Origin of the sequence: Pelagibius sp. (genome assembly GCF_965249265.1) — a bacterium.
In the GTDB taxonomy this organism is placed as follows: domain Bacteria; phylum Pseudomonadota; class Alphaproteobacteria; order Kiloniellales; family Kiloniellaceae; genus Pelagibius.
Genome location: NZ_OZ252224.1, coordinates 3,387,442 through 3,848,814 on the forward strand (window position 1 = coordinate 3,387,442; position 461,373 = coordinate 3,848,814).

General features: G+C 63.3%; 414 protein-coding genes, 4 tRNA genes and 3 pseudogenes (2 of these 421 cut by a window edge). 208 read left to right on the forward strand and 213 right to left on the reverse strand.

What is annotated here, in order from left to right:
• A protein-coding gene (gcvA, locus tag ACP146_RS16155; protein ID WP_422367778.1) for a transcriptional regulator GcvA crosses the window boundary here: on the reverse strand, positions 1–610 show its 5' portion. It extends 302 nt beyond the left edge of the window; only the first 610 of its 912 coding nucleotides appear in the window; its start codon is at positions 608–610; its stop codon lies off the left edge, out of view.
• Between the two features lie 113 nt (positions 611–723).
• Here gcvA (ACP146_RS16155) and ACP146_RS16160 point away from each other — a divergent pair, with 113 nt between their 5' ends.
• Genes ACP146_RS16160 through ACP146_RS16175 form a run of 4 tightly spaced genes read left to right on the forward strand, consistent with a single transcriptional unit; the run spans position 724 to position 3,253 of the window.
• Positions 724–1,269 (forward strand): carboxymuconolactone decarboxylase family protein, encoded by a 546-nt coding sequence (locus ACP146_RS16160; RefSeq protein WP_422367779.1) that lies wholly within the window; start codon positions 724–726, stop codon positions 1,267–1,269.
• Between the two features lie 35 nt (positions 1,270–1,304).
• On the forward strand, positions 1,305–1,721 hold the full coding sequence (locus ACP146_RS16165; protein WP_422367780.1) for a hypothetical protein: 417 nt from the start codon (positions 1,305–1,307) through the stop codon (positions 1,719–1,721).
• Between the two features lie 5 nt (positions 1,722–1,726).
• The gene (locus ACP146_RS16170; protein WP_422367781.1) at positions 1,727–2,476 is read left to right on the forward strand and encodes an SDR family NAD(P)-dependent oxidoreductase; all 750 of its coding nucleotides are present in this window, start codon (positions 1,727–1,729) and stop codon (positions 2,474–2,476) included.
• A 39-nt stretch (positions 2,477–2,515) separates the two neighbouring features.
• The gene (locus ACP146_RS16175; protein WP_422367782.1) at positions 2,516–3,253 is read left to right on the forward strand and encodes a hypothetical protein; all 738 of its coding nucleotides are present in this window, start codon (positions 2,516–2,518) and stop codon (positions 3,251–3,253) included.
• Here ACP146_RS16175 and parA read toward each other — a convergent pair.
• Positions 3,243–3,878: a ParA family partition ATPase gene (gene parA, locus ACP146_RS16180; protein WP_422367783.1), complete on the reverse strand. Its 636-nt coding sequence runs from the start codon at positions 3,876–3,878 to the stop codon at positions 3,243–3,245. The two genes, ACP146_RS16175 and parA, sit on opposite strands and share 11 nt — an antisense overlap.
• A gap of 385 nt (positions 3,879–4,263) precedes the next feature.
• Here parA and ACP146_RS16185 point away from each other — a divergent pair, with 385 nt between their 5' ends.
• Both ACP146_RS16185 and ACP146_RS16190 read left to right on the forward strand, forming a co-directional pair.
• Positions 4,264–5,238: an L-threonylcarbamoyladenylate synthase gene (locus ACP146_RS16185; RefSeq protein ID WP_422367784.1), complete on the forward strand. Its 975-nt coding sequence runs from the start codon at positions 4,264–4,266 to the stop codon at positions 5,236–5,238.
• A 51-nt stretch (positions 5,239–5,289) separates the two neighbouring features.
• Positions 5,290–6,732 carry an FAD-binding oxidoreductase gene (locus tag ACP146_RS16190; protein WP_422369663.1) on the forward strand — a complete coding sequence of 481 codons (1,443 nt, stop codon included), beginning with the start codon at positions 5,290–5,292 and terminating at the stop codon, positions 6,730–6,732.
• On the opposite strand, the gene ACP146_RS16195 is transcribed toward ACP146_RS16190, so the two are convergent.
• The 5 genes from ACP146_RS16195 to ACP146_RS16215 all read right to left on the reverse strand — a co-directional run bounded on the left by ACP146_RS16195 (position 6,729) and on the right by ACP146_RS16215 (position 10,628).
• Positions 6,729–7,498, reverse strand: a protein-coding gene (locus tag ACP146_RS16195) for an IS5 family transposase (RefSeq protein ID WP_422365355.1) whose coding sequence is annotated in 2 segments (ribosomal slippage) — positions 6,729–7,177 and positions 7,177–7,498 — 771 coding nt in all. Because the reading frame shifts where the segments join, the coding sequence is not laid out codon by codon here. The genes ACP146_RS16190 and ACP146_RS16195 overlap by 4 nt on opposite strands.
• 79 nt (positions 7,499–7,577) lie before the next feature.
• A complete protein-coding gene (locus ACP146_RS16200; protein ID WP_422367785.1) occupies positions 7,578–8,504 on the reverse strand; it encodes a DMT family transporter in 927 nt (308 codons plus the stop codon).
• Between the two features lie 210 nt (positions 8,505–8,714).
• The gene (locus tag ACP146_RS16205; RefSeq protein ID WP_422367786.1) at positions 8,715–9,662 is read right to left on the reverse strand and encodes a transporter; all 948 of its coding nucleotides are present in this window, start codon (positions 9,660–9,662) and stop codon (positions 8,715–8,717) included.
• A 288-nt stretch (positions 9,663–9,950) separates the two neighbouring features.
• The gene (locus tag ACP146_RS16210; protein ID WP_422367787.1) at positions 9,951–10,124 is read right to left on the reverse strand and encodes a DUF4169 family protein; all 174 of its coding nucleotides are present in this window, start codon (positions 10,122–10,124) and stop codon (positions 9,951–9,953) included.
• Positions 10,125–10,184: 60 nt separating this feature from the next.
• Positions 10,185–10,628 (reverse strand): hypothetical protein, encoded by a 444-nt coding sequence (locus ACP146_RS16215; RefSeq protein WP_422367788.1) that lies wholly within the window; start codon positions 10,626–10,628, stop codon positions 10,185–10,187.
• Between the two features lie 196 nt (positions 10,629–10,824).
• Here ACP146_RS16215 and ACP146_RS16220 point away from each other — a divergent pair, with 196 nt between their 5' ends.
• Complete coding sequence (locus tag ACP146_RS16220; protein ID WP_422367789.1) at positions 10,825–12,603, forward strand: acyl-CoA dehydrogenase; 1,779 nt, start codon at positions 10,825–10,827, stop codon at positions 12,601–12,603.
• Here the strand turns inward: ACP146_RS16220 and ACP146_RS16225 are convergent.
• Positions 12,507–13,481 carry a DMT family transporter gene (locus ACP146_RS16225; RefSeq protein ID WP_422367790.1) on the reverse strand — a complete coding sequence of 325 codons (975 nt, stop codon included), beginning with the start codon at positions 13,479–13,481 and terminating at the stop codon, positions 12,507–12,509. The two genes, ACP146_RS16220 and ACP146_RS16225, sit on opposite strands and share 97 nt — an antisense overlap.
• A 128-nt stretch (positions 13,482–13,609) precedes the next feature.
• Here ACP146_RS16225 and gcvA (ACP146_RS16230) point away from each other — a divergent pair, with 128 nt between their 5' ends.
• The 4 genes from gcvA (ACP146_RS16230) (at position 13,610) to ACP146_RS16245 (ending at position 17,144) form a co-directional block, all read left to right on the forward strand.
• Entirely contained in the window at positions 13,610–14,539 is a 930-nt protein-coding gene (gene gcvA, locus ACP146_RS16230) for a transcriptional regulator GcvA (protein WP_422367791.1), read from the forward strand.
• Between the two features lie 8 nt (positions 14,540–14,547).
• A complete protein-coding gene (locus tag ACP146_RS16235; RefSeq protein ID WP_422367792.1) occupies positions 14,548–14,850 on the forward strand; it encodes an HNH endonuclease in 303 nt (100 codons plus the stop codon).
• 395 nt (positions 14,851–15,245) lie between these two features.
• A complete protein-coding gene (gene glpK / locus ACP146_RS16240; protein ID WP_422367793.1) occupies positions 15,246–16,739 on the forward strand; it encodes a glycerol kinase GlpK in 1,494 nt (497 codons plus the stop codon).
• A 144-nt stretch (positions 16,740–16,883) separates the two neighbouring features.
• Entirely contained in the window at positions 16,884–17,144 is a 261-nt protein-coding gene (locus tag ACP146_RS16245; protein WP_422367794.1) for a ParB N-terminal domain-containing protein, read from the forward strand.
• A gap of 133 nt (positions 17,145–17,277) precedes the next feature.
• On the opposite strand, the gene ACP146_RS16250 is transcribed toward ACP146_RS16245, so the two are convergent.
• Positions 17,278–18,246, reverse strand: coding sequence for an IS481 family transposase (locus ACP146_RS16250; protein WP_422367795.1), 969 nt, complete (start codon positions 18,244–18,246; stop codon positions 17,278–17,280).
• 312 nt (positions 18,247–18,558) lie between these two features.
• Between ACP146_RS16250 and ACP146_RS16255 the strand changes: the two genes are divergently transcribed.
• Entirely contained in the window at positions 18,559–19,827 is a 1,269-nt protein-coding gene (locus ACP146_RS16255) for a polyhydroxyalkanoate depolymerase (RefSeq protein ID WP_422367796.1), read from the forward strand.
• Between the two features lie 80 nt (positions 19,828–19,907).
• On the opposite strand, the gene ACP146_RS16260 is transcribed toward ACP146_RS16255, so the two are convergent.
• The 5 genes from ACP146_RS16260 to ACP146_RS16280 form a co-directional block, all read right to left on the reverse strand.
• Positions 19,908–20,624: a hypothetical protein gene (locus ACP146_RS16260; protein ID WP_422367797.1), complete on the reverse strand. Its 717-nt coding sequence runs from the start codon at positions 20,622–20,624 to the stop codon at positions 19,908–19,910.
• Between the two features lie 155 nt (positions 20,625–20,779).
• Positions 20,780–21,277 (reverse strand): hypothetical protein, encoded by a 498-nt coding sequence (locus tag ACP146_RS16265; RefSeq protein ID WP_422367798.1) that lies wholly within the window; start codon positions 21,275–21,277, stop codon positions 20,780–20,782.
• Positions 21,274–21,840, reverse strand: a complete 567-nt coding sequence (locus ACP146_RS16270; protein WP_422367799.1) for a permease — start codon at positions 21,838–21,840, stop codon at positions 21,274–21,276. The genes ACP146_RS16265 and ACP146_RS16270 overlap by 4 nt, the downstream gene beginning before the upstream one ends.
• Positions 21,841–21,952: 112 nt before the next feature.
• Positions 21,953–23,032: an enolase C-terminal domain-like protein gene (locus ACP146_RS16275; RefSeq protein ID WP_422367800.1), complete on the reverse strand. Its 1,080-nt coding sequence runs from the start codon at positions 23,030–23,032 to the stop codon at positions 21,953–21,955.
• 120 nt (positions 23,033–23,152) lie between these two features.
• On the reverse strand, positions 23,153–23,734 hold the full coding sequence (locus ACP146_RS16280) for a thioesterase family protein (RefSeq protein ID WP_422367801.1): 582 nt from the start codon (positions 23,732–23,734) through the stop codon (positions 23,153–23,155).
• 159 nt (positions 23,735–23,893) lie between these two features.
• On the opposite strand from ACP146_RS16280, the gene ACP146_RS16285 reads away from it, so the two are divergent.
• Positions 23,894–24,520 carry a GNAT family N-acetyltransferase gene (locus ACP146_RS16285; RefSeq protein ID WP_422367802.1) on the forward strand — a complete coding sequence of 209 codons (627 nt, stop codon included), beginning with the start codon at positions 23,894–23,896 and terminating at the stop codon, positions 24,518–24,520.
• Here the strand turns inward: ACP146_RS16285 and ACP146_RS16290 are convergent.
• From ACP146_RS16290 to bluB, 3 genes are all read right to left on the reverse strand, one after another.
• Positions 24,481–24,870, reverse strand: a complete 390-nt coding sequence (locus tag ACP146_RS16290; RefSeq protein ID WP_422367803.1) for a DUF4168 domain-containing protein — start codon at positions 24,868–24,870, stop codon at positions 24,481–24,483. The genes ACP146_RS16285 and ACP146_RS16290 overlap by 40 nt on opposite strands.
• Before the next feature lie 195 nt (positions 24,871–25,065).
• On the reverse strand, positions 25,066–25,755 hold the full coding sequence (locus ACP146_RS16295; protein ID WP_422367804.1) for an SDR family NAD(P)-dependent oxidoreductase: 690 nt from the start codon (positions 25,753–25,755) through the stop codon (positions 25,066–25,068).
• 98 nt (positions 25,756–25,853) lie between these two features.
• Positions 25,854–26,516 (reverse strand): 5,6-dimethylbenzimidazole synthase, encoded by a 663-nt coding sequence (bluB, locus tag ACP146_RS16300; RefSeq protein ID WP_422367805.1) that lies wholly within the window; start codon positions 26,514–26,516, stop codon positions 25,854–25,856.
• A gap of 236 nt (positions 26,517–26,752) precedes the next feature.
• Here bluB and ACP146_RS16305 point away from each other — a divergent pair, with 236 nt between their 5' ends.
• Together ACP146_RS16305 and ACP146_RS16310 are read left to right on the forward strand one after the other, a co-directional pair.
• Entirely contained in the window at positions 26,753–27,616 is an 864-nt protein-coding gene (locus ACP146_RS16305) for a DUF2189 domain-containing protein (RefSeq protein WP_422367806.1), read from the forward strand.
• A gap of 344 nt (positions 27,617–27,960) precedes the next feature.
• On the forward strand, positions 27,961–29,418 hold the full coding sequence (locus tag ACP146_RS16310) for a DEAD/DEAH box helicase (RefSeq protein ID WP_422367807.1): 1,458 nt from the start codon (positions 27,961–27,963) through the stop codon (positions 29,416–29,418).
• Between the two features lie 81 nt (positions 29,419–29,499).
• On the opposite strand, the gene ACP146_RS16315 is transcribed toward ACP146_RS16310, so the two are convergent.
• Positions 29,500–30,597, reverse strand: coding sequence for a class I SAM-dependent methyltransferase (locus ACP146_RS16315; protein WP_422367808.1), 1,098 nt, complete (start codon positions 30,595–30,597; stop codon positions 29,500–29,502).
• 106 nt (positions 30,598–30,703) lie between these two features.
• Here ACP146_RS16315 and ACP146_RS16320 point away from each other — a divergent pair, with 106 nt between their 5' ends.
• A complete protein-coding gene (locus ACP146_RS16320; RefSeq protein ID WP_422367809.1) occupies positions 30,704–31,747 on the forward strand; it encodes a GlxA family transcriptional regulator in 1,044 nt (347 codons plus the stop codon).
• A gap of 4 nt (positions 31,748–31,751) precedes the next feature.
• Here the strand turns inward: ACP146_RS16320 and ACP146_RS16325 are convergent, their stop codons facing one another.
• Entirely contained in the window at positions 31,752–32,597 is an 846-nt protein-coding gene (locus ACP146_RS16325) for an alpha/beta hydrolase (RefSeq protein ID WP_425032862.1), read from the reverse strand.
• Between the two features lie 132 nt (positions 32,598–32,729).
• On the reverse strand, positions 32,730–33,575 hold the full coding sequence (locus tag ACP146_RS16330; RefSeq protein WP_422367811.1) for a phytanoyl-CoA dioxygenase family protein: 846 nt from the start codon (positions 33,573–33,575) through the stop codon (positions 32,730–32,732).
• 161 nt (positions 33,576–33,736) lie between these two features.
• On the opposite strand from ACP146_RS16330, the gene ACP146_RS16335 reads away from it, so the two are divergent.
• Complete coding sequence (locus ACP146_RS16335; protein WP_422367812.1) at positions 33,737–34,207, forward strand: DUF1499 domain-containing protein; 471 nt, start codon at positions 33,737–33,739, stop codon at positions 34,205–34,207.
• A gap of 6 nt (positions 34,208–34,213) precedes the next feature.
• Here ACP146_RS16335 and ACP146_RS16340 read toward each other — a convergent pair whose 3' ends face one another.
• Both ACP146_RS16340 and ACP146_RS16345 read right to left on the reverse strand, forming a co-directional pair.
• A complete protein-coding gene (locus tag ACP146_RS16340; RefSeq protein WP_422367813.1) occupies positions 34,214–34,444 on the reverse strand; it encodes a DUF2164 domain-containing protein in 231 nt (76 codons plus the stop codon).
• 52 nt (positions 34,445–34,496) lie between these two features.
• Positions 34,497–34,844, reverse strand: coding sequence for a Dabb family protein (locus ACP146_RS16345; RefSeq protein ID WP_422369664.1), 348 nt, complete (start codon positions 34,842–34,844; stop codon positions 34,497–34,499).
• A gap of 48 nt (positions 34,845–34,892) precedes the next feature.
• On the opposite strand from ACP146_RS16345, the gene ACP146_RS16350 reads away from it, so the two are divergent.
• Together ACP146_RS16350 and ACP146_RS16355 are read left to right on the forward strand one after the other, a co-directional pair.
• Complete coding sequence (locus tag ACP146_RS16350; RefSeq protein ID WP_422367814.1) at positions 34,893–35,666, forward strand: glutathione S-transferase family protein; 774 nt, start codon at positions 34,893–34,895, stop codon at positions 35,664–35,666.
• A 31-nt stretch (positions 35,667–35,697) separates the two neighbouring features.
• Complete coding sequence (locus tag ACP146_RS16355; RefSeq protein WP_422367815.1) at positions 35,698–36,603, forward strand: phytanoyl-CoA dioxygenase family protein; 906 nt, start codon at positions 35,698–35,700, stop codon at positions 36,601–36,603.
• On the opposite strand, the gene ACP146_RS16360 is transcribed toward ACP146_RS16355, so the two are convergent.
• The 6 genes from ACP146_RS16360 to ACP146_RS16385 all read right to left on the reverse strand — a co-directional run bounded on the left by ACP146_RS16360 (position 36,600) and on the right by ACP146_RS16385 (position 42,834).
• On the reverse strand, positions 36,600–37,832 hold the full coding sequence (locus ACP146_RS16360) for a CaiB/BaiF CoA transferase family protein (RefSeq protein ID WP_422367816.1): 1,233 nt from the start codon (positions 37,830–37,832) through the stop codon (positions 36,600–36,602). The two genes, ACP146_RS16355 and ACP146_RS16360, sit on opposite strands and share 4 nt — an antisense overlap.
• Position 37,833: 1 nt before the next feature.
• Positions 37,834–38,610, reverse strand: coding sequence for an enoyl-CoA hydratase (locus tag ACP146_RS16365; protein ID WP_422367817.1), 777 nt, complete (start codon positions 38,608–38,610; stop codon positions 37,834–37,836).
• Positions 38,611–38,620: 10 nt separating this feature from the next.
• Positions 38,621–39,901 (reverse strand): TRAP transporter large permease, encoded by a 1,281-nt coding sequence (locus tag ACP146_RS16370; RefSeq protein ID WP_422367818.1) that lies wholly within the window; start codon positions 39,899–39,901, stop codon positions 38,621–38,623.
• Positions 39,902–39,904: 3 nt separating this feature from the next.
• Positions 39,905–40,468: a TRAP transporter small permease gene (locus tag ACP146_RS16375; RefSeq protein ID WP_422367819.1), complete on the reverse strand. Its 564-nt coding sequence runs from the start codon at positions 40,466–40,468 to the stop codon at positions 39,905–39,907.
• 115 nt (positions 40,469–40,583) lie between these two features.
• Complete coding sequence (locus ACP146_RS16380) at positions 40,584–41,579, reverse strand: TRAP transporter substrate-binding protein (RefSeq protein WP_422367820.1); 996 nt, start codon at positions 41,577–41,579, stop codon at positions 40,584–40,586.
• 49 nt (positions 41,580–41,628) lie between these two features.
• Positions 41,629–42,834: a pyridoxal-phosphate-dependent aminotransferase family protein gene (locus ACP146_RS16385; RefSeq protein WP_422367821.1), complete on the reverse strand. Its 1,206-nt coding sequence runs from the start codon at positions 42,832–42,834 to the stop codon at positions 41,629–41,631.
• A gap of 127 nt (positions 42,835–42,961) precedes the next feature.
• Between ACP146_RS16385 and ACP146_RS16390 the strand changes: the two genes are divergently transcribed.
• The 5 genes from ACP146_RS16390 (at position 42,962) to ACP146_RS16410 (ending at position 51,221) form a co-directional block, all read left to right on the forward strand.
• The gene (locus ACP146_RS16390; protein ID WP_422367822.1) at positions 42,962–45,967 is read left to right on the forward strand and encodes an FAD-binding and (Fe-S)-binding domain-containing protein; all 3,006 of its coding nucleotides are present in this window, start codon (positions 42,962–42,964) and stop codon (positions 45,965–45,967) included.
• Complete coding sequence (locus tag ACP146_RS16395; protein WP_422367823.1) at positions 45,964–46,632, forward strand: GntR family transcriptional regulator; 669 nt, start codon at positions 45,964–45,966, stop codon at positions 46,630–46,632. The genes ACP146_RS16390 and ACP146_RS16395 overlap by 4 nt, the downstream gene beginning before the upstream one ends.
• A 240-nt stretch (positions 46,633–46,872) precedes the next feature.
• Positions 46,873–47,904: an ABC transporter substrate-binding protein gene (locus ACP146_RS16400; protein ID WP_422367824.1), complete on the forward strand. Its 1,032-nt coding sequence runs from the start codon at positions 46,873–46,875 to the stop codon at positions 47,902–47,904.
• A gap of 4 nt (positions 47,905–47,908) precedes the next feature.
• Entirely contained in the window at positions 47,909–50,137 is a 2,229-nt protein-coding gene (locus tag ACP146_RS16405; protein WP_422367825.1) for an ABC transporter permease, read from the forward strand.
• Between the two features lie 19 nt (positions 50,138–50,156).
• Entirely contained in the window at positions 50,157–51,221 is a 1,065-nt protein-coding gene (locus ACP146_RS16410; protein WP_422367826.1) for an ABC transporter ATP-binding protein, read from the forward strand.
• Positions 51,222–51,316: 95 nt separating this feature from the next.
• Here the strand turns inward: ACP146_RS16410 and ACP146_RS16415 are convergent, their stop codons facing one another.
• From ACP146_RS16415 to ACP146_RS16445, 7 genes are all read right to left on the reverse strand, one after another.
• Positions 51,317–51,841, reverse strand: coding sequence for a hypothetical protein (locus ACP146_RS16415; RefSeq protein WP_422367827.1), 525 nt, complete (start codon positions 51,839–51,841; stop codon positions 51,317–51,319).
• Positions 51,842–52,010: 169 nt separating this feature from the next.
• Positions 52,011–53,084: a saccharopine dehydrogenase C-terminal domain-containing protein gene (locus tag ACP146_RS16420; protein ID WP_422367828.1), complete on the reverse strand. Its 1,074-nt coding sequence runs from the start codon at positions 53,082–53,084 to the stop codon at positions 52,011–52,013.
• A gap of 136 nt (positions 53,085–53,220) precedes the next feature.
• The gene (locus tag ACP146_RS16425) at positions 53,221–54,708 is read right to left on the reverse strand and encodes a sulfatase-like hydrolase/transferase (protein ID WP_422367829.1); all 1,488 of its coding nucleotides are present in this window, start codon (positions 54,706–54,708) and stop codon (positions 53,221–53,223) included.
• The gene (locus tag ACP146_RS16430) at positions 54,709–55,806 is read right to left on the reverse strand and encodes a LacI family DNA-binding transcriptional regulator (protein WP_422367830.1); all 1,098 of its coding nucleotides are present in this window, start codon (positions 55,804–55,806) and stop codon (positions 54,709–54,711) included.
• Positions 55,803–57,293, reverse strand: coding sequence for a tripartite tricarboxylate transporter permease (locus ACP146_RS16435; RefSeq protein WP_422367831.1), 1,491 nt, complete (start codon positions 57,291–57,293; stop codon positions 55,803–55,805). Before ACP146_RS16435 ends, ACP146_RS16430 begins: the two co-directional genes overlap by 4 nt.
• Before the next feature lie 13 nt (positions 57,294–57,306).
• Positions 57,307–57,768 (reverse strand): tripartite tricarboxylate transporter TctB family protein, encoded by a 462-nt coding sequence (locus ACP146_RS16440; protein WP_422367832.1) that lies wholly within the window; start codon positions 57,766–57,768, stop codon positions 57,307–57,309.
• A gap of 68 nt (positions 57,769–57,836) precedes the next feature.
• A complete protein-coding gene (locus ACP146_RS16445) occupies positions 57,837–58,775 on the reverse strand; it encodes a Bug family tripartite tricarboxylate transporter substrate binding protein (protein ID WP_422367833.1) in 939 nt (312 codons plus the stop codon).
• Positions 58,776–58,986: 211 nt separating this feature from the next.
• On the opposite strand from ACP146_RS16445, the gene ACP146_RS16450 reads away from it, so the two are divergent.
• From ACP146_RS16450 to ACP146_RS16460, 3 genes are read left to right on the forward strand one after another with little or no spacing between them, the layout of a single operon-like run.
• Positions 58,987–60,090 (forward strand): cobalamin-independent methionine synthase II family protein, encoded by a 1,104-nt coding sequence (locus ACP146_RS16450; protein WP_422367834.1) that lies wholly within the window; start codon positions 58,987–58,989, stop codon positions 60,088–60,090.
• 5 nt (positions 60,091–60,095) lie between these two features.
• A complete protein-coding gene (locus ACP146_RS16455) occupies positions 60,096–60,845 on the forward strand; it encodes an alpha/beta fold hydrolase (RefSeq protein WP_422367835.1) in 750 nt (249 codons plus the stop codon).
• Positions 60,829–61,374 carry a cupin domain-containing protein gene (locus ACP146_RS16460; RefSeq protein WP_422367836.1) on the forward strand — a complete coding sequence of 182 codons (546 nt, stop codon included), beginning with the start codon at positions 60,829–60,831 and terminating at the stop codon, positions 61,372–61,374. The genes ACP146_RS16455 and ACP146_RS16460 overlap by 17 nt, the downstream gene beginning before the upstream one ends.
• A gap of 36 nt (positions 61,375–61,410) precedes the next feature.
• Here the strand turns inward: ACP146_RS16460 and ACP146_RS16465 are convergent.
• The 13 genes from ACP146_RS16465 to dcd form a co-directional block, all read right to left on the reverse strand.
• A tRNA-Phe gene (locus tag ACP146_RS16465) sits at positions 61,411–61,486 on the reverse strand.
• A 160-nt stretch (positions 61,487–61,646) separates the two neighbouring features.
• Positions 61,647–62,627, reverse strand: coding sequence for a S1C family serine protease (locus tag ACP146_RS16470; RefSeq protein WP_422367837.1), 981 nt, complete (start codon positions 62,625–62,627; stop codon positions 61,647–61,649).
• Positions 62,628–62,630: 3 nt separating this feature from the next.
• Positions 62,631–62,867, reverse strand: a complete 237-nt coding sequence (locus ACP146_RS16475) for a DNA gyrase inhibitor YacG (RefSeq protein ID WP_422367838.1) — start codon at positions 62,865–62,867, stop codon at positions 62,631–62,633.
• 30 nt (positions 62,868–62,897) lie between these two features.
• Entirely contained in the window at positions 62,898–64,070 is a 1,173-nt protein-coding gene (locus tag ACP146_RS16480; RefSeq protein ID WP_422367839.1) for a ribonuclease E/G, read from the reverse strand.
• Between the two features lie 6 nt (positions 64,071–64,076).
• Positions 64,077–64,706: a Maf family protein gene (locus tag ACP146_RS16485; RefSeq protein WP_422367840.1), complete on the reverse strand. Its 630-nt coding sequence runs from the start codon at positions 64,704–64,706 to the stop codon at positions 64,077–64,079.
• A 16-nt stretch (positions 64,707–64,722) separates the two neighbouring features.
• Positions 64,723–64,941, reverse strand: coding sequence for a translation initiation factor IF-1 (gene infA / locus ACP146_RS16490; RefSeq protein WP_193370093.1), 219 nt, complete (start codon positions 64,939–64,941; stop codon positions 64,723–64,725).
• 178 nt (positions 64,942–65,119) lie between these two features.
• Positions 65,120–65,563 (reverse strand): arsenate reductase ArsC, encoded by a 444-nt coding sequence (locus ACP146_RS16495; protein ID WP_422367841.1) that lies wholly within the window; start codon positions 65,561–65,563, stop codon positions 65,120–65,122.
• A gap of 6 nt (positions 65,564–65,569) precedes the next feature.
• Positions 65,570–66,082, reverse strand: a complete 513-nt coding sequence (locus tag ACP146_RS16500) for a UPF0262 family protein (RefSeq protein WP_422367842.1) — start codon at positions 66,080–66,082, stop codon at positions 65,570–65,572.
• A gap of 30 nt (positions 66,083–66,112) precedes the next feature.
• Positions 66,113–67,420 (reverse strand): histidinol dehydrogenase, encoded by a 1,308-nt coding sequence (gene hisD, locus ACP146_RS16505; RefSeq protein ID WP_422367843.1) that lies wholly within the window; start codon positions 67,418–67,420, stop codon positions 66,113–66,115.
• The gene (hisG, locus tag ACP146_RS16510; RefSeq protein WP_422367844.1) at positions 67,410–68,072 is read right to left on the reverse strand and encodes an ATP phosphoribosyltransferase; all 663 of its coding nucleotides are present in this window, start codon (positions 68,070–68,072) and stop codon (positions 67,410–67,412) included. The genes hisD and hisG overlap by 11 nt, the downstream gene beginning before the upstream one ends.
• Positions 68,073–68,252: 180 nt before the next feature.
• Entirely contained in the window at positions 68,253–68,822 is a 570-nt protein-coding gene (locus ACP146_RS16515; RefSeq protein ID WP_422367845.1) for a DUF2948 family protein, read from the reverse strand.
• Between the two features lie 25 nt (positions 68,823–68,847).
• Entirely contained in the window at positions 68,848–70,137 is a 1,290-nt protein-coding gene (gene murA, locus ACP146_RS16520; RefSeq protein WP_422367846.1) for a UDP-N-acetylglucosamine 1-carboxyvinyltransferase, read from the reverse strand.
• Positions 70,138–70,193: 56 nt separating this feature from the next.
• Positions 70,194–70,748 (reverse strand): dCTP deaminase, encoded by a 555-nt coding sequence (dcd, locus tag ACP146_RS16525; protein WP_422367847.1) that lies wholly within the window; start codon positions 70,746–70,748, stop codon positions 70,194–70,196.
• A 601-nt stretch (positions 70,749–71,349) separates the two neighbouring features.
• Between dcd and ACP146_RS16530 the strand changes: the two genes are divergently transcribed.
• Positions 71,350–71,424: transfer RNA gene (locus ACP146_RS16530), tRNA-Thr, on the forward strand.
• Positions 71,425–71,464: 40 nt separating this feature from the next.
• Here ACP146_RS16530 and ACP146_RS16535 read toward each other — a convergent pair.
• Positions 71,465–72,289 carry an OmpA family protein gene (locus ACP146_RS16535; RefSeq protein WP_422367848.1) on the reverse strand — a complete coding sequence of 275 codons (825 nt, stop codon included), beginning with the start codon at positions 72,287–72,289 and terminating at the stop codon, positions 71,465–71,467.
• A 690-nt stretch (positions 72,290–72,979) separates the two neighbouring features.
• Between ACP146_RS16535 and ACP146_RS16540 the strand changes: the two genes are divergently transcribed.
• The 8 genes from ACP146_RS16540 (at position 72,980) to ACP146_RS16575 (ending at position 81,951) form a co-directional block, all read left to right on the forward strand.
• Positions 72,980–74,230 (forward strand): MFS transporter, encoded by a 1,251-nt coding sequence (locus ACP146_RS16540; RefSeq protein WP_422367849.1) that lies wholly within the window; start codon positions 72,980–72,982, stop codon positions 74,228–74,230.
• A gap of 144 nt (positions 74,231–74,374) precedes the next feature.
• On the forward strand, positions 74,375–75,256 hold the full coding sequence (locus ACP146_RS16545) for a DMT family transporter (protein WP_422367850.1): 882 nt from the start codon (positions 74,375–74,377) through the stop codon (positions 75,254–75,256).
• 106 nt (positions 75,257–75,362) lie between these two features.
• On the forward strand, positions 75,363–76,154 hold the full coding sequence (locus ACP146_RS16550; protein ID WP_422367851.1) for an enoyl-CoA hydratase/isomerase family protein: 792 nt from the start codon (positions 75,363–75,365) through the stop codon (positions 76,152–76,154).
• 177 nt (positions 76,155–76,331) lie between these two features.
• Positions 76,332–77,426, forward strand: a complete 1,095-nt coding sequence (locus ACP146_RS16555; protein ID WP_422367852.1) for a hypothetical protein — start codon at positions 76,332–76,334, stop codon at positions 77,424–77,426.
• A gap of 98 nt (positions 77,427–77,524) precedes the next feature.
• Positions 77,525–78,046, forward strand: coding sequence for a peroxiredoxin (locus tag ACP146_RS16560; protein ID WP_422367853.1), 522 nt, complete (start codon positions 77,525–77,527; stop codon positions 78,044–78,046).
• 148 nt (positions 78,047–78,194) lie between these two features.
• Entirely contained in the window at positions 78,195–79,760 is a 1,566-nt protein-coding gene (locus tag ACP146_RS16565) for an AAA family ATPase (protein ID WP_422367854.1), read from the forward strand.
• A 266-nt stretch (positions 79,761–80,026) separates the two neighbouring features.
• On the forward strand, positions 80,027–80,200 hold the full coding sequence (locus ACP146_RS16570) for a hypothetical protein (protein WP_422367855.1): 174 nt from the start codon (positions 80,027–80,029) through the stop codon (positions 80,198–80,200).
• 224 nt (positions 80,201–80,424) lie between these two features.
• Positions 80,425–81,951, forward strand: coding sequence for a calcium-binding protein (locus tag ACP146_RS16575; RefSeq protein ID WP_425032876.1), 1,527 nt, complete (start codon positions 80,425–80,427; stop codon positions 81,949–81,951).
• 232 nt (positions 81,952–82,183) lie between these two features.
• Here the strand turns inward: ACP146_RS16575 and ACP146_RS16580 are convergent, their stop codons facing one another.
• Both ACP146_RS16580 and ACP146_RS16585 read right to left on the reverse strand, forming a co-directional pair.
• Entirely contained in the window at positions 82,184–83,209 is a 1,026-nt protein-coding gene (locus ACP146_RS16580) for a proline racemase family protein (RefSeq protein ID WP_422367858.1), read from the reverse strand.
• On the reverse strand, positions 83,185–83,433 hold the full coding sequence (locus tag ACP146_RS16585; RefSeq protein WP_422367859.1) for a hypothetical protein: 249 nt from the start codon (positions 83,431–83,433) through the stop codon (positions 83,185–83,187). Before ACP146_RS16585 ends, ACP146_RS16580 begins: the two co-directional genes overlap by 25 nt.
• A gap of 96 nt (positions 83,434–83,529) precedes the next feature.
• Between ACP146_RS16585 and ACP146_RS16590 the strand changes: the two genes are divergently transcribed.
• Together ACP146_RS16590 and ACP146_RS16595 are read left to right on the forward strand one after the other, a co-directional pair.
• On the forward strand, positions 83,530–83,916 hold the full coding sequence (locus ACP146_RS16590; RefSeq protein WP_422367860.1) for a VOC family protein: 387 nt from the start codon (positions 83,530–83,532) through the stop codon (positions 83,914–83,916).
• A gap of 11 nt (positions 83,917–83,927) precedes the next feature.
• Complete coding sequence (locus tag ACP146_RS16595) at positions 83,928–84,323, forward strand: VOC family protein (RefSeq protein ID WP_422367861.1); 396 nt, start codon at positions 83,928–83,930, stop codon at positions 84,321–84,323.
• Here the strand turns inward: ACP146_RS16595 and ACP146_RS16600 are convergent.
• From ACP146_RS16600 to ACP146_RS16615, 4 genes are all read right to left on the reverse strand, one after another.
• Positions 84,320–85,066 carry an MBL fold metallo-hydrolase gene (locus ACP146_RS16600; RefSeq protein WP_422367862.1) on the reverse strand — a complete coding sequence of 249 codons (747 nt, stop codon included), beginning with the start codon at positions 85,064–85,066 and terminating at the stop codon, positions 84,320–84,322. The two genes, ACP146_RS16595 and ACP146_RS16600, sit on opposite strands and share 4 nt — an antisense overlap.
• A 101-nt stretch (positions 85,067–85,167) precedes the next feature.
• Positions 85,168–86,058, reverse strand: a complete 891-nt coding sequence (locus ACP146_RS16605; RefSeq protein ID WP_422367863.1) for a sulfurtransferase — start codon at positions 86,056–86,058, stop codon at positions 85,168–85,170.
• Between the two features lie 138 nt (positions 86,059–86,196).
• Complete coding sequence (locus ACP146_RS16610) at positions 86,197–87,024, reverse strand: class I SAM-dependent methyltransferase (RefSeq protein ID WP_422367864.1); 828 nt, start codon at positions 87,022–87,024, stop codon at positions 86,197–86,199.
• A 64-nt stretch (positions 87,025–87,088) separates the two neighbouring features.
• Positions 87,089–87,748: a peroxiredoxin gene (locus tag ACP146_RS16615; RefSeq protein WP_422367865.1), complete on the reverse strand. Its 660-nt coding sequence runs from the start codon at positions 87,746–87,748 to the stop codon at positions 87,089–87,091.
• 364 nt (positions 87,749–88,112) lie between these two features.
• Between ACP146_RS16615 and ACP146_RS16620 the strand changes: the two genes are divergently transcribed.
• Positions 88,113–91,616, forward strand: a complete 3,504-nt coding sequence (locus tag ACP146_RS16620; RefSeq protein ID WP_422367866.1) for an AAA family ATPase — start codon at positions 88,113–88,115, stop codon at positions 91,614–91,616.
• Between the two features lie 46 nt (positions 91,617–91,662).
• Here ACP146_RS16620 and ACP146_RS16625 read toward each other — a convergent pair whose 3' ends face one another.
• The 8 genes from ACP146_RS16625 to ACP146_RS16660 form a co-directional block, all read right to left on the reverse strand.
• Positions 91,663–92,031: a hypothetical protein gene (locus ACP146_RS16625; RefSeq protein WP_422367867.1), complete on the reverse strand. Its 369-nt coding sequence runs from the start codon at positions 92,029–92,031 to the stop codon at positions 91,663–91,665.
• A gap of 191 nt (positions 92,032–92,222) precedes the next feature.
• Entirely contained in the window at positions 92,223–92,402 is a 180-nt protein-coding gene (locus tag ACP146_RS16630; RefSeq protein ID WP_422367868.1) for a PLDc N-terminal domain-containing protein, read from the reverse strand.
• Between the two features lie 75 nt (positions 92,403–92,477).
• A complete protein-coding gene (locus ACP146_RS16635) occupies positions 92,478–93,164 on the reverse strand; it encodes a methyltransferase type 12 (protein WP_422367869.1) in 687 nt (228 codons plus the stop codon).
• 7 nt (positions 93,165–93,171) lie between these two features.
• Complete coding sequence (locus ACP146_RS16640; RefSeq protein WP_422367870.1) at positions 93,172–94,158, reverse strand: MDR family oxidoreductase; 987 nt, start codon at positions 94,156–94,158, stop codon at positions 93,172–93,174.
• 50 nt (positions 94,159–94,208) lie between these two features.
• Positions 94,209–94,595, reverse strand: a complete 387-nt coding sequence (locus ACP146_RS16645; RefSeq protein ID WP_422367871.1) for a PPC domain-containing DNA-binding protein — start codon at positions 94,593–94,595, stop codon at positions 94,209–94,211.
• Positions 94,592–95,110 carry a PCC domain-containing protein gene (locus ACP146_RS16650; protein ID WP_422367872.1) on the reverse strand — a complete coding sequence of 173 codons (519 nt, stop codon included), beginning with the start codon at positions 95,108–95,110 and terminating at the stop codon, positions 94,592–94,594. Before ACP146_RS16650 ends, ACP146_RS16645 begins: the two co-directional genes overlap by 4 nt.
• Positions 95,107–96,687, reverse strand: coding sequence for an acyl-CoA synthetase (locus tag ACP146_RS16655; protein WP_422367873.1), 1,581 nt, complete (start codon positions 96,685–96,687; stop codon positions 95,107–95,109). Before ACP146_RS16655 ends, ACP146_RS16650 begins: the two co-directional genes overlap by 4 nt.
• 26 nt (positions 96,688–96,713) lie before the next feature.
• Entirely contained in the window at positions 96,714–97,880 is a 1,167-nt protein-coding gene (locus ACP146_RS16660) for an acetyl-CoA acetyltransferase (RefSeq protein WP_422367874.1), read from the reverse strand.
• 206 nt (positions 97,881–98,086) lie between these two features.
• Here ACP146_RS16660 and ACP146_RS16665 point away from each other — a divergent pair, with 206 nt between their 5' ends.
• Positions 98,087–99,172, forward strand: coding sequence for a lipid A deacylase LpxR family protein (locus ACP146_RS16665; protein WP_422367875.1), 1,086 nt, complete (start codon positions 98,087–98,089; stop codon positions 99,170–99,172).
• A gap of 68 nt (positions 99,173–99,240) precedes the next feature.
• Here the strand turns inward: ACP146_RS16665 and ACP146_RS16670 are convergent, their stop codons facing one another.
• From ACP146_RS16670 to ACP146_RS16685, 4 genes are all read right to left on the reverse strand, one after another.
• Positions 99,241–100,731 carry a tripartite tricarboxylate transporter permease gene (locus ACP146_RS16670; protein WP_422367876.1) on the reverse strand — a complete coding sequence of 497 codons (1,491 nt, stop codon included), beginning with the start codon at positions 100,729–100,731 and terminating at the stop codon, positions 99,241–99,243.
• A complete protein-coding gene (locus ACP146_RS16675) occupies positions 100,728–101,240 on the reverse strand; it encodes a tripartite tricarboxylate transporter TctB family protein (protein ID WP_422367877.1) in 513 nt (170 codons plus the stop codon). The genes ACP146_RS16670 and ACP146_RS16675 overlap by 4 nt, the downstream gene beginning before the upstream one ends.
• A 45-nt stretch (positions 101,241–101,285) precedes the next feature.
• Positions 101,286–102,251, reverse strand: a complete 966-nt coding sequence (locus tag ACP146_RS16680; protein ID WP_422367878.1) for a Bug family tripartite tricarboxylate transporter substrate binding protein — start codon at positions 102,249–102,251, stop codon at positions 101,286–101,288.
• A 75-nt stretch (positions 102,252–102,326) separates the two neighbouring features.
• Positions 102,327–103,469 (reverse strand): enolase C-terminal domain-like protein, encoded by a 1,143-nt coding sequence (locus ACP146_RS16685; protein WP_422367879.1) that lies wholly within the window; start codon positions 103,467–103,469, stop codon positions 102,327–102,329.
• Between the two features lie 198 nt (positions 103,470–103,667).
• Here ACP146_RS16685 and ACP146_RS16690 point away from each other — a divergent pair, with 198 nt between their 5' ends.
• A complete protein-coding gene (locus tag ACP146_RS16690; RefSeq protein WP_422367880.1) occupies positions 103,668–104,666 on the forward strand; it encodes a LacI family DNA-binding transcriptional regulator in 999 nt (332 codons plus the stop codon).
• Positions 104,667–104,825: 159 nt separating this feature from the next.
• Complete coding sequence (locus tag ACP146_RS16695) at positions 104,826–106,676, forward strand: hypothetical protein (RefSeq protein ID WP_422367881.1); 1,851 nt, start codon at positions 104,826–104,828, stop codon at positions 106,674–106,676.
• A gap of 42 nt (positions 106,677–106,718) precedes the next feature.
• On the opposite strand, the gene ACP146_RS16700 is transcribed toward ACP146_RS16695, so the two are convergent.
• The 5 genes from ACP146_RS16700 to ACP146_RS16720 form a co-directional block, all read right to left on the reverse strand.
• Complete coding sequence (locus ACP146_RS16700) at positions 106,719–107,906, reverse strand: adenylate/guanylate cyclase domain-containing protein (protein WP_422367882.1); 1,188 nt, start codon at positions 107,904–107,906, stop codon at positions 106,719–106,721.
• Positions 107,903–109,246 carry a dihydroorotase gene (locus ACP146_RS16705; protein WP_422367883.1) on the reverse strand — a complete coding sequence of 448 codons (1,344 nt, stop codon included), beginning with the start codon at positions 109,244–109,246 and terminating at the stop codon, positions 107,903–107,905. Before ACP146_RS16705 ends, ACP146_RS16700 begins: the two co-directional genes overlap by 4 nt.
• Positions 109,247–109,305: 59 nt before the next feature.
• Positions 109,306–110,361, reverse strand: a complete 1,056-nt coding sequence (locus tag ACP146_RS16710; RefSeq protein WP_422367884.1) for a glycosyltransferase — start codon at positions 110,359–110,361, stop codon at positions 109,306–109,308.
• A 43-nt stretch (positions 110,362–110,404) separates the two neighbouring features.
• Positions 110,405–111,118: a hypothetical protein gene (locus ACP146_RS16715; protein WP_422367885.1), complete on the reverse strand. Its 714-nt coding sequence runs from the start codon at positions 111,116–111,118 to the stop codon at positions 110,405–110,407.
• A gap of 261 nt (positions 111,119–111,379) precedes the next feature.
• Positions 111,380–112,153, reverse strand: coding sequence for a hypothetical protein (locus ACP146_RS16720; RefSeq protein ID WP_425032885.1), 774 nt, complete (start codon positions 112,151–112,153; stop codon positions 111,380–111,382).
• A 164-nt stretch (positions 112,154–112,317) separates the two neighbouring features.
• Here ACP146_RS16720 and ACP146_RS16725 point away from each other — a divergent pair, with 164 nt between their 5' ends.
• Positions 112,318–113,253, forward strand: coding sequence for a glycosyltransferase family 9 protein (locus ACP146_RS16725; protein ID WP_422367887.1), 936 nt, complete (start codon positions 112,318–112,320; stop codon positions 113,251–113,253).
• Here the strand turns inward: ACP146_RS16725 and ACP146_RS16730 are convergent.
• Entirely contained in the window at positions 113,250–114,200 is a 951-nt protein-coding gene (locus tag ACP146_RS16730; protein WP_422367888.1) for a glycosyltransferase family 9 protein, read from the reverse strand. The two genes, ACP146_RS16725 and ACP146_RS16730, sit on opposite strands and share 4 nt — an antisense overlap.
• A 144-nt stretch (positions 114,201–114,344) precedes the next feature.
• Between ACP146_RS16730 and ACP146_RS16735 the strand changes: the two genes are divergently transcribed.
• Positions 114,345–115,253, forward strand: coding sequence for a YgfZ/GcvT domain-containing protein (locus ACP146_RS16735; protein WP_422367889.1), 909 nt, complete (start codon positions 114,345–114,347; stop codon positions 115,251–115,253).
• A 165-nt stretch (positions 115,254–115,418) separates the two neighbouring features.
• On the opposite strand, the gene meaB is transcribed toward ACP146_RS16735, so the two are convergent.
• On the reverse strand, positions 115,419–116,339 hold the full coding sequence (meaB, locus tag ACP146_RS16740; protein WP_422367890.1) for a methylmalonyl Co-A mutase-associated GTPase MeaB: 921 nt from the start codon (positions 116,337–116,339) through the stop codon (positions 115,419–115,421).
• Positions 116,340–116,581: 242 nt separating this feature from the next.
• Here meaB and ACP146_RS16745 point away from each other — a divergent pair, with 242 nt between their 5' ends.
• Positions 116,582–117,079 carry an Hsp20/alpha crystallin family protein gene (locus ACP146_RS16745; protein WP_422367891.1) on the forward strand — a complete coding sequence of 166 codons (498 nt, stop codon included), beginning with the start codon at positions 116,582–116,584 and terminating at the stop codon, positions 117,077–117,079.
• Between the two features lie 80 nt (positions 117,080–117,159).
• On the opposite strand, the gene ACP146_RS16750 is transcribed toward ACP146_RS16745, so the two are convergent.
• A complete protein-coding gene (locus ACP146_RS16750; protein WP_422367892.1) occupies positions 117,160–117,699 on the reverse strand; it encodes a hypothetical protein in 540 nt (179 codons plus the stop codon).
• Between the two features lie 67 nt (positions 117,700–117,766).
• On the opposite strand from ACP146_RS16750, the gene ACP146_RS16755 reads away from it, so the two are divergent.
• Positions 117,767–118,524 (forward strand): IS5 family transposase gene (locus tag ACP146_RS16755; RefSeq protein ID WP_422364888.1). Its coding sequence is split into 2 segments (ribosomal slippage): positions 117,767–118,090 and positions 118,093–118,524, totalling 756 coding nucleotides; the frame shifts between segments, so codons are not numbered across the junction.
• Here ACP146_RS16755 and ACP146_RS16760 read toward each other — a convergent pair.
• Positions 118,452–119,090 (reverse strand): helix-turn-helix domain-containing protein, encoded by a 639-nt coding sequence (locus ACP146_RS16760; protein ID WP_422367893.1) that lies wholly within the window; start codon positions 119,088–119,090, stop codon positions 118,452–118,454. The two genes, ACP146_RS16755 and ACP146_RS16760, sit on opposite strands and share 73 nt — an antisense overlap.
• A gap of 162 nt (positions 119,091–119,252) precedes the next feature.
• Between ACP146_RS16760 and ACP146_RS16765 the strand changes: the two genes are divergently transcribed.
• The gene (locus ACP146_RS16765) at positions 119,253–119,477 is read left to right on the forward strand and encodes a hypothetical protein (protein ID WP_422367894.1); all 225 of its coding nucleotides are present in this window, start codon (positions 119,253–119,255) and stop codon (positions 119,475–119,477) included.
• A gap of 80 nt (positions 119,478–119,557) precedes the next feature.
• Positions 119,558–120,388 (forward strand): class I SAM-dependent methyltransferase, encoded by an 831-nt coding sequence (locus tag ACP146_RS16770; RefSeq protein ID WP_425032889.1) that lies wholly within the window; start codon positions 119,558–119,560, stop codon positions 120,386–120,388.
• A gap of 16 nt (positions 120,389–120,404) precedes the next feature.
• Here ACP146_RS16770 and gcvA (ACP146_RS16775) read toward each other — a convergent pair whose 3' ends face one another.
• Positions 120,405–121,352, reverse strand: a complete 948-nt coding sequence (gcvA, locus tag ACP146_RS16775) for a transcriptional regulator GcvA (RefSeq protein ID WP_422367896.1) — start codon at positions 121,350–121,352, stop codon at positions 120,405–120,407.
• Between the two features lie 140 nt (positions 121,353–121,492).
• Between gcvA (ACP146_RS16775) and speB the strand changes: the two genes are divergently transcribed.
• From speB to ACP146_RS16825, 10 genes are all read left to right on the forward strand, one after another.
• Positions 121,493–122,542: an agmatinase gene (gene speB / locus ACP146_RS16780; protein WP_422367897.1), complete on the forward strand. Its 1,050-nt coding sequence runs from the start codon at positions 121,493–121,495 to the stop codon at positions 122,540–122,542.
• A 98-nt stretch (positions 122,543–122,640) separates the two neighbouring features.
• Positions 122,641–123,747, forward strand: a complete 1,107-nt coding sequence (locus ACP146_RS16785) for an ABC transporter substrate-binding protein (RefSeq protein ID WP_422367898.1) — start codon at positions 122,641–122,643, stop codon at positions 123,745–123,747.
• Positions 123,748–123,964: 217 nt separating this feature from the next.
• On the forward strand, positions 123,965–125,002 hold the full coding sequence (locus ACP146_RS16790; protein WP_422367899.1) for an ABC transporter ATP-binding protein: 1,038 nt from the start codon (positions 123,965–123,967) through the stop codon (positions 125,000–125,002).
• Positions 124,999–125,856, forward strand: a complete 858-nt coding sequence (locus ACP146_RS16795) for an ABC transporter permease (protein WP_422367900.1) — start codon at positions 124,999–125,001, stop codon at positions 125,854–125,856. Before ACP146_RS16790 ends, ACP146_RS16795 begins: the two co-directional genes overlap by 4 nt.
• On the forward strand, positions 125,853–126,656 hold the full coding sequence (locus tag ACP146_RS16800; protein WP_422367901.1) for an ABC transporter permease: 804 nt from the start codon (positions 125,853–125,855) through the stop codon (positions 126,654–126,656). The genes ACP146_RS16795 and ACP146_RS16800 overlap by 4 nt, the downstream gene beginning before the upstream one ends.
• Positions 126,656–127,432 carry a carbon-nitrogen hydrolase family protein gene (locus ACP146_RS16805; protein ID WP_422367902.1) on the forward strand — a complete coding sequence of 259 codons (777 nt, stop codon included), beginning with the start codon at positions 126,656–126,658 and terminating at the stop codon, positions 127,430–127,432. Before ACP146_RS16800 ends, ACP146_RS16805 begins: the two co-directional genes overlap by 1 nt.
• A 73-nt stretch (positions 127,433–127,505) precedes the next feature.
• On the forward strand, positions 127,506–127,817 hold the full coding sequence (locus ACP146_RS16810) for an ArsR/SmtB family transcription factor (protein ID WP_422367903.1): 312 nt from the start codon (positions 127,506–127,508) through the stop codon (positions 127,815–127,817).
• Complete coding sequence (locus ACP146_RS16815) at positions 127,817–128,173, forward strand: SRPBCC family protein (RefSeq protein WP_422367904.1); 357 nt, start codon at positions 127,817–127,819, stop codon at positions 128,171–128,173. Before ACP146_RS16810 ends, ACP146_RS16815 begins: the two co-directional genes overlap by 1 nt.
• Before the next feature lie 43 nt (positions 128,174–128,216).
• Positions 128,217–128,846 carry an ATP-dependent Clp protease proteolytic subunit gene (locus ACP146_RS16820; protein ID WP_422367905.1) on the forward strand — a complete coding sequence of 210 codons (630 nt, stop codon included), beginning with the start codon at positions 128,217–128,219 and terminating at the stop codon, positions 128,844–128,846.
• Positions 128,847–128,993: 147 nt separating this feature from the next.
• On the forward strand, positions 128,994–129,398 hold the full coding sequence (locus ACP146_RS16825; RefSeq protein WP_422367906.1) for a VOC family protein: 405 nt from the start codon (positions 128,994–128,996) through the stop codon (positions 129,396–129,398).
• Positions 129,399–129,477: 79 nt separating this feature from the next.
• On the opposite strand, the gene ppdK is transcribed toward ACP146_RS16825, so the two are convergent.
• From ppdK to ACP146_RS16860, 7 genes are all read right to left on the reverse strand, one after another.
• The gene (gene ppdK, locus ACP146_RS16830; RefSeq protein ID WP_422367907.1) at positions 129,478–132,147 is read right to left on the reverse strand and encodes a pyruvate, phosphate dikinase; all 2,670 of its coding nucleotides are present in this window, start codon (positions 132,145–132,147) and stop codon (positions 129,478–129,480) included.
• An 83-nt stretch (positions 132,148–132,230) separates the two neighbouring features.
• Positions 132,231–134,318 carry a glycine--tRNA ligase subunit beta gene (gene glyS / locus ACP146_RS16835; RefSeq protein WP_422367908.1) on the reverse strand — a complete coding sequence of 696 codons (2,088 nt, stop codon included), beginning with the start codon at positions 134,316–134,318 and terminating at the stop codon, positions 132,231–132,233.
• Positions 134,318–135,241, reverse strand: coding sequence for a glycine--tRNA ligase subunit alpha (locus tag ACP146_RS16840; protein ID WP_422367909.1), 924 nt, complete (start codon positions 135,239–135,241; stop codon positions 134,318–134,320). Before ACP146_RS16840 ends, glyS begins: the two co-directional genes overlap by 1 nt.
• A gap of 163 nt (positions 135,242–135,404) precedes the next feature.
• Positions 135,405–135,668: a hypothetical protein gene (locus ACP146_RS16845; RefSeq protein ID WP_422367910.1), complete on the reverse strand. Its 264-nt coding sequence runs from the start codon at positions 135,666–135,668 to the stop codon at positions 135,405–135,407.
• Between the two features lie 72 nt (positions 135,669–135,740).
• Complete coding sequence (locus ACP146_RS16850) at positions 135,741–136,631, reverse strand: S49 family peptidase (protein WP_422367911.1); 891 nt, start codon at positions 136,629–136,631, stop codon at positions 135,741–135,743.
• 90 nt (positions 136,632–136,721) lie between these two features.
• On the reverse strand, positions 136,722–137,468 hold the full coding sequence (locus tag ACP146_RS16855; protein WP_422367912.1) for a tRNA1(Val) (adenine(37)-N6)-methyltransferase: 747 nt from the start codon (positions 137,466–137,468) through the stop codon (positions 136,722–136,724).
• Positions 137,465–137,680, reverse strand: a complete 216-nt coding sequence (locus ACP146_RS16860; protein WP_422367913.1) for a DUF2007 domain-containing protein — start codon at positions 137,678–137,680, stop codon at positions 137,465–137,467. Before ACP146_RS16860 ends, ACP146_RS16855 begins: the two co-directional genes overlap by 4 nt.
• 186 nt (positions 137,681–137,866) lie before the next feature.
• On the opposite strand from ACP146_RS16860, the gene ACP146_RS16865 reads away from it, so the two are divergent.
• The 6 genes from ACP146_RS16865 (at position 137,867) to ACP146_RS16890 (ending at position 145,399) form a co-directional block, all read left to right on the forward strand.
• A complete protein-coding gene (locus ACP146_RS16865; protein ID WP_422369665.1) occupies positions 137,867–138,871 on the forward strand; it encodes a polyprenyl synthetase family protein in 1,005 nt (334 codons plus the stop codon).
• Between the two features lie 728 nt (positions 138,872–139,599).
• Positions 139,600–140,103 carry a pentapeptide repeat-containing protein gene (locus tag ACP146_RS16870; protein WP_422367915.1) on the forward strand — a complete coding sequence of 168 codons (504 nt, stop codon included), beginning with the start codon at positions 139,600–139,602 and terminating at the stop codon, positions 140,101–140,103.
• A 209-nt stretch (positions 140,104–140,312) separates the two neighbouring features.
• A complete protein-coding gene (locus ACP146_RS16875; protein WP_422367916.1) occupies positions 140,313–140,732 on the forward strand; it encodes a rhodanese-like domain-containing protein in 420 nt (139 codons plus the stop codon).
• A gap of 112 nt (positions 140,733–140,844) precedes the next feature.
• The gene (locus tag ACP146_RS16880; protein WP_425032896.1) at positions 140,845–142,413 is read left to right on the forward strand and encodes an ATP-binding protein; all 1,569 of its coding nucleotides are present in this window, start codon (positions 140,845–140,847) and stop codon (positions 142,411–142,413) included.
• A 50-nt stretch (positions 142,414–142,463) separates the two neighbouring features.
• Positions 142,464–144,143, forward strand: coding sequence for an ethylbenzene dehydrogenase-related protein (locus ACP146_RS16885; RefSeq protein ID WP_422367918.1), 1,680 nt, complete (start codon positions 142,464–142,466; stop codon positions 144,141–144,143).
• A 23-nt stretch (positions 144,144–144,166) separates the two neighbouring features.
• Positions 144,167–145,399 (forward strand): 2Fe-2S iron-sulfur cluster-binding protein, encoded by a 1,233-nt coding sequence (locus ACP146_RS16890; protein ID WP_422367919.1) that lies wholly within the window; start codon positions 144,167–144,169, stop codon positions 145,397–145,399.
• Positions 145,400–145,612: 213 nt separating this feature from the next.
• Here ACP146_RS16890 and ACP146_RS16895 read toward each other — a convergent pair.
• Positions 145,613–145,689, reverse strand: a tRNA-Pro gene (locus ACP146_RS16895).
• 300 nt (positions 145,690–145,989) lie between these two features.
• Here ACP146_RS16895 and ACP146_RS16900 point away from each other — a divergent pair.
• From ACP146_RS16900 to ACP146_RS16915, 4 genes are all read left to right on the forward strand, one after another.
• Positions 145,990–147,042 carry a TAXI family TRAP transporter solute-binding subunit gene (locus ACP146_RS16900; protein WP_422367920.1) on the forward strand — a complete coding sequence of 351 codons (1,053 nt, stop codon included), beginning with the start codon at positions 145,990–145,992 and terminating at the stop codon, positions 147,040–147,042.
• A gap of 310 nt (positions 147,043–147,352) precedes the next feature.
• Positions 147,353–148,414, forward strand: a complete 1,062-nt coding sequence (locus ACP146_RS16905) for a TRAP transporter substrate-binding protein (protein ID WP_422367921.1) — start codon at positions 147,353–147,355, stop codon at positions 148,412–148,414.
• 185 nt (positions 148,415–148,599) lie between these two features.
• The gene (locus tag ACP146_RS16910) at positions 148,600–149,208 is read left to right on the forward strand and encodes a TRAP transporter small permease subunit (protein WP_422367922.1); all 609 of its coding nucleotides are present in this window, start codon (positions 148,600–148,602) and stop codon (positions 149,206–149,208) included.
• Complete coding sequence (locus ACP146_RS16915; protein ID WP_422367923.1) at positions 149,208–150,578, forward strand: TRAP transporter large permease; 1,371 nt, start codon at positions 149,208–149,210, stop codon at positions 150,576–150,578. Before ACP146_RS16910 ends, ACP146_RS16915 begins: the two co-directional genes overlap by 1 nt.
• A 112-nt stretch (positions 150,579–150,690) precedes the next feature.
• Here the strand turns inward: ACP146_RS16915 and ACP146_RS16920 are convergent, their stop codons facing one another.
• From ACP146_RS16920 to ACP146_RS16945, 6 genes are all read right to left on the reverse strand, one after another.
• Entirely contained in the window at positions 150,691–151,776 is a 1,086-nt protein-coding gene (locus ACP146_RS16920; RefSeq protein ID WP_422367924.1) for a DUF2336 domain-containing protein, read from the reverse strand.
• 268 nt (positions 151,777–152,044) lie between these two features.
• Positions 152,045–152,803, reverse strand: coding sequence for a DUF6969 family protein (locus ACP146_RS16925; RefSeq protein ID WP_422367925.1), 759 nt, complete (start codon positions 152,801–152,803; stop codon positions 152,045–152,047).
• A gap of 112 nt (positions 152,804–152,915) precedes the next feature.
• Positions 152,916–153,806: a formylglycine-generating enzyme family protein gene (locus tag ACP146_RS16930; protein ID WP_422367926.1), complete on the reverse strand. Its 891-nt coding sequence runs from the start codon at positions 153,804–153,806 to the stop codon at positions 152,916–152,918.
• Positions 153,807–153,905: 99 nt separating this feature from the next.
• Positions 153,906–154,334, reverse strand: a complete 429-nt coding sequence (locus ACP146_RS16935; RefSeq protein ID WP_422367927.1) for a universal stress protein — start codon at positions 154,332–154,334, stop codon at positions 153,906–153,908.
• A gap of 163 nt (positions 154,335–154,497) precedes the next feature.
• Positions 154,498–157,143, reverse strand: a complete 2,646-nt coding sequence (locus tag ACP146_RS16940; RefSeq protein WP_422367928.1) for a TRAP transporter permease — start codon at positions 157,141–157,143, stop codon at positions 154,498–154,500.
• A gap of 150 nt (positions 157,144–157,293) precedes the next feature.
• On the reverse strand, positions 157,294–158,277 hold the full coding sequence (locus tag ACP146_RS16945; RefSeq protein WP_425032901.1) for a TAXI family TRAP transporter solute-binding subunit: 984 nt from the start codon (positions 158,275–158,277) through the stop codon (positions 157,294–157,296).
• Positions 158,278–158,726: 449 nt separating this feature from the next.
• Between ACP146_RS16945 and ACP146_RS16950 the strand changes: the two genes are divergently transcribed.
• A complete protein-coding gene (locus ACP146_RS16950; RefSeq protein ID WP_425032903.1) occupies positions 158,727–159,149 on the forward strand; it encodes a DUF2946 family protein in 423 nt (140 codons plus the stop codon).
• Between the two features lie 115 nt (positions 159,150–159,264).
• Positions 159,265–159,828: a copper chaperone PCu(A)C gene (locus ACP146_RS16955; protein ID WP_422367932.1), complete on the forward strand. Its 564-nt coding sequence runs from the start codon at positions 159,265–159,267 to the stop codon at positions 159,826–159,828.
• Here ACP146_RS16955 and ACP146_RS16960 read toward each other — a convergent pair.
• Both ACP146_RS16960 and ACP146_RS16965 read right to left on the reverse strand, forming a co-directional pair.
• Entirely contained in the window at positions 159,825–160,700 is an 876-nt protein-coding gene (locus ACP146_RS16960; RefSeq protein WP_422367933.1) for a 3-keto-5-aminohexanoate cleavage protein, read from the reverse strand. The genes ACP146_RS16955 and ACP146_RS16960 overlap by 4 nt on opposite strands.
• Entirely contained in the window at positions 160,697–162,037 is a 1,341-nt protein-coding gene (locus ACP146_RS16965) for an aspartate aminotransferase family protein (RefSeq protein WP_422367934.1), read from the reverse strand. Before ACP146_RS16965 ends, ACP146_RS16960 begins: the two co-directional genes overlap by 4 nt.
• Before the next feature lie 297 nt (positions 162,038–162,334).
• Between ACP146_RS16965 and ACP146_RS16970 the strand changes: the two genes are divergently transcribed.
• Both ACP146_RS16970 and ACP146_RS16975 read left to right on the forward strand, forming a co-directional pair.
• Positions 162,335–162,850, forward strand: a complete 516-nt coding sequence (locus ACP146_RS16970) for an adenine phosphoribosyltransferase (protein WP_422367935.1) — start codon at positions 162,335–162,337, stop codon at positions 162,848–162,850.
• A gap of 190 nt (positions 162,851–163,040) precedes the next feature.
• The gene (locus ACP146_RS16975) at positions 163,041–165,242 is read left to right on the forward strand and encodes a PAS-domain containing protein (RefSeq protein ID WP_422367936.1); all 2,202 of its coding nucleotides are present in this window, start codon (positions 163,041–163,043) and stop codon (positions 165,240–165,242) included.
• A 28-nt stretch (positions 165,243–165,270) separates the two neighbouring features.
• Here the strand turns inward: ACP146_RS16975 and ACP146_RS16980 are convergent, their stop codons facing one another.
• The gene (locus ACP146_RS16980) at positions 165,271–166,518 is read right to left on the reverse strand and encodes an amidase (RefSeq protein ID WP_422367937.1); all 1,248 of its coding nucleotides are present in this window, start codon (positions 166,516–166,518) and stop codon (positions 165,271–165,273) included.
• Between the two features lie 117 nt (positions 166,519–166,635).
• Positions 166,636–166,941, reverse strand: a complete 306-nt coding sequence (locus ACP146_RS16985) for a hypothetical protein (protein WP_422367938.1) — start codon at positions 166,939–166,941, stop codon at positions 166,636–166,638.
• A 232-nt stretch (positions 166,942–167,173) separates the two neighbouring features.
• On the opposite strand from ACP146_RS16985, the gene ACP146_RS16990 reads away from it, so the two are divergent.
• On the forward strand, positions 167,174–168,586 hold the full coding sequence (locus tag ACP146_RS16990) for an amidase (protein ID WP_422367939.1): 1,413 nt from the start codon (positions 167,174–167,176) through the stop codon (positions 168,584–168,586).
• A gap of 20 nt (positions 168,587–168,606) precedes the next feature.
• On the opposite strand, the gene ACP146_RS16995 is transcribed toward ACP146_RS16990, so the two are convergent.
• The 4 genes from ACP146_RS16995 to ACP146_RS17010 form a co-directional block, all read right to left on the reverse strand.
• Positions 168,607–169,191 (reverse strand): retropepsin-like aspartic protease family protein, encoded by a 585-nt coding sequence (locus ACP146_RS16995; RefSeq protein ID WP_422367940.1) that lies wholly within the window; start codon positions 169,189–169,191, stop codon positions 168,607–168,609.
• Between the two features lie 189 nt (positions 169,192–169,380).
• Positions 169,381–170,178 carry an SDR family NAD(P)-dependent oxidoreductase gene (locus tag ACP146_RS17000; RefSeq protein WP_422367941.1) on the reverse strand — a complete coding sequence of 266 codons (798 nt, stop codon included), beginning with the start codon at positions 170,176–170,178 and terminating at the stop codon, positions 169,381–169,383.
• A gap of 30 nt (positions 170,179–170,208) precedes the next feature.
• Entirely contained in the window at positions 170,209–171,573 is a 1,365-nt protein-coding gene (locus tag ACP146_RS17005; protein WP_422367942.1) for a sn-glycerol-1-phosphate dehydrogenase, read from the reverse strand.
• 41 nt (positions 171,574–171,614) lie between these two features.
• Positions 171,615–172,685, reverse strand: a complete 1,071-nt coding sequence (locus ACP146_RS17010; RefSeq protein WP_422367943.1) for an ABC transporter ATP-binding protein — start codon at positions 172,683–172,685, stop codon at positions 171,615–171,617.
• 189 nt (positions 172,686–172,874) lie between these two features.
• Here ACP146_RS17010 and ACP146_RS17015 point away from each other — a divergent pair, with 189 nt between their 5' ends.
• From ACP146_RS17015 to ggt, 6 genes are all read left to right on the forward strand, one after another.
• Positions 172,875–174,212 carry an ABC transporter substrate-binding protein gene (locus tag ACP146_RS17015; RefSeq protein WP_422367944.1) on the forward strand — a complete coding sequence of 446 codons (1,338 nt, stop codon included), beginning with the start codon at positions 172,875–172,877 and terminating at the stop codon, positions 174,210–174,212.
• Between the two features lie 224 nt (positions 174,213–174,436).
• The gene (locus ACP146_RS17020; protein ID WP_422367945.1) at positions 174,437–175,321 is read left to right on the forward strand and encodes a carbohydrate ABC transporter permease; all 885 of its coding nucleotides are present in this window, start codon (positions 174,437–174,439) and stop codon (positions 175,319–175,321) included.
• On the forward strand, positions 175,318–176,133 hold the full coding sequence (locus ACP146_RS17025) for a carbohydrate ABC transporter permease (RefSeq protein WP_422367946.1): 816 nt from the start codon (positions 175,318–175,320) through the stop codon (positions 176,131–176,133). Before ACP146_RS17020 ends, ACP146_RS17025 begins: the two co-directional genes overlap by 4 nt.
• A complete protein-coding gene (locus tag ACP146_RS17030; protein WP_422367947.1) occupies positions 176,133–176,927 on the forward strand; it encodes an HAD family hydrolase in 795 nt (264 codons plus the stop codon). Before ACP146_RS17025 ends, ACP146_RS17030 begins: the two co-directional genes overlap by 1 nt.
• Before the next feature lie 21 nt (positions 176,928–176,948).
• Entirely contained in the window at positions 176,949–177,935 is a 987-nt protein-coding gene (locus tag ACP146_RS17035; protein WP_422367948.1) for a sugar-binding transcriptional regulator, read from the forward strand.
• A gap of 117 nt (positions 177,936–178,052) precedes the next feature.
• On the forward strand, positions 178,053–179,642 hold the full coding sequence (ggt, locus tag ACP146_RS17040) for a gamma-glutamyltransferase (RefSeq protein WP_422367949.1): 1,590 nt from the start codon (positions 178,053–178,055) through the stop codon (positions 179,640–179,642).
• 92 nt (positions 179,643–179,734) lie between these two features.
• Here the strand turns inward: ggt and ACP146_RS17045 are convergent, their stop codons facing one another.
• Together ACP146_RS17045 and ACP146_RS17050 are read right to left on the reverse strand one after the other, a co-directional pair.
• Positions 179,735–180,211: a GcrA family cell cycle regulator gene (locus ACP146_RS17045; protein ID WP_422367950.1), complete on the reverse strand. Its 477-nt coding sequence runs from the start codon at positions 180,209–180,211 to the stop codon at positions 179,735–179,737.
• 293 nt (positions 180,212–180,504) lie between these two features.
• Positions 180,505–180,954, reverse strand: a complete 450-nt coding sequence (locus ACP146_RS17050; RefSeq protein ID WP_422367951.1) for a hypothetical protein — start codon at positions 180,952–180,954, stop codon at positions 180,505–180,507.
• Positions 180,955–181,353: 399 nt separating this feature from the next.
• On the opposite strand from ACP146_RS17050, the gene ACP146_RS17055 reads away from it, so the two are divergent.
• The 3 genes from ACP146_RS17055 to ACP146_RS17065 all read left to right on the forward strand — a co-directional run bounded on the left by ACP146_RS17055 (position 181,354) and on the right by ACP146_RS17065 (position 184,674).
• A complete protein-coding gene (locus ACP146_RS17055; protein ID WP_422367952.1) occupies positions 181,354–182,811 on the forward strand; it encodes a DUF1800 domain-containing protein in 1,458 nt (485 codons plus the stop codon).
• Positions 182,812–182,822: 11 nt separating this feature from the next.
• Positions 182,823–184,004 (forward strand): DUF1501 domain-containing protein, encoded by a 1,182-nt coding sequence (locus ACP146_RS17060; protein WP_422367953.1) that lies wholly within the window; start codon positions 182,823–182,825, stop codon positions 184,002–184,004.
• A gap of 100 nt (positions 184,005–184,104) precedes the next feature.
• A complete protein-coding gene (locus ACP146_RS17065) occupies positions 184,105–184,674 on the forward strand; it encodes a queuosine precursor transporter (RefSeq protein WP_422367954.1) in 570 nt (189 codons plus the stop codon).
• Between the two features lie 18 nt (positions 184,675–184,692).
• Here ACP146_RS17065 and ACP146_RS17070 read toward each other — a convergent pair whose 3' ends face one another.
• Together ACP146_RS17070 and ACP146_RS17075 are read right to left on the reverse strand one after the other, a co-directional pair.
• Positions 184,693–184,998, reverse strand: coding sequence for a hypothetical protein (locus ACP146_RS17070; RefSeq protein ID WP_422367955.1), 306 nt, complete (start codon positions 184,996–184,998; stop codon positions 184,693–184,695).
• A 135-nt stretch (positions 184,999–185,133) separates the two neighbouring features.
• Entirely contained in the window at positions 185,134–186,414 is a 1,281-nt protein-coding gene (locus ACP146_RS17075; RefSeq protein ID WP_422367956.1) for a CHASE2 domain-containing protein, read from the reverse strand.
• Between the two features lie 619 nt (positions 186,415–187,033).
• On the opposite strand from ACP146_RS17075, the gene ACP146_RS17080 reads away from it, so the two are divergent.
• The 4 genes from ACP146_RS17080 (at position 187,034) to ACP146_RS17095 (ending at position 189,764) form a co-directional block, all read left to right on the forward strand.
• The gene (locus ACP146_RS17080; RefSeq protein ID WP_422367957.1) at positions 187,034–187,315 is read left to right on the forward strand and encodes a hypothetical protein; all 282 of its coding nucleotides are present in this window, start codon (positions 187,034–187,036) and stop codon (positions 187,313–187,315) included.
• Between the two features lie 243 nt (positions 187,316–187,558).
• Entirely contained in the window at positions 187,559–188,068 is a 510-nt protein-coding gene (locus tag ACP146_RS17085) for a sigma-70 family RNA polymerase sigma factor (protein WP_422367958.1), read from the forward strand.
• Positions 188,065–189,138, forward strand: coding sequence for an anti-sigma factor family protein (locus ACP146_RS17090; protein ID WP_422367959.1), 1,074 nt, complete (start codon positions 188,065–188,067; stop codon positions 189,136–189,138). The genes ACP146_RS17085 and ACP146_RS17090 overlap by 4 nt, the downstream gene beginning before the upstream one ends.
• Positions 189,139–189,278: 140 nt before the next feature.
• Positions 189,279–189,764 carry a c-type cytochrome gene (locus ACP146_RS17095; protein ID WP_422367960.1) on the forward strand — a complete coding sequence of 162 codons (486 nt, stop codon included), beginning with the start codon at positions 189,279–189,281 and terminating at the stop codon, positions 189,762–189,764.
• A gap of 34 nt (positions 189,765–189,798) precedes the next feature.
• Here ACP146_RS17095 and ACP146_RS17100 read toward each other — a convergent pair whose 3' ends face one another.
• Together ACP146_RS17100 and ACP146_RS17105 are read right to left on the reverse strand one after the other, a co-directional pair.
• A complete protein-coding gene (locus tag ACP146_RS17100) occupies positions 189,799–190,494 on the reverse strand; it encodes a glutathione S-transferase family protein (RefSeq protein WP_422367961.1) in 696 nt (231 codons plus the stop codon).
• 22 nt (positions 190,495–190,516) lie between these two features.
• Positions 190,517–192,649 (reverse strand): S9 family peptidase, encoded by a 2,133-nt coding sequence (locus tag ACP146_RS17105; RefSeq protein WP_422367962.1) that lies wholly within the window; start codon positions 192,647–192,649, stop codon positions 190,517–190,519.
• A gap of 545 nt (positions 192,650–193,194) precedes the next feature.
• Between ACP146_RS17105 and ccoN the strand changes: the two genes are divergently transcribed.
• The 8 genes from ccoN to ccoS are packed head-to-tail and all read left to right on the forward strand — an operon-like array spanning position 193,195 to position 200,955.
• Complete coding sequence (ccoN, locus tag ACP146_RS17110) at positions 193,195–194,691, forward strand: cytochrome-c oxidase, cbb3-type subunit I (RefSeq protein ID WP_422369666.1); 1,497 nt, start codon at positions 193,195–193,197, stop codon at positions 194,689–194,691.
• Positions 194,692–194,701: 10 nt separating this feature from the next.
• Positions 194,702–195,427, forward strand: a complete 726-nt coding sequence (gene ccoO / locus ACP146_RS17115; RefSeq protein ID WP_422367963.1) for a cytochrome-c oxidase, cbb3-type subunit II — start codon at positions 194,702–194,704, stop codon at positions 195,425–195,427.
• A gap of 12 nt (positions 195,428–195,439) precedes the next feature.
• A complete protein-coding gene (locus tag ACP146_RS17120; RefSeq protein ID WP_422367964.1) occupies positions 195,440–195,589 on the forward strand; it encodes a cbb3-type cytochrome c oxidase subunit 3 in 150 nt (49 codons plus the stop codon).
• Between the two features lie 2 nt (positions 195,590–195,591).
• Positions 195,592–196,461, forward strand: a complete 870-nt coding sequence (gene ccoP, locus ACP146_RS17125) for a cytochrome-c oxidase, cbb3-type subunit III (protein WP_422367965.1) — start codon at positions 195,592–195,594, stop codon at positions 196,459–196,461.
• Positions 196,462–196,476: 15 nt separating this feature from the next.
• Positions 196,477–197,976 carry a cytochrome c oxidase accessory protein CcoG gene (gene ccoG / locus ACP146_RS17130; protein WP_422367966.1) on the forward strand — a complete coding sequence of 500 codons (1,500 nt, stop codon included), beginning with the start codon at positions 196,477–196,479 and terminating at the stop codon, positions 197,974–197,976.
• The gene (locus ACP146_RS17135) at positions 197,973–198,491 is read left to right on the forward strand and encodes a FixH family protein (protein ID WP_422367967.1); all 519 of its coding nucleotides are present in this window, start codon (positions 197,973–197,975) and stop codon (positions 198,489–198,491) included. The genes ccoG and ACP146_RS17135 overlap by 4 nt, the downstream gene beginning before the upstream one ends.
• Entirely contained in the window at positions 198,479–200,782 is a 2,304-nt protein-coding gene (locus tag ACP146_RS17140) for a heavy metal translocating P-type ATPase (protein ID WP_422367968.1), read from the forward strand. Before ACP146_RS17135 ends, ACP146_RS17140 begins: the two co-directional genes overlap by 13 nt.
• On the forward strand, positions 200,779–200,955 hold the full coding sequence (gene ccoS, locus ACP146_RS17145) for a cbb3-type cytochrome oxidase assembly protein CcoS (protein ID WP_422367969.1): 177 nt from the start codon (positions 200,779–200,781) through the stop codon (positions 200,953–200,955). The genes ACP146_RS17140 and ccoS overlap by 4 nt, the downstream gene beginning before the upstream one ends.
• A gap of 15 nt (positions 200,956–200,970) precedes the next feature.
• Here the strand turns inward: ccoS and ACP146_RS17150 are convergent, their stop codons facing one another.
• The 9 genes from ACP146_RS17150 to cobA all read right to left on the reverse strand — a co-directional run bounded on the left by ACP146_RS17150 (position 200,971) and on the right by cobA (position 209,668).
• Complete coding sequence (locus ACP146_RS17150) at positions 200,971–201,417, reverse strand: hypothetical protein (RefSeq protein WP_422367970.1); 447 nt, start codon at positions 201,415–201,417, stop codon at positions 200,971–200,973.
• A 53-nt stretch (positions 201,418–201,470) separates the two neighbouring features.
• A complete protein-coding gene (locus tag ACP146_RS17155) occupies positions 201,471–201,902 on the reverse strand; it encodes a Tsi3 family protein (RefSeq protein WP_422367971.1) in 432 nt (143 codons plus the stop codon).
• A gap of 46 nt (positions 201,903–201,948) precedes the next feature.
• Positions 201,949–202,728: a DUF2189 domain-containing protein gene (locus ACP146_RS17160; RefSeq protein ID WP_422367972.1), complete on the reverse strand. Its 780-nt coding sequence runs from the start codon at positions 202,726–202,728 to the stop codon at positions 201,949–201,951.
• 125 nt (positions 202,729–202,853) lie between these two features.
• The gene (locus ACP146_RS17165) at positions 202,854–203,378 is read right to left on the reverse strand and encodes an LEA type 2 family protein (RefSeq protein ID WP_422367973.1); all 525 of its coding nucleotides are present in this window, start codon (positions 203,376–203,378) and stop codon (positions 202,854–202,856) included.
• Positions 203,379–203,389: 11 nt separating this feature from the next.
• Positions 203,390–205,435 (reverse strand): AsmA family protein, encoded by a 2,046-nt coding sequence (locus ACP146_RS17170; protein ID WP_422367974.1) that lies wholly within the window; start codon positions 205,433–205,435, stop codon positions 203,390–203,392.
• 48 nt (positions 205,436–205,483) lie between these two features.
• Complete coding sequence (locus tag ACP146_RS17175; RefSeq protein WP_422367975.1) at positions 205,484–206,245, reverse strand: DUF4197 domain-containing protein; 762 nt, start codon at positions 206,243–206,245, stop codon at positions 205,484–205,486.
• A 37-nt stretch (positions 206,246–206,282) separates the two neighbouring features.
• Positions 206,283–207,116 carry a mechanosensitive ion channel family protein gene (locus ACP146_RS17180; RefSeq protein ID WP_422367976.1) on the reverse strand — a complete coding sequence of 278 codons (834 nt, stop codon included), beginning with the start codon at positions 207,114–207,116 and terminating at the stop codon, positions 206,283–206,285.
• A gap of 345 nt (positions 207,117–207,461) precedes the next feature.
• On the reverse strand, positions 207,462–208,832 hold the full coding sequence (locus tag ACP146_RS17185; RefSeq protein WP_422367977.1) for a cobyrinate a,c-diamide synthase: 1,371 nt from the start codon (positions 208,830–208,832) through the stop codon (positions 207,462–207,464).
• Positions 208,829–209,668: a uroporphyrinogen-III C-methyltransferase gene (cobA, locus tag ACP146_RS17190; protein WP_422367978.1), complete on the reverse strand. Its 840-nt coding sequence runs from the start codon at positions 209,666–209,668 to the stop codon at positions 208,829–208,831. Before cobA ends, ACP146_RS17185 begins: the two co-directional genes overlap by 4 nt.
• 70 nt (positions 209,669–209,738) lie before the next feature.
• Between cobA and ACP146_RS17195 the strand changes: the two genes are divergently transcribed.
• The 6 genes from ACP146_RS17195 (at position 209,739) to ACP146_RS17220 (ending at position 214,838) form a co-directional block, all read left to right on the forward strand.
• A complete protein-coding gene (locus ACP146_RS17195) occupies positions 209,739–210,833 on the forward strand; it encodes a cobalt-precorrin-5B (C(1))-methyltransferase (protein WP_422367979.1) in 1,095 nt (364 codons plus the stop codon).
• Positions 210,830–211,579 (forward strand): cobalt-precorrin-6A reductase, encoded by a 750-nt coding sequence (locus tag ACP146_RS17200; protein ID WP_422367980.1) that lies wholly within the window; start codon positions 210,830–210,832, stop codon positions 211,577–211,579. Before ACP146_RS17195 ends, ACP146_RS17200 begins: the two co-directional genes overlap by 4 nt.
• A gap of 41 nt (positions 211,580–211,620) precedes the next feature.
• The gene (locus tag ACP146_RS17205; protein WP_422367981.1) at positions 211,621–212,067 is read left to right on the forward strand and encodes a DMT family transporter; all 447 of its coding nucleotides are present in this window, start codon (positions 211,621–211,623) and stop codon (positions 212,065–212,067) included.
• A gap of 212 nt (positions 212,068–212,279) precedes the next feature.
• On the forward strand, positions 212,280–212,804 hold the full coding sequence (locus ACP146_RS17210; protein ID WP_422367982.1) for a PAS domain-containing protein: 525 nt from the start codon (positions 212,280–212,282) through the stop codon (positions 212,802–212,804).
• Positions 212,779–214,089 carry a methyl-accepting chemotaxis protein gene (locus tag ACP146_RS17215; RefSeq protein ID WP_422367983.1) on the forward strand — a complete coding sequence of 437 codons (1,311 nt, stop codon included), beginning with the start codon at positions 212,779–212,781 and terminating at the stop codon, positions 214,087–214,089. The genes ACP146_RS17210 and ACP146_RS17215 overlap by 26 nt, the downstream gene beginning before the upstream one ends.
• A 116-nt stretch (positions 214,090–214,205) precedes the next feature.
• The gene (locus ACP146_RS17220) at positions 214,206–214,838 is read left to right on the forward strand and encodes a DJ-1/PfpI family protein (RefSeq protein WP_422367984.1); all 633 of its coding nucleotides are present in this window, start codon (positions 214,206–214,208) and stop codon (positions 214,836–214,838) included.
• On the opposite strand, the gene ACP146_RS17225 is transcribed toward ACP146_RS17220, so the two are convergent.
• From ACP146_RS17225 to ACP146_RS17290, 14 genes are all read right to left on the reverse strand, one after another.
• A complete protein-coding gene (locus ACP146_RS17225) occupies positions 214,835–215,335 on the reverse strand; it encodes a GNAT family N-acetyltransferase (protein WP_422367985.1) in 501 nt (166 codons plus the stop codon). The genes ACP146_RS17220 and ACP146_RS17225 overlap by 4 nt on opposite strands.
• Positions 215,336–215,337: 2 nt before the next feature.
• Positions 215,338–216,114 (reverse strand): precorrin-4 C(11)-methyltransferase, encoded by a 777-nt coding sequence (gene cobM, locus ACP146_RS17230; protein WP_422367986.1) that lies wholly within the window; start codon positions 216,112–216,114, stop codon positions 215,338–215,340.
• Positions 216,111–217,952 (reverse strand): precorrin-3B C(17)-methyltransferase, encoded by a 1,842-nt coding sequence (gene cobJ / locus ACP146_RS17235; RefSeq protein WP_422367987.1) that lies wholly within the window; start codon positions 217,950–217,952, stop codon positions 216,111–216,113. The genes cobM and cobJ overlap by 4 nt, the downstream gene beginning before the upstream one ends.
• Positions 217,949–218,653, reverse strand: coding sequence for a precorrin-2 C(20)-methyltransferase (locus ACP146_RS17240; RefSeq protein ID WP_422367988.1), 705 nt, complete (start codon positions 218,651–218,653; stop codon positions 217,949–217,951). The genes cobJ and ACP146_RS17240 overlap by 4 nt, the downstream gene beginning before the upstream one ends.
• Positions 218,650–219,876, reverse strand: a complete 1,227-nt coding sequence (gene cbiE / locus ACP146_RS17245) for a precorrin-6y C5,15-methyltransferase (decarboxylating) subunit CbiE (protein WP_422367989.1) — start codon at positions 219,874–219,876, stop codon at positions 218,650–218,652. Before cbiE ends, ACP146_RS17240 begins: the two co-directional genes overlap by 4 nt.
• Positions 219,877–219,881: 5 nt before the next feature.
• Complete coding sequence (locus ACP146_RS17250) at positions 219,882–220,508, reverse strand: precorrin-8X methylmutase (protein WP_422369667.1); 627 nt, start codon at positions 220,506–220,508, stop codon at positions 219,882–219,884.
• 199 nt (positions 220,509–220,707) lie between these two features.
• On the reverse strand, positions 220,708–221,820 hold the full coding sequence (locus ACP146_RS17255; RefSeq protein ID WP_422367990.1) for a sirohydrochlorin chelatase: 1,113 nt from the start codon (positions 221,818–221,820) through the stop codon (positions 220,708–220,710).
• Between the two features lie 52 nt (positions 221,821–221,872).
• Positions 221,873–223,381, reverse strand: a complete 1,509-nt coding sequence (locus ACP146_RS17260; RefSeq protein ID WP_422369668.1) for a cobyric acid synthase — start codon at positions 223,379–223,381, stop codon at positions 221,873–221,875.
• A 17-nt stretch (positions 223,382–223,398) separates the two neighbouring features.
• On the reverse strand, positions 223,399–224,025 hold the full coding sequence (gene cobO, locus ACP146_RS17265; protein ID WP_422369669.1) for a cob(I)yrinic acid a,c-diamide adenosyltransferase: 627 nt from the start codon (positions 224,023–224,025) through the stop codon (positions 223,399–223,401).
• A gap of 11 nt (positions 224,026–224,036) precedes the next feature.
• Positions 224,037–227,777 (reverse strand): cobaltochelatase subunit CobN, encoded by a 3,741-nt coding sequence (gene cobN, locus ACP146_RS17270; protein ID WP_422367991.1) that lies wholly within the window; start codon positions 227,775–227,777, stop codon positions 224,037–224,039.
• 4 nt (positions 227,778–227,781) lie between these two features.
• Entirely contained in the window at positions 227,782–228,816 is a 1,035-nt protein-coding gene (gene cobW, locus ACP146_RS17275) for a cobalamin biosynthesis protein CobW (RefSeq protein WP_422367992.1), read from the reverse strand.
• A 146-nt stretch (positions 228,817–228,962) separates the two neighbouring features.
• Positions 228,963–230,363 carry an NAD(P)(+) transhydrogenase (Re/Si-specific) subunit beta gene (locus ACP146_RS17280; protein WP_422367993.1) on the reverse strand — a complete coding sequence of 467 codons (1,401 nt, stop codon included), beginning with the start codon at positions 230,361–230,363 and terminating at the stop codon, positions 228,963–228,965.
• A gap of 15 nt (positions 230,364–230,378) precedes the next feature.
• Positions 230,379–230,789, reverse strand: a complete 411-nt coding sequence (locus ACP146_RS17285) for an NAD(P) transhydrogenase subunit alpha (protein WP_422367994.1) — start codon at positions 230,787–230,789, stop codon at positions 230,379–230,381.
• Positions 230,790–230,794: 5 nt separating this feature from the next.
• Positions 230,795–232,051: a Re/Si-specific NAD(P)(+) transhydrogenase subunit alpha gene (locus ACP146_RS17290; RefSeq protein ID WP_422367995.1), complete on the reverse strand. Its 1,257-nt coding sequence runs from the start codon at positions 232,049–232,051 to the stop codon at positions 230,795–230,797.
• Positions 232,052–232,473: 422 nt separating this feature from the next.
• Here ACP146_RS17290 and ACP146_RS17295 point away from each other — a divergent pair, with 422 nt between their 5' ends.
• From ACP146_RS17295 to ACP146_RS17305, 3 genes are all read left to right on the forward strand, one after another.
• A complete protein-coding gene (locus ACP146_RS17295; RefSeq protein WP_422367996.1) occupies positions 232,474–233,379 on the forward strand; it encodes a sulfotransferase family protein in 906 nt (301 codons plus the stop codon).
• Positions 233,379–233,993: a hypothetical protein gene (locus tag ACP146_RS17300; protein WP_422367997.1), complete on the forward strand. Its 615-nt coding sequence runs from the start codon at positions 233,379–233,381 to the stop codon at positions 233,991–233,993. The genes ACP146_RS17295 and ACP146_RS17300 overlap by 1 nt, the downstream gene beginning before the upstream one ends.
• 145 nt (positions 233,994–234,138) lie before the next feature.
• Positions 234,139–235,692, forward strand: a complete 1,554-nt coding sequence (locus ACP146_RS17305; RefSeq protein WP_422367998.1) for a pyridoxal phosphate-dependent decarboxylase family protein — start codon at positions 234,139–234,141, stop codon at positions 235,690–235,692.
• A 61-nt stretch (positions 235,693–235,753) separates the two neighbouring features.
• Here the strand turns inward: ACP146_RS17305 and ACP146_RS17310 are convergent, their stop codons facing one another.
• The 3 genes from ACP146_RS17310 to ACP146_RS17320 all read right to left on the reverse strand — a co-directional run bounded on the left by ACP146_RS17310 (position 235,754) and on the right by ACP146_RS17320 (position 238,882).
• Positions 235,754–236,737, reverse strand: coding sequence for an alpha/beta fold hydrolase (locus ACP146_RS17310; RefSeq protein WP_425032923.1), 984 nt, complete (start codon positions 236,735–236,737; stop codon positions 235,754–235,756).
• Between the two features lie 214 nt (positions 236,738–236,951).
• Positions 236,952–237,721, reverse strand: a protein-coding gene (locus ACP146_RS17315) for an IS5 family transposase (RefSeq protein WP_422368000.1) whose coding sequence is annotated in 2 segments (ribosomal slippage) — positions 236,952–237,400 and positions 237,400–237,721 — 771 coding nt in all. Because the reading frame shifts where the segments join, the coding sequence is not laid out codon by codon here.
• Positions 237,722–237,862: 141 nt separating this feature from the next.
• A complete protein-coding gene (locus ACP146_RS17320; RefSeq protein WP_422368001.1) occupies positions 237,863–238,882 on the reverse strand; it encodes an alpha/beta fold hydrolase in 1,020 nt (339 codons plus the stop codon).
• 203 nt (positions 238,883–239,085) lie between these two features.
• Between ACP146_RS17320 and ACP146_RS17325 the strand changes: the two genes are divergently transcribed.
• From ACP146_RS17325 to ACP146_RS17335, 3 genes are all read left to right on the forward strand, one after another.
• Entirely contained in the window at positions 239,086–239,979 is an 894-nt protein-coding gene (locus tag ACP146_RS17325; protein ID WP_422368002.1) for an alpha/beta fold hydrolase, read from the forward strand.
• Positions 239,980–239,991: 12 nt separating this feature from the next.
• Positions 239,992–240,930 (forward strand): hypothetical protein, encoded by a 939-nt coding sequence (locus tag ACP146_RS17330; RefSeq protein WP_422368003.1) that lies wholly within the window; start codon positions 239,992–239,994, stop codon positions 240,928–240,930.
• Positions 240,931–241,036: 106 nt separating this feature from the next.
• A complete protein-coding gene (locus ACP146_RS17335; protein WP_422368004.1) occupies positions 241,037–242,578 on the forward strand; it encodes a pyridoxal-phosphate dependent enzyme in 1,542 nt (513 codons plus the stop codon).
• Positions 242,579–242,602: 24 nt separating this feature from the next.
• Here ACP146_RS17335 and ACP146_RS17340 read toward each other — a convergent pair whose 3' ends face one another.
• The gene (locus ACP146_RS17340; RefSeq protein WP_422368005.1) at positions 242,603–242,944 is read right to left on the reverse strand and encodes a hypothetical protein; all 342 of its coding nucleotides are present in this window, start codon (positions 242,942–242,944) and stop codon (positions 242,603–242,605) included.
• Between the two features lie 81 nt (positions 242,945–243,025).
• On the opposite strand from ACP146_RS17340, the gene ACP146_RS17345 reads away from it, so the two are divergent.
• Entirely contained in the window at positions 243,026–243,424 is a 399-nt protein-coding gene (locus tag ACP146_RS17345) for a bleomycin resistance protein (protein ID WP_422368006.1), read from the forward strand.
• Here ACP146_RS17345 and gltS read toward each other — a convergent pair.
• Entirely contained in the window at positions 243,421–244,629 is a 1,209-nt protein-coding gene (gene gltS / locus ACP146_RS17350; RefSeq protein ID WP_422368007.1) for a sodium/glutamate symporter, read from the reverse strand. The genes ACP146_RS17345 and gltS overlap by 4 nt on opposite strands.
• A 315-nt stretch (positions 244,630–244,944) precedes the next feature.
• On the opposite strand from gltS, the gene ACP146_RS17355 reads away from it, so the two are divergent.
• Entirely contained in the window at positions 244,945–246,144 is a 1,200-nt protein-coding gene (locus ACP146_RS17355; protein ID WP_422368008.1) for an efflux RND transporter periplasmic adaptor subunit, read from the forward strand.
• A 15-nt stretch (positions 246,145–246,159) separates the two neighbouring features.
• A complete protein-coding gene (locus ACP146_RS17360) occupies positions 246,160–249,315 on the forward strand; it encodes an efflux RND transporter permease subunit (RefSeq protein WP_422368009.1) in 3,156 nt (1,051 codons plus the stop codon).
• On the opposite strand, the gene ACP146_RS17365 is transcribed toward ACP146_RS17360, so the two are convergent.
• A complete protein-coding gene (locus ACP146_RS17365) occupies positions 249,312–250,694 on the reverse strand; it encodes an ABC1 kinase family protein (protein ID WP_422368010.1) in 1,383 nt (460 codons plus the stop codon). The genes ACP146_RS17360 and ACP146_RS17365 overlap by 4 nt on opposite strands.
• Before the next feature lie 129 nt (positions 250,695–250,823).
• On the opposite strand from ACP146_RS17365, the gene ACP146_RS17370 reads away from it, so the two are divergent.
• Positions 250,824–251,663 (forward strand): N-acetylmuramoyl-L-alanine amidase, encoded by an 840-nt coding sequence (locus ACP146_RS17370; protein WP_422368011.1) that lies wholly within the window; start codon positions 250,824–250,826, stop codon positions 251,661–251,663.
• Positions 251,664–251,675: 12 nt separating this feature from the next.
• Here ACP146_RS17370 and ACP146_RS17375 read toward each other — a convergent pair whose 3' ends face one another.
• Positions 251,676–253,580 carry a PHA/PHB synthase family protein gene (locus tag ACP146_RS17375; protein ID WP_422368012.1) on the reverse strand — a complete coding sequence of 635 codons (1,905 nt, stop codon included), beginning with the start codon at positions 253,578–253,580 and terminating at the stop codon, positions 251,676–251,678.
• Between the two features lie 241 nt (positions 253,581–253,821).
• On the opposite strand from ACP146_RS17375, the gene ACP146_RS17380 reads away from it, so the two are divergent.
• Both ACP146_RS17380 and ACP146_RS17385 read left to right on the forward strand, forming a co-directional pair.
• Entirely contained in the window at positions 253,822–254,376 is a 555-nt protein-coding gene (locus ACP146_RS17380) for a DUF2975 domain-containing protein (RefSeq protein WP_422368013.1), read from the forward strand.
• A gap of 8 nt (positions 254,377–254,384) precedes the next feature.
• Positions 254,385–254,621 (forward strand): helix-turn-helix domain-containing protein, encoded by a 237-nt coding sequence (locus tag ACP146_RS17385; RefSeq protein ID WP_422368014.1) that lies wholly within the window; start codon positions 254,385–254,387, stop codon positions 254,619–254,621.
• Between the two features lie 26 nt (positions 254,622–254,647).
• Here the strand turns inward: ACP146_RS17385 and ACP146_RS17390 are convergent, their stop codons facing one another.
• Positions 254,648–256,438 (reverse strand): M3 family oligoendopeptidase, encoded by a 1,791-nt coding sequence (locus tag ACP146_RS17390; protein WP_422368015.1) that lies wholly within the window; start codon positions 256,436–256,438, stop codon positions 254,648–254,650.
• 190 nt (positions 256,439–256,628) lie between these two features.
• Here ACP146_RS17390 and ACP146_RS17395 point away from each other — a divergent pair, with 190 nt between their 5' ends.
• Both ACP146_RS17395 and ACP146_RS17400 read left to right on the forward strand, forming a co-directional pair.
• Positions 256,629–258,467 carry an AMP-dependent synthetase/ligase gene (locus ACP146_RS17395; RefSeq protein ID WP_422368016.1) on the forward strand — a complete coding sequence of 613 codons (1,839 nt, stop codon included), beginning with the start codon at positions 256,629–256,631 and terminating at the stop codon, positions 258,465–258,467.
• Between the two features lie 163 nt (positions 258,468–258,630).
• On the forward strand, positions 258,631–259,152 hold the full coding sequence (locus tag ACP146_RS17400; protein ID WP_422368017.1) for an acyloxyacyl hydrolase: 522 nt from the start codon (positions 258,631–258,633) through the stop codon (positions 259,150–259,152).
• A gap of 76 nt (positions 259,153–259,228) precedes the next feature.
• Here the strand turns inward: ACP146_RS17400 and ACP146_RS17405 are convergent, their stop codons facing one another.
• Positions 259,229–260,134: a GlxA family transcriptional regulator gene (locus ACP146_RS17405; protein ID WP_422368018.1), complete on the reverse strand. Its 906-nt coding sequence runs from the start codon at positions 260,132–260,134 to the stop codon at positions 259,229–259,231.
• 153 nt (positions 260,135–260,287) lie between these two features.
• Between ACP146_RS17405 and ACP146_RS17410 the strand changes: the two genes are divergently transcribed.
• From ACP146_RS17410 to ACP146_RS17430, 5 genes are all read left to right on the forward strand, one after another.
• Positions 260,288–260,842 carry a cysteine hydrolase family protein gene (locus tag ACP146_RS17410; RefSeq protein ID WP_422368019.1) on the forward strand — a complete coding sequence of 185 codons (555 nt, stop codon included), beginning with the start codon at positions 260,288–260,290 and terminating at the stop codon, positions 260,840–260,842.
• A 172-nt stretch (positions 260,843–261,014) separates the two neighbouring features.
• A complete protein-coding gene (locus ACP146_RS17415; RefSeq protein WP_422368020.1) occupies positions 261,015–262,028 on the forward strand; it encodes an ABC transporter substrate-binding protein in 1,014 nt (337 codons plus the stop codon).
• A 32-nt stretch (positions 262,029–262,060) separates the two neighbouring features.
• Complete coding sequence (locus ACP146_RS17420) at positions 262,061–263,515, forward strand: sugar ABC transporter ATP-binding protein (RefSeq protein ID WP_422368021.1); 1,455 nt, start codon at positions 262,061–262,063, stop codon at positions 263,513–263,515.
• Entirely contained in the window at positions 263,512–264,453 is a 942-nt protein-coding gene (locus ACP146_RS17425) for an ABC transporter permease (protein ID WP_422368022.1), read from the forward strand. Before ACP146_RS17420 ends, ACP146_RS17425 begins: the two co-directional genes overlap by 4 nt.
• On the forward strand, positions 264,450–265,400 hold the full coding sequence (locus tag ACP146_RS17430) for an ABC transporter permease (protein WP_422368023.1): 951 nt from the start codon (positions 264,450–264,452) through the stop codon (positions 265,398–265,400). Before ACP146_RS17425 ends, ACP146_RS17430 begins: the two co-directional genes overlap by 4 nt.
• 23 nt (positions 265,401–265,423) lie before the next feature.
• Here ACP146_RS17430 and phhA read toward each other — a convergent pair whose 3' ends face one another.
• Both phhA and hppD read right to left on the reverse strand, forming a co-directional pair.
• Positions 265,424–266,227 carry a phenylalanine 4-monooxygenase gene (gene phhA, locus ACP146_RS17435; RefSeq protein ID WP_422368024.1) on the reverse strand — a complete coding sequence of 268 codons (804 nt, stop codon included), beginning with the start codon at positions 266,225–266,227 and terminating at the stop codon, positions 265,424–265,426.
• Between the two features lie 127 nt (positions 266,228–266,354).
• Entirely contained in the window at positions 266,355–267,428 is a 1,074-nt protein-coding gene (gene hppD / locus ACP146_RS17440; protein WP_422368025.1) for a 4-hydroxyphenylpyruvate dioxygenase, read from the reverse strand.
• Positions 267,429–267,815: 387 nt separating this feature from the next.
• On the opposite strand from hppD, the gene ACP146_RS17445 reads away from it, so the two are divergent.
• The gene (locus ACP146_RS17445; protein WP_422368026.1) at positions 267,816–271,301 is read left to right on the forward strand and encodes an indolepyruvate ferredoxin oxidoreductase family protein; all 3,486 of its coding nucleotides are present in this window, start codon (positions 267,816–267,818) and stop codon (positions 271,299–271,301) included.
• Positions 271,302–271,448: 147 nt separating this feature from the next.
• Here the strand turns inward: ACP146_RS17445 and ACP146_RS17450 are convergent, their stop codons facing one another.
• Positions 271,449–272,516: an alpha/beta hydrolase gene (locus ACP146_RS17450; protein ID WP_422368027.1), complete on the reverse strand. Its 1,068-nt coding sequence runs from the start codon at positions 272,514–272,516 to the stop codon at positions 271,449–271,451.
• A 222-nt stretch (positions 272,517–272,738) separates the two neighbouring features.
• Between ACP146_RS17450 and ACP146_RS17455 the strand changes: the two genes are divergently transcribed.
• Entirely contained in the window at positions 272,739–273,359 is a 621-nt protein-coding gene (locus tag ACP146_RS17455; protein ID WP_422368028.1) for a glutathione S-transferase family protein, read from the forward strand.
• Positions 273,360–273,448: 89 nt separating this feature from the next.
• Here ACP146_RS17455 and ACP146_RS17460 read toward each other — a convergent pair whose 3' ends face one another.
• From ACP146_RS17460 to ACP146_RS17470, 3 genes are all read right to left on the reverse strand, one after another.
• Positions 273,449–275,140 carry a BCCT family transporter gene (locus ACP146_RS17460; protein ID WP_422368029.1) on the reverse strand — a complete coding sequence of 564 codons (1,692 nt, stop codon included), beginning with the start codon at positions 275,138–275,140 and terminating at the stop codon, positions 273,449–273,451.
• 98 nt (positions 275,141–275,238) lie between these two features.
• The gene (locus tag ACP146_RS17465; protein WP_422368030.1) at positions 275,239–276,684 is read right to left on the reverse strand and encodes a carnitine 3-dehydrogenase; all 1,446 of its coding nucleotides are present in this window, start codon (positions 276,682–276,684) and stop codon (positions 275,239–275,241) included.
• Positions 276,681–277,589, reverse strand: coding sequence for a 3-keto-5-aminohexanoate cleavage protein (locus ACP146_RS17470; protein ID WP_422368031.1), 909 nt, complete (start codon positions 277,587–277,589; stop codon positions 276,681–276,683). Before ACP146_RS17470 ends, ACP146_RS17465 begins: the two co-directional genes overlap by 4 nt.
• Before the next feature lie 111 nt (positions 277,590–277,700).
• Here ACP146_RS17470 and ACP146_RS17475 point away from each other — a divergent pair, with 111 nt between their 5' ends.
• From ACP146_RS17475 to ACP146_RS17485, 3 genes are all read left to right on the forward strand, one after another.
• Complete coding sequence (locus ACP146_RS17475) at positions 277,701–278,654, forward strand: GlxA family transcriptional regulator (protein WP_422368032.1); 954 nt, start codon at positions 277,701–277,703, stop codon at positions 278,652–278,654.
• 208 nt (positions 278,655–278,862) lie between these two features.
• A complete protein-coding gene (locus ACP146_RS17480; RefSeq protein WP_422368033.1) occupies positions 278,863–279,072 on the forward strand; it encodes a cold-shock protein in 210 nt (69 codons plus the stop codon).
• A gap of 315 nt (positions 279,073–279,387) precedes the next feature.
• On the forward strand, positions 279,388–280,221 hold the full coding sequence (locus ACP146_RS17485; protein WP_422369670.1) for a fatty acid desaturase: 834 nt from the start codon (positions 279,388–279,390) through the stop codon (positions 280,219–280,221).
• A 27-nt stretch (positions 280,222–280,248) separates the two neighbouring features.
• Here ACP146_RS17485 and nthA read toward each other — a convergent pair whose 3' ends face one another.
• The 3 genes from nthA to ACP146_RS17500 are packed head-to-tail and all read right to left on the reverse strand — an operon-like array spanning position 280,249 to position 281,563.
• Positions 280,249–280,899: a nitrile hydratase subunit alpha gene (gene nthA / locus ACP146_RS17490; RefSeq protein WP_422368034.1), complete on the reverse strand. Its 651-nt coding sequence runs from the start codon at positions 280,897–280,899 to the stop codon at positions 280,249–280,251.
• The gene (locus ACP146_RS17495) at positions 280,899–281,198 is read right to left on the reverse strand and encodes an SH3-like domain-containing protein (RefSeq protein ID WP_422368035.1); all 300 of its coding nucleotides are present in this window, start codon (positions 281,196–281,198) and stop codon (positions 280,899–280,901) included. Before ACP146_RS17495 ends, nthA begins: the two co-directional genes overlap by 1 nt.
• Positions 281,195–281,563: a hypothetical protein gene (locus tag ACP146_RS17500; protein ID WP_422368036.1), complete on the reverse strand. Its 369-nt coding sequence runs from the start codon at positions 281,561–281,563 to the stop codon at positions 281,195–281,197. The genes ACP146_RS17495 and ACP146_RS17500 overlap by 4 nt, the downstream gene beginning before the upstream one ends.
• Before the next feature lie 463 nt (positions 281,564–282,026).
• Here ACP146_RS17500 and ACP146_RS17505 point away from each other — a divergent pair, with 463 nt between their 5' ends.
• Complete coding sequence (locus ACP146_RS17505; protein ID WP_422368037.1) at positions 282,027–282,536, forward strand: hypothetical protein; 510 nt, start codon at positions 282,027–282,029, stop codon at positions 282,534–282,536.
• Positions 282,537–282,780: 244 nt separating this feature from the next.
• Here the strand turns inward: ACP146_RS17505 and ACP146_RS17510 are convergent, their stop codons facing one another.
• From ACP146_RS17510 to ACP146_RS17525, 4 genes are all read right to left on the reverse strand, one after another.
• Positions 282,781–283,029: a DUF2312 domain-containing protein gene (locus ACP146_RS17510; RefSeq protein WP_422368038.1), complete on the reverse strand. Its 249-nt coding sequence runs from the start codon at positions 283,027–283,029 to the stop codon at positions 282,781–282,783.
• 229 nt (positions 283,030–283,258) lie between these two features.
• Positions 283,259–283,555 carry a DUF1244 domain-containing protein gene (locus ACP146_RS17515; RefSeq protein ID WP_422368039.1) on the reverse strand — a complete coding sequence of 99 codons (297 nt, stop codon included), beginning with the start codon at positions 283,553–283,555 and terminating at the stop codon, positions 283,259–283,261.
• Between the two features lie 80 nt (positions 283,556–283,635).
• Complete coding sequence (locus ACP146_RS17520) at positions 283,636–284,778, reverse strand: carboxylate-amine ligase (protein WP_422368040.1); 1,143 nt, start codon at positions 284,776–284,778, stop codon at positions 283,636–283,638.
• On the reverse strand, positions 284,778–285,608 hold the full coding sequence (locus ACP146_RS17525) for an N-formylglutamate amidohydrolase (protein ID WP_422368041.1): 831 nt from the start codon (positions 285,606–285,608) through the stop codon (positions 284,778–284,780). The genes ACP146_RS17520 and ACP146_RS17525 overlap by 1 nt, the downstream gene beginning before the upstream one ends.
• 137 nt (positions 285,609–285,745) lie before the next feature.
• Between ACP146_RS17525 and ACP146_RS17530 the strand changes: the two genes are divergently transcribed.
• The 3 genes and pseudogenes from ACP146_RS17530 to ACP146_RS17540 all read left to right on the forward strand — a co-directional run bounded on the left by ACP146_RS17530 (position 285,746) and on the right by ACP146_RS17540 (position 288,510).
• The gene (locus ACP146_RS17530) at positions 285,746–286,768 is read left to right on the forward strand and encodes a 4-hydroxyproline epimerase (RefSeq protein WP_422368042.1); all 1,023 of its coding nucleotides are present in this window, start codon (positions 285,746–285,748) and stop codon (positions 286,766–286,768) included.
• Positions 286,769–286,959: 191 nt separating this feature from the next.
• Positions 286,960–287,622 carry a cyclic nucleotide-binding domain-containing protein gene (locus ACP146_RS17535; RefSeq protein WP_422368043.1) on the forward strand — a complete coding sequence of 221 codons (663 nt, stop codon included), beginning with the start codon at positions 286,960–286,962 and terminating at the stop codon, positions 287,620–287,622.
• Positions 287,623–287,740: 118 nt separating this feature from the next.
• Positions 287,741–288,510: pseudogene (locus ACP146_RS17540) on the forward strand (IS5 family transposase).
• Positions 288,511–288,696: 186 nt separating this feature from the next.
• Here the strand turns inward: ACP146_RS17540 and ACP146_RS17545 are convergent.
• The 6 genes from ACP146_RS17545 to ACP146_RS17570 form a co-directional block, all read right to left on the reverse strand.
• The gene (locus tag ACP146_RS17545; RefSeq protein WP_422368044.1) at positions 288,697–289,047 is read right to left on the reverse strand and encodes a hypothetical protein; all 351 of its coding nucleotides are present in this window, start codon (positions 289,045–289,047) and stop codon (positions 288,697–288,699) included.
• A 415-nt stretch (positions 289,048–289,462) separates the two neighbouring features.
• A complete protein-coding gene (locus ACP146_RS17550; RefSeq protein ID WP_422368045.1) occupies positions 289,463–290,236 on the reverse strand; it encodes a cytochrome b561 domain-containing protein in 774 nt (257 codons plus the stop codon).
• On the reverse strand, positions 290,236–291,108 hold the full coding sequence (locus ACP146_RS17555) for a carbohydrate ABC transporter permease (RefSeq protein WP_422368046.1): 873 nt from the start codon (positions 291,106–291,108) through the stop codon (positions 290,236–290,238). Before ACP146_RS17555 ends, ACP146_RS17550 begins: the two co-directional genes overlap by 1 nt.
• Positions 291,105–292,025 (reverse strand): carbohydrate ABC transporter permease, encoded by a 921-nt coding sequence (locus ACP146_RS17560; protein ID WP_422368047.1) that lies wholly within the window; start codon positions 292,023–292,025, stop codon positions 291,105–291,107. Before ACP146_RS17560 ends, ACP146_RS17555 begins: the two co-directional genes overlap by 4 nt.
• Positions 292,026–292,113: 88 nt before the next feature.
• Entirely contained in the window at positions 292,114–293,442 is a 1,329-nt protein-coding gene (locus ACP146_RS17565) for an extracellular solute-binding protein (protein WP_422368048.1), read from the reverse strand.
• Positions 293,443–293,470: 28 nt separating this feature from the next.
• Positions 293,471–294,553, reverse strand: a complete 1,083-nt coding sequence (locus ACP146_RS17570) for an ABC transporter ATP-binding protein (protein WP_422368049.1) — start codon at positions 294,551–294,553, stop codon at positions 293,471–293,473.
• Between the two features lie 212 nt (positions 294,554–294,765).
• Here ACP146_RS17570 and ACP146_RS17575 point away from each other — a divergent pair, with 212 nt between their 5' ends.
• Positions 294,766–295,749, forward strand: coding sequence for a LacI family DNA-binding transcriptional regulator (locus ACP146_RS17575; protein ID WP_422368050.1), 984 nt, complete (start codon positions 294,766–294,768; stop codon positions 295,747–295,749).
• Positions 295,750–295,846: 97 nt separating this feature from the next.
• On the opposite strand, the gene ACP146_RS17580 is transcribed toward ACP146_RS17575, so the two are convergent.
• From ACP146_RS17580 to ACP146_RS17590, 3 genes and pseudogenes are all read right to left on the reverse strand, one after another.
• On the reverse strand, positions 295,847–297,694 hold the full coding sequence (locus tag ACP146_RS17580) for a hypothetical protein (protein WP_422368051.1): 1,848 nt from the start codon (positions 297,692–297,694) through the stop codon (positions 295,847–295,849).
• 298 nt (positions 297,695–297,992) lie between these two features.
• Positions 297,993–298,211, reverse strand: a pseudogene (locus tag ACP146_RS17585) (FCD domain-containing protein); the annotation flags it as partial.
• Positions 298,212–298,310: 99 nt separating this feature from the next.
• Positions 298,311–299,312 (reverse strand): ornithine cyclodeaminase family protein, encoded by a 1,002-nt coding sequence (locus tag ACP146_RS17590; protein WP_422368052.1) that lies wholly within the window; start codon positions 299,310–299,312, stop codon positions 298,311–298,313.
• A 125-nt stretch (positions 299,313–299,437) separates the two neighbouring features.
• Between ACP146_RS17590 and ACP146_RS17595 the strand changes: the two genes are divergently transcribed.
• A complete protein-coding gene (locus ACP146_RS17595) occupies positions 299,438–300,337 on the forward strand; it encodes a LysR substrate-binding domain-containing protein (RefSeq protein ID WP_422368053.1) in 900 nt (299 codons plus the stop codon).
• A 15-nt stretch (positions 300,338–300,352) separates the two neighbouring features.
• Here ACP146_RS17595 and ACP146_RS17600 read toward each other — a convergent pair whose 3' ends face one another.
• Positions 300,353–301,015 carry a GntR family transcriptional regulator gene (locus ACP146_RS17600; RefSeq protein ID WP_422368054.1) on the reverse strand — a complete coding sequence of 221 codons (663 nt, stop codon included), beginning with the start codon at positions 301,013–301,015 and terminating at the stop codon, positions 300,353–300,355.
• A 202-nt stretch (positions 301,016–301,217) separates the two neighbouring features.
• On the opposite strand from ACP146_RS17600, the gene dctP reads away from it, so the two are divergent.
• From dctP to ACP146_RS17625, 5 genes are all read left to right on the forward strand, one after another.
• On the forward strand, positions 301,218–302,219 hold the full coding sequence (dctP, locus tag ACP146_RS17605; protein WP_422368055.1) for a TRAP transporter substrate-binding protein DctP: 1,002 nt from the start codon (positions 301,218–301,220) through the stop codon (positions 302,217–302,219).
• 76 nt (positions 302,220–302,295) lie between these two features.
• A complete protein-coding gene (locus tag ACP146_RS17610; RefSeq protein ID WP_422368056.1) occupies positions 302,296–302,814 on the forward strand; it encodes a TRAP transporter small permease in 519 nt (172 codons plus the stop codon).
• On the forward strand, positions 302,814–304,136 hold the full coding sequence (locus tag ACP146_RS17615) for a TRAP transporter large permease (protein WP_422368057.1): 1,323 nt from the start codon (positions 302,814–302,816) through the stop codon (positions 304,134–304,136). Before ACP146_RS17610 ends, ACP146_RS17615 begins: the two co-directional genes overlap by 1 nt.
• Positions 304,133–305,437: a malonyl-CoA decarboxylase gene (locus ACP146_RS17620; protein WP_422368058.1), complete on the forward strand. Its 1,305-nt coding sequence runs from the start codon at positions 304,133–304,135 to the stop codon at positions 305,435–305,437. The genes ACP146_RS17615 and ACP146_RS17620 overlap by 4 nt, the downstream gene beginning before the upstream one ends.
• A gap of 5 nt (positions 305,438–305,442) precedes the next feature.
• Positions 305,443–307,005, forward strand: coding sequence for a malonate--CoA ligase (locus ACP146_RS17625; protein WP_422368059.1), 1,563 nt, complete (start codon positions 305,443–305,445; stop codon positions 307,003–307,005).
• On the opposite strand, the gene ACP146_RS17630 is transcribed toward ACP146_RS17625, so the two are convergent.
• On the reverse strand, positions 307,002–307,991 hold the full coding sequence (locus tag ACP146_RS17630; RefSeq protein ID WP_422368060.1) for a zinc-dependent alcohol dehydrogenase family protein: 990 nt from the start codon (positions 307,989–307,991) through the stop codon (positions 307,002–307,004). The two genes, ACP146_RS17625 and ACP146_RS17630, sit on opposite strands and share 4 nt — an antisense overlap.
• 194 nt (positions 307,992–308,185) lie before the next feature.
• On the opposite strand from ACP146_RS17630, the gene ACP146_RS17635 reads away from it, so the two are divergent.
• On the forward strand, positions 308,186–308,521 hold the full coding sequence (locus tag ACP146_RS17635; RefSeq protein WP_422368061.1) for a SemiSWEET family sugar transporter: 336 nt from the start codon (positions 308,186–308,188) through the stop codon (positions 308,519–308,521).
• Here ACP146_RS17635 and ACP146_RS17640 read toward each other — a convergent pair.
• Positions 308,518–309,423, reverse strand: coding sequence for a dihydrodipicolinate synthase family protein (locus tag ACP146_RS17640; RefSeq protein ID WP_422368062.1), 906 nt, complete (start codon positions 309,421–309,423; stop codon positions 308,518–308,520). The two genes, ACP146_RS17635 and ACP146_RS17640, sit on opposite strands and share 4 nt — an antisense overlap.
• Before the next feature lie 162 nt (positions 309,424–309,585).
• Between ACP146_RS17640 and ACP146_RS17645 the strand changes: the two genes are divergently transcribed.
• The 5 genes from ACP146_RS17645 to ACP146_RS17665 all read left to right on the forward strand — a co-directional run bounded on the left by ACP146_RS17645 (position 309,586) and on the right by ACP146_RS17665 (position 314,239).
• Positions 309,586–310,008: an NUDIX hydrolase gene (locus ACP146_RS17645; RefSeq protein ID WP_422368063.1), complete on the forward strand. Its 423-nt coding sequence runs from the start codon at positions 309,586–309,588 to the stop codon at positions 310,006–310,008.
• A 191-nt stretch (positions 310,009–310,199) separates the two neighbouring features.
• The gene (locus ACP146_RS17650; protein ID WP_422368064.1) at positions 310,200–310,982 is read left to right on the forward strand and encodes a FadR/GntR family transcriptional regulator; all 783 of its coding nucleotides are present in this window, start codon (positions 310,200–310,202) and stop codon (positions 310,980–310,982) included.
• Between the two features lie 63 nt (positions 310,983–311,045).
• Positions 311,046–312,320: a glycerate kinase type-2 family protein gene (locus tag ACP146_RS17655; protein ID WP_422368065.1), complete on the forward strand. Its 1,275-nt coding sequence runs from the start codon at positions 311,046–311,048 to the stop codon at positions 312,318–312,320.
• Positions 312,321–312,392: 72 nt separating this feature from the next.
• The gene (gene pyk, locus ACP146_RS17660; protein ID WP_422368066.1) at positions 312,393–313,811 is read left to right on the forward strand and encodes a pyruvate kinase; all 1,419 of its coding nucleotides are present in this window, start codon (positions 312,393–312,395) and stop codon (positions 313,809–313,811) included.
• A gap of 47 nt (positions 313,812–313,858) precedes the next feature.
• Positions 313,859–314,239, forward strand: coding sequence for a cupin domain-containing protein (locus ACP146_RS17665; RefSeq protein ID WP_422368067.1), 381 nt, complete (start codon positions 313,859–313,861; stop codon positions 314,237–314,239).
• On the opposite strand, the gene ACP146_RS17670 is transcribed toward ACP146_RS17665, so the two are convergent.
• Positions 314,236–314,763 carry a tetratricopeptide repeat protein gene (locus ACP146_RS17670; protein ID WP_422368068.1) on the reverse strand — a complete coding sequence of 176 codons (528 nt, stop codon included), beginning with the start codon at positions 314,761–314,763 and terminating at the stop codon, positions 314,236–314,238. The genes ACP146_RS17665 and ACP146_RS17670 overlap by 4 nt on opposite strands.
• Positions 314,764–314,879: 116 nt before the next feature.
• On the opposite strand from ACP146_RS17670, the gene ACP146_RS17675 reads away from it, so the two are divergent.
• Complete coding sequence (locus tag ACP146_RS17675) at positions 314,880–315,965, forward strand: M14 family metallopeptidase (RefSeq protein WP_422368069.1); 1,086 nt, start codon at positions 314,880–314,882, stop codon at positions 315,963–315,965.
• A 6-nt stretch (positions 315,966–315,971) separates the two neighbouring features.
• Here the strand turns inward: ACP146_RS17675 and glcF are convergent, their stop codons facing one another.
• From glcF to ACP146_RS17710, 7 genes are all read right to left on the reverse strand, one after another.
• The gene (gene glcF / locus ACP146_RS17680; protein WP_422368070.1) at positions 315,972–317,267 is read right to left on the reverse strand and encodes a glycolate oxidase subunit GlcF; all 1,296 of its coding nucleotides are present in this window, start codon (positions 317,265–317,267) and stop codon (positions 315,972–315,974) included.
• A gap of 3 nt (positions 317,268–317,270) precedes the next feature.
• Complete coding sequence (glcE, locus tag ACP146_RS17685; RefSeq protein ID WP_422368071.1) at positions 317,271–318,485, reverse strand: glycolate oxidase subunit GlcE; 1,215 nt, start codon at positions 318,483–318,485, stop codon at positions 317,271–317,273.
• 15 nt (positions 318,486–318,500) lie between these two features.
• Positions 318,501–319,988 (reverse strand): FAD-linked oxidase C-terminal domain-containing protein, encoded by a 1,488-nt coding sequence (locus ACP146_RS17690; protein ID WP_422368072.1) that lies wholly within the window; start codon positions 319,986–319,988, stop codon positions 318,501–318,503.
• A 392-nt stretch (positions 319,989–320,380) separates the two neighbouring features.
• Complete coding sequence (gene ykgO / locus ACP146_RS17695; protein ID WP_142895287.1) at positions 320,381–320,506, reverse strand: type B 50S ribosomal protein L36; 126 nt, start codon at positions 320,504–320,506, stop codon at positions 320,381–320,383.
• A gap of 134 nt (positions 320,507–320,640) precedes the next feature.
• Entirely contained in the window at positions 320,641–321,597 is a 957-nt protein-coding gene (locus ACP146_RS17700) for a class I SAM-dependent methyltransferase (RefSeq protein WP_425032944.1), read from the reverse strand.
• Positions 321,598–321,878: 281 nt separating this feature from the next.
• Complete coding sequence (locus ACP146_RS17705; RefSeq protein ID WP_422368074.1) at positions 321,879–323,513, reverse strand: thiamine pyrophosphate-binding protein; 1,635 nt, start codon at positions 323,511–323,513, stop codon at positions 321,879–321,881.
• A 186-nt stretch (positions 323,514–323,699) separates the two neighbouring features.
• Positions 323,700–324,389 carry a GntR family transcriptional regulator gene (locus tag ACP146_RS17710; protein WP_422368075.1) on the reverse strand — a complete coding sequence of 230 codons (690 nt, stop codon included), beginning with the start codon at positions 324,387–324,389 and terminating at the stop codon, positions 323,700–323,702.
• 212 nt (positions 324,390–324,601) lie between these two features.
• Between ACP146_RS17710 and ACP146_RS17715 the strand changes: the two genes are divergently transcribed.
• From ACP146_RS17715 to ACP146_RS17730, 4 genes are all read left to right on the forward strand, one after another.
• A complete protein-coding gene (locus tag ACP146_RS17715) occupies positions 324,602–325,651 on the forward strand; it encodes a TRAP transporter substrate-binding protein (protein WP_422368076.1) in 1,050 nt (349 codons plus the stop codon).
• Positions 325,652–325,799: 148 nt separating this feature from the next.
• Complete coding sequence (locus ACP146_RS17720; RefSeq protein ID WP_422368077.1) at positions 325,800–327,878, forward strand: TRAP transporter large permease subunit; 2,079 nt, start codon at positions 325,800–325,802, stop codon at positions 327,876–327,878.
• Positions 327,879–328,045: 167 nt separating this feature from the next.
• The gene (araD, locus tag ACP146_RS17725) at positions 328,046–329,785 is read left to right on the forward strand and encodes an L-arabinonate dehydratase (protein WP_422368079.1); all 1,740 of its coding nucleotides are present in this window, start codon (positions 328,046–328,048) and stop codon (positions 329,783–329,785) included.
• Between the two features lie 64 nt (positions 329,786–329,849).
• Positions 329,850–330,572: a ribonuclease activity regulator RraA gene (locus ACP146_RS17730; protein ID WP_422368080.1), complete on the forward strand. Its 723-nt coding sequence runs from the start codon at positions 329,850–329,852 to the stop codon at positions 330,570–330,572.
• 291 nt (positions 330,573–330,863) lie between these two features.
• Here the strand turns inward: ACP146_RS17730 and ACP146_RS17735 are convergent, their stop codons facing one another.
• Genes ACP146_RS17735 through ACP146_RS17750 form a run of 4 tightly spaced genes read right to left on the reverse strand, consistent with a single transcriptional unit; the run spans position 330,864 to position 333,445 of the window.
• A complete protein-coding gene (locus ACP146_RS17735; protein WP_422368081.1) occupies positions 330,864–331,862 on the reverse strand; it encodes an energy transducer TonB in 999 nt (332 codons plus the stop codon).
• Positions 331,859–332,263 carry an ExbD/TolR family protein gene (locus ACP146_RS17740; RefSeq protein ID WP_422368082.1) on the reverse strand — a complete coding sequence of 135 codons (405 nt, stop codon included), beginning with the start codon at positions 332,261–332,263 and terminating at the stop codon, positions 331,859–331,861. Before ACP146_RS17740 ends, ACP146_RS17735 begins: the two co-directional genes overlap by 4 nt.
• A gap of 8 nt (positions 332,264–332,271) precedes the next feature.
• Positions 332,272–332,712 carry an ExbD/TolR family protein gene (locus ACP146_RS17745; RefSeq protein WP_422368083.1) on the reverse strand — a complete coding sequence of 147 codons (441 nt, stop codon included), beginning with the start codon at positions 332,710–332,712 and terminating at the stop codon, positions 332,272–332,274.
• Positions 332,654–333,445, reverse strand: coding sequence for a MotA/TolQ/ExbB proton channel family protein (locus ACP146_RS17750; protein ID WP_422368084.1), 792 nt, complete (start codon positions 333,443–333,445; stop codon positions 332,654–332,656). The genes ACP146_RS17745 and ACP146_RS17750 overlap by 59 nt, the downstream gene beginning before the upstream one ends.
• 73 nt (positions 333,446–333,518) lie before the next feature.
• Here ACP146_RS17750 and ACP146_RS17755 point away from each other — a divergent pair, with 73 nt between their 5' ends.
• From ACP146_RS17755 to ACP146_RS17775, 5 genes are all read left to right on the forward strand, one after another.
• On the forward strand, positions 333,519–334,232 hold the full coding sequence (locus tag ACP146_RS17755; RefSeq protein ID WP_422368085.1) for an RNA polymerase sigma factor: 714 nt from the start codon (positions 333,519–333,521) through the stop codon (positions 334,230–334,232).
• Between the two features lie 126 nt (positions 334,233–334,358).
• Positions 334,359–335,342 carry a FecR family protein gene (locus ACP146_RS17760; protein ID WP_422368086.1) on the forward strand — a complete coding sequence of 328 codons (984 nt, stop codon included), beginning with the start codon at positions 334,359–334,361 and terminating at the stop codon, positions 335,340–335,342.
• A 156-nt stretch (positions 335,343–335,498) separates the two neighbouring features.
• Positions 335,499–337,817, forward strand: coding sequence for a TonB-dependent receptor domain-containing protein (locus ACP146_RS17765; protein WP_422368087.1), 2,319 nt, complete (start codon positions 335,499–335,501; stop codon positions 337,815–337,817).
• A gap of 116 nt (positions 337,818–337,933) precedes the next feature.
• Positions 337,934–338,167: a hypothetical protein gene (locus tag ACP146_RS17770; protein WP_422368088.1), complete on the forward strand. Its 234-nt coding sequence runs from the start codon at positions 337,934–337,936 to the stop codon at positions 338,165–338,167.
• Between the two features lie 118 nt (positions 338,168–338,285).
• The gene (locus ACP146_RS17775) at positions 338,286–339,791 is read left to right on the forward strand and encodes a PepSY-associated TM helix domain-containing protein (RefSeq protein ID WP_422369671.1); all 1,506 of its coding nucleotides are present in this window, start codon (positions 338,286–338,288) and stop codon (positions 339,789–339,791) included.
• A gap of 407 nt (positions 339,792–340,198) precedes the next feature.
• Here the strand turns inward: ACP146_RS17775 and ACP146_RS17780 are convergent, their stop codons facing one another.
• Positions 340,199–340,618, reverse strand: a complete 420-nt coding sequence (locus ACP146_RS17780; RefSeq protein WP_422368089.1) for a Tat pathway signal sequence domain protein — start codon at positions 340,616–340,618, stop codon at positions 340,199–340,201.
• Positions 340,619–340,784: 166 nt separating this feature from the next.
• Here ACP146_RS17780 and ACP146_RS17785 point away from each other — a divergent pair, with 166 nt between their 5' ends.
• From ACP146_RS17785 to ACP146_RS17855, 15 genes are all read left to right on the forward strand, one after another.
• Positions 340,785–342,185 (forward strand): multicopper oxidase family protein, encoded by a 1,401-nt coding sequence (locus tag ACP146_RS17785; RefSeq protein ID WP_422368090.1) that lies wholly within the window; start codon positions 340,785–340,787, stop codon positions 342,183–342,185.
• Between the two features lie 217 nt (positions 342,186–342,402).
• The gene (locus tag ACP146_RS17790; protein WP_422368091.1) at positions 342,403–342,918 is read left to right on the forward strand and encodes an RNA polymerase sigma factor; all 516 of its coding nucleotides are present in this window, start codon (positions 342,403–342,405) and stop codon (positions 342,916–342,918) included.
• A gap of 107 nt (positions 342,919–343,025) precedes the next feature.
• Positions 343,026–344,096 (forward strand): FecR family protein, encoded by a 1,071-nt coding sequence (locus ACP146_RS17795; RefSeq protein ID WP_422368092.1) that lies wholly within the window; start codon positions 343,026–343,028, stop codon positions 344,094–344,096.
• A 256-nt stretch (positions 344,097–344,352) separates the two neighbouring features.
• Positions 344,353–346,884 (forward strand): TonB-dependent siderophore receptor, encoded by a 2,532-nt coding sequence (locus ACP146_RS17800; protein WP_422368093.1) that lies wholly within the window; start codon positions 344,353–344,355, stop codon positions 346,882–346,884.
• A gap of 39 nt (positions 346,885–346,923) precedes the next feature.
• Complete coding sequence (locus ACP146_RS17805; protein WP_422368094.1) at positions 346,924–348,588, forward strand: multidrug ABC transporter permease/ATP-binding protein; 1,665 nt, start codon at positions 346,924–346,926, stop codon at positions 348,586–348,588.
• Between the two features lie 39 nt (positions 348,589–348,627).
• Positions 348,628–348,831 carry an MbtH family protein gene (locus ACP146_RS17810; RefSeq protein WP_422368095.1) on the forward strand — a complete coding sequence of 68 codons (204 nt, stop codon included), beginning with the start codon at positions 348,628–348,630 and terminating at the stop codon, positions 348,829–348,831.
• Between the two features lie 2 nt (positions 348,832–348,833).
• Positions 348,834–357,923 carry an amino acid adenylation domain-containing protein gene (locus tag ACP146_RS17815; protein ID WP_422368096.1) on the forward strand — a complete coding sequence of 3,030 codons (9,090 nt, stop codon included), beginning with the start codon at positions 348,834–348,836 and terminating at the stop codon, positions 357,921–357,923.
• Positions 357,923–363,307 carry an amino acid adenylation domain-containing protein gene (locus ACP146_RS17820; RefSeq protein WP_422368097.1) on the forward strand — a complete coding sequence of 1,795 codons (5,385 nt, stop codon included), beginning with the start codon at positions 357,923–357,925 and terminating at the stop codon, positions 363,305–363,307. Before ACP146_RS17815 ends, ACP146_RS17820 begins: the two co-directional genes overlap by 1 nt.
• On the forward strand, positions 363,307–363,897 hold the full coding sequence (locus ACP146_RS17825) for a GNAT family N-acetyltransferase (RefSeq protein WP_422368098.1): 591 nt from the start codon (positions 363,307–363,309) through the stop codon (positions 363,895–363,897). Before ACP146_RS17820 ends, ACP146_RS17825 begins: the two co-directional genes overlap by 1 nt.
• A complete protein-coding gene (locus tag ACP146_RS17830; RefSeq protein ID WP_422368099.1) occupies positions 363,894–365,189 on the forward strand; it encodes a lysine N(6)-hydroxylase/L-ornithine N(5)-oxygenase family protein in 1,296 nt (431 codons plus the stop codon). The genes ACP146_RS17825 and ACP146_RS17830 overlap by 4 nt, the downstream gene beginning before the upstream one ends.
• Positions 365,189–365,857 (forward strand): siderophore-iron reductase FhuF, encoded by a 669-nt coding sequence (fhuF, locus tag ACP146_RS17835; RefSeq protein ID WP_422368100.1) that lies wholly within the window; start codon positions 365,189–365,191, stop codon positions 365,855–365,857. The genes ACP146_RS17830 and fhuF overlap by 1 nt, the downstream gene beginning before the upstream one ends.
• Before the next feature lie 8 nt (positions 365,858–365,865).
• Entirely contained in the window at positions 365,866–366,633 is a 768-nt protein-coding gene (locus ACP146_RS17840; RefSeq protein WP_422368101.1) for an ABC transporter ATP-binding protein, read from the forward strand.
• Positions 366,630–367,472, forward strand: a complete 843-nt coding sequence (locus ACP146_RS17845) for an iron-siderophore ABC transporter substrate-binding protein (RefSeq protein ID WP_422368102.1) — start codon at positions 366,630–366,632, stop codon at positions 367,470–367,472. The genes ACP146_RS17840 and ACP146_RS17845 overlap by 4 nt, the downstream gene beginning before the upstream one ends.
• The gene (gene fhuB / locus ACP146_RS17850) at positions 367,469–369,394 is read left to right on the forward strand and encodes a Fe(3+)-hydroxamate ABC transporter permease FhuB (RefSeq protein ID WP_422368103.1); all 1,926 of its coding nucleotides are present in this window, start codon (positions 367,469–367,471) and stop codon (positions 369,392–369,394) included. The genes ACP146_RS17845 and fhuB overlap by 4 nt, the downstream gene beginning before the upstream one ends.
• Before the next feature lie 4 nt (positions 369,395–369,398).
• Positions 369,399–370,103, forward strand: a complete 705-nt coding sequence (locus tag ACP146_RS17855) for a 4'-phosphopantetheinyl transferase family protein (RefSeq protein ID WP_422368104.1) — start codon at positions 369,399–369,401, stop codon at positions 370,101–370,103.
• A gap of 9 nt (positions 370,104–370,112) precedes the next feature.
• Here ACP146_RS17855 and ACP146_RS17860 read toward each other — a convergent pair whose 3' ends face one another.
• Complete coding sequence (locus ACP146_RS17860; RefSeq protein WP_422368105.1) at positions 370,113–371,105, reverse strand: Bug family tripartite tricarboxylate transporter substrate binding protein; 993 nt, start codon at positions 371,103–371,105, stop codon at positions 370,113–370,115.
• Between the two features lie 143 nt (positions 371,106–371,248).
• Here ACP146_RS17860 and ACP146_RS17865 point away from each other — a divergent pair, with 143 nt between their 5' ends.
• Both ACP146_RS17865 and ACP146_RS17870 read left to right on the forward strand, forming a co-directional pair.
• On the forward strand, positions 371,249–371,728 hold the full coding sequence (locus ACP146_RS17865) for a tripartite tricarboxylate transporter TctB family protein (RefSeq protein WP_422368106.1): 480 nt from the start codon (positions 371,249–371,251) through the stop codon (positions 371,726–371,728).
• A gap of 1 nt (position 371,729) precedes the next feature.
• Positions 371,730–373,205: a tripartite tricarboxylate transporter permease gene (locus ACP146_RS17870; protein WP_422368107.1), complete on the forward strand. Its 1,476-nt coding sequence runs from the start codon at positions 371,730–371,732 to the stop codon at positions 373,203–373,205.
• 192 nt (positions 373,206–373,397) lie between these two features.
• On the opposite strand, the gene ACP146_RS17875 is transcribed toward ACP146_RS17870, so the two are convergent.
• Positions 373,398–373,472: transfer RNA gene (locus ACP146_RS17875), tRNA-Val, on the reverse strand.
• A 158-nt stretch (positions 373,473–373,630) separates the two neighbouring features.
• Positions 373,631–373,990 carry a response regulator gene (locus ACP146_RS17880; RefSeq protein ID WP_422368108.1) on the reverse strand — a complete coding sequence of 120 codons (360 nt, stop codon included), beginning with the start codon at positions 373,988–373,990 and terminating at the stop codon, positions 373,631–373,633.
• 236 nt (positions 373,991–374,226) lie between these two features.
• Here ACP146_RS17880 and ACP146_RS17885 point away from each other — a divergent pair, with 236 nt between their 5' ends.
• The 4 genes from ACP146_RS17885 to ACP146_RS17900 all read left to right on the forward strand — a co-directional run bounded on the left by ACP146_RS17885 (position 374,227) and on the right by ACP146_RS17900 (position 377,928).
• Entirely contained in the window at positions 374,227–375,138 is a 912-nt protein-coding gene (locus tag ACP146_RS17885; protein WP_422368109.1) for an N-formylglutamate amidohydrolase, read from the forward strand.
• A gap of 2 nt (positions 375,139–375,140) precedes the next feature.
• The gene (locus ACP146_RS17890) at positions 375,141–375,695 is read left to right on the forward strand and encodes a GNAT family N-acetyltransferase (protein WP_422368110.1); all 555 of its coding nucleotides are present in this window, start codon (positions 375,141–375,143) and stop codon (positions 375,693–375,695) included.
• 319 nt (positions 375,696–376,014) lie between these two features.
• On the forward strand, positions 376,015–376,674 hold the full coding sequence (locus ACP146_RS17895) for a transglycosylase SLT domain-containing protein (RefSeq protein WP_422368111.1): 660 nt from the start codon (positions 376,015–376,017) through the stop codon (positions 376,672–376,674).
• Positions 376,675–376,746: 72 nt separating this feature from the next.
• On the forward strand, positions 376,747–377,928 hold the full coding sequence (locus ACP146_RS17900; RefSeq protein ID WP_422368112.1) for an aminotransferase class V-fold PLP-dependent enzyme: 1,182 nt from the start codon (positions 376,747–376,749) through the stop codon (positions 377,926–377,928).
• Here ACP146_RS17900 and ACP146_RS17905 read toward each other — a convergent pair.
• From ACP146_RS17905 to fabI, 6 genes are all read right to left on the reverse strand, one after another.
• Positions 377,925–378,251 (reverse strand): NIPSNAP family protein, encoded by a 327-nt coding sequence (locus tag ACP146_RS17905; RefSeq protein ID WP_422368113.1) that lies wholly within the window; start codon positions 378,249–378,251, stop codon positions 377,925–377,927. The genes ACP146_RS17900 and ACP146_RS17905 overlap by 4 nt on opposite strands.
• Positions 378,252–378,300: 49 nt before the next feature.
• Positions 378,301–379,176, reverse strand: a complete 876-nt coding sequence (locus tag ACP146_RS17910) for an FAS1-like dehydratase domain-containing protein (protein ID WP_422368114.1) — start codon at positions 379,174–379,176, stop codon at positions 378,301–378,303.
• The gene (locus tag ACP146_RS17915) at positions 379,173–380,312 is read right to left on the reverse strand and encodes a CaiB/BaiF CoA transferase family protein (RefSeq protein WP_422368115.1); all 1,140 of its coding nucleotides are present in this window, start codon (positions 380,310–380,312) and stop codon (positions 379,173–379,175) included. The genes ACP146_RS17910 and ACP146_RS17915 overlap by 4 nt, the downstream gene beginning before the upstream one ends.
• Positions 380,309–380,950 carry a glutathione S-transferase family protein gene (locus tag ACP146_RS17920; RefSeq protein ID WP_422368116.1) on the reverse strand — a complete coding sequence of 214 codons (642 nt, stop codon included), beginning with the start codon at positions 380,948–380,950 and terminating at the stop codon, positions 380,309–380,311. Before ACP146_RS17920 ends, ACP146_RS17915 begins: the two co-directional genes overlap by 4 nt.
• Positions 380,951–380,969: 19 nt before the next feature.
• Positions 380,970–382,130, reverse strand: coding sequence for an acyl-CoA dehydrogenase family protein (locus ACP146_RS17925; RefSeq protein ID WP_422368117.1), 1,161 nt, complete (start codon positions 382,128–382,130; stop codon positions 380,970–380,972).
• Between the two features lie 68 nt (positions 382,131–382,198).
• The gene (gene fabI, locus ACP146_RS17930; protein WP_422369672.1) at positions 382,199–382,981 is read right to left on the reverse strand and encodes an enoyl-ACP reductase FabI; all 783 of its coding nucleotides are present in this window, start codon (positions 382,979–382,981) and stop codon (positions 382,199–382,201) included.
• Positions 382,982–383,141: 160 nt separating this feature from the next.
• On the opposite strand from fabI, the gene ACP146_RS17935 reads away from it, so the two are divergent.
• The 3 genes from ACP146_RS17935 to ACP146_RS17945 are packed head-to-tail and all read left to right on the forward strand — an operon-like array spanning position 383,142 to position 385,390.
• Entirely contained in the window at positions 383,142–383,816 is a 675-nt protein-coding gene (locus ACP146_RS17935; RefSeq protein WP_422368118.1) for a class I SAM-dependent methyltransferase, read from the forward strand.
• A 3-nt stretch (positions 383,817–383,819) separates the two neighbouring features.
• The gene (locus ACP146_RS17940) at positions 383,820–384,149 is read left to right on the forward strand and encodes a hypothetical protein (RefSeq protein ID WP_422368119.1); all 330 of its coding nucleotides are present in this window, start codon (positions 383,820–383,822) and stop codon (positions 384,147–384,149) included.
• A 17-nt stretch (positions 384,150–384,166) separates the two neighbouring features.
• Complete coding sequence (locus ACP146_RS17945; RefSeq protein ID WP_422368120.1) at positions 384,167–385,390, forward strand: winged helix-turn-helix domain-containing protein; 1,224 nt, start codon at positions 384,167–384,169, stop codon at positions 385,388–385,390.
• Here the strand turns inward: ACP146_RS17945 and ACP146_RS17950 are convergent.
• Positions 385,387–386,043 (reverse strand): ceramidase domain-containing protein, encoded by a 657-nt coding sequence (locus ACP146_RS17950; RefSeq protein WP_422368121.1) that lies wholly within the window; start codon positions 386,041–386,043, stop codon positions 385,387–385,389. The genes ACP146_RS17945 and ACP146_RS17950 overlap by 4 nt on opposite strands.
• Before the next feature lie 299 nt (positions 386,044–386,342).
• Between ACP146_RS17950 and ACP146_RS17955 the strand changes: the two genes are divergently transcribed.
• Both ACP146_RS17955 and ACP146_RS17960 read left to right on the forward strand, forming a co-directional pair.
• Positions 386,343–387,380, forward strand: a complete 1,038-nt coding sequence (locus ACP146_RS17955; RefSeq protein WP_422368122.1) for a cytochrome-c peroxidase — start codon at positions 386,343–386,345, stop codon at positions 387,378–387,380.
• A gap of 49 nt (positions 387,381–387,429) precedes the next feature.
• Positions 387,430–389,085, forward strand: coding sequence for a methyl-accepting chemotaxis protein (locus tag ACP146_RS17960; RefSeq protein ID WP_422368123.1), 1,656 nt, complete (start codon positions 387,430–387,432; stop codon positions 389,083–389,085).
• 14 nt (positions 389,086–389,099) lie between these two features.
• Here the strand turns inward: ACP146_RS17960 and ACP146_RS17965 are convergent, their stop codons facing one another.
• From ACP146_RS17965 to dgcN, 3 genes are read right to left on the reverse strand one after another with little or no spacing between them, the layout of a single operon-like run.
• The gene (locus ACP146_RS17965; protein ID WP_422368124.1) at positions 389,100–390,269 is read right to left on the reverse strand and encodes a benzoate/H(+) symporter BenE family transporter; all 1,170 of its coding nucleotides are present in this window, start codon (positions 390,267–390,269) and stop codon (positions 389,100–389,102) included.
• A gap of 15 nt (positions 390,270–390,284) precedes the next feature.
• Positions 390,285–391,265: an N-acetyl-D-Glu racemase DgcA gene (dgcA, locus tag ACP146_RS17970; RefSeq protein WP_422368125.1), complete on the reverse strand. Its 981-nt coding sequence runs from the start codon at positions 391,263–391,265 to the stop codon at positions 390,285–390,287.
• A gap of 1 nt (position 391,266) precedes the next feature.
• Complete coding sequence (dgcN, locus tag ACP146_RS17975; protein WP_422368126.1) at positions 391,267–392,271, reverse strand: N-acetyltransferase DgcN; 1,005 nt, start codon at positions 392,269–392,271, stop codon at positions 391,267–391,269.
• 283 nt (positions 392,272–392,554) lie between these two features.
• On the opposite strand from dgcN, the gene ACP146_RS17980 reads away from it, so the two are divergent.
• The gene (locus ACP146_RS17980; protein WP_422368127.1) at positions 392,555–393,901 is read left to right on the forward strand and encodes an MATE family efflux transporter; all 1,347 of its coding nucleotides are present in this window, start codon (positions 392,555–392,557) and stop codon (positions 393,899–393,901) included.
• A gap of 28 nt (positions 393,902–393,929) precedes the next feature.
• Here ACP146_RS17980 and ACP146_RS17985 read toward each other — a convergent pair whose 3' ends face one another.
• The 4 genes from ACP146_RS17985 to ACP146_RS18000 all read right to left on the reverse strand — a co-directional run bounded on the left by ACP146_RS17985 (position 393,930) and on the right by ACP146_RS18000 (position 397,601).
• The gene (locus tag ACP146_RS17985; RefSeq protein ID WP_425032958.1) at positions 393,930–394,211 is read right to left on the reverse strand and encodes a hypothetical protein; all 282 of its coding nucleotides are present in this window, start codon (positions 394,209–394,211) and stop codon (positions 393,930–393,932) included.
• Between the two features lie 421 nt (positions 394,212–394,632).
• Positions 394,633–396,099 (reverse strand): sensor histidine kinase, encoded by a 1,467-nt coding sequence (locus ACP146_RS17990; protein ID WP_422368129.1) that lies wholly within the window; start codon positions 396,097–396,099, stop codon positions 394,633–394,635.
• Between the two features lie 93 nt (positions 396,100–396,192).
• Positions 396,193–396,966: a response regulator transcription factor gene (locus tag ACP146_RS17995; RefSeq protein WP_425032959.1), complete on the reverse strand. Its 774-nt coding sequence runs from the start codon at positions 396,964–396,966 to the stop codon at positions 396,193–396,195.
• Between the two features lie 56 nt (positions 396,967–397,022).
• Positions 397,023–397,601, reverse strand: a complete 579-nt coding sequence (locus tag ACP146_RS18000) for a hypothetical protein (protein ID WP_422368131.1) — start codon at positions 397,599–397,601, stop codon at positions 397,023–397,025.
• 609 nt (positions 397,602–398,210) lie between these two features.
• On the opposite strand from ACP146_RS18000, the gene ACP146_RS18005 reads away from it, so the two are divergent.
• The 4 genes from ACP146_RS18005 (at position 398,211) to ACP146_RS18020 (ending at position 402,436) form a co-directional block, all read left to right on the forward strand.
• The gene (locus tag ACP146_RS18005; protein WP_422368132.1) at positions 398,211–399,311 is read left to right on the forward strand and encodes a polyamine ABC transporter substrate-binding protein; all 1,101 of its coding nucleotides are present in this window, start codon (positions 398,211–398,213) and stop codon (positions 399,309–399,311) included.
• A gap of 83 nt (positions 399,312–399,394) precedes the next feature.
• Positions 399,395–400,567 (forward strand): ABC transporter ATP-binding protein, encoded by a 1,173-nt coding sequence (locus ACP146_RS18010; RefSeq protein ID WP_422368133.1) that lies wholly within the window; start codon positions 399,395–399,397, stop codon positions 400,565–400,567.
• Positions 400,568–400,722: 155 nt separating this feature from the next.
• Positions 400,723–401,610, forward strand: a complete 888-nt coding sequence (locus ACP146_RS18015) for an ABC transporter permease subunit (RefSeq protein ID WP_422369673.1) — start codon at positions 400,723–400,725, stop codon at positions 401,608–401,610.
• A gap of 4 nt (positions 401,611–401,614) precedes the next feature.
• Positions 401,615–402,436: an ABC transporter permease gene (locus tag ACP146_RS18020; RefSeq protein WP_422368134.1), complete on the forward strand. Its 822-nt coding sequence runs from the start codon at positions 401,615–401,617 to the stop codon at positions 402,434–402,436.
• Positions 402,437–402,522: 86 nt separating this feature from the next.
• Here ACP146_RS18020 and cysC read toward each other — a convergent pair whose 3' ends face one another.
• The 5 genes from cysC to ACP146_RS18045 form a co-directional block, all read right to left on the reverse strand.
• Positions 402,523–404,478 carry an adenylyl-sulfate kinase gene (cysC, locus tag ACP146_RS18025; RefSeq protein ID WP_422368135.1) on the reverse strand — a complete coding sequence of 652 codons (1,956 nt, stop codon included), beginning with the start codon at positions 404,476–404,478 and terminating at the stop codon, positions 402,523–402,525.
• Between the two features lie 17 nt (positions 404,479–404,495).
• Positions 404,496–405,290, reverse strand: coding sequence for a sulfate adenylyltransferase subunit CysD (cysD, locus tag ACP146_RS18030; protein WP_422368136.1), 795 nt, complete (start codon positions 405,288–405,290; stop codon positions 404,496–404,498).
• A 176-nt stretch (positions 405,291–405,466) separates the two neighbouring features.
• A complete protein-coding gene (locus ACP146_RS18035) occupies positions 405,467–406,447 on the reverse strand; it encodes an NAD-dependent epimerase/dehydratase family protein (RefSeq protein ID WP_422368137.1) in 981 nt (326 codons plus the stop codon).
• Between the two features lie 69 nt (positions 406,448–406,516).
• Entirely contained in the window at positions 406,517–407,797 is a 1,281-nt protein-coding gene (locus tag ACP146_RS18040) for a nucleotide sugar dehydrogenase (protein WP_422368138.1), read from the reverse strand.
• 68 nt (positions 407,798–407,865) lie between these two features.
• Positions 407,866–408,462: an exonuclease domain-containing protein gene (locus ACP146_RS18045; protein WP_422368139.1), complete on the reverse strand. Its 597-nt coding sequence runs from the start codon at positions 408,460–408,462 to the stop codon at positions 407,866–407,868.
• Positions 408,463–409,047: 585 nt separating this feature from the next.
• On the opposite strand from ACP146_RS18045, the gene pseB reads away from it, so the two are divergent.
• The 14 genes from pseB to ACP146_RS18115 all read left to right on the forward strand — a co-directional run bounded on the left by pseB (position 409,048) and on the right by ACP146_RS18115 (position 422,699).
• Positions 409,048–410,088, forward strand: coding sequence for a UDP-N-acetylglucosamine 4,6-dehydratase (inverting) (pseB, locus tag ACP146_RS18050; protein WP_422369674.1), 1,041 nt, complete (start codon positions 409,048–409,050; stop codon positions 410,086–410,088).
• Entirely contained in the window at positions 410,085–411,359 is a 1,275-nt protein-coding gene (pseC, locus tag ACP146_RS18055) for a UDP-4-amino-4,6-dideoxy-N-acetyl-beta-L-altrosamine transaminase (protein ID WP_422368141.1), read from the forward strand. Before pseB ends, pseC begins: the two co-directional genes overlap by 4 nt.
• Before the next feature lie 2 nt (positions 411,360–411,361).
• A complete protein-coding gene (locus ACP146_RS18060) occupies positions 411,362–412,426 on the forward strand; it encodes an N-acetylneuraminate synthase family protein (RefSeq protein WP_422368142.1) in 1,065 nt (354 codons plus the stop codon).
• Between the two features lie 67 nt (positions 412,427–412,493).
• A complete protein-coding gene (locus ACP146_RS18065; RefSeq protein WP_422368143.1) occupies positions 412,494–413,123 on the forward strand; it encodes a pseudaminic acid biosynthesis-associated methylase in 630 nt (209 codons plus the stop codon).
• Between the two features lie 36 nt (positions 413,124–413,159).
• Positions 413,160–413,879: a cytidylyltransferase domain-containing protein gene (locus ACP146_RS18070; protein WP_422368144.1), complete on the forward strand. Its 720-nt coding sequence runs from the start codon at positions 413,160–413,162 to the stop codon at positions 413,877–413,879.
• Positions 413,880–415,364 carry a UDP-2,4-diacetamido-2,4,6-trideoxy-beta-L-altropyranose hydrolase gene (pseG, locus tag ACP146_RS18075; RefSeq protein ID WP_422368145.1) on the forward strand — a complete coding sequence of 495 codons (1,485 nt, stop codon included), beginning with the start codon at positions 413,880–413,882 and terminating at the stop codon, positions 415,362–415,364.
• A gap of 31 nt (positions 415,365–415,395) precedes the next feature.
• Positions 415,396–416,442 carry an N-acetylneuraminate synthase family protein gene (locus tag ACP146_RS18080; RefSeq protein ID WP_422368146.1) on the forward strand — a complete coding sequence of 349 codons (1,047 nt, stop codon included), beginning with the start codon at positions 415,396–415,398 and terminating at the stop codon, positions 416,440–416,442.
• A complete protein-coding gene (locus ACP146_RS18085) occupies positions 416,439–417,125 on the forward strand; it encodes a class I SAM-dependent methyltransferase (RefSeq protein WP_422368147.1) in 687 nt (228 codons plus the stop codon). The genes ACP146_RS18080 and ACP146_RS18085 overlap by 4 nt, the downstream gene beginning before the upstream one ends.
• Positions 417,122–417,751 carry a class I SAM-dependent methyltransferase gene (locus tag ACP146_RS18090; protein ID WP_422368148.1) on the forward strand — a complete coding sequence of 210 codons (630 nt, stop codon included), beginning with the start codon at positions 417,122–417,124 and terminating at the stop codon, positions 417,749–417,751. The genes ACP146_RS18085 and ACP146_RS18090 overlap by 4 nt, the downstream gene beginning before the upstream one ends.
• Positions 417,748–418,461 (forward strand): WbqC family protein, encoded by a 714-nt coding sequence (locus tag ACP146_RS18095; RefSeq protein WP_422368149.1) that lies wholly within the window; start codon positions 417,748–417,750, stop codon positions 418,459–418,461. The genes ACP146_RS18090 and ACP146_RS18095 overlap by 4 nt, the downstream gene beginning before the upstream one ends.
• Positions 418,462–418,509: 48 nt before the next feature.
• Positions 418,510–419,208, forward strand: a complete 699-nt coding sequence (locus ACP146_RS18100; RefSeq protein WP_422368150.1) for a PIG-L deacetylase family protein — start codon at positions 418,510–418,512, stop codon at positions 419,206–419,208.
• 72 nt (positions 419,209–419,280) lie between these two features.
• A complete protein-coding gene (locus ACP146_RS18105) occupies positions 419,281–420,231 on the forward strand; it encodes an NAD-dependent epimerase/dehydratase family protein (RefSeq protein WP_422368151.1) in 951 nt (316 codons plus the stop codon).
• 20 nt (positions 420,232–420,251) lie between these two features.
• Positions 420,252–421,613, forward strand: a complete 1,362-nt coding sequence (locus tag ACP146_RS18110; protein ID WP_422368152.1) for a 3-deoxy-D-manno-octulosonic acid transferase — start codon at positions 420,252–420,254, stop codon at positions 421,611–421,613.
• 75 nt (positions 421,614–421,688) lie between these two features.
• Positions 421,689–422,699 carry a DUF3179 domain-containing protein gene (locus ACP146_RS18115; RefSeq protein WP_422368153.1) on the forward strand — a complete coding sequence of 337 codons (1,011 nt, stop codon included), beginning with the start codon at positions 421,689–421,691 and terminating at the stop codon, positions 422,697–422,699.
• Between the two features lie 15 nt (positions 422,700–422,714).
• On the opposite strand, the gene ACP146_RS18120 is transcribed toward ACP146_RS18115, so the two are convergent.
• Positions 422,715–423,371, reverse strand: a complete 657-nt coding sequence (locus tag ACP146_RS18120) for a TetR/AcrR family transcriptional regulator (protein ID WP_422368154.1) — start codon at positions 423,369–423,371, stop codon at positions 422,715–422,717.
• 121 nt (positions 423,372–423,492) lie between these two features.
• Between ACP146_RS18120 and ACP146_RS18125 the strand changes: the two genes are divergently transcribed.
• From ACP146_RS18125 to ACP146_RS18135, 3 genes are read left to right on the forward strand one after another with little or no spacing between them, the layout of a single operon-like run.
• On the forward strand, positions 423,493–425,859 hold the full coding sequence (locus ACP146_RS18125) for an efflux RND transporter permease subunit (RefSeq protein ID WP_422368155.1): 2,367 nt from the start codon (positions 423,493–423,495) through the stop codon (positions 425,857–425,859).
• Entirely contained in the window at positions 425,819–426,661 is an 843-nt protein-coding gene (locus tag ACP146_RS18130; protein ID WP_422368156.1) for an outer membrane lipoprotein-sorting protein, read from the forward strand. The genes ACP146_RS18125 and ACP146_RS18130 overlap by 41 nt, the downstream gene beginning before the upstream one ends.
• A gap of 2 nt (positions 426,662–426,663) precedes the next feature.
• On the forward strand, positions 426,664–427,896 hold the full coding sequence (locus ACP146_RS18135) for a hypothetical protein (RefSeq protein ID WP_422368157.1): 1,233 nt from the start codon (positions 426,664–426,666) through the stop codon (positions 427,894–427,896).
• A 97-nt stretch (positions 427,897–427,993) separates the two neighbouring features.
• Here the strand turns inward: ACP146_RS18135 and ACP146_RS18140 are convergent, their stop codons facing one another.
• Entirely contained in the window at positions 427,994–428,740 is a 747-nt protein-coding gene (locus ACP146_RS18140) for a creatininase family protein (RefSeq protein WP_422368158.1), read from the reverse strand.
• Positions 428,741–428,833: 93 nt separating this feature from the next.
• On the opposite strand from ACP146_RS18140, the pseudogene ACP146_RS18145 reads away from it, so the two are divergent.
• A pseudogene (locus ACP146_RS18145) lies at positions 428,834–429,603 on the forward strand (IS5 family transposase).
• On the opposite strand, the gene dusA reads toward ACP146_RS18145, so the two are convergent.
• The 5 genes from dusA to torC form a co-directional block, all read right to left on the reverse strand.
• Positions 429,600–430,559: a tRNA dihydrouridine(20/20a) synthase DusA gene (dusA, locus tag ACP146_RS18150; protein ID WP_422368159.1), complete on the reverse strand. Its 960-nt coding sequence runs from the start codon at positions 430,557–430,559 to the stop codon at positions 429,600–429,602. The pseudogene ACP146_RS18145 and the gene dusA sit on opposite strands and share 4 nt — an antisense overlap.
• A gap of 363 nt (positions 430,560–430,922) precedes the next feature.
• On the reverse strand, positions 430,923–431,816 hold the full coding sequence (locus tag ACP146_RS18155; RefSeq protein WP_422368160.1) for a haloalkane dehalogenase: 894 nt from the start codon (positions 431,814–431,816) through the stop codon (positions 430,923–430,925).
• Positions 431,817–431,919: 103 nt separating this feature from the next.
• A complete protein-coding gene (gene torA / locus ACP146_RS18160; protein WP_422368161.1) occupies positions 431,920–434,391 on the reverse strand; it encodes a trimethylamine-N-oxide reductase TorA in 2,472 nt (823 codons plus the stop codon).
• Between the two features lie 181 nt (positions 434,392–434,572).
• Positions 434,573–435,271, reverse strand: a complete 699-nt coding sequence (torD, locus tag ACP146_RS18165; RefSeq protein WP_422368162.1) for a molecular chaperone TorD — start codon at positions 435,269–435,271, stop codon at positions 434,573–434,575.
• Positions 435,258–436,436, reverse strand: a complete 1,179-nt coding sequence (torC, locus tag ACP146_RS18170; RefSeq protein WP_422368163.1) for a pentaheme c-type cytochrome TorC — start codon at positions 436,434–436,436, stop codon at positions 435,258–435,260. The genes torD and torC overlap by 14 nt, the downstream gene beginning before the upstream one ends.
• 147 nt (positions 436,437–436,583) lie before the next feature.
• On the opposite strand from torC, the gene ACP146_RS18175 reads away from it, so the two are divergent.
• Positions 436,584–437,300, forward strand: a complete 717-nt coding sequence (locus ACP146_RS18175) for a response regulator (protein ID WP_422368164.1) — start codon at positions 436,584–436,586, stop codon at positions 437,298–437,300.
• A 21-nt stretch (positions 437,301–437,321) separates the two neighbouring features.
• Here ACP146_RS18175 and ACP146_RS18180 read toward each other — a convergent pair whose 3' ends face one another.
• From ACP146_RS18180 to ACP146_RS18210, 7 genes are all read right to left on the reverse strand, one after another.
• Positions 437,322–439,679 carry an ATP-binding protein gene (locus ACP146_RS18180; protein ID WP_422368165.1) on the reverse strand — a complete coding sequence of 786 codons (2,358 nt, stop codon included), beginning with the start codon at positions 439,677–439,679 and terminating at the stop codon, positions 437,322–437,324.
• 544 nt (positions 439,680–440,223) lie between these two features.
• The gene (locus ACP146_RS18185; protein WP_422368166.1) at positions 440,224–442,095 is read right to left on the reverse strand and encodes a hypothetical protein; all 1,872 of its coding nucleotides are present in this window, start codon (positions 442,093–442,095) and stop codon (positions 440,224–440,226) included.
• Positions 442,092–443,204 carry a P-loop NTPase gene (locus ACP146_RS18190; RefSeq protein ID WP_422368167.1) on the reverse strand — a complete coding sequence of 371 codons (1,113 nt, stop codon included), beginning with the start codon at positions 443,202–443,204 and terminating at the stop codon, positions 442,092–442,094. The genes ACP146_RS18185 and ACP146_RS18190 overlap by 4 nt, the downstream gene beginning before the upstream one ends.
• A 9-nt stretch (positions 443,205–443,213) precedes the next feature.
• Positions 443,214–443,996: an ethylbenzene dehydrogenase-related protein gene (locus ACP146_RS18195; RefSeq protein WP_422368168.1), complete on the reverse strand. Its 783-nt coding sequence runs from the start codon at positions 443,994–443,996 to the stop codon at positions 443,214–443,216.
• A 9-nt stretch (positions 443,997–444,005) separates the two neighbouring features.
• Positions 444,006–444,788 carry a molecular chaperone TorD family protein gene (locus tag ACP146_RS18200; protein WP_422368169.1) on the reverse strand — a complete coding sequence of 261 codons (783 nt, stop codon included), beginning with the start codon at positions 444,786–444,788 and terminating at the stop codon, positions 444,006–444,008.
• Positions 444,789–444,798: 10 nt separating this feature from the next.
• Positions 444,799–445,779, reverse strand: a complete 981-nt coding sequence (gene clrB, locus ACP146_RS18205) for a chlorate reductase subunit beta (RefSeq protein ID WP_422368170.1) — start codon at positions 445,777–445,779, stop codon at positions 444,799–444,801.
• Positions 445,780–445,827: 48 nt separating this feature from the next.
• Positions 445,828–448,560, reverse strand: a complete 2,733-nt coding sequence (locus ACP146_RS18210) for a molybdopterin-dependent oxidoreductase (protein WP_422368171.1) — start codon at positions 448,558–448,560, stop codon at positions 445,828–445,830.
• A 262-nt stretch (positions 448,561–448,822) separates the two neighbouring features.
• Here ACP146_RS18210 and ACP146_RS18215 point away from each other — a divergent pair, with 262 nt between their 5' ends.
• Positions 448,823–451,219: an ATP-binding protein gene (locus ACP146_RS18215; protein ID WP_422368172.1), complete on the forward strand. Its 2,397-nt coding sequence runs from the start codon at positions 448,823–448,825 to the stop codon at positions 451,217–451,219.
• Positions 451,216–451,959, forward strand: a complete 744-nt coding sequence (locus ACP146_RS18220) for a response regulator (RefSeq protein WP_422368173.1) — start codon at positions 451,216–451,218, stop codon at positions 451,957–451,959. Before ACP146_RS18215 ends, ACP146_RS18220 begins: the two co-directional genes overlap by 4 nt.
• Before the next feature lie 572 nt (positions 451,960–452,531).
• Here the strand turns inward: ACP146_RS18220 and ACP146_RS18225 are convergent.
• On the reverse strand, positions 452,532–453,110 hold the full coding sequence (locus tag ACP146_RS18225; protein ID WP_422368174.1) for a cysteine hydrolase family protein: 579 nt from the start codon (positions 453,108–453,110) through the stop codon (positions 452,532–452,534).
• 217 nt (positions 453,111–453,327) lie between these two features.
• Between ACP146_RS18225 and ACP146_RS18230 the strand changes: the two genes are divergently transcribed.
• Complete coding sequence (locus ACP146_RS18230) at positions 453,328–454,188, forward strand: MurR/RpiR family transcriptional regulator (RefSeq protein WP_422368175.1); 861 nt, start codon at positions 453,328–453,330, stop codon at positions 454,186–454,188.
• Positions 454,189–454,298: 110 nt separating this feature from the next.
• Here ACP146_RS18230 and ACP146_RS18235 read toward each other — a convergent pair whose 3' ends face one another.
• Positions 454,299–454,577, reverse strand: coding sequence for an ABC transporter permease subunit (locus ACP146_RS18235; protein WP_422368176.1), 279 nt, complete (start codon positions 454,575–454,577; stop codon positions 454,299–454,301).
• A gap of 105 nt (positions 454,578–454,682) precedes the next feature.
• On the opposite strand from ACP146_RS18235, the gene ACP146_RS18240 reads away from it, so the two are divergent.
• The 4 genes from ACP146_RS18240 to ACP146_RS18255 all read left to right on the forward strand — a co-directional run.
• Complete coding sequence (locus ACP146_RS18240; RefSeq protein ID WP_422368177.1) at positions 454,683–455,552, forward strand: LysR family transcriptional regulator; 870 nt, start codon at positions 454,683–454,685, stop codon at positions 455,550–455,552.
• A 90-nt stretch (positions 455,553–455,642) separates the two neighbouring features.
• Positions 455,643–457,349 (forward strand): NAD(P)H-dependent oxidoreductase subunit E, encoded by a 1,707-nt coding sequence (locus tag ACP146_RS18245; RefSeq protein WP_422368178.1) that lies wholly within the window; start codon positions 455,643–455,645, stop codon positions 457,347–457,349.
• 3 nt (positions 457,350–457,352) lie between these two features.
• On the forward strand, positions 457,353–460,148 hold the full coding sequence (fdhF, locus tag ACP146_RS18250) for a formate dehydrogenase subunit alpha (RefSeq protein WP_422368179.1): 2,796 nt from the start codon (positions 457,353–457,355) through the stop codon (positions 460,146–460,148).
• A 1,029-nt stretch (positions 460,149–461,177) separates the two neighbouring features.
• A protein-coding gene (locus tag ACP146_RS18255; protein WP_422368180.1) for an ABC transporter substrate-binding protein crosses the window boundary here: on the forward strand, positions 461,178–461,373 show its 5' end (the start). The gene runs 1,145 nt beyond the window's last position; 196 of the gene's 1,341 nt are visible here — the first part of the coding sequence; the start codon lies at positions 461,178–461,180; its stop codon lies off the right edge, out of view.

The following is a 461,373-nucleotide window of genomic DNA, read 5'->3' on the forward strand; positions in this document are numbered from 1 at the left end:
GCCAGGTCGGCGCGTCGGGATCATAAAGCATCGAATCGTCGTGCAGCAGACGCAGCCCCGCGAGACGTTCAGGCGTCAGCGGGGTTTCACAAAGACGTGGGCTGCAAAGCGGCGTCACCTCTTCGTCGAACAGCAACACGGACTCGAGACCATCGTAACGGCCCTTGCCGAGACGAACCGCCGCGTCGAAGGATGAGCTCCGAAAGTCGACAAGTTCGAGACCGGCGGAGAGCCGCAGGTCGAGGTCTTCGCAGGCCGTCTCCAGACGCTCGAGGCGCGGCACCAGCCACTTGCTGGCAAAGGCCGGCGCGACGGAGATGTTGAGCGGCCCCCTCTCCTCGCTGCTGCGTGCCCGCTCGATCGCCCCGTCCAGATCATCGAAGACGGCGTGCAGCGCCTGGGCGAAGCGCTGCCCTGCGTCGGTCAGCAGCAGACCGCGCGGCTGACGTTTGAACATCAGACTGCCGAGATAGTCCTCCAAGACCTTCACCTGGTGGCTGACCGCCGCCGGCGTCACATGCAGTTCGCCCGCGGCGCCGACATAGCTGAGATGCCGGGCGGCGGCCTCGAAGGCCCGTAAGGCGTTTAGCGGATAGCGGTTCCGGCCCATGATCTACCTCAAATTTTTCTTATCCTAAGGCTCAATTTTCGTCGTTTGCGACCTGCCACTGCTCTGCATATTTCTGGGAACAGAAGCAGTTTTCAGCACCATTGGAGACAGATATGCCTTATCTCAGCTATGCCAAGGAGTTTCAGGGCGTCGCCGATGTATTCCTCCGCGACCCGGCCCGTTACCGGCCTTTGCTGCTCTTCATCGAGGCGGTCATGACCGGCGAGTCGGAGATCGGCAAGGCCGAGCGCGAGGTCCTCGCCGGCTACGTCTCCCGCCTCAATGGCTGCGGTTTCTGTGTCGGCGCGCACCGCGCGACCCTGGACGCCATGGGCAGCCCATCGGAGACCATCGCCGCCATCGACACGACACCGCAGCTCGCGTTGGTGGACGACAGGATGAAGGCGCTGCTGACCCTGGCCGAAAGCCTGACCCGCGATCCCGCCAACTTTTCCGCGGACGACATCGCCAAGGCGCGCGCCGCCGGCTGGTCGGAGCAAGCGGTCGAAGATGCAGTCAATGTGATCGCGCTTTTCGGCTACGTGAACCGACTGGTCGAGGGCATGGGGATCGAAGGCAACCCCGCTTACTTCACCTATGTCGGCAAGGCCCTGGCGACTCAGGGTTACAGCCCCTTGCTGGCCGCAGCTGAAAGCTAGGCCTTCTAGGCCCAACACCGGGAAAGGAAAAACAGATGACTGAAACCCTTCAGTGGCGCGAGCCCGGCAAAACCCTCAGCGACGGCAGCAGGTTCAAGGACTGGCGCAAGATCGAAGACAGCGGCACCTGGCATTGGCAGTACGACACCCATGAAATGACCTTCGCCATCTACGAGCACGACGGCCAGTACTGGAAGTTCTACCAGTTGCGCTGGGTGCCCGAGGGTGGCGACGGCTACGCCTACGGCTATGGCGGGCAGGCCTGCCGCGCGGTGCTGGTCTCTTACCGCCGCCGGACGCGCTCGCCTCATTCCAGCCGCCTGATGATGGCCGGCGACCTGGAATGGATTCGCACCTACGAGTTCGATGCGGCCCTGCATGAGGTTGTGAAGGCCGGCGAAGAGAACGCCAAGTACGGCGCGCCCTACGGCCCCAAACAGTCGGCGGCGTAAGACAAATGGAACCGGTGGCAAAGAAACCGCTCTGCCTCATCGTCGGAGTCGGCGACGCCACCGGCTCCGCCCTGGTCCGGCGCTTCGCCGCCGGCGGCTATCGCGTCGCGATGATCGCCCGAAACGCGCAGCGCCTTGCAGCACTGGCCGACAAAATCCCGGGTGCATGCGCCTATGCCTGCGATGTCGCGGACTTCGAGGCACTGAGAGAAACACTGGATCTGATCCGTACGGAAATGGGCGACCCCGGGGTGTTGGTCTACAATGCGGTCTCGGCGACTTTCAGGCGGTTCGACAAGGTGACGGTCGAGGACCTGGAGACCAACTTCCGGGTCAACACATCCGCGCTACTGGCACTCGTGCAGGACTTGTCGCCGGCGATGCGCAAGGCAGGGAAAGGCGCCATCCTGGTCACCGGCAACACGGCGGCCCTGCGCGGCGTGCCGACCTACGCCGCCTTCGCCCCGACCAAGGCGGCGCAGCGCATCCTCACCCAGTCCCTCGCCCGCGATCTGGGCCCCGAGGGCATTCACGTCGCCTACATCACCGTAGACGCCGCCATCGACGTGACCTGGTACGGCCCGGAGGCGCAGAAGCCCGCCTGGCTGAAGCCGCCGGATGATTGGCCGCACAGAAGAGCGGATTTCTTCGCACAGCCGGAAGCCATCGCCGACGAAGTCTTCCACGTCGGCCAGCAACATCGCTCGACCTGGTCTTTCGATCACATCATCCGGCCCTTTGCCGAAACCTGGTGACGCCGCAAAGAACACCTCACCAAGCCTGCGGAAAACGACATGCAACTCTCGCTCACCCCTTTTCTCCTCGCCGTTCAGATCGGCTTTCTTTTCATGCTGGCCTGGCGTTGTCTTCAGGCTGCGCCACAACCTAATGCGACCGCGGCGGTCCATGCCCATCTCGGCTGGATCGCGCTCTACGGTGTCATCACCTCGATCCTGGGCGCGCGTGGAATCTTCGTGCGGGATGATCTCATGGCCTGGCTGCCCGGTCTCTGGCTGCAGATCATCACGGTGGCGGTCTGCGTCGTGCCGGTGCTGCTTTTCGCGCCGCTGCGCGGCGGCCTTCGCCGCGTCTTCGATGCCACACCCTGGCATTGGCTGGCCTATTTCCACGCCCTGCGGATTGCGGCGCTCGGTACCGCCTATAAGACCTACACCGGCGAATTTCCCGCCTACTTCGAATACCTGGTCGGTATTCCCGATCTGCTGTTCGGGCTTTCGGCCCTTTGGATCGCCGGGCGGGCCAAACGCGGCACCTTGACCGCGCGTGGCTTTCTGATGTGGAACCTGGTCGGCGCCCTGGTCATCGTGCCCGCCGCGCCGATCCTGTTGCAGCTCGGCCTGCCCGGACCGTTGCAGGTCTTCACCGGCCCGCCCGACGCCCGGGCCGTCTTCACCTATCCGATGTCGATTGCCCCGATGATCGGCGTGCCGCTCTTCGTTCTCGTCAATCTCTGGGCGGTCTGGCGCCTCTGGGAACGGCGGCGCGAGGCGCTTGCCGGGATCACGCGCTGAGGCGCAGAACTTCCTTGCCGAGGGCGCGGATTTCCTGGGCGGCGCGCCCGCTCGACTGGAACTCGGTGACACCCAGGCCCTTCAGCATGGCGCCCGCGAAAGCCACCCGGTTGCCGATCCGGCTCTGGGCGACCTTCGCCCCGTAGTCCTTGATCTCGAAAAGCATCTCATCGGTCAGGTTGGCGCGCGGCGGCACCCGGTTCAGCACCAGCAGAACCGGCGACTTCTCCTTCGCCGCCATGTCCAGGATCGGCTCCGTCGCCCAGACATCCATGGGCGAGGGCTGAACCGGAATGATCACCAGGTGGGCCTGGCGCACCGCGATCTTGGCATCGGTCTCCGCATGGGGCGGCGAGTCGACGATGACGATGTCGTGGTCGCGCTTCAGGCTGTCGATCTCACCGGCCAGCTTCCAGCCCCCGACGCTGGAAACGGTCAGGCCCGAGTCCTCTCCGTTCAGCTCCTGGCGCAGGGCATGCCACATGGTGAGCGAGCGCTGCGGATCGATATCGGCAACCGCAACACGCTTCTTCGCCTGCGCATAGGCAACCGCAAGGTTAGCCGCCAGTGTCGTCTTGCCGGCGCCGCCTTTTTGCTGCGCCACGGTAAGAATCCGTGCGGCCATGCTGCCCATCCGCTTTTTTGTTGATGTCGCCTCAGTTTGCACCTGCGAAATCACCAACACAAGTGGCAGAATTCTGCGCTTTTCCACAGAATTGGAGTCTTGACCAGACCACTCGGAGAGTCGCAAACTGTCTGCACGTGGCCGGTAAACCGGTGACGATTTAGCCGCCGCAATGCCTGTGCGGTGACTCGGCAGGAGGTTCCCCTAAAACCGCGGTAGGAACCGATCCTGGACAGACGAGAGCAAAGGAACCGGGGCTCCAGGCCCCGGTTTCGTTTTGCGTGACCGGATGGCAGCGCCGTCAGGCAGGCCCAGGGTCTTCTCGCCGGGTATCTTTTCGCCGGGTATCTTTTCATTATCGCCGGCATGACTAGACTGCGCCGCCATGCAAAGCGGCAGCGAAACCAAAATACGCCCGGCCGAGGCGGCGAGCCTGCGTGAGGCGGCGGAGATCCTGCGAAGTGGCGGGCTGGTCGCCTTTCCGACGGAAACGGTCTACGGCCTGGGCGCCGATGCCACCGACGACGCGGCGGTGGCCGGTATCTTCGCCGCCAAAGACCGCCCGCGCTTCAATCCGCTGATCGTTCACTTCACCGACACGGCTGCGGCCGCCCGCGAGGTCGTCTTCGACGCCCGCGCCGAAGCCGCGGCCGGGCGTTTCTGGCCCGGCCCCCTTACACTCGTGCTGCCCCGGCGGCACGACAGCCGCCTCTCCCTGCTCTGCAGCGCCGGTCTGGACACCCAGGCGGTCCGGGTACCCGCCCATACGCTGGCCCATGATCTGCTGGCCAAAACCGGCCGGCCCCTGGCCGCGCCCAGCGCCAACGCCTCCGGCCGCATCAGCCCGACCCGGGCCGCGCACGTCGCCGAATCCCTCGCTGGACGGGTGCCGCTGATTCTCGACGGCGGTGATTGCGCCGTCGGCCTCGAATCCACGGTGCTGGATCTCTCGACGGAAAGACCGGCGATCCTGCGGCCCGGCGCGGTCACGGCAGAGGATCTAACCGATTTGCTCGGGCCCCTGACACCACCACAGAGCAGCAGCGGCGCGGTGAAGGCGCCGGGTATGTTGAGCAGCCACTATGCGCCGACCAAGCCACTGCGCCTTCATGCCGAAAGCGCCGACGCAGACGAGGCGCTTCTGGCCTTCGGGCCCGCCGCGCCGTCCGGCGCCGCCGTGACCGTGAACCTCAGTCCGTCGGGCGATCTTACCGAGGCCGCCGCCCGGCTGTTCAGCACCTTGCGGGAATTGGACGAGAGCGCCGCCGCCGGAATCGCCGCCATGACCATCCCGGAGCAGGGCCTGGGCATCGCCATCAACGACCGCCTGCGCCGCGCGGCAGCACCGCGCGAAGGCTAAGCGCTCCGAGCGGACTCGCCAGCGCCTGCCCGGCGGATTAAAATCATGAACATGGATACCGTGAGCCCGAAGACCGCCGACTACGACGCCCTGCGCCGGGACCTGATTGCCTTGCTGGGCGAGAAGGGCGTGGTCGATGACAGTGAAACGCTGTCCCCCTTTCTGAAGGATCAGCGCGGGCGCTACGAAGGGCAGACCCCCTTCATGATCCGCCCGGCCAATACCGAAGAAGTGTCGCGGGCCGTCGCGCTTTGTGCAGAGGCCGGCGTGCCGCTGGTACCCCAGGGCGGCAACACCGGCCTGGTCGCCGGCGCCGTGCCCTTCCCGGAAGACGGCGCGATCCTGATCAACCTCGGGCGCATGAACCGGGTGCGCAACCTCGATCCGACGGACTACAGCATCACGGTCGAGGCCGGCTGCATCCTGCAATCCGTTCAGCAGGCCGCCGAAGCGGTCGACCGGCTGTTCCCCCTGAGCCTCGGCGCCGAAGGCTCCTGTCAGATCGGCGGCAATCTTTCCACCAATGCCGGCGGCATCCATGTGCTGCGCTACGGCAACGCCCGCGATCTGGTGCTCGGCCTGGAGGTGGTGCTGCCGGACGGCCGCGTCTGGGACGGCCTGACCGCCCTGCGCAAGGACAACACCGGCTACGACCTGAAACATCTCTTCATCGGCGGCGAAGGCACCCTGGGCATCATCACCGCGGCGACCCTGAAGCTGTTCCCCCGACCCAGAGAAACCGCCGTCGCTTTCATCGCGGTTGCCGGTCCCGCTGCCGCCGTCGACCTGCTGGCGCGCGCGCGAGAAGCCTCCGGCGACCGGGTCGCGGCTTTTGAACTGATCCCCCGTATCGGTCTCGACTTCGCGCTGCGTCACGTCAACGGGATCGAGGATCCGCTTGCGGAAAACCACGACTGGTACGTGCTGACCGAACTGGCCTCCGGCCAGGCCGACGGCAGCCTGCGCCCGGTGCTCGAAGACCTGCTCGCCGGGGCCTGCGAGGACGACTTGGTCATCGATGCCGCCTTGGCCGCCAACGAACGCCAGGCCGCCGCCTTCTGGCATATCCGCGAGGGCCTGGTCGAGGGACAGAAATTCGAGGGCGGATCGATCAAGCACGACGTCTCCGTGCCGGTCTCCAAGGTCCCGTCCTTTCTGGATCAGGCTTTGACACTGGTGAAAGAGATGGTGCCGGGCATCCGTCCCGTGCCCTTCGGCCATCTGGGCGATGGCAATATCCACTTCAATCTCTCGCAGCCGGAGGACGCCGACAGGGAGGCCTACCTCGGGCGTTGGGATGAAGTGAACCACGCGGTCCACAGCCTGGTGGTCGAAATGGGTGGTTCGATCTCAGCCGAGCACGGTATCGGCTTCATGAAAGTTGCCGAGAACACCCGCTTCAAGGCGCCTTTGGAGATCGAGATGATGCAGCGGGTGAAAGCGGCCCTCGATCCGAAAAACCTCATGAATCCAGGTAAGGTCGTTCCGCACTAGGTAGCGGACTCATAAGCTTCGCACCAGATTCTGACAGCGGCGATTTTGATGAAGGCGAGGAAGGCATGTGATGTCTTGTCGTATCGGGTTGCGATGCGCCGGAAGGATTTCTTGATACGGCCGATGAAGCGCTCGACCTTGTTGCGTTGACGATAGAGTTCCCGGTCGAATGGGATCGGTATCTTGCGGTCGGATTTGGAGGGGATCACCGCTTCCGCTCCCTTCTCCCAGATCAGGTTTCGAATGTGGTTGGCGTCGTATGCCTTGTCGGCCAGAACAGCCTGTCCGGGTTGCAAGTCCCCCAGCAGAAGCGGCGCCACCGGCCCGTCATGGGCCTGTCCCGGCGTCAGGTGGACCTTCAACGGTAGCCCCCATTCATTGACCAGAACGTGGATTTTTGTGGTCAGACCGCCACGTGAACGACCCATGCATCGTCGGGGATCGTTTTTTTGAGCGTGGCCCCGGCGTGATGCACGCGCACCGACGTGCCGTCGATCATCACCACATCGCCGTTGTGAGCATCCACCACCGCGTCCATGACCCGGTCCCAGACGCCGGCCCGGGTCCAGCGGCGGAAGCGGTTGTACACAGTGGTATAGGGGCCGTAGCGCCCGGGCAGGTCGCGCCACGGACAGCCGGTGCGCAACACGTAGAAGATGCCATTCAGAACCTGCCGGTCATCGCGCCGCTGCACACCCCTCACCTTGTTCGGCAGAATCGGTTGGATGAACCGCCATTCCAGCTCCGTAAGATCATAGCGTGACATGCTCTCCTCCGAACGCCAAACCAGACCATCACAGAATCACAAACCGCTGATCTTGAAAATAGATTTATGAGTGCACTACCTAAACCGCAGAGCGCTTTGACCCGGCTGACCAGCTCGCCAGCACAATTCCGGCGAAAATCGCGGCAATGCCGAGGGCATGAAACCACTGCAGCCGCTCACCCAGGAAAATCACCGCCAGGCAGGCCGCGAAGACCGGAATCAGGTGCATGAAAAGCCCACCCTTGTTTGGCCCCAGAACCTCTATGCCGCGGTTGAATGCAAGGAAAGCCATGAGTGACGCGAAGACGACGACATAGACGATGGTCATCGCCGATTCCGCGGTTACCGGCATGGGCCGGACCATCATGCTCTCCCAAAGGTAGGCCGGGAACAGCATGACGACCGCCATCATCATGGTCACCGCGAGCAGGCTGTGAGGATGCAACCCCGCCGGCCGCCGTTTCACCAGTACGGTGTAGAGCGACCAGGTGACGACCGAGATCATCACGATGAGATCGCCCCTGTTGAAGTCGAGCGCCAGGACCTGGCCGGGCTGGCCACGGGTGACGATGACGGCCACACCGATCAGCGAGACCGCCGTCGCCAGCACCAGACGTGATGTAATCCGCTCGCGGAAAAGGGCCCAGGACAGGATCGGCACCAGGACCGGACAGATCGCCACCAGAAGGGCGGCGTTGGTCGCCGTGGTGTAGTTGACCGAGAGATAGAGCGAGGTGTGGAACGCCGCCATGCCGAAGAAGGCCAGTGCCGCCAGGGTTTTCCAGTGCTGCCGGACCAGCGGCCAATCCCGCCGCAGGCGGGGCCAGACGAAAGGCAGAAAGAGACAACAGGCCAACAGCCAGCGCCAGAAGCTGAGACCAACCGGCGGGACCTCAGCATGCATCGCCCGGCCGATGATGATGTTGCCGCCCCAGCAGAGCGAGGCGAAGGCCAGCAAGCCGGCGGCAAAAAGCATGCTGCCCGCGGGCTTTGGCAAAACGGTCATGATCTTCCCAGGTAGCGCAAGGACCGGGCGGCGCGACCGCTTACCTTTCGGAAGCGTCAGCCGACGGCGCTGCGGGGCTTGTACGGAGTGGTTTCAACAAGGGTAAAGAAAATCACCCGGAAAACCAATCCAAGTCCAGCCTTGTGCGGCAAAGGCTATGCGGCGCCCTCCTGCGCGCCGTCACAGCCTTCCCGCAGCGCAATCGGATTCCTACAGTGAGAGAACGAGATCGAAATAGACGCGATAGTCGAAGATCGAATCGTCCTTGTCGGTGATCGGGGTCTCGCCACCGAGTCCGATCTGAACATTGTCGTTAAACTGATAGCGAAATCCGCCGCCAACCGTCACCGTGGTATCCCGGTCGTCACTGCCGAAGTTCAGGACATCCACGCCATCGAGATCCCCCAAGGCGCCGGTCAGGCGATTGCCATGGTCAATGGGCGTGAAGCCGTTGATTTCGATGAGAGGAAAGAAACCCGGGAGGACCTCATAATCGGCATGCGCCGAATAATGGACGATCGAGGTGTCGGCATCGCCGTCCAGGGCGATATTGGCGCCGAAGCTGGCCTGAAGGCCGAGATCGCCGAAGGTTGTCGCACCCGTCACGAAGGGATTGAGGAAACCGTCGCCATCGCCTTGAAGTTCGATCCCGCTGGTTTCCAGATCATTGACCGGTATCTCATAACGCAGACCCAGCGTAAGGAGCGTTTCATCTTCCGGCTCGGAAATGAGCGCATACTTGAAGCCGAAGGCAATGTTCGCGAAGCCGCTCTCATCTTCCAGCACGTCGTCGAACTGGAAATCCGCATAACCGTCCTTGGTGGCGATGAAGCCGAGACGTTCGGTCAGGGCTACGCGAAGCTGAAGCGCCACAAGGTTGACGTCGCCGCCGCCGGTCACGAAGTCGTTCGGAAGCGCGTGATAGAAATAGATCGCCCGGGCTTCCGTCGTGATATAGGGCGTCTCGTTAAAGAGGGGGTTGGTCAGTGGCGGCACATAACGGCTGTGCCCGCCCTCGCCCAGGGAGCCCTCCAGATTCAGGCCAAAAGGCCTGAAGGGTTCTTCGGCCGCGGCTGTCTGGCCCGGTGCCGCGGCGGTAAGCAACAGGGCCGACACTGCGGTCGCGCAGATCGCAGAGCCAAAAATCCCTTTGGTCATGTCGTCTCCTTATTTTCCACTCTCGAGGTTCAAGGCGGTGTCGCGACTTCCCTTCCCCTGTGACTGGCAGACGCACTTCAACGCTCCGCCCAGCACGAAACGTGGTCACGGGTTCGGGAAAAGGAGACACCAACGATATGGGTGAAGGAGATCACCTCCGGCAGTCGGCCGCATTGATCTAAGGCAAACGGAAATCAGCTAGAGGTTTGATTCGGTTTCTATAATCGAGGTTCTGCGACGATCGGCCGCAGAAATCAGCAGCCACTAAACAACAGCGGTGGGGGATTCTCAGTCCAGTTTCTTGCCGTCGAGATCGCGTGCCGCCTTGTCGCGCTCGGTCTCGGTCTTCTTGCGCTCGCCTTTGCTGCGGCCGAAGCGGGCACGGTTGGTCTCCGCCTTCGCCGCTTTTTCCTCGCGCGCCCGGCGCTTCTTCGCCTGCCGCAGATTGATGATCTCCGCCATGCGCGCAGTTTACGCGCCGCCAGTCCTGCCGTCAGCGCCAAATTCACGCCGCCGGGCACACTACGCCAGTGGTTCCCGTTCCTGCGATTCGGGCCGGGTTCGAAACCCGAAGGCGACCAGCCAGCCGACCAGAGCGGCCAAGGCGGCAAGGGCGGCCATGGTGATGAGTCGCCAGTCCGGAAGAAGCTGCCCATCGGCGCCCCTTTCCCGGAACGTCAAGATCAGTGCCAGATCGTCCGGCGGGAAAAGGATGCTGCTGCCGGCCAGAAGGATGACCGGCGCCAACAGAATGGCCCACCAGATTCGAAGCTGCCCGACCCAGATCAACAACGCGACAATCGGCAGGAGAATGAAGATGCCGCAGAGGGTGGCGACCGCCGCACCGACCAGAAAGGCAATCGCGAAGCCGTAAGGCCCGGTCATGACCGCGATGGTCACAACGACCAGGCCGGCCCCCGCCGAGTAGCCGAGTACCGCGCGCTTGAATTGATCCAACTTATCCATGAGGACTTCCAGAACCTTACATCGGCCTCAAGCGACCCCTATGACCTGTAGTCGCAAGCCGGGGGGTGGAGGGTTCAAAGCCGTCGCCCCTCCATTGCCAAGGCGGCCATCCTGCTCCATCTTTCCCTCAGAGCAAAAAACTGTGGGGAGCGGCGCCCTTTGGGCCCAGAAAAACCCGCCCGGGAGTAACCAGGAAATGACCTATACCGCACCGATCACCGAAATGCGCTTTGCGCTGGATGCCATCGCCGACCTGCCGGGCATTGCGCGGCTGCCTGGCTATGAGGAGGCGACAGCGGACATGGTCGATGCCATCCTGGAGGAGGCAGGCAAACTGGGCGGCGAAGTCCTGGCACCGCTGAACCACTCGGGCGACCACGAGGGCTCGGTTTTCGAGAACGGCGTTGTGCGCACGCCGAAGGGATTCCGGGAAGCCTACGGCCTCTTCGTTGAAGGCGGCTGGAACGCCTTGCCCTTCGACCCGGATTACGGTGGTCAGGGGCTGCCCTGGACGCTGGCTTCGGCGGTGCAGGAAATCTGGCAGGCGGCAAACCTCAGCTTCGGGCTTTGCCCTTTGCTGACGGCCGGCGCGGTCGAGCTGCTGCAGGAACACGGCAGCGACGATCAGAAAGAAACCTATCTGCCGAAGATGATCTCCGGCGAGTGGACCGGTACCATGAACCTGACCGAACCGCAGGCCGGCTCCGACGTCGGCGCGGTGAAGACGAAGGCCGAGCGCAACGGCGACCACTACCTGATCACCGGCCAGAAGATCTATATCACCTTCGGCGAGCATGACTTTACCGACAACATCATCCACATGGTGCTGGCGCGGCTGCCCGATGCGCCCGCGGGGACCAAGGGGATCAGTCTGTTCCTGGTGCCGAAGTTCCTGGTGAACGAGGACGGCAGCCGTGGCCCGCGCAACGACCTGCGCTGCGTTTCCATCGAACACAAGCTGGGCATCAAGGCCTCCCCCACCGCGGTCATGGCCTACGGCGATTCCGGCGGCGCCATCGGCTATCTGGTCGGCGAAGAGAACAAGGGCATGGCCTGCATGTTCACGATGATGAACAACGCCCGCCTGGCCGTCGGCATCCAGGGCGTTGCGGTCGCCGAGCGCGCCTATCAGCAGGCCCGCGCCTACGCCTTCGACCGCACCCAGAGCCGCGCCCTCACGGGAAATGGCGGGGAGGGCGATGCCAAGTCGGTGGCGATCATCCGCCATCCGGATGTGCGCCGCATGCTGGCGACCATGAAGGCCAAGACCGAAGCGGCACGGGCCATGACCTATTGGACCGCGGCGGCGCTCGACCGATCAAAGCGGGAGACCGATGAAGAAAGCCGCAAGGCACAGCAGGCGCTGCTGGACCTGCTGATTCCGGTCACCAAGTCCTGGTGCACCGACATCGGCTGCGAGGTCGGCTCCCTGGGCATTCAGGTTCACGGCGGCATGGGCTTCATCGAAGAAACTGGCGCGGCCCAGCACTACCGCGATGCCCGCATCCTGCCGATCTACGAAGGCACGAACGGCATCCAGGCCCTCGACCTTTTCACCCGCAAGCTGTTGCGTGATGAGGGCGCGGCTATGACCCAGTTGATGCTGGAAATGCGCGCCGGCCTCCCGGCCGCAGATGCGGGCGATGCCCTGGCCGCGCTTCGCCAACCTTTGGCCGAAGCCTTGGAAGCCCTCGACAGGGCGACCGCCTGGATGCTGGAGCAGGGCGGCCAGAGCCTTGCCAACGGCGCTGCCTCGGCCACACCCTATCAAAGCCTTTTCGGTTTGGTTCTTGGCGGCTGGCTGCTGGCGAAAGCCGCGCAGCAGGAAGACGGCGGCGAGGACGGTTTTGTGGCAGCCAAGGCGAAAACCGCGCGGTTCTATGCCGACAACCTGCTGGGCGAGGCTTCCGCCTTGGCCGAGTCCGTCACCGCCGGCGCCGGATCGACCTTGTCCTTCGCCGATGAGGATTTCTGACCGGAGCCACCGGACTTCATCAACACCATGAAGTTGCCCGACAGGACAAGGGCGAGACCGATGGCGGCTTCGACGGACCAGACATAGCCCTCCACCAGCGTCGAGATCGCCAGGGCCACCACCGGGAAAAGCACGGGGATGTAGGACGCGCGCTCCGGCCCCATGCGGGCAACGACGGTCAAGAATCCCCAGAAGCCGATGACCGATCCGAAGTAAATGAGGTAGGCGAGCGAGGCCGAATAGGACGGCGCGGGATCCCACGTCCATGTCACCGGCGAGAGGGTTACGTAGGCCGCGGTGGCGAGGCCGCCGTAGAGCATGCCAAAGGCGCTGGCCTGCACCACGGGAATCCCCGCCTTGGAGTTGCGGCTGCCGACGAGGGTGCCGCTCGAACCCATAAAGGCGCCGAGCAGAGCAAGACCGATGGCGATGAGCGTGAGATCGGACAGCACGAGGCCGTTCAGCTCCGGCCAGAAGATCAGCCCCAGCCCGCCAACGCCGCAGCAGGCGCCGAGACCGACCCGCGGTTCAATGGGATTGCGGTGAACCAGCCGGCTGAGAAGCAGGCTGAAGATCACGACGGTGGAAAACGCCACCGCCACCAGGCCGCTGGTCAGCCACTTGCTCGCCCAGTACAGGGGAATGTAGTTGAGACAGAAGAGGCACAGCCCCTGCAGCGCCAGAAAAAGGTGGTCGCGCAGACAGAACCGCAGCCTCAGTTGACGCAGGCCGCACCAGAGGAAAAGCACCAGCGCCGCGCCCAGGAAGCGGTAGGCGACCGAAACCTCTGGCGCGACGGGACCGCTCTGATATTTGATCGCGATCCAGGTACTGCCCCAGATGAGAACGGTCATGAAGAAGATTGCCACGCTGGCCATGGTCGGTTGCCCTTTGCTTGAAGATGGACTCTGGGGCGGCGCGGAGCAGCAAAATGATTGACAAGTGACAACGTGACAAACCATCTTTTCTCGGTTCAATTATTAGAAAATCTAATTTTTAGACACCCATGAACGATCTTCCGCCGCTCAAGAGCCTGCGCGTCTTCGAGGCCGCCGCCCGCCACTTGAGTTTCACCAAGGCAGCCGACGAGCTCTGCGTCACCCAGGGCGCGGTCAGCCAACAGGTCCGGGTGCTGGAGGAGGCTTTGTCTACAAAGCTGTTCCGCCGGCAGGGCCGCGAGCTGCGCCTGACCAGGGCCGGCGAGCGTTACGTGCTTGTGGTACGCGAAGCCCTGCGTCTGATCGGCGAGGCCACGGCCGAACTGCGCCGCGAAACGCAGCCACGCAAGCTCACGCTCTCCTGCCTGCCGAGCTTTGCGCACAAATGGCTGATGCCGCGTCTCGGCGACTTTATCGAAACCCATCCGGATATCTCGTTGCGCATCCACACCAGCTTCGACGTCGTCGATCTGGCACGTGATGGAATCGACTGCGCCATCCGCCACGGGCCGGGCGGCTACACAGGTCTCTTCGCCGAGATTCTGCTGACCGAGGAACTGACACCCATGTGCAGCCCGGCCATCGCCGCGAGGCTGACCCGGCCGGAGGACCTTGCCGGGGAGACCCTGCTGCGCGACTTCGGCACCGAATGGTCGGACTGGCTGGAGCGGGCCGGCCTGGCCGGCGACAACCTCAAGGTCGGCGCCGAGTTCCTGGACAGTTCCATGGCCATGCAGGCCGCCATAGACGGTCGCGGAGTCATTCTGGGCCATACAGCACTGGCGCGGGACGACCTGGAGGCGGGCAGTCTCGTCGCCCCTTTCGAGGCCCGTGTTTCCTATGACTGCGCCCATTGGTTCGTCTGTCTGCCCGGCAGGGAGACAACACCAGAAGTGCGTAGCTTGCACGACTGGCTGAAACGGCAGGCGGCGGCCTTCCCCGCCCCGGCCATCGGGCCGCGCCGCCGCGGCGTGCCGCAACTGCTGCCATTCGACTGAGGGCTGCCGTGAAGAACAAAGAGACCCTGGGCCCCTGCCCGATCTGCGGGCGGGCGATGATCGAGGGGCCCAGCGTGGACCGGCACCACTGGATGCCGCGCAGCGCCGGCGGCGAGGAAACCGCGGTGCTGCACAAGGTCTGCCACCGTATGATCCACCGCCTCTTCGACGAGAAGTCCCTGGCCGCCCATTATGCCGACCCGGCGACCCTGCGCGATCATCCGGAAATCCAGCGTTTCATCACCTGGGTACGGCGGCAACCGCCGGAGTACGTCGATTGGCCCCGCAGCCCCCGCCGACACAGACGCTAAGGTTCACCGCTTGGGCAGGACAAAAAAAATTGCCCGGTGCCGGGAGTGTTCGGCACCGGGCAGATGTCTGGAGCAGCATTTCGGATTGACTCCGAACTGCCCTCCCCGGTCCAACTGGGCTAAGACCGGGTCCGCCGCACAGGAGGCCAAGAGTTATGGTGGGGACCACCTCCTGCGATACGGCAGATAAGCTGAAGCTAGCGCCACGCCCGCGGCTTTGCCTTGACGCAGATCAATAGATAAGAAATCGCTTATTAGGCTTTCAGAGGCAGCAACAGCCTGCATTGCAAGGGCTTGATCTTCCGGAAACCTGCCGACACCATGCGCGCGGCGGCCGGCCGGGCCGCCGACAGCAAGACCAAGAACAAGCAATTCAGTTGGGGGGACGCGGCGCCATGGCCGAAGGCAAGAGCATTCTGGCAATCGACCAGGGAACCACCAGTTCCCGGGCGATTCTTTTCTCTCCGGAGGGCCGGCGGCTGGGCCAGGCACAACAGGAACTGCCTCAGCACTTCCCCCAGTCCGGCTGGGTTGAGCACGATGTCGAGGATATCTGGCGCGACACCCTAGCGGTCTGCCGCGGTGCCGTCGAAGACGCCGGCACGACCATGGATCAGGTTGCCGCCATCGGCATCACCAACCAGCGCGAAACCACGGTGATCTGGGACCGCAAGACCGGCGAGGCGATCCACAAGGCCATCGTCTGGCAGGACCGGCGAACGGCGGAGTTCTGCCAGGACCTGCGCGCAACCGGTGCCGAAGAGCTGGTGCGGGAGCGCACCGGCCTGCTGCTCGATCCCTATTTCTCCGGCACCAAGATTTCCTGGCTGCTGGACAAGGTGCCGGGCGCGCGCGAAAGGGCCGAGCGGGGTGAACTGGCTTTCGGCACCATCGACTGCTTCCTGCTCTGGCGCCTCACCGGCGGACGGGTTCACGCCACCGATGCAACCAACGCCGCCCGCACCCTGATCTTCGACATCAAACGCCAGGTCTGGGACAAGGATCTGCTGGAGCTGTTGCGCATTCCCGAAAGCCTGCTGCCGGAGGTTCGCGACAGCGACGCCGACTTCGGTACCACCGAGGCCGGGCTGCTGGGCGCCGCCCTGCCCGTCGGCGGGATCGCCGGCGACCAGCAGGCCGCCACCGTCGGTCAGGCCTGCTTCGAGACCGGGATGATGAAGTCGACCTACGGCACCGGCTGCTTTGCCCTCTTCAACACCGGCGGCGAACTGGTGCTCTCCAAAAACCGCCTGCTATCGACCATCGCCTATCGCCTCGGCGGCCAGACCACCTACGCGCTGGAGGGCAGCATCTTCGTTGCCGGCGCGGCGGTACAGTGGCTGCGCGACGGCCTGGGGGTCATCGGCTCGGCCGAGGAAACCGAGGCCCTGGCCAAGCAGGCCGATACCGGCCAGCGCCTCTATCTGGTGCCGGCCTTCACCGGCCTCGGCGCGCCCTATTGGGACGCAGAGGCACGCGGCGCGGTCTTCGGCCTGACACGGGCCAGCGGCCCGGCGGAACTTGCCCGCGCCACCCTGGAGGCGGTCTGCTATCAGACCCGCGACCTGCTGGAGGCGATGCGCGCTGACGGCGCCAGCGGTCTGGAGACCCTGCGGGTGGACGGCGGCATGGTCGCCAACGACTGGATGCTGCAGATGCTGGCCGACATTCTGGGGGTTGCGGTGGAACGGCCGCAGGTGGCCGAAACCACGGCCCTGGGGGCCGCATACCTGGCCGGCCTCAACCGGGGCCTATTCCAGAACCTCGACGCCGTCGCAACACAGTGGCAGAGCGACGGCCGCTTCGAGCCGCAGATGGCCGAGGCCGACCGCGAGGAGCGTTACGAGGGCTGGCGCGACGCGGTCTCCCGCGTCAGTTCTTCCGCTTAGCGCGGCGAACTGGAGCGGACCTGCTTTAGCCGCTCAGGCTGGATTCTGTTAACGCCCTGTGCGTAGACTTGGGCATCTTGGATCACGGTCCGATCCGGCGGGAAAAACACCGATTGGGACGGACAAAGGTATCAGGAGGCGCGGATGGTCGAACGGACGATGGAAAGCATTGAGATCCCGATTGCCAAGATCTACGTGCCGGCGAAGCGCAAGCGCACCCTGAAACCCGCCCAGGTCGACGAACTGGCCGAAAGCATTATGGAAGAAGGCCTGAAGCTGCCGATTTCCGTGCGCAAGGGCAACGGACGCTTCGTCCTGATCGAAGGTTTGCACCGTCTGGAAGCCTGCCGCGCCCTGGGTGAGGAAACCATCAAGAGCATCATCGTCCGCGCCCGCCAGCACTAGATCGGATCATGTTTTGACGGAACCACTTCGTGATTGCGCCAAAACATGTGAATCTGATCGCCATCAGATGGTTAGAGCAGATTCACCGGGTTGGATGGATCGCTAAAGCGATTCCATCAAACCCGGCTCTGCTCTAGCTGTGGAGCCTCAACAGGTTGTCCTTGGCTATGCCGATTTGGCTGATTGGTGTCTTGGCATTGAGGCTACCATGGGGTCGGTGCCAGTTGTAGCGGTGGAGCCATAGTGGCAGTTCCTGGGCGCGCTGTTCGGAAGTCTGGTAGGCCCTGGCATAGGCCCATTCCCTGAGTGCGGTTTGGATGAACCTCTCGGCCTTGCCGTTGGTCTTGGGGGTGAAGGGTTTTGTGCGGATATGTCTAAGGCCGAGGATTTTGCAGGCCTTTGCGAAGTCCTTGGAGCGATAGCAGGAGCCGTTATCGGTCATGACCCTCTCGACGATGACGCCGAGGCTTTTGTAGTAGGCGACGGCGGCCTCCAGGAAGGCGACGGCGCTGTGTTTTCGCTCGTCTGGCAAGATCTGGCTGAAGGCGAGGCGGGACCTGTCGTCGATGCAGACGTGGACGAACTCCCAGCCGATGCCGCGGGTTCGGCTCTGCCCGCTGCGATCGCCGGTGATGCGGTGTCCGGTCCTGGAGAACCGGCCGAGCTTCTTGCCGAGCTTCTTAATGTCGATGTGGATCAGTTCGCCGGGACGCTCTCGCTGATAGCGTCGCACCGGCTCGGCCGGCTCCAGGGCACTCAGCCTGTTGAGCCCCAGGCGTCTCAGGACGCGGCTGACCGTGGCTGGCGACACGCCGACCTCGGCGGCGATCTGCTGACCGGTCCAGCGTTGTCGGCGCAAGGTCTCGATGCGCTGGAGCTTGGCCGGTGGCGTCGGCTGGTGCAGGCGGTACGGCCGGGACGAACGGTCCGCCAGGCCTGCCAGCCCCTCGTCGTTATAGCGTTTGAGCCATTTGCGGACGGTTCGCTCGCAGACCCCGAGGGCGACGGCCACGGCCTTTGAGCTCTGCCCGTCGAACAGCACCCGGCGTACCAGCTCGCCTCGACTATGCGGTGTCAGACGGGCATTCTTGTGGATGTCCATTCGGTCCCTCCGGGTTCGCTAAAGCTTCAGCAACTTCAGCTTCCTCGGTCGGGGCCGAGTGGACAACCTGTTGAAAGCTCACAGCTAGAGCGCCGCGCTCACCCCCAACCCTATCGGACCCGGAGCGGAGACACGCCGCTCTCAGAAGTGTCTTCTTTTGAGAAAAACTCAACTTTTCTAATCAGTTAACTCTCATTAAGCCATCATCAAGCTGTTGAGCCTAGGCTCCCGCTGCCGCCAGCCGGGCAAGTATCACGGCTGTGAAGACTGCCCGTCCCGGCGCAGCAGCCCGATAAGGGAGACAGCAGCCCAATGCTTTACTATCTGCACGAGATGTCCCGTCTTTCCATGGCGCCGGCGCGCGCCATGAGCGACGGGTTGCGGATGATGTTGAATCATCCGATGAACCCGATGACCAACTCGCCGATGGCGCGCTCAATCGAGTCGGCGGCAGACATCTTCGAGCATCTGACACGCAGCTACGGCAAACCGAACTGGGGGCTCGATACCACCACTATCGACGGCGTCGACGTCGCGGTCGAGGAAGAGGTGGTGATCAAACGGACCTACTGCGACCTTCTGCACTTCAAGAAGGCAAGTGAGCGTCCGGAGGCCCCCAAGCTGCTGATCGTCGCGCCGCTCTCGGGCCACTATGCGACCCTGGTGCGCGGCACCGTCGAGGCCATGCTGCCGGACCACGATGTCTTCGTCACCGACTGGCGCGATTGCCGGATGATCCCCGTCACCGACGACCGCTTCAATCTGAACGACTACATCGACTATCTCATCGATTTCCTGCATGTGCTCGGCCCCAACACCCACATCATCGCTGTCTGTCAGCCTTCCGTACCGGCGCTCGCCGCCGTCTCTGTCATGTCCGGTTGGGGCGACAACTGTCTGCCGGCCACGCTGACCATGATCGGCGGGCCCATCGATACCCGCAAGTCGCCCACGCAGGTCAACAAACTGGCCAAGGAAAACTCGATCGAATGGTTCGAGAACAATGTAGTCGTTCAGGTACCGCCGCCCTATCCCGGCGTCTTCCGCAAGGTCTATCCGGGCTTCATACAGCTCACCAACTTCATCGCCATGAACTACGACCGCCACCTCACCTCCTACGGCGAGCTGTTCGATCATCTGGTGCGCGGCGACGAAGAAGCGGCGGACAAGAAACGCGCCTTCTACGAGGAGTACCGCGCGGTGATGGACCTGCCGGCGGAGTTTTATCTGCAGACGGTCAAGACCGTGTTCCAGGACCACGAACTGCCCAGAGGCAAGATGATCGCCCGCTGGCATCCGGTGCTGCCTGAGCAGATCAAAGAGACTGCCCTGCTCTGCGTCGAAGGTGAACTCGACGACATCTCAGGCATCGGCCAGACCAAGGCAGCACTGGAGATCACGCCCAACCTGCCCGACACGATGAAGGACTACTATCTGGCAAAGGACGTCGGGCACTACGGCCTTTTCAACGGCGGCAAGTGGCGCAAGAAGATCGCGCCGCGCATCAAGCAGTTCATCCGGGACCACGATCGCCAGACCGGCAAGAATCCCGGACGAAAGTCTGTCGCCCTCGGCGGTTGACGAGCCGCGCAGCGGCACACAACCCATGTTACGTGACCGCTGCGATGTCTGGCAAAGTCGTGTCTGAGCGGCTGTGTAGCCTAGATAAGGCCCCAATCGGCCACGGCGATGCCGTAAACGATGAAACCGCCGACCCCGATCGTCACAAGGCCCACCGCGCTCTGCAGCGCCCGGTTGGCCCAGGTGAAGAGCCCGGCGGTGTAGCCCAGCGGCACGGCGATGACGGCGGAAAGCAGCGCCATGCCGACGATGGAGCCGATCCCGAAGACCAGGATGTAGCCCAGCGCCATGGAGGTCGAGGTGACGGAGGCGAGGGCCAGCAGGATCAGCGCCGCCGAACCGGCGAAGCCGTGCATCATGCCGACCGCCAGGCTGCGCAGCGGCAGGCCCGCCGGATGTTCGTGCTCATGATGGCGCGCGTCGTGGGGGCCTTCGTCGGCTTCATGCTTGTGGGCATGCAGGTGGGTGACGCCGTCGGCATGGCGATGCAGGTGAAAGTGCACCTTGTCCCGCCACAGACGCCGCAGCACCGCCAGCCCCAGGACAACGAGCATCACACCCACCAGAAGTTCCAGACTCTGGGCCCAGATCTCGGGAATCGCCTCACCGGCCAGCACCACGATGCCGCCGAGCAGCAAGAGGGTAAGGGTGTGGCCGAGGCCCCAGACCGCACCGTGGCGGATGGCGGAGCCCAGCTTGCGCTCGCCTGAGACGATGCTTGCGACGGCAGCGACGTGATCCGCTTCCAAAGCGTGCTGCAGACCGATGAGGAAACCGAGAAAAAGGGCGGAGAACATCGTAAGGAACCTTTACAACCGAGAACGAAAACCATAGGCACGCAAAGCAGTTAGCGGCCTGTCGGGGCGAAGCCCGAGTATAAGGCGATGCTTCTTTTAGCCAAGCGCACAATCGACCAACTTTGCCGCAAACGCGACGGCGGAGAATCCGCCGCTCAGAGGATCGCGATCTGTCCGACCGCGAGGCCGATAAGAACCGGCAGGGGAAGCGCGATGACGAAGCGCTGCAGGGTCGAACGGTGTCCCATGATCGGCACCTCCCAGACAAGCACGCGGTTGAGGTTGTAGAGCGACCAGGCGGAAACGAAAGCCATCATCTGCGGCGTCCCGGCCCCGACCTCCATCGCCGCACCGCCGACGGCGAAGGCCAGCATCGGTCCGCCCGGAGTCAGCGCACCGATGAGGCTGGCCAACAGCAAACCCATGAAGCCCGTGTCCCGCCCGACGAATGTTGCCACCCATTCCGGCGGCACCAGGGCGGCGATGAAACCGGCACCGATCACCGCGAGAATGATACGCGGCGCCACGGAAAGACCCTGCTCCCAGGCGATCCTCCAAGCTTCGGGAACCGCATCGCCGCCGCGGCGGAAAGCGAGCCAGCCCAAGGCCAAAACGGCGCCATAAAGCAGGGCGGAGGCGATGATGATGCTCACTCCGCCCCTCCCTGCCCTTCGGCCAACGCTTTCGCGCGCCCGAAGAGCTGGCGGGCCAGCCAGCCCAGCAGGATCGGCAGCAACAGGCTCAGGCCATAGCGCAGCAGTACAAAGTCCCCGTCAAAGAACGAGAACTCCCAGACCAAGGTCCGGCTCACGTTCAGCAGGCCCCAACCGGCGATGAAGGCCGTCGCGGTGCCGATGTCGGCACCCGCCGCCCCCAGCGCCACCGCCAGCGGGAAGGTCATCATCGGTCCGCCGGGCAGCAGCGCGCCGGCCAAGGACGCCAGGGCCAGGCCCTTGAAGCCCGAGCGCGAGCCCATCCAGCGGGCCACCTGCTCGCGCGGCAGCAGCACCGTCAGGAGCCCGGCCAGCAACACGCCGGCCAGCACCTTTGGGGCGATGGCCAGCAGCAGCCAGAGGTCGTCGCCCAGCACCGACCAAAAGACCCCAGGGCCCTTCAGCATGTAGCAGAGCGCGCCGGCAGCGACGGCAACGACAAAAACGATTACGAGGCCGGCATCGACCTTGGGCCGGGGCCGGTCTGACGCAGGGTTCGGCAAGTTTCCGGATCCGAACGATCAGTTTGGCAGGTGAAACAACAGGATAGCACCTTAACCGCTGGTTCCGCCAGTCCCGCACAAACGCCTTTGTCCGGAGACCCCGCAGCGCCCGTCAAACCGCGAAGCGCGCCACGGCAGCTTCGTCCCAGGCAACGCCGCTGCCCGGCTCGTCACGGATCAAGACCTTGCCGTCGCGCAGTTCCGCCGGCTGCTGCAGGACTGCGGCGGCAAGATCGAGATACTCCACCAGGTGCGCCGTCGGGGTCACCGCCAGTAAGTGGGCCGAGACCTCCGGCCAGAGATGGCTCGATACGGGCAGGCCCGCGCCTTCGGCCAGGGCGGCCGCCTTCATCCAGCCGGTGATGCCGCCGATCTTCATGACGTCCACCATCGCCAGGTCCGACGCGCCGGCGGCGACCGCCTTCTGCATATCCGGCAGCCCCCACCAGTTCTCGCCGAACTGGATCGCCGTGCGGGTTTCCCTGGCAATTTTCGCATGGCCGGCGAAATCCTCCGCAATGGTCGGCTCCTCGATCCAGGCGAGACCTTCATTGTCGAGAACGGCGGTGCGCGCCAGGGCTTCGGGCACCGAGAGTGACTGGTTGTAATCAACCATGACTGCCATGTCCGGGCCGGCTGCGTCACGGACCGCACGGATCACAGCAAGATCCTCGGCAATCGTGGCATGGCCGATCTTGACCTTGAAGGCACGAAAGCCGCTTTCGCAGGCTGCCGCCGCGGCCTCGGCTGCCTTTTCGGCGGTGAGCATGGAATGGCTGTCGTAGGCCGGAACCGCAGCGGGTGCGCCGCCAAGCAGACGCACCAGAGGCACGCCCGCCGCCTTGGCCTGCGCGTCCCAGGCCGCCATGTCCAGGCCCGCCATCGCCATACCGACGAGCCCCTGCACGCCGAGCAGCCGAAAGCGCGCCCGCAGCAGCCGGTCGAGGTCTTGCGGGGCGACGGCAGCGCCTTTCACCATGGGCTCGATGTTGCGCAGGGTCTCGGCAATCGGCCCCATGACGACAGGGCTGTAGCAGAAAAGATAGGCGCAGCCGGTAACGCCTTCTTCGCTGTGCAGATCGATCAAAACCAGCGGCGCTTCGGGAACCTGGCCGCTTGCCGCGGTCAAGGGCGGATCAAGAGGTACTGAAACCGGACGGGCTGCCAGGGAATGCAGGGTCAGTCTTTCCATCGGCGCTTTCCTCCTTAGAAGCGCCAAACCGGACTTTTTATTGTTCCATTTCAGTAGCTTGGCGCCTTAGAGGCTATCATCTCCGCAACGCACTGGGAAGGCTTTCGATGACGTTCAAGCCTATGGCTCTTCCGGCGACTCGCTTTTCGGCAGAGCTTCACGCCGATGCACGTCAGCGGCATTCACCTCACGGTGCCAATCCTCCACCGAGGTCCAGGCCTTGATGCCGGAAGGCATGGGCGGGGAGCGGCGATGCAGGCCGAGCGCCTCCAGCACGGTTGCCGAGGTGAGCCTGTGGCCGTCCTCGACAAAGGCCGCACGGACCAGCGCCAGGGCGGCGATGCGTCCTTCGGACATGAAAATCTGTTCCATGTAGACGAAGTCTTCGTCCCAACAGACGACGCGGGTGTGCAATTCGAAACGCTGAAAGGGTTTCAACGACCGGCGGAAGGTAATTGTCTGTGCCGCAACAACAGGCATCCAGCGGCGCTGGCGAAACAGTTTCAAAGCGCCGTTGCGCGCCATCAGATCGATCCGCCCGAGGTCCATCAAGGTCAGATAGCGCCCGTTGTTCATGTGAAGATTGAAGTCGAGATCGTTTGGCCAGACCCGCAGGCTGATAACCGAGACATCCAGCGCGGCAAGCGCCGCACCAAAGCGCGCAGCGAACAGAACTTTGATGAGACGAAAGATCAGGTTCATCGCCAAAGAGCCTGCGGCTCAACCTTTCCTGCTTGGCAGAGGAATTGCGTCCAGCGACCTGTCTCCACCGCCCGGAGCTTGCCAAGAGAGGTGCAAGAGCGTCAAACTTTCAATCGAAGCAAAGGACGCCGCGGCAAAACGCTGATACAGGAGGGCCTGATGCCTGACACCATTGCCGTTACCGCCGACAAGAGAACCAACTATCTGGTTCGCCCGCTTTGCCCGGAAGACCGGGAAATGATCGAGCAGGCCCTTAAACTGCTGTCACCGCGCACGCTCTATTCGCGCTTCCACAGCCACGGCGTGAAGTTGAGCAAGAAGGACCTCGACTATCTGACGACGACCGATGGGCGTGACCATGTCTCCTGGCTGGTGATCGATCCGTCGAAAAGGCCGGAGGACTTCCCTATCGCGCTGGGCCGCTACGTCCGCGACAAGACGCAGCCGTCCCGGGCGGAGGTCGCCCTGACCGTCTGCGACAGGCACCAGGGCCAGGGTGTTTCAAAGGTGTTGTTGGGAGCGCTCGGCGCTTCGGCGGTGGCGGCAGGGGTGGAGAGCTTTCACGGCAGCCTGTTGACGGAAAATCACAGCTTGCGCCGATTGATGCAGAGCCTGGGGGCCGAACTCACCATGCGGGACGGCACACTGCAGGCCGAAGCTTCCGCCGATCCATGGCAACTGCCCGATAGCGCCGCGGCCCGCAAGATCCGCCGCGTCGCGACCCAGGTCGGCACCGCGCTCAACGGTCAGCGGGATTCGGCGAGCAGCGTCAGAATGCGTTCATAGAGCTGGTCGTCGCTTTCGGCGGCCTGGGTGATCGAGTTGTACTCCTGCACCGTGAGCCCCTGAGCCTCGACCTCTGCGATCATGCGCTCTGTTGCCTTACGCGTCAGGTCGGCGGCTTCGCCCGATGTTTGCGCCTCTTCGATGCGCGGCTGCCAGGCTTTGTCGATCTCCTGGATCTTCACCACCGCCGATACATAGGCCTCCAACTGGCCGTCGCTGAAGCCCGTGTTCTCTGCCTGGACGAGCTGCAAGAGGCCGTTCGAGGCGGCGCGGGCCTCCTGTCCCGGCAGGAAACCGGCCAGCAGCGCAAGGGGAACGGCAACGACGGCAACCGGTAGAAACTTCAGCATCGCAAAGCCCTCTCTGGATCTGGAAAGGCGCCGGCGGCTATGCGCATGGGCGGTCTTCCCGTTTTGTGGCTGCAAGCAAGACGCCGAAGGACCGGCCCTATTCCGCGAAACCGCGGGGGCCAGAATTTGTCACGCGCCCTCCAGCCCTCGGCCGGACCTGCCGCAGCTATGGTCTGCAGCCCCAAAACCCGGCTTCTAGAAATTCTCGGTCCAGGGCCGCAGTTCCACGCTGCTCGACCAGGCGCTGGGGTGCTGCGCATGGGTCTGGTAGTAGGTTTCGGCAATGGCGGCCGGGTTCAGCTTCGCATTCCCGCCATCGCTGCCGATGGCACCGTCGATGACGAAGTGGGCGACATGGATTCCTTCCGGCTGCAGCGCCCGGGCCATGGATTCGGCGAGCGCGCGCAGACCGAATTTCGCGACCGCGAAGCCGGCGGAGAGCGGAAAGGCCTTTGTGCTCGCCGTCGCGCCCGTGAAAAGGATGGTCCCGGCCTTGCGCGGCTGCATGCGCCGCGCAGCCTCGCGGCCCAACAGGAAACCGCCGAAACAGCCCCGCATCCAGGCATCGATGAATTCCTGCGCCTCGATCTCGGCGATCGGTTTGCGCACCCGGCCGGAAGCATTAAAGACAGCGACCGCCGCTGGGCCGAGATCGCGCTCTGCCGCATCGAAGAGGGCGACCACATCGGCCTCTTCGGTTGCATCGGCCCGATAGGCCTGTGCAACTCCGCCGCTGGCCGTTATCTCCGCCACCAGATCGCCCAGCCGCTCCGGCCGCCGGGCGGCCAGCGCCACCGCATAGCCGCCGGCCGCAAAGCGCCGTGCCACCGCCGCACCCAGGCCCGGGCCAACACCCAGGATCACGCAAGATTGTCGTTCCGCCATGCTTCCCACTCCCTTTTGTTAACCAGCAAGACAGCAGCCTTGCCGCTCCTTCTAGATAGGAAGGGCTCTCGACCTTTGCAGCGAAGGGTTCGAGCGGCTTAGCGGGTCAGGACCACCGGCCCGGTTTCGGCGCGCGCCTGCCAGCCCTGTCTTTGCAGTTCCGGATCGTCGTGCTCCGCTTCGGGGTAGCCGAGACAGAGGTAGGCGACCAGCCGCCAAGTCTCGTCGGCCGCAAGATCCCGGGTGAGGCGCTGGGGATCGAGAATCGAAACCCAGCCCAGCCCGACACCGGCAGCACGCGCGGCCAGCCAAAGGGTGTGAACGGCGCAGACGGTGGAGTACTGCAACGTCTCCGGCATGGTGCGTCGGCCGAGCCCCTGCCCCGCCTCCGGCGCCAGATCGGCGAAGACCGCCAGATGCTCAGGCGCCTCGCGCAGCCCCGCCAGTTTAAGCCTCGCGTAAAGCGCGGCGCGGTCGCCGCTGTAGTCGGCCAGCGCTTCGGCATTGGCAGCCTCGAAATTCTCGATCACGCGCGCCCGGCTTTCGACGGAGATCACCCGCACAAAACGCCAGGGCTGGCTGAGGCCGACGCTGGGCGCCAGTGCTGCCAGACCCAGCAGCCGTTCCAGCAGCCCCTCGGGCAGCGCATCACGGCGGAAGTGCCGCACGTCGCGCCGCCAGACCAAAAGCTCTTCGAGCTTTGCCTGAAAGTCGGCCCCGAAATCGGGGCCCGTACTGAGAATCGAGGGTTTCTCCGTCATCGGGCGCACTATTCATCCAATGACACAGGCCCCGCAAGACCGCTCAACACAAGGCATCCGGACGGCTCCGCCATTCCGGTCTGAGAAAACAACCAGTTGTGAAGAGACGAAGCCCGAAACTTGGCGTAAGCTATCGGAAAGAAACAGATTCCGGCTTTCTTGCGGCCGGTGAACGCTGCCAAGCGTCCGGCCGGAGCCGGATGCGGTAGCCGAACCGAAACCTGCGAGGGAGCATCATGGATACCATCCGGAACCCCATCGAGTGGGGCATGGACGCCCTGAAGGATGCGGGCCATGCCATCGAGTCCACCAGCAATGCCCTGCAGGGCAGCGAAACCGCAAGCGGGCGGACACGGCCCCGTGTCAACCGGATCGGCGCCGCCGACCTGCGTTACGCGCTGAAGCAGGGCTTCAACGACTTCGCCACCTACCGCAGCGATGTGATCTTCCTCTGCATCATCTACCCGGCGATCAGCATCGTGCTTGTCTATGCGGCCCTGAACCAGAATCTGCTGGCGCTGCTGTTCCCCCTCGCCTCCGGCTTCGCGCTGGTCGGCCCTGTCGCCGCGGTGGGGCTCTACGAACTGAGCCGGCGCCGGGAGCGCGGCCTGCCCGCGAGTTGGCTGCACGCCTTCGGCATGGTGCGGCAGCCTTCCTTCGGGGCCATCACCATCCTCGGGCTGGTCCTGCTGATGCTGTTCTTCTTCTGGCTGACTGCCGCCCAGTTGATCTACATGGCGACCCTGGGGCCGGAGCCGCCGGTCTCCATGAGCGCCTTCATCGCCGACGTGCTGACCACCTCCGCCGGCTGGACCATGACCCTCATCGGCTGCGGGGTCGGCTTCCTCTTCGCCCTCATCGTGCTGGCCATCAGCGTCGTCTCCTTCCCGCTGCTGCTCGACCGCCCGGTCGGCATCGGCACCGCGGTCGGCACCTCGCTGCGCGCCGTCGCGGTCAACCCCGGCACCATGGCGCTCTGGGGCCTCATCGTCGCCGGCGCCCTGGTGCTCGGCTCCCTCCCCCTCTTCCTCGGCCTCGTCATCGTCATGCCGGTCCTCGGCCACGCGACCTGGCATCTCTATCGACGGGTGGTGGGGTAGAGTAAAACTGGCAAGGCCGGCGACAGGGCTCTTCTCTGTTGGGAGGGTAAGGGCTCTGAACCCCAGGGTTTCTGCCCTTTCCGGCCCCTTTTGTGTGCAATGCAACATAACTCTCCTTGACTTAGGGAGCGAAAAGAGGCATCTAGCGCTCATCGATATCTCGCGATCGCGCGAAAGGCCTCTCCTGGCGGGGGCGCCTCTCATCCCGAGATCCATCTTTTCCCAAAAAATTCCGTTTGCTCCAGGTGCGCGTGGATGACGGCAACGCGCTAACCGGCGTTTTGGCTTGTCTGAAGGGCTGTGGGCCTGAACGGAAGGCGCGCTCGGCGCAAAAGGACTCTGTTTTGAATACCAGTACCCCTACCCAGAACATCGATACCGCCTCTTCCAACAAAGAAGACGCGAAGTTCACCGATCTCGGCCTCGCCGAGCCGCTGCTGAACGCACTGGCCGCAGCGAACTACACCACCCCGACGCCGATTCAGGCGCAGTCGATCCCGGCGCTGCTGAAGGGCCGCGACATGCTGGGCATCGCCCAGACCGGCACCGGCAAGACCGCCGCCTTCTCCCTGCCTCTCCTGCAACGCCTGGCGGAGAACCGCGAGCACGTCGGACCCAAGGCGACCCGCGCCCTGATCCTGGCGCCGACCCGCGAGCTGGCGGTGCAGATCGGCGATGCGCTGAAGGTCTATGGCCGGCAATTGAAGCTGCGCCACACCGTCATCCTGGGCGGCGTTTCCCAACACGGACAGGTCCGCGCCCTGGCGCGCGGCCTCGATATCGTGGTCGCCACGCCGGGCCGTCTGATGGACCTGTTGAACCAGCGTCATCTGCGCCTCGACAAGGTTTCCCATCTGGTGCTCGACGAGGCCGACCGCATGCTCGACATGGGTTTCATCCGCGACGTGCGGAAAATCGTGGCAGCCCTGCCGCAGCGCCGTCAGTCGCTGCTGTTCTCCGCCACCATGCCGGCGGAGGTGGCCAAGCTGGCCGGCGACATGCTGCACAACCCCCTGCGGGTCGAGGTGACGCCCAAGGTGGTGACGGTTGAGCGCATCGCCCAGTCCGTGCACCACGTCGCCACGCCGCAGAAGCGGGCGCTGCTTGAATCGCTGCTGGCCGACCCCGGCCTGAAGCGGGTGATCGTCTTCACCCGCACCAAGCACCGCGCCAACCGGGTTGCCGAACAGTTGGAAAAGGCCGGCATCTCCGCCGACGCCATCCACGGCAACAAGTCGCAGAACGCGCGCCAAAGGGCCCTCGACGCCTTCCGCAAGGGACGCGCCCGGGTGCTCGTGGCCACCGACATCGCGGCGCGCGGTATCGACGTTTCCGACGTCACCCACGTGATCAACTACGAACTGCCGAACGAACCCGAGAGCTACGTCCACCGCATCGGCCGCACCGCGCGCGCCGGCGCCGAGGGTGCGGCGATCTCCTTCTGCGACGCGACGGAGCGGGCCTACCTGCGCGACATCGAACGGCTGATCAAGCTGCGCCTGGAGGTGATCGGCGAGGCCCCGGCCAACGACAACCCGGTCCGGAAACCGGCCCGCAAGAACGGCCCCAAGAATAACCCACGCAATAAGCAACGCGGCGGTGGTTACGGCGGCAACAAGGGGAATGGATCGCCGAAAAAAGGCGGACCCAAGAACGGCGGGCCCAAAAACGGCGCAAAAAAGCGCTTCGGCAGCGGCAAACAGGGCGCGAATTCCGGCCAGAAGCCGAACGGCGGCGGACAGTCCCCGCGCCGCCACGGCGCCGGCGGCAACGCCCCGAGGGGCCGCCCAAGAGCGGCTTGATCACCTCAACCTTTCCGGTTCATCAAGTAAGGCCGCCACGGATAATCCGTGGCGGCCTTTGCCGTTAATGATGCAGCCCTCTCAAGGCCGGCAGAGGTAGTAGTAGTTCACCGGGTCGTGCTCCAGTTCGTTGACCTCGACCGAAGTGAAACCGGCTTCGGCAAAGTAGCGCTCCGCCGTCTCGCGCCCCCACATGGCGCCGAGGCCCTCGCCGCCCTGGGCCAATGACACGGTCATGCAGTGCATGCAGGAAACCGTGTAGAGCATCGGGCCCATGGGGTGATCGCGGTCATGATGGTGGTGGCTCGATCCCTTGATGTCCTGTGCCAGATAGACACCGTCCTTAGCCAGAGCGCGGTGGATGCCCTTCAGCAGGTTGAGGGGTTGCCCTTGATCGTGCACGGCATCGAAGGTGGTGACCAGATCGAAAGTCGCTTCCGACGTAGTCCGATCAAAGTCGCTCAGATCCCGGGCGTCGAAAGTCAGATTCTTAAGACCCTTCCTTACGACTTCGGCGCGCGCCCAGGCGATGTTGCCTTCGGAAAGATCGTAGCCCTGGAAACGGCTCTTGGGGAAACGCTCAGCCATCAGCATCAGGGCCCGGCCCCGGCCGCAGCCGGCGTCGAGAACGCGGATGCCGCTCTCCAGGCGCTCCATCAGACCCGGCGCCAACGGCAGGATGTGATCGAACAGGGCGGGCAGCACCGATTGGGCGCTGTCCTCGGCCATGACCTCGTGAAAGCGGTCGTAGCGCGCATAGGGCACCCCGCCACCCTCACGGAAACAGGCCAGGATGTCGTCCTCGACACTACCGAGCACGGCGATGTACTGGGCGAAGACCGCCAGGTTGGCCTCGGCCGAGCGGGTCAGCAGAGCGGCATGTTCCGCCGGCAGGCGATAGTTGCCCTGTTCCGCGTCCAGATCCACGACACCGCCGACGACCATGGCGCCCAGCCACTCCCGCACGTAGCGCTCCTGCAGGCCGGCGCGCTCCGCCAGAGCCTCGGCCGTCAAGAGCGGTGCGCCCTCCAGGGCGTCGAAAAGCCCGCTGCGGTGGCCCAGAGAGGTCATCAGCATCATTGAGGCCTCGTTGAGGGCCCCGACCATGCGGGCTTCGAAGGCTTCGCTGCGTTGGGTATCGAAGTCGGCTTTCTGAGGATTTTGGACGGCGGAGGACATCCCGGCAGTCTCCAATTTCGTAGGTAGAAGACGCGGCGCAGGGGTTCTACGCTCCTTTCATCCGTCGCACCAAAGTCAAACAGGTCGAAAACGGGTTGAATCGGTCATGCAGGCACCTTCCGCCAAGACTCCCATAACCGCCGCCATCCTCGCCACGCCGGAGAGTTCCGCCTCCACGCTCTACGGGATGCATGACGTTTTCTGCTCGGCGGGGCGCGATTGGGATTTCATCACCACCGGTGTTCCCGGTAAGCCAGCCATAAAATCCTATGTGGTCGGCGAGACGACGGAGACCTTCGCCGCCGCCAACGGCGTGCCGATCACGCCGCAGGTCAGCATCGCGGACTGCCCGCCGCCGCAGATCATCTGCATCCCCGACCTTCACCTCCCGCCGGGAAAGCCCATCGCCGGCTGTCATGCGGCCACCGTCGAATGGCTGCGGTCCTGCTACGACCGGGGCGCGACCCTGACAGCGGCCTGTTCCGGCAGCCTGCTGCTGGGTGAGGCCGGATTGCTGGACGGCTGCGATGCCACCACGCATTGGGGGTTCACCGAGACATTGGCCCGGGACTATCCGCAGGTGAAGGTCCATCCCGCCCGCGCCCTGGTGGCCTCGGGGCCGGGCCAACGCCTGATCACAGCGGGTGGCGGCACCTCCTGGCAGGATCTCTCGCTTTATCTCGTGGCGCGCTTTCTCGGCCAGGAAGAGGCCGTGCGGATCGCCCGGATCTATCTGCTGGACTGGCATCATAACGGCCAGCTTCCCTATGCCACCCTCGCCCGCAGCCGCCAGGTCGAGGACAACCGCATCGCCGCCAGCCAGGAATGGATCGCCGACCACTACGCCGAGGCCGGTCCCGTCGGCGCCATGGCCGCCTTCAGCGGCCTGCCGGAACGCTCCTTCAAACGGCGCTTCACCAAGGCAACGGGCATGGCGCCCCTGGACTATGTACACACGCTGCGCCTGGAAGAAGCCAAGCAGATGCTGGAATCCGACGACCTGCCCATCGAGGCGATCGCCAACGAAATCGGCTACGAAGACGCCAGCTTTTTCCGGCGCCTGTTTCGCCGCAAGGTGGGGATGAGTCCCGGCAACTACCGGCGCCGCTTCTCCGCCTTTCGTAAAGCCCTGCAGGCTGCGGCGGAGTAAACGCTCAGCAGCCGCGATGCCGTCCTGCGGATTCTCGTTGAACAAAGGCGACAATGTCATCGAGGACAGGGGCTGAACCGCGCAGCGGACGCGACAACGCCCCGACCAGCCGCAGGTGTCCGAGACCGGGATAAAAGCGCGCCTGCGCCCTGCCGCCCGCCGCCTCTTGACGCTCGGCCAAAACGCGGCTGTTGCGCGGCGACACGATGCCGTCTTCATCGCCGCTCAACAACAGCAAAGGCGGTGCGGAGTCATTCACGTGGTTGATCGGCTGGGTATCTTCCCTGGTTTCCTCCGGGCCAAAAATGTCCTTCAGGCTGACGCTTTGGAGCGGCAGAAAATCGTAAGGTCCGGCCAGACCGACAGCCCCGGCCAAGGTATCGCAGGCCCGCAATTGCTCGGCACCCAGCCAGCGGCCGTCCAGTGCCAGCATGATCGCGTTGTAAGCACCAGCGGAGTGACCGACCAGAAAGACCGGCCCCTGATGATGACGGTGTGCCCAGGCAACCGCGGCGGCTGAATCTTCGAGGAAGGCCGGATAGCGCACATCGGGATATAGCCGGTAATCGGGCACCGCCACGGCGACACCCCGGGAAGCGAAGGCCTCGCCCACGAAAAGGTAGTCGCCGCGCTCTCCGTTCTCCCAAGATCCGCCGTAGAAGAAAACCACCAGCGCCGCGGGATCGCCCGTATCAGGTGTGTAAAGATCGAGACGATGGCGCTCGTCATCGCCGTAGGCGATCGCGGTCTCAACGCGGTAGCCCTCTTTCGGGGTCAATCCGTTCAGAATGTCGGCTCCGGAGCAGGCACCGAGCAGCGCCAGCGGGGTGAGCGACAGAAGCCGCCGCAAGAAATTCCTTCGCATAGGAGGTTCTACGCAAACCGGCGGGATCTGGATGCCCGGCCAGCACCCGCCGCAGACAATGGGCGGCGGGCCGTCATTTCAGGCCGCTTCAGCATCCGTCGTTTTCGTTGATCTTACTTAGCCCGAATCTCGCTTAGCCCGGATCTCGCTGGGCGCGACCGCCTCGACCATAAAGGCCGATTCATCCTCAGCACCTGCAAAAGCCAGACCGGCTGCCTTGATGGCATCATCCGTCACCTTCTGAAGCGGCGTGTAGCGCGGATGGTGATGGTCGAGGTAGGGATCATTGCGGGCGGCGTTGTAGCAGCTGATCATGGTCCAGCGCCTGAGCTCAGAGCGGTTCTGGTCGGAGCGGTGCAGGGTGTTGCAGTGGAACAGCAGCACATCGCCCGGATCCATTTCGGCATAAACGGTGTCCAGATGCTTCTGCGCCTCCTCGACCCGCTGCAGATCGGCGCCCATCTGCTCACCGTCCAGAAGCCTATGTTCGACCCGGCCCAAAAGATGGGAACCCTTCAAGACCTGCAGACAACCGTTCTCCCGCGTCGAGCGGTCCAGAGCGATCATCGCCGAGGCCATGAGCGGAAACAGACAGCCGTTGTGATACCAGTAGCCGTAATCCTGATGCCATTCCCAGGCACCGCCCTCAAAAGGCTCCTTGGCCGTCAGCTTGGAGTGGTAGTGATAGACCTCGCCGCCCAGCAGATCCTCCATGGTGTCGACCATGCGCAGGCAGCGCGCCGCCATGCCGTAGACGCTGTCGCCCGGATGGTTCCACAAGGCCATCTTGGTGTTGCCGCCGTCATTGTCGCCGCGATTGTAGAAGTGACTGCGGATCGCCGGGTCCTGTTCCATCGCCCGCTTCAGCAGCGCCGCTTCTTCGGCATCAAAGAAGCCGCGGACGACAACATAGCCATCGGCATCGTAAGCGGCCCTTTGGTCGGGGCTCAATACGCTGGGCATGTCGCATTCCCTCGCAGGCCAGAGCTGGGTAAAGCCCTGTTCTTATTCTGTAAACGCTGTGGCAAAGAGCCTAACACAGTTTCATATCGGCGACGACTGCTGTAGGACACTCAGACGCGCCATCGCGTGACGCAACCGGCGCTGCCAAACAAGGACGGGCGATGAAGTATCTGTTCAGAGGCTTGCTACTGATCATCCTGGGCGTGGTGGCGGTCGGTCTTTTCGTACGCTTTGCGCCGGTGACGCCCGAAGACTGGCATGTCGACCCGATGACCGTTGAAAGGCCCGACGCGGAGAACTTTTATCTGTTGCGGCCGGAGGGCGGCGATGGGCCCGCTCCGGTCTTCGATACGACGCCGGAGACTTTGGCCTCTGCATTCCAAGCCTTGGCCGGCGCCATGCCGCGCAGCAGCTTAATCCAGGGTTCTGCCGCAGCGGGCCATATGACCGTGATGGTCAGATCTCAACTGATGGGCTTTCCGGACTTCGTCACCGTCAAGGTGATGGCGGTCGAAGGCGGCAGTGCCCTGGCGGTTTTCTCGCGTTCGAAATACGGCTATTCGGATCTGGGGGTCAACAAGGCGCGGGTCGAGGACTGGCTCGCCGAACTTGAAGCGCGACTGCAACCCTAAAACCCTTCAATCATCGGCATAGACTTCGCCCTCCAGGTCGTCGAGCCTGACCTGCAGATGCGCCCGCACATCCTGTACCGCCTGGTTGTAGACGGCGGGACCGAGTGTTTTCAGGAATAGTCCCAGGACGGCATCGGCGCGAAAGTCCGACAGATCCACTTCGAACTCGGTTAGGAACAGCGCCTTGAGCTGTTCTTTGAACTCGGTTTGCCGCTCGTCGCTCAGTTCGATCTGCATGTCAGTCTTCCTCCATCACCGGATAGAGATGGGCCTGCCGATCGATCTTTGTTCAATCGGCCTGTGTCTCAAAATCAGCGGCAAAGCGCAGATCGCGCAGCGGCCGCACAAGACGCACGGCCTCATCATACAACGGATGCGCCTTATAGGATTCCAAGGCGCCAGCATCGGCGAATTCGCCATATACAACCACATCGATTTCGTTCGACCAGGCATCCTGCCGACCGTTCAGCGCCACCTCCAATCGGGCAGCCGCCGGAATCTCCTTCAGTCGCTCCAAGCCGGTCCGAATGGCTTCAACATCCTCCGAACGCCTGGCCCGGAACAGAACGATGTGGCGTATCATAATCGCTTTCTCACAATGCCGTTTTGCCTTATCGCGGCAATCCTGGTGATCCACCGCCTGCAACCGTCGTATCTAGCAATGACAGACCGGGCAATGTGACAAATGGCAACACTCTTCACTTTCGGCCCCTCCCACTACTGCGAGAAAGCGCGCTGGGCGCTGGACCTTGCCGGCGTACGATACCGGGAGGTCCGCTGGGCACCCGGGCCCCACCTGCTGTCGGCGCGGCGCCTTGCTCCGCAGAGCCTGGTTCCCATCCTGTGTCATTCAAAGACAATCATCCAAGGCAGCGGCCGGATCACGGATTGGGCCGAGGCGAGCGGTGGGATGAACTGGCGGTCGGGCGTGTCCTCGGCAGAGAAAGCGGAGATTGCAGAGCTTGAGGCATGGGCGGACAATGCCCTCGGCGTTGCCGTCCGCCGGCTCATCTACGCGACATCGCTCGGCAGGGAAAGCCGCGCGGTCGCGGCTGTGCTGTTTCGCGGCGCCATCTGGTGGCAACGGCCCCTGGCGCCGCTGATGTGGCCGATTTCGCGCCGGGCAATTATGAGAGGATTGAGGGCAACAGCCGAAGACATCCCGGACGCCCGGGCGGCGTTGGAGAGAGAACTGGACCATCTCGACCGGCTGGTCAGCGGCCAGAACCGCTTTCTCGTCGGCGATCGCCTTGGCCGCGCGGACATCGCCGTCGCCAGCCTGTTGTCACCGATCATCTTTCCGGCCGAGCATCCGGTCTATGGCACCCTGCCCCCCTGGCAGGCGCAGCGAAGGATCATGGAGGCCTATCGCGACCGGCCCTGCGTCGGCTGGGCCACCGCGCTTTACAGGGATTTCCGCCGCCCTGCTCGGGGTGACGCTGCCGCGCTTCCGGGTTAGACTGTGCGCCCGACCAGCCGAGGGAGATGTCATGATCCGCGAAACACAGGGCGAAGTACTGACCGAGGCCCAGCGCAAGCAATACAGTGAGCAAGGCTATCTGGTTCTGGCGAAGCGGATTCCGGAAACTATCCTGCAAAGGATCCGTGACGAGATTGACGGTTTCGTTCAAGAAGCGCGCGGTCTGACGGAATCCAACGAGCGCCTCGACCTCGAAGACAGCCACAGCCCCGACGCGCCGCGGGTGAGGCGCGTGAAGGCGCCCTATCAGCTCTCCCCGACGTTTCGTGACCTCGCGCGGTCAGATCACATTCTGGCGCCGTTGCGCGACCTGCTGGGGCCGAGCCTGCGCCTGCATGGTTCCAAGCTGAACATGAAGGCCGCCGGCTACGGCGCCGCGGTGGAGTGGCATCAGGACTGGGCCTTCTATCCCCACACCAACGACGACATCCTGGCGGTCGGTGTCATGATCGACGACATGGCGCCCGAAAACGGGCCGCTGATGGTATTCCCCGGCTCTCACCGCGGCCCGGTTCACGACCACCATGCGGAGGGAGTCTTTGCCGGGGCGATGGATCTGGCAGCCTGCAACCTGGACCCGAAGGACGCGGTCATGCTGACAGGCCCGGCGGGCTCGATCTCCCTGCATCACGTGCGCCTGGTGCATGGTTCCGCCGTGAACACTTCCGACCGCGACCGGCGCTTGCTGCTTTACGAGGTTGCGGCAGCCGATGCCTTCCCGATCGCCGGCTCGATGACAGCCTATGAAGGCCTGGACGACTTCGACAAACGCCTGCTCTGCGGCAAGGCTACGCTTTCACCTCGGATGACACCGGCCCCCGTGCGCCTGCCACAACCACAGCCGCCGAAAAAGGGGTCGATCTACGAGATCCAAAAGGCAATGAAGGCGCGCAGTTTCGCGGCAGCCGGAAACTAACCCGCAGGGCTCTCCGCGAACGCGCCGGCGCAGACGGCCCCAGACTCGATCATCCGCGCGATCTCGGTTTCGCTGTAGCCAACCTCGGCCAGCACCTCCCGGCTGTGCTGCCCCAGCAAAGGGGCGGCGCGCCTGACGCCGCCGGGCGTGGCCGAGAACTTGACCGGCGGGCCCAGGGCCTTGGTCCGGCCTGCCGCCGGGTGATCGGTTTCAACGACCATACCCCGTGCCAGGGTTTGGGGGTCGCGGTGCATCTCGTTGATGCTGAGCACCGGCCCGGCCGGCAGGCCGCCCGTCTCCAGGGTTTCCAGCCAGTCCGCCGTCGGCCGTTCGCGAAAGATCGTATTCAGAATCTCTTCCAGGTCGAGGCGGTGCGCCATACGGCCGGCGTTGTCCCGGAAGCGTTCATCCTCCAGCAGTTCCGGCGCGCCGATCAGCTTTGTCAGGCGCTCCCAGTTGGCTTGGTTGGCGGCCCCGATGTTGATCCAGCCATCGGCGGTCTGAAAGGCCTGATAGGGGGCGTTCAGAGGATGGGCCGAGCCCAGGGGCTGCGGTGTTTCGCCAGTGGCCAGGGCGATGGCCGACTGCCAGAAAGTCTGGGTGATGCCCGCTTCGAAGAGCGAAGTGTCGACCATCTGCCCTTCCCCGGTCTTCAGCTTGTGAGCATAGGCCGCGGCAATGCCCATGGCCCCCAGGATGCCGGCGGTGATATCGCTGACCGGCGGGCCGACCTTCACCGGCGGCCGCCCGGGGCCCTCGCCGGTTACCGACATCAGCCCGGACATACCCTGGGCGATGAGATCGAAGCCGCCGCGCTCCGCATAGGGGCCGCTGCGCCCGAAACCGGAAAGCGCGCAGTAGATGAGGCCGGGATTCTCGCGGCGCAGTTCGTCGTAACCCAGGCCGAGCCGCTCCATCGTGCCCTTGCGATAGTTCTCGATCACCACATCGGCATCACGCAGCAGGCGCTGCAAGGCTTGCTTGCCTTCCGGCTGCTTCAGGTCGAGAACGATTCCGCGCTTGTTGCGATTCAACATCATGAAGGCGGCGCTCTCATCACCGATGGTGGGCGGCACCATACGGCGCGTGTCGTCCCCCGCCATCTTTTCCACCTTGATCACGTCGGCGCCCATATCGGCCAGCATCATCCCCGCCAAGGGTCCCGCCATGATGTGCGCCAGTTCAATGACGCGACAGCCGCTGAGCGGACCGGATGTGGTCTCCGTCATTTCAGCGGCCCTGCCAGTTCGGCTTGCGCTTGGCGAGGAAAGCCTCCAGCCCCTCGCGGAAGTCTTCGCTGGTGTAGCAGGAGACGATCAGGTCGCTGTCTTCGATGCCGGGCTGAACGAGGCGGCGCAGGCCTTCCTTGGTGGCGCGCAGGGTGAGCGGCGCCTGTTCGGTCAACTGCGCCGCCAGGGCGCGGGCACGGGCCATGAGACTGTCATGATCGGCCAGAACCTCCGAAATCAGGCCGGCGGCCAGCGCCTCCTCCGCGCCGACGAGCCGGCTGGTAAAAAGGATCTCCCGGGTGCGCCCGGCCCCCAGCAAGGCCGCAAGGCGGGCCAGATTGGCGACGGAAAGACAATTGCCCAGGGTACGGGCGATAGGGAAGCCGAACTTCAGGTCAGTACTTGCAATGCGCAGATCGCAGGCGGCGGCAATCGCCGCCCCGCCGCCGGTGCAGGCGCCAGAGATGGCGGCGACGGTCGGCAGCGGACAGGTCTCCACCGCGCCCAGCACCGCATCTATCTTGGCTTCGTAGTCCAGGGCATGCTGCTCGGTGGTGAAGCCCCGGAACTGGGCGATATCGGTCCCCGCGGCGAAGGCCTTGTCGCCGGCGCCGGTGACGATTAGCGCCTTCACACCCAGACTTTCCGTATCACGGCAGAGTTCCGCCAGGCGCTCATACATGGCGAAGGTCAGAGCATTGCGGGCCTGGGGCCGGTTCAGGGTGATCACCCCGATGGCCCCTTCACGCTCGAACAACAACTCGTCAGTGGCGGTCATCGGGCAATCCTCAGCGATAAAAGTATTCGACCAGGAACATAGGGATCGCCGGCACGTAGGTACAGATCAGGAGCACCGCCAGAAGTACGGCCACAAAGTAGACGTTCACTTTGGAGACCGCCCAGATATTGGCCCGCGCCACGGCACAGGAGGTGATGAGCACACTGGCAACCGGCGGCGTCTGCTGACCGATGGCGAGATTGAGCGTCACCACCAGACCGAAATGCACGGGGTCGATGCCCGCCGCCGCGATCAGCGGAATGACGATGGGCACCACCAGGATGATCGCCGCGGCGGAATGCAGGAAGAAGCCGATCACCAGGAAGAAGAAATTCAGGATCAGCAGGATCACGTACTTGTTGTCGGTGAAGTCGAGGATTGCCGCGGCCAGTTCCTGGGGCATCTGGGCGCGGGTCAGGAAACCGCCCATCAGCACCGAGGCGGCAACCAGCAGCATGACCACCGCGGTCTGCATGCCGCCGTCCAGCATGGCGCGCTTCAGGTGACGCAGGTCGATCTGGCGGTACCAGAGCCCGACGAGGAAAGCGGCGATGACCGCCAGGCCTGCCGCTTCAGTCGCCGTGACGAAGCCGCCGAAGATGCCGCCGAGGATGATGACCGGCAGGCTGAAGGCCGGTAGTGCCTCCAGGAAGGTCTGGCGCAGGTGGCGGAGATTGAAGGCCTCCTCCACCGGCAGGTTGTAGCGCCGGGCGAAGAGGTAGGCGACGAACATCAAGCCACCCGCCCCCATCAGCCCCGGCACCACACCGGCAACGAAAAGCTGCTCCACCGAGGTGTTGGCCGAGGTGGCATAGAGGATCATCGGGATCGAGGGCGGAATGATGATCGCCAGCGAGGCCGACGAGGAGGTGACCGCGGCAGCCAGCGGCGCGGAGTAGCCGCGCTTTTTCATCTGCGGAATAAGGATGGAGCCAAGCGCCGCCACATCGGCGACGGCGGAGCCGGATATCTCGGCGAAGAACAGGGAGACGCCGATGTTCACCATCGCCAGCCCGCCCTTCACGAAACCGATCAGCGCGGAGACAAAATTGATCAGCCGGTCGGTAACACCGCCGGCGTTCATGATCGCGCCGGCCAGCACAAACATGGGAATGGCGATCAGGGAAAACTTGGTGGAGCCGTCGTACATGTCCAAAGCGACGGTCACCAGACTGTCGGGGCCTTCGGTCAGCAATAGGCCGAGCACACCGGAGACCGCCAGGGCGACCGCTATGGGCACGTTGAGGCAGATCATCGCCACCAGGACGATGAAGATGAAGAGCATCAGCATGGATCAGCGCCGTTCCGCATTCTGCATCTCCTGTTCAACCTCTTCCTCGATCTCGGCGTGTTCCAGGGAGATGCCCGCCATGGTCCTGCGCCAGTAGTCCGGCAAGCTGAGCAGCTCGCAAATGATGAAGAGAGCGGCGCCGATAGGAATCACCGACTGGGTCAACTGAACCGGCACCCAGGTGAGCGAGACCAGCCGGTCGCCTTCCAGAATCTCCAGAACCAGCATGCCGGCCCAGGCCATCAGGATGAAGAAACCGAGGACGATTGCTTCGGCCAGGATCAGGGCCAAGCGGCGCAGTCGAGGCGGAAACGACAGCAGAACCGAGTCAAAGCCGATGTGGCGGCGCTTCAGGGCCGCCAGGGCGGCGCCGTAGTAGGTAATCCAGGAAAGCTGGATCGCCGCCACCTCGTCGTACCAACTGAAGGAATCGCCGGCCAACCGCACCAGCACCGCCGCGATGACCACTATGGTCAAGGCGATCATCAGGATGATGACAACCCATTCCAGCAACCACTCAAGGCTTCGTCTTGCCGCCGCAAGCACCGTTGCTATCTCCTTTGCCACGGGCAGGACCCGGGGTCAGTGAGCCCGCAGGGCGGGACCATCGAGAAGAGAGGTGAGAGATCGGCAGGCCGGGCTGCGCGACAACGCACAACCCGGCGCCTTACCGTTCAGGACCTTACGAGCCGTCCGCCAGACGCAGCACCGTGTCGATCAGATCCTTGCCGCCATCGACGCTGGACGCATACTCGTCATAGATCGGCTTGGAGGCTTCGACGAAAGCCGCCTTGTCGGCGGTGTTCACCTGAATGCCGCCGTCCTTCAGCTTCTGCAGCAGATCGGTTTCCAGGCGTGCGGCCTCTTCATAGACGAAGTCCTGGGTTTCCCGTCCGCATTGAACCAGCGCATCCTGAACGTTCTGCGGCAGCTTGGCGAAGTGCTTCTCCGACACCAGAACATAGGCCGGCGTATAGACGTGGCCGGTGATGGACAGATACTTCTGCACTTCCTGGAACTTCGCCGACCAGATCTGGGCGTAGGGGTTTTCCTGGCCGTCGATCACCTTGGTCTGCAGGGCCGTGAAGACTTCCGAAAAGGCCATCGGTGTGGGGTTCGCGCCGTAGAGCTTGAACATCTTCACCCGCCAGGCACCGTTGGGGGTACGCAGCTTCACGCCGGCCAGGTCTTCCGGCTTGTTGATCGGGCGGGTGTTGTTGGTGATGTTGCGAAAGCCATTCTCAAACAAACCGATGATGCGGTAGCCCTTTTCCTGGGCCGCCTTCTGGAAGGTGCTGTCCATCAGTTCGGCCTGGACCCGGCGCATGTGGTCGCGGTCCTGGATGATGTAGGGCATCTCGAAGACGCCGAAGACATCGGCGACCGAGGACATTACCGAAGAGGGCAATGCAAAATCCACCTGACCCAGCTTCAACTTCTGCAACAATTCCTTGTCCTTGCCGAGCTGGGAAGCCCCGAAGGTCTGCACCTCGGCGGCATCGCCCAGCGCCGTGTTGGAGCAGGCAGCAAAAGCATTCACGGAAGTCTCGAAAAGCGAGCCGGGCTGACCCACGTGGCCGAACTTCAGGGTCATCTTCTCGGCCATGGCCGGGCTTGCAAGAACGGAAATCAAGGCGGCCCCGCCGGCCGCTCCTGTCAGGATCTTTGCTAACTTCATGATGGTTCCTCCCGTTGGGTTTCTTTTTTATCTTCTTTGTTTTGGCCGGTTACTCAGCCGCCGAGGCGGACGTCTGTTCGCGTCCGCTTAGATAGTCCAGCGCCGCCTGGGCGCCGCCGCGCCGATGGGTGACGCCGGAAAGCTCCAGCCCCATCTCCACACCGGAGAGGGTGCCCATCAGCATCAGATCGTTGAAGTCGCCCAGGTGACCGATGCGGAAAACCTTGTCGGCGACCTTGGAGAGGCCGTTGCCGAGCGACATGTTGAAGTTTTCCAAGGTCGTCTTGCGAAAGGCATCGGCGCTCTGGCCTTCGGGCATCAGCACCGCGGTCAGCGAGCCGGAATAGTGACGCGGTTCCAGGCAGAGCACCTCCAGCCCCCAGGCCCGCACCGCGCGGCGTGCCGCTTCGCCATGACGCTGATGGCGCGCAAAGACGTTGTCGAGCCCCTCCTCCTGCAGCATATCGACGGCCTCCACCAGGCCGTAGAGCAGATTGGTCGCCGGGGTATAGGGGAAATAGCCCTTGGCGTTGGGTTCGGCCATCTCCTCCCAGGACCAATAGGCCCGCGGCAGGCCGGCGTTCTTCGAGGCCGCTTCGGCCTTGGCGCTGACGGCGTTGAAGGAAAGGCCCGGCGGCAGCATCAATCCCTTCTGCGAGCCGGCCACCGTGACGTCGACACCCCACTCGTCATGGCGATAGTCGATGGAGGCAAGCGAAGAGATGGTATCCACCATCAGCAGGGCCGGATGCCCCGCCGCATCGATGGCCCGGCGGATCTCCGGCACCTGGGTAACCGAGCCGGTCGAGGTTTCGTTGTGAACCACGCAGACGGCCTTGATCTCCTGCCCGCTGTCGGCGCGCAGGCGTTCCTCGATGGCTTCGGGATCGGCGCCGTGACGCCAGTCACCGGCGATGAACTCCGGCTGCAGGCCGAGGCGCTGGGCCAGGCGGTTCCACAGCGTCGCGAAGTGGCCGGTCTCGTACATCAGCACCTTGTCGCCCGGCGAAAGGGTGTTCACCAGCGCGGCTTCCCAGGCGCCGGTACCCGACGCCGGGTAGATCACGACAGAGCCTTCGGTTTTGAAGACCGCCTTCATGCCCTCCAGCGCCTTCATGCCGACATCGGCGAAGGCAGGGCCGCGGTGATCCATGGTGGGGAGATCCATCGCCCGCAGTACCCGGTCGGGCACATTGGTCGGTCCCGGAATTTGTAAGAAGTGACGGCCGGGCGAAGCCCCCTGGCGTCCTGACATCTAGTGTTCCTCCCTGCGCTCCGCTTTTCCCGAACGCCGCAGCGTTGCTCGATCGGAGGGCTTGCATCCGCCCGGATAAAGCGGATATGAATACTGAATACAAAATACAAATTTGAGGCGGCTGTCAATGGGCGCTGCAACGCGGGGAGACGAGAAAAGACCGGAAGGCGGCGGCTACACAGCCACGGGTCCGGCAGCGGATCTTGTTGCCCGGCTCGACGCGGCCCTGGAGGGCGAGGCCTACGGCGATGCTTTCTCCCGCGGCCGCTACGCCACCGACGCCTCGATCTATCAGATCATGCCGCGCGCCGTGGTGGTGCCCAGAACCATGGCGGACGTGGAAGCCACCCTGGCCATCGCCCGCGCGGCCGGTGTGCCGGTTCTGCCGCGCGGCGGCGGCACCTCGCAATGCGGCCAGACCGTCAACGATGCCGTCGTCATCGACTTCACCAAGCACCTGAACCGCATCCTCTCCGTCGATACGGTGAACGCAACGGCGGAGGTCGAGCCCGGTCTGGTGCTGGACCATCTGAACGCCGCCCTGAAGCAGCACGGCCTCTGGTTTCCGGTCGACGTCTCCACCGCCTCGCGCGCGACCCTGGGCGGCATGGCAGCGAACAACTCCTGCGGCGCGCGTTCCATCCGCTACGGCACCATGCGCGACAACGTGCTGGGGATCGATGCCCTGCTGGCCGACGGCAGCCGCATGGATTTCGGCCCGGTGCCCCAGGATCTGGCCGGGGTCAACAGCCCGAGCCCGAAACATGATCTGTTCCGCGAGCTGCTCGACCTCGGCCAGCGCGAGGCGGAAGAAATCAAGGCGCGCTTTCCCGACCTGATGCGCCGGGTCGGGGGCTACAACATCGATGCGCTGGTGCCCAACGGCCCCGCCAACAACCTTTCGCATCTGCTGGTCGGCTCCGAAGGCACACTGGCGGTCAGCGAGAAGATCAAGCTGCAGCTCGCCCCCCTGCCGAAGAACAAAGTGCTGGGAATCTGTCATTTCCCGAGCTTTTACGAGGCGATGGATTCGGCGCGCCATCTGGTCACCCTGGGCCCGACGGCGGTGGAACTGATCGACCGCACGATGATCGAGCTGAGCCGCGACATCCCGCTCTTCCGGCCCATTGTCGACCGCTTCGTGCGCGGCGAGCCGGAAGCCCTGCTCCTGGTCGAGTTCGCCGAAGAAGATCAGGACGAGAACCTCCGCCGCCTGCAGACCCTGGGCGATATGATGGCGGCGCTCGGTTTTCGCTGGGGCGATGCGGGCAAGAAGGACGGCGGCGTTGTCGAAGCCATCGACCCGGACTTCCAGAAACAGATCTTCGGCGTCCGCGCCCAGGGCCTCAACATCATGATGTCCATGAAGGCGGAGGGAAAACCGGTTTCCTTCGTCGAAGACTGCGCTGTGCGCCTGGAGGACCTGGCCGACTACACCCAACGTCTGACGGAGATCTTCCACAAGCACGGCACCACCGGCACCTGGTACGCCCATGCCTCGGTCGGCACCCTGCACGTCCGTCCGGTGCTGAATCTGCGCCTGGATAACGACGTGAAGGCGATGCGGGCCATCGCCGAAGAAGCCTTTGAGATGGTGCGCGAATACCGCGGCTCCCACTCCGGCGAACACGGCGACGGTATCGTCCGTTCGGAGTTCCACCGCGAGATGTTCGGCGACCGCATGGTCAAGAGTTTCGAGTGGGTGAAAGACCGCCTGGACCCGGACGCGCTGTTGAACCCCGGCAAGATCGTACGGCCGCCGAAAATGGACGACCGCAACCTGTTCCGCTATCCGCCCGACTACAAGGTGCCGGAACTGCGCAGCGTCTTTGATTGGGCCGGCTACCCCGGGGCCGGACGCGGCCTGCAGGGCGCGGTGGAGATGTGCAACAACAACGGCGCCTGCCGCAAGATCGGCGACGGGGTCATGTGCCCCTCCTACCGTGTCACCCGCAACGAGCGGGATCTTGTGCGCGGCCGCGCCAATACGCTGCGCCTGGCGATCTCCGGCCAATTGGGGCCTGAGGCCATGACCGCCGACGCCATGGCGGAGACCATGAAGCTCTGCGTCTCCTGCAAGGGCTGCCGCCGCGAGTGCCCGACCGGCGTCGATATGGCGAAGATGAAGATCGAGGTATTGGCGGCCCGCGCCGAAAAGCACGGCCTTTCCCTGCGCGACCGCCTGATCGCCAAGCTGCCGCACTACGCCCCCTGGGCGGCCCGCTTTGCCGGGCTGATGAATCTGCGCGACCGCCTGCCGGGCGCAGCGAAGCTTTCGGAAACCTTGCTCGGCCTCAGCGCCGAGCGCAGGCTGCCGCTCTGGCATAGCGAGCCCTACCGGCCTGATCCAGGGGAGAACGAGGCAGCGGAGGTCATCCTCTTCGCCGATACCTTCAACCGCTACTTCGAGCCGGATAACCTGCGCGCCGCCGAAACGGTGTTGCGCCGCGCCGGCCTGAAGGTGGGGCACGCCCTGCCGGAAAACAGCACGCGGCCACTGTGCTGCGGGCGTACCTATCTGGCTGCCGGGCTGGTCGAGGACGCCAAGGCGGAGATGCGGCGCACCATCGCGGCGGTGAAGCCGATGCTGGAGCGCGGCGGTTTCGTCGTCGGGCTCGAACCCTCCTGCCTCCTCACCTTCCGCGACGAGGCCCCGGCCCTGCTGGGCGACGACTGGTCGGTCGAACTTGGCAGCCGGGTCCTGCTGTTCGAGGAGTTCATCGCCCGGAAGCAGGAAGCCGGAGACTTCGACCTTCCCCTTGGGTCCTTGGCCCAGAACAAGGCCCTTCTGCACGGCCACTGCCATCAGAAAGCCTTCAACGCTGTTACACCGGTGCAGCAGGTTCTCGGCAAGATCCCCGGACTTGCGGTAGACTTGGTCGAGTCGTCCTGCTGCGGGATGGCCGGGGCTTTCGGCTATCAGGCCGAGACGCTGGAGGTTTCCCGCGCCATGGGCGAGCTCAGCCTGCTGCCGGCGGTGCGGGCGGCGGACAAGGATACGATTGTGGTGGCCGACGGCACCTCCTGCCGGCATCAGATCGCCGACGGCAGCAACCGGGAGGCGGTTCATGTCGCCGTGGTGCTGGAGCGCGCGAGCCGGGCCCCCGAGAGTCATGAGTTGGGAATGCAATGAGCCTGACGGAAACCATCGACCGCCGCCCGCTGCATCACGAACTGGTGGACCGGCTGCGTGACATGATCATCGAAGGCCAGCTTGAGGCGGGGCAGAAGATCTCCGAGAAGGCGCTCTGCGAGCGCTTCGGCGTTTCCCGCACCCCCCTGCGCGAAGCCGTGAAGATTCTCGCGGCCGAGGGCTTTCTGGACCTGACGCCGCACCGCGGCGCCTCGGTCGTGAAACTCACCCTGAAGGACTTCGAAGAAGCGCTGCCGATCATGGGCGCGCTGGACGCCGTCGCCGGGGAGCTGGCCTGCCAGAACGCGACGGAAGCCGAGATCGCCGAGCTTGAAGAGCTGACCGCGCGGATGACGGAGCGCTTCGAGGCCGAGGACCTTGCCGGCTATTACAAGCTGAATTCCCGCATCCACCAGCTGATCATGGAGATGGCGCGCAACCCGACCCTGACCCGCTCGACCCGCGTCCTGTCGGAGCGTATGCGCCGCGCCCGCTACGAACTGGTGATGTCACCGGCGCGCTGGGCCCAGGCCGTGGAAGAACATCAGGCCATGGTGAAAGCGATCAAGAACCGCAAGGGCGTGCAGCTCGGCCGCATCATGAAGGTCCATGTCATCCACAAGCTGCAAGACCTGCAGGCCCACCTCTTCGCCGACGAGCACTAGATCCTTCGCAGCTCCCGTCGAATCGGATCTCACCTGCTCTCTCCACGTCAGCAGCGGCCACCCAACCCCGCACTCCCCCTCAGGTTGGTCAGGACAGCAGCAATGCGAGCCTGGATTGCCGGACGGCGGCAATTCAATTTGCCCTGTGACATAAGTTTGCCAACAACCTGAAAATCCCGCACCATGCCCTTGTCACAAAAACTTCAAAAAACTGTCATGTGACGATAGGGAGGACACTCAATGAAAAGAACGTTCGTTTTGGCTCTGGGCGCTGCGGCGCTGGGGCTTGGGGCGGCCGCCTTGCCGGCGCAGGCAGCGGGCAAACTCACCTACTATTGCAGCGCCCAGGAAGACTGGTGCCAGTTGATGGCGCGGAGCTTCGAGGAAGCCACCGGCATCGACGTCAACATGACCCGCAAGAGCGCCGGGGAGACCTATGCCCAGGTCCGCGCCGAAGCGAGCAACCCCAAGGGCGATGTGTGGTGGGGCGGCACCGGCGATCCGCATCTGCAGGCAGCCGAGGAAGGCTTGACCGAGCCCTATGTTTCGCCGATGCGCGGCGAGCTGAACGACTGGGCCATCTCCCAGGCGAGCTCCGCCGATGACAAGACCATCGGGATCTACTCCGGCGCCCTGGGTTACGGCTACAACGAGGACCTGTTGAAGGCCAACAACCTGCCGGTTCCGGCCTGCTGGAAGGATCTGCTGAAGCCGGAGTACAAGGGCCACGTGCAGATGGCTAATCCGAATTCATCGGGCACCGCCTACACGACGCTGGCGACCATCGTGCAGCTCTTCGGCGAGGACGAAGGCTTTGAGTTCATGAAGGGCCTTCACAAGAACATCAACCAGTACACCAAGTCCGGTTCGGCCCCCATCAAGGCTGCAGGCCGCGGCGAAAACACCATCGGCATCGTCTTCATGCATGATGCGGTGAAACAGGCCGTCGCCGGATTCCCGATCAAGGTCGTGGCGCCTTGCGAAGGCACCGGCTACGAGATCGGCTCCATGTCGATCATCAAAGGCGCGCGCAATCTGGAGAACGCCAAGAAGTTCTACGATTGGGCGCTCTCCAAGGAAGCCCAGACCCTGGCCCTGCAGGTGAAGGCCTATCAGGTGCCGTCCAACAAAGCGTCGGAGACCTCGCCCAAGGCGCCGGATCTTTCGAGCATCAAGCTGATCGACTACGACTTCAACAAGTACGGCTCCAGCGAAGAGCGCAAGCGCCTCTTGAAGAAGTGGGACGACGAGGTTTCGACCCTGCCGCAATAGGACCTTGCGCAAGGTCGACACCCACCGCCGCGTCCACCCGACGATTGCCCTTTGGTTGATCGTCGGGTGGGTCGGCTTTTGCCTGCTTCCCTGGTACGGCATCGAAGACGGCTTCCTGTCGCTGATCTGGCTCTTTGACGGCTATCCCTTCGAGCCCGGCTATGCGCCGGGCCTCTTTCTTCTGCTCCAGGGCGAGAAGCTCTGGCTCGCACCCATCGTGATCGGCCTGCTGCTGCCGATCTTCGCCCTGGCGACCGCCAAATCGGCCAAGGCCCATTCCACCCTGCTGATCCTGGCCGGTGCCTTCGGCTTCGGCTGGCTGATCGCCCAGGGCTTCGGCATCGGGCTGCGGGGTTTTCAGTTCGAGTGGCTGGAAGCCCTGTTCGGCCCGCTGGGCGACCGTCAGTTCGGCATGGGGTACGGCGCGCTTCTGGCCGCCACGGCCTTTCTGTTCTTCTTCACCCAGGGCATCGCGGCACGCGGCGCGATCAACGGCGATGTCTTCGTCGTCGGCTCGATCGGCTTTGTTATCGCCATCGTCACCGTCTTCGTGTTCTTCCCGATCCTGAGTCTGCTGACCAGCGCCTTCATCACCGAGGACGGCGGCTATTCCGCTGGCGTGTTCATCGCCAAGTTCTTCGACGACAAACTCTGGGGCACGGCCTGCATGACCTTCTCCGGACGCTGCGGAGCGGCCTGGAACTCCCTGATCCTGGCGATCCTGGTCGGGGCTTCGACGACCGTCCTCGGGCTCTGCTTCGCGCTCATCGTGGCCCGCACCGGTTTCCGCTTCAAACGCGGCCTGCGGGCGCTGACGGTATTGCCCATCATCACCCCGCCCTTCGTCATCGGCCTCGCCCTGATCCTGCTCTTCGGTCTCTCCGGCACGGTGACGACCTTCGTGGCGGATCTTTTCGGCGTTCAGCCGACGCGCTGGGTCTATGGCCTGCCCGGGGTGCTGATTGCCCAGATTCTGGCCTTCACGCCCATCGCCTTTCTGGTGATGATCGGGGTGGTCGAAGGGGTCAGTCCCTCGATGGAGGAAGCCGCCCAGACCCTGCGGGCCAGCAAGTGGCATACCTTCAGAACCGTTTCCCTGCCGCTGATGCGGCCGGGCCTGGCCAATTCCTTCCTGCTCGGCTTCATCGAGAGTATGGCCGACTTCGGCAATCCGCTGGTTCTGGGCGGCAACTTCGATGTGCTCTCGACGGAGATCTTCTTTGCCATCGTCGGCGCACAGTACGATCAGGGGCGCGCCGCCGTCCTCGCCATCGTGCTGCTGGCCTTCACCCTCGGCGCCTTTTATGCGCAGCGCTTCTGGCTCGGCCGCAAGTCCTACACCACGCTGACCGGCAAGGGCGACGCCGGCGTCCATCCGCAGCTGCCGGCCCCCTTCGCCTTTGCCGTCGGCGCCATCGTGGCGGCCTGGACTTTCTTCACCATCGTCATCTACGGCATGATCTTCTACGGCAGCGTGGTGCAGCTCTGGGGCGTGAACAACACCCTGACGCTGAAGCACTACGTCACCGCCTTTGCCCTGCGCATCACCGAGGAAGGTATCCGCTGGACCGGGTCGGCCTGGGATTCCTTCTGGACCACAGTGCAGATCGCCGCCGTCTCGGCGCCCCTGACCGCCGCGGTCGGCCTTGTCACCGCCTACCTGCTGGTCCGCCAATCCTTTGCCGGCAAGAACGCTTTTGAGTTCGGCACCATGCTGTCCTTCGCCATTCCGGGCACGGTAATCGGGGTCAGCTATATCCTGGCCTTCAACGTGCCGCCGATCGAGATCACCGGCACCGGCGTCATCCTTGTCGTCTCCTTCATCTTCCGCAACATGCCGGTCGGGGTGCGTGCCGGCATCGCCTCCATGTCGCAGCTCGATCGCAGCCTCGACGAATCGTCGCTGACACTGGGGGCGAATTCCTGGCAGACGTTTCTGCGCGTCGTTCTGCCGCTGCTGCGCCCGGCGATCCTGGCCGCCCTGGTCTACAGCTTCGTGCGGGCGATGACAGCGGTTTCGGCGGTGATCTTTCTGGTCAGCGCCGAGTACGATATGGCCACCAGCTACATCATCGGCCGGGTCGAGAACAACGACTACGGCCTCGCCATCGCTTATTCGATGACCCTGATTTTCGTCATGCTAGGGGCCATCGGCCTTCTGCAACTGCTGGTCGGCAAACGCAGCATCGGCCGCCGCGGCCAACAGGCCCGCGCCGCGGTGACGGCAACCTAGCCAAGTGGAGCAAAGCCCCGTGCAATCAAACGCAGCTTCCGTGGTCTTCGAGAACGTCACCAAGACATTCGGCAAGGATGTGGTGGCGGTGGATGACATCTCGCTGTCGGTGGAGGCCGGCAAGCTGGTGACCCTGCTCGGCCCCTCGGGCTGCGGCAAGACCACCACGCTGCGCATGATCGCCGGCCTGGAAATGGCGACCAAAGGCCGCATCCTGATCGGCGACCGGGACGTAACACGGCTGCCGGCCACCGACCGCGATGTGTCGATGGTTTTTCAGTCCTATGCCCTTTTCCCCCACATGACGGTGCTGGAGAACGTGTCCTACGGCCTGAAGTTCTCGGGCTTCCCCAAGGCGGAGGTGCGCGAACGGGCGCTGGCCGGGCTCGACCTGGTCGGCCTGAAGGACTATGGCGCAAGGCTGCCGAGCGAGCTTTCCGGCGGCCAGCAGCAGCGCGTTGCGGTGGCCCGCGCCCTGGTCCTCGAACCCCAGGTTCTGCTCTTCGATGAACCGCTTTCCAACCTCGATGCCAAGCTGCGCCGTCAGGTTCGCGAAGACATCCGCGACATCCAGACCAAGCTGGGGCTGACCGTTGTCTACGTCACCCACGACCAGGAAGAGGCCCTGGCGGTTTCCGACCGGATCATCGTCATGAACCGGGCGGTCATCGCCCAGGACGGCGCGCCGCGCGATCTCTATGACGCCCCGGCCAGCCGCTTCGTGGCCGACTTCATCGGCGAGGCAAACATCTTCGACTGCACGGTGGAGAGCGTCAGCGACGGCGAGGCCGCAGTGGCCCTGGGTACTTACAGGACCGCCCTGCCGGCCCGCGGCATCAACCCCGGCAAGGCCTTCGTCGCCGTGCGGCCCAACCGGGTGGTCATCGCAGCGGGGGGTGCGGCCAATGCCATTCCCGGCGATCTGAAAAAGATCACCTATGTCGGGCGCCACCTCGAGTATTTCATCGATACCGCGCTGGGGCCGGTCTTCGCCGTCGATCCCGACGTCAACGCCGACTTCCAGCGCGGCCAGTCGGTCAGCGTGACCTTCGCGGAGCCCGGCCCGGTCCTGCTGAGCAACTGACGGCGGGCGGTCTCTCTGCCGGCGATTACAAACCGAAGGCCTGGACGCACCTCTTGATCATCGCGGAGGCCCGTAACCTCACCCCGAACCGCGCGTTATCCCGGATTGGATTTCCGGATCAGCCGTTTGAACTCGACCAGCAGAGACTCACTGGTGTTCGGGCCGGAAAGAACGCCGCGCCGTTTTCCGCTGCCGTCGAAGAGCAACAGGGTGACATGCGGAACACCGTGGGCGTCGGCCAGCGCCTGCCCGTCCGGATGACGGATATTGGCGACGACATATTGAATGTCGTCGTCGTCCAATTGCGACAACGCATCCCGGGCTTCGCTCTGCAAAGCGCGGCACAGCGAACACTGCGGATCGTGGATCTGCACCACGGTGGGAATGCCGTTGCCGATGCGCGACAGGTCCTGCTCGACAATGCCGGCGTGAACAGAGCGCGCAAGATACCAGCCGCCACCGCCGACGATGGCGAGGCCTGCAACGTTGTAGCCGATGTTCCGCAGAAAATCGCGGCGGCTGCGGATCTTTTTCTTTGGCCCTGACGAGCCCGCGGTCTGTTCGCCGAGGATACTCCCCTGCTTCTTTTTCGAGGCCGTCTTGCGTTTTTGTCGCTTCATAGCGGAATCCCTATCTGGCCGGCACCGCTCTGCGGCTGCCTGTTTCCCTTCCCTTAGGTCTGATTCACGGCGACAACCCTTGGCGCGCAACTATAGGCACACTGCGGCTGCCGATGCAGATCACTGATTCGTGACCGCCATGCAGGGATTGCTTGCCTGAGGCGCCGCCTCAGCCCGCCCTGTCGCCGTAGAGCTTGCCGGTCGGGGTCTTCAGGAAGGCTTCGAAGGGGATTTCCTCCTGCTTGATGAAGCCCTGGGACGGCAACTTGCCTTCGTTCACCATTTCGATGACCGCGCAGGCCGAGGCGGAGGTGGTCCAGGCAATGGCGGTCCAGGGTTCGCCGGAAACCTCGATCGGATAGTAGGCGCGCACGAACTCCTTGCGGTTCAGGCGGCCGTCGGAGATCCCCTCCGCCGCAACATGCACATAGACTACGTCGTCGTCGACCGGCGGCTTGGCGTTGGTCAGGATCTTGCCCGCCAGTTCGCGCTGTTCGCGCATCAACAGCTCATGGAAAAAGAAATTCATCATGTCGACATGGCCGGGATAGCGCATGGACTTGTAGTCCAGGTTCTCGATCCGGCCTTCGAAGGTTTCGCACATGGTGCCCAGGCCGCCCGAGGTGGTGAAGGCCTCCAGCTTCACGCCGCCGACGTAGAGGGTCTCGATCCACTCCATGGGGGAAACCCACTTGTGCTGTCCCTCCTCGATCACCTCGCAGTCGTTCAGGTACTCGTTCACCACCCCTTCCGGCGACCAGTTGAAGGCATAGCCCAGGTGCCCCGTCGGATGCTGCGGCAGGGCGCCGACGCGCATGCGCACCGAGCGCACGGTTTCGAACTGATCGGCCAGATGGGCGGCGACGATGCCGACGAAACCCGGCGCCAGGCCGCACTGCGGCGCCATCACGCCCTTGGACGTTTTGGCAAGTTCGCGGATCGCCTGGGTGGTCGGCACGTCCTCGGTCAGATCGAAGTAATGCAGCCCCTCCTGATGCGCCGCCGAGGCGATATTCTTGTTGAGAATGTAGGGCAGGCAGGAAATCACCGCGTCGTAGGGTCGCAGCAGCGCCGGCAAGCCCGCGACGTCCCCCAGATCCGCGCTGCGCACCTCAAACGGCGGCGTGCGGCGCAGCTCCCGCGTGTCGATGCCGGTCACCTGAAACCCGGCATTGGTCAACATACGCGCGGTCAGCGAGCCGACCTTGCCGAGCCCCAGCACGGCGATCTTCTGGATGGACATGAAAGCATTCCTCTTAACGGCAAGGAGGGTTAACAGCAGGAGGGAGCGCGGAGACGACTCCAAAGACGTTCCGTCCCGAACCTAGCCGGAGACGATGGTGAAGAGAAAGCCCAGTCTGTAAAACAGGCCCCGCCTGCTACTTGCTTTCTGGGTAGAACTGCATGAAGCCCGTATCGTTGGCGGGAGAGACCGGCCATTGGCGGCCGCGGGTGGCTGAGATCGAGCGGTTGGGACCGGCGACAAAAGTTCGCCCCGGCTCCCCGACCAGCGCCCCGTCCTTCATCCAGACTTCGTCGGAACCGTAGATTTCGCCCAAAAGAGTCCGGGTCAGTTCCGCCTGCACAGCAGCCAGTGAAGCATCGCCGGCGCGGTCATGCAATTCCTGTGGATCGTCGCCGAGATCGAAGAGCTGAAAACGGTTGCCGCAAGGATACCAGATCAGCTTGTGACCGCCGCGCCGCAGCATGCGCGAGGCGTGGGGCCCCTCACCGAACTCGCCGTAGAGGGTCTTGCGCTGGGCGTCGCCGAGCATCGACAGGCCCTCAACCTGCTGCGGAATGGGAATGCCGCAGAGATCCAGCAGGGTCGGCATGACATCGCGCAGGCAGACCAAGCGATCGTCCTGACGCTGAAACCCGACCCGCTGATCGTCGGCGACCCCCATCAGGATCATCGGAATGTGGCAGGAGGGCTCATAAAAGACCTGCTTAGCCCACATGCCGTGGTTGCCAAGCATGTCGCCGTGATCTGTTGTGAAGAGCACGATGGTGTCGTTCAGCACCCCTTCGTCCCGCAGTGTGCCGATGAGGGAGCCGACTTGATGGTCGATGTGAGTGCAGAGCGCGTAGAAGGCACGGCGGGCGGCCAGCGCCTGCTGAGCGTTCAGCGCGTCGCCGCGCGCCTGAGTCGCCTGGGCATTGTAGGGCAGCGCTGCGCGATCCTCTGCCCAAGCGCCCCCGAAAGGCTCATCGATCTCGATATCCCGATAGAGATCGATATAGCTTTGCAACGGCACCAGCGGCGGATGCGGATGGCGGTAGCCGCAGTACCACAAGCTGGGCCGGGTCGGATCGCGCCGCTTGATCGCCAGCGCCGTCATCCGGGTCGCCCAGTTGGTTGGATGGGTCTCCTCCGGCAGGTGCCAGGGACGCCAGGCATAGGTGTTGTTGCTCATGCCGTGGTCGTACTGGCGGCCGAGATAACCCGCCTCCCCCAGGTAGATTTCGTAGTCGTCGGTGGTCCCGTAGAGGGTTCGTCCCTCGTCGTCCAGCAGCACATCGTCGAAGCCGATGCGGTCGCGCTGCGGATAGACGTGGATCTTGCCGACCGCCTGGGCCTGATAGCCGGCATTGCGGAAGGTCTGGGCCAGGGTGGGCAGGTCTGCCGGCATCTCCAGCTGCGGCTGAAAGCTGCGGTCGCCGTGGCGGCGGGCCGAGGTACCGGTCATCAGCGAGCGCCGCGCCGGCAGGCAGACAGGATGCTCCGAATAGGCATTGGTAAAGCGGACGCCGTTGCGCGCCAGCTGGTCCAACACCGGTGTCTGGATCGCCGGATGCCCGGCGGACCCCAGCAGATGAGCGGACCAGTGGTCGGTGACAATGAGCAGTACGTTGGGTCGGGTCATCTAGCTATCCTTAGGGTGACGGATCGGCGCGAGAGCGGAAAAATCGTCTTCCGGCGCCCAATCTTGGGGAATTCTGGCCGAGCCGCGCAGCACCAGTTGCCCGGGCAGCAGTTCGCGCTGCGCCTCGGTTGTGGGGTCCTCGATAAGAGACGCCAGAATCTCAACGGCACGTTGGCTCAACTCCTCCGCGCTCGCGGTAACCGACGTCAGGTCGTAGGTGCGCCACGCTGCTTCGGCGGCGTTGTTGAAGCCGACGACAGAGATGTCACGGCCCGGCGTCAAACCGAGTTCGAAGCGCAGGGCATCCATAGCCCCCATGGCCATGATGTCCGAGGCGCAAAAGATCGCGTCCGGCGCATCGGCGCCGCGGAGAAGTTCCAGGGCCGCGTCATAACCGCCGTCATAGATGAAGCCGCCGGAGGCGATTTTCGGGGCTCGTGCCAAGGTCTCGCTGAACCCGGCCTGGCGGTCCCGGCTGGTGGAGGTGTCGTCCAGACCGCTGATGAAGCCGAAGCGGTGATGTCCGCCGCTCTGCAGGAATCTGCCGACCATGCGTCCGGCACCGCGGTTGTCGGTGGCCACGGCGCTGATGCCGGGATCGTCGACAATACGGTTCATGGTCACCACCGGAATGCCCGCATCGCGGCAGATCGACGGCGCTCTGCTCGACAGACGGGCCGAGTTCATGATGACGCCGTCGACCTGGTAGGCGAGAACGTCGGCAATCATGGAATCGATATCGTCGCCCGAGGGAATCGAAAACAGCAGCGCCTGAAAGTCCGATGCCCGCAGCGCCCCGTTGAGCTGGTGCAGGATCGAGACGTAGAAAGAGTAATAGAGATCGGCGACCACAACCCCCACAAGGCGCGACCGCTGGGTGATCAGGCCGCGCGCCAGGGCGTTGGGCCGGAAACCGAGTTGCGCCGCTGCAGCCCTGATCTTCTCGCGGGCGGCCTCGGAAACATAGCCGTTGTTGGAAAACGCCCGCGAAACCGCCGACTGGGAAACGCCGGCAAGGCGTGCGACGTCATAGGACGTCGGCTTCCTGCGCCGGGCAGTTCCGGCGGACGGCTTATCCGGGTCTTTTCTGCGGGTCATGCGCCCCTTCCTTTGCGGTAGGCCGTGTAGATCGGCGCGCCAACGAAAACCAGGGTGATCACGAAGATACCAACGGCGATCGGTTGGCCGAAGAAGGCAAGAAAGCTGCCGTCATTCAGCATCAGGCCCTGGCGCAGGGACTGCTCCAGCGTCTTGCCAAGCGCCATGCCGATAACAATGGGGGCGACAGGCACCCCGGCCAAGCGCATGACCACCCCGAAAAGGCCGGCCAGGACGGCGACGACCACGTCGATGGGATTGCCGCGGACGGCAAAGGCCCCGACGACCGACATCAGCACCACCCAGCCCATCAACAGGGGTTCGGGCAGGCCCATGACCCGGCGGAACCCCCGGGCACCGATGGCGCCGAAGACGACCATCAGCAGGTTGGCGATCAGAATCACGATGAAAGCGCCGATCATGATTTCCGGATTGTTCTGGAAGAGTTGAACGCCCGGCACCAGCCCCTGGATGAGAAGGGCCCCGAGCAAAACCACCGTGCCGCCATCGCCGGGAATACCAAGGGCCAGGGTCGGCACCAGGGCACCGCCGGTCACTGCGTTGTTCGAAGCCTCGGAGGCGACCACACCGTCCGGTTCTCCCTTGCCGAAATTCTCGCGCCGCGGCGAAGTGCGCTTGGCCTCGGCGTAGCTCACGAAGGTTGCCGCGGTGGCGCCGGTGCCCGGAAGAATGCCGATGGCGGTGCCGATGGCGCTGCTCTGCACCAACATGCGCAGGCGGATGCGAATGTCACTCCAGGGTGGCAGGCGAAAGCCGACACCGGCCACGTCCGGCGGTTTGCCCTGGACATAATAAGCCGCGCGCGTAAAGGCCTCGGACAGGGCGAAAAGCCCGATCAGCACGGAGATGAGGGAAAGCCCGCCCGCCAGCGCGTCGATGCCGAAGCCGAAACGCGACAGGCCGGTCATGTTGTCGGGCCCGATGGAAGCCAGGAACAGCCCGATGGCGCCGGCCAGCAGGCCTTTCACCATACTGCCGCTGGAAACCCAAGCAATACAGGTGAGTGCGAAGAGAATGAGAGCGAAGGTCTCCACCGGCCCGAAATAGACCGACAGGCGGGCAAGCTGGGGCGCCGCGATGATCAGCACGATCAGCGAAAAAACCCCGCCGAAAGCGGAGGCGAAGGTCGCCCAACCCAGAGCCAGGTCGGCCTTACCCGACCTGGCCATAGGATAGCCGTCCAACACGGTGGCGGCTGACTGCGGCGTGCCCGGCGTGTTGATGAGGATGGCGGTGATCGAGCCGCCGTAGACCGAGGCACAGTAGATGGACAGCAGAAGCGCAATGGCTGCCGGCGTGCCCATAGAGTAGGTGAAGGGCAGGGCAACCACCAAGGCAACGACTGTCCCCATGCCCGGCAAAGCGCCGACGAGGGTGCCGTAGGCGGTGCCGATGAAAATCGCCAGCAGCACCTCCCAGGAGGCGATCTGACTCAAGGCCAGCGAAAGGTTGTCGAGCACGCCCATCAGCCGGCATCCATCAGAAAGAGATCCAATGGGTCTCGGGAAGCGGCAGCTCCAACAAGCGGCTGAAGAGGTACCAGACGGCGAAGGGACCGATGAGGCTGTTCAGAACCAGGACCGGCAGCCGCCGATAGCCAAAGAACAGGCAGAACAGAAACATGCCCGGCGAGGCCGTGGCGACGAAGCCCGCCTCCGGCAAGGCAAAGGCAACGGCAAGCGAGACCGCCGCGACCCCCAGCAGCTTGGTCACCTCGCGGCGGCTCAGGTTCTCACGCGGCGCGCCGGCGGCTTTGCTGGTGATCAGAAGAAAGACCGACAGCAGGAAGATCAGGGCAATAAAGATGCGCGGCGTGAAGACGGTCGAAACGTCGCCGCCAAAACTCGGTACGTCATAGTCAGCCGAGAAGGTCGAGCCGAAAAGGCCGGCGGCTGCCAGGGCAATGAGGGCGAAGACGGAACGGTCGAAAGTGAGTTGCATGGCAAAGGCCCCTCCCGGCAGGGCCGGCCCGCCCGTTTGTCCCGGGCGGGCCGTGTCCAGGCCGATCCCTACTTCACGAGTCCGGCTTCCTTCAAAAGGGCTCCGTTCTTCTCGTACTGACTCTTGAAGAAGGCCGCAAACTCGTCGCGCGGCATATAGCGCACCTGGCGCTTGGCCTTTTTCATGTTGTCCTGAAAGCCGTCGGAGTTGGCCGCCTTGTCGCAGGCATCGGACAACTTGGTCACAATAGCTTCCGGGGTTCCGGCTGGTGCGAAGAAGCCGAACCAGACGAAGGATTCAACCGGCTGCCCCAACTCGGTCATGGTCGGCACGTCGGGAAACTCCGCAGAGCGCTCCACATCGAGAATGGCCAGCGGCCGCAGGCCGAAGCGCGCCTTGGCATCACCGAACCAGATGGCCATATCGACCCTTCCGCCCAGCATCGACTTGGCCACTTCGTTGATGCCCTCGTGGGGAATGTAGTTGAACTTAACGCCGTAGGCGTTGGCGACCGCGGCCTGTGCGATATGCGGCAGGGAGCCCGGCGGCGGCCCGCCGGTCACGACCTTGCCCGACTTGGCCTTGGCGATCAGATCGTCGACGGTCTTGATCGGCGAGTCTTCGAGCACCGTCACATAGAGCGGGCCCTGGGCGACAAGGCAGATCGGCGCCCAGCTCTCCGCGTTATAGCTGGTCTTGCGCAGATGCGGCTGCGTGGTAGTGGTGCCCACCGGCATGAATCCGAGGCTGTAGCCGTCCGCCTTGGCCTTTGAAAGCTGAGTCGCGCCGATGGTGCCGCCGGCGCCGGTCACGTTACTGACGACGATATCGGTGCCGAGAATCTTCTCCATCTCGGCAGCGAAGAAGCGGCCCGGCACGTCGGTGCCGCCGCCGGCGCTGAAGGGAATCATCATCCCGATCGAGCGTTCCGGATAGTCGGCCTGCGCAGCACCCCCGCTCGCAAGAACGGCGACGACCGCAACCCCCAATGCCCTTTTGAGTTTCATGCTTTCCTCCCGGTTTTCATATGGCCCGATTGTTTTGTGGCCCGATTTGACGCGGCCCAGCTTAAAGGGCTTGATTGATGTGCATTCGAATGCATATTTTAGGAATTGTCAATCCACGAACGATTTTCGCCTGCCGCGTCGGCGTGGGCAGGGACGGCGTTCAAGCCCGCAGTAGCTGTTCTGCCGCCCGTCCGGTACCGAGGGGATCCCGATGTCGAAGTTCCTGACCACCCATGTCGGCAGCCTGCCCCGGCCCGATTGCGTCTGCGATGTCTTGCAGGCCCGCGAAGAAGAGGGCGGCCCGCCAGATGACTTCGAAGCGGTGGTGGCGCGGGAAGTGAAAGCCATCGTCGCCCGCCAGGTTGCGATCGGCATCGATTACGTTTCCGACGGCGAATTTTCCAAGATCGGCTATGCGAACTACGTGAAGGACCGTCTGACCGGATTCTCCGGCGACAGCCCGCGTGTTCCCGGCGCCGACCTGGACGACTTTCCCGGTTTCCTGAAGATGCTCGCCCGTTGGCGCGAGGGCGCTCTGCCCCGCCCGACGCCCTGCTGCACCGGCCCCGTCGCGGTGAAGGACCGTGATCAGTTGAAGGCCGACACGGCCCGCCTGAAGGCCGCCGTCGAGGCGGCAGGCGCCCGTGGTGGCTTCATCAACGCCGCCTCCCCAGGCGTCATCGCCCTGTTCCAGGCCAACGAATACTATCCCGACCGAAGCACCTATCTGGCGGCCCTGGCCGAGGCGATGAAGGAGGAGTACCGCGCCATCGTCGAGGCCGGCTTCTTCCTGCAGATCGACTGCCCGGATCTCGACATGGGGCGTCACACGACATTCAAGCATGACGATGAGGCGACCTTCCTGAAAAGCGCCCACGAGCAGGTCGAGGTGCTGAACGCCGCGCTCGACGGCCTGCCGCCCGAGCGCCTGCGCATCCATATCTGCTGGGGCAACTACGAGGGTCCGCACACCCGCGACATCGGGCTGGAAAAGGTTCTGCCCGTGCTGCTGAAGGCAAGGCCCGCAATCCTTCTCTTCGAGGCCGCCAACCCGCGGCACGCCCACGAGTGGCGGGTCTTTCAGGAGGTCGAACTGCCGGACGACCGGATCCTGGTACCCGGTGTGATCGATTCCACCTCGAACTACGTCGAACACCCTGAACTGGTGGCTGAGCGTTTGATGAAGTTCGCCGATATCGTCGGGCCTGAGCGCGTCATGGCCGGATCGGACTGCGGCTTCGGCACCTTTGCCGGCGACGGCCTTGTGGAGGCCGAAGTCTGTTTCGCCAAGCTCGAGGCCCGCAGCCGGGTTTAGCCGCCATGGCACGCTTCCTGTTACTACACGGCGCCTGGCACGGCGGCTGGTGCTGGGCGGCGGTGGCCGAAAAGCTGAACCGGGCGGGCCATGCGGTCTCGGCACCGGACCTGCCGGGATTGGGCGCCGATGCAGGGAGCCTGACACCGGAAATCGGCCTGGAAACGCATCTCGCCTTCGCCCTGACAGAACTCGAGCGCCTCGGCGGTGCTATCGTCTGCGGCCACTCCTACGCCGGCATGCTGGCACGCGGTCTTGTCGACCGCCGGCCGGCGCTGATCGACGGGCTGGTGCTGATCGAGGCGCTCTGGCCCGGCAACAACGAGGCGGCCTTCGATATCATTCCGCCGGCCATGGGCGAACTTTTTCGGAAGCGCGCCGAAAGCGCGGGTGAAGGCTGGCGCATGCCGCCGCCCGACGTGGCCCAGTTCGCCATTGCCGATGCGGCGCTGGCCGCCGCCATCGCCGCACGCCTGACCGACCATCCGCTGAAGACCTTCACCGACCCGCTGCGCCTCTCGGGGCCGGCGACCTTGCCGACGGACCGCCGTTTTGTGATAGCGGCGGACCGCGATCCCCAACCTTATGCCGGAACCGCGGCGGCGCTCAGCGAAGAAGGCTGGACCGTGACGCGGCAGCCCGGCGGCCACGAGATGATGATGACGCAGCCGGATTTGGTTGCAGCGACCCTGTTGCAAACCGCCGCGAAAGCCGGCGCGAAACGAGAGAGGAAAGACAATGCGCAAAGAGCTTGATATCCGCTTCGATGAGAAGACCGGTGCCTGGTTCGGCCGCTCCATGCCGGTCGCGAGGGGCAAGATGGAAAAACGGGTCTGGCGCTTCGACGACCTTACCCCCTCGCCCCGGGCCTTTCTGGACTGCGCCCTGCCCGGCCATGTCCGCACGCTCTACAGCGCCCTCGGCCATGGCTCCGACGAGGAACAGCTTGAAGGCACCGCCGTCGAGCAGGCCGAGAACTATCACATCGACTTCGTAAAGGCGGCACCGGGCAACGGCGCCGCCCTGCACAGCCACGGTTCCGAGGAGACCTTCGTCGCCCTCACCGGCAAGTGGGAGATCTTCTGGGGCGATGAGGGCAAGGACGGCGGCACGGTGCTGGAACCCTTCGACGGCATCGTCGTTCCCGGCGGCGTGCTGCGCGGTTTCCGGAACGTCGGCGAAGAGGAGGCGACCCTGATGGCGATCCTCGGTGCCCGCAATGCCGGCCACTGCATCTGGGCCGAAAGCCTGCAACCCGCCTTCGCAGAACAGGCCGCCGAATAGCGGATAGGAGAGACCGGGAAAACGAAGGAAAAAGAATGGTGCCCAGGGGCGGAATCGAACCACCGACACCATGATTTTCAGTCATGTGCTCTACCAACTGAGCTACCTGGGCACTGTATCGTTGGTATGGGAGGGGGCCTTGGCGGCCTGGCGGCTGCGGCTCCTCCGAACGCTGCAAGACAGCGACGCAGGCTTATAGGCCCTGGGCCCGGCCCTGTCCAGCCCCAAACCCGCCCGAAACTCGCCCCGAGCCGAAAGAATCCGGCGGCTTTTCAGGGCGCCAGCGTCAGACGCAGGGTAAGCGGCTGTTCGTCGCGCAAAACCGTGATTTCCACCACCTCGCCCGGGCGTTTCAACTGGATGGCGCTGGTCGCCTCCGCCACCTTGCGCACCGGGCGGCCGTCCACGGCGGTGATCAGGTCGCCGACTTTCAGGCCCGCCGCCGCTCCGGCGCCGCCAGGCTGTACGCCCCAGAGCCGCAGGCCCGACCAGCGGCCCCGCTCCTCCGGCTCCAGCGGCGCCATGCCGAAGCCCGGCCTGCCGCGCCGCACCTCGCCGTAGGCCAGCAGGTCCTCCACCACACGCTGCACCAGCCCGGCGGAGACGGCGAAGTTGACGCCGATGTTGGCATCGCTTTCCTTGGTGAAGATCGCCGAGAGCAGGCCCACCAGCCGGCCCTGGGGGTCGACCAGCGCCCCGCCGGAAGCCCCGGGGTTCACCACCGCATCGGTCTGAATGAAATCCTCGATCGGGTTGAAGCCGGTGCCCGCGCGGTGCACGGCGGAGACCACGCCGCAGGTGACCGAGAGATCGAGCCCGAACTGATTGCCCACGGCACAGACCGGGTCGGCCAGCGCCGGCTCCGGCGCGTAGGGCAGCAGCGGCAGGTCGACGGCGATCTTCAGCAGCGCCAGGTCGCTGGGCCGGTCGACGCCCGCCAGTTCCGCCGCCACCTCGCGCCCGTCCGGCAGCCTGACTTTGATCGATGTGGCCCGGGCAACGACGTGATGGGCGGTCACCAGATAGCCGCCCTCGGCGATGGCCACCGCCGTGCCCTCCGGCGCCGCGCCCGGCGGCAGTTGGCGGCCCTGGCCGTAGCCGGGCCAGAGCGGCAGCACCGAAACCACCGAATTCAGAACCCCGGGTTCGAAGTCCGCGGCCCTCGGGCCCGGCGGCGTGATCAGCGCGATCCCCAGCAGCGCCACGACCGAGATCACGACCGCAAGCATCCGGCGGGGGGTCGACGCGGCCATGATCTAAAACTCGCCTTCGTCCGGGTCAGGGGCGCCTTCGCCCGCCGGCGCTTCCTCGGTCGGAATGCTGTAGTTGCCTTTCAACCAGCGCCCCAGGTCGATATCGGCGCAGCGCTTCGAGCAGAAGGGCTGGTAGCGATGCACCGCCGGCGTCGAGCAGATCGGGCAGCGCCGCAGCCCTTTTCCTTTGCGCGGCAGGGGCACGACGCGCGCGTCGCTGTCGCTGTTGTCCTCTTCCATAGGCGGCCTCCCTCCCAACGCCTCTCGATGTTAGCCTAGCACGAGGTCGTAGCTTTCCACCAAGGGGTCGGCAACCACCGCGAGCGGCGCACCGAGACGCTCAGCGACCGCTTCCAAAGCCGCCGCCTGTGCGCCTTGCAGCGCCGCCGCCACCGGCGGTGCGGCCCTGAGGCCGATCTTGGTAGCGCCGCTGCTTCTGGCTGCCGCGGCCCGGCGCAGCGCCTCGTAAGCCAGGGTCACCGGTGTTTTTTCCCAGCCCCTGCCGCCGAGGCCGCAGGGCCGGCAAAGCACCTCGTGCAGCGGCAGGCGTCCGCGGCGGCGGGTCATTTCCAGGAGGCCAGAGGGTGAAAGGCCGAAGACCTGGCAGGGCTCGGGATCTCCGGCGACGGCCTTGCGCAACGCCCCCGCCACCGCCTTGCGGTCTTCCGGCTTGCGCAACGCCAGGAAGTCGATGGCGATGAGCCCGGAAATGGCCCTCAGGCGCAGCTGTCGCGCTATCTCCGGCACCAGGGAGAGATTCACTTCCCGCGCCTGTACGGCGGCACCGCCGCGCCCGTCGTGCCGCCCGGCGTTGACGTCGATGGCGGTCAAGGTCTGCACCGGCTCGATCAGCAGAGAGGCACCACCGGGCGTTTCGACAAGCGGCTGCAGCAGCGCCTCCACCTGGGTTTCGATCTCCCAGACCTCGAACAGCGGCGCCGGGTCGCTGTGCAGCGTGAAATCGTAGTTGCCAACCGCGGTCTGCGCCTTCAAGCGGTTCATCAGGGCCACGTCATCGGTGACCACCGTTTCCGGCGCGGCGGCTCTCAGCAAAGTGAGCAAGGGGCCGTTCTCGGCCGGCAAACGCGCCGGGGCCTTACGGCCGGTCAGACGTTCGGCCTCCTCAGGGCTGAGCTTGGCGGAGACCCGGGCGCCCTTGTCGCCGCCCGGCGCCCGCAGCACCTTCACCGGCAGCGTGGTACCTTCGGCGGGCAACGGTCCGGTCATCTCCTGCCGAGGCAGCAGCCCGGGCCGTTCCAGACCCAGTTCGACGAAGGCACCGTCAAGCCCTTTTTCGAAACGCAGCAGCCGCGCCAGGAAAAGATCACCCGCCTGGGGCGGCCCGTCGTCCCGCAGCACCAGAAGATCGGTCAGCCGGTCGCCGGTCAGAACCGCCGCCCGCACCTCACCGGGCAGGGCGGAGACGATCAGCTTGCCCGGCATGCCCGATCAGGCCCTGTAACCCAGGCCGGTCAGCAGATTGCGGGTCTCCACCAGGGGCAGGCCGACCACATTGGGGTAGGAGCCGATGATCCGCGGGATGAATGCGGCCGCAAGGCCCTGGATGGCATAGCCGCCGGCCTTGCCGCGCCACTCGCCGCTCGCCAGGTAGCCGTCGATCTCAGCCCGGGAAAGCCGCTTGAAGGTCACCGCCGTGGTCACCAGCGTCTCGGCGCAGCGCCCGTCCGGGGCGCGGGCGACGACGGCGCCCAGCACCCGGTGGCGCCGCCCGGACAACAAGGAAAGGCAGGCTCTTGCCGCGTCTTCGTTTTCCGGCTTCGGCAGAATACGCCGCCCGACCGCGACCACGGTATCCGCCGCCAGGATGAAGTCGCCGCCATGGCGCCCGGCCACGGCAGCGGCTTTCTCCGCTGCGATTCGCTTGGCATAGCGCGCGGGCAGTTCGCCCTTCTTCGGTGTTTCGTCAATATCGGCGGGATCGATGTCCGCCGGTGTCATGCCGATCTGCTGCAGCAGTTGCAGACGGCGCGGCGAGGCCGAGGCCAGCACAAGCAATGCCGCCTTCGCAGGCTCTGCGGCATCAGCCGAAGCGGTTGCCTTGCCCTGGGCGACGGCCATGCTGCGGCCCGCCGTCTTACTTGTAGCGGAAAGTGATGCGGCCCTTGGTCAGGTCATAGGGCGTCATTTCCACGTTCACGCGGTCTCCCGCTAGAACGCGGATGCGGTGCTTGCGCATCTTGCCGGCCGTGTGGGCCAGCACTTCGTGGTCGTTGTCCAACTTGACGCGGAACATCGCGTTGGGCAGCAGCTCAACCACGGTACCCTGGAACTCTAGGAGGTCTTCCTTGGCCATCAGTCCTTCGATCTTGAAAGTTCTGCCGAAGCGGATAGCGCCCCGGCCCCGATCATCTCCTGATCCCGGCCTCTCACCCCGGGAAAACGCGGCGGATCATACATAAAAGCCCGGCGAAGAACAAACGCCCCGATCAGCCCCGGAAAACACGGCAAAAAGCCCGGAGATCGGTGGGTTTCTAACGATCCGGCTTCAGGTCCAGGGTGAAGCGCTCCTCGATCCGCTTGCGCAGTTGGTCGCGAACCGCGCGAAAAGCCTGCAGCCGGGTTTCGCGGCTGCCCTCGATCAGGCTGGGATCGAAGGTGTTCCAGAACTCCACGTCGCAGGCCATGGTGCGGGTCAGGTCGACCGCCTTGTGCTGCGCCTCCGGCGAGAGGGAAATGATCAGGTCGTAAGAGGTGTCCTCTAGATCGTCGAAGGATTTGGAGCGGTGTTTCGAGAGATCGATCCCGAGCTCGTCCATCACCTCGACCACAAAGCCGTCGACATCCTGCGGGCGCACGCCGACGGAATCGACATAGATCCGATGGCCCAGCAGGTGTTTCAACAGGGCCTCGCCCATCGGCGAGCGCACGGAATTGTGGCTGCAGGCGAAGAGAACGGCCTCGGGCAGATCGGCCATGCGGGCCTAACCGCGGATATGCAGGACGCAGATCAGCGTGAAGAGCCGCCGCGCCGTCTGAAAGTCGATCTCGATCTTGCCCTCAAGGCGCTCGCGCAACAGCTCGGAGCCGTCGTTGTGCAAACCGCGCCGCCCCATGTCGATGGACTCGATCTTGGCCGGGCTCGCCGTCTTGATCGCGTCGTAGTAGGTCTCGCAGACGGTGAAGTAATCCTTGATCACCCGGCGAAAGGGCGTCAACGGCAGGGTCACCACCCCGAGACTATCCTGCTGTTCCGTGCGGATGTCCCAGAGCAACCGGTTCTCCGCAATCGACAGATGAAGGTGATAGGGGCCGGAAAAGTCGCCGACCGGAAAGAACGAATTCTCCTCCAGCAGATCATAGATCGCGACGGCGCGCTCGTGTTCCACTTCCGGGCTGCGGCGCACGACAGAGGAATCGTCCAGGGTGATGTCGGTCAGCTTCTGGCTCGGTCCCGGCGCCTTGTCCGCCGCTTCGCCCCCGCTCTCTTCAGCCATGCCCGCTCTGCCCCCTGGTCTATCGCCGGATCAGGCAGGTTCTGGGTTGGCGGCAAGACGCAGCGCCACCGACTTTGCATGGGCATCGAGGCCCTCAGCCTCCGCCAGACGCACGGCGGCCGGGCCGATGGTCTGAAGAGATTCGGCGTCGCAGGCGATCAGCGAGGAACGCTTCATGAAGTCGAGCACCGAGAGCCCGGAGGAAAAGCGCGCCGAGCGGGCCGTCGGCAGGACGTGATTGGGGCCCGCCAGATAGTCGCCGACAGCCTCCGGCGTATAGCGCCCAAGGAAGATGGCGCCGGCATTGCGGATCCGTCTTGCCAGGGCATCGGGGTCGGTCACCGCCAGTTCCAGATGCTCAGGCGCGATGCGGTCGGTCAGGGCCGGCGCCTCCTCCATCGACACAAGCGTGATCACCGCGCCGTGGCAGCGCCAGCTCTCTGCGGCGATGGTGCCGCGCGGCAGTTCCGCGAGCTGAGACTCGACCGCCGCGACGACGGCATCGGCAAAGTCCGCATCGTCGGTCATCAGGATCGACTGCGCGGCGGTATCGTGTTCGGCCTGGGACAGCAGATCGGCGGCGATCAGGTCGGGGCGGTTGTCGCCATCGGCCACCACCAGAATTTCCGACGGACCGGCAATCATGTCGATACCGACGGTCCCGAAGACCCGGCGTTTGGCGGCAGCCACATAGGCGTTGCCGGGACCGACGATCTTGTCGACGGGGGCGATGGTCGCGGTGCCGTAGGCCAGGGCGGCAACCGCCTGGGCGCCGCCGATGCGATAGACCTCGGTCACCCCGGCCAGACGCGCCGCCGCCAGGACCAGCGGGTTCACCACGCCGTCGGGGGTCGGCACGGTCATCACCAGGCGCTCAACCCCGGCAACCTTGGCCGGCAGCGCGTTCATCAGCACCGAGGAAGGATAGGCGGCGGTACCGCCGGGAACATAGAGGCCGGCGGCCTGAACCGCGGTCCAGCGATGCCCCAGCCGCACCCCGGCCGCATCGCGGTAGTCGAGATCTTCGGGTTTCTGGCGGCGGTGATAGTCGGCAATGCGCTCGGCCGCCAGTTCCAGAGCCGCCAGCGTTTCCGGGTCGCATCGGCCCGCGGCTTCCGCCAGCTCGGCTTCGGAGAACCGCAGCGTCTCCGCGCTCAGTTCAAGACGATCAAAGCGCGCCGTATAGCGCAGCACCGCCGCATCGCCCTCCCGGCGAACCGCCGTCAGGATTTCGGCGACGGCGGCATCGACGTCCTCGTCGGTCTCACGCTTGCTGCCCAGCAGGGCGGCGAAGGCGGTTTCGAAATCCCTGTCGCTGCTGTTCAGCCTAAGCGGCATCGGCGACCTCGCGGAAGCGCTCGACCAGGTCGGAGAGTTCCTCCGAGCGGGTCTTGAAGGCGGCACGGTTGACGACCAGGCGCGAGGTCACCTCGGCAATGGTTTCCATCTCCACCAGGTCGTTGGCCCGCAGGGTCGAACCGGTGGAAACCAGATCGACAATGCGGCGGCAGAGCCCCAGACCGGGCGCCAGTTCCATGGCGCCGTTCAGCTTGATGCACTCCGCCTGCACGCCGCGCGCGGCGAAGTGCCGCCGGGTGATTTCCGGATACTTGGTCGCGACCCGGATATGGCTCCAGCGGCTGGGGTCGTCGCTTTCCGCCAGATGCCGCGGAGCGGCGACCGACAGGCGGCAATGACCGATATCCAGGTCGACCGGCGCATAGAGCTCCGGGTAGTCGAACTCCATCAGGATGTCGTTGCCCGCAACCCCCAGGTGGGCGGCACCGAAAGCGACGAAGGTGGCCACGTCGAAGGAGCGGACGCGGATGATGTCCAGGCCCGGCAGGTTGGTCGAAAAGCGCAGCTGGCGGGCATTATCGTCGGCAAAAGCCGCCTCCGGCTCGATCCCCACCCGGGTCATCAGAGGCGTCAGTTCCTTCAGGATACGGCCCTTGGGCACCGCCAGGATCAGGGCTTCGTTCGAGGTCACGCTCAGGCTCCACTGGTTTTCGTCAATAAAGGCCGGACCTTCCAAGGCCGGCGGATATCGCTGGAAGCGGTGGAAGCGGCCGCTCCAGCCGCCCTGGTATGGCTATTTTTGCCTGGAATTGCCACCGCCTTTTTTCCGCAGCCGGGGCTGCAAATCGGACGGATCAGGCGGCCAGCCCGGCTAGTTGCTGCTGCTTTCCGACTGCGCCTCGGCCTTATCGCCATCCCCGGGGGAATCTGAGGCACCGTCGTGGGCGCCATCATGATCGGGACGCCAGCGGGTCGGCCAGGGCCGGCCGAGGTCTTCCAGATGGCAGTGCACCGAGGCGATCTCCAGGCGCACCGCCGCGTCCCCGGAGAACAACAGGGTGATCGACCGGGGCTCCGAGGTGATGGTCAGCAGGCTCAGAATCTCGTCCTTGTCCGCCGGCGACATGCCTCGGAAACGCACACGCTCCACCTTGTCGAAGCAAATCCCGCTGTTGACCCGCTCAAAAGGCGGCGGATTGTCGCTGTCGTCGAAGGCGGCATCTTCGCCTTCGGGCATCTCCACCGGCTGGGACGGTGCAGGGGTTTCCGCCGCCTGATCCTTCGGCCATTGAAAACGGTTGGCAACCATGACGAAGCGCTTTTCCTTGGCCAGAAAAGCCATATCGGCCAGGGGCACCAGGGCGTCCTGCAACAGGGCCGCGATGACGTCCATGTCCTCCGGATCCAGGGCCCGAAGTTTCAGCGGCGCGGTTTCTGACATTGCGGCGTCTCCGTCCCTTCCATCCCTAGCGCGGCGCCTGGCGGCGCGCAATGTCGGCGCCGCAGGCAGCCAGCTTCTGTTCCAGACACTCGTAGCCGCGGTCCAGGTGATAGACCCGGTTCAGCACGGTCTCCCCCTCCGCGGCCAGGCCGGCGAGGACCAAGGAGACCGAGGCGCGCAGATCGGTCGCCATAACCTCCGCGCCGGTCAGCGTTTCCTGCCCGCGCACCAGGGCGGAGGCCCCATGCACATTGACGCTGGCACCCATGCGGCTGAGTTCCGGCACGTGCATAAAGCGGTTCTCGAAGATTGATTCGGTGATCATGGAGGCCCCTTCGGCCGTGGACATAAGGGCCATGGTCTGGGCCTGCAGGTCGGTGGGAAAACCGGGATAGGGCTCCGTCATCACATCGACGCCCTGCACCCGCCCGTTGGCCCGCTGCACCTTGAGGCCGCGGTTGGTTTCCTGCACCACGATCCCGGCCTCGGTCAGAACCTTGATCACCGCAGACAGGTGGTCGGCGCGGCCGCCGATCAGATCCAGTTCGCCGTCGGTGATTGCCGCCGCCATGGCATAGGTGCCGGTCTCGATGCGGTCGGCGACCACGCTGTGGCTGGCGCCATGCAGCCTGTCGACCCCGCGCACGGTGATACGGTCGCTGCCCAGCCCCTCGATCTCCGCGCCCATCTTGATCAGGCAGTCGCCGAGGTCGATGACCTCCGGCTCGCGGGCGGCATTCACCAACTGGGTCTCACCCTTGGCGAGGCAGGCCGCCATCAGCAGGTTCTCCGTCGCCCCCACCGAGACCTTGGGAAAGACCACCGAAGCGCCGACGAGCCCTTTGGGCGCCGAGGCATAGATGTAGCCTTCCTTCAGCTCGATTTCGGCCCCGAGCCGTTCCAGACCGTTGAGGTGCAGATCCACCGGGCGGGTGCCGATGGCGCAGCCGCCGGGCAGGGAAACCTGAGCCCGTCCTTCGCGCGCCAGGATCGGCCCCAGGACCAGCACCGAGGCGCGCATCTTGCGCACCAGATCGTAGGGCGCCACTACCGAGGTGATTTCAGCCGCCTGCAGGTCAAGGACCCCGCCGTTGCTGCCGTTCTTCACCCCGCCGTTCATATGCAGATTGACGCCGTGCTGGGCCAGCAGACGGGCCATGGTGGCGATGTCGGCCAGATGCGGCACGTTGGAAAGCGCCAGCGTTTCCTCGGTCAGCAGGCTGGCGGCCATCAGCGGCAGCGCGGCATTCTTCGCCCCGCTGATCCTGATCTCGCCCTTCAACGGCTTGCCGCCCCGGATAACGATCTGGTCCATGCTCACTTCACCTCACAGCCGGCGCCAGGCGGCCGGCGAAAATCCCAATATCGATGCTAAAGCCGCGGCAGCGTAACGCCGCGCTGGCCCATGTACTTGCCCGCCCGGTCGGCGTAGGAGACATCCGGCGCCGAAGCCCCCTTCAGGAACAGAAACTGGCAGGCGCCTTCATTGGCGTAGACCTTGGCAGGCAGCGGCGTGGTGTTGGAGAACTCCAGCGTCACATGGCCTTCCCACTCCGGCTCCAGCGGCGTCACGTTGACGATGATCCCGCAGCGCGCATAGGTCGACTTGCCGAGGCAAATCACCAGAACGTCGCGCGGAATACGAAAGTATTCAACCGTCCGCGCCAGCACAAAAGAGTTCGGCGGGATGATGCAGACCTCGGTGTCGCGCTCGACAAAGCTCTGGTCCGAGAAGTTCTTGGGGTCCACCAGCGCGTTGTCGACGTTGGTGAAAATCTTGAACTCGCTGGCCACCCGGGCGTCGTAGCCATAGGAACTGACACCATAGGAAATCACGCCGTCACGGCGCTGCGCCTCGACGTAGGGCTCAATCATGCCCTCGGTCTCGGCCATTTCGCGAATCCAACTGTCCGGCATGATGGCCATGGCCGTCACGCTCCCCCGCTATTAAAGGTCAAAAGCCCGTTCGGGCCCGGAAATCGGGCAAAGATGTAGGCCTCCGGGCGCCCCGGGCCGGTGCTGCCCGGGAATGGCGCGTTTCTACTGGAAAGGCCGCAAATCCACAAGAAAGTCGCGGCTAAGGCTCCGCTGAGCCACACAGACCCCAAAATCACCTCAGTCCCGGCCCCCGCCTTCGCCGGAATCCTCGGCCTCTTCAGCCGCCGAGCGTCCACGTTGCTGGGCCTTGCGCTTCCTCAGATTATCGCGCAAAGCCGCAGCCAGGCGCTGCTCACGCCCTTCCGTTCCTCCCTGGGTCCCAGGGACTCTGGCGTCGGCTTTCTTGCTTTCCGGTGGCATGGCGCGAGACTGCCGCCCGATTGTGGCAAGGTCAAGGCCGTCCGAAGGCCCCCCGACCCCCGCAGACAGCCGGAAACGGGCCCTTAAGCGGGCCTTAAAGGCTGATCCGCTATCCCTTTTCGCCGCTACCGCGGTGGGACAAACCGCTTCTGGAAATCGCTGCGGAAGCGCTTGCCATCACGCCTTACCGGTGGCATGTTCCGCCCGCATCAGGCAGATGCCCTCCAGTGCCGCCGTAGCTCAGGGGTAGAGCACACCCTTGGTAAGGGTGGGGTCGGGTGTTCAATTCACCCCGGCGGCACCATTTTTCCCTTTTTGCCAACCGCGCTTTTTGGCGCAGCGCCCTAGCGTTCGAGCTTGATCTCGACGCGGCGGTTGCGGATCTCCGGCTCCTGCACGGCGACCACGGGATCGGCCTTGCCGTAGCCGGCCCCGACGATCTTCTCTTTCTCGATACCGCTTTCGACCAGGAAGTTGATCACCTCGTTGGCGCGCTGCTCCGAGAGAACTTCGTTGTAGAGATCGCTGCCCATCAGGTCGGTGTAGCCGCTGACATTGATCGTCTGGTAGCCCGCTTTCTGCGCCGCCTCTACCACGTCGGCCAAGGCCGTGCGCGCATCCACCGTCAAATCGGACTTATCGAATTCGAAAAGAACCGTGTAAGGCCCCGGCAGCGGCTCCGGTGTCGGCGGCGGCGGTGCGGCGGCGACGGTCGGCTGCTCCTCGATGCTGGCCAGCGCCGTCAAAAACTCCTCGCGGCAACCGGCGATATCACCCGGCTGACGGTTCTCCTCCTGCTCCTGCATCCAGCAGTCGAAAGCGATCTGGGCGTCGACCGTCTCCTGCGGCTTACGCGCGGCAGAGCCCGCAGCTTGAGCGGCGACAAGGCGCTGACGGGCGGAAGCCAACTCGGCGGTCTTGTCGGCAGGCAGCCTGCGCGCCTCGATCGCTTCGGGCTCCACGCCGCCGCCGGCAGCGGCATCGATGGCGCGCGACGCGAAGCGGTCGGAATCCCCGTAGTCGCCTTCCTCATATTCGTTTCGCGCGAGCGTCAAATAGCCGTCATAGAGTTCGCGGTCGTAAGCCGTGCCTTGCGGCGAAACGTTTTCAGCCTGCTCCAACCCCGTGCCGCTGCATGCAGCCAGGACAAGCAGCCCAAGCGATGACATTGCAATTGCCAATTTCCCGTTCATGGTCTGATGCTCCCTTGTGATTTGCTTTCAAGCAGAGTTCTTGCCGGCCCCGTCGAAGATGCCGCCACGCTCCGCCGCTCGGTCTTCGGGAAGCTTGCCGCCGTAATGAGCTGCCTGCTCCCCAGGCTTGAGAGACCCCAGGGTTTGCGAAACCCGGATGAAATCCACACCGCCATCCACTCCCCAGCAAAGGGGACCGCTAAGAAGCGGAGAGCAGGGAGACCGGCCAACTAAACGAAGCAGCGAGACCTATCCTGCACTCAAATGCAACTGACTCCCTAAGGTTGCACTGCAACGCCGCTGATATTCCACAGCAATGACGGATTTTGGCACGCAAATTTCTCTCAACCTCAGATTCATTACGCGCCCGGAACGCCTTCCGGCAAGGGACAAAAAGGGTATTAAGCATAAGCTATAGTTGCAGGCACTTAATCCTATAATTGGCTACAAATGTACTATCCAGGGCGTTTTGGACTCGGCATCGGGGCCCAGGCCGGCATCATCCCCATTAGGCGCTCATCGCCGCACCATCATCAAGCCTTGCAGCGAAAGTCTGGCTGCCGACCGTATTGAGCATCCCTGCCGTCGGCTGGGGGTGCTATGGGAGAAAGCAGACACAGCCCGCCCGGCCCCGACGCAACCGCTCGACAAGGCAGCCACTTTCCCATGACCACCCTGCTGTCCTTCGCCGCACTCTTTCTGTCGATCTTCCTGGTGCAACTGGGTTCGGGCTCGCTGGGCCCGCTGGATGCGCTCTCCGGGTCGGTGCTCGGCTTCACCACCGAGGAGATCGGCCTGCTCGGCTCGGCGCACTTCTTCGGCTTTTTCCTGGGCTGCTACATCACACCGCGTCTGGTCGGCGATATCGGCCATTCCCGGACCTTCGCGGCGGCGGCGGCGATCGGTGCCATCGGCGCGCTGCTGCACCCGGTGCTCGAAGGCCCTGTCTACTGGGCATTTCTGCGCGTGCTCACTGGTCTGGCCATCGCGGCCGCTTACACGGTGATTGAGTCCTGGCTGCAGGCCAAGACCGAAAACCAGAACCGCGGCCGGGTCTATGGGCTGTTCCGCGTCGTCGACCTGATCGGCGCGGTCAGCGCCCAGGGCCTGATCGCCATTCTCGAGCCCGCAAGCTATGCGGCCTATAACATCGTCGCCACGTTCTGCTGCATCTGCCTGCTGCCTCTGGCGCTGACCCAGCGCGCCGCGCCCAAGACGCCGGATGCCCCGCGGCTGCACCCAATCAAGGCCCTGCTGCTGTCGCCGACAGCGATCATGGGCGTGGTGGTTGCCGGCGTGACCAGTGCGGGCTTCCGCATGGTCGGCCCGGTCTACGGCGTGGAAAACGAACTCGGCCAAGGACAGATCGCCATCTTTCTGGCCTCGGGCATGCTCGGCGGCATCGCCGCGCAGTATCCGATCGGCTGGATCGCCGACAAGACCGACCGGCGCATGGTGCTGTTGATGCTGTCGATCGTCGCCGCCATCACTTGCCTGGGCATCGGCTATCTGGTCGAACCCGGCAACGCGGCGATGATCTATCTCGCCGCCTTTGTCTTCGGCACCACGGCCTTTCCCATCTACTCGGTCTCCGCGGCCTATGCGAACGACTTTGCCGATCCAGACTTCATGGTGGAACTGAGCGCCGCGCTCATCTTCTTTTTCTCACTCGGCGCCATCGTCAGCCCGGCGATTTCCGCCTGGCTGATCGCCCTGGCCGGGGCCAACGCCATGTTCGTCTTCATGGCGGGCGTGCACCTCCTGCTGGTCGCTTTCACCCTCTTCCGCATGACCCGGCGCGCCGGCGCCGAACCGCGCGCACCCTATCGTTACCTGCCCCGCACCTCGATGATCCTGGGGCGGCTGGCCCGGGGCAGCGACGGGAACGGAAAGGGAGAGGGCAAACACAAAGACTGACGCAAGACCGACAGCGCCTAGCGCGATCCGGCCAATGTAGCGGACCGCGGAACTGCGGCAGCCACCGCGGCGCTGGCAGGCCGTGAACCGCCGTGGCAAGCTGCGCCCCCGTCGGCCATCCCTTGTTGTTTCGGATTCTCTTTCATGCCCGTTGCCTCCCCCACCGTGAAGGCCATCGCCTGGATGATGGGCGCGCTGCTGTCCTTCGCGGCGATGACCGTATCGGTGCGCGAGCTGACCGCCGACCTGCATGCCTTTCAGATGCTGTTTATCCGCAGCGCCATCGGCATCGTGATTCTGCTGCCCTTTCTACAGCGTCAGGGCTGGGGCCAGATCCGCCTGACTCACCTGGCCGGTCACGGCCTGCGCAACGTGATCCACTTCACCGGGCAGGTCCTGTGGATCTTCGGCATCGCCGTGCTGCCGTTGGCCACCGTCTCTGCACTGGAATTCACGTCGCCGCTCTGGGGCGGGCTTCTTGCCGTGCTGTTCCTCGGCGAGAAGATGAATCGCGGGCGTTGGATCGCTTTCGCTCTCGGCTTCGTCGGCGTCTTGGTCATCGTCCGCCCCGGCCTGGTCGAAGTCAGCGACGGCATCCTCATCATGCTGGCCTGCGCCTTTTTCTTCGGCGCAACCGGTGCCACCACCAAGTGGCTCACCCGGCGCGAGACCGCTTTGGCGATCGTCTTTTTCATGGTGGTGATACAGACCCTCTTCGGCGCGGTCGCCTCGACCTTCGTCTGGGCACCCCTGACCTGGGATCAGGCCCCCTGGCTGCTGCTGCTCTCGATCACCGGCCTGACCGCGCACTACTGTCTCACCCGCGCCCTGGCCGGCGCCGATGCCACCTTCATCATGCCGATGGAGTTTTTGCGCCTGCCGCTGGTCGCCCTCTTCGGCTATCTGCTCTATGCCGAGGCCTTCGAGGCCATGACCCTGATCGGCGCGGCGATCATCTTCTCCGGCAACTACGCCTCGATCCGCCACGAAACAAGAGCACCGGAGAAAAGAGCGGTGGTGCGCTGAGCGCATGGACACGCCATCGCTGAACCAAAAAACAAGCTGTTGCCAGGATGCAGGGCCGTAAGGCTCAATCGGCGCCGGGCAAACCGCAAGGGGCAGGAGCACCTCCATGACGTATGAGACTCTCGACTACGATCTGCGCGACGGCGTCGCCTGGATCACCTTCAACCGGCCGGACCGCTTCAATGCCTTGAACCCGGTGATGGTCCGCGAGCTCTGCGACGTTGCCATGCGCTGTTCCAGCGACACGGCCGTAAGGGCCGCGGTGCTGACCGGTGCCGGCGACCAGGCGTTCTGCGCCGGGGGCGACGTCTCCGAATTCGGCAAGAGGCTCGACGAGATCGACCTGCTGGTGAAGGAGATGACGACCTATCTTCATGCCGCCGTCTCCCGCTTTGCCTGGATGCGCGCACCGCTGATCGGCGCGGTCAACGGCGTTGCCGCCGGCGCCGGGCTCAGCGCCGTTGCCTTCTGCGATCTGGTGGTCGCCGCGGAGAGCGCAACCTTCACCTCGGCCTATACCCAGATCGGGCTGACGCCGGACGGCAGTTCAACCTATTTCCTCAGCCGCATTCTGGGGCAACGCCGGGCGATGGAGCTTTATCTCACGAACCGGGTGCTGTCGGCCCAGGAGGCGCTCGACTGGGGCCTGGTGAACAAGGTGGTGCCGGCGGCGCAGGTCACCGAAGAGGCCGGCGCCCTCGCCGCCGAACTGGCCCAGGGGCCGACCCGCGCTTTCGGCGGGGTGAAGCGTCTGCTGCAGACCGCCGCCACCGAAAGCCTGGAAACCCAGATGGAACGGGAAACCCGCTTCATCGCCGAGATGGGCGCCAGCGCCGACGGCCAGGAAGGCATCCGCGCCTTCCTCGACAAGCGAAAAGCCAACTTCAGCGGCAACTGAAGACCCGCCGCATCGCTGTCGGGATTCTTCCGGCACCAAGCGGAGCGAGACTTGGCCGGACTCGCTCGGATCAGAACAATTTCGGGACCGCCCAATTCCTGCCTTGACCATATTGCAATTGCGAGTCATTTTCATTCGCATCAACTCGGCCCTGAGACAGCCCGACCGGACGGTTCCATGCTCACTTCTCATGCTTTGCGCGCCAAGGCCGCCCGAAAGCCACGCGTTGTCGCGAATCTCGCCTTTCCCGAAATCATCATCGTCTGGGCGCTCAGGCACTCTCTCGCCGCCACGGCACCGGGGAACAGCGCAGTCAAGGGTTCGGGTCATTGTGCGGACAAGCACAGAGAGGCGCGCATAGCGCCGGAATTCTCCCGCGCCCTTGGCCTCGCGCGCCTGGAGGAAAGCCTGGCCGCGCTGGCGAGCCTGACCCGCAGCCTGAGCTGGGCGGGCCGCCTGCCCCAAGCCACAGCCGCCATCAACGACGACCGGGTGACCGCGCGCGAAGAAGCGGTGCTGGCGGCCCTCTCGGCCTTTCAACACGGCGAGACCGCCCTGGCACAGCGCCTGAGCGAATGGCTGGTCCAGCGCAGTGAGCAGCGCCGCTTCGCCAGCGCTGCGCGGCAGCTTGCGGAGATCATGGCCGAAGCGGGACAGTTCATCCCGCACGACCCGACGCGGCCCCAGCCCCTCGGCCGGCAAAGTGAAATTGCCGGGGCCAAGGACTGGCAGGGTCTGACCGCTTCCGAGCGGCACCTCGTGAGTGGACTGCGCCTTTGGGTCGACGCCTTCAAGAGCGATGAGGACCCTCTAGGCTCTCTGCGCGGGCTTTTCGGGCGATCCGGCGCCGCAGACCCGGCCCTCAGCCTGCATACCATTCTGCACAACACGACTCTCTCGGCCCTGCGGTCCATCGATGTGCGCTGCCGCAAATGCCCCGGTCTTTCCCCCGATGAAGCCCGGCTGCTTGACTGCGTTGCCTGGCTGCAACGCGAGATGCCGGAGCCCGCTACGGCCGCACTCGCCGCCTGGTTACCGCCGGCGGCACTGCGACTGTCGCTGGATGCGGCGCGAGGGCTCGCAAGCGGGCTGATGCTGGACGGGCAGATCCTGCCCCTTCGTGATTGGGATTACGCGGCATTGGAATCAGCCGCCCACCCGCCGACCACAAGTGATCGGGTCCGCTATATGGCCAGCGACATCGTGGTCGACCTCGGTGAACACCGTGACCCAGCAAAGCGCCAGGCAGCAGCTTCGCCCACCCTGCACTGACGCCTGGCCGGGGCAGGCCAGGTGCCTGCCGGCTCTTTCACAGACAAATTCATCAACCCGGCCATTCGGAGCCGGTCAAACAGAAAGGATCTCTTGCGATGCGCGGTGTCGGCGATGCTGTTCCGATGACAACCTTTAAACTCCGCAAAGGCGGCGAGTGGCTTGAAAGGACATCCCAGGACTACTTCAAGGGCCGCAACGTCGTCCTCTTCGCCCTGCCGGGGGCCTTCACGCCGACCTGCTCCTCGACCCACCTGCCGGGCTATATGGCGCTATCGAAAAACCTGAAGACCATGGGGGTCGACGAGATCATCTGTCTCTCCGTGAACGATGCCTTCGTCATGAACGCCTGGGGCAAGGACCAGGGCGTTGAAGAGGAGGTCACGATGCTGCCCGACGGCAGCGGGCATTTCACCCGTGCGATGGGCATGCTGGTGGACAAGGACGAGCTGGGGTTCGGCGAGCGGTCCTGGCGGTATTCCATGCTTGTCGCCGACGGGGTGATACAGAAGATCTTCGTCGAAGATCGCGCGGCAACAGGCGACCCCTTCGCGGTCAGTGACGCCGTGACCATGCTCGACTACCTGAACGACGCCCAGAAACAGGCCGCCAACGCCTGATCCTACTGTGCCGACAGGCAAACCGGCCTGTCGAACAATGCCGCCGCGTTGAGCCATCTCAATGCGGCGGCCAGTCCATCCGATAGGCTGTCTGCAGACCTGAAATCACCATGGTTTGCGACACCGGATGAGCATCTCGGAACCACGCTTGAGCGACACGCCCGAAGGCGCCGATCAGGATTCCGTCCTGCGATTTCTTGGCGATCCATCGGCCTACGGCACAGAGGTTCAGGAAGTCGCCCGTATCGATACGCATGGGGCCATTGTGTTTCTGGCCGGCGATTTCGCCTACAAGATCAAGCGCGCGCTGCGCTATCCCTACATGGATTTTTCGACCCTGGAGAAGCGGCAACAGGCCTGCGCGCGGGAGCTTTCACTGAATGCCCGCACCGCGCCCTCGCTCTACCTGAAGGTCATAGCGGTAACCCGCGGCGAAGACGGTTGCCTGGCGTTGGATGGAGGCGGCACCACGGTGGAGTGGGTGCTGGTCATGAAGCGCTTTCCCCAGGAAGACCTGCTGAGCAACCAGGCAGACCGCAGGCAATTGACCCGAGAGACCATGGTCGAGTTGGCGGAAGTCGTGGCCGAGTTTCACGACACCGCACCGCCGCCGCCCGGCGCGACGGAAGCAGGAAACCCGGCCGGCACGGAGACCTTCGACTGGGTTGTGCGCGAAAACATCGAAGAGCTGACCGACCGACGCGACCTCTTCCCGGCCGGGGACGTCGCGCGGCTGGCCGAACTTTCACTGGCGCAACTGGCCGGGCGGAAGTCCTTACTCGATGCTCGGGCGTCCGCCGGCCAGGTCCGGCTTTGCCATGGCGATCTGCATCTGCGCAACGTGGTCCTGCTCGACGGCCATCCCAGGCTGTTCGACGCCATCGAGTTCAATGACGCGATCGCCTGTATCGATGTGTTCTATGACCTTGCCTTCTTGCTGATGGATCTGGAGCATCGCGGGCTGCGTCCCTTTGCCAATCTGGTGCTCAACCGCTACCTGCAGCATCGCGAGGCGTTGGACGCCCTGCCGCTGCTGCCGCTTTTTCTCTCTGCCCGCGCCTGCGTCAGGGCCAAGGTTGCCGCCAGCCTGGAGAAACTGGCCGGGAAGCCCGCGCAGAAAACCAAAAGGCGGGCCGAGGCTCAGAACTACTTCAGCGAAGCCCTGGCCTTCCTGACCCCGCCACCGCCCCGGCTGGTCGCCGTCGGTGGCCTTTCGGGCAGCGGAAAGACCACCGTCGCAAGCCACCTCGCACCGCGGCTGGGCGCCGCCCCCGGTGCGGTTCACCTGCGCAGCGACATCCTGCGCAAGGCGCTCGCCGGGGTCGGCGAGGAAACCCGCCTGCCGCCGGAAGCCTATAACCCCAAAGCCAATCGAGCCGTCTATGACGACCTGCTTCGAAAAGCGGCAAATGTGCTCGCTGCCGGACACGCGGTCATCGTCGACGCGGTCTTCGCGAGACCCGAAGAACGGGCGGCCTTGGAGCGGGTCGCCCGGGCGAGCGGGTGCACCTTCTCGGGCCTGTGGCTCGAGGCCCGTCCCGCGAATCTTCGATCACGAGTCGAGGGCCGGCGTCACGACGCCTCCGACGCCACCGCCAAAGTGGTCGATCGTCAGTTGGACTATGACCTCGGCCGCCTGACCTGGACCACCATCGATGCGGACGGCACTGTCGAGTCCGTCGTCGAAACAGCGGACCGACATCTCGCGTTGTAACCGAAACAGACAGCCGCCCTTTTGCCGCTTGTTAAGATCCACCGTGATATCGGTTGGACTGCATTGGGGCGAAGCTGCCTTCTTTTGGCTAAGCCAGAGGAGGCAGCCCGCGGTTTCTCTGGGGTTAGTTCCGTTGAACCTTGGCCTTGCCCGGCACGACTAAGAGATAATGCCCGAGAGAGGGTGGAATAAGCGGTCTGCCGGACCGTTATTGGAACAGATGAGCACGGACATAATGCCGTGCCCGAGACGGAGGCTAGGACACCATGACCCTCACATCCGGCACAGCCAAAGACGCGGTTACCATCCAACGCGATCTCGCCGACCTCGCCCTCGAACTGGTCGACAGAGTCGGCGTCGAAGGCGCCATCCGCTACTGCAACAGCCTTGGGTGGCGCGGCGTCCTGGCACAGATCGAGGCCATGCGCGCCCGGCGCTAGAAAGGCTGCATCGGTATTGCTTCAAACGGCAATCCTTCGCGCACTCCGGTCAAATCGCATCGTTATTTCTTATAGATATCAATATGATAAAGGTCCGTCGCAATATCGGCGGCGTTTACGATAATTCCTAAAGGCTCGTTAAGGCTTGTTTGTTATATTACTCGTCCGCACTGAAGCCGCGTCCCTTGCCGGGGCGCGGCCGATCGGCATTTTAGGAGCAGACGATGGCAACGAAGAATAGCCAGGACGGCATCCCTTCGAACCAGCCTGAAGAGTCGGGCGAAGCGCTGGGCAAGCAGGACACGACCGTGATCAACCCGCCCCCGCCGGGTGAAGAAATCGCCGTCTTTGTCGGTGACAGCGCCAACCTGCAGTTCCGCTTTGAGCCCACGGCAATCCAGGTTGCCCAGGTCGACGGCGATCTGCTTCTGCGCTTTCCCAACGACGGCCAGGTTGCGCCGCGCAGCTTCGATGAAGAAAACGGCGACGCACCTCAGATCGTCCTTCCCGACGGCACGCCGATCGACGGCGACGATCTGTTGCAGCAGTTGCAGACCCTGCCCCCCCTCGAGACTGCTGCGGGCCCCGAGGGCAATGGCGGCAACCCCTCGACCGGCGGCGGTGGAACCTCGGTCTACCAGAGTGACTTCGGCAACCTGCTTTTCAGCCTCACCGGCAACACGGGCGGCGGCGGCGTCGAAGATGTCGCAGCCGACGGCAACGCGGGTGTTTCAACCCCCGGCGCGCCCACGCCACCTGCGGAGGGGTCCGACGAAACGCGGACCACCGAGGAAGCTTTCCTGGCCCTGCGCAGCGGTGATCCGGGACCGACATCCCAGGGACAGCCAGCGGTTTTCGTGCCTCCGGTCAATCCGGTCGGCCCCGGCGCGGATCAGGCACTTTTCAGCAGGTTTGCAGATAACGTCGACCTGAACGCCATCGACGTCGGCGGCTATCAGGACGGCACGCAATACGACGCCGGCAGAGGCAATGACTCCGTTGTCTTACCCGGTAACGCCCGCGAGGCGCTGGAAGCCGGCTTTGCCGAGGGCACGCTTTTCGATGCCGGAAGAGGCAACGATCTGGTGACCGGCGGCAGCCTTGCCGACCTCGTCGATGGCGACCGGGGCCATGACACCCTGCTCGGCGGCGCAGGGGACGACACCCTGCTCGGCGGTAACAACAACGACAGCCTCGTCGGCGGTGCCGATGACGATCTGCTGGACGGTGGCAGGAACAACGACATTCTGATCGGCGGCGCCGGTGATGACACCCTCCTCGGCGGCCATGGCCGCGACACCCTGGAGGGCGACGACGGCCGGGACCTGCTGTCCGGCGGCGGCGGGCGCGATACCCTGGAGGGTGGTGACGGTCAGGACACCCTGCTTGGCGGCAACGGCCGCGACACCCTGGAAGGCGGCCTTGGCAACGACGTGATGGAGGGCGGCAACGGCCGCGACGTTTTCTCTTTCTCGCTTGCCGAGAACCAGGGCGACGACCTGATCCTCGACTTCAACACCGGCAACGGCGGCGACCGCCTGGAGCTGACCGACCTGCTCGACGTCAACGGCGACAACGATACGAACATCGCCGATCTGGATGCCGGCGGTCACACGGTCAGCGGCACGGCGGATTCGATTGTCATCACCTTCGAACAGGGCGGCAGCCTGACCCTGGATGGGCTCGACGGCAGCAGTGTCGACTCCTTCCAGGACTTGCTGGACATCAAGGTGAACATCGACATTTCTTAGTCCTGTCGCTCATGAAGGGACCGGGCCGCTTCGACTCTTTTTCGCCGCTGCGGGCTAATCGGGCTACCTCTTCTGTACGGCTTGTGATGCGCGGGTGACCCAGGCAGGGTGTCCCTGCGCCGAACATCGATGCACCCCATCGAAGCCCACTTCGGCGCAACCGATTTTGCCTGACACTCCCTGTTACGAAACTTCCCCGGCGCCAGTCGCCGGGGACTTCTTTTCTACCGCCCTACAAGAGAAACCCTTCGCCCAAGGGATCGTCAGGTTCAAGTGTGAAGCAGGCTTCGCCGCTGTAGTGGGCCTTGCCGGAAACCTCGACCACGACGGCGCGGTGGTGACCGACCGCCGTTTCCTCCACCGCTGTGGCGGTGAAGACGGCGCCGGTGATGCTCTCGAAAGCGCGGGGCTGGCCGAGAGCGACCTCACCGCGGGTCCACTGCACGGCGATGCGGGCGGTCACGCCGGAGCCGGTGGGGCTGCGGTCGACCTGGCGGCCGGCGAAGACACAGACGTTGCGGCTTGCCGCTTCCTCGAAGGCATCGCGGCCGTCGGTGAAGATGGTGCCATAGAGAAAACCGAGATCGGAATCATCGGGGTGCTCGAGCGGAATCTGCGCCGCGGCTGCCCGGGTAATCGCCTCCCCTGCGTCTCTCAATGCCCGCAGCGAACCCGCATCAAGTTCCAGACCAATGCCGTCGGCTGCCAGCACGGCATAGAAGGCTCCGCCATAAGCGATGTCCAGTTCCACGGGGCCCCAGTCCGGCGTTGCTACCATCGCCTGGCGGGCAAAGGCGAAAGCCGGCACCGAGCGGAAGCGCACTGCCCCTGCCCTGCCGTTTTCCACAGCCACCACGGCGCGCACGAGGCCGCAGGGGCATTGGATGTTGACGACGGTTTCCGGTTCCCGCGCCGGGACCCGGCCGCTGTCGACAGCCCAGCGGCCGAGCGCGATGACCGCATGGCCGCACATGGTGGAATAGCCTTCGTTGTGCAGGAACAGGACGGCGAAATCCGCCTCCGGATGGTCAGGCTCGACAATGACCGCGCCATACATGTCCGCATGGCCGCGCGGCTCATACATCAGGAGGCGGCGCAGCGCGTCGTGATGGGTCAGCGCGTCGCGGCGTTTGTCCAGAAGGCTGTGGCCGGCAAGCGCCGGATATCCCGCCGTGACAATGCGCACCGGCTCGCCACCGGTGTGCATCTCGACCGTGGTGATCTTCCGTTCCGCTAGTAGAACAGGCTCAGCGGCCATGCCTTCCTCTGCTCAACCTTTACCGGTTCGTCATAAAACCCGACGCGGCGGTTCTCTTCATCCGGCAGGGCCTGCGCATGGCAATCGACCTCGGCAAGGGTGCGGTAGCAGTCGCGCTCTGCATAGGTCAGGCGTGGCGGCGGATCGGCCGCGCAGGCGGTCAAGACCGCCATAAGGGGCAGGCCGAGAAAGACAAGACGAAAGCCGGGAATTGCCCGTTGCATGATTTCACCTCCCTTGTTACGCCATTAGGGCAGGCGCAACGCGGATCAGCATAGCCCCGCCATCGCCCCATACAAAGCCGCAAAGGAACCGCCGCAATGGCCGATCGTCTGTTAACCAACATCATGGTCGAAAACCTTGGCGCAAGCGCCGATTTCTACGCCGGCCTGCTCGACCTGAAACGGCATTTCGAGAGCGATTGGTATGTGATTCTGACGGATCAGGCGGCCCAGAGCTTCGAGCTCGGGCTGATCGAACGGAACAGTAAGCTGATCCCTGAGAGCCATCGCGGCAAGCCCGCTGGAGCCTATTTGACTTTCGTCGTCCCGGACGCCGATGCGGTCTATCAGCGCGCGCTTGAGCAGGGTTGCAAGATACTACAGAAGCCACGCGACGAGTTTTACGGGCAGCGACGCTTCCTGACCCTCGACCCGGACGGCCTTATGATCGATGTATCTTCACCCACCGCCCCACCGCAGCAGTAAGGCCGGGTATCATGAAAGACTCAGAAAACAGCGCTTTGTTGCGGGCAACACCGGTATTGAAAACCGGCGACTACCAGCGCGCCCGCACATTCTATACCGATGTCCTGGGCTTTCGGCTGCTCGAAGAAGGCGGCGATCCGCCGCGCTTCGGGATTTTCGAAAAGGACAAGGCCACCATCTTTGTGGACGGCTGGCACGGCGCACCAAAGCCTTCTGACGGCGGTTGGGTTGCCTACTTCCACACCAAGGATGTCGACGCGCTTCATCTTTTCTTCGCCGCAGTGGGCACGCCCATCACCCGGGCGCTTGAAGACACGAGCTACGGGATGCGCGAGTTCGAGATAACCGACCCCGACGGCAACATCCTCTGCTTCGGCGCTGACTCCGGAGCCAGCGCGGAAGGCTAAAGCCCCGAAAAGGGAACCAGCGCCGCCCTGTCTCTGGCCGTCAAGTTCTCCCCTCCGCCGGGAGGCATGCCAAGCGCGATATTGGATGGCACGGCCTCTGCCATCAGTTTCGGCGGCGCCAGCTTCAAGTTCGCCATGATTTCCACATACTCGTCGCTGGAAGCGGCTTGAAGGCGGGGGTTGAGCGCCTTCTCCTCGCCGATGCTGCTGACCCAGCGCCCCTTATAATCATGACCCGGATAGACCAGGGTTTCATCCGGCATAATCAGGAGGCGTTCGAAGAGCGAGTCATACTGGGCGGCGGCGTCACCGCCCTGAAAATCTGTCCGACCGGTCGCGCCGATCAGCAGCGTATCGCCGGTGAACACCCGGTCCCGCATCACCAGGCAATGCGAGTCCGGCGTATGGCCCGGCGTATGCACCGCCCGCAAAACCAAGTCTCCAAGCTTTATCAGGTCGCCGTCGCGCAGTCTGACGTCGACCAGCTTGCAACGGCTCTGCTCGCCCATCACCGTCAGACAGCCGGTGGTCCGCCGCAGTTCGCCGAGGCCGGTGATGTGATCGGCATGGAGATGGGTGTCTACGGCCTGGACCAGCTTCAGATTGTACTCGCTCAACAGGGCCAGATACTGCGGCACCAGTTCACGGACCGGATCGATCAGGATCGCCTCCCGGCCATATTGGTTGCCGATGAGGTAGGTATAGCTACAGGACGTCGGGTCGAAGATCTGACGGAAAATCAATCTTGCCTCCGCTTCATTAAACGCGGCGAGCCAGGCAACCTCTCCGGCCAAGGTACACGGGGGGACACCGTACAATGGAGAGGTCGCCTGATCGCCACGCGTCAGCCGCCGGTGGTGACGGCCGACTTCGGAAGATCCTCCGCAGCGCCCCACTCCGCCCAGGAACGGTCGTAGCTGCGAACCCGGGGGAAGCCGAGCAGACGCAGGGCAAAGTACGAATGCGCCGCGGCCTTGCCGTTCTGGCAGTGAACGGCGACGTTCTTGTCCCGGGTCACGCCCAGGCCGGCAAAGTGCTTCAACAGTGCCGAGGCCGGCTTCATCGTGCCGTCGGCGGCCAGATTCTGCTTCCAGGGAATGGACTTGGCCCAGGGGATGTGACCGGCTTCGTAGAGCTTCGACGGCCGCACGTCGATCACCACCACCGAGTCGTCATCCTGGCGGTCCAACAGCCAGTCCGCCGTCGCCAGACGCCGGGGGGTCGGCGTATAGGCAAAAGCCCGGGCGGTCACCTGGGGAACCTCCTTGGTAACAGACCGCTTTTCCGCGACCCACTTCGGAAACCCGCCGTTCAACACGCTGGCCTGGCGGTGGCCGAAATACTCGACCATCCAAAACAGCCGGGCTGCGTGGAAGCCGCCCTTGTCGTCGTAGAAAACGACCGGCGTGTCTTTATCGATCCCGCGCTCGCCAAGCATCCGAACCAGGGTTTCGTGAGGCAGCAGATCGCCGGAAACGTGGCTGTCGGCATCGATAACATCGTCGGCACCCAGATGAACGGCACCTGGGATATGCCCCTCATCGTAAGCCTCCCTCGGGCGCACATCGACGATATTGACGGCTCCCGTCTCCATCATCACCCGAAGGCCCTCGGTATCGGTCAGAAGATCATTGTTGGCATAGCCCTGGTCGGCCGCATGGCTGGCGCAGGCGGTCAGCCCTGCCAATGCCAGGGGCGCCAGAAAGCGACTGAGCCTGAAACTGAATATGGTCATCGTATACTTCCTCTTCGTCAAAATGAGGCGGCCTGAGCGGCCGCCGGCTCGTCAATAAAAGGGGGAGCGTCTTGCCGTCGCCCCACCACTCTTGCATTCCGCTGCGCCCTTCCTGGGCCCTGCGGCAAGGACCCCGGCCTAGGCCTGGGCCTTGCGGGCTCTGGCAAACAAAACCGAGGTATCGAAGGATGTGACGTTGTTGTCCTCGACCCAGGCGACGCTTGCCCGGCACAGGCTTTCCGCCTCTGCCTGCAGCATCTGATCGACCGTCCAGCAAAGACCGGAGCCCAGCACGACGGTCCACCAGTCCTCGGCATCGGCCAGTTCCTGGCGGTCCGGGTGATCTTCGATCTCGATGTTCGACAGACCGCCGGCCTTCAGCACCCGGTGAAAGCTGTCGCGATTATCGATCCGCTCCCAGGGGTTGAAGGCACGGCGCAGGTCGGGGCGCAGCCGCGCGACCTCGTCCCAGAAGGGTTCCACGCAAGGCGCCAGGAAACTCGCCTTCCAGGAGGTGATGGCCAGTTGCCCACCCGGACGCAGCATGCGCCAAAGCTCGGCTATCTGGCGTTCCATGTCGGGAACGAAGAAGATCGAAAAGACGCTGACCACCGCATCGAAGTGCATGTCGGGGAAGCCGAGGCCGGTCATATCCCCGCGGCGGAACTGGATATTCGTCAGACCTCTCTTCTCCGCGGCCCGGCGGCCCTGGGCCAGCATGTTCTCGGCCAGGTCCACGGCGATGATCCGCCCGCGCGGGCCGACACGCTCGGCCGCCGGGATCGCCGAAGCGCCGGTACCGCAGCCGACGTCGAGCACGCTGGCGCCGGGTGCCAGATCAAGCCGATCGACGGTTCCCTGGCCGTGGCGTGCCCAAAAGCCGTTGGAACCCGCATCAAAGAGATCGGCGGCTGAGTTATAGGTGGCCTCGGCCTTCGCCTTGGCCGCTTCCAAGTCGCTTTGCATTGTCGTGAACTTCCTTTGGTCCGCCTGGCGGCGACTTCCCTGCCCGACCGGGCCGAACAGAGGGTCAATCCGGCTGGGCGACAATCCGCAGATAGGGGCGCGGCGCCCGCCAGCCGTCGGGGAACTTCTTGCGGGCCTCTTCATCCTTCAACGCCGGAACGATGATCACGTCTTCGCCTTGCTTCCAGTTCACCGGCGTGGCGACGGAATGATTGGCGGTGAGCTGCAGCGAGTCGATGACTCTGAGGATTTCGTCGAAGTTCCGGCCGGTGCTCATGGGATAGACGACCATCAGCTTGATCTTCTTGTCCGGCCCGATGACGTAAACCGTCCGCACCGTGGCGTTGTCGATCGCCGTACGGCCGTTGGCGGTATCACCGGCCGTGGCCGGCAACATGCCGTAGAGCTTGGCGACCTTCAGGTCGGCATCGCCGATCAGGGGGAAGTTGGGAGCGTAGCCCTGGGTTTCCTCGATATCGGCGGCCCAGCGCTCATGATCCTCGATCGGATCGACACTGAGACCCACCACCTTCACGTTGCGCTTCTCGAACTCCGGCTTCAGCTTGGCCATGTAGCCCAGTTCGGTGGTGCAGACGGGCGTGAAGTCCTTTGGATGTGAAAACAGCACCGCCCAGCTGTCGCCGATCCAGTCGTGAAAGCTGATCGACCCCTCGGTGGTTTGCGCGGTGAAGTCGGGGGCGGTTTGGTTAAGCTGTAACGCCATTATTATACCTCTTTCTTGTAAGCTTCTGGTCATTGAAATAGCTGGGAAAATCCGTCAGCCGGTGGCGCCCTTGGGCTACGGCTGGGCTCCGGCCTTCCATTCGGCGCGACGCTAATCGTCACGGCGCGGCGAAGACCTGAAGAAAAGAAAAGAAATATGTGAAACTTCCATCCACGGCCGGCCGGGCGCCCCGGCGCGCGTGATCGCTCTCACGAAGATGTGATCCGGGGCGGGTCTTCAGTGTCAAAGCGAAATGCGACTGAAACAAAGCCTCATCATGATCCCGGACCCATTACGGAATGTGGGAGCGCTCCCTGGGTAGGCGCTAGGAAGGGGTGAGCGTTCAGTGGGAGTGGGAGTACGCGTGGGAGAGCGATCAAACTTAGCAAGGCTGTCGGCCCCGGCAGCTTCCTTTCAGGTAGGTGACTGGCAGATAGACCCGGCAACCAGGCGATTCAGCCGGGGCGACGAGGCACGGCGGGTCTCGCCGAAAGCCGCTTTGGTCCTGACGATCCTGGCGGAGGCCCGGGGAGCTGTTGTGCCCCGCGAACACCTGCTGGACCAGGTTTGGCCCGAAGTGACGGTCGGCGAGGAAGTGCTTACCCAGGCCATCGCCGAGCTGCGCCGCGCCTTCAATGACTCTGCGCGCAGGCCGCGCTACATCGAAACCGTGCCCAAAGCCGGCTATCGGCTGTTGCCGGCGCTTCAACAGGCGACCCCCGATACCCCAGAGCCGAGGCAGCCGGATGACCCGGCCCCACCATCGGACGAGCCGGCAATCTTCGTCCTCGGGCGCGAGCACAAGCAAGTGACAGTTCTGGATTGCGCGATCAGCGACGCGGCCGCCCTGGCCGCACGGCTGGACGCGGAGGCGATGGCGGACAGCATCGACCATCTGCATCACATCGCCCGAGAGGTCATCGGCCGCTACGACGGTACCGTGGCGCAGTGGCTCGGCGACGGTCTGGTCGCACTCTTTGGCGCGCCGCGGGCGCTGGAGGATCATTCCCGCTCCGCTATCGGCGCGGCACGTGAGCTGATGCGCCGCTTTGAAGCAGAGTCGATACCGCTGTTCAACGGTACCGAGAAGCTGCGGCTCTCCGTGGGCATTCATACCGGGCCGGCCGTTGTCGGCCTCCGTGAAGCGGGCTCGCAGGAAATCTTCACCGCCATTGGGGTGACGACCGAGACGGCCAAGCAACTGCGGATCGGCGCCCCCGCCGGTGTGTTGCTGGCCAGTGCCGAGACCTGCACTATGGTTGGCTCGGAGATCATCTCCAGCCGCTTCGGCCTTGGAGAGGATGCGGTGAGGGCCTTTCAGGTCCACGCCTTCACCGACCGCCGGTCAGGCGTGCCGCGGCGCGGCCAGCCCTTTTTGAGCAAGTTTGTCGGCCGGGAACGGGAACTGGACATGCTGCTCGCGCGCATCGGTTCCCTCTCCTTGAGCGGGGGACAGGTCATCAACGTGACCGGCGATCCGGGGATCGGCAAGTCGCGGCTCACCTCGGAGCTGGAAACAACCCTCGCCGATACCGAGGTCCGGGTCCTGCGTGCCCATTGCCTGCCGCATGGCCGAAGCAGCCCCTACCTTCCGCTCGCCCGCCTGCTACAGGAAATCTGCACCAAGGACTCCGGCGTCGAGAACAGGACGCTGGCCGAGCGCCTTTCCAAGAAGTTGGGCGAGGTCGGTGTGGAGCAGACGGAAACGGAGCCGCTGCTGCTGCAAATCCTGGGCCTGCCCGTTGACAGCAGGATTGCCGACAGCCTTGCCGCCGAGCAGAAACAGCAACTTATTTTCGAAGGCTTGCACCGATTGGTGGCCAAGGCGGCGGAACGGTCGCCCCTGGTCCTGCTGATCGAGGATCTTCATTGGATCGACGCGACCTCCGAGGCGTGGCTGAAGGAACAGACAATGCGCCTGACCGGCAAGTCCGTGCTCATGCTCGTGACCCATCGGCCGGGATATCATGCCCCATGGCAAAGCCACTCGACGGCGACTCAGATCGCGCTCCCGGTGCTCGACCCGGCGGACAGCAGTGCATTGATCCGCTCGGTTCCCCGCAAGTCGGCGCTGCCTCCGGACGCCCTCGCGGGCGTCGTCTCGCGGGCCCAGGGCAACCCCTTTTTTCTGGAGGAACTGGCATTCACCTACCCGGGTGAGTCAACAGAGACCCGCAGCATTCCCGACACCGTACAGGCCGTCATTGCCGCCAGGATCGACCGCCTGCCGAACCTCGACAAGCATCTCCTGCAAATCGCGGCTGTGATCGGTGCCCGCATTCCCCTGAAGCTTCTGGAGAAGGTCGACAGGCTGGACCCCTCATCGCGTCGCGAGGCTCTGCAACGCCTTCAGCAGACCGAACTGCTCTACCAGCGTCATGGCGCGCCCGACCACATCTTCGCCTTTAAGCACGCCCTGACCCAGGATGTCGCCTACCTCGGACTGGTCGCCAAGGCGCGCCGCAAGCTGCACCTGGACATTGCCGAAGCATTGAGAAATGACTTCGCCGATCTCGTCGATCAGCGTCCGGAAATTCTCGCCCGCCATTTGACCGAAGCCGGCAGGACCTTGGAGGCCGTCACCCATTGGCATGCCGCAGGGCGCAAGGCGGCGGCCAAGGCCACCGGCGTCGAGGCGGTCGCACACTATGAGACAGCGATCGAGCTGATCGACCGACAACCATCGGACAACAGCCTGGCGGAAGCCAAGCTGGCGATCCTCATCGATCTCGGTGCCGTCCTGCAGAACCTCAAGGGTGCGGGCGCTCCGGCGGTTGGCGAGGTCTATCGTCAGGCCCGTGAAATCAGCGGCGGCATCGCCGAGGCGCGGGAGGGTTTCGTCGCCCTCTGGGGCCTTTGGCACTATACGGTCATGAACGCGCGGTTCCAGTCGTCGGAAAATCTGGCCGACGAGTTACTCGATCTGGCAGGTAAGGACCCGGACGTGGAGCTGAACTTCCACGCCCATCAGGCGATCTGGACGACGGCCCGCTTCACGGGCTCGCTGGCGCAGGCAATGGCCCATACCGAAGCCGGCATGGCCCTCGCCGATCAGAGCTTCCACACCGCGCCGCACTACCTGTTCGGCGGTCACGATCCGATCTGTTGCGCCCGGGGCACCCGGGCCATCGTCTTGGGGCTCCAGGGCGCGCTTGATTCGGCGGTCAGTGAGATGACGGCCACGATTGCTTTGGCCGAAAGCCTGAATCACCGGCCCAGCCTTGCCAGCGCCTATCTGAATGCGACCGACCTCTATCTTGCCGCCCGAGACCGGCCGGCGCTGAAGGCTGTCGCTGCAGAGCTGCGCCGACTGGGCGAAGAACTCGGGTTTGCCATGCACGCCAACATCGGCCGTTTCTCCCTGGCCTGGTGCCGTTTCAAAGAAAGTGGCGAGCGCGAGGCGCTCAACGAGATGCGCCGCGTCCTCGATCTCACCAAGCGCAGCGGCGGCACGGCGCGGGAGCCCTATCACTATGCGCTTTTCGCGGAATGCCTCTCCGAAGCGGGCCTTCACAACGAGGCTCGCTGCGTGATCAACGAGGTGTTTGAGGAAATCAGTGAGCGGCGGCAGCATCACTGGGCCAAGAGCGAGGCGCACCGGATGTTGGGCGAGATCCTTTTGAACGCCGCTTGCGGCCAGGACGCCTTTGCCGAACACCACTTTCTCGAAGCCCGCAAGATCGCCGTGGCACAGGGCGCCTTGTCCCTGGAACTGCGCGCCGCCTGCAGCCAGGCAAAGCTGTGGCAGAAGAAAGGAAAAGCGGCGCCGGCGGGCGAACTTCTAGAAGGCGTTTACAGACGCTTTACCGAAGGCTTCGACAGCGTCGATCTGGCCTACGCGCGCGGGCTGATCGGCCTGAAGAACTGATCGGCCTGAAGAACTAGTCGTCCGGCAGATCCCTCCCAGCGCTGGGTCAGAGCACCTTCCACTCACCGGACTCTGTTTTGCAGCGGTCGAAAATGTAGCGGAAGGTATTGGCGACCTTGCTGACCTGGATGTCGTGCTGTAACCGCCGGCAAGTCAGCCCCTTGTGCTCGAAGACTCTGATCAGTTGAACGGCGCCGGTGTTGCCGCTCGTCTCGTTGGACCAGGTCTCGACGGTTCCGACCTCGGCCGTTTCCCCCTGGTAGAGCTTGGCCGCCGCTGCGACCAGCAACTCTATATCCTTCTGCGTCAGCTCAAAGCCGGAGCGCTGAAAAGGATTGAACTGTGCCTGGGCCGGCAGCGTCAGGCTTGTCACAAAAAGAGCGGCCAGGGCGGCCAGGGCAAAAGTCTTGAACACGCGCTTCCCCTTTGGTTGATGGCGCTCTGCATTCTGGCGCGCCGTTGTGCTGCTGCGCAGGCTGGTCAAAGGTATTACGCCCTTCTAATCCTCACTGCCTGCCGCAAAAGACTAGCCAGACCGTCAAGGAAAGGCCAGTGCGAAACAACCATGGAGACCGGTAACGGCTCCCCAATGACAACCCCGGGGCACTAACCCTTGGGCCCGGCCAGCAGCCAGATGATAAAGCCCAGCAACGGCAAAATCAGAATAAGAACGATCCAGAACACCTTGCCACCGGTCGAAGCTCCACTTTGCACGGTCTTCACGATGGCCCAGATGTTGGCGACCAACAGCAAAAGCCCAAAAATCCCGCCGACTTCAATACCCATAAATCTACCCTTCTTTCAGAAAATGAACTCTGTGCTTACGGCATGCAACCAAGGCGGCGGCTATGAGGCGGCCGCTCAGTCGTAGGCGGAGAAAATCGCCACGCGGCCACGCATCAGCAGGTCCACCTTGGCGAAGTGATCGGCAAGCGCTTGGCGCAGGCTGTCCTCGTCGTCCTCCGCATTGCCGAAGATGCCCTTGGAGGCATAGATGTCGATGACCTTTCTGCCCAGCGCATTGTGTTCGACGCCGCGGCCCAGGATGGTCGCGCCGAACAGCCTTCCGCCCGGTGCCAGATGGGCTTTGAGGTAGCCGAAAGCAACCGCTTTGCGCGCCATGGGCCCGGGCAGGCAGTGCAGCAGGTACATCACGGAGATGCTCTCGAAAGCCGGTGCATCGATGGCAATGGGCTCCAGCACATTGGCCCTGTAAACCTCGGGCGCGTAGCGCGCGACTCGCCGCGACGCCGTCTCCAGACAGGTCTGATTGAGGTCCAGAAGGCCAAGGCGCGGTTCCGCCGTCGGGAAGCGGCAGCGATCGAGAAAGAAGCCTGTGGCCACGCCGGCATCAAGATGGTTGCCGCTGACGTTGGCATCGTAGTGTGCCAGAAGCTCTGAGGTCGGACAGTTCCAAAGAAAGCGATTGGAAAAGCTGAGCACGAAGAAATCATAGATTCGCAGACTGGCCGGCGTATAGACCGCCTGTCCGGGCAGGGCTTCTTCAACGCTGACGCTTGCCGCTTGGTTTTCCACCTGCTCAGTCATCCCGCGCCTAGGCCTTCACATCCACGACGACACGCCCGCGCACCTGCCCCTTCAGGATGTCGCCGCCCAGGGTCAGCAGATCAGCCAGTCCGGCTTCGTTGATCATGCCGTCGAGCTTGTCCATCGGCAGATCCTTTTCCAGCCGCGCCCATGCCGCCTTACGCCGCGCCAGCGGGCACATGACGGAGTCGATACCCAAGAGATTTACGCCCCGCAGCAGAAAGGGAAGCACCGTCGTTTCCAGATTGCTGCCCCCGGCCAGGCCGACAGCCGCCACCGAGCCTCCGTAGGCGATCTGCGGCAGCACGCAGGACAGCGTGGAGCCGCCGACGGAGTCGATGCAGGCCTGCCAGCGCTCCTTGTCCAGGGGACGGCCGGAGGGCTCGGCAATTTCGCCGCGGTCGATCAGAGTCGTCGCCCCCAGCCCTTTCAGATAGTCGTGGGTTTCGGCGCGCCCTGTGGAGGCCGCCACCTGATAACCCAATCTGTTCAGAACCGCGACCGCGACCGAACCGACACCGCCGGCGGCCCCGGTCACCAGGACCTCGCCCTTAGCAGGGTCGAGGCCGTGATCTTCCAGAGCCATGACCGCCAGCATGGCCGTGAAACCCGCCGTACCGATCGCCATGGCGCGCTTGGCAGTGAGCCCGGCGGGCAGCGGCACCAGCCAGTCGCCCTTCACCCGCGCCTTTTCGGCATGGCCGCCCCAGTGCATTTCGCCGACCCGCCAGCCGGTCAGCACCACCGCATCGCCGGCCTTGTAATCGGGATGGCTGCTCTCTTCGACCGTACCGGCGAAGTCGATGCCCGGCACATGGGGATAGTTGCGCACCAGACGGCCGATGCCGTTCAAGACCATCCCGTCCTTGTAGTTCAGGGTCGAATAGTCGACGGCCACCGTGACATCGCCGTCCGGCAGCCGGCTGTCATCCAGCTCCGCCAGTTCCGCCGAAACCTTGCCGTCGTTTTCCTGTAGAAGAATCGCCTTGAACACGCCCAGTCACTCCTGTTTTTTGCTCTGCCGTCGCGCGAACGGCTTCAAGGTCAAGCCGGCAACCATTCCTGCAGAACCAGTTCCAAAGTAATGCAGATCGGGTTTTCGCCGCGGCGGAAGCGACCGCCGTAGACCTGCGCCTTGCCATCGGCAATGGTGCCGCGCAGATCGGCGGCGATCCCGCCATCGGTTCCAGAGCGCAGCTCGCCGCTCAAGGTCAGGATCTCGATCCCCGGTCCCGGCACCGCCACGGTCCGCTCGCCGGTCTCCAGCACCGCGTCAACGAGACTGCCGACCGCCGAGCGTACGATGGCATGACGCAGCCCGTGCTCCCGGCAGGCGGTCTCTATCGCCGTCACCAGGTCCTCGTTGGGCCGAAGACGCACCACGGCGATCCGCCCGAGCCGGCCTTCCTCGAAAACAGCGCCCTCTTTCATGCCGGGATCTTTCGCGGCTGAAACAGGGGATAGTTGGTTTCGCTGTCGAAGGCAGCGGCAAAGGCCGCCTCGCGCAGCGGCGTCGCCAGCGCCACGGCGCCACCGGGCCCGAGCAGGCAGTCACCGGGCGGCAGATGTCCGCCGTGCAGCCGGCCCTCCGCATCGACCACCACCGCATGGCAATGCAGCAGGGTGTCGCCGTCGGGCCCGGGCCCCAGAATGCCGTTGGCGCCGAGCAGGGTGACCGGGCCTTCCAGCCAGGTCGGCGCACCATAGGTCGCCACGCGTTCGCCTGTCTCATCCTCCGCCCCGGTCAGATAAGCCATACGGGCGATGTCTGCGGAAAGCACCTGAACCGCCGCGTGAGTCACTTCCCGCGCCGCCAGGGCTGTCACGAGCCCACGCAGCAGATCCTGACCGACGCTCAGTTCCACGCGCAGATCACCGGCAGGCGCCGCCCACTCCAGCATGCGGCGCGGTTGCAGCGCGGCGCCGGGCTGAACCAGGGTTCTCATTGGGCTGCCACCTCGGTCAGGTCGCCGCGTGCGAACAGCTCGTTGCGGATCAGGTGTTTTGGCACCTTGCCGTAGCCGGACTTGGGCAGTTCATCCCAGAAGAAGACGCGCTTGGGCTGCTTGTAGCGGGCCAGCTTGTCTTTCAGGAAGGCCAGCAACTCGGCTTCGTCGGCCGCCTGCCCGGGCTCGGTCACCACCACGGCGACACCGCTTTCGCCCCAATCCGGGTCGGGTATGCCGAGCACAGCCACCTCCGCCACCGCCGGATGGGTCAGCAGCAGTTCCTCCGCCTCGCGCGGATAGACGTTGGAGCCGCCGGAGATGTACATGTCCGAGGCGCGGCCGGTGATGTAGAGAAAGCCCCGGGTATCCAGACGGCCAAGATCGCCGGTGTGGAACCAGCCGTCTTTCAGCGCCTTGGCATTGGCCTCGGGATTGTTGTGATAGCCGGCGAAGACCGCTGGACCGCGCACGCAGATCTCGCCCTGTTCGTCCGGGCCGAGCCGCCTTCCCTCCAGGTCTTTGATGGCGATCTCCATACCGGTGCGGGCGAAGCCGCAGGAACCGACGGGCATCTCCTTATCGTCCAGACTGTGATCTTCGCGCGGCAGCACCGTGATGTTGCCGGTCACTTCGCCCAGGCCGTAATACTGCACGATGACTTTACCGAGTTTCTCCAGCGCCTCTTTCTGGTCGGCCCGGTACATCGGCGCCCCGGCATAGATGACATAGCGCAGCGAGGCATGGTCGAAACGGTCCACCGCCGGATGCCGCACCATGCGGGTCAGGATGGTCGGCACCGTGAACATGTTGGTGATGTGGTGTTCCTCGACCAGCCGCCAGACTTCTTCCTCGTCGAAACGGTCGCCCGCCAGCAGCACGGACTTGGCGCCCTTGGCAACTTGTGACAAGGCGTGTGCCCCCGCACCATGGCTGAGCGGTGCGACCACCAGAGACGCGTCCTCCGGCCCGGTGCCCGGCATCAGATCGGCCAGGTGATTGTTCACCACGAAAGCCAATTGACCATGGGTCAACACCGCCGCCTTGGGCCGGCCGGTGGTGCCGGAGGTGTAGAAGAACCAGCAGGGATCGTCATGATCGACCTCGGCTTCGATCTCTGTGGCGCCCAAGTCTTCCGAGATCAGCGCATCGAAGGAAGACTCCCCATCGCGCGGCCTGCCGATGGCAAGGGTCACCTGGAGGGTTTCGGAGGCGGCCCGCACCGCATCGGCATGGCCCGGAAAGGCATCGTCGTAGATCAGGGCCTTGGCACCCGAGGATGTGGCGAGGTAAGCCACTTCCGGCGGGGTCAGGCGATAGTTGGTCGGCACCCAGACGGCGCCCAGCTTAAAGGCTGCCCAGAGAGATTCAAAAAGCTGATTGCTGTTGCGGGCCTGCACCAGGATCGGGTCGCCCTTACCGAGGCCGCGCTTGCGCAGGGCCGCCACCAGGGCATTCACGCGGGCATCGGTTTCCGCCCAGGTCCAGCTTTGCGCGCCCCAGACCAGGGCGGTCCCGCCGGGCAGACGTCGTGCCGTATCGGACAGCAGGCGCCCGAGGTTCATCACGTTGCCCATAGACTGCTCTCCCCGGAAACCCGGCCTCAGCGCAGCGGTTCGAGGATCGAAACGTAGTTGGCGACAGCAGCGCCGCCCATATTGAAGATGCCGCCCAGCTTGGCGTCCTTCACCTGCATATCCGCCGCCGTGCCGGTCAGCTGCATCGCCGTCATCACATGCATGGAAACCCCGGTCGCCCCGATCGGATGGCCCTTGGATTTCAGGCCGCCCGAAGGATTGATCGGCAGCTTACCGTCTTTCTCGGTCCAGCCCTCGGCAATCGCCCGCGCACCCTGGCCGCGCTTGGTGAGACCCATGGCCTCGTACTCCAGCAGTTCGGCGATGGTGAAGCAGTCGTGGGTCTCCACGAAACTCAGGTCGTCCAGCTTCACCGCCCCCGCCTCGAGCGCCTGGTTCCAGGCCTGCTCGCAGCCTTCGAAAAGCGTGATGTCGCGCTTGCTCATCGGCAGGTAGTCGTTCACCTGCTGAGCGGCGCGGAAGACGACGGCCTTGTTCATGGAAAGCGCCGTCTCGACATCGGTCAGGACCAGCGCCGCCGCACCGTCGGACACCAAGGAACAGTCGGTGCGCTTCAGCGGGCCGGCCACCAGCGGATTTTTCTCGGAGACTTCGCGGCAGAAGTCGTAGCCCAGGTCCTTGCGCAACTGCGCCAGGGGATTGGCGACTCCGTTGCGATGGTTCTTCGCGGCGATCCGCGCCAGCGCATCGGACTGGTCGCCATGCTTCTGAAAGTATTGCTGGGCGATCAGGCCGAAGACCCCGGCGAATCCGCCTTCGATACCGCCGTCTTCCTTCAGGTAGGACGCTTTCAACAGCACTTCGCCGATTTCCTTGCCGGGTATGCCGGTCATCTTCTCGACGCCGACGACGAGCACGAAGCGCGCCGACTTGGCGGCAATCGACTTCAGCCCCTGGTGGATGGCGGCGGAACCGGTCGCGCAGGCGTTCTCGACGCGGGTTGCCGGCTTGAAGCGAAAGCGTTCATCGAACTGAAGCACCAGGGATGACGGAAAGGCCTGTTGCGAAAAGCCCTCGTTGAAGTGACCGACCACGATCTCATCGACCTCGTCCGGGCTCAGACCGGCATCATCCAGCGCCTGGGTTGCGACCCGGCCGATCAGGGATTCGACATCCTCACCCTCATGCTTGCCAAAGGGGGTGTGGCTCCAGCCGACGATACAGGCGGTCATCTCGATATCTCCCGTGAGTTTTCGCGGCGCACAATAGCAAACCCGCCCCCTGGCGTACAGGCGGGGCGTACAGGCGCGAGGGCGCCCGGCGGGCCGCCTCTTCCGTGGCTTTCTTGGGCCAGCGCAGCGAAGGGCTGGCCAAGCGGCCCGGCGGCGGCTAGGACTTCTGTCGGGGAGACGTTGATGATGAGATGGGGTCGTCTGCCATGAATCCGATCCGAGAATACGACGCACCGCGGCGGCGCTTCTACGGCCTTGTCCTCGCCGGCCTGATCGCCCTGGCGCTGGCGCCGGCGACCTCCCTGCCCGCCTTTGCCCAGGAGTCCGACCCGGAGGAAAACGAACCCGACAAACCGGACGAATCCTGGATCATTTCCCTGCAGTTCAGCAACGACATGTTCGGCGGATCGGACCGTCACTTTACCCACGGAACACGGTTTTCCGCCCTCTCGCCGGAAGGGCATGTACCCGACTTTATCGAATCGGCCGCAAAGGCCCTGCCGCTTTTCCCGGAAGACGGCAATCTTCGGGTCAGCTACAGCCTCGGCCAGGACATCTTTACGCCGGAGCGCATCGAGGAACGCGATCTGATTGAGGACGACAGGCCCTATGCCGGATGGCTCTATGGCGGGATCGGCCTGGTTTCCGAGAACGGCAGCCGCCTCGATCAGTTGGAGCTGAACGTCGGCATCGTCGGTCCGGCCTCCCTGGCGGAGCAGGTCCAGACCGAATGGCACCGGCTGCTCGACATCACCACGCCCGAGGGTTGGGACAACCAGCTCGAAAACGAGCCCGGCATTGTCCTCTACTATGAGCGCAAGTGGCGCAATCTCTGGAAAACCGAAGTCACCGACCTGGAAATACTCGACGAATTGGCCTTCGACGTTACGCCCCACCTGGGCGGCGCGCTGGGTAACGTCTACACCTATGGTGCGGGCGGCCTGACCCTGCGTATCGGCGAGGATCTTCCCAGCGACTACGGCCCGCCGAAGCTGCGCCCGAACCTGCCGGGCTCGGACTACTTCCGGCCGGACGATGCGATCGGCTGGTATCTCTTCGCGGGAGTCGAGGGCCGGCTGGTGCTGCAGAACATCTTCCTCGACGGCAACACCTTCGAAGACAGCCACAGCGTCGACAAACGCCCGCTGGTGGCCGACCTGCAAGCCGGGCTCGCCATTACTCTGGGCGAGCGCGTGCGCCTCGCCTATACCCACCTCTGGCGTACCGAGGAGTTCCGTGAGCAGGACGCCCCCGACCAGTTCGGCACCCTCAGCATGTCGGTGCGGTTCTAGGGCTTACAGCAACCACTGAAAGCCGGCGGATTCGGTGGAGTCTTGGGATTGGGACGAGAGCCCGCGGCTCAGATGGCGCTACCCTTGCGTATGGCACCGAGGTGGCGCAGCAGCGGGGCGGCCAGGACAAGGGCTGCGACCGCGACGAAGACCAGAGAGATCGGACGCTCGAGGAAGCTGGCCCAGCGCCCTTCCTCGGCGATCAGCGCGGCGCGAAGGTTGAACTCGGCGATGGGCGCCAAGATGAAACCGATGACGAAGGGGCCGAGTGGAAAGCGCAGGCCCTTGAACAGGAGGCCGACAAGCCCGAAGGCGAACATCACCCAGACATCGAACAGGCGGTTGTTCACCGCATAGGTACCGACCACACAGCAGACCAGCAGCGCCGGCACCAAGTAGGCCTTGGGCACCTCCATCAGCCGCGCCAGCCAGCGGATCGAAACCAGCATGACAGCCAGCATCACCAGATTGGCCACCAGCAGAGACGACATGAAGCCGTAGACGATTTCCGGGTTGGTGTTGAACAGCAGCGGTCCGGGGCGCAGGTTATGCAGGGTTAGCGCGGCGATCAGGATGACATCGATGATGGAGCCGGGAATCCCCATGGTGATCATCGGGATAATGGCACCACCGACGGTGGCGTTGTTGGCAGTCTCAGAGGCGATCACCCCCTCTTCCGACCCTTTGCCGAATTTGGCGCGCGCCTTGGAGAGGCTGCGGGCCGTCGAATAGGCGACGATGGAGCCGACCGATCCGCCGACACCGGGCAGGATTCCGATCACCGTGCCGATCACCGCGGAGCGCAGCAGGTTTACCCAATGGCGGACGAACTCGCCGAGCCCAACCTGCAGGCGTGAGGACTGGACGGCGATGCGCTCGAATACGCGCGCCGGCGCAGCGTCCTGCAGCAATTGGGACACGGCGAAGACCCCGACCAGAACCGCCAGCAGATCGAAGCCGCCGAGCATGGCCTGAAAGCCGAAGTCGAGGCGTGGCTGAGCAGTGACCGGGTCGAGGCCCGGCAAGGCCGCCAGAATGCCCAGCGCGCCCGAAAGCAGCGCGCGACATTGAGACCCTTCATTCAGGCTGGAGATCAGCACCAGGGCCACCAGCACCAGGGCAAAGTACTCGTGTGGGCCGAAGGAGAGGGCAAAGGCAGCCAGCGGCGGCGAAAGAGTCACCAGCGCCAGCCAGGATACCATCCCGCCGACAAAGGAAGAGAGTATGCCGAGCTGCAGGGCGCGACCCGCCTTGCCCGACCGCGCCATGGGCATGGCATCCTGGGTGGTCATGAGGTTGGAGGGCGAGCCTGGAATGTTCAGCAGCGTGGCGGAGATGAGGCCGCCGGAAATCGATCCGACGTACTCACCGACCAGAAAGCAGATGGCATTCAGGGGCGGCCAGCCGAAGGTCAACGGCAGGCTGAGCGCCACCAGCATCGCGCCGTTGAGGCCCGGGATCGCTCCGACGACGATACCCAGCACCGTGCCCAGGACGATAAGCGCCAGGGGCGTCAGGGAGAGAACGTCGCCAAAGGAGGAGAGCAGTTCCCCGCTCATGGCAGAAGCACCGTAAAGACCTGGGTGAAAAGAAGATACACCGCCAGGGTCACCAGCAGGCTGCAGGCCGCCGACAGCAGCAACGAGCGGCGACTGACTCCAGCCAGCAGCAATCCCGCCGCAAAGAGGAACAGCGCCGCGGCGGGATAACTACCGAGCAAGCCCAGATCGATCGCCAGAATGAAGGCGGCGAGCAAAACGGCAAGAGCCAGGGGACGCCGGGCGATCGCCCAGCAACGCGCGACCAAGCCACCATCCAACACCGTGGACGGCTCAGTCCCGGTTCGTGTCTCTGCATCCTTGTTACGCGTCTCCGCGAGTAAGGTCAGCGCCAGCACGACAAGGACCACCGCCAAAAGCTTCGGCAGGTAATCTGCGCCGAAACCGGTGTCGAGAAAGGACGGGGGGATAGCCGCCGCCGAGTTCCAGACAACGGCGGCCAGAACAACCAGACCGAGGGCGACGCCCCGGTCGACCCAGCGGCCCAGACGGCGCTCAGCTTCGGCCAAAACCTCTTTCTCCAAACCTTCGTGCCCCGAAAGACGACACCCGGGTTACTTTACCACCTCCTTCGCCAGGGTCTTGATGGTCTCGTAGCGTTCGTCCAGCACTGTCACCAGACCCGGCCCGCGCATGAAGGCCGGCTCGATCGAGCGCTCCAGCATGGTTTTCTGGAAGACTGTGTCGGCGATGGTCTTCTCCATGGCATCCGCCAGCACCACGATCCGCTCGTCAGGGGTATCCTTCGGCGCGTACCAGACGTAGTGCAGGCCGACGTCGATCTCATAGCCCGACTCCCGTGCCGTCGGCACATCCGGCAGATCGGGATGGCGGTTGGGACCGAAAACCGCGAGAGCCTTGATGTTGCCGGCGCGGATCTGATCGATCACCTCCGAGACGACAAAGGTGCCGACATCGATGCTACCGCCCAAGAGCGCCTTCAGGGATGGGCCCCCGCCGCCGGTGGGTACGAATAGCACGTCCCAGTCAATGGGCTGCATGATTCGCAGAAAAGCGAAGTGGTTGGCGGCACCGGCATTGATGCCGAGCTTCTGCTTGGGCGCGGTGCCTCTTTTTACTGCCGCATAGAAGTCTTCGAGGCTGTTCATAGCTGAGCTGGACTGCACTGCGATCAACTGCGTCTCGAAGCCGACCTGGGCAATGGGCCTGAGGCTCGAGGGACCCATCTTGTTGGCGCCCATGGCCGAAGAGGTCAAGAGCGCGACATGGGTCGCTGCCAGGGTGTAGCCGTCAGGGGCGGAGCGGGCGGCTTCCTGGGCGCCGATGGCAGTGCCGCCGCCCTTGACGTTGACCACGGCGACGCTCTGACCGAGGTTCTGCGCAAAGGGCTCCGCCACCAGGCGGGTGGTGATATCGGTAGACCCGCCGGCCCCATGGGGCACGATGACCTTGATCGGCTTTTCCGGGTAGGACGCCGCAAGGCTTGGCGACGGGTCAAGGGCGGCCATGGCCAGCATGGCGCCGACACAGGCTGTCAAGGCAGCATAGGTTCGTTTCATTCCTTTCCTCCTCATGATGCGGTTCTTATCGTTCTTGCTTGGGGCCGCCTCTTTCTCCGGACGGCCTCCGCGCTTCTAGTTGCGGCCGGCGGCGGCGGTGCGCGGCTTCGTAGCGGGCTGATCCATCCGCGCGGTGTCCAGCGCGGCTCCCAGGCCCCGACCGTCCGGCAGCAGCGCCCGACCGCCCTCGAAACGGCAGGCAGGCCGAGTGATCGAATTGAACAGCGGCGATTCGTCGAACTGCAGTTCCAGAGGCAGTGCGCTCTCGAGCGCCGCCGAGACGTGCAGACTGTGGAGATGCGCAACCGGCCCCGAGGGATTGTGCAGGGAGACGCCGACCCCGGCAGCCGAAGCGCGCGCGGCGATCTCGACGATGGCCGCCAGCCCACCGGCATACTTTACGTCCGGCATCACCACGTCATAGGCGCCGCCCTCCACGAAGGGACGGAAGCCCTCCCACCCGATCATCGTCTCGCAGCCGGCCAGACGCATGCCGGCGTCGTTGGCAAGATTTCGCACGCGGCGCAGCGCATCGACGGCTTCGACCGACTCCTCCTGCGGGCACTCCAGCCAGCTCACGCCCAGGGAAGACAGGGGGCCGATCAGCGCCTCGGCGGCTTCGGCGGAAAACCGCCAGTGACAATCCACCATCAGCCCGGCCGCGCCGTTCAGGCGTTCGGCCACCGCCGCCACCCTTTCCAGACCCGCGTCGATGGCGCGCTGTCCCACAGGCGTCGCACAGATCTTGGGATCGAGGCTGTCGAAGGGGGCGATCTTCACCGCAGCAAAACCCTGCGCGGCGGCCTCCGCGGCGCTCAGCGCAAATCCTTCCGGGCTTCGATCGCGCGTGCGTCTGTTAACGTTGGCGTAGAGCGGAATCGAAGAAGCGGGATTCTTTGCGCCCAGAAAGGCCGCGAGAGACTGTTCGCGGGCCTGCGCTGCCAGATCGCAGAGCGCCTGGTCGTAGGCCGAGTAGACCGCCGCCTTGGCGAGATCGCCGCACGGCAGGGGTAACAGGTCGTGCAGGCAAGCGGGTGTCGCCTCGTGGCCCAGCAAGGACTCGCCGACCTCCGCAACCCAGGCCTCCAGCCCGTCTGGCACCGCATCCAGCGTGAATTCGCCGAGGCCCTGGCGTCTGTCGGCGCATGTCACCGCGATGAAACGCCAGACGGTCTTGTCACTGACCCGAAGACTGTACAACTGGGCTTCGTCGATCAAACGCTTGTTCCTCCCCGTCCGCCCGGGCCGCCGTCTCTCTCGACAACGTTAACTGGCCGCTTATTGCTGCGGTCCTTCTCGGCGAACATAAAAATGATAAACGTTTATCATTTCCAATACAAGCCCTGCCGAGACGAGCGGCGCAGGGCTGAAAATCGGCTGGCGGAGTGACGGGTGCACAACCATACTGAGGCCACGATGCGAGCCAAGAATGCACGCCTTCAGGAAGTCGCCAGCGCGGCGGGCGTTTCCTACATCACCGCATGGCGCGCGCTGAACAGCCCCGATCTGGTAAGTCCCCGCACCCGTGAAAAAGTCAGCCGCGCGGTCGAAGACATCGGCTATGTGCCCAATGCCGTTGCCCGCAGCCTCGTCTCGGCCTCCAGCGGCGTCATCGGCGCGATTGTCCCGACCCTTGAAGATTCGATCTTTGCCGACACGATCCAGGGTGTTGCCGATGTACTGCACACCGCCGGCCAGGAACTTCTGGTCGGGCTTTCCAACTATGAAATGGAACGCGAGGCGGAACTGATCCGGGCTTTCTACGGCCGACAGATCGACGGGCTGATTCTGACGGGGCGCAGCCACGACCCCGGCGTGGAGCGGTTGTTGGCGGGTGGACGCACGGCGGTGGTCGAGATCTGGGACTATGGCGATCCGGCCATCGACATGCTGGTGGGCTTTTCCAACCGCGCCCTGGCGCGCGCCGTCACGGCCTTCCTCAGTGCGAAAGGGTATCGCCGGATCGCCTTCGTGACCGTTGCCGGACGCCGCCGCGGCCGCGAGCGGCTGGCCGGCTACCGCGAAGAACTGGCGGCCCAGGGGCTGGACGCCAATCCGGGCCTGCAAATCACCTGCGCGCCGACCTTGAGCGGTGGCGCCGAGGCCCTGGAGCGGCTCATGGCCCTGGAGCAGCCGCCCGATGCCATCTTCTTCAACGGCGACACCCTGGCTATCGGTGCCCACCTGCGCGGCAAGGCCATGGGCCTAAAGTACCCCGACGACCTCGCCCTGGTCGGCGTCCACGACCTGGAGATCGCCTGCCACGTGGACCCGGCCCTCACATCCGTGCGTATCCCCCGCTACCGCATTGGCGAACAAGCGGCCCGCCTGCTGCTCGCCCGCGGCCGGGGAGAGCCGGAAGCGAAGGAAAGGCTGAACCTCGGTTTCGAGATCGTCGAACGCGGCACGACCTGAGCCAAGACCCGGCCGGGTCAGTCGGACTTATCCGCTAATTGCCGGAAGAGTCTCACCGAAGCGCAGCTGCGCTTCTCAAAGACTCCCGATACTTTAGGTTGTATTCTCGACGACGCGTCTAGCGCCTGGAGCGCCATCCCCCAACGAGAGGGCTTCGAGATGACCTACAACGCCACAACCAGCGATACAGTCTCAACGCCGCTCACCGTCGAGCGCTTCGTCGGCAAGGGCCGCACAACCCCGGGCAATGTCGGGCTGTGTCTCTCCGGCGGCGGATCGCGGGCCCTCACCGCCGGCATGGGGCAGTTGCGTGCGCTCAACTATCTGACAACGAAGAAGAACGGGCCCTCGTTGCTCAGCCAGGTGAAAGCGGTCTCGACCGTCTCCGGCGGGTCCTGGCTCGGCGTGAGCTTCACCTACCTCAGCGGCAGGACCAGCGACACCGACTTCCTCAACGCCTATATCGCCAACCCCCACGATCTGGTGCCGAGCAAGGGCAGCAGCATCGGCGTAACCCTCGACAAGCTGCCGCGCGGCAACATGGGCGTGCCCTCGACGTCGCGCCTGTTCTCGGTGCCGGTCCTGGCGGTCGAGGCTTACATCCTGTGGAAGTTCTTCGGCACGCCCGCCAACATGCTCTGGCAGGTGCTGATGGGGTTCCACATCATGAGCGAACACAACCTCTATTCGCCGGGCGCCAAGGCGTTGCCGACCTCCCTCTTCTCTTGGGACAAGAAGACCCTGAAGCAGGCCGTGGTCGGCCCCAATCCCTCCCTCGCCAAGGAGACCGCGCATCTGGTGGCCAGCGGTGCCGGCCGCACATCACGCCCCTACATCCTCTGCAACACGGCGATGTTCGTGAAAAAGGGCAAGACCCAACTGCTGGCCCCGGTGCAGGCGACCCCCTTCTTTACCGGCATCGTCGGCACGCCCGATGCCGTCGATGCCAACGGCCGCAAGGTCGGTGGCGGCGGCGTCACCTCCTTTGCCTTCAATTCCGCCCTTCAGAGCGTCTCCGGCGCCGACGTAACGGTGGCCCAGGCGCGCCAGTGGTCGCTCACCGACATCGTCGGCGCCTCCAGCGCCGCCTTTGCCGGCCAGCTTCAGCAGATCATCAACGACCCGCTCTTGCTGCTGAAGTACCTCAAAGAGTTCGCCGCCGAAATCTGGAAGTGGCTGAAGAGCCACCTGTCGAGCGCCGACCTGGCCAAGGTGGACGAAGCGCGCATTCAGTCATTTGTGAAGGCGCCGACCCTCGCCGAAGTCGCTGCCGATACGGCCATCTTCGACCCCGGCGCGCTCATTCCGGCCTACGACTACTGGCCCGTCCGCAACGTCAAGCCCAACGCGAAGCTGAAGTCCACCCGTTTTGCCGACGGCGGCAATCTGGAGAATACCGGTGTCGCCAGCATGCTGTCTTACGGCGACATCGACTCGGTAATCGCCTGCGTCAACAGCGCGACGCCGATGACCAAGGGCAAGAAGGGCGTCATCGACCCGAAGAGCGGCAAGGAGATCCCCAAGACGCGAATCATCGTCGACGGCCAGATCCCGCCGCTGTTCGGCTACCAGCCCTACGACCCCAAGAAGGGCTACGTTCCTTTCGGCAAGAAGACGGCCAAGGCCAACCTGTTCATGAGCCAGTCCCAGGTCTTCCCGGCCGGCGATTTTCCCGCCCTGCTGAAGGCGCTGTGGAAGAACAGCGGTTCCGGCAAGAATACCTGTCCGGCCAATGCCCTGCAGAAACTGAAGACCAAGAAGAACGACTGGTTCGGCGTCGCGAAGCGCGACGTCACCGTCCTCTGGGTCTATACCAATGCTGTGGAGACCTGGATTTCCCTGCTGCGGCCGGACGTGAAAAAGCTGGTCGCCGCCAGCGCCGACTTCCCGCACTACGGCACGCTCGACACCAACCTCTCCGCCGCCGAGATAAATCTGCTGGCCAGCCTCACCGCCTGGAGCGTCGGCGACCCGAGCAACAGCAAGGACTTCGTCGGTTTGTTCAAATGAAGAAGCAGGTGAAAGAAAGCCGGGCGGATAAAGTTCTTAGGCTTATGACGCCGCCGTCAGAATCTTGAACGCCCCATCATGGCCTTTCAGGGCTTCTTCGGCCACGACCGAACTTGGTTCGCCTAATCGCGCGGCAAAGGCCTCCGAGAACAGGATCGGTTCGTCGAGCCGACCGCAGAGTCCTTCGATACGGGCCGCGATGTTTACCGCCTGACCGAGCACGGTGAAGTCGATTCGGGTCTCAGAACCGATGTTGCCATAGAGCACTTCGCCGAAGTGCAGGCCGGTGCCGAAGCGAAGGTCGAGAGGCGGCTCGGCGGTCTGAGCGTTCCGCAAGGCATGGCGGGCCGCCGAGAGGGCGTTCTGACAGGCAGCCTCCGGAGACACGCCCTGTTCTTCGGCGGGAAAGACCGCCAGAACGCCGTCGCCGATGAACTTCAGGATCTCGCCGCCCTCGGCCTCGACCGCCTGCGCGACGATTTCGAAGTAGCTATTCGCCAGCGCCACGGCCTCCTCCGCTGGCAGACGCGCGTTCAGACCCGACCAGTCCCGGATATCGCCGACCAGGATGGCGGCGTCGATTTTCTCGATGTCGCCCCGGGTGATCTGGCCGTCCAGCACCCGCCGCCCGGTCCGGGGACCGAGATAGGCCTCGGCAACCGCGCGGGCGATGCGCTGGGTGCTGAAGACTTCGGCGACCGGAGCCAGAACGGCGGCGATCTCGGTGAATTGCCGGATGTCATGCGCCGAAAAGCCGCCGGCGGTATCCGTTGTAAACACGAGACTGGCGCTGGTCCCACTGTTGTATCGGAGCGGCAGGCCGAAATAGTCGGTGGCGCCGCGGGCCTTCAGTTCGTGCAGAACGTTGTGGTCCTCAGCCGACAGCGCTTCCGAAAGCCGCTTTCTGAAAGCGGCTCCGGTACGGCCGATGATCTCCAGCGGACTGCCGATGTATCCGGATCGGCCCTCCAGCCCGTGGGGCGTTTCGATATGCGCGGTGTCGTCCGTATCGCGTTCCCAGACCGAACTGAAGGCGGCGATCAGCGGGTGCAGCGTGCGCATGGAAAGCCGCAGGCGCCAGAGCGGCGCACCCGCGGACAGCATCCTTTGGCCGAGCTGGTCGACCGTCTCGTCAACACCGCCGAGCAGGCGGCCCTCTTCCAGCAGCCACGCAATGATCGGACCTGATTCCCACTCGGAGGGTCCGCTTCTTCCCCGCGTCTCGGTCATGCGCTGTGCGGCATGGTCTCCGTGAAGCGCACCGGGTTGCCGGCGGCTTGGCCCGGCAGCTCACCGTCGCGCATGACGATGCTGCCGCGGATGATGGTCGCCATGGGCCAGCCGGTCACGGTCATGCCCTCGAAAGGGGACCAACCGCACTTGGAGGCCAGCCAATCGCCGGTGATCTCGCGCTTGGCTTTCAGATCGACCAGCGTGAAGTCGGCGTCATAGCCGACGGCGATGCGGCCCTTGCCGGCGATGTTGAAGAGGCGCTGGGCGCCCGCCGAGGTGAGGTCGACCAGGCGCGGCAGGGTGAGGCGCCCAGCGTTCATATGATCCAGCAGCAGCGGCAGCAAGGTCTGCACCCCCGGCAGCCCCGCCGGGGTCCGCGGATAATCCCCTGCCTTCTCTTCGCGCGTGTGGGGCGCGTGATCTGAACCGACGACATCGACAATGCCGCGGCGCAGTCCTTCCCAGAGGCCGGCGCGGTGATGCTCGGCGCGGATCGGCGGGTTCATCTGGGCCAGGGTGCCCAGGCGCTCGTAGCAATCAGGCGCCGCCAGGGTCAGGTGCTGCGGCGTCACCTCCACCGTGGCGATATCCTTGTTGGCGGCGAGGATCGGCATTTCATCCGCCGTGGTGATGTGCAGCACGTGGATGCGGCGCCCCGCCTGCCGCGCGATCTTCAGGATGCGCTTGGTCGACCGGATCGCCGTCTCTTCGTCCCGCCAGACGGGATGCTGATCAACGTTGGCGCCGTCGCGCACCAACTCGAAGCGCTCACGAAGCCTTGCTTCGTCCTCGGAATGAACCGACACGCGGCGCGTTCCGCTGCGCAACGCCGCCCACAGGGTATCGTCATCCTCCACCAGCAGCGAACCGGTCGAAGAACCCATGAAGATCTTCACGCCGCAGCAGCCGGGCAGACGCTCCAGTTCGCCCAGCTTGTCGGCATTCTCCGCCGCCGCTCCGATGAAAAAGGCATGATCGCACCAGGCGCGTCCCTTGGCCCGCGAAAGCTTTTCGTTCAGCGCCGCCTCGTCAATGGTGGCCGGATTGGTGTTGGGCATTTCGAAGACCGCCGTCACCCCGCCCAGCACCGCCGCCCGGGTACCGCTTTCCAGGTCTTCCTTGTGACCCAGACCCGGCTCGCGGAAATGCACCTGGGTGTCGATCACACCCGGCAAGACCGTCAGACCCGAGGCATCGAAAACCTCCGCCGCCTGCCCCGTGTCCAGATCGCCGATATCGGCGACCTTGCCGTCCTTTACGGCCACCGAGCCCGGCGCCAGCCCGGCCGGCGTGAAAACCTGGCCACCGGTGATGATGAGATCCCAATCCTTGGACATAGCGGTCGTTCCTTAAGTGTTACCGGCCCTAACTGTTGCAGGCCTCAGGTGTTGCCGGGTTATCCGGCGGAGCGTGACACTTGGGCGGGGCCGCCCAGAAGGCGGTCAAAAAGATCAAGATAGCGGGCCACCGCAACCTGTTCGGTGAAGCCTTCTTCGAAACGGCGGCGCCCGGCCTGCACCAGGCGCTCGGCGGTCTGGGGTTCGGCAATCAGGCGGCCGATGGCGGCGGCCATAGCATCGGCATCGTCGATCGGCACCAGCAAGCCGTCGTCCTGATCCTTCACCAGCCATCCCGGCCCCTGGGCCGCCGCCGCCACCATGGGCACGCGATACATCCAACCTTCCAGCACCACGCTGCCCAGCGGCTCGTGGCGCGAGGGTACGACATAGATGTCGGCGGCGGCGAAGAAGGGCGCAGGGTCATGCTGCCAGCCGAGAAAGCGCACCCGCTCGGCAATGCCAAGACGCACCGCTTCCTGTTCCAGCTTCTGGCGCAGCGGGCCGTCGCCGGCGAGCCAGAGATAGGCGCCGGGTATCTGCGCCACCGACTGCAGGAGGATGTCGAAGGCCTTGTTCTCGTGCAGGCGGCCCAAGGCAAAGACCAGCGGCGCATCTTCCGGCGTATCCAAAGCGGCGCGTTCTTGAGGTTCCGCCTGGCGGTCCTCGACGAAATTCGGGATCACATGGATGTTGTGTTCGGGAAAACCTTCGCGCGCGCAGTAGGCCTTGATGTCCGGTGTGATGCAGATCAGATGATCGCAACGCTTATAGTATTTCAGATCGTAGTAACCGCCCAGGCGGGCGAGATGCAGGAAGTCGCCCTTGGGCATGGCGGCCGAGGCGCGGCTCATGTAGGTCAGCGCGAGATCGGGCCGGAAGTCCGCGATCTCGGCTTTCAGAATGCGGCTGGTCTTCATGTCCAGCAGGCCGCCGAAGGGCGCGGTGACCGGCTCGATGCCGCCGCCACGCAGGACGTCCAGGTTCTTGGGATGGGGGCGGATCACCACCCGCTGCTCCACCCCGGCACGCTTCAGTGCCAAGCAGAGACGCAGAAAATGCATCTCGGCGCCCCCTTCCGGGGCGCCCGCCAGGGCCTGCAGCAAGCGCGGCATGGAACCGAGATACTCCTTTGGAAGAACTTTCAGCAGGCGGGGCCTAGGGCGTCGCAGCGCTCCGGTGCGCCAGCAAACGCTGCCGGAACACGATCAGATAAAAGAGGATGAAGAAGGCGAAGTAAAGCTCTTGAACCTCACTCGCACGATAGAAAATAGCTATGTCCCAGAGCCCGTGGCCCTGCAGACGCTCCCAGACCTTGGCAAACTCGGCGATCACCGCAACCGGCAGGCAGACCAGCGGCGGCAGGAAGATGGCATAGCGGCCCTCGCGGATACCCGGGCGCCGCAAGGCCAGAAGCGGAATGATGATGCCGCCGATGATGACGCCGAACTCCAGCAGGGTGCGCGGCTTCTGGTCCAGCCAGGAAGAAGTGTTGTGAAAATTGGTCTCGCCCTGGTCGTTGAAGGCCTGCCAGGCCTCCGGCGTCAGCCAGCCGATATAATGCTGGCCCCAGCTTGCTTCCTCCCCGGCGATGTAGATGCAGCCCAGCATGCCGAGGACAATCCAGATGACGATCCGCCGGTCCGCCCGCGCTTCGGGCATGCCGAGGATACGCAGGCAATAGAAGACACTCATCAGGGGGATCAGGACGTGGGAGAGTTCGAGAAGCCCAACCTCCTCACTGCCGATGTATTCCCGATAGAAGGCCAGATCGTAGTGGGCCAGAAAGATCAGTACCGCAGCGGCAGCCAGCGGCACCCAGAGATAAAGCCAAGCCGGTAGCAACTCGGCAGAGACTCTACCGTTTGGCACGACCTTAGCCGTCTGCGGCGCAGCACCCGCGCCTTGCTTAGGTTCATTTGCTTGAGACATCGCGTCCTGACGGCGATTTTCAGGGAATACCGAGAGCCCTGCGACTTGCCACCGCGAGCTAACGTTCTGCCGTTACTATAGTTTACCGGATGCAGGTTTTTCAATGCGGCTGCAAGGCCTTGCCTGCAGCGGCAACGGCAGGCAAGCGCAACAACCCAGGTAATGGACGCACTTGCCTTGAACGGTTTCAGCGAGCCGCACTCAGTAACGCACAGCCCATCGGCGCGCCAGCAAACGCTGCCGGAACACGATCAGATAAAAGAGGATGAAGAAGGCGAAGTAGAGCTCCTGAACCTCGCTGGCACGATAGAAAATCATGATGTCCCAGAGCCCGTGGCCCTGCAGCCGCTCCCAGCCTCTCGCGAACTCGGCGATGATCGCCACCGGCAGGCAAACCAGCGGCGGCAGGAAGATGGCAAATCGGCCCTCGCGAATCTGCGGCCGGCGCAGCGCCACAAGCGGAATGATGATGCCGCCGATGATAACGCCGAACTCCAGCAGGGTACGCGGCTTCTGGTCAAACCAGGAAGAGATGTTGTGAAGATTGGTTTCGCCCTGATCGTTGACGGCCTTCCAGAACTCCGGGGTCGACCAGCCGACATAGTGCTGGCCCCAGCTTGCTTCTTCCCCGGCGATATAGATGCAGCCGAGCATGCCGAGCACGATCCAGACAACGATCAACCGGTCCGCCCGCGCCTCGGACATTCTCAGAATACGCAGGCAATAGAACACGCTGATCAAGGGGACCAGGACATGGGAGAATTCGAGAAGCCCAATCTCCTCGCTGCCCATGTATTCCCGATAGAAGGCCAGGTCGTAATGCGCCAGAAAGATCAGCACGGCGGCGACGGCCAGCGGCATCCAGAGGTACAGCACTTGCGGCAACGTTTCAGCGGAGGCATTGCCGGTTGTGCTGGCAGCAGCCTTCCGCGGCGCCACGTCAGCGCCCTGCTTGGGTTCATTTCTTTGAGACATCACGCCCTGGCGACGATTTTCGGGAGATAGCGACAGCCCGGCGGTTTACCACCACGAGCCAACTTTGAGGCTTCTTTATAATTGACCAGATGTGTGTTTTTCAATGCGTCTGCAAGGCTTTGCTTGCAGCGGCAGCGGCAGGCAAGCTAGATGATCCAATCAAAATGACCAAACAGCGCCCGCAACAGATTCTCGTCATCAAGCTTTCCGCGCTCGGTGATTTCATCCTGTCGATTGCCTCGTTTCAGGCAATCCGGGCGCACCACCGCGAGGCCGAAATCACCCTGCTGACCACGAGGCCTTACCGGGCAATGGCAGAAGCCAGCGGCTGTTTCGACAGCGTGTGGATCGACAAACGCCCGGCCTGGTGGCAGTTCGGCGGCTGGCTGGCGCTGAAGCGCCGGATGGCCGGTGGCGGATTCGCTCGGGTCTACGACCTGCAGCGCTCCGACCGCAGCGGCGGTTACTTCCGGCTGTTGCCAAACCCCAAGCCGGAATGGGTCGGTACTGTTGCCGGCGCCTCCCACCGCTATGTCATGCCGGGCGGGCCGGCGCGGCACATCTGCGAGCGGGAGGCCGATCAGCTGGCCCTCGCCGGCGTGCCGCGGCCGGGCCTGCCGGACCTATCTTTTCTGACTGCGGATTTGACACCCCTGGACCTGCCGCCCGACTACACCCTGCTGGTTCCCGGCGGCTCCGCCCATCGCCCGGGCAAACGCTGGCCGGCGGAACGCTACGCCGCCCTCGCCCGTCATCTGCTGGATCAGGGAAGCATTCCCCTGTTGCTCGGGGCGGCGGCGGAACAAGCCGAAATCGCCGCAATCGCCGAAGCCGCCCCCGGCGCCCGCGACCTCTGCGGCCGCACCACTTTGGAGGCCCTGGCCGCCCTCGGCCGGGGCGCCCGCCTCGCCGTCGGCAACGACACCGGACCGATGCACATGATCGCCGCCGCCGGTGCTCCCTCCCTGGTGCTCTATTCCATGGAGTCCGACCCGGCGAAGATCGCCCCGCGCGGTCCGGTCGTGAAAACCCTGCGCCGCGAAAGCCTCGGTGATTTGACCTTGGAAGAGGTGCTGACGGCCCTTCCGGGCGAAACCTAATCTTTCGAGACCCGGGCCCAGAGCTCCCGCGCGCCCGCTTCCGCCGCGTTTACGGTGAGGCTCTCCATGAAGCAGGCCTTGGCGGCGAAATCGAAACCGTCGCCGGTCAGTTCCAGGAAGCTTTCCGGCGTGCGCACAAAGCCCGCTTTCGCTCCCCAGGGACGATAGCGCGCATCGGGACTGGGGCCGAAAAGGCCGAGGGTCGGAATGCCACTGGCCGCGGCCAGATGCATCAGCCCGGAATCGTTGCCGCAGAAGAAATCCGCCCGCTGCAGACAGGCGGCGACGTCCAGCAGATCCCCGCTGCCGATAAGGTCAATCCCGCGGTCCCCCGCCGCTGCCAGGACCGGGGCTGCCTGGGCTCGCTCATGCGGCGCGGCGAAGACCGCAATTCGGGCATTCGGCAGGATACCCTCGGGCCCGCTCAGGCGTTGGGCCAGTTCGGCGAAACGTTCCGCGGGCCACTGCTTGCCCATCCAGTTGGCCGCCGGGGCGACGGCCAGGACCGGCGCGCCCTGTGGCAGCAGTTCCGCTGCCCGCCGCCGGGCAGCCTCGGAGAGCCAGACTCTTGGACCAGGCGGCGGCGAAAGATCCAGCAGATCGCCCAGCTCTTCGACCCGGTGGCGGCCGGGCCGGCGCTTGCCGATGACGATGCGCTGCCCGGTCCAGAGCAGATAGGCGGTGGCCGAGCCGCGCAGATCGACGACGATGTCCCAGCGGGTCAGGGCCGCGGCCCCCCAGAGTTTCAGCCAATGGCGGCTGTAAGATTGCTTGTCGACGGGAAGCAGGCGCTCCAGGCCGGGGACCGCCTGAAACAGCGGCGCCGAGAGGCGGCCGATGGCGACCGTGACCCGGATACCCGGGTGCCGGGCCAGCAATTGGGCCAACAGGCCGGTCGAAAGCACGGCGTCGCCGATACGGGTGGCGGTGATGAACAGCAGGCGCATGGCGCTGATCCGGCCCAAGCTCGTGTGAAATGCTACAAAGGCCGCTTATAGAGCCGCATTCCAGGCTTGGCAAAGACCCTTGTACCCGGCGGCGGAGGATGCCACCTCTAAGCCACCGGATAATCTGGAAGGATTGAGGCAATCATGAGCGAGGCCAAGGCGATCACCCTGGAACACCGGGGACTGCTGCGGGTCGGCGGGCCCGACCGTATCGAGTTTCTGCAGGGCATCGTCTCCAACGACGTCGCCCGCGTAACGGCAGCGCAAAGCCTCTGGTCCGCCTTTCTGACGCCCCAGGGCAAGTTCCTGCACGAATTCTTCCTGATTGCCGAGGGCGACAGCCTGCTGCTGGATTGCGAAGCGGCGCGCAGCGCCGACCTCGCCCGGCGTCTCAAGCTCTATAAGCTGCGCTCTCAGGTCGCGGTGGAAGACGCGACGGCGGCCTTCGTCTCTGTCGCCCTGATCGGGCAAGACGCACTGTCCCGGCTCGACCTGCCGGCGGAGGCCGGGGCGACGCGGTCGTTCGGTGGCGGCTTCGTCTTAACCGATCCGCGCCTTCCCGCCCTCGGCGCCCGCGCCGTCCTGCCGCGCGACGGCGCAATGCAGGCCTTGGCCGACGCCGGTTTCACCGAAGGCAGCCTCGAAGACTACGACCGCTTGCGCATTGCCGCCGGCGTTCCCGACGGCAGCCGCGACCTGGAGGTCGAAAAATCGACCCTGCTGGAAAGCGGCTTCGACGAACTGCACGGCGTTGACTGGGACAAGGGCTGCTACATGGGCCAGGAACTGACGGCCCGCACCAAGTACCGCGCCCTCATCAAAAAGCGCCTGATGCCGGTGGAGATCGACGGCCCCCTGCCGGAGAGCGGCAGCGCCGTCACCCGCGACGGCAAGAATGCCGGCGTTCTGCGCTCTGGCGTTGCCACCGAAGGCGGCAAGACCCTCGGCCTCGCCCTGATCCGCCTGGATGCCCTCGGCGAAGGCCTCGACGGTCCCCTGATGATTGGTGATGCAGAGGCAACCGCTCAGAAGCCCGACTGGGCGGATTTCTGAAAACTCTTAAGGACTCTCTCGTCACCCTCGGACTTGTTCCGAGGGTCCACCCTTCGAGACGGTCGCTTTGCGACCTCCTCAGGGTGAGGCATGCAGGAACCTCATGCTGAGGAGCGGCGAAGCCGCGTCTCGAAGCACCAAGCATGACGACTTGAGTGCGCTGCTTCAGTCCGCGATGGCCGCTGAGAGATCGGCGAGACGCTCGTAAGGCGCGTCGCCGCGGTCGAGATTGAGGCGGCAGCCGATGACCTCCGCCCGCTTCACGCCCTCGCGCCCGAAACGGGTGCGCAGGGCCTCGGCAAACCAGATGCGGGCGTTGGTGTGGCGGCGCTTTTCCAGGCGCCCGGCATCGGCGAGCCAGGCGGCGTGGCGGTCGATGGCCGCCACCAGGGGCGCGATGCCGTCGCCGCGCTGGGCGGCGACCGGCAGGATCGGCACTTTCCAGCCGCTGCTGCGGCGCTGGTGGGTCAGGGCGGCGCGCAGATCGGCCTGGCTGCGCTGGGCCGCCTCCATATCCGCCTTGGTGACCACCGCAAGGTCCGGAATCTCCATGATCCCCGCTTTCATGAACTGCAGGGAATCGCCGGAACCGGGCTGGACGCAGAAGACCACCGTATCGGCGACCCAGGCGACGTCGGTCTCCGACTGGCCGACGCCCACGGTTTCGATCAAGACCACGTCATAAACCGCGCGCATCAGCAGCATGCCGGCGACGGTCAGCTCGGCGAGGCCGCCGAGACGGTCGCGCGCCGCCATGGAACGGACGAAGACGCCGCTGTCTTCCGGATCGGTCATCAGTCGCAGGCGGTCCCCCAGCAGCGCACCGCCGCTGCGCCGCGAAGAGGGATCGACGGCGATCACGCCGACAGAGCGCCCGGCACTGCGCAGTTCCGGGATCAGCGCGCCCAAGAGGGTCGACTTCCCGACCCCCGGCGGACCGGTCACGCCGATCACGTGGCCTTGCGGGGCCGCGAAGGCCTGATCCAGAAGGGCAACAGTCTCCCCCGCCTCGGCGGAGGATTCGAGCACCGCCAAAGCCTCCGCCATGGCGGCCTTGCCACCGGCGAGCAGATCTTTCAGCGTCATCGGGTGTCCGAGAGTCATGATGATAGTTGGCCGCTTCGCGACGGCGCGGTCAAGGGCGAAGAGGGTGAAACCCCATGGTTTACCGGCCTCGGCCATTCAAGCCAGGACTTTCCCGGCGAGGTTCTCCAAAGGAAGGGCTTGATCTGCCTCAACGCACAGTGGCGCTGCCACGGGTAACTTCTTGCCCAGGATCGCCCGGCACAACGATCCCGGGCGTCATGTCAGTAAGAGGAGATCCCAAAATGGCTCTTAAAGACCTGTCCCCCTGGCACCACGGCAAAGGCACCGGCGGTACCGTGCCGTCGATGACCGACCTGCACCACGAGGTCGACCGCGTTTTCGAAGACTTCTGGCGCGGCTTCGCCAGCCCTGCCCTATTCAACGATAACGGCGGTGCCATGACCTTTGACGTCCGCGTCGATACCAGCGAGGACGATAAGGCCTATCACGTCGTTGCCGAACTGCCGGGCATGACCGAGAAAGACGTCGAGGTCACCTTCGCCGACAACATGCTGACGATTTCCGGTGAGAAGAAGGCAGAGAAAGAGGTGAAGGAAGAGAACCTGCACCGTCGCGAACGCTCCTTCGGCAGCTTCCGCCGCTCCTTCACCCTGCCCAGCGAAGTCGACGAAGGCAAAATCGCCGCCACCTTCAAGGACGGCGTCATGACCATCGACCTGCCGAAAACCGAGACCGCGCAGAAGAAGGCCAAGAAGATCACCATCTCTCGCGGAAAGTAGGCGGCACCAAGTCTGCTTCAGATAACACTGACCCGGGCTGCAGAGATGCGGCCCGGGTTCTCAATGCGCTTCCAATAAACTCAGTGATTTGGCAGATAACGCAGCAGTTCGCTCTTTGCATTCGAGACGGTAAGATCAATCAAATCAGTCTTTTGGTAGCTTTTACGATCATCAACCGCTACCGCATTCTCAGCTCCCAACGTAAATGCAATGCTAGTGACGAGAAGCGGCTCATCTATCGAAGCTATGCCTTGATCGTTGACCTCATAACCGAACGACCACAATTCAGGATCTTTGAGAGCACTCCTACCAGAGCTTCTATAGCGATCTAATAACTGATCTAGCGCTACAGCAGCGGGAAGCTGGAGGCTGCCGGCTCGGACATCATCACCCGAATGCAGAACAAAGTCTCGCAGACTATTTAGACTCGCCTTTTTGTCTCTATGTACTCTTTGGACGAAAGGAGGAACGGCTGAAACACCAAACGATCCGTCGGGCACCTCAAACCTAATGAAGGGTGCAATAGCAGCCGCCAAACCTTCATTCTTGATGTATACACCAATGTGGTTCTGAACAATTAGGAGGCGACCTCTGTGTGCGGCACTAGGGTCGGTACTCAATTAGGGATTCCCCTACGTCTGCAGTTGTGATTCTTTGATCCAGGTTTCCCAAGGCAGGGAGGATTGGATGGCACGGCTTTACTGGCTTTCGGACGAGGAATGGGCTCGGATCGAGCCTTATCTGCCGCGCGGTCGGCGCGGGGCTCATCGGGTGGATGACCGTCGGGTGATTTCCGGTATCGTCCATATGCTCAAGGTCGGAGCGCGCTGGCGCGACTGTCCGTCGGAATACGGCCCCTACACGACGATCTACAACCGCTTCAATCGCTGGAGCAAGCAAGGGGTTTGGGAGGATATTTTCTACGCCCTGACGGGTAAAAGTGTTGTCGTATCGACCACAGCGGTCGATTCCACCCACATCAAGGCGCACCGCTCGGCGGCGGGGGCAAAAGGGGGGACTTCGAGCACGCAATCGGTCGATCGCGCGGCGGACGGACGACTAAAATTCATGCCATAACCGATGCACTGGGGCGCCCTATTGCCCTCTCGATCACGCCCGGACAGACCCATGATCTGGTCGGCGCGGCCATGCTTCTCGAGCGCATACCAACCCCTAAACGGCTCCTGGCCGATCGCGCCTATGACGCCGCAAAGCTGCGGGACTGGTTGATCGAACGAGGCTGCCAGCCGGTCATCCCTCCAAACCCAACCCGCAAGCATCCTCAATCGTACGACAAAGTCGCCTACCGAGACCGCAACCGCGTGGAGCGGATGTTCTGTCGGCTCAAGGATTTCAGAAGGATAGCAACCCGCTACGACAAGCGCGCCGATATCTTCCTCGCCGCCATCTGTCTGGCCGCATCTATCACTTGGTGGCTCAATTGAGTCTCGACCCTAAAGCCTTCAGACTCCAAACTCACAGATAAGCGCGCTTCTCTTGGCGCCATCATCATGTCTCTGATTTCACTGTGATCCATCGCCCGCGTGGAATCGACACCCCGACGAAAATACTTCTGGTGATCAGGCGCCATGCTCATGTGGGGCCTCATCTCAGATTTGCCTATCTGGATTGCAAGATACCCAGCGCCATTTTCGTTTGTTGATGGGATCGCAAGTGTCGCAATGCTCGGGTTTTCGGGACGAAGGTATTCACCAATCAAGGATGTTATCGAAGCTTCGAAGCGACCAATATCCGCAATGGGCAAAGCTTCTACAGCGACATCGATTCCTTCATCCTTCTTGGTGCCAACACCGAAAATGATGACGCCGCCGTCAGCATTGCTGGAAGCGCTCAACGCCGCACCAAGATTCCGCCTATCGTTCTTCGATAGATTCGATGTTCTTGGGTCTTCCTTCTGTTTAAACTCTAACCCAAAGCTTTCTTGGTGAGCGTTGGCGATAAGCTCCAACAGCAACTCTTCGCCCCTGTCCTTCAGTTCATTAAAAGTCATCCATCCAAGGCCCAAATTCCCATAGATTAATTGAAGTATGGCTATGACCGGAAGTTGTGCAACCTCACAGCTTTCCCAATCGCGGCTGCACCGTTAACCCTTGTTAAGTATTTTCCGCCAATACTGGCGCGGCAAAACAACCCTGACGAGGGATGAGACCCCATGAGCAAGCACCTGGTATCGGCCGACAATCCGGGCGGCCAGCGCACCGAGGAACTGTTGAGCGAGATCCGCGCCGAACTGCTGACGCGCATGGCCGCTTACGGCGAAGACCCGCGGCCGGAGGCCAAGACGGTGATGGAAAACAATCTGGAAATCGCCCAGTTGCTGACCGACGCCATTCATCTGGCGGAGAACAACACCAACACGCTCGCCGAAGACCTGTGAGGACCCGCCGATGATGCGCCGTGCCATTCAGCGAAGGCCCTTGCGGGCGCAACCCCGCCGGTGCCATGCTCGCGACCCATATGAGCCCATCACACGACGTCGCCTCGCACTACGCCCGGGAGGGCGCACTGACCGGCCGCATCCTCTCCGCGCTTACGGCCGCCGGTAAAGACCTCAGCCGCCTCAGCGCGGCGGACCTCACGCCCTACGATCAATTTCACAGCCGCGGCCACCGCGCCACGGAAGAACTGGCACAACTGCTCTCGCCCCAAAGCGATGCGCTGGTGCTGGATCTCGGCTGCGGCATCGGCGGGCCGGCGCGCTGGCTGGCCGATCAACGCGGCTGCCGGGTCGTCGGCCTCGACCTCACCGAGGTCTATTGCACCACGGCACGGGAACTGAGCGCGCGGGTCGGCCTGGAGGGCCGGAGCAGCTTCGTCTGCGGCAACGGCCTCGCCCTGCCCTTCGCCGACGCCGGCTTCGATCAGGTCTGGACCCAGCACGCCGCCATGAACATCGCCGACAAGGCACGGCTCTATCGCGAGGTGGCGAGGGTGCTGAAACCGGGCGGGCGCTTCGGCCTCTATGACGTGATGGCCGGCCCCGGCGGCGACCCGCACTTTCCCCTGCCCTGGTCTAGCAAGGCGGCCTGGAGCCACCTGACCGCCCCCGAAGCGGTGCGCGAGGCCATTCTCGCCACCGGCCTGAAAGAACGGCACTGGCGCGACCTGACCGCCGAGGCCAAGGCCTGGAGCGAAAAGGCCGTCGCGGCGCAAGAGGCAGGGCAGACGACTGCCGGTCCGGCCATCATCCTGGGACCGAGTTTCGCCGAGATGGTCGCCAACCTGCGCCGCAGCCTCTTCGAAGACCGCATCACCGTGGTCCAGGGCGTCTTCGACAAGCCGGGCTAAAAAACCAAAAGCCCCCTCACCCCGTTTTCCGGCCGCGCCTGAGGGAACGCCGAGCGGCGGTCTGGACTTCGGTGCGGGCCTCTTCCTCGTCGCGGGCGGCGAAGAGCCAGTCGATGAAAACGCTGGCGATGGGTGCGGCCTTCACCTCGTTGCGGCAGACGACGTAAAAGCTGTCGACGGCGGGCACAGAAAGATCGAAGGGCGCGATCAGGCTGCCCCTGGCCATCAAAGTGCTGGCGGTCCGGCTGTCGCCGATCACCACGCCGTTGCCGTGCAGGGCCGCCTCTACGGCCAGGCGGGCATCGCTCATGAAGTGGTGCGGCCCCTTGCTCAACTCCAGCGCCCTGGCGGCGGTCAGCCAGGTCTGCCATTCCCGCCCTTCGTCGGCATGGAGCAGAACATGGTGCGCAAGGTCCTTCACCGAGCGCAGCGGACGGCTGTTCAGCAGGGTCGGGCTGGCAACCGGGAACAGCTCGACATCCGACCAGTGCCGCACCCAGCAGTCGCCCCAGTTGCCCTGGCCGTAGCGGATGCAGACGTCGATATCGGGATCGAAGACCGCCTCCGGGTCGTTGCCGCCGGTCAGGCGCAGGCGCACCCCCGGAAACTGCTCCGTGAAGCGGTTGAGGCGGGGGATCAGCCAAAGCGACAGCAGGGCCGGCACGCAGCTCACCACCAGATCGCCGCCGGTCGAGGGCCGGGTCATGCGGGCCGTCGCCGTGGCGATGTCCTCAAAGGCCGTCGAGAGGGTCGGCAGCAGGGCGGCCCCATGGGGCGTCAGCTTGACCCGCCGGGCGCCGCGTTCCAGCAGCGTCACCTCCAGGGCCGCCTCAAGACTGCGGATCTGGTGGCTGATCGCCCCGTGAGTCACGTTCAATTCCCGGGCCGCGCTGGAAACCGAGCCGTGCCGGGCCGCGGCCTCAAAGGCGCGCAGCGGGTTGAGCGGCGGCAGGCGGGTCGACATATGCGGCGATCCTTTGTGAGAAATTTTCACAATAAATGCTACAACAATGTCAATTGCCCTCGCAACGCGGTTTCCGCGATACTGCCCCTAAGAAAGTCGGATTAAAGACACCGAAGGTAGGACGGGGGACAGGCGGGATTATGGCTTGGGACAAGGACAAGCTGGCGGCGCTGCGCGACAAGTACACCGAAGGCCAGGGCGGCGACTTCGTCGATCCGGCCTTTCGCAAGGTCGCGGACCAGATCTTCGACGCCAGCGGCACCCGCATGGCGCCCTATGCCGGGGTCTCGACCTTTCTGGATGCGCCGCTGCGCGAACTCGATCCCGAGAATCCGGACTTCGGCGACCTGCAGGTCGGTCTGATCGGCGTGCCCATGGACCTCGGCGTCACCAACCGGCCCGGCGCACGCTTCGGCCCGCGGGCGCTGCGCGGTATCGAACGCATCGGGCCCTATAATCACGTCCTCACCTGCGCGCCGACTTACGATCTGCGGGTCGCCGATCTCGGCGACGTGCCCTTCAACAGCCGCTACCGCCTGGAAGGCAGCCTCGACGACATCGAGCGGTACTACGAGAAGGTCTTTGCCGCCGGGGTGGTGCCGCTCTCCGTGGGCGGTGATCATTCCATCACCCATCCGATCATGAAGGCCATCGGCCGCGAAGAACCGGTCGGCATGGTCCACATCGATGCCCACTGCGATACCGGCGGCTCCTTCGATCACACCAAGTTCCATCACGGCGGCCCCTTCCGTAACGCCGTGCTCGACGGCGTGCTGGACCCGACCCGCACGGTGCAGATCGGCATCCGGGGCTCCGCCGAATACCTCTGGGAGTTCTCTTTCGACAGCGGCATGACGGTGATCCATGCCGAGGAAGTCCCCAAGCTGGGCATTGCCGCCGTCATCGAAAAGGCGCTGGCGGTGGTCGGCGACGGCCCGACCTACATCTCTTTCGACGTCGACGGCATCGATCCGGCCTTTGCGCCGGGTACCGGAACGCCGGAGGTGGGCGGGCTGACGACCCGCGAGGTTCTGGCGATCCTGCATGGCCTGAAGGGCATCAACGTCATCGGCGGCGATGTCGTGGAGGTGGCGCCGCAGTACGACACCACCACCAACACCGCCCAGGTCGGCGCTCAGGTACTCTTCGAGATTCTCAGTCTGATGGTTTACAGCCCGCGGTTTTCGTGACGGCTGGCGTTGGGGCAAACCCAACCGAAAAGGGGGAAGGTCCAATCAATCCGGCCAGGACAAACGGTCGCAACAAAGACAGTGGAGGTAGGTGAGAGATGAATAAGCGAATTGCCAAGAGCGGCATCAGCCGCCGAACCCTGATGGCGGCGGGCCTTGCGGGCGCCGGCGCCCTCGGTGCTGGTGTCTTAGCCATGCCGACGGTGTTGCGGGCGCAGGAGCGCTCGCTGAAGGTCGGCGTCTACGGCGGTTACTTCAAGGACTCCTTCGACAAACACATCTTCCCGGCCTTTACCGAGGCCAGCGGCATCGCCGTGGAGTCGGTGGCGGAGCCGACCGGGGAAGCCTGGCTGGTACAGTTGGAGCAGGCGGCAAAGGCGGGCCGCGCCCCGGCCGACATTTCCATGATGTCCCAGGTCGCCATGCTGAAGGGCCAGTCGACGAACCTCTGGACGCCGCTGGACCTTGCCCGAATTCCCAATGCCGGCAACCTGGTCGATCAGTTCGTCAACAAGTATCCCGACGGCCGCATTGCCGGCATCGGCGCGGTTGCCTGGTACATCACCCTGGTCTCCAACACCGAAAGCTTTGCCGCGGCGCCGGACTCCTGGGCTGCGCTCTGGGATCCCGCCAACAAGGACAAGCTGGGTCTGCTGGCCCTGGTCTCCAACTCCTTCCTGCTGGAGGTGACGGCGAAGACCTTCATGGGCGGCACCGATGCTCTGGACAGCGAGGAGGGCCTGCTGAAGGCCTTCGACAAGCTGGCCGAGGTGAAGCCCAACGTGCGTCTCTGGTACCGCGACGAAGCGCAGTTCGAACAGGCGCTGAAGACCGGCGAGATTCCCATGGGGCAGTACTATCACGACGTGACCGGGCTGGCCGCCGCCGACGGCCACCCCGTGCGCTCCACCTTCCCCAAGGAGGGCGGCATTCTCGACAGCGGCTGCTGGGCGCTGTCACGCGCCTCGGCCAAGACCGATGAAGCCCACATCTTCATCGACTACATGAGCCAGCCGGCAATCCAGGCGGAGATGTCGCGCAAGGTCGGCACCGCCCCGACGGTGAAACGCGAACTTCTCGACCTGAGCGACGACGAGTTCGCCAGCGTTTCCTCGGAGATCGATCCGATCATCCCGCGCTACGATCTCTATCAGACCAAGTCCGACTGGCTGAACCAGAAGTGGACGGAATTGATCGTCGGCTAGAGCGGATCATGTTTAGTCGAAACCACTTTGTGGTTGCGACAAAACATGTGAATCCGCTCTACACCGTTAAGTTAGAGCAGATTCACCGGATTGATGGATCGCTAAAGCGATCCCATCAATTCCGGACCTGCTCTAGGCAGTCAGCCCGCGATCTGCAATCCTACGGCCGCCGGTTCCGCCGGCGGCCGATTCCCCCTTTTCCAACGGCTGGTGATCCATGTCGGGCCTGACACTTGAGGCGGTTTCCAAGCAGTTCGGAGACCTCACCGCGGTCGACGACGTCACGCTGAGCGTGCCGCACGGCACCTTCGTCTGCCTGCTGGGCCCTTCCGGCTGCGGCAAGACCACCCTGCTGCGCATGATCGCAGGGCTTGAGGACCCCAGCGGTGGCCGCCTGCTGCTCGACGGGAGTGACATTACCGCGGTGCCGACCCACAAGCGCGACTTCGGCATGGTGTTTCAGTCCCTGGCGCTCTTTCCGCATCTCAGCGTCGGTGAAAACATCGCCTATGCGCTGCGTATCCGCGGCACCGCCAAGGCCGATCAGATCAAACGCGTCGAAGAGCTGCTGGAGCTGGTGCACCTGCCCGGCCATGCCGACAGGCCGGTCAGCAAGCTTTCCGGCGGTCAGCGCCAGCGCGTCGCCATCGCCCGCGCCCTGGCCGTGTCGCCGCGTCTCTTCCTGCTCGACGAACCGCTTTCCGCCCTCGATGCCAAGCTGCGCGAAGCCATGCAGGTCGAATTGCGCCAACTGCAGCAGAAACTTGGGATCACCACGATCGTGGTCACCCATGACCAGCGCGAGGCCATGACCATGGCCGATCTGGTGGTGGTCATGGGTGAGGGCCGCATCCGACAGGCGGCGCCGCCGGTCGAGATCTACCGCAAGCCCGCCGACAGTTTCGTCGCCGACTTCATCGGCTCCACCAACCTGCTGGAGATCGCGCGCGACGGCAGCGGAGGTGCCATCTTCGCCGGCAAGGCCATCCCCGGCCTCGCCCTGCCCAGCGGCCTCGACAGGGCGCGCCTTTCCATCCGCCCGGAGGACGTCCAGCTGACCGCGCCGGGGAACGGCAGCCTGACCGGGCGTGTCACCTTCCTTCGTGACCTCGGCGGCACTGTCGAGACCTTCATCGAGGTTGCCGGCACCACGCTCACCGCCGTCTCGACCCCGCGCGAACGCCCGGACGTCACTGCCGGCGACGACATCGGCGTCGCCCTGCCCGCCGAAGCCTGCGTGGTGCTCAAGGAATGAGACGGGAGCCGGCACGGACCCTGAGCGACCACATGCCGGTCATCTTTCCGGCCTTGATGCTGCTGGTCTTCTTCGTCATCCCCTTCGGCATCATGATCGCCGTCTCCTTCTTCCAGCGCGAACAGGGCGGCTTCTACACCCCGGACTTCGTGCTTTCGAACTACGCGCGCTTCCTGTCTTCGTTCTTCGGCGGCGTGCTCAGCTTCTCCTTGTTGCTGGCGATGGCGGTTGCGGTCTGCTGCGTGGTACTGGCTTTTCCCTTCACCTATTTCCTGACCTGCCGGACGCGGCGGGTACAGATCGCCTGGCTGGTCGGCCTGCTTTCCGTGCTGTCGCTGTCGGAGGTGATCATCGGCTTTGCCTGGTCGACGCTGTTCTCGCGCACCGCGGGGATCAGCAACCTCTTCGTCGCCCTCGGCCTGATAGAGCAGCCGACGGCGCTGCTGCCCGGCTTCGGCGCCGTGCTGACCGGCATGGTCTACCAGGCCCTGCCCTACACCATTCTGGTGCTCTACCCCGCCCTGGTGCGGCTGGAGCCGACCCTGCTGGAGGCTTCCCGCACCCTTGGCGCCTCGCCGCTGCGCGGCTTCTTCGACATCGTGATCCCGGCGCTGCGCAACACCATCGTCGCCACCCTGATCATGGTCTTTGTCTTCGCGCTGGGTTCCTACCTGCTGCCGCAGATCCTCGGCCGCCCGCAGCACTGGACCCTCTCGGTGCTGATCACCGATCAGGCGATCTATCAGTCCAACATGCCATTTGCCGCGGCCATGGCGGTTTTCCTGGTGCTGATCTCTCTCGCCCTAGTGGGCCTGACGCTGCTGGTCGGCGGCCGCAAGGACCTGACGGCATGACCCCGGCCTGGATACGCAATGGCTACATGGCCCTCATCGCCCTCTTCCTGGCCGCCCCCCTGGTGGTAGTGGCCGGGGTTTCGGTGAACGCCAAGAAAACCCTGCTGTTCCCGCCGGAAGGTTTCTCGTTCTCCTGGTACACCGACATCTTCACCCAGAACGACTGGCGCAGCGCCCTCTTCGCCTCGGTCGGGCTGGCGGCGCTCTCGGCGGCCTTGGCAGTGGTGATCGCTTTGCCGCTGGCCTGGTTTCTCTGGCGCCGGGTCGCGCCCTGGGCCCGTTTCTTCCAGTTCCTCGGCGTCGCGCCGTTCCTGCTGCCGCCGGTGATCACCGCCCTCGGCTTCCTGTCGTTCTGGGCAACCGGCGGCTTCTACGGCGAACCCTGGACCGCCGTCATCAGCCACGCCATCTTCTTCGTCACCCTGCCGCTGGTCACGCTCTCGCTCGGTTTCGCCTCCATCGACCGCTCTCTGGTCGAGGCGGCGGCAACCATGGGTGCCGACGATGCCCGGGTGTTCCGCACGGTAGTGGTGCCCCTGATCACGCCCTATCTGGTCTCCGGTTACGCCTTTGCCTTCGTGCTGTCGCTGAACGAGTACATCGTCGCCTACATGACCGTCGGCTTCACTCTGGAGACCCTGCCGATCAAGATCTTCAATGCCTTGCGCTATGGCTACACGCCGACCATGGCGGCGGTCTCGATCTTCTTCGTGGTCATCGCTGCGGTCGTTTTCGGCCTCGTCGCCCGCTACGGCGACCTGCCGCGCCTGCTCGGCGCCTGGTCGTCGGGAGACAAGTGATGCGCATCGCCATCCTGCAGATGATCGCGGTGCCGGGAGACGTCGCCGCCAACCTGAAGCAGATCGAGGCGGCAGCGGAGAAAGCGGCGGCAGGCGGCGCGGCGCTCCTGATCGCCCCGGAACTGGCCACCACCGGCTACGGCGCCGGCGACGTTATCCGCGACCTTGCCGAAACGGCGGAGGGGCCGCAGGTTCAGGCGTTGACGGCAATCGCAAGGAAGCACGGCCTGGCCCTCGTTGCCGGTTTCGCCGAGCGCGACGGCGAGGAGGTGTTCAACAGCCTCGTCATGGCGGAAGCTTCTGAAACACCCAGCATCTACCGCAAAACCCATCTCTACGGCGACTACGAGCGCGCACTCTTCACGCCCGGAGAAGCGGACAGCGCCCTGCGCAATTTCCAGGGTCTGAAGCTCGGTTTCCTGATCTGCTACGACGTGGAGTTCCCGGAAAACGTCCGCCGCCTCGCCCGGGCCGGCGCCGATGTGGTGCTGGTGCCCACGGCATTGCCTGAGGGTAGCTTCGCCCGCTTCATCGCCACCCGGGTCGTCCCGGTCCGGGCTTTCGAGAACCAGGTCTTCGTGGTCTACGCCGATCACGGCGGCGGTGATGCAAACTTTAGCTATGCGGGCCTGTCACGGGCCGTCGGCCCCGACGGTCAGAGCCTCGCCGCCTCGGACACAGACACGGCAGAACTCCTCTTCGCCGACATCGATCCCGGCGCCTTTGACGAGAGCCGCCGCGCCAACACCTATCTGAGGGACCTGCGGAAACGCTAGGCACTGGGCCGATCTATCCGGCAGCGGCGACAAAAGGCTTGCGAATCACATAAGTCTGTACTTATGTTATTTCATGATCGAGAACGACATCTTCAGAGCGCTCGCCGATCCGACCCGCCGGGCGATCTTTGAGAAGCTGGCCGCCGGCGGCATGAACGCCTCCGCGCTGCGCAACGGCATGGAGATCAGTCAGCCGGCCATGTCCCAACACCTTGCGGTTCTGCGCAAGGCGAGACTGGTGCGCGAAGAGCGGCAGGGCCGTTTCGTGAACTACGAGGTCGACCCGGACGGTCTGGCGCTGATCGCCGGATGGCTTGCGAAGTACCGCGCCTACTGGCCGGCGCGGATCGACGCCTTGAAGGCTTTGCTGAAGGACATGGACTGATGAATGACCTGAAAACCGAGAAACAGACAAAGGGCGTGGTGCTCGAATACGAACTCGACGCATCGCCCGAGGCCGTCTGGCGGGCCATCTCTATCGCCTCGTTCCGCGAAAAGTGGCTGCCGGCGGGCGACCTGGCCGATGCCGAACCCGTCTCTTCGACAGCGGGTGAGGAGATCCGCTACAGAATGCGGGAGCAGGAACCGCCCTTCCTGGAGAGCGTCGTTGCCTTTCAGATCGATCCCAACGCCGAGGGCGGTACCACCCTCAGGGTCATCCACAGGCTGGTGGAGACGGAGCCGATAGAGCAGCCCTCGGCCGCCAACAGTACCCAAATCCTGATGATGCTGGCTGCCTGACACCGCAGCCCGAAACACAAAACCGGAAGACAGGAGTTCGCCGATGCGCGAAGCGATGCAGCTCGTCCCCATGGTGGTCGAACAATCCAGTCGGGGCGAACGCTCCTTCGACATCTATTCAAGGCTTCTGCGCGAGCGGGTCATCTTCCTCAACGGAGAGGTGAACGACACAGTCTCCGCCCTGGTCTGTGCGCAGTTGCTCTTCCTGGAGGCCGAGGACCCGAAGAAGCCGGTCCATCTCTACATCAACTCACCCGGCGGCGTGGTGACCAGCGGCTTCGCCATGTACGATACGATGCAATACATCCGGGCGCCTGTGCAGACGGTCTGCATCGGCACGGCGCGCTCCATGGGCTCCTTCCTTTTGATGGCGGGAGAGCCGGGCCAGCGGGCGGCATTGCCGAACGCCAGCCTGCACGTCCACCAGCCGCTGGGCGGCTTTCAGGGCCAGGCCTCCGACATGCTGATCCATGCCGAGGAGATGCAAAAAACCAAGCAGCGTATCACCCGCCTTTATGCCGAGCATTGCGGGCGCAGCTATGAGGAGGTCGAAAGCACCCTAGACCGGGACCGCTTCATGTCGGCGGAAGAGGCCCTTGAGTGGGGCTTGATCGACCGCATTCTCGAGCAGCGGGAAGACAAGGAGGAACTGGGAACGCCGGAGTCCACTTAGCCTGCGGGAGCTACGGCGGCCATTACAGGCGCTGTGACGCTGTTTTGCACCGGACCGTGCTTGAGCCCAAAGCTGCCGTCAAATCGATCCGGAAAGTGCGCAAGAACCGGATGGACTCAAGCAAAGCGCCTGAGCAACACTGGTTTGATGGGACTAAGGGCGATCCGGAACCTCGACTACGTTATTCTGCTGTGCGATGACATCCAGCGGATGAAGGGGTTCTATCAGGACGGGATGGGATTCCGGATAGAGGAGGACAATCCTCACTGGGTCAAGTTCAGGGTAGGCAGCTGTGCCCTGACACTCCGTCCGCGCGGCCCCTGGCTTGGGTGGGAGGACGGCCCGGTCCCGAAAGACTCGGCCGCTGTGCAGTTGGCTTTCTGTGTCGGCTATGACGAGGTCGACAACTGCCATGCAGAGCTCATCGAAAAGAATGTGGATGTAATCGAAGGCCCCAAGGATCAGCACTTCGGCCACCGAACGCTCTTTTTCAGAGACCCGGAAGGTAACGTCCTGGAAATCTACGCCGAGATCGACTCTGCTCAATCGTAGGTCGCAAGGTCGTTCTCCCCACCGAAAACAGACGCAATCGGCAGCGCCTCATCTTGAGCAGATGTGTAAGCACCGTCCCCTAAGCGTTCTTCCTGGCCAGGGCCGCCTGAGCCGCCGCGAGGCGGGCGATGGGCACGCGGTAAGGCGAGCAGGAGACGTAGTCCAACGGCACGGTCTGACAGAAGGCGATGGAGGCCGGATCGCCACCGTGCTCCCCGCAGATTCCGAGCTTGATGTCCGAGCGGGTCTTGCGGCCCCGCTCCGCGCCGATCTTCATCAACTCACCGACACCTTCGGGATCGAGGGAGATGAAGGGATCCTGCTCGATCAGGCCATGCTGCTCGTAAGCGCCCAGGAAGTTGCCGGCATCGTCGCGTGACAGGCCAAAGGCGGTCTGGGTCAGATCGTTGGTGCCGAAGGAAAAGAACTCCGCGCCCTCGGCGATCTGGCCAGCGCGCAGGCAGGCGCGCGGCAGCTCGATCATGGTGCCGACGAGATAGCGGATCTCCACGCCCTCGGCCTTGCGCACGGCCTCGGCCACCTTGTCGATCAGCGCCCGGAGGACGGGGAACTCCTGCTCCATGGAAATGAGCGGGATCATCACCTCCGGCTCCACGGTCTCACCGGTTTCCTTTTCCACCGCCGCCACCGCTTCGAAGATGGCGCGGGCCTGCATCTCATAGATCTCGGGATAGGTGATGCCGAGGCGGCAGCCACGGTGGCCGAGCATGGGGTTGGTCTCGACCAGCTTCAGGGAGCGGGCCCGCACCTGCTCTTCCGAAAGACCCGAGGCCTTGGCGACCTCTGCCACGGCCCCGTCTTCATGGGGCAGGAACTCGTGCAGCGGCGGGTCGAGCAGACGGATAGTCACCGGGCGGCCCGCCATCTCCTTGAACAGGGCGATGAAATCGTCGCGCTGGAACGGCAGAAGCTTCTCCAGGGCGCGGCGGCGCTGTTCGCCGGAATCCGCCAGGATCATCTCGCGCATGGCGACGATGCGCTCGCTGTCGAAGAACATATGCTCGGTACGGCAGAGACCGATGCCCTCGCAGCCGAACTGCACCGCGATCTTGGCCTCCTGCGGCGTATCGCAGTTCACCCGCACCGCCATGGTGCGGTGCTTGTCGGCCCAATCCATGATGGTGGCGAAGTCGCCGGACAGCTCCGGCTGAATGGTGTCGACGGCACCGGCCATGACCTCGCCGGTCGAACCGTCGAGGGTCACCAGATCGCCCGCATGCAGTTCCAGATCGCGCACCCGCATGACGCCGCTCTTGTGGTCGATGCGCAGTTCGCCGGCACCCGCAACACAGGCCCGGCCCATGCCGCGGGCGACCACCGCTGCGTGACTGGTCATGCCGCCGCGGGTGGTGATGATGCCAACGGCGGCATGCATGCCGTGGATATCTTCCGGCGAGGTTTCGGTGCGGCAAAGGACGACCTTCTCGCCGTCGGCGGCCAGCGCCTCAGCCTCGTCGGCGGTAAAGACCACCTTGCCGGAGGCCGCACCCGGCGAGGCCGGCAGGCCGCGGGCGATGACCTTGCGCTCGGCCTTGGGATCCAGGGTCGGGTGCAGCAGTTGATCCAGGGCGTTGGGGTCGATGCGGCGGATCGCCTCCGCCTCGTCGATCAGACCCTCGCCCACCATGTCGGCGGCTATTTTGAGAGCCGCCGGCGCGGTGCGCTTGCCGCTGCGGGTCTGCAGCATGTAGAGCGTGCCGCTCTGCACCGTGAACTCGATGTCCTGCATGTCCTTGTAGTGCTTCTCGAGCACATGACGCACGCCATCGAGCTGGCCGAACACCTCCGGCATAACCTCTTCCATGGCCGGCAGTTTGGAGTTGTTCATCTCCTTGCCGCGCAGGGTGAGGTTCTGCGGTGTGCGGATGCCCGCCACGACGTCTTCGCCCTGGGCATTCACCAGGTACTCGCCGTAAAAGGCGTTCTCGCCGGTGGAAGGGTTGCGCGTGAAGGCGACGCCGGTGGCGCAGTCCTCGCCCATGTTGCCGAAGACCATCGCCTGCAGGTTCACCGCCGTGCCCCACTCGGCCGGGATGCCGTGAAGGCGGCGATAGGTGATGGCGCGCTGGTTCATCCAGGAACCGAACACAGCGCCGATCGAGGCCCAGGCCTGGTCCTTGGGCGACTGGGGGAAAGGCTCCCCGGTCTCCGCCACCACCTTGGCCTTGAACTGCTCGATGACCCCGGCCCAGTCCTCGGCCGTCATCTCGGTATCGAGCATGTAGCCGCGGTCTTCCTTGGCCAGTTCCAGGATTTCTTCGAAGTGATGGTGATCGACCCCGAGAACCACGTCACCGAACATCTGGATGAAACGGCGGTAACTGTCGTAGGCGAAGCGCCGGTCGTCGGCGCGCTTGGCCAAGCCTTCCACCGTCTCGTCGTTGAGACCGAGGTTCAAAACCGTATCCATCATGCCCGGCATGGAGGCGCGGGCCCCGGAGCGTACGGAAATCAGCAGCGGATTTTCGGGATCGCCGAACTTCGCGCCAACCTCCTCTTCGATCTTCGTCAGAGCCGCATTCATCTGCTCGCCGAGATCGTCGGGATAGCGCCGCTCGTTGTCATAGAAGTAAGTGCAGACCTCGGTCGTGATGGTAAAGCCGGGCGGCACCGGCAGACCGATGGAGGACATCTCGGCAAGGTTTGCGCCCTTGCCGCCGAGCAGCTCTTTCATCTCGGCCCGGCCGTCAGCCGTTCCGCCGCCGAAGCTGTAGACCCATTTGGTCATCGTCTGCTTTCCGTTCCCTGCCTGTTGTTGTCTGTCGAAATTCATCTGCTTACCCGGGCGGCTTTTCGTGCCACCACTTGTTATCAGCCTTCGATCTTCGAGAAATCCGCGACCTCCGAGAGTGTCGCGCCGATGGCGCTGAGAAGGTTCAGGCGGTTTTCCCGCAAGGCTGCGTCGTCGGCATTCACCGTCACCTTGTCGAAGAAGGCATCGACCGGCTGACGCAACTGCGCCATGGTCTGCATGGCCATGGCGAAGTTTTCACCACCGAGCGCATCCTTCGCACCGCCCGCCGCCTTGCTGAGGTGTTCCGCGAGTGTGCTTTCTTCGGGTTGTGCCACGATGTCGGAACGGACTTCACCGCCATAGCGGCGCTTGTCCTTCTTTTCCTCGATGCGCACGATGTTGGCGGCGCGGCGATAGGCGACCAGGAGATTGGCGCCGTCGTCGCTGTCCAGAAAAGACTTCAGCGCCTCGACCCGTGCGAGGAGCCGGACGAGATCATCCTCGCCGCCCTGGGCCATCACCGCAGTGATGAGATCGTGGCGCACGCCCTGATCACGCAGAACCACCTTCAATCGCTCGCCGAGGAAGGCCAGCAGGTCCTCGGCAACCGGCGCCGCTGAAAGGCCGCTGTATTCCGACTGCGCCGCCGCGAAAACCCGCGCCAAATTGACCCGCAACTTGTTCTCGACAATCAAGCGGATCACACCCAGGGCGGCGCGGCGCAGCGCGTAAGGATCCTTGGAGCCGGTCGGCTTTTCGTCGATCATCCAGAAGCCGACGAGGGTGTCGATCTTGTCGGCCAGAGCCGCGCAGATGCTGACCGGCGCCGAAGGACAGGCATCGTTGGGGCCGAGGGGCTGGTAGTGTTCCGCCACCGCCTCGGCCACCGCCGGGGTCTCGCCGTCGTTCAGCGCATAGTAGCGCCCCATGATGCCCTGCAGTTCCGGAAACTCGCCGACCATGCCGGTCACCAGATCGGCCTTGCAGAGGCGCGCGGCGGAGCGGGCTTCGTCGCGCCCGGCGCCGGGCACGAATTCACTGATCGCCACGGCCAGGCTCTGCAGACGCGAAACTTTGTCGGCCACGGTGCCCAGCTTGGCGTGGAAGACGATATCGCCCAGCGCCGGAACCCGGGACGACAACGGTTCCTTGCGGTCCTGGTCGTAGAAAAAGCGGGCATCGGCGAGCCGCGGCTTCAGGACGCGCTCGTTGCCGGAGACGATGGTGGCGGCGCGGCCGCTGCCGGCTTCGGCTTCCATGTTGGCGACAAAGATGAAGCGGTCGGCCAGGCTGCCGTCGGCCGTCTCGGTCGAGAAATACTTCTGGTGACTGCGCATGGAGGTGGACAGCACCTCCCCCGGCAGGCTCATGAAGGCCTGGTCGATGCGGCCCATCAGGACCTGAGGCCATTCCACCAGTCCGGCGACCTCGTCCAGCAGGGCGGGGTCGTCTTTCATCTTAACCCCGGCTTCCTTGGCCAGGGCCGCCGCCTGTTCGGCAATCAGGTCGCGGCGCTCGGCAGCGGCCAGCACCACCTTTGCCGCGCGCAGCTTGTCGCGGTAGTCGGAGAAGCTTGTCACGGAGAAGCGTTGCGGCGCCAGAAAACGATGGCCCTCTGTACTGTCGCCGAAGGCAACGGCGCGGCCCTCGGCCATCTCAAAAGCCCCTTCCAGGGCCTTGCCACCGAAGAGCGCCAGGATCGAATGCAGCGGGCGGACCCAGCGGCGGCTGTCGTCGGCCCAGCGCATGGACTTGGGCCAGGGCAGATCGTTGAAGGCCTTGGCCAGCACCTCCGGCAAGACCGCGGCGGCGGGGCGCCCGGCCACATGGCGCACGGCGAAGTAAAAATCACCCTTGGGGGTCTCGCGCACCTCGGCATCGTCGATGGAGGCCAGACCGTTGGCCTTCATGAAGCCCTGCACCGCCTGCTCCGGGGCACCGACCTTGGGGCCTTTCTTCTCTTCCGAGAGATCCGGTTGTTGCAGCGGCAGGCCGTCGACTACCAGGGCCAGGCGGCGCGGTGTCGCATAGGCGGCCGCAGATTCGAAGGTCAGATTCGCCGCTTTCAGGCCCTCGGTCACGAGACGCTTCAGATCCTCGTCGGCACGCGCCTGCATGCGCGCCGGAATCTCTTCGGAGAAGAGTTCGATCAGAAGCTCGGCCATCAGCCCGCGCTCCCGCTATCGCCCTGCCCCTGGGTGGCGACCCAGGCCTCGCAACAGGCCTTGGCAAGATTGCGCACGCGCCCGATGTAGGCCTGACGCTCGGTGACCGAGATCACCCCGCGGGCGTCCAGCAGATTGAAGACGTGGCTCGCCTTCATACACTGATCATAGGCGGGCAGCGGCATGGGCCGTCCGTTGTCGTCACCGAACTTCAGGATCGTCTGGCACTCGGCCTCGGCATCCTTGAAATGCTGGAACAGCGTCTCGACCGTCGCCACCTCGAAATTAAAGCCGGAGAATTCCTGCTCGGCCTGCAGAAAAATGTCGCCGTAGGTCTTGCCGCCCTGGTCTTTGGGCACGCCGTCCCAATCCAGGTCGTAGACGTTCTCCACCCCCTGGACGTACATGATGAGACGTTCCAGGCCATAGGTCAGCTCGGTGGAGACCGGGTTGCAGTCGATGCCGCCGACCTGTTGGAAATAGGTGAACTGGCTGACCTCCATGCCATCGCACCAGACCTCCCAGCCCAGGCCCCAGGCGCCCAGGGTGGGGCTCTCCCAATCGTCCTCGACGAAACGGATGTCGTGGTTCATCGGGTCGATACCGATGGCGCGCAGCGAATCCAGATAGAGCTCCTGGCTGTTCGCCGGCGAGGGCTTCAGGATCACCTGAAACTGATAGTAGTGCTGCAGCCGGTTCGGGTTTTCGCCGTAACGCCCGTCTGTCGGACGCCGCGAGGGCTGCACGTAGGCGGCCTTCCAGGTGCCCGGGCCCAGCGCCCGCAGGGTGGTTGCCGGGTGGAAGGTCCCCGCCCCCATCTCCATGTCATAGGGCTGGAGAATGACACAGCCCTGCTGCGCCCAGAAATCCTGAAGGCGGAGGATCAGACGCTGAAAACAGGTGTCCGGATTTGCGTGAGACATCGTCTTTGGGCTGGTTTTAGTGCTGCGGCATGTTGCACCGCAGTAAATGCGGGCGAACCTTAGCGGGGCGCCGAACCCGAATCAAGCCGGGGGATCGGCTTTCTCGGCCGCTGAACCGGCCCCGTGAACAGACCCCGTGAACGGGCCTGGCGACCCGCCGCACTCAGCCCTTGCGGCCACAGTTGCAATCCGTCCCGCTCTGAATGTAAGCCCCACAGGTGGGACAGGGCACCAGATCGGCAACCTTGTCGTCCGCCGGCGGCGGGTCCGGGGTCTTTTTCGGCGGCTTCTTGCTCTCAGCCGCGCGCAGCTTGGCTTCCGCCTTGCGGGCAGACTGCAGCCGGCCGAGGAACTTGAACCCGTACCAAACGGCGGCGATCACCAGACCGAGAACAATAAGCTTCTGAATCGAAGGAAGTCCGAACATGGCGGCATTTAGCGGTGCGCAGCCCCATCGGTCAAGCAGGCTCGGCAAACCGAGCCCGGACGTCGAATCCGCCTAGAGTCCGAAGCGGGACCAGATCGCCCGTTCCTCCACCGCCGATAGCATCCCGGCGGCCCAATCCGCCGGGTCAAGCAGCCCCTCGGTCGAGGCGAAAAGGCTGTCAGCCGCGTTTCCCCGGCCCAGTCCGAGACGGCGCAGAAGGCGTTTCGGCCCTTGAATGCGGCGCAGACGCACCCGCTTGCCAAAGCGGTCACGCGCAACCTGGCGCAGGTCGCCCTCGGAGTCGGCGAGGCCGAGCTCGACCGCCTTGCGGCCGGACCAGAACTCGCCGCTGAACAAGACGTCTTCTGCCGCCTTCAAACGCTGGCCGCGGCGGTCCTGCACGGTTTTCTTGAACACATCGTGCAGGTCTTCCTGCAGGGCCTTCAGGCGCACTACGTCATCGGCGTTTTCCGGACTGAAGGGATCGAGGGTCGACTTGTGCTCGCCGGCGGTATAGACCCGCCGCTCGACACCCAGTTTCTCCATGGCTTCGGTGAAGCCGAAGCCAGAGGTGATGACGCCGATGGAGCCGACGATGGAGGTCGGCTGGACGAAAATCTCGTCCGCGGCACAGGCCAGCCAGTAGCCGCCGGAGGCCGCGACGTCCTCACAGAAGGCCAGAACCGGCACCTCTTTCTCATGGGCCAGATCACGCACCCGCTTGGCAATCAACGCCGATTGAGCCGGGGAGCCGCCGGGTGAGTTGATCACCAGGGCCACCGCGCTCAGATGCGGAACCGCGAAGGCACGCTCAATCAGCGCTTCGGTGCTGGCCAGGCTCATGCCGCTGCGCAGCGGGCCGAAGCCGCCGATGACGCCGGCCAGACGTAAAACCGCGACCTCGGGCCGGCGCGGCCGCAGCCAACGGAATGTGACAAAGTCTATAATCGATCGCATAGCCATCCCAGAAACATAAGGGCTAAAGCGGCGCTTTCCAAATCCAGCGCCTGAGGCCGTTGCCTGTGGCACGGCCTGAGGGTTGCCGCAAAGCGGCTACATGACCAGAGGGCCACCGGCGCGCAGCACCGCTTCGGCTTCCGGGCTGTAGCTGCCGTCATCACCGTGCAGAGCCAGTCCAGGCAACAGGCGCAGCGGGGCCCCGGTACCCTTGCGGGCCTGAACGATGATCCGCTTGGCCGGCTGCCCCCGGCGCGGCCACAGCGGCAGGACGGTCAGGTGGCCCCAGTCCTGTGAGAACAGCGTCAGGATCTCGTTCAGGCGGTCGGCACGGTGAATCAGCGTCAGGCTGCCCCGCGGCTGCAACAAGGCCAGGGCGCAATCGACCCAGGCATTCAGTCCCGCCTCGCCCTCCACCGTGGCGATACGCCTCACCTCGTGTTGCGACAGGCGCGCCGCCGCCGGGTCGAGGTAAGGCGGATTCATCATAACGTGATCGAAACTGCCAGCCGCAACCAAGGCAGGCGGGGCGCCGACGTCGCCAATGTGGACCGAAAGACGATCCTCGACCCCGTTCAGACGCGCGTTGTCCTGCCCCAGCTTGCCGAGCAGCGGTTGCAGTTCGAGGCCGACGAGGCGAGTCTCCGGAACCCGGTGCAGCAAGCAAAGGCTGGCGGAGGCAACACCGCAGCCCAGGTCCGCCACCACCTCGCCCGGCAAAGCCGGCGTCGCAGCCGCCAGCAGAACCGGGTCAATGGCCGCCCGATATCCCTCCGCCGGCTGGCGCAGGCGCACCCCGCCGCCGAGCAGGCTGTCCTCTGTCATCACGGTCGGAGCCGTCACAGGCTGGTTTCCTCCCCCGCCTCCGACATCACATGCCTGGCGCGCTGGTAATCCTGGTCACTCACCATCAATCGGCGAGGCAGAATCCCAATGGATCCCTCGAGCACGGATGTATGCTGATCGAGGACCAGGGTTTCGATACCGGCATCAGCCAAAAGCGCCTCCAGCCAGGAGAGCTTGACCATGTCGTTCGTGCGCAGCAGTTCTTTCATATCCTCGCCATTTATAACGCCTTTCGTCGCACCCGGGGTATCGGACTTGACCGCCCGGCGGTTAAACCTATGCTGCCTTGCAGGGTCCGAAACAAGTCCGGAGACCCGTAACGGCGGCCGTCAGGGCACGCCTATATTAAGGGATTGCTTAAGCGTGAGAGGTCCGTCGTGGCGTTAGTCGCCGAAATCGGCAAAGAGGAGAAAAACCCGGAAAGAACCGGTGTCGAACTCCTGACAACGCTTGTGGCGGAGGACCTGCAGGCGGTCAACAAGCTGATCGTCAAGCACATGGATTCCCCGGTCGCCTTGATACCGCAGTTGGCCGGGCACATCGTCGCCGCCGGCGGCAAGCGTCTGCGGCCCATGCTGACCCTCGCCTCCGCAGGGCTCTGCGGGTATCGCGGCGAGCGTCATCTGGGACTGGCAGCCTGCGTCGAATTCATTCACACCGCGACCCTGCTGCACGACGATGTCGTCGACGCCAGCGACCTGCGCCGCGGCCTGGCCACGGCCAATGCCGTCTGGGGCAACAAGCCCAGCGTGCTGGTGGGCGATTTCCTGTTCAGCCGGGCGTTCCAGCTTATGGTCGCCGACGGCAGCCTGGATGTCCTGCGCATTCTTTCCAATGCCTCTGCAGTGATTGCCGAGGGTGAAGTCCTGCAGCTCATGACCGCCAACGACACCTCCTCGGACGAGAATGCCTATATGGAGGTGGTCGAGGCCAAGACGGCGGCGCTCTTCGCCGCCGCCTGCCGCATCGGTGCGGTGGTGGCAGAACGCCCCGAAGCCGAAGAACTGGCCCTGGAGCGCTTTGGCCGGGATCTGGGGATCGCCTTCCAACTGGTTGATGACGTGCTCGACTATTCCGCCCTACAGGCCGATCTCGGCAAATCGGTGGGCGACGACTTCCGCGACGGCAAGATCACCCTGCCCGTGGTGCTCGCCTTCCAGCGCGCCAATGAGGCGGAGAAAGTCTTCTGGCGGCGCTGTCTGGAGGATCAGGACCATCAGGAGGGCGATCTGGAAAAAGCGATCGGTCTGATGCAGCGCCACGGCACCTTGACGGATTCGATGGCAAAGGCCCGGGATTATGCCAGTTCTGCCCGCCAGGCCCTCGAAGGCTTTGCGGAGAGCCCGGCCAAAGCCGCGCTCCGCGACATTGCCGACTTCTGCGTGGAACGGGCCTATTGACGCCGCTCCGGCGGCGCCACATGGATCTCCGCGCTGTCAGCTCTCTTCCGCCATTAACTGGCGCCATTCGCCAAGCCAGCTCAATTCGTCCAGAAACGCCATAAGCCGCACACAGAGAGCCACCGGGTGCGGAATCGCCGTGTCTCCCGACGCCCAGCGCCGCACCGTCGGTCGTTCACGCGCAACTCTCGCGACAACGCCGTCTGCCACCGCGGCGTCCCATACAACTGTGTGCAAATTCGATCCAACTCTTCCGCGGCCATCTCGCCCTCGATGGATTCCGCCATGGCTTTCTCCTGGCCTCTCGCTTCGATTCGCGAATAATAGGGCAATTTGCCTTTTGCGTCAAAACTGAAACGGACAATATGCCCCATCATTGCAATCTGCTTTGGGCAAAATGCCCTTAACTCAGGCGAATTCAGTGAATATATCGGCTGAAAAGGCTATTATGCCCTAATAATTAGTCTATAAAATTTTATATACTTCGAAATTTGTAGAATAGAGTTGTTTTGTTGTTGACTCCGGAAAAGAGAAAAAGTATATTCTCATCATCGTTCAGAGAGAGATCGCACTTCCTACGTTCCTGATCTACGCGCTTCGCATCGCAAACAAACCTCTCCGACGATTGTGACTGTTGCTGCATATTCAATATTTGGGGGTCGAATTACTTCGACCCCCTTTTTTTATCTTGGTCCCTTTGAAAGTGTCGCCCTGCATAGGAGCCTGAGATGTCCGGATTTCCAGATTTTCTGACCCGCGAGCGGCCGCCCCAGCGCGTGCTCCGCAGCCGCCGCGTCACCCCGCAGGAGCTCAAACGCCTGCTGTCCACCCATGCGCAGTTCCGCCAAGGCGCCCGCGGCGGGCGGCGGGCCGTGATGCTGCGCTGTGACCTCTCGGGCCTCGATCTGCAGGGAGTCGACCTCAGCGGCGCAGATATCATCGAATGCGACTTTAGCGACGCCGACCTCTCCCATGCCAAGCTGGAGAACGCCACCCTCGCCGGCTGCCGCTTTGAAAACAGCCGCCTGCAGGCCGCCAATCTATCGGGGGCCAACCTCTCCCGCTCGGACTTCAAGAAGGCTGATCTGCGGGGCACCGATCTGGCCGATGCGGACCTCTCAGGCGTCAGCCTCGGGATGGCCAGATTTGGCGAAAGTCCTCAATCCGGGCTGCCCACGAACATCGACACCCGGGCCCTGGACCGCGCGATGATGCAACGTAAACGACACTAGCAACGCAAGATTCTCTTTTCAGGCGTATGATGCGGCACGGTGAATCAGTGAGCAAAAACCCAGAAATTCAGTCAGAAGAATGCTTTACTTGGACAGCTACAAAGCATTGTCAACTTTCAGTTTTATCTATTGCTCCTGTTAATGCGTCATTAGTTTCCAGTTACTAGTTTGTGGGCTAAACTACGGTTAACAAAGTGGAGCAACTCATCATGAAGAGGATTATCTGCGCGCTCATTCTCGGCCTGGGACTTGCCGGAGCAGCGAACGCAGCCGAGGAAACTCCTTTGCAGCTTGAGGGTGTGACCATCGTTTCGGCTCAGGAACTGGAACCGATGCTGAATCAGGGCATTTTCATCTACGATCTGCGCAAAAAAGCGTCTTACGTTGATGGGCACGTGCCGGGCGCCGAGTCGGCAGCGGCCTACTACAATGCCCAGACAACAACCTTGGATACTGGCTTCCTTGGGCCCAACAAGTCGGATAGGGTCTTGTTTTACAGCCACGGTACAACGGGCTGGAAAAGCTATTGGGCCGCGAAGCGTGCAGTCGAAGCCGGCTACACGAATGTAATGTGGATGCGTGGCGGATTCTCTGAATGGGCGGCAAGCGAGCTTCCTATTTCCCGCTGACGCAATGTGGGGTTTGCGTCGACCATAGGATAAAGGGGCTCGCCTGTTGGCTCGTCGGGCGCGACGGTTAGGATGGTTCGGAAGGATCAGGACCCAGGCCCAAGCGGCCCTGGTGGTGTTCCTGATTGTTCTCGTCGCCCAGTTTGCGGCGTTGACCTATGCCCTTCAGCGCGATCAGGCGCTGATGCAGGACATCGTCGAGCAAAACGAGGCATCGCGGCGCGCCATCGACGCCCTGGCGGATGACCTCGCCCTGCTCAGTTACCGTATCATCGGCGTCAGCGGCGGTATCTATGCCGCGCAAAGCATCGCCTACGAGCTGCCCAGTCTCGGCAACCGTATCGTCGAGCACTGGAGCCTGGTGGACAAACGTCTCTCCGATTTCTCGGACGAGCGAACCAAGGCCCGTGCCGCAAAAGCGATCAACGGGCTGCCCAGCTTCCTGGAAAAGACGCGTCTGCTCTTCGAAGCGACCGGCCCCGTCCCTTCGCCAAGCGAGCTGGCACAGCTGGAGCGCAATCACGATGAGTGGCTGGATTATCGCGGCGCGCTGAATGTCTTCACGGAAACCGTACGCCTGCGCGTGGCCGAACACTCCGCCCAGAACTTCGAAGAGCTGAAGAACATTCAGTCCAAGCTCTCGGCCTGGTCGGCAACGGCACTGGCCAGCGGGCTGATCGCGCTCGCCGTCACCTGGTATCTTCTCATCTTCCGCATTGCCCGTCCGGTGACGGCGCTGGTCGCCTCTATGCGCCGCATCGCGACCGGAGAAACCTCCACCGAGGTGCCGAACCTCGACCGCGGCAACGAGGTCGGCGACATGGCGCGCGCCGTTCAGGTATTCAAAGCAAAGTCGATCGAAAACCAGCGCCTGCAGGAAGAGGAGGCCAAGCGTGGTGTCGAACTGGCGCAGGCGCGCGACGATGCCGAGGCGGCCAACCGCGCAAAGTCGGAATTCCTCGCCAACATGAGCCACGAGCTGCGCACGCCACTGAACGCCATCATCGGCTTCTCGGAAATCATGCAACGCAGTCTGCATGGCCCGCTCGGCAACGCGCGCTACGAGGAATACACAAACGACATTCATCAAAGCGGCCGGCACCTGCTCGAAATCATTAACGATATTCTCGACATCGCGAAGGTGGAAGCCGGCAAGCTCGACCTGAGACGCGATCGAATCAGCATAGACGACCTGTTCAGCTCCTGCGGCCGCCTGATGGCCGAGCGTGCCTCCAGCGCCGGCGTTGCCTTGAAGATCGAACCGGCGATCGATATGCCCGACCTGGTCGCCGACAAGACGCGTCTGCGGCAGATCATCCTTAACCTTCTCTCCAACGCCATCAAGTTCACGCCCAGCGGCGGCAGCGTCACTCTGCGCTCAAACATGCTGGAAAACGGAATCAGCCAGCTGCATGTCGTCGATACCGGCATCGGCATGACCGAGAAGGAAATGGCGTTAGCCATGCAACCCTTTACGCAGATTGAACATTCACTATCGCGGCGCTTTGAGGGCACGGGTTTGGGCCTGCCTCTGACAAAGGCGCTGGTCGAACTGCACTCCGGTAAGTTAAGCTTGCAAAGCGAAAGGGGGGTCGGTACCACAGCAAGTATTAATCTCCCGGTTGCATCAGGAGAGATCGAAGAACAAGAGGATCAACAGGCTCATCCGCCGGAAAGATAAGGTGGCGCAGCTAAGCCGCCTGGGGGGGTGATTGAGCAGGGAGCTTGACTGTGCAGCAACTAGACTCTTCTGAGCCGGCGGCTCCGCCCGGCTTGCAGCAGCGGCTTAGAAGTGACTTCGCAACCGCCGCCCTGCACTGGACCATCGTCGCTCTCTTCCTCGTTAACCTTACCACCGGCCTGCGGATTGCCAGCGACGCTTCGGATGCATCCTGGTCTTCAGCAGTAGACGCAGTTCTGCTGCAGGGCGACGTTTACGTTCTCCACATATGGTCGGCCTGGGCTCTTACGGCCGCCTGTATCGCCTACATCATTTTTCTGCTGGCTGCCCACCTGGGGCCACGCGTTGCCTTGGACGCGAGCCGCTTTCGCGCCCTCTCCTCGCATGACCGGCGGACGCGCTGGCAGTCCATCAACGTTCTGATCTATTGGCTGGCCTTCCTCCTGGTCGGCGCTGCGGCAGTCACCGGCAGCCTGATGTATTTTCATCTGCTGCCGGAATCGCAAAGCCTGGTGACGACGCTCCACCGCGTGGTCGCCTGGACGCTTTTCGCCTACATCTTCCTCCATGTGATCGCGCAATGGGCCATGGCCGGCTGGCGCGGGCTGTTGAAGATCGTGACCCCGCGCCTCGCCTACATGGCAGCCGCGGTCATCGCCTTTGCCGGTGCCGGGGCTTTTGCGGCCGGCTTGTTTGCGCTCGACCAGATGACCTTGCCCAAACTGGTGGTTGCCAAAGTCAGCGAGGCGCCCAGCCTTGACGGAGAGATTGACGACGCCGCCTGGCGGACGGCCGGCATGGTGGTGATCGATACGCACAAGGGGGCGAACCTGCCGAACGGCAGCATCCCGGTCCACCTGCGCGCCGTCCACGACGGGACCCATGCCTACCTGCTGTTCGAATGGCCCGACACAACGCGCAGCCAGAAACACCTGCCGCTGGAAAAGACGGCCGAGGGCTGGCGCGTCGTCCAGACCGATTTCGCGAGAGCCGACGAAGACCGGTATTACGAAGACAAGTTTGCGGTCATGCTGTCGCGCGACTCTCAGCTTGCGGCCCTGCATACATCCCATCTCGGCGCGCGCCCGCTCGACGATCTGCCGGGGCCGAAGGGCGGACGCGGCCTGCACTATACGACCGACAACTCCGTCGTGGACGTCTGGCATTGGAAGTCGGTGCGCGTCGGCCCGCTGGGCCAGATCGACGACAACTATTTCGGCCCTCCCCGCGCGGCGCCTGAGTCGGCCGGTGCACGCTACACGGGCGGCTACACACAGGACCCGAAGACCGGCGGCGGCTTCACCATGAATTGGGAGAAGTTCGACACCGGCACGGTGCAACCGCGCTGGCTGCCGCGTTCGCCGGACGTTCTTGCCGAACGCATGGGGCCGATCAACATGGATCCCGACGTGGGTGACGACGGCCTCTGGTGGTTGCCGCGCAGCCTGATGGTCGAGGCGACACCGGAACACGACGCCCTCTTTCCCGTCGGCACGGTGATGCCGAGCGTTATTGTCGAAGAACCATTCCAGGGTGACCGCGGCGATGTCGAAGCCGTCGCCGAATGGCGTGACGGCTGGTGGCGCATGGAAGTAAAACGGAAACTCGAATCAACCTCAGACTACGACGTCACCATCGGTGAGGGCACCTACCTCTGGGTCTCGATATTCGACCACACGCAGACCCGGCACAGCTTTCACCTGAGGCCTGTTCAACTCGAACTCCAATGACTTGATCCAAGGACACTGTCGCTATGACAAAGCTTACCATCAGACAGTGGCCTTTGCCGGTTGAGACCGGCCGGTCGACCATTCTGGACGCCGCGCTGGCCTCGGGCGTGCCCTTTCCGCATGGATGCCGCACCGGCGAGTGCGGCGCCTGTAAAAGCCTGTTGCTGTCGGGCGACGTCACGATGTCGAACTACGATCGCGAGGTCTTGAGCGACGCCGAGAAGAAGGCCGGCTTTGTCCTCGCCTGCCGTGCAAAGCCGCTCTGCGATGTCCACGTGTCCTGGCTTGGCGGCTCCGTCAATATCGAGCTGCCGATCCGCCGCATGAACGCCCAGGTCACCAACATCGAGCAGGTCAACCCGATCATCCGGCGAATCTATGTCTGGCCGGAAGAGACGCTGCAGTTCGCCGCTGGACAGTTCGCGCGGCTGCGCTTCGGCAATCTGCCGGCCCGGGCCTATTCGATGGCCAACGCACCGGGCGACGAAGCCCTTGAGTTCCACATTCGCCTGATCCCCGGCGGCGCCGTGAGCAATCACATCGCCCAGGACCTGGAAGTCGGTGATACGGTTCAGATCGAGGGGCCCTTCGGCAACGCCCACCTGCGCCCCGAAGACCGCAGTCCGCTGGTATTGGTTGCCGGCAGTTCGGGCTTGGCCCCGGCGAAGTCGATCATTCGAACGGCACTGCTCAATCAGCCCGACCGGGAGGTGCATCTCTACTTCGGTGTGCGCAATGAGGAGTACGTCTACGACGAGACCGAACTGCAGGTCCTCGCTACGCGCTACAAAAACCTGAAGGTCGAGACCGTCCTCTCCGAACCGCAGGGGCAGACCGAGCGCCGCACGGGTATGCTGACCGACGTTCTCGCCCAGGACCTGATCGCCCATACCACGGCGCAATTCTATATGGCCGGGCCGCCGGAGATGGTCACCGCCGTGTCAAAGGTGGTGGCCGACTTCGGTATCGGGAAAGAACAGATTCACGCCGATCCGTTTCACACCGGCGGCCCCTCGGCGCAGATTGAAGAGCCCGCCGGGAACATCACCAAACTGCTCTCCGGGTTCCGCAGACTGTTGCCTGTGGGCCGCCTGCGCCATGCCCCGGCGGGCGGGGCGCCGCGCAGCGTCCAGGCCGTTCATCAGGCGGCACAGGAGAAACGGGCGGGCCGTGCGGAGGCAGTGACGGAAATCGCCAATGATCCGCAGCCCGCCGAAGAGGCCGAGGTCCGTGGCGGCGACCGGCGGCCGGGCTGACGTCACCGGCCAGCGCCGGGCTGTCCGGGGCGTGCTGCATGGGGGCGTTCTGCCTGGGGGCGCTCCACATGGGGCGGCAGCCAGCAGGACCGGGCGGGCGCTCAGGCGGCCCCGGGCTTTCGTCAGGGATGAGATATCTGTCTGATTGCTGCGCCTTGCTTGCCGGACCAATCCAAGACAGCGATCGTCCGATCACCTTGATTTCCTTGGTATTGGTCGGGGAGAGAGGATTCGAACCTCCGGCCCCTACGTCCCGAACGTAGTGCTCTACCAGGCTGAGCTACTCCCCGGCGCGGCGCGTTATAGCGATTCCCACTGGGCATTGCAATCCCGGCGGCGGCCACCGCCGCTGGGAGACAGGCGGATCTCTTTGTTAACGAATCCGGAACCCTTCTGCGATACTTGTCTGCAGAACCTATGATTGAGCGCTTGACGGGGCCTGTACAATCCGGCGGGATGGCGCCAATAAAGCACTTCAGGGCATTTCTTTGGTAAGTCCTCGTCAAATCTTATCCGGAATTTCAGCGAAAAATCCTTTTTCATTCCCTATCTGCTTTACAGATCATCGCGCTAACTGGACACCGAAGAAAGTGAACAAGGCTTCGACAAAGCGTCTCAACAGGCTGATCGCCGTCATTCTGCTGAGCTTCGTGGCCTCCCCCCTGACTATGGGGCCTGCGGCCGCAGAGCAGCTTTCCCTGTTCCGCATCGGCACCGGCGGCGTTGGCGGGACCTATTATCCCATCGCCGGGCTGGTCGCCCAGGCCATCAGCAACCCTGCAGGCCACTGTGAAGCAGATGAGGTCTGCGGCGTACCGGGCCTGGTGGCGGTGGCCCAGTCCTCAAGCGGATCGGTGACCAACGTGAGGGACATCGCCGGCGGGCGGATCGAGTCCGGCTTCGTCCAGTCCGACGTCGCCTTTTGGGCTTACACCGGCATTGCCGCCTTTGCTGACGACGGACGCCAGACCTCGCTCCGCGCGATCGCCAATCTCTATCCGGAATCTTTTCACATCGTTGTGCGCAGCGACAGCGGTATCGAGACTGTCCCCCAGCTTGCGGGACGGCGTGTGGCTCTGGACGAGGCCGGCTCCGGCACCCTGGTCGGCGCGGAACTGATTCTTGAGGCTTTCGAACTGGTCGAAGCGGGGGTTACCGTCACCTACCTGAAGTCCGATGATGCCATGGAAAGACTCGTCGCCGGTGAACTCGACGCGTTTTTCCTGATTGCCGGCTATCCGGCAAAAGTGGTGCAGTGGGCCAATGAACATACCGACATTCGCCTGCTTCCCATCACCGGGCCCGAGACAGCGACGTTGGTCGAGGTTAATCCCTTTCTGCAACGCGACGTGATCCCCGGCGCCACCTACGAAGGGGTTGGCCAGGTCGAGACCCTGACCGTCGCGGCGCAGTGGATCACCCGCGAGGATATCGCCGAAGAAACGGTCTACGGCATCCTTCAGGCGCTGTGGCGCAGCGATGCCCGCCGGCTGCTGGACCGGGGACACACCCAGGGAAGGGTCATTCGCCTCGAAACCGCCTTGGAAGGGGTCGGTATCCCCCTGCATCCCGGGGCTCTGCGTTTCTATCGCAGTGTCGGCCTGCTCAAGCGTCGCGACAGCAACGAGAACCCGACAAACTGATCGTCCGGGATCTCTGCGCCGGACCCTCAGGCCCGCGCCGCCTTCGCCGGCGGCCAATCCTGCAGAAGTCTCAAAAAATGCCGGCTAGCGCACTGTTTCACAGGCTGTTTGCCAATCATCGGTAGGCCCTCGATCTACCCCTTCCGACTTTGCTTAGGGCTTGTTCGCCGGAGTGCCATAAGCTAGCTTCTGTGCACTTTGCGGGGGCGTCGGGGGTTGGGATCTCAGGCAGTCCTCCAGAGCGGGAAACAAGAATCAAGGCCCGCCAGGTTTCACGGCGGGTGCGAGCAACACGGGAGGACACATCATTATGCGCATCCGCAGAACCTTCACGCTTGCCGTCTCGGCGCTGACAGTCGGCGCGGTCATGGCTTTCGGCTGGCCGGGGGAGGCCGACGCCGAGGACAAACGCGTTCGCTGGAACATGGGCAGCGCCTTCGGCAGCAAGCTCACCCAGCTCGGCACGCTGGGCGTCAGCCTTTCTGAAAAGGTCGAACGCTCGACCGGCGGCAACATCCGCCTGAAGTTCTTCGAGCCCGGCGCGCTGGTGCCGCCGCTGGAGATGTTCGACTCGATTTCCGCCGGCTCGCTCGATGCCGCCTGGTCGACCGCCGGCTACTGGGTCGGCAAGGACGAGACCTTCGCCATGTTCTCCGCCGTGCCCTTCGGTCCACGCGCCGGTGAGTACCTCGGCTGGATGTACTACGGCGGCGGCAAGGAGCTGATGGACGAGCTCTACAGCCCCTTCAACATCAAGGCCATCACCTGCGGCGTGATCGCGCCGGAAGCTTCCGGTTGGTTCCGCAAGGAGATCAACAGCGTTGAAGACCTGAAGGGCCTGAAGATGCGGTTCTTCGGCCTCGGCGCCAAGGTCATGGAAAAGATGGGCGTCTCGACCCAGCTCCTGGCCGGCGGCGACATCTTCCCGGCGCTTGAGCGCGGCTCGATCGATGCCACCGAATTCTCCATGCCGGCGATCGACCTGAACCTCGGTTTCTATCAGGTCGCCAAGCACTACTACTTCCCCGGCTGGCACCAGCAGGCGACGCTGTTCGAGCTGCTGATGAACAAGGAGAAGTACGACGCCCTCTCGGAAACCCAAAAGGCCCAGCTTGAAATGGCCTGCGGCGACAACGTGCGCGAGGGCCTGGCCGAAGGCGAAGCGATCCAGGGTGCCGCCCTGGCCGAGCTGCAGTCGAAGGGCGTGACCATCCATCGCTGGCCGCCCGAGGTTCTGGCAGAGCTGAACGGTGCCTGGAACGAGGTCGCCGGTGAGCTGGCCGCGGAGAACCCGAACTTCAAGAAGGTCTGGGAATCCTACAGCGCCTTCCGCGAGCAGTACAAAATCTGGGACGAACTCGGTTATCTCTGATCCGGACGCAGATCCGGACGCGACCGCGTTCCAAGACCCGCTGAAGCGGTCTTAGCGAAAGCAGCGCCGGAGCTCTCGAAACAGGGCTCCGGCGCTTTTTTTCAAGCAGACCCACTTTCGCGGGAAATGCAGCAAGCCCGGGACGGCAGGACCCGGACCTTGAACAGGGCAGGATGGGAAGCAGCATGGAAGTCTTGATACGCGTCAGCGAGGGGCTGGACCGCGTTATAACGAAGGTCGGCAAGATCGCCGCCTGGGCGGGCCTGATCCTCATTCTGATCACTGTCTTCGATGTGGTGACGCGCCGCTTTTTCGTTCTCGGCTCGACCAAGCTGCAGGAACTGGAGTGGCATTTCCACACCATCCTCTTCGCTTTCTGTCTGGGCTTCGCCTATCTGAAAGACGCCCATGTGCGCATTGACCTGCTGCGCGAAAACCTCAGTGAAAGAACACGGTGGTGGATCGAGTTGGCGGGCTGCCTGCTGTTCCTCATTCCCTACTGCGCCCTGGTGATCTATTTCTCCGTTGAATACACCTACAAGTCCTTCGCCACCAGCGAGGTTTCGGCCTCCGCCACCGGCCTGACCCACCGCTGGATCATCAAGTCGGCCATCCCGCTCGGCTTTACCTTCCTGGCGCTGAGCGGCGTTGCCGTGGTGCTGCGCAAGATTGTCGAACTGTTCGGACCGCCGCCGCTGCGCGAGAAGGTTCACGATACCGAGGAGGCAGAGGCCGAGCATCTGGAAGATGCGGTGCGGCCCATCCTGGACGACCAGGACAGGGAGCAACGCTGATGGATTTCTATATTGAAGACTATCTGCCGCTCTTCATGTTCGGCGCGCTGGCGATGCTGCTGTTCAGCGGCTACCCGGTGGCCTTCGTCCTCGGCGGCATCGGCCTCGCCTTCGGCTTCATCGGCATGTACTTCGAGGTCTTTTCCTTCATTCAGTTCTTCAACATAGCGCCGCGCATCTGGGGCGGTATCGCCGAGAATCTTGTCCTCACCGCCATCCCGATGTTCATCTTCATGGGCACCATGCTGGAACGCAGCGGTGTTGCGAGCGACCTGCTGCACTGTCTTCAGGTTCTGCTGCGGCGGGTACCCGGCGGTCTGGCCCTCTCGGTCACCTTGATGGGCACCATCATGGCGGCCACCACCGGCATCATCGGCGCATCGGTCGTGATGATGACCCTGCTGGCCCTGCCGGTGATGTTGAAGCAGAACTACAACATACCCCTGGCCACGGGCACCATCGCCGCTTCGGGGACTCTCGGCATTCTGATCCCGCCTTCGATCATGCTCGTGATCATGGCCGATCTGCTTGCCCGTTCGGTCGGCAACCTCTTCGTCGCGGCCATCGTGCCGGGCTTCATGCTGGCCGCCTTCTACATGATCTACATCTTCGTACTCTGCCGTTTCAAACCGGAACTGGCGCCGCCGCTGGCGGCCGAGGAAGGGCCGGACAGCGCGCTGGGTCTGATGACGATGGTCCTGCGTTCTTTCATTCCGCCCCTCTTCCTGGTCTTCCTGGTGCTTGGATCGATCGTTTTCGGTTGGGCCACGCCGACGGAGGCCGCCGGTGTCGGCGGCGCCGGCGCCATCCTGCTGGCAATCCTGAACCGGCGCCTGAGCTTCACGGTGCTGAAAGACGTCATCGAACGCTCGGCACTGACCGGCGGCATGCTGTTCGGCATCTTCATCGGGGCGACCTGCTTTTCCTACGTCTTCCGGGCGCTTGGCGGCGACGACATCGTGATCGAACTGGTCGAGAGCCTCGGCCTCGGGTCCTGGGGCCTGCTCTTCATTCTGATGGGGATCGTGTTCTTCCTCGGCTTCTTTTTCGATTGGATCGAGATCACATTGATCGTGCTGCCGGTCTTCGCACCCATCATCGCCGAGCTCGACTTCGGTGATCACGTTCAGGGCACCGAGCTGGTCTATTGGTTCGCGATCCTGCTCGCCGTCAACCTGCAGACGTCGTTCCTCACGCCGCCTTTCGGCTTTGCGCTGTTCTACATGAAGGGCGTGGCGCCGCCGGAAGTGAAGATCCAGCAGATCTACAAGGGCATCATTCCCTTCGTGCTGCTGCAGCTCACCGGGCTGGGGCTGGTCATTGCCTTCCCGGAGATCGCTCTCTGGCTGCCGCGTTTGCTGCTCGACTGACGCTGCCGCATCGCCACCAACAAGAAACGGCGCCGTCCCGCATTGGGCCCGGCGCCGTTTCTGTTTTTTCAAAGCCCTTGCGAAGGAGCGGACAGGCTTTCTGCGGACGTCCTCAGGCAGCCAACTGATGCAGCTTCGCCATCAGGTAGTCGATATCGTCCTTGGTCATGGTCGAGGACGGATCCTCGAACTGGGTCAGAAGCCGCTCGATAATCCGGCTGACGAAGCGCTCGCGGTCGTTACGGCCGCCATCGTAGTCCTCTTCATCGAGGATCCGCACCGCCGCGGAGACAGCGCTCAGCAACCGCCCGGGCATCTTGGCTTTCTCGTAGAGCGAGGAGAGCCCAAGACCGCCTTCGTCATGAATCAGTTTGCGGGCGTTCTTCAAGGGCACGTTGGCGAGGCGCGCCATGGCCGCTTCGAAGAAGGGCATGTCGCCGACGCAAAGCGCGCGGATGATCAATGACGTCGTCAGACGGCCATTGGTGTAGAGCTGGAAGACCAGTTCCTCCAACTCCGCATCCGAGGAGCCGCGGCTCAACAGGCTGACGGTCGCCCGCTCCCGGGTCTGCAGAACCAGGTTGCTTGCCGCATCCGGGGTCAGATTGTGCTTGCTGACGAGATAGCCCTGAAGCTTCTCGGTCATCGCGCTGACCAGTTGTTCGCTGATGCTGGCCGGCAGGCTGGGCCGGCGGGACAGGGAGTCGGAAACAGCCTCGCTGTCCTCATACTCGTTCAAAACACGGTCGAGCGCGTCTTCGCTGAGTTCGGCGCCTTCGTTGGCGACCAGCCGCGCCACCGCCGTTTCGTTGCCGGTTTCGATCAGGGCATCGGCGACGGCGCCGGAAACCGTGGCGCGCTGCGCGATGATAACCTGCTTGGTGCCCGCATTCTCGCCGCGGACAATGCTGATCAGGTCTTCGTCGGTCAGCACCTCGGAAAACTTCAGCACCGGCAGAGCGACGGAGTCGACATCGCGGGCCAGAGTTACGGCAAGGTCGTGGGGCAGATCGGAAGTCGTCTTCAGATTGGCGGCCAGCGCCTCGCGCACCCTGATCTCGGCGTCCTGCGTCAGCTTGCGGAAAATCTCCTCGGCGATCTTGCGCTCGGAGTCGCTCATCCGCGGATGACGCTGGTCGTACTGGGTTGCAATCTTCGAGGTAGTCTCGGCACGCACAGATGGCGAAGGGTCAGCCATCAATCGGGCAACATCCTCCTGGGAAAGGCTTCCTGTCATGTCTCTCTGTCTGCCCGCTGTCTGTCTTCGGGTGTGGGCACCGACAAAAGGCCCGGAGGCCTGCGATCCCACGAAGCAAGTATCCTCCTGCGGCGTTAATTCATGCTTAAAATCTGACCAATGACCCTCAAGCCTCAACAGGCCGGACTAAGGATTTTCGGACAGGGTACTACCGATTACGGCCGAATTCCCACGACACCACGACTGCAGGTAGAAACCTGGCGGCACCTTATTGACGGGCGAGAAGCTGCTTGGCGACCGCCTGGATCTGCTTGTTCGGGTCAATATCCAGGAACGACGTGACCTCCAGCTCACGATCCTCGAAGACATCGCGGTCTCCATTCTGCTGCTGCCAGAGCGAAACCTTGCGGTCCCGGGCCTCCAGCAGCTCGATAATCTGCGGCTTGTAGAGTTGGACCATGGCCGTAACCCAGCGGTTCACCGGCCAGGACGGCTGGGTATGGTCGATCTTGAAATAGTCCAGCAGCACCGTGACATCCTTGGCGTCGTACCAGACCTCGCCGGTTACCCAGCGGTTCACCGTAAAAATCCGGAACGGCAGCCCTTCGGGGGTCATGGAAATCGCGATCAGATGACTGAGGGCATCGTTGGGGTCTTCAGGCTTTACGAAACCCGGCACAGCCGCGGGTTTGATACCGGGCGGCATACCCTTGGGCCGGACGAAGGTATGGAAATGGCCGTGCTCGCCCTCGAAGCGCTGATCCGGCGCATGGGCATGATAGTAGAACTGGCCGTGGGTTTCGTGGTCGTAGACATCGCCCGGCGGATAGTGATCCCACTCATAGAAGGTCCCGTTGTTCTTCAGCAGCTCCCCAACGATGTTGTCACCGGTTTTGGCGAGGACGCGGTGAATCTCGGCCACTTCCTGGCCGGCTTCCGCCATGGCTTCCAGGTCTTCGGTTGAAAGCGGCTCCAAAGCAAAATCGCTGTCGACCGCGCTTTCTCTGATCTGTGCTTCGCTTCTCATGATCTCAGATACCTACATACGCCCGGGCCGCAATACGAGCCCCCGGAGCATCACTTCGACGTGAAGCTAGCACCGGTGCCGACGGCAGAACAGCCGACATACCAGAATAACCCTATTCTACGATAAGGCGAAAACCGATAAGAATGTGTTTCAGTGCTTGAGGCCGGCTGTGCTGAGCCGCCGGGCGGCAAACACCGCAACCGCTGTCGTCCCAGGATCCGCCTTTGACCAGATAGCGGTCGCCGCTTCCTGAGGCGGTTGCTGTGGCCGTCCACTCAAAGACCTGCCCGGCGGCATCCACCAGGCCATAGGGGCTGTTTCCTTCGGGAAAGCGCCCGACCGGCAGCGTGTCGAAAGGCCCCCGGTCGTGGCTGTTGAGCCGCGCAGGGTCCCAGGCATCGCCCCAGGGGAAGCGCAGGCCCGCAGGACCGCGGGCCGCCTTTTCCCACTCAAGCGCCGTCGGCAGGCGCCACGACCGCCCGGTTTGCGCCGTCAGCCAGGCCGCAAAGGCCCGGGCATCGGCATGAGAGACCAGCACCACCGGATGGTCTTCCCTGCCCGCCGGCAGTTTGCCGCCAATCCAGGCATGGCGCCGGGTACGCTCGAAGGGATGGATCAGCCCATAGCCGGCCCAGGTGCGGGGATCGACGTCCGGCGCTGCATGACCGGTCGCTGCAACAAAAGCGGCATAGTGTCGGTTGGTGATCGGGGTTTCGGTGATCCGAAAGGCCGGCAACGATTGTTCCGTCCTTGGACGCTCGGCCTCGTACCAGCGCCCTTGCCGCGTACGGCTGTGGCCATAGGCGGCCTCGTCGAGGCGGTAGGCAGCCTCCCGCTCCGCCCGATCCGAACCGGCGATGAAAGGCCCGGCGGGAATCCCGATTACCGCTGGTTCCTTAAAGGGCGCCGCGCCGCCTTGGGCGGCTTCCGGCACAGCCGCCAAAGCCAGAGCCAGAGCCAGCACAGCGGCCAAGCCGCCGAGGTGAGTTGCATTCCAGGACATCAGGAGAGATTAACCGGGACGGCGGCCGCCGATCCACTAACGCTGTTTCACAATTCAGTGGAACCCGCCACCGGCCAGCAAGCCGGGGGGGCCTTCCCCTCAGTCCCGCACCACCGTCACGGAGCAATGGGCGTGGCGCACGACACGGGCGGCGTTGGGGCCGAGCAGGTAGTCCTGCAGTTCCGGCCGATGGGAAGCCATGACGATGAGATCGACATCGGCCTCCTTGGCGAAATGCAGGATCTGCTCGTAGATCGTGCCGTGAGCGACAATGTGCTGCACCTTGATGTCGTCTGGAACAGCCTGAGCCACAAAGGCATGGAGTTGTTTGTTGGCCTCTTCCAGGGCCTGTTCTTCGAAATTCGCCGGGAAGAAGCCGCTGACGATGCTCATCCCGAAGTTCGGCACAATGGTCATGACGTGCAGGCGGCTGCCAAAGGCCTTGGCGATCTCGACGGCAGCCGTAACCGCCTTGGTCTGGGTTTCCTGATTGCCCAGGTCGACCGGCAGCAGAATGTCCTTAAACATGACTGTACTTCCCCCTTACCGATATCCTAGATCGGATCATGTTTTGACGTAACCACTCCGTGGTTGCGCCAAAACATGTGAATCCGATCGACCTCAAACAGTTAGAGCAGATTCACTGGGTTGGATGGATCGCTCACGCGAGTCCATCAAACCCGGATCTGCTCTAGGCAGCCGCCGCGGCGGGCATCTTGTTGCGGCGCCCCCGCTGCATGATGATGATCAGGCCCAACAGCAACAGCGCCGGAATGTACATGAGCTGCTTGGGCAGTTGGTCGATGGGTTCCTTGACGGAAACGATCACCTGATCGAACTCCAGACCGGCCGCTTCAGCGGGTGAATCGAACCCGGCGTTGTCGACCAAGACCTGCTCCCCGTCGATCAGCACATCCAGGCCGGCTGCAGAGAGCCGCTCCTCACCGGTCGCCCCCTCACCCATGGGCAATAAAGCGACGAAGCTGCGCGGATTGCCGACCGCGTCGATCCCATCGACACGCAGGCGCAAGGTCTCGCCCGCCTGCAGGCGGTCGGCCACGGCCATGATCTCGGCAGGTGCGGCATCGCGGGTCGGCGGCGAGACCATGTCCATCCAGAACCCCGGCCGGAACAGCGTGAAGGCGATCAACAGCAGCGCCACGGTCTCGTAAGCGCGGTTGCGGGCCAGGAAAAAGCCCTGGGTCGCCGCCGCGAAGATCAGCATCGCCGCGGTCGCAACAACGAAGACCATGATGCCCCCCAACCAGTCGACGTTGATCAGCAGCAGATCGGTGTTGAAGATGAAGAGGAAGGGCAGCGCCGCCGTGCGCAGGCTGTAGAAGAAAGCGACGAAGCCGGTCTTGATCGGGTCGCCACCGGATACCGCCGCCGCGGCAAAGGAAGCCAGACCAACCGGCGGCGTCACGTCGGCCATGATGCCGAAGTAGAAGACAAAGAGATGCACGGCAATCAGCGGCACGATGAGACCCGCATCCTGGCCGAGCTGAACGATGACCGGCGCCAGCAGTGCCGAGACCACGATGTAGTTTGCCGTGGTCGGCAGACCCATGCCGAGGATCAGGCTCAGAACAGCCGTCCAGAGCAGGATCAGCAGGATGTTGCCGAAGGAGAGGATCTCGACGAGATCGGCCAGCACCAGACCGACGCCCGTCTGGGACACCGAACCCACGATAACGCCGGCAGTCGCCGTGGCGATGCCGATGCCGATCATGTTGCGGGCACCGGCAACGAGGCCTTCATAGAGCTCGGTCAGACCCTTGCCGAACCAGGCGCCCAGTGCCGACTCGCCGCGGAACAGCGCAAACAGCGGCCGCTGCGTGACGACGATGAAGATCATGAAGGCCGTCGCCCAGAAAGCCGAGAGCGCGGGCGATAGCCGTTCCACCATCAGGCACCAGACCAGCACGATGACCGGCAGGACGAAATGGATGCCGGATTTCACCGTAGGCCCGACCTTGGGCAGCGAGACAATGGGAGCATTCGGATCGTCCAGTTCCAGGTCCGGGTAGGCGGAACAGAACTTCACGATGGCCGTGTAGACTGCCGTCAGCAGCGCCGCAATGATCCATCCGGAGTAATCGTCGAACAGGACGTTGATCCAGCCAAGCCCATAGTAAGTGGCCAGCGCCAGTCCACAGACCACGGCGAGACCGAAAGCCGTCATGATCAGGAACTTCATCAGCGGTGTCGGCTCGGAGGCCCGCGGCAAACCTTTCATGTCCGCTTTCATCGCTTCCAGATGAACGATGTAGACCAGCGCGATGTAGGAGATCAGCGCCGGAACAAAGGCGTGGGTCACCACCTCGAAGTAAGAGATGCCGACGTATTCGACCATCAGGAAAGCGGCGGCGCCCATGACCGGCGGCATGATCTGGCCGTTCACGGAAGAGGCGACCTCGACGGCGCCGGCTTTCTCCGGCGAGAAGCCGACCCGTTTCATCATCGGGATGGTGAAGGTGCCGGTGGTCACCACATTGGCGATCGAAGAGCCGGAGATCAGGCCGGTCATCGCAGAGGCGACCACCGCCGCCTTGGCCGGGCCGCCGCGATAGTGCCCGAGCAGCGAGAAGGCCACCTTGATGAAGTAATTGCCGGCACCGGCCTTGTCGAGCAGGGCGCCGAACAGAACGAAGAGGAAAACGAAGTCGGTCGACACGCCGAGGGCAACACCGAAGACGCCCTCCGTCGTGATCCATTGATGATTGACCACGCCGGCAAGCGAGACGCCCTTATGGGCGATCAGGTCCGGCATGTACTGACCGAAGAAGGTGTAGATCAGGAAGATCGAGGCGATCACCATCAGCGGTGGGCCCAAGGCGCGGCGTGTCGCCTCCAACAGGATCACCATGCCGATGCAGGCGACCGTAATGTCCATCGTGTTGGGGTTGGCCGGGCGCAGGGAAATGGCATCGTAGAACCAGAACAGGTAGCTGCCGCAGAAAGCGCCGACCAGCGCCAGGACCCAGTCCTGAATCGGAATGTAGTGGCGCGGCGAACGCTTCATCGCCGGGTAGGCCAGGAATGCCAGGAAAATCGCAAAGCCCAGATGTATCGCCCGCGACTCGGTGTTGTTCAGCACCACCGGCAGGCCGGATATCTCTGCAAACACAAAAGGCAAGGGCGAGGCGATCCAGACCTGGAACAGCGACCAGGCCGCCGCTGTCCAGAGGATGATGTGCATGGGGATGCCGCTCGGGGCGCGTCCGCCGGTGTCCGAAGAGGCAACCAGATCCTGCAGTTCGTCATCGGACATCGGGGCACCGCCGGCCCCTGCTTGTGCACCGGCCGGACGGCCGCTGTTCGAATCGTCTGACATCGCTGTTCCCCGCTCTTGAGGGCCGCCCGGATTGCAGCGCCCTCCATCCCCAAAAACAAAGCTGCCCGGTCTTTGCCGGACTTATTCTTTTGCTCTTACGTCAACCAAAGGAAACGGTGGGCGGGAGAACCCCGCCCACCAGGGCCGGAACTACATCCAGCCGCGTTCCTTGTAGTACTTCACGGCGCCCGGATGCAGCGGGGCCGAGAGGTTGTTGGTGATCATGTCCGCTTCTTTCAGGTTCGCGAAAGCCGGATGCAGCTTCTTGAACCGATCGAAGTTGTCGAAGACCGCCTTCACAACCTGGTAGATGGTCTCTTCGTCCGCCTTGGTGGAGGAGACGAAGGTCGCACCGACGCCGAAGGTCTCGACATCGTCAGCCGTGCCGTCATAAGTGCCGCCGACGACCGTGGCCTTGGCGTAGTAGTCATTGTCATTGGCCAGAGCATCGATTTCCGGACCAGTGACAGGCACGATGATCGACTCGCAGGACGTCGTGGCTTCCTTGATGGTACCGCTGGGGTGACCAACAGTGAATACGATGGCATCGATCTTATTGTCGCAGAGGGCCGCGGATTGCTCTGCCGACTTCAGTTCGGACGCCAGCTTGAAGTCGCCCATTTCCCAGCCGAGCTTGCCCATGACCACTTCCATGGTACCCCGCGCGCCGGAGCCGGGATTGCCGACGTTCACGCGCTTGCCTTTCAGATCAGCGAAGGTCTTGATCCCCGAATCCGAACGGGCAACGACGGTGAACGGCTCAGGATGCACGGAGAAGACGGCGCGCAGATCCTTGTTGGCTCCATTGGGGAACTTGTCGGCCGCAGTGCCGTTATAGGCATGGTACTGCCAATCGGACTGGGCGACGCCCATATCCTGCTCGCCATTGCCGATGGCATTCAGGTTGGCGACGGAGCCGCCGGTCGAAGGCGCCGTGCACTTGATCCCGTGATCCTTCTGACCGCGGTTCACCAGTTTGCAGATCGACTGGCCGACTACGTAGTAGACGCCCGTCTGACCGCCGGTGCCGATGGTGACGAACTTTTCGTTTGCCTGGGCAGTGACTGATGCGCCCGCCAGCACGGCGGCCACCGACAGGCCCAGGACAGTTGACTTCAATGCAATACGTTTCATGAGTTCTTCGCTCCCGACCTTCACGGTCTGAGTTGAAATAATCACTGACAGGCCCCTTGCCGGAGGCCTGCCGCTCTCCCCCCGATTCGAAAACCAGGCTTGCAGAGGGAATAAATGCGGGAATCGGCCGCGAACAGGGCTCTGGCGAGCCCCGATCGGACCGGTCCAGCGTCGTGTTGCAGCGTAAGCTGTAGCGCAGCACTTTTCAGAGCTGATGGTTCCCTGTGCTATTTATCCAGCGATTGATTCGCTGTTGTTGTGGGTCCATTCAACACAGTTCCTAAGCAAATTGTCCACCCCGTAGTTGCAAGCCAACGAACAACTGCGCCTGTAACCCATGGTTAAGAACCCCGGTTTCGCGGCGCTCTGTCGCAGGGCGCGGGCTGGCTCGCCCCGGGATTCTGACCTATGCTCTGCCGGTAATGCGCAGATTAAGCCGAAAACCGGTATTGAAGCGGGCGGCAGGAACCCTGGTGTTCCGCCGATTCGCTGCGGCTTTGGCCTCTGTCGCCTTGATGGGGCACAGCCTTGCCATGCTGCTGGCCGTCGCCCTGACGCCGACAGCCAATGCATCCCCCTTGCCGGCCTTTATGGAGATCTGCACCCCCGAGGGGATCGTCTACCTGCCTTTCGACCAGCCGTTGAATCAGGATGCGCCCCAGGGCCCTGAAAGGCACCATTCGGGCAAGTCTCTGGATGGATGCCCGGTCTGCACGGCCTTCGGCCAGTTGAGCGGTGCGACCCCGCCGGCGGCTGCGACGCCGGTTGCACTCGGCGGCGGCGTGGAGCCTTTGCTCTGGCATCAGGCAACCGCCCAGCAACATCAAACGGCCCGGCTTCCCCAGAGCCGCGCGCCGCCGCGCCGGGCCTAGGCGCACACCACTTCCAGCAAGCAAATTGACAGACTGACACCTGCCGCCGACCGGCGCAGGGCCGGCACCGCGGCTTTTCCGGGTAGCCGGCAAGACTCAAAGAGGACTTTCACTGATGCGATACCGTATTGCTTTTCTGCCGCTCCTGGCAGCCGCGCTCGGCCTTATGCTTTCCGCCGCCCTGCCCGCACAGGCCCACGACTTCACCGTCGGCGGCCTGAAGATCGATCATCCCTGGGCCCGCGCGACCCCCGGCCAAGCCAAGAACGGTGCGGCCTATCTTGTAATCCACAGCAGCGAGGCCGCGGACGACCGCTTGGTTGCGGCCGCCACTGACGTTGCCCAGCGTGTCGAACTGCACAATCACCTGAACGTCGACGGCGTGATGCAGATGCGTGAGGTAGAGGGAATCGACGTGCCTGCCGGCGGCATGGCAACGCTGAAGCCCGGCAGCTTCCACGTGATGCTGATGGGCCTTAAAGCGCCCCTGAAAGAGGGGGAAAGCTTTCCTCTCACGCTGACCTTCGAGAAGGCCGGCAGCACCACGGTTGAGGTCAATGTCGAAGCTGTTGGTTCCATGGGCTCCATGTCCGGCGATATGAAGCACGACGGCATGGAAAAGATGGACCATGACCACGCGGACCATGACCACATGGATCACGGCACCAAGAACAACTAATTCGCTGGTGCCTCGCCCCGCATGATGCGGCGCGCGGTTGCGGCATCGGCCAGAGGACGGCCGATCGCCGCCGCCGCAGCCGCGGCGGCGGCGACCAGCGCGGCATTGTCAGGTGCCTGAACGCCCGAAGGCAGCATCAGGTTATTCTCGAATCCCACCCTTGCATGACCGCCGAGGGCCGCCGCCGTCGCCACGCAGGCGGTCTCCAGCGCCCCGAAGGCGCAGAGCGCCCAGGGCAAATCCCGGAGGTTCGGCGCCGCTGCTCTGGCCGCAAGGAAAGCCAACAGATCAGACGGCTGAGAGCGCTGACCCGGAGAATAGCGCCCCAACACGAAAAGCAGGAAAGCCGGCCCCGGAGGCACGACGCCGGAGGCCCGCAGGGCGGCGAAGCGTGCCACATCGTCTGAGTCGTAAAGGATGTATTGCGGCATGATCCCGGCCCCGGCTAACCAGGCCAGAAAGCGCGCGGCCGCGGGCTCGCTTTCGGCATCGGGTAGGATTTCGCGCACCGCCAGGCTCACCGCCTCCGGCTCCACATCGCGCACCATCGCCATCTGCTGTTCGGCGCTGTAGACGCCGACAGCCTCGCTTGTCACCTGAACAACAAGATCGTCGCCGACCCGTTCGCGCACCGCGGCGATCGCTTCACGGTAGGCATCCGCATCGAGACTGTGCTTCTCCTCGCCGTCGCGCACATGAAGATGGATCATCGCCGCGCCTGCCGCCAAGGCGTCGGCGGCGGTGTCGGCGATTTCCGACGCCGTGATCGGCAAGGCGGGATGGTCCCGTTTCGTCTTACGCGCACCGTTGGGCGCAACCGCAAGAATCAGCGGCGACCAATCTGCACCATTGCCGCCCGAGGCCGCGGTCACGCCGGCACCGCAATCTCATTCAAAACGCCGTCGACCGCCCGGCCCAGTTTATCCACCAGTTCCTCGACCTGGTCCTGTTGGATGATAAAGGGCGGCGCCAGGAGTACATGATCGCCGCGCCGGCCGTCGGCCGTACCACCGCCGGGGTAGCAGACCAGGCCTTCGGCCATGGCGCGCTTCTTGATCCTGGCGTTGATCTTAAGCGCCGGATCGAAAGGCTCTTTGCTGCCGCGTTCGGCGACCAGTTCCAGACCGATGAAGAGGCCACGCCCGCGAATGTCGCCGACGTGGTGGTGGTTGCCGAAGCGCGCCGCCAGAGCATCGTGCAGAACCGCGCCCTGCCGCTGCACATTGGCCAGAAGATCTTCCCCTTCGATGGTCTGTTGAACAGCCAGCGCCGCCGCACAGGCGGTGGCATGGCCGATGTAGGTGAAGCCGTGTTCGAAGGCGCCGCTGCCCTCGGCAATGGTGTCGTAGATGCTGTGAGAGGCCAGCATCGCGCCGATCGGCTGATAGCCGCCGCCAAGCCCCTTGGCGCAGGTCAGGATGTCCGGCGAGATGCCGTCCTGCTCACAGGCATAGAGGCTGCCGGTGCGACCCATGCCGCACATCACCTCGTCGAGGATCAGAAGAACCCCGTGGCGGTCGCAGATTTCGCGGATGCGCTTGAAATAGCCGGGCACCGGCGGCACCACGCCGGCGGTGGCACCGACCACCGGTTCGGCGATGAAACCGGCGACGTTTTCCGGACCCAGGCATTGGATCTCCTCCTCCAGGGCGTCGGCGGCGCGCAGGCCATAGGCCTCCGCCGTCTCATCGGCTTTTTGATGGCGGTAGGCATAGCAGGGCGCGATATGGCTGGCCGGCATCAGCAGGGGATCGAAAGGCGCGCGCCGGGCGGCATTGCCGCCCACCGAAAGCGCGCCGAGGGTATTGCCGTGATAGCTCTGCTGACGGGCAATGAAACGGTGGCGGGAAGGTTCGCCGCGCTCCAGATGAAACTGCCGGGCAAGTTTCAGCGCCGTCTCATTGGCTTCCGACCCTCCGGAAACGAAGTAGACACGCGCCAAGCCTTCCGGCGCCCGCGTGATCAGATGCTCGGCCAGGGCTTCTGAGGCCTCGTTGGTGAAAAAGCCGCTGTGGGCATAGGCCAGCTTGTCGACCTGACCCTTGATGGCGCGGATCACCGCCGGATGGCCGTGGCCGAGGCAGGAGACAGCGGCCCCACCGGAGGCGTCCAGATAGCGCCGCCCCTCTGTGTCGACCAGGTAGGCCCCTTCACCGGCGCAGGCGGTCGGGTAGCTCGCTTTGCTGTGGCGTGGAAAAATGTAGCTCACGGGTTGGCTCTCTCGGGCTGTCGCCGGACGGCGGGTGTGATGACAAATAAGACACCCGGCACCTGATGCCGACAAGCCTTCATTGCCGGCAGGTAAACAAATTGCCCTCAGAGATGAACAATGGGCGCCAGACAGCAGGGGCCGAGCTTCGCGTTGTCCCCTAGTTCGCGTTGTCTCTGGGAATGAGGGCCAGTAGGATGCGCCGGCACTCGCCGAAAGCGGGTGCGCGGGGCGAAACACCGACGGCGCGATGCCGCCGGGCAGGCAGAGCTAAAAAATGGGGGCACCTGGAAAGTCATGGACCTGAAGAATCACATCCGTTCGATTCCGGATTTTCCGAGCCCGGGCATCTTGTTTTACGACATCTCCCCGCTCCTGGCCCACCCGGCGGCCTGGCAGGCAACGGTCGAGCGTCTGGCGGCCATCGTCGAGGAACACCAGCCGGACGTCCTGGCCGGCATCGAATCCCGCGGCTTCCTGGTGGCCGCCCCGCTGGCCCTGCGGCTGAATCTCGGCTTCGTCATGGTGCGCAAAAAGGGCAAGCTGCCGGGGGCGACGATTCCCTATACCTACGACCTGGAGTACGGCACCGACACCATCGAGATCCAGGCCGACGCCGTAGCGCCGGGCCAGAAGGTGTTTCTGGTCGACGACTTGCTCGCCACCGGCGGGACAATGAATGCAGCAGCACAACTCCTGCGATCTGCGGGGGCTGAGGTGACCGGCGCGGCCTGCATCATCGAACTGACCTTCCTGAAGGGCCGCGATAATCTGGACATGCCGATTACCACCCTGTTGCCCTACGACAGCTAAATCGCTTTGGGCGCGAAAACTTCTCTTTCCGAGGTCTCCTGACGGCGATTCCTTCAGAGTCGGTTAACCTTCTCTGGGCTATCTCTCGAAGTTCGCGCTTGCCCGGTAATGTGCGGACTCCCGCGGTTTGGCGACCGCGCCGGCCCCTCAGAAAACGGCAAGCGTCCGGTTGTCGGGGTGCGTCGATTTCATGCCTGCTGAGGCTACTAGCTTTTCCTTTGCCGCGGTCATGCTGGTCACAGCCATGGCGCCAGCCATGCTGGCCGCGATGGCGCTGACCTTCGACCGTCAGCGCGGCGGCACCCCGGCACTGAAGTGGTGGTCCGCCAGTCTGGCGATGGTCGCCGTTCAACTGGGCGCCCTCGCCGTCTCATCCTGGACCTTCCCGGACTGCTTCGAGGCAATCCACGAGGGCGGGCAGGCAATCATCGCCTTCCTGCTGTTGGGCGGCACCCTTAGCTTTCTGGGATATCGCACCTACCTGCGGGCGATTCTGCTTGCGGTAACCGTGGTCTTCATCGGCACCTCCAGCTGCATTGCCTACCCCGAAGTGCCGACCCTGGTCTTTCTCGCCCTGCGGCTCGGCGCCATAGCCGCTGTCGGGCTGGCCGGCATTCTTTTCTGGCGCCGCTACCGCGACCAAGGCCAAAAGGCGGCAATTTTCTGCGCCGGGCCGCTGCTGGTCTTCGCGACCTACCTGCTCGCCGAACTGCTGCGCATCCTGCTCGACCCGGCGATGACCGCGCTCAACCCCGCCGGCGACTGGCGGGTGATCCTGCACACCGGACTGGTCCTGCTGTGCATGATCTGCATGATCTTCGCGGTACAGGATGCGCTTCACAGTGCGAAGACCTCGGCAGAGGCCGTGGCCGACAGCAAGTCACGCCTGGTGACTGCGATCATCGAGAACATTCCGGTTGGCGTCTGCATCTTCGATGCCGATCTGCAGCTCGTCGCCTTCAACAGGGAACTGAGCAAGCTCCTCGGCCTGCCCCTGGAGATGCTGGAGCGCGGCACCAGTTTCAGGGAACTGACCCGCTTCAACGGACAACGGGGCGAGTATGGCGAGGTTGATGTCGAAGCCGAGGTCGAACGCCGCACCTCTATCCTCCTGAACAATCTCCAAATCAGAATGGAACGCCGGCGCCCCGACGGCTGCGTTCTGGAGATGCGGACCCGGCGCCTCGCGAACGGCGGCTATGTGATGGTCTATACCGACATTACAGAGACCAAGAAGATCGAAGCCGCCCTGCGCAAGAGCGAGCAGCGTTATGAACTTGCCTTGAGGGGCGCCAACGAGGGAATCTGGGAGTGGGGCGACGAAATCAACGGCGTCTACCTCTCCAGGCGCTTGCGGGAAATCGTCTGTCTTCATGGCTTCGGTCCGACGGTATCGGCAGACGAATGGTACAGCCACGTCCACCCCGAAGATCTCAGCGCCATGCGTGCGAGAATGCGCGATCATCTGCGCGGCAAGTCCGCGTATTACGATCACGAGTACCGCGTCCGGGGCGACGACGGACAGTATCGCTGGGTTCGCCTGCGCGGTCTGGGACTGCGCGATGAGGCGGGCCACGTCTATCGCATGTCGGGCTCCCTCAGCGATGTGACGGAGGGCAAGGCCGCGGAACAGGAGCTTCTGCGCGCCAAGGAAGCAGCCGAGATGGCCAACCGCACAAAGGGCGAGTTCCTGGCGACCATGAGCCATGAACTGCGGACGCCTTTGAATGCCATCATCGGATTTTCGGAACTGATCGATCAACAGGTCTTCGGGCCCGTCGGGCACGAGAACTATTGCGACTACATCAAGAATATCCACGAAAGCGGCAGCCACCTTCTGACGATCATCAACGACATCCTCGATGTCTCAAAGGCTGAAGCCGGGATGATCGATCTCTACGAAGAAGACGTGGATCTGCGCGAGGTCGTCGCCTCCGGGCTGCGTCTTATCGGGCCCAGAGCCCGGGAAAGCGCCATCGAGCTGGAAACCGACTTCAAGATGCCTCTGGCGCTGGTGCGGGCCGACCAGCGCCGCCTGAAACAGGTGTTGATCAATCTGCTTTCCAACGCTGTGAAGTTCACGCCCCGCGGCGGAAAGATCGTCGTGAAGGCCTGGGCGAGCCCCGATGAGGGGGCCGGCTTTGCGGTCATCGACAACGGCATCGGGATCGCCGAGAAAGACAAGACCCGAATGCTGGAGCCTTTTACCCAAGTCGAATCCGGCCTCAGCCGCAGCCACGAGGGAACCGGCCTGGGCCTGCCGCTCTGCCGCGCGCTGCTGGAACTGCACGGCGGCCGCTTGGTTATGGAAAGCACCCTTGGGGAAGGCACCGACATCGGCGCCCATCTGCCTGCAGAACGGGTCAGCACCACCTTTGTCGACGCGGCCTAGAGCAGAGCCGGACCCGAGAACTCAAACTCTAGAGATCGCCGCGCTCTTCGGGTACCCGGCAGAATTCTTCGGCGAACATCAAGAGGTCGGCATCGCTGCCGAAAGGGGCCATCAGCGACAGGCCGACCGGACAGCCGTCAACCCTTGCAAGGGGCAGCGTGATCTCGGGCAGGCGCGAGAGCCCGCCGATCGACGTCAGACTCAGCACGGCGGAGCGATGCGTGCGCAGCGCTTCGGCGTCTTCATCACTGCGCGGTGCGATACCCGGGGCCGTCGGCAGCACGATCAGTGCGTCCTCTCCCAACAGAGTACCCATGTGATCGGCAAAGGTCTCGCGAAGCGGCTTTGCCTCCGCCACCTGTTCGTCGGTGATGCTGTGCACCCAGTCGAAGCGCTCCTGAATCTCCGGCCCGAAACGCGGCCGGGCTTCGGCAACCCAATCCCCGAGCGCGACGACGATTTCCCGCGCCTGCAGATGGCGGAAATGCCACATCCAGTCCTCCAGGCCCAGTCCGGCAGTAGCCGCCTGCACTCTCGTTGCAGCGCCAATCCTCTGCTCCAGCCGTTCGATGTGCGGCGCCAAGGCGGCCTGAACCGCCGGCGTTGCCAGGGCCAGGGCATCTTCGGCAAGCAGCAGCCGCTGCCAGCGTCCGGACTGACCCTCCCCGTCTTCCAGCAGGACACTTCCGACGCGCCGGAAAAGCTCGGCATCTCGGGCAAACCAGCCGACCGTGTCAAAGCTGGGGGCCAGGGGATTGACTCCCTCGAGAGAGATACGGCCGTGGCTCGGCCGCAGGCCGAAGAGGCCGCAATAGCTGGCCGGGATGCGCACCGACCCGCCCGTATCGCTGCCAAGAGCGGTATCGACAAGACCACCCGCGACGGCGGAAGCCGAGCCACAGGACGAGCCGCCGGTAATACGCCCCGGCGCGTTAACATTGGTCGGCATCCCGTAGTGAAAATTCTGACCGTTCAGGCTGAAGGCCATTTCGTCGGTAATGGTCTTGCCGGCAAGTGTCGCCCCGGCGTCCAGCAGGGCACGGACCGTCGGCGCGTGGCTGGCGGCCGGACCGTGACTGCGCGCCCAGTCCGGGTTGCCGCAGCCGGTCACAAAGCCCTCGACATCAAAAATGTCTTTTGAGGCGAAGCGCAGGCCCGCCAAGGGGCCGGTCTCGGCGCCGGCGATATGGGGTTGCGGCGCGGGAACGAAAGCGCCCAGCGCATCCCAGGGCGGTCGGCCGTCGTCCAGGCCGGCAAAAGGATCCTGCTGTGTCATGATGGCTCCCCCATTTTCAAGACCCGGGCTTTCGACACCCCGGCATTCAACATCCCGGGCCACCCGCGCCCCGCTTCCGCGCTCTCAGCATTCAGATCGAGGCAGGGGATAGAACCGCTAGGTCGCGGTTTCGTCAACCTCGGGTTCATCAGGACGCGGCGCCGGTTGGGGATCACGGCGTCGGATGATGATGTCTCCGTTGTCGAGCATTTCCGGCAGTTCGTATTGCGGAATGCTGTCGACCAGCAGCCTGAGCGCGCGCATCATTTGCTCGATGCCCTCGCGCGCCAGTTCGCCGGGACTTTCGTTCTCCGGCGGTTCCGCCGCCATGGCCCGGCCGCAAGGCCCCACGACAAGGCCGATCGCAACCAGAATTGCAGCCGCGAAAGCCGCAGGAATGAAGGCTTTTCGAGATGCGCGCATGGCATTGCTCCCTTGCCGCGACCCGGGGATGCAGGGGCATCCTTCCAGACCCGTTTGCGTCATTCCAGCAGTCTATACGCGAAAAGTGGCCAGTTTCGGGCAGAATTCCCGCAATCAACGGAAAGTCTCCCTCTCCCCTTGCGCGGTTCTCGACAGAGGCCCTTCCGGCATGCGAGGAATCGCTCCGCCAAAAGGCAGCCGTGCAGTCAAAAATGGGGGACGACCAAGGCGTATGACCGACGATATTGCAATGCTGACAGCCGAGGCACTGCTGGCCGCCTATCGGGCAGGAGAGATTTCGCCCGTAGATGCCACGCAGGCGGCCCTCACACGCATCGAGCGCTTCAACGGCCGGGTGAACGCCTTCAATCTGGTGGATGCCGAGGGCGCGCTGGCCGCCGCCGCAGAGTCGGCGGAGCGCTGGCGTCTGGGGGTACCGCGCGGCCGTCTGGACGGCTGCCCGGTGTCGATCAAGGACCTGCTGCTGACCGAGGGTTGGCCGACCCTGCGCGGATCCAAGGCCATCGACCGGCAGCAGAGCTGGGCCGAAGACGCACCGGCGGTGGCCCGGCTGAGGGAACATGGCGCCATCCTGCTGGGGAAAACCACATCACCCGAATTCGGTTGGAAGGGAGTTACGGATTCCCCCCTCGAAGGGATTACCCGCAACCCTTGGAATCCCGAAACCACGCCCGGCGGTTCCAGCGGCGGCGCTTCCGCAGCGGTTGCCGCCGGCATGGGCCCGCTGGCCCTGGGCACCGACGGCGGCGGATCGGTCCGCATTCCCGCCGGCTTCACCGGCATCTATGGCCTGAAGCCTTCTTTCGGACGCATACCCGCCTATCCGCTGAGCCCCTTCGGCACGGTATCCCACATCGGACCGATGACCCGAAGCGTCGGCGATGCGGCTCTGCTGTTGACGGTTCTCGCAGAACCGGACCCGCGCGATGCCTATGGCCTGCCCTACGACGGCGCCGACTATCAGCAGGGTTTGGATGACGGCGTAAAGGGCCTGCGGGTCGCTTTCTCGCCAAGCCTGGGCGGGCACACCGTCGATCCGGAAATCGCCGCTCTGGTGGCGAAGGCAGCCTGGGCTTTTGCCGATCTGGGCGCCGAGGTCGAATTGGCCGAGCCCGATCTGAGCGGGTCGGATGAGGTCTTTCGCTGCCTCTGGTATGCCGGCGCCGCGAACCTGATGCGCCGCTTCGATGCCGAGGCGCAGGCGCAGATGGACCCAGGATTTCAGGAGATCGCCGCCGAGGGAGCGCGCTACAGCCTGCTCGACTATCTGGCCGCCGTGGGACGCCGCGAAGAGCTGACGGTAGAGACGAACCTCTTTCACAAGGACTACGACATTCTGATCACGCCGAGCCTGCCGCTCGCGGCTTTCGAAGCAGGCCTGGAGGTGCCTCCCGGCAGCGGCATGGAGCGCTGGCCGGATTGGACGCCGTTCTCCTACCCCTTCAATCTGACGCAGCAGCCGGCGGCCTCTCTGCCCTGCGGGCTGACCTCGACCGGCCTGCCGATCGGCCTGCAGATCGTCGGACCACGCTATGCCGATGCTCTGGTGTTACGGGCCTCGCGCGCTTTCGAAGCCGCCTTTCCCTGGCAGTTCCCGGACCTGGAAACCAGCCTGGCCGGCTGACGGCTGTGCCGGCGGTTCGCCTACCAGGTCAAAACCAGGGTGTCGCCGCGCACCTGATAGCTTTCGAGGCGCTTCAGGAAGGTCATGCCGAGCAGCGAGATCGAGCCAGGCTGCTCGCCGACCGAGGCCGGAAGGTCGTAAAGTTCCATCTGCCCGATGCGCAGAGAGCGCAGTTTAACGGGCGCCGCGCGGATTTCTCCGCCGGCGGTGTCATAGCGCTCGCTGAAGGTCAGGCGGTTCGGCGTCCAACCCAGCTTTGCGGCGTCCTGGGGCGTTAGAAAAATCGAACTGGCGCCGGTGTCGACAAGGAAGCGCAGCGTCTCACCATTGACCTGGGCGTCGACCAGGAAATGCCCATGGGTTCCGGCCCTCAGGACAATATCCGAGCTCGCCGCGTTCGATTCGACAGACAGGCGGGTGGTCGCAGACGCGCTTGACGCTGGCGTCACGTCGCGGATCTGGGGCTCATGCGCCTCGGTGGCGGCATGATCACGATCCAACAGCAAGACGACGAAGATACCGGTCACCACGACCGCCATCGCCAGGCGCAGCGTGTACCCCAGCAAGCCCGTGCCGGTCCCCCCCTCTTCCTTGAAATCGGCCATGGCGGCTCCTTTCTGCCGGCATGCAGAATTGGCCGGGACAAAGCCCCGGCGACACCTCCCCCGATGCCGCCTCATGGTGCGACGCCTGGGTTAAGGGTCCTCTTATCTTCTTGGTTAAGCCCGGCCCGCCAGGCTGGTCGGAGAAGCCAGGGATTCTGCGCCTGTCCCGGCGGGACAAGGCTAACGGCCTCAAATCGAGGTGTAGCCACCCTCCAGCATCACAATCGCGCCGTTCATCAGGTCGGAGGCCGGGGAGGCCAGATAAAGGGCAAGGTCGGCCACCTCCACCGGTTCCCCGAAACGGCCCAGCGGCGTCTTGTCCAGCATCGGCTGACCCTTTGCCGGATCGCCCCAGACCTGACGGCCCATGGGAGTCATGATCACCGTCGGGCAGATCGCATTCACCTGCACATTGTGCTTTGCCCATTCCACCATCATCGCCTTGGTCAGGGCATTGAGCCCTCCCTTGGAGGCCGAATAGGCCGCATGGTCGTCGAGAGCGATGACCCCGGCCTGGGAAGAGACGTTGATGATCTTGCCGGCGCCCTGGGCGATCATTCCCGGGGCCAGGGCCTGGCCGAGCAGAAACGGCGCCCGCAGGTTGATCGCCATGGTGCGGTCCCAGTCCTCGACCGAGGCCTCAAGCAGAGGATCGATCAAGGCGACGCCGGCGCAGTTGACCAGAATGTCCACGCTGCCGAAGAACTCCAGCGCCTTGGCCGCAGCCTCCCGCGGCCCTTCGACCGTCGCCATATCGGCTTCGACAGCCAGCCCGCGCCGTCCCGCGGCCTCGATCCCGCCGATCACTTCGGCCAGCCCTGGCGCGTCGCGGCCGACGGCGACGATGTCGGCGCCCGCATCGGCAAAGACCGAACAGATTTCCGTACCGATGCCCTTTGACGCACCGGTCACCACCGCCCGCTTGCCTGAGATCGAGAAACGCTCGATCCAACGCCCCGATGCCGGTTCAGAGGTGCTCGCTGACATGACAATCTCCTCGCGCAGGAATGATTTCGTTCAGGACCGTAAATGCCCGTTACCTTGAAAGACCGCCTCCGTCGCGGCTTCCAAAAGGCCGGTCTCCGACAGGAAATCCAGAATCGTATAGCGGCTGCGCAGATAGCGCGCCCTGATGACCGTCGCTTTGTGATGCTCGGCAGAGAGCCCGATCTCCGCCGCCAGCGTGGGTGCCCCGGCGGCGGCGAGAAGATCGCGCATTGCGTCGAATCGCAGCAGTTGCGCTTTCAAGCGTTGGCGCAGCGCCGGCCAGGAGTCTTTGATCAGAGCCAGCCGGTCGGCGTGGGCCGTCTTGGACAGATGCTTGGCCTTGCTCTCGGTAAGCGCCCGCTCGGCAACGGCGGCGATGGGAAAGGCCGCATGGATCGCAGCCTCGATTTCCTTGAAATCAAGCGCTTGGGCCAGGATCTTTTCCGGCTCCAGCCTTTTCAGATCCTGGTCGATCAGCCAGTCGAAAAGCGCCAGCACCGTCAGGCTGCCGATGGCAACGCAGGCGCCATGAGACACCGGCAAACCCTCATGGCTGAGGTTTTCCATCTCCCAGAGATGGGCGATCTGATGATCGGCGCCGGAGGCCGGGCGCGAGGAGCCATGAAACTCCATCGCCAGGCCGGTCACCGTAAGCCCGGCGAAGAGGCCGGCCATAGCACCGGCCGACCCATTGCGCAGCGCGGCCGGGTCGGCAAGCCAACTTCGCAGGCGATCCTGCACCAGGGGCCAGGCGACATCGTCGAGGGGTTCGACCCCCAGGGCATCCGCCAAGATCCAATCGCCCCCGGCAGGCACCTTGCCGGCCAGATCGCCGTAGCCCCAGCCGGTCATCTCAGGCGGCGCCGCCGCGATGACGTCGAGGTCGGCCAGGATGGCGCGCGGCGGCGCGCAGGGTATGGTGTGCTTGAAGCCCCGGTCCACCAGCGGCGCGCCGGCGCTGGCATAGCCGTCCATGGAAGCAGCCGTCGCGACGCAGAAAAACGCTCGTCCCTCCTCGAAGGCCGCATGCTTCACAAGATCGTTGATGACGCCGGAGCCGACAGCAACAGGCACCGCGCCGGGGCTTGTCGCCTTCCAGCGGCGGCGCACTTCCGCACTGCGCTCAAGGCTCGGCTTCGGCCGCGGCTCGGCGGGCAGGATCAGGGTCTCGCAGGCGACACCCGCGGCGGTCAGATATCCAACCACGTCTCTGCCGGCGGCGGCGAAGGTATTGTCGTCGGCAACCAGAAAGGCCGACGTCTCACCGAAGCACTCGGCAAAAACCGCCGCCGTCTTTTCGAGAGCGCCGCTGTCCATGACGATGCGGTCTATATGCTGCGAGCGTGCCACCGCCGGCATCACGAGATCTTCGAGCTCGGCCTTCCAATCGGGCATGCCGTTCCCATCGCCCTCCGGTAACCTTGGGGCGCCGGACATCAGACGCGCAGGCTTTGCCCGTCGCCCCCAAAGAGGTGCAGGCGCCGGCTGTCGAGCTGGAGGCCGATGGTCTGCCCGGCGGCCAGCGGCGAGTCGCCCTCGGCTTTGATCACCAGACGGTCGCCCTCGGCGGTGCGGCAGTAGAGATAGGTTTCGCCGCCCAGAGCCTCGGTGACCTGAACCTCGGCATCGAGGATGCCCTGGCCCGGCGCGGCAAGATGCAGATGCTCCGGGCGGATGCCAAGGCGCGCCGGTCCGGGTTGCGGCGCGGCGCCGTCGATTGGAATGCGCCTGGCACCGTAGGCGGCGGTGAGACCGCCCGTCTCCGCCACCAGGTCGACATCCAGGAAATTCATGCTGGGGGCGCCGATAAAGTCGGCAACGAACTCGGTGGCCGGATGGTGATAGAGCTCCAGCGGCGGGCCGACCTGTTCGACACGGCCGCCGTTCAGCACCACGATCTTGTCGGCCATGGTCATCGCTTCGACCTGATCGTGGGTCACGTAGATCATGGTGGCGCCAAGCTGTTCGTGCAGCGCCTCCAACTCGACGCGCATCTGCACCCGCAGCTTCGCATCCAGGTTCGACAGCGGCTCATCGAAGAGAAAAACACGCGGCTCCTTGACGATGGCGCGGCCGATGGCAACCCGCTGTCGCTGGCCGCCGGAAAGCTGCCCCGGCTTGCGGTCCATCAGATCGTCAAGTTGCAGAATGCGCGCCGCCTCAGCGACCCGCGCCTGCCGTTCGGCAGGGGAGACGCCGTTGATCTTCATCCCGAATTCCATGTTCGCGCTGACCGTCATGTGCGGGTAGAGCGCGTAGGACTGGAAAACCATGGCCACGCCGCGGTCGGAAGGGGCGACCGCAGTCACATCCTCGCCGCCGATGGCGATGGTGCCGGCGGATATGGATTCGAGCCCGGCAATGGCGCGCAGAAGGGTCGACTTGCCGCAACCCGACGGCCCGACGAAGACGACGAATTCGCCGTCTTCGATGTCCAGCGACACGGCGGACAGCGCCTGAACCGCGCCATAGAACTTGTCAACGTTATCAAGGGCGACACGCGCCAAAAGCCTTCCCCCTGTTTATCGTTTACCGGCTGTCTTTCGCGCTGCTGCAGCCCATGGATGTGCCGCTCCGTGACGACACTGTCGTTGGCGATACCAGATCTATCGCTACCACGCACAAAAACAATTGTAAATCCAATAAGACATTTGTATGTTTCGATAACAACACAACAAAGGGAGGATCTGATGAGGATGAAATCAGCAGTTCGCGGCTTGGCCCTGGGGGCGGCGGCAAGCCTGTCGCTGAGCGCCGGGCAGGCCTTCGGCTGGTCGCTTGAGGAGGCCGCCAAGCCCTACGCCGGCACCACCGTCGATGTCGTCTTCCTGCTGCGCCCCGGCTACGAAGCGGCCGAGGAAGTGCTGCCGGAGTTCGAGGCCGCCACAGGCATCAAGGTCAACATCATCAAACACCCTTATGAAAATGCCTTGGGTGAACAGGTCCGCGACTTCGTGGCCGGCGGCGACCTGGACATTGCCCTGATCGATCTGGTCTGGATCGGCAATTTCGCCGAAAACGAATGGATCGTGCCGCTGGAAAAATTCACCTCGAACCCGGATCTGGCCGACCCGGAGCTGGACATCGACGACTTCTTTCCGCTGGTGCTGAACGCCTTCGGCGCCTGGAACGACACGGTCTACGGCCTGCCCTTCGATAACTACTCCGGCCTGATGTTCTACAATTCCTGCATGTTGAAGGAGGCCGGTTTCGACGGGCCGCCCAAGACCTGGACCGAACTGAAAGACGTCTACGGTCCGGCACTGACCAAAGACGGCAAGTACGCTTTCGCCCTGCAGTCCAAGCGCAACGAAACACAATCGGCGGACAGCTTCGCACGGGTGCTCTGGCCGTTCGGCGGCTCCTTCCTCGACAAGGACTTCAAGTCCAACCTGCTGTCCGAGGAGAGTCAGGCCGGCCTGAAGTTCCGTCAGGAGCTGATGCAGTACATGCCTGAAGGCATCGTCGCCTATGACCATGCCGAGACCGTCAATGCCCTGGCCCAGGGCGACGTCGCCATGATCACCGAGTGGTCGGCCTTTTATTCGACCCTGACCAGCCCCGAAACCTCCAAGCTCGGCGACTGTTTTGGCGTCGCGCCGGAGCCCATGGGCCCCGCCGGTCGCAAGCCGGCCCTGGGCGGTTTCTCTCTGGCCGTGGCCAGCCAGGCTGACGAGGACGAGCAGGCGGCCGCCTATCTCTTCATCCAGTGGGTGACCTCCAAGGCCAATGCCAAACGCTATCTGGACATGGGCGGCGTGCCGGCCCGCCAAAGCGTCTACAAGCTGCCGGGCGTGGCCGAGCAGTACCAGTTCGTCGATGCCCTGGTCGAGTCCTGGCAGGACGGCGTGCCGGAGTTCCGTCCCCGCTTCGCCGAGTGGCCGGAAATCACCGAGATCGTCCAGGAGTGGGGCACCAAGATCATGCTGGGCGATGTGACCACCGAGGAAGGCGCGGCCGAACTCGGCAAGCGGATGGAAGCGGTGCTGGAAGAGGCCGGTTACTACGCCGGTGAAAAGCCGCTGGCCCAGTAGTCGCTTGCGCCAGTAATTGCGTCCCCCTGTCGTTGCTTTCCCCAGTATTTGCTTTCCGGGGACGACTCTACCCGGGCGAGCGATCCTCCCTGGCGGCGAGGCGGAACGGACCTGATCGGTTCCCCTCGCCGTTATTTTTGCCGGACAGGTTTGCATGCTTTTGCCAAACCGGCTTTGGTAGAGTCATCCGACCGTTTCGATCCTTGAAGAGGGGCTGAACCATTATGCAGGCAGGCCGCGTCAGCCGGCTCACCGTCTTTGGCTTCCTCGGCCCGGCGGTGCTCAGCCTGGCCCTGATCGGGATCGTGCCGCTGGTCTTCGCGATCTATACCTCGCTCCACAAGTACCAGCTCACCAACCTGCGCCGCACCCCTTTCCTGGGTTTGGAGAACTATCAAACAGTCCTGAGCGATCCGTCTTTTTGGGACGCCATGCAGCGCACCATGACCCTGCTGGTCATCGTGCTGCCTCTGCAGTTGATGATCGGTATGGGCATCGCCCTGCTGCTGCATCGCCCCGGCCTCGGATTCCTGAAAACCCTTACCCGGCTGTCGCTGGTGGTGCCCATGGCGACCACCTATGCCGTGGTCGGGCTGCTCGGCCAGATCACCTTCAATCTGAAATACGGTGTGGTGAACCAGTTGATCGGCTTCCTCGGCTTCGATCCGGTGAACTGGCTCGGCGATCCGACCAACGCCTTCATCACCATCGCCTTCTGGGATGTTTGGCAATGGACGCCGTTCTGCGCGCTTGTGCTGCTGGCGGGGCTGACCACCGTCCCCGGTGAAATCGAAGAAGCGGCAAGACTGGAAACCAAGAAGTGGTGGACGATCCTCCGCCATGTGCAGCTTCCCTTCTTGATCCCCGGCCTGACGGCGATCCTGATTCTGCGCACCGCCGACACCCTGAAGCTCTTCGACATGGTCTTCACCCTGACCCGCGGCGGGCCCGGCTCCTCCACCGAGCTGATCAGCCTGCTGATCCAGCGGGTCGGCTTCCGCGTCTTCGACCAGGGCCTCGCCTCGGCCCAGGCGATTATCTTATTGATCATCACCATCCTGCTCAGCCAACTCTACATCCGGCTGATCTATCGGGAGGTCGAGCAATGACCAACCGCAGTCTTTTTCTTCAGATCCTGCTGCTGGTGGCGATCGTCCTTTTCTGCCTCTTCCCGTTCTACTGGATGGTGACCACCAGCCTGAAGGACCAGGTCGTCGCCTTGGCTTCACCGCCGGTCTGGACCTTCGCCCCGACCTTCGACAACTACATCGAGGCCCTCTTCGAGGACAAGGTGGGGGCCAGTCTGATCAACTCCCTGATCGTTGCCGTGTCGACGACCCTTCTAGCCCTCGTGCTCGGCGCACCGGCGGCCTATGCCCTCGCCCGCTTCGAGTTTCGCGGCAAGCGCGACCTCTGGTTCTGGTTCATCACCAACCGCATGGTCAGCCCCATCGTGCTCGCCCTGCCCTTCTTCCTCATCGTGCGCAGTCTCGGCCTGCTCGACACCCATCTGGTGCTGATCCTGATCTACCTCACCTTCAACCTGCCGATCGTCATCTGGATCTGCACCGACCAGTTCCGCTCCATCCCGCGCGACCTGGACGAGGCGGCAACCCTGGAGGGCGCCAGCCAGTTCCGCATCTTCCGCTCGATCTGCTTGCCGCTCGCCGCGCCCGGACTGGCCGTCTCGGCGATTTTTTCCTTCATTTTCTCCTGGAACGAGTTGATGTTCGCCCTGGTGCTGACCCGCACCGCCGCCAAGACCGCCCCGGCGATCGCCGTCGGCTTCATGGAAGGCTACAACCTGCCTTACGGAAAGATCATGGCGACTTCCACGCTGATCGTCATTCCGGTGATTATCTTCGCCCTCATCGCCTCCAAGCAGTTGGTGCGCGGCCTGACCATGGGCGCGGTTAAGTAATGGCGCTCCAGCCCCTCGCCGATTTTCCCGCCGAGGCACTGCGCCGCCTGCGCTTCGTCCTCGCCGACATCGACGATACGGTGACCGAAGACGGCCGCCTGCCCGCCGCCAGCCTCGAAGCGATGGAGCGGCTTTCGGCCGCCGGCCTGCACGTGATCCCGGTCACGGGACGCCCGGCCGGATGGTGCGATCACATCGCCCGGATGTGGCCGGTCGATGCCGTGGTCGGGGAGAACGGCGCCTTTTACTTCGCCTATGATCCTGCGCAGCGGCGTATGCACCAGGGCTTCGCCAAGAGCGCAGAGGCGCGCAAAACCGACCGCCGGCGCCTGGAACAACTGCGCGAACATATCCTGGCCGCAGTGCCGGGCTCCGGCGTCGCCTCAGACCAGGACTACCGCATCGCCGACCTTGCCATCGACTTCTGCGAAGACGTCGCCCCCCTCTCCGATGATGCGGTCGCACGCATCGTGACCCTCTTCAAGGAAGCCGGGGCGACGGCCAAGGTGAGCTCGATCCATGTGAACGGCTGGTTCGGCGACTACGACAAGCTCTCCATGACCCGGCGCTGCCTGAAGGAGCGCTTCGGCCTCGACATGGACCGGGCGAAAGCGGAAATCGTCTTCGCCGGAGACTCGCCCAACGACCAGCCGATGTTTGCCTATTTCGAAAATGCCGTGGGTGTGGCAAACGTCCGCGACTTCGATCTTGCAGCGCCACCGAACTGGATTACCCGGCAGCGCTCCGCCGCCGGCTTTCAGGAACTGGCGGATGCAATCCTCGAAGCGCGGTAAGGACACGGGGTACGGCAGGCTATGGTGCGGGCGCCCAAGACACTTCAGATAGACGAGGAAGAGCGCTTCCTCGCCCGGGTCGCCTGGTTCTATCATGTCGAAGGCCTGACCCAGGGCGCGGTGGCCGAGCGTCTGGGCGTCACCCGCCTGCGGGTGAACAAGGCCCTGGCCGATGCCCGCCGCCTCGGCATCGTGCGTATCTCCATCAATTCGAGCTTCGGTTCCTGCGCGGAGATAGAGGCGCGGCTGAAATCGCGCTTCGGACTGGAAGAGGCCTTTATCGTTCCCAGCCCCGCCGACCCCGGCAACGTGCAGACCATCGTCGGCACCGCCCTCGGCCACCACCTTACCCGTCTTCTGGCAGATCCACAGATCAGGCTGTTCGGTATGTCCTGGGGCAACACGCTTAATCTGGCCACCCGATTCATGGAGCCGGTGCACCGCCCGGACCTGGAAATCGTCTCGATGATGGGCGGCATGACCAAGGGCTCCGACATCAACACCTTCGAGGTGACGACCCGCCTCGCCGATCTCTGCGGCGCCCAGCACAGCTATTTCACGGCGCCGCTTTATACCGGCTCCAAGGAAAGCCGCGACACCCTGATGGGGCTCGATGTCTTTCGCGCGGTACTGGACAAGATCCGACGCGTCGACGCAGTCACCATGGCGGCCGGCGACATGAGCGCGGCATCGATCCTGGTGAACGACGGCCTGCCCGGCGACATCGCGGTCGAGGAACTGATCGAAGCCGGCGCCGTGGGCGACATCCTCGGCCAGTTCCTGGATGCGCAGGGCCAAGTGGTCGATCACCCCATCAACGACCGGGTCATCGGCGTAGGCATGAAGGATCTCTTCGACATGAGGTCGGTGATCCTGGCCGCCGGCGGCGCGCATAAGGTACCGATCCTGGCCGCCGCCCTGGGCAGCGGCGCGGTCGATGCCTTCATTTCCGACGAGGATACCGCCGAGGCGGTGCTGAAAGCCGCCGACACGCAGGCCGGGGACTAATATCGGCGGCGTTGCCATCGCCCGGAAAAATCATCACTTTGTCTCTTCAGGACCAGGAACAAAGCTGGCCGCCTGACGCGCAAGGCCACAGGCAGGGGCGGGGGCACGGGAAGACTTATGAATTCGGGTAGATCGGGAAAGGGTGCCCGGCCGCTGGGCGCGGTGGCCTGCGGCCATCCGGAAACCGCAGCAGCAGCCGAAGAAATCCTGAAAGAGGGCGGCAACGCTTTCGATGCGGTGGTCGCCGCCTTCTGCGCCTCCTGCGTCGCCGAGCCGGTTCTCTGCTCGCTGGGCGGCGGTGGCTTCCTGCTGGCCCAGGCCGACGGCCAGGAAGCGGCGCTTTATGACTTCTTTGTGCAGACGCCAAAAGAGAACAAGCCGGCGGAGACATTGGATTTCTATCCGATCCTCGCCGACTTCGGGAGCGCCACACAGGAATTCCATATCGGGCTGGGCGCCGTTGCCACGCCCGGCGCGGTGCGCGGCATCTTCGCCATCCATCGCGAGCTGGGCAGCCTGCCCTTCGCCCGTCTGATCGAACCGGCGGCACGGCTGGCCCGTGCAGGCGTCACCGTGCGCCCCATCGACGCCTACCTGTTTCAGGTTGTCGCCCCGATCCTGACGGCGGGGGCCGACGCGCGCGGTTTGTTCACCGGCCCTGAGGGCGCTCTTCTGGGGGCAGGAGAGAAATTCTTCCAGCCCAAGTTGGCCGACACCTTCGAAGCTCTGGCGCGCGACGGCGAGGCACTGTTCTACGAAGGCGAACTGGCCCGGCAGTTGGTCACCCTTTGCCGCGAGGGCGGCGGCCTGCTGAGCGCGGCGGATCTCGCCGGCTACAGGGTGGAAAAACGAAAGCCCTTCGTGGTCCGCTACAGCGGCGCCGAGGTCACGACCAATCCGCCGCCTTCCTGCGGCGGCATCCTGATCGGCTTCGCGCTCGACCTTCTGGCGAAAACGACCTTGAGTGAACACGGTGCGGAGAGCAGCGAAGGCAGCCTGCTGATGGCACAGGTAATGGAACTGACCAACAAGGCGCGGGTCGAGGCGCGGCTTGAGGAGGCCAGCGGCGAGCGCGAGGAAGCCGCCGCCGCCGGGCGCCTCTTCGAACCCTCTCTACTGGCCCGCTACGCCGGGGAGGTCGCAAAGCAAGGCAGTTTCACCCGCGGCACCACCCATATCTCCGTGACCGATGCGGCCGGCAATCTTGCCGCCATGAGCCTGTCCAACGGAGAAGGTTGCGGCACCCATCTGGGCAACAGCGGCATCATGCTGAACAACATGCTGGGCGAGGAAGACCTGAACCGGGGCGGGTTTCACTGCTGGCCCCGCGACAGCCGCCTGTCCTCCATGATGGCGCCGACCCTGGCCCAACTCACCGACGGCACGCTGATTGCAATCGGCTCCGGCGGCTCGAACCGTATCCGCACGGCTGTCCTTCAGGTGTTGATCAACCTGTTGGATCACGGCATGAGCCTCGACCAAGCCACGCAAGCGCCACGTCTGCATCTCGAAGCCGGTGTCGCCAACCTGGAGGGTGGCGTGGATGAGACTGTCGGTGTCGAACTCGCCGCACAGGGTTACCGCACCATCGACTGGCCGGCACACAATCTGTTTTTCGGGGGTGTCCATGGCGTGGTGCGCCATTCTGATGGGCGCTTCAGTGCCGCCGGCGACCCGCGGCGCGGCGGTGTCGCGCGGATCGTCTGAACCCCGCGCCAAGACCTGACGCCGCGAAGGCGGGAACGCCTGGGTCTGGGCGGGCACGAAAGCCCCGTCCAGACCCAGGCGGCAACCGGAGATCAAGCCGCTTCGGAATCCGAGCGGTTGTTGCGAACGATATAGGCGCGCGCGCAGTGTTCGGCGCAGTAAGGCTTGCCGGCAACCGCCGGGGCCCCACAGAAATGGAAGTCATCATCGCCGGGATCACCGATCGGCCAGAGGCAGTTGGGCCCCTTGCCGTTGGTTGCACGGCGCAGCGCCGGTGCCTGGCGGCGAACCGCCGGGCGCGGCGCCGGCGCGGCCGGTGCGGGCCGCTCGGCCTTCGGCTGCGCTTCGACGTGAACCACGCGGCTGGCGACCGGTGCAACCGCCGGGCGGCGGTTCGGCGTGCCGGAACCCCGCTTGATCGGCGAGGGCCGTGCCGCAAGCTTCATGCGATGCGCCTTCCCGACAACCGAGTTTTTCGACACCCCTAGCAAGCGGCCGATCTCGGATGCGCTACGTCCGGCTTCCCAGAGTCGCATGAGTTCGGCAACGCGTTCTTCTGTCCAGGTCATGGGATTGCCTCTAAGTAATTCACCATATTTTGGGCTCTATACTATATATCGTACTTTGCTGAACTAGCAGCACAATATAGTGGAAGGGGGACGATGTCCAGGGCGGGATCTGTGGAAAAGTGAGGTTTTCTGTGGGTTTGTTGACTGTTAACAGCCCTCATTCAATTCCCGGTTTGTCCCCTGGAGATCGGCTTAATCGATTCTAAGAGGTAATGAATACTAACTATCTGACTCCAGTATGATTCAGCCCTTCAAGTCAGCGCGAAGTCGTGTCGGTAATTTGAAAACATCGGCTAGTCAAACCCCACCGCCTGCCAGCGTTCCCCCACGCCGCGATTGTTAAAACCTTCAAATCGGACGACCCAGCCGAGTTCGGGGGCGTACCAGGTGCGCTGTTCGGCCCGCCAGTCCCCGTCCACCTGCTCGGACTGGCGCAGCAGTACGAAAGCGTCGAAGGTGCCCGCCGGAACCTCTATGCGCTCGACACTGTCGACCGAAATGCGGTCCTTCCATCTCTGACCGGCCCAGGTTCTTGTGAAGGTGACCGCCTTTCCAACCTCAAGCGGATAGAGGCGGCCCAGCACGCCACCATCCGGCGATACCCCTGCGGCCACGCAGTCGATGCAGACGTGCCCCCAGCTGGAAAAGCTGCGCCCCTTCCAGATCCAGCTGACGATCCGGCCGGAGGTTCGCCCGACCACGCCTTCGACCCGCTCGCCGGTATCCATGTTTTCCCAGATCATCTGCGTTCCCTCCGGCAAAGCCTTGAAGGGCGCCGGTGGCAGCGCAAGTTCTTGAGCAAAGGCCGGAACGGACAGGGAAAACAGGGCAAAAGACAGAATGAGAGCGCTTGCGGCCGTCACAGACCGCAGGGAATGGCCAAAGGTCGACAGACGGACTTTCGACGCAAAGGCCGCAAACGCGCAGATACTGCGGAACGACAAGAAGGTACCCCCGACAACAGTGGCCTTTGCGGATGGTGTTTTGGCCACGGCAGGTGGAAGCTAGCCCATTCGCCGCGGGGGATGAAAGCCTCGCAAAAGGCGTAACATGAGGATAACTCTTCCCAAGCGCCGTCGCCGGCTGTTTGGATCGACATCCCGCAGGAGCGCCGGGAAAAGGCAGGGCTCGTGAAGACCGATGTGAAGAGAGGCCGAGAGTCGGCAGCGAAGTCTTTGGTTTTGCTTGCCTGCGCCGGGATTCTCCTGGGGTCTGCCGGCGTCGGCCTGGCCGCGCCCGCCGCCGCGCTGAGCGCCGCGGAAGCGCGTCACCTATTGGTGCGCAGCGGCACGGCGGCAACGCCGGCGGAAATTGACGCACTGATTCCCCTATCCCGCGAGGCGGCCGTCGAAACCATACTGGAGAGTGCAGCGGATGCAGCGGCCACGCCGCCCCCGGCCTGGATCGAAAACTGGGTTCCGCCGCGGATGAAGGAACTCTCCCCTGAAGAACGCAAGCTCGTCCGAAGACTGAACCGGGAAAGAGGCCTCGAGCTGCGTGCCTGGTGGATGCAGGAGATGGTCACCACCCCGACACCTATCACCGAAGTGATGACGCTGTTCTGGCACAACCACTTCACCTCCAGCCTGCGGAAGGTAAAGGCTCCTGTCCTTCTTTATCGCCAGAACCGTCTGCTGCGGCGCGAGGCCTTGGGAAACTTTGCGCGTCTGCTGAAAGCGGTGGCACGCGATCCCGCCATGCTGATCTATCTCGACGGTGCGAAGAACCGCAAGGGTGCGCCCAACGAGAACTTCGCGCGCGAGCTCTTCGAACTCTTCACCCTCGGTGAAGGCCACTACCGGGAGACGGACGTAAAAGAGGCCGCACGCGCCTTCACCGGCTGGGGCATCGATCGCCGTACGGCCGCCTTCAGCTTTCGCAGGCAGTGGCATGACGGCGGTGACAAGACGGTCCTCAGCAGCAACGGCCCGCTGGATGGTGACGATGTCATCGAAACACTGCTGGAGCAGCCGCAGACCGCCGTCTTCATTGTCGAGAAGCTCTGGCGGCACTTCATTTCCGAAAAACCGGACCGCGTAGAAGTGCGCCGCCTCGCCCGACTCTTCCGCGAATCGGGTTATGAGATCAAACCGCTGCTCGCAGCGCTCTTTGCCAGTGATGCTTTCTGGGCGCCGGAAAACCGCGGCAGGCTGATCAAGTCCCCGGTCGACTACATCGTCGGGACGGTACGGCTGTTCAACCTGCCGGTCAGCGACTATCGCGACCTGGCGCGCCTCAGCCGGCGCCTTGGCCAGGATCTGTTCAACCCGCCGAACGTGAAGGGCTGGCCGGGCGGCACCGACTGGATCGTCGCCGCCAGCCTGCTGGACCGCCAGGCGATGGCGGAACGCGTCACCGGAGGACGCCGAGCCCAGGGCGCGCAAACGGTCGCCATGGGCGGCCCCAAAAAACGACAGGCAGAGCGCGCCCGGCGCTTTGACGACTGGCTGGCGTCTCAGGGCGCCGCATGGCAGGGGGCCGAGGCGATCGCCCTTCTGCTGCTTCCCGTTTCTCCGGTGGATGTGGAAATCCTCGACCGGAACGCCAGCGGCGCATTGCTGCGCCAGCTTGTCCTCGATCCGGCTTATCAGTTGAAGTAGGAGGGAGCCTCTTGGACTTCATCAGCCGCCGCCGTCTGCTGACAACCGCCGCAGCCCTGCCTCTTGCGATACCCTTGGCTTTGCCATTGGGACCCGGCGCGCTGCGGGCGGCGAGCGTGCCGAGAACCCTGATACTGGTCGAATTGAACGGCGGCAACGACGGCCTCAATACCGTCGTACCCTACCGCGAGGCGGCCTACTATCGCGCCAGGCCAACGCTTGCCGTTCCGGCCGACCGGGTTCTTCAACTTGACCAGGCCCTCGGCCTGCACCCGGCACTGGAACCGCTGATGCCGGCCTGGCGGGACAAGGACCTGGCGATCGCCTTGGGCGTGGGCTACCCGAGCCCCAACCGCTCCCACTTCCGTTCCATCGAAATCTGGAATACCGCATCGGACAGTGCAGAAGTCCTGCACCAGGGCTGGCTGCATCAGGCGCTGCAGGAAGCCGGTGAGCAGGCATCCGGGGCAGGCAGGCTGGGGATTGTCCTTGGCGGCGCAACCGGGCCGCTGGCGGGCGATGCGCTGACCACCGTGGTGATGAAAAACCGCCAGCAACTGGCAAGAGCGGCAGGGCTGCCGGAAAACCAGTCCGCTGCTTCGGGCAACCCGGCACTCGACCACATCCTCAGCGTACGCCGTCAGACCCACGATGCAGCCAACCGGATTGCCGCCAGGCTGGCCAAATCCTCTCCCTTGAAAACCGTGTTTCCCAAAACTTCCCTGGGCCGGCAGTTGGCGCAGGCCGCGGCAATGATCGCCGGCGCGGTGCCTGCATCGGTGATCAAAGTCCAGCAGGGCGGCTACGACACCCATGCCGGACAGGCGGGCCGCCATCCCCGACTGCTGGGCGAGCTTGCTGCGGCACTGGCCGCTTTTCGCGAGGCGCTGATCGAAACCGGGAGCTGGCAACGCTGCCTGGTCATGACCTACGCCGAGTTCGGCCGCAGGGTCGGGGAGAACGCCAGCGGCGGCACGGATCACGGCACCGCCGCGCCGCACCTCTTCATGGGCGCGCGCCTGCGCGGCGGCCTGCTGGGCCGGCAGCCCTCGCTCACCGACCTCGAGGATGGCGACCTTCGTCACAGTCTCGATTTCCGCCGGCTCTACGCCAGCGTCGCCGCGGATTGGCTGGGCCTGCCCCGGGGGCTGACGGCCTTCGGCCCTCAACCCCCACTGGATCTGTTCACCTGAGATGTCGCTGGCCTCAGGCAGCCGGGTCTGCTAGGAAACCGGCCGGTCACAGGAACCCCCTTGTTCCGCGACCCAGCCCGAAACCACAGGCCCTTTTGAGATGAACGAACCACGCTTCAGGCTTTCAACCACCGGCATCTTTGCCGGCGTGACCGCCATGGCGGCGATCGTGGCGCTGTCGAACTATCTCGTTCAGTTTGCCATCAACGACTGGCTGACCTGGGCCGCCTTTTCCTACCCCATCGCCTTTCTGGTGACGGACCTGACCAACCGGTCGATGGGGCCACGCGCAGCGCGCATGGTCATCGGCGCCGGCTTCGCGCTTGCCGTGGTGTTGTCGCTGTGGCTTGCCGGCCCGCGTATCGCCGTTGCGTCGGGGTCAGCCTTTCTGGTCGCACAACTGCTCGACGTCGCCATCTTCGACCGTCTGCGTGCCGGCCGCTGGTGGTCTGCGCCGCTGGTCTCCTCGACCTTCGGATCGGTCGTCGACACGGTGCTGTTCTGGAACATCGCCTTCCTGGGCACCGGCCTGCCCTGGGTGACCTGGGCGCTGGGCGACTTCGCCGTGAAGATCGCCATGACGACGGTGATGCTGCTGCCTTTCCGCCTGTTGATGCCGGCCCTGCCGCCGCGCCTTGACGGAAACGGCGCGGCAAAGGCGCTCGACTGACGAGACCCTGATCTGCACTCAGCAGACGCGGTTCTCCGGGTTCTCGCAGGGGTGTATTTCGAACAGCGAAAAGGAACCGGGTCGATAGGCGTCAAAACTACGCTGGTCGGTACAGTGAACCTTGGCAATGACAATAACCTCGCCATTTACCTCCCGTTCCGCCACCTGGCTGAAGAAGGCGACTTCGCAGTCGTACTCGACCATCATCTGATCTGTCAGCAGCGGCCCCCACTCCGGGTCTTGAGCAAGCACCGGGGCGCCATAGAGTGAAGCGGCAAAAAGGGCTGCCAGAAAAGACGGCCGTCGGGCTTTTGAAGCAAGCATTCAGCATCTCCAACGATCAGCCGACCAGAAGGTCGGTCCAGGGATGCAGGAACTATCGCCAGCCTACCCGCGAAAGGCTTTGACCTAGCTCAACTGAAAGCCGGCCGCGCTGTCGATGATGTCCGAAGAACACGCTCATGCGGTTGCGCGGCCGCGCCTCAAACGCGGGCGCAGCAGGCCAAAACCCCAGGCGATTATCAGACTCAGCAGAAATGCCGACAACGGCTGCACCAACGGCATCAGCCAAGCCTGCTTTGCCAGTGTCAGGGTTGCAAGGTAGAGCCAACCGCCCAGGAAAGCTGCGCTGATGGGTAAGGCGAGCAGGAAGCGCACGCGGAGCCCCAGAATGGCGGCGGCAAGGGCAAGCAAGCCGGCAATCACAATGCCAAAGGGCGCCGCCGACCGGTTGATTGCATTCTCCCGCAACAGATTGTTGACAGCGGTCGCGATGATCACAGGATCCGGCGTGTCGGACTTGGCGGAGAGAGCCTTCAGACTGCGCATCGGCGACAGGCGGCAGCGACGTGCTTCGCGGTCTTCGTCCTTAACGCCAAGAAGCCGTGCCGCCGTTCGATGGCGCGTCTCTGCAGGGCCGAGCCTGCCGACGATAACGACCTTGCCTTCAAAGTATTTGCGGAAAAAAGCCTCGTCACCGGCTTCGGCGCAGGCATACAGATCGGCCAGGGAGAAAACCGGCACACCGCCGTCGCCGCCCTGGGGGTTCATCAGCATTGCCGCTTCCGATGATTTCGGAACCTGGTACTGGCCGAGGACGACATTGCGGCCGGCGACGATCTGGGGCCGCTCGTTCAACACGCGCGCCGCAAGTTCGAGCGCCAGAGACGGCTGAATGCCGGCCGAACCGTTTGTTGCCAGGGTCTCGTGGAACAACGCCATCTGCCTGATAACTCCGTCGGCATCTGCAGTCAGTTCGTCACGACGGACATTGCGATAGCCGCCGACCGCTTCGACATGCCCCGGAAAGGGCGAAAGCCGGTCGGGTCCCGGCGCATTGCGTCCGAGAACGATCCGATCCTCGGCGGCGGCCCTCGCGAGCACGGCACGATAGTCGGCATCGTAGTCCGGCAGGGCCGCTGCGGCCGAAGTGGTGAAGGCCTGTTGGCCGATCACATCGGCCCCGGAATCCAACACCGCCGCCATGACCTTGGCCAACTGCGGTGTCCAGAGGCTCACCGGCAAGCGGTCAAAGGGCGGGCGCAAAGCGGTTTCCTGATCCAGGGCGATGACAACGGCGTGAGAGCGCTGCCGCCTGAAGGGCTGGCCATAAACCTGGTGGCGCAGTGCAAGCAGCGCGTCGAAAGCCGATGCCTCCAACGCAACAATAGCCGGCTGCGCCACCGCCAGGGTTGCCACCCCGGCAACGATCAGCACCGCAAGACCGTCAAGCCAACGCATAGCCTCTTCGGACTCCCTTTTCGGAACGCCCCTCGGCCCGGATTTCCGGTCGGCGGCGCAGAATCGCTCCGCAGCGCCGACGCTCTCTTGGTTCTAAATGCCTCACGCAGCCTTACCGGGTCGTTAAGGGCAAAGCGCACCAACCACAAACCGCCGCGGATAACCGGATGTCGCCGCGCTGCAATCGACGCAAGGATTGGGGAATAAACCACCTGGCTGGCAGGTCTCTCTAATGGAAACCCAATGGAGGAAAACGCGACACACAGCACCCAACGCAGACGGCCCTGGCCTCGAGCGACTCGCACCGTGGAGACATTAAAGCAGAGGTAGCCCAGGCGGGTGAAGGCAGAAGACACCCGGAATCCCCCAGGATCCCGGATTTCAGTGTCAAATATCGGCTGAATCCGAGAGGCGCGGGCGAAGCCGGGGTCAAGGCGTTTTGTGAAAGGTGACGACAATTACGGGCGGTGCCCTTCCCTCACAGCCCGTAAGGCGGCCGGCGCAGCTCTCTCCCCAAGGCGCCGGCCGCCGCCAAAGGGGGCCGGCGCGGGCCGGAGCCCAGATCGAGGCCCAAAGCGAGCAGTGTCATTCACGACTTATCATCCGGAGGATTTGATCGATGAGAAAAGCAACTCTGACCACCACAATTGCGGCGAGCGCTCTTGCCTTTGCTTTGGCGGCCTGTGACCAACAGCAGGCCGACAGCGGTGACGTTTCTTCTGAGCCCATGCAGCAGCAGGGCGCGGTGCCTGAAAGCCCCGCAGCCACGAGCAGCGAGCCTTCCGCGGTCATTCCCGGCACGGCCGAGCCGGACAGCACCCAACCGGAGGCCATGCAACCCGATGCAACCGGCAGCGACACGCAGAGCGATCTGCCGACACCTGCCGAGACGACGCAGTAAGTCATGGGTCTGAAAGTCATGGGTCTGGCGGCACCACGTGACAGCCAGACCCCGCCGGCCCTTTGGGCCGGCGACGCCCGGCGGCAGGCAGCCGCCGGGTTCGTTCCCTTTGATGCCACATTTCGCCCTAAAGACGTCCCGTTAAAGTTCCAGGACACAGCAACAGCCGCTGCCTACCTTCGACTCAATCGCCGCGGGATTTTTCGACTCGCTGCGAATGCGATACCCACGGAGGTAAACGGCGTGGCAGATGCAGAAACTTCAGTCCTGGAATACATTCCAGGTCTCAGGCGTTATGCCAGAGCCCTGGCAGGAGACCCCGCAGAGGCCGACGATCTGGTTCAGGAATGTCTCAGTCGTGCTTTGGCGCGACGCCAGAAGTGCGCGGACATCCGCAACCTGAGAGCCTATCTGTTCACCATCCTGCACAATGCCCATATCGACCGGCTGAACGACAGGCAGCGTTGGAACTACAACATTTCGGACGAGTTCCTGGAGCAGCGTCTTTCGCGCCCGGCGGCGCAACCCGACCGTCTGGCCCTGCGCGAGCTTGCCGAAGCGCTGCAGAAGCTGCCTGAGGAACAGCGTCAGGCCGTGCTGCTGGTCGGCTACGAAGGTCTGAGCTACAAAGATGCGGCGGCGGCGCTGGATGTTCCCATCGGCACCGTTATGTCGCGGCTGTCACGCGGCCGCGAAGCGCTGAGGCGACTGACCAGCGGTGTCCCCATGGCCAATCTTCGGAAAGTGAAATGACACTGGGCGGGCAAGAGCCCCCCGGTAAGGGCGCCCGGCAAGCCGGCAACGACAACCAGGTTTCCGAAGCGGAGCTTCAAGCCTATGTCGACGGGCAACTGGCCGCCGGCGGCCGGGTCCGGATCGAGAGCTATCTCGCCGCCCATCCCGCACAGGCCGACCGCCTCGACAGCTATCGCAAGCAGAACATCGGCCTGCATTCGCTTTTCGATGCGAGAGACGGCGAGGATGACCTTGCCGACCTGCCGCCGGAAATGGCCAGACTGGCCGGACAACTTGACCACAAGTTCAGCCGCCGCAGGTTCGCCGGCGGCCGTCTGCCACGCCTCGCGGCGGGCTTTGCCTTGTTGTTTGCCGCCGGCCTCGGCGGTTGGCTCACCCACGATCAACTCAGCCGCCACAACGATCCGCTGGCCGCCTTCAACCGACAGGCCGCCGCCGCCCATGCCCAGGTGGCGAACCACCAGGCAGCGGGATTGAGCGAAGCGGGCGCAGACGGGGGCCGCGTCATAACCTGGCTGGCCGACTCCCCCAATGGCGCAGGCCTGCAACTGCCGGACCTCAAGGACATCGGCTTTGAACTGGTCGCCGACCGTGTTCTGCCCTTCTCGGACAGCGACGCAGCCGCCCAACTGATTTATGAAGACGACAACGGCCAGCGCATCACCCTCTACCTGCGCGGCGGTCAGAATGCCGCGAAGTCCACTTTCGCCTTTCGGCGGGAGGGAGAGGTATCGCAGTTCTTCTGGCAGGACGGCAGATTTGCTTTCAGCCTGATCGGGATGATGGCGCAGGGGCGCTTGCTGGAAATCGCTGAAGCGATCAATGCGGGTTTCCAGGGCGGCACCACCGCAGCGGTCGGTACGGAGGCCTCCCCGGCTGTCCAACGCGATCCGCCGACCCCGACAACCCTGCCCGATGCCCTGGGCGATGATAAATCAAATGAGATCCTTTCTCCCGAGGCAGGCGTTCCACCGGCCGATTCGGAAGCCACGAATCCAAAGCTGTTGCCGCTGCGGCCTCTGCCCGCCCCCCTCGAAGACACGGTAAACAGCCCGGAAGAGACCTGAGCGCCCTGCCTTTCCGCAAACGGGAGGCGGCAGCATCGGCCGGCATCGCAAAGTCCGGTTCACCAAAAGCGCGGATTGTTGTAGGTTCCCTGCAATGTCTGGGTAGGCATACTGATCTAAAGTCCTGAAAGGATGCCTAGATGCTGCCCAGCCTCGTTCGCCTTGTCTTTCCTGTCTGCCTTGTAGCGCTTGTCACCGTAGGCGCGGTCCCTGAAACAGTATTCGCAGCAAGTTCAGAGGCCCGTAAAATCGTGGTGCCGCTGGCCGATGCCGAGCAGGGGCGTAGCCTCTTCGTGGGCAAAGGCTGCGTTGTCTGTCATTCGGTGAACGGCGTCGGCGGCAAGGCCGCGCCCGCGCTGGACGCCACGGGCGATGAATTCAACCTCGACATTCTCGACTTCGTCGCCCGCATGTGGCGGGGCGCGCCCACGATGATCGTGCTGCAGGAAATGGAGCTCGGCTACCAGATCGAACTGACCGGCGAAGAGCTGGCCCATCTCGCCGCCTTCGCCGCGGACAAGGAAGCGCAGAGTGAGTTCAGCGAGACAGACATCCCCGAAGTGATCCGCGACTGGATGGTCGACGAGGTCTACCAGGAACTGGACCCGGACTACATGGCACGCTGAAACCGCTTGGCGTGGCCGGCCTCAGGCCCCGGTGCTAAGCAAAAGCGCGCGGGGCCTTTGCGCCGAGGCCGTCAAACAGGGCCGAGAGTTTCTCGAACCACAGCGCCAGCGGATCGCCGGGTTGCAGGAGCGCGCCGCGCGCGGAACAGCGCGCCCACTGAAAGGCGCCGAAGACGATGTAGTCGGCATAGTTCGGCGTCTCACCGCCCAGGAACCCGGTCACCTTCACGCTGGATCGCAGGGGCGCCAGACAGCTGTCCAGTGCCGCCGCACTCTCTTCCCGGGACCGGCAATAATCTTCAAGACTCATGCCGAAGGCGGCCTCCCGGGTCTGCCTGAAGTAAGCGCCGTCCTCAGCGTCGAGAATCTGAACGATATCGGCAACGATCAAGCGCACCAGGGCCGGATGGAGTTGCAGTTCGGCCCAGCGCTTGATGAAGAATCCGGCGGCGCGGGCCTCGTCGTTTGCAAAGAGCGCCGGCCGGTCGCCGTAGGTCCGATCCAGATAGAGAGCGATGTTCCAGGAATCGGTCACCACCTCCTCGCCGTCCAACAAGACCGGCACCCGCTCCTGCCCGGAAAAGGCGATGCTGTCCTTCTCGGTGAAGCGCCAGGGAATGGTCTCCACCGCCAGACCCTTGTGAGCCAGCGCCATTTTACTGCGCCAACAGTACGGGCTGAAGCGGACGGAAGGGTCAGCCCCCGCCAGGTCATACATTCTAAGGCTCATTACCTGCCCCCCAAGGCAACTGTCATTCTGAAGCGAGCTGCGTTTCTTCTGCGACCATCAGCGCAAAGCTGTAGGCCAGGGCGACCTCGTTCAGCTTGTCGAAGCGCCCGGCGGCGCCGCCGTGGCCGGCAGACATATTCGTCTTCAAATACAGCGGGTTATCGTCGATTTTCGTCGCCCTCAGCTTGGCCACCCACTTCGCCGGCTCCCAATAAGTCACCCGCGGATCGGTCAGGCCGGCCGTCGCGAGAATCGGCGGATAGGCCTTGGCTGCAACATTGTCGTAGGGCGAGTAGGCGGCGATGGTCCGATAGGCTTCCGGGTCCTCGATGGGGTTGCCCCATTCCGGCCACTCCGGCGGCGTGAGAGGCAGTTCCGTATCGCACATCGTCGTCAGAACATCGACGAAAGGCACCTCGGCGATCACCCCGCCGAAGAGATCCGGTGCCATGTTGACGGAAGCGCCGACAAGCAACCCGCCCGCCGAGCCGCCATGCGCAACGATCCTTCCTTTCTGCGTCAGGCCCCGGCCGACCAGCGCCTCGCCGGCGGATATGAAATCGCGAAAGCTGTTGGCCTTGTCCTCCAGCTTGCCGTCGAGATACCAGCCGTAGCCCTTGTCGGTGCCGCCGCGCACATGGGCGATCACATAGATGAAGCCGCGGTCGATCAGGCTGAAGCGGTTTGTCGAGAAGCCGGCGGGGATCGCATGACCGTAGGCGCCGTAGCCATAGAGCAGGACCGGCGCCGAACCATCGGTCGGCGTGGAAGTACGGCGCACGAGGGAAACCGGAATCTCGGCGCCGTCATGACCGCGCGCCATGAAACGCTCGCTCACGTAGTCCGCCGGATCGTGGCCGCTGGGCACTTCCTGCTCTTTCAAGAGCGTCCGCTCACGCGTCGCCATATCGTAGTCGTAGGTGCGCGACGGCGTGGTCAGCGAGCTGTAGACGAAGCGCAGACTTGCGGTGTCATAGAGGTAGCCCGGCAGGAGGCCCAGGGAATAGGCCGCTTCGTCGAAGGCAACAGCATGATCGCTGTTGTCGTCCAACGCCGTGATGACCGCCCGCGGAAGGCCGTCCTCGCGCTCCAGACGCACGACGAAGTTCTTGAAGGTCAGCAGACTCAGAATCAGGCGCCCGGGACGATGGGGCACGAGGTCACGCCAAGCGGCACGTCCGGGATCGTCCAGCGGGGCCTCGACGATCTTGAAGTCGATGGCGCCGTCGGCATTGGTCAGAATCAGAAAACGTTCACCCTGATCGCTGACCTCGTACTCGACCCCCCGGTCGCGCGGTGCGATCAGGCGCGGCTCTTCCTCGGGACGGTCCGCCGGGATGACCCGCACTTCAGAGGTGGTGTGATCGTGGGCGGAGATGACGATGAAACGCCGGCTCTCGCTGACATCCAGGCCGATAAAGAATCCGGGGTCCGACTCCGCATAGACCAGGACATCTTCCTTGGGGTCACTGCCCAGGCGATGCCGGAAGACTTTTGACGGCCGATGCTCCGCGTCCAGCGTCACGTAAAACAGGGTACTGTCGTCGTTGGCCCAGGCGAGGGAGCCCTGGGCGCCGCCGAGGCTGCCGGCCAGCTTCTCTCCGCTGTCCAAATCCTTGAAGTTCACAACGTACTGCTCGGAGCCGTTGCGGTCGGCTGCATAGGCCAGATAGCGATGGTCCGGGCTGTGCTCGCAGGCGATCACCCGGAAAAACGATTCGCCCTCGGCCTCCCGATTGCCGTCAAGCACCACCTCTTCGCTGTCATTATCCAGGCGCTTGCGGCAAAAGACTGGATGCTGACCGCCGATTTCGTAGCGGTGATAATAGGCATAGGCGCCGTCGGGGCTGGGAACGGAACTGTCGTCCTCCTTCAGGCGCGCCTTCATTTCCGCAAAAAGGGCCTGCTGCCGCGCCTCCGTCGGCGCCATGCCGGCCTTGGTATGGGCGTTTTCGGCTTCAAGATAATCCCGGATATCGTCCCCCAGAACCCCCGGATCGGTCATGACCTCCCGCCAGTTGTCGGCCCGCAGCCAGGCATAGGGGTCTTCGCGGGTGATGCCATGATGGCTGTAGGTCTTGGGGCGGATCGCCGCGATCGGCCCGGAACCCTGCAGGTTCTCGGGGGTCTGGCTGTCGGAGATATCGTCTGGCACGAAGGCAGTCTCTCAGTTATCCGGTTATTAGCAGATCTTAATATTGGATCGAAGGTCGATTCGCCGGCGGAAACGACGGCGTCACACCAAACTGTCGCGCGGCCTTCTGACGCATGGTAAGGGCCCGGCGCGGGGCGGTATCTTCGTTACATATCAAGGGCCGCGCCAAAAGATCCGTCAACGCCTTATGTGGCTTTGACCTGGATCAATGGCAAGCCTGGGTTAGGCTGCCATGACAGAGTAGTGGTGGGTAGCAAGAAAGCGCAGCAGATATTCAACCTGTGCCGAGAGGCATTCAGGGGTTTTCCTGCGGCAGCGCCGATGCCATCCACACAAAAAGAGACCGGCAGAACAGAATACGACTGGGGCGATCAATGAACAGCGCGAGCGAGGTTAGAACAACCTCACCTCTCACCTATGGCCTGGGCTTTATCCTGGCGCTTGGCGGCCTCCTGGGTCTTTTCCTGATTACCAATGCCCAGGACGCGGTCATTGCCGGACACGGCTATCTCTTCGTCGCCTTTTGCACCCTCGGCGTCTTCTGGATGATCAAGCGTCACTACGACGAGGCAGGCGCCCCGGTGATCGCCGAAAACGGCGTCGTCTACAACGACGCTGTGGTCCGGGCCGGTTGTATCGCCGCCCTGTTCTGGGGCGTGGTCGGCTTCCTGGCGGGCCTGGTCATCGCATTGCAGTTGGCCTTCCCCGCCCTCAACCTGGATCTGCCCTGGACCACCTTCGGGCGCCTGCGGCCGGTACATACCTCCGCGGTGATCTTCGCCTTTGGCGGTAACGTTCTGATCGCTACATCGTTCCACGTCGTCCAGCGCACCTGCCGGGCGAAGCTGGCCGGCGACTGGGCGCCCTGGATCGTCTTCTGGGGCTATCAGCTGTTCATCGTGATGGCGGCCAGCGGCTACGTCTTCGGCGTCACCCAGTCAAAGGAATATGCCGAGCCGGAGTGGTACGTGGATCTCTGGCTGACCATCATCTGGGTCGTCTACCTGCTGGTTTTCCTGGGGACCCTGGCAAAGCGGCGCGAACCGCACATCTACGTCGCCAACTGGTTCTACCTCGCCTTCATCGTGACCATCGCGATGCTGCACATCGTGAACAACCTGGCTCTGCCGGTATCGCTCACCGGGGCGAAGAGCTACTCGCTGTTCTCCGGCGTGCAGGACGCTCTGACCCAATGGTGGTATGGCCACAACGCCGTCGGCTTCTTCCTTACCGCCGGCTTCCTCGGCATCATGTACTACTTCGTGCCGAAGCAGGCGAACCGGCCGGTCTATTCCTACCGGCTGTCGATCGTCCACTTCTGGTCGCTGATCTTCCTCTACATCTGGGCGGGACCGCATCACCTGCACTACACCGCCCTGCCCGACTGGGCCCAGACCCTGGGCATGACCTTCTCGATCATGCTCTGGATGCCCTCCTGGGGCGGCATGATCAACGGCCTGATGACGCTGTCCGGCGCCTGGGACAAGCTGCGCACCGACCCGGTCCTGCGCATGCTGGCGGTCTCCGTCGCCTTCTACGGCATGAGCACCTTCGAGGGCCCGGTAATGTCGATCAAGGCGGTGAACTCCCTCAGCCACTACACCGACTGGACCGTGGGTCATGTGCACTCCGGCGCCCTCGGCTGGGTCGGCTTCGTCAGCTTCGGCGCGATCTACTACCTCGTGCCCAAGCTCTGGCAGCGCAGCCGCCTCTACTCGCTGAACCTGGTCAGCCTGCACTTCTGGGTCGCGACCATCGGCATCGTGCTCTACATCACCGCGATGTGGGTCTCGGGTATCCTCCAGGGCCTGATGTGGCGGGCCTACGACAGCCTCGGCTTCCTGGAGTTCTCCTTCGTCGAGACCGTCGAGGCGATGCATCCCTTCTACGTCATCCGTGCCCTGGGCGGCGCCCTCTACCTGCTGGGGGCCCTGATCATGGTCTACAACTGCTGGCGGACCATCCGCGGCGACCTGAAGGACGAGAAGGTTGCGGGCCTTCCCGTTTCACCTCAGCCGGCTTCGGCCGCAGCCGCACAGTAAGGAGGCGACCATGTCTTTCAAACACGACGTTATCGAAAAGAACTCGATCCTCCTGACTGTCCTGACCCTGCTGGTGGTTTCCATCGGCGGGCTGGTGGAGATCGCCCCGCTGTTCTATCTGGAAAGCACCATCGAAAAGGTGAAGGGCATGCGGCCCTACAGCCCGCTGGAGCTGGCCGGACGCAACATCTACATCCGCGAGGGCTGCTACAACTGCCACAGCCAGATGATCCGCCCGCTGCGCGATGAGGAGGAACGCTACGGCCATTACTCCCTGGCGGCGGAAAGCATGTACGATCATCCCTTCCAGTGGGGCTCCAAGCGCACCGGCCCGGATCTTGCCCGCGTCGGCGGCCGCTACTCGAACGACTGGCACGTCGCCCACATGATCAACCCGCGCTCCGTGGTGCCGGAGTCGATCATGCCGGGCTATCCCTTCCTGGCGGAAACCCCCTTGAAAGTTGTCGACGTTGCCGCCCACTTGCGCGCCAACCGCGGCGTCGGGGTGCCCTACAGCGATGAAATGATCGAGATGGCGGAGCAGGACCTGATTTCCCAGGCGGATCCCGATTCCGACGGCGCCGATGCGGTTCTCGAACGCTATCCCGGGGCCATCATCGCCAACTTCGATGGCAACCCCGAACTCACCGAGCTCGACGCCATCATCGCCTACCTTCAGATGATGGGCACGCTGGTCGACTTCGAGGCCTACGAGCCCGAAGCCAACTACCGCTAGGAGGCGCAGCGAATGACTTACGAAAGCGCAAGAGAGTTCGCCGCCACCTACGGACTGCTCTACCTGATGATTCTCTTCGCCGGCGTGCTGCTGTACGCCTTCTGGCCGAAGAACAAGAAGAAATTCGATGAAGCGGCACGGCGCCCGCTGGAGGATGACTGATCATGGCCGACCATAAGGAAATCGATCAGGTCTCGGGGGTCGAGACCACCGGACACGAGTGGGACGGCATCCGCGAATTGAACAACCCGCTGCCGCGCTGGTGGCTCTGGACCTTCTATGCCTGCTGCATCTGGGCCCTCGCCTATTGGATCGTGATGCCGGCCTGGCCGCTGATCAGCAGCCATACCGAGGGCTTCCTCGGATACTCCTCCCGCGCTCAGTTGGCCAAGTCGGTCGAGCGGGCCCGTGACGCGCAGTCGGTCTACCTCGACCGCATCGACGCAGCCTCGCTGGAACAGATCACGGCGGACCAGGAGTTGCTGGACTTTGCCCTGGCCGGCGGCAGATCGGCTTTCGCGGTGAACTGCTCCCAGTGTCATGGGAGCGGCGCCGCCGGCTTCGTCGGCTACCCGAACCTGAACGACGACGACTGGATCTGGGGCGGCGATCTCGACGCCATCAGCCACACGATCCATTTCGGCATTCGCTCCGATCACGACGAAACGCGTTTCAACGAGATGCCGGCCTACGGGCGCGACGAATTGCTGACCCGCGAAGAAATCGACGACGTCGCGGAGTACGTGCTCTCGCTCTCGAACAGCGGCAGCGACGCTGCCGCCGCTGCGCGGGGCGAGGTGACCTTTGCCGAGCAGTGCAGTGCCTGTCACATGGAAGACGGCGGGGGTAACTATGAATTGGGGGCGCCGAACCTGAGAGATGCCATCTGGCTCTACGGCGGCGACAAGAGTGCTGTGGTGGAATCAATCACCAACAGCCGTGCCGGCATGATGCCGGCCTGGACGGGGCGTCTGGACGAGGCGACCATCAAGAAACTGGCAATCTATGTTCACTCGCTGGGGGGCGGCGAGTGATCTTGAGGAGAGACAATGGTCGAACAGGCGGTCGCGGAGACCCCCGGCGCAGGAGTGAAGCCTGACCAACATGGGAGCGTAGAACGCTCCGACGCTGATGCGGTCAACAAAAAGGAACACCGTTCCCTTTATCAGAAGCGGATCAAGATCTATCCGAAGCTGGCAAAGGGTGCCTTCCGGCGATGGAAGTGGGTCATCATGGCGGTGACCCTGGGTATCTACTATCTGACACCCTGGATTCGCTGGGACCGTGGTCCCAACACCCCGGACCAGGCGGTCTTGATCGACTTTCCCGGGCGGCGCTTCTACTTCTTCTTCATCGAGATCTGGCCGCAGGAGGTCTACTACCTCACCGGCCTCCTGATCCTCGCCGCCATCGGGCTGTTCCTGATTACCAGTCTCGCCGGGCGGGTATGGTGCGGCTACACCTGTCCGCAGACGGTCTGGACCGATCTCTTTATCGCCGTAGAGCACAAAATTCAGGGCGACCGTGCCGCACGCATTCGCCTGGACAAGGCCCCCTGGGGGCCCGAGAAGATCTTCCGCAAAGCGGCAACTCAGATTGTCTGGGTGATCATCGCGATCGGCACCGGCGGCGCCTGGGTGTTCTACTTCGCCGACGCGCCGACGCTGATGGGAGACCTGCTCGCCTTCCAGGCGCCGCCGGTGGCTTACATCACCATCGGCGTCCTCACCTTCACCACTTATCTGCTGGGTGGTTTCGCGCGGGAACAGGTTTGCACCTATATGTGCCCCTGGCCACGCATCCAGGGCGGCTTGCTGGACGAAGAGTCTCTGGTCATCGCCTACAACGAAGACCGTGGCGAGCTGCGCGGCGCGCGCAAGAAGGACACCCACCCCGACAACCTGGGGGACTGCGTTGCCTGCAATCAGTGTGTGGCGGTCTGCCCCATGGGCATCGACATCCGCGACGGCCAGCAACTCGAATGCATCACCTGCGGCCTTTGCATCGACGCCTGCAACACGGTGATGGACAAGGTCGGCCTGCCGCGGAACCTGATCGAGTACTCCACACTGGCCAATGTCGAGCGGGTGCGCGCCGGGGAGAAACCGCGTCTGAGGCTGATCCGTCCGCGCACCATCATCTACAGCGGCCTTATTGTGGTGGTCGGCCTGATCATGCTGTTCTCGCTGATCACCCGTTCCGATCTCGATCTCAGCATTCTGCGCGACCGCAATCCGCTCTTCGTCACACTTTCGGACGGCGGGATCCGCAACGGCTATACCGTCAAGATCACCAACAAGCAGCACAACGAGCGCAGCTTCCGCCTGGTCCTGGAGGGCCTGCCCGAAAGCCGGCTTTCGGTCGTCGGGTCAGGTGCCGATCCGGAGGCCTTGACGGTTGGCCCCGACAGTCTGGCAAGTTATCGTGTTTTCGCGACGGTGCCCCGCGCGGCCCTGCAGGATAGCGCAGCCGACATCCGTTTCCGGGTCATAGATGAGAACGGAAACGAGGCGACCAACGATTCTGTCTTCCGAGGACCGGAGCAATGAGCAATGTCAGCCTGGAGAGGGAACCCATGATCATCCGCGGCAAGCACGTGCTGATGGGAATGCTGGCCTTCTTTGGGGTGATCATCTCCGTGAACCTGGTCTTCGTCTATTTCGCCCTCGGCACCTGGACCGGGCTTTCCACGGAGAACGCCTATCAAAAGGGCCTGAATTACAACGAGACCATTGCCGCCCGCGATGCCCAGAGGGCGCTGGGCTGGCAGGGCGCCGTTACCGTGGAAGCGGCGGCTGACGGCTCGGAGTTGCTGACCGTTGTGCTGCGCGACCACGATGGCCGGCCCCTGCCCGATCTGACCGTCAGCGCCCAGTTGCGCCGGCCGACCAATGAGAACTACGACGAATCTCTGACACTGGAGGAAGGAACAGCCGGCGAATACAGCACCACCCTTTCCTTGCCGCTGCGCGGCAACTGGGATCTTACCCTCTCCGCCAGCCGCGCCGGCGCGGCGCCGGAAGCGACGCCCTTTGAAATGAAGACGCGGCTATGGCTGAAATAAGCGCCGACCTTACCTCGGCGGCGAAACCCGCCGCCGAGGACCGTGCGACGCCGCCCCTGTGCTGCCCCGCGGGTATGGCAGTAGAGTTGGCCCAGATCGACGACAGCGGCCTGCGTGCCTCTGACTTCGCCGAGCAGCTCCGCCAGCATGAAGACGGCAGCGAATCGCTGACCCTGGTAGTGCAGAACCTGCATTGCCCGAGCTGCATCCGCAGCATCGAGTCGGCGGTCGAGAAGAAAGCCGGCCTCCTGAAGGCGCGTGTGAACCTTAGCACCCGACGGCTCGCCCTGCGCTGGGACCCAAAACAGACGACAGCCGAGCCATTGCTGGCCGCCGTCGAGGCACGGGGCTATCGTCTGGTGCCGCTGGACCCGGATCAGCTTGAAAGCGCGGAAGCGGCAGAGGGCCGCGAACTGTTGCGCGCCATGGCGGTGGCGGGCTTTGCCGCCAGCAACGTCATGCTTCTGTCGGTCGCGGTTTGGTCCGGCCTTGCCGCCGATATGGGTCCGGCCACCCGGACCTTGATGCACTGGGTTTCGGCGATGATCGCCCTGCCGGCGGTGGCCTATGCCGGGCGGCCGTTCTTCCGCTCCGCCCTGACGGTACTGCGCAGCGGCCACACCAACATGGACGTGCCGATCTCCCTCGCCGTCATCCTGGCTGCGGGCATGAGCCTGTCGGAGACCCTGCGCGGCAGCGAACATGTTTTCTTCGATGCCTCGGTCATGCTGCTGTTCTTCCTGTTGATCGGCCGCTTCCTCGACCTGCGCCTGCGCGGCCGGGCGCGCTCGGCGGCCGAGAACCTGACGGCGCTGAAGGCCACGGCGGCGACGGTGGTTGCCGCGGACGGCAGCCTGCGGAGCCTGCCCATCAACCGACTGAAACCCGGCATGACCGTCGCCGTCGCCGCCGGTGAGCGCATTCCCATGGACGGCGAGGTCCTCTCCGGCCGCTCGGAGGTCGATGCCTCCCTCCTCACCGGCGAAAGCCTGCCGCAGCCGGTGCACGAAGGCGCCGCGGTTTACGCCGGTACCGTGAACGGCGGCGGGGCGCTGCGCATTGCGGTTACCGCCCTGCCCGACGAAAGCCTGCTGGCGGAAATCGTGCGGCTGATGGAGTCCGCCGAGCAGAGCCGCGACCGCTATGTGCGCCTCGCCGACCGGGTCGCCCGTCTCTACGCCCCCGTCGTCCATCTGTTGGCCGCGGCAACCTTCGGCGGCTGGCTCGCCCTTTCCAGCCAGCCCTGGCAGGACAGCCTCATGATCGCCATTGCGGTCCTCATCATCACCTGTCCCTGTGCCTTGGGGCTGGCGGTGCCGGCGGTGCAGGTCGCCGCCGTCGGGCGCTTGATGAAACAGGGGATTCTGGTGAAATCCGCCGACGCGCTGGAGCGTCTGGCCCAGGTGGATACTGTTGTCTTCGACAAGACGGGCACCCTGACCCGGGGTTGTCCCTCCCTGCAGAACGCCGGCTCCGTCGATCCCGCGCTGCTGGCCCTGGCCGCCGATATCGCCCGTCACAGCCGCCATCCGCTGGCCCGCGCCCTGAGCCGCGCGGCGGCGGGCACCAATCGCCACCTTTCCGTTCAGGAGCATGCCGGGGATGGGCTTTCGACCGAAATCGACGGCAGGACGATCCGCCTTGGCCGCCGCGGCTGGTGCGGCGTTGATGACGGTTCCGCCGACGCTGCGATGGAGCTCTGGTTAAGCGGCGGCGACTTCGCCCCTCAGCGTTTCACCTTCAATGACGCGCCCCGGGCCGACGCCGCCGAGGTGATCACCGCCCTGCGCGCCCGCGGCATCGCCGTCGAACTGCTCTCCGGCGACCGCAGCGGCGTGGTGGGTCAGCTTGCCGAAGATCTGGGGATAGAAATCTGGCGCGGGGATTGCCGGCCCGCCGACAAGATCGCGCGGCTCGAAGACCTGAAGGCGGAGGGCCGGCGCACGGCGATGATCGGCGACGGCCTGAACGACGCCCCGGCGCTCGCCACCGCCTTTGCCTCCCTCTCCCCGGCGGAGGCGGCCGATGTCAGCCAGATCGCCGCCGATATCGTTTTTCAGGGCGAGCGCCTGTCGCCGGTGGTAGAGGCCATCGGCACCGCCCGCCGCGCCCGCGGGCTGGTGTTCCAGAACTTCGGCCTCGCCATGCTCTATAACCTGATCGCCGTGCCCATTGCCGTGGCCGGTTTCGTAACGCCGTTGATTGCCGCGGCGGCCATGTCGGGCTCGTCGATCATCGTCACCGCAAACGCCATGCGGCTGAACCTGAAAAGCCGGAACGAAGGCGCATGAGCGCCCTGGTCTACCTCATTCCGGCCGCCCTTTTCCTCGGGCTCGTCGGCCTCGTCGCCTTTCTCTGGGCGCTCAGAAGCGGTCAGTTCGAGGATCTCGACGGCGCCGCCCACCGCATCCTGCTGGATGAGGAGGAAGAGGAGCCTCGTAAAGGACAGCAGAACAAGGAATAGGCGAGCCAGCCGTCGCTATCCGCGGTTCTGCTCCGGGCTCCAGGGGTCTTCCTCCCAATTCCAGTAGCGGTTGGGGTTGTCTTCATCCAGGCCGGAGATGTGCAGCGTACGCAGGCTCTCCTTCACGAAGATCACCGGTTCCTCATAGGGATGGGCGTCGTAGATCGCCTTCAGCACCGACGTCAGTACGGTTTCGTTGGCGGGCAGAAAGAACGAGAGCTCCACACAAGGAATTGTTACGGCTTCTTCCGTCGGCGCGTTCCGCCCACCGGGCAGCGAGCGAAACTGCTGGACGCCCGGTGATGTCCTGAAGGCCACCTGATCGTAGTCGCCGTATTTCAGATCATGGCAGGCGACCACCGCTTTCATGATCACCTCGACGCAAACCTCCGGCGTCTGGGTGGTGACAAGGTAGCCGGCCTCGGTCGTAAAGCGGTCGTTGTCGAGCTTTGGCAGAGTCATCGCAGAAGATATCCGGAAAGGCAGGTCAATGCGGCTGCAACCCTATTCAGCCCCTATTCAGCAAGGTATGCTTCTTCGAGAACCGCCCAGGCCAGATCGAAGGACGGCTGCCCAAACTCGGTCTGGGTGACGGCTGTCACCGTGATCCAACCGCCAGCGACAGACTTGGCAGCCATAAGCTGATGCTCGACGCCGCCGGAGCCACCATTCAGGGTCGTCACTTCAAAATCCGCCGTGCCGCCAGCGATACTACGGCTGGCACTCTCCAAAAACGCCGGCCGCTTCTTGACATAACCGATCCTCACGTAGCGGGGCGAGCGGAGGCCGCCCGACTCCTGGAACACCAGTCCATCGGGCGTCACGCGATGATCGAACCCGATCGGAGCCGGCGCCATCAGACCGCTCTCATGGGCGATGACGCCGTCGAAACGGGGTGCGGTCGCACTTTCGTCCTCACAGGCCGTCAGGACGCAAACCAGCGTCACTGGGACTGCAAGGCTCCGCAGCCACGCGCCCCGGACAAGGCTCATCCTAACGCCCGATGGTGTCGCGATAGGCGTGCCACGTGGCATGGCCGACCAGCGGGAAGGTGACAATCAGGCCGATGTAGAGGGTCACCAGGCCACAGGCGGTGAGCAGCGCCACCAGCCAGGCCCAGAGCAGCATCGGCTTGGGGTTGCGGGTGACCGCCTTGATGGAGGTGATCACCGCGGTCATGAAGTCGACATCGCGTTCCATCAGCAAGGGCACCGAGACGACGCTGATCGCAAAAACCAGCGCCGCCAGCAGGGCCCCGGCGGCAGAACCGACAATCAGCAGCAGCAGCCCGTTGGCGGTGAACAGCAGGGTCGGCACGATTTCGGAAAGCGGCGGGAATTGAGTGGTGCCGAGAAAAAGCGCGAAGAGCAGGGTCGCCAGCCGCATCCAGACCAGAAGGACGATCATCAGGGTGACGCCGAGGAAGGCGAGCCGCATGGGTGAGCGCGTCGCCACGAAGAGCGCCGCCCCAAGGTTGACCGGCTGGCCGGTTTCCAGGCGGCGGCTCGTCTCGTAGAGGCCGACGGCCAGCATCGGCCCGATCAGCATGAAGCCGGCGGTGAGCGGCAACAGCAGATAGGTCAGGTCGGCCAAGAAGACACCGGCCGTAATGGCAAAGGACACCAGGCAGAAAAGCGCCCCGTAGGTCAGGCTGACGCCCGGGGCCTGCCAGAGGTCCTGCCAGCCGGCCGACAGCCAGGACCAGGGCCGTTCAAGTTCCAGTCGGCGGACCGGCGGAAATCCGGCCTGGGTATCGCTATGAGTAACCGTCATGACGCCTTCTCCCGGCAGCGCAAATCATTTGGGACTCGAGGACGCCCCAGCACTGCCCCGAATTTCCTGGCGCAATGATAGCCTGCCGTCTCCCTGGCCGGAAGCCCCGCGGTACGCTTTTAAGATCAGAAGCGCGGCTGCAGCGGATGGTCGGCGCGGATCTGCTGTTCGCGCGACAGCCGGAAGGTGCCGACGGTCTCGTAAGGGGCGCGGCGCCGGGCCAGACTGTCGAGATAGGCGACACCGTGGACGCGGTAGCTCAAATCGCCGCGCTCGGCCAGCAACACCATCTGCTGGACAAGGTCGATGACAGTCGTGGAAGCGGTCACCGAGAGCACCGCCTCGCCCAGGCGGGGCACGGTTACGGTCTCGTTGGAAAAACCGCTGGCGAAATCGGCGCCATTGACGTCCAGGTCGAACGTCAGTCCGTCCAGCGGCAGGGCGAAGTCGTTGGGATTGCCGATCCGCAGGTCGATCTGGAAGCGCTGTTCGAAGACGCCGCTGTCCAACAGGCGCAGATCGGTAATCCGAACCTGCGGCGGGATCGGGCTTGTGGAAGCGCAGGCCGCCAAAAGCACAAGGACCAGCGGCAGCGCGACCCAGCGCGCTGCCGCCGTTGTTCTTGCCCCAAGTTGGCGTTGGTGTTCCACAGCCGCGCCGATCAGTTGCCGAGGAGACCGTCGAGCGGCGATTTCGATTCGCCGTCCCCGCCCGACTTGGGCGCCAGCTTGTCCAGCAGCCCCTTGGCGCCGCCCTCCGTTGCGTCCTTCAGGCTGTCCGCATCCGGCACCTTCTCCAACAGAGCGCCCGGATCCTTGATCTGGTCGCTCAAAGCGCCCGCCAGATCCGGTTGATAGGAGATGTCGTGCCAGGGACCGGTCACCTTGATCGGCACCGCGATGCCGGCAAGATCGGATTCACCGCCCTGACCCTCGAGCGAACCGACCAGCTTGGGCTTAACCTGGTAGTCAACGGTGCGCGGCGGCAGAGGAATGGTGCCCTCCCCGGTCATCCGAACCAGCGGAGCGACAAGCGTAAGGTCCTTGTTGGAGACGATCCCCTTGTCGATCTGGAAGGTGCCGGACAGCTCGGCAAAGTCCGTCTGCTCGGCGGAATCGAAGGACTGCTCGATGGCCGCGGCGGAGATGTTGCGCATCATGGCGGCTAGGTTGATGCCCTTGACGGCACCGTCCTTGAAGACCACGGCGCCATCGCCGTTCAGGCTGGAAACCAGTTCACGCTGGGAAGCGCCGGCAGCCGTCACCGAGAGCTTGGTCTCCGTCGTGCCGAGAATGCGGTCGAAGTCCGCAAGATCGGTCAGGAAGGGTCCGGCCTGGAAATTGGCGAGGTCGAAGTCCGCAGAAATCGCCGGCTGGCCGCTGGCGCCGTCGACCACGATGGTCCCCTTACCGGCCCCCTCGTAGAGCAGCATTTCCGACAGATCGGCCGTCAGCTTGCTGTCCTGCAGAAGCACCGTAAGGCTGCTCTTGCCGATTTTCACTTCCCGGAACTGAATGCCGCCGGCATTGAAGGCGAGATCGGCATCCAGAGCGCCAAGGGCGGAAACGTCGATCGGCTCATCGCTCCAATCACCTTGCCCGCCTTCGGCACCGGCACCGGAACCGCCGCTGCCCGAAGCAGCCGCCTCACCCCCGCCTTCACCTTCCGGCGGCAGATAGGGGTTCAGGTTCAGTTGATCGACATTGAGTTCCGCTTTGATGACTGGTTTGGCGCCCCGCGCATCGACCGAGAACAGACCGTCGGCGGCAATCTCATCGACCGAGAGCTTGGCATCCGTAAGCGCGACCTTGGCGCCGGTCATTTCAAGCACGCCTTCCAGATTGAACGGCCCCAAGCCGTCACCCGGGAACTCCAAGGGATTGCCGGTCCAGGCCGCCAAATTGCGTATCGAAGGGACAGCAAGGGCAAGCTGGCCCTGCAAGCCCAGTGCATCCGCATTGCGTGCCGCGCCGTCGAAGGAAAACGTGACCGGTGCAGCCTCGACCGTCATGGCGAGATTGCTTGTCTCTCCCGACATCAGGTTTCTTGGGCTCTCGGCATTGACCGACAGCGTGACGGTCTCGCCTTTCCAATCGGCAGAGCCCTCTGCGGCAAAAGGCTCCGACAGGCTGGGCAGGGAGAGTTCCATGTTGACCGCGCTGAGGGTTTCCTCCTGCCCGCTCTGCCGATCGGCGTAGGAGAAGGTGCCGTCGATCAGACGCACCTCGCCGAGACGGATTTCGCTGACCGCGGAACCGCCGCCACTCTCGCCATCACCCGCGCCGCCGGAAGTCTCACCGCCGGCGGTATCGGCCTGGCCCGTTTGAATATCCCAGTTGGGCTTGCCGTCGGCATCGACCTCGAGGCTGATCACCGGACGCTCCAGAATGAAGCGGTCGACGGCTACCTCACCGCCGATCAGCGGCAGGATCTGCAAGGCAACATCGAGCCTTTCGATGGTCGCCATTTCAGGCGCCGCAGCCCCGGGTGCATTGGAGAAACCGACATCTTCCACGGAAATCGCAATCGCCGGGAAAAGTGAGAGCGAGATGGGGCCGTCGATCCGCAGGTCGCGGCCGGTCGCCTGCTTCGCCTGGGCCTGGATTTCGGCCTTGTAGCTTTCCAGCGGGACGAACTGGGGAATGATGACCACTGCCGCAACAAGCAGGACCACAATCACGCCAAGCCCGATCAATACCTTTTTCATCTTACCTAAGCCCTCCAAAGTTGGCGCCGCCCGAACGCGCGGACACCGTTACTCCCCAAATACCTTCTGCAGAATTTCCGTGCTGCGCTTGGCGGGATCGCTGCGGATCGCGGCTTCTTCACGCGCCACATAGGTGAACAGTCCGTCCAGCGCCTGCGCCAGAGTATAATCGGTCAGATCCGCCTTGGCATCGGGCACGAAGGGGATCGTCTTATACTGCTCCATCATATTGTCATAGGCCGCAATGGCGCCGACGTCAGCCAGGCTGTCATCGATCACAGGGCGCATGGCGTCCGACAGGGGCGCCGACATCTTGTCCTGAAAGTAGCGGGTTGCCGCATCGTCCGGCCCGTTCAGGATGCCTTCCGCATCCTCCACCGACATCTCCGAAATCGCATCCCAGAAGATCTGCTTGGCCTGGGGCGTCGCCTGTTCGGCGGCACGGTTCAGACGCAGCTCAACCTCGTCGGCAAGATCGGACATGCCGACGGCCTGCAGGGCCGACTGCACTTTCTGCAGAGAGTCCGGTAGCGGAATGTGAATATCGGGATCGGCGTTGAAGCCGTCTGTCTGGCCGAGTTGGCCGACCACCCGTTCGGTCCCGACCCGCAAGGCCTCGCGCAGGCCGTCGCCGATTTCCGCCGCACTCAGGCTGGTCGCGGAGAGGCCGCCCGCAGTTTCGCCCTCGCCGGATTTCAGAAGATCTTTGGCTTTGTCGAAGAGACTGCCCTGGGCCAAGGCCTGGCCGGCAGGGTGCAAAACAGCCAGGGGCAGGACAAGAAGGGCCAGCGCCAGGGCCCAAGCCCCCACGCCGGCCCGTGAGAGACCGCGCCTGTCGCGCGCTTTGCTACTCCGCAGCAGCCGCGCCTGCCGTGTGGACCATACGCTGCGGGTAGGGAATAGAGATGTTTTCTGCATCCATCCGATTCTTTAGGTTCTTGGTCATATCGAACTTGAGCCCCCAGTAGTCCGCCGCATTGCACCAGATGCGCACCGTGAAATTCACCGAGCTGTCGCCCAGGTCAGTCACGGCGGCCATGGGCGCCGGGTCGGCAAGGACCCTGGAGTCCTTTTTGACCTCATCCACGCAGGCTGCAAGCCCGCGGTCGATGTCGTCTTCATAAGCGATGCCGATCACCAGATCGACGCGCCGCGTTGGGTGAAAGCTGTAATTCTTGATCGCCGAGCCCCAGAGTTGGGAGTTCGGCGCAATGATCTGCACATTGTCCGGTGTCGCCAGTTCGGTGACAAAAAGCGTGATGCTCTTCACCGTTCCGGCCAAGCCGCCGCCTTCTATGTAGTCGCCGATCTTGAAGGGCCGGAAAAGCAGCAGCATGACCCCGGCGGCGACGTTGCTGAGGGTGCCTTGGAGGGCGAGGCCGATGGCCAGACCGGCGGCGCCCAGGACGGCGATGAAGCTGGTTGTCTCAATCCCGAACTGGGCCAGAACTGCAACAACAGTGAAGATGACAACCGCGTAGTAGGCAAGACTGGCAAAAAACGCCCGAAGCGTCTCGTCGACCTTCTCCACCTTACTCAGCGCCTTGCTGACTGCCGACTTCACCCAGCCGGCAATCATGAAGCCGACGATCAGGATGATAATGGCGCCGACAACGCTCAGGCCGTAGGTGGTGATCAGACCCACCACCATCCCCCAGATACCTGAAATTGAATCGTCCATTTAACGTTCCCCAGACTTGTTGGCGCGGCATTCGAAACTGCCGGTGTTACCGGCTGCTGTCCGCACTTTGTTGTTCTGCTCTTGCGACCTCGTGCGAGTAACGGCGGGAGCCCCCGACAAATCCCCGGAAATCCCGACCGCCCATCGGTTTAGTCACCCTCTTTTTAATAACCTAATCAAAAAGCAAAGCAAGACTCAATGATCTGCGTAGCTTTCTTCGAAGGAAAGCAGAGTGCTGCGATCACAAGAAGGTCACGAGACTAGACCGTTTTTCGCAAGCGCGATCCAAAGTCAAATCTGTGACGAATACAACCTTAGAGGTCTTTCCGACTGTCTGGAAGATAATTACGCGCCGGCGTCTTCACGATCGATCAGATGCAGGAAGGAACCCATGACCTTGCCCCGGCGCTGCCCGGCCAGGTGGCGGTCCTGACCCGCGGCATCCGTTACCGTAAACAAGGGTTCGTCGCCATCGCTCCGCGCCGAGGCGTAGTGAAACTCATGCCCCCGGTAAGCGCTACCCGCCGGCCCCAGGGGGCCGTCCTGCATGAGCCTGGCACGCCGATACCCCAAGACCCGGGCGGCGGCCTTCAGCGAGCTTTCGACAGCCAGAAGGTCAAGCATCTCATGGCTCTGCCCCTCGGCGTCTTCCAGGCTTCTGCCGAGCACCATGTAGCCGCCGCACTCCCCGTAGATGGCCGCGCCCCGCCCGGCGGCAGACCGCATGGCGGCCTGGAATCTCTTGTTGGCGGCAAGCGTCGCGCCATGTAACTCGGGATAGCCGCCGGGCAGATAGACCGCGTCGGCTGCCGGGTCCGGGCCCTCATCGGCCAGCGGAGAGAAGAACGACAGTTCGGCACCGGCATCCCGCCAGCCCTCCAGGGTCAACGGATAGCAAAAGGCAAAGGCCGTATCCGCGGCCACAGCGATGCGCTGACCAAGGGGCGCCAGGGGCGGCGACCACGCCTGCGCCCTGAGGGAAGCGGGCCGGAGTGTGGCGAGAAGGGTCGCTTCATCGAGACCCGCGGCCAGAGCATCGGCGGCGGCGTCGAGAAACAGGTCGAGCGACTCGTCTTCGCCGGCCTGAACCAGACCCAAATGACGGGATGGCCGCGTCAGGCCGGGGACCCGGCGCAGGACGGCCAGAACCGGCATCGCAGCGGCATTGCAGGCTTCCCGCAACAGACGTTCATGCCGGTCGGAAGCGACCGCGTTCAGGATCACGCCGCCGAGCCGAACGCGTTCATGAAACTGGGCAAAGCCATGCGCCAGGGCGGCGACGGAAGCCCCCATGCCTTGGCAGTTGACCACCAGAACCACGGGCCAGGACGCCGCAGCCGCCAGGGAAGCGGTGGAGCCGGCGGCCAAGCCCCATTGGTCTTCCACAGGCGCCCCGTCGAAGAGGCCCATGACCCCCTCGCCGACAACCAGTTCCGCATCCTCGGCTGTCTTCTCGAGCGCCGCCGCCAGGGTTTGCGGCCGCATGGCCCAGGGGTCGAGATTGAAACAGGGGCGCCCGGCGGCGGCGGCATGGAAAGCGGGATCGATATAGTCGGGACCGACCTTTACGGCGGCGACCCGATGGCCGCGGCGGCGCAACAGGCGCAGGAGGGCGAGGGTGACGGTGGTCTTGCCGCTGGCCGATGCCGGGGCGGCGATCAACAGCCCGGCCGGCCCAAGCCCGGACAGACTGCCCCCCGCCCCTTCGCCGCTCATCCCGTTTCGCGCCGGCTGCGCAACCCGAGGGGATCGTCGTCCAGAGCCCGGCCTCCGGCAGCCCCCTGCCAGTCGAGGCCGGCACGCAGGCGCACCACCTCGCCGACCACCACGATGCAGGGCGGTTCGATTCCAGCCGCTGCGACGTCTTCGGCGCAGCACGACAGGCTGGTCTCCAGGATGGTCTGGGCAGGAAGTGTCGCCTGGCTGACAACCGCCACCGGTTCCGCGGCCGGGCGTCCATGCTCGATCAAGGCCCCTGCAATCGTGGCGATGTGCTTCAGCGCCATGTACATCACAATAACCGGAGAGCCCTTGGCCAACGCCGCCCAGTCGATGCCGTCGGGCACCTCACCGCCGACGCCATGGCCGGTCAGAAAGGTGACCGCCGAGTTGGTATCACGGTGGGTCACCGGAATGCCGGCATAGGCCAATCCGCCGATTCCGGCGGAAACCCCGGGGATGATGCGAAACGGCACACCGGCGGCCACCAGGGAAAGCGCTTCCTCGCCGCCACGGCCAAAGACGAAGGGATCGCCGCCCTTCAGGCGCAGCACCCGCTTGCCCGCCTTGGCGAAACGGACCAGGCGCTGGGAGATATCGGCCTGCACCGGTGACGGCCGCCCGCCGCGCTTGCCCGCATAGACGCGCTCGCACTCAGGCGGCGCCAGATCCAGCACCGCCTCGCCGACCAGGGCGTCATAGACCAGCACGTCCGCCTGGCGCAGGGCGTTCACGGCATGCAGGGTCAACAGACCGGGGTCGCCGGGACCGGCCCCGACCAGCCAGACCGTGCCCGGCTGAAACACCGGCAAGCCATCAAGCGTGTTATTCATACGCAGGAGTGTAGACGCAGCAGCCCGGCTAGCCTAGTCAGGGAAAAGCCTGGATTTGTAGAATAACGACATGACGCGAAAGCCTGAGGGGGAATTGCGGCGCGGCTGGACCACCGGCGCCTGTGCGACAGCGGCGACCAAGGCCGCCTATACCGCCTTGCTGACCGGCAGCTTTCCCGACCCGGTGACCATCACCCTGCCCAAAGGGGAGCAACCGGCTTTCGCCCTGGCGCGGGAGGCTCTTGGCGACGGCCGGGCCAGCGCGGCCATCGTGAAGGACGCGGGCGACGACCCGGATGTCACCCACCTGGCCCTGGTCGGCGCGACCCTGCGCCTCGCGGAGGCCGGCAGCGGCATCGTCTTCAAGGCCGGGCCCGGGGTTGGCACCGTCACCAAACCGGGTCTGCCTTTGGATGTCGGCGAGCCGGCGATCAACCCGGTACCCCGGCAGATGATGCAGGCTGTCATTGCGGAGGTCGCCGAGGCCCATGGCGCGCCGGGCGACGTGGAGATCGAGATCTCGGTGGACGGCGGCGAAGACCTCGCGGCAAAGACCTGGAACCCGCGGCTCGGCATTCTCGGCGGGCTCTCGATCCTGGGAACAACGGGCGTCGTGGTGCCGTTCTCCTGTTCGGCCTGGATTCACTCGATCCACCGCGGCATCGACGTCGCCCGCGCCAACAAGCTGTTACATGTCGCCGCCTGCACGGGCTCCACTTCCGAAGCGGCGGTGCAAAGACTCTATGGCCTGCCGGAGATCGCCCTGCTCGATATGGGCGACTTCGCCGGCGGTCTGTTGAAGTACCTGCGCAAGCATCCCCTGCCCCGCCTGACGCTGGGGGGCGGCTTCGGTAAGTTCTGCAAACTGGCGGCGGGGCATCTGGACCTGCATTCCGGACGCAGTCAGGTCGACTTCGATCTGCTGGCCGAAACCTTGAAGAGCCTCGGCGCGGCAAAAGACCTGATCGACGAAAGCCGCCGCGCGAACACCGCCAAACAGGTACTCGATATGGCGAGCGCCGCCGGCCTTCCCCTGGCCGACAGCATTGCCGAAGGCGCGCGGGACCGGGCCCTCGCCGTGCTGGAGGGCGAGACCGAGGTGGAGGTATTGATCTTCGATCGTCAGGGTGGTCTCGTCGGTCGCGCTTCCGGTTGGGCGGCATGACGGCAAGGCACCGTATCCTCCTGCTCGGCGGCACCGGCGACTCCCGCGCCCTGGCGGCGCGGCTGGTCGAGCGCCATGACCTGGAGGTCATCACCTCTCTGGCTGGCCGCACCGAGCATCCCCTGGCCATTCCCGGTTCGCTGCGCATCGGTGGCTTCGGCGGCGTCGATGCCCTGGCCCGATACCTGGATGAAGAGAAGATCGATCTTTTGATCGACGCCACCCATCCCTTTGCCGAGCGCATCTCCGAAAATGCCGAGGCCGCCTGCCGCGAAAGCGGTACACCACGGCTGGTGCTCAGCCGTGCGCCCTGGCAGCCGGTCGCGGGCGACCACTGGATCACGGTGGCCGATGCCGAAGCGGCCGCGGAAGCGCTGAAAGGCCTTGCCCGACAGGTGTTTCTTTCGGTCGGGCGCCAGGAGCTGGAGGCCTTCGAAGGCCTCCGCGACATCTGGTTCCTGGTCCGTATGATCGACGCCCCCCGTGGGGACCTGCCGCTGAAAAACTATGAGGTGGTGCTGGGCCGCGGCCCTTTCGAGGCCAATGGCGAGCGCGCGCTCATCCTGCTGCACGGCATCCAGGCCCTGGTCACCAAGAACAGTGGCGGCGAGGCCACCTATGCCAAGATCGCCGTCGCGCGGGAACTCGGCCTACCGGTCATAATGATCGAACGGCCCTCAGTTAGAAAGGCGGAGGTCGCCGCTTCGGTCGACGAGGCCTTGAAGTGGATTTCACAGCGGCTCTGACCCAGCCGAAGACAGCAAACCGGAACCGGGAGAAAACACCAATGGCCGCAACATTCTGGACTGCCCTGATTCTGGTCGGCGTCGGTGGCATGGCACTGGCCATCCAGGCGCCGATCAACGCCGCTCTCGGCCGCAGCGTCGGCGACGGCATCACCGCCGCCATGATCTCCTTCGGGATCGGTTTCCTGCTGCTGCTGGGATTGGCCGCAAGCCGCGGCGCCCTGCCGCCGCTGACAGCCCTGAAAGCCGTACCCTGGTGGTGTTGGACCGGTGGCGCCTTTGGCGCCTTTTACGTCTGGGCCGTCTTGTGGAGCGTTCCCAAGCTCGGTGTCGTGACCACTTTTGCCGTTCTGATTTTAGGGCAACTCCTGGCCGCACTGCTTCTGGACGCTAACGGCGCTTTCGGACTGCCGGTCAAGGAAATCACAATCCCAAGAGTCGGTGCCGTTGCCTTGGTGGGCGCCGGTCTGGTGATTTCTCGGTTTTGAATCGGCGTGATCTTCAGACCAATTCCGCTGGTCGATGTGTCGTCTTCGAAGGCGATAGCATCGATTCGCGGTTATCAATAATCAAATCGAACTGAGCAAATTCAGTAGCGACAAAAAGTCCCACGACATGCCGTCGCAGCTCAATCTTTCTTTAATGCGAGAAAACTAGAACGCTTGCCAGTCAGTTCGCTTTCACTTTCTGCGCGGTAAGCATGTCACGCTCGATCGTTACCCCGACAGGCCGGGAAGCCCTTTTCGGCATCGACGAAATCATCGTCTCCAAAACAGACCTCAAGGGCAGAATCACTTACGTCAACGATGTCTTCCTGCGGGTCAGCGGCTATTCCGAACAAGAGGCGGTCGGCCAGCCGCACAACCTCATTCGCCATCCGGACATGCCGCACAGTGTCTTCAAGCTGCTGTGGGACAAACTCCAGGCAGGCGAGGAAGTGTTCGCTTACGTCATCAACATGGCAAAGAACGGCGATCACTACTGGGTCTTCGCCCATGTTACGCCGAGCCCCGACAAAGACGGAAAGGTCCAGGGCTATCACTCGAACCGGCGCAAGCCGGACCCCGAACAGATCGCCCGGATCGAACCGATCTACCAGGAACTGCGCCAGGCCGAGAGCAACGCGGCGCGGCTGAAAGACGGCATGACCGCCGCACTGGACTTTCTTCAGCGGACCTTACAGGGGCAGGGAACGACCTATGAACGCTTTATCTTCACAGTCTAACGGCCAGCGCCTCGCCACCCTCGCCGCCTTGTCGATCATCGCCGCGATTGCTTGGCAGACGGCTGCAGGGAATGCGCAGATCGCGGCTATCGCCATACAGCTTCTGGCCCTTGCGGCGGTCGCGTTGTCGATCTGGGTCCAGCATCGCGTCGGCAGCGAGACAATGAAGATCATGGAGACAACGCAGCAGATCGCCCGGGGCGGCGACTTCAATCTGCGGGTTCAGCGGCCCGAGGCCGCCAGAGAGATCGTGGCGTTGCGCGACACCATCAACCATCTGGTCGACGTAACCGATGCCTTCGTGCGCGAGGCCGGGGCTTCCATGCAGCACGTCGCCGCCGGCAAGTATTACCGCAAGATCCTGTTGCGCGGCCTGCCCGGCGACTTCCAGGCGAGCGCCGGGCGCGTCAACACGGCCATCGCTGACATCGCCGACCGCACGCGGCATTTCTCTGAGCTCTCTGATTTTTTCGAGGCACAGGTCAAAACGACAATCGAGACGGTCGAGCAGGCCGTCTCAAGCCTTGGCGAACAGTCAAAGGGCCTTGGGAGCTGCGCCGACGAAACCACGCACAGAGCGACGACCATGGCCGCGGCCGCCGGCGAAGCCTCCGCAAACGTGAAATCGGTCGCCACCGCCGCCGAGCAGCTCTCCACCGCAATCCAAGAAATCACCCAGCAGGTGGAACACCAGGCCAAGATTGCGCATTCGGCACGCGGAGACGCGGAGAATGCCCGCGATCAGATGCGCGCCCTGGTCACAACCACGGAACAGATTGGCCAGGTCCTGGATCTGATCACCGAGATCGCCGACAAGACCAACCTGCTGGCGCTGAACGCCACCATCGAGGCCGCCCGCGCGGGTGAGGCAGGTAAGGGCTTCGCCGTCGTCGCCAGCGAGGTCAAGACCCTGGCGCAGCAGACGGCCAAGGCGACCGAGGAAATCGGCCGCCAGGTCACCGACATTCGCGATACGACACAGCGCACCTACGACGCCAATGAAAGGGTTACCAGCACCGTCGACACGATCAGCGAAATTGCCGATTCGATTGCCGGGGCCGCCGAAGAACAGAGCACCGTCACCCGCGAGATCGCCAACTCTATCGGGCAGGCATCCGCCGGCGCGGCCGAGATCGCCGAGAACGTCTCCCGCGTCAGCGATTCCGCCAATCAGACTCAGGATTCCGCCAAACTTATAGAGACGACGGCCGACGATATGACCGCGCAGATCAAAACCCTCGATCAGTCGGCAACCGAATTCCTGAAGGCGGCGCGCGCAGGCTGACACTTCAACCCATAATAATCACTGCTGGAGATCGACAAGACGCCGTAAACAGAGCGATACTATGGGCGCCATACTATGGTGAGAGACCCGCGTTACTTCTGACAGGATGCCTGGACGTGACCGCCGTTGCCATCGTGACACTTCCCGGTTTCAACGAGATTGACAGTTTCCTCGCCCTGAGCCTTCTGAACCGGGCGGAGGGGGTGACCGCTTTTCTTGCCGGACCCGCCCGCGAAGTGGTCTCCATGAACGATGTGCCGACGGTCGTTTCAGCAGGCTTTGCGGAAATCGCCGAAGCCAGTGCGGTGGTCATGGGGAGTGGCCAACGGTCGATTGAATTCGCGGCGGACACGCCCTTCCTGACACGCTTTGCACTTGATCCAAGCCGCCAGATTATCTCCTCCCAGTGTTCGGGCGCCTTGATTCTGGCGAAGCTCGGTTTGCTCGAGGGGCACCGGGTCAGCACTGATGACAAGACAAGGGGGCGGATCGCCGACATGGGTTTCGAGACCCTCGAGGCACCGCTCTCCGTCTCCGGCAACATCGCGACGGCCGGCGGCTGTCTGTCGGCTCAATACCTCGCCACCTGGCTTCTGCTGCGCCTGACCAATGAAACCGAAACCCGCCACGCTTTGAGTTATGTGGTGCCGGTCGGCCACGCCGAAGCCTATACCGACGGCCTGATCGATCGTGCCAAGGCAGCCGACCCGGAGGGTCTGCGCCGACGGGCCGCCCTCGGTCTGGGTTAAGCGATCAGGTAGCGCTTGGAGATGCGGTCGACCGGGGTGCCGTCGCTCAACGGAACAGCCGCCTTCACCGCGTAGTCCTGAAAACCCATCTTCCCGTAATAACCCAGGCCGCTTGTGTTGTCGGCGCGGATCGTCGCATTGATCGCGACAAGGCCGAGATCCCTGGCGACCGCAAGAGTCGCTGCAAAGAGGGCGCGGCCGACACCGGGCACCTTGGGTTGCAGCCGCGCGAAGGTCGCGATGTCACCCCAATCAGGCGGCAGACCGAGATTTCTTTCGAGGGACTGGAACCCCAGCAGCAGTCCGTCGTCATTCTCGGCCACCTGGCAACTCAGGTGATCTTCGCCGACGAGGAAGTAGTCCCTGAAAGTGGCATCGGTCAATTGGGTTTCATGCGCCGTAGTGCCGCCGACCGCGATAATTTCATTGAGCAGACTGCAAAGCCCGGCGGCATCGCCGTCTCTGGCCGGGCGCACGGAAAGAGCATTTGGGGCCACGCTCATGACCCCGACGAAGCCCGCCGCTTGGGCCGGAGCACATGGACGTGCCCGGGGTCGTAGAGGCGGCTGTCGCTGAAGTCGTTGGAGCCGAGAACCCGTCCAACCAAAATCAGGGCCGTACGGGTGATCTTGGCCGCGCGCACTTTCTGGCGGATGTCGGCCAGGGTGCCGCGGATGATCTGCTGGTCCGGCCAGGAAGCGCGGTAGACCACGGCGACCGGGCAGTCGGCGCCGTAAGCGGGTGTCAGCTCCGCCTCGATATGCTTCAGGTTCCGGATCGAAAGGTGGATGGCCAGGGTCGCCCCGGACTGCGCCAGGGTCGCGAGATCCTCGCCCTCGGGCATAGCCGAAGCCTTCATCGCCGTGCGCGTCAGGATGAGCGTCTGACTGATTTCCGGCAGAGTCAGTTCGCTTTCCAAGGCCGCGGCGGCAGCCGCATAGGCCGGTACGCCGGGCACGATCTCGAAGGCAATCTCGGCCTCGCGCAGGCGGCGGATCTGTTCGGCGATGGCGCCGTAGAGCGAAGGATCGCCGGAGTGCACCCGCGCCACGTCCTGACCAACCGCATCGGCTTCGATCATCTCATGCAGGATCTCGTCCAGGGTCAGGGGGGCGGTATCCATCACCAGGGCGTCTTGCCGGGCGAAGCCCACCACCTCTTCCGGCACCAGAGAGCCGGCATAGAGAACCAGCGGACAGCGCGCGATGAGATCACGTCCGCGCAGGGTGATGAGATCGGGCGCGCCGGGGCCCGCACCGATGAAATAGACCGTCACGCCGCATCCTCCGATTTCTTTTTGGCCTTCGCCGCGTAACCGCGGGGCGTGTAGACCCACTGCCCCCCGCCGCCGCGCGAGACGCGCTGCGTCTCGCTGGAGCCGACCAGCACCACAGTCAGCATATCTACCATGTCCGGCTTCAGCGCGGCCAGGTCGACCAGCTTCACGGTTTCACCCGGCCGGCCCAGATTGCGCGCCAAGACGACCGGCGTCTCCGCCGGGCGGTGTTGCTTCAGGATTTCCACCGCTGCGGCAAGCTGCCGGGTACGGCGCTTGGAGACAGGATTGTAGAAGGCAATGACAAAGTCGCCCGCCGCCGCCGCCTCGATGCGCTGCTCGATCGCCGGCCAGGGCGTCAAAAGGTCGGAGAGGGAAATCGTGCAGAAGTCGTGCCCCAGGGGCGCACCGGCCCGCGCCGCCGCCGCCTGCAAGGCCGAGACGCCAGGCGTGACCTTGATGTCGATACGTCGCCAGAGATCGTTTTCACCGCGGTCCAGGAGTTCGAAGACCAGGGTCGCCATGGCATAGATTCCGGGATCGCCGGAACAGACGAGCGCCACGTCCTTGCCATCGGCAGCAAGATCGAGCGCCACCCGCACCCGCTGTTCTTCCTCGCCGAGTTCGTAGCCGTGGCGCGTTTTGCCGGCGGCAAGCGGTCCCAGCAGATCGATGTAGAGCCCGTAGCCCACAAGGTCCGTCGCAGACAAAACGGCAGCCTCGACTTCGGGCGTACGCCAGACCGGATCGCCGGGGCCGGTGCCGACCACCGCAAGACTGCCCTGCGCCCGGCCAAGACTCACCGCATCGATCACGCTTGGAGCCAGCGCAAGGGCGCAGGTCGCCCGGCGGGACTTGGTCTTGGCGACAACCAGGCTGCCTTGCGGTCCGGCGGCGGCCAGGGCTGCCCCTTCGGCGACGCCGTGGCAGCCGACTTCGCGGAACACGAGATCGGAAGGGTTGGCGAGACGCGGGGCTTCCGCCTCCAGGCTCGCGGCATCGAAAAAGCGGGCGGGCACCGCCAGGCTGGCAGCCAAGTCCAAGACCGCTTTTTCATCCGCCTTCACGTCGATGGAAAACACCCCGGCCACGGCTTGGCGCGACAAACCGGCTTGCCCCAGGGTTGTCTCAACCAAGTCCGCCAGTTCCGCCGGATCGCAATCCCGCTCACAACCCACGCCGAGCGCCAGGACCGCCGGATGATAAACCAGACAAAACGGGCCAGAGGCGCCGAGTTCTTCGGTGACCTGAATCGATAGCGCGCCGTCTTCGCCGAAGGCCAGATCGCTTTGCGCCAGCCAGTCCGCCTCGCCGTGAAGCGTCACTTTCTCACCCGACAGAAGCGCCGCCGCGAACTCCTTGTAGTCTTCGGGATTACCGAGCCGCCAGCCAGCGGGCGGGGCGTCCAGGGCGAGGCCGAAACGCCGGTCGCCGGCGGTGGTGACCGCCGCCTCGATCTCCAGTGCAGCCGCGAGTTCTCTGGCCAGGTCATTAGCGCCGCGATGACCGCCCAGCAGCGGCACGACGGCAGCGCCGTCCTCCGCCACCGCAACCACCGGCGGCTCCACCCGCTTGTCCGCGAGCAGAGGGCCGAGCGCCCGGATCAGCGTGCCGGCTGCCGCAATGCCGATGATTGCCCGGCCCTCCAAGAAAGCCGCCTGCAGGGTTGCGGAGAAGTCCTCAAATCTCAGATCGGCCCCTGTTACACGGCCGGCTTTGCCGTAGAGCAAGGCGTTCGGCAGGACCGCCCGCAGATCGGCGGCAAGGTCCGCACCCGCTTGGGTGAGGGCGACAAAAACCGGCGCCAGTTCGCCCCCGACCATCCCTGCCGCGCTCATGTCCAGGCTTCCCCGCGCCGGTGGATCAGGATCATCGAGAAATAGGGCGCGCCGTCCTCCTCAAGGCTGTCCAGCGGCAGGATGCGCTGCTGGTCCATGGTCGCCCGCTCGACATAGCGCGCCCGATCGGAAAGCCCAAGATCGCCGATCACCCGGCGCACCTTCTGCAGATGACGCCCGACCTTGATCACGGCTGCGGCCTCAACGCCCTGCAGCCGTTCCGCCAGGGCATCTTCGTCCAGGGGCGCCGGGACGACGGTCAGCACATCGTTGCGCGCGGCCAGGGGTGCGCCCAGCACGGCAGCGCAGGCGGTCAGCGAGGAAACGCCGGGCACCACCTCCACCGGAAAGCGTTCCGCCACCCGGCCGAAGAGGTACATGAAGGAGCCGTAGAAAAACGGGTCACCCTCACAGAGCACGGCAACGTCGCTGCCTGCTTCCAGATGCCCGCCGATCTTGCCGGCGGCCCAGTCATAGACCTCCTGGGCCGGAAAGCGCGCGGCGACCATGGGCATACGAATCTCGATCTCGGTCTGCCCGCCGGGCAAGTGCGGCGCGACGATGGCGCGGGCCAGGCTGTCCCCCTCCTCCGGCGCCGGATAAGCGATCACCGGCGCGGCCCGCAACAACCGCAGCGCCTTGAGCGTCAGCAGTTCGGGATCGCCGGGCCCGATGCCGAGGCCGTAGAGCTTTCCCGTCATAGCGGCTTCCCGGCAAGGGCTTTGCGGTGACTGTACTGCGTCACCGGCATCATCGGCCGCCAGCCCTGAAAGGGCCCGACCGGCTCGGCGCGGGAAACGGCGATCCGGCTGAGCGCACCGCCGTTCTTTTTTTGCCAGGCCAAGAGAGCCTGCTCGCCCTCCAGGGTCACCGCATTGGCGACCAAACGGCCGCCCTCCTTCAATGCCTGCCAGCAGGTTTCCATAACGCCCTCGCCCGAGGCACCGCCCCCGATGAAAACCGCATCCGGCGCTTTGAGGCCCGCGAGTGCCGCGGGCGCCTCTCCCTCGACGATTTCAAGCGTTGGCGTTCCCAAGGCTTCGGCGTTCTCGGCAATCATCTTCAGGCGCTCGGTCTTACGCTCCACGGCAATGGCCCGGCTGCGCGGCGCGGCGCGCATCCACTCGACGGAAATGGAGCCACAACCAGCGCCGACATCCCAGAGCAGTTGATCGGGCAGCGGTGCCAAAGCGGCCAGCGTCACCGCACGCACTTCCCGTTTGGTCATCTGCCCGTCGTGGCGAAAGGCCTCGTCCGGCAGGCCGGGCACCCGCGGCAGCAAGACCGCCTCCGGATCAACGACACAATCGATTGCCAGCGTGTTGAAGGCCGCGATGTCATTGGCCCGCCAATCGGCAGCGGTGCCGTCGATCCGCCGCTCGGCCTCACCCTCCATGTGTTCCAGAACGGTCATCCGGCTGTCGCCGAAGCCGCGCTCACGCAACAAGGCCGCCACCGCCGCCGGGGTTTCCGCGCCCTCGCTGAGAACCAGCAGCTTGGCACCGGGCTGCAGGTAGGCCTGCAGGAGCGCCAGGGGCCGGCCGTGCAGCGTGAGCGTCTCGACCTCGGCCAGCGGCCAGCCGAGCCGCGAGGCCGCGAGAGCAAAAGCCGAGCGGCCCGGCAGGATGGTCATCTCCTGCAGCGGAATGCGCTTCAGCAGAGCAGAGCCGACGCCGTACCAAAGCGGGTCGCCGGTGGCCAGAACGCAGACGGCGGTGCCGCGCCTTGCCTCGATCTCGTCCAGCAGCGCGGTAAAGGGGCTGGGCCAGGCGAGGCGTTCGCGCCCGTCCTCCGGCACCATCGCCAGGTGCCGTTCGCCGCCGACCAGCACGGCGGCATCGTCCACCAACCGCCGCGCGGCAGGCGTGAGGCCGTCCAAGCCGTCTTCGCAGATCCCAATCAAGGAAAGCCAGGTTTCGGTCATGACCGTCAGATCCCGGCCCGCGCCAAGGCATTGACGGCAGCCGCAGCCATGGCGCTGCCGCCCCGCCGGCCGCGCAGGGTCAGATAGGGAACAGCCAGCTTTGCGGCGATGAGCGACTCTTTCGACTCCGCGGCGCCGACGAAACCGACCGGAAAGGCAAGGATTGCCGCAGGCTGCGGTGCATCCTCGTCCAGCAACTCCAGAAGACGAAACAGCGCTGTCGGCGCATTGCCGATGGCAACCACCGCGCCCGCCAAGTCTTCACCCCAGAGATCGACGGCGGCGGCCGAACGGGTTGTGCCCAAGGTCTTTGCCAGACCGGGCGTGCGGGCGTCGTTCAAGCTGCACCGTACTGGATTATCGACGGGCAGGCGTTTGCGGGTAATCCCGTCAGCGACCATCTCGCAGTCGGCCAGGACAGCGGCGCCGGACTGCAAGGCCGCCCGCCCGGCCCCAGCCAAGTCTCCGGCATAGGCAAGATCGCCGGCAATCTCCGGCATTCCACAGGCGTGTACCACCCGCAGCGCAATCTCCGCCACCTCCGGCGGCAAGGCCGAGAGATCGGTCTCCGACCGCACGATCTCAAAGGAGCGGCGGGCGATCTCCTGCGGGTCACGGATGTAATCCTCCAGGGTCGTGGTCATGCTACCGACCCAACTCCAAGCGTCACCCTCCGGCTTGAAGAACGCAGCATCCTGCAGAGGGTGTCACCCCCACCCCGACCCTCCCCCATCAAGGGAGCAAGAGACTTTGGAAACCTCGCCACAACTCCCCCTCTCCCTTTGTGGGAGAGGGCTGGGGTGAGGAGGCTTGTCGGCACAACGGGCACGATCAAGCCGACTTCTTCTTCATGCTGACCGGCCCCAAGGGGTGGTCGGCATGGGGATAAGGGTGATGATGATGCCCGTGGTCGTGCCCATGCCCATGCCCATGCCCATGCCCGTGCCCGTGGCTGTGGCCGTGTTCGTGCCCGTGGGAGTGCCCGTGGGGGTGATCGTGTGAATGCCCGTGGTCATGGTCGTGTCCATGATCATGACTGTGTTCGTGATCATGATCGTGACTGGGCGTACCGGTACCGATGCCCTCGACGTGATGGTGGTGGCTTTCCTGGGCCAGCCCGACCTCGGCCTCGAAGCCCAGCACCTGCTCGCGGTATTTACAGAGCTTGCAGTTCATCAGGTTCTCGCCGTCGATGATCTCCTGCACCCGCTCGGCAAAGGCATCGAGCACCGCCGGATGGTCGTTGAGGTAGGAGGCCTTGACGAACTCGATCTCCGGATGGCGGGCGGCCACCTGATCGGCGTAATCGTAGATGCGCTGCACCAGAATGCCGGTGAACAGGAAGTAGGGGAACACGACGATGCGGCGGTAGCCCAGCTTGGCGGCATGTTCCAGGCCCGGTTCAACCAGCGGAAAGGTGACGCCGGAATAGCAGGTCTCGCCCCAGCCGAAGCCCAGGCCCTCCCAAAGCATGCGCATGACCTTGGCCACGTTGGAGTTGGCGTCGGGGTCTGAAGCGCCGCGGCCCACCACCATCAGCAGGGTCTCGTGGCGCGGCACGTCATCGCCCGCCGCAGCCAGGGCCGCTTCGATGCGGGCGCTGGCGGCCTGCAGCAGCTTGGTGTCGATGCCCAGCTCGCGGCCGTAGTCGATGGCCATTTCAGGATGCTGGGCCTGATAGGTGTTCAGGACCGAGGGGATGTCGTTTTTCGCGTGGCCGGCGGCAAAGAGCATGCCCGGGATCGCCAGGCAGTGGGTGACCCCGCGCCCGCGCAGCGCGTCAAGGCCGTTGCGGATGATCGGCGTGGCGAATTCCAGAAAGCCGCTTTCCACGTCGTACTGCGGCAGACGGGCCCGGATACCGCGGGCCACGGCCTCGAACTCGCGCACCGCCCCTTCGTCGCGGCTGCCGTGGCCGCAGACCATCACGCCAATCTTGCCCATCAGTCTCTCCTTAAACGCCTGCTTGCCTGTGGTTTGATTCTTGAGCCGGACTTTACGGGGCCTTACGGGGACGGGGCAAAGGGAATTGTTCGACCACCGCTTCCTTGAGGCTCCGCGCCAGGGCGATCTGGTAAACCTGGTCCAGATCCAGGTGCGTCTCCAGATGCGCCGCCAGCGCGTCCAGCGTGTCCTCTACCTTTGACTCGTAGGTCAGACCCGAGGCGGCCCGTTCCTTCAGGCCCGCCAGATAAGCCGCGCGAAACGCGTCACCCGAGAAGAGCCCATGAAGATAGCAGCCCGCCACCTTGCCGTCGGCGGAAACCGCGCCCTCGGGCTTATCGCCAAGCCTGGCGAAAGGCCGCTCCAGCCCCGGCCCTTCGGTAACACCGACGTGCATTTCATAGCCCCGGATCTCAGCGCCGCTTTCCAGATGCCGCCCTTCAACCTCTTCCAGTGTCTTGTCGCCGCTGAGGCGGGTCGTGACCTTCAATAGACCGAGGCCCGCTTCCGAGGTCCCGGCGGGTCCCTCGATTCCCCCGGGGTCTTCGACACGCTGACCGAGCATTTGATAGCCGGCACAGATGCCGAGAACCCGCCCGCCGCGGCGCAGGTGCGCCTGGATATCGATGTCCCAGCCCTGGGCGCGCAGAAAGGCGAGATCCGACAGGGTCGCCTTGGAGCCGGGCAGGATGACGAGATCCGCATCGCCCGGCAGGGCCCGGCCGGGTTCGACGAAATCCACCGCCACATCCGGCTCGGCAATCAGAGGGTCCAGATCGTCGAAGTTCGCAATGCGCGCCAGCTGCGGCACGGCGACCTTGATGGCCCGCCCCGCCGACGCTTCAGTCTGCGACAGCGCCACCGCATCCTCCGCCGGCAGATGCCGCGCTTCCGGGAAGAAAGGCACCACGCCCAGCGACGGCCAGGCGGTGTGTTCGGTGATGATCGTCAAACCATCATCGAAAAGACTGACGTCGCCGCGAAACTTGTTGATGACGTAGCCGGCGATGCGCCGCGCCTCCGCCGGATCGATCACCGCATGACTACCGACCAGAGAGGCGATGACGCCGCCACGGTCGATATCGGCCACCAACAAAACCGGCAGATCGGCGGCTTCGGCAAAACCCATGTTGGCGATATCACCCTTGCGCAGGTTCACCTCCGCCGGACTGCCCGCTCCCTCGACCACCACCAGGTCAGCCTCGGCCTGCAATCGGTCGAAGCTCTCCAACACCTTGGGCAGCAGTTCGCCCTTCATCGCCTGATAGGTCCGGGCGTTGGCGTTGCCCCGGATCTTGCCCTGAACGACGACCTGGGCGCCGATCTCACTCTGCGGCTTCAGCAACACCGGGTTCATATCGGTGGTCGGCGCCACGCCGCAGGCCCGCGCCTGCAGCGCCTGAGCACGGCCGATCTCGCCGCCGTCGATGGTGACCGCGGCGTTGTTCGACATGTTCTGCGGCTTGAAGGGTCTGACCGTAAGGCCGCGCCGGGTGAAAGCGCGGCAGAGCCCGGCCACCAGCAGGGACTTGCCGACGTCGGAGCCGGTGCCCTGGATCATGATGGCCGGTGTGGACGTCAAAATTCGACGCCCAACTGCGCCTTCACCCCCTGCTCGCGGAAGGGATGCTTCACCTGGGTCATCTCGGTCACCAGGTCCGCCGCCTCGATCAACTCCGGCTTGGCGTTGCGGCCGGTGACGATGACATGCAGCATTTCCGGACGGTCGCTGAGGAAGGCCACCACCTCCTCCAGCGGCAGGTAGTCGTAACGCAGCACGATGTTCAACTCATCCAGCAGGATCATGTCGTAGGGCCTATCGGGTCTACGGCAGGCCTCGATCATCTCCTTGGCATAATCCCAGGCCGCCTTGGCGGCGGCGATGTCGCGGGCGCGGTCCTGGGTATCCCAGGTGAAGCCCTCGCCCATCGCTTTGATGGTCACCCGGTCGGAGAACTTATCCAGCGCGACGCGTTCGCCGGTCTCCCACTTGCCTTTCACGAACTGCACGATGCCGACGCGCATGCCGTTGCCCAGGGCGCGGAACACCAGACCGAAGGCCGCCGTCGACTTGCCCTTGCCTTTGCCGGTATGGACGATCAGCAGGCCCTTTTCCTTGGTCTTGTCGGCCAGCATCTTGTCGCGCGCGGCCTTGCGCTTCTTCGCCTTTTCATTGGCCCGGGCGTTGATTTCGTCTTCGGTCATCTCGGCCATGATCAGGCAACCTCCAGGGATCTCAGGGCGGCAAGTTCGCCGGCGGCAGAGTTGGAACGCGGGCGCCAGAGGCCGCGCTCCTGCGCTTCGGAAAGGCGCTCCGCCATCTCGGCCAGGGCCGCCGGGTTCTTCTCTTCCAGAAAGGATCGCACAGCCGGGGCTTCCAGGTAAGCCTCGTAGACGGCATCGAAGTGGTGATCAGCGACGGCGCCGGTGGTCGCGGCGAAGGCGAAGAGATAATCCACCGTCGCCGCCATCTCGAAGGCGCCCTTGTAGCCGTGGCGCATGACCCCGGCGATCCACTTGGGATTGACGACCCGGGCCCGCACCACACGGGCGATTTCCTCCTCCAGGGTGCGGATCTTCGGGCTTTCCGGGCGCGAATGGTCGTTGTGGTAAACCCGCAGGCGGGCACCGGAGAGATGCTCCACCGCCGCCGTCATGCCGCCCTCGAACTGATAGTAATCGTCGGAATCCAGCAGATCGTGCTCGCGGTTGTCCTGATTGTGGACCACGGCTTCGACCTTCTTCAGGCGGTCCTCGAAAAGGCCCTGGGCCGCCTGTCCGCCGGCCCCCGCGCCATAGGCATAACCGCCCCAGGCGAGGTAGGCCTTGGCCAGATCGGCGGCTTCGCGCCATCCGCGCTCGTCGATCAGCGCCTGCAGCCCCGCCCCATAGGCGCCGGGCTTGGAGCCGAAGACCCGGAAACCGGCGCGGCGCGCGGCTTCGTCTTCCGAAACGCCTTCGGCCATCAGGCGGGCCCGATCTTCAGCCACCTGGGCGGCCAGCGGGTTCTGTTCGGCAGACTCGTCAAGGGCCGCCACCGCACGGGCGGCGGAATCCACCAGATCGATCTGGGCCGGGAAGGCATCGCGGAAAAAGCCGGAAACCCTGAGCGTCACATCGACCCGGGGCCGGTCCAGAACCGAGAGCGGCAGAACCTCGAAGCCGGTAATGCGGCGCGAGGCGGTTTCCCAGGTCGGCTTCACCCCCATCAGCGCCAGGGCTTGGGCAATGTCGTCGCCGCCGGTGCGCATGTTGGCGGTGCCCCAGGCCGACAGCGCCAGACGGCGCGGCCAGCCGCCCTCCTCCTGCCGGTGGCGCAGCAGCAGTCGCTCAGCGGAGGCCCAGCCCAGTTGCCAGGCCGCCGGGGTCGGCACGGTGCGGGTATCGACGGAGTAGAAGTTGCGGCCGGTGGGCAGCACATCGAGGCGTCCGCGCGTGGGCGCACCGGAAGAACCGGGTTCGACGAAGCCTCCGTTCAAACCCTTCAACAGGCCTGCGACCTCGGCCTCGCCGGAAGCCTTTACCGCAGGCCGGACCCGCTGCTCGATGCCTTCCAGCACCGCCGCCGTCCGGCTCCAGGCCGCGTCCACATCCCTGTCACCGGAAACCAGCGCCTGCGCCAGGACTTCCAGCCGCTCCACCGTATCGCCCCGGCTGCGCCAGCCCTTGGTCTCCCCCAGTACGGCAGGCCGCGGGCCGTCCCAGGTCTCTCCCAGAACACAATCCAGCGGATCGAAGCTTTCAAAACCAAGGTCTTTGGCGAGGGCCCGGATCAGGGAAGCTTCGGCGCCCTCCCCTCTGCCGCGCGGCACGCGGGTCAGCGCGACCAGCAGGTCGGTCATCTGCTGCCCGCCCGGGGCTTCACCGAAGATGTGCAGGCCGTCGCGGATCTGCATCTCCTTCAGCTCGCAGAGATGATTGTCGAGCTTGCCAAGCGCGGTCTCCGGGTCGTCCTCCACCGCAATACCACAGTCCTTGTCGAGACCGCTCTGAGCCGAAAGATCGAGGATCTCTTCGCGCAACACCTTCAGGCGGCGAGGGTCGAGGCCGGCCGCATCGTAGTATTCGTCGACCAGCCGCTCCAGCTCCGCCAGGGGGCCGTAGGATTCGGCGCGGGTCAACGGTGGGGTCAGGTGATCGATGATCACCGCCTGGGCCCGGCGCTTGGCCTGGGTGCCCTCGCCCGGATCGTTGACGATGAAGGGATAGAGGTGCGGTAGGGGACCGAAAACCGCTTCGGGGAAACAGGCCTCCGACAAGGCCAGCGCCTTGCCCGGCAGCCATTCCATGTTGCCGTGCTTGCCCATGTGGACCACCGCCTGCACACCGACCGCCTGCCGCAGCCAGGCATAGAAGGCGAGGTAGCCGTGCGGCGGCACCAGATCGGGATCGTGATAGCTCGCCACCGGATCGATGTTGTAGCCGCGCGCCGGCTGCAGCCCGATGATCACTTTGCCCAGGCGGAAGGCGGCGAGGCGGAAGCTGTCGCCTTCCACAAAAGGATCTTCGGCGGCATCGCCCCAGCGCTCCGTCACTGCCTCGCGTACCGCCTGCGGGAGGCCCGCGAAAAAGCGCCGGTATCGGGAAAGGGCATAGGTTTCGCCGCCGGGCCGGTTGTGGCGGTCCGTCAGGTCGTTGGTCGGCCCTGCCGCCAGACGCTCGATCAGCGCCTGTCCGTCAGCCGGCAGTTCGCCGCAGTCGTAACCCTCGGTCTGCAGCGCCCGCAGCACGTTCATCGTCCCTGCCGGGGTGTCGAGGCCGACACCGTTGCCGAGCCGCCCGTCGCGGTTCGGATAGTTGGCCAGCACGATGGCGAGGTTCCGCTTCGGCTTGGGCGTGCGCCGCAGGCGCAGCCAGTTGGCGGTCAAAGCGGCAACGAAGTCGACACGGTCGGCTTGCGGCTCGTAGGCTACGACCGAGGTCTGGGTGACGGCATCGTAGCGTGCCTCGCCCTTGAAGGAGACGGCCCGGGTCAGCACCCGGCCGTCGACTTCGGGCAAGGCCACGTTCATGGCGATGTCGCGGGCCGAAAGGCCGGTCGTGCCCCCGGCCCAGGCCGCGGCATTACCGCCGGAGAAGACCACCTGCAAAACAGGTCCGTCGCAGACATCGAAGGGTGTCTTGCCACGCTCGGCGCCGGGCACCGCCAGAGCGAAGCCGGTGGCGTTCAGGATGATTTCGGCCTTGGCGTCGCCGAGCAGGCCGGCAACGACCTCCGCCGCCTGCGCGTCCTTCAGGCTGCTGCAGAAAACGGGCAGAGGATTGACGCCTTGGGCCTTCAAGGCGGCGATCAGGGCATCGACGGTGGCCAGGTTGCCGGCCTGCAGCAGCGCCCGGTAGAAGACGATGGCCGCAACCGGCGATGCGGGGCGCCAGTCGCGCCGCAGGTCGTCCAGGCCCGGCTGGCTGACGCCGGGCCAGTGAAGCCCGGCACGCAAGAGAGGGCGCGGCTCCAGCCAGTCCCTTTCCCAGCCCAAGAGGCTGGCCGCGTAGGCGAGCAGGTTTTCCGCATTCTCCGGCCCGCCCTCGATGCAGTATCGCCACAGGCGAAAGGCGGGTTCCTCGTCCAGGGTTGAATAGGTCGAGAGGTCGGGGTCGGGCTGATCGTCGCCCGGAAGCATCGCCAGCTTGATGCCCTTTGCGAGGCAGGCGCCATGGATCTGCTCGACGCCGTAGGGCCAGTAGCTCTCGCCACCCAGCAGGCGGACGACGACAAGCTTTGCCCCGGCGATCACCTGCTCGACATAAAGGTCGACTGAAAGGTTGTGGCCGAGCTGCATGAGGTTGGCGAGACGCAGGCTTGGGGCCTTCTCGCCCATCTTTGCCTGCGCCGCCGATAGAGCGGCCAGTTCGGTGTCGGCGGCAGAGAGAAAGACGATATCACCCGGCGTCTGGCCGAGATCGACCGCTTCCGATCCATCGGTAACGGCCCCCGGCGTCGCCTGGAGAAGGTGCATCGGACTAGCCTGCGAGCGCGGCCCGGATCGCAGCTTCGTCCAGGCCTGTCTCGCCGATGATGACCAGACGAGTGGCGCGTTCCTCGCCCGGCTGCCAGTCGCGGTCGTAGTAGTGCTGCAGCCGGTCGCCAACGCCCTGAACCACCAGGCGCATGGTCTTGCCGGCCACGGCCGCAAAACCCTTCACCCTTAGAACACCGTGCTCGGCGATGACCGGCAGCAGCTTCGCCAGCAAGGCCTCCGGCGCCTCGGCTTCGTCAAGCGCGACCGAGAAGCTGGTGAAATCGTCGTGGTCGTGTTCGCCGGCGGCATCGTGATGGGAGTGACGGGAATCGAGATCGTCCTCCGCCGCCGCTTCCAGGCCCAGCAGAACCGAGGCGTCGATGGCGCCATGGCTGCTGCGCAGGCTCTTCACCGCCGGGCGCAGATGGCGCGCGACCGTGGCTTCAACGGACTGAAGCTGGGAATCGTCCAGCATGTCCGCCTTGTTGATGACCACCATGTCGGCGCAGGCGAGCTGTTCCTCGAAAAGCTCTTCCAGCGGGGTTTCATGGTCCAGGTTCTCGTCGGCTTCGCGCTGGGCCGCCACAGCTTCGGGGTCACCGGCGAAGAGCCCGTCGGCCACGGCGGGGCCGTCGATGACCGTGATCACCCCATCAACCGTGGTGCGGGTGCGCACCTCAGGCCAGGCAAAGGCTTTCACCAGCGGTTTAGGCAGAGCAAGGCCGGAGGTTTCGATAACGATGTGATCCGGCGGATCGGCCCGGTCGAGCAGGGCCTGAATGGTCGGCAGGAAGTCGTCTGCCACGGTGCAGCAGATGCAGCCGTTGGCCAGTTCCACCACATCCTCTTCGCCGCAGTCCTCAATGCCGCAGCCTTTCAGGATCTCGCCGTCGACGCCGAGATCGCCGAACTCGTTGATCACCAGGGCAATGCGGCGACCCTTGGCGTTCTGCAACAGATGGCGGATGGCGCTGGTCTTGCCGGCGCCCAGGAAGCCGGTGATGACAGTCGCGGGAATCTTGCTCTGATTTTTCATAGCCTCTCGAATGTCCTTAAGCGAATCAGGGCCTTACGTGGCCCGCAGAGGATATTACAGAACAAGGCGAGAGCCCGGGCTGTTCCGACTGCGACCTCTATCGGCGCAGAAGCGGGATCGGGTCGCCTCCCCTAGTCCGCTTCCCCCTAGTCCGCTTCTAGGGCCTTGACGATGTTCTCGCACATCTTCTTGGCGTCATCGAACAGCATCATGGTGTTATCGCGGAAGAACAGCTCGTTCTGCACGCCCGCATAGCCGCTGGCCATGGACCGCTTGATGAACAGCACCGTGCCTGCCTTGTCGACATCCAGAATCGGCATGCCGTAGATCGGCGAGGCCGGATCGGTCTTGGCCGCCGGATTGGTAATGTCGTTGGCGCCGATGACGAAGGCCACTTCGGTGGCGGCGAAATCGCGGTTGATTTCGTCCATCTCAAAGACCTCGTCATAGGGCACGTTGGCCTCTGCCAGCAGCACATTCATGTGGCCCGGCATGCGCCCGGCGACCGGATGAATGGCATAGCGCACATCGACGCCCTCTTTCTTCAGGATGTCAGCCATTTCCCGAAGGGCGTGCTGGGCCTGGGCGACCGCCATGCCGTAACCCGGCACGATGATGACCTTGTTGGCGTTCTTCATCAGGAAAGCGGCGTCATCGGCGGCGCCGGACTTGACGGTGCGGTCTTCGTCGTCGCCGGCCCCGGCCGCGGCCGCCGTCTCACCGCCGAAGCCGCCGAGGATGACGTTGAAGATCGAGCGATTCATCCCCTTGCACATGATGTAGCTGAGGATGGCGCCGGAGGAGCCGACCAGCGCCCCGGTAATGATCAGCAGATTGTTCTGCAGCGTGAACCCGATGCCGCAGGCCGCCCAGCCGGAATAGGAATTCAGCATGGAGACGACGACAGGCATGTCGGCGCCGCCAATCGGCAGGATCAGCAACAGACCCAGCGCCAGGGCGATCAGAACGATCAGCCAGAACACCCAGCCGGACTGATCGATGCAGAGCAGCACGATCAGAACAACCGTCAGGATGCCCAGAGCTGCGTTCAGCGGATGCTGCATCGGGAAGATCAGCGGTTTGCCGGTGACCAGGCCCTGCAGCTTGGCAAAAGCGACGACCGAGCCGGTGAAGGTGATCGCACCGATCGCGACGCCGAGCGACATCTCGATAAGGCTGCCGACCTTGATGTCACCGGGTACGCCGAGGCCATAGGCTTCGGGCCGGTAAAAGGCCGCAGCGGCAACGAAGACTGCCGCCAGACCGACTAGGGAGTGGAAAGCCGCGACAAGCTGCGGCAGGGCCGTCATTTGGATCCTGAGGGCGATGACGGTACCGATGGCACCACCGATCAGCATGCCGACGATGATCAGCGAATAGCTCACAACGCCCGGCGTCGCCAGGGTGGTGAGAATGGCGATGGCCATGCCGACCATGCCGTAGAGATTGCCGGCGCGGCTCGTCGTCGGATGCGACAGGCCGCGAAGCGCCATGATGAAACAGATCGAGGCGACGAGATACAGCAGCGCTGCGAGATCAGCGTTCATGATTGTCCAGCCCCCTTATTTCTTTTTCTTGAACATGGACAGCATGCGCTGGGTAACGATGAAGCCGCCGAAGATGTTGACCGACGCGAGAATGACGGCCAGGAAACCCATCACCTCGCTGAAGCCGAACTCCGCCGGACCCGCGGCTATGAGGGCGCCGACGATGATCACCGAGGAAATGGCGTTGGTCACCGCCATCAAGGGCGAATGCAGCGCCGGTGTGACACGCCAGACGACGTGGTAGCCGACGAAGACGGCGAGGGCAAAAACCGTCAGCCCCACCACCAGGGCCGATGTTTCACTCTGACCCGCCGCTTCCGTAGAGAGGCGGCTTGCCTCGACGGCCAAAGACGCGACGTCGTTTGCCAGCTCGCGTGCTTCGTTGGCAATCTCCGTTGCCCGTTCTGCGAAGTTCTCGCCTGCCATGACCGTCAGCCTCCCTGCTCGCCGTTGGGTTTGGGCCCGTTGGACTCGGTTTCCGCCGCTTCCGAACCCGCCTCACTCTTCTCAGGCTCAGGTTCGGGCGCCGTTTCAGGTTCCGGTGGCGGGGCCTCTTGCTTCGGCGCCAGAGCCGGATGCACCAGCTCGCCGTCGCGCACGATACAGGTCTCGGAAACGATCTGGTCTTCCCAGTCGATAGCCAGGGCCTTGCTTTCCTTGTCGACCAGCAATTCGACGAAGTTGTAGAGGTTGCGGGCATAGAGTGCCGAGGCATCGGCCGCCAGCCTGCCGGGCACGTTGGTGTGGCCGACAATCTTCACACCGTCCTTCTCAACCACCTTGCCGGCTTCGGAAAGCTCGCAGTTGCCGCCGGTTTCCACCGCCAGATCGACGATGACCGAACCCGGCTTCATGGAAGCGACCATCTCTGCCGAGACGAGCTTGGGCGCCGGACGCCCCGGGATCAGAGCGGTTGTGATCACCATGTCCATTTTCTTGATGGTCTCGGCAATCAGCTCCGCCTGTTTTTTCTGATACTCCGCGCTCATTTCCTTGGCATAGCCGCCGGCGGTCTCGGCCTGCTTGAATTCCTCGTCTTCGACCGCCACGAAAGTGCCGCCCAGGCTCTCCACCTGTTCCTTGGCCGCCGGTCGCACGTCGGTCGCCGAGACGACGGCCCCCAGGCGCTTGGCCGTGGCAATGGCCTGCAGGCCGGCAACCCCGGCGCCCATGACAAGAACCTTGGCCGGGGGCACGGTCCCCGCCGCTGTCATCATCATCGGAAAGGCGGAGCCGTAAACGGCAGCGCCGTCGAGCACGGCCTTGTAGCCCGCCAGGTTCGACTGGGAGGAGAGAACATCCATCGACTGGGCCCGGGTAATGCGCGGGATCAGATCCATGGCAAAGGCGGTGACACCGGCACCCTGCAAGGCCTGCAGTTCGTCGCCGGCCCGGAAGGGATCGATAATGGAGATCAGCAGGGCACTCGACTTAAGGCCCCTCAGTTCGTCCGGCAGCGGACGGCGGACCTTGGCGATGACATCGGCATTGCCAAAAGCCACCGTGGCATCCGGGGTGATCGTGGCGCCGGCAGCCGTGTAAGCCTCGTCGGTGAAGGCCGCACCCTCTCCCGCCCCGGTCTCGACCGCCACCTCAAAGCCCAGGTTTATCAGCTTTTTCACAGTCTCCGTCGAAGCGGCCACTCGCGCCTCATCAGGGCGCTGCTCCCTGGGTATCGCGATCTTCATGTGATGGAATTCCCCTGTCTGCCCTGCGGTCTTTGGGAGACCGCGCACCAAATCACCCACCGTTGGGAACGCGCTAACGGGTTCCGCCCGCTGAGCAACGCCCCAAAACACCTGACGCCGCAGCCGCGCCCGTCGGTCACGACAGCGCGGCACAGATTTTTACGGCATACTCCTTTAATGACTGGCGCGCGGCTCCGATTCAAGCTCTTTTGCCCGAAAGCCCGCCGTCGGGCGGCAACGCCGCACCATCCTGCGGCGATGTTTCACACGAAACTTGGTGGAAATCGGAGTTTGCCGAACCCCAGGTCTTACCGCCCCTTTTCACTGCCCCTGCGCCAAACCGTGATTGACCGGTGGACATTCGCCACGCCGACCGATAACCAGAAGCGCAGGCGCAATCCTGCCGCAGGGGAAACTGAAACGTGAAACTGTTATCGGGTGCCGAGGCGCTTCGTCCTCTCCTTGATCGGGCCGGCCTCTTCATCGTCACCGGCGTCACAAAGTCGGGCACTACCTGGCTGCAGCGGCTGCTGGACAGTCATCCGGAAGTCGCCTGCGGGGGCGAAAGCAAGCTGAACGTCCTACTCACACAGCTTGCCCCGGCGATCCGCGAATACAACACAGCCCTCACCAAGACCAACGACAAGATCTACAAGGAACAGGCGGTCTACGAGACCCTCGGCAAGCCACAGCTTCTCGCGGCCATGCAGTACTTTTTCCTCGACCGCCTGGCGGCGGTTCAGCGCCGGGCTGAAGCAGCCGGCAAGACTGCCGCGCTGCGTTGGGTCGGCGACAAGGACCCGGACTACAAACGCGACCTGGTCTCCTGGCGCGCCATTCTGCCCGATGCGCGGATCATCTCGACGATCCGCGACGGGCGCGACTGCTATGTCTCGCTCTGGTTCCACCTCTATCCGGACCGCGAGCCCCTCGCGGCGGAAAACCGGGCCGATTTCATCGGCCGTATCAAGGGACATGCGGCCACCTGGCGCGACACCGCGGCCAAGTTTCAGAAAGACGCCGCCGACCATCCCGGCCGTCATTTCTCCCTGCGCTACGAGAACATGCTGACGGACACGGGGCGGGAGATGACGGCGCTCTTCGACTGGCTCGGTTGCGATGTCTCTGACGCAACGATCGCCGAGGTCGTCCGCCGCAACAGTTTCCAGACCCTTTCGGGCGGTCGCGAACCCGGCGAGACCGATGCCAGGTCTTTCTTGCGCAAAGGCATCGCCGGCGACTGGAAGAACCATTTCGACGAGGAATGCGACGCCCTCTATCGCGAAGTGGCCGGCGAGGCGCTGGCCGCCGCAGGCTACGAAGTGTGATGGACCTCACCTACGTCGTCACCGACATCGAGGTGAACGGGCCGACGCCCGGAGAGCACTCGATGCTCGCCTTTGCTTCGGTTGCCCTCGGTTCCCAAGGTGACGAGATCGATAGTTTCGAAGCTGTTTTGGAAACCCTGCCGGAAGCCGGTGAGGACCCGATCACCATCAACTGGTTTCAGGGTTTCCCGGAAGCTTGGGCCGCCGCAACGCGGAACCCGGAAGAGGCGGACGGGGTGATGCAGCGCTACGCCGCCTGGGTGCGGAGCCTGCCGGGACAACCTGTTTTCGCCGCCCATCCCCTGGCCTTCGACGGCGCCTGGATCGACTACTACCTCCGGCGCTTTACCGGTATCAGGATGCTGAAAGGGCCGTGGACCGGTGAACGTCTGTTCCACACCGCCGGACTTTGCATCCAGGCCTTCGCCGCCGGACGCACCGGCTGGGACTTCACCGCCTGCAGGACCGAGGACTATCCGCCGGACTGGCTCGGCCATGTGCCGCATAGCCACCTCTCAATCGACGATGCACGCGGCTATGCCAATCTCCTGCGGACACTGTTACGGATGGAAAAGCCGCCCGGCCAGTCACACGAGGAGGCGGGAACCATTTGATTCGTTTGGAGTTAGGGCCAGCGTATCAGTGGTTGGATATAGTACGCACTTCGCAGGCAGATGCCGGCAGGGTATGCTGCCTCCGCGGATTTGCCCCGCCGCCGCTGGGACCGGCGACTTAAGCGGCAGTCATGCCGATCGGGAGATGGACAAGAGGCTCGTTTTCACCCCGGTGGACGACACCGGTCACCATGCCCGTCACCCGAGTATCGAAGAGGAAACTACGTTGAGTCTTGAAGAAGAAACACTCGACCCCCAGAACTGGGACGAGATGCGTGAACTCGCCCACAGGATTGTCGACGACAGCATCAACCATGTACGCGATGTGCGGCAGAGGCCGATCTGGCAGCCGATGCCTGACCAGGTCAAGGCCACTTTCGCCAAATCACTGCCGGACGATCCGACGCCGCTCGGCCAGATCTATGAAACGCTGGCCGAGAACATGCTTCCCTATCCCATGGGCAACATCCACCCGCGATTTTGGATGTGGTACATGGGATCAAGCAACTTCACGGGCGCCCTGGGTGACTTTCTTGCGGCCGTTCTCGGCTCCAACCTGGGCGGCGGCAATCACGCGGCGGCACTCATCGATGACCAGGTTGTAAACTGGTGCAAGGAAATGATGGGCTTTCCGCAGAGCGCCAGCGGCACACTCGTCAGCGGCGGCTCGATGGCCAATCTGATAGGACTGGCCGTCGCCCGGAATGTGATGGCAGGTTGCGATCTCAGAGAGCATGGCCTTCAGGCCCTGGACAAACCCCTGCGCTACTATGCTTCCGATCAGATGCACGGCTGTCACCAACTGGCGGTCGAGACCCTGGGCCTTGGCAATGCGGCATTGAAGCTCATTCCGACCGCGGCCGATCTGACACTTGACCTTGGGGTACTGGCAGACGCCATACGCGCCGACCGCGAAGCCGGCTTAAATCCCGCCTGTGTCATCGCAAACGCCGGTACCGTCAATACCGGCGCAATCGATGATCTTGAGGCGATCGCTGCGGTCTGCCGCCGCGAAGGGCTCTGGTTTCATGTGGACGGCTGCATCGGCGCCCTGCTCGCGATCGCACCCGGCAATAAAGGCCGCGTCGCGGGCATCGACAAGGCGGATTCAATCGCACTCGACCCGCACAAGTGGTTGCACGCGCCCTTCGAAGTCGGCTGCGTTCTTGTCCGTGATGCCGCCAAGCATCTGCAAACCTTTACCCTGACGCCGGAGTACCTGGAACAGAAAGAGCGGGGAGTCGCCTCGGGCACATGGCTTCACGACTATGGCCTTCAAACTTCTCGCGGATTCCGAGCTCTCAAGGTCTGGATGGCTTTGCAGGAGCACGGCGCAACAAAGTTTGGCCGTCTCATCGATCAGAACATCGCCCAGGCTCAGTACCTGAGCGAGGGCATTGAAGAAAACGAGGCGTTGGAACTTGCGGTGCCGACCAACATCAACATTGTCTGCTTCCGCTACAATCCCGGCGGCTTGACGACCGAAGAGCTGGCCGCCATCAACACGGAAATAATGCTGCGATTGCAGGAAAACGGTACAGCGGCGCTGTCGGACACAACGGTTCACGGCGCTCACTGTCTGAGGGTGGCGATCAACAACCATCGGACACAGCGGCGCGATCTCGATCTGTTGATAGAAGAAGTTACAGGGCTTGGACAGACACTGATGATCGAAAGATCTTCGTCGCAAGCCGGTTGACCGCCGCTTGCGCCGCGCCCTCGGACACAGGGCCAATACAGATGAGGCCGTGTAATCCGCTCTAGCGCCGGGAGGCGCCGTGGAGATGGAGAATTGCCTCGGCCCGCGACTTGACCCCCAACTTGCGGAACAGGTTGGACGCGTGATTGCGCACGGTACGTTCGGACAGCCCGAGCAGGCTGGCAATCTCCGGGTTCGACTTCGCCTCGCAAATCAGGCCGACGACCTCGCGCTCGCGCCGCGAAAGACGAGTCAAAGCGACCTCGCTGCCGCCGGCAGCCGGGATCCGGTCCATGAAATCCAATACCGCCTCTTTAAAGCGTCGCCAGGCCGGTTCATCCTGCAGGATGATGTGGTTGCGCGAATGCAGTTCGACGAACTCCGCATCGGGCAGGCCGCTGGCCAGCAGGCGCCCCTCCTCGAAAGGGACCACCTCATCCATATTGGGATGCATCACCAGGACCGGCATGGCGACGCGGGCAAGCAGGGCACGCACGTCCACATCGGCACGCTCTTTCATGATCCGCTCCACCGTTGCGGCTGACATGGTGCGCAGGCAGAGATCGTTGTACCAGCCGATCTGTTCTTCACTGCCATTCGGGATGTAGCGCTTGGTGAGCAGTTCGCGAAAAACGGGATTCTCAAGCTCCCAACCCAGGGCCACCAGATTGGAGATCGACTGATAGAACTGCGCGGCCTGTGGATCGCCGCGGGCCGCCCAGCCCTGAGCGTCGCCCGCATAGATGATGATACGCGAAACGCGCTCGGGATACCGGCTCGCGAAGGCGATTGCCGTCGAAGCCCCCTTCGATATGCCCAGAAGGGTCATGGGGCCATCGATGCCGGCGGCATCGATTACCGCCTCGAGATCCTCGACCCAACGTTCGAAGGAAAGATCGTCCACCTCGCGGTCGGAAAGCCCACAGCCCCTTTCATCGTAACGCACAAAATGAAAGTGATCGCTGAAGAAGCGCAGCCAGTGCGACCAGACCGGGCTTTGTGGATCCATCTCCAGATGGGTCGGACAGTTGGCGGTTTTGACCATCGGCGGCCCCTCGCCACTACTGGCCCAACCCAACGCTGTCCCGTCTTTCGATCGCGTGAACCGAACTCGCTGTGTCACTGCTCAGCTCCTACCGGAAGAGTCGGAGTCCCACTCCGTCCTCTCACTCAGGCTAGCGGCAACTTAGCGGTGAGTTCTATCTCACGAATTGGCTGGCAAGAAAAGTGCCAATGGCGTAGGGCGCGCCTTATCGGGGTTAGGTAGCGGACTCATAAGCTTCGCACCAGATTCTGACAGCGGCGATTTTGATGAAGGCGAGGAAGGCATGTGATGTCTTGTCGTATCGGGTTGCGATGCGCCGGAAGGATTTCTTGATACGGCCGATGAAGCGCTCGACCTTGTTGCGTTGACGATAGAGTTCCCGGTCGAATGGGATCGGTATCTTGCGGTCGGATTTGGAGGGGATCACCGCTTCCGCTCCCTTCTCCCAGATCAGGTTTCGAATGTGGTTGGCGTCGTATGCCTTGTCGGCCAGAACAGCCTGTCCGGGTTGCAAGTCCCCCAGCAGAAGCGGCGCCACCGGCCCGTCATGGGCCTGTCCCGGCGTCAGGTGGACCTTCAACGGTAGCCCCCATTCATTGACCAGAACGTGGATTTTTGTGGTCAGACCGCCACGTGAACGACCCATGCATCGTCGGGGATCGTTTTTTTGAGCGTGGCCCCGGCGTGATGCACGCGCACCGACGTGCCGTCGATCATCACCACATCGCCGTTGTGAGCATCCACCACCGCGTCCATGATCCGGTCCCAGACGCCGGCCCGGGTCCAGCGGCGGAAGCGGTTGTACACAGTGGTATAGGGGCCGTAGCGCCCGGGCAGGTCGCGCCACGGACAGCCGGTGCGCAACACGTAGAAGATGCCATTCAGAACCTGCCGGTCATCGCGCCGCTGCACACCCCTCACCTTGTTCGGCAGAATCGGTTGGATGAACCGCCATTCCAGCTCCGTAAGATCATAGCGTGACATGCTCTCCTCCGAACGCCAAACCAGACCATCACAGAATCACAAACCGCTGATCTTGAAAATAGATTTATGAGTGCACTACCTAATCCGAGAGGGGTAGACCAAAGCAAATCACAGAGAAGTGATTGAGACAGCGCCTTGCTTTCAGCGGCGCGGCCCAGCGTGCAGGTAAAGGATCGCCTCGGCGCGGGACTTCACGCCCAGCTTCCTGAATATGTTGGAGGCGTGATTGCGCACGGTACGCTCCGACAGTCCCAGCAGGCCGGCGATCTCCGGGTTGGACTTGGCTTCGCAGATCAGCGCCAGGATCTGCTGTTCACGCGGCGAAAGGTTCTCCATGTCCGACGAGGCACCAAATCCGCCTGCCGAGGTCTCTCCCGTAAAGTCCAGCACCGCTTCCTTCAAGCGCGTCCAGGCGGGCTCCTGCTTCAGGACAATATGGTTTCGGGAATCCAGGCTGACAAACTCAGCGTCCGTCAGTCGGCTCGCAAGTTTCCGCCCCTGCGCGAAGGGCACCACCTCGTCACCGGCAGGATGAAGCAAAAGAACCGGAGCGGTAACCCGGTCGAGCAAGGCAGTGACATCGACATCGGCGCGCGCGGCCAGCAGCCGGGCCGCCATGTCCGCTGCCACGGTTTTGCGGCAGAGGTCATTGAACCAGTCGATCTGCTCATCACTGCCGGCCGGGATAAAACGCTTCGTGAAGAGTTCCCGAAAAACCGGATTCTCCAGCGCCCAGCCTTGCGATGTGATCTCGACAATTGCATCGTAGAACCTTGCGCCCTCGGCATCGCCGCGGGCCCGCCAGCCCTGCGCATAACCGCCGTAGACGATAATCCGCGATACTTTGTCAGGATGCTTGGCGGCATATGCCAAAGCGGTTGCCGCTCCCTGCGACATGCCGAGCAAGTCGACCGGCTCATCGATGCCGGCGGCATCGATCACGGCCTCAAGGTCCTCGACCCAGCGATCGAAGGACAAATCCTCGACGTGGCGGTCGGTCAAACCGCAACCGCGCTCGTCATAACGGACAAAGCGGAAATGATCGGCGAAGAACCGCACCCAATGAGCCCAGACGGGACTCTCCAGATCGTACTCCAGGTGAGTCAGCCAGTTGGCGGTTTTAACCAGCGGCCGCCCCTTGCCGGCGCTGGCCCAGGCCAATGCCGTTCCATCCCGCGAGCGCGTGTATCTGATCTGCTGTTTCAATGATCCCCGCTCAAACGCCGCAGAATTCCGCCGTTCGGGACAACTGTCTCATAACAAAACCGCCGGAAAAAGCCGGAATCGGGACAGTTGCCCGATTTCCCCCGGCCTGCCGCCGGGCAATATCAGAGCGGCCGCCGCAGTAACGAAAGCGCCTCTGAGTGACCATCCAAAGCGACAAGATTCCGTTCCTGCTGCCCGATAGCGACCCGACGCAGCCGGTCGTCGCGCTGCATTGCTCCGGCGCTGACGGCCGCCAATGGCGCGCCCTGTCCGAAGCGCTCGAGCCTCCCCTTCAACTGATCGCCCCGGCTTTCTACGGCGCCGCCGGCCACCGGGGCTGGAGCGGCGACCGCCCGTTCAGTCTGGCCGAGGAAGCACGCCCGATCCTCGAGTTGATCGACGCGATGGCGATACCCTTCCACATGGTTGGGCACTCCTATGGCGGCGGCGTCGCCCTGCACATCGCCTTGCAGCGGCCGCAGGCGGTGAGCAGCCTGACGCTCTACGAACCCTCGGCCTTTCATCTGCTGCGATTGGTTGGCGCTGCCGAAGCCGAGACCTTCGCCGAGATCAAGGCCGTGGCCAACGCAACGGCCCGCGGCCTTGCCACCGGCGATTACCGCGGCGCCGCCGAAGCCTTTGTCGACTACTGGAGCGGGTCCGGCGCCTGGGCGACCCTGCGCCCCTCTTTGAGGAGCGGCCTGACCCAGTGGCTGCCAAAAGCACCGCTCGACTTTCATGCACTGATCGAGGAAACCACGCCGCTTGAAGCTTACCAGGCCCTGGAATTCCCGGTTTCCATCCTTCGCGGCAGCCTCGCGCCTGCGCCGACCGCCGCGGTGGCCCGCCTGCTGTCGGGCGCCCTGCCTAACTGCGAAACCAAATCCTTTGCCAACGCCGGACATATGGGGCCGATCAGCCATGCGGAGCTGGTCAACCGTCATATCGTGAGCTTCCTGAAAGCCAATCAAAAACCGAAGGCTCCTTTTCGGCAGCCAACGTTTTCCGGCACGGGCCTTAGCACGCTGTCCGATCAAGAACCGAAGACCTGAAGGGAGACAAATATGCAAAACCAAACCGCAGATTCCGACACAACGCGTTTTGCCCGCTGCATAGAGGTCTCGAAGCGGGTGCGCTGGGACATCGACGAGGATGTTATCCGCGGCCGAAAGCTCGATATGGAACAGACATTTTTGCCGGAGGGCCTCTCACAGGTTGGCGGCCTGAGCTTTCTGTCGGACGAGGAGAAGCGTTTCCTCAGCCAAATTCAAGGTCGCACCTATGCCAACATCTTCGGCCTGGTCGAACGTTTCATCAATGCCAAGGTTCTCGAAATCAGCCGGGATCATGCACTGGGCGATCAGACGGCCTTGGAGGCTCTGGTCCGTTTCAGCGACGAAGAGTTGAAGCATCAGGAACTGTTCCGCCGCATCGACGCGATGGCCGGCGATCAGATGCCGGGGGGCTATAAGTACACCGGAGACCCTGACGCAGTCGCGCAAGCCGTGCTCGGAATGAGCACCTGGGCGGTTCTCGTCCTGACGCTGCATATCGAACTCTTCACCCAGTTGCATTACCGTGAAAGCCTGGAACCGGACGAAACGCTCTCGCCGCTGTTCAAGGATGTCTTCCTGTTCCATTGGAAGGAAGAGAGCCAGCACGCGATCATGGACGAGCTGGAGTTGCGGCGCATCGACGCCGGGATGACGGCCGAGCAGCGCGAGGAGGCGGTGGACGAGTTCATTTCCCTTGTCGGTGCGGTCGACGGCCTGTTGCAGGCCCAGGCAAGTGAAGACGCCCGCTACTTCATCGAAAACTGCGGTCGCAGGCTTTCCGAAGACGAACAACAGCGTTTGGAACAGGGGATCCTGGGCGCCTATCGCTGGCAGTACGTCGTCTCCGGGGCGCAGCACAGACCCTTCCAGCGCATTCTCGGCGACCTCATCACCGAAAAACAGGCGCAGCGCATCAATACCGCCCTCGCCCCGCTGGTCGCCGGCTGACAATGGTGAAACCGCAGCATCACGGGGCATCGCCGCTGACATCCGCGCTCGGCAACTGCTCAAGGCCGCTACCGGGCCCGTCCTAATTTCCCAGGAGAACACCAAGATGAACCGCAAGTTTGAAAGCATTCTGGACACGATCGGCAACACGCCGATTGTCCGAATCAAGAAGCTTGCCCCCGCCGGCATCAAGCTTTACGCGAAGCTGGAGGCCTTCAACCCCATGGGGTCGGTGAAAGACCGACTTGCCCTGGCCGTTATCGAGGATGCGGAACGCCACGGCCTGCTCTCGCCCGGGCAAACCGTCATCGAGGCAACCAGCGGCAATACCGGCATCGGCCTGGCCATGGTCTGCGCCCGCAAAGGCTATCCTCTGGTCGTCACCATGGCAGAAAACTTCAGCGTCGAGCGGCGCAAGCTGCTGCGTTTCCTGGGCGCCAAGGTGGTTCTGACACCGGCTGCCGAAAAGGGCAGCGGTATGCTGGCAAAAGCGGCCGAACTCGCCGAAAAACACGGTTGGTTCCTCTGCAGGCAGTTCGACAACGAAGCCAATGCGGAGATGCATTCGCGTACGACAGCCAGGGAAATTCTCGACGACTTCGCCGACAGTCCGCTCGACTACTGGGTAACCGGCTGCGGAACCGGCGGCACCTTGAAGGGGGTCGCCCGCGTCCTGGCGGCGGAAAGCCCGAACACCCAGGTTGTCGCCTGCGAACCGGACAATGCCCAGATCCTCGGCAGCGGCATCGGCCAGGAACGCAATGCCGACGGCAGCTACAGCAGCAGCCACCCGCATTTCCGTCCGCACCTTATGCAGGGCTGGAGCCCGGACTTCATACCCGGCCTGACCGAGCAGGCGCTGGCGGCAAAGCTGGTCCACCGCATCATTCCGGTGAGCGGCAACGAAGCCCTGCGTCTGTCACGCGCCCTGGCACAGCAGGAGGGTATCTTCACCGGAATCAGCGGCGGTGCCACGCTTGCGGGCGCCCTTGAAGTCGGCCGGACGGCCCCTAAAGGCAGCAGCATACTCTGCATGCTGCCGGATACCGGCGAGCGTTACCTCAGCACCGTACTCTTTGAGGACACACACGCCGACATGAACGAGACGGAAATCGATATATCTCTTTCCACGCCCTCCGCGCGCTTTGATCTGCCGACTGCACCACCCCCCGTCAACCGTTCGGACAAAACCGCAGAGAGCCGGGGCGACAGCGACGAAGAGGCAATCGACTACCTCACGAGGATAATCGCAGACCCGGCAAAGCCCGTGGTGATGTTCGCCCTGGAATGGTGCGAATTCTGCTGGTCGGTGCGCCGCTTCTTTGCCCAACTGCGCATTCCTTACCATTCGGTCGATCTCGACTCCGTCGATTTTCAGAAAGACGATCTGGGCGGGCGCCTTCGTCGCGCGCTTACCGCCCGCACCGGCTCCCCGACCATACCGCAGATCTTTATTGGTGAGACCTTCATCGGCGGATGCAGCGAGCTTTTCGAGGCTTTCAAGAGCGGACAGCTCGCGTCTTATCTCACCGACCAGGGGATCTCTTTCAAAGACCAGTCGGAGATTGATCCCGACTCTTTCACGCCGCGCTGGGTACAGCCGAGAAAGATCATCAGTCAAAGATCAAAACCGACCGCTCTTTGGTAAGGAAGACACCGCGTCAGGCGGCTGTCAGGCGCGTGAACCTTCATCCATGCGATAGAAGATGAAGCCGCTGTTGCTGTCGTCGATATCGTCATCGAGCAGCGCAACCTCTTCGACGGCGATGGTGCCGGTTTCCGCAAAGTAGGCCTTGAGGCTTGGACGCGAGAGAATCTCCGCTTCGAGATCGAACAGCGCTGACTGCTCCGCGGTCGCCTGATCGACGGCTGTTGCGGTACGCACGACATAGAATCCGACGCGCTCGGGCTCTCCCTCACCACCATCGGTAACAAAATTTTCGCCCCGCAGGATCACCGCAAACCGCAACACTGCGGCCGGGCGGGCGTGGCGAGTCTCAACAATCTCAGGCATCTGGCTCAAACAACTGTTTTCCACATCGACCAACAGTGATTTGATCCAAACCGGGTTAAAGCTTCGATAAGGGGGATCGGTATGTCACAGCAGGAGCGCGGGCCGGCAATCGAGAGTGCAATGACCATCGTGCCGGTGCGCGATGTGCGCGCAAGCATCGCCTTTTACGCGGATATCCTCGGCTTTGAAACGCGCTTCCTGGCCGACGACGGCGGCTTTGCCATGGTCATGAGCGGACCAAGCTTCGGTCTGCAATTGCTGGCCTGCGATGATCCCGGGGCCCTGAAGGCGACCGCCAACAACATCGCTGTCTATTTCCACGTGAAAGACCTGGATCAGCTTTATGACGGAATGAAGACAAAACTCGAAAGTCTGCCGGAAGGCCGCCTCAGGCCACCCTTCGATCAGTCCTATGGCATGCGCGAGTTCCATGTCAAAGACCCGGACGGCTGCCTGCTGTTTTTCGGCGAAGATATCTAAAGCGCCAGAAAGAACCGGATAACGAAGGCATTGGTTAGGTCGACGAAGAAGGCACCCACCAACGGCAAAATGATAAAGGCCGTCGGCGCCGGCCCGTGGGTCTTGGTCACCGCGGTCATATTGGCAATGGCCGTCGGCGTCGCGCCGAGGGCAAAGCCGGCGAAACCGGCACTCAGGACCGTCGCCAGATAATCCCGTCCCATTAAAGGGAAGAGCACGAGCAGGATAAAGGCAACGGTGGCCAGAGCCTGCAGGGCAAGCAGGATCAGCAAGGGGCCGGCAAGATCGGCGATCGACCAAAGCTGCATGCTCATCAGCGACATCGCGATGAAGAGGCCGAGGGAAAAGTCGGAGACGATGGCCAGGGCCCGGGTGCGGGCCGGCCAGCGCATCCTGGGCAGCAGGTAGGGGACACTATTGGAAAGCAGGATCGCCACCAACAGGCAGGGCACGAAGAGCGGCAGCTTCAGGCCGGTCTCGGCCAGCGCTTCGTTGGCGGCGTAGCCGATGATGATGGCGATGTGCAGCACCAGGATCACCTGCATGATGCTGATGTGGTTGATCTGCTCGGTGTCCTCCTTCTCATGGGGGATGCCGACCATGAGCCCGTCAGCCTTGGCATCAGCAATGCCATGACGCGCCAGGAGAAACTTTGCGATCGGCCCACCGAGCAAACTGGCTAGCACCAGGCCGAGGGTCGCAGCGGCAACGCCGACCTCAAGGGCGTTGGGCACGCCATGATTGGCGGCAATCTCCGGCGCCCAGGCGATCGCTGTACCGTGGCCGCCGATCAGCGAAGCCGAACCGGCCAGCACGCCGATGGCGTTCGGTTGGCCGAGCGCCTGAGCGACGGTAAGGCCGATGACGTTCTGAAAAACAATGTAGGTGAGCGTCAACGCCAGCAGGATAGCCAGGGGTCGGCCGCCTGACAGGAGGTCGGAAAAGCGTGCGTTCAGGCCGATGGCCGTGAAGAAATAGACCAGCAGGGTGTCTCGGGTCTCCAGTTCGTGTTCGATCTGCTGGCCCGTCGCCAGGTAGACCGCGAGCAGCACCAGAGCGGCGAGTATGCCGCCGGTCACGGGCTCCGGGATGTTATAGGCCCTCAGAAAGGCAATGCGTCCGGTCAGCCGCATGCCCAGAAAATAGACCACGATGCCGATGGTGTAGGTCAGAAAATCGTCGACGACGATTAGGTTGTCAGCCATTAGGCATCAGGATAACGCAAAGATGAACCATAAAAAGACGCCTCGACCCAATTGCCTATCAGCATTCACAAATATGACCTACGGAAGACTCCAACCGCTGCAATCAATTCTAGCGTTAAGACGGGACCTGCTAAAGGCTCTGCGATAAAAAAGAGCCACAGAGTTGAAACTTGGTCGCCTATGTTTGCCGTAGGTTCTCAAGGAGAGGCACGCTCTTAAGAGACGCAGGTTCTTTCTTGATGGCCGATAGCCAGCGCCCCAAAGCCTGCGCTATGCTGGCCGTCGTCGCCGATTGCAAGTAGAGACCTGAATACCATGATACGAAATCTGCCGCTGGTCCTGATGCTGCTTGTTCTTGCGGCCTGTGAAGAAAGCAACACCTACGTAGAGCCGCCGCCGCCCAGGGTCACGGTGGCGACACCGGCAGTCCAGAACGTCACCGACTATCTCTATTTCACCGGCACGACCCAGGCCGCCGCCGTGGTCGATGTGCGGGCCCGCGTCGCCGGCGAGCTTCGAAGCATGTCCTTTACGCCGGGCCGTCAAGTCGCCGAAGGCGACCCCCTGTTCATGATCGACCAACGCGAATATCAGGCCGATCTGGAGATCGCCAAGGCCGAGGTCAGCAGCGCCCAGGCCCAGAAGGTCGAAGCCGACAGATCTCTGGAGCGCGCCCAAACCCTGATAAAACGCGGCAACATCTCCCAGGCCAGCCTGGACGAGGCCGAGGCCGCCGCCCGCACCACGGCGGCGGAAGTAGCCGTAAAACAGGCGGCCCTGCGCCAGGCCGAGTTGGACCTGGAGTACACCGAAATTCGCGCGCCCATCGCCGGGCGCGTGGGGCGCAATATGGTCGATGTCGGCAATCTGGTTGGCGAAGGCGAGGCAACTCTGCTGACCACCATCACCGCCAACGACCCCATGTTCGTCTACTTCAACATCAACGAACGCGATCTCCTGGCGGGTATGGAGCAATACAGGGCTGAAGCTGAAAAGGCCGCGGGCACGGCGCCGGAGGCCCAAGGCAACCTGCGGGTCGAGATGGCGACCGACGACCGCGAGGACTATCCCTTCGTTGGCATCCTCGATTTTGCCGAGTCCGCCTTGAACCCGGAAACCGGCACCTTGCAGCTCCGCGCCCGTTTCGAGAATCCGGGGCCCTTCGCTGCCCTGATCTCGGGCCTCTTCGCGAGGGTCAGGGTGCCGGTCGCCGAGCGCCAGGATCTGCCGCTGGTGACCGAGCGGGCAATCAGTTCCGACCAGTCCGGCCGCTTCGTCTACGTGCTGGGCGCGGAAAACGAAGTCGAGAAGCGCGGCGTTACCATCGGCCAACTGATTGACGGCCTGCGGGTGATCGAAAGCGGCCTCGCCGCCGGAGAAAAAGTGGTGGTGAACGGCATTCAGCGGATACGGGCCGGCTCCATCGTCGATCCGCAGGAAGCTGAAATGACGGCCTTCACCGCAACGGCCCTGGGCGCCGGAGCGGCGGAAACAACCCAAAGCGCCACCCAATAGCGGAGAACCGGCACCATGTTCTCCCAATTCTTCATCCAGCGGCCGATCTTCGCGTCGGTGATCTCCATCGTCATCGTGATCGCCGGTCTCGTCACCGTCTTCGGCCTGCCGATCGAACAGTACCCTGAGATCACACCGCCGACGGTGGAGGTGTCCGCCGCCTATCCCGGCGCCAACGCCCAGGTGGTCGCCGAAACCGTCGCCTCGCCCATCGAGCAGCAGGTCAACGGTGTCGAGGGCATGATCTACATGTCCTCGACCAGCGCCAGCGATGGGTCCTATAGCCTGACCGTCACCTTTGAGGTCGGTGCCGATCTCGACCTCGCCCAGATCCTGGTGCAGAACCGGGTCGCCCTGGCGGAAGCGAACCTGCCCGAAGAGGTGGTGCGTCAGGGCGTCAGCACCAAGAAAAAATCCAGCAACATCATCCTCATCGCCTCGCTCTATTCCGAAGACAACCGTTACGACGAGCTTTTCCTCAGCAACTACGCAACCTTGCAGGCCGTCGACACTCTCAGCCGCATCAACGGCGTCGGCGAGGTTTTCGTCTTCCCGGCCAGCGATTATTCCATGCGCATCTGGCTTGACCCCAGCGCCCTCAAATCGCGGGGTCTGACCACCACCGAGGTGGTGGACGCCATTCGCGAACAGAATGTCCAGGTCGCCGCCGGACAGATCGGGCAGCCCCCGGCACCGACGGGCCAGTCTTTCCAGTACGCGGTCAACGTGCTCGGACGCCTCAGCGACATCAGCCAGTTTGAACAGATCATCATCAAGCACGGCAACGACGGCGGCATCACCTATCTGAAAGACATCGCGCGCATCGAGCTGGGCGGCAAGAGCTACAACATCACCTCACGGATCGGCGGTTCGCCCTCGGCCTCCATCGCCGTCTATCAGTTGCCCGGCGCCAATGCCCTGGAGGTTTCCAAGAATGTCCGGGCGGCCATGGACGAACTCAGCAGCCGCTTCCCCGAGGCAATGGTCTACAGCGTCCCCTACGACACGACGATCTTCGTCGAGAAATCGATCCAGGAGGTCTACATCACCCTGTTCCAGGCGGCGGGCCTGGTTTTCCTGGTGCTCTTCCTGTTCCTTCAGGACTGGCGGGCCACCGTTATTCCCGCGGTGGCCATTCCGGTATCGTTGATCGGGACCTTCGCCGTCATGGGCATGTTGGGTTTTTCACTGAACATGCTGACCCTCTTCGGGTTGGTGCTGGCCATCGGCATCGTGGTCGACGACTCCATCGTCGTGGTCGAGGCCACGGCCGCCCATATCGAGCGCGGCATGAAGGCGAGAGAAGCGGCGATGCGGGCGATGAAGGAGGTTTCCGGCGCCGTCGTCGCCACCACCCTGGTGCTGCTCGCGGTCTTCATTCCCGCCGCCTTCCTGCCCGGCATCACCGGCCAGATGTACCGCCAGTTCGCCATCACCATCGCCGTGGCCACGGTTTTCAGCTCGGTTAACGCCCTGACCATGAGCCCGGCCCTGGCGGCGCTGTTGCTGCGCCCGCCGAAAGAAAAGAAGAACTGGTTTTTCCGCGGCTTCGACAAGGCCTTTCTGAAGGCCGAGAACGGTTACGCCTGGCTGACCCACAAAATGATACGCATGACCGCCATCGTGATGCTGCTCTTCGTCGGCCTCGGGGCGCTCACCGGCTGGCAGTTCGGTAAGCTGCCCACCGCCTTCCTGCCGCTCGAGGATCAGGGCTACCTCATCGCTTCGGTCCAGTTGCCCAACGCCGCCTCGTTGGAGCGCACCAATGCGGTGCTCGACAAGATCGACACCATCGTCGGCGAGATTCCCGGTGTAGAAAACTGGGTCTCTCTCGGCGGCTTCTCCCTGATCGACGGCACCAACGCCTCCAATGCCGCAACGATCTTCGTCACCATGATTCCCTGGGAGGAGCGCCAGACGCCGGAGCTCTCGCTGCGCACCATATACGGCAAGCTGCAGGCTGGGCTTTCGCAGATTCAGGAAGCCGTCGCCTTTGCCTTTCCGCCGCCGGCCATTCCGGGCCTCGGCGTTTCCGGCGGCTTTCAGATGCAGCTTCAGGACCGCGGCGACCTCGGCCTTGTGCAGCTTCAGCAACTGGCGCAGGAAATGGCCATCGACGGCGCCGCGCAGACCGGCCTAGCCAATCTTAACACGACCTTTCGCGCCGACGTGCCGCAGCTCTTCGCCGAGGTCGACCGTGTGAAGGCAAAGTCGCTGGAGGTTTCCCTGAACGAGGTCTTCGGCACCCTGCAGACCTATCTCGGTTCGGCCTACGTGAACGACTTCAACCGCTTCGGCCGCACCTGGCAGGTGAAGGTTCAGGCCGATCATCAATACCGCATCGAAGCCGAAGACATTCGCCGCCTGGACGTGCGCAATGCCGAAGGCGGCATGGTGCCGCTGGGCACCCTGGTTTCGGTGGAGGAGATTCTCGGCCCCCAGACGGTGATGCGCTACAACCTATATCCCAGCGCGACCATCACCGGACAGGCCGCCGCCGGCTTCTCTTCCGGCCAGGCCCTGAACCTGATGGAACAGCTGGCCGACGCCAAGCTACCCGCGGCCATGGGCTTCGAGTGGACCGGCATCTCCTTTCAAGAGAAACAGGTCGGCTCCGAATCCATTGTGGTTTTCGCTTTGGCGATCCTGCTGGTCTTCCTGGTGCTGGCCGCGCAGTACGAAAGCTGGACCAGCCCCGCCGCCGTCATCCTGGTGGTGCCCCTAGCCCTGCTCGGCACCGTCGCCGCGCTGCTGGCCCGCCAGTTCGACAACAACGTCTACACCCAGATCGGCATCGTGCTATTGATCGGCCTGGCCAGTAAGAACGCCATCCTGATCGTCGAATTCGCGCGCGCTGAGCATGCCGAGGGCAAGTCGATCCTCGAGGCCGCAGCCTCGGCGGCCAAGCTGCGCTTCAGACCGATCCTGATGACGGCGATCTCCTCCATCGCCGGCTTCATGCCGCTAGTGATCGCCACCGGCCCCGGCGCCGCCAGCCGCGCGGCCATCGGTACCGCCGTGGTCGGCGGCATGGCCGCAGCCACCCTCATGTCACTGCTCTTCACGCCTGTCTTCTACGTGGTAATGCAGCGTTTGGGCGAAGGGTTTGGAAAAAGAAAATCCACTGCCGGCGGCGACGCAGCAGAAACCCCCGGCGCCGGTTCCGACTAAACCGGCAGCGGCAGGTCCTGGGCCTTCAAGACCTTGGCCTGACGTTCTTCCAGGGCATCCACGTCGAACTCGGCGATCATGTCGTGGAACATCTGGTGCCAGTTGATCTCGGCATCGAGATGCATAAAGACCGAGCCCAAGCCGACGGCGGCGCGGTCCATCAACACGAATTCGCGCGGCGGCGTCACGCCGCCCAGGCGGCGCAGTTCCTTGTGCACCTCTCCAGCCACTTCGGCGCCGTAGAGGCTGTTCTTGTCGCCCATGATCTTCTGCGGCTTGTCTTCCAGCAAAGGCGCATAGAGGAAAGCCGCCCAGAGATTGAGCGCCGCCAGCAGTTCCTTGCTGATCTCGGTGAAACCCCAGGTGCGGTAGGCCTCCACCGCCAGTTCGGGATCGTCACGCTCCAAGGCGAAGTAGAGATCGATCACGCCCTTCACGAACTTCGGCGGGAACACCCGGATACAGCCGAAATCCAGGAGATTCACTGTCCCGTCGTCGCGGATGGTGTAGTTGCCGAGGTGCGGGTCGCCGTGAATGATGCCGTAGAAATAAAAGGGCACGTACCAGGCGCGGAACATGTTCATGGCCACGGCATTGCGCTCTTCAACGCTGTCGCAGCCCTTCACGAAGTCCAGCAGCGGCGTGCCCTGCAGCCAGGTCATGGTCAGTAGGCGCTGGGTGGAAAGCTCGGGCAGCAGATCGGCGACGTGGACTCCGGCTTCCTGCGAGAGCATGTCCTTGTAGAGCAGCATGTGCCGGCCTTCGCGTTCGTAGTCCAGTTCCTCGCGCAGGCGGTCGGCCAGTTCCTGGTAGATGTTCGAAGGATCGATGGCCCGGTCGTAGCGGCGATAGATGCCAAAAAGAATCTTCAACTGCTGCAGATCCGCTTCCACGGCCGACAGCATGTCCGGGTACTGCAGCTTGCAGGCCAGGTCGCGGCCGTCGGGACTGACGGCGCGATGTACCTGGCCGAGGGAGGCCGCCGCTGCCGCCTCGCGCTCGAAAGACTTGAACTGTTTTTGCCAGTCCTGTCCCAACTCGGCACGCATACGCCGCTTCACGAAGGGCCAGCCCATGGAGGGCGCGTTGGACTGAAGCTGGCGCAGTTCCTCGGCATACTCCTTGGGCAGGGCGTCGGGAATCGTGGCCAGAATCTGCGCCGCTTTCATCAAGGGGCCCTTCAGGCCGCCCAGCGCCGCTTTCAGTTCCGAAGAGTGTTTGTCCCGATCCAGCCCGATTCCGAGGTAGCGGGCGCCCACCACCTGGGCGGCCAGGCCGCCGACCGAGGTGCCGACCTTGGCGTAGCGCCGCACCCGGCCCGACAGGCGGGAGGTTTCCGACTCGTTAAGCTCTTGGTTTTCGTCATCAATCTCCGGCATGGCTAGAACTTGGGGCCGAAGAGGACAGAAGTCCAGCAATGAGCAAAAGGAATACCACCAGGGCGTCACTGTCCCACAGGGAGGCTTCCACCTAGACTGGCCGAAAACCGCCGTGAAAGGGAGATTTCCATGCAGATCCGCCGCCACCGTCTGCACTACGATAACGGAGAACCCGTCCGCTATGTGGAAAGCCCCAACCGGGGCGGGGCGCTGACCCCACGTTTCCTGATCATGCACTACACCGCCGGGAGTTCTTTCGAGAGCTCGCTCAGCCATATGACCAGACGCGGAACAAGCGCTTCGGCCCACCTGCTGATCGGCCGTGACGGCGCCATCGCCCAGTTGGTGCCTTTCAATCGCGTCGCCTGGCATGCCGGACGCAGCCGCTGGCAGGGGCTCAGCGGGCTCAACCGGCATTCCATCGGGATCGAGCTGGACAACGCCGGCCCCCTGGACCGCCATGGCGATCAGTGGCGATCCTGGTTCGGACGCGACTATCCGCGCGATGAGGTTCTGGTGGCGCGCCACAAGAACGGCGGCCGGCGGCGCGGCTGGCAGACCTATAGCGAGGCGCAGATTGCGGCGGCCCTTGAGGCCGCCACCGCGCTCTGCCGCCACTACGGCCTGGCCAACATCCTGGGCCATGACGATGTGGCGCCGGAGCGCAAGACCGATCCGGGCCCGGCCTTCGCGATGGAGAGTTTCCGGGCGGCGGCCCTGGGACGCGGCGATGAAGAACCGGCGCGCTTCGAAACCATCACCCGCCTCAACATCCGCGACCGTCCCGGCCTCGACGGCGCCAAGCTGCCGGAGGCACCGCTGGCCAGCGGCACCTTCCTCAGCCTGCTGTCACAGCAGGGAAAATGGGCGATGGTCGAGGTCCTCGATGCGGAGGGCATGCCGGAGACGACCGGCTGGGTTCACAGTGACTACATCATCGCCGCGCAACCAGAAGCGGCGACCGGCTGAAGCAGCGCCTTACTAGGATTGATGGACATAGCGGCCGGGGGCATCGTCCAGCACCGGATAGCCGGCCGCGGCCCGGCCGAGCGGCGGCGGCGCCACCTCTGCGCCTGAGTGATCGGCCAGCCAGGCCTGCCATTGCGGCCACCAGGATCCCTTGTGCACCGGCGCGGTTTCCCGCCAGCGGTCAGGGTCGAGATAGGCATCCTCAAAGCCCAGGCGGACGAACTGATAGATCCGCCGGGGGTGTCCCGGCGGCGTCACGATACCGGCATTGTGGCCACCGCTGGTCAGGAGAAAAGTGACATCGGTGTCTGTCAGCAAGACGATCTTGTAGACGGATCGCCAGGGCGCCACGTGGTCCTTGGCGGTTCCCAACGCAAAGATCGGAACCGTGATGTCGGTGAGCGCGACCGGCCGGCCCTCCACCTCATAGCGACCCTGCGCCAGATCGTTGTTGAGGAACAGGCGGCGCAGGTATTCCGAATGCATGCGATAGGGCATCCGTGTCGCATCCGCGTTCCAGGCCATAAGATCCGATTGATCGCGGCGCTGGCCGAAATAGTAGTCATGCACCATCCGCGACCAGATAAGGTCGTTGGAGCGCAGCAGTTGGAAGGCGCCGGCCATCTGATTGGTGTCCAGATAACCCTGCGCCCACATGATGTCTTCCAGGTAGGCAAGCTGGCTTTCGTCGATGAACAGCATCAACTCGCCGGCGTCGGTAAAGTCGGTCTGTGCGGCCAGCAGGGTCACCGACTTCAGGCGTTCGTCGCCATCGCGGGACATGGCCGCAGCGGCAATGCTCAACAGCGTGCCGCCCAAACAGTATCCAACCGCATGCACCCGGCGATCCGGCAGGATGGCGTTGACAGCGGTCAGCGCCGCCATGACCCCGAGCCGCCGGTAGTCGTCCATCCCCAGATCACGTTCCTCCGAACCCGGGTTCTTCCAGGAGATCACAAAGACCGTATGCCCCTGGCTCACGAGGTAGCGGATCAAGGAGTTCTCCGGCGAGAGGTCGAGAATGTAGTACTTCATGATCCAGGCGGGCACGATCAGCAGCGGTTCGCGATAAACCTTTTCGGTGGTCGGGCTGTATTGGATCAGCTCGATCAGATCGTTGCGGTAGACGACCTTGCCGGGCGTCACCGCAAGCTCAGATCCCGGCCGAAAGGCTTCGGTGCCGACCGGACCTCGACCGCTTATCCGGCGCGCGGCGTCTTCCAAGGCATTAAGCCAGCCATTGTAGATATTGGCGCCGCCCTGCTCGACGGTTTCGCGCAACAGCAGCGGATTGCCCGCCAGATAGTTGGATGGCGAGAAGACGTCCAGCAACTGGCGCGCGACGAAGGAAGCCACGGCTTCGTGATGCCTGGAGACGCCCCAGATACCCGTCGTCGCTTCCTGCCACCATTGCTGGGTCAGCAGGAAGCTTTGAACCATGATATCGAAAGGCCGCCGGCGCCAGGCAGGGTCATCGAAACGCTTGTCCCGGTGCTGGGGCCGGATGCAGGGCGGCGCCCCGGGGCCTTGCGCCGCGGCGAGCGCAAGGCGGAGCGACTGCGACCAGGCCGATTGAACAAGTTCCGCCTGCTTGGCCGGCGCCATCGCCAGATGCGTCCACCAATCGGTGTAAGCAAGGCCGAGGGCAGCCGGGGAGATCCCGGCGGTGAAGCGTGCCATCCCGGCGTGCAACATGCGATCAAGGATACCATCCCCGAAGACCCCGGTCAGAACAGGCGGCGTCGGCGCCATTTCGGGCCCTACCTTGTAGCCGGCGACATCCGGCAGGCGGTCGACGTCGGGCGCTTCGGTTGCGATGTCAGGTGCCGACCCCGGCGGCAGAGCATGATCGCCACCTGTGACGAGCCGAGGACGCTTGGCATTTGCCGTCACCGCCACCTCCGTCAAACGAGACAAGACCGCGCCCCTGGCAGTAAGTGCCGGGACGGCGGATGCAAGCAGTAGATGGCAACGGCGCAAGAAGCGCCTTGAGCCAGATCACCCCTTGGTCATGCAAGGCACCGAAAGTGAGCTGCCGGGCGCAGGATCAATCCTCCATCCGGCAGAGAAAGCCGAAAATCAGCTTCTTGAAATTATTGTTTTACGATGATAAATCATTGTTACATGATAATTTCTAGCATCATTCGAAGGAACCTCAATGCAGCAATCTGCAGACAACCGGTCCGCTGTGGCGATCCGCTGGGTCAGCCTCGCCATGGTTGGAATCACCGGCCTCTTAATGGCAGGAATCGCCGCTGTGTATCTTAATCTCTGGTTCGACCGACCGACCCTCATCGCCATAATCGAGGCTGAAATACTGACACCGGGCACGCCTTATAGACTCTCGGATCCCATCGCCGCCGCATGGCTCTCCATCGCCGCGCTGCCGACGGCTCTTTCGCTCTGGGGCCTTTGGAATGCCCTGAAGCTGTTCCTCGGCTACAGAGAAGGCGCGGTCTTCACCGAAATCGCCGGGCGCCGGCTCACATACATGGGAATCGCCCTGGCGATGACGCCGCTGGCGCAGATCTTGATGACGGCCGCAACCTCGGTTCTGTTGACGATGCACAATCAGGTCGGGCAACGCCAACTCACGATCTCGATGACGGAAACCCATCTCGTCGTCGGCGTCGCAGGCGCCATGCTGTTGGTCATAGGTTGGGTATTGGCAGAAGCGGCCCGCTTGGCCGAAGACAACCGCCAGATCGTCTAGGGCGCGCCATGGCCATCATCGTGAATCTCGATCTTGTGCTGGCAAAACGGAAAATGCGTTCGAAGACGCTGGCACAACAGATCGGCATTACCGAGCAGAACCTGTCACTGTTGAAGTCCGGCAAGGTGAAAGGCGTGCGCTTCGAAACCCTGGACCGCATCTGCAGGGCTTTGGACTGTCAGCCCGGTGACCTCTTGGAATGGCAGGCGGGTAACAGCGACTCGGAGGGCAAGCAAGACCTCTAGCCGCCTGGAATCCGTCGTCCGACTGCTTAGTCCATGGCCTCGAGTTCTTCGATGAAGCTCTCCACCAGCGCCAGGCCGCGATCCCAGAAAGCGGGGTCGGAGGCGTCCAGACCGAAAGGCGCCAGCAGTTCCTTGTGCCGCTTGCTGCCGCCCGCCCGCAGCATTTCCAGGTACTTCTCGGCAAAACCGGTTTCCGCCCCCTGGTAGACCGCATAAAGCGAATTCACCAGGCAGTCGCCGAAGGCATAGGCATAGACGTAGAAAGGCACATGAATGAAATGCGGGATATAGGCCCAGAAATGCCGGTACTCGTCGTCGAAGGCGATGGACGGCCCCAGACTGGTGGTCTGGGTTTCCAGCCAAATCTCGCCCAGCCGGTCCGGCAGCAGCTCGCCGCTGCGGCGTTCGTCGTGAACACGGGTTTCGAACTCGTGCATGGCAATCTGGCGCACCACGGTGTTCAGCATGTCCTCGACTTTTGAGGCCAGCATGATCTTGCGCTGCTTCGGCGCGGTTTCGGCCGCAAGCATCGCCTGGAAGGTCAGCATCTCGCCGAAGACCGAAGCGGTCTCGGCCAGGGTCAGCGGCGTTTCCGCCATCAGATGACCCTGGGGCCCGGCCAGCACCTGATGCACGCCATGGCCCAGTTCATGGGCCAGGGTCATGACGTCGCGGGTGCGCCCCTGGTAGTTCAGCAGCAGATAGGGATGGGCCGAGGGTACGGTCGGATGGGCGAAAGCGCCGGGCGCCTTGCCCGGGCGCACCGGCGCATCGATCCAGGACTGGTCGAAAAACTGCTTGCCGATCGCCGCCAGAGCCGGCGAGAAGTCGGCATAGGCGTTCAGCACCAGCTGGCGCGCATCCTGCCAGGGGATCAGGCGATCGTCGTCCTCCGGCAGCGGCGCATTGCGGTCCCAGTAGGGCAAGGCTTCGACGCCGAACCACTTGGCCTTCAGAGCATAGTAGCGGTGGGCCAGGCGCGGGTAGCCGCGATGCACGGAGCCGACGAGCGCATCGACAACCTCGTCTTCGACGAAATTGGCGAGGTTACGCGAGGAAACCGGCCGGGCATAGCTGCGCCAGCCATCCTCGATCTCCTTATCCTTGGCCAGGGTGTTGGTGATGAGGGAGAAGACGCGCATGTTGTCGCCCAGCACCTTGCCGAGCGACTTTGCCGCCTCGCGGCGGGCTGCCGGATCGCGGTCCGTCAGGCGATTGATCACCTCGGCAGAGGTCAGCATCTTGCCTTGATAGGGAAACCGCAGGCTGGCCATGGTTTCATCGAAAAGGCGGGTCCAGGCGGCGCGTCCGGCCACATACTTCTCGTGCAGCAAACGCTCAAGCTCGTCGGAGAGCTGGTGCGGACGCATGGCGCGCAGGTCACGCAGCCAGGGCGCGTAACGGGCCAGCCCCGGCGCCTTCAATCTTTCGTCAAGATCCGCGTCCTCAAGGCGGTTCAGCTCCAGCGCAAAGAACAGAAGATTGCTGGAGATTGTCGTCGAACGCTCCTGCATGCCCTGGAAGAAACGTGAAACCTCGGGATCGCTCATGTCTCCGGAGTAGACCAGTTGAGCGTAGCTCATGACCCGCCCGAGAACTTCCTGGATCGACTCGAAAGCGGCGATCGCCGCGCCCAGCGCCTCGCCGTCAAGGCTCGCCAACCTGCCGGCATAGGTCTTCTGGAAATCCCTGGCGCTGTCTTCACTGCGCGCCAGATCCTGTTTCAGTTCCGGCGAATCGGGACCTGGATAAAGATCCGTGAGATCCCAGGCCGGAAGCTCGCCAAGTGCCTCGTCAACTACCGGTTTACCGTTCAAATCACTACCTCAAAAGACTAATTAGGGGAAAACCACCGACACAACAGCTTGACCCTTTGGGATATAGGCCGCAAATACTGGTCATCCAGTCAACAAGCCGTCAGCGCCGGGGCCTCTCCGGTCAACATAGCGGGATGAGATTGACAGGGGAAACAGAACTTCCGAATCAAAGCATCCCCGGGGAGACGTTATGGATTTCGCGGCCTGGCAATCACTTACGGAGATCTTCTTCGAGCAAGCCAAGACGCGGCGCGATGCCAACTTTCTTTGGTCGAAGCAGCACGGCGCCTATCGCCCGCAAACCTGGGGAGAGATCGAACAGCAGATCAAGGATCTGACGCGCGGGCTGCGCGACCTGGGCCTGCAGCGGGGCGACCGCGTTGTCCTGGTGGCGGAAAACCGGCCGGAGTGGCTGGTCGCCGATCTGGCAATCATGGCGGCCGGGGCAATATCGGTGCCCGCCTATACCACCAACCTGACAAAAGACCACCTGCACATCCTGACCAACAGCGGCGCCGTCGGTGCCATCGTCTCGGACCGCGCTCTGGCGCAGAAGCTGATGCCGGCCGTGCTCGACGCTGAGGAGTGCAAGTGGGTCATCGCGATGGAGGATGTGCCGCAGCGCCAGGCCGGCCCCAAGGCGCTGCATCAGTGGCCGGCGGTGATGGAACGGGGCCGGGCTCTGCCCGACGACGTCGAAGACTATGCGGCTCGAGCCCAGCGCAGCGATACCGCCTGCATCATCTACACCTCGGGCACCGGCGGGGTGCCGCGCGGGGTGATGTTGAGTCACGGCGCGATTATCTGCAACTGCATGGGCGCCTACGAGTTGCTGAAGAGGGTCGGTTTGGGCCATGAGGTTTTTCTCTGTTTCCTGCCCTTGTCCCACGCCTATGAGCACACCGCAGGCCAGTTTTTTCCGATCACCATCGGCGCCGAAATCTACTATTCGGAAGGGGTCGAGCATCTGCTGCGCAACCTCGGCGAGGCAAGGCCCACGATCCTGACCGCCGTGCCCCGCCTCTACGAGTCGATGCACCTGAAGATCCGCCGCAACATGGAAAAGCAAGGCGGACTGAAGGCCAAGCTCTTCGCCAAGGCCGAGGAGATCGGCCGCAGGCGCTATCTGGCACCTGAAAAGCTGAGCCTGCTGGATAAGTTTCAGGACCTTTTCCTGGAGATCCTGGTGCGCAAAAAGATCCGGCAGCGCTTCGGCGGGCGCATCAAGGGGATTGTCTCCGGCGGCGCCGCGCTCAACTTCGACATCGGCCTGTTTTTCACCGCCCTCGGCCTGCCGATCCTTCAGGGTTACGGTCAGACCGAGACGGCGCCGGTGGTCTCCGCCAACCCGCCCTGGAAAGTGAAATTGCATACGGTCGGCCCGCCCTTCAAAGGCGTCGAGGTGAAGATCGCCGAGGATGGTGAAATCCTGATCCGCGGCGAGCTGGTGATGAACGGCTATTGGCGCGACGAGGCGGGGACGGCGCAGGCCATTCAGGACGGCTGGCTGCACACCGGCGACGTCGGCAAGCTCGACGAAGACGGCTATCTGATGATCACCGACCGCAAGAAGGACATCATCGTCCTCTCCGGCGGCGACAATGTTTCACCGGCCCGCGTCGAGGGGATCCTTACCCTGAGAACGGAAATCAGCCAGGCCATGGTCTATGGCGACAAGCGCTCCTACCTGGTCGCCGCGCTGGTGCCGGATGAGGAGTTCATAGCGCACTGGGCCAAGGAGAACGGTAAAGAGCCGGATCTGGCCGCACTGTCGGAAGACGCCGGTTTCCGCGCTGCCGTTTCCGGCGTGGTGGACAAAGTGAACGGCGAGCTTTCCCCGCTGGAAAAGATTCGCCGCTTTACCATCCTGCCCGAGGCCTTCACCGTAGAGAATGGCATGATGACGCCGACCTTGAAGATTCGCCGGCACAAGATCCGCGAGGCCTATGGCAGTCGCGTGGAGGCGCTCTACGAAAAGCGCAAGGACGCCGGACCTTCTTCGGGAGAACAGCCAGGCGTATCGCCTTAACGCCGCCTAAATCATTGGTCGGATATCAATCATTTCTGATCCTTGAAGCTGGATCGGCGGCAGAAGCTGTGACATAAGGGGTTTTGAGGCCTTGCTTTGGCTCTCGAAGTGAGAGAATCTCGGGTAACGCTCGGGCACCGTTCTGAATTGGGGGATTCCTAAGGTGATCAAACGCTTAGCGCTCTGGGCAGCGCTGTCCTGTCTCGTTGTCTTTGGCTTCAGCGAACGCGCCACGGCGCAGGTGACACTGAATGACACGCCGGCGGTTATCAGCGCCGGTGTGGGCTGGTTCGACCTCGTTCAAACCGACGATCAGGCCGCGGATTTCCGCCTTGAGTATCGTCACGGCGACGACTTTCTGTTCCTAAAGCCCTGGGTCGGCCTGGAGGTTACCTCTGAGGGCTCCGTCTGGGGCGGCATCGGTGTTCTGGTCGACGTGGTCTTCTACGACGACTTCATCCTCACCGGCAGCTTCGCACCGGGTTTTTACGAGGAAGGCGACGGCAAGGATCTTGGCAGCGCGCTCGAGTTCCGCAGCCAGATCGAACTGGGCTATCAGTTCGAAAACAAATCCCGCCTCTCCCTCGGTTTCAGCCACACCTCCAACGCCAGCATCGACGATGACAATCCCGGCGTTGAAGTGCTGACGCTCTACTATCACCTGCCGATCGACGAGATCTTCTAGACCGCGTCTTCTCGAGAGGGATACAGAGGCCGGGCGGCTCAGGCTGCGCCGGCCTCTTTGATTCGAGCCCAGGCGCCTAGGTTTCTCTCGCCGAGGCGCCATTGCCAAGGACACCGAAGCGATTCCGGTAATCCCCGGCAGTCAGGCCGGTGGTGGCGCGGAAGACCCGGCTGAAGGCGGAAGGATCGAGATAGCCGACGCGCCAGCCGATTTCGCCGACGGGAATGCGGGTCCGCTCCAGCAGTCCGCGCGCCTTCTCAATACGCAGGTTCTGCAGGTAGGCATTCGGCGTGAAGCCCGTGGCCGCCTTGAAGCGCCTGAGGAAAGTCCGCCCGGAAAGACCTGCACGCCGGGCCATCGATTTGACGGTAACTTCGCCGTCGGCGTTTCCTTCGAGCCAGTGCTGCAGCGCCAGTATCGCCGCGTCGCCATGGGTCAGCGAAGGCCGGAAACTGCGATAGTTGCGTTGCTCGCGCCCGCTGGGATCGACGAGCAATTGGCGTGCCGTTTCGGAGACCACCTGCGGGCCGAGCCATCGCTTGACGAGGAACAGACCCATATCCAGCCAGGCCATCAGCCCGCCGGCGGTGACGATGTCGTGGTCGTCGACCAGCAGGTGTTCGGCATTGAGCTGACTATCGGGAAAGGTTGCGCGGAACTCCTCCTCCAAGGCCCAGTGGGTGGTGACGGGCCGGCCCTTCAGCAAGCCGCTGTGACCGAGCCAGAAAGCACCGGCGCAGACCGAGCACATCAGCGCGCCGGCCCGATGCTGGCGGCGCAGCCAGTCGTGAACCGCCTCTTCATCCCCACCGCGCGCCCGTTCCAGACTGGGCGGCAGAACCACCGCCGCAAAGCGGCCCGTCGGCGGGTCCTGTATCATCTGCGGGGTGACCTGAGTGACCGTCAACTGGCCGCCGCCCTGCCGCCGGCTGCTGCGATTGGCAATCAGGAACAGGTCGCCCAGACCCAGAACCGCGGACATCTGCACACCCGGATAGACAAGGATAGCGATCGAAGACTGACTTTGCGTGGCTGTCATGTGGCGCATATAGCATATGAAATGTCATTTACGCCAATTACAAAACACCGCAAAAGGGTGCAGATATCGGGTCACCGCAAAGAATGGAGACCCGCAATGTCCAAGTCCGCCCTCATCCTTGTCGATATCCAGAACGACTATTTCGAAGACGGCCGCTGGCCGGTCGACAAGATGCCCGAAGTCGCGGCCAATGCCGCGCGGCTGCTGGCTCACGCCCGCGACAGGGGCCAGACCGTCTTCCACGTTCGCCATGAATTCCTCTCCGACGATGCGCCGTTCTTTCGGCCGGGCACGCCGGGCGCCGAAATCCACAGCGCCGTCGCACCGAAGCAGGGCGAGGCTGTTATCCTGAAGCATCGGCCTAACAGCTTTCACAACACCTCGCTGCACCAGGACCTGAAGACAGCAGGGATCACCGACGTCGTTATCTGCGGCGCCATGAGCCAGATGTGCATCGACGCCACGGCCCGGGCCGCCGCCGATTTCGGGTTCGGGGTCACGGTCGTGGAAGATGCCTGCGGCGCAAAGGAACAGACATTCCGGGAGCAGGCGGTGGCGGCACCTCAGGTCCATGCGGCCTTCATGGCCGCTTTGAACGGCAGCTACGCGCGGGTTCTCTCCACCGAGCCCTTTCTCGCTGAGAGCGAGTAGGGGCATTCCGGTGAACCCGCAAGCCGAGAATCGGATAGTTCCCGATCTCAAAACCTCTTTGGGAACCATCATGAACACCTTATAGTCTCGTCCGCGCGCCACACCGTTATCGGTAACACCGCGGCCGCAAGGCGCCTACAGAGCGCCGGTTCAAAACAAGGAGGAGGAAAGAATGCGACTTCCCACAGCGATCGTCGTTGCTGCGCTGGCCATCGGTGCCGGCAATCAGGCCGTGGCCGATACCTCGGACAAGCGTATCGCGCTTTCGAACAACTACGCCGGAAACTCATGGCGCCAGGCAATGCTGCGCAGTTGGGACAAGGTGACAAGTCAGGCCGTGGACAAGGGCGTGGTGGCTGCTGCCGACCCTTTCACCACGGCTGAGAACCAGGTAACCGAACAAGCCGCGCAGATCCAGAACCTCATCCTTCAGGGTTACGACGCCATCGTCATCAACGCCGCTTCGCCCGAAGGCCTGAACGGGGCCGTCAAGGAAGCCTGCGACGCCGGGGTGACCGTCGTGTCATTCGACGGCGTGGTGACCGAGCCCTGCGCCTGGCGCATCGCCGTGGATTTCAAGCAAATGGGCAAAGACGAGGTGCTCTACCTCGCGGACAAGCTGCCTGACGGCGGCAATCTGCTGGAGATTCGCGGCCTCGCCGGTGTCTTCGTCGACGACGAGATTTCGGCCGGCATTCATGAAGGTGTCGCAGAAACCGGGAAATTCAAAATCGTCGGCTCCGTCCACGGCAACTGGGCACAGGACGTTTCGCAGAAAGCCGTTGCCGGCATCCTGCCAAGCCTGCCGGAAATCGCGGCGGTGGTGACCCAGGGCGGCGACGGCTACGGCGCTGCACAGGCCTTCAAGGCGGCCGGGCGGCCAACGCCGGTGATCGTCATGGGCAACCGTCACGACGAACTGACCTGGTGGAAGGAACAGAAGGACGCCAGCGGCTACGAGACCATGTCGGTTTCCATCGCACCGGGTGTCTCGACGCTGGCCTTTTGGGTCGCTCAGCAGGTTCTCGACGGTCAGGACGTGCCGAAAGATCTCGTCGTGCCGTTCCTGCGTATCGACCAGGGTAATCTCGAAGCAAATCTCGCAAACACAGAGGCCGGCGGTGTCGCCAATGTCGAGTATTCGCTTGAAGATGCCAAGGCGGTGATCGCGGCAGCCGGGGGCTGAGCGCGCAGGCGCGCTGCGCTTGTCCGTCGGATATGGGTGTCTCTTCAGGTACGGCTGCGGAACTGGACGGCGTCGACAAGAGCTTTGGCGCCGTCCAGGCGCTCGCGGGCGTCAGCCTGTCACTGCAGCGCGGCGAATGCCTGGGTCTTGTCGGACACAACGGGGCCGGCAAATCCACCCTGATGAACGTGCTGTCGGGGGTCCTGGCCCCAGATGCCGGGAAGATCGCCATCGACGGCAATGACCTTACCGGACGTTTCGGCGCGGCGGCGGCGCATCGGGCGGGCGTACGCTGCGTGTTCCAGGAGCTTTCGCTCTGCCCCAATCTCACCGTTGCGGAAAATGCCCGGATCATCCATCCGACGATCCGCGGCATCGGCTGGCGGCGTCGGGCGCGCGATCTGATCGTCGGCCAACTCGACAAGGTCTTTCCCGGCCACGGGATTCACCCCGATGCGCTGGTCGGCGATCTGTCCATTGCACGGCGGCAGATGGTGGAGATCGCGCGGGCTTTTTCCGTAACCGAGGCGCCGGCCAGAGTGGTGATCCTCGACGAACCGACGTCATCGCTCGACACCATCGTCGCCGGACAGTTGCTCGACTTCGTCCGGCAATACGTTTCCGAGGGCGGTGCCTGTGTCCTCATCTCCCACCTGCTGGGCGAGATCCTTTCCAGCGCCGACCGGATCGCGGTGATGCGCGATGGCGGTGTGGTGGCCCTGGACCGCGCTGAAGCTTTCGACCGTACATCCCTGGTGGCGGCGATGGGCAGTGTCGCGGAAGAGCAAACGGCAGAGGCTAGCGCTTCGAAACGCGACAGCGGGACGGCGGTCGTTCGCGCGCGGCCGAAGGCCCAGGCCGACGCGATGGAACTGACGGCGCACCGCGGAGAAGTCGTCGGATTGGCCGGACTCAGCGGGCATGGCCAGACCGATCTGATCGTGCAGGTTTTCGAAGGCTCGGGCGGCGCCGAGGTATCGGGGGATGTTGCGATGGTGGCCGGCGACCGGCAGAGCGACGGCGTCTTCCCGCTTTGGTCGATTGCCGAGAACATATCGATCGGATCCTTGCGGCGGTTTCTTTCCGGCCCTCTGCTCGACCGCAGCGAAGAAAAAGCTTTCGCCGAGGGCTGGCGCAGCAAGATCGGTATTCGCACGCCCGATGTCGACGCGCCAATCCTGTCGCTTTCCGGCGGGAACCAGCAGAAAGCACTCTTCGCCAGGGCCCTGGGCTCAACAGCGGAGATCGTGGTCATGGACGATCCCATGCGCGGCGTCGACATCGGCACCAAGCAGGAAGTCTACGCCATGATCCGCGACGAAGCCGCCAAGGGCCGCACGTTCCTTTGGTACACGACGGAGATGGATGAGTTGCGCAACTGCGATCACGTCTATGTATTCCGCGACGGCATCATCGCCGCCGATCTGACGCGCGGCGAAATGACCGAGGAAAAAGTGCTCCACTCGTCTTTCCGGGCAGACGCATGATCAAACAGTTCCTGACGCCCCGGGCGATGCGGGGTGCCCTGCCCATTGCGGCGCTGGTTGTGATTCTGGTTGCGATCTTCTGGCTGCAGCCGCGCACCATGAGCTACTTCGGGCTCAACCTGCTGCTCAACCTGGCGATTCCCATCGCGCTGGCGACGATCGCCCAGATGTTCATCCTCTGCGTCAACGACCTCGATCTTTCGATCGGCGCCTTCGTCAGCCTCGTCGCCTGCATCACCGCGACCTGGCTCAACGACTCCCCGCTTCTGGGGGCGCTGGCCCTGGCCGGGTTGGTTCTCGTCTACGCCGGTGTCGGCGCCTTGATCCATCTGCGCAACCTGCCGTCCATTGTCGTGACCCTCGGCATGTCCTTCGTCTGGCTCGGTCTCGCGGTTCTGGTGCTGCCGACGCCGGGCGGCAAGGCGCCGGAATGGATCCGGGCCCTGATGACCCTGAAGCCCGCCTATGTGCCTTTCCCGGTCATCGCCTCCGTGGTGATCGCCGGCGTCGTGCATCTGGGCCTCATGCGCTCGGCCTATGGGGCGGTGCTGCGCGGGGCGGGCGGCAACCCGAAGTCGTTGGAGCGGGCGGGCTGGTCGATCCTGAAGATCAAGATGACCATGTTCGCGCTTGCCGGGTTTTTCGGCGTTCTCTCCGGCATGGCCCTGGTGGGCCTGACCACCTCGGCGGACGCCAACATTGCGCTACGCTACACGCTGCTTGCGATCGCCGGCGTGATCCTCGGCGGCGGCGAGTTCGTGGGCGGAAGGGTTTCGCCGGTCGGAGCCGTGGTCGGCGCCATCGTCCTGACCTTGGCAGGTTCCTTCCTCTCCTTTCTCCGCCTCAATCCGGACTGGCAGATCGGCGCGCAGGGCGCGATCCTCATCATTGTGCTGGCGCTGCGTGTCCTGATCTCGCGGATGGAGGTGCGGTCGTGAAGACACTCTCCCGCATCGGACGGCAGCCCTGGCTCTGGGCCTGGATCGCAGCCCTTGCCGTGTGGCTGGCCACGGCGGTCTTCACCGGCGGCCAGGGCGCGGCACAGGTGATGAGCGCCGCCACGACCTTCGGTGCCTTCTTCGTCATCGTGGCCCTGGGCCAGATGTTCGTCATCACCCTGGGGCCCGGCAACGTCGACCTTTCAATTCCGGCAGCCATGACCCTCTCCGGTACCGTGGCCATGAAGGTGATGGACGGCGCCAATGCCATGATCCCGGTGGGGTTCCTTCTGGCCGTCGCCATCGGGCTGGGTGTCGGCGCGATCAACTACGGCCTTATCCGCTTTCTCAGGATCCCGCCGATCATCGCCACCCTGTCGTCCAGTTTCATCTTCCAGTCCGCCGCGATCTGGTACAACCGCGGCCTGCGCATCAAACCGCCCGAGATGCTTGCCGATTTTACGACGGCGAAGATCGTTGGGGTTCCGGTCCTGGCCGTGGCCGTCGTCCTGCTGGCTGTGGTCATGCACTTCGTCCTGGTGCGGACGGTCTACGGCCGCGGCGTCATCGCCATCGGGCAGAACCAGCGCGCTGCCCATCTGGCCGGCGTGCCGGTCGAGCGGACCCGCGCCATCACCTATGTGAACTGCGCCGTCTTCGCGGCCTGCTGCGGCTACTTCCTCGGCGCCTTTTCAGGCGGAGCCGCGCTTAACATGGGCGAAGAGTATCTCCTCTCCTCCATCGCGGTCGTGGTGATCGGCGGCACTTCGGTCGCCGGCGGCTACGCCAATGTACCCGGCCTCTGGGGCGCGGCCCTGTTCCTGTTTCTGCTGGTCACGATGCTGAACACTTTCGGCGCCGGCGCAGGCGTGCGGCTTGTGTTGACCGGGCTCATCATCATCGCGGTCATTGTCGCGGCAAGCGGCGGACGCAAGCGCGACGGCTGAGGCGAAAGGCCTTACTTCGCCTCCTAAGCCGCGCCGGCCTCGTCCTTGGGCGGGAAGGTCGGCGACAGGGACTTCAGGCGTTTGGCCTCGTCCATGATCGGCACCAGATCGCTGCTCACCAGGTCGTAGAGTTGCCGGGCCGAGTCGATGACGTAGTAGACGGTCTGGAAGATATCGATGCGGTAGGGGGTGCGGAACACGGTAAGCGCATCGAAGGGCCGGCGTTCCGGTTTCTCGCTCTCCACCGAATAGGGCGCCTCGCCCGCCGAGGAGGCGATCCCGGCACCATAGATACGCATCCCCTCCTCCGTGCGGATCAGGCCGAACTCCACGGTGAACCAGAACAGGCGCTGCATCATCCAGATGTAGGACTTGTCGAGCTGCAAGGCCTTCTCGCCGTACTTCTGCAGGAAATCGGCGTAGGTCGGCAGGGTCAGCATCGGGCAGTGGCCGAAAATCTCGTGAAAGACATCCGGCTCCTGCAAGTAGTCGAACTCCTCACGGCGGCGGATAAAGGTGGCGGCGGGAAACTTGCGCTCGGACAGGAGCGTGAAAAACTTTTTGGGCGAAATCAGCGCCGGCACCGGCTCCACCCCGAAACCGCTGATCTCGTTCAGGCGTGCATTCACGTCCTTCAACTGCGGCACCCGGTCGTCCGGCAGCTCGAGCGCATTCAGCCCGTTGAGGTATTCGTCGCAGACCCGGCCCGGCAACAGCGCTTTCTGGCGGGCGTAAAGATCGCGCCAGACGGCGTTCTCCTCGTCGCTGTAGGAAATGATCCCCCTGCTGTCCGGGATCTTCGATTCGTAACTGGTCGACTTTGCCATGATCCTTCCTCCTTCCCGCTTCGGGAAGCGCGATCAACGTTTGGGGGCACCGACCTCGGCCATCAGCTTGACAGCACCCTCCTTACCCAAGCGTTAACCCTGATATGGGTGCTGCGCGATAACTGCGCTAGCCCTCCGCCTTCAGGACGCCGCGGCGGATCTGGTCTTCCTCGATGGAATCGAACAGCGCCTGGAAATTGCCCTCGCCGAAACCTTCGTCGCCCTTGCGCTGAATCAGTTCGAAGAACACCGGGCCGATGACGTTCTTGGTGAAGATCTGCAGCAACCGCCCGCCATCTTCGGTCGGCGCGCCGTCGATCAGGATCTTGTTTGCCGCCAGGCGTTCAAGGTCTTCACCGTGACCGGGCAGCCGCCCATCGACCTGCTCGTAGTAGGTATCCGGCACGCCGGACTGGAACTCGACACCCTTGGCGTTCAGCGTCTCAACGGAATCATAGATGTCGTCGGTGCCCAGGGCGATGTGCTGAATGCCTTCGCCCTTGTACTCTTCCAGATATTCGGCGATCTGCGACTTGTCGTCGGAACTCTCGTTGATCGGAATGCGGATCTTGCCGCAGGGGCTGGTCATGGCCTTGGATTTCAGACCGGTCAGTTTGCCCTCGATATCGAAGTAGCGGATTTCCCGGAAGTTGAAGAGCCGCTCATAAAAGTCCGCCCACTCCTTCATACGGCCGCGATAGACATTGTGGGTCAGGTGATCGATGTAGGTGAGGCCCGCGCCCGGCGGATGCTGGTCGACACCGGGGATCGGCTTGAAGTCGACGTCATAGATGGAACCGTTGTCGGCGTAACGGTCCACCAGATAAATCAGCGAGTCGCCGATCCCTTTGATGGCCGGGATGTTCAGTTCCATCGGCCCGGCGTTCGACTCGACCACCCAGGCGCCCAGTTCCTCGGCCCGCTTGCAAGCCGCCGCCGCATCCTTCACCCGAAAGGCGATGGCACAGACCGAGGGACCGTGCAGCAGCGTGAAGGCCTGCGGGAAACCCTGCCCCTCCGCATTCAGGATAAAGTTCACATCGCCCTGGCGGTAAAGCGTCACCGCCTTCGAGCGGTGCTCGGCAATGGCCGTAAAGCCCATGGTTTCGAAGAGACGCCCCAACGCCTCCGGTTCCGGCGAGGTGAATTCGATGAACTCGAAACCATCGGTCTGCATCGGATTGTCCCAATGGTCGGCCATGGCAGCGTCCTTTCTCCTCTGATCGTGTCTTACCGAGCGCCCGGCTTCGCCTGTGTGGAAGCGGCGCAACAGATGTCGCCTTGTTGCTGACAGCCTTAGACCGTCAAGTTGCAACCATCAATATAGGCCGGAATCCATTGCGCTGTTCGTTCATTCCTTGCTGCTATGCAGCAAAACGTGCCGCTTCGACTCGCCCCCTTGGCAAATCTTTCGCCTGCCCCGAAGAGAACGTTGCGATATGATCTCAAGCGGTTTGGGATTCGCCCGATCCTTGCTTTCTTCAGTCGCCGGCAGCCTCTTAAATTGTTATTTAGGTCAGCATCTATTACCTTTTTATGAGAGATCAGAAATCTCACTGCGCCGTAACAGCAAGCAGGACCCGTGACTATGGCTTTGCAGGCGGTTTCCCTAGACGACAAATACGCCCTTGAACGGGGCCGGGTCTTCCTGACCGGCACCCAGGCGCTGGTGCGCCTGCCGATGATGCAGCGCCAGCGCGATCTCGCCGCAGGGCTCAACACCGCGGGCTTCGTCACCGGTTATCGCGGCTCGCCGCTGGGCGGTGTCGATCAGCAGATGGGCCGCGCCGTGCAATTCCTGAAGAAACATCACATCCACTTCCAGGCCGGCGTGAACGAAGACCTGGCAGCCACCGCGGTCTGGGGCAGCCAGCAGGGCGACCTTTTCGGCGACAGCAATTACGACGGCGTTTTTTCCATGTGGTACGCCAAGGGCCCGGGTGTCGACCGCTCCGGCGACGTGCTGCGCCACGGCAACATGGCCGGCGCCAGCCGCAACGGCGGCGTTCTGCTGCTGGCCGGCGACGACCACACCGCCAAATCCTCGACCACCGCGCATCAGTGCGAATACACCTTCATGGACCTGATGATCCCGGTGCTCAACCCGGCGGGGGTTCAGGAGTTTCTCGATCTCGGCCTCTACGGCTGGGCGATGAGCCGTTTTTCCGGCTGCTGGATCGGCTTCAAGACCATCGGCGAGACCGTCGACTCCTCCGCCAGCGTGTCGATCGATCCGGCGCGCAACCAGATCATCCTGCCGGAGGACTTCGAGGAAACGCCGGGCGGCCTGCATGTGCGCTGGCCGGACACGCCGCTGGAGCAGGAAGAACGCCTGCACCGCCACAAGATCTATGCCGCCCTCGCCTTTGCCCGCGCAAACAAACTGGACAAGACGGTGCTCGGCGCGGAGAAGCCGCGCTTTGGCATCGTCACCGCCGGCAAGGCCTATCTCGACGTACGCCAGGCCCTCGACGATCTGAGCATCGACGAAGCCCGGGCCCGGGAAGTCGGCCTGGCGGTCTACAAGGTCGGCATGTCCTGGCCGCTGGAGCGCGAAGGTATCCGCCAGTTCGCCGAAGGCCTGGAAGAAATCCTGGTGGTCGAGGAAAAGCGCGCCATCATCGAAAACCAGGTGAAGGAACAGCTCTACAACTGGCGCGCCGACGTGCGCCCGCGCATCGTTGGCAAGTTCGACGAAAACGGCGACTGGATTCTGCCCTCCATCGGTGAACTGACCCCGGCGCGCATTGCCCGCGCCATCGCCAAGCGCATCGCACGTTTTCATTCCAGCGAGGACATTGACCAGCGCCTGCGTTTCCTGGCGGAAAAGGAAGAGGCTCTGAGCGCCGAGCAGACCCCGATGACCCGGGTTCCCTACTTCTGCTCCGGCTGCCCCCACAACTCGTCTACGAAGGTTCCCGAAGGCAGCCGTGCCTTGGCCGGTATCGGCTGTCACTACATGGTGCAGTGGATGGACCGGAACACCGACACCTTCAGCCAGATGGGCGGCGAGGGCGTCGCCTGGGTCGGTCAGGCCCCCTTCTCCAAGACCAAGCATGTCTTCGTCAATCTGGGCGACGGCACCTACTTCCACTCCGGAATCCTGGCGATCCGTGCCGCCGTCGGCGCCGGTGTCAACATCACCTACAAGATCCTTTACAACGATGCGGTGGCCATGACCGGCGGGCAGCCGGTCGACGGTCCTCTCGACCCGGCCATGATCACCCGTCAGGTCGCCGCCGAAGGCGTGCGCCGCATCGTGGTGGTGACCGACGAGCCTGAAAAGTATCCCCTGGGCACCAACTGGGCCGAGGGCGTGACCGTCGAGCATCGCGAGCGTCTCGATGCGATCCAGAAGGATCTGCGCGAGATCGAAGGCGTTACCGTGCTGCTCTACGATCAGACCTGCGCGGCGGAAAAGCGCCGGCGCCGCAAGCGCGGCCTCTTCCCCGATCCGCCCAAGCGCGCCTTCATCAACGATCTGGTCTGCGAGGGCTGCGGCGACTGTTCGGTAAAATCCAACTGCGTTTCCGTGGTGCCGGTGGAAACCGAATTCGGGCGCAAGCGCGCCATCGACCAATCGTCCTGCAACAAGGACTTTTCCTGCGTGAACGGCTTCTGCCCCAGCTTCGTGACGGTGCATGGCGGCGCCATCCGCAAGATGAAGCCGCTGTCGCAGAAGCCGAGCCCGGCGGCGGATACCTGGGACGATCTGCCGGCACCTGTTGTGCCGAGCCTCGACGCACCTTACGGCATCGTGGTCACCGGGGTCGGCGGTACCGGCGTGGTGACCATCGGTGCGCTGCTCGGCATGGCCGCCCATCTGGAGGGGCGCGGCTGCTCCCTGCTCGACATGGCAGGGCTGGCGCAAAAAGGCGGCGCCGTGGTCAGCCACATCCGCCTCGCCCCCAAGCCGGAAGACATTCATGCCGTGCGCATCTCCGCCGGCGGCGCCAAGCTGATACTCGGCTGCGACCTCGTGGTCGCCAGCGGCTTCGAGGCCCTGTCCAAAATCACCCCGGGCGATACCCATGCGGTGATCAACAGCCATCAGGTGATGACCGGGGAATTCACCCGCAATCCCGACCTGGCGTTCCCGGGCGGCGAACTGCAGCGCCTCATCGCCGAAGCCAGCGGCCCCGGCAAGGCCGACTTCATTGATGCCACGCGCATCGCCACCGCCCTGCTTGGCGATTCCATCGCCACCAACCTCTTCATGCTGGGTTTTGCCTGGCAAAAGGGCCTGGTGCCGCTGAGCGAAGAAGCCATCAACAAGGCCATCGAACTGAACAGCGTGGCGGTCGAAGCCAACAAGCGCGCCTTCCGCTGGGGGCGGCGGGGCGCCCACGATCTGGCGAGGGTGGAAAAGGCCATTGCGCCCAAGGCCGAACCGCAGAGCCATCACCTCTCCCAGGACCTGGACGAGCTGATCTCCCGGCGCGCCGACTTCCTGACCGGCTATCAGAACGCCGCCTATGCAGAGCGCTACAAGAAACTGGTGACACGCCTGCGTCAGGCGGAAAAGGAGAAAGCGCCCGGCTTCTCCGGCCTCGCCGAGGCCGTCGCCCGCTATTACTTCAAGCTGCTGGCGGTGAAGGACGAATACGAAGTGGCGCGGCTCTACAGCGGCCCGGAGTTCCGTCAGAAGCTGAACGAGCAGTTCGAGGGCGACTTCAAACTTTCCTTCCATCTCGCCCCGCCGCTGATCGCCAAGCGCAATCCCGACAACGGCGAACTGCAGAAGCAGGAGTTCGGCGCCTGGATGCTGCCGGCCTTCCGCCTGCTGTCCAAGCTGAAGGGCCTGCGCGGTACGGCCCTCGACATCTTCGGCTACAGCGCCGAGCGCAAGATGGAACAGGCGCTGATCCGGGACTATGAAGCGGTTATGGAAGAGGTTGCAGGGAAGCTCTCCATCGACAGCCACGCTATCGCCGTGGAACTGGCCTCGATCCCGGAAAAGATCCGCGGCTACGGCCACGTGAAGGAAGCCCATGTGAAAACCGCCAAGGCTTGCGAAGGCGACCTGCTGGAGGCCCTGCGCAATCCGGCGCAGCGCCAGACGGCGGCCGAGTAGCGAAACAACAAAGCCCCCTCACCCTCCCGCTGACGCGGGCCCCTCCCTCTCCCACAAGGGGAGAGGGTTTACTGGCACTATCCCATTTTTTGCTTCCCCCTCTCCCCTTGTGGGAGAGGGTCGGGGTGAGGGGGCTTTTTTGTTTCCTTACTCCAACCGCCAATAGGTCCCGGCGTCGTTCTGACGGCGCTCCTCATCGGCCAAAAAGTCCTCGTCAAGCTTACCACCCAGCACGTCGATCAGGTCTTTGCGGACCCGCCGGTTGTTGCGGAAGTACTGATGCCCCGTCGGGTCGGCGGTCCAGGCGTTGGCGCCCTTGGCCTCCCAGATGATCCGCGGCGAGACGTTGACGACGGAAACCTTTGCCGAGAGCTTGACATCCTCCGTCGGGCAGGGGCCGCTGCGGCCCAGGCGGTCGGGATTGCCCATGGCAAAATCGCTGGCCTTCAGGGCGGCGTCCTGGTGGTTGTAGTAGACCGTCAGGCGGCGGCAGCCGCGCAGCAACGGTGCGATCTTGTGGGTCGACTGCAGGGTGTCGTCATCCTCGTCGGCGGCCGCCAGGATGACCTCTTCGAAGAGCGGCGGCAGGTTGTTGCCGACGAAGGTGCGCATGGACTGCACGGCGCCGCGGATGGCCCAGTTGCCCATGGAGTGGCAGAGCAGATGAATGCGGCCGTCGCAGCGCTCGTCGCGCGCCGTGTTGCGGATGAAGTCCGTGGCTTTCAGGATCGCCCGGCCCAAGGCCGCGCCTGACGCCTCGGCCCGCTTGCGGTCGTCGGCATAGGTGCGCCGCGAAACCCCCGCCCCTGCGGAAGGCCAGGTGAAGAACAGCATGGTCATGTCCTTGCCGCCGGCGGCCAACCATTGCTGCAGTTGAACCGCACGGCCCGCCGCCTCGCGGAACTTGTGATCGTAGCCATGCACGAAGATCAGGGCGTCCCCCTTCTTCTTCATCTCCTGGCGCACTTCGTCGAAGATCGCCGCACTGCCGAGTTTCGAGCGGGCCGCATCTTCCCGGTCCAAGCGTTCCGGCGCCAGGGAAATCTTTCCCGACTGAACGAAGGAACCGAGATCCTTCTTGTAGAGATCTTTGCCGGCGAAACTCACCTTACCGAACCGCAGTTCATCGAGATTCGGGTGAAAGTCTTCACCAATCTCCGGTTTGGCGCCACCGCTCACCTTGCGGTTGGTCGCGAAGTAGACATTCACAGCCATGTCATTTTTCCCCTGCTTTCCTTCGTCACCCCGAACCCTTTAGGGCCCGGAGAACTCTCTCTCCCGCGCCAAATTAGCAGCCTTACCGGGCCGACGGCAGGGAACCGAAGAGGTAATGCCAAGGGAGAGGGGGGTGGGTATTTCCGCGATACGGGTATTCAGCGGATGAACCCTACCGCCGCTTGCGATATCGTCCCTCGGCAATCAGCAGAAGGCAGATCCATGAGAGAAGAAATTGTCTTTTACACCAATCCGCAATCACGCGGCCGCATCGCCCGTTGGATGCTTGAGGAGGTGGCGGCGCCCTATCGGACCGAGGTCATCGAATACGGCGCAATGATGAAAAGCCCGGACTATCTGGCGATCAATCCCATGGGCAAGGTGCCCGCCATACGTCATGGAGACAATCTCGTCACCGAATGCGCAGCCATCTGCGCCTATCTGGCCGATGCTTTTCCCGACGTCGGACTGGCGCCGCCGCTCGACAAGCGCGGCAGCTACTACCGCTGGCTGTTCTTCGCCGCCGGGCCGATCGAATCAGCCGTGACACACCACTATCTGGGCTTCGATCCGGAAGGCGAGCAGCAGGCAATGGTCGGCTACGGCACTTTCGCAACGGTGATGGACACCCTTGAGAAAGCGCTCGCCGGCGGCGGTTACATCGCCGGGGAAAGCTTCACGGCGGCCGATATCTACCTGGGATCGCAGATCAATTGGGGTCTGCAGTTCGGCACCATGGAGACGCGGCCCGGCTTTGCCGACTATGTCGCACGGCTCACCGATCGTCCCGCCTACCAGCGCGCGGCCGAATTGGACGATGCCGCCCCTCCCGCCAGGGAATGACGCGGCCTCCCCGAAACAGGCGTTAACTCAAAAGAAAGCGGCCCGGACTCAAAAGAGTCCGGGCCGATAGGGTAACCTGCGGATCCCAGCTAGGCGTGCAGCTCCTGCGTGATCCTGGTGCCATCAGGCGCCACCTTCCGTTCGCCCAAGGGCGCAGCGGATGGATCTGTCGACAGCGATTTCAACAGGCCCCAGGTCATCGCCAGAAGGACGAAGGAAATCGGGAAGGCCGCCGCGATGGAGGCGGTCTGCAGGGCCCCCAGGCCGCCGGCAAGCAACAGCACGGCAGCCACGAGGCCTTCGCCCATACCCCAGATGATCCGAAACACCTTCGGCGGATCATCGTCGCCCATCGACAGCATGGTCGTAATCACCAGCGTTCCGGAATCGGAGGAGGTGATGAACCAGGAGGCCAGCAGGAAGGTCGCCAAGGCCGACAACGGCCAGGTCAACCAACTGAGATCACCGGCCCAAGAGGTCGCGCCGAGATTGGCGATGGTGCCATAGAGCGCGTTGGGCAGGTTCCAGGCCCTGACCGTCTCGATGATCCCCGCCCCGCCGGCGGCACCGGGTCCGCCGACCGCATTCAGCTCCTGCCAGATGGCATTGCCGCCGAACATGCAGAGCCAGAAGAAGGCGATGGTCGTCGGTACGAACATCACACCGACCATGAACTCACGGATCGTTCGGCCCCGCGAGATCCGGGCGATGAACATGCCGACAAAGGGCGCCCAGGAAATCCACCAACCCCAATAGAAGATGGTCCAGCCGCCTTGCCAGGCGGCGTTGCCCGGCTCGTTTGCAGTCCAAAAGCCCATGGGCACCACATTCCAGATGTAGTCGCCAATGGAGGTGATGAAGAAGCTCATCAGCCATTGAAAAGGTCCGAAGACAACAAAAGCCCCGAGCAGCAGGACCGACAACCAGATGTTCCATTCGGAGATGATGCGGATGCCGTTGCCCACGCCGGACACCGCCGAAAGGGTGGCGATGACCGAGATCACCAGAATCAGCACCAGCTTGGTAGTGATGCCGGGGTCGATACCGAACAGCACATTCAGCCCTGTCGCCATCTGACTGACGCCGAGGCCGAGAGAGGTTGCGACGCCGAAGACCGTCCCGAAAACCGCCAGCAGATCGACGGCATGGCCGATGGGGCCATAGATGCGCTCGCCGATCAGCGGATAGAGCGAGGAGCGGAAGGTGAGCGGCAGCTTCTTGCGAAAGCCGAAGTAGGCGAGGCAGAGGCCGACGATCACATAAACCGCCCAACCGTGGAAGCCCCAGTGGAAATAGGTGACGCGCATCGCATCGACGCCGCGTTGAATCGTCATCTCCGCATGGCCGTTCAAGTCGGCATGCGGGTTGTTCGGATAGCCGAAGGCACCGGAGTTATCGAAATAGAAAATCGGCTCCGCGACACCGAAGAACAGGATGCCGATTCCGACACCAGCCGAGAACAACATGGCGAACCAGGAGAAGTAGCTGAACTCCGGCTTGCTGTCGTCGTCTCCCAGCTTGATGCTGCCCCACTTGGAGCACATCAGGTAAACGCAGATGAAGAAAAGCACCGTCAGCGTGGTGATATAGTACCAGCTGAGACCGCTTTCGATCCAACCGCGCACCGCACTGTAGACGCTGCCCGCAAGTTCAACGTTCAAAACCGTAAAGATGACAAATGCGGCGACCATACCCTTCGCCGCCAATCCCATGCCTGGATGCAACCCCGTAAAGAAACCGGTTTTTGCAACCAGATGGGAATTCGGATTCGAATCTGACATTCCTTATCCTCCCAGCCTTTTCATGTTTTTGGGCTTCTGCTGAAGCCGCTGTTAATGCGCTTCTCTGGGCGCTTCCATTGTTTCCGCGGCGCTTGGCGCTAGTGCCGCTGCCCGACGAATCGACCGACGCCTCCTAGGGTACCCAGCGTGGAGTGCCTGCGTTGATAACGCAACAGATTCTCTGAGATCTCTGCACCAGGGGTTGAGCTGCGTCGCGTTTTCAGATCGACATGGATCAACAGGTGCTCGCCGGTTGCGGCCAAACGGCGGTTTTCGCTTTCCATTTGATGAAAGAGGTGCAGTTTCCGCCCGTCGCCGCCGATTACCCGCGTCCGAACCCTGAGGTCTTCCCCGGCTTTCACTTCGTCCAGGTGGCGCAGATGGCTCTCAACAGTGAAGTAGCTGCTGCCTTTGTCGATATAGTCGGCATCAGCACCAATCAGCGCCATGAAGCGGTCGCTGGCCTGAGCAAAGACCTCCAGATAGTGCGCCTCGTTCATATGGCCGTTGTAGTCGGTCCAGCTGTAGGGCACACGACGCTCGACGGTGATCGCATCTTCGGCCTCCGCTTCGGCCGGATCCGGCAGCGTCTCCTCATGCGTGGCGAGCGTCTCCCCTGCGCCCCAGGCGTTGTTTTTCAAGGCCCGCAGGATGGCGACGAGGTTGTCGTCACGCAGGCGCTCCAGCCTTCGCAGATCATGATGACCGGACTGCGCGTCCGACTGCTCGGCGATGCGCGCCACCAGGTCATCTGTCAGCTCCGGCACGTCCATGAGCTTCGTCCAGGGCCATTTCAGGGCCGGGCCGAACTGCTTCATGAAGTGGGCCATGCCCCCCTCCCCGCCGGCGATGCGATAGGTCTCAAATAGACCCATCTGCGCCCAGCGCAGGCCGAAGCCGAAACGGATCGCGTCGTCGATCTCCTGCGTTGTTGCGACGTCGTCCTTCACCAGCCAGAGCGCCTCACGCCACACCGCTTCCAGCAGCCGGTCGGCGATATGGGCGTCGATCTCCCGCCGCACCACCAAGGGCTTCATACCGATCTGTTGGAGGATGGCCGTGCAACGCTCCCGCAATTCCTGTGTGTTGGCGTCGGAGGGCACGACCTCGACCAGCGGCAGCAGATAAACCGGGTTGAAGGGGTGGCAGACCAGAATCTGCTCGGGACGCTGCGCCGCCGCCTGCAGTTCCGACGGTTTGAACCCGGAAGTCGAAGAAGCGATGACCGCAGAAGGCTCGATCGCGGCCTGGATCTCCGACAGCACCCGTTGCTTCAAGTCGAGACGCTCGGGAACGCTTTCCTGCACCCAAGCGGCCGCCGACACGGCGTCGCTGAGGGAGGCACAGAAGCGCAGGCTGCCCTCTTCCGGCAAAGCCCGGTCATAGAGCCCCGGCAGGCTGCGGCGCGCATTGGCGATGACTTCGGTGACCTTGCGCTCGGCCTCGGCGTCGGGATCAAAAACCGCGACGTCCCAACCGTTCAGCAGGAAGCGCGCGGCCCAGCCACCGCCGATCACGCCACCGCCGATAATGGCCGCCTTCATCGTGGCGCCCGCTTGGTCAGGCCGAGGCGCGCACGCACCGCCGCGGCGTCCAAAACCGTCGCGCCGAGCGCTTCGACGATGGAAACCGCCCGCTCGACAAGCTGCGCGTTGGTGGCCAGGACCCCCCGGTCCAGAAAGAGATTGTCCTCCAGGCCGACCCTTACGTTGCCGCCGGCCAGAACCGCCGCCGCCACATAAGGCATCTGGTGACGCCCCAGGCTGAAGGCGGACCAGGTCCAATCCGGCGGCAGGTTGTTGACCATGGCCAGGAGCGTGTTCAGGTCATTGGGCGCGCCCCAGGGAACGCCCATGCAGAACTGCACCAGCGCCGGCCCTTCGAGCACGCCCTCTTCCACAAGCTGCTTGGCAAACCAGAGATGCCCCGTGTCGAAGGCTTCGATCTCCGGCCGCACACCCAAGTCCGTCATCATCCGCCCCATGGCACGCAGCATGCCCGGCGTGTTGGTCATGACGTAGTCGTTCTCGGCGAAATTCATGGTGCCGCAGTCGAGGGTGCAGATTTCGGGCAGGCAGTCGGCGATGGGCGCCATGCGCTCCGTCGCGCCCGCCATATCGGTGCCCTCGGCCAAGGGCAGCGGCTTTTCGGGGCCGCCGAAGACAAGGTCTCCGCCCATGCCCGCCGTCAGGTTCAAGACCACATCGGTCTCCGAGTCGCGGATACGCTCCGTCACCTCGCGATAGAGCGCTGGGTCGCGGGAGGGCGCGCCGCTCTCCGGATCGCGGACATGGCAATGCACCACCGCAGCCCCCGCCCGGGCCGCCGCAAGCGCGCTCTCGGCAATCTCGGCAGGGGAGCGCGGCACATGGGGACTGCGCTCCTGAGTCTGGCCGGAGCCGGTGACGGCGCAGGTAATGAAGACGTCGCGGTTGATCTGCAGTGTCATATGCCGCCCCCTCAGCCGGAAACGGCGGCCTCAGGCGGGCCGCGTCCCCCAGTTCAAGACTAGGCGCTGAGGACTGGTAATTTTTTGCTTATTCTGTCTTATATTTTGCTAATGCTGCCAAACCAGCCACATAAAATTCTGGTCCTGCTGTTCGACGGCTTCTCCAACATGGTGCTCGCCTCGGCGGTGGAACCCCTGCGGGCAGCCCGCGATCTCGCACCGCAGGCGCCCTTCACCTGGCGACTCGCAAGCCTCGACGGCGCAGCGGTGCGCAGCTCCAGCGGACTCAGCATTCACCCTGAACTCGCCCTGGCGGAAGCCGAGTCCTTCGACAGCCTGCTGGTGATCTGCGGCTATGGCGTGCGCAAACTGGCCCGAAAGCCGGTTCTCGCCGCGGTCCGCAAGGCTGCGCGCAAAGCCGGAATGGTCGGCGGCCTGGACATGGGGGCCTGGCTGCTCGCGGAAGCCGGGCTGCTGAACGGTTATCGCGCCACGGTTCACTGGCAGGAACTGACGGCCTTCGAAGAGCGCTTTCTCGACATCAGTGTCAGCACCGAGCGTTTCGTCCTCGACCGCAACCGGATAACCGCAGGCGGTGCCTCAACCGTCCTGGCTTTGATGCTGAAACTGATCCGGGGGACGGCCGGCGATGCGCTTGCTTTCGACATATCGAACCTCTTTGTCTACGACGTCGAGACCAACTTCAGCCGTGGCCGTGGCGCCCACAACCCCTCATTGATCCGCGTCCCCCAGTTGGAGCGCGCGCTGCTCGCCATGCGCGAGGCCATCGAAGAGCCGCCGGCCATTCGGCAGATCGCGGCGAGCGCAGGCCTCTCAACGCGCAGCCTCGATCGTCTGTTCCACCGCGAACTCGGCCTCTCGCCCGGCCGCTACTATCAGATGATGCGACTCAACCTGGCCCGTTCCCTGGCCGAGGAGACTGCCCTGACGGTCGCCGAGATCGCCGCCAGGACCGGTTTCGTCTCAACCGCAACCCTGTCCCGCGCCTTCTCGCAAAACTTCGGCCACACCATCCGGGACCTGCGGAAACGCAGGCGCCAATGACCGTCTGAAGGTCATAACTTGCTATTGCCGTGCTTCACGCCTATGTACTGCGGGTGAATATTGGCCGGATGACTGGGCCGCTTCGCTTCGTCACTGACGGGCGCGCACGATTCAGACGCTCTCTCCAAATTCAACGAACTGGGAATCGGCTCACGCCTTTTTCGTGTGCCGCGTCTCTTGTGCAACCCGTTAGTGAAAGGAATTCCCCATGATTGCGGGCACCGTGAAGTTCTACAACGAACACAAAGGTTTCGGTTTCATCGAGCCGGAAGACGGCCAGAAGGACGTTTTCGTCCACGCCACCGCGCTGGAGCGCGCCGGTATCGCCGGCCTTCAGGAAGGCCAGAAGGTGAAGTTCGACACGCAGAACGACCCGCGCAGCGGCAAGATCGCCGTCGGCACCATCGAAATCGCCTGACCGATAGCGGTCGCCAGACCGCTTTATCGCAATCGGGCCGCCGCCCGCATCAGCAGGCGGCGGCCCGATGCGGGCTTAGACCGCAGAGCCGAGCCGATTTCAGAAACCTCGATCGCAGCCCCGCAAGCCGGGGCGCCGAAACCCCTTGCCGACCGCCCCCTTACCGAGGCGCGGCAATGGAGCGCCAGACTTGCGCCCTACGGCAAGCCCAGCCATGGCCGCAGCCTCTTCGAAATCGCCGTCACCGCCCTGCCCTTCGCTGGGCTTTGGATCCTGACCTGGGCCACGGTTCACTATGGCTATTGGGCACTCTCGATCTTCCCCGCCCTACTGGCGGCGGGATTCCTCGTCCGCCTCTTCATGATCCAGCACGACTGCGGCCACGGCGCCTTCTTCCGCCGCCGCCGGATCAACGACTGGATCGGCCGGGCGATATCCGTGCTGACGCTCACACCCTATGACAGCTGGCGTCAGGCTCACGCCGTTCACCACGCCAGCAGCGGCCATCTGGAACGCCGCGGCGTCGGCGACATCGACACCCTGACGGTGCGCGAATACCGCGCGCTCAACCCTTGGGGCCGCCTGCGCTATCGCCTTTATCGGCATCCCGTCGTGCTGTTCGGCATCGGGCCGGCCTTTGTCTTCGTACTGCAGCACCGCCTGCCGCACAGCGTCACCCGCAATCGAAACCAGGCCTGGTTCAATGCCATGGCGACCAATCTGGCGACCGCCCTTGTCGTTGCCACGGTGATCTGGTTCACCGGCCTGGAAACCTTCCTGATGGTCCAGGTGCCGATCACGCTGCTCGCCGCTTCAATCGGCGTCTGGCTGTTCTACGTACAGCATCAGTTCGAGGGGACTTACTGGGCGGAAAGCCAGAACTGGGACCTGCATGAGGCGGCGCTGAACGGCAGTTCCCACTACGACCTGCCGCTTCCCCTGCGCTGGCTGACCGCCAACATCGGCATGCACCACCTCAGCAGCCGCATTCCCTACTACCGCCTGCCGCGGGTGCTGCGCGACCACCCCGACTTGAAGAGCGTTGGCCGGGTGACGCTCTGGCAGAGCTTCGGCTGCGTGCGCCTCACCCTCTGGTGCGAAACCACACGCCGCCTGATCTCCTTCCGCGAAGCCCGGGCACAGGGCTAGAAAGCGCCGCGCTTACAGAATTTCGTTCTACCCCACCGCCTTCGCCAGGGTAACGCCGATCATGCAGTCGCGGGTGACGAGACCGGCCAGGGCCGCTTCGTCCAGGCCTTCGCTGCCGGCGGGGCGTTCGGGGATCACCATGTAGCGCAGGTCGGCGGTCGAATCGTGTACCCGGACCTCGACGTCGTCGGGGATCACGGTCCCGAACTCCGCCAAAACCTTGCGCGGCTCACGCACCGTGCGGCTGCGGTAGCTGCGCGCCTTGTACCAATCCGGCGGCAGACCGATGAGCTGGCGCGGGTAGCAGGAACAGAGGGTGCAGACGATGACGTTGTGCACGCCGGGCGTATTCTCCACCGCGCGGATCGGGATGCCCCCGGCATCGATGCCCAACTCCTCCGCCGCCGCCAGGACGTCATCCAGCATGCGCTCCTTAAAGGCGGGATCGACCCAGGCGCGGGCCACCATCTGGGCGCCGGCAGCCGGGCTCTTGGAGTCAATCAGCTCCAGCATCGCCCGCAGCTCGTCGCCGGTGATCACGCCCTTCTCGATCAGCAGTTCGCCGACCGCTTCGGTCATCGCCTGATAGTGGGTGAGCGGCTTGTCTTCGAGATCCGGCTGGAAGGGATGCGGATGCTTGTGATCATGCGGGTGATCGTGCGTATGATCTTCGGCCATCAGTTTTTCTCCCCGCTGGCGTCGTCGAGCCAATTCTCATAGACATCCACCACCGTGCTGTCCTTGGTGCCGCCATCATAGTTCTGCCAGAGATCGGCAGTGTGGAAACTGACGCGGTAGAGCGGCAGTACAGGTTCGCCGCTGCGGCCATAAGCCAGTTCCTCCGGATTGTGATAGGGACCGAGGATAGCGGTCACCACCCCGGTCTTGCCGCGGATAAAAAACGGCGTGCGGACATGGCCCGGCGGAAAAGCAGCCCGCACCGATACCCGGGCACCCACGGCAAAACGCGCGCTCATGTGCTCTCGCCACCGGTCTTGGGTTCGGCTTCTGTCACGCCACCGGCAGGCCAGGCTTCGGTGACCGCAGCCATCCGGCGGCCCAGCTCGTCGATGTCGATAACGCCCTTTTCGATCAGGTTGTTGGTGACCGAAGCGATCCAGCGCTCGTAGTAGCTGAGTTCGTCGTAGACACCCGGCCCCAGTTCCTCGATGCCGCGGCGCAGTTCGTCCACGGTCATAATCCGGCGCTTCTGGTCGCTCACCAGCCGCAGGATCGCATCCACTTTCTTTTCCCAGGGCGCATAATCGTGCTCAGCGCCCGGCCCGAAAGGATCGACCGGTCCGGCCTCAAGCCCGCCCATGTCATGATGTCTGCGCAGCATCCTCTGCCGCTCCCTCGTCAATTGTTCTTGGACAAAGTATCGGCGGAGCGGACCGACAGCGTCAATGGGGCGGAGTCTTCCAGGTCCCCTCACCTTTCCGCTGGCGCGGGCCCCTCCCTCTCCCACAAGGGAAAAGGGGATTTACCGCGACGCTTTTTTGGTGCCTCCTCTCCCCCCAAAGAATAGGTCCTGGGCGGGAGAGGGCCGGGGTGAGCGGGCTTTGTTTCGCGGATCGCTGTGGGTCAGATTCTGCCGAACGACCCGCTGCCGCGGCAGGATCTGCCGATTCAAATGCACCTCCATCGACGACCAGGAGACTGGCCGGGTCACACCGCCGGGCAAGAAAGCCGACAATTCCGCCAAGAGCGTGGTGAACGCGGATTAAGCATAAAACCGGCGTATTTATTGCAGCGGTTTTGACGCTGGGGTTGCGAGCAAAATCTGCAGACGAAGGAACCGCATCATGACTTCCATATCGACCGCCTATGCCCTGATCAGAGGTGAAGTGCCGCAGGACGGCGCCAAACAAGGGGCACCGCAAAAGATGTCCGACACCGAGTTCCGGGAGTTCCTTGGCGCCATGAAGGAGCACTTGGATGCGCGCCATAAACAGCAAGCCGGATCTGCGGCTGCTTTCGGTGCGGCCCAGGCCGACTCCGCTCTCACCGGCCAGGAAATGGCGCAAGCAGACAGCGAGGAAGAAGTGAGAGAAGCCTCCGAAGCCGAGAAGAAGGTCGCCGAAGGCAAAAGCGATGCCGTCGAAGCCTTCCTGGAATACATCGCCAAAACGCCCGAGCAGCGTTACTTCGAGGCCTTTTTGAACGCAAAGAACATGACCGAAGAACAGTTCCAGGCCTTGCCGCCTGCGGAAAAGCAGTCGCTGCTGAAGGAGTTCGAGGAGCACGTGAAGCAGCACGTCGGTGAGGCGACGGCCGAGAGGATGGCCCGGGCTGCTGGAGATGGCTTGCTTTGAACCACCGATCCGTCAGCAGCCGCCCGGCCTGGATTTGGTTCTCAATCACTTTAGGCCGCCCAGAGCGCGAGAAGTTTGGCATGGCTCGCACGATCTTCTAACCCCACACAGGGCATCATACTCGGACTTGTCCCGAGTATCCATGAATCAGCCGCGCGGGCTTTAGAACCCAAGAATCCGAGTGGCCGCAAAAATGGACCCTCGGAACAAGTCCGAGGGTGACGGAAAGTAAGAGAGTGCAGCTTTAGCCGGCCATACCGAGGGCCTGTTTGTAGAGGTCCAGGATGGCTTCCTGTTCCTGGCGGTCACCGGAATCCATTTTGCGCAGGCGGACGATCTGGCGCATCACCTTGGTGTCGAAGCCTTCGCCCTTGGATTCGGCATAAATCTCTCGGATATCCGCGGTCAAGGCCGCCTTCTCCTCTTCGAGACGCTCGATCCGTTCGATAAAGGACCGCAGACGGTCCGCCCCGACGCCGCCGACATCAGCCATGCGAAAACTCCTGAAACCTGCTGGATTTTGGCTTAAGAAACGGCGCGCAGACTAGCCGGAGCGCCCCGGGCTGACAACGCCGCCGGCCTGTGGAAAACGGGGGAAAAGCAGCTTGGTGGGTTTTATTCGGCACCGGCCCGCTTCCCCTCCCGGCCACCCGACACCAGTGTCCTATGGGCGGCCGGGAGGGGAAGCGGGCTGGAACCGACGCGACCTAGGGCGCGAACCTTCAGTCGTGCTTGTGGCTGATCTCGAAGGCTGCCTTTTGCTCCGCCGTGGCCTCGGTCTGATACTTGGTCTTCCAATCGGTATAAGGCATGCCGTAGATCAGCTCACGGGCCGCGTCGTAATCCATTTCGATGCCCTTGTCCTCAGCCGCCGCGCGGTACCATTTCGACAGGCAGTTGCGGCAGAATCCGGCCAGATTCATCAGATCGATGTTCTGGACATCCGTGCGCTCACGCAGGTGGGCCACGAGGGTACGGAAGGCAGCGGCCTCCAATTCGGTTTGGGTCTTATCGTCCATCTTTTCTCTCCCGGATCGCGGGGTCTCGCTTGTTTCTTGATTTTGGGATGCCGAAGGCGTTTTTCCAGTTTCTCCGGCCTTCACGGTCCCTTTGCCGGCGGCGCGGTTTCCTCGACCAGATAATCGACCACCTTGACCAGGGCCTCGTGCTTGTCCGCGCCCTCCGCCATCGCCGCGTCGAAAATCGCCATCTGGTGGTGGGCGGAAGTGCCCCGGCGCACGATATCCCGGGCATGTTCGACCTCCGCCAGGCAATCCAGGGCCGTGGCATGGTCCGTCACCAATCCGATGATTTCGTCAAGAAGCCCGGCAAAGGGCATTACATTGCCCTTGCCGAAATCGACCAGGCCTTCATCGAAACCGTAGCGCTGGGCGCGCCAGCGGTTTTCCTGGATCAGCATGTTGGAGTATTTGCGCCAACGCTGGTTGTCGCGCTTAAGGGCATGCAGCATACGGGTCAGGCTGACGTAGAGCGCGGCGATGGTAATGCCGTCCTCGATGCGGGTGCAAACGTCTGCCACCCGCATCTCCAGGGTCGGAAAGCGCGCGGAGGGCCGCACATCCCACCAGATCTTGGTGGCGTCCTCGATCAGGCCGGCGGAGATCATGACGTCGAGATGGCGCTGGTACTCGCCGAAACTGTCGAAGGTCTCCGGCAGGCCGGTGCGCGGCAGTTCCTCGAAGACCGAGAGGCGATAGCACTTCAGGCCGGTTACCTCGCCGCGCCAAAACGGCGAGGAGGTCGACAGCGCCAGGAGGTGCGGCAGGAAATAGCTGATCTGCTGCATCATATCGATGCGCAGTTCGTCATCGTCCAGACCGACGTGAACGTGCATGCCGCAGATCAGCAGGCGGCGCACCACCGCCTGCATGTCCCGGGCAAGTTCGTCATAGCGTTCCTTGCGCGTGTGCTTCTGCGCGTCCCACTGGGCAAAGGGATGGGTCGAGGCGGCGATCGGCGCCAGGCCATAATCCGCCGCGATCCGGGCGATACAGCCGCGCAGTTCGGCCAGTTCCGCGCCCGCCTCGCTCACGGTATCGCACTTGCTGGTCCCGACCTCGATCTGGGACTGCATGAATTCCGGGCTGACCCGCTCCTCCAGCTCCTTTTCGCAGCGCGCCATTAAAGCGTCCGGCGGGTCGACCACCAAGTCGCGCGACTCGCGGTCGACCAGGAGGTACTCCTCCTCGATGCCGACGGTAAAGGAAGGCTCGCTCGGCATCAGTAGTGCTCCGCTTTGTAGAGGCCGGGGTCCCCCAGCACCGCCGCCAGGGCCGTGCCCAGGCGGTCGGCCCAGTCGGCGGCGCCCTGGTGCGTATCGATCAGGTCCTGCCGCACCTCGATCAGCACATTGGCGAGCCCCCGGCGGTCACCATGCATGTGCTGCGTATAGCCGTGCTCGTCGGCACCGGAATACGGCAGATTGTCGCCGACCGTCAGGCCCTCGGCCCGCAGACGCGCCATCAAAGGTTGCGGCAGGCGCGGGTCGCGGTTCCAGAGGATGCCGATTTCCCAGGGCCGCTCCTCGCCCTTCATCACCGGCGTGAAGCTGTGCATGGAGATCAGCGCCGGCGCGGTTCCCGCCGCCAGCATGGCGTCGAGTTGATCCGAGATTGCCGCGTGATAGGGACGGAAAAAGGTCTCCAGCCGGGCTTCCCTCTGTTCCGGCGTCAGGCCGCGATTGCCGGGAACGATCACGCCGTCGCTGATCTCCGGGATCAGGGTCGGATTGTCGGCCCGGCGGTTGGGATCGACGATGAGGCGCGAAAAGTGGCTGAGCATGGCCGGGGCGTCCAGCCGCTCGGCCAGACGTCGCGTCACCTCGGCGATGCCGATGTCCCAGGCGATGTGGCGGGTCAGACAGGCCTCATCCAGGCCAAGGCTGTTCAGGGCACGGGGGATGAAGCGGGTCGCATGGTCGCAAAGCAGCAGGACCGGGGCCCCGCCGCCCGCATTGAACAGTTCGAAAGGGCGGGGCTCGTCCTCGGCCAGCAAGCCGGTTTCGGCACCCTGGGTCCGGCTCCGTTCCGTCACCGTCTCGGGACTATCCATCGCTGCAATCGACATAAGAGAAGAACTATAGCCGCCGCGGGGGCCCCAGCAAAAGCCCCCCGCCGGCCATTTTCACCGCCCCACGTCCCGGGCCCCCGGCATTGCCAAAGCGCGGGGCGCGCCCGATACTCCGGCTCATGGAGACCAACCAGGGGGCGGTCAGGCCCAACACCTTCTTCTGTATCGACGGGCACACCTGCGGCAATCCTGTCCGCCTGGTGGCCGGCGGCGGCCCGGCGCTGGAAGGCGCCAGCATGAGCGCCCGGAGGCAGGATTTTCTTGCCCGCTATGACTGGATCCGCACCGGCCTGATGTTCGAGCCGCGCGGCCACGACATGATGTCGGGCGCCATTCTCTACCCGGCCAGCCGTGAAGACTGTGATGTCGGGGTGCTTTACATCGAAACCAGCGGCTGCCTGCCGATGTGCGGCCACGGCACCATCGGCACGGTGACCTTCGCCGTCGAACGCGGCCTGGTGCAACCGCGCGAACCGGGCCGGCTGATGCTGGACACCCCGGCGGGGCCGGTCGAAGCGCGCTATGCCTTGAAGGACGGCTTCGTCGAAAGCGTGCGCCTGACCAATGTCGGCGCCTATCTGGCCGCCGAAGCGGTGACCGTGGACTGCCCGGGCCTGGGGCCCGTCACGGTCGACATCGCCTACGGCGGCAACTTCTACGCCGTTGTCGAGCCGCAACCGAACTACCGGGATCTTTCCGATCTGGCCCCCGGCGACATTCTGAGGCTCTCGCCGCTGCTGCGCCGGGCGCTCAACGAGGCGACGGACATCGTCCACCCGGAAGACCCGACCATCCGCGGCGTCAGCCACATCCTCTGGACCGGCGAAGCGACAAAACCGGAAGCCGACGCGCGCAACGCCGTCTTTTACGGCGACAAGGCCATCGACCGCAGCCCCTGCGGCACCGGCACCTCGGCGCGTATGGCCCAGCTCGCCGCCAAGGGCAAGCTGAAGCCCGGCGACAGTTTCGTTCATGAAAGCATCATCGGCAGCCTCTTCACCGGACGGGTGGAGAAAGAGACCAAGGTCGGCAACCATCGGGGAATCATTCCGTCCATCGAGGGCTGGGCAAGAATGACCGGCCTCAACACCATCACCATCGACGATCGCGACCCCTATGCCCACGGGTTTCAGTTGGTCTGAAGCGTTGACCCCTCCACCGTGCAGATCGGACGCGAGGCCTGCGGCGTTCCGCCGTGCGATTTCCCACAGTCCAGCCACAGGGGCTTTGATATCAACGTGGCACGTTAGGGGTATCCCTCACACCTAATGGGTAGGTGGCGGGGGCGACAGGCTAATCACAATCGCGAAAGCAGCCTTGGGAGGGGTGGGAAGTGCTGGAATGGGATTTGGCCTGGAACGCGGGCCTGCTGGTGCATGCCGCCGCGCTGCTCCAGGTCTTGGGCTTTCTGAATCGAAAACAACTGGTCCTGCGCGGCTTCATTCTGGCCGGCAGCCTTACCTACATCGCCTATTATTACTATCATCCGGAAACGCCGCTCTGGGGTGCCATGTTCTGGGCCGGGGCGCTGGCCGTGGCAAACCTGATCGGCATTGTCAGGGTGCTGCTGGACCGCCGCCGCAGCCGCCATGGTGAAGACGAAACCGCCTTCCTCGACATTCTGAAAGTCCTGACCCCCGGCGAGTTCCGGCGCCTGATGCAGATGGCCGACTGGCATACGGTCGACGAACAGACGCAACTGACCACCCAGGGCGAAACGGTCTCCAGCCTCTACTTCATCATCGACGGCCAGGTCGATATCGATAAATCCGGCTGGACCTTCTCCCTGCCCTCCGGCGTTTTCATCGGCGAGATATCCTTCCTGCTCGGCGGCACCGCAACCGCCAGTTCTTCGGTCCCGCCCGGCACCAAATACATTGAATGGCCGAAAGAAAAGCTGCGCCAGGCCATCGAGCGTACGCCCAGTTTGGGCGCTTCCATGGAGCGGTTGTTCAACCAGGAACTGGCCCGCAAGGTCGCCGTCTCCCGGCTGTAGCCGCAGGGCACAAAAGCCAAGCGCCGATCCCTCCGCTAGGTAGTGCACTCATAAATCTATTTTCAAGATCAGCGGTTTGTGATTCTGTGATGGTCTGGTTTGGCGTTCGGAGGAGAGCATGTCACGCTATGATCTTACGGAGCTGGAATGGCGGTTCATCCAACCGATTCTGCCGAACAAGGTGAGGGGTGTGCAGCGGCGCGATGACCGGCAGGTTCTGAATGGCATCTTCTACGTGTTGCGCACCGGCTGTCCGTGGCGCGACCTGCCCGGGCGCTACGGCCCCTATACCACTGTGTACAACCGCTTCCGCCGCTGGACCCGGGCCGGCGTCTGGGACCGGGTCATGGACGCGGTGGTGGATGCTCACAACGGCGATGTGGTGATGATCGACGGCACGTCGGTGCGCGTGCATCACGCCGGGGCCACGCTCAAAAAAACGATCCCCGACGATGCATGGGTCGTTCACGTGGCGGTCTGACCACAAAAATCCACGTTCTGGTCAATGAATGGGGGCTACCGTTGAAGGTCCACCTGACGCCGGGACAGGCCCATGACGGGCCGGTGGCGCCGCTTCTGCTGGGGGACTTGCAACCCGGACAGGCTGTTCTGGCCGACAAGGCATACGACGCCAACCACATTCGAAACCTGATCTGGGAGAAGGGAGCGGAAGCGGTGATCCCCTCCAAATCCGACCGCAAGATACCGATCCCATTCGACCGGGAACTCTATCGTCAACGCAACAAGGTCGAGCGCTTCATCGGCCGTATCAAGAAATCCTTCCGGCGCATCGCAACCCGATACGACAAGACATCACATGCCTTCCTCGCCTTCATCAAAATCGCCGCTGTCAGAATCTGGTGCGAAGCTTATGAGTCCGCTACCTAGAGCAGATCCGCATTTGATGGAATCGCTTTAGCGATCCATCAATCCGGTGAGTCTGCTCTAACTTCTAAGTGTAGAGCGGATTCACATGCTTGGACGCAAACATGAATGTGTTTCCGTCCAATCATGATCCGCTCTAGTGAGAAATCCCACAGGGGCACTCTCTGCCTTCAGATATAGTCAAATCGTCTAGATTTGATCGATGAAGCTCGCCGCAACATCCAGTCTTAGGGCTTGGGAGAGCTGTCTGGTCGTAAGGGGGACGCGGCAAAGGGGCGTGAGAAGGGGTGGGGAATGCAGGAATTTGATCTTGCTCTGAATGCAGGGCTGCTGGTGCATGCGGCGGCACTGCTTCAAGTACTCGGTTTTCTGAATCGGGGACAGTTGATGCTGCGCTGCCTCGTTCTGGCGGGCAACCTCGTCTATATCCCCTACTACTACTTTCATCCCGAAGAGCCGCTTTTCGGGGCGATCTTCTGGTCCTCCGTCCTGGCGCTGGCGGGCCTTATCGGCATCATCCGGCTGCTTCACGACCGTCATCAAAGCCCGGGGGATCGAACCAGCGAGTCCTTTCTCAACATCCGCAAGGTCCTGACCCCCGGCGAGTTCCGGCGTCTGATGCAGATGGCGGAGTGGCACACGGCGGAGCAGCCCGTCGAACTCACCCGGGAGGGTGAGGTCGTGCGCAGCCTCTATTTCGTGACCGGCGGGCAGGTCGAAATCGAAAAGGACGGGGCCAGCTTTGCCTCCGGGCCGGGCGTTTTATCGGCGAGGTTTCCTTCCTGCTCGGCGGCACGGCAACAGCCTCGGTTCAAGCGACCGCAGGCACCGAGTACATCGCCTGGCCGCGGGAGGCTCTGCGCAAGGCAATCGAGCGCACGCCGGCGCTCGGTATCTCCATGGAGCGTCTGTTCAACCAGGAACTGGCACGCAAGGTTGCCGTTTCCTGGAGCCGTTAGCGCGGCACCGAACGCTGCCTGGAACCGCCGGAATCGTTCTTTCGCGAAACCCCCCATCCAATGGGCCGCATCCGGTTGCCCGGATGGTGAGGGTTCGGCCCCCAGATTGCCTGATAGGTATCGATGGCCCAACCGCGGCGCTGCAGAACGACAAAACAGGCAACGAGAAAAGCCCACCACACAAGTGTCGCAATCCACATCCAGCGCGGTGCGTTGACGAACCAGAAGCCGGTGGCGATGGCGGCAACCGCCGAGAACAGCGCGATGTATCCCGCCGACTTGTGGCAATACTCGAAGACCTTGCGGCGCGGTGTCATGTCATAATGATCGCCCGACCAGGAACCGTCGGAGGCCGGGTCCGTCGGGCCGCCTTTGCTGCCGCGGAACCAGCCCAGGAGGAACTGCAGGCTGCAGAGGCCGACGGCGAGCCAGCCGAAAACATGATGAATATGCCAGAAGTCCAGGACTGAAACCTGGAGAATCAGTGCGACCGCCACCACGACCGCGATGCCGCCGCCATACTGCAGGACAAGGTGCGTGCGCCACCAGGTGAGGTTGTCGAGCTGATCGGGCCAATCCTGACCCGGCATAATCTTGAAGTAGCGCGCCGCCAGTATTCCCAGAGGAAACAGGAAGGTCCAGGCCAGCACCATCAGGCGGGCGTGCCAGGAGGCCAGAACGCCGATTTCATGCGGCCGGCTGACATCGATCGGCGCGAGAAGCCACTCGATCATCAACCCCTGCATCAGCCCCTGCATCAGCCCCTGCATCAGCCCTTGACGGCCCCCGCCGTCATCCCGGTGATGATTTGCCGGGAAGCCACAAAGGTAAAGATGATCGGCGGAATCGCCAGCAGCATGCCCGTGGCCATGATGACCCCCCAATCGATGTCGTACTCGGTCAGCGAGTTGACGATGGTGACGGGGACGGTTCGCGAGTTGCGGTCGGCCAGGGTGTTCGCCAGCAGGAACTCGTTCCAGGCGATCCGGAAGGTGAAGATCGCCGCCGCCGCCAGGCCCGGCTTGATGATCGGCAGCACGATCAGGAAGAAGACCTGGAACGGCCCGGCGCCGTCCATGCGGGCGGCTTCTTCCAGTTGGATCGGCACCTGAACGATGAAGCTCTGCAAAATCCAGATCACAAAGGGCAGGTTCATCGCCACATAGATGAGGATGATGCCGCTGCGGGTGCCGTCGATGCCGAACTGGAACGACCAGATGCCGAACACCGGCACCAGCAGGACCGCCGGCGGCACCATGCGCATCAGCAGGGTGGTCAGGGAAACCGTCCCCCTGCCCACGAAGCGGAAGCGTACGATGGCATAGGCGGCCATGCAGCCCAGCACCAGCGTCAGGCTGGTGGAAATCAGGGCGATGATCAGCGAGTTGACGAGCGCGCGCCCGAAAGTCGGGTCGCAGTAATCGACGCTCGCCGGCTCGTACCACAGCATGTTGCAGAGCGCTGCCTCGTAATTCTGGATCGTCGGCATGAAGATCAGACCCGAGGTGTCGGACATGATGTCGACGTTCAGTTTGAACGACGTGATCAGCATCATGACAATCGGCCCGACCGACATCACGACCAGAGCCACGATCAAGGCATAGTAGGCAGGGTGCTGTCTGTCGTAGCTGGGCGCGCTCATATCTCGTCGACCTCGGCCGCGGCGCGCAGACGCATTGCCCGCGCCTCGGCCAGTTTGTTGTAGAAAAACATCGCGAGCGTGAGCAGCAGGAGCAGCAGGAGGAGATAGTTCGACATCGCCGCCGCCTCGCCGAGCTCGCGGAATTCAGAAGCGGTTCGTGAAATGCGCAGGCTGAGGATTTCCGTCGAAAGACCCGGTCCGCCGTTGGTCAGAACCAGGATCACCTCCAGAACCTTGAAAGCGTCGATCAGGCGCAGCAGGCAGGTGACGACCAGGACGGGCATCATCAGCGGCAGCTTGATATAGACAATCTGCTGCCAGCCGTTTGCCCCGTCGATCCGCGCGGCTTCGATGGCCGACTGCGGCAGCGACTGCAAAGCCGCCAGCGAGAGGATGAAGATGAAGGGCGTCCACTGCCAGATATCGGCGATGATGACCGAGGCAAAGGCCCAGCTGCCGTCCGACAGCCAGGGGATCGGCTCCAGACCCAGGTTCTTCAGCGTGCGGTTAAAGATCCCGACCGTTGGATGGTACATGTAGCGCCACATCAGACCGACCACGATGGGCGCGATCATCATCGGCAGGATGAACAGCGTGCGCAGCACCGACATGCCGCGGATGTTGCGGTCGAGCAGCAGGGCAAGGCCGACACCGATCACCATTTCCAGCGACACGACGATCGCCGAGAATTTCAAGGTGACCCAAAGGCTTTCACGGAAGCTGTCGTCACCCAACAGATTGACGTAGTTGCGAAGGCCAATGAATTCCGCCTCACCGATCCGCTGGCTCGGGTTCCAATCCAGAAAGCTGGCGTAAACCATGTAGCCGATGGGATAGAGCAAAGCCACGACCAGCACCGCCCCGGCGGGAGCCAGGAACATGTAGGGCGTCAGACGGTTGGCGAGGGCTGGTTTCATAAGGGCCCGGGTCCGTTCCGGCGAAGCGACAGCTTGCAGGGATGAGGCGGGACACCGATCCAAGCGGACCGGCATCCCGCATCAACCCTTACTGCCAGGTGTAGTAGCCGGCTTCGTCCATGATGGCGCGGGCCCGCTCGGCGACGCCATTCAGGGCCTCCTGAGGATCGAGATCCTCGGTCAGCACCTTGGACATGGTCGTGCCGATATCGGCGTTGATCTTGCCCCAGGTGGGGATGATCGGACGCCAGTCGGGGTCGGCGTACTTCAGCGCTTCGCCGAAGGTCGCCGAATAGGGATACTTCTCGTTCAGCTCGGCATTCTGATAGGTCGAGAAGCGCGAGGGATTACCCCCGGCCATGGCCACCAGCAGATCGCCCTTCTTCGACGTCAGCCACTGCATCAGCAGAAAGGCTGCCTCTTTGTTCTGGGCGTTTTTGGGAATGGCGATGCCGAAACCGCCGGTCTGGCTGCCGCGGCGCACGCCGGCCGGATGCAGGGCGTAGCCGACCTTGCCGGCCACCGTGCTGCTTGACGGATCTTCAAAGCCGGCGGCAAAGGCGATGGAGTCCATGAACATCGCCGCCTGGCCCTGCTTGAAGGCGGCCGCGGCCTCGGCGGGACCAAAGGTCTGCGCGCCCTCGGGACCGCAATCGACAATCGTCTTCAGCGCCTTGGCGGCCGCAACGCCCGCATCGTTGTTGATGATCGGGTTCCAGGCGTCATCGAAGACGCGGCCACCCAGTGGTGCCAGATGAAGCAGGAAAGCGTGACTGGCCTGATGACCCGAGGCCGCACGCGAAGCCATGCCGCCCATGCCGGGTTCGACCTCGGGAATCTTGCAGGCCGCTTCCAGCAGCTGGTCGTAAGTCTCCGGCACCGGAATACCGTGCTTCTCGAAGATGTCCTTGCGATAGGCAAGCACCGAGGTTTCAGATCCAAAAGGAATACCGAAGGTAGAGCCCGTCTTGCCCGGCAGATAGCCTTTCACCCCGCCGGCAACGCCGATGTTCTGCACATAGCCGTCGATCAGGTCTTCACTGTCGTAGTTCGGGTCGGCCAACTTCGGGTTCATGAAAAACCGGGCCAGATTCTCCAACTGATCGGCGAAGACGTAATCGGCCTTGGAGAAGACGACATAGGCAATCAGGTCATAGTCGCCCCGCGCCTTCGTCAGCTCCAGGGTCTGGCGCTCGCGCATCTTCAGATATTGAAGCTGATCCACCTCGACCCTGATGCCGGTTTCCTTGGTGAATTCCGGCAGTACCTTCATCACCGCGTTGTAGTGCGGATGCGCGGGGAAGTTCACGACCAGGGTCGTTCCCTCATAAGGCTCGTATGGATTGGCCGCAGTGCCCGATACCCAGAGGGCGAGGCCGGTTGCCATCGCCAAGGTTGCTTTCCAGTGTTTCCTCATGACTTTCCCTCCCAGGGGTTGGTTTCTTTTAGAGCGTGAGTCCCGTTTCTTTATCGAAGACCATGATGTCCTCGGGCTTGACGCCGAATGTCATGGTGACGCCGGCCTTCATCGGCGAGGCGCTGTCGTGCTCGACCAGAATTTCCGCATCGCCGCAACGGGTCACCAGGACCGAGTGGGCGCCGAGATACTCGGACACGGCGAGATGGAGATCGATGGGTGCGGCGTAGGTCAGTTCCGTGCTGAAGGCCGAGGGCCGGATGCCGATAGTGACCGCCTTGCTCGCATGGCCGGACAACCGGGCCTTCAGAGCGTCTGCCAGGGGCAGCGTAAAGCCGTTGCCTTGAACGCTGAGCACATCGCCGGCCGCGGTCAGCTCGGCCTCAAGGAAATTCATCGTCGGGCTGCCGATGAAACCGGCAACGAACCTATTGGCCGGGGTTTTGAAGAGCTCTTCGGGCGAGCCCTGCTGCTGTATGACGCCTTCGGACATCACGACGATCCGGTCGCCCAACGTCATCGCCTCGATCTGGTCATGGGTCACGTAGACCATGTTCTTATCGAGGGTGTCGCGCATCTCGGCCAGCTCAGTACGCATCTTGGCGCGCAGCTTCGCATCCAGGTTCGACAGAGGTTCATCGAACAGAAAAGTGGAGGAGTTGCGCACCAGCGCCCGGCCCATGGCCACCCTTTGGCGCTGCCCGCCGGACAGCTCGGCCGGCTTGCGGTCGAGCAGATGGGCGATGTTCAGCATCTTGGCGACGCGGCCGACCTTCTCTTCGATCTCGGCTTTGGAATTGCGTTGAAGCCGGAGCGCGAAAGACATGTTCCGGGCGATGTTCATATGCGGATAGAGCGCGTAGTCCTGGAACACCATCGCCAGGTCGCGGTCCTTCGGCTCCAGTCCACTGATCGGCCTGTCGTCGAAGTAGATCTCGCCGCCGCTGAGGCTTTCCAGGCCGGCGAGCATGCGCAGGGTGGTCGACTTGCCGCAGCCGGAGGGGCCGACAAGGACGGTGAATTCACCATCCTCCAGCTCCAGGTCGAGCGGCGGCAGAACACGCACGGCTCCATAGCTTTTCTCGACACCGGCAAACCGGATGTGCGGCACGGTGGAACCTCCCCTATTTCTTGTTTTTTACCAGCGTCCTGAATGCCATCGCTTCTTTCAAGCGGCTATGCTAGGAAACTACGTTAACGCTAACGTAGATCGCAGACTTGCAATGCAAGGGCGAGACTGGGAAGCGATTGGAAGACAAGACCAAATCCCGACCCAAGGCGGCGTCCAAGCGAAGTACAAAAGCGCCCGCTAAAATTGAAGACGTGGCGCGTCACGCCGGGGTCAGCATCATGACGGTCTCCCGCGCCATGCGCGGCGTCGAGGGGGTATCGGCAAAGAAGCGGGCGGAAATCCTGCGCCTTGCCAAGCGCCTCAACTATCAACCGAGCAGCGTGGCCGGCTCCCTGGCGGCGGCAAACTCGACCCTCATCGGTGTGTCGGTTCCGACCCTGTTCGAAGCGGTGTTCGCGGAAATCTTCGATGGCATGCGCGCCACCTTCGCCAATGCCGGCCTGCAGACCGTCATGGATACGACCGAGTACGATAAGACCCACGAGCAGAGCTGGGTCGACCGCATGATCTCCTGGCGTCCGGCGGGGATCATTCTCAGCGGCGCCGAACACAGCGCGCATACCCGGAGCCGCATTCGCGCTGCCGGCATCCCGGCCCTGGAGATCTGGGACTTCACGGAAGACCCCATCGACCTCTGCGTCGGCGTCGATCATCACGCCGCCGGGCTTGAGATGGGAGAGCACCTGGTGAAGCTGGGCTACCGGCGCCCGGCCTATGTCGGGGTCGAGCAGGACCGCGACGCAAGAGCGGAGAACCGCCTCGAAGGGCTCCGCAGTGCCTTTGAGAGCTTCGGCCTTTCGAACGATCACGACATCAGGGCCGGCAAGCAAGCCTCCTTCGAGGCCGGCTTCAACGGTGTGCGGACCATGCTTTCCACCGCAGCGCCACGGCCTGACGTGATCTATTTTCTCAACGACCACATGGCCTTCGGCGGCCTCATGGCCTGTGAGCGGGCGGGCCTGAAAGTTCCCCGGGACATCGGCATCGTCGGCTTCAACGGTCTCAACATCAACAAGGTGCTGGACAAATCGATCACCACCTCGCTGACCCATCGCAGTCTGATGGGCGAAACCGGGGCCAAGATGCTGGTTGCGAAAATACTCGGCGCGAAAACCGAGCGAACGGTGGCCCTGCCCGTCGATCTGCAGAACGGCGAGACGACCCGCCGCCAGTAAAGACAGATAGAGAAGACAGATAGAGAAGAGAGCGGCGCCGGGCACCACCGGAATCACGATGTTCTCGTGACGCGCAGCAGTGCCCGGAACCGTTCCTCTAGTTGGCGTTCCGCTGCATGATGCGCCGCGGCCGCTTCACCGGCTCAGCGCTCGGCTCAGCACCGGACTGCACCCCGCCGAGACGGCCCAGGCTGAAGTCCGAGGTCTCGCAGTTCGCCGTGCTCGAAATGCCGGTGGAACCGATCTGGCAAACCTCCAGGCGCCAGGCCCGGCTGCCGGCCAGGGGACGCAAATCGAAGTTGGCCGTGTTCCCGGTCATCTGTTGAGGCAACTGCGCCGAACGCACGCGCTGAAGACCGCCGTCCGTTCTGCGGAAGAAACGCAGGGCATAGTTGGCATTGGCCTGACCGCCGGAAAGCCGGATCACGCCCTTGCGCACCCGGCCTTCGGGGGCCTGGATGTCAAAGCCGGCCGTGGCCGCTTCGCCCACACCCGCGAGCTGCGCATTGGCACCGCCGCCCGGCTGGGCCAGACGGCCGCCGATACCCTGCTGGGAGTGTTCCTCGCGCGGCTCGACACCGATACCGCCGATACCCTGGCCGACCGGCATGGACGGGGCGCGGCAGACCACACTGAAATCCTGAGCGGTTTCATCGACCAGATCACCGCCATTGTTGCGCAACTGCATGGCAATGCGCAGCGGTTGGCGGGCTTGCTGGACGTTGTCCCAGGAAAGAGTGTGTGTGGCCTTGAAGATGTCTCTCTCGGTATCGTCGAAAGTATACTCGAACATCTGCAGGGGCCGGTTGCCGACGGAAAGAAGAGCCCTGCCGGAAGACTCACCGCGTCCCCTTGCCACACCGGCGACCGTGATCACCTCGGGACAGTAAAGGCCGCGAAACTCGGTCTCAGACTCCACCTGATAGCTCACCGAGTCAGCTTTGGGCGGCAACACGGTGGTGAGACCGCCGTTGCCCTGACCGCAGATAAGATCATACTCCCGCCAGGGTGAGGCGAAGTTCGCGTCCACCCCGACGATCCGGATCTGGCCGCTTCTGCCGCCGCCCGTCAGTTGATAGTCCTGCGTGAAGCTGGCGGTCCCGTCGTCGCGGGTGCGGCTGTTCAGGATGTTGCTCTGCTGGCCCGTGTCGTCGACAAAGCGGAACCTGACCAGCTGATTGGGGGAAGCCGTTTCGAATTCAACCTGAAGGCCCAAGGTGCAGGCCCCCGTGTTGCTGGCCTCTTCTAAGATGTTGAGACGTGAGACGACGGAGGGTATTTCTCGGACGGGGGCCTCCCGCCTGCAGGTCACGTTCACTGCGTTCCGTCGGCTACCGACTTCGGGGGGCTCCTCCACGCCCTCGATACCGGTTGTCTCGTAGGTGACGTATCCATCCACAAAAACCTGTACCTGATGGTCCTGGGCGAAGACCTGATCCTGACTCCAGCCCTGGGACTGCAAACGCTGGGCGTTTTGGTTACAGGCTACGGCCATGGTCGCAGCATAGTCGGTCTTTTCGATGGTGAAGCGATGAGTGCGCTCGACTCTTTTCGGGCGCCTTGTGTCATAGGAATCGGAAACACCGCTGTTGGGGAACAGCATCGTGTTGCCGTTCGGCAAAGTCATCTCGGGCCGGGCGAACCACTCAGTGACCCGGCCGGAAATCTCGGCATCGACTTCGATCTCCAGATCGCCCCGGATTGGAACCGCCGGCGAGGAGAGGCCGGTATAGGTCGATCCGTTGTTTTCGACCACCACAGGCGGCGCACTGAAGTTCGTGACAGAGGCATTGCCGTAGTCGGCGAAGGCTGCGCCGCTTGCGGCGAAGACCGCACTGAACGCGGTGGCTGACAACAGGGCGCGGCGCCAGGCAGAGCCGTGGCGGCGACGGGTGGAAAGGTGTTTTGCAGGGTGCTGGTCACCCCGGCTGCGGCGGCGGAACATACATGTCTCCTTAAGATGATTGGTCCTATTGCGCGGCCCAAGCCGGCAACCAGCGGTCCGTCGCCCGGTCACCCATCGGGGTTCAACGGAACGGTGACCCGATCCGGGCGGCGCACGAATTGCCGCGGAATTACGCGCAAAGCCTTCGCCAAGGAACCCGTGAATCCGCACAAACAGCGTGCAGATCTGCAGTGCAGCGCCAAGGAATCGTTAACCAAATGAGGCGGATCTCGCTGCGGCTGGCAAAGCAGGCTTTCCTAAGGTTGCCAGCATAACCCATTGAGAAAATGATGTTTTTTCAGGCGCTTTTCACTTCGCGTCGCTCCAGGGAGGCTGGAACGTGGGCGAAGCGTTCGCCCTGAACGGTCACATTGCCGCGCATGACCTCGGCCGCCGCCTCTGCGTCGCCGGCTTCGATCGCCGTGATCACAATCTCGTGTTCGGCAAAAGAAGCACGCAACCGGGCGCGCAGTTGCACGCGGCAGTATGCCTTCAGGTGCTTCTGCAGGGCATCGGTCTGCTCGACAAGGAAGCCGCCGAGAAGACAACGCTAACTTATCGAAAGCTGCCGGAAACAGTCAGTGACCATCAGCCCGCTCCGGCCGAAACCGGAGGATCAAAAAACGGCGGTCGAAACGGCCGCTTTGCAGCGGGCGCGGCGGAGAACCAGCTCGGCTGCGACAAGGTCCTCCATCGCGATGCCCATGGCTTTGTAGACGGTGATCTCTTCATCGGATGTTCGCAAAGGCGCCCGACCGACAAGGGCATCACCCAGCCTGATCGCCGTCGCGGGATCGAGCTGTTGAAGTTCCCCGCAACCGACCGGCGGCGCTTGGAACGACGCATCGGACTCGACATAGAGTTTGTGATCACGGGCCAGGGCAACCGGCAGTTCGCCCTGCGGCGGCGCATAGCCGACGGAGGTTACATGGGTGCCCGGCCGCACCCAGTCGGAATGGATGACCGGCTGGTAGGCGTGGGTTGCCAGGCAGACGACATCGGAGCGGCGGACCGCCGCTTCGACGTCCCGGACCGCCTTGGCTTTGGGATGCCGTTCCGCCAGCCTCTGGGCGTCCTCGAAATGCAAAGAGGCAATGAGTATCTCGTCGAAGTCACGCACCAGGGGTAGCAGGCGCAGATGCTCGCGGCCCTGAACCCCGCCGCCGATGACGGTCGCGACCCTCGCGTCGGGCCTTGCGATCTCCCGCACCGAAAGAACGGCGGCCGCCGCGGTGCGAATGCCGGTGATGTAGGTGCCGTCCATCAGACACAAGGGGGCGCCGTTTTGCGGATCGAAGAGGTTGATCATCGCAAGGTGATTCGGAAGCCCCCGTTCGAGATTGCCTTCGAAAACCGAGACCATCTTCACCATGACCGGAGAACCCTTGCGCCAGGCCGGCATGGACAGCAGGAAGCCCTTCTCCGGGATCGTGATCTCCGGACGGTCGGGTGTCTGGACTTCGCCCCGCGCCAGCGCCCGAAACCCCTCGGCCAGGCCGTCCAGCAAAGCCTGCATGTCCAGCAGTTTGATAACGTCGGTTTCGCTGAGCGTCATAACCTGGAGGTCACCTTTGGTGATCTCCGCCGCGCTTTTCTGCAGTGAAACCCACGGCAACATCAGGTCTGCTCCTGTTGATTTTTGACGATTAGCTGGACTCTTGGGCTCGTTTCCGGTGAGTAGAAGGGCAAATTTGCCTCCTTCACAAATTCCTTCGCTGCCGCAAGACATAACCAGAGGTAATAATGCTGAGCCGACCGCTGCCGCCCTTTGCCGCTCTCCGGGCCTTTGAGGCCGTGGCGCGAACCTTGAGTTTCACGCGCGCCGCCGAAGACCTCGGCATCTCCCAAGCCGCCGTCAGCCGCCAGGTCCGCGCTCTGGAGCGCGAGCTGGGCGTCCGTCTCGTTGACCGGCATGCCGGTCACAACGATCTCTCCGCACCCGGGCGAACCCTCTTTGCCGCGCTGAGGGACGGCTTCAACCGGATGGAGGAAGGCGTGCGGGCCGTTTCGTCACAGCCGGGCCGCACTGTTCTGACCCTGAGCGTCGCGCCCTTCTTCTCGTCCTGCTGGCTGACCCCGCGCATCATGAAGTTCGTCGAGGCCCATCCGGAAATAGACCTGCGGCTGCACCACTCCTACCAGCCACCCGACTATCGCCGCGAACAGATCGACCTCGGCATCAATTGGGGCGACGGAAACTGGCCCGGCGTAAAGGCGGAGCGGGTGTTCGACGGATCATTGACGCCGGTCTGCGCGCCGGACTTTCCCGGCCTGCGGCGCAAGAACGCCAAGCCGGCGGATCTTTTGAAGCTGCCGCTGTTTTATGAGTTCCACGAAGGCGACTGGGTACAGTGGTTTTCCGCCGCCGGGCTGAAGATCTCCAAGCCCCTTTCCGCAACACGGATCGACGACTCGAACGCTCTTCGGCAAATAGCCCTTGATGGACACGGTGTGGTTCTATTCTTCAGCGCGCTGGCGGAAGAAGACCTGCGCATCGGACGGCTCGTGCAGCCCTTCGACACGGTCGTCGATACCGGCGCACACTACTTCCTGAACCATCCGTCGGACCGCGAGATTCCGCTGGCGCAAAAGCGCTTTCGGCGCTGGCTTCTTGCAGAGCTTCCGGTCAGCCGCCTGCCTTAGATCAGACGTCTTAGATCAGGCGCTTTTCACTTCGCGCCGTTCCAGGGAAGCCAGCAGGTCGGCGAAGCGTTCGCCCTGCACGGTCACGTGACCGCGCATGGCTTCGGCCGCCGCCTCGGCGTCCCCGGCCTCGATGGCGGTGATCACCGCCTCATGCTCGGCGAAGGAGGCGCGCAAGCGGTCGCGCGCCCGTAGCTGCAGGCGGCGATAGGCCTTCAGGCGTTTCTGCAGGGCATCGGCCTGTTCGACGAGGAAGCCGTTGCGGCTCGCCTCGCGAATCTTCTCGTGGAAGACCTCGTTCTCATAGTAGTAGCCGTCGAAGTCGCCGCGCTCGGCGGCTTCGGCGCAGCCGGCATGGGCCTGGTGCAGGGCTGCCAGGTCGTCGGGCGTGGCGCGGCGGGCGGCAAGGCGGGCGCACATTGCCTCCAGCTCCGACATCACATCGAACATTTCCATCAGGCGCCGCGGGCCGACCTCGGCCACGAAAGTGCCGCGGCGCGGGCGCTGTTCGATCAGACCGGCGGCAGAAAGCTGGAACAGGGCCTCGCGGATCGGCGTGCGGGAAACCCCGAAGCGCGCCGCCAGTTGCAGCTCTTCCAGGCGGTCGCCCGGGCGCAGAACGCCGGTGAGGATTTCCTCCTCCAGGACGTCCCTCAACCGGTCTCCGCGTTTTTCCATGATGCTCTCATTCGAGGTTGCGGCAGGCACCTTAGCGGAAAACCCGATATACGACAATCGATCTTATGTATACATGACGATTGACTGTGCACTCACACGGTGATAGTCAAGCTGGGTGTTATTCAAATGACCAGGGGCAGGCTGCGAGAGCGGCCGTCACCAACAAGCGGACAGCCAGTCCGTGAAAACCCGGGAGGAACCCATGCTCAAGAATCGTACCCTCGGCGCCTTGGCAGCCGCCGCGACAGCACTGACGCTCACGGCGACGCTTTCCGCCGCCCAGGCGGCCGAGCTGAAGCTCAGTCATCAATGGTCTACCAGCGACGTGCGCCACAAGGTGGCCGAAATCGTCGCCAACGAGGTCGCCGCCGCGGATGTTGGCCTGGAAATCAAGATCTATCCGTCCAAGTCACTGTTCAAGCCGCGCGAGCAGTACACGCCGCTGACCCGCGGGCGTCTCGACATGACGGTGCTGCCGCTGTCCTATGCCGGCGGCCAGCAGCCGGCCTATAACCTGACCCTGATGCCGGGGCTGGTGAAGAACCACGATCACGGTGCCCGTCTCACCGCTTCGCCCTTCATGACGAAGCTGGAGGAGATCATGGCCGGCGACGATGTGATGGTGCTGGTGCACGGCTATCTGGCCGGAGGCTTCAGCGGCAAGGAAGGCTGCATCACCTCGCCAGACGACGTGAAGGGTCTGCAGACCCGCGCCGCCGGCAAGGCCTTCGAACAGATGCTGGCCGCCGCCGGTGCCTCCATCACCTCGATGCCGTCTTCGGAAATCTATTCGGCCATGCAGACCGGTGTGCTGGATGCGGCCAACACCTCTTCTTCCAGCTTCGTCTCCTACCGGCTCTACGAGCAGGTGAAGTGCTACACGCCCGCCGGCGATGTTGCCCTCTGGTTCATGTACCAGCCGCTGTTGATGAACAAGACGACCTTCGAGGGTTTGAGCGCCGAGCAGCAGGCCGCGCTGAAGGCCGGGGCCGCCAAGGCGGAGGCCTACTATCTGGAAGAAGCCAAAAAGGCCGATGCCGCCTCTGTCGAAGCCTTCAAGAAGGCCGGTGTCGAAATCGCCAACATGAGTGAAGCGGACTTTGCCGCCTGGCGGGACATCGCCAAAGCGTCATCCTACAAGGCCTTCGTCGAACAGACCCCCGGCGGCCAGGAATTGCTGGATCTCGCCTTGACGGTCGAATAAGACCGGCGCGCAACCGGCCGGCGGCGGGCGCGATTCCGCCGCCGGTTCCTTCCTTATTGCAGATTGGAGCGGCGCTATGAGCGAGCCGGCAACACCGCGCGCTGAAGGCCCCCTGCTCAAAGCCATCGGCGTCCTCTCCACGGTTTGCGGCGTTACCGCCGCGCTGATGATCTTCGTCTCCGTGCTGATCACCTGCCAGATGATCTGGATGCGCTTTGTGATGAACGCCTCCACCATCTGGCAGACCGAAATGGTGGTCTACCTGATGATCGCCGCGACCATGATCGGCCTGCCCTATGTGCAGCGCCTGCGCGGGCATGTGAACGTCGACCTGCTGCCGATGGTGCTGCCGCCGCCGCTGCGCCGCCTGCTTGCCTCCTTCACCCTCGTCTTGACCATCGCCGTGGCCGGGATCATCGCCTTCTACGGCTTCGAGCTGTTTCACATCGCTTTCGAGCGGAATTGGAAGTCCGATACGGTCTGGGGTGTCTCCTTGTGGATTCCCTATCTCGCCATTCCGCTCGGTTTCGGTCTCTTCGTTCTGCAACTCGCCGCGGATCTTTTCGCAGTTGCCACTGGAAAGGCGGACGGCTGATGGACCCTCTCGTTCTCGGCGCCCTGGTTGCCGTCTTCACGGTGCTGGTGCTGTTCTCCGGCGTCTCGGTCGCCGCCGGTCTGCTGATCGTCTCCGCCGGTTTCCTCATTGTTTTCGACGGCTTCGGTTCCATGGAACTGCTGCCGGAACTCTTCTTCGGCAAGCTGGACAACTTCGCTCTGCTGTCCATTCCGATGTTCATCATCATGGGCGCCGCGATTTCCTCGACCCGCGCCGGCGCCGATCTCTACGAAGCCTTGGAGCGTTGGCTGACCCGGGTACCGGGCGGTCTGGTCGTCTCCAACCTGGGCGCCTGTGCGCTTTTCGCCGCCATGTCCGGTTCCTCCCCGGCGACCTGCGCGGCCATCGGCAAGATGGGCATTCCGGAGATGCGCAAGCGCGGCTATCCCGACGGGGTCGCCGCCGGGTCCATCGCCGCCGGCGGCACCCTCGGCATCCTGATCCCGCCCTCGGTTACCATGATCGTCTATGGTATTTCGACCGAGACCTCCATCGGCCGGCTGTTCCTGGCCGGGGTGGTGCCCGGGCTGCTGCTGGTCGCCCTGTTCATGGCCTGGTCGATCTTCGACACCTGGCGCCAAGGCGGCGGCGACGCGGCCCTGGGCCGTATCCGTTACACCTGGGTCCAGAAGCTGGAAGTTCTGCCCCGCGTCCTGCCCTTCATCGCCATCATCCTGGGGGTGCTCTACGCGCTCTACGGCGGCGTCGCCACCCCTTCGGAAACCGCCGCCGTCGGCGCGCTACTTTGCGTTCTCGTCGCGGTGATCATCTACCGCCTCTATAATCCCGGCGCGCTCTGGGCGGTGCTGCGGGATTCGACGCGCGAGAGCGTGATGATCCTCTTCATCATCGGCGCCGCCGGCGTGTTCTCCTACATGCTCTCCAGCCTTTTCGTCACCCAGGCGATCGCCGAGTGGATCGGCGGGCTCGACGTGAACCGCTGGACCCTGATGTTCGCCATCAACATATTCCTGCTGGTAGCCGGCTTCTTCCTGCCGCCGGTGGCCGTCATCCTGATGTCGGCCCCGATCCTGCTGCCGATCGTGGTCTCCGCCGGTTTCGATCCCTACTGGTTCGCCGTTATTCTGACCATCAACATGGAGATCGGCTTGATTACCCCGCCGGTCGGCCTCAATCTCTATGTCATCAACGGCATCGCGCCGGACATCTCGCTGAAGACCATCCTTAAGGGATCGTTGCCCTTTGTCGTCTGCATGATACTGGCCATTGTCATTCTCTCGATCTTCCCCGGCATGGTCACCGGCCTGCCGGATGCGCTTATGGGGCCTGCCATAAAATGATCAGCGGCGGCATTCTGAACGACCTGCTCACACGTATCGCCGAAGCCGGGCGCAGCCTCACGCTGGGATCGCAGGCCCAAGGCGGCGACGCGCTGGCGCTCTGCGAGAGGCTGGTGAGCGGCAAGGGCGAGGCCACCGGGCTGGCCATCGCCCAACAGGTCTTCGACGCCTACGCGAAGCTCGATGCGCAGGAGCAGCTTGTCTTTTTCCGGCAGCTCAAAGACAGTTTCGACGTTGACGCCGAATCATTGGACCGCGCCATGGCGGCCTGGCGCAAACAAGGGCCGACCTCGGCGCGGGCGCTGCATTTCGCCTCGGAACCACGCAGCCAGGAGCTGATCCGTCGGCTGAACCGCGCGCCCGGTGGCACCCGGGCACTCGTTGATATGCGCGCCGATCTGCTCGGCGCCAGCCGGGAAGATGCGGATCTGAAGCCGCTCGACACCGACTTCCAGCATCTCCTGGCTTCCTGGTTCAATCGCGGTTTCCTGGAATTGCGGCACATCGACTGGTCGACTTCCGCGGAAGTCCTGGAAAAGATCATTGCCTACGAAGCGGTTCACGAGATCACCGGCTGGGATGACCTGCGCCGCCGGGTCGCCGCGCCCGACCGGCGTCTCTACGGTTTCTTTCATCCGGCGCTGACCGACGACCCTCTGATCTTCGTCGAAGTCGCCCTGACCGCCGAGATTCCGGATGCCATCGCCCCGATTCTGGCCGAGGAAAGGGTGCCCCTGGACCCGGCAAAGGCAACCACCGCCGCCTTTTACTCGATCTCAAACTGTCAGAAAGGCTTGCGCAATATCTCTTTCGGCAACTTCCTGATCAAACAGGTGGTCGAGGAACTGCGGCGCGAGTTCGAAAGCCTGACAACCTACGTCACCCTCTCACCGGTCCCCGGGCTGCGGCAGTGGGCGGAGCAGGAAACCCGGAATGCCGAGGGCCTGCTCAGCGGTGAGCAGCACAGCCTCGTCGAGAGACTGGAGTCCTACGAGGAGGCAACAGCAAGCGAGGAGATGCTCGGCCTCGCCGCCCTCTACCTGCTTGAGGCGAAGGCGCCGCGCGGAGGCGCCAAGGATCCGGTGGCCCGCTTCCACCTCGGCAACGGTGCCCGCTTGCAGCGTATCAATCTGGCTGCCGACCTCAGCCCGCGGGGACGCGCCAATGCCTGGGGCGTAATGGTCAACTACCTCTACGACCTGAAGGATATCGAAAAGAATCACGAGGCCTACGCCAACGACGGCAGCATCGCCTGTGCACCGGCCGTGCAGCGCCTCGTGAAAAGCAGCAAACGGGGATAGCCCAGATGTACGACTCCAATCATCTCCTCAGCCGCTTGCGGGCCGCCTCCCTGGGGCAGGAAGACGCCCGCTTCGCAGAGGTTGCCGAGGCTGAAGGGCGCCCCGCCGTATCCTACGGCGCCCTCTTCGCCGGTGCCGAATGCAACGCAAAAGCCCTGGTGGCGGCAGGCCTCGAGCCCGGCGACCGCGTTGCCGTGCAGGTCGAGAAGTCCATGGCGGCGCTCCAGCTTTACCTCGGCACGATCCTGGCCGGCGGCGTTTTCCTGCCGCTCAACACCGCCTACACCCCGGCGGAGGTGCGCTACTTCCTTGACGATGCGGAGCCGCGCATTTTCGTCTGCGATCCGGCAAGGCTGGACCGCCTTCAGGCCATCGCCGAAGAGGCCTCTGTCGGCAGCACCCTCACCCTCGGCGCCGACGGCCGGGGCAGCCTCAGCGAGGCGGTGGCGGCACAAGCGCCGGGCTTCGAGGCGGCGGCGCGGAGCGAGAACAACCTTGCCGCGATCCTTTACACATCCGGCACCACCGGGCGCTCCAAGGGTGCCATGCTGACCCACGGTAACCTCGCTTCCAATGCCGCGGTGCTGAAAGACACCTGGCGCTTCACCGCCGCGGACGTACTGATCCACGCCCTGCCGATCTTTCACACCCACGGGCTTTTCGTCGCCACCAACGTCACTCTGCTGGCCGGGGGCAGCATCATCTTCCGCGCCCGCTTCGATGCCGAGGCGATCCTGCAGGACATGCAGCGGGCCACCGCGATGATGGGCGTGCCGACCTTCTACGTCCGTCTGCTGGATTGCCCCGGGCTGACCAGGGAAGCGACAGCCGGTATGCGGGTCTTCATCTCCGGTTCCGCCCCGCTGCTGGCCGAAACTCACAAGCTCTGGGCGGAGCGCACGGGACACGCGATCCTGGAGCGCTACGGCATGACCGAGACCAGCATGAACACCTCTAACCCCTACGACGGCGAGCGCAGGGCCGGCACGGTGGGCTTCCCCCTGCCCGGCACGGAGGTGATCATCACCGACCCGGCCAGCGGCGCAACCCTGCCCCAAGGCGACGTCGGCGCCATAGAGGTGCGTGGCCCCAATGTCTTCAAGGGCTATTGGCGCATGCCCGAAAAAACCGGCGAGGAGTTGCGCGACAACGGCTTCTTCATTACCGGCGATCTCGGCATGATCGATGAACGCGGCTATGTCTCCATCGTCGGACGGTCCAAGGACCTGATCATCTCCGGCGGCTACAACATCTATCCCAAGGAAATCGAGGCACTCATCGACGACCTGCCGGGGGTGCAGGAATCCGCCGTCATCGGCCTGCCCCATCCCGACTTCGGTGAAGGGGTTGCCGCCGTGGTGGTTTGCGATGGCGGGCAGCACTTGAAAGAGACCGATGTCACCGCGGCCCTGAAGGACGACCTGGCGCGCTTCAAGCAGCCCAAGCGGGTCTTCCTGGTCGACGAGCTGCCGCGCAATACCATGGGCAAGGTGCAGAAGAACGAACTGCGGGAACGCTACAGGGAGACCTTCCAGCCCGCCCCCGGCGCACAGGCCGCTGGCGCTTAGACAGGCCCGTTCGGCGTCAGCAGGATCTTGCCGCCACGGCTTTCGGCATGGGCATGGGCCAGCGCCTCGGTCGCCTGGGACAGCGCGTATTCCGCTTCCACCGGCGAGATCAGCACGCCGTCCTCGAAGGCCCGCGCCATCTCCGCATACATCCCCTCGATTTCGAAGCGCGGCGTGGAGCCCATGTAGCCGACCAGCCAAAAGCCGGTCAGGCTGAGGCCGTGGATCACCGTGTGGTAGGACGACATGCGGCAGGGTTCACCCGAAATGAAGCCGTAGTTCACCACCGTGCCGCCGTCACTCAGAGTATCGGCGAGGGTCAGGGTGGCATCGCCGCCGATGGCGTCGATGCCCAGGCGGATCGGTGCTTCGGCGCCCGCCGCCGCCCGGATCTTGGCGGCCGCATCGCCCTCATCGGTGACCACGACATCGGCACCAAGCTCGGTAAGCTCCCCGATCAGCGCCTCACGGCGAACGATGTTGGCGGTCTTCAGGCCCCGCGCCCTGGCAAAGCGGATGATATGACGCCCGACGGCGGAATTCGCGGCATTCTGCACCACCCAGTCGCCCGGCTGCAGGTCGACGTAGTCTTCGAGCATCAGATGCGCGGAAGGCGGGTTGGCTTTCAGTTGCGCGGCATCGCGCCAGGCCAGCGACTTGGGGATGCGAATGAACTGTTCCGCCGGCCCCGCCACCTTTTCCGCCCAATTGGCTCGGCCCAGGCTCAGCACATGGTCGCCGGGTGCAAGCTCGACCCCTTCGCCAACGGCCAGGACCTCGCCCGCCCCTTCGATGCCGACGAAGGCGGGCAATTCTTCCGGGCCGGGATAGCGCCCCTCGAAGATCAGCAGGTCGGCCGGATTGATCGCCGCCGCGCGGATCGCCACCACCACCTCGCCCGGGCCGGGATCGCCCGGATCCGCCGTCTCTACCGCCGCGCAGGCAAGATCGGGACGGGCATGGCGTTGTAGCTGAACCGCAAGCATGGGCGAACTCCTGATCGGTCGAAAGAAAGGCAAGATCGGTCGTCGGCGATAGAACCGCAGGAGCGCCGCGGGCGCAACAGCCGGAAGGCATAGATTTAATCGTTTGAAGCCGCCTCCGGGACGCCGGAAGCTCACGACCCATGCAATCCAATGGGTTCCGTGAAGTTCCTCTCTTTCCAGTAAGGTCATACAAGATGGCAGCAGGCACGCTCACCCCCTGGCTGATTGAGGTTGTCGGCAGCGCAGCGGCGGTTCTCGGCACCCTCTGCTGGCTGCCGCAATCGGTTAAAGTGATCAGGGAAAAGCAGACGGCCGGCATCTCTCTCGCAGCTAACCTCATGCTGCTGAGCGCCGTGTCCCTGTGGATGATCTACGGCTTGTTGATCGGATCCTGGCCCCTGGTGCTGGCCAATGCCGTATCAACCACTCTGGTTCTCACCATCGTGGTCATGAAGATCAGGTACCGCCACCCGCAACAGACGGATCGGCCGGCGATGACTAAAGGAGGCAACGCGCCAACGCCGCTTTAAGCCGCCTTCCTGCCGGGACGGGTGTCGATGGCCTGCTGGATCAACGCGGTGATGCGCGCCCGCTCCTCCCCTTCCAGCGCGAGGCGCGGCGCACGGCAGGTCTCGCTGCCGTAACCGCACATGGCCTGGGCCAGCTTGATGTACTGAACAAGCTTGGTGTGGCAGTCGAGATGAAGCACCGGCATGAACCAACGATAGAGTTCGCGCGCCTCCGCGTAGCGGCCTTCGGTCGCCAGCGACCAGAGCTCCAGCGTTTCCTCGGGAAAAGCGTTGACCAGACCGGCAACGGTGCCGACGGCGCCCAGCATGGCCGATTCCAGCACCAGATCGTCGACCCCGCCGAAGAGCACGTAGCGCTCACCGCAGGCATTCACCAGGTCGGTCAGGCGGCGCGGGTCGTCGGAGGATTCCTTGATCGCCACCAGCATCGGTTCGTCGGCCAGTTCGGCGAACATCTCCGGCGTGATGTCGATGCCGTAGGTGACCGGATTGTTGTAGCACATGACCGGCAAGGCGCTGGCCCGGGCCACGCTGCGGTAATGGGCCATGGTCTCCCGCGCATCCGATTTGTAAACCATTGCCGGCAGCACCATCAGACCGTCGGCACCCAGCGCCTCGACATCTGCGGCAAAGCGGCAGGCAAGGGCCGTGGAGGTCTCCGCAACACCGGCGATCACCGGGACACGGCCGGCCGAGACTTCGACAGCGGCCTTCATGATGGCGCGCTTCTCGTCGGCCTCCAGGGAACAGTTCTCCCCGACCGTGCCCAGCATCACAAGGCCATGCACCCCGGCCCGGATCAGCATGTCCAGATGGGCTCTGGTGGCATCCATGTCCACCGCCTCGGCAGGGGTGAACTGGGTTGTCGCTGCGGGAAAGACGCCTTGCCATTCAACGGACATCGCTTGCACCTCCTTCAGAAAAACAAGACCCTGGCCATAGCACGCCGTGACGCCGCTGTCATGATCCTCGGGTTTCATGACCAACTGGAGCTTTGAGGAACAGGCGCTTTGCCAAGCAGAACTCTGCGAACGAACGAGGCCAAGTCAGGCTCTGTCCCCGGGATGAAAAACCCGGGTCCAAGGCTGGCGGTTCTGGCCGTTGTCGTCCACGATGACAAGGTGCTGCTCGTGCGCCGCGCCAATCCGCCCCAGGCCGGCGCTTGGGGGTTTCCCGGCGGCAAGGTCGAAGCCGGGGAAACGGTGCTGGATGCCGCGCGGCGCGAACTCCACGAAGAAACCGGCTTGACCGGCGGCAATGCCCGCCTGCTTGAAGCCATCGATCTGATCGAGGGGCCGGAAAGAACGTCAGCCGGCGTCCATCACCTGATGATCGCGGTCCGGCTCGACTGGCTGACGGGCCAGCCTCAGCCCGCCGATGACGCCTTGGCGCTGTGCTGGGCGTCTCCGCACGCATTGCCCAAGCCGCTTTGCCGAGACGTCGCCCGTCTTGCCCAGGCGGTCACTGGACCTGGGAAAGTCCGATAATAACCGGCATCGAGTTAAACCCTGCGTTTGGCTTGACGCCGGCCCGATCCGGCGACATAAAGGGCTTCCAAATTGGTGATACCAAAATGCCACTGGTCCTGAACTTGCATCGGTCACCGCTGTAACAAAGCGGCGGATGCAAACCGGACAGGCAGGAGGCCGCAGAGCCAAACGCTCTGCAGTAGGAGCGAATGGACCCAAGATTTCAGGAAATACCCCGCGAGCGGGTCGCCGACCGGATCGCCAGCGAACTGCTGCGGCTGATATCCAGCGGTGAACTCGCCCCCGGTGAACGCTTGCCCGGCGAACGGCAGTTGGCGGACATGATGGGCGTCAGCCGGGTTTCCATCCGCGCGGCCCTCCAGCAACTGAAGGCGCAGGGCTTCGTCAATGCCGTGCAGGGTGGCGGCACCCGCATCACCGCGGCAGCCGACGAGCTTGATTCGGCGCTGGCGCGGCTCGTGCGCTCGAACCGCGACAACCTGCACGATCTGGCGGAAGTTCGCACCAACCTCGAGGTCTGGGCCGCCCGCCGCGCGGCGGAACGTGCGACGCCGGAGCAGCGCGCCGAGATCGACCGAACCTTCGTCACCATGACGTCCAAAGGCCGGCCGTCGCGCATGAAGGCGGAAGACGATCTGAACTTTCACATGGCCATTGCCAAGGCCTCGGGCTCGGCGGTGTATCTCCATCTTCTTTCCGTACTGGGCGACGTGCTGGAGCAGATGCTGGCATTCAACCGCTACAGCCTTTGTGCGACGCCGAGCGATGATCAGCGCTTTGCGCAGCAGCACCGCGCCATCTGGTCGGCCATCAAGGCACGCGACGGCGATGCGGCGGCGGCAGCCATGAAGGACCATCTGACCACCGTGCTGTCGCGCTATGAGGAAGGTGCCCCTGCCGCGGACGAGCCGGCCGCAGGCTCCGCCACACGCAGCCCCGACGATCGCTCGCCGGGGTCCTCTCTTGGCTGAGCGACCCTATCCGGGCTTTCAAGACACCGGCAGACCCGCCACGCGGCCGACCGGACCGCTGTGATGGCCGACAGCGAGGATACCGCGTTCCTGCGCCGACTATTCGACGCAGCCCTCGATGCCGCCGATCCGGCAAAGGCGGTCCCCGGCTTCTTACCCAAACCGCCGAAGGGCCGCACCGTTGTCCTGGGCGCCGGCAAGGCCGGGGCCGCCATGGCCAAGGCGGTGGAGGAAAACTGGGAAGGGCCTCTGGAAGGCCTGGTGGTGACGCGCTACGACCACGGGGCGGACTGCCGACGCATTGAAGTGATCGAAGCGGCACACCCGGTTCCCAACGTCGCCGGGCGCGACGCCGCGAAACGCATTCTCGCCATGGCGCAGGGCCTCGGGGAAGACGATTTGCTGCTTTGCCTGATGTCCGGCGGCGGTTCGGCGCTCCTGGCCTTACCGGCCCCGGGCATCAGTCTGGAGGAAAAGCAGGCGGTCAACCGCGCCCTGCTGAAGTCCGGCGCCGCCATCGACGAGATGAACTGTGTGCGCAAACACCTCTCCGCCATCAAGGGGGGCCGGCTGGCCGCCGCCGCCGCGCCGGCAAAAGTCGTTAGCCTGCTGATATCCGACGTACCGGGCGACGACCCGGCGGTTATTGCTTCGGGGCCCACGATTGCCGATCCGACAACCTTTGCCGATGCACGCGCCATTCTTGAGAAGTATGGGATCAGCGCACCGCCTTCCATATCGACACTGCTGTGGGAAGCATCGGAAGAGACGCCAAAGCCCGGTGACCCGCGTCTGGAACGGGCCGAAGCGGTGGTTGTCGCAAAGCCTCAAGCCTCCCTGGAAGCCGCTGCCGCCCTTGCCCGGGAGGCCGGCATAACCCCCGTGATCCTGGGCGATTCGATCGAAGGCGAAGCCCGCGAGGTTGCCCAGGTAATGGCGGGCATCGCCCGGCAGGTCGTCCAGTATGGCCAACCATTGCCGGCGCCCTGCGTGCTGCTGTCCGGCGGAGAGACGACCGTCACGGTGCGCGGCGCGGGCCGCGGCGGGCGCAACGCCGAGTTCCTGCTGGCACTGACCGTTGCCCTGGACGGCCTGCCCGGCGTTTTCAGTCTGGCCTGCGACACCGACGGCATTGACGGCAGCGAAGACAATGCCGGCGCGGTCGCAACCCCCGATACGCTGAGCCGCGCGACAGCGCTCGGCCTGGACGCAAAGGCTATGCTGGCGAACAACGACGGTTACAGTTTCTTTGCAAAGTTGGACGACCTGATCGAAACCGGTCCGACGCGCACCAACGTGAATGACTTTCGCGCAATCCTGATCCGGCCTATACAGTAGACCCTTGCGAAAAGCGCCGTTCCGGCGCCGTGCAACTGGGCCGTCTTTTAATCTCTGGGTAAGATCCGCGTCATGCGCCGCAGCAGAAAAGCCAAAATCGTCGCCACCCTCGGACCCGCGAGCTCCGACAAAGAAGCGATCCGCAACCTGTTCAAATGCGGCGCCGACGTATTCCGCCTGAATTTCAGCCACGGCAGCCACGACGATCATAAGGCCCGCTACGATACCATCCGGGAAGTCGAACGCGAGTTGGAGCGGCCGATCGGCGTCATGGCCGACATGCAGGGCCCAAAGCTGCGCATCGGTACGGTCAGGGATGGGGCGGTCGAGTTGGAGGCGGGCCAGAGTTTCAGGCTCGATCTCGACCCCGCGACCGGCGACGAGAAGCGGGCGCCGCTGCTGCATCCGGAAATCTTTGCGGCGATCACCGCCGGCACCGCCCTCCTGATAGACGACGGCAAGCTGCGCCTGGAGGTCCAGGAATGCACGCCGGACTATGCCGAGACCAAGGTCATCACTGGCGGTCCTCTGCGCGACCGCAAGGGGGTGAACCTGCCCGGTGTCATCCTGCCGATCTCGCCGCTTACCGAGAAGGACCGGGCCGATCTGGAGTTTGCGCTCGGCCTGGGCGTCGATTGGGTGGCCCTCTCATTCGTGCAGCGCCCGGAGGATCTGACAGAAGCGCGTCGCTTGATTGGAGACCGCGCCGCGATCATGACCAAGGTCGAGAAACCGGCGGCGATCGACTGTCTGCCGCAGTTGGTGGCGCTGTCGGATGCCATCATGGTCGCCCGCGGCGACCTGGGTGTGGAGATGCCGCCGGAAACCATTCCCGCCCGTCAGAAACAGATCATCCATGCCAGCCGTCTTTCCGGCGTGCCTGTGGTCGTCGCCACGCAGATGCTTGAATCGATGATCACCGCGCCGACCCCGACCCGCGCCGAGGCCTCGGACGTGGCCACCGCGATCTACGACGGCGCCGATGCCGTGATGCTCTCTGCCGAGACCGCCGCCGGCGATTACCCGAACGAGGCGGTTTCCATCATGGACCGCATCATTCAAAGCACCGAGACCGATCCCTCCTACCTCGGCATCATCCATGCCCGCGACGGCAATACGGAGGCGACCGGCGCCGATGCCATATCGACTGCCGCCGCACAGGTCGCCGCTACGATCTCCACCGCCGCCATCGTGAACTACACGATGTCCGGTTCGACTGCCCTGCGTGCTGCCCGCCAGCGGCCGAAGGTGCCGATCCTGGTGTTGACCAACGAACTGCGCACGGCCCGGCGGCTCGCCGTTCTCTGGGGCGCTCACTGCGTGCATACTGAAGACGTCTCCAACACTCAGGAGATGGTCGACAAGGCAAGCCGCATAGCGGTGCGCGAGGGCTTCGCCAACCTCGGCGACAACCTGGCGATCACCGCGGGTGTGCCCTTTAAGACGCCGGGCACCACCAACATGCTGCGCATCGCCAAAATCGAGCAATAGGCCCCGGCGCCACAGGGAAGACCATGCTGAGAACCGGCGCGCGACGATTGACGCAAACCTACCTGGAACTCGGCGATGACGGCGAAGTCACCGAGATCGCGCTGACGCCCGAGTTCTGGCCTCAGATAATGTCCGGCGAGCGCCGGCTGTCCGGTCGCCTGATGATGGCTGCCGCCATGACCGAAGACATGGGCCATTGGGAAATGCATCCGGCCGGTGACGAAGTTCTGGCGCTGCTGTCGGGACGGGTTACCGTCGTCCTGGAACAAGACGGGGACGATCAGGAGATCGATCTCGACGCCGGCGAAGTCTGTGTCGTACCGCGCGGCTGCTGGCATCGCGTCAAGGTTCGCGAGGCCGGTGAAATGATGTTCATAACAGCCGGCGAAGGCACCGCGCACAAGCCGGTGAAAGCGGACGGGGACTAAATCTCCCGCTCGCGGATGCGCTTGCGCAGCGCCGCCGCGTTGACCGCCGCCGAGGCCAGGTGCGGATGGATCGCCAAGGCCTCCTCGAAGGCCTCCAAAGCGCGCTTTTCGTCTTCCAGGGCCACGTAGATCAGTCCGCGCCCCGAGAGCGCGCCGAAGTGACGCGGCTCCAGGCTCAGGGTCTTGGCAACATCAGCCAGGGATTGCTCGAAGTTGCCCATCAGATAGTGAACCGTCGCCCGCTTGTTCCAGCCTTCGGCGAAGTCGGGCGCAATGGCGACCATCTGCTCGAACTTTGCCAGCGCGCGGCGATAGTCACGCCGCGACATGGCCGCCACCCCGTCCTGCATAAGTGCACGAACGGCGCCGTCGTCCGACTGACCCCAGATCGACCAGATTGCCCCTTCCAGAGCCTGCGCCTCGGCTGCTCCCGGTGCTTGAAGAAGGCTGGAGAACAGTCCATCCAGCCGCGCATCGTTCTGATCCGCCGCCGCGGGAAGCGCAGCGAACAGGCTAAACAACACAGCAATCGCTTTTGACCAGAAAAGCCTCATATTCTGAAGTATGACTGAAAGTCCGGGGCCGCCATAGTGTCGGATCGCCGATTTGTATTCACGATTGTATGAAGGAACAAAGACCGATGACCGCGGCGCGGTATTTCTCCAGCGACTATTCCCAGGCACGCCGGCGTTTCGCCGAGGCCGCAGCCGCAGCAAATGCATCGATCACCAGCTACCAACATCCCGGAACCGGGCCCGAAGGCGAGAGCCTGTCAACCGAAGTCGCCTGGCTGGGCCCGGAGGACGCTGAGCGGGTTCTGCTTACCGTCTCAGGCACCCACGGCGCTGAGGGATTCTGCGGCTCCGGCGTTCAGACCGGCTGGTTCGAAAGCGGCTTGGCGGGCGAAATGCGGGATGACTTTGCCTATGTCGCCATTCATGCCATTAACCCTCATGGATTTGCCTGGCTGCGCCGGGTGACCGAAGACAACGTCGACCTCAACCGCAATTTCGTCGACTTCTCGACGCCGCTGCCGACCAACGACGGCTATGACGAACTGGCTGCTGCGCTCTGCCCGCCGACCTGGGACGATGCGACCATCGCCGAGACCCGTGAAGTCATCTATGCCTATAGCGATGCCCATGGCGCCGATGCCTTGCAGGCCGCCGTCTCCGCCGGCCAGTACAGCCATCCGGACGGGATTTTTTACGGCGGGAAGGCCGCCACCTGGTCACACCGCACGCTTAAAGAGATCTTCTTCCGCCATCTCTCCAGCGCCAAGGCCATCGCCGTGGTCGACTACCACACCGGGCTCGGCCCGCGCGGCCATGGCGAGCGCATCTGTCCCGCTTTTCCCGACTCACCCGGCCTCGCTCGGGTGCAGGAGTGGTATGGCGACGATCATACCTGCCCGGCCCTCGGCACTTCTTCCTCTGCCGACATACGCGGCTTCAACATGATCGGGATGGAGCAGGCCGCCCCCCATGCCGCGATCACGCCGCTCGCCTTGGAATACGGCACCCTGCCAATGGAAGAGGTGAAACTCGCCCTGCGCGCCGACAACTGGCTGCACTTGCACGGCGACCTGGAGTCAGCCAAGGGCCGCAGCATCAAGGCGCAGGTGCGCGAGGCCTTCTATCAGGATGCCGACGACTGGAAACAGATGGTCTGGGACCGGGCCATCGAAACCCAACGCCTCGCCCTGGCCGGCCTGAACGGCGGCTAAGGACAGCTACTCGCCGGCGGCTAAAGCCCGCGGCTTCGGACCGCCGGTCGCCCAATCCAGCAGCTCGACGGTATGCACCACCGGGATCCCGGTGCCGCTGCCGATCTGGGTCATGCAACCGATGTTTCCGGTAGCGATGATATCCGGCTTTGTGCTTTCGATATTGCTGATCTTGCGCGCCTTGAGCTGGCCTGCGATTTCCGGCTGCATCAGGTTGTAGGTTCCCGCTGAACCGCAACACAGATGCCCCTCGGGAACGTCTTTCACGGCAAAACCGGCAGCGGTCAGCAGCGCCTTGGGTTCGCGCCGGATCTGTTGGCCGTGCTGCATGGAACAGGCTGAATGATAGGCCACGGTCAGCTCCGCAGGCTCTTCAGCAGGCGGCAGCTTGAGACCGTCGAGAAACTCCGTCACGTCTTTGGTCAGCGCCGCTATCGTCTCTGCCGGTTCACGCCAGTCCGACTCCTCGCGCAGCATGAAGCCGTAGTCCTTGACGGTGGTACCGCAGCCCGAGGCGTTGATGATCACCGCGTCCAGCCCCTCGCCTTCCAGCTCGCGCTTCCAGGCGGCGATGTTGGCCTTGGCGCTTTTGAGCGCTGGCGGCTCCTTGCCCATGTGATGCACCAGGGCGCCGCAGCATCCGGCCCCCTTTGCCACTACGACCTCCACCCCATGGCGGGTGAGCAACCGTACCGTCGACTCGTTGATTTCCGGCGCCAGCACCTTTTGCGCGCAGCCGGTCATCAGGGCGACCCGGGCACGACGTTGCCCCTGGGCGGTAAAAACCTGGGGCCGGTCGACCTTGCTGGGCGGGCGCACCTCCGACGGGGCCATGGCCACCAGCCCTTTCAGGCGGCCCGGCATGATCCCGGCGAAGGGTTTGGCGAAATAGGCGCCGAGCAAGGCGAGACGGAAGCGCCAGGGGCTCGGCAGAACAAAGGCGAGTATCCAGCGCAGCATCCGCTCCGACAGAGGACGGCGGTAGGTTTCCTCGATGTACTTACGCCCGTGATCGACAAGATGCATGTAGTGCACGCCGGAGGGACAGGTCGTCATGCAGGAAAGACAGGAAAGACAGCGGTCGATGTGTTTGACGACTTTCGCCGTCGCCGGGCGCCCCTTCTCCAGCATGTCCTTCAGCAGGTAGATCCGCCCGCGCGGCGAATCGAGTTCGTCGCCCAACAAGGTGTAGGTCGGACAGGTCGCCGTGCAAAAGCCGCAGTGCACGCAGTTGCGCAGGATCTTTTCGGACTCCGCCGTATCCGGATCGGCGAGTTGGGCCAGGGTGAAATTCGTCTGCATCGCCTAGAGCCCCGCGTACATGCGGCCGGGATTCAAAACACGGTTGGGATCGAAGCCGTCCTTCACCCGCGCCGTAAGCGCCGCCATGGCAGGCGCTTGCGGCTGGAACACGGCTTCGGCCGCCCGCACCTTTTGCGGCGCGCGAATCAGCGTCGCATGGCCGCCGTATTGCCCGAGAACGTCGCGGATGCGCTGTGCCCCGGCATCGCCCTCCGACGAGAGCGCGAGCCAGACCAGTCCGCCGCCCCAATCGTAGTAGGCCGCGCCCTGGCCGATGGCGGCGACCACCTCCGGGCCCGCGCTGGGCGCGACCGAGAGACGCCAGACCGCCCGCTCATCTTCTTGCCAAAGCGGCTGGACGTCCCGCAGTTCCCGCCAGAGGGTCAGGGAGTTCTGACTGTGCAGCTCTTCGGTCTGGCCGAGGTCTGCCAGTTCCCGGCGCAGGGCAGCGCAGCGGTATTCGACCGAGGGCCCCGGGCCTTCGACCCTAATGGCCGTCACCGCACCGCCGGCTTCGGCAACGTAGGAAACCGCCGAACCCGGCGACAGCGCCGCTGGCAGATGAGCGGCAGCGGAGACCTCATGCGGCGAGCCCAGGGCGCGGCTCATGGCCTTCATCGCCGTGGCGTCATCCAGACCAAGCAGCAGAACCGTGTAGGTCTTCTGCGGCCTCGGCAAAACCTTCAGGGTTACGTCGGTCATCACCGCCAAGGTGCCATAGGACCCGCAGAGCAGCTTGCAGAGATCGTAGCCGGTCACGTTCTTCACCACGCGGCCGCCGGACTTGAAGATCTCGCCGCGCCCGGAAGCGGACTCGACGCCAAGAAAGTGATCGCGCGCGGCCCCCGCCTTGATGCGCCGCGGCCCGGAGAGGTTGCAGGCCAGCACGCCGCCGACGGAACCGCTGCCCGCCGTGCCCCCCAAAAGCGGCGACAGATCGGCGGGTTCGAAGGCAAGCATCTGGTTCTTCTCGTCTACGGCCGCCTCGATCTCGGCGATACTGGTGCCCGCCCGTGCCGAGAGCACAAGCTCTTCCGGCTCGTAAAGCGTGATCCCGGTGAGCTTTGAAAGATCCAGGCTGTGGGCGGCCTGGACCGGTCTTCCCAGGGCGCGCTTGCTGCCCCGGCCGATGACTTCCAGCGGCTGTTCTTCGGCGGCGGCCCAGGTAACCGCCTCAACCAACTGGTCGCGGTTTTCGATGCTGAAGGTCGATCCCATCGGCTGCGGTTCCCTCTAGAAGCGCGGCAGGTCGGGAAACGGCAGCTTGCCACCGCTGATATGCATCCGCCCCAGTTCCGCGCAGCGGTGAAGCTGAGGAAAGACCTTGCCGGGATTGAGCAAGGCCTCAGGATCGAAAGCGCATTTCACCCGCTGTTGCTGCTTCATGTCGGTCTCGCTGAACATCGCGCCCATGAGATCGCGCTTCTCGACCCCCACGCCGTGCTCGCCGGTCAGTACGCCACCGACCTCGACGCAGAGTTTCAGGATGTCGGAGCCGAAATCCTCCGCCGCCTCCAGTTCTCCGGGCTTGTTGGCATCGTAGAGGATGAGGGGATGCAGGTTGCCGTCGCCGGCATGAAAGACGTTGGCGACCCTCAGGCCGTACTTCTCGCTCATCTCTCGCATGCGACGGAGAACCAGCGGCAACTGGGCCCGCGGGATGGTGCCGTCCATGCAGTAATAGTCCGGCGAGATCCGGCCGACCGCCGGGAAGGCCGCCTTGCGCCCGGCCCAAAAGGAAAGGCGTTCCTCTTCGCTTTCGCTGATCCGGCTGGTGACCGCACCGTGCCGTTCGGCGATGTCGGAAACCTCGGTGATCAGATGATCGACCTCCGCCTGAGGGCCATCCAGTTCGACGATCAGCAAGGCATCGACATCCAGGGGATAGCCGGCGTGAACGAAGTCTTCGGCGGCATGGATCGCGGGCTTGTCCATCATCTCCATACCGCCGGGGATGATGCCGCCGGCAATGATCGCCGCAACGCAGTCGCCGGCCTGCTCCGCCGTCGGAAATCCGAGCAGCAACGCCTGGGCCGTCTCCGGCTTTTTCAACAGGCGCACCGTCACCTCTGTCACAACCCCCAGGAGCCCTTCGGAACCGGTCATAAGGCCGAGAAGATCATAGCCCTCGGCATCCAGGTGCTTGCCGCCAATACGCAAGACGGTGCCGTCCATCAGCACCATTTCCAGACCCAGCAGATTGTTTGTGGTGAGGCCGTACTTGAGGCAGTGCACGCCGCCGGAGTTCTCGGCGACGTTGCCGCCGATGGTGCAGGCGATCTGGCTGGAGGGATCCGGCGCGTAGTAGAAACCTTCGGACTCCACCGCCTTGGTGATCCCGAGGTTGGTGACGCCCGGCTGCACCACGGCGCAGCGGTTCTCGAAGTCGATCTCCAGAACACGGTTGAACTTGCCGAGCCCCAGAATGATGCCGTCGGCCAGCGGCAAGGCCCCCCCGGAGAGCGAGGTGCCTGCCCCCCGCGGCACCACCTTGACGCCGCGTTCCTGGCAGCATTTGAGAACCTGGCTGACCTGATCCTTGGTCTCCGGCAACACCACGATCAAAGGAAGCTGCTTATAGGCGGTAAGCCCGTCGGACTCGTAGACCCGGAGTTCATCCTCGTCGACGATGACCCCCTCGCCCGGCACGATCGCCCGCAGAGCGGTCACGATGTCGGCCTTGGCCTCAATGATCGTCTGATCGGGGTCGGGCATCTTCATCGCATCGCTCTCCCAGGGTGGCGTCCGACCTTACCGGCGGACGGCGTTTATTTCCTCGTCTTCACATTCCCAGGGGTCTTTGCCGCCCCGGCTTATGAAGAAGCGCTTCGGGGCCGGGCGGCAAGAGCCGGGATACCCGCGAAACACTTAAATTGGTAATACCAATTTCAGAAATATGGCCCGGTCTAATGGATCGGTCAATGCTTCTGCACCCTGTAAAGAGCCCGAATCCCAAGAATTCCGCCAAATTGGCATCACTGACAGACCAAAATTGAGTGGACAAACGAAAGGCCGCGCCCCCAAAGGGAAGCGCGGCCTTTCAAATTCAATCGCTCGATTCGCCCCGGAACCTGTCCCCGAACGGCAGGTCCCGGCCGGTCAGCTCTCGCCGATCAGCCCTGGCGGGCCTTGAATCGCGGGTTCTTTTTGTTGATCACGTAGACGCGACCCCGGCGCCGAACCACCCGGCAGCCCTTTTCCCGCAGTTTCGCGGTCTTCAGTGAGTTAACGACCTTCATTTCTCTATCCTCTTGAGCCGCGCCGCTATGGCCCGGACGCGGAAAGGCGGGAACATAAGGACCGGCGAGGGGGCTGTCAAGCACGCGGAATCCGCTGAAAACCGAAGCAAAACGGGGCGGATGACGATCAGGCCTTACCAGTCGGAGAGCATCTTCTCCGCATCTTTTTTCAGTGCATGAAAACGGCAGATCCGAAGGGCGCCGCTGTCGATCGCCTTGGTGCGCCGGGTCCAGAGCTCAACGGCCTGTTCAACCGCATCCGCGGTCGACTTGTCCATTGTGTGCCCTTTGATGCTGTTCAGAAAGCCCGCCCAGGCGCTGGTGATGATCTTATGGACGTCTTCAGTGATGTCTTCCTTGATGCGTATATCCAGCCGTGCCTCGGTCAAGGCGGCCTCATAATCCTTCATCGTCCAGGGATGGGGTGCGACCGGCTCCCCCTTCTTCCAGTCTCCAACCGCCTTGGTGTCGGCGTTTTCGGCAAGCACGTAATCCGTGAAGAGCAGCTGGCCGCGCGGCTTGATCATGTTGATGATCTCAGCCAGCAGGCGCTCCTTGTCCTCGACCAGATACAGGGCCTCTTTGGAAAAAACACAGTCGATGGACGACTCGCGGAACTCGTAGTGGTCCACGTCGAAGTAGTGGATGGGCGCCCGCTTGGCGAGCCCGGCCATGGTGGAAAGCTCCATACCGGCATCCGCCACTTCACGGTCGGCCTCCAACCCTGTCATCCAGATGTCGAAATGCTCGGCGATGATCCGGGTGGCGCCACCGAGCCCGGCACCGACTTCGATCACCGTATGTTTGGGATCCAGCGCGAAGGGCTTGACCAGCTTCAGGATATAGTTTTTGTCGCCGGGGCCGGACATGCCCTCGCCCCAGATCTCCTGCATCACTTCAAGCCGCTTGGACATCCACTCCGGCGAACCAGGCTCCGGCGCGTCCTCGTCCAGTTCTCCGGACTCGAAGGGCACCAGCTTCTTTTGGTGGACCGTCAGGTCATAGCCTTCCCACCACGCTTTCAACCGCATCCAAAATGGAATCTGGGTCTTCAGCGTTGCTTGCTGGGACGAGTTGGCACCTTGAGCCATGGTATTCCTTCACTCATCAGACGGGCACCCGGCCGAACCACGGCGATAATTGCGGCCGGATTTCTTCCCTCCATTAACCTTAGATAGCGAGAAATCCTTTAATCACCCTTAAGCCACTGGCCGGCCATGGTTTACTCAAACTGGCGGTTACACAGCCGTATGCGCAACCGGGACGGGCATTCATCTGGTGTTGCACAAGAAGCCGGTGATACGGCGGCCATAGCCGCGCTGTATGGCCGAACCCGATCCAATGACTGCGAAGAGCTGCTATCGCGAAAAGCTCAGGCCGCAGACCGGGGCGTGAGCGCCGCCGGGGAAACCTTCAGATCCAGGATGGCGGGTACGCCGGCGGCTTGGGCACGGGCCAGGGCGGCCGGGAAATCCTCATGGCTGGCCACCGTTTCCCCGTAGCCACCATAGGCCTGGGCCAGCGCGGCAAAGTCCGGGTTCACCATGTCGGTGCCTGAGGGACGGCCCGGATAGTCACGCTCCTGGTGCATGCGGATCGTGCCGTAGAGGCCGTTGTTGGAAATCAGCACGATGATGTTGGCGCCGTATTGGACCGCGGTACCGAACTCCTGCATGGTCATCTGAAAGCAGCCGTCACCGGCCAGGCAGATTACATCACGGTCGGGATGCTCAAGCTTCGCGGCAACCGAGGCCGGCAGACCGTAGCCCATGGACCCGCTGGTCGGGGCAAGTTGGGTCCGCCAGGACTTGTATCGAAAGTAGCGATGCAGCCAGGCCGAATAGTTGCCGGCGCCGTTTGTGAGGATGGCGTTTTCGGGCAGCGTCCGGGAAAGGTGCAGAATGAGCTGCTCCATCTTCAGCGCGCCGGGGGTTTCCTGCGGCACCTGCCAGGCCTCGTAGTCCGCCCGCCCCGCTTCGAGCCAGTCGCTTCGCGCCGCATCGCTCGCTGCTTCCACTGCAGCCGCCAATTGCTGGACGAAGGCCCCGGCGGAGGCAGCGACGGCGCGGGCCGGTCGGTAGACCCGCCCCGGTTCGCTGGGATCGGCATGAACGTGGACCAGCCGCTGCCGCGGTTCGGGGATATCCACCAGGCTGTAGCCGCTGGTGGTAATCTCTCCCAGCCGCGCGCCCAGGACCAGCAGCAGGTCAGCCGAGCGCACCCGCTCGGCCAAGTTCGGATTGATGCCGATGCCGACATCGCCGATGTAACAAGGATGCCGGTTGTCGAGGTAGTCCTGGCAGCGGAAGGAAACGCCCACGGGCAGCGACAGCTTACCCACCAACTGTTCAAGGGCCGCGCCGGCAGCAGCCGACCAGCCGCCGCCGCCGACAATGGCGAGCGGTTTCTCGGCCGCTTCGATCAGCGCCAGAACCGAGCCGACGTCCTCCTGCGATGCCAGCCCGGAGGCGAGCACAGCCGGCGCAGCGTCGGCAACATCGGCAGAGGCCGAAAGCATGTCCTCCGGCAACGCCAAGACCACCGGCCCGGGCCGCCCGGAGGCCGCCACGTGAAAGGCCGCGCTGACGTATTCCGGAATGCGCTCGGTCACCTCGATCTCGGCAACCCACTTGGCGAGGGGGCCGAACATCTGCCGGTAGTCGACTTCCTGAAAGGCCTCGCGATCCCGCTGCCCGCGGGCGACCTGGCCGACGAAGAGCACCATCGGCGTCGAATCCTGAAAGGCGACATGGACGCCGGCCGAAGCATTGGTGGCGCCCGGTCCCCGGGTCACAAAGGCCACGCCGGGCCGGCCGGTCAACTTGCCATGGGCCTCGGCCATCATCGCCGCGCCGCCTTCCTGACGGCAGACGATCGTCTGAATCGGACTCTGGTGCAGCCCGTCCAAAGCCGCCAGGTAGCTTTCGCCGGGAATGCAGAAAACCCTGTCGACACCCTGGATACGCAGTTGGTCTACAAGGATCTGGCCGCCGTGGCGTTCGGACATTTCGCACTCCCAAGAAAGGTCTTTATACCGATCTTCCCTTTTGCCACAGCGGCAGCCAGGAAGAAACGGGCCGTTGCATGACTGCCCTGGTGATGATTCCTGTGCCGGCGCGGGTTGCGCATCGACGCCGAAGTCGGCCGCCATCCGAACATCAAGGTCTGCGGCAGAGACGGCATCGACGGCCAACTACGCCGACGTCCTGAAGTGATCGGGGTATTCCCGGCGCAGTAGATCGATCCGCTCGATGGTGCCGGTCAGGTGCCGGCGCATTTCCTCCTGCGCGCCCTGTTCATCGCCGGCCTCGACCGCATCGATGATCGCGCGGTGGGCCGCCAGAATAGCGTTGATCTTGCCTTCTTTCGGCAGATCGAGGCGGCGGGCACGTGCCATATGCCCGGCCTTCGCTTTCAACAGACTGTGCAGATTCAACTGGCCCACCCCGTCAAACAGGGTTTGATGAAAGGCTTCGTCCAGTTCGTTGAACATCGCCATCTCGTCCAGGTTATCGGCAAGAACCTCCTGCATATCCAAGATCGCCCGCGCTTTTTTGATAACAGCCGGGTCCGGCGCCCGGGCCAGGCGGCGCACCACTTCCGCCTCCACCGCCATGCGCAGAAAGTGGGCCTCGTTGAGTTGCGCCACATCGATCTTGGTGACGATGGTCTTGGACTGCGGGAAAATCCTGACAAGCCCGTCCTGCTCCAGCCGCTGCATCGCCTCGCGGATCGGCGACTGGCTGACTTCGTACCGCTGTGTGAGTTCGACCCTGGACAGGGTGGCACCGGGCGGCAGTTCCAGATTGACGATACGCTGGCGCAGGTCGTCATAGACACGCTGCGAGGCAGTCGCGGACTCTCCACGGTTCGCGGGCAACATGCCGCTCCCCGCCAGCCGGTGATCGGACATCGAAACGGCCATAAAACCCCTTTGCTTTTCCGGCGGCCTCGCCCGAGGCCCCTTTTGTCCCCTTCAAATAGCGCGGGATAAAGTTTGATTCAACTAGTCTGCTAATATATTAGTTGACTGTCATCGCATAGAGCTGCGTTACGGCAGCCGCGCAAATAAGACGACCCCCACGGGAGGAAATCATGAAAATCAAAAGCTTAAACAAGGCCTCGACGATTGTGGCGCTCGCGGCCGCCTTTGGAATCGGCCTCGGCACGGCGGCCGAGGCCCGCACGCTCAAGGTCCAGACAAGCGCCACGGCCAGCCACTTCACCCTGGCCTTTCTCAACGAGACCTGGGTGCCGCGGCTGAAGGACATGACCGGCGGGTCGCTGGAAATAGAACTGCTGCCGATCAAGGCGGTGGTGCCGCATCGCGAAACGCCGGAAGCCGTTGCCATGGGTATCCTCGACGGCGATCTCACCTCGATCAACTACTTCGCCGGACGCGATCCCTCCTTCGCCTTGATGGGCGATCTGATCGCCGGTTATGACAGTGCCGACCAGATCCAGGCCTACTGCGCGATCGGCGGCGGCAAGGAGATGCTCCAGAAGCTCTATGACCAGTATCAGCCGGGGGTGAAGGTCATCGGCTGCGGCGCCTATGCCCGCGAAGCCTTTGTTTCAAGCGTTCCGGTACGCGGCGTGGCCGACTTCAAGGGCGTGAAAGTCCGCTCCCCCGAAGGTCTTGCCTCTGAGGTCTTCAAGCGCGCCGGTGCGTCGCCGGTTTCACTGCCGGGCTCCGAAGTCTACACGGCGCTCGAGAAAGGCGTGATCGACGCAGCCGACAACTCGGCCTACGCCAACAACGATGCCAACGGCCTGAACAAGATCGCCAAGTTCCCGATCTTTCCCGGCATTCACTCCACACCGATCCTTCAGTTCACGGTTTCCCAGACGGCCTGGGATCAAATGACGGCGGCCGAGCAGGCTGCGCTGGAGGTCTGGTATCTCGCCGCTTACAACGACATGCGGCGGATCGTCGATATGAAGGACCGCGAACTGGTCGCCCGCGACAAGGCCGCCGGCGACATTGAGGTCATCGACTGGCCGCAGTCCGAGCGCGATGCCTTTCGCGAGATCGCCGTCGGCGCCTGGAAGGACTACGCCGCATCCTCGGAGATGGCTCAGGAAGTCTACGCATCGCACATCGCATTCATGAAGAAGATCGGTCTTCTGAACGCAGACTTCTGACGACAGGCAAGGTCACACCTGCTCCGGCGGGTGTGGCCGACGTCTGATGTCTTTCGGCTGCCGACCTGCCTCTGGAGCACAGGCAGGCTGCCTCTCCCAACCCGGCGTCGCCCGCATCAGTACGCCGGACCGGTAAGGTCTCCCCTCTATGAGTCACCCAACGGGAACGCTTCAAGATACCGACATTGAGATCGGCGCGGATGACCCTCTGCACGACGATACGTCGTTGCCGCTGGCGCGTTACGGGATCGTCGATCACATCAGCCACTTCTCGGGGCTTTGCGTCTCGGTACTCTACATGGTCGCCGCGGGCGCGACGCTCTGGGAAGTCGTTGCCCGCTATGTCTTCCATGCGCCGACGCAATGGGCCTTTGAAGTCGTCATGGTTCTCTGCGCGACATCCTGGATGATTTCGTCGGGCTACGTGACGCTGAAGAAGCGGCATATCGGGATCACGGTCTTTCATGTTCTCGCGCCAGACCGGGTGCGCTGGTGGCTTGATCTCTTCGCGATGCTGGTCGGCATTGCCGCCCTCTTTCTGCTGCTGACGGATGCCTCGATCCGCGCCTTTACCGCGGTCGACCATGTGGAGCGGACCGGCAGCGCCTTCAACTCACCGATGCCCATGATGCTGAAGGTTCTGCTTCTGCTGGGCACCATCCTTTACCTGACCCAGTTGACGGTGAATCTTTACCGTCACTTCGACTCGCCAGGCTGGCGCGTTGCGGTGAAAACCCTCGGCGCCTTCATGGCCTTTTACTTCGTCTCCACCCTGGCGGCCCACTACGGCGGCGCCGACAGCATGCTGGGTCTGCCCCAGAGCTTTTTCAGCGGTATCGCCCAGGCGCTTGACCCCAGCCAGGTGCTCGACATGCGCGCCTATGACCTGGGCACGGTTTCCTTCGTCATGGTGCTGCTGCTGGTCGCCCTGATGATGACCGGCATGCCGCTCGGCATCGTCACCCTGATCGTCTCGGTTCTGATGGCGATCGCTTTTTTCGGTCCGCGCGGGCTCTACCTCGTGTCCACCAACGCCACCGGCCTCCTGGACCACTATACCCTGGTCGCGATCCCCTTCTTCGTGCTCATGGCCTCCATTCTGGAGCGTGCCGGGATTGCGGAAGACCTCTTCGACGCCATGTCGATTTTCGCCGGCAACCTGCGCGGCGGCGTGGCCGTGCAGACGGTTGTCGTCGCCGTCATCCTGGCGGCCATGTCGGGCGTCATGGGCGGTGAGATCGTCATGCTTGGCCTCGTGGCCCTGCCGCAGATGCTGCGCCTGGGTTACGACCGCAAACTGACCATCGGGTTGATCTGCGCCTCAGGCGCCCTGGCGACCCTGATCCCGCCTTCCATCATCATGATCGTCTACGGCTTGTCCGCGGAAGTGGGGATCGGCGACCTCTTCATGGCCGGTGCCCTGCCCGGCATCATGCTGGCCACCTTCTACGCGCTCTTCGTCCTCCTGCGGGTCAACCTGAACCCGAAACTCGCCCCCACCGCAAAGGAAGTCGAGGCGATGACGGGGACCAGCAACAAGCTTTCCCGCGCGCGCATGAACGCGGTCCTGCTCTGCATCCTGCTTATCGGCTCGGTGATGGGATCGATCTACGGCGGCATCGCTTCGGTGACCGAGGCCGCCGCCGTGGGCTGCTTCGGCGCCATTGTGGTCGCCGCCGTGCGTCACGAAATGAAATGGCCGGTGCTCCAGGCGGCCCTGCTGGGATCGATGACCACGGTCGGCACGATCATCTGGCTGATCCTGGGTGCGGTCTCCTTTGTCGGCATCTTCAATCTGGTCGGTGGCGCCGCGTTCATGCGCTCCCTGTTCCTGGACCTCGGGCTGCCGGCGATGGGGGTCATCCTGGTGATGATGGCGATCCTCGTCATCCTCGGCACCTTTATGGAATGGATCGCCATCGTCTTCATAACAGTGCCGGTCTTCGCGCCGGTGGTGATGACCCTGGCGCCCGAGCTGGGATTGACCGAGGAAGAGGCGAAAATCTGGTTCGGCGTGCTTTTCGTGATGAACATTCAGATCTACTTTCTCTCACCACCTTTCGGGCCGGCCTGCTTCTGGCTGAAATCAGTGGCGCCGAAAGACATCAGCCTCCAGGAAATCTTCGTTTCCGTCCTGCCCTTCATCGGGTTGCAGATTATCGGCCTGGTTCTGGTGATGACGTTCCCGCAGATCGCCCTCTGGCTGCCCCAGGCCCTGGGCGGATGACGATAAAGACAAGGAGGTCCAGATGATCGGGCGCGACAGTGAGAAGGATATGAACGCCTACGGCCTCTGGCCCTGGGCCGGCGGAATTTTCGTGGCTGCCGTACTGATTGGACTAATGTTCGTATTGGCCCGGGGTTTTGCCTGATACGGAAGATGGGATTGTTGCGGTGACTGGAAAGAAAAAGACTTACAACGACCTGCGCAGCGCGCGCTGGATGGCGCCGGACGACTTCCGCTCCTTCGGGCATCGGTCCCGCACCATGCAAATGGGTTACGCGCCGGATGATTGGAGCGAAAAGCCGGTCATCGCGATCCTCAATACCTGGTCGGATGCGCAGCCCTGTCACATGCACTTCAAACACCGGGTCGAAGACGTCAAGCGGGGCATCTTCCAGACCGGCGGCTTTCCCATGGAGCTGCCGGTGCATTCCCTGTCGGAAACCCTCCTGAAGCCGACCAGCATGCTCTACCGCAACATGCTGGCCATGGAAACCGAGGAACTGCTGCGCTCTCACCCCATCGACGGGGTCATCCTGATGGGCGGCTGCGACAAGACCACACCGGGCCTGGTCATGGGTGCGGTTTCCATGGGCCTGCCCTTCATCTACGTGACCGCCGGACCGATGCTGCGCGGAAACTACCGCGGACAGGTCCTGGGCTCGGGCACCGACTCGTTCAAGTATTGGGACGAGCGCCGCTCCGGCCTGATCTCAAAAGAAGAGTGGGTCGGCGTCCAAGGCGGCATCGCCCGCTCCTATGGCCACTGCATGACCATGGGAACCGCCTCGACCATGACGGCGATCGCCGAGGCCCTGGGCCTGACGCTGCCGGGCGCCAGTTCGATCCCCGCCGCCGACGCCAACCACCAGCGCATGTGCGCCGCGGCCGGGCGGCGCATCGTCGACATGGTGTGGGAGGATCTGACACCGGATCAGATTATCACCCAGGCTGCCGTTACCAACGCCGTCACCGTGGCCATGGCGACCGGCTGCTCGACCAACGCCATTATCCACCTTATCGCCATGGCGCGCCGCGCCGGGATTTCGCTGGATCTCGACGCCTTCGACAAGATCGGCCGGACCACACCGGTCATCGCCAATATCCGCCCCTCGGGCAAGGACTATCTCATGGAGGACTTCTTCTATGCCGGCGGTCTGCGCGGGCTCATGAAGAACCTCTCCGACAAGCTCGACCTGTCCACACTCACCGTGACGGGCGAGACACTCGGGAAAACCCTGGAGGGCGCGGAGGTCCATAACGACGACGTCATCCGGCCACTCGACAATCCGGTTTACCACGAAGGCTCCCTGGCGGTGCTCAAGGGAAACCTCGCACCCGACGGCGCGGTGATCAAACCGGCGGCCTGCGATCCGAAGTTCTTCAAACACAGCGGTCCGGCCCTGGTGGCGGACAGCTATGCCGAACTGAAGGAAATCATCGACGACGAGACCCTCGACATCGGCCCCGATACGGTTCTCGTGCTGCGCAATGCCGGCCCCCAGGGCGGTCCCGGCATGCCCGAATGGGGCATGATCCCGATGCCGAAGGCGCTCCTGAAAAAGGGCCATCGCGACATGCTGCGGATTTCGGATGCGCGCATGTCCGGTACCTCTTATGGCGCCTGCATCCTGCATGTGGCGCCGGAGGCATACATCGGCGGACCGCTCGCGCTGTTGCGCAGCGGCGACATCATCGAGGTCGATATACCGGAACGGTCCCTCAACATGCGTGTATCGGAAGCCGAGTTACAGCAACGGCGCAGTAAATGGGCCGCGCCCAGCCCGCGCTATGGCCGCGGCTACGGCTGGCTTTTCACTAAGCACATCGAGCAAGCCAACGAAGGTTGCGACTTTGACTTTTTGAAGACCGAATTCGGCGCCCCGGTAGACGAACCCGAAATCAATTGAACCTGCCGGCCGTCGCAAGACGACCCTGCCCGCCCGAAACCGATGCAATACGGGATGATCCCCCATGACCGAAAACGCTCTCTCCCCGGCAACCCATGCAAAGCTGATGACGGTCTCCGTCGCGACCCTGGCGACGGCGCTTTTCAAACGCGGCCTGCGCAACCAAACAATACAGGACGTGCGCCCTCTGCGGCCGAGCGGCCGCAACATGGTTGGGCCGGCCTTCACCCTGCGCTACATGCCGGCGCGCGAAGACCTGAACCAGCTGGTCGAGTTCCGCAACCCCGATCATCCGCAGCGCAAGGCGGTGGAAATCTGTCCGCCCGGCGCCATCCTCGTCATGGACAGCCGAAAAGACCCGCGCGCCGCCTCGGCAGGCGACATCCTGATCACCCGCCTGCAGATGCGCGGCGTCGCCGGCGTGGTAACGGACGGGGGTTTTCGCGATGCCATGAGGATCGCAGAGCTGGATATCCCGGCATATCACAACCGGCCCTCCTCACCGACAAACCTGACGCACCACCAGGCAATCGACCTCAACGTGCCGATCGGCTGCGGCGATGCCCCTGTCTTTCCCGGCGACATCCTGGTCGGCGATGACGACAGCGTCATCGTGATTCCGGCCTACCTCGCCGACGAAATCGCGGAGGAGGCGAGCGAGATGACGGCCTATGAGACCTTCGTCATCGAACAGGTGAAAAACGGCGCCAGCATTGTCGGCCTCTATCCGGCCACCAAGGACGAAAATCTCGAGGCCTTCGCAGCCTGGCGCAAATCGAAGGAGTGATCGTCCGGCCGGCCGCGGACCGGGCTCTGCCGCCAGGTCTCAAGAAGGGCTGATAGGTGAAGGAAATGGTGGGCGTACCTGGGATTGAACCAGGGACCTCCTCGATGTCAAGGAGGCGCCAGTGTTCCTAGAAACGGGGAATCAAGGGGTTACGTGGGCCAAGGTCTGCCCTCACCCAATTCCGATGAGCCGCCAGGACTGCGTGACACAGATTTAGTCTCCCGAACCCCTATATTAACTTCGGAAGGATGTAACAGCGCCACCGACGGCTGTTCGCGAGGCTTCCCCGCGCTATCTCAGAAAGAACTCGACGGGGACGACAAGTTCAAGCTGGGCACCGGGCATTTCATCGGGCATTCCCGGTAAGGGCCGGGCGCGTTCGATCATGGCCGTCACTTCCTGATCCAGCAGCCTGTGACCGGAGCTCTCCTGTATCCGGTACTCAAGCACCTGGCCTTCCCGATCCATCACCAGATAGAGCAAGGCCGTGCCCTGCTGCTGGCGCCGCTTTGCCCGGCGCGGATATTCCTTGTGTCTCTGCAGCCAAGCCAGCAACTCCGCCATGTAGTCGGTCACGGCAGCCGGCGAACCCCCTGCACTCCCGCCACTGCCGCTGCCGGCATCGCGGGTCTCCTTGGTGCCCGACTTGCCTGCCGATCCCGCCGGCATGGCAACATCGGTGCGTGTCTCCGTGGGCAAACCAACTGGCCTGTCTGCTCGCTCGTTTGTTCTCTCAACGGTCCGCGCCTGCTCAACCGGCACGGCCGGTGCCGGTTGCGGTGGAGCCGGCTGCAGTGGGGCTGGTTTGCGGCTCGGCCGCGGCGGAATGAGGACGGGGCGGGCTTCCACCGGAAGCTCGGATGGGGCGGTTTCGACCACATCCACCGCCTGGACAGCGGCAACCTCCTCCGGCTCCACGGGCACATCCGCACTCTCGGAAAAGTCCATGACCGGCACCGGTTCAGCCTCGACGGTTTCGACAACATCATCCGCGGTTTCGGTATCGACGGGCACCGGATCGGGCAGGATTTCCGCTTCCTCGTCGGGGATCACCGCCGCGGTTTCCTCGGGCACCCCGGCGGGTTCGGCTTCCGGAAGATCGCGGTCATCCGTACTGGCGCTGCCCGGCGCACCGCCCGCAGGGCCGAGCGCAACCTCGATACCGCCGACCCCGCTGCGTACGGCGCCGCGCTCCGGCGGCAACCACAAGAACGCAGCGGCAAGGCCGGCGTGCAACAACAGCGCGACCGCAGAGGCCAAAACCCAGTGCCGCGCGGTAATCTGTATCACTTGCCGCCCGCCACGGTGAGAAGCTGCACTTTCTCGACCCCCGCCTCGCGCAGTACTTCCATCACCGCCACGACGCGCAGGGCCGGCGCCTCACTGTCTGCCTTCAGCCGGATCTTCATACCCTCCCGGCCGGCAAGGCGGTCGGCCATCGCTGCCTTCAGGGCGGCGTCTTCGAGGATGACGCCGTCCAGCGCGAGCTGGCCTTCGGCAGCAACCTGAACGACCAGTTCCTCGACCGCGACCTGGCCTTCGCCCAGCGATTGCGGCGGTACGATCCTGAATGGGTCCGCAGCGGAAAACTGCCCGGCCAACATGAAAAAAATCAACAGCAGGAAAACGACATTGATCAACGGCAGGATCCGCTCGTCGTCACTTCTGCTTTGGCGTGATTGAAAGCGCATGGTGTTCGCTACCGGTCCCGGACCAGGGAAAGGTTGGCAGCTCCGGCCAATGTCAGCCTGTCGAGCACCTGGACAGTCTGTTGCAGGGAAACGCCCCTTGCAGGCTTGATCACAACACGGCGGTCCGGCGCCTGCGCAACCCGACGGCCGACCCGTTCAGCCAAGGCATCCAGCGAAAGCGTCTCGCCGGCCAGGCGCAGCCGGTCCGGCATCACCTCAACCAAGAGCGCACCCTCCATCGGGCTCGCACTGCCGGCCGGGGCCGGCGCATTGAGTGCGATCGCCCGCCAATCCAGAAAGCTCGAGGCCAGCATGAAAAAGATCAACAGGATGAAGACCACATCGATCAGCGGCGTCAGACTGACCAGGGACCGCCGCCGCGCCTTGTTGCTATCGGCCAGCCGCCGCTGAGGCGGCAGCGAAGCGGCCCGATGCATAATTCTGTTCATCTTCGACCTCGTCGACGAAGTGACCCGATAGATCCTCGGTGAAGACCTGGGTCACGATGCTGTCCATTTCATGCGCCAGGGCGTCGACACGCCGTTCCAGCCAATTGAGAAGCACGACGACCGGGATCGCCACGGCAAGACCAACGGCTGTCGTCAGCAGCGCCTCCCATATGCCGCCGGACAGGATCGACGGGTCCACCTGACTGCCCGCCTGCTCGAGCTGACGAAAGGCCTCGATCATGCCGAGGACGGTTCCGAAGAGACCCAAGAGAGGCGCCAGCGAGGCGATCACTTCCAGCGGCCGAAAACCACTGCGCAGCGCTTCCAGGACATCGCCGCCGAAACGCAGAACCTCTTCGCGCACCATGCTTTCATCGATGCCGCGCCGCTGCCCGCGGATCGCCCTGGCAACAGCCTGTGCCACTGGGCCACGCGCAGCCGCCACCTGGGAAAGCGCCGCGTCCGACCGTCCGGCGCGATAGAGGCGCAAGGCTTCACGCGCTGTGCGGCGTTCGCCGACACGCAGGGCGCGGAACTGCCAGATCTTCAAAACCACAATCGCCAGAGCGACAACCGACATGACCAGCAGAAGGGCAACAACGGGACCACCCGTCTGAAGCAGGTCCAAAGCCCGCTCAGCCATGCCGGCAGATCCCTCCGATGCAACTGCATCGGCTGTCAAAACAGCGGTATCGGGCCCTGCCTGCGTGGCGGACTCCAGTTCGTCATTCATCGACGTGGACCTCAATCCTGTAAAGGCATCTAGACAGCACAAAGGGCCCGCAGAACCGGGCAAAATCGTGCGAATGAGAGTCATTTTCAGCACAATTCAGCCGCCCTGGCAAGGCGCTATCCGTCCGCTAAGGTCAAACAGCACGCGCCACGATCATCATTCCCGACGGTCCCGGCGACATGGCACCGGCAAGCCAAAATCCGGCCAAGACCACTCCGCAAATCAAATTGCGAACCGTTCTCAATTAAGCTACAAAGCAGAGGCAATCCTTACGGAACTCCGGGCTTCGGTGCGACAAAGCGATGTCAAACGGTTCTATTTCGAGCATGGCGAAGAGCTTCAACGCTATCTGACCCGGCGGTTGAACTGTGCGCAGACAGCCGCCGATCTGAAGCAGGAGGCCTTTATTCGGCTGATGAACGGCCAACCCGCCGAAGCACTTGAGAATCCCAGAGCCTACCTTTACAGAATCGCCTCCAATCTGGTGGCAGATCACTTCCGCGGTGTGAAGTTCGAACCGCGGATCGTGGCCTCTGGGTTTCGGGACACGGTCCCGGATGAAAGGCCGGGCCCCGAACGAGCCATTCTCGCACAAGATGAAGTACGCAGCCTGAAACTGGCCATCAACGACCTGCCCCCGCGACAACGCGAAATCCTAATGCTGCACAAGTTTGAGGGCCTGAGTTATGGCGCGATCGCAGAACGGCTTAACATCTCAAAGAACACGGTAATGGTGCATATGATGCGGGCCCTCGCCCGCTGCAGAGACCGCCTCTCCGAAGAATAACGCCAAAAACCTCCAATCCGAGTAATGGCGCCATGGCCCGACTACGTCTTATGCGATAGGAGCGGCACAGCGGCTTAGGAAGTTGTCGATGCAAGTAAAAGACGATCGATCAATGGGCGGCGGCAATTGACAAACAAGAAGGTCAGACAGGCAACAAAGGATGCCGCGACGGAGTGGTTTGTTCGACTGCGCGATGATCCGGTATCCGACAGCGACAGAGCCGCCTTTGAGGCTTGGCGCAATGCCGATCCCGCCCATGCCGATGCTTATCGGGAGATGGAAAGGCTATGGCGCGGGCTGGACCAAGTCGACCACCAAAGCAGCACGGCCAGAGTTATCCAGGATACCCGCGGCGCGAAGGGGGCGAGAAGGCCCGCGGTGCGCCGATACGCCACTAAACGGTTGGCCTTCGCCGCCTCTGTCGCCGCAATTGTCGGTTTTAGCGCCTATGGCTTGACCCCAGCCGGCCTGTTCGCCGAGCACCGGACTCAGGCGGGCGAACAAAGTGAGATCACCCTGGAGGATGGCTCCGTCTTGCACCTTAACACGGCGACTGCCATTTCTACCGAATTCACTGCAGACAAAAGGCAGATCACCCTACACAGCGGCGAAGCTTACTTCGAAGTCGCCAAGGACATCAGCCGCCCCTTCGTCGTGGATGCCGAAATCGGCCAGGTCGAGGTCCTAGGCACCGCTTTTTCGGTGAAACGTAGGGACAACCGTCTTGAGGTAATCGTAACCGAAAACAGGGTCACCGTCTCCGGTCAGGAACACAGACCTGCTGTTGCAGCAGCAGGCCAAGGTGTCCGCATCACGGAAGCCGGGCTGACGTTCCTGGCTCATACCAACACCGAGACATCGCTCGCCTGGCGCCGGGGTCGGCTGGTCTTCGACAACAAACCGCTTGGTGAGGTTCTTGCGGAGTTAGATCGTTACCGGAAGGGGCGCATCGTGGTTCTGGATAGCGCGCTCAAAACCCTTCCCGTGACTGGCTCCTTTGCCATTGACCAGGCCGACAAGACGCTGGGAACCATCGAGCAGACACTGCCGTTGCGGCTGTTGCGGCTGAGCGATCTACTGGTCGTCGTCTACGCCGACCCTCCGCCATAGCCGATACAAAGAACGAAGCCCGACAGGCGATACCTTCCGGCGCAGGAAAGTTTTTTTGCCACCCGAAGTAATGGTACCTACGCATTCCCGCGTCCTCTCACATAGAGAATGCAATTAAGACGCATTTGCGTGAACTACTGGAGGCCGGGGGAAATCATGAATACGCGTGCTTGCGTACAGGCGATGGCTATTCTACTAGGCCTTGGGGTCGCTTCGGCGGCTCAGGCTTCAGCACAGGAAACTGAAGTCCGGACATTCGCAATCACGGGTCAGCCGCTTTCCTCAGCGCTGCTCAAATTCGCGGAGCAGACCGGCCTGGAGCTCCTGTTCGACGCCCGTATCGCGGCAGGAAAGACTTCCCCCGGCGTACAGGGCGACCATGCGCCCGAGCAGGCGCTTCGCCTTCTTCTTGCCGAGACCGGCCTTCGTTACCGCTTCACCAGCGCCGGGGTAATCACTCTGGAGGCTGACACGACAGAGCAAAACAGCGGTCCGCTGCGATTGGAGCCAATCGTCGTAGAAGGTGAGAAGATCGGCCGCACGTTGCGTGAAACACCGGCAAGCACTGTCGTCATTGGACCGGAGGCCGATACCCCGCTAAGCCGTAACAGTCGCGATGCCATTCAGGGCATTCCCAACGTCCTCGTCGAAGACAACGCAAACGTGCCGTCGATTCGCGGCATTGACGGCTCAGCCGGACAAACTGGCGGCGCGGCGCTCTCCACAGGCGCTCAGCCGAGGGTCAACATTATCGTCGACGGCGTACCAAGACCCCTGACGATCGGTGCGACACCAACGATCAACAGCACCTGGGACCTTGAGGCCATAGAAGTAGCCCGCGGCCCCCAGTCCACCACAACAGGCCGCAACTCACTGGGCGGCGCGATACGCGTCTCCACGATCGATCCGTCTTTCGACTACGAGGCTGCGGCCCGGGGAAGTTACTTCGATCAAGATGGCACCGTGGGCGGCGCCTTGATGGCGAATCTTCCCATCCTGGAAGACCAGATAGCCGCGCGCTTCACAGCGGAGAGATCCCATGGAAAGACCTATGTGAACGTCGTTGAGCCAGCGGTGGCCGCCGTCAGAGACGACATCGAGTCCGAAGACTACGCGCGCTATCGCGGCAAGGTATTGATCACGCCGAACGCGGCGGAAGACCTGGAGTTGCTGTTCTCGGTAGACCATTCCGAGGCCAAGCGACTGTTCCGCCCTTTGGTCGACGCCGATGCGAATGACTTCGAATCGTCCAACTTCACGTCAATCAACTCTATCAGCGATAATGAACAGACTGTCTATGCCTTCAATCTGACTTATTCGATCTCGGATCAGTTGGAGTTTGAAGGCCGGGCCGCCTTTCTCGACAACCGTTTTGACATTCCTGACACGACTCCCCTTTTTGACTTTAGGCAGAATACCGACACGATCACGTCCGAGGCCCTGTTGCGCGTTCGCGATTTCGGCCTCCTGGACAAAGGAGTCTTCGGCGTCGCGTTTGAAAACCAGCGCGACGATGCCACCAACGAAGTGGCCTTTTTTCCGCTTGCGTTGGATGCTGAAATCAACAATCTCGGCATCTTCAGTGAACTGGAATTCGACCTCGCTGAGGCCGGGCTGCCGGAAGGTCTGACCATGATTGCAGGTGGACGGATTGAGTTCGACAGCCGGGACCGTTTCCTTGCGTTTGCCGGCGCAGGCACGGACACGACGGTCGAGGAGACGGCCTTCATCCCCAAAATCGGCCTTCGCTACGATATCTCGAACGCCGTCACAGTCGGCTATACCTATTCGGAAGGCTTCCGGCCCGGCGGTGTCGACTTCGATCTGTTCAATCCCGTCGGCGGCGTTGTCGAGTACGACTCGGAACGCCTGCGTCAGCACGAGATTTACACCCGGACAAACTTTCTCGACGAACGCCTGACCGTCAATGCCAGCGCTTTTTACTACACCTTTGTCGACGCTCAAACTAGCGGCGCAGCAGCCGGGACCGCCGGGGCCATCGGCCTGTTCGGCAATGTTCCAGAAGCGAGAGGCTTTGGCTTAGAGTTGGACGCTGCCTTCGAGATCGTCGATGGCCTTACCATGAACGGTGGCATCGGTCTCCTCGACACCGAGATTACCGATGCGGGGCCGAACGTACCCCAGTTTGAGGGTGAGGATCTGCCGCAGGCCCCTAACCTTACACTGAACGGCGGCCTGTCATACATCTCAGACCTTGGCTTCGACGCATCGATCAAGGCGCGCTACGTCGACTCAAAAACAGTCAGTCTCGGATTCGATGAAAGCGACAGCTACGTCGTCGTCGATCTGGCCGCGGGCTACGCGTTCTCACTAAGCGATGACTTCGATTTAAGGATTGATGCTTTTGTCACCAATCTGACCGACGAACGCTACGTCGTCGATCCAAACGACGGGCTTACAGAGGTTCTGGGGCGCCCCCGAACCATCGGTGTCGCCGGGACCATAAGGTTTTGAGGATGCCGGGATTCATCAGGAAAAGAGGGCAGAGCCGGCGCGAGGGTTTCGGTGCGCAAGCCTGGGCTTACAGGCACTCAATTGCACTACGCTGGGTGCTTGCCGGCCCCGGGGCGATGACCGGCGCCATCGCCATAATGGCGGCAATGCCTATATGGCTTCCCGTAGGTTCGGCCGGGATCGATCATCTGATTCTTCCCTTGATATTGTTCCCGGCGCTCTGGGCGACTCTGTTCTTCTACACGGTTCTGGAAAACAGCCTGCCGCGCGCAGTCTTCGTCATGCTTGCGATCATCGGAGTCAACATCGCCGCAGCGTTCTGGATGATCCGGTTCAGCGGGCTCAGTTGAACATGATTGCCAATTGCGAGGAACCTAATCCGTGATCGAACTGTCGAAAGACAAAACCAAACGCCTTGTGGCGGTTCACGGTTGGTCGGGCATACTGCTGGGCCTCGCCCTCTACGTTGTGATACTGACAGGTGCCGTCGCTGTCTTCGCCGATGAAATCGGAGCATGGTCGATCGGCGACGCCGAGGCTGGCAACCCCTTCGCTTCGCCGCTCGATGCCCCATTGCGGAAGATGGCGGAGGACGTTGCGGTCGAGTATAGGGATGACGTCGATGTCTACTACAATTCGGCCGGTCACATCGTCGCTTTCTTTCATACCCACGCTACCAACCAAGTAGGACAGCTCGACGACAAGGGCGTAATGTTCGAGTTCGACCCAACCACCACCAAGATGGTCTCCCGCCGCGAAGGATTTGGAAGCGAACTCTACGGCGCCGACCCCGCCGGCGCTCTCGACAGCTTCCTGGTCGATCTGCATGTTCGGCTTCATCTGCCCGACCCCTGGGGGCTCTATCTCACCGGCATTCTGGGGTTGATGATGACCGCGGCGGCTGTGTCTGGATTCCTTATTCACCGCCACCTGATAAAAGACCTCTTTGTCGCCCCAAGGCCCTCAAACCTAGTGCTCTTCGCCCGAGACCGGCATGTCTTGGCAGGAAGCTGGACCCTGCCCTTCGCCTTTGTCTTGGCCTTTACCGGCTCATTCTTGAGTTTCGCCGTATCGCTTGGGCTGCCGGTCGTCGGCGCGACTGCCTTTGGCGGAAACCAGATGGCCCTCTTCGAGACACTGTATGGCCTGCCAGACTATGAGGATTCGGGCACAGCGCCATTGGTCGATCTTGACTCGGTCACGGCACGATCCACGGAAATCGCCGGATCTCTGCCAACCGGTCTTGCCATCCATCACTGGGCGCGCGCCGATGCCGTCGTGCAACTGTATCACCCGCCTGCCGCCGGTACTTTGCGCGGCGTGAAACACAGCTTTGAAGGAAAGACCGGCAGGTTCTTGGGGAGCAAACCCGACATCGGCACGGCACCATCGATCGGCGACACGGCCTTCGGGCTCATGTTCGCGCTGCACTTTGGCGACTTTGCCGGAACCGCGTCTAAAGTCATCTGGTTCTCGCTTGGCCTAGCCATGTGTTTTCTGACGGTGACCGGCCTACAGCTTTGGCTGCGTCGATACGAGGACCAGCCGCTATGGCGCCGCTTTGGCCGCGCGCTAACAATTTTGGTCTATGGGCTGCCCATCGCGATGACCGGCGCCGGCTATGCCTATTTCCTCAGCCTGAGCACAAACGAGACGCTATTCTGGACACCCATAGGTTTTCTTGTCGTGGCAGGCCTCGCTATCGCAATCGGCCTCGCCGTCAGAAGAGACTTGGCACTCAACCGAGCCTACAGGCTGATGCTCGGTGCGGGCCTGATCGCTCTCCCGCTGCTTCGCATGTTATCCGGCGGGCCTGCCTGGCCCGAGTTATTGGCCATGGGAAACACCGCTGTGGTGTCGTTCGACCTCTTGCTGATAATTGCCGGTACCGGCTTCGTGATCGCCGGAACAGGGCTGACGAAGTCGCATAGGAGAGCACGCTACGCCTCCAAAACACTTTCCGAGGAACCATGACCGCGTGCATAACCCTGGCAGCCATCGCCGTGAGTCTACTGGGAATTGCTTACCTCTCAGCAACCGACCCAAAGCGCCGACGGTCATTCAAGTTGCAGCCCCATAAAGGGCGACGCCATGTGATTACTGCCTGCCTGCTCGCCTTCGCACCGGGGTTTGCATTGCTGGTCAGCGGCCAGTCAGCCGCTTTTGTCATGTGGTTGGGAACAGTCTCCCTTCTCGGCTGGCTGTTGATACTCTGGGCGCCTGCGTCAAGGAACGCTCCACGCGCCGGACCGGTCATCAGGGATCGAAATATCGACCACTCCGAGTTCTGAAAAAGCCGCTGGCGGCGACCAGGCAGCTTTGTTCACGAGGCGATGCAATATCGATGATCGATATCAGCCGTCAACCCTTCCGGCGCGCTCCTACTTGATGAAAGACAACGGGGCCTGTGCCGTTGCTTCGATCTGTGCCAGACAGTCATTGCGCGCGCCCGTCTCATCGCCGCAGGCCATGACGTCGTTCAACAGTACGCGGCCCAGACGTTCGCAGGGCATGTCCCTGATGTCGAAAACCTTCAGGCTGGTCTTGCCGGCCGGCAGCGGAGCCGCCTGAACCGCCAGGCGTTTGCTGACGATCCCCTCGCCGTCGAACATCACCATATCAAGCTTCAACTCGGTGAAGTCGCGAGCCGATCCATTCTCCAGCACCAGATAGGCGCGACAGGCTTCGCCCTGCGCCTCCAGCTTGTTGAGCTCGATCTTGAGGGGACCTGAATCCTCGGCCTGGGCCGCAGAGGCACAGCCGAGGATCAAAGCCGTCACCGTGCAGGCAAATCTGTACAAAGCTGTCGTCCCGACTTTTTGAGTGGTGCCGCCGCGCCGAACGACAGAGTCCGGGCTCAGCCAAGGTTTGCGACAATATCGCAAGTGAATATCATTCGCAAACAAGGATCAACCCCTATACAATCGGGGGCCTAAGAGGCTTTCTCTCCGGCGAGAACAGAGGCTGATGATCCACAGACGATCCCTTACACGGCGGGCCGCTCTCGGCCTGCTCGGCGGCAGTGCCGCGGCGGCCGGTGGTGCCTTGGCCCTGGGAAGCGGCCCGCTCGCCGGTAGCCCGGCGACGGCTCACAGCCTGAAAGCCAGCGTTATCGACCACGCGCTGCGCGACGGTCAGACGACGGCCGGGATGATGAGCTTTGCCCCGGACGGACCACCGCCGGTTCTGCGGCTGCACCGCGGCGAAGAGTCCCTCATCGACGTGACGAACGGTCTCGACGAACCGACAACGGTGCATTGGCACGGGCTGCGGATCGCCAACAGCCAGGACGGCGTGCCCTATCTGACCCAGTGGCCGATCATGCAGGGCGAGACCCTGCGCTACGCCTTCTCGCCTCCCGACGCCGGCACTTTCTGGTATCACCCCCATTGCAACACCCTGGAGCAGATGGGGCGCGGCATGACCGGTATCTTGATCGTCGAAGACGACGAAGACGCCGGTTTCGACCAGGATCTGGTGCTGAACCTTCGCGACTTCCGCCTGGGGCCGGACGGCCAGTTCATCAACATGTTCCGGGCGCGTCAGGCCGCACGCGGCGGCACGCAGGGCACCGTCATGACGGCAAACTGGCGCGAAGAGCCGACCTATGATCTGCCGGCCGGCAGCCTTCTGCGCCTGCGCCTTGTCGTGACCGACGTCACCCGCGTCTATCGGATTTCCCTGACCGGAACCGACGCCAGACTGATCGCTCTGGACAGCCACCCCACGCCAGCGTCCTACCAACCGGAGGAAATCGTTCTCGGCGCCGGACAACGCGCCGATCTTGCGGTCAGGATGCCGGGCACGGAAGGCGAGACGGTTGTCGTAAATACCCTGGTGGCGGGCCGTCCTGTGGCCCTCGCCCGGCTGCGCGCGACGGGTCAGGATGCCGGGCGGCGCCTCGAGGAACTGCGCCCGCTGGCGTCCAACCCGGTCGCCGAGCCGGTTCTTGCCGATGCCGAGATCATCCCCTTCGTGTTCGGCTGGGGACCCGGCGACCGGCCGGCTTCCAGCATCTGCGGCACCCTGGGCTATACCTTCTGGTCCATCAACCGCACGCCCTGGCCGGGCGACCTGCCGGATGCGCCCGGTGCCATCGCCCGATTGGAAATGGGCCGCAGCTATATCTTCCGTCTGCAGAACGAGACCCGCTACAACCACCCGATCCACCTGCATGGCCTGACCTTCCGCCTGCTTTCTTCAAACAAGCGCAAGCTGCCGCCTTTGCTCACTGACACCGCCATGCTGCAGGCCAACGAGACGATGGACATCGCCCTGGTCGCCGACAATCCCGGCGACTGGGCTTTCCACTGCCACGTCATCGAGCACCAGAAAACCGGCCTCGCCGGTTACATCCGGGTCACCTAGCTGAACGCCGGACTCTCCGGCCAACCTATGCCGGCAGGCGCCCAGAGCGATATTCCTAAGCGCATTGACTATGAAAAGATGGCCAACCAAGAACGGCCAGCAAGGGCTGGTCAAAGGGTAATTGCGAACCATTCTCATCATGGATACTATGCCGCCTCTCTAGGATAGGCTGAACCGCGGCACGACAAGGTTGCGGCAGGGTGAAAGGCGTCAGGAGATGACGGACAACGGCGCGGTTGAACCGGTAACGGCGGCTCTGCGCATGCATTACGACGAGCTGATTGCCTTTGTCCGGCGCAGGGTGCGCTGTTCGGCGCTGGCCGACGATATCGTCCAGGAGACCTATGTCCGCCTCGCGAGTACGGACAAATCCGCTGAGATCGAGAACCCGAGGGCGCTCCTCTACCGGGTCGCCGGGAATCTCGCCATCGATCATCTGCGCCGGGAAAAAACCCGCGCCAAATACGTGATGCAGAAACCGCTCTCCGAGGAAGTCGCCGACGCCCAGCCTTCCGTCGAGGCCATGATCGATGCGCGGCAAAGGGTGGCAATACTGATGCAGGCCGTCGATGAACTGCCGCCGCGCTGCCGCGAGGTCTTCGTCCTGCGCAAATTCGAGGGGCGTCATCAGGCTGAAATCGCCAGATCGCTCGGCATCAGCCGCAACATGGTCGAAAAACACCTGCGCAAGGCCCTTTTGCACTGCGCACTGCGACTGAAGGCGCGTGATTAGCGCTTTTTTGCATCCTCTTATATGGCTATCGTTCGTCATAGAGGTAGGGCCAACGAACCGTTGGAACAAATGACGGGTTCAAAAAACGAACAATGAAATGAACGAGCGTGCCAGTCGATCCGCCTTCTTCCAATTCCGACGCAGAAGTGCCGTTGTCTGATCCCTTGCACTCTGACCGCTTCCATCAGGCAGAACGGGATCCGGCTTTGGAGGAAGCGATCAACTGGTTCGTGCGCCGAGACGCCGGCGCCCTGACATCTGAAGAGCTGGTGGATTTTGACGCCTGGCTAGGTGCTGACCCACAAAATGAAGCGGCCTACGGCACGATCCAGCAGCTCTGGTCGGATTTGGATGAGATTCCAGCGGCAGCGAAGCCACGCGCCCTTCCCGCAAAACCCCGCTACGGCGAACCGACGGCAATTGTCCCCCTCCAAGGATCACGAAAACGGAAGCGCATTTGGCAGGCAGCCTGTGCGCTGGCCGCCGGCACGGCGCTGTTTTTTGTCGCCTTGGGCAGCGACCTGCCCCTCCGTATGCAGGCCGATGCGCTAACCGCAGTCGGTGAGATAAAGGCGGTGACGCTGCCCGATGGCTCCACGGCGTTGCTCAATACCGATTCCGCGATCGCCATTGATTACAGTTCCAGGCAACGGCGTATACGCCTCCTGAGCGGAGAAGCCGAGTTCTCCGTCGCCGCGGACCCCGACCGGCCTTTCGAGGTTGCAGCGGATGGGGGAGTCAGTACCGCGCTGGGCACGGTATTCCTGGTCCGCCGCCATAGTACCGAGACGACCGTGACGGTTTTGGAAAGCCGGGTGGCGGTGACTCTCGATGATGCGGGCAGCGGGAACCACGAGGCCCTGCTCACAGCCAACCGGCAGGTAGCCTACAGCGAAGGCAAGGGCATCGGGCCGCTGCAGACGGTCGACCCCAAATCGGCAACCGCATGGCAGCGCGGCAAACTGATTTTTTCCGACGTCACCCTCGGCGCGGTGATCGAAGAGCTCAACCGCTATCATCCCGGAAAGATCATGATCGGCGAACAGAGGCTTCGCGACATGAAGGTGAACGGTGTCTTCGAGACCCGTGACCCGGTGGCGGTGGTGAACGCGCTGGAAGCCAGCCTTGGACTCAGTTCGACGCGGCTGACGGATCTGCTGATCCTCCTGCACAGCTAGCAAGAGCGCTGCGCCAACCTAGCGCTCCAAAAGAAGGGCCGCCTCGCTGTCCCAACGACAAACAGGCCCGGCAGTGTGAAGCCGACCCTTCGCTGGGGGCTGATCTGAAACAGGCGCCAGCGAAACTCGGTGCCTCAAAAAAACCTCCGAAAACGACCTCCTCATCTGCTTCCTCAGCCCGTCTTAGTAAATGCAAACGACTATCATTTGCACTTGCTTGAGGTCTTACGGGGGAGTTACGGGCGTGAATTGGAGCATGAAGAGTGGGAGTCCGCGCATCGACGCGCGGCAAACAACGGAAAACACCAGAGGATTTAAGGCGTTGATCCTGGCGACAAGCGCCATTGTATGCATGACGGGCACGGCGGCAACGCAGGCGGAAGCAGCAGGCCGTCTCGGGGAAGACCGTTTCTATAGCGCGCCGAACAGCCCCTCACCAGCGGCTGATCTTTGGAACGACAGCCTCGCCCAAGCCACGGCGACCCGAAGCTACGCGATTCCCGCAGGCCCCTTGGCTCCTGCGCTGAACAGCTTCGCCGACGACAGCGGCCTGCAGTTGGTTTACAGCGCCGAACTGGCAGCCAACACGCAGACCGGCGGCGTTCAAGGCAGCTACACACCTGAACAGGCTCTGCGCATTTTGCTCGCCGGATCCGGCATCAGCTACAGCTTTGTGGATTCCAGCACGGTCACATTGACGCAAGCGGCCGCCGAATCCGACGGCGGCCCCGTTCAACTTGGCCCGGTGACGGTCGAGGGGCAGTTGGAAAGCCCCTTCGGCCCGGTCGATGGCTATGTCGCGGATCGCAGCACGACGGGTAGTAAGACGGACACACCGCTGATCGAGATTCCGCAGTCGGTTTCCGTGATCACCCGCGACCGGCTGGACGACCAGAGCGCCGACAGTATCAGCGACGCTTTGCGTTATTCGCCCGGTGTCTTCGGCGAGTCTTTCGGCAACGACAGCCGCGTCGATTTCCTCCAGTATCGCGGCTTCGATGAAGGCGGTGTCGGCACATTCCAGGATGGCCTTCAGCTGCGCTCCTCAGGGTTTGCGGAGTTCAAACCCGAACTCTATGGGGCACAGCGGGTGGAAATCCTCCGCGGCCCGGCCTCCGTTCTCTATGGCGCAGGATCACCGGGCGGTCTTGTCAATATCGCCACCAAGCGCCCGCCCTCTGAACTGCTCGCGGAAGGCGGCGTGGAAGTGGGCAACTTTGACAAGCTCGAAGGCAAGTTCGACATCGGCGGCCCCATCTTCGGCAGTGAATCCGTATTTTTCCGCTTGACCGGCCTCGCCCGCGATGCCGAAACCCAGGTGGACTTCGTCGATGACGACCGCCAGTTCCTCGCCCCCGCCTTCACCTGGAAGCCAAGGGAGGACACGACGCTTACTTTCCTGGGCTCTCTCCAGATCGATGAAACCGGATCAACCAATCAGTTTTTACCGAGATCCGGGACGCTTGACTCGAATCCCAACGGCACCATTCCGACCGAACGCTTCACGGGCGAGCCGGACTTTGACCGCTTCGACCGCACGGCCTATGCGCTCGGGTACCTCTTCGAGCATGAGGTCAACGATAGCATCACAGTGCGGCAAAACACCCGCTTCAACAGGGTGGAGAGCGATACCGAGACGTTTTTCGGGCTTCAGTTCTTCCCCTTCAGCGACAGTGTCCTCGTCCGCGCGCCCTTCATTGTCGATTCGAGGTCCGAGGCCTTCGGGATCGATACCCATGCGCAGTTCGACTTTGGGTCGGATTACATTCAGCAGAAAGTGCTCGTCGGCTTCGACTATCAGTACAACAACTTCGAAGAGCGGCAGCGCACCGGCGATCAAGCCTCGCTTACGTTAAGCACGATCGACCTGTTCAATCCGACCTACGGCACTCCCGTCGATGTTTCGGCCATTCCCATCACTGCCGATGGCCAGACCATTCAGCAGCAGTACGGCATCTATCTGCAGGACCAGGTCACCATCAACGAAAACCTGATCCTCTCCCTTGGCGGACGGGTGGACTTCGTTTCGTCCGAGAGCGAATCCCGCGTGGGCACCGGCTCCCGGAGCGACCAGGACGACGCCGAATTCAGCGGAAGAGTCGGTGCGGTTTACCTGACTGATGTGGGTCTGGCGCCCTACATCAACTATGCAGAGTCGTTTCTGCCGGTTGTCGGCTTCGATGGGAACGGCGATGCGTTTGTACCGGAAACCGGCGAGCAGGTCGAAGTCGGCGTTAAATTCCAACCCGACGGCAGCAAAAGCTTCGTCACTCTGGCTGCTTTCCAGATTACCCGTCAGAACGTTCGGGTTTTCGAGGGGAATCAACAGTTCCAGGTCGGCGAGGTGCGTTCGCGCGGGCTCGAACTGGAAGGCGTCGCGAGCTTCGACTTTGGGCTGGACCTCACCGCCAGCTATACGCTCCAGAACGTCGAGGTTACCGAAGACCCCAGTCCAATCCGGGAGGGCAACAGGCCAGCCGGTGTGCCCGCCCAGTTCGGCTCGCTCTGGGCTTTCTACACGCTGCAGGAAGGCTTTCTGGAAGGCCTGGGTTTCGGCGCGGGGGTCCGCTACAAGGGCGAAACGGCAGGGGATGCAGCGAATTCCTTTGACGTCGACGACTACGTTCTCTTCGACGCGGCTGCCCGTTACGAGTGGCAGAACTTCCGCTTCGCCCTGAACGCAACCAACCTTTTCGACGATCGCCACGTGGCCTCCTGTTCCGGAGAGTTCTTCTGCTTCTACGGGCAGGACAGAACCATCACGGCCAGCCTGCAGTACCGCTGGTGAACAGGAGCAGCCGACTGACATGATTGGACGAGGGCGACGATGAAATTGCTGCGGTTCCTGCTTGCCGAAGCCAAATGGTCGGTCAGCGGCATCATCGCCCTGAGCTTCCTGGGTGCCGCCTCGGGAATCGCGGCGCTCGCCCTCGTCAACCGTGTCATGGCGGAAGCGGAGAGCGAACTTTCCACCCTGCTCCTGCTCTTCGCCGGCCTCTTGGTCGTTTCCTTCCTCGCCGCCACGGCGGCCCGGATCTTCCTCCACATCGTCGGGCACCGCTTCGTCTATCGTCTGCGCCGCAAGCTGGTCAAACGCGTGCTGGACACCGACATCGAGCAGTTGGAGACCGTCGGCGGGCCTCGTCTCATCGCGATGCTGGACACCGACATCCGCAACGTGACCATTGCCTTCGTACACCTGCCAGAGGTTCTCTTCGGCGGTCTTCTCTGTATCGCGGCCTTCGCCTACCTCTCGCTTCTCTCCATACCTCTCTTCCTGACCACCGCGCTTTGGATGCTGCTGCTGGGCTTCGTCGGCTGGCTGCTCATCGGGTGTATCGATCACCATGTCGGACAAGTCCGGGAAGACGACGACCGGCTGCATAGCGACTATCTCTCGGTCATCAACGGACGCAAAGAACTGGCGCTCAACCGCTACCGGGCCCAGCACTTCTATGAAGAGGAGTTCGACGGGAACGCGCGCTCCTACCGCCGTCACGTGACCTGGGCGGATGGCTACAACGGCCTGCTGCACAACATCGCCAACACCATGGTGTTGGGCCTCATCGGTCTCGTCTTTTACCTCTCGCTGGGCCGGGGATGGGCGGACCTGAGTATCGCTGCAACCTATGCCCTGACCATTCTCTTCCTCCGCGCGCCGCTTGTCGGGGCCATGGCGGGGATCGCCGCACTGGTCACCGCCCAGGTCTCCATGCGGAAAATCGATTCCCTGGAACTCCTGCCTTTCGACGCCGCCTTCACCGGTGTCGGGCGGCCCTTTGCCGGAAGCCGCGAGATCGCCTTGCGTGACCTGTTCTACCGCTACGGCGCGAACAGTGCCGACAAGGGCTTTGCCGTCGGCCCCCTGGATCTGACGTTCCGCCGCGGCGAAATCGTTTTCCTGATCGGCGGCAACGGGAGCGGCAAATCGACCCTGGCGCGCCTGCTGACCGGCCTCTACCGCCCCCACGCGGGCACAATCGAGATCGACGGCGCTATCCTGGGGGAGGAAAACCGCCGCGCATACCGGCACTTGTTTTCCGCCGTATTCACCGACTTCCACCTTTTTCGCCGGCTGCTTACGGGCACGGGCGAGGAAGTCGCCAGCGATCACGTGGAGAACTGGCTGCGGCGTTTCGACATGCATAACAAGACGGGGCACGCCGAGGGCCGTTTGGACCAGGTTGAATTCTCCCACGGACAGCGCAAGCGCCTGGCCTTGATCTTGAGCGTTGCCGAACAGCGCGACTTCATGGTGCTGGACGAATGGGCCGCCGACCAGGACCCGCAGTTCCGCCAGTTCTTCTATCGCACGCTGCTGCCGGAACTGCGCGCGGGGGGCAAAGCCATCATCGCGGTAACCCATGACGACCACTACTTCGACGTGGCGGACCGCATTTTGAAGATGGACGGCGGCCAGTTGATCGAACTGAAAGGCGACGCACGCGCCGAGGCCTCGATGGACGCGATCAAAGCCATCAACACTGCATGAACGCGCCCACGGTGACCCAAGGAAACGGGAGAAACAGCGTTGAGCATCGATAACACGGACACGGCCTTCGACGTCGTCGTCAACGATCAGGGCCAGTACAGCATCTGGCCGACCTATCGCGCCGTCCCTGCGGGCTGGGAGGCGGTCGGCGTTCAGGGCGAACGGCAGGTCTGCCTCGATCACATCGCGAAGGTCTGGACCGATCTGCGGACGAAGCGTTTGCGCGAGGCCATGCGAGACTAGTCTTGGCTGAGGAAACCTGGCACCCGCTCTCGCCGTTTCAACGGCACCTTTGGCGCTTCGCTCAGTTGGAGCCGGAGAGTCGTGCCTACAATCTCGGTCTCTTCGTCCACATGGACGGGACGCTGGACCATGACCGGTTAGCGTCCGCTCTAAACGGTCTGATGGCGCGCCACGAAATGCTGCGCCTCCGCATCCGCGACGGGCGGCAACAGATCATGCCCGCAACCGGACGGCCTCTAGACGAAGAGGATGTGGCGGAGACGGCAGACCCCAAAGGCGAAGCCATGAGCCAGGGGCATGCCTTTCTGCTGCAACCCTATGATCTGGAGGCCGGCGATGTCTTCCGCTATCGCCTCTACCGGGTTTCTGCCCAGCGCCATACCCTCGCCGTCGGCATCCATCACATCGTTTCCGATGCCTGGTCGATCCGGCTGCTCCTCACCGATCTCATGGCGCTCTACAATGGCAAAGCGCTGCGGCCGGTGCGACTGCGCTACACCGACTATGCGCAACAGCACATAGAATGGGAGGACAGTGACGAAGCGGCGGCGCAGAAGAGTTTCTGGCGGGAGAATCTGGCCGGGCATCATCCGGTCCTGAGCCTGCCCGTGTTGCAGCCGCCCGGCGCCGTTCATCCCACCGTTCACCACCCGCTTTCCATCGACGCCTCTTTGGCGACCGGCGTCGACAGCCTTGCGGAGCGCGTGAACGCGACACGCTTCAACGTCTTGTTGGCGGCGCTTCAGGTTCTGCTCAGCCGCCTCTCCGGACAACAGTCGGTGCGGGTCGGCACTCTGGCCTCCGACCGCGGCAACGCCTCGGCCCGCACCGTCGGTTTTTTCGTCAATACCCTGCCCCTTACCGGCTCTCCGCATCCGTCACTCTCCGTCGAAGACTGGATCCGCCAGGTCGGCGACGACCTGAACCAGGCCCGCGACCACGGCCGCCTGCCGCTCGACAACCTGGAAAAGGACGGCAGCGCGACGCCGTTCCACTTCGCTTTCAACTATCATGGCCGCCGCCGGGGCGAGCGGGCAGCGGTGTCCATGGGCGATCTCGATGTTGATTTCCAGGAGATGCTGCTCGCGGAGACACCCTTTGCCCTGACGCTGGATGCGGCGCCGGACCTCGACAAGGGGGTGACGCTGCGGTTCATAGCCGCCGAAGGTATCTTCGACCAAGCCTTCATGCAGCAGGTCACCGACGGCTACCTCGGTATCCTCGCCCAGTTCGTTGCAAACCCGACTCTGCCCTTAGGCTCTCTCTGCCTTGTGTCGCCGCCGGATGCGGTACTGCTGCGGTCCTGGGCCGAGCGCCCGGCGGACTACGATACCGGGGCAGACTTCGTGGATCTGGTCAGTGCCCAGGCCGCCGCCCGCCCCGAGGCCCCGGCCCTGGTCCACGGCGATGACCGCGTCAGCTATGGCGCACTCGAACACCGTTCCGATGCCATCGCCCGCTGGCTGCTCGATCAGGGCGCCGGCCCGGAGACCATCGTCGGTGTCTCCCTCGAACGCGGTACCGCCATGATCGCCGCCTTCCTCGGCATCCTCAAAGCCGGCGCCGCCTTCCTGCCCCTCGATCCGGACTATCCCCCAGAGCGCCTGCGCCACATGCTCGACGACAGCGCCGCCCCCCTGCTGCTCACCTCCAGTGACCTCGTCGAACGCCTGGGTATTCCCGGGACAACGCGTGCCGTCGCCCTCGACCGGTTGACGTTGGACGAACCGCCCTGGGATACGCCCCTGCCGGCCCCCCACCCCGACCAACTCGCCTACATCATCTACACCTCCGGCTCCACCGGACGCCCCAAGGGCGTCGCCGTCACAAGGCGTGGTCTCGCCATGCACGTCCAGACCATCGGGCAGCGCTACGCCATGACACCCGAGGACGTCGAGCTGCTCTTCGCCTCCATCAGCTTCGACGGCGCCGTCGAGCGCTGGACCGTGCCGCTCGCCTTCGGCAGCCGCCTCGTCATCCGCGACCAGGCATTGTGGAGCGCCGAGCAGACCTGCGATGCCCTGATCGCCGAGGGCGTCACCATCGCCTGCTTCCCGCCCAGCTATGTCGGCCCCCTGCTCGACTGGATCGAACACAGCAAACCCGAACTGCCCCTGCGTTCCTGGACCCTGGGCGGCGAGGCCTTCACCCGCGAGACCTATCACCGCCTACAGCAGGTCGTCGCCCCGCCGCGCATCATCAACGGCTACGGCCCCACCGAGACCGTGGTCACACCGCTGATCTGGGAAGCCTATCCCGACACCCCCCTCGACAGCGCCTATGCCCCCATCGGCACCCCGGTGGGCGAACGCCGGGCCTATGTCCTCGACCAGACCCTCAACCCGGTGCCGCCGGGTTTGGTGGGCGAACTCTACATCGCCGGCGAGGCCGGGCTGGCACGCGGCTACCAGGGCCGCCCGGATCTCACCGCCGAGCGTTTCCTGCCCGATCCCTTCGGCCCGCCGGGCGAGCGCATGTACCGCACCGGCGATCTGGTGCGCTGGCGCGAGGACGGGGTCCAGGGCGGGGTGATGGAGTATCTCGGCCGGGCCGACCAGCAGATAAAGGTCCGCGGGTTCCGCATCGAGCCGGGGGAGATCGAGGCCCGGCTCATGGCCCTGCCGGAGCTGCGCGAGGCGGTGGTGGTTGCCCAGGCCCGCGGCGGCGATGCCGCCAACACCCTGCTGGTCGCCTATGTCGTGCCCGCAGACGACACCGCCATAGACCCCCGGGCGATCCAGGCCCGCCTCGGCGCCGTGCTGCCGGCCTATATGGTGCCGAGCCTCTTTGTCTCCCTCGAAGCCCTGCCGCTGACCCCGGCGGGCAAGGTCGACCGCCAGGCCCTGCCCGCCCCGGACCGCCAGCAAACGACGCAGGAACCGCCGGAGGGGGCGGCGGAGCAGGCCATCGCCACCATCTGGCAGCGCTTCCTGAAGGTCGAGCGCATCGGGCGGCAGGACAGCTTCTTCGAACTGGGCGGCGATTCCATCATCGCCCTGCAGGTCGTCGGCCAGGCACGGCGGGAGGGCTGGGCGCTGAAGCCCAATCATCTCTTCCAGCATCAGACCCTGGCCGCCGTCGCCGCTGCCGCCAAGCCCCAGGACAAACCCGCCCAGCCCCGGGGCCCCGCCACCGGAAACGCAAAACTCACACCAATTCAGGCGCGCTTCCTGAAACAGAACGGTGCCGCGCTTTGCAATCAGTACCTGCTGCTCGAACTCACCGAACCGCTGAAGCCGGTCCCTCTGCAGGCGGCTCTCGTTGCGCTGCACGATCACCACGACGCCCTGCGCCTGCGCTTCGAGCGCCATGAAGGATCTTGGCGGCAGCATTTCCTCGATACCGGCAAGCCGGTCGGCAACCTGCTCTGGCAGCGCGAGGCCCGGGACGAAGCGGAAGCAGAAGACCTCTGCACCCAGGCCCAGCAAAGCCTCGACATCGAAGCCGGCGTCCTCATGCGGGCGCTGCTTCTCACCAGGAAGGGACAGCCCGACCGCCTGCTGCTGACCATTCACCATCTGGCCGTCGACGGGGTTTCCTGGCGCATCCTGATGGAGGATCTCCGCCTCGCTTACAGCCAGGCCGAGGCCGGTCACGCCATCACCCTGCCCGCCAGGACCGGCAGCCTGAAAGACTGGACCGAAACCCTGTCCCGTTGGCCCGGCGCCCAGGCGCAGCGGGACTTCTGGCAACAGCAGGAAACGGAGGCCACCGCGCTCTGGAACGGGCCTCCGACAAGAACGTCCCAAAACCATAGCCTGATCCTCCCGGCCGACATCGCCCGGCGCGCGGAAGAGGCCGCAAAGGCCAGTCTTCGGGGAAACCTGGACGACCTCCTTTATACCGCCTTGGCCCTGACGCTGGCCCGCCACTACGGACGGCCGACCGTTCGGCTTCACCGCGAAAGCCATGGGCGGAGCGCCGATCTCGCGGCAATGGATCTCAGCCGCACGGTCGGCTGGTTCACCAGCCTCTACCCGCTTTCCTTAAACATTCCGGTGGAACGCGTCGCCGCGATCAAGTCGATCAAAGAACAGATCAAAACCGTCGATCATCTCGGCTTGGGCTACGGCGCCTTGGTCCAGAGCGGGAGCCTGGAGGCCACCGCGCAGCCCGAGGTTCTCTTCAACTATCTCGGTCGCCTGCTGGAAGTCGACGGCATGTCGTTGCGCGACTCCGGTCTCTGGCGTCCGGCACACATGCGGGCGGATGCACCGCTTGTCGTCGATGTCATCCAACAGCCGACGGGTGAAGTCACCCTGCAGGTGGTGTTCAGTCACACAGGCATTCCCCTCTCTGAACAGCATGCACTTCTGGCGGTCTTCGAAGAGGAGATACAGGCCGTTATCCGTTGTTGCGAAGACTCCGCGCCGTGGCTGACGCCTTCCGACGTGCCTCTGGCCGCCATCGACCAGGCAAAGCTCGACAGCCTCAGCGACGAGGGTATCGAGGACGTGCTGCCCCTCACGCCTTTGCAACAGGGCCTGTTGTTCCACACCCGACTGAGCCAGGACAGCGATACCTATGTCAATCAACTGACGCTGCCGTTGAAGAACTTGGACCCCAAGAGGTTCGAAGTGGTCTGGCAGGAGCTGATGCAACGCCATCCGGTGCTGCGCAGCGCCCCGCTCGACCACGAGGGTCTGCAGGGGACCTGGCGTTCACTGCAACTACCCTGGCAGTTTCATACCCTTGAGTCCAAACCCGACGTCGAGGCGATCTGCGCGGCAAGGCGGAATTTCGACCTGCAGCACCCCCCGCTCTGGCACATCGACCTCATCCAGACTGCCGACGACACCTGTGTTTTCGTCCTGACCCTGCACCATCTGATGATGGACGGCTGGAGCACCACCGTGCTGCTGGATGAGGCGATGCGGCTCTATCGCGGCGAGACTCTCTCGCCGGCGCCGCCGCCGTTCTCTGCCTTCCTCGACTGGATGCAGAAACAGAATCGCGACGCCGCCCGGACATTCTGGCACGACTACCTCGACGGCTTCGGCGCGACCCTGCTGGCCGCCGGCCAGAAGCACGATGAAAAGGACTTCCGCCGCCATACCCTGGCCCTGCCCGGCAACCTGCAGGAAAAGGCGCAGCGCCTGCAGGTAACCCAGAGCACGCTGATGCAGGGCGCCTGGGCCCTGGCCCTGGCGCGGCACAGTGGCAACCGCCGTGTCGTCTTCGGCAATACCGTTGCCGGACGCCCGCCCGACCTGACGGGCAGCGAAGAGATGATCGGGTTGTTCATCAACACGCTGCCGGTCGCGGTCGAAGTCCCGGCGACCAACGAGCCCTGGCTGCCGGCGCTGCAGCAAAGCGGCGCCGAAGCGCGCGAGTACGGACACCTTCCGCTGTCAGAAATTCAGAGCCTCGCCGGTCATGCCGCCGACGGCCTGTTCGACAGCTTGATGGTGTTCGAGAACTATCCGGGCCTCGACGACCTGCCGAGCGAGATGCCGGGCATCTACGAGTTCACCCATTATCCGCTGACCCTGGCCGTCCTGCCGGGCGCCGCGCCCCGGGTCGTGTTCGCCTACAACGCCGCCCTGCTGACGCAGGAGACCATCGAAGCCTTGGCCGAAGGTTTCGAGACGGCCTTGAACAGCCTGACGGAGGGCGGCTCAGCCCTATCGGCAGAGCTGCACGACCTTCCCGCCGAAGCCCTGTCGGACAGACGGCGAGGCCGGCCGGCCTATGAAGCACCGCAAGGCCAAGCCGAAGAAACGCTGGCAACAATCTGGCGCGACGTCCTGGAGGCCGATCAGGTCGGACGTCAGGACAACTTCTTCGATCTCGGCGGCCACTCGCTTCTGGCGCTGCGCATCGTCGGCCTTGCGCGAAGCCGGCACGGCCTGCAACTGCCGCTGCAGGCCCTGTTCGATCACCCCCGACTCGCGGACTGCGCGGCGCAGATCCAGGCCACCGCAGACAAAGACCCGGCCCTTGTATCCGTTCGGCGCGACGGTAACCTTCCGGCTTCTCCGGCCCAGCGCCGCTTGTGGTTCATCCAGCAACTGGCACCCGGGGACGGGGCTTATCACATACCGCTGGGACTCGATCTCGAAGGGGATCTGAACACCGACGCCCTGGTCGAGGCGCTGAACCGGGTGGTCGCGCGCCATGAGATCTTGCGCACCCGCTTCGTTGCACCGGACGGTGCACTTCGGCAGCATATTCTCGCCCATGCCCCGGTCGCCATCGAGCTGCACGACCTGCGCAGCCATCCCAACCCGCTGAAGACCGAAATCGCGCTTTTCAAAGACTGGCTTGAGCGGCCCTTCGATCTTGCGCTCGACCCGCTTCTGCGCCTCGGCGTGGTGCAGCATGGAGAGAAGCACTTCAGGCTGTTGCTGGTGCAGCACCACATCATCACCGATGGGCGATCGATCCGTTTGTTCCTCCACGAGTTGATCGAAACCTATGGCGCCCTGCTCAACGGCACTGCGACAGCAGCAGAGAAGTCCGAACTTCAATATGCGGACTACGCCGCCTGGTATCGCGGCTGGTTGGAAAGCCCGGCAGCCGGCCGGCAGCTCGACTACTGGCGCGAAACCCTGGCGCCGGATGCGGAGCCCATCGAGCTGCCGACCGACTTCCCGCGCGACGGCAGGCCGTCGGCCGGAGCACGCCTGCCCTTCCGGCTGACACCGGCACTGGCACAATCCCTCCAGGCCCTGGCGAAGGGCCAGTCGACCACGCTGTTTGCGCCACTGCTGGCGGTCTGGATGCTGCTTTTGCATCGCTACAGCGGACAGGAGACCATCACGGTCGGCGTCCCCGTTTCCGGAAGGAGCCGACCGGAAACCGAAGACATGCTCGGCTGCTTCATCAACGTGGTGACCCTGCAGGCCCGCATCGACTTGGCGCAGGGTTTCAGCGACCTCATGAAGGCCGTGGCCGGCAATGCCCTGGACGCACAGCGTCATCAGGGCGTCCCCTTTGAGACCGTGGTTCAAGGACTGGGCGCCGGGCGCAACCACGACCGCCATCCGCTTTTCCAGGTGGTCTTCAACCATCAGCAGGACATGGCCGCGCCCTTCGCCGGTTGGCCGGGCGCCGAGGTCACCGCTTTTGATCCCGGTAGCGCCGGGGCGCAGTTCGACCTCGCCCTGGATACCGAAGCCCACCCCGATGGCAGCATCAGCGGCTACATCAGCTACAACAGCAACCTTTTCAGGGGCGAGACCGCCGAACGCCTGCTGAACCACTACCTGCGCCTCCTAGAGGCGGCCTCAACCGAGCCCAAGCGGGCGCTCGGCGGTATCCATCTGCTCAGCGCGGCGGAAGACCGAGAGCTGCAGATCTGGAATGAAACCGCCAAGGACTGGGGCGATTGCCTGCCGGTACCCGTCCGCCAGAGCCGCCAGGCAGCGCGAACGCCGGATGCCATCGCCGTGAGCTACGGGAGCGAATGCCTGACCTATGGCGAGCTTGAGCGCCGGGTGAACCAGCTTGCCCATCGGCTGCGCCGGGCCGGGGTAGGGCCGGAGGTCAGGGTCGCCGTCAGCCTCAAGCGCTCGGTCGAGCTTGTGCTCGCGATTCTGGCCGTCGTGCGGGCCGGTGGCAGCTATGTGCCCCTCGATCCCGGCTACCCCGCGGAACGGATGCAGGCCATCCTGGAAGAGGCATCTCCAATCCTGGCCTTCAGCGAAACCGAGCTGGACGGCATCCCCTGCTGGCAGGTGAACGATCCCGCCAACGCCGCAGAACCGGTCACACCGCCCCAAGTGTCGTGGCACCCCGATCAGGCGATCTATGCCATCTACACCTCGGGATCGACCGGGCGGCCGAAGGGGGTGATCAACACCCATGCGGCATTGGAAAACCGCCTGCTGTGGATGCAGCAGGCCTATCCGCTGAAAGCCGGTGACTGCGTTCTTCAGAAAACCCCATTCAGCTTCGACGTGTCGGTCTGGGAATTCTTCTGGCCGTTCATGACCGGCGCCCGCCTGGCCATCGCCCCACCGGATGCACACGGCGACCCGCAAGCCCTGCGGGCCGTGATCGACGCCGAACGTGTCAGCACCCTGCACTTTGTGCCCTCGATGCTGCAGGCGGCCTTGCCGGAGCTCACGGGCTGCACCTCTATCGAACGCATCATCTGCAGCGGCGAAGCGCTGAGCCCGGAACTGAAGCAGGAGACACTCGCCACCCTGCCCCGCGCCGAACTCCACAACCTCTATGGGCCCACCGAAGCGGCGATCGATGTCAGCTATTGGCATTGCAGGGAGGATGAACGCAGTACGGTGCCGATCGGGCGTCCCATTGCCAACATCCGCCTGCAGATCCTCGACAGCGCGCTCAACCCGGTGCCCGTCGGGGTTCCCGGAGAGCTTTATCTCTCCGGAGTCGGGCTGGCGCGAGGCTACCTCGGCCGCCCGGACCTGACGGCGGAACGTTTCCTGCCCGACCCCTTCGGCCCGCCCGGCAGCCGCATGTACCGCACCGGCGATCTGGTGCGGCGGGAAGCGGAAGGCGTCATCGATTATCTCGGGCGTCTCGACCAGCAGGTGAAGATCCGCGGCTTGCGGGTCGAACTTGGCGAGGTGGAAACCTGGCTGCGGCGGCAGGAAGACATCGCAGATGCGGCGGTCATCGCCCATGGCGATCTCCTGGCGGCCTACGTGGTGCCCAAGTCCGACCTGAATGACGGTTGGCAGGGTGAATTGAAAACGGCTCTGACTGCACAGTTACCTGATTACATGGTGCCGACCCTGTTTACGGCGCTGGACGCCTTCCCGCTGTCGTCGAACGGCAAACTCAATCGCAAGGCCCTGCCGCGTCCGGAAGGCCGCCGTCAGAGCTATCGGGCACCCCAGACAGCGATACAGAAGGATCTCGCCACGGTCTGGCAGGAGGTCCTCGATTGCACGGAGGTCGGACTGGACGACAACTTCTTCGATCTCGGCGGCTACTCTCTCGCGGCTATCCGGGCCATCGCCCTGGTGCGGGCGCGACTCGACCGCGATGTTCCCCTGCGGACCTTCATCGAGAGCCAGACTCTCGAAGCGCTTGCCGCGCAGCTGGAAGCCGGCGACCGGGCCGAAGACGACCTCGAGGCCATGGCCGCGCTGTTGGATGAGGTCGGCAGCTGATGAGCATCGACAAGGAAAAGCTGGCACGCCGCTTCTTTGCCCTGGAAGGCGAGGAGCGCCGGCATTTTCTGTCGGTGCTGCGGCAAAAGGGAATCCGCTTTGACCGCCTGCCGATGGTGGGCGGCATCCACGGCGAAAGGGTGCCGCTGGCCCCCATGCAGCGGCGCCTCTGGCTGCTTCATCGCACCGACCCTGAGAACACGGCTTACCATCTGATCGGGGCTTTCGATCTCACCGGCCCCTTGAAACAAGCCTCGCTGGTCGCGGCGCTGAAAGCCGTGCAGCAGCGTCACGCAGCGCTGCGCACACGCTTCGTCGAAGAGGATGGCAATGCCTGGCAGGTGATCGGCGACGAGCCGGAGCCGGACCTCACCTACTACGACATGTCCGACGAAGGCACCGAGGCCGTGCAGCGCCTTGCCGAAGCGGAAGCCCTGGCGCCCTTCGATCTGGAACAGGAGGCGCCCTTCCGGGTTTTGCTGATGCGGTTGGGCGAAGAGCGCTGGCGCCTGCAGATTGTACTGCATCATATCATCGCCGATGCCTGGTCGATCGGCATCTTCCTGAATGAATTGGGGCAGGCCTGGCGGGCCGCCGAAGGCGACGACGCGCCCTTGGCCCCACTGCCAGTCCACTACGCCGATTATGCAATCTGGCAGCAGGCCTGTCTGGAGGCCGGCGAGGAAGAGCGGCAACTGGCCTATTGGCGACAGCGTTTGAATGCCGAGCAGCCGCCCCTGCTCGTACCCCACGACAAGCCGGCGCGGGCCGGGGCACCCAGACAGGCCGCAACCCTGCGCATGGCGCTGCCGCCGCTGCAGGAGCTGGCGCGCGCCAGCAAGGCAACGCCTTTCACCATCATGCTCTCCGCCTGGATGTGGACCCTGGCGGTCTACAGCAGCCGCGATGATCTGCAGATCGGTGTTCCGGTCGCTGACCGGGGACGCCCGGAGACGGCAGCACAGATCGGATTTTTCATTAACACTGTGGTGCTGCGCGGAGAGATCGACCCGGCACAATCGGTCTCCGACTGGATCGCAGCGATGCAGGCGCGGGTTCTGGAAGCCCAGGAACACCAGAACCTACCCTTCGACCTCTTGGTGGAAGCCATCGCGCCGCGCCGCGCCGCCGGCGAGAACCCTTTGTTTCAAGTGCTCTTCAACTATCGGCACAACGGCGAATTTTCCGAAACCTTGACGCCGGCGCTTTCGATAAGGCCGCTTGACCAGGGGCAGCCCCACGCCCTCTTCGACCTGGCGCTGGATGTCGATGAAGGGCAGGACGGCGGGCTGACCGCGACCCTGACCTATGCCGCCGACCGTTTCGCCGAGGACACCGGCGCGCGCCTGGCAAAAATGCTGGAGCGGGCGGTCAAGGTTTTCATTGAAAGTCCAACCGTCGCTCTGGGCTCTCTCTGCCTTGTGTCGCCGCCGGATGCGGTACTGCTGCGGTCCTGGGCCGAGCGCCCGGCGGACTACGATGCCGGGGCAGACTTCGTGGATCTGGTCAGTGCCCAGGCCGCCGCCCGCCCCGAGGCCCCGGCCCTGGTCCACGGCGATGACCGCGTCAGCTATGGCGCACTCGAACACCGTTCCGATGCCATCGCCCGCTGGCTGCTCGATCAGGGCGCCGGCCCGGAGACCATCGTCGGTGTCTCCCTCGAACGCGGTACCGCCATGATCGCCGCCTTCCTCGGCATCCTCAAAGCCGGCGCCGCCTTCCTGCCCCTCGATCCGGACTATCCCCCAGAGCGCCTGCGCCACATGCTCGACGACAGCGCCGCCCCCCTGCTGCTCACCTCCAGTGACCTCGTCGAACGCCTGGGTATTCCCGGGACAACCCGTGCCGTCGCCCTCGACCGGTTGACGTTGGACGAACCGCCCTGGGATACGCCCCTGCCGGCACCCCACCCCGATCAGCTCGCCTACATCATCTACACCTCCGGCTCCACCGGACGCCCCAAGGGCGTCGCCGTCACAAGGCGTGGTCTCGCCATGCACGTCCAGACCATCGGGCAGCGCTACGCCATGACACCCGAGGACGTCGAGCTGCTCTTCGCCTCCATCAGCTTCGACGGCGCCGTCGAGCGCTGGACCGTGCCGCTCGCCTTCGGCAGCCGCCTCGTCATCCGCGACCAGGCGCTGTGGAGTGCCGAGCAGACCTGCGATGCCCTGATAGCAGAGGGCGTCACCATCGCCTGCTTCCCGCCCAGCTATGTCGGCCCCCTGCTCGACTGGATCGAACACAGCAAACCCGATCTGCCCCTGCGTTCCTGGACCCTGGGCGGCGAGGCCTTCACCCGCGAGACCTATCACCGCCTGCAGCAGGTCGTCGCCCCGCCGCGCATCATCAACGGTTACGGCCCCACCGAGACCGTGGTCACACCGCTGATCTGGGAAGCCTATCCCGACACCCCCCTCGACAGCGCCTATGCCCCCATCGGCACCCCGGTGGGCGAACGCCGGGCCTATGTCCTCGACCAGACCCTCAACCCGGTGCCGCCGGGTTTGGTGGGCGAACTCTACATCGCCGGCGAGGCCGGGCTGGCACGCGGCTACCAGGGCCGCCCGGATCTCACCGCCGAGCGTTTCCTGCCCGATCCCTTCGGCCCGCCGGGCGAGCGCATGTACCGCACCGGCGATCTGGTGCGCTGGCGCGAGGACGGGGTCCAGGGCGGGGTGATGGAGTATCTCGGCCGGGCCGACCAGCAGATAAAGGTCCGCGGGTTCCGCATCGAGCCGGGGGAGATCGAGGCCCGGCTCATGGCCCTGCCGGAGCTGCGCGAGGCGGTGGTGGTTGCCCAGGCCCGCGGCGGCGATGCCGCCAACACCCTGCTGGTCGCCTATGTCGTGCCCACAGACGACACCGCCATAGACACCCGGGCGATCCAGGCCTGCCTCGGCGCCGTGCTGCCGGCCTATATGGTGCCGAGCCTCTTTGTCTCCCTCGAAGCCCTGCCGCTGACCCCGGCGGGCAAGGTCGACCGCCAGGCCCTGCCCGCCCCGGACCGCCAGCAGGCAGTCCAGGAGCCGCCGGAGGGCGCGGCGGAGCAGGCCATCGCCACCATCTGGCAGCGCTTCCTGAAGGTCGAGCGCATCGGGCGGCAGGACAGCTTCTTCGAACTGGGCGGCGATTCCATCATCGCCCTGCAGGTCGTCGGCCAGGCACGGCGGGAGGGCTGGGCGCTGAAGCCCAATCATCTCTTCCAGCATCAGACCCTGGCCGCCGTCGCCGCTGCCGCCAAACCCCAGGACAAGCCCGCCCAGCCCCGGGGCCCCGCCACCGGAAACGCAAAACTCACACCAATTCAGGCGCATTTCTTCAGCTTGAACCCGCCGGAACCCTCCCACTGGAATCAACATCTCTGGCTGGAAGCACGCAGGCCAATGAACAAAGACGCCCTGGCTGCCGCATTAGCAGCCCTGCGCGACCACCATGACGCTCTGCGTCTGCGCTTCGCCTGCCGCGATGGGGTTTGGAGTCAACGCTACTGCAATGCCGGCGATCTGCCCGACGACCTGCTCTGGCAGCGCGAAGCCCGGGACGAAGCGGAAGCAGAAGACCTCTGCACCCAGGCCCAGCAAAGCCTCGACATCGAAGCCGGTGTCCTCATGCGGGCGCTGCTTCTCACCAGAAAGGGACAGCCCGACCGCCTGCTGCTGACCATTCACCATCTGGCCGTCGACGGGGTTTCCTGGCGCATCCTGATGGAGGATCTCCGCCTCGCTTACAGCCAGGCCGAAGCCGGCCACGCCATTACCCTGCCCGCCAGGACCGGCAGCCTGAAAGACTGGACCGAAACCCTGTCCCGCTGGCCCGGCGCCCGGGCGCAGCAGGACTTCTGGCAACAACAGGATGCCGGCTCGGTGGAGTGTCCGGCCCGGATCGGCAATTGCAACCGGCATCTCGTCACCCTGGACACGGCAGAGACAAAGGCGCTGCTGAGAAAAGGCCGGGATGTGACGGCCACTTTGGCCGCAGCCTTGGTACAGGGGAGCGGCAAGTCGCTTGCCGTGAACCTGGAGGGACACGGCAGACGCCCCGATGTCGTCGCCCCCGAGCTCGACCTCAGCCGCAGCGTCGGCTGGTTTACCAGTCTCTACCCTCTCCTGCTCGACTGGCATCCGGACTCGAAGGCCTGCATTGCGGCGGCGCGCGAAACCCTGGACGCCGCGGAGCGCGACGGCACCCTCGGCTATGGCGTCCTGCGGTTTCTCCATGAAGAAGGCTCGGCACTCCCCAGCCTGGCGCCGATAACCTTCAACTATCTCGGGCAGTACCAGCTCGATGATGGCGAAGACTGGATGACTCCGGTCCCTGGCGGTGGTGTCGCCCAGAGCCCTGAGAACTTCATGGCCGCCCCGCTGACCGTCAATGCCCAGGTCGTCGGCGGAACCCTGAGCATGGAGTGGCTATTCAGCCTCGACCATCACAGCGCCGAACAGATCGAAGACTTGGCAAAGCGCTATCGCGCCGCGCTGCTTGCGCTTCTTGAGCAACCCCGAAAATCCAAGGCGCCGTCGGCCAATCCCGAGATCCTGGTTCCCCTGATGAACAAACGAAGGGAACGGGCGCCGGTGTTCTGCATCCATCCCGTTACCGGACGCGTCAACGGCTATCACGCTCTCGCCCGCCGCCTGGAAGACCAGCGTTCTATCTATGGCCTGCAATCCCTCAGTTGCGTCGAGCCCGGATACTTTGACGACAGCTTCTCCGAAATGGCGGACCGCTACACACAAGCTATTCGCAACACCCAGGCCGAAGGCCCCTATGAACTGCTTGGGTGGTCTCTGGGCGGCTCCCTGGCGCTTGAAATCGCACAGCGACTGGAACAGTCGGGCCAGGAAGTCGCCTTCCTGGGGCTCCTGGACGCCTATGTTCCCGGGTTCGGCGTTGCCGAAGACCTCTGGCCGTCGCCGGAGACCCGGCAGAAACTCGCGTCTCATTTGAAGATGCTGTTGCCGCAGCTCAGCGACCGCGCGGTTCGCGACTGCCTGGACCGGCTTGCGAAGAGGCCGCCGCGGGACTGGCCGACGGCCGCGGCACAGTGGCTCGATACACAACAGATCGATTCCTACGAGGCAGCCGATGTCTCCGAGCTGCTGTTCGCCTTTGCTCTGGAACAGCATCACCGCAAGCTCTGCGACGGCTACGTCCTGCCGAAAGTGAAAACTCCGGCCCATGCCTGGTGGGCGGCCGAGCCGCCGCGGCCAGGCGCGACCCCTTGGGACAGCCTCGCCAAGAATCTCACCTTCGCCACCAGCCGGATCGTCGCCACCGACCATCTCGGCATCGTGCGCCACCCGGCCTGTCTTGACGATCTGGCCGATATTCTGTCCCCGACCGGCTCGATGCCGGGCATTCCGGAGCAGGCTGAAGTCTGATGCAAAACCCCTCACCGACCACGACAGCGCAAGACCTCTACAGCCGTTTCGATGCGGAACTGCAGTCGACGATCTCCTTCCGCCATCTCGATCCGGACTCCGATCTGGAGCGGTTCAATCGCTGGCAAAACAGCGACCGAGTCGCCCAGTTCTGGGATGAACGCGGCACCCTGGATGAACATCGAGATTACCTGATGAAGCTGATCCGGGCCCCTCAGGTGGAACCGCTGATCGGCTGCCTGGACGGCGATCCCTTTCTCTATCTCGAGGTCTATTGGGCAGAGCAGGATCGGCTGGCGGCATACTACACCGCCGCACCGGCTGATCGTGGCATTCACATGCTGGTCGGCGAGGAACGGCATCGCGGGCCGCGCAAGGTAAGGGCCTGGCTCTCAGCCCTCTGCCGTCATCTCTTCGAAGAATCGCCGGCGACCCAGCGCATCGTTTCGGAACCCCGTTACGACAATCTCAAGATGATCGATTACCTGGAAAAACAGGGTTTTGAGAAGATCAAGGAATTCGACTTTCCCCATAAACGCGCCGCTCTGATGTTGTTGACAAGAGACGCCTTTTTCAAAGGACAAGCATGATGAACATTCCGGTCTACGACATGATTGGTATCGGTTTCGGCCCGGCAAACCTGGCCATTGCCATTGCCATGGACGAACATCAGCCGGCGAACGGCGAGCAGTTGCAGAGCTGCTTCATCGAGAAACAATCCGGATTCGAATGGCACGGCGGCATGCTGCTGTCGAACACCCATCTGCAGGTCTCTTTCATGAAAGACCTGGTGACCCTGCGCAACCCAACCAGCCGCTACTCCTTCGTCAACTACCTGCATCAAAACAAGCGGCTCGAGTCCTTCATAAACCTGGGTTCGTTCTACCCCAGTCGTCTGGAATACAACGACTACATGCGCTGGGCGGCCGGCACCTTCCAGGACAGAGTGCATTATGGCGAAGAGGTAATTGCCATCGAACCGCTGGAGGCGAACGGCAAGGTCGATTGGCTGACAATTCGGTCCCACTCCGCCGATGGCGTGCTGAAGGAACGCCGAACCCGTTCCATTGTCGTGGGCATCGGCGGCAGGCCGAACATCCCGGACATCTTCAAGCCTTACCGCGATCATCCGAACCTGATCCACTCCTCGGAGTTCAAAACCCATGCCGACAGACTTGGCGGCGCTGAAGCCCGCCTCGCCGTGGTCGGGGCCGGGCAAAGCGCCGCGGAGATCTTCCGTGACCTGATGGACCGCCACCCCGCCGCCAAGGTCGACCTGATCAGCCGGGCCCGCGCCCTGCACCCGGCCGACGACAGCCCCTTCGTGAACGAGATCTTCAATCCCGAGTTCATCGACGAATTTTATCGTACACCGGAGTCGGAGCGGCGCTCGATGATCCGCTCATTCACTCAGACCAACTACTCGGTGATCGACCTCGGCCTGATCGAGGAAATCTATGCCCGGCTCTATGAGCAAAAGGTGACGGGCGAGTCGCGGCACCGTTTCCTGCCACGCCATCAGATTGCGGGGATCGAAACTGCGGATCAAAAGATCTCCATGGCACTGCTCGACATGAGCAGCGAGACAGAGAACTGGACGACCTACGACGGCGTCGTTCTCGCGACGGGCTTCCACCGCCAGGGACATCAGAGTCTCCTGAAGGACCTCACACCCTGGATGACCGCCGAAAAGGCTGACCGCAGCTACCGGGTCCCCATGGCGGCGAACTGCAGCGCGCGGGTTTTCCTCCAGGGCTGTTGCGAGGATACCCATGGCCTGGCCGATACCCTGCTGTCGGTGCTGGCGGTCCGCTCCGACGAGGTCGTCGCCTCCCTCTATGCCGACTCCCACAGCGAAACCCGCCTGCGGCACACCGGCTGATGGGCGTCGTTCCCGTCCTGCAGCCACTGCTGGAAACCCCCGTCGCCCCCTACATGGCGGGCATGCTGCTGGGAGATACGGAAGCGCTGGCGGCCCGCCCGGCAACTGATTTGCTCCAGCCTGAAGTTATGGAGGCCGCAATGCAGAAGTTCCGGCCCGAGGATTGGAAACAAGATCCGCGCGCCGTCTTCTCTCACTGGACCCAATTCTATTTTCTGCTGTTTCTTCCACCAGCGCTGGCCGCGAACCTGCTGTACCAGCAGGAACTGCCGCTCGCCCTGGAGGATGTTGCGATCACACTCGGTAACGACGGCCTGCCCCTTGCCTTCGTACTGAAAGACGAAGGTTCGAAACTGGACAGAAACGTTGAGGCAGACGAGCGCTTCCAGTTGCTGCGCGAGCGCCATCTCGCGCCTCTGATAACGACCTGGTCCCGGCAGGCCCGCCTGTCGGAGCGCGTGCTCTGGAGCAATGCCGGGCGTTATCTCGATTGGATCCTCCGCGAGTTTCAAGAGCATGTCCCGGCCGCGGAGGTATGGCGCCCGCTGCAGATCTGGCTCGAAGCGCCTTACGACCGTCTCGGCTGGCATCGCCGCATCTGCTGCCTGCGCGACCGCCTCGCCGGGGTGACCATCTGTCCCGACTGCCCGAAAGTTGCCCATGTTTAGAGTTGCCGATGTTTGACGTAGACAACGCCTGTTATGAAATCGAAGGTTTTCGCCTCTTGGCGCCGCTCTCCTTCAAGGTCGCGGAAGGAAGCGTCGTCGGTCTGATCGGCCCGAACGGATCCGGCAAGTCGACCTTGATGAAGCTTCTGGCCGGTCAACTGACGCCGACTGATGGGGACGTGCGCCTGGACGGCCGCCCGGTCACCGATTGGAGCCGCCGCGCCTTCGCCCGGCGCGTTGCCTATTTGGCCCAGGAACTACCGGCGACCGAGGATCTGACCGTTGCCGAACTGGTGCGTTTCGGCCGTTTTCCCTGGCGCGGGCTGCTCGGCCGCATGACGGCGGAGGACAACGAACAGATCCGTAAGGCCATGACCCTGACCCATACGCTGGACCTGGCGGAACGCGGGGTCGAAACCCTTTCCGGCGGCGAAAGACAGCGTGCCTGGCTGGCCATGCTTCTGGCTCAGGAGAGCCGCCATCTGTTGCTGGACGAACCGCTGGCGGCCCTGGATGTCGCCCATCAGATCGAGGTGATGGACCTCGTACGGCGCCTTGGCCGTGAATTGAACCTCGGCGTCGTCGTCATCCTGCATGACATCAACATCGCCAGCCGCTACTGCGATCACATCGTCGCCCTGCGCAGCGGCAAGCTGCAGGCCGAGGGCGCACCGGACAAGCTGGTGCAAACGGAGTCGCTGCAGGCGATCTACGGCGTCGAGATGCAGGTGATGGCCCACCCGACGCGCGATCATGCGATTGCCATCGTGAAATGAAGACCGTCATACAACTGGCTTTTGCAGGCCTGCTTTCGCTTGGGCTGAGCCTGCCGCTTGCAGCCGAGCCCCTGGAGTCACGCTTCGTGACGCCGGACTGGACCGTGGCGGAAACGCTTTTGGCACTCGGGGTACGGCCCCAAGGTGTGGGCGAACTGGCCGGCTATCAATCCTGGGTCGGCACACCGGCCATGCCGGAAACCGTGCAGGACATCGGGCTGCGCAGCCAGCCCAACCTGGAACTCCTGATCGAGATGCAGCCGGAAAAAATCCTGCTGACGCGGATGTTCCGTTCTCTGGAACGGCCAATGTCACGGATCGCACCAACGACACTGATCGACAACCAGGCCGGCGAGACGGCCTGGCAATCGATGGTCGCGCAGACAAAGGAAATCGGTCGCATCGCCAACCGCAGCGCAGCGGCCGACGCACTGATCCGCGCGACGGAACAGCACATCGACGCACTCGCTGGGCAGATCGACTATACGGGCGAGCCGTTGCTGGTCGTGCAGTTCATGGATGCGGTCCATGCCCGTGTCTTCGGCATCGACAGTCTTTACGGCAGCGTCCTTGAAAGACTGCGCATCGAAAACGCCTGGACCGGCCGGGCAAACTCCTGGGGTTTCGCCTTGACCAGCCTGCGCGAGCTGGCAGCGATCGAAGGCCGCCTGGTGATCGTGGCGCCAACGCCGCTGGGCACCGATGTCACCGCCAGCGGCCTGTGGCAGGCGTTGCCGTCGGTGCGGCGCGGAGATGTGCTGTGGCTGCCACCGGCCTGGTCTTTCGGCGCCCTGCCCTCGGCACGGCGTTTCGCCGACATCCTGGCTGAGGCGTTATGATCGTCCTTTCACCCCCCGCCCGGGTCTGTCTTCTGCTCGGCATTACACTGATCGTTCTGGCCGGCAGCGGCGGCGCCTTCACCGCACCGGACCTGACGGCGCTTTATCTCGGCTGGTGGCCGCGGCTTGTCATGGCGCTGCTGGCCGGGGGCGGGCTGGCCCTGGCCGGCGCCGTCATGCAACAGGCGCTGCGCAACCCCCTCGCCACCCCGACAACGCTGGGTGTGGTAAGCGGTACCCAGTTCTCGCTTCTTGTTGCAACCGTTGCTTTTCCCGGCCTGGTGATCGTCGGGCGCGAGTGGGTTGCCCTGGCCGGCGGCGCCATGGCGATGGGGGTGGTCGTGCTGCTGGCCTGGCGCAGCCGCCTGGCGCCGGTGGTGGTCATTCTCGCCGGCCTGATCGTCAATCTCTACCTGAGCGCTCTCAGCATCGTCATGCTGCTGCTGCATCAGGAAGAACTGCACGGCGTCCTGATCTGGGGCGCCGGTTCTCTGGCGCAGAGCGGCTGGGACGGCGTCGCGTTTCTCTGGCCGCGGCTGCTGCTGGCCGCACCCTTGGCGATTTTGCTCGCCCGCCCCCTGGACATCCTGTCCCTCGGCGATGCCCAGGCACGAAGCCTGGGTGTCTCCCTGCACTACATCAGACTGGCCGCGCTCGGGGTCGCGCTTTTCCTCGCCGCCTGCGTGACCAGCGTTGCCGGCGTGGTCGGCTTTGTCGGCCTGGCCGCCCCGACCGCCGCCCGGCTGCTCGGCGCCCGCGGATTTCTCGCCGTGGCTTCCTGGTCTGTGGCCATCGGCGCGCTCTTGCTGGCGGTCATCGACCTGCTGCTGCAGGCCGTGAGCGCCTCCTCTCCGCTGATCATCCCCACCGGCGCCATGACCGCGGTCCTGGGCGGCCCGCTTCTGCTCTGGCTGCTGTTTCGCCTGAAGCTGAGCGGCAAGCCACCGCTGCGGCAACGCCCGGTCCTGCCGTCGAGCCGCCATGGATCCCTGAAGTGGGGCCTGATGCTCTTGGGTCTCCTGGCTGCCATCGCCCTCTCCCTGGGTACGGGCCAGGCTTTGCAGGGTTGGCGATGGTTCGACCTCGCCCACGCCGCCGCCATGCTGGAATGGCGGCTGCCCCGCGCCCTGGCGGCGGGCAGTGCCGGCGCCATCCTGGCAATCGCCGGGGTCATCGTGCAGCGGCTGACCCGCAATCCCATGGCCAGCCCGGAGCTTCTGGGCGTCAGCGGCGGTGCCGCCCTCGGCCTGATCGGCGCGCTGTTCCTGCTGCGCGGCGCCACGGTACCCGCCCTGGTAATCGCCGGCTTTATCGGGGCGCTGGCCGGAATCGCGGTGGTGATTCTGTTGAACCGGCGCAGCGGGTTCATTCCTCAACGCCTGCTTCTGACCGGCGTCGCGGTGACCGCCATCGCCAGCGGCGTCCAGTCCATCCTCCTGGCCGGCGGCGACCCCCGCGGGCAACAGGCCATCGCCTGGATGTCGGGCTCCACCTACTACGTCGACATCACCGCCGCCGCGATCATCGCCGCGGTCGCGATTGTCTCTCTGCTGGTGGTACCGCTGTTCTCGCGCTGGCTGGACCTGCTGCCCCTCGGCGCCGCGGCCGCCACCGGCTTGGGGTTGAACACCAACCGCAGCCGCTTTGTGCTGTTGCTTGTGGTGGCGCTGCTGACCGCCTGTGCGACTTTGATCGTCGGCCCGCTCAGCTTCGTCGGGCTGCTGGCCCCGCATATGGCGCGCATGGCCGGCTTTACCAACGCGCGCAGCCACCTGCTGGGGGCCGCCGGCCTCGGCTGCCTGTTGATGGTGGCCGCCGACTGGGTCGGGCGCCAAGTCCTTTATCCGCAGGAGATTCCCGCCGGACTCGTCGCCTCCCTCGTGGGCGGCATCTACTTCTTCATCGGCATGCGCCGGCTGTAAAAGAATGACAACGATGGTCGAGGTCTGGCGGGTGCCGCTCGACAGAGCGCCAGACGAACACCTCAGACTTGAAAGTGTTCTGTCAGCAGACGAGCGCGAACGCGCAAACCGCTTCCGCAGCGAAGAACTCCGCCACCGCTACGGCGTTGCTCAAAGCGCGCTGCGGCACCTACTTGCCCGAAAACTAAACCGGGCGGCTGCCGATCTTTGCTTCGAGAGCGGTCCCGCCGGCAAGCCCGTGATCTCGCCCCGGCAGGGCACGACGACGACGCACTTCAATCTCTCCCATTCGGAGGACATGGCCCTGATCGCGATATCGGGCGACCGCCCTCTCGGCATCGACATCGAACGGTATCGCAAAGGCATCGATGTCGCGATGCTGACACAGCAGTACTTCGCACCCGGCGAAGCTCGGCAGATCCTGTCGCTCCCGGACGCCGAGCAGGCCCAGGCCTTCCTGACATGCTGGACCCGCAAGGAAGCCTATCTCAAAGCAACGGGCAGCGGCCTTTCGACCCCACTCGACAGTTTCGAGGTCTCAGCCCTGCCCGGCTCAGCGCCGCGGCTGCTTACCGTCGCCGGCGACGCACAGGCGGCGAACCGCTGGCGCTTCGTCGACCTGGGCGACGAGACCTACGCCGCCACCCTCGTTGTCGAAACCCTCGACATCAAAGTGACGAAGCACGACTTCCTTGCGTTCCCCAACTGACTATCGGCGTCAGCCCGCGCTGCGGGTGGCGCCGGTGCCACGCACCACGGGGATCCAGATCTCCCTCTGCCGCGCATAGTAGGCATCGACTTCCTGGGGCGTCTTGCTCGGCGGCACGATCGAGCCGAGATCGACGAGCTGGCTGCGGATCGAATCCGACTGGACGATGGCGTTGACCGCTTCATTCAGCTGCACCACGATTTCCTCAGGCGTGTCCGCCGGCGCCGCAAAGGTGTTCCAGGTCTGCGATACGAAACCGGGCAGGCCCGCTTCCGACACGGTCGGCAGATCCGGCATGGCCACAAGGCGTTCGGGCGCCGATACGCCAAGGCCGCGGACGGCACCGTCACGCACCTGGGGCACCGCCGTCAGGGAAGGATTGAAAACAAAGCTCAAGCGGCCGGCGATCAGGTCGCGCAGCGCTTCGCCGCTTTTCGGATAGGGAACATGAACCACATCGAGACCAAGCTCCGACAGGAAAAGGGCTCCGGTGATGTGGGTGGTCGTGCCGGTCGGGCCCGACCCATACTGAAAGTCCGCCGGTGCCGCACGCAGACGCGCAATGAATTCCTCAAGATTACCCGCCGGATCGTCATTGTTCACACACATCACCATCGGAACTTCGTTCATCATGGCGACGCCACGCAGTCTGGTGGTGATGTCGACCGGCAGCGGATCGAACAGCGCGATGTTGTGCACGAGCTGGGATGAGGTGCCGACGAGGAAGGTGTAGCCGTCCGCATCGGCCCGGCTGACAGCCTCCGTCGCCTGCATGCCGGAGGCCGCCGAGAGATTCTCGACGACGATGCTCTGCCCCAGCGCCGTCTCAAGTTCGGCGGCGACAATACGCGTCACGACGTCGGCATTGCCGCCGGCACCGGAAGCGACCACCAGACGAATGGGGCCTGCCTTCGGCCAGTCGTTGGCAAAGCTGAACCGTGAAGAAGTGATCACCAAGGGGGCTGCCAGGGCGGAGCCGACCAACGCGCGTCTCGTAATCATGGGACAATCCTTTGTTCGCTGTGGAAAGGCCCACCGTATCCAGCGACGGCAAACCGGGAGAGTACGAGAAAACTGGATATTGCAAATGAGAATCACTGTCAATAAAACTGCAAGTCGTTCTTTATTTTAGAGAATCCTTAATCGTGACATCGCGCTCTTCCCTGTTTTCCGCTCTCAAAGCCCCGGCCGTCCTGGCGGCGCTGGGCTTGGCGATGATGCTGCTGGCTTATACCCAGCCAGCCTGGATTGACGGCAGGGTTGGGCCGGGCCTCTTTGCCCAGTGGCTGTCCAAAGGGGTTGTCGCGCTGTCGCTGCTGTGGGCGGTCCTGGTTGCTTTGAATCCTGCAGCAGGACGCGGCGAAGGAGAACTCACCCCCTCATCCAAGCCCCTTGGGCCGGGCCTCGCGCTGTTGGGCGGCGTTCTCGTCTTCGTTCTGCTGCTGCCATTCACCGGCCTCGTCGTCGCCTGCACCGCAACGGCGCTCATCACCGGCTGGGGCGCCGGCGATCGCCATTGGCGGGCTCTTGCCTTATCGGGCTTGTTCGCCGGGGCAGCGACACTTGCCGTCGGCCTGACGCTGTTGCCGCCCGCGACCCGCCTCTGGCCCTGGGCGGCTTTCTGAGATGAGCGATGTCGTGAGCTGGGCCGCTGATTTCGCGGGCGTCTTAACGCTGCAGAACCTGCTGCTGTGCTTCACCGGCGCCCTCGTCGGCACCATCGTCGGCGTTCTGCCGGGGATCGGGCCGGCCGCCACCCTGGCCCTCCTGCTGCCGCTCACCTTTACGCTCGATCCCGCGGGCGCGCTGATCATGCTGGCGGCGATCTATTACGGGGCGCAGTACGGCAGCTCGACCACCGCCATCCTGTTGAACCTGCCCGGTGAATCCTCCGGCGTGGTGACCGCGCTCGACGGACATCGCATGGCCCTGGCCGGGCGCGCCGGGCCGGCCATCGCAATCGCCGCCCTGGCCTCGCTCTTCGCCGGTCTCGCCTCGGCCGTGTTCATCGCGCTGGTGGCCGGACCCATCGCCCAGTGGTCGTTGCTCATCGCGCCGGCGGGCCTCGCCGGCCTGATTGCCCTTGGGCTGTTCGCCGCCGCCATCATCGCACCTGGCAAACCGCTGGCGGCGCTGACCCTGATCCTCTTCGGCGCCTGCCTGGGCCTGGTCGGCACCGATTCAGGCGGTGGCAGGCCACGCTTCACCCTCGGCATCACCGAACTGCGCGACGGCATCGGGTTCATGCCCCTGGTCATGGGCCTCTTCGCCATCGCCGAACTCATCCGTGCCCTTGAAAGCGGCAGCCGGCCGCAACGCATCGCCCCGCTGGGCCTGCCATGGCCGACGCGGGCGGACCTCAAGGCCGCCCTTTTGCCGGCACTGCGCGGCACCGGCATCGGCGGCATTCTGGGTGTGATCCCCGGCGTCACCACCGTGATGTCAGCCCTCGCCGCCCGCGGCCTGGAACGTGCGTTCAAGACGCCGGACAAGCCGCTCGGCGAAGGGGCCGTCGCCGGCGTTTCCGCGCCGGAGGCGGCCAACAACGCCTCCGCACAGAGCGCCCTGATCCCGCTCTTGACCCTCGGCCTTCCGGGCAACCCGGTGATTGCGGTCCTGGCCGGAGCTTTGATGATCCACGGCATCGCACCGGGACCGAGCTTCATCGACAGCAACCCAGACCTCTTCGCGGCGCTGATCGCCAGCCTGGTCGTCGGCAACGTGATCCTCGTCGTCTTGAACCTGCCGCTCGCCGGGCTCTGGGCATCGCTGTTGCGCGTGCCTTTCCCGAAGCTCGTGCCGCTTATCATCGTCTTCAGCCTGATCGGCGTCTACTCGGTGCAGAACTCGCTTTTCGATGTCTGGCTGATGCTGGCCTTCGGCGCGCTCGGTTGGCTGTTGGTGCGGCTTGGCCTTGAACCCACGCCGATCGTGCTGGGCTTTATCCTGGGACCGGCCTTCGAGGAGTACCTGCGCCGCACCCTGCTTTTCTCACGCGGCGATCCCTCGGTCTTCTTCAGCGATCCGGTGAGCCTGACCAGCATCGCCATCATCGTCTGTGCAACCGCGTTCCTGATCCTGCGCCGCAGGTACAGGCAATAAAGGCTACTTCCTGTTGCGCTCAGCTATCCGAGAGATCTGGGACGCCTCAGTGCCCCCCACTGTCGCTACGGCAGTGATGGAATGCCGAACTCGCCGTCGAACAGACTGTCAAAAGTCCACTCGTATTTCAGGTTTGCACCCGAAAGACCCGAGCCAGGCTTCGGCGAATTTCCGCTAAATCACTGGAAAGAATGGTGGGCGTACCTGGGATTGAACCAGGGACCTCCTCGATGTCAACGAGGCGCTCTCCCGCTGAGCTATACGCCCTTTTTTGCCTGCCCAGCATCCCGGCGGCCGGGCCGCCCTGGGCACCTTCGGACCCGGCTTTCTTCGGCGCGTCTGCCGAAGAGGGGGCGAAGTACCATCATCCCCCGGCTTTTTCAAGCGCCGCCTGCCTTCTCAGGCCTACCTAATTTTAGTGCCGTTCAGGCGGTCAGCATGGATTCCACCTCTTCCACCAGATGACGCAGATGAAAGGGCTTTGAGAGGATGCGGGCGCCGCGGGGGGTCTGTTCGCGGTTTTTCAAGGCCACAGCCGCAAATCCGGTGATGAACATGACCCGCAGGCCCGGTTGCAGCTTGGCCGCCTGGCGGGCCAGTTCAATGCCGTCGAGCCCCGGCATCACGACGTCGGCCAGCAGCAGGTCCGCATGGAAGCCGTCCAGGGCCTTGATGGCGTCCAGCCCGTCCCCCACGGCGACCACGTGATGGCCGGCCTTGCGGAGCGCCTTGGCCAGGAACTCCCGCATCGAGCCGTCGTCTTCTGCAAGAAGGATTTGCGCCATGACCCTGTTCTGGTTTGTCGCGCCGGGAAAGCCGTTAACCACCTGCCCGGCAAGAGAAACGAATCCGCCAGGGCCAGTGAAACTATAATACCACGCTGGTACCAAGCAGAGCTTAATGTCAGGATGCCCCACAGGAAAGCCGCCATTGATCAGCAGGGCCCTTACGGTGCAAGCTTGCAACGGGAGGCCGGCTCTGCGACGCCCGGGAACACAATGGAAACAAGCGCTTTAATACTATGGATGCCTTAGCGCCGACTGCCCGAGCGGGCCAATTCCACCCGGCGGACGAGACCCACGAGATCCTTTGGCCGACACAGCAGAGCTTGCCGCTGGTCTTCGCCTCGCCGCACAGCGGCTGCGACTATTCGCCTGAGTTTCTGGCGTCTTCGCGCCTGGACCCGGTCAGCCTGCGGCAGTCGGAGGACAGCTTCGTTCAGGAGATCTTCGCCTGCGCGCCGGAGATGGGCGCCCCGCTGATCCACGCCCTGTTTCCCCGCGCCTTTGTCGACCCCAACCGCGAGCCCTATGAGCTGGACCCGGCGGTCTTCAAAGACAAACTGCCGGCCTATGCCAACACCCGCTCACCGCGGGTTGCGGCGGGGCTGGGCACCATCGCGCGGGTCGTGGCGAACGGCGCCGATATCTACAAGGACAAGCTGAGTCTGGAGGAAGGGCTGGAGCGGATCCGCACCTGCTACTGGCCCTATCACGAGGCGCTGCGCGCGCTGGTCGAACAAACCAAGGAGCGTTTCGGGTACTGCATTCTGGTCGATTGTCACTCCATGCCGTCGGTGGGCAAGCCGGGGCAGGGTCGCTGCGCAACCAGCCGCGTTGCCTTTGTGCTGGGTGACTGCCACGGGACAAGCTGCAGTCCGGCCGTTACAGCCTCGGTCGAGAATACGCTGGCGGGCAAGAGCTATCGGGTTGTGCGCAACAGCCCTTATGCCGGCGGCTTCGTCACCCGGCACTACGGCCGTCCGGAGGCCAACATCCACAGCCTGCAGATTGAGATCAACCGCCAGATCTATATGGACGAGTCGCGCATGGAACGGCGCCCCGCGCTGAACACCCTGGCGCATGACATGCGCGATGTCGTGGCCGCCCTGGGCGCCCTCGGCCCCAAACAACTGCGCTCCACAAAGGGATGACGGTGGCGCCGCGAGAGGACGCCGGCGTCCTGTTGCGCGACGCCGATCCCGACGACTGCCCGCAGATCCAGGCACTCTATGCGGACCACGTGATCCACGGCCTTGCCTCTTTCGAAGAAGTTCCACCCGACCTCACGGAGATGGAGCGCCGCCTCCAGGCAGCGCAGTCGAGGGGCCTGCCCTACCTGGTCGCCGAAACGGCGGAAAACAGCGGCGAGTTGATTGGTTTTGCCTCCGCCGGCCCCTACCGCACGCGCCCGGCCTATCGCTTTACTCTGGAAAATACCGTCTATGTGCGCCGCGACCAGGGCGGGCGCGGGATCGGCAGTCTGCTGCTCGGCACCCTGATAGAGCGCTGTGAGAACCTGGGGTACCGGCAGATGATCGCCGTTATCGGGGACAGTGCCAATGAAGCCTCGATCAGGCTGCACCGGCGACACGGCTTTCAGCAGATGGGGTGCCTGTGCGCGATCGGCTTCAAGCATGGCCGCTGGCTCGATTCCGTCCTGATGCAGCGGCCCTTGGGTCAGGGCGACGGCACACTCCCAGCGTCCTAGCCTTTTCCGACCCAAAAAAAAGGGCCGCGACAAGCGCGGCCCAAGTTTAGGGAGGAAATGCCCTATGGAACTGCGATAGGGCCCGCCGAAGCGTTCCCATATCGCAGTGCACAATATGCGCGCGCCGGCAGACGATTTCAACTTCATTTTGAGCAATTCATTGATTTACATATAAGTTTCGCAATTCAACAACGCAGCGCTTAATCAGTTTTCGCTACTTCTTTTGCGTCGCACAAAAAAATCCCAGTTTTCCGGGCCCGGGCCTGCCTCGGCTCCTTCCGCGGACGCTACTTGGCACGCCTGTTGCTCTTCTCCTGGTATGAAAAAGCACGATCCAAACGAGCCTGCAGGCGCGCTGAATCTGACCGCATCGGCGATTCTGGCTCTGGCGCTGTTCGCCCTTGCCGGGTCTCTTACCCCCGCACATGCAGGCGAAAGCATTGATAATCCTTGGAATCTTTGCCAAGCGAGCACCCGCGCAGCGGAGCAGGCCCATGATCTGCCGCCTCTGCTGATGGCCGCCATCGCCAAGACCGAATCGGGGCGCTGGAACCGGGAGACCTCGGAATTACTTGCCTGGCCCTGGACGGTTATGGCCGAGGGAAAGGGGCGATTTCTGCCCAGCAAGCAGGCGGCGATTGAAACGGTCGAGGCTCTACAAGCGCGGGGCGTGCGCAACATCGACGTCGGCTGCATGCAGGTGAACCTCTACCACCACCCCGAAGCCTTCGAGAATCTGGAAGCCGCTTTCGATCCCGCCCGCAATACGGCATACGCCGCCGCCTTTCTGGCCGGGCTGCGCGAAGAGGCACGTTCCTGGACTCGTGCGGTGGGCCACTATCATTCCCGCACCATCCTGCGCGCCAACGGCTATCGCGCCAAGGTCTTCAAGGCCTGGCGCGCCGAGCGGCACCGCGCCAACCGGGAACGCCAGGCGGCGCTGAAGGCAGCGCGCGAAGCAGCCAGAAGCAAGAGCTGACGCCCAGCTTGCCATCACCGCCCCGCCCCCGCTAACTACCCGACAGGGAAAAGCGCGGCAGGGGAGCAAAAGGTGATCGATCTTGCAAAGGTCCGGGCTGACACGGCGGCCTGTAAAAATGTACTGCATCTCAACAACGCCGGCGCGGCGCTGATGCCCGACGCCGTCGTGGTGCGCCAACTGGCCCACATCCACCGCGAGGCGGAGATCGGCGGTTACGAAGCGGCAAGAGAAGCGGCCGACGAAATCGACTTGGTCTACAACAGTATCGCGCGCCTGCTGAACGCCGCACCGGACGAAATCGCCCTGATGGAGAACGCAACGGCGGCCTGGAACGCCGCCTTCTTCGCTTTCGACTTCCAGCCCGGCGACCGCCTGCTGACCGGCGAGGCGGAATATGCCAGCAATTATCTGAACTACCTGAAGCTGGCGCGAACGAAAGGCCTGGTCATCGAAACCATCCCCTCCACTGCGGAGGGCGAACTTTCGATCCCGAACCTGGAGGCAGCCTGCGCCAAGCCCGGCGTGAAGCTGATTGCCGTTACCCATGTACCGACCAACGGCGGCCTGGTAAATCCGGCGGAAGAGATCGGCCGGGTGGCGCGTGCCCACAGCATTCCCTTCCTGCTCGATGCCTGTCAGTCGGCCGGGCAGATCGATCTGGATGTGGAAAAGCTCGGCTGCGACCTGCTCTCCGTCACCGGGCGCAAGTACCTGCGCGGACCGCGCGGCAGCGGCTTCCTCTATGTCAGGCGCGGCTTCCTGGACCGGATCGAACCGCCGAGCCTGGATCTGCGCGCCGCCAGATGGGTGGCGGCTGACCGTTACGAGCTGCGGCCCGACGCCAAGCGCTTTGAAAACTGGGAGTACAACTACGCCGCCGTGCTGGGACTCGGCACCGCCGTCGACTATGCGCTTGCCCTCGGCCTGCCGGAGATCGAGGCGCGGGTCGGCGCCTTGGCCAACGGCCTGCGCGAACGGCTCGCCGCCCTCCCCGGTGTGACGGTGCAAGACATCGGCAGCCGCCGCTGCGGCATCTGCGTATTCCAGGCAGAGGGAATGGAAGCCAGCGAAATCCGGGAACGCCTCAGCGCCCAAGGCATCAACACCTCGGTCAGCGATCCGAACTCGACGCTGCTGGACGCGACCAAAAGGCGCCTGCGCGATCTCCTCCGCGCCTCCGTCCACTACTACAACAGCGAGGAAGAACTGGATCGCTTCGCCGCAGCGGTGGGATCGATCACCGCAACCTAGCGCTTCGGAGCATCGAAAAAGTCGACCGGCATCATCAGCTTGTTGGTCTGAGAGATAAGGGCGCCCAGCTCCGCCGAGCGCTTGAGATAATCCCTCCAGTCGGGATCGGCCTGCATGGCGGCGCGCTTCTTCTCCCGGTCGCCGGCGTTTTCATAAACCCAGATATGGATGTACTCGTTGGGATCGCCGGTCTCGGTGCGCAGATAGGCCAGTGGCTGGCCGAGATGACGGGCCTGCGCCGGCTTGCCGTAGCGCTCATAGAGATCGAAGTGAGCCTTCAGGGTATTGGGCTTCACCTTGTAGGTACGCACGTCCAAAAGCATTTCTATCCTCGTTGCGATTCGCGGTTGTTTGAATGACAGCGGGTCGTCGTCAGACCCACTCCGCCTCGCCCTGCATGGCGAGATATCCGTCGGGATCGGTGACCCAGAGATCGGCGTGCTTGGACTCCTGGTCGGGCGCACCGCAGACGGTGAAAGATTTCAGATCGAAGATCGGGCGAAGGGCGCGGAAGGCAAAACGGGTGACCCGCGCCGCCGGCAGTTCACGCCGCACAAGCCCCACCATGAGGGTCGCCAGCAGCGGCCCGTGGACGATGAGGCCGGGATAGCCTTCCTCCCCCGTCGCATAGGGCTGGTCGTAGTGGATGCGGTGGCCGTTGAAGGTCAGCGCCGAGTAGCGGAACAGCAGCACCGGCGAAGGGGAGACGGTCTGGACCCAGCTTCCGTTCGCGGGGGCGGGCTTGCCCGGCGGCACTACCGCGCCCGCAGCCGCCGCCTCGCGGTAGACGATGTCGTGCTCCTCGACGATGCAGGGCTCCGCGCCGTCGGACAGCACGTGTTCGACGGTAACGAAAGCCAAGGGCCCGCTGCGCCCGGTCTTCTGCGTCACCGACTTAATGGTCGAGCGCCGCGTCACGGTCGCGCCGAGCGCGAGTGGCCTGGAAAAGGCGACCCGGCTGCCGGCCCACATGCGCCGCGGCAGATCGATGGGCGGCAGAAATTCACCGCGCGCCGCATGGCCGTCCGGGCCCAGGCCGGCGGTCGGCGCCAGCGACCAGAAATAAGCCCAATGCCAGAGCGGCGGCAGCGCCGCTCCAGGCTCCAACATCGCGTCTGGATCACCCCCAGAGTCGTCCAGAGTCGCCTGCAAGGCCCGCGCCCGGTTGAGATCCAGGTTGTCGCGGGCCTCTTCCCGGCGGCCGACCCAATCGGACCAATCGGACCAATCATCCCGGGTTCCGCTCATGCGCCGAACTCCTGCCGCAGCGCCGCACCCTGCGCATCCAGCGCGGGAACGCTGCCAAGGTCCGGGGCGACGCCGCGCTCCGCCACCGGCGGCGCCACCAGTTCGATCGGGCCTGCGCGGGTTTCGACCATCACCCGACGCAACTGCGGATGAGCGCTCAGGTCGGCCGGGCTGTTCACCGACCCAAAGGCGATGTCAGCGGCCTCCAGAAGCGCCACGACCGCCGCCCTGTCACGTGCCTTGAAGCAGCGCTCGATCTCCCGGTCGAGGGCGTCGCGGTTCTCGACTCGCGCGGTGTTGTCGTGGAAGCGGGGATCGTCGACCAACCCCGGCTGTTTCAGGACCTGCCCGGCGAAGCGGACCCATTCCCGCTCGTTCTGAATGCAGATGACGATCTCCTGATCCTCTGAGTCTTCCCGGCGCGCGCAGGAATAGACACCATAGGGCGCGATGCTTGGATGGTTCAGCCCCACCCTTTGCGGGGCGCCGGGACCGTAGTCGTTGTGCAGCAGGGGCACGGTCATCCAGTCCGCCATGCCGCTGAAGAGGGAGGCGGCCAGCCCCGCCCCCTGCCCCGTTCGCCCGCGGCGCAGCAGCGCTTCCAGAATGGCCTGATAGGCATACATGCCGCAGGCGATGTCGCAGACCGAAACCCCGACACGCCCCGGCCCCTCCGGCCGTCCGGTGATCGACGCCAGACCGCTCTCCGCCTGCACCAGCAGGTCGTAAGCTTTCATTTGCGCATAGGGACCGCTTTCCCCGTAGCCGGAGATATCGCAGGTGATGAGCCGCGGATCGGCCTGGCGCAACCTCTCGGACCCCAAGCCGAGGCGTTGCGCCGCACCGGGGGCGAGATTCTGAATGAAGACGTCTGCCTTGGCGATCATACGTTGCACCAGCGCCAGATCGCCGGCTGTCTTCAGGTCGACGGCGATGGATTCCTTGCCCCGGTTCAGCCAGACGAAGTAGGCGCTCTCCCCCTTGGCGGCGCGGTCGTAAGCGCGGGCGAAGTCGCCCTCGGGCCGCTCCAGCTTGATGACCCGTGCCCCGGCATCGGCGAGACGGCAGGAACAGTAGGGCGCCGCCACCGCCTGTTCCAAGCTGACGACGATCAGTCCATCCAGGGGCTTGGTCATGGCGGATCCGGCGGGACGTAGGTGGACTGGACACTGGACCGCTGCGCAACCCGCTGCCACCATGCCAACAGGCTCGGTTGCGCCTGAAGCAATTGCTGTCCCTCCGGTGCCTCCAGAAAATACTGGAACATGGGCACCGCGTGGGCATCGGCACGGCTGAAGGCGGGCCCTGCCAGATAGGGCTGATCGCCGATCAGACCGGCGAGGGCGGCGAGACAGCGCGCGGCCTTTGGGACCGCGGCGGCGATGACAGCCTCGTCGGCCTCGCCGTTGCGCGGACGCTCGATGCTCTCGATGAAAATCTGCCGGACCATCGGCCAGTAGCCTTGACCGTCGAGCACCGAGATCACCTGCTCCATGCGGGCCCGGCCGCGCGGATCATCGGGCTGCAAGGCCGGGCCGTCGAAAGCCTCGTCGATGTAGCGGGTGATGGCGCGCGCCTCATAGAGCCGGAACCCGTCATGCTCGAAGGCCGGCACCAGGCCGAAAGGCTGCCGCTCGAGCCAGTCGTCGGGCCAGTCGGCCCGATCGAACACATCAAAAGTAACCTGATCGTAGGCGACGGCTTTTTCGATCAGGGTGATTCGCACGATACGGACATAGACACTATAGAGGGGGCCGAGCAGAACGGGCTTCATCGTCATTCTCTTGTGCCGACTAATAGCTGCGGGGCATGCCGAGCACATGCTCGGCCAGATAGGCGAGGATCAGGTTGGTGGAGACCGGCGCCACCTGATAGAGTCGGGTTTCCCGGTATTTGCGCTCGACATCATACTCTTCGGCGAAGCCAAAGCCGCCATGTGTCTGCAGACAGGCCTCCGCCGCTGCCCAGGCCGCTTCGGAGGCCAGCAGCTTGGCCATGTTGGCCTCCTTGCCGCAGCGCTGGCCCGCATCAAAAAGAGTGGCCGCCTGCGCCACCATCAGGGCCGCCGCTTCGGACTGGGCATAGGCGCGGGCGATGGGGAACTGCACCCCCTGGTTCTGTCCGATGGGCCGCCCGAAAACCTGCCGCTCGCTGGCATAGGCACCGGCCTTGGCGATGAACCAGCGGGCATCGCCGATGCATTCAGAAGCGATCAGAATGCGCTCGGCATTCATGCCGTCGAGGATGTAGCGGAAACCCCGGCCCTCCTCCCCGATCAGGTTCTCGGCCGGCACTTCCAGGTTGTCGAAAAAGACCTCGGTCGTGGCGTGGTTCATCATGGCGCGGATCGGCTTGATGGTGATGCCCTTGCCGGCGGCTTCGCGCAGATCGACCAGGAAGACCGAGAGCCCCTCACCCTTCTTCTTCACCTGCTCCTTCGGTGTCGTGCGCGCCAGCAGCAGCATGAGATCGGAGTGTTCGGCCCGGCTGGTCCAGACCTTCTGTCCGTTTACGATGTAACGCCCGCCATCGCGCCTTGCCGTGGTGGCGAGGCTCAGGGTGTCGGTGCCGCTGGTCGGCTCGGTCACGCCGAAAGCCTGCAGCCGCAGCGTTCCCTCGGCGATCCCCGGCAGCCAGCGCTGCTTCTGTTCCGCACTGCCGTGCTTCAGCAGGGTGCCCATGGTATACATCTGCGCGTGACAAGCAGCGCCGTTGCAACCGGCCTTGTGGATTTCCTCCAGAATCGCCGCGGCCGCGGAAAGGGGCAGACCGCTGCCGCCGTAGTCTTCGGGGATCAGGGCTGCGAGATAACCCGCCTCGGTCAGCGCCTTCACGAAGGCCTCGGGATAGGCGCGCTCGGCATCCAGTTCACGCCAATAGCTGCCGGGAAAGCCGGCGCAAAGTGCACGCAAACTCTGCCGGATCTCGGGGAAGGTTTCTTCTTGCTCGGTCATCGGGCGGACAGCCTAAAGCATCGCCGCCAGCCTGCAAGGCCGGCGGCCCAATGCGGCAAGCCCGATGACTATCCGCGGATGTGATACCCACCATCGATGTAGTGAACGCCGCCGGTGAGGTTCGATGCTTCCGGACTGGCCAGAAATGCAGCATAAGCGCCGATATCAGCAACACTCACGAGTTCGCCGGTCGGTGCCTGCGCCGCAGCCCGGGCGAGAAGTTCGTCGAATCTGTCGATTCCCGAAGCGGCGCGGGTTTTCAATGGACCGGGAGAAAGTGCATGGACGGAGACCTTCTTAGGTCCCAACTCCGCCGCCATGTAACGGGTCACCGACTCCAGCGCAGCCTTTACCGGACCCATGATATTGTAGTTGTCGACCACTTTTTCCGAACCGTAGAAGGAAACCGTCATGCAGGTGCCGCCTGCCGGCATCATGGCCTCTGCGCCACGGACCATGCGAATGAAGGAATGGACTGAGATATCCATGGCAGTGGTAAATCCGTCGCGTGAGCAGTCGACAACCCGGTTGTGCAGGTCTTCACGCGGGCAATAGGCAACGGAATGCAGGCAGACATCCAGGCCGCCCCAGACTTGGCCAATGGCATCGAAGAGCTGAGCGAATTGCCCGTCCTCACGAACATCCAAAGGCAGACAGATTTCAGCATCCAACGCTTCGGCGATGGGGCGGACATAGGGTTCCGCCTTTGTGTTCAGGTAAGTAATGGCAAGCCGCGCGCCCTGCTCGTGAAAAGCCTTGGCGCAGCCATAGGCAATCGAGTCCTCGTTTGCGATTCCGATCACCAAAGCCTTTTTACCCTGTAACGAAAACACAGCCTCTCCTCTGAAAATCGATACCAATAAACATAGCGGCCAAGCATGACAGAGAGGTGTCAGTTGTCTGGCACCAACCTGCCGGGAGCCCCGGAGGAAGCGCTGGCCGAACCCCCGTGGCAGCGCCTAGACTGTGCCCGGCCAAAACAAGAAAGACATGATGCCTGAAGTTCCCTTGATGAAACACACAGCCGTGCTGCGCGAGCATGTCAAGCTGGCCGGCGCAAAGATCGCCGATGTCGGCTGCGGTGACGGCGGCCTGGTGCGGGCGATGACCCGGGCCGGCGCGACCGTCGTGGGCATCGAGCCCGGCGCGCAGCAACTGGCCCGCGCCATGGCGGCGGAGCCCGCCGGTGACGAAACCTATCTCTGCGCCTACGGCGAGGCCCTGCCGCTGCCCGATGGCGGCCTTGACGGGCTGGTCTTCTTCAACTCCCTGCACCATGTGCCGGTCGAGGTGCAGGGCGCGGCCCTGGCGGAAGCGGCGCGGGTTGTCCGCTCCGGCGGCTGGATCTATGTCCAAGAACCTCTGGCCGAGGGCGCCTTCTTCGAGATGGTGAAACCGATCGAGGACGAAACCCTGGTGCGCGCCAAGGCTTACGATGCGGTGAAGCAGGCCTGCAGCGGCGAAAGCCTGGCGGAGCAGGAGGAATTCGTCTATCGGGCGCCCCACCGCCTGCCCTCTTTCAAGGCATTCCGCGACGGGTTGGTCTCCGTCGATCCGGCCCGCCGCGTGGCGGTCGAGGCGCGCGAGGAGTCGTTGCGGCAGGCCTTTATGGCGGCGGCGGAACAGCGCGACGACGCTTTCTGGTTCGAGATACCAAGCCGTCTGAACCTTCTGCAGCGAACCTAGACTATGGGCGTACGCTACATCTCCAAGCACGATTCGCCGGACGATCCCGGTGGCATGATTCGGGAAGTCCTTGAAATGGGCGAAGCCTTTCCCGGCCCGGCGGAAGACGTGGTGCTCGCCTGGGTTCTGCGCCTGGGCGAAGGGCGCGACCCCGCCCAGGCTGCGCGGCGTCTGATCGACGACTACAGACTGAAAGAAGAGCCGCAGCCCCGCGGCGCCTGCGGACGCCTCATCGAGATGCTGAAAGAAACCGCCTCCTATCCTGCAGACCGCATGACCCGGCATGTCTGTCAGCCGCGGCGGCGCGGCGGCTGGCGGCGCAACAGAAGCTGAGGAACCCGGCACAAGGCATGAACCCAAGGATCATCGACAACCGTTCGGCAAGGCGCCTCTTCCTGCAGCGCCAGGGACTCTGCGAACAGCCGTACCGCAAGATCGGCGATTCGGACTTGCTCTCGCTGATCGACAAGCTCGGCTTCGTCCAGGTCGACTCGATACAGACCGTGGAGCGCGCCCACCACATGATCCTTTTCGCGCGCAATCAGACCTACCGGCATAAACAACTCAGCCGGTTGATCGAGAAGGAGGCCGCGCTGTTCGAGAACTGGACTCACGACGCCTCGGTCATTCCCAGCCGCTTCTTCCCCTACTGGAAGCGGCGCTTCGCGGTCCGGGGAGAGACGCTCCGGCAGCGTTGGGGGAAGACTCGGCGCGGTGACTTCGAAAGCGAAGTGGAGACTGTGCTTCAGCATATCCGTGAGAACGGCCCGGCCCTCGCCCGCGACCTGGGCAACGAAGACCCCAAGACGGCGAAGGGCAGCAGCGGCTGGTGGGATTGGCATCCCTCCAAGACCGCTTTGGAGTATCTCTGGCACAGCGGACAGCTCGCGGTGACGGCCCGCAGCGGCTTCCAGAAAGTCTACGATCTGACCGAGCGGGTTATCCCGGACGAACACCGCAGCGCCGAGCCGACGGCGGCGGAAACGGTCGACTGGGCCTGCCGTGCCGCTCTCGACCGGCTGGGGCTCGCCACCTCCGGTGAAATCGCCGCCTTTTGGGATCTGGTCTCGGCCGAAGAAGCCAAAGCCTGGTGCCTGGCACGCAAAGGTGGGGAGCTGGAGGAAGTTCTTGTCGAGAACGCCAGGACGAAAGGGAACGGGCGGCCCCGCACCGCCTACTGCTGGGCCGCCACCGACCCCTTGAAAGACCTGCCGGAGGTGCCGAAGCGCCTGCGAGTCCTCAGCCCCTTCGATCCGCTGATCCGCGACCGCAAGCGAATCGAACGTCTCTTCGGTTTCCACTACCGGATCGAGGTCTTCGTGCCGGCGGCCAAGCGCCGCTACGGCTACTATGTCTTCCCGCTGCTGGAGGGCGAGCGGCTGATCGGACGCATCGATATGAAGCACGAGCGCGACAGCGGCCTGCTGCGGGTGAAAGGCCTCTGGCTGGAGCCCAAGGTAAAGCTGTCCAAGGCACGAAAAGACCGTCTGGAAGCCGAACTGGAACGTCAACGCCGCTTCACCGGCGCCGAGCGTGTGGCCTTCGATAAAGGTTGGAAAAAGGACGCCTCCTAAGCCGCCGTCGCCTGACGCCCGTGGCGCATCATGGTCCGGGTCAGCCAATAGAGCACTACCGCATTCAGGACATGCCAGAAGTAGTGGGTGCCGATCGGCAGCACCTCGCAAAGCGGTAAATCGACGGTCCGGAAACTCAGTGACACCGCGAAAACCAGGGCGGCGACGAGGATAGGCCGCCCGGCCGGATGCTTGCGGCTGAAATGCAGGAAGCCACCGACAATCATCATGGCCGCCAGGGCGACGGCATAGGTCGAGACGCTGAAGCCGAAAAGAAGCGGCATGGCGATCACCAGAGCGAGCACGACGAGCAGAATCAGCAGGCAAGCCTGGAGCGGCAGCATGACGAGCCGGCGCAGAGCCAGGTACATATAGAGCAGAATGAAGGCGGCAATGGGGATGACATCAGCCAGCATGGACCAGACGACCGCAAAGGTGTGGAACAGGCCGCTGCCGACCCCGATGAAGAAGACCAATCCGATCAGCGCGGCAATGGCCGGGTCGCTGCGCAGGGTGGCCCCCTCCCGGCGGAACGCGACAACCAGGAGCCCGCCCGCAAGGATGAATGCCAGATTCGAAACGGCATTCAGTGGCTCGGCCCAGAATTCCGGCCCGACCCTTTCGCAATAGATATCAATGTGGCGGTGCATCATGTTGGGAGCAGCTTACCGTCTCGCTCCCGTCAATCAACGCAGCATGAAAACCGATGGAGACGAGATCGTAGCCCTGGTGCAACGCAGCCGTAAATCTAATCGAATAATAAAGAAGAAATTTGACAGTATAGCTATCTTAGATACTTGAAACTACGCCTCATCCCCTTGCCTTTCTCTTCGGCGATCTATCGAACTTAACAATTCAGCAACATCGCCGCTGATATGAACGCATAAGCAAACAGCGGAGACTTACTTTCAACTCTGCCGCTGTGGGCTGCCAAGCTGGGTAAGAGTAGCGGATGATACGGGTAGTTGTTTTGGCCGGTTTACTGGCGGCTGCGGCCTTTGCGGGCGCCGTAAGTGCCACGGCATCACAGGATACCGGGGGTCAGGACAGCATCGATTTGGAGGCGCTCAGAAGCCTCTACAAGTGCCCGACGGCCATTCCCTTTCCCGAAAGTGCGCCCTACTCGCCGCAACTCGCAACGCTCGGCAAGATGCTGTTCTTCGATCCGCGCCTCTCCGGCGCCAAGAACATGAACTGCGCGAGCTGCCACAATCCCTCCTTCGGCTACGAAGCGCCGGTCGAACTGGCGGTGGGCGGCCTCAACGAACCGCTCAGCCGCCACGCGCCGACCACCTTGAACATGGCCTGGGTCACGCCGCTGTTCTGGGACGGCAGAGCCGCCGACCTGGAAGAACAGGCCGCCGGCCCCATCACGGCGCCGGTGGAAATGAACGGCAAGTTCGACGAGATCATCGCCACGCTTTCCGACATTGCCGAGTATCGGACCTGGTTCGAGCGCCTGTTTCCGGGAACCGGCGTCAGCCGCGAAACAATCCTGACCGCCATTGCCACTTACGAGCGGACCATCGTGTCGGGCTGGGCACCCTTCGACCGCTGGATCGATGGCGACGAGGGCGCCATGAGCGCGGCTGCGGTCAATGGTTTTCGCCTGTTCAATGGAAAGGCGAACTGTGCCGTCTGTCACACCGGCTGGAACTTCACCGACAACCGCTTCCACGACATCGGCCTCTATACGGACGACATCGGCCGCGCCGCAGTCGATGATTCGATGCCCGGCAACCGCCATACTTTCAAGACTCCCGGCCTTCGCGACCTGACCTATCGGGCACCCTTCATGCACAACGGTTCGGTGGCTGATCTGGAAGACGTCATCCGGCACTACGAGTCCGGCGGTGCCGTGAGGCCGTCGCGCTCCGAGCACATGATTCCCTTCGAGCTGAGTGATCGGGAGCGAGATGACCTTCTCGCCTTTTTGCAGGCACTCACCGCCGAGGTCTCGGAAACGCCGATGCCCAATCTTCCCAATTGAAGCACTTAGCGAAACAACGCAGCTGAATCACAAGTACCGGGGGCCGACCATGTCGATCAGAACAAAAATATTCCTGCCGTTGCTGAGTGCACTGCTCTTCGCCCTCCTCCTGGCCGGCTTCATCGCCTTCCAGGCGAAGATGGAGCAGACCAAAGTCGAGGCGATCATCGGCAATGCCCTCTCGGTCAATCAGAGTGCCCAAGCGACGCTGCGCCACTTCGAGGGAGCGAACGCGGTGGTCGAGCGGGTCACCGCAATGACCTCGTTCATCGCACCCGAAGAGATCGAAACCGCATTCCGTGCGCAAGCAGCGCCACTGGGCGCCGCCATCGCCAATCTGCCCGAGGCCGCGCTCTCGGAAGAGATGCGCGCAACGGCCACCGCTCTCAATCAGGCCTACCTTGCCTGGCGGAGCGACGCCGAGGTTGTCCTCGGCTTGAAGACGGCTTCCGAAATACCGACCGCGGAGCGTATGGAACGCCACCGCAGGGCCATGATGCGGGCCATCGATGAGGCCATCGCCCTGGCAGGCGAGGACGGTACCGGGCAAACCCTGGCCACAGGCATGGCCATGGATGCCGTCTTGCTCTTCAGCCTCGGCCTCGCCTTGGTCCTGACATGTCTGGGTATCGGCGGTGCGTTCTTGCTGGCCAGGGGCTTAAGCCGCCCGCTGGTCGACCTCGTAAGCAGTGCGGAGCGCCTGGCCGCAGGCGATACCTCGGTTCAATTCGCTCAGGCCGGCCGCAAGGACGAGATCGGCGCCGTTGCCCAGGCCATCGCCGGCTTTCGTGACGGCGTGGTCGAGCGCAGCAAGCTGGCGGAAAAAGCCGGAGAGGAACAGTCCGCCCGGGAAGCGCGTCAGCGCCGCATTGAAACGCTGATCGACGGCTTCAACGCACAGGCCTCTACCATCTTGAGTGCTGTCGACGAGAAGATGGCCGTCATGCAGGACACAGCCGCCAGCCTGACCGCCAGCGCCAAAGAGACTTCGGCACGCACCGGCGACGCCACGCGTTCGTCCGGCACTGCCGCCGGCAACGTCGGCTCGGTGGCCTCCGCCGCCGAGGAACTGACGAGTTCAATCCAGGAAATCGCCGGCCAGATTTCCAGCACCTCCGACAGGATAAGGGCTGCCACCGAAAAGACGCGCCTGACCAACGAAAAGGTTACCGGCCTGTCCGAAGCTGCCGGGCGCATCGGCGACGTGGTGAAGCTGATCCAGGACATCGCCGAGCAGACAAACCTTCTGGCCCTCAACGCCACCATCGAAGCCGCCCGCGCCGGTGAAGCCGGCAAGGGTTTCGCCGTCGTCGCCAGCGAAGTGAAGGCCCTGGCCAATCAGACCGCCAGTGCCACAGATGAAATTTCCAACCAGATCGCCGGCATTCAGGGATCGACCGGCGAGGCCGTGGACGCCATCGTCGCCATTGCCGAGACGATGGAGGAAATCAACACCGCCGCCGGTTCGATTTCCTCGGCCATCGAGCATCAGGGCGAAGCGACCAAAGGCATCTGCGAGAATGTCGAACTGGCGTCCAGTTGCACCGGCGATGTCGACCGCAACATCGGCATGGTCTCCAACGCCGTCGCGACCACCGCCGACTCTGCCGATGCAGTGACAAAGAATGCCCATGACGTCCGCCAGCAGACTCATGCGCTGAAAAGCGAGGTCGAGCGCTTCCTGAGCGATGTTGCGGCTGCCTAAAACCGGCTTGTCTTTCAGGCAGCACGCCAACGGGTCAGGGCATAAAGCCCGAGACCGGCGAGCAATCCCCAAAAGGCGCTACCCACCCCCAGGAAAGAAACACCCGAGGCCGTGACGACAAAGGTCACCACCGCGGCCAGCCGATCCTCCGTCTCTTCCAAGGCGCCGGTCAGGGCCGACGCAAAGGGCCCGAGCAGAGCGAGCCCGGCGACCGCCAGGATCAGATAGGTCGGCAGGGCCAGCACGAAGACCGTAATGACCGGCGCAACCAAGCCAAAGAGGACATAGAAGATGCCGGAGACCAGGGCCGCCCAGTAACGGCGCTGCGGATCGGCATGGGCATCGGGACCGGCGCAGAGTGCCGCCGTGATCGCCGCCATGTTCACCGCATGCCCGCCAAAGGGCGCCGAGAGCAGGCTGAAAACCCCGGTCGCGGCGAAAAGCGGCCCCGGCGTCGGGTGATAGCCGTTGGCTTTCAGGACGGCAATGCCGGGAATGTTCTGCGAGGCCATGGTGACGATGAAAAGCGGGAGCGCGATGCCGATTGCGGCCGCCAGCGAAAACTCGGGCACGACCAGCACCGGTTGGGGAATGAGATAAGCGGGCTCAAAGGGCGGCAGCTCGTTGGTCAAGAGGATCACAACGATGGTGACGACCAGGGCGGCGGGCACGGCATAGAGCCGCTTGAACCGCCAGACCAGGGCCCAGGTGAGAATGATGGGCAGGGCCAATGCGGGGCCCTCCGCGACCGCCTGCACCGGCGCCAGGCAGAAGGTGAGCATGACCCCCGCCAGCATGGCATTGGCCAGCGAGGCCGGGATCGCTGCAACCCAGCGCCCCAAGGGCTTCCAAAGGCCCGAGAGAACGATGAGAGCGGCACAGACCATGAAAGCGCCGACAGCGGCCGCGAAGCCACCCTGCAGCGGCCCGGTGGTCGCCAGCAGGGCCGCCCCCGGCGTCGACCAGGCAATGCTGACCGGCAGCTTTGTCTTGAGGCTGAGCAAGATCCCGCAGAGACCCATGGCGAGGGACAAAGCCATAAGGCCGGAGGCCGCTTCGGCGGGGCTCGCGCCAATGCCGTCCAGCCCCTGCAACACCACCGCGAAGGAGCCGGCAAAGCCGATCAGCGCCGCCAGAGACCCGGCACTCGCCGCCTGCAGGGAGAAGTCACTGAACCGGCTCACGGATCCAGGGCCCTGTCAGCCCCACAAGGCGGCTTCGGGCGGATAAACCAAGCCGCCATCGAAGCGCAGGCCGTCGGGCCGGTCACCGTCCAGAAGCAGGGGACCGTCAAGATCGACCACCGGCGCTCCCTGAGCCAGGATCACCGCCGGGGCCATGGCAAGGGAGGTCGCCACCATGCAGCCGATCATGATGCCGAAACCCTCGGCCTTGGCCGCCTGTTTCAGCTTCAGCGCCTCGGTCAGGCCGCCGGTCTTGTCGAGCTTGATATTGATCATGTCATAGCGCCCCTTCAGCCCAGGCAGGGTTGCCGTGTCATGGCAAGACTCATCGGCGCAAACCGGGACCGGCCGTTTCATGCCGGCCAGCGCTTCGTCCTCCCCCGCCGGCAGCGGCTGCTCGATCATCTCGACGCCGAGCACCGCCAGTTGCGGCGCCAGTTGCGCATAGTCCGCCGCCGACCAGCCCTCGTTGGCGTCGACGATGATCCGGGCCTTGGGCGCCTGTTCGCGCACCGCGGCGACGCGCGCCATGTCGTCCGGTCCGGCAAGCTTCAGTTTCAGCAGCGGGCGATCCGCATTCGCCGCCGCCGCCTTGCTCATGTTCTCCACCGTATCGAGGGAGAGCGTGTAGGCGGTCGTTACCGGCCCCGGTGGCGAAGCGCCGATGAGTTGCCAATAGGGATGACCGGCCTGCTTGGCCTCGAGATCCCAGAAGGCGCAGTCCACCGCGTTGCGGGCAGCACCGGCCTTCAGAACGTCCTGAAGGCCCAGACGGTCGAGGCCCTGTTCCAAGCGCCCGCGCAGCGACTCGATGTCGGCAACGACACCTTCAATGGTCTCGCCATAGCGGGTGTAGGGCACGGCCTCGCCGCGACCGGTATGAACACCGTCACTCAATTCGACCAGCACCACATCGGCAGCGGTCTTGCTGCCGCGGGAGATGGTAAAGCTGCCGCGGATCGGCCATGATTCGGTTTTGACGCTGAGGCTGACCACGTCAGGAATCTTGCAGGCGGTCGACCAGCGGCTTCACCCCCTCAACGAAGGGATCGACCGTCGGCAGCTCGAAGTCAGCTTCCAGCCGGCGCAGGTAAGCCTCCACGGCAGACTCATGCATCTGCGACGTATTCACCGCGATGCCGACAAAGCGCACGTCGGGGTTGGTCAGCCTGGCCGCAGCCAGATTGGCATCCATACAGGCCTGAAGGGTCGGCAGGTTGAAGTCCGGCAAGCCGCGCATGTGCTGGCGTGTCGGCTCATGGCAGAGGATCAGGGCATCGGGCTGGGCGCCGTGCAGCAGCCCCATGGAAACACCGGCGAAAGACGCGTGAAACAGGGAGCCCTGGCCCTCCACGATATCCCAGTGGTCATCATCGTTGGCCGGCGAGAGGTATTCGACGGCCCCGGAAATGAAGTCAGCCACGACAGCATCGATCGAGACCCCCTGCCCGGCGATCAGGATGCCGGTCTGGCCGGTGGCGCGAAAGTCGGCCTTCATACCGCGATCCAGCATCTCCTTTTCCACCGCCAGGGTGGTGTACATCTTGCCGACGGAACAATCGGTGCCGACGGCGAGCAGGCGCTTACCGGGGCGCTTGCTGCCGCTTGCAACCTCGAACTCACGGGTGGGGTGGCGCACGTCGAAGAGCTGGCAGCCATGCTGTTCGGCGGCAGCCTTCAACAACGGCACATCGACCAGCCGATTGTGCAAACCGGCAGCAATGTCGAAGCCCAGCAGCATCGCTTTTTCGAGAACCGAGATCCAAGCCTCCGAGAAGACGCCACCGCGGTTGGCGACGCCGATCACCAGGGTCTTGGCGCCGGCTTCCCTGGCTGCCTCCAGACTCAGGTCCGGCAGTCCGAGGTCGGCTTTACAGCCCTCCAGGCGAAGCTGCCCGACGCACCAGTCCGGGCGCCAATGCGCGATGCCCTGTGCGGTCTTTGCCGCCAACTGGTCCGGCGCATCGCCGAGAAACAAAAGGTATGGATGCTCGATTGCCATATGCCCCTAAACCTCGTCATAGGCGGGGCCGCCACGCCAGGCCGCAGCAGCCCCTCGATTGATTGCCGGCTCGACTGAACCCTGCCGCCCCATCCGGAGCAGCGCGGCATCTTAGGGACATCGGAGCGCCGCGCCAAGCTGAGCGAAACGGTTTTAACCGCCTTTTGGCTGCCCTATGATCCCCGGCCCCGCTCTGTCAGCCACCCGACTGCCCGGAACCATGACCGAAGAGCCCGAAAGGCAATCCCCTAAAAAGGGTGCGTCCGCCGACACGGATACCGCCTTGGCGCGACCCGGGGACCAGAGCGGCAACTGGCATCGCCGGGTCTGGGCCCTGGCAGCGCCCATTATGCTGGCCAATCTGACCACGCCGCTGCTGGGCGCCGTGGATACCGCCGTCGTCGGCCATCTGCCGGACCCGCGCTTCATCGGCGGGGTCGCGGTGGGCAGTTTGATCTTCAGCTTCCTGTTCTGGGGTTTCGGCTTCCTTCGGATGGGCACGACGGGTTTCACGGCCCAGGCCTTCGGCGCCGGCAACACCGCCGAGCTGCGCGCCGCCCTGCTTCGTCCCCTGGTCCTGGCCGGGGGCTTCGGCCTGCTGATTATCCTGCTGCAGGCGCCGGTGCGCTCCTTCGCGCTCTGGGCCGTCGACGCCAGCCCCGCGGTGAGCGGCGAGGCAGCGGCCTATTTCGACGTCCGCATCTGGTCGGCACCGGCAGCTCTGACGAATTTCACCGTGCTGGGCTGGCTGCTGGGCGTTCAACGGGCCCGTACCGCTCTGCTGCTGCAGATCGTCCTCAACGGCATCAACATCGTGCTGGACCTGGTCTTCGTGCTCGGTTTCGGCTGGGGCGTGGCCGGTGTCGCCTGGGCAACCCTGGTCGCCGAGGTGACGGCCGCACTGCTGGGCATCGGGATCGTCCTGCACAGTCTCGGCCGTCTGCCCGACCGCGAGGACCTGAAACGTTTGCTGGAACGCGGGCCGCTGATCGCCCTTTTCAAGGTCAACACCGATATCTTTCTCAGGACCATCATGCTGCTCCTGGCTTTCGGCGTCTTTACCTCCCAGGGCGCCGGCCTTGGCGATCTGACGCTGGCCGGCAATGCCGTCCTGCTGCAGTTCCAGACTGTCATCGCTCATGGCCTCGACGGCCTTGCCCATGCGGTGGAGATCCTGGCCGGCGGGGCCTATGGCGCAAAGAACCGGCGAACCTTTCGCCAGGCGGTCATGATCTGCGGCCTCTGGTCGCTGGCCGCCGCCGTCCTGCTCAGCCTGATTTTCGCTGCTCTGGGGCCACTCATCATCGCGCTGTTCACGGATATCGTGGCGGTTCGCGAGGCCGCGGGCAGCTATCTCTGGTGGGTGGTGCTGTCGCCTCTCGTATCGGTCTGGAGCTACCTGCTGGACGGCGTGTTTATCGGCGCGACACGCACCGCCGCCATGCGCAACGCCATGGTGCTTTCCCTCGGCTGCTTCCTGGCGGCAACCTGGATGTTGACCCCGATGCTCGGTAACCACGGCCTCTGGCTGAGTTTCACGATCTTCATGATCGCCCGGGCGATCACGCTGGGCCTCTACTACCCGGCCCTGGAGCGCAGCGCCACGGACGAGAAGGCCGGCAAGGTTTAAGGAAAGTTGGGTTTAAGAAAGGCGGGTGTCAGACGGCCAGGCGCGGACGGCTCAGCGGCCGCAGCGGCTGATCGAACAGGGCATCCAGTATCGCACCGCCGTCATCGATCGCCGCCGCGTCGCAATGGAACGTTGCCAAGCGAAGCGCCCAAACCGGCAGCCCCTGTTTGGCCAGCGTGGTTTGAAGGCGTTGTATCAGCACCTGTTCAGCCGAAGTATCGTCTTCCACCTCTGGCGGGTGAATAAAGACGACAATCAACGAACCGTCGCGGGTTGGCTCGGCGATCAGATAGGCATCGTCGATCGCCACCAAACGGCCATCGCTGCCTTGACGCAGCCCTATGCGACAGAGCGAAAGACGCAGATGCAGCCCGCGCAACCGCCGCAAGCTGTCTTTGATGCCATCGGGGACGGAGTGCGCCGGCCGGGCTGTCGGGCCACCCGGCCGGCGTAGGGGAAGCTCGGGGGAGAACCCGAAGGGAGGGGCCGTCAGAATGCTTCCCCTGTCTCGTTCCATAGAAGCCTTCATCCGGTCGAGTTGCGTCACCGCCGGGCCGACGGGGGCGCCACCAAAATCAGACCCTTGAGAACCTTGTTTGCTCCGCATCGCCATCAATCTAGCCGGAGACACAACCAGGCGGTGCGTCAAAGTTGTGGCGAAGAACGGTACAAAAACCGCTCAATTCGCTTAGCAATTCTGCAATAAATATGGGTAGTTATGACCCGATGGGCTAAGCCGCCAGGGGAAATCGCATCACCATGGCGAGGCCGCCGTCAGGACGATTTTCCGCACGGACACTGCCGCCAATCGCCTGAAGGTTGCGACGGACGATCCACAAACCGATGCCCATATGGGGGCTGCCTTCACCCCCATCCGCGGCGGGATCGTTGGTCGCGGGCTGGGAGCGCAGGGAAACGTAGCGCTCGAAGATCCGTGTCAGTTCGCCGTGCGGGACACCGGGCCCGCGATCGAGCAGGGAAAGCTCGGCGCGGTCATTCACCTTGCGCAGTTCGACGATGATCTTCGATCCGTCGGGTGAAACCTCGACGGCATTGTCGATGACGTTCTCCAGAACCGTTTCCAGCAGATCTTCGCCGGCAAGAACCGAGACTTCCGGTTGCAGCCGGGCGTCGAGGATAAGCCGCCGGCTGGCGAAGGTATCGGCATAGGCGGCGAGCATGCGCTCCAGCATCTCCGTCAGGCTGATACGCTGCCGCGGCGGGTCCAGCAACTCGGCCGTGGTCTCTTCCAGGCGGCGGGCATAGGCAACCAGATGATCGAGGCGGTCGATGGAGACCTCGAGAACATCCAGAGCCCGCTGCCCGCGCACCTCTTCGGGGGCGACCAAGCGCCGCAAGGGCTCCAGCGACTGGCGCATGATGGCGATCGGCGTCTTGAAGGCATGGGCGTTGTCTTCAGCTGCCAGACGGATGCTCTCGGCCGAATCCTGCAGCGCCAGGGTCATACGGTCGAATTCCTCGGCAACCGGCGCCAGTTCCGGCACCCGGTTCTGATTTCCGAAGCTGACGTGGCCCGAGTTGCCGGTGCGGATGGAGCGGGCAAGAAAGCGGAAGCGTGTCAGGCCGCGCCAGATCGAGATGAAAAGGCCGATGGTGAAGATCGCCATGGCGAAGTAGATCGCGGCGGCAATCCGCACCTCGATCGTTTTCCAATAGGGCTGATCGATGGATGTGCCGAGAAACTCCGCCGTGGAGTGGGTGGTAATCACCGCCCAGCAGCCGGCGTTGGTGTTGATCGGCGTGATCGAGGTCAGCAACTCCTCCTCGCCGGAGGGGCGCCGATGGCGCAGGGCCATGGAAAGTTCGCCCCAGCAGCTTTGAGCGAGATTGTCAAAAACGCCGCGTTCAACCAGGCGGTCGCGCTCTTCGGTCAGCTCCGTCGGTGCAATGGTCGGCTGGGAAGCAACGAAGAAAAAACTCTCAGCCCCGTACTCGCCGGTCGGCCTGAAGAGAATCTTCACCCCCGTCTGATCGGTGGCGAAGCGCGCCACCTCGTCATTCAGCAGGGGCAGCGAGGAGACCTCCTGCTGTTCCAGCAAGGGGCGCAGGCTTTCCGCCACCACACGGCCCTGTTCACGCACGCTCTCGATCAGGAGAAAGCGCTTCTCGGCATCGGCCTCGCGGAACTGCGTGTAGAGGATGACCGGCACGGCGCAGAAGATGATCAGCAAAAGCACCAGCTTGCTGACGAGCGAGCGGAAGGGGAGCCCGAGGTAAAACCCGCGGGGGGGCGCAGAAGAAATCGGCCCTTCCACCCGTGCGACCACGACCTAGGCGTCCCCGCCCTTGCCGGCCTGGTCGCGCCAGCGGTAGCCGAAGCCTGGATAGTTCTCGATACCGTCGAAAGAATCATCGACATCGCGGAACTTCTTGCGGATGCGCTTGATGAACGAGCGTACGTTGGCACGGTAACCGTCCGGGCCGTAGCCTGCGACGAAGTCCTTGCCGCGGACGATATCGTAGATCTGACGATAGGAAACGTCACCGCCCTGCTGTGTCACAAGGAACAGCACAATGGCGAACTCCGTCAGGGTCAGGTCGATCTGCTTGCCGTCCCAGAATGCCCTGGAGATGTCGGTTTTCAGCTCAAGCGGGCCATTGCGGATCACCGCCGGCGTCTGACCATTGCTGTCGGCAGAAGGTTTCACGCCTTCGGTGATCAGCTTCAGTCTCTGCAGGATGATCGGCAACCGCCGCGATTTGTCTATGAAGTCCACCGCGCCCCATTTAAGGGCCGCTTCCTCATAGATTTCGTCGCTGAGGACGGTGAGGAAAATCACCGGCGTCTGGATGCGGCACTCGCGCATCCGGCGCAGCACCGCCAAGCCGTCGAGTCCGGGCATCCGCCAGTCCAGCAGGACCGCCTCCGCCTCTTCGCCGGACATCATGAATTCCAGCGCGCTTTCGCCGTTGGCGAAGTCGACGACCTCGTACCCTTCCTCGGCCAGATTGAGGCCGAGGGACTCCCGAAAAAGATCATCGTCATCGACGATGAATACACGATTGAATGTGGTCTCTGTCACGACCGGCTGTACAGCCATCATATCTCTTGCGCCTTTGGCGCCCCCTTACTGTTGCCTGCTCCTCGCTCCTTGCATCGCTAGCTGCCTCCAGCCGCCCCACCCGCCGGTTGCACGGGAAGGACTTCCTGGCCTTCCCGCTCGGCCTCGGCCTGAGCCAGCAGCTCGCTCAAACAAAGGCGGGCAAAGTCGTCCGGCGCGCTATCCGCGCCGGTCTCGCCCTCTGCCCCGCCCTTGACCTTGTATGTCAGCACCCGGAAGTCGCTGCCGCCGACTTTCGGATAAAAGAATATATGGAGAACACAGCTGCTGCCGTTGTAGGCCCAGATCTTGGCAGGCGGTTCTTCAATCAGCAAAGCAGGATCGCCCAGCAACGCCGATGTCCGCTCGAAATCGAGCCCAACCAGCGCGTCCGGATCTGCCTGCGGATCCCGGGTCGCTTCGATCGCCGCTTGGGTCACCGCCGGCTTGCGCTTCGGAAGCGGCGGCGGCGGCTTCAAGTCCACCGCCTGCTCCTCTTCAGCTTCCACCGGAAAACGGCCCACGTCGCTCAGTGCCTCCTCGACCGGCACGGGACGCACCTCATCCGGCGCCGACTGGCGTGCCAGCGGAAACTGAATACCCAGTTCCGCGCACGCTGAAAGACCCAGCAATGCCATCCCCAGGACCCCGTTTCGGAGTCTCATTATCGTTATCCTGATCTTCGCTCGTCCCGGCCACACCGGAACTCTGACAATCGTGAACCGCAAAATCTTAACGAAACCCTAAGGCGAAGGCATTGGTACGGCTCCGAGCGAATCCTCTCGCCGGAAACCCTGGAAATGGCCGCCAAGTGCTTAATATGTAACGGTTCCTGTACGGTGTGACAAATTTGGTCCGGCCCCCGACAGGCACCCGAGTACGCTTCATGCACCAGCGCCCGACGCCTTTCGGCGGTTCGCTGCGAAACTGCTGTCATAACTATATTCGTTAAGTTATCGCCTTTGGACTTCAACCCTCAACACCGATCTTTCGCCGACAAAGACGGCGAAGTTAGGGCAAAGGTCTGGCAGGGAAGTGTCATCCCGGCGCCCGGCCCTTTTTTGGAACCCGGTTCCATAGGGAAACAAACAGTTCGCAGGGCCTTGGCCGCCCAGCCTCTTCGCGGCTGCGATGAGGCATTGACAAGCACCGCAGAGCGGCTTGATATCAGGGTGAGGTTGGTCAGAACAGACCCAATAAAGGTGCCCGCGGCACCGATATGAAGTCACTGAAACAGGGAAGTTATCATGAAGAAATTGTCGCTTTTCGCGCCGGCGCTTGCTGTGGCCGCTCTGGCGCTGCCCTTGAGCCCCGCGGTAGCCCAAAACAAAGTTGTCAACGTTTTCAACTGGTCCGACTACATCGACGAGTCGATTCTTGAGGATTTCGAGAAGGAAACCGGCATCAAGGTCGTCTACGACGTTTACGACTCCAACGACATCCTGGAAACGAAGCTGTTGACCGGCAAATCAGGCTACGATGTGGTCGTGCCCAGCGGCACCTTCTTGTTGCGCCAAATCCAAGCTGGTGTTTACCAAAAACTTGATAAATCAAAGCTTCCCAACATCACCAATATGTGGGGTGTGGTCGCCGACCGAACCGCCAAATACGACCCGGGCAATGCCTATTCTGTCAACTACATGTGGGGTACCACCGGGTTTGGATACAACGAAGAGTTGATTCTGGAACGCATGCCCGACGCGCCGGTCGATTCCTGGCGGATGATCTTCGATCCGGAGGTCGTCTCAAAGTTCGCCGACTGCGGCGTCCATGTTTTGGATGCATCAGACGAGATCATTCCGGCAGCTTTGAACTATATCGGTGAGGACCCAGACAGTCAGGACCCCGAGGTCATCGCCAAGGCTGAAGCCGTCTTAGCGGCGATCCGTCCTTACATCCAAAAATTTCATTCTTCTGAGTATGTGAACGGCCTGCCTAATGGCGATATCTGCCTTGCTCTCGGCTGGTCGGGCGATGTACTGCAGGCTCGGGACCGGGCCGATGAGTCCGGCAACGGCATTGTTATCAACTATGTCGTTCCTAAGGAAGGAGCCTTGATGTGGTTCGACCAGATGGCAATTCCTGCTGACGCTCCGCATCCGGAAAACGCACACACATTCGTCAACTACATCATGCGGCCCGATGTCATGGCCAAGGCATCCAATGTTGTCTACTACGCCAACGGTAACGAGGCCTCACAAGAGTTTTTGAACGAGGATGTAATCGGCGACACTGCGATATACCCGTCACCGGAAGCGCTGAACGGACTCTACACGACCACACCCTATGCCCCGAAGGTACAGCGGGTGGTCACACGGCTCTGGACCAGGGTAAAGAGCGGCCAATAACCCTTCGAGCGGCCCCGTCTCGCAGTAGGCGGGGCCGTTTTTCGTTGGGGAAAGGCAGTCTGCGATCAGGGGCGGGGGATTCGGTGAGCGACAGCGGAACAGCGGAACGGAACAGCAGCACGTCGGCCGCGCGCAAGCGCTGGGAACCTTGGAACGACCCCAATGAGCGGCCGCATGTTCAGATTGCCGATGTGACCAAACGCTTTGGCGACTTCGTCGCCGTCGATAACATCTCTCTCGACATTTACCAGCGTGAATTCTTCTCCCTGCTCGGGCCATCCGGCTGCGGCAAGACGACCCTGCTGCGCATGCTCGCCGGCTTCGAACTGCCGAGCGATGGCCAGATTCTGCTGGAGGGCGAGGACATGTCCGGGGTTCCGCCCTATCAGCGGCCGGTCAATATGATGTTCCAATCCTACGCGCTGTTCCCGCACATGAACGTGGAGACGAACATCGCCTTCGGCCTGAAACAGGACGGTGTGCCGAAGCCAGAGATCGAGCGGCGTGTCGCCGAGGTGATCGAGATGGTTCAGTTGAACGCCTTCGCCAGGCGGAAGCCGCACCAGCTCTCCGGCGGACAGCGCCAGCGCGTCGCCCTCGCCCGCTCGCTGGTCAAAAAGCCGAAGATGTTACTGCTCGACGAACCCCTGGGCGCCCTCGACAAAAATCTGCGCACCCAGACCCAGTTCGAGTTGATGAACATCCAGGAAGAGACAGGCATCACCTTTGTGATCGTGACCCATGACCAGGAAGAGGCCATGACGGTCTCCAGCCGCATTGCGGTCATGGATCACGGCAAGATCGTTCAGGTCTCGACGCCTGCGGAACTCTACGAATATCCGAACTCCCGCTACGTCGCCGACTTCATCGGCGAGGTGAATATCCTGGAGGGCCGCGTGGCCGAGCGGGAAGGCGACCACCTGCTGGTCCAAAGCAGCGAAGCCGGTTGCACCATCAAGACCGGCCCCAGCGCCGACGAACCAGCGGGCCGTCAGGTCTGGATCGCCATCCGGCCCGAAAAGCTCAACATCGCCCTGCAGGCGCCGCCAGAAACCGGCGTCAACTGCCTGTCCGGCGAGGTCTGGGACATCGGTTATCTCGGCAACCTGTCGATCTATCACGTGAAGCTGGACAGCGGAAAAATGGTGACGGCGACCCAGGCCAACATGGCGCGCCTGATCGAACGCCCGATCACCTGGGAAGACCGGGTCTATCTGACCTGGGCGCCCGATGCCGCCGTCGTTCTGCTGAACTGAGCCCCGCCATGCCGGAGCCAACGGAAAAGACCACCCCGGGCGCAAAGATCGCCTATCTGGCCGGCGGAACCGCTTCGACCGGCCTTATCGCGGGACTGCACGCCCGTCTTCTGCTGTTCCCGCCCTACAGGCTTTTTGTCCTCGCGCTGATCAGGATGGGCTTTTCCGGGCGCAGCCTGGTGATCGCGGTGCCCTATCTCTGGCTGCTCGCCTTCTTCCTGGCGCCCTTCCTGATCGTCCTGAAGATCAGCCTGGCGGAGGTGGTGATCGCCCAACCGCCCTATACGCCGCTTTTCGTCTTCATCGAAGACGGCTTCATCGCCATACAGGCGAGCCTGGACAACTATCTGTTCCTGATGGAGGACAGCCTTTACTGGAAGTCCTACCTCTCCTCGCTGCGTATCGCCCTTATTTCGACGGGCCTGACACTGCTGATCGGCTATCCTATCGCCTACGGCATGATCCGCGCACCCAAGCGCTGGCGCTTTGCGCTTCTGATGATGGTCATCCTGCCGTTCTGGACGTCTTTCCTGATCCGCGTCTATGCCTGGATCGGCATCCTGAAGAAAGAGGGCCTGCTGAACCTGGCCCTGATGCAGTTGGGCATCATCTCGGAATCCCTGACGATCCTCAACACCGACATCGCCGTCTATATCGGCATCGTCTATTCCTACCTGCCCTTCATGGTCCTGCCGCTTTATGCGAACCTGGAGAAGATGGACCTCAGCCTGCTGGAAGCCGCCGCGGATCTCGGCTGCAGGCCGATCAAGGCCTTTTGGGTGGTCACCGTGCCGCTGTCGGTTCCCGGCATTGTCGCCGGCTGCTTCCTGGTCTTCATCCCGGCGCTGGGCGAGTTCGTGATTCCGGACCTGCTCGGCGGCTCCCAGACCCTGATGATCGGCAAGACCCTGTGGTCGGAGTTCTTCAACAACCGTGACTGGCCGCTCTCCTCCGCGGTTGCCGTGATACTGCTGCTGGTGCTGGTGATTCCCATCGTCCTGTTCCAGCGCATGCAGGAACGCAGCGCCAGGGCGGAGGCCTGACGCCATGAGACAAGGCCTTACCTGGTTCAACAGCGCCTCTCTGATTCTGGGCTTTCTGTTCCTTTATCTGCCCATCGCCCTCTTGGTGATCTACAGCTTCAACGAGTCGCGGCTCGTCACTGTCTGGGCCGGCTTCTCAACCAAGTGGTACAGCGAGATGTGGAACAACGAAGGGCTGATGAACGCCGCCTGGGTCACCTTCAAGGTCGCCTTCGTCGCCTCGACCTTCGCCACGGTCCTCGGAACCCTCGCCGGGCTGATCATGACCCGTTTCGGTCCCTTCCGGGGCCGTACCCTGTTCTCCGGTATGATCTACGCCCCGCTGGTGATGCCGGAAGTGATCACCGGGCTCTCCCTGCTGCTGATGTTCGTGGCCATTTCCCTGGATCGCGGCTTTGTCACCGTGACCATCGCCCATATCACCTTTTCGATGTGCTATGTGGCCGTGGTCGTGCAGTCGCGGCTCATTACCTTCGACCGCTCCATCGAGGAAGCGGCGATGGATCTCGGCTGTACACCGGGCCGCACCTTCCTTCAGATCACCCTACCGGTCATCGCGCCGGCGGTGATGGCCGGCTGGCTGCTGTCCTTTACGCTCTCACTGGACGATCTTGTGATCGCCAGTTTCACCACCGGCCCCGGCGCCACCACCCTGCCGATGAAGATCTACAGCCAGGTACGCCTCGGGGTGACGCCGGAGATCAATGCCGTCTGCACCATTCTGGTGGGGCTGGTGGCAACCGGCGTTCTCGTCGCCTCTCTGGTGACCCGCCGTCAGGAAATGCAGCGTGAGCGGGAGGAGCGGGCCGCCCAGGCAGCCCCCTGAGGCAAGAGCCTCGGGCAACTCAAGAGAGAGAAGAGCCGCAAAGGCGCCGGTTGCCCGTGGTCCGGACCGCAACGTATCTGAGCCGGTCAGCCGTCGCTTTTCTTCAGCGTAAAGGCTTTCTCGATATAGCGGATGATGTGCTCCACCGACTCGGCCACCGAGTGGTTACTGGTATCGACCACCAGGTCGGCCGATTCCGGTGGCTCATAGGGTGCCGAAATACCCGTAAACTGAGAAATCTCCCCGGCCCGCGCTTTTTTATAGAGGCCTTTGGGGTCACGCTGCTCACAAGTCTCCACATCCGCCTCGATGTAGATCTCATGGAAGCGGCCCGGCGCCGAGGCGCGGGCCCGGTCGCGATCCACCCGATAGGGCGAGATAAAGGCGGTGATGCAGATGATGCCCGAGTCGGCAAAGAGCGCCGCCGCCTCGCCGACCCGCCGGATATTCTCGGTGCGGTCCTCCGGCGAAAAGCCGAGATTGGCATTGAGCCCGCGCCGCACATTGTCGCCGTCGAGAACATAGACATGATAGCCCTTGGCGAAGAGCCGCTGCTCGACCTCCATCGCCAGCGTCGACTTGCCCGCTCCGGAAAGGCCGGTGAACCAAAGCACCCCGCCATAGTGACCGTTGCGCGATGCCCGCGCTTCGGCAGCAAGGCGATGCTCCACTGAAATGACGTTGGTCGATTTCACGGTGATCGCCTGGCGCTGATCGGGCAGGCCCTCCATCGAGATCACCCCGCCGCCGACGGTGTCGTAGTCCTCGATCAGGACGAAGCGGCCGGTGCGCGGCAGATCGCCGTAGTCGTCGAGGCTGAGTACCTTGCGGGAATGAAGCGTCACTTCGGCAACGGCATTGCGCTCGACAAGGTCGCCTTCGGCGTTCTCCAGGGTCTGGGTGTCGATGATGCGCTCGATCGCCTTTACGGTGACCTCCGCCTCCTGGGTCAGCAGCTTCAGCTTATAGCGGGCGCCGACTTTCAAAGGTCGATGGCCGAGCCAGAACAGGCGTGCATTGAAGACGGTGCTGAGTTTCGGCGGCTTCTCGACATGGCTGACCAGCTCGCCACGTTCGACGAACAATTGCTCATCCAAGGTGATACCGACCGATTCCCCGGCCGATGCCGTCTGCGGCAGATCACCTGCGGACCAGGCCTCGATCGAACGAATTCTGGCCGTCTTGTTTGACGGCGAGAACAGGAGAGTGTCGTCGACCGTCAGGCTGCCGGATTCGATGCGTCCGGCAAGGATGCGCCGGGCATCGAACTTGTAGACATCCTGAATCGGCAGCCGCAACGGCTGTGCACCGATGCCGGGATGTCCGTGAAAACCGTCCAATGCCGAGATCACCGTCGGTCCGTCGTACCAGGGCGTCCGCTCGGAGCGGCTGGCGATGTTGTCACCACCGCGCGCCGAGATCGGTACGATTACCAAAGGCTCCGCGCCGATGGAACGCAGGTAGTCGGTGATTTGACCGGAGACCTCATCGAAGCGCGCCTGGCTGAAGTCGACCAGATCCATCTTGTTCACGACGACGGCAATCTGGCGCACGCCCAAAAGGTGCAGCAGATAGGCATGGCGCCGCGACTGCTCGCGCACGCCCTCTTCCGCGTCCACCACCATGACCGCCGCATCGGCACTCGCCGCGCCGCTGACCATGTTCTTCAGGAACTCGCGGTGGCCCGGCGCATCGATGATCACATAGTCGCGCAGCGCGGTCTTGAACCATATCTGCGTGGTGTCGATGGTGACCGCCTGGTCCCGCTCGGCCTGAAAGGCATCGAGCACGAAAGACCACTCGATCTCCATGCCGCGGCGGGCGGAAATCTGTTCAAGCTCCTCGACCTTACCCGGGGGCAGCGAGTTGGTGTCGTGCAGCAAACGGCCGATCAAGGACGACTTGCCGTGATCGACATGGCCGACGATGACGATGTGATGCAGGGAGCGTTCGGAAACCTGATCATCGGGGCCCGGCAGGGCATCGCTCTGCTTGGCGTCTTCAGACAAGGTGGCACCGTCCCGGTTGGTGTCTCGGTTCATGGCTGGGGGGCTCCCGATCACATATAGCCGGTGGCGCGCAGGCGCTCAAAGGCGTCTTCGCGCTCGTGGTCCATGGCGCGCCCGGCGCGCTCGGCCGTATTGGTGGTCTGCAACTCGGCGATGATGTCATCAATCGTGGCAGCATCCGACTCGACCGGATTGGTGATGTCCTGGTCGCCCAGCGAACGGTAACGCTTACCGTCCTTGGCAAGGTAGAGCGGTACGATCGGAATCCCTTCCCGGCGAGTGTACAGCCAGATATCCAACTCGGTCCAATGCAGCAGCGGATGGATCCGGATATGGGCGCCCGGCGGGAAGTCGGTCTTGTACTGATCCCAGAATTCGGGCGGCTGATCGCGAAAGTCCCACTGACCGGTTTCGTCGCGCGGGCTGAAGACCCGCTCCTTGGCCCGGGTGGCCTGTTCATCGCGCCTGATGCCGGCGATCACCGCCTTCAACTGATATTTGGCGATCGCCTGGCGCAGCCCCTCGGTCTTGCGCGCCGCGGAACGGGCCGCCGGCGGCAGGCTGGCATCCACCGCGTCGATCGGCGGGCATTCCTCGCGCAGAAAATCGAGGTTCCATTCCGCTGCATAGCGCTCGCGGAACGCGTACATCTCTTTGAATTTCTTACCCGTATCCACATGCATGACCGGAAAGGGCACGTGGCCGAAGAAGGCCTTGCGCGCCAGCCAGAGCATGACGTTGGAGTCCTTGCCGAGCGACCACAACATGGCCAGCGGTTCGATCCGGTTATAGGCCTCGCGCAGGATGTAAACGGATTGCGCTTCCAGTTCGTCCAGGCGGTCCATCTTGGAGGAAATCCTCGCTAAAAGTGCTGCCAAAAAATGCTGCAGGTGCGAAATGGCTTAACGTCTTTGTCGGAGCGAATCAAGGAACAACGCGGGGATTTCGGCAAGACCCACGCTTGTCACAGTGCTCTCTTCAGGCGCCATACTCTCTGAGAGAGTATTTTGATATCAGCAACTTACACCTTGTGATAGTCGCGATACCAAGAGACGAAGCGGGGGATACCCTCTTCTATGGAGACCCGCGGTTCAAACCCCAGATCACGCTGCGCCGGCCCGATATCGGCATAGGTTTCTTTCACATCGCCCTGCTGCATCTCCGCGAACTCGCGGATCGCTTCCCGCCCGCAGGCCTCCTCGATCAGCTCGACGAAACGCATCAGTGGTTCGGAGCGATGGTTGCCCAGGTTGTAGACCCGGTTGGGCAGCGCCCCTTCCGCTGTATCCGGCGGAGAGTCGATCACCGCCAGCACGCCGGCGACGATATCATCGATATAGGTAAAGTCGCGGCGCATGTCACCGTTGTTGAATATCCGGATTGGCCGCCCCTCGAAGATGGCCTTGGTGAAGATGAAGGCGGACATGTCGGGCCGGCCCCAAGGACCGTAGACAGTGAAGAACCTGAGGCCGGTGCTCGGCAAGCCGAACAGATGGGCATAGCAATGCGTCATCAGTTCGTCCGAGCGCTTCGTCGCCGCGTAGAGCGATACCGGCCGGTCGACCCGCTGATCGACGGAAAAAGGCAGTTCCGTATTGCCGCCATAGACGGAGGAAGAGGACGCATAGACGAAGTGGCGCAGCTTGCTGAGGCGGCGCGCCAGTTCCATCATACAGAGATGCCCCATGACATTGGTCTGCACGTAGGCAAAGGGGTTCTCCAGCGAGTACCGCACACCGGCCTGGGCGGCCAAATGCACAATCTCGGTCACATCGGGAAACTCGACAGCAAGGCTTTCCGTCTGCTCGCGCTCGGAGATGTCCAGCCGGCGGAAAGTGAAACCGTTGTGGCCCGAAAGACGGTCCAGGCGCGCTTGCTTCAGGGCCGGATCGTAGTAGTCGTTCAGATTGTCGACCCCGATCACCGTTTGCCCGCGCTGGATCAGTTGGGCGGCCACCTGAGAGCCGATGAAACCCGCCACACCGGTTACGATAATCGACATTGATATCCCTTTTCTGGCTTTTCCAAGCGAACCAGCCTCGGCGCCTGATGTCTCATTGTGCCTGCCGCCCTAGATCGAGTGACGCCGTCTGCCGTCGGGCATTTCGGTTTCAGACCACATGTCCCTGAGATCGAAGACCAGGCCGTCGGAAACCAGCAGGGCCTCGAAGCTCTCTTTGGAGAACCCCCGGTAGGGCCGATGCGCGACGGCGCCGACAACGCAATCGAAGGCATCCTGCCCGTCCAAAGTCGGCAGTAATTCAAGATCATAGTCCCGCAACGCTTCCTGCGGATCGGCCAGCGGGTCGTGAACCGAAACCTGATAGCCGCGTTGGCGCAGCGCAGAAATCAAGTCGACGGCCTTGCTGTTGCGCAGGTCCGGCACGTCTTCCTTGAATGTCAGGCCGAGGACCAGAATGCGCCGCCCCTCTCTGCCGCGCAGGGCCTCAGCGACCATGCCGGCGAAATAAGCCCCCATGGAGTCATTGGTGCGGCGCCCCGCCAGAATGACCTGCGGATCCAGCCCCAGGGCCTCGCTGCAATGGGCCAGGTAGTATGGGTCGACGCCAATGCAGTGGCCACCGACCATGCCGGGGCGGAAATCGAGGAAGTTCCACTTGGTCCGGGCTGCATCCAGCACATCGTAAATCGACAGGTCCAGGCGATTGAAGATCTTCGTGACCTCGTTCACGAAGGCGATGTTGATGTCACGCTGGGCGTTCTCGATCACCTTCGCAGCTTCGGCAGTCTTGATGTCGGCCGCCTTGAACACGCCTGCCTCGGTCACACGGCCATAAATCTCCGCGAGATAGTCGGTCACCGCAGGGGTTTCTCCGGCCACGACTTTCACAATCCGCCGCAGGGTGTGCTCGCAGTCCCCCGGATTGATGCGCTCTGGCGAATAGCCGAGAAGGAAGTCTTCGCCCGGCTTCAGCCCCGACGCCTCGGCCAGGATGGGCCCGCAAACATCTTCCGTGACACCGGGGTAGACGGTCGATTCATAGACCACCACCGCCCCGGGCCGCATGACGGAGCCGACAGCACGGCTTGCAGCGATCACGGCGCCGAGGTCCGGACGGTTCTCCTCGTCCACCGGGGTCGGAACCGTGATGATGAAGACATCGCAGGCGGCGATCTCCGCCAGCTCGGCGCTCAGCCGCAGCGAGGAGCCCCGAAGGCTCTCCTCGCTCACCTCCTGCGTTCGGTCGTGGCCGCCTCGCAGCTCCGACACGCGTTGCGCTTCGACGTCGAAGCCCACGGTGCGGTAACTCTCCGCCAGGGCGACCGCCAAGGGCAGTCCGACGTAGCCCAGCCCGACGACCGCGATTTCCGGCTGCTCAGGCAGACGCACAGAAAAAAGCCCCCTCACGGCCGCCAACGGCAGAAATTGCCCGCAACTGCTGTCGGCCCCGCCTCATCTCAAAGACCCTCGGCAACCCCGGACTGGAGGATGCGTACCACCGAACGCGCATCATCGATGGCACGGTGGGCCGTTCCTTCCTGACGCAGGCCCAGCTTGCGCAGCGCCCCGCCCAGCCCCATGGAGCGGGACAATCCGAGATGCTTGGCGAAGGTTGTTTTGATGTTAACGTAAGAGACTGATTCAAAAGGATTATCTATCCCATGTTTTGCGCAATCCCTGGCGATCTGTGCGCCGTCGTAGTTGCCCCAGGCCGCCAGGATGAAGTCCCCTCCTGACGCCGACCAGCGATGGAGTGCCGCCAGCGCTTCCGGAAACCCGGGAGCGGCGTCGACGTCGGCCTGCCGGATGGTGGTCAACTCGGTACAGAACTCTGAGATCTTGGGAGCCTGGAATGGGCGCACAAATATCTGGAACTCCTGCAACTTCCCCTCCGCCGGCGCCAGATTAAAGCGGATCGCCCCTATCTCTATTATCTCCGACGGCGCCTGTTCGCGCCCGCGTGCCCAACAAGTCGCTTCAAGATCAAAGACAACATAGCCAGTCGCCACTTTTTCGCCCGACATTGCGGATGCCAGCTTTTTCGTTCTTTTCATTCGTCAATTGGCCGCCGATTAAGCCAGAGTTATACATCCAAATCAATGAATTTGCTTACATAATTTGATTCTTGTTCATGTTGTGAACACTTGACATCGAAGCTTGCCGGACGTTAGAAGAAATAACAGGATTCGCTGAAATAGGCTGAGCCATTTCGCCTCGGAGTTTAACTTGCCTACCCAAAACCCGACGCCTGTCCCGTCGTCGGTTGATTCAGAATCCGAAGCCGACACCACGCGTTTGATGTTGGACGGTACTGAGTCCGGCGCACGGGTAACGCCACAAGGGCTGGCGGCTGAACTCGGTGTCCTATCAGGGCTCGCCAACATCTACCTGAATCGCCGCGTAAACAAGGATTTCAAGCCCTATTTGCCGCGCTATTTGCGGGAAAAGCGTCAGGAGCGACGCCGGGAGCTCGTTAAGGCGCCGCGGAACCTGGTCGTCGCTGTCTGCTAGACCAGCCGCGCCCGACACTTGTCATCAGTCTGGGCAGACGAGTCACCCAGGCTGCGGTAGCCTGCCTAAGGTTTGAGGTTAATCTGGGTTAACACTGTTTGTTAACGTTTTTGCCAGATAAAGCAAAGATGTCAGAAAAAACCCTAAGTAGTTTCTCAAGCGAGGACGACCTGGACCTCAATGGAAAGTCGGTTCTCGTGACCGGCGGAACCGGATCGTTCGGACAGAAGTTCGTCCGAACGGTGCTTGAGCGCTATGACCCCAAACGACTGATCGTCTTCTCGCGCGACGAGCTGAAGCAATACGAGATGGGGATCGATCTCTCCCCCACGAAGCACCCCTGCTTGCGCTATTTCATCGGCGATGTACGCGATGAGAGCCGGCTTCAAATGGCTTTGCGCGAAGTCGAGGTTGTCGTTCATGCGGCTGCCCTCAAGCAGGTTCCTGCCGCCGAGTACAATCCTTTCGAGTGCATTCAAACCAACGTCATTGGCGCGGAGAATGTGGTTCGTGCTTCACTGAGCAGTGGCGTTCAGCGGGTCATCGCACTCTCCACCGACAAGGCCGCCAGCCCCGTCAACCTCTATGGTGCAAGCAAGCTGGCCTCTGACAAGATTTTCGTCGCCGCCAATAATCTGAGCGGTTCCATCGGCACCCGCTTCTCCGTTGTGCGCTATGGCAACGTTCTTGGCTCCCGTGGCAGCGTTATTCCTTTCTTCCGCAAGCTTATAGATCAGAATGCCGACAGCTTGCCGATCACGGATGAGGAGATGACGCGATTCTGGATCACGCTTCAGCAAGGCGTCGACTTCGTTCTTTCCTGCCTGTCGCTGATGAAGGGCGGAGAGATTTTCGTTCCCAAGATCCCCAGCATGAAAATCACCGATCTGGCCAGCTTCATGGCACCCGACCTGCCGCAAAAGACTGTCGGCATTCGCCCCGGCGAGAAGATCCACGAGGTCCTGATCACCGAAGACGATGCGCGGTCCACCTACGAATTGACCGACCGCTACATGATCCTTCCCGAGTTCTGGGAACGCATGCACAGAAAGTTTCCCAATTCCGGCGCCAAACCGGTCCCGGCAGGTTTTCGCTTCGCAAGCAACATCAATGACGATTGGCTGGACGACAAAAGGCTCAGCACCATGATTGCAGAAAGCGAGAAATGAGCCCGCCGGACAAATCTTTCCTCCCCTACGGCCGCCAGATCATCGAGGAAGACGACATTGCAGCAGTGGTGGAGGTGTTGCGAAGCGACTGGTTGACGACCGGCCCCGCCGTCCTAGCCTTCGAAAAATCTCTCTGTGAAGTTGTCCAAGCCAAGCACGCGATTGCTTGCTCAAACGGCACTGCCGCCCTGCATCTCGCAGCCCTGGTCCTGAACCTTGAGCCCGGCGACAAGGTGGTGGTGCCGAGCATCACTTTTCTGGCCACAGCGAACGCTGTCCGCCTCGCTGGTGGCGAAGTGGTCTTCGCGGACTGCGATCCTGACAGCGGCCTGATGGAAGCGTCTCAATTGCAGGCGGCCCTGGATCGCGCCGCGGCCAGCGGCGGGAACCCGGTCAAAGCGGTGTTTCCGGTACACCTGAACGGCCAGTGCGCCGACCTCGATGCCATCGCAGCGGTAGCCAAAGATCACAACCTGACGATCGTCGATGACGCCGCCCACGCGATCGGGAGCCATTACAACACCGCAAGCGACAGCCGACCCATTGGCGACGGCCGCATTGTCGCTCTCACGACCTTCTCCTTTCATCCGGTAAAGACCATTGCCATGGGCGAAGGCGGCGCCGTGACGACAAACGACGACCACCTGGCGGAACGCCTTCGCAGCCTTCGGTCCCATGGCATGGAACGCGCAGCGGCCAAGATGCAGAACAAGGCGATGGCCGTGGATACCGACGGCATGCCCAATCCCTGGTACTACGAGATGCCCGCCATCGGCCTCAACTATCGGGTCACCGACATACAGTGCGCCTTGGGCCTAAGCCAACTCAAGAAGCTGGGGCGCTTTGTCGCGCGGCGCCGGCAACTTGCTGACAGATATGTCGCGCAGCTTCAACAGTTCACGCCCTGCGTGAAGCCGCTGAAGCGCCTTGAGAGCTGTCAGCCGGCCTGGCATGTCTTTCCGGTACTCATCGACTTTGACGCTCTTGGAATAAGCCGTCGAACGGTGATGGAGGCCCTCCGCCAACGCGGGATCGGTTCGCAGGTGCATTACATTCCGGTTCATCGGCAGCCCTATTACCAGGAACGCTACGGCGACGTAAGTTTTCCTGGCGCGGAGCGTTACTATGCACGCGCACTTTCCTTGCCACTGTTCGCCGGGATGGAGGAAAGTGACGTCGATCGCGTTGTCTCCGCTCTGGCCCAGGTGCTGGGTACCGGAACCGCCGACATCAATGCGTCGTCCCGAAAATCCGCCTCCGGAGGCCTCTAAAGATGGTTCAGTTTGGCACACAGCAGGTCGGCGACGACCACCCCTGCTTCATCACACTTGAAGCAGGGCCGACACATGACGGGTTGGAAAGTGCAAAGAGTTTGGTTGCTCATGCAGCCAAAGCCGAGGCCAACGCGGTCAAGTTCCAGATCTTCGACCCTGATCGACTGGTCGCGGATCGCAAGCAACTCTTCACCTATGACATCCTGGTCGACAGAGATAGTGACAAGCGCGAAACGGTATCAGAGCCACTCTACGATATTCTTTGCCGGCGCTGTCTCACGCCAGAAGAGTGGCGCGAACTAAAAGCCTATTCCGACTCCTTGGGCCTCGCTTTCTTCGCGACGATTGCTTTCGATGACGAGGTCGATTTTCTTGAAGAGCTGGGATGCCATTCGATCAAGATCGCTTCCGCTGATGTAAATCACTTTCCTTTGCTGAAGCGCGCGGCAAAGTCCGGCCTCTGCCTGCAACTGGACACCGGAAACGCCACAATTGGCGAGATAGAGATCGCCATCGATGTGATCCGCGGCGAGGGCAATGAGAACATCATTATCCACCACTGCCCCTCCGGATATCCAGCCCGCCTTGAGAGCGTAAATCTTCGGGTCATCCCGACGCTGAAGCAGATGTTCTCTTACCCGATTGCCTACTCCGATCACTCCCCAGGCTGGGAAATGGACATCGCGGCCATCGCCCTGGGCGCAAATCTGGTGGAAAAAACCATCACAGAAGACCGCACGACCCGCAGCGTTGAGCACATCATGTCGATCGAGCCGAGCGAGATGTCGGCATTCGTCAGGTCCATCCGTGAACTGGAAACGGCGATGGGCGGGAGCCGGCGCATGATGACCGCTGCAGAGTCCGAAAAGCGTATGGCCGTGAGAAGAAGCATCCATGTCCGCGGCGACCTGTCGAGCGGCCATGTGCTGAAACCCGAAGACCTGGACTATCGCCGGCCGGGCTTTGGCCTGCCTCCCAGTGAAGCGGAACGCATCATCGGCAAGCCGCTGGCTCAGTCCGTATCCGCCGGCCAGGCCCTCGGTTGGTCGGATGTTAAGGCCTGAGACAGAAAAGGCGCGTCGAGATCTGGACATGTCACCGGACCTCGGTGGCGATTCAAGGAACTTACCAATGACGAACAAGCAGGTTGATCTCTGGTCGTCGGACTTCGGGTTCGAATATGCCAACCGCAACTCAAACCAGATTTCGGCGGAAAGCTTGCGGGCGACGCTGAAGAATTGGGCCCGTGTCTTGCAAACGGCCATCTCTCCGCCTCCGGGCAGCGCCCTCGAAGTCGGGTGCAACGTCGGCCAGAACCTGGTGGCCCTCAGCCACTTCGTCGAAGACCTCCATGGTGTCGAGCCAAACCAGCAGGTTTGCGAGATGGCACGCTCGAATGCGGCATTGAAGCAGGCGGATATCCGCTGCGGTCATGGTGGCGAGCTGCCATTTGAAGACAACAGCATCGATCTGGTTTTCACCTGCGGCGTCCTGATTCACGTTGCCCCGGAGAACCTTGGCAAGATCGTCGACGAGATCGTGAGAGTCTCGAAGCGTTACGTTGTCTGCATCGAATACTTTTCTTCAGACCCCGTCGCAGTCTCCTACCGCGGCAAGGAAGACTATCTATTCAAGCGCGACTTCGGCAGCTTCTACCTGGAACGCCACCCGCAGCTAAGGGTCCGCGACTACGGCTTCTTCTGGAAACCGCTGGACAAAAGTGACAACACGAACTGGTGGCTCTTTTCAAAAGAGGCCTAAGCCGGAGAAATTCCGTTTGGCAAAGAGCATCTTATCGTGACGGAAAACGCGACACTTGGGTTAATCCCGGCAAAAGGCGGGTCCACGCGGTTGGCCATGAAAAATATTCGTCTGCTCGGCGGCAAACCCCTGATTGCCTGGGCCGCGGAAGCTGCTCGTGAAAGCGGCGTCATTGACCGTCTGGTTCTCTCGACAGAGGACCAAGCCGTCGCAGACAAAGCGCGCGAACTGGGAATCGACGTTCCCTTCATGCGGCCGCAGGAACTGGCCCGAGACCCGGCTGGGGTCGTCGAAGTGGCCCTGCACGCCCTGGAGGAACTGGAGAACGCCGGCGAGAAATTCAATACACTGATCATCATGCTGCCCACCTGCCCTTTCCGCACCGCAACCGATGTGCGCAGCGCCTACGAGCTGTTCGTCGAGCATGACCGTCCATTCCTGATGAGCGTTGCGGAGTACTCCCACACGCCTTTCGCCGCCTACCGCCTGGACAAGAACGATGGCCTGGAGCCCGTGTTTCCCGAGTATCTGAATTGCCGCTCTCAGACGATGCCCAAGGCCTTCCGGCCCAATGGTGCGGTCCATGTTCTCGATGTTCCGCGGTTCCGAGCCGCAAGGGACTACGTCGCCCAACCTCTGGTCGGCTATGTGATGCCACGGGAAAGATCCGTCGACATTGACACCGATGCCGACCTGAGAGAGGCGATCCTAATGCTGGCAGAGCGGGCAGAACACTCCCAGGGGCTGCGAACTTGAATGCTTGCGATCTTTAGAGCCGATGCCTCGCGCAGGGTGGGAAGCGGGCACATCATGCGTTGCAAGACGCTTGCCGATTCACTCGCCACTGTCGGATGGCATTGCGGCTTTGCCGTTGGATCGGGCAGCCCGGATCTGGTACCGGCGCTTGCCGAATCGACTCATGAAATCTTCACCATCACGTGCGACGCCGCAGATGAAGCGGAGATGCTGAGCCGGCGCTGGCCGAACGGGGTGGACTGGCTGATCGTCGATCACTATCAGAGAGACCGCCGCTTCGAAACGGCCTGCCGTCCTTGGGCAAGAAAAATCATGGTGCTGGACGACCTCGCCGACCGGCCGCACGACTGCGACCTGCTTCTGGATCAGACGCTGGACCGCAAGGCGGAGGACTACGCCGAGTGGTCGACGCCTGACTGCCACCTGCTTCTCGGCACAGACTATGCGCTGCTACGCCCGGAGTTCAGGGCGAGAAGGAAAGATCACCCCAGACCGGCATCACCGATACAAAGAAAGCTTCGTGTGCTGGTTACACTTGGCGGCACCGACCCGGACAACATGACTGAAACCTGCCTGGACGCCCTTCAACAAAGCGGCATATCGGCAGAGGTCGATGTGGTCGCCGGCCAGGGCTTCGCATCTCTGGACAGACTGCGCAAACGATGCGAAAGCCCGGAGGGATTCAGGCTTCACGTGAGCCCGCACAACATGGGCGAATTGATGGCGGAAGCCGATCTCTCAATCGGCGCGGCAGGAACTACATCCTGGGAGCGCTGCTGCCTCGGCCTGCCCACCATCATGCTGGTCCTGGCTGACAATCAGCAGGAGAATGCCAGGCAGTTGTCCGCCGTCGGGGCGGTCAAGGTGATCGACGGCGACAACGCGGACACGGCGCGAGGCATCGCAGAGGCCCTGAAGGAACTTGACGAAGATCGTGCAAGCCTCCATCAGATGTCGAACAAGGCCGCCGCACTGTGCGACGGGCAAGGGTCATTGAGGGCCATACTCGCGCTGTTGCCCGAGCAACCGACGAGAGACGGCATTGGCGTTCAACTACGCCTGGCGGAAGCCAAAGATGAAGCGATCTTGTTGTACTGGCAGCAGCAACCCTCAATACGTGCGCTCGCGCGGAATCCTGCGGTTCCGACCGAAGCGGAACACCGCGCCTGGTTTTGGAATCGCTTACGGTCGGAGAACTGTTTCATAACCCTGATCGAACATGGAAGGGACGTCGCAGGGATGTTGCGGCTGGATCGGCTCGACACAGCCGACCGACAAGGGGTGTTCGAGGTATCGATCGTGGTCGACGACCAGCACCGCGGTGTTGGCGTTGGTCTCGCCGCATTAAGACAGATACGTGTTTGGATGCCCGATGTAGAGTTTCGCGCAGAGACTCTGCCGGATAACCACCCCTCCATCGCCCTCTTTCGTTCAGCGGGCTACCGCCCGTTCAAAGACAATCTGCTGCATAGTACGGCTGCATAGGGGCAATGGGAAAGGCGAGTGTACGGACGGCATGGCGATCATAGTTGACAATCGGCCTATCGGATCACAGCAACCCTGCTACCTGGTTGCTGAGATCGGCCTTAACTACAACGGTGACCTGGAACTGGCACGGGAGACAATCGACGCTGCCAAGCGAAGTGGCGCCGATGCGGTCAAGTTCCAGAACTACGTGACCGAGGATTTCATATCCGATCACAGCCTGACCCATGAGTATATCGAGAACGGCAAGACTGTCGTCCGCTCCCAGTATGAGATGTTCAAAGCCTACGAGTTGAGCGAGAGCGACCTGGAGGCCTTGTCCGGCTATTGCAGCGACCTTGGAATCGGATTCCACTCCACGCCCACGAACGCCGAGGGTATCCGTTTACTGGCGGAGCTTGGCGTGGGCGTTCTTAAGAACGGGTCGGACTATCTGACCAATCTCGACCTGGTGCGCGCCATGGGCGCAACCGGACTGCCGACCGTGCTTTCCACCGGCATGGCGACAGTGGGGGAGATCGACGACGCGGTTCGAACATTCCGTCAAACCGGCAACGACAAGCTCATCCTGTTGCACTGTGTATCGAACTATCCTTGCGACCCAAAGGACCTGAATCTGCGCCGGATCGATACGCTGAGAGACTGTTTTGGCTGCCCGGTGGGTTTGAGCGACCATAGCGAAGGTGCCATGGCTGCCGCTTTGGCAGTCGGTCGAGGGGCCAGCTGGATCGAGAAACACTTCACTCTGGACAAGACGCTGCCCGGGCCAGATCACCGTTTTTCCGCCGATCCCGAGGAATTCTCCGCCATGACCGCGGGCGTCCGCCTTGCGGAACAGGCGCTTGGCTCGCCACGGCTAGGCCCCACGGACAGCGAAGAAGAAGCCCGGCAGGGATGGCGCCTTTCCTGCGTCGCGTCGCGGGCTCTCGAGGCCGACCATCCTTTGCAGCGCAGCGACATTGCCTTTAACCGCCCGGGCACCGGACTGCCGCCGAAAGGCGTAGACTGGCTCCTGGGCCGCAGAACAAAAAAGGCGCTCCGCAAGGGCCATGTTTTGACACCGGAAGACCTGTTATGACAGAGCCAGTAACGTTTGACGCCATCTGGGAAGAAAAGTACGCCAGCGGGCACGCCCAGCGCTACCCATGGGATGTCGTCGTCAGCTTTGTTTTTCGGCACGCCCCCCGCGACCGCCCGTGTCAAGAGGTGGCGATCCTTGAGGTCGGCTGCGGAACCGCAAGCAATCTCTGGTTTGCGGCTCGCGAAGGATTTTCCGTTGCGGGCATCGACGGCAGCGCCAGCGCCATCGACTATGCAAAAAAACGCTTCGCCGAGGACAAACTCGAGGGCGACCTGCGGGTCGGCGATTTTACAAAGCTGGATTTTCCCGACAACAGCTTCGACTGCATTATCGACAGAGGTGCGCTCACCTGTTGCGGCCATAGCGCGCTGAAACGGGCGCTTGCGGAGGTTCGGCGCGTTTTGAAACCCGGCGGACACTTCTTCTTCAATCCCTACGCCGACAGCCACAGCAGCGCCAGAGCCGGCAAGCCCGCCGGTGACGGTCTGGTAAAAGACATCGACGCAGGCAGTCTCGTCGGCGCTGGCCAAATTCACTTTGTCGGCCATCAGCAGCTTATCGAGTTGATGGCAACCGGCTGGTCGCTGCATCAGATCCAGCGTCTGGAACTGACGGACATGGTCGCGCCAGAGGGAAGCATCCACGCCGAATGGCGTGTGATAGCCCAAAAGACATCATGACGACCGAGGAAGACAATCGCCATACGATCGACGTTTTCTCAAGCAGCCTGCTCCAGCACGGCCATGACTTTCGTGCGCTTAACTGGGGTAGCCAGAAAGGACAGGAAAACCGCTTTCGCATTCTCTGCGAGATCGGCATCGAGACTGCGGACAGTGTTCTTGACGTCGGCTGTGGCTTGGGGGATCTCTACGGTTATCTGAAGAAACGGGGAACGAAAGTCGATTACAGTGGCCTCGACATCACACCGGACATGGTCGCGGCGGCGCGCGACAAGTTCCCTGAGGCAAAATTCCGCGAAGGCGGCTTGCTCGACGCAACGCATCTGTCCGACCAGAGCTTCGACTATGTGATTGCAAGCGGGATCTTCTATCTGCGCAGAGACAAGCCCTTTCAACATCTGGAACGCTCGGCCAGGCGTATGTTCGAACTCTGCCGCAAAGGCGTCGCCTTCAACTGTCTCAGCACATGGGCCGAGCCGGCAGACGATGGCAGCGATGAGTACCGCGAAGATCCGGTCAGGTGCTTCGAGTTTTGCAGAACCCTCTCACCCTGGACCGTGCTTCGAACTGATTATCATCCCGGCGACTTCACGCTGTATCTTCGCAGACAGGCGCAGCAGTCATGATTGTCACCATCATGCAGCCGGCCTATCTGCCCTGGCTTGGGTTCTTCGACCGCATTGCCGCAAGTGATGTATTCATCGTCCTGGATCACGTCGAAATTGACCGAAACAGCAAGACCAAGTTCGCCAACCGCAACCGCATCCGCACGGCGCAGGGCTGGAGTTGGTTGACCGCACCGATACGCAGCAAAGGGAAACACGGCGAGCTGCGGCTCAACGAGATCGAGATAAACAACGAAACCAGGTGGCGCGCCAAGCACTGGCGGGCCATTGAGCTCAACTATCGACGTGCACCCTACTTCACCGATTATGCAAAGCGGTTTCAGGAATTGTTCGAAACACCCTGGACGCACCTTGCCGCGCTCAATTCCGCGGGACTGAAGATTTTCCTGGACGCTTTTGCTCTGGAGAAGAAGATCCTGTCGAGTTCAGAGATGGGTTGCGAGAAAACCAAGGATCACCTCATCATCGAGTTGTGCCGGAAAGCCGGGGCAAAAACCTACCTCTCCGGGCCGTTCGGGCGAGATTACCTGAACACTGAAGGCTTCCGTGAAGCCGGTATCGAGCTGCTGTTCCACGACTATGAGCACCCAACATATCGCCAGTGCTTCGATGGCTTTGAGCCCTACATGTCAGCGATCGATCTGTTGTTCAACCACGGTGCGGCGTCCAAACAGATTCTGCGTCGTCCGGAAAGTCTATCGGCGAGCTAGCGTCCTGTGGTATCCGAGCCGGTGAACACCTACAGCCAGGGGGAATCTGTGGCTTCAAGCAAGAACATCCTGATCGTGGCGTCTCATCCCGACGACGAGGTTCTTGGGGTCGGCGGAACAGCGGCCCGGCATGCAGACGAAGGCGACCGGGTTCACGTGTTGATCATGGCCGAGGGGTCGACTTCCCGCGATGACCAGCGCGACAGCAAAGCCCATGGTCAGGCGATCGATGCGCTGAAGCAGGCCGCGCGTGCGGCAGCGGACTGTCTGGGCACCGAACCACCCCGCTTCGCCGGCTTGCCGGACAACCGGATGGACCAGTTGGATCTGCTAGACATCGTCAAGCATGTGGAAGCTGTGGTGAACGACGTCGACCCGCGTATCGTATACACCCATCATGGCGGCGACCTGAACCTCGACCACCGCCTAACCCACCAGGCAGTCCTGACAGCCTGTCGCCCCCTGCCCGGGACCAAGGTCGAAGCGGTCTATTGCTTCGAAACCCTGTCGAGCAGCGAATGGGCGACACCGGAAATCGGCCAGCCTTTCATTCCCTGCCACTTCGTCGACATCGGCAAGCAGCTCGAGAAAAAGCGGGAGGCATTGGGTTGCTACAAACAGGAGATGCGGGCCTTTCCGCATTCACGATCCATCGAAAACGTCGAACATCTGGCCCGTTTCCGTGGCGGCTGCGTGGGCCTTGATGCGGCAGAAGCCTTCTCGGTCGCCCGCCAGTTGCGCTTCTGAATGGCCGGCTTGTGAAACACAGCCGCGTTGTCGGAGTCCGCGAGGCTGCCGACCGCGCGATCTGGAGGCGCTTTGTCCGCTAAGATCCACCCCCCCAAAGGCGACCGCGCTCTGGTGACCGGCGCCAACGGTTTCGTTGGCGCCGCGATCTGCCGCCACCTGGCGGCGCGGGGCTGGTCGTTACGCGGCAGTACCCGAAACGAAACCGCCGCGCTGCCGCAGGGCGTCGAACGGATTGTCACCGGGTCAATCGACGCCGGAACCGATTGGAGCGCCGGCATGGCAGATGTGGACGCTGTCGTTCACTGCGCCGCGCGGGTCCACGTGCTGGCAGAAAGCGCCCCTGACCCCCTGGCCGCCTTTCGCAAGACCAACGTCGACGCAGCGGCCGCCCTGGCAAGGCATGCTGTCGCGCTGGCGGTCCGCCGGATCGTCCTCGTCAGTTCCATCGGCGCGGCAGTGGCGGAAAACCAAGCAGAAACAGCCAATCCCTATCAAAAAAGCAAACGGGAGGCGGAGACCGCCCTGGCGGAGATCCTGCGGGGAACGGAGACATCCTTGGTCGTTCTGCGGCCTCCCCTGATCTATGGGCCGGGCGCGCCGGGCAACATCCGCCGCCTGGAGAGCCTGATCGCCAAGGGACTGCCCCTGCCGCTGGCCGGCATCGATAACCGCCGCAGCCTGCTCTACATCGGCAACCTGACCAGCGCCGTCGAGGCCGCCCTGAGGGTTGCGGAAGTCTCGGCGTCACCGCTTGCGCTATCCGACGGGCGCGATCTTTCAACCCCGGAGCTGGTGCGCCATATTGCGCAGGCAAAAGGAAGGAGCCCGCGCCTTCTGCCCTTTCCTGTCAGCCTGCTGAAGACGCTCGCACGGCTGCTGGGGCGGGAGGCCGCGGTGACGGCGCTGACAAGCTCTCTGACCATCGACAACGAACCCATCCGAAAGGCCCTTGGTTGGTGCCCACCCTTCAGTGTAGATGAGGGGCTCAAGGCAAGCTTCGCGACCTCCGCGGAGGCGTGACCGGCGAGGGAACAACGGCATTGGGGCAAACACAAGACAGCGGCGGGGAAGAGCAGGCGCCTGCAAACCGGGGCTCGGGCAGCTTCGGAGCGGCCGCCGCGGGCGCGGTTTTCGGGGGATACCGTCTTCTGGGCAGAGCCGCCGTACCGCTGATCCGCGCCTATTTGCGCCGTCGCATCGCCCGCGGCCGCGAAGACCCTCAGCGCATCGGCGAGCGTCTCGGCACCCCCTCCCTGCCCCGGCCAAAGGGCGCCGTCGTGTGGCTGCATGCCGCCAGTGTCGGCGAAGCGGTCTCGCTGCTGCCTTTGATCGAGCGGCTGCAGCGCGACTGGCCGCAATTCTCCCTGCTGATGACCAGCGGCACGGTGACCTCGGCGCGCCTGATGGCCGAACGCCTGCCCGGCGGGGTCATCCATCAATACGTGCCTGTCGACCTGCCGGGCGCAGTGGAGCGTTTTCTCGATCACTGGCGGCCATCGCTCAGCCTGATGGTCGAATCGGAATTCTGGCCGAACCTGATCGCAGCGACGACGAAGACGGGCAGTGAGCTGATTCTGCTGAACGGCCGGGTCTCGACAGCCTCCTATCGATCCTGGCGCCGCTTCCGCCCACTGATCGCAACACTGCTCGGGCAGTTCAGTCTTGTCATGGCGCGCTCGCCGCGCGATCAGAGGCACTTGCGGGACCTGGGAGCGGCCGGCGCCATCTGCCCGGGCGATCTGAAAGCTGCCGCCGCACCACTTGCCGCCAACCAGACAGATCTCACCGCTCTGCGCGCGGCTCTTGGCAACCGGCCCCTCTGGCTGGCCGCCTCCACCCATCCCGGCGAGGATGAAATGGCCGGCCAGATCCACCACGCCCTCAAGGCCCGTTTTCCTGATCTCCTGACCCTCCTCGTGCCGCGCCATCCCAACCGTGCCGACGCGATCCGCGCCGCACTGGAGGCCCGGCAGTTGACGGTCGCCCAGCGCAGCCGCAACGAAACGGTGAGCCCCTCCGGCGACATCTATCTGGCCGATACCATGGGTGAAATGGGGCTTTGGTATCACTTGGCCGAGATTGTTTTCGTTGGTGGTTCCCTGGTTCCGATTGGCGGCCACAATCTGCTGGAGCCGGCAAAGCTTGGCTGTGCCGTTCTGGCTGGGCCCCATACAGCGAATTTCAGTGAGATGACCGAGGGCATGACCGCCGCGGGCGCTCTGCAGCAGGTCGCCGACCCCCAGCAACTGCAGGCCGCCGTCGACAGGCTGCTGGCGGACGCCCAAGCCCGCCTTTCGCTGGCCACCGCCGCGCAGGCCTATGCTGATGCCCAAGCCGGTGTCCTCGACCGGGTGATGCTGGCCCTAACGCCTGCGCTGACCCGGGCCGCTTCGAGAACCTGAGACCCGCCCCGGCCTCTCCCTCCCTCAAGTGAATTTGATTGGCGCTGATGAGGGCTTCACGGCCATGATCGGGCCATGTTCAAGCTGCCCGCCGTCCCAAAGCGCCGCCTGACCGGGTTCGGTCTCGCCGCGCTTTTCGTTTTTGCAGCCCAGGCCACAGCCTGGAATCCTGCTTATGCCAACCCCGAGCGCTGGGCCCGGGAGTGGCCGCAGACCGACTTCACCCAGACGTCGATCGATCTGAATGAAGTGCTCAGCGGCGGCCCGCCCAAAGACGGTATTCCCTCCATCGACAAACCGCAGTTCGTTGCGGTCTCCGAATCAACCGATCTTGCCGCGCAGGAGCCGGTCATCGGCCTGTCGATCAACGGCGACGCCCGGGCCTATCCCCTTCGCATCCTGACCTGGCACGAGATCGTCAACGACACGGTCGGCAGCGTTCCGGTCGCTGTCACCTACTGTCCGCTCTGCAACGCGGCTCTTGTCTTCGAACGCACGGTCGAAGGCGAGGTCACCGAATTCGGGACGACCGGCAAACTGCGCAACTCCGACCTCGTCATGTACGACCGCCAGACCGAAAGCTGGTGGCAGCAGTTCCTCGGCGAGGGCATCGCCGGAGAGCGGACGGGGGTGCGCCTGAAACTGGTCCCTGCAAGACTGGAATCCTGGGAGAACTTCGCCACCCGTTTTCCCGAGGGCAAAGTTCTGATACCCAACAATCCCGGCCTGCGGCCCTATGGCGCCAACCCTTATGTCGGTTACGATTCTGCGGCGCAGCCTTTCCTCTACAACGGCAGCATGCCCGAGGGCATCGCTCCCATGGCGCGGGTGGTCGCCGTGGAAAGCGAGGCCTGGAGCCTGGACCTGCTGCGCGAGAAAGGCCGCGTGGAAAGCGGCGATCTGGTTCTGACCTGGACCCCGGGTCAGACCTCCGCCCTCGATACCCGGGCGATCTCAGAGGGCCGCGAAATCGGCAACGTGGTGGTTCAACGCAAGGCCGCCGAGGGACTGGTCGATGTCCCCTATGACGTGACCTTCGCCTTCGTGTTTCACGCCTTCCGGCCCGAAGGAACGATCCGCCAGTAGGGCTCCGGCTGCAGCCTAGGCTGACGCGTAGATTTTCAGGAAACCGGCAACGGCGGCGGCGACGTGCTCGCGGATCTCCGTGTCGGACGGCGTCTCCTGGACCCCGAGGATGCAGCGCATGTGAAGCGGATCCTTCAGGCGATAGAGCAGGAAGGCGGCAGCGGCATCAACGTCCGGAACATTGAGATGCCCGCGACGGTCCTGTTCCGCCAGGTAGGGTGAGAGCGCCGCGACCCAGCGCGTCGGCCCACAGTCGTAAAAGGTCTGTCCCAGTTCCGGGAAACGCCCGGCCTCCGCCACCACGGTGCGAAACAGCGCAACGGCCTGCTCCGAGGTGATGAGCAGCAGGAAGCGTGTGCCGAGATCGCTGAGCACGACCTCGGGCTCGGCCTCCGGATCGAGCTGCAAGGTGTCGATGCCCGAGACCTGATTGCAGTGATTGGTCATCACCGCAGCAAAGAGCACGTCCTTGCCCGGAAAATGGCTGTAGACCGTGCGTTTAGATACCTCCGCCTCGGCAGCGATGTTGTCCATCGAGACGGCGCCATAGCCGGAATGCAGGAAAAGATCTGCCGCCGCGCAGACAATCGCCGCGCGTTTTGGGGAAGATGAATCGCTCTTTTCCGAGGTCTGATCCGTCAGGACCTTGTCACCAGTTATCGCTTCCGACATCACCAATCGCTTGACAGTGGGGGTTTGTTCCTATGTAAACTGCACAGTGTAGTTTACAGATCTAGCAGACTTCTAAAGCTAGCACAATCAACCGGGCATTAGCGACAGTGGGGCAGCAAAGATGTCGGATTCCAAGGATTTAGGGGCCGAATCCGGTTCCGGGAACTGGATCGTTTCCTACGCGAGGCTGATCATCCGGCTCCGCTGGCTGGTGATCTTCGCCAGCCTCGCAGCCGCTCTCGGCTTCGCCAGCGGCGGCCAGTTTCTGGGTTTTTCCACCGACTACCGCGTCTTTTTCAGCGACGAGAACCCGCAGCTCAAAGCCTTCGAGGCGATGCAGCAGGTCTACACCAAAGACGACAACATTCTCTTCGTGCTGCAGCCCAAGGAAGGGGAGGTCTTCACCGAGGAGATGCTGGTTGCAGTCCAGGAACTGACCGAGGCTTCCTGGCAGCTTCCCTTCTCGCGCCGGGTCGATTCGATCACCAACTTTCAGCACAGCTACGCCGAAGGGGACGACCTGACGGTAGAGGATCTGGTTCCGGAGGGTGACGGCCTGACTGCGGAGAGGATCGCGGCGATCCGCGACGTTGCCCTTGCCGAACCCTTGCTGATCAACCGCCTCATCTCACCGGATGCCCGCACGACGGGGGTGAATGTCACCCTCACCCTGCCCGGGGAGAGCGAGAGCGAGGTGCCCGAAGCGATTGCCGCCGCCCGGGAGATTATTGACGAATTCAGCGCCAGGCATCCCGAGGTGATCGTCGCGACGACCGGCCTCGTCGCCCTGAACAATGCCTTCAGCGAGGCGAGCTTCGTCGACCTCTCGACCCTGATCCCGATCATGTATGGGATCATCATCGCCGGGCTGCTGATCTTCCTGCGGTCGATTGCCGGCACCGTCGTCACCGTCCTGGTGATCGGCCTTTCGGCCGGCACCGCCATGGGCCTGACCGGCTGGCTCGGGATTAACCTCACCCCGCCCTCCTCCACCGCGCCGACCATCATCCTGACCCTGGCGGTGGCCGACAGCATTCACCTGCTGGTGACCTTCCTGCACAATATGCGTCAAGGAGCCGACAAGCGTGAGGCCATCATCGAATCTCTTCGGGTGAACTTCCATCCGATCTTCTTGACGTCGCTGACCACGGCAATCGGCTTTGTCTCTTTGAACTTCAGCGACGCGCCGCCGTTCCGCGACCTGGGCAACATCACCGCGATGGGCGTGATCGCAGCCTGGATCTACTCCATCACCTTCCTCCCCGCTTTTCTGGCCGTGGTTCCGGTTCGTGTGAAGAAGCAGGTCGAGGCCCGCAGCGATATGATGGCGAAACTGGCGGAGTTCGTGCTGCGGCGGCGCCAGCCGCTGTTCTACGGCATGACCGCCCTGGTCATCGGCCTGGCGCTTTGGATTCCGCGGATCGAACTGAACGATCAATTCGTCAACTATTTCGATCCGAGCATCCAGTTTCGCGCCGACACCGACTTCGCGATGGAGAACCTTTCGGGGATCTATCAGATCGAGTTCTCCCTGCCGGCGGCCGCGGAAGGCGGCATCAGCGAGCCCGAGTATCTGGAAAAGGTCGATACCTTTTCCGAATGGCTGCGCGAACAGCCCGGCGTGGTTCACGTGCAGACGATCACCGACATCTTCCGCCGGCTGAACAAGAACATGCACGGCGACGATCCGGACTGGTATCGCCTGCCCGATGAGCGCGACTTGGCGGCGCAGTACCTGCTGCTCTTCGAGATGTCCCTGCCCTACGGCCTGGATCTGAACAATCAGATCAACGTCGATAAATCTTCCATGCGCTTTCTGGCCACCCTTGAAAATATGACGACCCGCGAGGCCCGGGTGCTGAAGCAGAACTCTGAAGCCTGGATCGCCGAAAACATCCCGGCCTCGGTGACCGAGGCGACCAGCCCCTTCGTGATGTTCGCCTATATCTCCGAGCGCAACATCAAATCGATGCTGACTGGTACCGGCCTCGCCCTGGTGTTGATCTCGCTCTCTCTGATCGTGGCGCTGCGCAGCCTGAAGATCGGCCTGCTCAGCATCATTCCCAATGTCATCCCGGCGGTGATGGCCTTCGGCTTCTGGGGTCTGCTGGTCGGCGAGATCGGCCTCGCTTCCTCGGTGGTCGCTGCCACCAGCCTGGGCATTATCGTCGACGATTCCGTACACTTCCTCAGTAAGTATCTGCGCGCCCGGCGCGAGAAGGGTGCCAGCCCGGAAGACGCCGTGCGCTATGCTTTTGCCACCGTTGGTCGCGCCCTCTCGGTCACCTCTGCCGTTCTGGTCGCGGGCTTTGCGGTCCTGGCGCTCTCGGCCTTCGAACTGAATCAGAGCCTGGGTCTGCTGACCGCCCTGGCCATCTTTGCCGCCCTGGTCGCCGACTTCCTGCTTCTGCCCCCCCTCTTGCTTGCCATCGACAAGGAGAAAAAGTATGCCGATGCACCGAAAGCTGTTCCTCAAGCTGGAGAGTAGCAAGTCGCTTTTCGTTCTGGCGCTGGTCATCTTCGCAGCGGCCAGCACCTCGGCCTTTGGCGAAACACCGGAGGAAAAAGGCTTGGCCATTGCTGAGGAGGTGGACCGCCGTGACCTTGGGTTCGGCGATTCCTACTCCACCTTGGAGATGGTCCTGACCAACAAGCAGGGGCAAAGCAGCACCCGTGAGCTGCGCATCCAGACGCTGGAAGTGCCGGAACGTGAGCTCGGCGACAAGTCTCTGGTCACCTTCGACCATCCCCGCGACATTGAAGGTACGGCCTTCTTGAGTTTCACCAAGATCCTCGATCCCGACGACCAGTGGCTCTACCTGCCGGCGTTGAAGCGGGTGAAGCGAATCTCTTCGGCCAACAAGTCCGGTCCCTTCGTCGGCAGCGAATTCGCTTACGAAGACCTGCTGTCCCAGGAGGTCGACAAGTACAGCTATCGCTGGCTGCGGGACGAGCCCTGCGGCGACGCAGCCGCCGGCCTCGACTGCTTCGTTGTTGAACGCTTTCCCCTCTACGAGAACTCCGGCTATGTGCGCCAGGTCACCTGGATCGATCAGCAGGAGTACCGGCCGATCCGCATCGATTTTTACGACCGCAAGGACTCCCTGCTGAAGACCCTCACCTTCAGCCGGTATAACCAGTATCTCGATCAATACTGGCGGGCCGACGAGCAGTACATGGTGAACCATCAGACCGGCAAGTCCACGCGCCTGACCTTCGATGAATGGGAGTTCCGCGTCGGCGTGAACGAGCGCGATTTCAACCCCAACCGTCTGAAGCGGCTGCGCTAGGCATGCTACAGAACAGGCCTCTGCAGGCGGCGACCTTCGCCGCCTGCTCTTTGCTATTCGCGCTCGGCACAGCGGCGCCGGTCTCGGCACAGGGCTTCGACTTCTCCGGCTTCGTTGCCGGAGAGACCCGGATTTTCCCGGACGAAGCGCAATTCCCCGAACAGCGGAACAGCCATGTCTCGCCGTCGCTGGTGCTGCAGCCGGAGTTCCGATACCGCTGGAACCGCCGCAACGACCGTCTCTCGTTCATCCCGTTTCTGCGCCTCGACGCCCATGACGAGAACAGGACCCATTTCGATATCAGGGAATTGAGCTGGTATCACGCCGGCGATGACTGGGACACCGTGCTTGGCATCAGCAAGGTCTTCTGGGGCGTCGCTGAATCCCGGCATCTGGTGGACATCATCAACCAGACCGATCTGGTGGAAAGCCCCGACCAGGAAGACAAGCTCGGCCAGCCCATGGCCAACCTCAACCTCCTGCGCGATTGGGGCACCCTGAGTTTCTTCGTTTTGCCGGGCTTTCGCGAGCGCATCTTCCCCGATGACGATGCCCGGCTGCGCGGCGCCCTGCCCATCGACGACGACGATCCCTCCTACGAATCAAGCGCCGAGGAGTGGCACGTCGATTTTGCCCTGCGCTATTCCCATACCATCGGCGACTGGGATTTCGGCCTGGCCCATTTCTACGGGACCAGCCGCGAGCCGCGGCTGATCCCCGGCGTCGATGCCGACGGCAACCCCTTTCTGCGGCAGCGTTATGACCTGATCCATCAAACAAGCCTGGACGCCCAATACACCACGGGCCCCTGGTTGCTGAAGCTGGAAGCTCTGACCCGGGATGGCCACGACGGCGACCGTTTCTTCGCCGCCGTCGGGGGTTTCGAGTACACCTTCTTCGGCGCCTTCGAGAGCAACGCCGATCTGGGTCTGCTGGCGGAATACCTGCACGATGGGCGCGACAACCGCACTCCGGCCACGCCCTTCGAGGACGATATCTTCCTGGGCACGCGGCTGGCGCTTAACGACGTCGAAGATACCGAGCTTCTAGCCGGCGCCATCCTGGATCTCGACCAGGAAGAGCGTATCTTCTCTGTCGAGTTCGAACGCCGCCTCAGCGACAACCTGAATCTGGAAATCGAGGGCCAGCTCTTCGATAACATCGACTCGAACGATCTTCTGAGCGGCTTCGAAGACGACTCTTTCCTGGAGGTTCGGCTCTCCTGGTTCTTCTGACCGTCGCCTGGAGGACTGAGGGCGGTTGGATCGACGGCGGTTGGAGGGGCATATCGAGGGCGTCGGTGTCCTCCATACCAAAGTGGTGTAAGGGCGCCTAAGTCTCCTCCAGGAAAACCCGGTAGTCAGCAGCGGCTTCACGCACAGCGCTTTCCAGCAGAGCCACGCCCTGTTGGGGGCTCGCCAGGGCGGAGTGGGAACCGACGCGGCCGTCGGGAAACCGGCGGCGATGTTCCGCTGGTTCACCGTGGCGGTCCCCGGCGTGGTCGCGGAGGTATTCGGCGGAGAGCTTTTCCGGCGGGTCTTCCGCGCCGGTGACCGAGCGCACCAGGGCTTGGGTGATCGCCACCTCGCTCGGCGTACCGTGCATACCCTCCCAGTCACCGTAGAGCCGTTTGCGCAGGGCGTCGGTCTGCGGATAGTCCCACCAGGACCGCAACCTTACTTCAAGCGGCGCGTCGAGAAGCTGGGAAACCTTCTCGATCGCCGTCCGGAGAGGCGCGATATTGGCGCCATGGCCGTTGACGATGTAGATGCGGGTGAAGCCCTGCTGCGCCAGGGACGTCAGCACGTCCTGAACCAAGGCGATAAAGGTCTGCGGGCTGACCGATATGGTGCCCGGAAAAGCGAGATTGAACGGCGCCGGCGTCAACGCCAGCGTCGGAGCGACGATGGCATTCATCGTCTCCCCGACCCCTTCCGCAACGGCCTGGGCGCAGATCGCATCGGTGCCGATCAGCCCGATCGGACCGTGCTGCTCGGTCGAGCCCGTGGGCAGAAGTATGCCCGGCGATGCCTCCAGGTAAGTCTCGACCTCCGGCCAGGTCATCTCCGCCAGCTTCATGGGCCCTGCCCTAGGTAGTGCACTCATAAATCTATTTTCAAGATCAGCGGTTTGTGATTCTGTGATGGTCTGGTTTGGCGTTCGGAGGAGAGCATGTCACGCTATGATCTTACGGAGCTGGAATGGCGGTTCATCCAACCGATTCTGCCGAACAAGGTGAGGGGTGTGCAGCGGCGCGATGACCGGCAGGTTCTGAATGGCATCTTCTACGTGTTGCGCACCGGCTGTCCGTGGCGCGACCTGCCCGGGCGCTACGGCCCCTATACCACTGTGTACAACCGCTTCCGCCGCTGGACCCGGGCCGGCGTCTGGGACCGGATCATGGACGCGGTGGTGGATGCTCACAACGGCGATGTGGTGATGATCGACGGCACGTCGGTGCGCGTGCATCACGCCGGGGCCACGCTCAAAAAAACGATCCCCGACGATGCATGGGTCGTTCACGTGGCGGTCTGACCACAAAAATCCACGTTCTGGTCAATGAATGGGGGCTACCGTTGAAGGTCCACCTGACGCCGGGACAGGCCCATGACGGGCCGGTGGCGCCGCTTCTGCTGGGGGACTTGCAACCCGGACAGGCTGTTCTGGCCGACAAGGCATACGACGCCAACCACATTCGAAACCTGATCTGGGAGAAGGGAGCGGAAGCGGTGATCCCCTCCAAATCCGACCGCAAGATACCGATCCCATTCGACCGGGAACTCTATCGTCAACGCAACAAGGTCGAGCGCTTCATCGGCCGTATCAAGAAATCCTTCCGGCGCATCGCAACCCGATACGACAAGACATCACATGCCTTCCTCGCCTTCATCAAAATCGCCGCTGTCAGAATCTGGTGCGAAGCTTATGAGTCCGCTACCTAGGCCGCCCTGCGGCCGGAGCCGGCTTCCCGCCAGCGGGCCAGGGCCGCCAGAATCACTTCCGGGCCGGCATCGGGCTGGTGCGTCTGTTCCGAAAGATGACGGCGCCAGGCGCGGGCGCCGGGCAGACCGTTGAAGAGCCCCAGCATGTGCCGGGTGATGGACTTCAGCGGCACGCCGCGAGAGCGCTGCCTTTCGACGTAGGGCAGAAAATCTTCGATGATCTGCTCACGACCGCGCGGTTCGGTTGCTTCACCGAAGATGCGGCTGTCCGCTTCCGCCAGAGTGTATGGCGTCTGATAGGCCGCGCGCCCGATCATCACCCCATCGACCTTGGCGAGGTGCGCTTCGGCTTCGTCCAGGCTCAGCACGCCGCCGTTCAGAATGATCTCCAGGTCCGGAAAGTCCTGCTTCAGTGTATAGACCACGTCGTAGCGCAGCGGCGGCACCTCGCGGTTCTGCTTGGGGCTGAGGCCGCTCAGCCAGGCTTTGCGGGCATGAATGGTGAAGGAACGACAACCGACGGCGGCGATGGTTTCAACGAAAGTCTGCAGGGCCTCATAGGAATCCTGGTCATCGACGCCGATACGCGTTTTCACCGTTACCGGGATATCGACGCTCTCGCTCATCGCGGCCACGCAGTCCGCCACCAGGGCCGGCTCGGTCATCAGGCAGGCGCCGAAGCGGCCGCGCTGCACGCGGTCGCTGGGGCAGCCGAGGTTCAGGTTGATCTCGTCATAGCCCCGCGCCGCGCCTTCGCGGGCGCAAGCCGCGAGGTCCTCCGGCTCGGAGCCGCCGAGCTGCAGCGCCACCGGATGCTCAATCTCATCAAAGGCCAAAAACCGATCCCGGTCGCCGTGCAGAATGGCACCGGTGGTCACCATTTCCGTGTAGAGCAGACAGCGTTTGCTGATGGTGCGCAGGAAAGCCCGCTCATGGCGGTCCGTCCAGTCCATCATGGGCGCAACTGATAAGGTGTGGTCCAACTTGGTCAAGGGTTCGCCAGCCTTGTCCAAAAGGTAAACCCAAGGAAATCCAAGGCGCTTGGTTTTTCTCTTCGCTCCCTACTCCGGCGCGGTGATCTCTCGGTGCTCATCGCGTCAAGATAGTCGCAACACCCTGGTTTCGCCAGAGCCCCAACACCAATTTGATCCAAGTGACGGGGCTTTCTCAATGCCCGGTGCTTGAACTGGTCGTCGGCGGGGTCGCCCGGACGATGGCCATGCGTCGAGACATAAACGGGCGGGCCGCTCAATTGGTCGTCTCGCGTTCCTGCGGGGCTGTGCTCGACGCTATGCCGATGGGCGCTGTAAACGTGGCGATCAATCTTCCTTGACAACCCGTTCCGTGATCCAGCTTGCCAGTGCCGTACCGATCTCGTCCGGCGAGTCTTCCTGAACGTAGTGCGCTCCTTTGACAATCACCTCGGTCTGGTTCGGAAAAGTGCGGCAGCGCTCCGCCACCTTGCCCGTGACCATCATGCCTGGATCGGCGCTGATGAAGAGTTTCGGGATGTCGCTCGAGGCCAGCCACGCGCAGTTGGCTTCCAAGACGGCGGCGACATCATCCGGTTCGCCCTCGACCGGGATTTCCCGCGGCCAGGTCAAAGTTGCCCGGCGCCCCTCCCCCGATTCCTGGTAAGGCCTGCGGTAGGCGCCCATCTCTTCGGGGGACAGGTCGCGCATAACCGCCATGGGAATCACCTGTTCGACGAAGAAGTTCTCCTCCAGGCACATCTGTTCGCCCTGCGGCCCCCGCATGGCTTTGAACGGCTCGACAGCCGGCGGCGGAAAAAGATCCCAGGACAGCGGCATGAGCATGGGCTCCATGTAGGCTATACCGCGAACCGCGCCAGGATGATTGCGCGCCCATTCGAAGCCGAGCGCCGCGCCCCAGTCGTGGAGTACTAGAACGACACCCTCGGTTCCAATCAGAGCATCGAAGAGGCCGAAGAGATATTCGCGCTGTTCGGCGTAACGGTACCGCTCCGGGCCCGAGTCGGCCAGTTTGTCGGAACCGCCCATGCCGACAAGGTCCGGGGCGATGCAGTGCCCAAGGCTCGTCAGGTGAGGGATGATGTTCCGCCAGATATAGGAATATGTCGGATTTCCGTGCAGCAGCCAGATAGGCACACCCTCGCCTGCCTCTGCGTAAGTCATCCTGACTCCCTTGACCGAGAAGCTGCTGCGGGAATGCGGATCTTTTGCTGTGCTCATCAAAGAACTCCTGGGTGAAGCCAACAGCGGTCGCCCTGGTGATGGGGGCGACCGCTGTTGGCTGCTGCCGTAGAAAGAAGTGAGGCACCAAGCTTCAGGATGCCTAACCACCCTTTGGCGTGTCGAAAACCTTTACCGGTGGCAGGTCGCCGGTGAACTTCTCGATCTCCGCAATGGCCGTGTGGCCGCAGTTGGCCTGCGCCAGCTTTGACGTACCGATATCGACGGTCAGGTTGTTGACATCACCGTAGGCATCCAGGCTGCCGAGTTGTCCCGGCTCGACCGGGTCGTACCAGCCGCCCTCGTTCACGCGAATCACCCCGGGCCGGATGGCATCGGTGACCCTGGCCCCCGCAAGCATCTGCCCGCGATCATTGAAGATGCGCACAACATCCCCATCGGCGATGCCGCGGCTGGCGGCATCATCGGTATTGATCAGACAGGGCTCGCGCTCGGCAATCGTATAGAGATCGCGCAGACTCGTGCCGCAGAGCTGCGAGTGCAAGCGGTCTCTGGGATGGCTAGTGGCGACATGCAGCGGGTACTGCGCGGTCGGGCCATCCAATCTCTCGACAGGCTCCATCCAGGTCGGGTGAGGCGGACAGTCGTCATAGGCCATCTTCTCGATGTTCCGAGAGTAGATCTCGATTTTCCCGCTCGGGGTCCCGAGAGGTTCCAGCAGCGGGTCTTCACGGTAATCAGCATAGCGGACGAAATTTCGCCCTTCCTCACTCACCGGGAACTCGACGTAGCCCTGTTCCCAGAAACCGTCGAAGTCCAGCATCTCGACACGCTTGGCGCCCGCCTGCTTGCGGGCCGCTGCGTAGAATTCCTCGATCCACTCCATCTCGGTCTTGCCTTCGGTGAACTCCTGCTTTTTGCCAAGACGATCGGAGATATCGGCAAAGATGTCGAAGTCGGTGCGGGACTCGAACACCGGATCAACGACCTTCTTCATGGCGATGATCGCTTTCAAAGAGTAGTCGCCGAACTGCTCGATATCGTTGCGCTCATAGGAAGTCGTGGCCGGCAGCACGATGTCCGCGAAGCGTGCTGTTGCAGTCCATTGGAAATCCTGCACCACTACCGTTTCGAATTTCTGCCAGGCCTTGACGAGGCGGTTACGGTCCTGGTGGTGAGCAAAGGGATTGCCGCCTACCCAATAGGTCATTTTGACGTCCGGATATTTCTGGCGCCTGCCGTTGAAGTCGAAATCCTGACCCGGGTTTTCCAGCATATCGGTGATCCGCGCCAGCGGTATAGTGGCCGCGCCGCTCTCGGTCAGCCAGGCTGCCCCTTCAACCGCCTTGCCGCCATCGGTGATGCCCGGCAGCACCGGGCCGTTGGCGCCGGGGGAGCCGCCGCTCGAATAGTGATAGCTCAACCCAAAGCCCCCGCCCGGCAGGCCGATCTGCCCCAGCATGCAGGCGAGGGTAACCAGCATCCAGTGGCGCTGTTCGCCATGTTGCTGGCGCTGCAACGACCAGCCGCTTGCCAGCATCGTCCTGTTGCCGGCGAAGCGCAGCGCAAGATCCTTCAGCACCTCGGCCGAGATACCGCAGATCTCCGCAGCCCATTCAGCCGACTTCGGTATGCCATCCGTCTCGCCGAGAAGATAGGGCAGGAACTTGTCGAACCCGACGGCATATTCGTCGAGAAAGTCAGGATCATGCAGGTTCTCAGTGTAGAGCGTGTGCGCGATGCCCAGCATCATGGCAACATCGGTCTGCGGCTTTGGCGCAATCCATTCCGCCCCGAAAAAATCGCTGGTATCCGTGCGAACCGGGTCGATACAGATCACTGGCTTTCCGGTTTCCTTGAAAGCTGCCATCCCTACAAACCCGCCATGATCGGGAATGATCCAGCCGATCTGATTGGTAATCATGGGATCGGCGCCCCAGAATACCAACAGGTCGGTACTCTCGACGACGACCGGCCAGGTGGTTTGCTGTTCATAGACCTCCAACGTGCCCATGACGTGCGGCATGATCACCTGCGACGCACCGGTCGAGTAGTCGCCGGAGCTGTTCACGAAGCTGCCTTTCAGGTTCATCATGCGCCGCATCAAATTCTGACAGTTGTGCAGTTTGCCGGCACTCTTCCAACCGTAAGATCCTGCATAGGTGCCGGTCGGACCGTAAGTGTCTTCGATCCGCCGGAGTTCCTTGACGACAAGGTCGAGGGCTTCGTCCCAGCTGACCCGAACGAAGTCGTCGCTACCGCGGCTTTCGACATCTGCACCGGGTCCCTTTTCCAGGAAGGCACGCCTGACCATCGGATACTTGATACGGGTCGGCGAATAGAATGAATCCAACACTCCCTCAAGCTGTCGGCTCGGGTGAGGGTCTTTCTCCCAGCCCCGCACGGCCGTCCAGCGGCCGTCCTTCACCGTCGCCTGAAAGGCGCCCCAGTGCGACCCCGTCAGGACCTCGCCGTCAGGCACCGAAGCCTCCGCCACGCCCGACGCCAGCAGCGACGGTGTCAGGACTCCCAGCGCGCCGATGGCAGCCGAGCTGCCCAGGAATTCACGCCGTGATAGAGCATATTCAGAGTTTTGCGTAACGCGCTTGGACATGCTAGCCGCCCCCCAATAGTGCCATGACCAGCGATCCGCTCCCGACCGGAGATGAGGGCCGCTGTCCGTCGATTAAAACCATCACTGCAGGGTTGATAGCAGGCCGGTGTAAACGTCATTCCTGATGCTCTTGAACGGCCTGTGAAATGATGTGATCAGGATGTAAACAGCCTTTTACGGTTTATCGCGGGGCCGCCTGTATCCGGTGAGCATCGGCCACCAGAAAGTCAACCAGACAGGAGGCGGCCATTGCGTAAAACCTGGACCGGTCGGCGGCCTTGCAGTCATCGCGAAACGCCCCGACCCAGGGCAAGAGACGGGTTTCCAGGAACGTCTTTTGCGCGTCTCGGCTGCGTTGTCTCTGCGCCGGGTCGGCAGCTTCCAATGCCCGCCGAGCGAACTCCGCCATCACCGTGAGCTGAACGGCAATGTGATCCGGCGGTTCAGGGAAGGCTGCATCCACGTGAAGGTCGAACTCGGCCAGGACAGCCGCCGTCTGCGCGCTGGCCTCCTGAAACAACAGGCCTCGTTTGCTGGTGTAATGGGATTCGTAAGGCGGCACGCTGCGCCGCCCGCCCACACCGAGAAACAACCAGGCAAAGGCGCCCGCCAAGTCCATCGCCTTTGTCTCTATCGCCTGCGGCTCGGCAATCAGGTCGCCGACGGTCTCGGCAAGCGGCGCAAGCAAGGGATATGAGCCAAGCCGGTCCAGAAGCGCTTGCCCGGCATCGTCGTGATAGCTCCACAGCGCCTCGGCGGAGAGTTCGCGGCCGAACAAGCCGGCGAACCACTGATAGATGTAGCTGCGTTCTTCTTCGGGAATGCGCGGCTCCGCGTTCTTGTCGAACCCGGCGGCCGGCACAGCATCAGCCGCCTGCATGGCTGCCTCCCGCCGTATCGCTGGCATGGAACTGCAGGTACTTCTGCAGAAAGCGGTACTGTTCCTTGTCGAGAACGATGAAACGGCTCATGGCCTTCATGTTGCCGATCCACTGGTTGGCGAGGAAGTGATCTGGCGCCGACAGGGTATGGCAGGTCGAGCAGCTGGCATTATACATCTCCGCGCCGTAATCCCAGAGGCGCCCTTGATCGGAAATCACATCCTCGCGCGAGACCCAGAAATCCAGGCTCACCTGGTGCCAGGTCAGGTCCGTATCGGTATCGACGATGGTCTCGTGGCGTTCGATTTTTTCGACCGCAGGCTTGCCCAAGGCAGCGGAGAAAATCCGTTTACCCATAAGGGCATAGATCACGCGATCTACGCCGTCCTGCTGCCAGCCCTCCAGTCTTACCTTCAAGCTATCGCCGTCGCGCTCGATCACAGAGAGTTCCGTTGCCGGCAGCAGTTTACCGACCTCGGCTTCGCCATCTTCGGCCTCTCCGGCCTCAAGGTGCATCGTCTTGGTGGCGATGCTGAAGAGCCGGTCTGCCTTGGCGCCCTCTTCCTTCGACAGCGTCTGCAATTCCTCGAACATCGCGATATAGCCTGTCGAGAGATCAGGCAGCTTGTGGGCGATACCCTTGTGGCAGGAAATGCAGGTCTCACCCTTTTCCATGGCCGGCTGCATGCGTTCCGCCGCTTCCTTCGACTGCTTGTGGAAGTCCATTGCCTCGAAGGTATGGCAGTTGCGGCACTCCTGGGAATCGTTGGCCTCCATCGTCCTCCAGACACGTTTGGCCAGCCGTGCCCGGTTCGCCTCATACTTCTCCGGCGTCGAAATCGTGCCGACGACCTTGTGGTACAGCTCGTTGGTGGCCCAGACCTTGCGGACGAATTTCTGCGTCCAGGGTCTTGGAACGTGACAGTCCGCACAGACTGCCCGCACGCCGGAAGCATTCTGATAGTGGATGGTTTCCTTGTATTCCACGTAGACGTTGTCACGCATCTCATGGCAGGAAACGCAAAAGTCCATGGTGTTGGTGTATTCCATGAAGGTGTTGAATCCCCCCCAGAACACAACCCCACCGATGGCTCCGACGAGAAGCAGAGGACCAAGACCGTAGCGCAGGCTCGGACGCCAAAACTTCTGCCACAACCGATGCATAAGCAGTCTCTCCCAAACACAGTAAGCCGCAATGACACTCGGCTATAGAGGGACGCTGTAAACCCGGTTGCCTGGAGTCATGAACAGCCTGTAGAATGATGTAAACACGATGTAAATGAAGGCTATATCACGGCAAGAGAGATCGACTTGACCCACTCCGGCCATATACTGATCGTTGAGGACGAAGCTGTCACACGGACGACGCTCGCAGGCTATTTCGACAAGGCGGGCTACCGTGTCACCGAGGTTGAAGACGGCGCGGCCCTGTGGTCCGCGCTGGAGGCCGGCCCGGCCGACCTCATCCTGCTGGATATCGAGCTTCCGGGTGAAGATGGGCTGTCTCTGTTGCGTCAACTGCGGCAGACATCAGAGGTAGCCGTCATTATGGTGACCGGAAAAACAGATGACATCGATCGTATCCTTGGCCTGGAACTCGGCGCCCATGACTACGTCACCAAACCCTTCAATACCCGAGAGCTCTTGGCGCGCGCCAAGAATCTCATCCGCTTGACCCGTCAAGTGCGAGAATCCGGCACGAAGGCCTCTACGCGAACTTTTGACGGTTGGGTTTTCAACAAGAACAGCCGGCGGCTGACCTCGCCGAGAGGAGAAGACGTGCCCTTGACCCGGGGCGAATTCGACCTGCTCTCCGCGCTGCTTTCCAACCCTGGCCGCGTCCTGACAAGGGACAGCCTGCTGGATCATGTGAGTCACCGGGACTGGGATCCGAACGACCGGACAATCGATGTATTGGTTGGACGTCTGCGCCGAAAAATCGAAAGCGACCCCAAGCAGCCCAGGTTTCTGGTGACCGTTCACGGTCTCGGCTACGTCTTCACCAGCAATAGCCGCGAGCCCGCCTGAACCCCATAGGGCTTGGTACAGTCAGCCGCGCAGGAGGTCCTCTAGGTCGGGTGCCTGTAGTGCGGCTACCGATAGATCGAAGTCATCGCATATCTGCTCAACGGCCTGTGTCAGCTCCGTTGGATTCTGCGTACCGGCAGTGGTCTCGAGCGCGTTGGCCGAGTGTCTAAGGCGTTCCAGCCCAAGGTTACCGGCAGCGCTCTTCAGCGCGTGAGCCAGGTCCGAGACTTCGCTCACATCCCCTCTTTCCACGGCTTGCCTGATGGCGTCCATCGTCACTGGGACCGAGTCATGAAAAGCGTCGACGATACGCCTTGTGCGCTCGGTTCCCAAGGCATCGCGATGCCTTGCGATAACGGCCTTGTCGAAAACCTTGCCTTGATCAGCGGGAAACGGAGAGTCGGCGGCCCTTCTTTCCTTTGCCCTTGCAAGACAGCGCGCAATGGCGTCCCGCAGGCCGGACGGATCGAAGGGTTTCCCCAGAACATTATCGGCCCCGCTTTCCAGGCAGGCTCTCTCCTGAGTCGTCGCCAAGTCAGCGGTCAACACGAGAATTGGTACGGAAGCCTTTTTCGGATCATCGAGCGACCGGATTTTGCCGATGGCGGCAAGGCCGCCCATTCCCCGCATCCGCACGTCCATGAGAACCAGATCAACGGGTTCGGCGGAAAGGGTTTCAAGCGCCGCTTCGCCGCTGTCGACGACCAGGGCCTGATGCCCGTCACGTTCCAGAAAGCCCTTGGCCACCAGTTTGTTCACCGCATTGTCTTCGACCAGCAGCACCCTTAGAGCCGACAAAGGTGGTTGCTCGCCAGGGACTTGAGATGGGATTGATACTGCATCGGCCTTCGAAAGCGGGAATTGAAACCAGAAAGTGCTGCCGCTGCCCTCGCGGCTCTCAAATCCGATTTCGCCGCCGATGGCCGATGCCAGCTTCTTGCAGATCGCCAAGCCAAGTCCGGTACCGCCGGACTGAACGTCGTCTGCGGGCGGGTGCTGGACAAAAGGCTGAAACAACTTGGGTCGTGCCTGTCGCGATATGCCGATACCCGTATCTGTGACCGAACAGCGAAGGAAAGAACCAACGCGGTATAGCGAAACCGTGACCGACCCCTCGGGCGTGAACTTGACGGCATTGGTTACCAAGTTCAGCAAAATCCGACGGACCTTTGCTTCATCGCCCTTGATCCGCGCTGGCAGATCGTCCTCAATGTCTATCGTGAACTTCAGCCCTCTCTCGCCCGCCGCGGCAGCGCCGAGATTGCACACCTGCTCCACGCTCTCACTAAGATCGAAGTCCCGGTTCTCGGCGACCGGCGTTCCCGCCTCGATTTTGGAGTAATCGAGAACATCGTTGACCAGGGCTAACAACACCTCGCCCGAAGAGATGAGAGCAGCGACATAGCGGCTTTGAACATCGGTTAGGGGGCCATCCTGAAGCAGGTGGGCGATTCCCAGTATTCCCGTAATCGGCGTGCGAACCTCATGGCTCATCGTGGCGAGGAACGTCGACTTGGCGAGGCTTGCGGCATCTGCCTCCTGTCTGGCGCGCTTGTATTCCGTAACGTCGGAAAGAATAAGAACCGTGCCAACAAACTTCTCGCTGACGTCCAACATCGGTTGGGTCTTGACGTCAAACTCGCGAGGCCCTTGCGCCGTATCGATGCTGTGCTCGAATCTCCTTCCGGGATTGTTGGTGCCGACTAAACGATCGAGCTGACTCTCAAGCAAAGGATAGCACTGGTCGGCGTAGTATCCTTGACCGGGCACCGCCTTCTCGTCAAAAAGCACCGCCGCCGCGAAATTCAGGTTCTCGATCCCACCATCTTCGTCGATCAGAATGACCGGATCCGTCATACTCTCGAGGATCGTCAGGTACTTGTTCTTCTCATTGGTGAGCAAACGGTTCCGGGATTGTACGTCCGCCAAAAGCTCGGCTTCTCTGATCGCCGACCACTCGGTGCAAAAGGCAATCTCGATATGGTCGAAAAAGCGCTCGACGAACAACCGGTAACGCTCCTGATCTGCGCTGGAATAGGCCTGTTCCAGGATGAGGTCCAGATAGGCTTGGCGATAGTACTTCGTCAGACCCAGGAAAAGGCTGAGGGGAACGCCACGCTCGCGATGCAACCGCGCTTCCGACAAAGCGAAACCGGCAATGGGTTCTTGCGCATAATCGGTACCCACGGCCAGTTCATCCGGCTCGTCGGTCTTCTCCAGCGCCCACAGAAGTGGCTGCGAGAAACCGCAAATCGATTCTCGCCAAGGCTGTGCCAAGGTAGAGCTGAACTGGGTATAGCCATGTCGTTTCGCGTACACCAAGACACGCTCGACAAGCCAGTCCTCGCTATTTGCAATCAGATCTCTCAACGTGTTCATGCTGGCCCCGTTCATTCCCCGGAAAGCAGTACCCACCTACAGGTTGCCCGCATTCTTGAACAATGAAAAGCCGACGCTTGGAAAGAAGACACTCAGATCAAAACCGAAGTCCTATTACCACGCTATGACATCTGCATCTGCCGAACACGCACGCCCAAGGAGCATGTCGGTGTCACGCGGCCTGGACTACGGCCATCGGTTCGGCGAGAGCCACTCATCAGAGGAGTCGAAGCTTGCGTCTGGCCATGAGGCGGCGACGGGCGCAGAAACAGTTGCAGATGGCAGCGTGGGCGGAGAGAAATCCCTGTTTTGACCCAGGACACCTGAAGCCGACCCAGGGTCACTATCGCCGCCGCTACGGTACTGGCGATCCGAGCCATCGCATGCGCATGGGGCACAACACCGAACTGCGTAGAGCACGGCAAGCAAGCTGCTATCGTCAAAAACACCCAGCTCTGGGCCGGGTGTTTTGCTTGTTGCGGGGGCAAGATTCACTCAAGTCCCGACAATTGGACTCTGCGTCTAAGGCCGGTTTTGGGGCAGGCTATGACCCAGCGAAGTCAGCGCCGCGCCGCCGCAGGATGGTGCCACCGTCGCCGGCGGCAAAAACGCCCTGCGACCCATCTGCCGCGACCGCGCGCAGGCCGCCATCGAAGCCGGTTGCGTCAAGGCGCCAATCCCGCCCGGCGTGGTGGAGGGCCGTGCCGCCTGCGCCGACCGCGAAAACGCCGCCTTCGCCACCGGAAATGGCCAAGAGATCGGATCGCGCCCGCGCCGGGGTCAAGGCCCAACGCCGTCCGTCGAAATGACCGATGGTACCGGACAAGCCGACAATAAAGATGTTGTCGAGACCATCGCCCCAGACGTCGAAGAGAAAGTTCTCTGTGCCGGCATGGAACTCGTCCCAGCGCGCGCCGTTCCAACGTAGAATCATGCCGAAGTCGCCGACCGCCAGCAGATGTTCCGGGTCTCGGCCCCAGAGGCCGTAGAGGGCCGACTTTGTGCCGCTGGTCATGCGTTCCCAGCTTGCCCCATCCCAGTGCAGAACAAGCCCCTCGTCGCCCACGGCGAAAACCTCGCCGGCACCGCCGGCCCATAGCGACAGGATCGTGACATCCACATGCAGGTCGAAGTGCTTGCGCCACGTGGTGCCGTCGAAGTGATGGATCTCACCCAATTGCCCCGCGGCCAGCAGTCCCCCGTCGCCGGCATCGCAGAGGCAATGCAGCCCCAGCGCGCCGGCAGGCGGCAAGGCCTCCCAGCGCACGCCATCGAAGCGCAACACGACCCCCTCCTCACCACAGGCGTAAAGCGCGCCGGCAGCGGCGTCGTTCCAGAGACCCCAGAGCTGGCGGTCAAGCCCGCTGTCCATGGGCTCCCAGGCAGGCAGGGCCTCGCCATGACCGATGTTCGGTACCGCGATCGCTTCATGGAAGTCCGGCGCCGCCGTCATCGCCGTGCCAAAGTCACCGACCGCCAGGGCTTCCCCCGTCGGCAGCGGCACGATACCCATCAGATCGTTCCCGGTGGCGCTCTCCAGCCGGTCCACCCGGCTGCCCCTGATGAAGTAGATCTGGCCCTTGTCACCAACCGCCAGCGCCCCGTCGCGATAGGCGGCCAGGGCACGCAGGCGGGAAAGCGGTTGCTCGGCCTTCAGCGTCTCGTAGCGGCCGGCGCGCCAGCGCAGCAGATCGCCGCGAAAGCCGTTGCAGTCCACGAAGTAGCGCCCGCCCGCCAACAGCAGCTCGTCGGACCCCAGGGCCAGCGCGGTCTGAAAGCCGGTGCGCAGCGGGCATTCGAGGGACTCCCAGTTGCCGTCGCCCGAACTGGTGAGGAATGCACCGTCGCCTCCCGCAGCAAACAGGCGGCCATCGGGCAGGCGCGCGATGGCGCGCAGGTGGGCGCGGGTGCCGCTCTCCTCACGCTGCCAGTCGCCGTCCCGGCAGGCCAGGATGGTGCCGTCGTCACCGACTGCCCAGAGCCGCCCCGTGCCATCACCGGTCAGGTCGAACAGCGGCGTGTTCTCCTCGACCGCAGCGTACTTGCCGTTCTCTCCAACGACGCAGCCACGTAGCAACCGCCACTCCGTGCCGTCAAAGGCAAAGATCGAGCCCATCCAGCCGACCGAAAAAAGATTGTCGCGGGAAGGCCCCCAGATTGCATGGATCGGCACCGGCGCGGGCGCCGCGACTCGGCGCCAGACAGCGTCGGCGAAGTGGAAAACCGTGCCCTCATCGCCGACCACAAAGACCTCGCCGTCGGACGCCCAGCCGGACCAGAAGACATCGCCCGGGCCGGCGGCCAGTCCCTCGATCGCCTTCCATGGGCTGCGGCGCGGATCCTCCGGGTCGGCGCGGAGCAGGTCGCTGAACAGGCGGCGTCGGCTTTTTCCAGCGGTCGCGGTAGCGGCGCTCATGACTGACCGCGTTTTTGCTCACCGGCCGACGCAGCGTCATGAAGCCGCGCGGCCTCTTCACCGAGCAAGCTGGTCACCGCATCCCGCATCTCAGCCTGCGCCAAGGGATCGAGTTCGGCCAAGGCTTCTTCGAGTGTGTCGGCACGCAGGTTCTCCGCAAAGACATCGTCGAGAGCATGGGCGACAGCGCCGTCGAAGTCAGCCCGGCCAAGGGCCGCGCAGGCATCGACAGCCGGCGCGAAAGCCTTGGCGGCGGCGCTCTCGGGCGCGGAGATGACCAACGGCGCGCCGTCGTCGGACGCTGAGGCCAGTTCGATTGCCAGCGGGACACGGGCGACCGTCTCGACGGCGGCCTCGGCGAGGCGGCTTTCCAGATCGGCGTTCGGAAAGATGTGGATCTCGCCCGCGCAGTGCGGACAGACCATGCCCGCCATGTTCTCCACGACGCCGAGTATGGGCAGGCCACGCTCATGACAGAACCTTGCCGCCTTCATGCTGTCCATCAGCGCGACCGCCTGTGGCGTGGTGACCAACAAGGCCGACACATTGGCGCCCTCGAGCATGTCGCAGAGCGTGATCAGTTCGTTGCCGGTGCCGGGCGGCATGTCGACGATCAGGAAGTCCAAGGGTCCCCAGTCGAACGAACCTGCAAGGTGATGCACGAAGTCATGCTTGTAGGCATCGCGCCACACCACCGGTGTATCGTCGCTCTCCAGCAGAAACGCCAGGGAACCGACCTTGACCGGCTGCGCCATCGCGGGATCGGCATAGTCCCGGGTCGCCAAACCGCTATCACCCAGGCGCACGTGCTCGCCCGCGAAGCCGAAGAAGCGGCTTTGGTTCGGTCCGTGGACATCGGCGTCGGCAACACCCACCTTGAAGCCGCGCCCGGCAAGGCCGGCGGCAAGGTTGGCGGAGACCGTGCTCTTGCCGACACCGCCCTTGTTGGCTAGCACAAGGATGATCTGATCGATCTCGGCTAGGCGGTTTTCGATCAGCACCCGGTTGTGATGGGGCTTGTCGAGGGCGCAGACATCCTCTTGCGGGCAGAACTGACAGGCGTAGCCAAGGCCGCAATCGATGGCCGCGAGTTTGTCTGCGAGTGCCATGGCGCGGCCCTACCTTGCGGCTAGATTGACGAGGATCCAGTCCTCGGAAACGCTCTTCAAGCCGTCCCGCTCGCCATTCCTGCCCTGCCAAAGCGCGAAAGCAATGGGGACCTGCGGGCGATCAAAGGAAACCTGGTGCTCACCCGCCGCGGCGATCGGCCGCGACATGACGACAACCCATTGGTTGGCCGGGGCCTCCTCCCCGGTCTGATACCGACTGTCGCCGCTGACCGGCTGTGCGTCGAGCCGCGTCGTGCTGCCCGGCCCGCCGGCGGCAAGGCTTTCAACCGAGTTCTCGTCCGATCGCCAATACCAGATATTCACCGGTGCCTCCGGACCGCTGCCCATGATGTAGGAGGTCTCCTCGTCGCCGATCGCAAACTGTACCGCCGCGCCGTCGCGGAAGCGATCATGCAAGGTGGCGGCATCGCGGCTGTCGTCACGCCAGCGAAGACGCACATAGAAGCGCTCCGAGGTCCGCGCCAGGCTGAAATAGACATCCATCCCGGGCGCATCCTCGTCCAATCTCAGAGCGACGGACTCGTGGACCGGCGGTGCCGGGGCCAGCCTCGTTCGGTACTCCGGCAAACGCTCCCAGATGGTGTCATCCGGGTCGTTGACCGAGCGCAGATAGATGCCATCGGGAATCCGCGACACCGCGACCTCATCGCCGGGACCAAGCGCCTTTACGTTCGCTTCGACGATACTGTCGCCGAAGACAGGCGCGGCGGCAGCAAAGGCGGAGACCGCATAGATCACGGCAGCAAGACCGCGCGGAGGGATTGCTGTCATTGGACTCTCCTATCCCCAGAGGTTCTGATCGACGACGCGGGCGGCGGCGGTATCACGGCTCTGTGCTCCTTCGACGCGGGCGGCGGTCGCGGCGTCCGGATCGCGGTAGCGCCCGACCCGGGCTTCCAGTTCGGCAGCCTGGTGGTCCGCCCAGTCCGGCAGGTCTGCGACGAGTTGCCCGATGGTCTCGTCCAACGATTCGACCGGCCAGCCGCGCAGGCAATCAGCCACGGCGCGGAGCAGCGGACAGAGATAGCGGCGCAGAAAATCGCGCTGCGCTCGCCGATAGGCCGCGGGATCGCGATTCCGGCGGAGCGCCTGCGCCTCCAGATGCGCCAACACCGCCATGAACTCGAGCATGCTGGCCAAGTGATCGGGCTCGTCTGCACGGCCCTCGTCGGTCTCCGCCGCCTGCAAGCCAAAATGCCGGTAGAAGGCGGCAATGTTCAGCATGAAGACCGGGCGGGCGTGCCCCGCCAGCAGCCGCTCATGGTCGCCGGCCAACAGAGGGGCAACCGGTTTGCCCTTTGGCCCATGGAGGAAGGCCGCGATATAGCCGGATTCCAGGGCCGCGAAGTCGACTGAAGGCGCGCGCTTGGGCCAAGCCCGCCCCGTCACCGCGAGCCAGGCGTCGTTCAAGGCGGCATGGAAAGCGCCGCTTTCAAGCGCCTTCTGCAGCTCCGGAGCCGGATGCCCCAGGGCGATGGCCGCGAGCCGCCAGATCGTCTCCTTCGCCGCGGCCCGCGCGGCTGAATCCCCTGCCGGGCGCGCGTGCGTTCGTGGTGCAGACACCGCCGCGCCCTCAGCTCAGCTTGAACATCTCGGCATGGCGGTAGCCGATCAGCGTATCCATCAATTCGCTCTCGCCGCCCTCGGCTTTCTTCTGCCGCTCGCGGCTCAAGGTGTCGAGCGCCGACTGGACGCCGTCGCCGAACAGGCCTTCGAGATAGTCGATCGGCACCCGCGATTCCGCCATCGGCGCGCCGTCGTCATCGATCTTTGGCGGCGACAGCGGCGGTACGTAGAAGACGTTCGGCTTGGTGCCCCACTCCGGATGCAGCGGCAATGCCACCTTGTACTTCTCGACCAACAGATGGATCGGACCCGCTTCATCGTCGCGATAGCCGATCCATCGAATACGCCCGACGCACTGTTTCGCGCAGGCGGTGGGCAGACCCTTCTCGATACGCGGATAGCAGAATATGCACTTCTCCGACTTCGAGATTTCCTCGTTGAAATAGACCTTCTTGTAGGGGCAGGCGCCGACACAGTAGCGGTAGCCGCGGCAGCGCTCCTGATCGATCAGAACGATTCCGTCTTCCTGGCGCTTGTATATCGCGTTGCGCGAACAGGCCGCCAGGCAGGCCGGATTCTCACAGTGGTTACAAAGCCGTGGTAGGTAAAAATAATAGCTGTTGGGATAGTCGCCCTCGCCCTGGTCCTCGTCCCAGTTGGCCCCCCAGGTGGGTTTGACGTTGGGACGCAGCCATGGGTCCGTGCCGGTCATCAGCGCTTCTTCGTAGTTGTACTCCCAGGGCACACCATAGTCCTCGGCGCTGGGCTCCTGGCCGAGCCTCAGGGCGCCGTCTTCATCGAAACCGCCGCCCATCTTCGCGTAGTCGCGGGGATAGCCCGTACCCGGCATGGTTTCGACGTTGTTCCAGTACATGTACTCCCGGCCGTTGCGGTTGGTCCATTGCAGCTTGCAGGCGGAGGTGCAGGTGTGGCAGCCGATACATTTGTTCAGGTCCATGACCATGCTGAGCTGACGTTTCACAGCCATTTCCGTTCCTCCCCAGATCCCCTTCGGAGCACCATGTCATCCATCGGCTTAGGCCGGCTCGACATCTACGCTGCTCTCATGCGCCAGTTGGTTGGCGTTGTACTTCCAAAGCTTGAAGCCCAGGTGTCCCCATCCGCCGCAGAGCTCCAACGGCTGAATCAGTGTCGCCATGGCATTGTTCATGGGTTTGCCCTGCTCGTACTGATGGGGCTCCCAGCCGTGTTCCATCATGATCGAGCTTTCCGGTATGCTTGGATAGAACTTGGCCTGGGCGAAGAACTCCCCGATACCGTTGAAGACCCGAACGCGGCCGCCGTCGACGATGCCGCGCGCGGCTGCCAGCTTAGGGCTGATGTAGATGTTGGGTTCGCCGCGCTGCAGCCGCATCATGAACTTGTTCGACCGCCAGTTCGAATGAATGCCCCAGCGGGTGTGCGGCGAATAGAACGACAGCGGATAGTTCGAGGCTTCGCGCCCTGCATGGTGGCGTGCCGTGGGCGTAGCCGCACCCAATTTCATGAAGCGCGGGTGATCGCAGTAAAAAGTGATGCGTCCGGTCAGGGTGTCATAGGGCTTCTTGCCCTCGACCTGGGCGACAAAGGGATTGTAAGGCTCGTCGGCAGGTATCGGCTGGTTGGCACCACCCGCCGCGCTCATCACGAAGAAGCCCTGCTCAGCGCCTTCCTCCAGGTTCACGCCGCCGAACTCCGGGCTGTTGTCGACCAGCCACTTGGTGGCGTCGTAGTCGGTCAGCAGTGTACCGCCCATGGTGAAGTCATCGTGGATGGTGTGCAGATCGCGGCTGACGTTCCCGTCTTGATAGGCGCCGACACCGCGGGCAAGGGCGCGCTCCTGTATCTTCTTGCTTAGAAGCACCATGATTTCCCAGTCGGGCCTTGCTTCACCGATCGGGTCGACGGGCCGGGAGAAGACATTGACGAAGCGGTGGAATCCGACAGAGCGGAGGTCCCAGGCCTCGTAGTGGCTGGCCGCCGGCAGCAGATAGTCGGCCCACTGCGCGGTCGAATCCATGCGAATGTTGATGTTGACGAAGAGCTCCTGCACCTCCTCGAGAATGCGTTCACGGTACTTGTCGGCATGCTTGTTGCGCCGGAACTTGTTGTCGGCGATGGAGATCAAACCCTTCATGTCGCCATGGTAGGGCATCCAGCCCTCCGACACGGATTCGTCGATCATCGCCTCCATCTCGTCGATGTCGAAACCGACGCGCGCCTTGAGCTTCTCGTTGTCGAAATGCTGTCGCGCATGATCGATCATATGTCCGCGCAGGAACTCACCGAGGCCGCCGGCCTCCAGGCGTGGAAACTTCTGGAATCCAAAGAGGGCGAGTTCCAGAAGTTTGCCGTGATTCCATTCGATCCAGGATGTATCGAGCCCGCCGGCCTTCCCGCCATGGCCGGTCAACGCCAGCATCAAGGCCTGGGCCCAGCCGGTGAATATGCCGTTGGAGTAACGCCCGATGTTGAAGCCGGTCATCAGGATCGCTTTGCGGGCTTTGGCGAAAAGACGCGCTTCCCGGCGTACGGTTTGCGCTTCGATGCCGGTGTCGACCTCGGTTGCCTCTGGCGTGAACTTGGCCGCCTCGGCCCGCACCTTTTCGAAGACGGTGGTGACGGTGATCCCCGCGACCTCGAAACTGCCCTCGATAGCGGGGTCCGCGCCACCAAGTGCAAGCGTCTTTTCCTCAGCGCCCATAGAGCCCTTTATCGCGACCGCGGCGCCGCTCTTCAGGTCCCAGTGGTAGAAGACCTGGTCCGAACCGCCGTCCTTGAGATCGGCTTCGCGCAGCATCATGCCGTTGTCCTGGCGCACCAGCACCGTCAGGTCGGTCTGCTCCTTCACGAAGTCCGGCTTGTACAGCCCCTCTTCGATGATCACGTTGACGAAGGCCATCGCGAGGAAGGGATCGGCGCCCTGCTTGATCGGCAGCCAGAGATCGGCGTGGATCGATGAGGGATTGTAGTCGGGCGCCACGGAGACCACGCGCGCGCCGTTGTACTTTGCCTCCCAGACATAGTGGGCGTCGGGGATACGCGTCGCATTCGGATTGAACAGCGACATCATGATGTAGTCCGCATCGAACCAGGCGTCGGAGGTAAAACTCTCCAATGGATTGCCGTAGGCCAGATGGGCACCGGTGTTGAGGTCGCCGACGTCGGTGAAGATGTCAAGCTGCACACCGCCCAGCAGAGAGGCAAAGCGGTAGGGCGCCGCAAGACGGACCATGGAGAGGTTGCCGGAGCCGGTATGGGTCATCATCTTCCCGGGCCCGTACTTCTCGAAGATGTCGATAATCTTGTCGGCGATTTCTTCGGCGATCTCGTCCCAGGAAACACGCTGCCACTTGCCTTCGCCGCGAGCGCCGGCGCGCTTCAGCGGATAGCGCAGACGGTCCCCCTCGTACATCGCCGATGAGTGGATCGCGCCCTTCTGGCAACCGCGGGGATTAGCGTCCGGCACGTTGGGGTTGATCTGCGGATATTTGGCGAGCTGCTCCTCGCGCAGGACGATGCCGTCCTTCACAAAAACGTCGAAAGCGCAGTTCCCGACACAGTTGATGCAGTGTGCGGCCTTGCCGACCTTCTCCCAAGTGAACTCGCGGCGGTAGAGGTCCTCCCAGTCGCGATAGGGGTATTCCTCATCCAAGGTATCGCCAATCGGCTCCAGGCGATTGAGCGACCAAGCATTGTTGGACGCCAGCACCCCGGCGCCAGCAAGACTCGATGCCTTCAGGAAATCGCGGCGTTTGACCCGCAGCATGTCCTCTCCTCCCCTTGGCCGGCCGTCATTTCGGAGGCCGCTGTGGGAAGCTGCACCTCAGGCGACGGATCGCATTCGTTCCGCAAAGGATAGCCAGAAGCGCGTTCCGGAAGGCTATGGTCATGTGAAAAATTGTAAACCGAGTGTAATCTGGACCCCCTGCATGATTGCGGTGATGCGCAGGGAGTGCTGTAGTTGGGGCAACCAAGAACATCTGGGGAGGGGCCGTCGTCGGCCCTAAAACACCAAGATGTCATGCCGTGTGGATCAGGATCTTGCGAGAAGCGGTGCGGTGTTGCGCTGTTCGGCGGTGCTGCCCGGGTTTTTTCGCGACAAACGCGAAGTGCTGGTCGACCAGGCGATCCAGGTTGCCAAGGATTATGGCTACGCGCAGTACACCACGACAATCCGAGCGGCTTGGATCGAGGCGATCGACACGCTGAACGAATGCCTGGCCACCTATCTGGCCAGCGAAGCGGCCCTGATCATCAAACCAGAGGCCGAACTCGATTTTCAGCGCGATCCGCGCTTCACGTTGCTGCGCGAGGTCGCCATGCGCCACCGCTCCATGGGCGTGACGCTGCAGCTCTACCTCGGGCTCTTCAAGCACTTCAGGAACCTCTACCTAGATACCTTGGCTGATCTCCCGGCCGAGACCGCCTCTAGGGGGCTGGCACGCGATCGGCTACAGGGATTCTTTGATGCGGCTGAGCTGAGCGTTGGCGCCGATTGGGCCGAAGCCACGGAAGACGAAAGGCTGATGGAGTTGCAGGCGCGGGCACGCAGTGTTGCGCTCGACAAGGACCGTTACTTTTCAGTCTTCGAGAGTTTGCGTGATCCGGCCTTTCTGCTGAATAGGCAACGGCGCCTGGTGAACGCAAATCAAGCCGCCGCGGAGCTTTTCGTCGGCGAGGCCAATGCCGGAGAGATCGTCTACCTGACTTCCATGCGGGGCCGCAGGACACCGCTGGAAGAAGTCCTGAGAATGGCAGCGCCGGCCGGCGAAGGCGATGACCGTTCGATCTGGCTCGACACGCGTCGGGGACCAATGTGTTTCGACCTGCGCGAACGCGGCATTCACGATGCGCTCGACAATACCGAACTCGGCTACGTCGTGATCCTTCACGACGTTACGACCCATCGCCGTGCGACGGAGGATGCCGAGCGCGCACGCCGCGCCATGTCGACCTTCCTCGCCACCATGAGCCACGAGATACGCACCCCCCTGCATGGCGTACTGGGCGCCAGCGAGCTCTTGCGCGAGGCTGACAGCGAGTGTCAAGGGCCCTACGTCGATGCGATCGAAACCGCGGGCCGCCATCTGCTACAGACTCTCAACAAGGTGCTCGATTTCTCGCGGCTTGAGGCAAGGCCACCAAAGCCTACGCCACAGCCCTGTAGCCTGCACGCCGTTCTCAAGGAGTACGGCCATTTCGCCTCCGTCTGGGCGCGCCGGGCCAAGGTGCCCGTGTCCCTGTCCGTTGCCCGTAACCTGCCGCATTCCGTCGTGATCGATTGGGAAATGACCCAGCAGGTGTTGACCAACCTAGTTTCGAACGCGATCCGCCACGATTGCGGCGATGGCGTTACCATCGCCGTGCGCCGCCGCCGGTCGGTCCTGGAACAACGCTTCCTGAGATTTGAAGTCCTGGACAACGGCCGGGGCATCCTGCCCGGCGATGCGGAGATGCTCTTCGAACCCTTCGGAGCGCGCTCGCCCGGGACAGCAAGCAGCAGCGGCGCGGGCTTGGGCCTGGCCATCTCCAGGCGGCTGATCGAAGCGATGGGCGGGTCGATCGGCTTCCGGAGCCGCCGCGCCGGGGGCGCGGCATTCTGGTTCGACCTTCCCTATGAGTACCTCAGGAACCAAGCCACAACGGACATGACCACGAGGCCCGAAACGTCCTATGCCATCCCCAAATCGGATCAACTGAGTTGCCTGCTGGTGGATGACGATCAAATCAGCAGAATGGTGACCGCGGACCAGTTGAGACGCGACGGCATTACAGTGACCGAGGCGGCAAGCGTTGCCGATGCGCTGAACTACACCAAAGCCAGCGCTTTCGACGTCTTCGTCGTCGACTATCATCTTTCCGACGGAGACGGCGCAACACTGGTCTCCGGCCTTCGAAGCAACCTTGCGAAGACGGCCAACCCGCGCTTTGTCGCCTTGACGGCCAATGCGGACATGGTGGAAAGGGCCTGTGAGGGCGGCCACCCATTCGATGCCCTTTTAGCCAAACCGATTGCCGGTGCGGACTTGGCCGCCGCCGTGCGGGCGCCAGGGCCACTGCCATCGCCGGTTCCTTCCAGTCCACAGAAGTTGGATACACCCTGCAGCCTGTCGGAACTGTCGCCCCGCGTTGTCGATGCCATGGCGGAAGCCTTCACCGCCCAATGGGACAACGAAGTTGCGAAGCTCAGCAGTGCGATGGAGCGCGGCGACTTAAGTCGCCTGGCCGAGCAGGCTCACCGAGTCGCCAGCAGCTGTGCGGTGATGGGGATCACCGGCCTGGCTGCATCACTCCGAGACCTTGAGCTGGAGTGCCGCTACGGGCAGAACCAACCGGACCTTTCAACATGGCAGGCGCGCCTTGGCCCGCAGCTGCAGGCCGCACCAGGCCAGGCGCGCATCCTGGCGGCGGAGGTTGCCGGATGATCCCGCAGGCGGCATTGACACAACGGCGTCCGGTCGGAAACCGACACCGGAACCGCATTCTGGTAGTGGACGACGATCCGGTCGTACAGGTTCTGTTGCGCGAAACGCTCCTGGCGGAAGGCTACGACGTCAGCGGCGCCAACAGTTCGGAGGAAGCCGAGCAACGGCTGCGCCAGGGCCCTTGGGACCTCGTCATACTAGATCGCCGGCTGCCGGATGCGGACGGCCTGCTCCTTCTTCAAGCGGTGAAAGAGAAGTCCGGCTGCCCGGTCATAATACTGAGCGTGATGGATGACCAGCATGATCGGACGCTTGGATTAGGGCTTGGCGCACAGGACTATATTGCCAAGCCGTTCAGCGCCTCCGAGATCATCCTGCGTATCCGAAACCTGCTCGTTGCACGCGAAGTCTCGCTGCTCCCGGTGAGCACCCAGGAAATCGAGCACGGTCCTTTCAAGCTGATTCAGACGACACGCCGGCTGATTGCGGATGGCAAAACGCGCCAACTGACTTCGGCCGAGGCCCGGCTGCTTGCTGTGTTCCTGACCCGCCCCGGCGAGGTCCTGGACCGGACTTTGCTGACGCGCAGCATCTGCCAGCGCGAGTGGTCTCACAACGACCGTTCGATCGACGTTCTGGTCGCTCGGCTGAGAAAGCACATAGAAACCGATCCGAAGTCTCCGGAATGGATCGTCACAGTGCACGGCGCCGGCTATCTTTTCAGCGCGGCGATCCCCTGAAGACCTTGCTGAAGTCAAGGCGGACGGGGCTTGTCAATTTGAGAGGATTGCAAGGACAGGGTTTGAGTCTGCGACCTTCAGATCACGAGTCTGTGGCTTGAATAAACGTGGACCTTTTTGGCTCTCCTGGCGCGAACATACTGCACACAAAGCTCTCTAACCATCTGTCATGCTTGAACTCTTCGTCCAGTCCATCATGGGCGCAATTGAGAGAGTGTGATCCAGCTTGGTCAAGGGTCCGCCAACTTCATGAACTTCCGTGATCCCAGGCGTGCTAACAGCGGTGACTCTCACTCTGTCATGGTGGCAGAGTGGCGCATTGCCCTCAGTCGCGGCAGCACAATAATCGCATTGTGCAGTACTCGCCAGAACCCATGTGCCACACTGATCCAAACGACCGGTTTCTTGCCCAGATTTGGGGAGAACAGCCTGTGTTGGGCTCCATCTCCTGCCGATCCCGGATGCGCGCGATTGGCGGGCCGGCGACCTCGGATGCCATACATCTGGCTGAGCGAGGCTGGGCGGCAATAGATGGCCGCGATGAAACAGCCGGTTGGCCTGAAGGACGCGCCTTACACCGGCCCACCGATTTTCTCGAACTCGGCAGTCACTTCATCCGCGGAACGGGTCCGGCAATTGTGTCCAGTAACGGCTCGAACCGAGGTCCGGTGACGGTCGGCCTCCTCGGCTGCACAACAGTCTTCGACGAGGGTTACAAGAAATCCGCGGTCAGCCGCGTCTCGCACGGCCGTCTCAACGCACTGATCCGTTGAAACACCGTATACCACTAGGTACTGGATCCCAAGGCTGCGCAGGATGTAGTCGATGTTTGTGCTGTTGAAGATGCCTGACGATGTCTTCGGAACTACGATCTCGTTTTCGAGCGGTGCCACATCAGGGATCACCTGCGCCTCCCAGGACCCTTTGGGAAAGAAGAGACCTGAAATCTTGTGATCGAGGCTGATCTCGCGCCAACAAGCGTAGGGCTTTCTATCACAGTGAATATGACCTCGATACCGGCCGCGCGGGCGGCAGATTGAAGGCGTTTCTGTGCCGGAATGACGACTGTTTCCATCCTCTCCAGGAAGGAACGTTTTGCCGACTCCGGGCTGCCGCTCTGTCGGGCACGTTCCGCTTGCTGTGGGCTCCACTCGGCGTTCTGCATGTCGATGGACAGCAACGCCGCCCGCTCAGGCACGACCGCTGCCTCACGGTCGTTGCGGGGTTCTTTCTGCGCAGTGATTATCGAGTATTGTGGTCTCCGAAGACATCGTTCCGCTAAAGTTGGTGCTACGTTCAGTCGTAAGTTGCCTGTGGCCCGGCCGCTAAGTATGAACAATGCAGCTTCACAGTGGGAACAAGCCCGATATGACCGAAACTGAACAGAGCATGAAGGTCGCCGTTGACAACGCTATGCCGACCTTGACCCGCAATGAGAAGCAGGCAGCACGCATCCTCTTGGCGCACTACCCCATGATCGGTCTTGAGAGCATCACCAGCTTCGCCAAGGCCGCGAAGGTAAGCTCCGCGACTATCCAAAGATTTGTCCAAAAGCTGGGATGCGACGGATACCCTGAGTTCCGTCAGAAACTCCGAGACGAGATTGCCAAGAGTGATGAAAACCCCCTGACCCTCCATCGCTCGGAGGACCATGTCCCGGCGGCAAACACCTTCCGCAAGAGCCTGATCGCCGCACTTGACGGCACTCTTGGCGCGGTCAAGCCGAACGAGCTCGCGAAGATCATCGAGCTTCTGTCGGAAAACAAGCAGAAGATCTTCATCCTTGGCGGCACGTTCACCGGCCCTTTGGCCATGCACCTGCATTTTCATCTGCGTAAGATGAGACCGGGTGTGACGCTTCTCGAGGCAGACATGCCGCGGCGCAATGACTCGATGCTGGACATCCGCAGGAACGATGTTCTGATCGTCTTTGATATCCGCCGCTACCAGCCCGATTCGGTCCTCACCGCACGCTGGGCTGCCGAACGCATTGCGACGGTTATACTCTTCACAGACAAGTGGATGAGCGAGATAGCGACCTTTGCGAAGCACGCTCTGCGTTGCAAGGTTCAGGCGTCGACGCCTTGGGACACGCTTGTCGGCATGACTGCTCTCGTGGAGTTGATCGCCTCGTCGCTCGACAGCGTGACCTGGCCAAGCCTGAAAACACGACTTGAAGCCCTCGACAAGCTGCGCAGTGAGACGTTTGTGCCCGACTGGCATCAGTGAAGCCTTACGTAGTGCACGAAGGTGTAAGCACATAAGCTCAACTGCGGTCGACCATTGCTGGCGGACCAACCCTTCGGGCCGGATCAGCAGGATCACTGTGCCAAGCACGATCACGTCGCGGTAAGGCGCCATCCCCCCGGCAGGAAGGCTTGCGAGAAGACCTCGATCACGCCAACGACGAAGCCTCCCAGCACGGCGCCGGACAGACTGCCCAGCCCACCCAAGACAGTTGCAATGAAGGCCTTGAGCGCCGGGAAAAATCCCATCAAGGGATCGACCGAGCCGCGCTGTGCAGTCCAGACGATGGCGGCCACTCCGGCAAGGAGACCGGACAGTGCGAATGCTGAGGCGACGACCTTACCCGCCGGCATGCCGACCAGCCGGACCATGCCGAGAGCCGCCTTCACCCAGAACAAGAAAAATCAAGATGATTGCGTGATGGCCTTTGCCGACTGTGCGGGTACCATGGTTGGCACATGATCGACTTGAGAGACATGGAACTGCTGGCAGCGCTGGCGCGCCACGGGCACTTCGCCCGCGCGGCGGCCGAATGCGGTATCTCTCAGCCCGCCTTCTCCGCGCGTATCCGCAACCTGGAACTCAACCTTGGCGCACCGATCGTCAAGCGTGGCAACCGTTTCATGGGGTTCACCGAGGAGGGCGAGATCGCGCTGCGCTGGGCTCACAAGATGATTGCGGACGCCCGGGGCCTCGACCAGGAAATGGAAAGAGCGCGGGGCATCCTGTCCGGGCGGCTTACGATGGGCGTGGTGCCAACGGCGCTGACGTTCGTGGCCAAGGTGGCGTCGCGTCTGCGAAAGGACCATCCGGCTTTGACGATCCAGATCTTTTCGATGTCGTCGGGTGAAGTTGCCAAGGGCCTGGAGGATTTCTCGCTCGACGCCGGCTTTACCTACATGGAGAGCGCCCTGCCATCCTCGAGCCAAGCCGACCACATCTACGACGAACGCTATGCTTTGTTGGTGCCCCGGGCTTTTGCGCCGGACGCGGCAGAGACGATATCGTGGCAGGCTGCCGCCGCCTTTCCGCTGTGCCTGATGACGCCGAACATGATGAACCGCCGGATCATCGACGAGGCATTTCGTGCGGCCGACGCCGAGCCAAACTGCGTGATGGAGACCAATGCGTTCACTGTGGCCCTGACCCAGGTTTCCAGTGGCATCGCCGCCACTGTCGCAACCCAGATGTTGCTGGGCAACGTCCATATCGAGGGCGATTTCCTGCGCCTCGATCTGGTCGATCCTGTCGTCGAGAAGCCGATCGGCGTCGTCGTCTCCGAACGGGAGCCGGCGCTTCCAGCGGTCGATGCCCTGCTAGCCTGTGTCCGCAACGGGCCACGATAAGCTCAGCAAAACGCACCATCGTGAGATACGATTTGTCAATGATCCCAGGGCGATGGACGATCTCTCCTTTGATGGTGGAGGAGACCCATAATGAGCCCTTTGGACGGACCTGGGGGTGGTCGGCCCGGCGTCTGGAAGTCCGGGCGCGGTAAAGGGCGTAGAACGCCGAAGGGGCGCCAGGTCGAAGACGAGGCGCTTGCCAACGTTCGAAGGCTCCTCGGAGACCTCCCGCGCCGCCGCGACCTCCTGATCGAGTTCCTTCATCTGATCCAGGATGCCCATGGTCATCTGTCCGCGGCGCACATCCGTGCGCTGGCCGAGGAAATGCGCTTGGCCCAGGCCGAGATATACGAGGTCGCAACGTTCTATGCACACTTCGACGTTGTGAAGGAGGGCGAGATCCCGCCGCCGCCGATCACGATCCGGGTCTGCGATTCTCTGTCCTGTGAATTGGCCGGTGCGGAAGAGCTGCTGGAGACCCTGACCGAAACCTACGGCGAGGGGCGCCAGGTCCGGGTTTTGCATGCGCCCTGCATGGGCCGTTGCGCCACGGCGCCGACACTCGAGATCGGCCATAATCACATCGATTGCGCGACGCCGGAAAAGGTCGCGAGAGCGATTGCGACGGGCGATTATCACGCCCACGTTCCCGACTACCAGACCTTTGCGGACTACCGAGCCGAGGGCGGCTACGACACGCTGGAAGCCCTTCGCGGCGGGTCCCGTACACCGGACGAATTGCAGGACAGCATTCTGGAGTCGGGCCTTCGTGGCCTTGGAGGTGCGGGTTTTCCCTCCGGACGCAAGTGGTCGTTCGTGCGAGCCGAACCCGGACCCCGGTATCTGGCGGTCAACGGCGACGAGGGAGAACCCGGCACATTTAAGGACCGTCACTACCTGGAGCGCGAGCCGCACGTCTTCCTGGAAGGCATGCTGACCGCGGCCTGGGCGGTCGAAGCCGAGGCTTGTTTCATTTACATGCGCGACGAGTATCCCGCCGTGCTCGAAATTCTTCGCACTGAGATACGGTCGCTGGAAGCTGCGGGAATCGTCAAACCGGGTTACATCGAACTGCGTCGCGGCGCCGGCGCCTACATCTGCGGTGAAGAGAGCGCGATGATCGAATCGATCGAAGGCAAACGCGGCTTGCCGCGCCATCGCCCGCCTTTCGTCGCCCAGGTCGGCGTGTTTAACCGCCCGACCCTGGTCCATAACGTCGAGACGCTTTACTGGGTTTCCAAGATCGCGCGCAACGGCCCGGAAGTCCTGAACGTTCATGAGAAAAACGGTCGAACGGGACTTCGGTCTTATTCGGTTTCGGGCCGTGTCCGAGATCCGGGCGTCAGACTGTTGCCGGCCGGATCGACGATCCTCGACATTATCGAGGCCTGTGGCGGCATGCTCGAGGGTCACACCTTCAAGGCCTATCAGCCGGGCGGACCGTCTTCCGGGATTCTCCCGGCCAGCATGGACGACATCCCGCTCGACTTCGATACCTTGCAGCCGCACGGCACCTTTATCGGTTCAGCCGCCGTCGTCGTACTGTCCGACCAAGACCGGGCCCGCGATGCCGCACTCAACATGTTGAAATTCTTCGAAGAAGAAAGCTGCGGGCAGTGCACGCCCTGTCGCGTCGGCTGTGAGAAGGCGGTAAAGCTGATGCAGCAGGAGACCTGGGATCGCGATGTTTTGGGCGACCTCTGCGACACGATGGTCGATGCCTCGATCTGTGGGCTCGGTCAAGCGGCACCGAACCCCATCCGCCTCACCATGAAGCACTTTGCCGACGAAATCTGAGCCATGAGCGACACCATCACCTTCACAATGGACGGACGCGAGGTCGAGGCCGTGCCGGGCGAGAGCATCTGGCAGGTCGCCAAGCGCGAAGGCAAGCTGATCCCGCACCTTTGCCACAAGGAAGCCTCGGGCTACCGCTCGGACGGTAACTGCCGCGCCTGCATGGTCGAAATCGAGGGCGAACGCGTTCTTGCCGCCTCGTGCATCCGCGAGCCGCGCGACGGCATGGTCGTGAACACGGAGAACGAGCGCACGACCAAGGCCCGTAAAACGGTCGTCGAGTTGCTTCTGGCTGACCAGCCGCTGCGTGAGGAAGCGCACGATCGGTCGTCACACCTTTGGGATATGGCGGACATGCAGGGCGTGTCGTCGTCGCGCTTCCCGAAAATCGAAAGAGACCGCGTGCCAATCCTGGATGCATCGCATGTCGCCATGCGGGTCAATCTGGATGCCTGCATCCATTGCAACCTGTGCGTCCGCGCCTGCCGGGAAGTGCAGGTCAACGACGTCATCGGTATGGCGGGCCGCGGCCACGATGCGAAGATCGTGTTCGACTCCGACGACCCCATGGGTCAGTCGACCTGCGTCGCCTGCGGCGAATGCGTCCAGGCCTGCCCGACCGGTGCATTGATGCCCGCGGGGGCATTGGACGAGAACGAGATCGGTGACTCGCGTGCGTACGACCGCGAAGTCAAAAGCGTTTGCCCCTATTGCGGCGTCGGTTGCCAGTTGAGTTACAAGATCCGCAAGGAGAACGATGGCAGCGAGAAGATCGCCTGGGTCGATGGCATCGACGGCCCGGCGAACGAGAACCGTCTTTGCGTGAAGGGCCGCTTCGGTTTCGATTACGTGGCTCACCCGCACCGGCTAACCAAGCCGCTGATCCGTCGCGAAGACGCACCGGCGAAGGGGCTGAACGTCGATCCCGCGAACTGGCAGACCCACTTCCGCGAAGCCACGTGGGAAGAGGCGCTCGACGTCGCGGCCGATGGTCTGAAGCGTTTGCGTGACGACACCGGGACGCGTGTTGCCGGTTTCGGTTCCGCGAAGTGCTCGAATGAAGAGGCGTACCTTTTCCAAAAGCTGATCCGCCAGGGTTTTGGCCACAACAACGTCGATCACTGCACCAGGCTCTGCCACGCCTCGTCGGTTGCGGCCCTACTTGAAAACGTTGGCTCAGGCGCCGTGACCGCCACATTCAACGAGATCGAGAACGCGGATGTCGCCATCGTCATCGGCTGCAACCCGATCGAGAACCACCCCGTGGCCGCGACATACTTCAAACAGTTCGCCAAGCGGGGCGGAAAACTGATCGTCATGGATCCGCGCGGCGTGGGCCTGAAGCGCCATGCGAGCCACATGCTCCAGTTCCGTCCCGGCGCCGACGTCGCCATGCTGAACGCGATCATGCACGTGATTGTCGAGGACGGCCTCTACGACAGCCAGTACATCGAGGCGATGACCGAGAACTTCGATGCACTGCGGGAGCACCTGAAGGGCTTCCCACCCGAGAAGATGGAAGAAATCTGCGGGGTCGACGCGGCCCTGCTGCGCGACGTGGCGTACACCTTCGCGCGTGCTGAGGCCGGCATGATCTTCTGGGGCATGGGCATTTCGCAGCACGTCCATGGCACCGACAACTCGCGCTGCTTGATCTCGCTGGCCCTGATGTGCGGACACGTCGGACGCCCGGGAACGGGTCTGCATCCCCTGCGCGGTCAGAACAACGTTCAAGGCGCCTCCGACGCCGGTTTGATCCCGATGTTCCTGCCCGACTATCAGTCTGTCTTGGACGATGGGGTGCGTTCGGCCTTCACCGAGATTTGGAACTCAGGCGATTTCTCGAACCGGAAGGGCCTGACGGTCGTCGAGATCATGCATGCGATTCACGACGGCGATATCAAGGGCATGTACATCCTGGGTGAAAACCCCGCCATGTCCGACCCCGACGTGGAACATGCGCGCGACGCGCTGGCGATGCTCGAACACCTGGTCGTGCAGGACATCTTCCTGACCGAGACCGCGAACTACGCGGATGTCATTCTACCCGCGACCGCCTGGGCGGAGAAGAACGGCACGGTCACCAATACGAACCGTCAGGTCCAGATGGGCCGTGCCGCCGTCGCACCGCCGGGCGAGGCCAAGGAAGACTGGTGGATCACGACGCAATTGGCGCAAAAGCTCGGGCTCAATTGGCAATACAGGCACCCATCCGAGGTGTTCGCCGAGATGAAGCTCTCGATGAAGTCGCTCGACAACATCACCTGGGAGCGCCTCGAGCGCGAAAACGCTGTCACCTATCCGTCACTTTCGCCAGACGATCCTGGCCAGCCCATCGTTTTCGGCGATACCTTCCCACGCGCCGAAGGCCGGGCAAAGTTCACGCCGGCCTCGATCGTCCCTCCGGCCGAAAGCCCTGATAGCGATTACCCGATGATCCTGACGACGGGGCGTCAGCTCGAGCACTGGCACACCGGGAGTATGACCCGGCGTGCAAGCGTCCTGGATTGGGCCGAGCCCGAAGCCAACGCGTCTCTGCATCCGCGGACCTTGCGTGCGCTGGGTGTGGAACCGGGCGAGATGATCCGCATCGAAACCCGTCGCGGCGCCATCGAGATCATGGCCCGCGCCGATCGCTCCGTCGCTGAGGACATGGTGTTCGTGCCGTTTGCTTATGTCGAGGCCTCGGCCAATGTATTGACCAATCCGCAGCTCGACCCCTATGGCAAGATCCCCGAGTTCAAGTTCGCCGCGTGCCGGGTTGGGCCGGCGGCCCCGCACCTCGAAGCCGCGGAGTAGCAGCGTCCGATCGGCAGTCGAAGACGAGCGACACCGCCGTAGCGGAAACACTTCTGCGTCACGGGCGTATTCAACCGAACCGCGGAACGTGGTCGCGTAACTTCACAGTCCGAACACCATTGCGAAGCTGAACTCGCTTGGTGGCCTCCTGTGCCGGGGTGGCATTCCTCTGCTCAATCCCGTCAACGGTCGGTTTCACCTCTCCCAAGAGAAGCGGTCACAGCGCTCGGCATCGTGCGAGTCCACTTATAGCCGAAAACAGCTGGCAGCGAACATCGACCTTCAAGATCATTGCATCGCTCTTGGGCGCCGCATCTGGGCGCCGATTTCTTCGAAACCACCAAACTCCAGTCGTGTCAGGAAGGTGGCCCCACTTGGTCATTCTGTCCGCGCAATTGGACAATCTGTCCAAATCTACGGCGTCCATAAATCCAACCTATTGGTTTTTCGCAGATTACGATCTGGCACGGCTATTGCTTGATAATCAGACGCAATCGCAATGGTGCGGGCCCATCTTGCCGATCGATGGTGCCCCGATCGTCAAAGCGACTGCCAAGGCTTTCGCAAAGATGTCCTTCGGTTTCGGCGGGACATCGGGATCGCGAGCTTAAGGGGCGTAAGTCCGGGAAAACACCGGACTCGGGAGGAAACAAATTGCGGGCACCGTCCGGTGCGCCGGCTATTCGTTCCCGACCAGCGCCGCCGAACGCTGAGTGGGGGACATAGCATATGGCGATCTCGCCGCCGAACTTCAAAACCACGCCGCCAAAGCTGGTGAGTGCTGCCAGTTTCCGCGGCGAGCGGAACGCTTGGGCCGTCGACGGCCGATCGCACCTTCTTGCAAAGCTGATCCTCGGGCGGCCAGCCGCCGCGGTGATCGGGTCCCCTTCTCCAGTCGCCGGCCCACAAGACGTCCGGCCGCCCGTGGGAGCGTTCGGCCACTCGTGCATCTTGGCTCCCCTGCGTCTTTGCCGAAGTCCGGTGTGAAAGAGGATTGTCAACCAAATCAACAACCAAGGGAGGAAGTAAATGATACGAAGAGGATTAAGAAGCTGGCTGACGGCAGCGGCCGCGGTAGCCGCCGTAGTTTCACCCTTAGTGATACCGCAGCCTTCTGTCGCCGAGGAGACCCAGTACTTCCCGGTCGCCAGCAGCCGTGTCGGCCCGTATTCGGCCATGGGCACGGGCTATTACGGCGCTCAAATCGACTACATGAACTACGTCA

Bases quoted from the DNA above. Each gene is read 5' to 3' on its own strand.
- ccoP (WP_422367965.1), top strand. From the start codon at position 195,592: ATGGCCGACCATAAGGAAATCGATCAGGTCTCGGGGGTCGAGACCACC.
- ACP146_RS17555 (WP_422368046.1), bottom strand. From the start codon at position 291,108: ATGAGCGCGCCCAGCTACGACAGACAGCACCCTGCCTACTATGCCTTG.
- ACP146_RS16850 (WP_422367911.1), bottom strand. From the start codon at position 136,631: ATGGCTATGCGATCGATTATAGACTTTGTCACATTCCGTTGGCTGCGG.
- ACP146_RS17635 (WP_422368061.1), top strand. From the start codon at position 308,186: ATGGCAGCAGGCACGCTCACCCCCTGGCTGATTGAGGTTGTCGGCAGC.
- ACP146_RS16655 (WP_422367873.1), bottom strand. From the start codon at position 96,687: ATGGGCAACGTGATGAACCTCGGGCGCCTGCTGTCCGATACGGCACGA.
- dctP (WP_422368055.1), top strand. From the start codon at position 301,218: ATGCTCAAGAATCGTACCCTCGGCGCCTTGGCAGCCGCCGCGACAGCA.
- gltS (WP_422368007.1), bottom strand. From the start codon at position 244,629: ATGGCTGACAACCTAATCGTCGTCGACGATTTTCTGACCTACACCATC.
- cobW (WP_422367992.1), bottom strand. From the start codon at position 228,816: ATGAAAAATCAGAGCAAGATTCCCGCGACTGTCATCACCGGCTTCCTG.
- ACP146_RS17870 (WP_422368107.1), top strand. From the start codon at position 371,730: ATGAGCGATGTCGTGAGCTGGGCCGCTGATTTCGCGGGCGTCTTAACG.
- ACP146_RS18140 (WP_422368158.1), bottom strand. From the start codon at position 428,740: ATGAAGCTGGCGGAGATGACCTGGCCGGAGGTCGAGACTTACCTGGAG.
- ACP146_RS16215 (WP_422367788.1), bottom strand. From the start codon at position 10,628: ATGGATAAGTTGGATCAATTCAAGCGCGCGGTACTCGGCTACTCGGCG.
- ACP146_RS16580 (WP_422367858.1), bottom strand. From the start codon at position 83,209: ATGGCCGCTGAGCCTGTTCTACTAGCGGAACGGAAGATCACCACGGTC.
- ACP146_RS17825 (WP_422368098.1), top strand. From the start codon at position 363,307: ATGCAAAACCCCTCACCGACCACGACAGCGCAAGACCTCTACAGCCGT.
- ACP146_RS17370 (WP_422368011.1), top strand. From the start codon at position 250,824: ATGCAGATCCGCCGCCACCGTCTGCACTACGATAACGGAGAACCCGTC.
- ACP146_RS17905 (WP_422368113.1), bottom strand. From the start codon at position 378,251: ATGCTTTTGGACGTGCGTACCTACAAGGTGAAGCCCAATACCCTGAAG.
- ACP146_RS17205 (WP_422367981.1), top strand. From the start codon at position 211,621: ATGGCCGCAACATTCTGGACTGCCCTGATTCTGGTCGGCGTCGGTGGC.
- ACP146_RS16645 (WP_422367871.1), bottom strand. From the start codon at position 94,595: ATGAAAGAGGGCGCTGTTTTCGAGGAAGGCCGGCTCGGGCGGATCGCC.
- ACP146_RS16210 (WP_422367787.1), bottom strand. From the start codon at position 10,124: ATGGCGGAGATCATCAATCTGCGGCAGGCGAAGAAGCGCCGGGCGCGC.
- ACP146_RS16700 (WP_422367882.1), bottom strand. From the start codon at position 107,906: ATGACCGAGACGCGGGGAAGAAGCGGACCCTCCGAGTGGGAATCAGGT.
- ACP146_RS16445 (WP_422367833.1), bottom strand. From the start codon at position 58,775: ATGAAACTCAAAAGGGCATTGGGGGTTGCGGTCGTCGCCGTTCTTGCG.
- ACP146_RS17345 (WP_422368006.1), top strand. From the start codon at position 243,026: ATGTCACAGCAGGAGCGCGGGCCGGCAATCGAGAGTGCAATGACCATC.
- ACP146_RS16665 (WP_422367875.1), top strand. From the start codon at position 98,087: ATGAATCCGATCCGAGAATACGACGCACCGCGGCGGCGCTTCTACGGC.
- ACP146_RS17450 (WP_422368027.1), bottom strand. From the start codon at position 272,516: ATGGCTGTGAATGTCTACTTCGCGACCAACCGCAAGGTGAGCGGTGGC.
- ACP146_RS16390 (WP_422367822.1), top strand. From the start codon at position 42,962: ATGGGCGCTGCAACGCGGGGAGACGAGAAAAGACCGGAAGGCGGCGGC.
- ACP146_RS18035 (WP_422368137.1), bottom strand. From the start codon at position 406,447: ATGTCGATTATCGTAACCGGTGTGGCGGGTTTCATCGGCTCTCAGGTG.
- ACP146_RS17945 (WP_422368120.1), top strand. From the start codon at position 384,167: ATGAACCCAAGGATCATCGACAACCGTTCGGCAAGGCGCCTCTTCCTG.
- ACP146_RS18005 (WP_422368132.1), top strand. From the start codon at position 398,211: ATGAAGAAATTGTCGCTTTTCGCGCCGGCGCTTGCTGTGGCCGCTCTG.
- ACP146_RS16735 (WP_422367889.1), top strand. From the start codon at position 114,345: ATGAGCGAGGCCAAGGCGATCACCCTGGAACACCGGGGACTGCTGCGG.
- ACP146_RS17755 (WP_422368085.1), top strand. From the start codon at position 333,519: ATGAGAGTCATTTTCAGCACAATTCAGCCGCCCTGGCAAGGCGCTATC.
- ACP146_RS17710 (WP_422368075.1), bottom strand. From the start codon at position 324,389: ATGTTGCCCGCGAACCGTGGAGAGTCCGCGACTGCCTCGCAGCGTGTC.
- ACP146_RS17580 (WP_422368051.1), bottom strand. From the start codon at position 297,694: ATGTTCCGCCGCCGCAGCCGGGGTGACCAGCACCCTGCAAAACACCTT.
- ACP146_RS17840 (WP_422368101.1), top strand. From the start codon at position 365,866: ATGTTTGACGTAGACAACGCCTGTTATGAAATCGAAGGTTTTCGCCTC.
- ACP146_RS17395 (WP_422368016.1), top strand. From the start codon at position 256,629: ATGGATTTCGCGGCCTGGCAATCACTTACGGAGATCTTCTTCGAGCAA.
- ACP146_RS16225 (WP_422367790.1), bottom strand. From the start codon at position 13,481: ATGGCCAGCGTGGCAATCTTCTTCATGACCGTTCTCATCTGGGGCAGT.
- ACP146_RS17895 (WP_422368111.1), top strand. From the start codon at position 376,015: ATGAAAAAGCACGATCCAAACGAGCCTGCAGGCGCGCTGAATCTGACC.
- ACP146_RS16495 (WP_422367841.1), bottom strand. From the start codon at position 65,563: ATGGCCGATCTGCCCGAGGCCGTTCTCTTCGCCTGCAGCCACAATTCC.
- ACP146_RS17385 (WP_422368014.1), top strand. From the start codon at position 254,385: ATGGCCATCATCGTGAATCTCGATCTTGTGCTGGCAAAACGGAAAATG.
- ACP146_RS16220 (WP_422367789.1), top strand. From the start codon at position 10,825: ATGACCTATACCGCACCGATCACCGAAATGCGCTTTGCGCTGGATGCC.
- ACP146_RS16305 (WP_422367806.1), top strand. From the start codon at position 26,753: ATGGATACCATCCGGAACCCCATCGAGTGGGGCATGGACGCCCTGAAG.
- ACP146_RS16450 (WP_422367834.1), top strand. From the start codon at position 58,987: ATGTCGAAGTTCCTGACCACCCATGTCGGCAGCCTGCCCCGGCCCGAT.
- ACP146_RS17860 (WP_422368105.1), bottom strand. From the start codon at position 371,105: ATGATTACGAGACGCGCGTTGGTCGGCTCCGCCCTGGCAGCCCCCTTG.
- ACP146_RS16615 (WP_422367865.1), bottom strand. From the start codon at position 87,748: ATGGCGTTACAGCTTAACCAAACCGCCCCCGACTTCACCGCGCAAACC.
- ACP146_RS16385 (WP_422367821.1), bottom strand. From the start codon at position 42,834: ATGTCAGGACGCCAGGGGGCTTCGCCCGGCCGTCACTTCTTACAAATT.
- ACP146_RS16980 (WP_422367937.1), bottom strand. From the start codon at position 166,518: ATGACACAGCAGGATCCTTTTGCCGGCCTGGACGACGGCCGACCGCCC.
- ACP146_RS16920 (WP_422367924.1), bottom strand. From the start codon at position 151,776: ATGGCTGACCCTTCGCCATCTGTGCGTGCCGAGACTACCTCGAAGATT.
- ACP146_RS16660 (WP_422367874.1), bottom strand. From the start codon at position 97,880: ATGACCGCCTGTATCGTCGGCTGGAGCCACACCCCCTTTGGCAAGCAT.
- nthA (WP_422368034.1), bottom strand. From the start codon at position 280,899: ATGGCCGAAGATCATACGCACGATCACCCGCATGATCACAAGCATCCG.
- ACP146_RS16915 (WP_422367923.1), top strand. From the start codon at position 149,208: ATGGATTTCTATATTGAAGACTATCTGCCGCTCTTCATGTTCGGCGCG.
- ACP146_RS16560 (WP_422367853.1), top strand. From the start codon at position 77,525: ATGCGCGGTGTCGGCGATGCTGTTCCGATGACAACCTTTAAACTCCGC.
- ACP146_RS16840 (WP_422367909.1), bottom strand. From the start codon at position 135,241: ATGTCTCACGCAAATCCGGACACCTGTTTTCAGCGTCTGATCCTCCGC.
- ACP146_RS16280 (WP_422367801.1), bottom strand. From the start codon at position 23,734: ATGAACCTGATCTTTCGTCTCATCAAAGTTCTGTTCGCTGCGCGCTTT.
- ACP146_RS17365 (WP_422368010.1), bottom strand. From the start codon at position 250,694: ATGCCGGAGATTGATGACGAAAACCAAGAGCTTAACGAGTCGGAAACC.
- phhA (WP_422368024.1), bottom strand. From the start codon at position 266,227: ATGGCAAAGTCGACCAGTTACGAATCGAAGATCCCGGACAGCAGGGGG.
- torD (WP_422368162.1), bottom strand. From the start codon at position 435,271: ATGCAGGCGGCTGATGCTGTGCCGGCCGCCGGGTTCGACAAGAACGCG.
- ACP146_RS16415 (WP_422367827.1), bottom strand. From the start codon at position 51,841: ATGAAGCGACAAAAACGCAAGACGGCCTCGAAAAAGAAGCAGGGGAGT.
- ACP146_RS16705 (WP_422367883.1), bottom strand. From the start codon at position 109,246: ATGTCCAAGGATTGGGATCTCATCATCACCGGTGGCCAGGTTTTCACG.
- ACP146_RS17615 (WP_422368057.1), top strand. From the start codon at position 302,814: ATGGACCCTCTCGTTCTCGGCGCCCTGGTTGCCGTCTTCACGGTGCTG.
- cysC (WP_422368135.1), bottom strand. From the start codon at position 404,478: ATGAACCGAGACACCAACCGGGACGGTGCCACCTTGTCTGAAGACGCC.
- ACP146_RS17495 (WP_422368035.1), bottom strand. From the start codon at position 281,198: ATGAGCGCGCGTTTTGCCGTGGGTGCCCGGGTATCGGTGCGGGCTGCT.
- ACP146_RS17820 (WP_422368097.1), top strand. From the start codon at position 357,923: ATGAGCATCGACAAGGAAAAGCTGGCACGCCGCTTCTTTGCCCTGGAA.
- ACP146_RS16170 (WP_422367781.1), top strand. From the start codon at position 1,727: ATGGAACCGGTGGCAAAGAAACCGCTCTGCCTCATCGTCGGAGTCGGC.
- ACP146_RS17520 (WP_422368040.1), bottom strand. From the start codon at position 284,778: ATGCCGAGCGAGCCTTCCTTTACCGTCGGCATCGAGGAGGAGTACCTC.
- ACP146_RS17935 (WP_422368118.1), top strand. From the start codon at position 383,142: ATGAAACACACAGCCGTGCTGCGCGAGCATGTCAAGCTGGCCGGCGCA.
- pseG (WP_422368145.1), top strand. From the start codon at position 413,880: ATGCTTGCGATCTTTAGAGCCGATGCCTCGCGCAGGGTGGGAAGCGGG.
- pseB (WP_422369674.1), top strand. From the start codon at position 409,048: ATGTCAGAAAAAACCCTAAGTAGTTTCTCAAGCGAGGACGACCTGGAC.
- ACP146_RS17420 (WP_422368021.1), top strand. From the start codon at position 262,061: ATGGGTGTCTCTTCAGGTACGGCTGCGGAACTGGACGGCGTCGACAAG.
- ACP146_RS16475 (WP_422367838.1), bottom strand. From the start codon at position 62,867: ATGGAAGAGGACAACAGCGACAGCGACGCGCGCGTCGTGCCCCTGCCG.
- ACP146_RS17195 (WP_422367979.1), top strand. From the start codon at position 209,739: ATGACGCGAAAGCCTGAGGGGGAATTGCGGCGCGGCTGGACCACCGGC.
- ACP146_RS16340 (WP_422367813.1), bottom strand. From the start codon at position 34,444: ATGCAGATCGAACTGAGCGACGAGCGGCAAACCGAGTTCAAAGAACAG.
- ACP146_RS18015 (WP_422369673.1), top strand. From the start codon at position 400,723: ATGGGCTTTTCCGGGCGCAGCCTGGTGATCGCGGTGCCCTATCTCTGG.
- ACP146_RS16160 (WP_422367779.1), top strand. From the start codon at position 724: ATGCCTTATCTCAGCTATGCCAAGGAGTTTCAGGGCGTCGCCGATGTA.
- ACP146_RS17740 (WP_422368082.1), bottom strand. From the start codon at position 332,263: ATGCGCTTTCAATCACGCCAAAGCAGAAGTGACGACGAGCGGATCCTG.
- ACP146_RS16420 (WP_422367828.1), bottom strand. From the start codon at position 53,084: ATGTCCATCCAGAAGATCGCCGTGCTGGGGCTCGGCAAGGTCGGCTCG.
- ACP146_RS17150 (WP_422367970.1), bottom strand. From the start codon at position 201,417: ATGACTCTGCCAAAGCTCGACAACGACCGCTTTACGACCGAGGCCGGC.
- ACP146_RS18245 (WP_422368178.1), top strand. From the start codon at position 455,643: ATGAGCCCTTTGGACGGACCTGGGGGTGGTCGGCCCGGCGTCTGGAAG.
- ACP146_RS17610 (WP_422368056.1), top strand. From the start codon at position 302,296: ATGAGCGAGCCGGCAACACCGCGCGCTGAAGGCCCCCTGCTCAAAGCC.
- ACP146_RS16990 (WP_422367939.1), top strand. From the start codon at position 167,174: ATGACCGACGATATTGCAATGCTGACAGCCGAGGCACTGCTGGCCGCC.
- ACP146_RS18095 (WP_422368149.1), top strand. From the start codon at position 417,748: ATGATTGTCACCATCATGCAGCCGGCCTATCTGCCCTGGCTTGGGTTC.
- ACP146_RS16805 (WP_422367902.1), top strand. From the start codon at position 126,656: ATGCGCATCGCCATCCTGCAGATGATCGCGGTGCCGGGAGACGTCGCC.
- ACP146_RS18240 (WP_422368177.1), top strand. From the start codon at position 454,683: ATGGAACTGCTGGCAGCGCTGGCGCGCCACGGGCACTTCGCCCGCGCG.
- fdhF (WP_422368179.1), top strand. From the start codon at position 457,353: ATGAGCGACACCATCACCTTCACAATGGACGGACGCGAGGTCGAGGCC.
- ACP146_RS17465 (WP_422368030.1), bottom strand. From the start codon at position 276,684: ATGAAGGCGGCCATTATCGGCGGTGGCGTGATCGGCGGTGGCTGGGCC.
- glcF (WP_422368070.1), bottom strand. From the start codon at position 317,267: ATGCAGACGAATTTCACCCTGGCCCAACTCGCCGATCCGGATACGGCG.
- ACP146_RS17355 (WP_422368008.1), top strand. From the start codon at position 244,945: ATGATACGAAATCTGCCGCTGGTCCTGATGCTGCTTGTTCTTGCGGCC.
- gcvA (WP_422367896.1), bottom strand. From the start codon at position 121,352: ATGTCGACCCGCCTGCCGCCGCTCAACCCGCTGCGCGCCTTTGAGGCC.
- ACP146_RS16945 (WP_425032901.1), bottom strand. From the start codon at position 158,277: ATGAAACGTATTGCATTGAAGTCAACTGTCCTGGGCCTGTCGGTGGCC.
- hppD (WP_422368025.1), bottom strand. From the start codon at position 267,428: ATGGCCGACCATTGGGACAATCCGATGCAGACCGATGGTTTCGAGTTC.
- ACP146_RS16610 (WP_422367864.1), bottom strand. From the start codon at position 87,024: ATGCAAAGCGACTTGGAAGCGGCCAAGGCGAAGGCCGAGGCCACCTAT.
- murA (WP_422367846.1), bottom strand. From the start codon at position 70,137: ATGGACCAGATCGTTATCCGGGGCGGCAAGCCGTTGAAGGGCGAGATC.
- ACP146_RS16185 (WP_422367784.1), top strand. From the start codon at position 4,264: ATGCAAAGCGGCAGCGAAACCAAAATACGCCCGGCCGAGGCGGCGAGC.
- ACP146_RS16730 (WP_422367888.1), bottom strand. From the start codon at position 114,200: ATGCGCCTGCTGTTCATCACCGCCACCCGTATCGGCGACGCCGTGCTT.
- cobO (WP_422369669.1), bottom strand. From the start codon at position 224,025: ATGACCGAAGACGAAATCAACGCCCGGGCCAATGAAAAGGCGAAGAAG.
- ACP146_RS17405 (WP_422368018.1), bottom strand. From the start codon at position 260,134: ATGTCCGCGGTTCTGGGTCTGGGCGACCTGTTCCTGATTGCCAATCGC.
- ACP146_RS16250 (WP_422367795.1), bottom strand. From the start codon at position 18,246: ATGGACATCCACAAGAATGCCCGTCTGACACCGCATAGTCGAGGCGAG.
- ACP146_RS16430 (WP_422367830.1), bottom strand. From the start codon at position 55,806: ATGACCCGCAGAAAAGACCCGGATAAGCCGTCCGCCGGAACTGCCCGG.
- ACP146_RS17690 (WP_422368072.1), bottom strand. From the start codon at position 319,988: ATGAAGATGCCCGACCCCGATCAGACGATCATTGAGGCCAAGGCCGAC.
- ACP146_RS17830 (WP_422368099.1), top strand. From the start codon at position 363,894: ATGATGAACATTCCGGTCTACGACATGATTGGTATCGGTTTCGGCCCG.
- infA (WP_193370093.1), bottom strand. From the start codon at position 64,941: ATGGCCAAGGAAGACCTCCTAGAGTTCCAGGGTACCGTGGTTGAGCTG.
- meaB (WP_422367890.1), bottom strand. From the start codon at position 116,339: ATGACGCTGAAAGATCTGCTCGCCGGTGGCAAGGCCGCCATGGCGGAG.
- ACP146_RS17425 (WP_422368022.1), top strand. From the start codon at position 263,512: ATGATCAAACAGTTCCTGACGCCCCGGGCGATGCGGGGTGCCCTGCCC.
- ACP146_RS16425 (WP_422367829.1), bottom strand. From the start codon at position 54,708: ATGACCCGACCCAACGTACTGCTCATTGTCACCGACCACTGGTCCGCT.
- ACP146_RS17750 (WP_422368084.1), bottom strand. From the start codon at position 333,445: ATGAATGACGAACTGGAGTCCGCCACGCAGGCAGGGCCCGATACCGCT.
- ACP146_RS16875 (WP_422367916.1), top strand. From the start codon at position 140,313: ATGAAGAGGATTATCTGCGCGCTCATTCTCGGCCTGGGACTTGCCGGA.
- ACP146_RS16970 (WP_422367935.1), top strand. From the start codon at position 162,335: ATGGACCTGAAGAATCACATCCGTTCGATTCCGGATTTTCCGAGCCCG.
- ACP146_RS17045 (WP_422367950.1), bottom strand. From the start codon at position 180,211: ATGACCTGGACAGAAGAACGCGTTGCCGAACTCATGCGACTCTGGGAA.
- ACP146_RS16285 (WP_422367802.1), top strand. From the start codon at position 23,894: ATGCCTGACACCATTGCCGTTACCGCCGACAAGAGAACCAACTATCTG.
- ACP146_RS17090 (WP_422367959.1), top strand. From the start codon at position 188,065: ATGACACTGGGCGGGCAAGAGCCCCCCGGTAAGGGCGCCCGGCAAGCC.
- ACP146_RS16930 (WP_422367926.1), bottom strand. From the start codon at position 153,806: ATGTCCTGGAATGCAACTCACCTCGGCGGCTTGGCCGCTGTGCTGGCT.
- ACP146_RS17785 (WP_422368090.1), top strand. From the start codon at position 340,785: ATGATCCACAGACGATCCCTTACACGGCGGGCCGCTCTCGGCCTGCTC.
- ACP146_RS16480 (WP_422367839.1), bottom strand. From the start codon at position 64,070: ATGCCGGGCAAGCTGATCGTCTCCGCCCTGCCCGGTGAGGTGCGGGCG.
- ACP146_RS17285 (WP_422367994.1), bottom strand. From the start codon at position 230,789: ATGGCAGGCGAGAACTTCGCAGAACGGGCAACGGAGATTGCCAACGAA.
- ACP146_RS17720 (WP_422368077.1), top strand. From the start codon at position 325,800: ATGAGTCACCCAACGGGAACGCTTCAAGATACCGACATTGAGATCGGC.
- ACP146_RS17675 (WP_422368069.1), top strand. From the start codon at position 314,880: ATGACCGCGGCGCGGTATTTCTCCAGCGACTATTCCCAGGCACGCCGG.
- ACP146_RS17240 (WP_422367988.1), bottom strand. From the start codon at position 218,653: ATGACGGGAAAGCTCTACGGCCTCGGCATCGGGCCCGGCGATCCCGAA.
- ACP146_RS16395 (WP_422367823.1), top strand. From the start codon at position 45,964: ATGAGCCTGACGGAAACCATCGACCGCCGCCCGCTGCATCACGAACTG.
- ACP146_RS18000 (WP_422368131.1), bottom strand. From the start codon at position 397,601: ATGGCATTGCTGGGTCTTTCAGCGTGCGCGGAACTGGGTATTCAGTTT.
- ccoG (WP_422367966.1), top strand. From the start codon at position 196,477: ATGGTCGAACAGGCGGTCGCGGAGACCCCCGGCGCAGGAGTGAAGCCT.
- ACP146_RS16940 (WP_422367928.1), bottom strand. From the start codon at position 157,143: ATGTCAGACGATTCGAACAGCGGCCGTCCGGCCGGTGCACAAGCAGGG.
- ACP146_RS17630 (WP_422368060.1), bottom strand. From the start codon at position 307,991: ATGCTTGCGGTTCAGCTACAACGCCATGCCCGTCCCGATCTTGCCTGC.
- ACP146_RS17745 (WP_422368083.1), bottom strand. From the start codon at position 332,712: ATGAACAGAATTATGCATCGGGCCGCTTCGCTGCCGCCTCAGCGGCGG.
- ACP146_RS17925 (WP_422368117.1), bottom strand. From the start codon at position 382,130: ATGACCGAGCAAGAAGAAACCTTCCCCGAGATCCGGCAGAGTTTGCGT.
- ACP146_RS17200 (WP_422367980.1), top strand. From the start codon at position 210,830: ATGACGGCAAGGCACCGTATCCTCCTGCTCGGCGGCACCGGCGACTCC.
- ACP146_RS16745 (WP_422367891.1), top strand. From the start codon at position 116,582: ATGGCTCTTAAAGACCTGTCCCCCTGGCACCACGGCAAAGGCACCGGC.
- ACP146_RS17015 (WP_422367944.1), top strand. From the start codon at position 172,875: ATGAAATCAGCAGTTCGCGGCTTGGCCCTGGGGGCGGCGGCAAGCCTG.
- ACP146_RS18180 (WP_422368165.1), bottom strand. From the start codon at position 439,679: ATGAACACGTTGAGAGATCTGATTGCAAATAGCGAGGACTGGCTTGTC.
- ACP146_RS17730 (WP_422368080.1), top strand. From the start codon at position 329,850: ATGACCGAAAACGCTCTCTCCCCGGCAACCCATGCAAAGCTGATGACG.
- ACP146_RS17770 (WP_422368088.1), top strand. From the start codon at position 337,934: ATGACCGGCGCCATCGCCATAATGGCGGCAATGCCTATATGGCTTCCC.
- ACP146_RS16725 (WP_422367887.1), top strand. From the start codon at position 112,318: ATGACCAAACAGCGCCCGCAACAGATTCTCGTCATCAAGCTTTCCGCG.
- ACP146_RS16650 (WP_422367872.1), bottom strand. From the start codon at position 95,110: ATGAGAACCCTGGTTCAGCCCGGCGCCGCGCTGCAACCGCGCCGCATG.
- ACP146_RS16710 (WP_422367884.1), bottom strand. From the start codon at position 110,361: ATGCCGCGCTTGCTGCAGGCCCTGGCGGGCGCCCCGGAAGGGGGCGCC.
- ACP146_RS17545 (WP_422368044.1), bottom strand. From the start codon at position 289,047: ATGACGGTCGTGAAGCAGCCGGATGATGCCGATAAGGCCCGCCAGCGC.
- bluB (WP_422367805.1), bottom strand. From the start codon at position 26,516: ATGACGGAGAAACCCTCGATTCTCAGTACGGGCCCCGATTTCGGGGCC.
- ACP146_RS17885 (WP_422368109.1), top strand. From the start codon at position 374,227: ATGGATGCCTTAGCGCCGACTGCCCGAGCGGGCCAATTCCACCCGGCG.
- ACP146_RS16955 (WP_422367932.1), top strand. From the start codon at position 159,265: ATGCGATACCGTATTGCTTTTCTGCCGCTCCTGGCAGCCGCGCTCGGC.
- ccoN (WP_422369666.1), top strand. From the start codon at position 193,195: ATGATCAAGCGTCACTACGACGAGGCAGGCGCCCCGGTGATCGCCGAA.
- ACP146_RS18085 (WP_422368147.1), top strand. From the start codon at position 416,439: ATGACAGAGCCAGTAACGTTTGACGCCATCTGGGAAGAAAAGTACGCC.
- ACP146_RS16860 (WP_422367913.1), bottom strand. From the start codon at position 137,680: ATGAAAGAACTGCTGCGCACGAACGACATGGTCAAGCTCTCCTGGCTG.
- ACP146_RS16630 (WP_422367868.1), bottom strand. From the start codon at position 92,402: ATGGGTATTGAAGTCGGCGGGATTTTTGGGCTTTTGCTGTTGGTCGCC.
- ACP146_RS16670 (WP_422367876.1), bottom strand. From the start codon at position 100,731: ATGAGCGGGGAACTGCTCTCCTCCTTTGGCGACGTTCTCTCCCTGACG.
- cobN (WP_422367991.1), bottom strand. From the start codon at position 227,777: ATGCACCTTCTCCAGGCGACGCCGGGGGCCGTTACCGATGGATCGGAA.
- ACP146_RS17590 (WP_422368052.1), bottom strand. From the start codon at position 299,312: ATGTTGCCGTGGGTTTCACTGCAGAAAAGCGCGGCGGAGATCACCAAA.
- ACP146_RS16190 (WP_422369663.1), top strand. From the start codon at position 5,290: ATGGATACCGTGAGCCCGAAGACCGCCGACTACGACGCCCTGCGCCGG.
- ACP146_RS18155 (WP_422368160.1), bottom strand. From the start codon at position 431,816: ATGAGCACAGCAAAAGATCCGCATTCCCGCAGCAGCTTCTCGGTCAAG.
- ACP146_RS17550 (WP_422368045.1), bottom strand. From the start codon at position 290,236: ATGCAGGGGCTGATGCAGGGGCTGATGCAGGGGTTGATGATCGAGTGG.
- parA (WP_422367783.1), bottom strand. From the start codon at position 3,878: ATGGCCGCACGGATTCTTACCGTGGCGCAGCAAAAAGGCGGCGCCGGC.
- ACP146_RS17790 (WP_422368091.1), top strand. From the start codon at position 342,403: ATGACGGACAACGGCGCGGTTGAACCGGTAACGGCGGCTCTGCGCATG.
- ACP146_RS17310 (WP_425032923.1), bottom strand. From the start codon at position 236,737: ATGGTCAAAACCGCCAACTGTCCGACCCATCTGGAGATGGATCCACAA.
- ACP146_RS17300 (WP_422367997.1), top strand. From the start codon at position 233,379: ATGGACCTCACCTACGTCGTCACCGACATCGAGGTGAACGGGCCGACG.
- ACP146_RS16695 (WP_422367881.1), top strand. From the start codon at position 104,826: ATGACCTACAACGCCACAACCAGCGATACAGTCTCAACGCCGCTCACC.
- ACP146_RS17845 (WP_422368102.1), top strand. From the start codon at position 366,630: ATGAAGACCGTCATACAACTGGCTTTTGCAGGCCTGCTTTCGCTTGGG.
- dcd (WP_422367847.1), bottom strand. From the start codon at position 70,748: ATGGCCATCATGCCGGACAGTTGGATTCGCGAAATGGCCGAGACCGAG.
- ACP146_RS16295 (WP_422367804.1), bottom strand. From the start codon at position 25,755: ATGGCGGAACGACAATCTTGCGTGATCCTGGGTGTTGGCCCGGGCCTG.
- ACP146_RS17255 (WP_422367990.1), bottom strand. From the start codon at position 221,820: ATGGGCAAGATTGGCGTGATGGTCTGCGGCCACGGCAGCCGCGACGAA.
- ACP146_RS18135 (WP_422368157.1), top strand. From the start codon at position 426,664: ATGCTACAGAACAGGCCTCTGCAGGCGGCGACCTTCGCCGCCTGCTCT.
- ACP146_RS16765 (WP_422367894.1), top strand. From the start codon at position 119,253: ATGAGCAAGCACCTGGTATCGGCCGACAATCCGGGCGGCCAGCGCACC.
- ACP146_RS16605 (WP_422367863.1), bottom strand. From the start codon at position 86,058: ATGACCATATTCAGTTTCAGGCTCAGTCGCTTTCTGGCGCCCCTGGCA.
- ACP146_RS16680 (WP_422367878.1), bottom strand. From the start codon at position 102,251: ATGAAACGAACCTATGCTGCCTTGACAGCCTGTGTCGGCGCCATGCTG.
- ACP146_RS18195 (WP_422368168.1), bottom strand. From the start codon at position 443,996: ATGACAGCAATCCCTCCGCGCGGTCTTGCTGCCGTGATCTATGCGGTC.
- ACP146_RS17650 (WP_422368064.1), top strand. From the start codon at position 310,200: ATGGACCCAAGATTTCAGGAAATACCCCGCGAGCGGGTCGCCGACCGG.
- ACP146_RS16785 (WP_422367898.1), top strand. From the start codon at position 122,641: ATGAATAAGCGAATTGCCAAGAGCGGCATCAGCCGCCGAACCCTGATG.
- ACP146_RS18190 (WP_422368167.1), bottom strand. From the start codon at position 443,204: ATGGCACTCGCAGACAAACTCGCGGCCATCGATTGCGGCCTTGGCTAC.
- ACP146_RS16800 (WP_422367901.1), top strand. From the start codon at position 125,853: ATGACCCCGGCCTGGATACGCAATGGCTACATGGCCCTCATCGCCCTC.
- glpK (WP_422367793.1), top strand. From the start codon at position 15,246: ATGGCCGAAGGCAAGAGCATTCTGGCAATCGACCAGGGAACCACCAGT.
- ACP146_RS16845 (WP_422367910.1), bottom strand. From the start codon at position 135,668: ATGTTCGGACTTCCTTCGATTCAGAAGCTTATTGTTCTCGGTCTGGTG.
- ACP146_RS16165 (WP_422367780.1), top strand. From the start codon at position 1,305: ATGACTGAAACCCTTCAGTGGCGCGAGCCCGGCAAAACCCTCAGCGAC.
- ACP146_RS17100 (WP_422367961.1), bottom strand. From the start codon at position 190,494: ATGAGCCTTAGAATGTATGACCTGGCGGGGGCTGACCCTTCCGTCCGC.
- ykgO (WP_142895287.1), bottom strand. From the start codon at position 320,506: ATGAAGGTCGTTAACTCACTGAAGACCGCGAAACTGCGGGAAAAGGGC.
- ACP146_RS17940 (WP_422368119.1), top strand. From the start codon at position 383,820: ATGGGCGTACGCTACATCTCCAAGCACGATTCGCCGGACGATCCCGGT.
- ACP146_RS17920 (WP_422368116.1), bottom strand. From the start codon at position 380,950: ATGAAGCCCGTTCTGCTCGGCCCCCTCTATAGTGTCTATGTCCGTATC.
- torC (WP_422368163.1), bottom strand. From the start codon at position 436,436: ATGCATCGGTTGTGGCAGAAGTTTTGGCGTCCGAGCCTGCGCTACGGT.
- ACP146_RS16635 (WP_422367869.1), bottom strand. From the start codon at position 93,164: ATGACTGAGCAGGTGGAAAACCAAGCGGCAAGCGTCAGCGTTGAAGAA.
- ACP146_RS17065 (WP_422367954.1), top strand. From the start codon at position 184,105: ATGAACGAACCACGCTTCAGGCTTTCAACCACCGGCATCTTTGCCGGC.
- ACP146_RS16595 (WP_422367861.1), top strand. From the start codon at position 83,928: ATGAAAGACTCAGAAAACAGCGCTTTGTTGCGGGCAACACCGGTATTG.
- ACP146_RS17460 (WP_422368029.1), bottom strand. From the start codon at position 275,140: ATGTCAGATTCGAATCCGAATTCCCATCTGGTTGCAAAAACCGGTTTC.
- ACP146_RS17305 (WP_422367998.1), top strand. From the start codon at position 234,139: ATGGACAAGAGGCTCGTTTTCACCCCGGTGGACGACACCGGTCACCAT.
- ACP146_RS16820 (WP_422367905.1), top strand. From the start codon at position 128,217: ATGCGCGAAGCGATGCAGCTCGTCCCCATGGTGGTCGAACAATCCAGT.
- ACP146_RS16380 (WP_422367820.1), bottom strand. From the start codon at position 41,579: ATGAAGTTAGCAAAGATCCTGACAGGAGCGGCCGGCGGGGCCGCCTTG.
- ACP146_RS17080 (WP_422367957.1), top strand. From the start codon at position 187,034: ATGAGAAAAGCAACTCTGACCACCACAATTGCGGCGAGCGCTCTTGCC.
- speB (WP_422367897.1), top strand. From the start codon at position 121,493: ATGGCTTGGGACAAGGACAAGCTGGCGGCGCTGCGCGACAAGTACACC.
- ACP146_RS17715 (WP_422368076.1), top strand. From the start codon at position 324,602: ATGAAAATCAAAAGCTTAAACAAGGCCTCGACGATTGTGGCGCTCGCG.
- ACP146_RS16205 (WP_422367786.1), bottom strand. From the start codon at position 9,662: ATGACCAAAGGGATTTTTGGCTCTGCGATCTGCGCGACCGCAGTGTCG.
- ACP146_RS16320 (WP_422367809.1), top strand. From the start codon at position 30,704: ATGCAGGCACCTTCCGCCAAGACTCCCATAACCGCCGCCATCCTCGCC.
- ACP146_RS16370 (WP_422367818.1), bottom strand. From the start codon at position 39,901: ATGCTGATGCTCTTCATCTTCATCGTCCTGGTGGCGATGATCTGCCTC.
- ACP146_RS16925 (WP_422367925.1), bottom strand. From the start codon at position 152,803: ATGAGAAGCGAAGCACAGATCAGAGAAAGCGCGGTCGACAGCGATTTT.
- ACP146_RS17805 (WP_422368094.1), top strand. From the start codon at position 346,924: ATGAAATTGCTGCGGTTCCTGCTTGCCGAAGCCAAATGGTCGGTCAGC.
- clrB (WP_422368170.1), bottom strand. From the start codon at position 445,779: ATGGCTGTGAAACGTCAGCTCAGCATGGTCATGGACCTGAACAAATGT.
- ACP146_RS16290 (WP_422367803.1), bottom strand. From the start codon at position 24,870: ATGCTGAAGTTTCTACCGGTTGCCGTCGTTGCCGTTCCCCTTGCGCTG.
- ACP146_RS17280 (WP_422367993.1), bottom strand. From the start codon at position 230,363: ATGAACGCTGATCTCGCAGCGCTGCTGTATCTCGTCGCCTCGATCTGT.
- ACP146_RS17340 (WP_422368005.1), bottom strand. From the start codon at position 242,944: ATGCCTGAGATTGTTGAGACTCGCCACGCCCGCCCGGCCGCAGTGTTG.
- ACP146_RS17050 (WP_422367951.1), bottom strand. From the start codon at position 180,954: ATGATCTGGGAAAACATGGATACCGGCGAGCGGGTCGAAGGCGTGGTC.
- ACP146_RS16245 (WP_422367794.1), top strand. From the start codon at position 16,884: ATGGTCGAACGGACGATGGAAAGCATTGAGATCCCGATTGCCAAGATC.
- ACP146_RS17290 (WP_422367995.1), bottom strand. From the start codon at position 232,051: ATGAAGATCGCGATACCCAGGGAGCAGCGCCCTGATGAGGCGCGAGTG.
- ACP146_RS18130 (WP_422368156.1), top strand. From the start codon at position 425,819: ATGCCGATGCACCGAAAGCTGTTCCTCAAGCTGGAGAGTAGCAAGTCG.
- ACP146_RS16440 (WP_422367832.1), bottom strand. From the start codon at position 57,768: ATGCAACTCACTTTCGACCGTTCCGTCTTCGCCCTCATTGCCCTGGCA.
- ccoS (WP_422367969.1), top strand. From the start codon at position 200,779: ATGAGCGCCCTGGTCTACCTCATTCCGGCCGCCCTTTTCCTCGGGCTC.
- ACP146_RS18230 (WP_422368175.1), top strand. From the start codon at position 453,328: ATGACCGAAACTGAACAGAGCATGAAGGTCGCCGTTGACAACGCTATG.
- ACP146_RS18220 (WP_422368173.1), top strand. From the start codon at position 451,216: ATGATCCCGCAGGCGGCATTGACACAACGGCGTCCGGTCGGAAACCGA.
- ACP146_RS18125 (WP_422368155.1), top strand. From the start codon at position 423,493: ATGTCGGATTCCAAGGATTTAGGGGCCGAATCCGGTTCCGGGAACTGG.
- ACP146_RS17960 (WP_422368123.1), top strand. From the start codon at position 387,430: ATGTCGATCAGAACAAAAATATTCCTGCCGTTGCTGAGTGCACTGCTC.
- ACP146_RS17530 (WP_422368042.1), top strand. From the start codon at position 285,746: ATGGAGACCAACCAGGGGGCGGTCAGGCCCAACACCTTCTTCTGTATC.
- ACP146_RS17655 (WP_422368065.1), top strand. From the start codon at position 311,046: ATGGCCGACAGCGAGGATACCGCGTTCCTGCGCCGACTATTCGACGCA.
- ACP146_RS17955 (WP_422368122.1), top strand. From the start codon at position 386,343: ATGATACGGGTAGTTGTTTTGGCCGGTTTACTGGCGGCTGCGGCCTTT.
- ACP146_RS17210 (WP_422367982.1), top strand. From the start codon at position 212,280: ATGTCACGCTCGATCGTTACCCCGACAGGCCGGGAAGCCCTTTTCGGC.
- ACP146_RS16795 (WP_422367900.1), top strand. From the start codon at position 124,999: ATGAGACGGGAGCCGGCACGGACCCTGAGCGACCACATGCCGGTCATC.
- ACP146_RS17095 (WP_422367960.1), top strand. From the start codon at position 189,279: ATGCTGCCCAGCCTCGTTCGCCTTGTCTTTCCTGTCTGCCTTGTAGCG.
- ACP146_RS17475 (WP_422368032.1), top strand. From the start codon at position 277,701: ATGCTGCCAAACCAGCCACATAAAATTCTGGTCCTGCTGTTCGACGGC.
- ACP146_RS17410 (WP_422368019.1), top strand. From the start codon at position 260,288: ATGTCCAAGTCCGCCCTCATCCTTGTCGATATCCAGAACGACTATTTC.
- ACP146_RS16540 (WP_422367849.1), top strand. From the start codon at position 72,980: ATGACCACCCTGCTGTCCTTCGCCGCACTCTTTCTGTCGATCTTCCTG.
- ACP146_RS16485 (WP_422367840.1), bottom strand. From the start codon at position 64,706: ATGGCCGTCGCCCAGGGCAAGGCAACCGCTTCGGCTGATGCCGCAGAG.
- ACP146_RS17950 (WP_422368121.1), bottom strand. From the start codon at position 386,043: ATGATGCACCGCCACATTGATATCTATTGCGAAAGGGTCGGGCCGGAA.
- ACP146_RS16555 (WP_422367852.1), top strand. From the start codon at position 76,332: ATGCTCACTTCTCATGCTTTGCGCGCCAAGGCCGCCCGAAAGCCACGC.
- pseC (WP_422368141.1), top strand. From the start codon at position 410,085: ATGAGCCCGCCGGACAAATCTTTCCTCCCCTACGGCCGCCAGATCATC.
- ACP146_RS17360 (WP_422368009.1), top strand. From the start codon at position 246,160: ATGTTCTCCCAATTCTTCATCCAGCGGCCGATCTTCGCGTCGGTGATC.
- ACP146_RS17020 (WP_422367945.1), top strand. From the start codon at position 174,437: ATGCAGGCAGGCCGCGTCAGCCGGCTCACCGTCTTTGGCTTCCTCGGC.
- ACP146_RS17170 (WP_422367974.1), bottom strand. From the start codon at position 205,435: ATGAAAAAGGTATTGATCGGGCTTGGCGTGATTGTGGTCCTGCTTGTT.
- ACP146_RS18120 (WP_422368154.1), bottom strand. From the start codon at position 423,371: ATGTCGGAAGCGATAACTGGTGACAAGGTCCTGACGGATCAGACCTCG.
- ACP146_RS17140 (WP_422367968.1), top strand. From the start codon at position 198,479: ATGGCTGAAATAAGCGCCGACCTTACCTCGGCGGCGAAACCCGCCGCC.
- ACP146_RS16720 (WP_425032885.1), bottom strand. From the start codon at position 112,153: ATGTCTCAAAGAAATGAACCCAAGCAGGGCGCTGACGTGGCGCCGCGG.
- ACP146_RS16435 (WP_422367831.1), bottom strand. From the start codon at position 57,293: ATGGGCGTGCTCGACAACCTTTCGCTGGCCTTGAGTCAGATCGCCTCC.
- ACP146_RS17330 (WP_422368003.1), top strand. From the start codon at position 239,992: ATGCAAAACCAAACCGCAGATTCCGACACAACGCGTTTTGCCCGCTGC.
- ACP146_RS17445 (WP_422368026.1), top strand. From the start codon at position 267,816: ATGGCTTTGCAGGCGGTTTCCCTAGACGACAAATACGCCCTTGAACGG.
- ACP146_RS17135 (WP_422367967.1), top strand. From the start codon at position 197,973: ATGAGCAATGTCAGCCTGGAGAGGGAACCCATGATCATCCGCGGCAAG.
- ACP146_RS16455 (WP_422367835.1), top strand. From the start codon at position 60,096: ATGGCACGCTTCCTGTTACTACACGGCGCCTGGCACGGCGGCTGGTGC.
- ACP146_RS16935 (WP_422367927.1), bottom strand. From the start codon at position 154,334: ATGTTTAAGGACATTCTGCTGCCGGTCGACCTGGGCAATCAGGAAACC.
- ACP146_RS17880 (WP_422368108.1), bottom strand. From the start codon at position 373,990: ATGGCGCAAATCCTTCTTGCAGAAGACGACGGCTCGATGCGGGAGTTC.
- dgcN (WP_422368126.1), bottom strand. From the start codon at position 392,271: ATGGCAATCGAGCATCCATACCTTTTGTTTCTCGGCGATGCGCCGGAC.
- ACP146_RS17185 (WP_422367977.1), bottom strand. From the start codon at position 208,832: ATGAGCGGCGAAGGGGCGGGGGGCAGTCTGTCCGGGCTTGGGCCGGCC.
- ACP146_RS17800 (WP_422368093.1), top strand. From the start codon at position 344,353: ATGAAGAGTGGGAGTCCGCGCATCGACGCGCGGCAAACAACGGAAAAC.
- ACP146_RS17995 (WP_425032959.1), bottom strand. From the start codon at position 396,966: ATGATGGCTGTACAGCCGGTCGTGACAGAGACCACATTCAATCGTGTA.
- ACP146_RS17070 (WP_422367955.1), bottom strand. From the start codon at position 184,998: ATGCTTGCTTCAAAAGCCCGACGGCCGTCTTTTCTGGCAGCCCTTTTT.
- ACP146_RS17765 (WP_422368087.1), top strand. From the start codon at position 335,499: ATGAATACGCGTGCTTGCGTACAGGCGATGGCTATTCTACTAGGCCTT.
- hisD (WP_422367843.1), bottom strand. From the start codon at position 67,420: ATGCCGCTTAGGCTGAACAGCAGCGACAGGGATTTCGAAACCGCCTTC.
- ACP146_RS16790 (WP_422367899.1), top strand. From the start codon at position 123,965: ATGTCGGGCCTGACACTTGAGGCGGTTTCCAAGCAGTTCGGAGACCTC.
- ACP146_RS17600 (WP_422368054.1), bottom strand. From the start codon at position 301,015: ATGGAAAAACGCGGAGACCGGTTGAGGGACGTCCTGGAGGAGGAAATC.
- ACP146_RS16535 (WP_422367848.1), bottom strand. From the start codon at position 72,289: ATGTCATCGCTTGGGCTGCTTGTCCTGGCTGCATGCAGCGGCACGGGG.
- ACP146_RS16825 (WP_422367906.1), top strand. From the start codon at position 128,994: ATGGGACTAAGGGCGATCCGGAACCTCGACTACGTTATTCTGCTGTGC.
- ACP146_RS16200 (WP_422367785.1), bottom strand. From the start codon at position 8,504: ATGACCGTTTTGCCAAAGCCCGCGGGCAGCATGCTTTTTGCCGCCGGC.
- ACP146_RS17005 (WP_422367942.1), bottom strand. From the start codon at position 171,573: ATGCCCGATTGGAAGGCCGAGCTCGAAGATCTCGTGATGCCGGCGGTG.
- ACP146_RS16550 (WP_422367851.1), top strand. From the start codon at position 75,363: ATGACGTATGAGACTCTCGACTACGATCTGCGCGACGGCGTCGCCTGG.
- ACP146_RS17505 (WP_422368037.1), top strand. From the start codon at position 282,027: ATGACTTCCATATCGACCGCCTATGCCCTGATCAGAGGTGAAGTGCCG.
- ACP146_RS16355 (WP_422367815.1), top strand. From the start codon at position 35,698: ATGATCCGCGAAACACAGGGCGAAGTACTGACCGAGGCCCAGCGCAAG.
- ACP146_RS17180 (WP_422367976.1), bottom strand. From the start codon at position 207,116: ATGGACGATTCAATTTCAGGTATCTGGGGGATGGTGGTGGGTCTGATC.
- ACP146_RS17620 (WP_422368058.1), top strand. From the start codon at position 304,133: ATGATCAGCGGCGGCATTCTGAACGACCTGCTCACACGTATCGCCGAA.
- ACP146_RS18060 (WP_422368142.1), top strand. From the start codon at position 411,362: ATGGTTCAGTTTGGCACACAGCAGGTCGGCGACGACCACCCCTGCTTC.
- ACP146_RS16890 (WP_422367919.1), top strand. From the start codon at position 144,167: ATGACAAAGCTTACCATCAGACAGTGGCCTTTGCCGGTTGAGACCGGC.
- ACP146_RS16365 (WP_422367817.1), bottom strand. From the start codon at position 38,610: ATGACCGCCACTGACGAGTTGTTGTTCGAGCGTGAAGGGGCCATCGGG.
- ACP146_RS16575 (WP_425032876.1), top strand. From the start codon at position 80,425: ATGGCAACGAAGAATAGCCAGGACGGCATCCCTTCGAACCAGCCTGAA.
- ACP146_RS18210 (WP_422368171.1), bottom strand. From the start codon at position 448,560: ATGCTGCGGGTCAAACGCCGCGATTTCCTGAAGGCATCGAGTCTTGCT.
- ACP146_RS17415 (WP_422368020.1), top strand. From the start codon at position 261,015: ATGCGACTTCCCACAGCGATCGTCGTTGCTGCGCTGGCCATCGGTGCC.
- ACP146_RS17030 (WP_422367947.1), top strand. From the start codon at position 176,133: ATGGCGCTCCAGCCCCTCGCCGATTTTCCCGCCGAGGCACTGCGCCGC.
- ACP146_RS16590 (WP_422367860.1), top strand. From the start codon at position 83,530: ATGGCCGATCGTCTGTTAACCAACATCATGGTCGAAAACCTTGGCGCA.
- ACP146_RS16985 (WP_422367938.1), bottom strand. From the start codon at position 166,941: ATGCGCGCATCTCGAAAAGCCTTCATTCCTGCGGCTTTCGCGGCTGCA.
- ACP146_RS17625 (WP_422368059.1), top strand. From the start codon at position 305,443: ATGTACGACTCCAATCATCTCCTCAGCCGCTTGCGGGCCGCCTCCCTG.
- cobA (WP_422367978.1), bottom strand. From the start codon at position 209,668: ATGAATAACACGCTTGATGGCTTGCCGGTGTTTCAGCCGGGCACGGTC.
- ACP146_RS16400 (WP_422367824.1), top strand. From the start codon at position 46,873: ATGAAAAGAACGTTCGTTTTGGCTCTGGGCGCTGCGGCGCTGGGGCTT.
- ACP146_RS16460 (WP_422367836.1), top strand. From the start codon at position 60,829: ATGCGCAAAGAGCTTGATATCCGCTTCGATGAGAAGACCGGTGCCTGG.
- ACP146_RS17595 (WP_422368053.1), top strand. From the start codon at position 299,438: ATGCTGAGCCGACCGCTGCCGCCCTTTGCCGCTCTCCGGGCCTTTGAG.
- ACP146_RS17915 (WP_422368115.1), bottom strand. From the start codon at position 380,312: ATGACCAAGCCCCTGGATGGACTGATCGTCGTCAGCTTGGAACAGGCG.
- ACP146_RS16360 (WP_422367816.1), bottom strand. From the start codon at position 37,832: ATGACGGAGACCACATCCGGTCCGCTCAGCGGCTGTCGCGTCATTGAA.
- ACP146_RS16995 (WP_422367940.1), bottom strand. From the start codon at position 169,191: ATGGCCGATTTCAAGGAAGAGGGGGGGACCGGCACGGGCTTGCTGGGG.
- ACP146_RS16975 (WP_422367936.1), top strand. From the start codon at position 163,041: ATGCCTGCTGAGGCTACTAGCTTTTCCTTTGCCGCGGTCATGCTGGTC.
- ACP146_RS17120 (WP_422367964.1), top strand. From the start codon at position 195,440: ATGACTTACGAAAGCGCAAGAGAGTTCGCCGCCACCTACGGACTGCTC.
- ACP146_RS17645 (WP_422368063.1), top strand. From the start codon at position 309,586: ATGAAAAACCCGGGTCCAAGGCTGGCGGTTCTGGCCGTTGTCGTCCAC.
- ACP146_RS16175 (WP_422367782.1), top strand. From the start codon at position 2,516: ATGCAACTCTCGCTCACCCCTTTTCTCCTCGCCGTTCAGATCGGCTTT.
- pyk (WP_422368066.1), top strand. From the start codon at position 312,393: ATGCGCCGCAGCAGAAAAGCCAAAATCGTCGCCACCCTCGGACCCGCG.
- ACP146_RS17260 (WP_422369668.1), bottom strand. From the start codon at position 223,381: ATGATCCAGGGCACCGGCTCCGACGTCGGCAAGTCCCTGCTGGTGGCC.
- ACP146_RS17565 (WP_422368048.1), bottom strand. From the start codon at position 293,442: ATGAGGAAACACTGGAAAGCAACCTTGGCGATGGCAACCGGCCTCGCC.
- ACP146_RS16515 (WP_422367845.1), bottom strand. From the start codon at position 68,822: ATGTCAGAAACCGCGCCGCTGAAACTTCGGGCCCTGGATCCGGAGGAC.
- ACP146_RS16335 (WP_422367812.1), top strand. From the start codon at position 33,737: ATGAAGTATCTGTTCAGAGGCTTGCTACTGATCATCCTGGGCGTGGTG.
- ACP146_RS16315 (WP_422367808.1), bottom strand. From the start codon at position 30,597: ATGTCCTCCGCCGTCCAAAATCCTCAGAAAGCCGACTTCGATACCCAA.
- ACP146_RS16275 (WP_422367800.1), bottom strand. From the start codon at position 23,032: ATGGAAAGACTGACCCTGCATTCCCTGGCAGCCCGTCCGGTTTCAGTA.
- ACP146_RS17000 (WP_422367941.1), bottom strand. From the start codon at position 170,178: ATGTCAGCGAGCACCTCTGAACCGGCATCGGGGCGTTGGATCGAGCGT.
- ACP146_RS18235 (WP_422368176.1), bottom strand. From the start codon at position 454,577: ATGGTCCGGCTGGTCGGCATGCCGGCGGGTAAGGTCGTCGCCTCAGCA.
- dusA (WP_422368159.1), bottom strand. From the start codon at position 430,559: ATGATGGACTGGACGGACCGCCATGAGCGGGCTTTCCTGCGCACCATC.
- ACP146_RS17075 (WP_422367956.1), bottom strand. From the start codon at position 186,414: ATGCGTTGGCTTGACGGTCTTGCGGTGCTGATCGTTGCCGGGGTGGCA.
- ACP146_RS18065 (WP_422368143.1), top strand. From the start codon at position 412,494: ATGACGAACAAGCAGGTTGATCTCTGGTCGTCGGACTTCGGGTTCGAA.
- ACP146_RS18080 (WP_422368146.1), top strand. From the start codon at position 415,396: ATGGCGATCATAGTTGACAATCGGCCTATCGGATCACAGCAACCCTGC.
- ACP146_RS17855 (WP_422368104.1), top strand. From the start codon at position 369,399: ATGACAACGATGGTCGAGGTCTGGCGGGTGCCGCTCGACAGAGCGCCA.
- ACP146_RS16570 (WP_422367855.1), top strand. From the start codon at position 80,027: ATGACCCTCACATCCGGCACAGCCAAAGACGCGGTTACCATCCAACGC.
- ACP146_RS16350 (WP_422367814.1), top strand. From the start codon at position 34,893: ATGGCAACACTCTTCACTTTCGGCCCCTCCCACTACTGCGAGAAAGCG.
- fhuB (WP_422368103.1), top strand. From the start codon at position 367,469: ATGATCGTCCTTTCACCCCCCGCCCGGGTCTGTCTTCTGCTCGGCATT.
- ACP146_RS17510 (WP_422368038.1), bottom strand. From the start codon at position 283,029: ATGGCTGATGTCGGCGGCGTCGGGGCGGACCGTCTGCGGTCCTTTATC.
- fhuF (WP_422368100.1), top strand. From the start codon at position 365,189: ATGGGCGTCGTTCCCGTCCTGCAGCCACTGCTGGAAACCCCCGTCGCC.
- ACP146_RS16815 (WP_422367904.1), top strand. From the start codon at position 127,817: ATGAATGACCTGAAAACCGAGAAACAGACAAAGGGCGTGGTGCTCGAA.
- ACP146_RS18020 (WP_422368134.1), top strand. From the start codon at position 401,615: ATGAGACAAGGCCTTACCTGGTTCAACAGCGCCTCTCTGATTCTGGGC.
- ACP146_RS17700 (WP_425032944.1), bottom strand. From the start codon at position 321,597: ATGGCTCAAGGTGCCAACTCGTCCCAGCAAGCAACGCTGAAGACCCAG.
- ACP146_RS16810 (WP_422367903.1), top strand. From the start codon at position 127,506: ATGATCGAGAACGACATCTTCAGAGCGCTCGCCGATCCGACCCGCCGG.
- ACP146_RS16260 (WP_422367797.1), bottom strand. From the start codon at position 20,624: ATGTTCTCCGCCCTTTTTCTCGGTTTCCTCATCGGTCTGCAGCACGCT.
- ACP146_RS16500 (WP_422367842.1), bottom strand. From the start codon at position 66,082: ATGGCTGAAGAGAGCGGGGGCGAAGCGGCGGACAAGGCGCCGGGACCG.
- ACP146_RS16910 (WP_422367922.1), top strand. From the start codon at position 148,600: ATGGAAGTCTTGATACGCGTCAGCGAGGGGCTGGACCGCGTTATAACG.
- cobJ (WP_422367987.1), bottom strand. From the start codon at position 217,952: ATGAGCGCGGCAGGGATGGTCGGGGGCGAACTGGCGCCGGTTTTTGTC.
- ACP146_RS16870 (WP_422367915.1), top strand. From the start codon at position 139,600: ATGTCCGGATTTCCAGATTTTCTGACCCGCGAGCGGCCGCCCCAGCGC.
- ACP146_RS17515 (WP_422368039.1), bottom strand. From the start codon at position 283,555: ATGGACGATAAGACCCAAACCGAATTGGAGGCCGCTGCCTTCCGTACC.
- ACP146_RS16770 (WP_425032889.1), top strand. From the start codon at position 119,558: ATGAGCCCATCACACGACGTCGCCTCGCACTACGCCCGGGAGGGCGCA.
- ACP146_RS16330 (WP_422367811.1), bottom strand. From the start codon at position 33,575: ATGCCCAGCGTATTGAGCCCCGACCAAAGGGCCGCTTACGATGCCGAT.
- ACP146_RS17455 (WP_422368028.1), top strand. From the start codon at position 272,739: ATGAGAGAAGAAATTGTCTTTTACACCAATCCGCAATCACGCGGCCGC.
- torA (WP_422368161.1), bottom strand. From the start codon at position 434,391: ATGTCCAAGCGCGTTACGCAAAACTCTGAATATGCTCTATCACGGCGT.
- ACP146_RS16690 (WP_422367880.1), top strand. From the start codon at position 103,668: ATGCGAGCCAAGAATGCACGCCTTCAGGAAGTCGCCAGCGCGGCGGGC.
- ACP146_RS18045 (WP_422368139.1), bottom strand. From the start codon at position 408,462: ATGAAAAGAACGAAAAAGCTGGCATCCGCAATGTCGGGCGAAAAAGTG.
- ACP146_RS17560 (WP_422368047.1), bottom strand. From the start codon at position 292,025: ATGAAACCAGCCCTCGCCAACCGTCTGACGCCCTACATGTTCCTGGCT.
- ACP146_RS17160 (WP_422367972.1), bottom strand. From the start codon at position 202,728: ATGACGGTTACTCATAGCGATACCCAGGCCGGATTTCCGCCGGTCCGC.
- ACP146_RS17335 (WP_422368004.1), top strand. From the start codon at position 241,037: ATGAACCGCAAGTTTGAAAGCATTCTGGACACGATCGGCAACACGCCG.
- ACP146_RS17470 (WP_422368031.1), bottom strand. From the start codon at position 277,589: ATGACACTGCAGATCAACCGCGACGTCTTCATTACCTGCGCCGTCACC.
- ACP146_RS17910 (WP_422368114.1), bottom strand. From the start codon at position 379,176: ATGAGCGGAACCCGGGATGATTGGTCCGATTGGTCCGATTGGGTCGGC.
- ACP146_RS17705 (WP_422368074.1), bottom strand. From the start codon at position 323,513: ATGTCCGAACGCCACGGCGGCCAGATCCTTGTAGACCAACTGCGTATC.
- ACP146_RS17025 (WP_422367946.1), top strand. From the start codon at position 175,318: ATGACCAACCGCAGTCTTTTTCTTCAGATCCTGCTGCTGGTGGCGATC.
- ACP146_RS17380 (WP_422368013.1), top strand. From the start codon at position 253,822: ATGCAGCAATCTGCAGACAACCGGTCCGCTGTGGCGATCCGCTGGGTC.
- ggt (WP_422367949.1), top strand. From the start codon at position 178,053: ATGAATTCGGGTAGATCGGGAAAGGGTGCCCGGCCGCTGGGCGCGGTG.
- ACP146_RS16470 (WP_422367837.1), bottom strand. From the start codon at position 62,627: ATGGCCGCGTCGACCCCCCGCCGGATGCTTGCGGTCGTGATCTCGGTC.
- ACP146_RS18115 (WP_422368153.1), top strand. From the start codon at position 421,689: ATGTTCAAGCTGCCCGCCGTCCCAAAGCGCCGCCTGACCGGGTTCGGT.
- cbiE (WP_422367989.1), bottom strand. From the start codon at position 219,876: ATGACCGAAACCTGGCTTTCCTTGATTGGGATCTGCGAAGACGGCTTG.
- ACP146_RS17035 (WP_422367948.1), top strand. From the start codon at position 176,949: ATGGTGCGGGCGCCCAAGACACTTCAGATAGACGAGGAAGAGCGCTTC.
- ACP146_RS18185 (WP_422368166.1), bottom strand. From the start codon at position 442,095: ATGAGCGCCGCTACCGCGACCGCTGGAAAAAGCCGACGCCGCCTGTTC.
- ACP146_RS16545 (WP_422367850.1), top strand. From the start codon at position 74,375: ATGCCCGTTGCCTCCCCCACCGTGAAGGCCATCGCCTGGATGATGGGC.
- ACP146_RS17215 (WP_422367983.1), top strand. From the start codon at position 212,779: ATGAACGCTTTATCTTCACAGTCTAACGGCCAGCGCCTCGCCACCCTC.
- ACP146_RS16760 (WP_422367893.1), bottom strand. From the start codon at position 119,090: ATGACTTTTAATGAACTGAAGGACAGGGGCGAAGAGTTGCTGTTGGAG.
- ACP146_RS17525 (WP_422368041.1), bottom strand. From the start codon at position 285,608: ATGGATAGTCCCGAGACGGTGACGGAACGGAGCCGGACCCAGGGTGCC.
- glcE (WP_422368071.1), bottom strand. From the start codon at position 318,485: ATGGGATCGACCTTCAGCATCGAAAACCGCGACCAGTTGGTTGAGGCG.
- ACP146_RS17640 (WP_422368062.1), bottom strand. From the start codon at position 309,423: ATGTCCGTTGAATGGCAAGGCGTCTTTCCCGCAGCGACAACCCAGTTC.
- ACP146_RS16255 (WP_422367796.1), top strand. From the start codon at position 18,559: ATGCTTTACTATCTGCACGAGATGTCCCGTCTTTCCATGGCGCCGGCG.
- ACP146_RS16585 (WP_422367859.1), bottom strand. From the start codon at position 83,433: ATGCAACGGGCAATTCCCGGCTTTCGTCTTGTCTTTCTCGGCCTGCCC.
- ppdK (WP_422367907.1), bottom strand. From the start codon at position 132,147: ATGACCAAATGGGTCTACAGCTTCGGCGGCGGAACGGCTGACGGCCGG.
- ACP146_RS16905 (WP_422367921.1), top strand. From the start codon at position 147,353: ATGCGCATCCGCAGAACCTTCACGCTTGCCGTCTCGGCGCTGACAGTC.
- cysD (WP_422368136.1), bottom strand. From the start codon at position 405,290: ATGGACCGCCTGGACGAACTGGAAGCGCAATCCGTTTACATCCTGCGC.
- ACP146_RS18090 (WP_422368148.1), top strand. From the start codon at position 417,122: ATGACGACCGAGGAAGACAATCGCCATACGATCGACGTTTTCTCAAGC.
- ccoO (WP_422367963.1), top strand. From the start codon at position 194,702: ATGTCTTTCAAACACGACGTTATCGAAAAGAACTCGATCCTCCTGACT.
- glyS (WP_422367908.1), bottom strand. From the start codon at position 134,318: ATGGCCGAGCTTCTGATCGAACTCTTCTCCGAAGAGATTCCGGCGCGC.
- ACP146_RS17500 (WP_422368036.1), bottom strand. From the start codon at position 281,563: ATGCTGCGCAGACATCATGACATGGGCGGGCTTGAGGCCGGACCGGTC.
- gcvA (WP_422367791.1), top strand. From the start codon at position 13,610: ATGAACGATCTTCCGCCGCTCAAGAGCCTGCGCGTCTTCGAGGCCGCC.
- ACP146_RS17480 (WP_422368033.1), top strand. From the start codon at position 278,863: ATGATTGCGGGCACCGTGAAGTTCTACAACGAACACAAAGGTTTCGGT.